Raw genomic sequence first — 461,373 nt, 5'->3', positions numbered from 1 at the left:
CGTGTTGCCTCCCTGACAGGGGGTGGCCTGCTATTGATCAAGGGACTACGACAGGGCGGCCTGCTCGGGGTTGCCAGGATGGCGGTCGGGGCGTTGGCACTTTACCGAGGTTATTCAGGGCATTGTGCTGCCAAACAAGCGTTGAGCCATAGTGAGTTTGAACGCCAGCTGATGCGCGACTATCACTGGAAAAATGCCAAGACCGAGTCTTGCTGCGTGGTTATCAATCGACCCAAGGACGAACTCTATCGCTTTTGGCGCGACTTCAAGAACCTGCCTGCATTCATGGAGCTGATCCAGCGCATCGACATCCTGGACGACAAACGCTCTCACTGGGTGATTCAAGGCCCAACCGGCCCGCTGGAGTGGGATTCAGTCATCACGGAGGACGAGCCTGGCAACTTGATTGGATGGCGCTCCATTGCCGGCGGCGATCTCAATACGATGGGCTGGGTAGCCTTCAATGAGCGTCCTGATGGCAGTACCGAAGTCGAAACCCTGATTGCTTATGATCCGCCAGGTGGCGTACTGGGGCACAGCCTCGCCAAGATCATGAAACGCGATCCGGCGTCACAGGCTTCCCGAGACCTGACTCATCTGAAGCGCTTGATGGAAAGTGCGGCCAGCGCCACGCAGACGGTAACCGTTACCGGAAACGCATCGCTGACCGATCCGTCCCCAGTGGGCTGACTCAGCCCGCCCGAAAGATCATATAGTCTTCCCAGTCCTCTTCCGCTACCTGGGTTTCACTCAGCATGCGGCCCGACTGGGAGATTCCGGCATCATGTACGGCGCTTTCGTCTCCCGAGACCAAGGGATGCCAGAGCGGCAGGTCCTTGCCTTCTGATATCAGGCGATAGCCACAGGTGGGCGGCAGCCACTTGAATTCATCAGCCTGCCCTGGAGTGAGCTGAATACAGTCAGCCACAAATTGCTTCCGTTCGGCGTAGCGGGTGCACTTGCAGGTTTTCAGGTCCAGCAATTTGCAGGCGATACGCGTGTAATACACGCTGCCATCGTCCTCATCTTCCAGCTTTTGCAGACAGCACAAGCCACAGCCGTCGCATAAGGACTCCCACTCCCCCTGGTCGAGCTGGTCTAGGGTCTTGCGTTTCCAGAAAGGTCGAGTGATATCAGCCATGAACGTAGTCGGTTGCGAAAAGCGCGCAGTCTAGTCCTCATGCACGAATCGGCCAAGCACCGCTCGTGCAGCTTGTCGCCGCAGCCTTCTGGAGGTTAACGTTACAGGGCTTCTCCAGATGCGCAGCTCATGGGCCTGCCTGAGCGTAAAATGTGACGAACCCCTGCGCAGGCGAAACAGCATCCGCGGCCAGAATGGCTGAAGTCAGGATGGCTCCTGCATGGCGCGCTTCATATCATTTCCTTCAGGCCGAACCAGGCGACGCGTAACACTTTACCTGCATAGGACGTCACATGACCGCTAGCACTCGTGTTCCGCAGTATGAAGTCGACCCGCAATTCGTCCAACGGTGGTCTCCCCGCGCCTTCAGTGATGCCGCTATAGAAGAAAATCAGTTGATGAGCATCTTCGAGGCCGCTCGCTGGGCGCCCTCTGCCTACAATGCTCAGCCCTGGCGCTTCCTCTATGCTCGCCGTGGCTCTGCGCACTGGGATAGCTTTCTCAAGCTGATCAGTGAATACAACCGTAGCTGGGCACAACATGCTGCGGCGTTGGTCATCGTCTTGTCCAAGACCACCTTCGTACCGCCCGGCGGCAGCGATGAGGTTCCGCTGGGTAGCCATAGTTTTGATACCGGCGCAGCCTGGGGCTTTATGTCTCTACAGGCTGGCAAGCTGGGCTTTCATACCCACGGGATGGCAGGTATCGAGTACGACCTGATTCGTCAGGAGCTGAAAGTACCCACCGATCTCAAGATCGAAATGGCAATTGCCATTGGCAAGCTGGGCGACAAGTCGTCTTTGTCTGAGAAATTACACGCCCGTGAGCTGCCCAGCCCACGTCGGCCAGTCGAAGAGTTGGCTGCCGAAGGCCCTTATACTCTCGGCTAATGCCGCCACAGAGCCGGCTTAAGAATAGGCCGGCTCTGCACGCAATCAATACCCTTGCTTGAAATCCACCCGCCCTTTCAATGCCTCTCCGTTGCGGTAGCGGCTCAGGTTTTCAACAAAGAGTCGGGCAATATAAGGGGGCGAAGACACTGCCGCGGTATGGCTGGTAATGATCAGTCCAGGCGCCGACCAGAACGCATGAGTCTCAGGCAGCGGCTCCTCTCGAAAAACATCGAGCACGGCGCCGGCCAGGTATTTCTGCTCCAATGCTATTACCAGATCGGCATCCACAACGGCAGTGCCACGTCCTGCATTTACGAACAGTGCCGAAGGCTTCAGTTGTTTGAACAGGTCCAGCGTATAGAGATCACGCGTATGCGAAGTGTCAGGTAAAAGGTTGATGAGGTAGTCAGCTTTCGAGGCCTCACGACTCAAGTCCTCAAGACCATGCACGTCAAGAAAGCCGGGCAGTGCGCGCGGGCTTCTGGCAATACCGTAGAGCTCAACTCCAAAAGGCGCTAGAAAGCGTGCTACATCCTGGCCAATGTCACCGGCCCCGACAATCAGAACACGTCGCCCTGCCAGCGAGCCGGGGGTACAGGCTTCCCAAAGTCGATCCGCCTGTTTTCGAGCGCGCTCCAAGAGACAGCGCTCATGGGCAAGCAGATAGCCGAGCACATACTCGCTCATCAGCTGCCCGAACACGCCCACTGCGCGCGTGAGCACATAGTCCTGCGTTAGCCCGGAGGCCAGTAGCGGCCGGATGCCCGCCCAGGTGGACTGAACCCATGAGGGCTTGAGCCCCTGATCCAGAAGCTTTGCGACGAGATCTGGCTGCCCTAGCCAGATCTGGCACTCGGCAGCCACGCCTGCCACCTTTTCCGGATCATTACCTCCGACTATTTCCAGAGAGGCGTCCAACCCATGCAACGCGGTGAAATAGTCCTGATAACTGTCTTCCAACAACAAGAAACGCATGATCTGGTCTTTCCTTGACAAGCAGTGGTGGTGACTGTCGCGTTACACGGGGTCGTTCATACGCAGCAAATGCTCAGGCAGATGCTCAATGTACTCCTCCTGAGGTGGTGGCATCTGCAGGTGATAACCCTGCTTCTCCAAATTTTCCAAAACCTTTGCAGTGTCTTCGCGCTCCAGCTGTCGTTCCGGCGTAAGAACGAATTCAAACGTAAGCTGAGGGGTACCAAAGGCTGTAATCAACCCTTCTGGTACGCGGGCAAGCCCGTCACGCTTGTCGACGTAGAGGTACATTTCGCTTTTGCGCGGACTTTTGTAAATGGAACAGATTCGTTTCATGGGTACTCCGGATAACATCAGGTTCGCAAGGCAGCCAGGCGATCCAGCAAGGCCTGCCCCATCAACTCGCGGCGCCATCCGCGCAGCGTGTCGGGTAAAACATATTGACCATCCGGCCAGCCACTCTTGATCAAGGCTTCCAGCACTTTCTTTCGCAGCATGAGTTCAGGCGCCATGGTCAGGCGCTCGGCTTCATTTTGGCCAATGAGACGAAGGTCTTTCAGAATCGGTGAGATTTCTGGAGGCAGCGGTTCGGATAACGGCTCAGGCCATTGATCCGGAGGCGTCTTGGCGGCCTCGCTGATCAGCTCGATCAGGTGATCGCCGTATTGACGTACAGTACGAGGATGCATGTCATCGATACGGGCCAGCGCGACCTTGTCCTTGGGCTGAAGTCGCGCCAGAGGCCACAGGGAGCGCTCGCGCACAATACGATTGCGAGGCTGGTTACATAACCTTGCCTCCTGCTCGCGCCACGCACAGATGGCCCTTAGCACAGCCAGCTGCTGACGTGACAGACGCCAGCCCAGCTTGACATCTTTATACGCCTGATAGGGGTCCGACTCCTGCTTAAGGTTGGCTACCAGCTCACGGCTATCTTCCAAGAGCCATCCCCGCTTCGTCTGATCCAGGCGCTCAGACAACGCCAGATACAATTCCGCCAGATGCTCCACGTCAGCCGCGGCATAGCGCTCCTGTAGCTCCGTCAGTGGTCGCTGAAGCCAGTCCGAGCGTGTCTCGTCCTTGGGCAAGGCGATACCTAACAGTTCATGTACCAGACGCGAATATCCCATCGAATGGCCCAGCCCCAGATAGGCAGCCGCCAGCTGCGTATCGAATAGCGGCTCGGGGAGGCTTCCGGTCAGCTTGAGCAGAACCTCAAGGTCCTCACTACAGGCATGAAGGACTTTTACGACCTGCTTGTCTTCCAACAGCCCAGACAACGGCGCCCAGTCACTGATCGTCAATGGGTCGATCAGAAAAGCGCCCTGCCCGTCGCCGACCTGAAGGAGGCCCGCAATGGGATAGAAGGTATCGACCCGCATGAACTCGGTGTCGAGCACGATGAAGGGCAAGGTGCGCCAGAACGCGCATTGTCGAGCAAGGCTGGCATCGTCTTTGAGCCATTGGATAGCAAGAGCCACGTAAATCCTCCAGTACTGTTACCGGAAGTATATCCATCCTGAAGCGTTCAGGCAGATCAAAGGCCCAGATTAAGCCGCTTAATGCTTATCAAGCGTCCCGATTTGCCACATTTGAGGCGCTTCGTTGTCTTAGAACATAGGGCAGGCTGCACGGCATGACCAGACAGGCACCAGCCTGCCGAGGCGACCGCTATCCGAACCTGGCGGCATGAGTCTAACGTGACCAAGCGGAATATGGGCAGGGATGAAAACTTCAAAATCGTCTAAGGGCTTAGGCTTACGTGCGAAACTTAAAGCTAAACTTGAAGTTCAAGGCCTAACGTCAAGAGAAGTCGGGGCTACACGAAAACAACATCAACCGACCAGGCATTCGACTCGAGCGGGTCATTGTCTTAGTGATGAGGTAGCCATGGGAATCGCTGCATGCGAATTGAGTCAGTATGTTATTCGTCCCACCCTGGTCTATCTAGACCGCTATTCCCTGGCAGCAGAGGCCATGCTGCTGGCCACCGCCGCCACGCAGTCTGCGCTAGGCGCCACGCTTGAAACACAGCAATACCACGGTATTTACCGAATTTCCGCCGAACGGCATGCTGCTCTCTGGGATTACTATCTGGCCCGCGACCCTGAGCTAGCCAGCCTTGTCCGAGGCCTAGCCAGTCAACATGCCTTTTTCGGGGCGCCTCATCTGGAGCTGACCGTCAACCTTCGTTATGCCACAGCAATCGCCTGGCTCATGATCGAAGAATCACGCCTGCCCTTACCGGAGCCTGACGACCATCAAGGGCAGGCCCGGTTATGGCGTAAGGTTTTCAATCCTAGAGGCCGCCTTCACGACTTTCACATGGCCTGGCAGCGCTGCAGCGAGACGTGGAACCAGGTAGCCTGAGTATGACCCGGTAGTCTTTTTTGAATAACGGCCAATAGACTGTTAAAACCTTTTTTGAGCGATACGCTCGTCGTGGCTGTTGGTAAAAGGTCACCGTTCTGATAGTTTCCGCCCGCGTCATCTTCTGGAGTTGCGCTAACAATGAAAACAACAGGGTTGAAAACAGCAATTGCGCTGGCTGTCGCCAGTTTTTCTAGCCTTAGCCTTGCCAACGGCATTGCCATCAACGAGCAAAGCGCCAGTGGCATGGGGACTTCCTTTGCCGGTCGTTCGTCCTCTGCATTGGATGCTTCGACCGTTTTTGGTAACCCGGCTGGCATGTCCAAGCTCAAGCGTACTGAAATCAGCGGCGGAGCGGCCGTAATTGATGCCAGTAGCGATTTTAGTAATGTGCGTTCGAATGCGCGTGGCACCAACGAAGGGGATATGGTGCCGACATCCGCCGTTCCGTTCGGCTACGTTGTAACACCACTTAATGATGATTGGCACTTTGGTCTGGGTATCTATGTACCCTACGCGCTGATCAGTGACTATGAAAATAGTTTCCAGGGTCGTTATCACGGATCGTACAGCAAGGTTGAGGTCATTACAGTCCAACCAACGCTGAGCTACAAGATCAATGACCGCGTATCCGTTGGCTTTGGTCCTACGATCAACCGAATCGCTGGCAAGCTGGAAAGCAACTTGTCCCTTGCGCCCTTGGGTGGCGGTGATGCGGAAGTCAAAATCAAGGGCGATGATGTTGCGCTGGGCTACAACATTGGCGTGCTGGCCGATGTAACGGATCAGTTAGCGGTCGGGGTCACCTACCACTCCAAAGTGAAATACAAGTTGGAGGGCCATACCAAGGCCAGTGGCGTGTCCAGTCTGTCTCCCGTCGTAAATCGTCTGATCAGCCCGCTGAATGGCAAGTACGATGCCGAGCTGGATATCACTACCCCTGAATCGCTGGATACATCCTTTACTTACAAGCTTGACGATCGCTGGACACTATACGGTGGCGCAACCTGGACCCGTTGGAGCCGTCTAGACAAGCTGGAAGTACAAAACAGTGGAACGCCTACAGTACCTACTCTGGGCAATGTCCTTGGCACAGTGGATGAAGAACTCAAATGGCACGACACTTGGTCCTATGCCATCGGTGCTTCCTATCAGCTGAACCCCCAATGGGTACTGCGCACTGGTTTCGCAATCGATCCGTCGCCAACCGACAACGAATACCGCAACGTGCGTATTCCGGTGGGTAATCGCAAGACCGTATCGATTGGTGCAGGCTGGTCACCTTCGCCTGATCTGACCGTTGATATTGCCTATGCCTACCTATGGGAAGACAAGGCCTCGATCAATCGTGAAGCGACTGCTTTACAGCCGGCCTACAGTGCCAAGGTTGAAAACAGCGCCCATGGCTTGGCCGCTCAGGTCAGCTATCGCTTCTGATAGACACGTATGAAAAAACGCCGCCCTTGAGGCGGCGTTTTTATTCAGGTACTCGTCAGGGCTAGCGCAACCAGAACACCGCACTCAAGCAACTCGACCAGCGCACCCGCCGTATCGCCAGTAGTCCCGCCCAGGCGTGTCATGAATGCTCGACGAAGCCACAGAAAGAGCAGCACTGCCATCAGCAAAGCGATCAAGCTTTCTCGTATCACGAGCAACATGGCGATGACATGGGCGGCCAGTACAAGGCGCAGCAACCGCTTCGGCATGTGATCGACCAGCACCTGACCCAAGCCTCCCGGCCTTGCGTAAGGGGTCACGAGTAGCAGTCCAGGCAGAGCAACTCGCGCAAGCCAGGGAACTAGGAGGACGGCATCCAACTGGTGGTGCTCAAGCAGTACGTAAAGCGCCGCGAACTTGAGCAAGAGCACAATGATCACTGCAACGACCGCAATCGGGCCGGAGCGAGGGTCCTTCATGATTGTCAGGGTGCGTTCACGGTCACCAAAGCCACCGATCCAGGCATCTGCCGTGTCCGCCAGGCCATCCAGATGCAGCGCACCGGTCAGCGCGACCCATACAGCCAGAACAATAGCGGCCTGCAATACCGGAGCCGCTTGCCCGAGCAGGTTGCCAAGCAGCCATAAAATGGTACCCACCAGCACGCCTACCATGGGGTACCACAATAAAGACTCACCGGTTTTCTCGGGTGGAGGCATGCCGGGCAGGCGTACCGGCAGACGAGTCAAGAACTGTAGGGCAATCAGGAAGGGCAGCATGGTGGGTACGTGTCGCTCAAAGCAGACGCCTCAAAAGCATGAAGACTGGCATAAGGAACTTCTACTTGAAGCAGATCCTTACGAGGTAGTCCCTGCTGCCGTGCCAGCAACAACCGGATAACGCCGCCATGGGTTACCACTAGTGCGCGCGTATCCGCTGTACGCCTGACTATACGCTCCATGGCGCCTAGGACACGCTGTTCGAACGTGGCCACTGGCTCTCCATTGGGCGGCGTAAAACTGTAGGGATCAGCCCAGAACTGGCCTAGGGCATCAGCCTGACCCTCCATCAGTTCGGCAGCGGTACGCCCCTCCCAATCGCCAAAGTCCAACTCGCGCAGGTCAGGCTCAAGTTTGCATTCCACGTCCTGCATACTCGCCAGCCACTCGGCAAAGGCTCGGCACCGCTCAAGGGGCGAGCTGATAATCAACTCCCATGGCGGTAATGCCAAGGCCGCGGCCCGCATACTGGACCACCCCTGCTCCGACAGTGGATGATCCAGACGCCCGCGAAAACCGCCCGGCCCTTGTGTTTCCCCATGTCTGAACAGAAACAGGCTCATGCCGGGCGATCCGATACGCTGGCCTCGGCAAAGGTCGCCATTTCGCCATGCAGGCGACACGCCAACTGAAGCAAGGGCACCGCCAATGCTGCACCGCTTCCCTCCCCCAGACGCAGCCCCAGCTCAATCAGCGGCTGAGCGTTGAGTGCTTCAAGCACAAGTGCATGGCCCGGCTCGGCTCCGCTGTGAGCAAACAGCAGCCACTCACGCCCGGTGGGGCTCATTCGTACGGCGCACAAGGCGGCAACAGAGCTGATGAACCCATCGACCAACGCCGGAACCCCCTCCTGCATGCAGGCAAGGTAAGCGCCGGTCAACGCGGCAATCTCGAAGCCACCCAGACGGCGCAACACCTTTAGTGGGTTACTCAATGACTCTGCATGGCGTAGCAGACCACGCTGGATAACCGCGACCTTCAAGGCGATGCCATCTGCATCGAGTCCGGTTCCCGGCCCCGTCATCGCGAGGGGTGAAGCTTCCAGCAATGCACAAGCCATAGCGCTGGCCGCTGTGGTGTTGCCAATCCCCATCTCACCACCGATAAACAGCTGAGCGCCGCTTGCCTTGGCTTTCTGGACGCTGTCTCGTCCTGCCTGCAGAGCTGCCTCGCATTGAGCAACAGTCATGGCCGGCTCGCGAGTAAAGTTGGCCGTACCTGGACCAAGAGGACGATCAATAACGCCTGGCAACGCCTCCATGGGCTCGGCAGTTCCTAGATTAATGACCTCCAGCGGAGCCTTGAGCGAACGCGCCAGGACACTAATAGCAGCGCCACCGCCGACGAAATTACGCAGCATTTCGCCTGTCACCGCCTGAGGATAGGCAGACACACCTTCCTCCACGACACCGTGATCCCCCGCGAAGACACTGATTGCCACATGCTCGATAACAGGCCGCTCACGTCCCTGCATCGCCGCCAGATCAATCGCAACCTGCTCCAGCAGCCCGAGAGCGCCACGCGGCTTGGTAAGCTGCGCCTGGCGGGCCGTCGCCAACTGGCGGGCCCGCTCATCCAATGGCTGACAGGGTGCCTGCCACCAGTACTGCGTCATAAAGAAGCTCCTTTGAGCGTCATTGGCAAACCTGCCACGGTCAACACAACACGATCACACTGCTCGGCCAGCGCCTGGTGCAGCCAGCCCGCCTCATCAACATAGCGCCGGGTTAGCTCACCCAGCGGCACTACTCCCATGCCAGTCTCGTTGCTGACCAGAATGATATGGCCTGGTAGTTCGGATAGGGCTTCCAGCAAGGCCGCTCGCTCCCGGGCGAGCATAGTGGCATCCTCTGCCATTAGAAGATTGGTCAGCCAGAGGGTCAGGCAATCCACCAGAAGACAGCGCCCAGTCGAAGCATGAGCTTGCAGCACCGCAGCTAGATAAAGAGGCTCTTCCAGCAGTCTCCACTCAACGGGGCGGCGGTCGGCATGCTGGGCAATTCGGATACGCATTTCGCCGTCCCAGGCCTGGGCCGTCGCAATGTAGATGACATCCAGACCTGAGTCAGTGGCCAATTTTTCTGCAAGGCGACTCTTGCCCGAACGCGCGCCCCCCAGAATCAATTCCTTCATTGGTTTATTCCACATAAAGCACGCAATTTCGCGGTGTCCAGATGCTGGTCGACCAAGTCCGCCAGCCGTTCGAGATCGCGCTCGCGCAAAGCATGGTAGTCGACACGTTCAGGCGTGGTCAGCCCCGCCCAGCGCAACAAGGCGGTGCACGCATCAGGCGACTCGAACAACCCATGCAGGTAGGTTCCCATGATCAGCCCGTCTTCGCTCAGTGCGCCATCGCAGCGACCATCATCCAGGATAATGGCAGGTCGCTCCAAGGCGGCCCCTTCGGTGACTCCCGCATGAATCTCGTACCCTGTTACGGCAGACCGGGTAGCCGCCAGGCACCCCGCGACATTACGGAGTTGTTTTTCAGCGGCCAGCTCGGTGTTCATGTCGAGCACGCCCAAACCTGTGCTGTCACCTGGATCACCTTCCAACCCGAGCGGGTCACTTACGGTACGGCCCAGCATCTGATAGCCGCCACAAATACCCAGCACGCGTCCTCCATAACGGAGATGCCGTTGAATATCAGTATTCCACCCCTGTTTGCGCATGAAGGCCAGATCGCCTCGCACGCTTTTTGACCCAGGAAGAATGATCAGGTCGCAAGGCGGTAGCGCCTGACCTTGTCTTACAAAACTGATTTCGACTTGGGGATGCAGCCTTAACGGATCGAAGTCAGTATGGTTGCTGATGCGTGGAAACACCGGCACCACTACTCGGATAACCTCGTCCCGCTTGGCGATCTGTCGCGTATCGACCGCATCTTCGGCTTCGAGATGCAGGTCGTGCAAGTAAGGCAGAACACCCAGCACCGGCTTGCCCGTCCGCGCTTCCAGCCAGTCCAGGCCCGGCTTGAGCAATGCGATATCGCCGCGGAAACGGTTGATGACGAAACCGGCTACACGCTGCTGCTCCGACTCGCTAAGAAGCTCTAGCGTGCCCACGAGATGGGCGAAGACACCGCCCCGGTCGATATCGGCGATCAGGATAACCGGGCAGTCCACGCGCTCGGCAAACCCCATGTTGGCAATATCGCCTTCACGCAGGTTGATCTCTGCGGGCGAGCCTGCTCCTTCCACCATGATCACCTCGTATCGGCCGGCCAGACGCGCATGGGATTCCAGCACCGCTTCGCGAGCGATACGCTTGTAGCCGTGATAGGTCTTGGCATCCATCGTAGCCACTGCACGACCATGAATAATGACCTGTGCGCCGATGTCCGTATTGGGTTTAAGCAACACGGGATTCATATCTGTATGCGGCGCGACTCCACAGGCTTGAGCCTGTACAGCCTGGGCGCGCCCTATCTCACCATGGTCTGCCGTGACGGCACTGTTGAGAGCCATGTTTTGTGGTTTGAACGGTACGACAGCCACTCCCTGGCGTTTGAGCCAGCGGCATAAACCGGCGACCAAGGTGCTCTTGCCGGCATCGGAGGTGGTGCCTTGCACCATCACGGTTGTCATAAGGAATCCTTGTATGCCTGCAAAGCCAGGGTGAGTCGCATCCACCCGGCTTCGTCACCGGGAAGACCAAAGCGGATGCCCGCTATTGAGGGGAAAAAACGCGTGAGAATGGCTCGTCTGGCCAGGAACTCATGAAGCGCCTCAGCATCGGGTCGAGACAACCATTGAAACAGACCGCATCCGCCATCAGGGACCAGCTCGTGAGCGGTCAATACATCAGCCAGGCGCTGCCCTGCCGTCGCAAGCCTCTTGAGCTGCCGGTCATGACCACGCTTATCGAGCAGAATTTCACGTGCCACGGCCCGAGCTGGACCACTGACTGTCCAAGGGCCCAAAACATCGTCCAGTCGCTCCAGCAAGTTCGCTTCAGCCAGCACAAAGCCCAGACGGATACCGGCAAGACCGAAGAATTTCCCGAAAGACCGCAGTACGATCAATCCTGGCCGATCCGCCCATGAAGCCAGACTGTAAGCGGGAGAGAGATCCATGAACGCCTCATCCACGACAAGCCAACCACCCCGGTCGGTCAGCTTGGCATGCCAGCGGAGCAGCCGCTCAGGCTCGATAAGCTGTCCGGTAGGATTGTTCGGGTTGACCAGAACCAAGACGTCAAGCGTGCTTAGCGCTGCCTCTACATCGTCGAGTGATAGGGGTACAACATAATGCCCTGCTCGCTCCCAGGCCTGCTCGTGTTCGGCGTAACAGGGTGCCAGTACGCCTACTCGCCCCTCAGGACGAAGTGTGGGAAGAGCCTGGATGGCCGCCTGCGAGCCGGCAGCAGGCAGCACCCGTGGAGCCCTGTAGTAACAAGTAGCAGCCTCCTCCAGGCCATCGTTTGTCTCGGGCAGACGCGCCCAGGCTGATAACGGTATGTGGGGTATTGGCCAGGGCATAGGCGCAAGCCCTGTCGACAGGTCCAGCCAATCCTCCAACGCGATACCATAACGCTGCGCAGCCTTGCGCAGACGTCCGCCATGCTCAAGCACTGATCACGCCTCCCAGTACGATAACTGCCATCCAGAGCATGACTCCCCGACGGACGAGCAGCATTGCCATATCGATACTGTGCGCTGTGGGTGCAGGCCCTAATCCCAGAACAGGCCGATCATGTAGCTCGCCGTGATAGCGCGCTGGACCACCCAGTGTCACGCCCAGCGCACCGGCGCCCGCCGCCATGACCGGACCGGCATTGGGACTGTCCCAACGAGGCGCCTGTGTTCGCCAGCAATGCAGAGCGGAGCCAAAGTTACCCAACAGTGCATACGTCAATGCCACCAGACGCGCCGGCACGTAGTTGAGCCCATCATCTATGCGTGCAGCCGCCCAGCCAAAGCGTTCGAAGCGGGTATTGCGATAGCCCCACATGGCATCCAGCGTATTGGCCAAGCGGTATAGAACAACACCCGGGGCGCCTAACAGGACAAACCAGAAGAGAGCCGCAAAAACAGCGTCGCTTCCGTTTTCCAGTACGGATTCCGTACCTGCCCGCGCGACAGCCTCTTCATCCAGCTCACGGGTTTCCCGGCTGACCACATAGCCAACACGCCGCCGCGCCTCCTCCAGGTTATTACGCCGTAGCGCCAGCGCGATGGGCTTGGCATGCTCGCCCAAGCTTTTAAGGCCAAGCGCGAAGTACAGCGCCAGCGCCTCAACCAGCCAGCCTACGTAGGGAATCTGATCGAGTAGCGCTACCAAGACGACCCACGGTAGTACAGCCATGCACCAGGCCGTCAGCCCGTGACTGCGCCAGCCGCCACCGCCTGGATTGAAACGGCGCTCCAGCGCGTTTGCCCACCGACCAAATCCCACCAGAGGATGCCAACGTCGAGGCTCGCCCAGTATCGTATCCAGCAGCACACCTAAAAAGGTGGTCAGGGCCAGAATCATGTCTTTTCAGTCTCCTTGACAGAACCCCAGCGGTTTTCAAACACGAGCTCATCCAACGGGCGAGCCGTTCGCCAACCCTCCTCGACCAGCATGGGCTGATTGTAGAAGGCCTCGACAGGCCCAAGACACAGGATGGCCAGCGGCTTGCTGCCTTCAGGCATCCCCAGCAGTTCAGCCACCGCAGCCGGGTCGAACAGCGAAACCCACCCCATCCCAAGCCCCTCCGCCCGGGCGGACAACCATAGATTCTGGATCGCACAAGACAGCGATGCCACGTCCATTTCAGGCAGCGTACGGCGTCCGAAGATATGGGCTTCTCGCCCCTCCATGAGGGCAGCCACCAGCAGCTCGGCACACTCTTTTATGCCTTCCACCTTGAGCCGCATGAATTCATCGCTACGCTCACCCAGCGCCTCTGCCGTGCAGACACGCTCGGACTCGACCAGCCGGTAAAGCTCGGCACGCAGCCCCTGGTCAGTAATGCGCATGAAGCGCCATGGCTGCATGAGGCCTACGCTTGGCGCTTGATGAGCAGCGCTCAACAGCCGCCGCAGCTGATCCTCCGGCACATGGCCGCCACTGAAATGACGCATGTCACGTCGTTCGGCGATAGCACGATAGACGCCGGCCTGCTCGGCGGAAGGAAAGGCGTGAGGATTCATGGTGCTAGCAGGGCAGCCGCCGTTTCGGGGGCGGATGGCATGTAGAAGTGAATGTAGCTGGCAGTCAGGCGGCCCTGTTGGAACACCGACTCCGCCGTGGCCTTGCCATTGGGACAGATACCACGCAACGTTGGAGCCAGTGGCGATTCCAAGGATGAGTGATGATACGTATGGCCACGCAAGGTGCCGCTCTCGAAGGCAACACTTTGCAGCGCCAGTGCAGTAAGACGTGGCTGCAAGGTGGCTTCCCCTTCAAGAAGTCCAACCATCTCGCCCTGCTCGCCTGTCTTGTCAGCCAGGCGCTCCAGCAGATAGAGCATCCCCCCGCATTCGGCCAGAATGGGCTTGCCTGCGGCATGATGCGCCCGAATAGCAGACTGCATGGCGGTATTTCCAGACAGCTGTTGAATATGTAATTCAGGATAACCGCCCGGCAAGTAGAGACTGTCTACTTCCGGTAACTGCTGGTCCTGCAACACTGAAAAATGCCGAATCTCAGCGCCCATGGCGCGTAGAAGATCAAGGTTCGCCTGATACAGAAACGACAGTGCCGCGTCGCGTGCCACCCCGATGCGTACATCTGCCAGCAGCGGTTCGACGCTCTTCTTCATAGGGGCCTGAAACAGCACAGGCTCCGGTAGTGAGGTATCGGCACTGGCAGCAATGGCATCGGCCGCAGCGTCCAGACGTGCATCCAGATCCGACAACTCGTCAGCCTGGATCAGCCCAAGATGCCGGCTCGGCAACTCGATACCCGAGTTGCGCGGCAAGGCACCAAACCAGCGCATACCGCTTGGCAAACTGGCCTTGAGCAGCTCGGTCTGCCGGGCGCTGGAGCCACGATTGGCCAGTACGCCAGCAAAGGGCAGATCCGCCTGATAATGTGCAAGACCGTAGGCTAATGCCCCAAAGGTCTGCGCCATGCCGGTCGCCTCAATAATACCCAGTACCGGCACATTGAAGCGACGTGCCAGGTCCGCACTAGACGGCGTGCCGTCAAACAGCCCCATGACGCCTTCGATAAGGATCAGATCAGCTTCGCCTGCCGCTTCCCATAGCAGCCGGCGACTTTCTTCCTCCCCTACCATCCACAAGTCAAGCTGGTACACCGGCGCACCGCTCGCACGGGCCAGGATCATGGGATCGAGAAAGTCCGGGCCGCACTTGAATACACGGACCTTGCGGCCCTGTCTTGTATGCAGACGTGCCAGGGCTGCCGTTACACTGGTCTTGCCCTGGCCGGAGGCCGGCGCGGCAACCAGGAGCGCCGGACACCGACGATGATCATGCAGGTTCAAAATTCGATTCCTTTCTGGGCGCGAATGCCGCTCTGGAAGGCATGCTTGACCAAGCCCATTTCACTGACGGTATCAGCCGCGTCGATCAGCGCCTGCGGTGCACCGCGCCCCGTTACGACAACGTGTTGGGAGACCGGACGCGCCTCGATATCCGCCAGCACGTCTTCAACTTTCAGGTAGCCATGCTTGAATGCGATATTCAGTTCATCAAGCACTACGAGTGCTATTTCAGGATCACTCAATAATGCTTTGGCCACAGCCCAGGCACTGGCAGCGTTTTCGATGTCCCGTTGACGATCCTGGGTCTCCCACGTGAATCCCTGGCCCATCACATGGTAACGGACCTCCTCGGGGAACCGCTGGAAGAACATCTGCTCACCGGTACTGACGCGTCCCTTGATGAACTGTACGACGCCCACTTTCAGTCCATGCCCCAAGGCTCGGGCCACCATGCCAAAGGCAGAGCTGCTCTTGCCCTTGCCGATACCGGTGTGTACCAGCAGCAAGCCTCGCTCATTCTGTGCATTGGCGATCCGCTCGTCCATGACAGCTTTCTTACGGACCATTCGCTCGCGGTGGCGCTCATTGCGCGCATTATCGACGGGTAACGAGGTGGGGGTTTCTGGGGTATCGCTCATGACGCTCTCCTTCAGGCAAGGGCTGAGGCGAACGGAAAGATCTGCTCCGCAAGGATACAGACGAGGCAACGACGCACAACACCATTAGCCCTGTGCGACGATCAATGCCCTCCGCATTGCCGTGTAACGCCTGAGGCCGGTCTCCGGGCTCGTGAGCGGAAAACTCCTCCGCCGCGCCTTCCCAGACAGCTGTCCAGTGGCCTGTGCGACGTTCAACTCACCTACCGTTGCGGGGGCAGCGCCGGCTTGCTACCGGCTTCCCTGTTTCACCTCGTCGACCCATGTCACGAGGCACCTCAAGCAGACGCGCAGGTTACGGGCAAGCCCTGGGAGCGTCAACGAAAGTCATGGCAAATGGGGATAAATCTTTGCGCAAAAAATCCACCGGCGCGACAGATTCATTTCGCTTTATCGTCACCGCGCTATCATATTTGATAGCCATGCTGGCTGAAGCTGGTGATAATGCGCCGCTTTCCATCCAGTCAAACCCTTTGGCTGGCCATGAAGTTATCGAGCTACAGGTCTCCCTATGTCCGAATCTACTGCCAACGATCCCCGTCTTAGCCGCATGAAGCGCCGTATCCGCAAGAAGCTCTATCTGGGCGAGTTCCAGGAACTGGCATTCGAGCTCAAGGCTGACTTCAAGGAATCGCTTGAAGACGAAGCGCTAGAAGCGCTGCTGAGCGATTTCGTCGATTTCGTCGAGTCCCGTAACCTGGACTACATGGGTGGCTTCGGCGAAACCTGGATCGAAGGCACTATCATGGCAAACAAGCGCTACGGCTCGCCCACCGAGGAAGACCGTCAGGCCCTGACCGATTGGCTCAAGGCACGCAAGGAAGTGGCAAGCGCTTCTGCCAGCGAACTCTACGATGCCTGGCACTTTGAAGAGTAACAGGTCATCGTGAAAAGCCCCGGCCAGTGCCGGGGCTTTTTTATTTCTGCTGCGTTCAGGAGGCTGGCCAGTAGATCCGTGTCAAGGGAATCAGAGATTTCAGCTCCAGATCCAGAGACTCGTAATGCACCAGAAGCATGTCGACTAACTGATCCATGTCCATCAGAGCCACCAATTGACCGGCGCGCTCGGCCTCATAGATGGCCTCCTGGCTGAAGCCGCATGTACTGACAAAAATACCCTTGTCGTCAGCCTTCAGACAGTTCAGAAGCGCTCGCAAAGTCTCACCGCCTACAATACCGTGACGATGCTGAACCTGGACCTTTACATGAGGGGGATGCAGACCCAAGCCATCCAGGGAGGCCTCAATAGCCAGGCTGCCACTGGACGCAGGAGGCTGTTTGGTGATAAATCCCATGGCGCGTACCAGACCGGACACCAGTTGGATGATCTGCGCCTCGGAAAGACGATCGAGCCGATCAGCAATCAGTTCGCGAGCCTGTGCTTCCATATTCTGTCGAGCACTCAGGATAGTGTCGGCCTCCTGCTCGCCCGGCTGAAAATCACCACGGCTGAGTGAGTCGAGCTGCTGCCAGATTTCCTGGCGCAACTGACAGCCCTGCACCGCATTCAATGCATTGCGCGCCTTGACGCTGAGCTGCGCACGGGGAATCTGTGCATACCACCTGACTTGTCTCAGGTTGGGCCACTCCTCGCATTCATGCGGATCATAGCTGTACCCACCTGTAACATGTCCCAGCCAGTACTGACGCGTCCTGTGGTCATACACGACTAAGGCATCGCCTACCCTGATGTCGTGGGTCAGCGTCTTGAGCGCCGACGCCCACGTATCCAACATTGACTCACTATGCTGGGTCGTATACTCGGAAAGCTTGATCTTGATTGCTTTTTCATCAGGATAAGCCCGCAGATCGCCCAGCTTGGGCCAACCCAGCGCAATTATCCCACGCCGCAACGCCTCGTTAAGCGCGCGCCCTTCCACCTCAATCTTCCACGCTTGATTCATAGCGATGCGCTTCCATTAACCTACAGACACCTCCTGTTTGAAGGTACCCGCACATTCCGGTGAGAAATCAGTAATCAGGTTTGTAACCAGACCAAAATCCGGGAAGCGATGACGTCTAAAACGCCCGTGATATGTTACAAATCGTGAGCCATGAAGTACTGCTAATCGTTGATAGGGACAAGCTGCGGCAGCAGATTACTGCTCAATGATGAGAAACTGTCCGCAAGTTTTTGGATAAAAACATCACATATTTTTCCTTGCACCATGCGAAGGAACATCGGTGTCGTTTTTCATCGATAATGCCGTTTGAACGTTTAAACGAATAACGGCTAACTCAAGACGCCCATGCAAGTGGAATTGCCTAACCACTTACAGCCTCTTAACCGTTAAATCAGGCCAGACAATCGAATTCTCGCCGCCCATTAGCGTCGTAACTTCACACTGACAGCATGCATTTCCCATGACAACGATTCTGCAAATCTCCGATACTCACTTCGGTACCGAACAACAACCCGTACTTGATGCGCTGGAAGATCACGTACGTGAACATGGCGCCGACTTGCTGATTCTTTCAGGAGATATCACACAGCGAGCCCGTGACAAGCAGTTCGAAGCCGGGCTGGCTTACGTGCAGCGTCTTGAGAAATATGGCATTCCAGCTACCCTGGTAATACCAGGCAACCACGACATTCCGCTTTATAACCTCTTTGCCCGCTTCATGACGCCCTATGCCAACTACCAGCGTCATTTTGGAAACGACCTTGAGCCTACCTATGAAGATGAAGATCTTCTGGTCATTGGGTTGAACACTACGCACCCCAAGCGGCGCAAGGACGGAGCGGTTACATCCGAGCAGATTCAACGCGTCGTCGACCGCTTGAACAAGACCTCAAAGGAAAAGCTGCGCATCGTTGTAGCACATCAACCCTTTGGCGCCATGGTTCTGAGTGACTTGAGCAATCTGCAGGGCGCTGCAGGAGATGCGCTTACCGCCTGGGCCGACGCCGGCCTAGACCTGGTAATGGGAGGCCATATCCACCTCCCTTATGTTCTTCCCCTAAGCGGCCAGTACCCTGAGCTTTCCCGAGAGATATGGATTGTGCAGGCAGGCACGACGCTCTCCTCTCGCGTACGTGGCAGTGCACCCAACTCCTTCAATCGACTGATCGTAGGCAACGGTGAAACCAAATGCGTGGAGGTAGAGCGCTGGGACTTCATCGACGAGCGCTTTACGGTTGCCGAGCGCTTCAACCTGACCTGGAAGGCAGAAGAGCAGGCGCTGGAGACGGATCGTCATGAGGTCCTGGTGCCCGGCGGTCAGCAGTAAGAAGGCTTATGCGTGCATGGCATTGGTCAGGCGCGCTCTTGTCAGAGGTACCTGCCGCAGCCGTAACCCTGTCGCATCGAATACCGCGTTGGCAATAGCGGCAGGCACTGCAGCAGACGTTGCTTCACCTGCCCCAACAGAAGGCTGGTCCGGCTGATCGAGCAAGACGATGTCAATCTCTGGCACTTCATGAAAGGCCAACACGGGATAGGCTCCCCACTCAAGACTGGTCACACCGGTAGGGTTGAACGTTACTTCCTGCTTGAGTGTACGGGCGATCGCCTGAATCACATTCCCCTCAATCTGATTCCTAACACCGTCCGGGTTGATGATGAGCCCGCAATCATGGGCAACCGTCACGCGTCTGACCCTTACTCCGGCTGAACTGACATCCACATCAGCGACTACGGCCACATAGGCATTTTCGTTCTCGTATTGAACGTAACTGATCCCGCGGCCCTGTGCGGATTGGCCTTTCCAACGATCAGGACCCTGCTGTCGAGGCGTCCAGCGAGCCTGCCGGGTGGCCGCTTCAAGCACGGCACGGCCGCGAGGATCCTGCAGATAGCGCAGTCGAAACGCCAAGGGATCAACCGACACGGTCCAGGCCAGCTCATCCATGAAGGACTCATTGGCAAAGGTGTTTGCTACCGCTCCCAGACCACGCAGTGCAGAGGGCCGTAGCGGCGAACTCAAAGGGTCGATCCAGTGCGTTTCAACCCGACAGTTCACGAGGGTATAACTGGTGGGCGCGTTACGGTCTCCCCCTGCGTTGGGCCCCTGGACGGCCAGTCCCCGGGAGAGTTGACCGGCCAACAGGGAAGCAGCCCCCGCCTTGGCGCTGGGCCGGGTGACATGGGTAGGCGTCCAGTTCTGGAAGTGCCACGCCACGAGGTCACCGGATTCGTTCATCCCTCCTTGCAGCTGCATCAGCATAGCCGGACCCTTAGGGTTCCAACCATGCTCGTCAGCCCTGGACCACTGCACACGTACCGGACGACCACAGTGCCTGGACAGCAGCGCAGCATCACCCGCGACGTCGTCCGCCCCATTATGTCCATAGCACCCTGAAGCCTGACTATAAATGACATGCACAGCGTGTTCGTCCATACCTAGCAGATTGGCCAAAGCCGACCGTAACGGATAAATGCCTTGAGTACCTGACCAAATGGTTGCCGCGTCAGCTCGTACATCGGCAATAGCGCACGAAGGGCCAATCGAGTCGTGGTTTTGAAAAGGCCAGCGGTACTCAGCCGAGATAACCTGGACAGCTTGTCCCATATGCTTGATGACATCGCCCTGCTCGACCAGCACCTCAGGCTCGCCGGCCACATGGCGTAAGCGGCCGTACAAATCGCCAGGGTTCGGCAACGTGGAGGTATAGCTCCACGTCACTTTGAGCGCACGGGCAGCCTGCATGGCCACCCATTCCTGTTCTGCAACCACACCCACGAAGTTGCCTTCATAGACCAGTTGCGCGCCTGCCGGTAGTTCGCTGGCATCGAGGTGCTCGATTTTTAATCCATCCAGACGGCTGGCGCCCGTTATCGGAGGACGAATCACCCGCCCATGCACCATACCTGGGACAGTTAGGTCATGAATGTAACGAAACTGGCCGAAAATCTTGGCAGGAATATCCACTCGCGGTATGGACTGACCGACGACTCGATAGCTTTCGACCGCTCGAACACTAGCAGTCTTATCTACAGAACGTTCAAAGGCCCCCTGCGTCAGCAGGTCGGAATAACGAATATAACGGCCTGCTGGATCGCCTCGGTAGACCACACACCCATCCACCGTATCGAGCACCGATGTATCGAGCCCCAGGCGACGTGCCCCCTCATTAAAAAGATAATGCCGGGCTGAAGCGGCAGCCTGACGCAATTGGGCACCACCCACCTGAATCGTCTTGCTCCCTGCCGTGATGCCCTGGTTGGGCGTTAACTGGGTATCACCCTGAATCAAGCGAGTGGACTCGAACGAGACGCATAATTCATCTGCCACGATCTGGCGCAATGCGGTCTCAACCCCGGTTCCCAGCTCCACCTTGCCGCTATAGATAATGACGCGGCCATCCTGGCGAATAGCCAACCAGGCGTCGAGCTGCCTGGCGTCCAAGGTTTTCTGCATCTGCTCAGCCGAAAGGTCAGGCATCAATAACTCGGCAGCCCGAACACCGTCAAAGCTGAACCCTACCACCAGAGCGGATAGCCCTTGGAGAAAACAACGGCGCGACACCAGAAAAGTCATAAGCGCTCCTCGCCCTGGCGCATGAGGCCTGCGGCACGCTGGATTGCCTTGACGATGCGCGTATGTGTTCCGCATCCACACAGATTACCGGCAAGCGCCCGTTTGACCTGCTCGTCGGTTGGCGAGGTATTTTGAGAGAGCAATGCCTGTGCACTCATCAACATGCCTGGAATGCAATACCCACATTGCGCGGCCTGCTCATCGATGAACGCCTGCTGCAGAGGGTGTGGTCGGTCTGGCGTGCCCAGGCCTTCAACGGTCACGATAGCCTGGCTTGCCAGTGAGCCGACCGGCACGCAGCAGGAGCGTACAGGGCGACCGTCTGCCAGAACCGTGCAAGCCCCACACTCACTAAGACCGCATCCGAATTTAGGGCTCATGATGCCCAGCTCGTTGCGCAGTACATACAACAGTGGCACCTGCGGATTGACATCGACCTCGTAAGCCGCGCCGTTGACATTCAATTGATGGATTGTCATTGCCCGGCTCCTGCTTCTCGTTGACGGGCTACATCCTGAGCCGAAAACACATGGGTATGGCCACCGAACCGGTGGCCGATATAAGTGGCCAGACTCGCAATCTGATCATCATTCAAGAATGCGCGATAGGCGGGCATAAAAGCCTCATCCTGCATCCCCTTTCGCTCAATCCCTTCAAGCATGACACGAATGAGGTTTGTTCCATCCGGGTCGCGCACAGCCGAGTAGTTTGGAAAAGAGCGCGGATAAGGCCCTCCCAGCCCTTGTCCATCGGGATGATGACAGCTCTCGCATAGCGACACGAATAACGCTTCGGCGTCCGTATTGCCCTGCGTTTCCGGCTTTACGCTTATTTCAGCATGTGCCGGTACGGTGCCCGGCTTTGCAGGCACGCTACGCAAATACGCCACCATGGCCCGCAGGTCTTCGTCCGTCAAAAACCGCAGGCTACCGCTGACAACCTGTGCCATGGGTCCGCCCGCTACCGCCTCCCCACGCTGATGACCATTTCGCAAGTAATTCATCAGCTTTTCGTCACTCCAGCCACCGATACCACGAGGGTCAGACGTGATATTCCAGGCCGTCCATCCCTGCTGGCGCGCACCGGCATAGTGTAGAGAGCGATCCAACCCCTGACTCCAAGTACGGGGCGTATGGCATTCCCCACAGTGCCCTAGCGCCTCGCTCAGATAAGCGCCACGGTTGATCTGTTCGCTCGAAGAAACCTCGTTGAAACGGCCTTCACGGAAATTGAGTAGCTTCCAGCCCTTGATGATCCAACGCTGATCGAAAGGAAAACGCAGCTCATTGGCAGGCGGCGTATAGACAACGCTTGGCCGGGACCTTAGATACGCAAGGATAGACAGAACGTCGTTACGGGATAATTGGGTGTAAGCCGTATAGGGAAACGCCGGGTACAGATGTGCACCATCAGGCCGTATGCCTTTATGCATGGCATTGAGAAACTGGTCGTCGTTCCAGGCACCGATACCAGTCGTATTTTCAGGCGTGATGTTAGTAGAGTAAAGCGTACCGAAGAGAGTGATAAAGGCTACGCCACCGGCGAAGGGCAAGCCGTCCTTACGGGTATGGCAACTCTGACAGTTTCCCAACTGCGTCAGGTATTCGCCCCGTTTCGTATCAATGCTTGCGCCCTCTCCCGCCCAGACAGGGCCATTGAACGCGGCGAGCAATAAAAAAGGCAGGGCTTTACACAAAGCCCGCCCCAAAGGTGGGCTTGACCCCATCGGCTATCGTCCTATTTTTCTATTTTTCACCTGCCCCGATGCAATGGGACGACAGCTGCGATTCGACTCGCCAAGATAAAGGCCGCAAGCGGTCTCTGCAAGCCAAATGGATCAAAACGGATTCGGCAAGCCTAGCGGTTATTATCAAAACCTCAGACTTGTCACCTGCCCAAAATTTACGTACTGCTTACACAAGCCAAACACTTCTTGCAGTTCAACTTGGTAGGGTGCCTTTCCATGATTGCGCATACAACATGGGAGCACATATGCATCTTTTTTCTCTCAGCAAAACAGTTGTTGGCCTCGCAGCTATAGGCATAGCCTGTCTTGCTACGGCAGAGCCGCTTCACAGGCCTGGTCCCGGGTCAGACTGGCGTGCTCCACACAATGCCGGTCCGGCCTTCAACCCAGGCCCCCGGCATGGGCACGGGCTACCAGACTTTGCGCGAGAGGTCTGGATAGGCAGTGCACTCTACTTTTTGGCTGCAGGTACTTACTATGCATGGAATGCCGATCAACAGCGCTATATCGTTGTAACACCACCTGTTCCTACAACAGTCAGTACACAAAGTTATGACGTCATCGCCTACCCGGCTCGCGGCCAGACGCCCGATCAGCAGGCTCGGGATCGATATGAATGCCATAGCTGGGCAGTCACTCAAAGTGGCTTTGATCCAGCCACCGCAACGGCAGCACCGCCAAGCGCAACTACGGATTATTATCGTCGCGCATTGACAGCCTGTCTGGCTGGACGTGGTTATAGCGTCAATTAAAAGAAGGGAAACAAACTATTCTAGCTAACCCGCCCAAGCGTTACCGTTTGGGTACAAAGCCGTCCGGTTTTCGTGACAGCCACTCCACGAATGTTCGTATCCGCTCATCCTCCATGAGGCGCTCACGGCTGTTGTAGGTGAGTGCTAACGCTTTTTCGTCAAACGTGGCATGAATGTGGTTATGGCACGGACGACATACCCACAGCGTTGCCGTAATACGCTCTATACGATCAAAGCGCTTTTGCACGTAGGGCTTGTCATGCAGAGACTTGGGAATCAGATGATGCCGAGTGAGCGGAGCCTTTCGTCCGCAAAGTTCGCAGGCGTCAGGCTGAGGCGGCAGTCGAATCGCGTCTGGCATGAACGGGAAGGAAAATGGGTGTTTCCATCAGATTCAACCGATCCACCTGGAGTTCAAAGCGCCTCTGGTATCAGAGGCGCCCGCCAGCGGCACTGCTGGCCAGGTTAGGTGTAACCAGTACACGTTTGGCATCCAGATAGGACTTCTGCCAGTAACGGGTACTAAGGCTGTCTAGTCTTACCGTTCCGCCAGTACTGGGCGCATGTACGAAGCGCCCTTCACCCACATAGATTCCCGCATGACTGACCTGCTTGCCTCCAGCCGTCGCAAAGAAGACCAGGTCACCGGGCTGCAAGGCCGATTGAGAGATAGAAGGCGCGTTGAGAGTGATCATTTCCCGCGTGGAGCGCGGCAAGCGAATCCCCATGACGTCGCGGTATACGAAATTGATCAGGCCACTGCAATCAAAACCGCTGTCGGGCGTGTTTCCCCCGTAACGGTAAGGCGTCCCAACCAGCCCTATTGCGCGAAACAGAACGTCATCGGCGGCCTGTGAATGGGTATCAAGCTGAACCCTGGAAACAGGCGTTGGCGCAGGAGGCGGAGAAGGCGGCGGAGAAGGCGGCGGAGTGCCGGCACAGGCGGCCAGCAGAATGGTCAGAGCAGTCAGTGCGATACGAGCCAAAGCAGGCATAGGACAATCCATTCACTCTTGCATTCCACCTCGATCGCGCAGCGTTGAACGCGCTACGCGATCAAAGCCTTGTTAGCGCAATATGCGCTTTCCTTCGAGGAAGCTGACCTTCCAGTAATGGTCTTCGAGACTGTCTACACGAACACCGCCACTACGATGGCTCGAGGAATGAATGAACTTCCCCTCGCCCATGTAAATGGCTGCATGACTGACACGACCGCGGCCGTTGTGATTGAACAGCAGAATGTCGCCTGGCTGCAGGTCGTTCTTGCTGATAACAGGTACATCAAGATTGATGATCTGGCGGGTTGAGCGTGGCAACTGGATACCGGCTTCCTCACGGAAGACATAATTGACGAAGCCACTGCAGTCAAAACCCTTGAGCGAGCTTCCGCCAGTGCGATAAGGCGTACCGACAAGCTCTTCGGCGCGGGTCAGGATGCTATCGGCCAGAGTCGGCATCGGCTGCGTGGAGCCAACCTCATGCTCCCAGCTCAAAGGCTGACGGGAGGCATGACCATCCCCACGGGTAGCTTTGCTGGAAAGCCAATGAATTGGCTGAGCCGATTGCTTGCTTTCAACAGCGGCCGATTGTTCCCGGGCCGGCTTTGAAAGCTGTGCCTGTTCAGGCTTTTGTTGTTGTGGAGCGTTGGCGCAAGCCGCCAATAAAGCAATAAAACTTAGGGGCACGAGGGGTGCTAAGCGAGTCCGTAGCATGGGCACGACCGTGTCATAATTCAAAAGTTGCGACACTTTGCCGTTTACCCAGCGAACAGGCAAGAATTTTTTAATCGGACATGTGACTTAAAATAATCGATAAAACGTCTATGGCCCTTTTTTGGAGCCTGACTGTCACCGATGCACTCAAATCAGTCATGGTTGGATTGATCTCGGCAACAAAACCCCCGTTGTTGAGGGTCTGCAAGGCTGGCTCGATGACATACGGGAAACTGGCGGTAGTGCCTATGAGGAGCACAACGTCATAACCGATAGCATTCTGCTGCATCAGAGTAGATACCGCTCTGGCAGGTAAAGCCTCCTCAAACAGCACGACAGGCGGTCGTAAAACACCCCCGCAACGGTCACACCGTGGCGGCAGGGAATGACCAATTTTATCAGCAACAGGGATATTGCCTGCCTCGCAGGCCGAGCAAAACAGTGGCCCCATTTCGCCATGGATCTCTATGACTCTGTCCATGGGCGACCCGGCTCGCCGGTGAAAACCATCGATATTCTGGGTCAGCACCCAACACTCAGACTTGCGCCGCTGTAACTCGGCTATGGCCTCGTGACCTGCATTGGGTTGAGCGCTAAGACAAGCCCTGCCCAACTCCGCCAGATACTTCCAGCAGACATCCGGACGGTGTCGAAACATCGTACCGGAGAGCGCAGCCTCGATAGGAATGCCCTCTTCGGTTTTTCCGTTATACAACCCATTGAGACCGCGATAGGTAGGTAGTCCAGAGTCTGCCGAAAGCCCAGCACCTGTTATCACAAGAATCCGCTGAGCGCTTTCAAGCGCCTGGGCCACCTGCCGTATCGTGTCCATCAATGATTTACCGTATGCGCGAGCATGACCGAAAGCTGACACAACGGCCGCTTGCTTTCCGCCTGCCATTGATTGAAGGCGGCCTGCATGGCAGCCCGATCACGCTGACTGGTCGGCTCCTTGTCGATAACGTTTTGAGCCTTGAGCGCAGCCACAACGTCCTGCGTAGCGACAAAAGTGTCCTTGCCCGCCATTCTCAAAAAACGCGGTGCCGAAAGCCCTCCCATCTGGCTACCTCGCCTGGATAAAAGCTGCCAGAGTCCCACAATATCCTCTGAGGGCCAATTCGCCAGAAATTGGCCAAAGTCATTCTGTTCCCGCTGGATATCCAGGATGAACTGCGCATTACGGGGAACGCTTTTCAGCTTCCCCAGATGCCGGATCAGACGCGTGTCTTGCATGAGCCGCTCCAGCCATTCGCCACCCATCAGGACGACCTTTTCTGGATCAAAGCCAAAGAAAACCTCTTCGAACGCAGGCCACTTGGCGTCTACCAGGCTGTGCTTGAGACCCGCACGAAATATTCGCCGCGTCATCAAGGACAAATAGCGGTCAGCAGTCACTTGGGCGAGCGCTTCGGCTGATGCGGGCTGGGGTAATACCGCTTCAAGGGCTTTGGAAGAGCCGAAGCGGTTCAGGCAAAACTCATGGAGCCAGGCATAGTCACGCATTGGAGAACACAGTACCTCAGAGATTCATGACATCCAGAAAACGCGGTGTAGCGTCCTCATCGATGCGCAGGTTCACAAAATCGAACAAATTACGGTCGGCCAGCTGCGAAGGAACTACATTTTGCAGAGCCCTGAACATAATTTCGGTGCGCCCCGGGGTCTTGCGATCCCACTCCTGAAGCATCTCCTTGACTACCTTGCGCTGCAGGTTTTCTTGGGAGCCGCACAGGTTGCATGGAATGATCGGGAACTGCTTGAGCTCTGCGTAGGCTTCGATGTCCTTTTCGCTGCAATACGCGAGCGGACGGATTACGACATTGCGTCCATCGTCTGCCAAAAGTTTAGGCGGCATTGCCTTGAGGGTTCCGCCATGGAACAAATTAAGGAAAAAGGTCTCTACTATGTCGTCCCTGTGATGGCCAAGCGCCATCTTGGTCGCTCCAATTTCGTCGGCATAGGTATAAAGCGTTCCGCGGCGCAGACGCGAGCAAAGCGAGCATGTCGTTTTGCCTTCAGGAATCTTTTCCTTGACGATCGAATAGGTGTCCTTTTCGATGATGTGGTAAGCCACACCGACGGATTCGAGATAAGCCGGCAGTACGTGTTCGGGGAAGCCTGGTTGCTTCTGGTCCATATTGACCGCAACGATCTCGAATTTGATAGGCGCGACCTTTTGCAGGTAAAGCAACACATCAAGCATGGTATAGCTGTCTTTACCACCAGACAGGCAGACCATGACCTTGTCGCCATCTTCGATCATGTTGAAATCGGCGATGGCTTCGCCAGCCAGACGTCGCAAACGTTTCTGGAGCTTGTTCTGATTGACAGAAAGGGTGCTCATGGATGAATCCAAATCAGGAAATGCACGAAAAGAACTATTTTACGCGTAAAGCACGGTTTCCCCTACCCTGCTCTGTACAACCCGCTTATCGGTATGGGCTATGAGTGCTTTTCAACCAGCCCCGAATGAAACGCTCATTCATCAATTGCATGCATTGCTCAAGGCGGCCCCTGCAGGGTTATCGGAATACGATGTGATTCAGCGCCTGAGAGCGGACCGGTCACCCTTTGTGCCTCAAGAGCCGCTGCTGGATAAACTGGTACTGTTTCGCACGCACTTCGTCTTGTTCAATGCCTTGTATACCCTGCGCGATCGACTATGGTCCAATGCCAGCGCCCATCTTGAAATCCACGCGCTACGCATTCAGCTACAGGATTATCGCCGTGCAAAACCCGGCCTGATCGTAGCGGATCCTTTGCGCAGCTATTATCTGGATCTCGAACAGCTCGACACGACCACGCTGGAAGACGTAGAGGCGCTGCTGGAGAGCTTCTGGACTCGCCAGAATGATGAAGGTGGCATCAAGTCTGCCTTTGCGTTGCTGGATCTGGACGAGTCTGCTTCATACTCAGCCATCCGCCATCGGTACCGACAGCTGGTTAGCCGTAACCATCCAGATCGTGGAGGCTGTACCGCAACTCTGCAGTCACTCAATGGGGCAATGGAAGCGCTCAGGCGACATCATTTGCGTAATGAGAGCATCAATCAGTAATTAGCTGTTTGGGCTGCTTGCCGGTAAGCGGCCCACTTAGGCAGCCGATGCGCTTTGACGCATAATAGGCTCGATACGGAGAAAGCGAATGTCTCAAGCCTTACTCGCTCGTGTCGAAGACTGCTATCAGCTGGCCGAGCAATTTTTCAAAAAATCGTTTATTCGCCCCGACGTGAGCCTTCGCCTACGAGGACAGAAAGCCGGGGTTGCCCATCTGCAGGAAAACCGCCTGCGCTTTAACGAGGTGCTCTACAGGCAGAATCAGGAGCATTTTTTAAAGCATACCGTTGCCCACGAAGTGGCCCATCTGGTAGCTCACCAACTATTTGGCAGTCGGATAAGTCCGCACGGCAAAGAGTGGCAACTCATCATGCAGGGGGTATACGGTCTGCCACCAAGCAGATGCCATACCTATGCAATTGAGCGTCCGGCACGGAAGGTCTACCTCTATCGGTGCGGCTGTTCGGAAAGCCCTTTTTCCTTTACCGCGCGCCGACATGGACTGGTCAAGAAAGGGTATCGCTACTCCTGCCGTCGCTGTCAGAGTCCGCTGACTTACACAGGGCAAACACGGCTCGACAATGAATGACGAACAAGCAATAAAAAGCCCCGTCTAGGCGGGGCTTTTTATTGGGAGAGATCAAGCCACCTTGTGGGCTTCTTCTTCCTCTATACGCGTCGGGCCATTGGCCAGCTCACGGTGCAGTTGGCCCTCATCCAGCTGGTTACACCATTTAGCAACCACAATGGAGGCGACACCATTACCTACCAGGTTGGTCAGTGCGCGAGCTTCGGACATGAAGCGATCGATACCTAGAATCAGGGCCAAACCCGCAACAGGCAAGTGACCTACCGCGGACAAGGTTGCAGCCAGGACGATGAAACCACTACCAGTTACACCTGCCGCACCCTTGGAGGAGATCAGCAGCACGAGCAACAGCGTGATCTGATGCGTGATATCCATATGGGTGTTGGTTGCCTGAGCAATAAACACAGCCGCCATAGTCAGGTAGATGGATGTACCGTCCAGGTTGAACGAGTAACCGGTGGGAATTACCAGGCCAACCACTGACTTCTGAGCGCCCAGTTTTTCCATCTTGGTTAACATGCGTGGCAGTGCAGACTCGGAGGAAGACGTACCCAGCACGATCAGCAGTTCTTCACGGATGTACTTGATGAACTTGAGAATGCTGAAACCATGGGCACGGCAAATGGCGCCTAGCACGATGAGCACGAACAACACGCAGGTTATGTAGAAGCACAGCATCAACTGGCCGAGCTGAACCAGCGAGCCCACACCGTATTTGCCAATCGTGAAGGCCATGGCACCAAAGGCACCGATTGGAGCCAGCTTCATGATGACATTGATGATATTGAAGAATACGTGAGAGATGCGATCGATGAAGTTGAAGATCAGCTCGCCCTTCTCGCCCAAACGATGCAGGGCATAGCCGAACAAGACAGCAAAGAACAGCACCTGAAGAATTTCACCCTGGGCAAACGCATTAACCACCGTCGACGGGATGATGTTCATCAGGAACTCAATGGTGCTCTGCTTTTCACCAGCAGCCGCGTAAGCAGCGATACCCTTGGTATCCAGAGTGGCAGGGTCAACGTTCATGCCAGCGCCCGGCTGGACAACGTTTACAACAATCAGACCAATGATCAGGGCAATGGTCGACACGATTTCAAAATACAGCAGCGCATAACCGCCGGTTTTGCCGACGGCCTTCATGCTCTGCATGCCAGCAATCCCTGTTACAACGGTACAGAAGATGATCGGCGCGATCACCATCTTGATCAGCTTGACGAAACCATCACCTAGCGGCTTCAGGGCAGCACCGGTATCCGGGTAGAAGTGACCAATCAAGATACCGATGGCAATAGCCACCAGAACCTGAACATACAAGGACTTATACAACGGGGGTTTTGCAGCAAGAGGCACTGCGGTTGCTTCAATTTTAGCTGTCATGGGAGTGATTCCATGGTGCTTACGCTCACATCCTTGCGATACGTCAAGCCAATCGCGTTCTGCCCCTCATCCAGGGAGCTTTTGTTGTGGATTAAGGCCATGCCTTGATCTTGCCATATACAATGCAAGCCATGTGCCACTCCCCCAAATAAAAGAGAACTCCATATTTTTCAAAGCGTTAGCTACTGAGAAGTATGAATAAAGAGGTTCAAGAGGCGGATATTCGCCCAAGGTGGCGGTTTTCCCCCCTGAGGTATTTGGGGGAAAACCGCCACAGCAGAGGTTGGCATTGCCGATAAAAAGCTGATCATGCAACACCTGTCCGATGCCAATGACTGACTGTAGCGTCGCTTGGCGGATGAGATGCAGCGCGGCAGAATGCTTTCATGACTACTCTCTATCCTGGCGATATTCTTCCAACCTTGTACTGGCCGTTTCCAGTTGAGCGACTGGGCGTGGCTCTATACTCCACGCGCTTTATCCCTACCTTGTTAACCGCCGCCGATTTCGACTGCCTTGACATGGCGCTGCCCCCGTCACTGCTAAAGGCCGTGCCGAAGCGGCAGACCGAATTTCTGGCTGGACGATTGTGCGCACGAGCATCATTAGCTGAAACAACAGGAGCCGTGCAAACGCCACACGTAGGGAAAGATCGTGCACCTGTATGGCCGAGAGGCTTCTGCGGCTCCATTACTCACAGCCACGGCTGGGCAGGAGCAGCAACTGCGGCAACCAGGCACTGGCAAAGTATCGGACTGGATGCCGAGACGCTGCTGGCTCCAGGACGCGCAGCGAGGCTGGCCAGTGAAGTGCTGACGCCCCGTGAGCATGAAAGCCCTGATGCTGAAAGCGCCTTTTATGTCACTGCAGTCTTTTCGCTCAAGGAGAGCCTCTTCAAGGCGCTTTATCCGCTGACTGGCGTTCGCTTTTATTTCCAGGATGCCGAACTGGTCGAATGGGATCCATCCGGCTATGCCCGGTTACGTCTCGCCAAGACGCTTTCACCTTGCTGGCAAAAGGGGCGGGAGCTTGAGGCCGTGCATGTGCTTGAAGAGCAGCGCTTTCTGAGCATGATCAGAGTGCCTGCTGGAACCTAATAAAAAGCGGAGCTTAAGCTCCGCTTTCGTCACAACTTGCCCTTCACATCATCATGCTGCGGGCATCGGCTACAGGTGCCGGTGGAATGGGATCAGGTACGGTGGGCTCGCCAGGCTCAATGGGTTGCGATGGCGGAGAAATAGGCTCAGTCGGAACACCAGGCTCAATAGGCTGGTCTCCACCCATCCATACTGGAATGAAGGCCAGAATGGTTTCTTCCTCTTCCACCTGTCGTACGACTTGGATACTCAAGGTCATAGCTTGCTCTCCTACTCGACCGGTTTTACCGGATTCATCCGGGCTGTAATGGATAGAGCCTAGTACGGCCAAGAAATTCATAATTTCTGGTAAGTGGTCGCTTTTGACTGTTTAAAGAGCCCGCACGCTTTGAACGCTTCAGAGCTTCCTTAAAAAGAGCATGCCTAAACGGTATGTCGGACTCATGACAGACTAATGATGATGTCTTTTCAGCGCGTGGTTTTTTGCAAATACCTCTTCACCCATTGCCTCGATCTGGCGCTCGATTAACCTCTCGAAAGGCGCAAGCAGCGCATCGAAACGCTTGGGCGTCTCTAATACGTTCAAGGCCGTGACAATCGCCTCGATGGTCGAGACAGCCCCAGCGGCAGGAGCTTTTCGAAGACGATAACGCGACGAAAGACCGGTCGGCAAGCTGACTCGTGGTAACGCTGCCACGCACGGATTAAGGTACAGCAGCTTGCGTGCCTTTCGCCATGTGCCGTCAGGTATGACAAGCATAGCCTTGCCAGAATGCTCAGCTTTGGCCTTTATATGCTCAAGGCTTTCAGCCTGCTCGTCAGGAAACAACAACCAGGGCGTATACCCTTCCCAACGGGCTTCGAGCCCTTCGAACTGCTCACCAACAAGCAACTCGCTGTTTACCAAACCTAGTGCGGCCAGGCGCGCCGTGTTCAGCGCATGCTGGGTTTCGTCAGGGTGCTGCAGGATCAACAGGCGAGTCGCACTGGAAAGCCTGGGAACAAGCGCGCACAAGCAATGGCTTTCAGGACGCTGGCATGCAGCACAACGTGGGCGTGACATACAACCTCTAGGTAGACCAATAGCAGGTAACAGCCATCAGTCTACCTCAAGCGTTGCCTAGCGATTAAAGCGCGCTGCCAGATCACGCAGATAAACTGCCATCTGCTCAAGCTCACCACCGAGCACGGCACCTTGCTGTGACTGTTGAGTGCTGTGATCGGACAACTCGGCAATGCGGGTGATCTGCTGATTGATGTCCTCTGCCACATGGCTCTGCTCTTCTACCGCCGTAGCCATCTGTTGGCTCATGGCCGTGATTCGCATGACCGCCTGGCTGATACCCTCCAGTGCCTCGCGTACAGCTGCCGTGTGTTCTTCACTCTGCCGTGAGGCCTCTTCGCCCTTGGCTGCTGTAGCCACGGCGCGCTGCGCGCCTGAACGCAGGTTCTCGATGATCTGGTGAATCTGCTGGGTAGAATCACGCGTACGTGAAGCCAGCGAGCGCACCTCGTCTGCGACCACGGCAAATCCGCGACCAGCCTCGCCTGCCCTTGCCGCTTCAATCGCAGCGTTAAGCGCCAGTAGATTGGTCTGCTCGGCAATCGAAGTAATCACATCGGCAACGCTGCCGATCGACTGCGTAGAATCGGCAAGCTCACCCACTGCCTGTCCAATTTCACTCACGGCGCCAGCCAGCTGCCTCATGGAGGCTAAACTCTCATCCGCCACGTCACGACCATGCAGGGCCAGCGACTCCGCCTCGCCAGCAGCTTGAGCCGTCTGGTTAACGTTTTGCGAAACCTCCTGAATGGTGGCAGACATTTCATTGATAGCGGTGGCTGACTGATCGGTCTCATGGCGCTGACGATCAAGCAATTCGGCTTGAGCCCGCGCAAGACGTAACGACTCTGCCGCCTTACTCTGCACGTTGTTGCCTGTATCCACCAGACGCGTCAACGCCGTTTGCAAACGTGACTCCTGGCTTTGCAAGGCGAGGTCCATCTGGCCTGCCGCGCCAAACTGGTTACTGTACGTAGGCGCAACGATGGCGCTGGTAAACATCTTCGGATTGGTCTCGAAGATCTTTTCAATGGTCCAGCGCTGACGCTTGAACTGCCAGAAGGTAATGCCTAGTGCACTGGCAACAATCACACCCGCCTGGGCAAGGTCGTTGAAATAGAAATGACCGCCAAAGATAAAGGCACCGCTGAAAAGCGTAGGCCATGCAATTTTGACAGAATGCTTGATGGCTTCTGTCACCGGTACTGCACGCTTGCCTTCACGCAGCCGTGCATACATGACATCGGCCCGCCGGATCTGATCCGCGGTAGGCAGCACACGTACGGACTCATAGCCCACCATCTGGCCATTTTCCCAGATAGGTGTGACGTATGCGTTTACCCAATAATAGTCGCCGTTCTTGCAGCGGTTTTTGACGATACCCATCCAGGCTTTGCCCTGTTTTAGGGTATCCCACATATGGCCGAATACGCCCTCCGGCATATCTGGATGACGAACCAGATTATGTGGACTGCCAATAAGCTCTTCTCGCTTAAAACCACTTATTGTGACGAAAGCGTCATTGCAATAAGTAATTTGTCCCTTGAGATTCGTCGTTGAGATAAGACGCTCACTTTCCCTGAATGTACGAGCCTGTTGTGTCACTGGCAGGTTTTTGCGCATGGCGGAGAAGCCTTCTTGATTTCCAAATAAGCGGACGTTTAATTAAATGATGGCAAATAGCACTCCTGTTAGTTGTCATCATTTTTTAACGTCAGCTACTTATCGGCACGCCGCATATGAGCTTTAAGAATTCTTTGAAAAGTCTGTATTAGACTTTCGCGATTACGGCCTCGGCGAAATATGAGTGAAAATGGCGCCTGATAGCCAAACATTGCTGGCTGTAAAGCACGTAATCGTCCTTGATTAACCCACGCATGAACATAATGCTCAGGTAAATAACCTATATAAGCTCCTGAAAGAATTAATATTAACTGAGCCTCCATACTTTCAACTGTTGCCGCACTTTCCTTGAACCCATGCCGAGCCAGTTCAGCCTGACTCCAATAGCCTCTTCGGACCATTCTTTGTTGAGTAATAAGTTCTTCGGGAATATGCCTTTCTTTGAATAAAGGATGGCGGTCGCTGCAATATAACCAATGTTGCTCACGATAAAGTGGCTGATACGTTACCCCATTCATTCGCGCAGAAAACGCACCGATGGCCAAGTCCAACCGGTTTTCAAGAATGGCCAGTTGAAGGTCATAAGGACTCATGACCGTCAGATGAATGTGGACTGAGGGGTATTCACCTGTATAAGCACCGATAACATCCGCCAATGACAAGGCAGGCTCATTGGCTAACGAGTCCAGCATCCCCAGCTTGAGCGTACCGCTCAGCTCGCCCTTGAGCGCGGCTGCATATCGCTCAAAGCCTTCGATCTCTCCCAGGATTCTCAACGTCTCCTGATAAAACATCTCACCCTTGCTGGTCAGCCCAAACCCGCCGCGCCCACGATGACACAAGGTGATGCCCAATTGGCTTTCCAACTGGCTCATATAGGTACTGATGGCTGACGTTGATAGATTCAGTTCTCGCTGTGCCGCCGCAAAGCCCTGGCTCTGGACAACAGTCGCGAAAATTCTGAGTAGACGAATATCGTGCAGCGCATTGGCCATGGACAGGATCCGTTGTCTTATTTTTTTCAGCCTATCCGATAGTTTAGAAATCTCTGAACTGATTTTTTGCACGTGCCGATTTTTCAGGCGCTGTTTCCTTCACACAATCGGGCCATCGTTTCGCAGGCAGGAGATCGATTGTGGAGAAAAAACTTCATCAACCGCTGGGTGGTAACGAGATGCCACGCTTTGGGGGCATCGCGACCATGCTGCGCCTGCCTCACCTCGAGTCGCCTGTCGGGCTGGACGCCGCCTTCGTTGGTGTGCCATTGGATATTGGAACGTCACTGCGCTCCGGCACCCGCTTTGGTCCACGCGAAATTCGGGCCGAATCCGTCATGATCCGCCCTTACAACATGGCAACCGGCGCCGCGCCATTTGATTCGCTCTCGGTGGCCGATATTGGCGATGTAGCCATCAATACCTTCAACCTTCTCGATGCCGTACGGATTATTGAAGAGGCCTATGACGGCATTCTTGAGCACAATGTCATTCCGCTCACCCTTGGAGGTGACCATACGATCACCCTGCCTATTCTCAGAGCCATGAAGAAGAAATATGGCAAGGTTGGGCTGGTTCATGTCGACGCCCATGCCGATGTGAACGACCACATGTTTGGCGAGAAGATTGCTCATGGCACCACCTTTCGCCGGGCAGTTGAAGAAGGCCTGCTGGACTGCAACCGCGTCGCGCAGATCGGACTACGTGCCCAGGGTTATACGGCAGACGATTTCAACTGGAGCCGTGAGCAGGGATTTCGCGTTGTGCAGGCGGAAGAGTGCTGGCACACATCGCTCTCTCCTCTGATGGCGGAAGTCCGGGCAAAAGTGCAAGGCGGCCCTGTTTACCTGTCGTTTGACATCGACGGTATTGACCCCGCCTGGGCTCCAGGAACCGGCACCCCTGAAATAGGCGGACTGACCACCATTCAGGCACTGGAAATTATCCGCGGCTGCCACGGGCTTGATCTAGTGGGAGGCGATCTTGTGGAGGTATCTCCCCCATACGACACTACAGGCAACACCTCTCTACTGGGCGCCAACCTGCTTTATGAAATGTTGTGTGTGCTGCCTGGGGTGGTACGCCGATAGCCGCTGTAACGATAAATAAATCCGAGGAGTCCGCAAAGACTCCCGTTTGAGGCAGGTTCAGAACTTGCCTCAGGCAATCAGCCTTCCGGCCTTGCCGTACTGCCGAACACCAACCCGCGGGCCCAGCGCCTGCGGGGATAACAAAAGAAGCCATCGCTCAGTGCAGTGGCCTATAACCGTGTCGAGGCGACCATGGACAACCCTAACGGTATCACCCGTATCGAAACCTTTGGCGTCGAAAAAATCCCGGACGCCGAACGCAACGCTACTCCTTTCGATTTGTTTCGCATGATTTTTGGTGGAGCGAATACCTTCGCTACTGCCGTGTTGGGCAGTTTTCCTATTCTTTTTGGCTTGTCTTTCGAGGCAGGCGTCTGGGCGATTCTTCTGGGCGTCATGACCGGCGCGGTTATCCTTGCGCCCATGGGCTTATTTGGCCCTATAAACGGCACGAACAATGCCGTCTCGTCTGGGGCTCATTTCGGTGTACATGGTCGCATTGTAGGCTCGTTCCTTTCCCTGCTGACCGCTATCGCGTTCTTTTCACTTTCCGTATGGAGTTCAGGCGATGCCCTGATCGGAGGTGCCAAGCGCCTGATCGGTCTTCCTGAAACAGACCTGACGCTCGGACTGGCCTACGGCGTATTTGCCATACTGGTTTTGACGGTCTGCCTGTATGGCTTCCGCTTCCTGCTCTGGGTGAACAAGGTCGCGGTCGTTAGCGCCAGCGTGCTGTTCATGCTGGGAATCGCAGCCTTTGCAGGGCCGTTCGACGCAAGTTATGCCGGCACGCTCAATCCCGGCACAGAAGGCTTTTGGGCAGCGTTCATAGGCTCGGCGCTGGTTGCCATGAGTAACCCGGTCTCCTTCGGTGCCTTCCTGGGTGACTGGGCACGCTATATTCCTCGCCAGACATCTAAGCTGCACATCATGCTGGCCGTAGTGCTTTCCCAGGTCGCAACGCTGATCCCCTTCCTGTTCGGTCTGGCCACGGCCAGCATCGTGGCTGTAAAAGCCCCTCAGTACATCGCTGAGAATAACTATGTAGGTGGCTTGTTAGCCATTTCCCCCAGCTGGTTCTTTTTGCCCGTCTGCCTGATTGCCACCATTGGTGGAATGTCTACCGGCACCACCTCGCTCTATGGAACAGGACTGGACATGTCCAGCGTCTTCCCTCGTGTACTGACGCGAGTACGTGCCACGCTCCTCATTGGTGTTGCGGCCATCGTATTCATCTTTATCGGCCGCTTCGCCGCTAATTTGGTCCAGAGCGTGTCGACATTTGCAGTGCTGATCATTACCTGCACCAGCCCCTGGATGATCATCATGATCATCGGATTGATCAATCGGCGCGGTTTTTACTGCCCTGACGATCTGCAGGTCTTTACTCGCGGCGAACGTGGCGGACGCTACTGGTTCCACCACGGCTGGAACTGGCGGGGCCTGGGTGCCTGGATTCCCAGCGCAGTGGCTGGGTTGCTATTCGTCAACCTGCCCGGTCAGTTCGTAGGCCCCTTAGGCGAGGTGGCAGGCGGAATCGATATCAGCCTGCCCATCACGCTAGGCATGGCCGCCCTGCTCTATAGCCTGCTGCTCCGGCTTTTTTCAGAGCCGATCGAAGTCTATGGCCCTGCCCGGCTCAACGCATCTGCAACACGCGGCAGCCCTGCACTGATCCGCTCCAACGCCAGCCTATCCTGATTTCTGGAGTGACACCTATGAACATTGTCAGCCGAGATCAGTGGTTCGAGGTAAAGCGTGGCGCCGATGGGATCAGTCTGATCCACGAACCTTACATTCGGCCCTTTTACCGCTGCAACCTCTGGCACATTCAAGGACGAGACCGTGATGTTTTGATCGATAGCGGCTCGGGTGTCGTCAGCCTGCGGGAGCAACTTCCCTGGCTGACCGAGCGTCCCTTGATGGCCGTGGCAAGCCATACGCATTTCGATCATATCGCTGGGCATCATGAGTTCGATGAGCGTCTGGCGCACCCTGCTGAAGCCGATATTCTCGCCCACCCCACCCGCGAGAATACTCTGGCGGCCAGATACGTCACGGACGCCATGTTCGAGGCACACCCTGACTGCCCGCTGTGCTATGCCGAATACTGCGTCAAAGCTGCTCCAGCGACTCGCCTGATCGAGGAAGGCGACATTCTTGACCTCGGCGATCGCCACCTGGAGATTTTGCATACACCTGGGCATTCGCCTGGCGGCATCAGCCTATGGGAAGCCGCCACCGCAACGCTATTCAGCGGCGACATTATCTACGACGGGCCGCTGGTCGAGGATGCCTACCACTCGAATCTGGAGGCCTATGCCTTAAGTCTGGAGCGACTTCGACAAATGCCTATCCGCACGGTACACGGCGGGCATTTCCCCAGTTTTTCCGGTGAACGCCTGCGGCACCTGATCGACGGCTGGCTCAAGGCACATGCCTGAAGCCTCTCGTTGCCCAGCTCCTTATTCAACTGATTCTAAAGGAGGCCTTCATGGCCCTGGATATCCTTGTGGTCCTCGCCTATGTAGCTGCCATGCTTTTACTAGGCTGGATCGGCATGCGCCGCGCTAAATCCCATGATGAGTTTCTAGTGGCGGGTCGCAACCTGGGACCTACATTTTACATGGGCACTATGGCGGCTACTGTATTGGGCGGCGCCAGCACGGTAGGTACAGTGCGCCTGGGCTATGTACACGGTATCTCCGGGTTCTGGCTGTGCGCGGCCCTGGGGCTTGGCATCATTATCCTGAATCTGTTTTTGGCCAAACCGCTCCTCAAACTTCGCATCTTTACCGTGACTCAGGTACTGGAACGGCGTTACAACACAACCGCACGCCAAGCCAGCGCCGTCATCATGGTGGCCTATGCACTTATGCTGGCAGCGACCTCGACCATTGCCATCGGTACAGTCATGCAGGTGCTTTTTGGCATTCCCTTCTGGCTGGCCGTCGTGATCGGCGGCGGCGTGGTAGTGGTGTATTCCGCAATTGGAGGGATGTGGTCCCTGACACTGACGGATATCGTCCAGTTCGTCATAAAGACCGTAGGCCTGATGTTCATCCTCCTGCCGATCTGCCTGTACAGGATTGGCGGCTGGGATGAACTCGTTGCTAAGCTGCCTGCCTCCAGCTTCAGCTTTACCGCCATTGGCTGGAGCACGATCGTGACGTACTTCGTCATCTATTTCTTTGGCGTCCTGATCGGACAGGATATCTGGCAGCGGGTATTTACTGCCCGAAATGAGCGCGTCGCCCGCTATGCAGGTACTACCGCAGGCGTCTATTGCGTGTTATACGGACTAGGTGGAGCCCTGATTGGCATGACAGCTAAGGTGCTCTTACCGGATCTGGACAATGCCAACAATGCCTTTGCCGCAATCGTTCAGGCAGCCCTGCCGGATGGCATCCGGGGCCTGGTGATCGCTGCCGCTTTGGCTGCCATGATGTCTACCGCCAGCGCGGCCCTGCTGGCTGCTTCCACAGTTTTAACGGAAGACCTGATCCCGGTATTGCGTCAGGGAAGGCCGCTGACCAATCTCTCGCTCAACCGTCTGTTTACCTTGCTCGTCGGGCTCATCGTATTAGGTATTGCCCTAGCAGTAGACGATGTACTCAACGCGCTGACGTGCGCCTATAACCTGCTGGTTGGCGGCATGTTGATTCCCCTGATCGGCGCCATCTATTGGAAGCGAGCAACCACACCTGCCGCGATCACCAGCATGTTGTTGGGCTGTCTGACGGCACTGATCTTCATGTTCAAGGATGGCCTGGAAGCCAACACGCCCATTTATTTCAGTCTGGCGGTCAGTCTGAGCAGCTTCGTATTGCTGAGCCTTCTGGCTCGCTCCGCTCAACATGCCCTGGCAACAACCGCGCCTGAGGAGATCTAGCATGGTTACCTGCGGCCAATTTCTGGTTCGACAACTTGAAGCCTGGGGCGTAGATACGGTCTTTGGCATTCCCGGTGTTCATACCGTTGAGCTTTACCGAGGCTTACCAGACAGCAGCATTCGCCATATTACGCCTCGCCATGAGCAAGGTGCAGGCTTCATGGCGGACGGTTACGCTCGCGCCAGCGGCAAGCCCGGAGTCTGCTTTGTCATTACCGGCCCCGGCGTAACTAATATCCTGACTGCCATGGCTCAAGCCTATGCAGACTCCATCCCCATGCTGGTCATTTCAAGCGTAACTACGCGGGCTCGCCTGGGGCGGAACGGTGGCTATCTGCATGAGCTGACCGATCAGCGCGCCATGACCGCCGGGGTGACAGCCTTCAGTCATACGCTGCTGGATGTCGACCAGCTGCCTGCGGTCCTGACCCAAGCCTTTGCGGTATTCGAAAGCCAAAGGCCTCGACCTGTACACATTGAGCTTCCCCTCGACGTCATTACCGCGCCCGCCGATCACTTGTCCCTTGTATGCAAACCCTGCTTCAGCCGCCCGGCACCTGATCCGCAGCAGCTCGACCTGGCCGCCAAGCGACTCGGAAACGCCAAACGTCCATTGGTACTACTGGGAGGCGGCTGTATTGCCGCAGCCAGCGAAGCCAGGATTCTTGTCGATAGACTCGCAGCGCCTGCCGCTACCACTATTAATGCCAAAGGAGTACTGCCTGACCACCATCCACTGGGATTGGGGTGCAACCAGTCATTGCCCGCTGTCAGGCAACTGGCAAAAGAGGCGGATGTCATTCTGGCTATCGGGACAGAACTGGGCGAGACGGATTATGACGTGGTTTTCGATGGTGGATTCGAACTGAGTGGTGACCTGATCCGAATCGATATAGACCCTGATCAACTTACCCGTAACTACCAGCCCTGGCTGGGTATTGTCTCGGATGCAAGGACGGCTATCCAAGAGCTTCTGAACAGATTGCCTCCTGACATTTTTCAGGCAACCGGTAGCGGTCGCGAGCGTGTGACCAAGGCCCGGCGTGAGCTAGCCGACACACTGGCACCACTCAGCCACTTCCGTACACTGTTCGATACGCTTAGCCGCGCCTGTCCCGATGCCTGTTATGTAGGTGATTCAACACAGCCGGTTTATGCCGGTAACCATATCGTCGAGCTGCGCTCGCCACGTCGCTGGTTCAATGCGTCTACGGGCTACGGCACCTTGGGCTATGCCTTGCCAGCCGCCATTGGAGCCAAGCTGACCTGTCCAGATCGGCCGGTTATCTGCCTGATCGGTGACGGCGGTATCCAATTTACCCTGCCGGAGCTGGCCAGCGCCGTAGAGGCGCGTGTCGGAATCATCGTTCTCTTGTGGAATAACCAGGGATACGGTGAGATCAAGCGATACATGAAGCAGCGCGCCATTACACCGCTGGGTGTAGACATTTATACACCCGACTTTATAACGCTAGCTCAAGGCTTTGGCTGCGCAGCCGCAAAAGCCTCTGATCATCAACATCTGGAACAACTACTCCTCGATGCGCCACCCGATAGGCCCTTCCTGATAGAAATTACCGAGGCCCCTCCTTTCGCTCCAGGCTAATAGAAGGCTTGCCCTGCAAGCCTCACCCACGTGCGAGGTAACGCATCCCCTCTTCCAAGCCTTCAAGGGTCAATGGATACATATGCCCCTCAACCAATTCCTGGATGATCTGAATAGAGGATGTGTACTCCCAAGCCCGCTGCGGATAGGGATTAAGCCAGATGATCTTTCGAAATTTGGCCTTGAATCGCTCCATCCAGACTGAGCCTGCTTCTTCATTCCAGTGCTCCACACTACCGCCGGGCTGAAGTACCTCGTAGGGCGCCATGGACGCATCGCCAACAAATACCACTTTGTAGTCCTCGCCATAGCGATGCAATAGATCAAGCGTAGACGTCAGCTCGCTCATCCGGCGCTGGTTGTCCTTCCAGACTGATTCATAGATGAAGTTATGGAAGTAGAAATACTCCAGATGCTTGAATTCGGTGCGGCAGGCCGAAAACAGTTCCTCACAGACCTGCACATGCATGTCCATCGACCCGCCGATATCCAGCAACAGCAAAAGCTTGACCGCATTGTGGCGCTCGGGCCGCATCTGGATATTCAGCAGTCCAGCATCGCGGGCGGTATGATCGATAGTGCCTTCGATATCAAACTCTTCCGCTGCCCCCTCCCGGGCAAACTTACGTAGACGCCGAAGAGCAACATTGATATTCCGGCGCCCGAGCTCCGCCTGATCGTCCAGGTTACGGTACTCACGTTGCTCCCAGGCCTTGACGGCCTTTCCCTGCCTTTCACCTGCCTCGCCGACACGAATGCCTTCAGGGTTATACCCCCCTGAGCCGAAGGGGCTGGTGCCGCCCGTACCAATCCACTTGTTGCCACCGGCATGCTTACTTTTTTGCTCGGCCAAGCGCTGCTTAAAGGTTTCAATGAGCTTGTCCAGACCACCCAATGACTGAATCTGCGCACGCTCCTCGGGCGTCAGTGAACGCTCAAAGGCTTTACGCAACCACTCATCCGGGATCAATACTTCCAGCGCCTCGTCGAGTGATTGAAGCCCGTCAAAATACGCTGAAAATGCCCTGTCGAAGCGATCAAAATGACGTTCGTCTTTGACCAGGATAGTACGTGCCAGAGAGTAAAAGGCGTCCATGTCTGCAAACACGACACCTGTCAGTAGCGCTTCATGCAGATCCAGTAACTCTCGCAGGGAAACGGGAATTCGAGCAGAACGCAACTCATGAAAAAGACTCAGCAGCATCGGCTATTCCCGGCTGGAGAACGATCAGTCATGACGCACCGGCGCTTGATACCACGACGGCTGGGCCTCGGTAAAAATCTCATCGACAGGCAAGGCACCAAGCGCGGAATCCAATGATCCTAGCGCCAACCCCAGCGTATCCCGACCATCTCGCAAGAATTGTAGATTCGACCCGCACCGCCGGCAAAACGTACGAACCACCTCTGGAGACGAACGGTAGGCTGCAACATCTGCTTCACCGGTCGTGAAACGAAAGCTTTTCTTAGACACAGTCGTATACGTAGCAAAGGCCGCACCATGGGCCTTGCGGCACATCGAGCAGTGGCAGTGGGTGGCTTTTTCAAGCGAAGTATTGACTTCATAAGTCACCGCACCGCACAGACAGCTACCCTTGAGCATAGGACCTCCTTGATTATCGATAGCCGTTTCGCCGCGTCATGAAAGCCAGGCGCTCAAGCAGCTGAACATCCTGCTCGTTTTTGACCAAGGCCCCGGCAAGCGGCGGAATAGTCTTGCGAGGGTCTCGTTCACGCAGAACCGACTCACCGACATCATCGGCCATCAACAGCTTCAACCAATCGACTAGCTCTGACGTGGAAGGCTTTTTCTTGAGTCCAGGCACCTGACGGATATCAAAGAATACCTCCAGCGCCTCATTGACCAGCGTCTGGCTGATATTTGGAAAATGCACATTCACAATACGCTTTAACGTATCGCGGTCAGGAAACGCAATGTAATGGAAGAAGCAGCGACGCAGAAAGGCATCAGGTAGCTCCTTCTCGTTATTGGACGTAATGATAATGATGGGACGGTGCCGGGCACGAACCGTTTCGCCTGTTTCATATACATAGAACTCCATGCGATCCAGCTCTTGCAGCAGATCATTTGGAAACTCAATGTCCGCCTTGTCGATCTCGTCAATCAACAGAACGACCCGCTCCTGCGCATCAAATGCCTCCCAAAGCTTGCCTTTCTTGATGTAGTTGGCAACGTCATGAACCTTGTCGACACCCAACTGGGAATCGCGCAGCCGGCTGACGGCATCGTATTCGTACAGCCCCTGATGCGCTTTCGTAGTGGACTTGATATGCCAGGTGATCAATTGTGTACCAAGAGCCTGCGCCAGCTGCTCAGCCAACAGCGTCTTGCCAGTACCAGGCTCTCCTTTTATCAGCAGCGGACGCTGCAAGGTGATGGCTGCGTTTACAGCCAATTGGAGATCAGCGGTTGCTACGTAATCCGCCGTACCTTCAAATTTCATGGGCGACCCTCGGGATTGATCAACAGGACGTGATGATAGGTATAAAGCACAGGCGATACACTAACCCTGATCCTCGTACTGAGCGCTGAATGCCTGAATGAAAGCATTCCGCAGGATGGAAAAGAACGCCTGTAGAGGACTGATATCCTGCTGCTTGACGCTGCCCTGCAATTCAACTCGAGTCGCGAACTGATCCTTGCGCTGATTTTTCAAAAGGGTTTGACTTCCTCCTACTACGGCTTCCCACAGCCCGCGGAAAAATCCTTTGTCTTTATTCTCTACATCCTGACGCCAATCGAAGACGTCTACATTCTTGAACAAGGGTTTGATGTAGCCGCTGAGCTGTCCATTATTAGCCTTGGCATCAATGACCAGATCACCACTACCGGACTTGAAGTCAAACTTGCCATACGCTTTGGCAAAGTCATTTATTTTGGGCAGGTCTACCTGCGTTACCCTCAGCCGAAACAGGAAGTCACTAAAGTCGCTGAAGGGGTCGAATTCTGCCGAGGTTTCCAGCGGTGCATTATCCAGCACAGTGGCCTTGCCTTCGAAACGTGCCACCCGCTTGCCTTGGGCATCGGCGGCATTGGTCAGGTTGTAAAGGCTGGCGTTTACCTGGGTTGCTTGTAGATTGACGGGAGGTGATGAGTTGAAATTACGGAAACTGAGCTTGCCATCCTCTACACGCACCTCATTTAAGGTGATCGAGATGATCTTCTCCAACTGAGCACGCCAGTCCGTACCCTCACCTGTCTGGGAGGACTGCGGATCATCGCCGCCGTCGACAAAGTTAAGTTCGGGGCGCTCGAAAATAATCCTCCCGACAATGGCGTGATCTTCCCATAACGCTCTTCCGCTCACGGCAATGTCGATGCTGGGCGCGTCCAGAAACGGTACGGGCACCTTGCCTGTCACCTTTTCGATCTTGAGTCCATCGATACGGTAGGCGCCCCGCCACCATGCCAGATCGACATCGGCAATATGTCCCCGATAATCGCCCATGTCCGCCAACTTGGTATTGAGGTAATGTCGTATGACATAAGGCATGGCGAGCTGCACGACAATCAACAGGGCAACTATGCTCAAGATGACAAGTGCAGGCGTCTTATAGCGCAGTTTCATGGCTCGGTTCCCTCTGGCATGTCTTTCATGGACCGACCATGCCAGTGTCAGTTTCCTTGGACTGGACGCCTTGACGCCATAGCCTTAGGCTGAACTCATATTTGTTGACCCATGCAGGGATCTTTAGATGAGCCGAATTTTCGCTGATAACGCACAATCCATTGGCAACACACCTCTGGTTTACATCAATCGCCTTGGGCCTAAAGGGGTAACCATTCTGGCCAAGATCGAAGGCCGTAACCCGGGCTATTCAGTGAAATGCCGAATCGGCGCCAATCTTATCTGGGATGCGGAGGCCAACGGCAAGCTCAAGCCCGGCATGACCCTGATCGAACCTACGTCCGGCAATACCGGCATTGGTCTCGCTTATGTTGCAGCAGCCCGTGGATACAAGCTCATCCTGACCATGCCCGCTTCGATGAGCCTGGAGCGTCGTAAGGTTCTCAAGGCACTAGGTGCCGAGCTGATACTGACAGAGCCCGCCAAAGGCATGAAGGGCGCGATTGAAAAAGCCAAAGAAATTGCGGAAAGCGATCCTTCTCGCTACTTCATGCCCCAGCAATTCGAAAATCCGGCCAACCCGGCCATTCATGAAAAAACCACTGGCCCGGAAATCTGGAACGACACCGATGGCGCTGTGGATGTCCTGGTGGCGGGTGTTGGTACCGGCGGCACACTAACCGGTATTTCCCGCTTTATCAAAAACACCAAGGGCAAGCCTATCCTGTCAGTAGCGGTAGAGCCGGAGAGTTCGCCTGTTATCACCCAGACCATGGCCGGACAGGAAGTCAAACCCAGCCCTCACAAGATCCAAGGGATCGGCGCTGGCTTCGTACCGAAAAATCTGGATCTTTCCATGGTGGATCGAGTGGAACGCGTCAGTGACGATGAATCCAAGACCATGGCCCAACGGCTTATGCGTGAGGAAGGTATCCTCTGTGGCATCTCGTGTGGAGCCGCCATGGCGGCGGCCGTGCGTCTTGCTCGTGAACCCGCCATGCAGGGAAAGACAATCGTTGTCATTCTGCCTGACTCCGGTGAACGCTATCTGTCCACCATGCTGTTTGACGGCTTGTTCAGCGAACAGGAAACCGTCCAGTAACCTCATTCGGCCCGCCACCGGCGGGCCTTTTCGTTTCTCCCTGCCCTACTTTCGGCTGCTAGAACGGCACTGGCAGCTGAGCTACTATCGCGTTAGAGCGTAAAAAATTTCACACAGGGAATGAATATGCCGAACACATCCTATCCGAACTCCTACTATGCGGCCTCTGCTCATCCTGCGCCCAAGCGCCCCCTGCTTGAAGGTGAACGCATTGCTGACGTTTGTATTGTCGGCGCTGGCTATACCGGTCTTTCCACTGCCATTGCACTGCTTGAGCGAGGCTACAGCGTTGTAATTCTCGAGGCCGCCAGGGTAGGTTTTGGTGCATCCGGCCGCAACGGCGGCCAGATCGTCAACAGCTATAGCCGGGATATAGATGTTATCGAGCGAACCTTGCCTGCCCGTGAAGCGCAACTGATCGGTCAAATGGCCTTCGAAGGCGGACGTATCATCAGAGAACGAGTCAACCGTTATGGTATTCAGTGCGACCTGAAGAACGGTGGCGTTTTCGCGGCTTTCAACGCCCGACAGATGCAACATCTGGAAGCTCAGCAAGCCCTTTGGGCTCGCCATGGGCACCATGAACTAGAAATGCTGGATAAAAGAGCCATTGAGCAAGTCGTAGGCACCCATCGATATGCCGGGGGTATGCTGGATCGTAGCGGCGGTCATATCCACCCCCTTAATCTCGCTCTAGGAGAAGCAGACGCCGTCGAGTCATTAGGCGGGACTATTTACGAACAGACACCTGCCGTACGCATCGAGCGTGGCCCTAAGCCTGTTGTACATACTCCACAAGGTTGTGTAAGAGCGACGTATGTTGTAATAGCCGGTAATGCTTATCTGGGTAATCTCATTCCAGAGCTGGCAGCCAAATCCATGCCCTGTGGAACGCAAGTGATTGCCACCGAACCCCTCTCTGAGGAAACGGCAAAACGATTACTTCCTCAAGACTATTGTGTCGAGGATTGCAACTACCTTCTAGATTATTATCGCCTCTCGGCTGATCGTCGACTCATATATGGCGGTGGCGTTATATACGGCGCACGTGATCCTGCCGATGTGGAAAAAATCATACGCCCTAAGATGGCAAAAACCTTTCCAGAACTGGCCAGCGTCAGGATTGATTATGCCTGGACCGGTAATTTCCTATTGACTCTGTCCCGCCTCCCTCAAGTAGGCCGCCTGGGTGACAATATCTATTATTCGCAAGGTTGCAGCGGACATGGCGTTACGTTTACCCATCTGATCGGTACCGTGCTTGGTGAGGCACTGGCAGGGCACGCTGAGCGCTTTGATGCATTCGCCCGGCTACCCCACTACCCCTTCCCTGGCGGTCGTCTTTTCCGCGTTCCATTTACCGCCCTGGGCGCCTGGTACTACGATATTCGCGACAAATTTAATGTTTAAACAAGAAACCCCGCCGAAGCGGGGTTTCTTTTACTTACCTGTCAGAAATCAAAGATCCTTGATTTCTGCCTTGGACTCCAATGCACGGCGGTAAGCCGCAAAGTCCTCTTGGCCACTGCGTGAAGAGAGGAAACGGCGATACATAGCCTTTTCTTCGTCAGTAAAGGTGCCCTGCGGAACGCTGACACCCGTCAAGCGAATAACCATGTAGGTCCCATCAGCCAGATTGACTCCTGCATAAGTCGGCTTGGAATTGTCTCCAGGCTTATTCATGCGGAACACCTGTTGGAGTACTACCGGGTCAACGCCCTCCTGATTACGTGTAGCAGCCTCGACGACTTTCCAGTCCTTAATCGAATTGGCCTTGCCTGCCTTCAGGTCAGCAATCAACGTCTCGCCCTGCTGACGAGCAGTCTCAGCTATCTTCTGCTTGGTCAGCGTGCTGCGGATATTGTCTTTGACATCATCAAAGCTCTGCTGAGCAGGCTTGCGATGCTCCTTAACGCGCAGGATGACAGCCGTTTCATCGTCCAACTGGATAGCATTGCTATTGGCACCATCCTCCAGCACTTCGGGACTGAAAGCAGCCTGGACAACCTGACGATTGGCAATAACCCCTTCTTCGCCGCCCTCACGTCCGAATGGCTTGCTGGTTTGCACTTTCAAGCCTTGCTCTTGAGCAGGCTGACTAAGATCTGAAGCTTCAAACGCTGCGCTTTCAAGATTGCGGATAGCATCTACAAAAAGGCGATCAGCCTCGCGAGCCTTGAGCTCAGCCTCAAGACGCGGCTTCATGCTCTCCAACGAAGGTACTTTGGCTTCCTGAACGCCAAGCAGCTTGATCAGATGCCATCCAAATGTCGAATGTACGGGAGCAGAAACGTCTCCCTTGTTCAAACCATACAAGGCTTCTTCAAAGGCAGGGTCATACACCCCTCGCCCAGCATAACCGAGCTCACCGCCCTTGTTGGCCGAACCAGGATCCTGAGAGAACTTCTTGGCTAGCGCAGCAAAATCCTCGCCCTTGTCCAGACGAGCCTTGATTTCATCAATCTTGGCCTTGGCCTGCTCGTCATTCACCTTGTCGTTCACTTCAATCAGGATATGAGCGGCGTTACGCTGTTCGGAAAGGTTAGCGGTTTCCGACTGATAAAGGGCCTGAAGGTCTTCTTGCTTGACCTGCGCCTTATCGGCAAAAGCGCTTTTCTTTAGCTCGATATAATCAATGAGCACCTGATCAGGCGTCATGAATTCGCTACGATGATCGTCATAGTAGCCTTGTAATTCATCATTGGTGACTGCAACTTTCGAAGCATCCGCTTTAACCACATGGGTTGCGAAGTCTCGAGTTTGCCGTTCCAAAGCTGCGAAGGCATTCAATTCGGCATCGGTTACAAAACCGGTACCTGCAATACCCGCTCTGAGTTGCCCCATGAGCATCTCCTGCTTCAGCATCTCGCGAAACTGAAGACGTGAGTAACCCATCTGGGCAATGGTCTGGTCAAAACGCTGGGCATTGAATTGCCCATCAACCTGGAACTCAGGTGTTTGAAGTATGAGCTGGTCCAAAGCCGCTTCAGAAAAAGCAAACTTGTTCGACTTGGCATCCTGAAGCAATAGCTCGCGCTCGATCAAGGCCTTTAGAGCCGCGTCGCGTAACCGTTTTTCATCCAGAAGAGCAGGATCGAAATTAGGGCCCAGACGCTGCGCCAGAGAGCGACGTTGCATCTCCACAGCCTGATTGAGATCGGTCTGGCGTATTTCCTCACCATTTACCAGTGCTACGGCACCTTGGTGGCTACCGGCGCGAATGATCGCCTCGAATCCGGTCAATGCCATCAGCAAGATAATGACGCCAATGATGACCTTGGCTATCCAGCCTTGTGAATGTTCCCTGATGTTCTGCAGCATGCGCCCCCCAAAACGGCTGCATCTGGCCAAAGGCTAGGCAGCATGGGTGAATTGCGAATAGAGAAAAGGCGCATCAGAGGATGCGCCTTCTGTTAAACGGGGCTTTGGCGAGTCTTCGTGCGGAATGAACCAAACGGTATCACGTGCTAGAACTCAACAGACAGATGTCTATTGAAACCAAAACCCTTAAGCACTCAGTTCACAGCATCCTTGAGCGCTTTGCCGGGCTTGAAACCAGGGATCTTGGCAGCTTCGATTTCGATCGGCTTGCCAGTCTGCGGATTGCGGCCAGTGCGTGCTGCACGCTCTTTGACAGCGAAAGTGCCGAAACCGACAAGCACAACCGGATCACCGCTCTTCAGGGCACCAGTGATAGATTCGATCACTGCGTCCAAAGCGCGCCCAGCTACAGCTTTCGGGATATCAGCAGATGCAGCAACGGCATCGATCAGTTCCGACTTGTTCACTCTAAGTCCCCTTGTTCATTTCTGATAAGAATATATTACGTGTGTAGGCAAAAATGGATGCTGTGAGGCATGCCTGACACTTGAAGAGCCGCTTTATATCAAGGGCTCAAAAAAAGTGTCAAGGAAGCTCTGGCTAGTGCGTGCTGATTCTTTCTTTTGAATCCTGCTCGCGCTTTTCTTCATTCGTGACTATTTCAGGAGCCGCATCTGGCAAGGGCTCCGGCGCATATTGCAGCGCAACCTGAAGGACCTCGTCAATCCATTTGACAGGCTTAATCACCAAATCGGCCTTAATATTGTCCGGAATGTCGCGCAGATCGCGTACATTCTCCTCCGGAATGACCACCGTGCGGATTCCCCCACGATGTGCCGCCAGTAATTTCTCCTTTAAACCACCAATGGCCAGTACCTGGCCACGCAGCGTAATCTCACCTGTCATGGCTACATCAGCACGCACTGGGATCCGGGTAGCAGCCGACACCAGCGCGGTGCACATACCGATACCAGCACTTGGACCATCTTTGGGTGTAGCGCCTTCTGGTACGTGAATGTGGATATCGTGCTTCTCATGGAAGTCCTTGGGAATACCAAGGCTCTTGCCACGGCTACGCACAACCGTCAGTGCTGCAGTAATGGATTCCGCCATTACATCGCCCAGCGAACCGGTTTTGATCAACTGCCCTTTCCCCGGCACAACAGCCGCTTCAATGGTCAGAAGCTCGCCGCCAACCTGCGTCCAGGCTAGTCCTGTGACTTGTCCGATCTGGTCCTGCTGTTCAGCCAAACCATAACGGAACTTACGTACACCCAGGTAGTGCTCGAGGCTTTCACTGGTGACAGCAGCCTGTTGAGCCGCTTTTTCCTTGGCGTGCTCCTTGACAATCTTGCGGCAAACCTTGGCAACCTGACGTTCAAGGCTACGTACCCCCGCCTCGCGGGTGTAGTAACGCACCATGTCTCTTAGAGCAGCCTCGTCAAAGGTCACTTCGGTCTTCTTCAAACCGTTTGCCTTGACCTGCTTGGGTATCAGGTACTTGGTAGCGATATTGACCTTTTCGTCTTCCGTATAGCCAGGCAGACGAATCACTTCCATACGATCCAGCAACGGTGCCGGAATATTCATGGAGTTGGCCGTACAAAGGAACATGACATCCGACAGATCGTAATCAACTTCCAGATAGTGATCATTGAAGTTGTGGTTCTGTTCTGGATCCAGCACCTCGAGCAGAGCGGAGGCCGGATCACCACGCATGTCGTTACCCATCTTGTCGATTTCATCAAGCAGGAACAATGGGTTACGCACGCCAACCTTGGTCATCTTTTGAATCAAACGACCAGGCATGGAGCCGATATACGTACGACGATGGCCACGAATCTCAGCCTCATCACGCACACCACCCAGGGCCATACGAACGAACTTGCGGCCAGTGGAGCGCGCGATGGACTCAGCTAGAGACGTCTTACCTACCCCAGGCGGACCAACCAGGCACAATACCGGGCCACGTACTTTCTTGACTCGTTTCTGGACAGCGAGATACTCCAGAATCCGATCTTTGACTTCCTCAAGACCGTAGTGATCTTCATCAAGAATGTCCTCGGCCTTGCTCAGATCCAAACGGACCTTGCTTTCCGCCTTCCATGGGACATTCACAAGCCAGTCAATGTAGGAACGTACTACTGTGGCCTCGGCAGACATGGGAGACATCTGCTTGAGCTTGTTCAGCTCTGCATTGGCCTTGGCCAACGCTTCCTTGGTCAGACCGGCATTGTCGATGCGCTTTTTCAGGTCATCGATTTCACTGTGGCCTTCGTCGATGTCGCCCAGCTCTTTCTGAATGGCCTTCATCTGCTCATTCAGATAATACTCGCGCTGGCTACGCTCCATCTGCTTCTTGACGCGACCACGGATCCGCTTCTCGACCTGCAACAGATCGATTTCTGCGTCCAGCAACGCCAGAACGTGCTCGACTCGCTCAGCAAGATCTACGATCTCAAGGATTTCCTGCTTCTGCTCAAGCTTAAGCGCCATATGGGCTGCCATCGTATCGACCAGGCGACCTGGATCGTCGATACCATTAAGTGAAGACAGCACCTCTGCTGGCACTTTCTTGCCCAGCTGGACATATTGCTCGAACTGGCTCATCAGGCTACGAACAAAGACTTCCGACTCGCGGTCTGCCGCTTCGGTATCCTCGATCAGCTGAACCTCAGCGCGAGAATAACCCTTGGCCTCAACAAAACGCTCAATGTTGCCGCGCTGCTCACCCTCTACCAGCACTTTAACAGTGCCATCGGGAAGTTTGAGCAGTTGCAAGACAGTGGCGACGGTACCCATGCGGTACAGGCCATCGGAGTCTGGATCATCGTCGGTAGGATTCTTTTGCGCAAGCAGTAGGATCTGCTTGTCGCTGGCCATGGCAGCTTCCAGGGCCTCAACAGATTTTTCACGCCCAACAAAGAGCGGAATTACCATGTGCGGATACACCACTACATCACGCAGTGGCAAAAGAGGCAATTCAATCGTTTTATTCATGGTTTCAGCTCTTGGCATTCGACTGGCCGCATAGAAACGACCGTATGGCATGTTTTCCTAACATGCGGCCTAATCGATCAGAAAACAAGGCTAACTAATGCGAAGGGCCCCGCAGGGCCCCTTTTTACTTATGCATCCGGTGCCGCTTTGACCGGGTCGTTGTTTTCGTAAATCAACAGCGGCTGGGAAGTACCCTCAATGACGCTCTCATCGATGACGACTTTGCTGACCTCCTTCTGAGAAGGAATCTCATACATCGTATCGAGCAGAACGCCCTCTAGTATGGACCGTAGACCACGTGCGCCTGTTTTACGTTCCAATGCCTTGCGGGCCACTGCCTTCAGAGCGTCTGGACGGAACTCGAGATCCACCTCTTCCATTTCGAAGAGTTTGCCATACTGCTTGGTCAGCGCATTCTTGGGCTCTGTCAGAATCTGCATGAGCGCCGCTTCGTCAAGCTCATCTAGCGTTGCGATTACAGGCAAACGACCAACGAACTCTGGAATAAGACCAAACTTGACCAGATCTTCAGGCTCGGCATCACGAAGCGACTCACCGATCTTCTTGCCCAATTCCTGGCTACGGACTTCGGCATTGAAACCAATTCCGCCCGCCTTGGTAGAACGGCTCTGGATGACCTTTTCCAATCCGGCAAATGCACCGCCACAGATAAACAGGATATTACGCGTATCCACCTGCAGGAACTCCTGCTGAGGATGCTTGCGTCCGCCCTGGGGAGGTACTGAGGCTACTGTACCTTCAATCAGCTTGAGCAGAGCCTGCTGCACGCCCTCACCCGATACATCTCGAGTAATAGAGGGGTTATCAGACTTGCGCGAAATCTTGTCGATCTCATCGATATAGACGATGCCCATCTGGGCTTTTTCAACATCGTAATCGCACTTCTGCAAAAGCTTCTGAATAATATTTTCAACGTCCTCACCCACGTAACCTGCTTCGGTTAACGTAGTGGCGTCCGCAATGGTAAACGGTACGTTCAACAGACGTGCCAGCGTTTCAGCCAGCAAAGTCTTACCGGAACCTGTCGGCCCGATAAGCAGAATATTACTCTTGCCCAACTCAACGTCATCTTTCTTCTCACGCTGGTTGAGACGCTTGTAGTGGTTGTATACCGCTACAGCCAATACTTTCTTGGCACGCTCCTGACCAATCACGTACTGATCAAGAATCGTACTGATTTCTTTAGGTGCTGGAAGTTTATGTGCACTGTTTTCGGCCTGGGCTTCCTGTACTTCCTCACGGATGATGTCATTGCACAGGTCGACACATTCATCGCAAATAAAGACTGAGGGACCGGCAATCAACTTACGCACTTCATGCTGGCTCTTGCCGCAGAAAGAGCAATACAACAGCTTGCCGTTGTCGTCACCGTTGCGAGTATCTGTCATTCGATCAATCCAATCGGGTTACTTACAGGAACAAGATGAAGGCAAATCTATGCATTTTCAAGCCTGCCACTCAGTAATCATGACTTAGTGGCAGGCTTGCCGGCTCAAGCGGGAATATTGCGCTTTTCCAACACCTTGTCGATCAAGCCGTATTTCACAGCCTCATCACCGCTCATGAAGTTATCGCGATCGGTATCACGGGCGATAACATCCATGGGTTGACCCGTATGATGGGCCAACACTTTGTTTAGACGCTCACGGATCGTCAAAATTTCACGCGCGTGAATTTCGATGTCCGATGCCTGACCCTGAAAGCCACCCAAGGGCTGGTGGATCATCATACGAGAGTGAGGCAGACAGTAGCGTTTGCCGGCAGTACCACCTGCCAGTAGCAAGGCACCCATACTGCACGCCTGGCCTACGCAGATTGTCGAGACATCGGGCTTAATGAACTGCATGGTGTCATAGATAGACATACCAGCTGTCACCGAACCACCAGGTGAGTTGATGTAGAGGTGAATATCCTTGTCAGGGTTCTCCGCTTCCAGAAACAGAAGCTGAGCGACCACCAGGTTGGCCATATAGTCTTCGACCTGGCCTACCAGGAAAATCACCCGCTCCTTGAGCAGACGCGAGTAGATATCATACGCGCGCTCGCCACGAGCAGATTGTTCGACCACCATGGGCACCAGGCCGCCAGCGGCTTGAACTTCGGGCATTGTTTGCATGAACGAATTGCGGGACATGTCCTGCGATCACTCCCTATCAGGATGGTCTTGCCTTAAGACGCATAAGCCAGCACGAGGCTGGCTTATGTGATTCGAGGCGGGTAAAGATCAGGCTGCTTGCGGGGCCTCGGCCGGTTTGACCGCGTCCTCGTAGGAAACCTGCTTATCGGTCACTTTAGCCTTTTCAAGAACAGTATCTACGACTTGTTCTTCGAGTACAACCGAACGCACTTCGTTCAATTGCTGCTCGTTCTGGTAGTACCAGGCAACGACCTGCTCAGGCTCCTGGTAGGCAGAGGCCATTTCCTCGATCAGTGCACGTACACGCTCGTCGTCAGGCTTGAGCTCGAACTGCTTAACCATTTCGGCAATGATCAGACCCAGAACAACACGGCGCTTAGCCTGCTCGGTAAACAGCTCAGCCGGCAGTTGATCGGGCTTGATGTTGCCACCGAACTGCTGAACAGCCTGAACACGCAGACGATCAACTTCGCTGTTGATCAGCGCGGCTGGAACTTCGATCGGGTTAGCAGCAATAAGGCTATCCATAACTTGGTTCTTGACCTTGTTCTTGATCGCCTGACGCAGCTCACGGTCCATGTTCTTGCGAACTTCAGCACGGAAGCCTTCCAGAGTAGACTCTTGAACGCCGAACTGAGCAAAGAACTCCTCGTTCATTTCAGGTAGCTGCGGGGCAGAAACCTTGGTTACCTTCACAGTGAACTCGGCAGTCTTACCAGCCAGATCCAGGTTCTGATAATCCTCCGGGAAGGTCAGATTAAGCACACGCTCTTCGCCCGCCTTTGCACCCGCCAGGCCTTCCTCGAAGCCCGGAATCATGCGGCCGGAGCCCAGCACCAGCTGAGTACCGTTTGCAGAGCCGCCCTGGAAGGCTTCACCGTCGATCTTGCCTACGAAATCGATAGTGACCTGATCATCGCTGGCCGCTTCGCGGTCGACTTCCTCATAACGAGTGTTCTGCTTACGCAAAATCTCAAGCATGTTATCCAGATCGCTATCAGCGACTTCGGACTGCAGACGCTCAACCTGAATGTCTTCCAGGCCTTTCACTTCAAACTCAGGGAATACTTCGAATGTGGCGACGTATTCAAGGTCTTTGCCTTTTTCGTAAGCCTTGGGCTCAACAGAAGGCGCACCTGCCGGGTTCAGTTTTTCCTGAACGATGGCTTCGTAGAATGTTTCTTGAATCAGATCACCAAAGGCTTCCTGACGAGCGCTGGCTTCGTAGCGCTGACGAATAACACTCATCGGCACCTTACCAGGACGGAAACCAGGCACTTTCACGCGGCGAGCAGTTTGCTGCAGACGCTTGGCGACTTCGGTCTCGATACGCTCGGCCGGCACGCCTACGGTCATTCGGCGCTCAAGAGCGGAGGTGCTTTCAACAGAAACTTGCATGGATAATCCTCATGGCACAGACATAGGCCGGCCGTTCCGGCCCCCAGAAACAGGGCAAGCATTCTAGAGGTAGAGGATACGGAAGTCATCCTGCATAAAGCAGGTAATGGTCACCAAGCATGAAAAAAGCCTGCAACCCCTCTCGCTCATACCCGAAACATGCCAGCCATTTTCAAGGCAAAAAAAAACCGACATCGCTGTCGGCTTTTTCACTATGGTGCGGACGGAGAGACTCGAACTCTCACACCTTGCGGCGCTGGAACCTAAATCCAGTGTGTCTACCAATTCCACCACATCCGCGTAACACTTAAAACGAGCATCAGGCATTATTAATGCCTGATGCTCTCAATATGGGGTGGACGATGGGAATCGAACCCACGACACCAGGAGCCACAATCCTGTGCTCTACCAACTGAGCTACGCCCACCATATTGCATTGCTTGCGCCGAACCGCCAATGGCGCGCCCGGCAGGACTCGAACCTGCGACCATCCGCTTAGAAGGCGGATGCTCTATCCAGCTGAGCTACGGGCGCTTTATTGCGCAGCAACCGTTGCTTACGAAACAGCCTCCTAAGAAGCTGAGCCGGTTCGCATCGCCTTCTCATTTCGTTTCAGGCTGTGCTCGGCAAGCGGGGCGTATATTACGAATGACTCGACCACTCGTCAACAATTTTTTTAAAAAAATTAAGAAGATAGGTTCACTACCCTCTCACCAAGGCTTCTTCCTTTAGTGCGTACATGCGAAAATAAGCATCCTTCTTCCATTAGCAAGACCTATCTGCATATGACTGCTCAACTGATCGACGGTAAAGCGATCGCCGCTTCTCTCCGCCAAGAAATTGCCCAACGCGTTGCCCAGCGGCGTCAACACGGGTTACGCGCCCCTGGCCTGGCAGTCATTCTGGTAGGTGACGACCCAGCTTCCACGGTATACGTTACTCACAAAAGAAAGGACTGCGAGGAAGTAGGCTTTGTATCCAGGGCGTACGACCTTCCGAGCACTACCACACAGCAGGAGTTGGAAGCGCTGATTGACTCACTGAACGCAGATGCTGCAGTTGACGGCATCCTGCTTCAGCTTCCCCTGCCCGCTCACCTTGATGCTTCCAATCTGCTTGAGCGCATCAGTCCCGACAAGGATGTTGATGGTTTCCATCCGTTCAATATAGGTCGACTCGCTCAACGCATTCCCCTGCTCCGCCCCTGTACGCCCAAGGGCATTATGCGTCTGCTGGAAAGTATAGGGGCAGACCTGTACGGCATGAATGCAGTGGTGGTAGGCGCCTCCAACATTGTCGGTCGCCCCATGGCGCTGGAGCTACTCTTGGGCGGCTGTACAGTAACAGTTACTCATCGTTTCACCCGTGATCTGGCCGCCCATGTCAGCCAGGCCGACCTGGTGGTGGTGGCGGCAGGCAAACCAGGCTTGGTGAAGGGCGAGTGGGTCAAGGAAGGCGCCATTGTCATTGACGTAGGTATCAACCGCCAGGCAGATGGAAAACTGGTTGGCGATGTCGAATATGAAACAGCTCTGGAACGCGCCAGCTGGATCACGCCTGTTCCTGGCGGTGTTGGCCCCATGACGCGTGCCTGCCTGCTGGAGAACACGCTCTATGCAGCTGAACAGCTGCATGCCGATTAAAAATATCTCCCCATAAAAAAGGCCGCTAATGCGGCCTTTTTTATATCAGGTGAACTCAGTTGGCCAAACGCCACGTCGTTCCACCTTTACTATCCTCAAGCACGACACCCATCGCTGTCAGCTCATCGCGAATACGATCCGACTCCGCCCAGTTCTTTGCTGCTCGCGCATCCAGACGCGCTTGAATCAGGCGATCTACGGCCGCTTCGTCAACCTTGCCCTCCGCACCTGCGCGTAGATACTCATCCGGCTCCAGCTGTAGAACACCCAGCACTTCAGCCATCTGCTTGAGTCGAGAGGCAAGGCCAGCGGCAGCTTGAATATCCTGGTCTCGCAGACGATTGACCTCACGGACCATTTCAAACAGGACCGCGCAGGCCTCTGGCGTGTTGAAGTCGTCATCCATTGCGGCCGCGAAACGCTCCACATAGGGCTCACCGCCAGCAGGCGATGCCTGCGGTAGACCTTTCAAGGCGTGATAGAAGCGATCCAACGCGCCGCGTGCTTCACGGAGGTTTTCTTCAGAATAATTGATCGGGCTGCGGTAATGACTGGAAACCAGCAGATAACGAACGACTTCCGGGTGGTATTTCTCCAGCACTTCGCGAATAGTGAAGAAGTTGCCCAGGGATTTGGACATCTTTTCGCCATCTACCCGCACAGCCCCCGCATGCATCCAAGATGACGCATATGTTTTCCCCGTAGCAGCCTCACTCTGAGCGATTTCGTTCTCGTGGTGGGGAAAAACCAGGTCAGGGCCACCGCCGTGAATATCAAACGTATCACCTAGGCAGCACGTAGACATGACCGAGCATTCAATATGCCAACCGGGACGACCCGTCCCCCATGGTGACTCCCAGCTGGGCTCACCCGGCTTGGCGGCCTTCCACAAGACAAAGTCCAGAGGATCTTCCTTGGACTCATCCACCTCAATACGGGCCCCAATGCGGAGATCTTCAATCTTTTTGCGTGACAGTTTGCCGTATCCCGCAAAACGTCCTACTCGATAATACACATCTCCGTTTCCAGGCGCATAGGCATAACCTTTGTCTATCAAGGTCTGGATCATAGTGAACATGCCAGGAATGTGATCAGTCGCACAGGGCTCAACGTCTGGACGCTGAACACCCAGCCGGGTTTCATCCTGATGCATCGCTTCGATCATACGTCCAGTCAGGTCTTTGAACGTTTCGCCATTTTCCTGCGCACGGCGAATGATCTTGTCGTCAATGTCTGTAATGTTTCGTACGTAGGTCAGGTTGTAACCTGACTTGCGCAGCCATCGAGCCACGACGTCAAATGCCACCATCACACGTGCATGACCAATATGACAGAAGTCATAGACTGTCATACCGCACACGTACATACGGACATTATTGTCCTCGAGCGGCTTGAATGCTTCCTTGGTCTTGGTGAGCGTGTTGTAGATCGCAAGTGGCATTATTACCCCCAGGAGTCGCGTAAGGTGACGGTACGATTGAAGACCGGAGCACCCGGCTTTGAGTCTTTCAGATCGACACAGAAGTAACCTTCACGCTCGAACTGAAAACGGTCCTCTGGCTGGGCCTGTGCAAGCGATGGCTCAGCACGGCACCCAGTCAGCACCTGCAGCGATTCCGGATTGATATTATCCAGGAAGGTCTGCCCCTCTTCCGCCTTCTCAGGCTGCGGCGAACGGAACAGACGATCGTACAGGCGAACCTCACACTCAACACTGCCCTCGGCAGGCACCCAGTGAATGACACCCTTTACCTTGCGGCCTTCAGGGTTCTTCCCGAGGGTTTCAGGATCATACGAGCAACGCAGTTCGACGATATTGCCCGCCTCATCCTTGATAACCTCATCGGCGCGAACAACATAACTTCCCCGTAGACGAACTTCGCCATTTGGCTCAAGGCGCTTGTACCCCTTGGGCGGATCGATCATGAAGTCATCGCGGTCGATGTAGAGCTCACGTGTAAACGGTAGCGTACGCATCCCCATGTCTTCCTTCGGGTGACGTGGCAGCTCCAACTGCTCCACTTTGCCCTCAGGATAATTGGTGATGACAACCTTGAGCGGCCGCAGTACGCACATGGCCCGAGGCGCATTTCGGTCCAGATCTTCCCGGATGCTGAACTCAAGCATGGCGATATCGACTACACCATTGGAGCGAGCAACGCCTACCATCTCGCAGAAATTACGAATGGAGGCTGGTGTATAACCGCGACGGCGATAACCAGACAGCGTGGACATGCGCGGATCATCCCAGCCGCTTACATGCCGCTCATCAACCAGCTGCTTCAGCTTACGCTTACTGGTTACGGTGTAGTTCAAATTCAGGCGGGCGAACTCGTACTGACGCGGTTGCGCCGGCACAGGCAGATTTGCCAGGAACCACTCGTACAGCGGACGATGATCCTCGAATTCGAGTGTGCAAATAGAGTGAGTGATTCCCTCGATTGCATCCGACTGGCCATGTGTGAAGTCATAGCTCGGGTAGATGCACCACTTGTCACCTGTCTGGTGATGATGGGCGTGGCGGATACGATACAAAATCGGATCGCGCAAATTCATGTTTGGCGAGGCCATGTCGATTTTGGCACGTAGCGCCTTTTCACCATCCTTGAACTCACCCGCCTTCATGCGTGCAAAGAGATCCAGGTTTTCTTCAACGGAGCGGTCACGGAAAGGACTGTTCTTGCCCGGCTCGGTCAATGTGCCACGATACTCACGCGCCTGCTCGGGCGTAAGATCATCAACATAGGCTTTACCCGTATTGATCAGGTGTATCGCCCAGTCATAGAGCTGATCGAAATAATTAGAGGCATAGCGCTCCTCACCTGCCCACTTGAAGCCCAGCCACTCGACATCACTTTTGATAGCATCGATGTACTCCTGATCTTCCTTGGCTGGGTTCGTATCGTCAAAGCGCAGATTGCACTCGCCGCCAAACTCTTGAGCCAGCCCGAAGTTCAGGCAAATCGACTTGGCGTGGCCAATGTGGAGATAACCGTTAGGCTCTGGCGGAAAGCGTGTCACAATCTTTGTGTGCTTGCCGGCATCCAGATCAGCCTGGACGATCTGACGAAGAAAATTCGCTGGAGTAGCGGGAGTTTCTGGCTTGCTCATGGGGTCCTTAATAATGTGTTGTTCGGCTTAAGGGTAGGCCGACTAAATCAAAGTCCGTATCATAGCCGAACCCGTCAAGACCCTGACAAACTTCCTATCTGACCACGGACATAAATTCCATGATCAAATTGCATACAAACCACGGCGTCATCACTCTTGAACTGTTTGAAGATAAGGCTCCTGAAACAGCAGCCAACTTCAAAGAGTATGTAAAGAGCGGTCACTATGATGGCACTATCTTTCATCGCGTGATCAATGGCTTCATGGTCCAGGGCGGCGGTTTTGAGCCTGGCATGAAGCAAAAGTCCACCCGTGCACCGATCAAGAACGAAGCGAACAACGGTGTTTCCAACCGCAATGGCACGGTCGCCATGGCACGTACCATGGACCCGCACTCAGCGTCCGCACAGTTCTTCATCAACGTGTCAGATAATACCTTCCTGGACCACACCGCCCCGACTACACAAGGCTGGGGTTATGCTGTATTCGGTCAGGTTGTTGAAGGCATGGATGTCGTCAATGCCATCAAGGGTGTTGCTACTACATCTCGCGCCGGCCATCAGGATGTACCGGCTGAGGATGTGATTATCGAGCGTGCCGAGATCGTTGAGTGATACTACTGATCTCTGATCTGCATCTCGAACCTGAACGCCCGGATATTTCCCGGGCGTTTTTGCGTTTTCTTGAGACAGAAGCTGTTCACGCCGATGCCTTGTATATTCTAGGCGACTTTTTTGAGGTATGGATCGGCGATGACGCCATGGATGAGTTTCAAAAAGGCATCGCACGAGCCCTAAAGGCCTTATCTCAAGGCGGCACACGTATTTTTCTGATACATGGCAATCGCGATTTCTTGATCGGAAAGGATTTTTGCCGACTGGCAGGATGTACCCTACTGGCCGACCCGACCGTTATCGAAGCCGAAGGCAAGCGCCTTCTGCTGATGCATGGCGACAGTCTGTGCACACGGGACGAAGCCTACATGCGATTACGCCGCTGGCTTCGCAATCCGGTTTCATTGTGGATCCTGCGCCATCTTCCTTTAAAGAAGCGTCGCGAGCTGGCCAGGAAATTACGCAACGAGAGCAAGATGCAGACCCGGCAAAAAGCCATGGATATTGTAGACGTCACACCTGAAGAGGTTGAGGGCGTCATGCGGCGCACCCGCACTCAGACCCTGATTCACGGGCACACACATCGTCCTGCCACACATGAATTCATGCTTGATGGCAGTGCTGCAACGCGAATTGTGTTGGGTGACTGGGACCGTTACGGCTGGGTCCTGAAGATTTCCCGTGACCAGCTAGAGCAGGAACGCTTCGAGCTGGCGTGATAGCTCGAAGCGTAATGGCTATTACGCTGCGCGCGGCACACCGCTATGAAAGCGCATCTCCGTATCCGCCGAGGCAATAAGCTCGGCTTCTAGCGCTCTGATCTCCTGAATCTTGGCGGTCACATCCTGCTCGTCACCATATAGATAGGCCAGCTTCAGGTAATCCTGATAATGACGTGCTTCCGACTTGAGCAGTCCGCTGTAAAACTTGCTCAATTCTTCATCCAGATGCAGAGCAATTGCAGAGAAGCGCTCGCATGAACGGCACTCGATAAAGGCTCCTACGACAAGCGAGTCCGTTAGTCGGTACGGCTCATGATTACGGCACAGCTTACGCATGGCACCGGCATAGCGGGCCGACGTTACGTTTTCATGCGCAATGCCACGCTTCTTCATGATTTGGAGCACCTGCTCGAAATGCCGCAACTCTTCACGGGCAATCCTTGACATCTTGTTTACTAGATCCAACTTATTGCTGTAGGTAAACAGGTAATGAAACGCAGCGCCCGCTGCTTTCTTTTCATTATTGGCATGATCGATCAAAAGGGTAGGAAGATCCTGCAAAGCAGCTTCCACCCAAGCTTCCGGCGTTTTACAGGCCAGGAATTCGTCCATTTCGGGCAACAACATAACGCAAATCCTTTAATCAACAGGCGGCTAACCATCTGTTCCAGAATCAAGGGAAGCACATCCGCCTGAAGCGATTGCACTGGAATATGAGGTGATTATACGGTGCGCGGTGTCAGACTCGAACGTCCATTCCTTCAAGCAGGAAACGTGGCGCAATGTAACGTTCATAGTGAGCTTCGGAGAGGATGAAAAACTCTTGGTCGATGGCATCACGCAGTTCCATCAGCGGGCGCTCCCTGAATTCAGGAAAAATATGTATGCCATAAGCATCGACCTGCTGAATATGGCGCGCGCCGCGTGAAATCAGCTGATAGGCCCAGCAATATTCGGACTGCTCAGGAATGAAGCGAATCTTCCGTTGCTGTAGCTGTTCCTTCAGGCGTAGCGGATCAAACACCTCGAGCTTTGCAGAAACCACCTGGGTCAGGAGCACCTCGAGACGGGCCCAGACAGCTCGCTTTTCTTCATCGTTATACGCATTCCAGTTCACGATCTCGTGATGAAATCGCTTGCAGCCCCGGCAAACCTGGTCGCCGAATACCGTTGAGCAAAGTCCGACGCAGGGCGTCTTTATGCGCTGGTTGGACATAGTCGTTCCGATCAAGCAAAAGCCTATTTTAGCCTTTCGTCTAACTAAGGTCAGCGTCGTTTAGTCGCATGTTCAGCTTAACTTTAGCGAAACCTTGGAGTAGAATCCGTACGCCCTAAGGGGCGCCATGTCCGATACGAAGCTGTTTTCAAAGCGTCACGAACACAATTATCCGGCAGGTTCCCGGTCAGGGTGCAGCGTACTCATCACACGTCTGCATTCTGGCCCACGTGTAATACCGCTGGCGTAAAACTTTGAAAACAGCTTCGCACCGGAGCCTGAATGACGTCACATTGGCTCCTGCCTCTTGCTAGCGATTGCTATTTCGTCATTCGGGCTCATGGGATCGCCAGATCCCGGACGTCATTACTGGACCACTGATGAGGGTCATATTGTGCTTGAAGCCTATCGTAAACACGTAGAAGAGCGTGCCGCGCAGGGTATCGTTGCCCAGCCGCTTAACGCCGAACAGACTGCAGGTTTGGTCGAACTTCTGAAAAACCCGCCGGCCGGCGAAGAAGAATTTCTCGTTGACCTGATCACCAATCGCGTACCGCCGGGCGTTGACGAAGCCGCCTATGTCAAGGCTGGCTTCCTTTCTGCTGTCGCCAAAGGCGAAACCAGCTCCCCGCTGATCTCCAAGCAGCGCGCGGTCGAGCTTCTGGGAACCATGCAGGGTGGCTATAACATCGCCACGCTGGTCGAGCTGCTGGATGACGCCGAGCTTGGCACCATAGCCGCCGGACAACTCAAGCATACGCTTCTGATGTTCGATGCCTTCCATGATGTCGCCGAAAAAGCCAAGGCAGGAAATGCCAACGCTCAGTCCGTTCTGCAATCCTGGGCAGACGGTGAATGGTTCAAGGCTCGCCCGGCTGTTCCGGAAAAGATCACCCTGACCGTTTTCAAGGTACCCGGCGAAACCAACACTGACGATCTCTCCCCTGCGCCTGACGCTTGGTCGCGTCCTGACATCCCGCTGCATGCCCTGGCCATGCTGAAGATGGCCCGTGATGGTATCGTACCGGAGCAGCAAGGCAGCATCGGCCCGCTGAAGCAGATCGAAGAAGTTCGCGCCAAAGGCTTCCCGGTTGCCTATGTGGGTGACGTGGTAGGCACGGGTTCTTCCCGCAAATCCGCTACCAACTCGGTACTGTGGTTCTTCGGTGACGACATCCCCTACGTTCCAAACAAACGCGCTGGCGGCTTCTGCTTTGGTAGCAAGATTGCTCCGATCTTCTATAACACCATGGAAGATGCGGGCGCTCTGCCAATCGAGTTCGACGTTTCCGCGCTGGAAATGGGCGACGTGATCGACGTCTACCCCTATGCAGGCAAAGTGACCCGTCACGGTAGCGACGACGTGGTTGCCACGTTTGAGCTGAAAACGCCGGTTCTGCTGGATGAGGTTCGTGCAGGTGGTCGTATTCCGCTGATCGTGGGCCGTGGCTTGACTGAAAAAGCTCGCGCCGAACTGGGCCTGGAACACTCCGACCTGTTCAAGAAGCCTGAGCAGCCTGTTGATACCGGCAAGGGTTATACCCTGGCTCAGAAGATGGTTGGCAAGGCCTGTGGCGTGGTCGGCGTTCGTCCGGGCACCTACTGCGAGCCGAAGATGACTACTGTCGGCTCCCAGGACACTACCGGCCCGATGACTCGCGACGAGCTGAAAGACCTGGCATGCCTGGGCTTTTCCGCTGACCTCGTGATGCAGTCCTTCTGCCATACAGCCGCCTATCCCAAGCCGATCGACGTCAAGACTCACCACACCCTGCCAGATTTCATCCGTACCCGTGGCGGTGTTTCTCTGCGTCCGGGCGATGGCATCATCCACAGCTGGCTGAACCGCATGCTGCTGCCGGATACCGTTGGCACTGGCGGCGACTCGCACACCCGCTTCCCAATTGGCATCTCCTTCCCGGCAGGTTCCGGCCTGGTAGCGTTCGCCGCTGCAACAGGCGTTATGCCGCTGGATATGCCCGAATCGGTACTGGTTCGCTTCAAAGGCAAGATGCAGCCGGGAATCACGCTACGTGATCTCGTGCATGCCATCCCCTACTATGCGATCCAGAAAGGTCTGCTGACCGTCGAGAAGAAAGGCAAGAAGAACATCTTCTCTGGCCGCATCCTCGAGATCGAAGGCCTGCCGGATCTGACCGTCGAGCAAGCCTTCGAGCTGTCCGATGCCTCGGCCGAGCGTTCCGCTGCTGGCTGCACCATCAAGCTTTCGAAGGAATCCATTGCCGAGTATCTGCGGTCCAACATCACGCTGCTGCGCTGGATGATCAGCGAAGGTTACGGCGATGCCCGTACCCTAGAGCGCCGTGCTCAGGCGATGGAAGCCTGGCTGGCCAATCCAGAGCTGATGGAAGCTGATGCCGATGCCGAGTACACCGAAGTCATCGAAATCGATCTGGCTGAAGTGACCGAGCCGATTCTGTGCGCGCCAAACGACCCGGACGATGCTCGCCTGTTGTCTCAAGTGGCTGGCGACAAGATCGATGAAGTCTTCATCGGCTCCTGCATGACCAACATCGGCCACTTCCGCGCGGCTGGCAAGCTGCTCGACAAGGTCAAGGGCGCCATTCCGACCCGCCTGTGGCTGTCCCCGCCAACCAAGATGGACCAGCATCAGCTGACCGAGGAAGGCTATTACGGCATCTATGGCAAGGCTGGCGCTCGCATGGAGATGCCAGGCTGCTCACTGTGCATGGGTAACCAAGCACGTGTGGCCTCCAACTCGACTGTAGTCTCGACATCGACTCGTAACTTCCCGAACCGTCTGGGCGATGGTGCCAATGTGTACCTGGCCTCTGCGGAGCTGGCGGCCGTTGCCTCCATCCTGGGTAAGCTCCCGTCGACAGAAGAGTACATGCAGTACGCCAAGGACATCGACAGCATGGCGTCGGATGTCTACCGTTACCTAAGCTTCGATCAAATTGCCGAGTTCCGCGAAAGCGCAGCCAAGGCTAAGATCGATGCGGTTGAGATCGCTTGATCTGATCGGTAGATAAAAAACGCCCCGGCTAAACCGGGGCGTTTTTATTTGGGTTAACGGCTCTCCGCCGCGTTACGAAGACCTTGCAAGGTGTTGAACGGCGCATCAACGACAAAACTGTTAGCTAACCAGGACGGTATGCTTCCGCCCGGTTCGCTTTGGGCTTCGTACGTCACCTCCACAGATCCTGTCGCCTTTGGCAGCACCTGCCATTTACCGTCGAAACTGCTGACTCGCACATAGCCGTCTGCAGGAGGTGTGTAAGTGGGCTCCCCTTTTAAATGACGAACGAAACCTCCATTGCCGGCTTGCTCCGTTGTGACATGCAGCACCACATCACGCGCCGTGACCGGCCAGGGCATTTCAATGCGCATATAGGTCCAGGTGTCCTGCCCCTGCTGCTTAAGCACCTTGAGCTGCTGGCAACGATAGAGCCACTTGCAAGAGCTGGCGGTATCCTCCTGAAGCTGCTCGATATGCTCAGGAGTAGCCTTGATCGTAACAACACCACGGTAGGCCTTGTATTTAGACCCCTCCACGCTACGGGTGTAGACCTTTATCCCATCTTCATCCTTTGCCAGTTTCCATTCCTCGGCGTAGGCGCCAGAACACAACGTCGCGAACAGAGCCGTTAAAACAGTTGTTTTAAAAAAAGTACGCATTGAAACTTCCCTTTCTTGTTATGAGCATAAAGCGTGTATGAGCGGGGCTGAATCAGGCGGCAGTCACATCTTCCAGATACGCTATCAGCATAAGTGCCTCGTCACGGCTTTCACCACAGACAAAAGGCTCTGCCGAAAATGCGCTGCACACCGGCGGTCGTTCCGGCTTTCCGAACAACTCACATAAATCGGTTTCGCTTAGATGTGCACATCGCACACCTGCAGGCTTGCCCTGTGGCATCGCAGGCAATGGCGTGGAAATAGAAGGCGCAATGCAACATGCACCACAGCCGGCACGGCATTCCATAACGTATAGACCTGAGTAGTAGATACAAAAAGCATAAGGGGGATTAGCCCCAACGCCAAGCGCCACTCAAACGTTTGTCCAAGCGGCTGATACCTGGCGTCCAACTTAATAGTCGGCACCGGCATGGATTCAGTCACACCCTTCGTCAGAAGAGCCTCAAAATGTGAGTAGCTCTGTGTTTAAGCCTGAAACTTGCCTATCTTGATACAGGTCTCTGCCTGTGGGCGCCGGTCCGTTACTAGGATGCCTTGTCCTCTTACTTACAAGAAGCTCTTTGGAGGCACGATGAAGCGTTGGCTGGTCATCGATCTGGAAGCGACCACTGATGAAGGCGGATGGCCTGTCGAGGAGATGGAGATCATCGAGATCGGCGCCGTGTTGATCGATAGCACCGGACAAGAGCTTGATCACTTCCAGAGCTATGTAAGACCCCTGCATCGGCCTCTGCTGACCGCGTTCTGCAAATCGCTTACGCACATCACCCAAGACGATGTAGACAGCGCAGCGCCTTTATATGCGGTCTGGCAACACTTTGAGCAATGGCTGAGCAGCCATGAAGCGCATTTGGCGGGCTGGTGCAGCTGGGGTGACTATGATCGCCGTCAGCTACAGCGTGATTGGCGTGAGCACAGAATCAGCACACTCCTGGCACGCACTCCCCACATGAATCTCAAGCAGCGCTTTGCGAAGTCCAGGCAACTGCCCCGCCCTGTCAGCCTGGGCTCGGCCCTGAGCCTTGCCGGATACTGCTTTCATGGTCAGCCGCACAGGGCCTTGGAGGACGCGCGTAACACGGCAAGGCTACTGCCTATAACCGTGCACTAATGGCTTAGTGGCGGCAGCGTAAAGGTTTCGGCATACTGGCTTGACGTTTAAAACAATCCTAAGGAAAGCCATGTTCAAGGTTAACGAATATTTTGACGGCACCGTTAAATCCATCGCCTTCAATCTGAGCAGTAAGCCAGCCACCATTGGTGTCATGGCGCCAGGTGAATACGAATTCGGAACGAGCCAATTGGAAATCATGAACGTGGTAGCAGGTGCCCTGACGGTCAAACTACCTGGCAGTGATGCTTGGGAAACTTTTGAGGCAGGCCAGAAATTCACCGTTCCGGCCAACAGCAAATTCCAGCTCAAAGTCAGCGTAGAAACGGCTTATCTTTGCGAATACCACTGACAGGCCAGGTGCATAGCGAACGCTATGCACCCTTGCAGCACTTTTGGACGCTCTAGGTTGTCATATCTTCTTAACCTGTCTTGGCTAGGTTGGACTCATATGGCAAAGGAGACTGAAATGACCGTTCAGAACACTTCTCAGCACACAACCTCCGATCATGCTCAACGCCTGGGTGGCGCCCTCATCGATGAAAAGGGTCGCGAGATCCCGATTACCGAGGCCATGATTCAAAAGGCATGTCGTGAGCCAGACGACTCTCTCAAGACGCCTACACACCCTGAGTAATTACAGACATGTAGCGCCTAGTGCCTCTACGATTCGGGAAGTTGCCGGGCTTGCATCGGTATAAACGCGAAGTCCGGTAATTTCCCGACGTTGGGGATAATGCTTTCTAAGCAGATCAAACCCGTTACGCCGCGTTTGAGTATCACCTTTGAGTGATAATCGAAAAGCGGCGTCATCATTGCGCGGATCATAAACGGCCCGACACAAAAGTCTCAGTGCCTGTTCAGGCGTAGCGCTGGCCGAAAGCTCGATCTTCGATAGCCACTGTTCAGGTAGAAAGTCCTCCAAGGCTTTTTCTGGCCGCTGTTCCTGCCAGGCGCAAAAGGCAGCGTAAATCATTGCAGTACCGCGCCACTTGCCCTCAAGACTATGGCCAGCAATATGAGGTGTCGCCAAGCGGCATCGCTTGGCCAGCTCGACATCGACCTCAGGCTCACTCTCCCAGACATCCAGAACAACTTCCAGATCGGCACCTTCGACCAGACATTTACGAAGCGCCTGATTGTCGATAACTTCCCCACGGCACGCATTGATGAGCCATGTTCCGGCCTTTAATTCAGCCAGGCGCTCAGCATCAAAAAGGTGATACGTCGCGTCAGGCCCGGAACGTACCAGCGGTGCGTGCAGAGAAATGACATCACATTTCTCCATCACGGTTTCAAGCGAGACAAAATCATCTGGCGCGGAGAGCGCACGTGGTGGATCACACACAAGAACATTCAAGTTCAACCCTTTCAGCACCTCCACCAGACGGCCACCAACCTGTCCGGCGCCTACAATCCCATAGGTGCGCTCACTCAGCGAGACTCCGCGGGCGTCGCTCAAGGCAAGAAGCGCACCCAGAACGTAATCGACAACGCCGCGTGCATTGCACCCCGGCGCACTGCTCCAGGCAATGCCAACCGATTCCAGATAATCAATGTCCAGATGGTCCGTACCGATGGTGCACGTCCCCACGAAACGGACCGGTGAACCTTCCAGCAATGCCCGAGTTACCGGTGTTATGGACCTTACGATGAGAACATCAGCCTCGCCCACGGCAGCCCTGTCCATGGCGCGGCCTGGCATTCGCCTGATCGATCCAAAGGCACCAAAAAATTCATCCAGAAGGGGGATATTTTCATCTGCGAGGATGCGCATCTTGAACTCCAATCAGCGAGACATACATTTTATCAGGCCCAAGACGTGTGATGGATTTCTCGGCATCCGAAAAGCGTCGTACACTGACCAACTTTCCCTCACCTGATAATCTCGTGGACACAAGACCTACCCGGCGGCAGCGGATCCGTCATGAGCTAACGGCCCTGCTCGCACTGGCAGCGCCTATTATCATTGCGCAGTTGTCGCACTCTGCCATGGGGTTCGTCGATGCCGTCATGGCTGGGCGTGTCGGTCCGTTGGACCTGGCAGCCGTTGCGCTAGGCAATTCCGTCTGGGTGCCGGTCTTTCTTCTGATGACCGGAACGCTGCTGGCCACTACGCCAAACGTGGCGCAGCATCATGGCGCCAGGCAACCGGAGAAGATTGGTCCCCTTGTTCGACAGGCGCTCTGGTTGGCCGTGGCCATCGGATTGATAGCCAGCGCTCTTTTATGCTCAGCGAAGCCTTTACTGATTGCCATGCATGTCAGTCCGGATCTGATTCAGCCAACCATGACCTATCTGCATGGCATCGCCATGGGTATCCCCGCGGTTGCACTGTATTACGTGCTGCGCTGCTTCAGCGACGGGCTTGGACGCACCCGGCCCAGCATGATCATTGGTCTGGTTGGTCTGACCCTTAACGTTCCGCTAAATGATCTGTTCATCCATGGTCGCCTTGGCTTGCCAGCGATGGGCGGTCCAGGTTGCGGATTTGCCAGTGGTGTGGCGATGTGGTTGATGTTCCTGGGCATGTTCGCATGGGTGCGACGCGCCAAGATCTACCAAGCATGCGGTATCTTCAGCCGCTTCGACGCTCCCCAATGGCCAGTGATTCGTCGCCTGCTCTCTGTGGGTGCGCCTATTGGAATCGCGGTATTTGCAGAGTCCAGCATCTTCTCGGTCATTGCCCTGTTGATCGGTGAGCTAGGCGCAACGGTGGTAGCAGGCCATCAGATCGCCCTCAACTTTGCCTCACTTACCTTCATGATCCCCTTGTCGATCGGCATGGCCATCACTGTACGGGTTGGACAGTCCCTGGGACGCGGCGAGCCTCGGCAAGCGCGGTTTTCGGCAGGCACGGGAGTGGCCGTTGGCCTATCCTGGGCCTGTATTTCTGCCAGTATCATGCTGCTTTTCCGCGCACCGATCGCAACGCTTTATACACAGGACCCGGCTGTGGTGAGCTTGGCGGCGTCGCTGATTGTATTTGCCGCTCTCTTCCAGTTTTCAGATGCGGTACAGGTGACAGCGGCCGGGGGACTCAGGGGGTATCAGGATACACGGGCCACAATGGTGATCACGCTGCTCGCCTATTGGGGCATCGGTCTGCCTGTAGGTTATGTACTAGGCCTGACCGATTGGGTTGGGCAGGCCCGCGGACCGGCGGGCCTTTGGCAAGGTCTGGTGGTGGGGCTTACCTGTGCAGCGGTATTGCTTGCCATACGCCTTGCACGTAGCGCACGCCGCAGGATAAGAAATGCAGCCCACTAGGTTATTCGACTTTCTTGCGTATCCAATAAAGGTACTTGCCGCCCTCTTCCTCCTTCTGCACCAGCTCATGTCCTAGAAACATGCAGAATTTGGGGATGTCCCGCTGCGTAGAGGGATCAGTTGCAATGACCTTGAGCAGGCTACCACCTGCCAGGTCTCGCACCTTGTTATGCAGCATCATGACAGGTTCAGGGCAATTCAGCCCGCTGGCGTCAAGTGTCGCGTCAACGGTAAGAGTCATGCTTTTCTCCATTCGGTAGCAGCCGTGCCTTTGACATAGGCACTGGCTGCATCAGTACGTTTCGAACCGTAAATGTTCTACTTTGGTTATTTCAAGCGACGGAGGTGACAGGTGACCTCTTCGCGATCGTGGTAGAGCTGTTTGCAAGCGATCGCAACCGACATTCCTTTGCTATCGAAATAGCTTCTCAATCGATCTAGAATGAGCCTGACTTCAGCATAGCGCTGCTTCATTGGCAGCTTCAGATTTACGACTGCCTCCTTGCACCAGCGCTCGCCGATCCAGCTTTCCATGAGCGCGGCCGTGCGAGCCGGCTTCTCAACGATATCGCATACCATCCAGTCGACCTCCTTACGTGGACGAAAGGCATAGCCATCGACCTGCAGGTGCTCGATAAGGCCTGACTCCATCAGGGATTCTGCCATCGGCCCGTTATCCACGGCGGTCACGAGCATATCCCGATTGATCAGTTGCCATGTCCAGCCTCCAGGTGCTGCCCCCAGGTCTACGGCGTGCATACCCGAGGCAAGGCGCTCATCCCACTGCGCACGAGGAATAAACTGATGCCAGGCCTCTTCCAGTTTAAGCGTAGAGCGGCTGGGCGCTTCACGGGGAAACTTGAGTCGGGGTATACCCATCGGCCAAAACGCAGCGTTACGTGGCTCGGCCACGCCAATGAACACATCCGTTCCTGTTCGAAAGGTCAATTGCAGCCGTGGCAAGGTAGGGTCTTCCTTCAGACGGCCCGCCTTGGTCAGTGCGGCCCTCAGGGGCTTTTCGAATTTCTTGCAGAATGTCGACAGCGCTTTGCCGTCATTGGTATCCAACACCTCGAACCACAGGCTCCCGCAGACCGGATAGCTCTGTAGCTCCTGCAGGATGGCCCCTACACGGTCCTGCTCAGGTAACGTGACAAAGCCTTCGCCTCGCGCCCATTGGCGTGGAAAGATCAGGTCGGCAAAGCGCAGGCGCTTCATGAGGCGATCCGCACCCTCTGCCTCACTGCAAATGAACTCGGCAAAGGCGCTGGCTGGCTTGCCCCGCGCGTAGCCTGAAATTTCCAGCTGTGCAGCCAGATCGCTAAGCTCGGCACACACCTCGCCTTCAAAACCAGGTCGGCAATGTAACAACAACGTATTCATCAAAACTCCAGCCCTGTAATGCGCCTTGCAATAAGCCGCGCACTATACCCGAGCCAGGCGGATTGAGCGGAACAGGGAACGTAAAAGCCGTCAATCGGTCCAGTATTGGAGAACAAGCGCAAGACGACGCTTGGTCGACAGGCTGGCGCCGGATGTCCGCCGCTGTTGATACCGATCAGGCCCATTGATGCTCGGCCCAGAATCTTCGTGCCGAGAGGCAGTGTTGGCAGGCTTTTCGGTATTTCCTCGGAGTGGGCCTGAGCCGGGATTAGCGAAGGTCACGTCGTCTTGCACAAGGCCGAACCGTCGTGCCGTCCCAAGCCGAGAGGAGATTCATCGTCATGCCTGCACTGGATAGTCTGAAATGTCGTCGTACCCTAGAGGTCGATGGCCGTACGTATCACTACTATAGCCTTCCCGAAGCCGCCAAGAGTCTGGGTGATATTGCGCGCTTGCCTGTATCGCTAAAGGTCCTGCTCGAGAACCTGCTGCGCTGGGAAGACAATAAAACCGTTTACCGTGAAGACCTGCAGGCACTGGTTGACTGGCTCAAGGAACGCACCTCTGATCGCGAGATTCAATACCGTCCGGCGCGCGTTCTGATGCAGGACTTTACCGGGGTACCCGCAGTCGTGGACTTGGCAGCCATGCGTGATGCCATGGCCAAAGCAGGAGGCGATCCTGAAAAAATCAATCCCCTCTCTCCTGTCGATCTGGTGATTGACCACTCGGTAATGGTCGACCGTTACGCCTCCGAACACGCCTATGAGGAAAACGTAGCCATTGAAATGCAGCGCAACGGTGAACGTTACGAATTCTTGCGCTGGGGTCAACAAGCTTTCGACAACTTCAGCGTAGTGCCACCGGGCACCGGCATCTGTCACCAGGTAAACCTTGAATACCTGGGCCGTACAGTTTGGACTCGCGAAGAAAACGGCGAGACTTACGCTTTCCCGGATACCCTGGTAGGCACCGACTCGCATACGACGATGATCAACGGCCTGGGTGTACTAGGCTGGGGCGTAGGCGGCATTGAAGCTGAGGCCGCCATGCTGGGCCAGCCGGTATCCATGCTCATACCTGAGGTCATCGGCTTCAAGCTGACAGGCAAGCTGCGCGAAGGCATTACCGCTACTGACCTGGTGTTGACCGTAACCCAGATGCTACGCAAGAAAGGCGTAGTGGGTAAGTTCGTTGAGTTCTATGGAGACGGCTTGGCTGATCTGCCACTGGCGGACCGCGCTACCATCGGCAATATGGCTCCGGAATACGGCGCCACTTGCGGCTTCTTCCCAGTTGACCAGGTCACTGTGGACTTTCTGCGCTTCTCGGGCCGCCCCGAAGAAACAGTCAAGCTGGTTGAGGCCTACGCCAAAGCTCAGGGTATGTGGCGTGAGGCCGGTGACGAACCAAGCTTCACCGACACCCTGCATCTGGACTTGGGCGATGTCGAATCCAGCCTGGCAGGCCCCAAGCGTCCGCAGGATCGCGTTTCGCTATCCAAGGTCAGCGAAGCATTCGATCAATTCATGAATCTGCAACTCAAGCCTACTGCGCCTAAGGGTAATGGACATCCCGTTACACCCGGTGGGCTGGACGACTCGGTTAAAGGCGAACCCAAGGCGGACGGCATTGAGTATGAGCTTGATGGCCAGAAATACCGCTTACAAAACGGCGCAGTTGTAATTGCCGCCATTACCTCCTGTACCAACACCTCCAACCCCAGCGTCATGATGGCTGCCGGTCTACTGGCGAAAAAAGCCGTTGAAAAAGGGCTGGAGCGCAAACCCTGGGTCAAGAGTTCATTGGCGCCTGGCTCCAAGGTCGTAACCGAATACTATAAGGCTGCTGGCCTTATGACCTCACTAGACAAGTTGGGCTTTAACCTTGTGGGATACGGTTGCACCACCTGCATCGGCAATTCCGGGCCGCTGCTCGAACCGATTGAAAAAGCGATTCAGGAAGGCGATCTGACCGTGGCATCAGTGCTCTCGGGCAATCGCAACTTCGAAGGCCGCGTACATCCCTTTGTCAAAACGAACTGGCTGGCTTCACCACCACTGGTAGTCGCTTATGCCTTAGCAGGCAGCGTCAAGGTTGATCTGTCTAAAGATCCTTTGGGTACAGACAAGAACGGCCAGCCGGTATATCTGAAGGATATCTGGCCCACCCAACAGGAAGTGGCTGACGCCATCGAGAAAGTCAACTCGGCGATGTTCCGCAAGGAATACGCAGCGGTCTTCGAGGGCGATGAGAACTGGAAGGCTATTCAGGTTCCAGCTTCCAAAACTTATACCTGGAGAAACGATTCGACCTATATCCAGAATCCTCCCTTCTTCGAGAACATTGGCGGCAACCCGCCTCGTGTATCAGATATTCATGATGCGCGAATTCTCGCTTTACTGGGCGATTCAGTCACAACAGACCATATCTCACCGGCCGGTAACATCAAAAAGGATAGCCCGGCGGGCCGCTACCTTACCGAACATGGTGTTGCCTATGAGGACTTCAACTCGTACGGCTCCCGCCGTGGCAACCATGAAGTCATGATGCGCGGCACTTTTGCCAACATTCGTATCCGTAACGAAATGCTGGGTGGCGAGGAAGGTGGCAATACGCTGCATGTTCCAACCGGCGAGAAAATGGCCATCTATGACGCTGCCATGCGGTATCAGATAGATAGCACTCCACTGGTCATTATTGCAGGCAAGGAATATGGCACAGGCTCATCCCGTGACTGGGCAGCCAAGGGAACCAACCTGCTCGGTGTCAAAGCAGTTATTACCGAAAGCTTCGAGCGTATCCACCGCTCCAACCTGGTAGGCATGGGCGTCCTTCCGCTTCAGTTCCAGAACGGAGTGGATCGCAAGTCGCTAGGTCTAACCGGTAAGGAGAAAATCAGCATTTTCGGACTGGATGGCGTCGAACTGCGGCCACGTATGCCACTGACCATGGAAATCACTCGTGAAGATGGCAGCATGGAAACGGTAGAGCTTCTCTGCCGAATCGATACCCTCAACGAAGTGGAATACTTCAAGGCGGGTGGCATTCTGCACTACGTATTGCGCAGCCTGATGTAAGCGCTCCCATAAAAAAGCCCGCCGCAGTGCGGGCTTTTTTTATGCACGATGGGCGGCCAAAAAGCGCACTATCGATAACGCACTCTTCTCAATGCTTTGTGAATGACTCAAGCCTGAGCGTTTGAGTGGCTTAAGGTCATGGTTGGCTGTCAGTACCCACTCGATTCGGACCTGGTCAGACAGTGTGTAATGCTCAACCGTCTCCCGATCTCCCAGAGCATCACGCTCGCCCTGGATGATCAACGTAGGCGTTTGCAGATCAACGAGATGGTCGACCCGCGGCTTTTCCGGGCGGCTTGCCGCATAGAATGGGTACCCCAGGCATACCAATGCGCTGACCCGCTCCTTATCAGCGACCAGGCTGGCCATTCGGCCTCCCATTGATTTGCCGCCGATGGCAAGTGGTCCTGGGGTTGTTTGCCTGACCAGATCAATGACCTGCTTCCAGGTAGCAAGCAACTGCGCCTTAGGAGATGGAGGCCTTTTCTTTCCTGAGATTCGTCGCTCAGCCATATAAGGAAATTCAAACCGTACTACTTCGATACGCTGGGCTACCAGCGCCTCGGTCATTTGATCCATGAACGGACTGTCCATGGGAGCCCCTGCTCCATGCGCCAGAACAAGCGTGGCCATCTTTTGATCACACCTGCTCCAAAGAAGCGAAACTTCCTTCTGATTGACGTGGTTGTCTTGCACGAATCCTCCTAATGAATCTAATAACACTCTTTATCGGCTGGTATTACATACAAAATTAGCTCAACAGAATCCATCGTACCTTTTATCGCCTCTCTGGCCTTCACGTTGTCGCTATTGATGTAGGTCAAGATGCCACTACCTACTTGCTTCTAGACTCTGCTTCATAGTTTTACGGGAGTATGGTCATGCTCGACGCCATCGATTGGAAACCAGAATTAATCCAGCGCTACGACATGGCAGGGCCTCGCTATACCTCTTATCCAACTGCAGTGCAGTTTCATGATCAGATAGGCGCGTTCGATCTGATGCATGCACTAAGGGATAGCCGCACTGCCAAGCGGCCGCTGTCGCTGTATGTCCATGTGCCCTTCTGCGCGCATATTTGCTACTACTGCGCCTGTAATAAAGTCATTACCAAGGACCGCAGCCGCAGCGTGCCTTATCTGGCCAGCCTGACAAGGGAAATTCAGCTGATCAGTCGTCATGTAGGCGCAGACCAGAAGGTAGAGCAATTGCATTTTGGCGGCGGCACGCCGACCTTTCTCAACCCTGAACAGCTACGGCAGCTGATGTCCGAGCTGCGTCAGCGCTTCAGCCTGCTGGATGATGACTCTGGAGATTATTCGATCGAGATCGATCCACGCGAAGCGGACTGGGCCACGATGGGCCTGTTGCGTGAGCTGGGTTTCAACCGGGTTAGCCTCGGTGTCCAAGACATCGATACGAATGTGCAGTTGGCTGTGAATCGCCTGCAAAGCCTCAACGAAACGCGGGCCATCATCGATGCGGCCCGTACGCTCAGTTATCGCTCAATCAATATCGACTTGATTTATGGTCTTCCCCGGCAAACGCCGGAAAGCTTTGCCAAAACTGTCGAGGCAGTAATTGATCTGCAACCGCATCGCTTGTCTGTATTCAATTACGCGCACCTCCCCACCCGTTTTCCACCACAGCGGCGGATTGAGGCTGCTGAGCTGCCAAGCCCCGCACAAAAGCTGGAGATGCTTCAAAGGACAACTGAGCAGCTAATGGCTGCCGGTTATCGTTACATCGGGATGGACCACTTCGCCCTGCCCGACGACGAATTGGCGATTGCTCAGGAAGATGGTTCACTGCAGCGTAACTTTCAGGGCTATACGACCCATGGCCATTGTGACTTGATTGGGCTGGGAGTATCGGCCATTAGCCAGATAAATGAGCTTTACTCTCAAAACACAGTGGATATTTCCGAATACCAGACTAGTCTGGATAACGGTCAACTTGCTGTACGCCGGGGTTTGCACTGTGAACAAGACGACTTGATTCGTCGCGTGGTAATCCAGCAGCTAATTTGTCACTTCCAGCTCGACTTTGCTGAAACAGGCCGAGCACTGGGAATTGATTTCAGGGATTACTTTGCCGATGTCATGCCTGACCTTGAGCGTATGGCAACTGATGAGCTTATTCGCCTGGATGAAAAAGGCATTGATATCTTGCCGGCCGGGAGGTTACTCGTGCGATCAGTTTGTATGTTGTTTGATCGTTATTTGCCCCAACAGAACACACAACGGTTTTCACGGGTCATCTAATAAATTCACTAACAGCTTTCATCATCATGCGTGCAGTAATACCCTTGGCTTACTAATGGAATAAATCGAAAGCCATGTCCGAGACTTTGAAAATGCGTGTCACCTCGCCGCAAGCCCACTGTAAAGATTGCAGCCTGGCACCCTTATGCTTGCCATTGTCGTTGAACCTTGAGGATCTGGATGAGCTTGATCGGATCGTCAAACGCGGCCGTCCACTCAAGAAAGGCGACTATCTGTTCCGACAGGGTGACAGTTTTGGCTCCGTCTTTGCCGTCCGCTCAGGCGCGCTTAAAACCTTTAGCGTGACCGATAATGGTGAAGAGCAGATTACCGGCTTTCACCTACCCAGCGAGCTGGTTGGCTTGTCCGGCATGGATACGGAGCTGCATCCGGTTTCTGCACAGGCGCTGGAAACCACGTCGGTATGCGAGATCCCCTTCGAGCATCTTGATGAGCTGGCCGATCAGCTTCCCCAACTGCGTCGCCAGCTGATGCGTGTGATGAGCCGCGAGATCCGGGATGATCAGCAGATGATGCTGCTCTTGTCCAAAAAAAGCGCAGACGAGCGTATCGCGACGTTTCTTGTGAATCTGTCTGCACGTTTCCGCGCTCGTGGCTTCTCCGCCCAGCAGTTCCGCCTGTCCATGTCCCGTAATGAGATCGGTAACTATCTGGGCCTTGCAGTGGAGACAGTTTCTCGTGTGTTCACGCGCTTCCAGCAGAGCGGCATCATCGAGGCCGAAGGCAAGGAAGTGCATATCCTCGACTCGATTCAGCTCTGCGCCCTGGCGGGCGGCCAGCTGGAAGGTTGAAACAAAACGGGCGGCCCTGAAGCCGCCCGTTTTACTTGAAAAGCTTTATCGCTTTTGATTGTTAGAACTTGTAACTGACCGTGGCGGTGACGTTACGCTCTTCGCCGTAATAGCAATACAACAGGCTATTACATGCAGCGACGTATTTTTTATCGGTTAGGTTATTGGCGTTGACACGTACATCTACACCTTTGAGACCCACATTACTCAAGTCATAACCCACTGACGCATCAAACAGGGTGTATCCAGGAACGCGTTCGGTATTAGCTGGATCTGCCCAACTCTTACTAACTGCCCGTACCCCCGCTCCCAGGCTCAAGCCCTGGAGCGATCCCTCCTTAAATGAGTAGTCTCCCCAGACAGATGCCATATGACGAGGGGCCACGTTAGGCGTATTGCCTTCTGTACCGTCATCCGACTTAATGTATTCGACATCAGCAAACGTATAGCTCCCTAGTACACGGAAGCTATCAGTCACCTGCATGTGAGCTTCCAACTCTACGCCTTGGGAGCGTACCTTTCCTACCGGGCGGTAATACTGCTCATTCGCCAGTTTGGTCGCCAGGTTTTCTTGGGTAATGTGGAAGACTGATGCCGTAAAGATATTGTCCGTACCCGGCGGCTGATACTTGATACCAGCCTCCCACTGCTTGCCCTCAGTAGCCTTGAGCGGATCGCCGTTCTGGTCAGTAAAAGAGTTGGGATTGAAAGACTCTGAATAGCTAATGTAGGGCGCGATACCATTGTCGAAAAGATACAGTGCACCCACCCGCGGAGTAACCTTATTCTCCTTGTAGGTGTTTTTGCCTGCACCGTATAGCTCATCCTCGGAAGAGGTCTCTACCCAATCCTTACGCAGACCGAGCGAAAACCGCCATTTATCCAGGTCAATCAAGTCCTGCATGTACAGGCCAGTCTGCTCCATCCGACGCAGATCGCTGGTTTGCCATGTTTCCGTGACGCCCGGATTACCATAGACAGGGTCGAACGCATCAATATTAGAAGCGGACCCGCCTGCGTAGTCGACCTTGGCCTTACGACGCTGATAATCCAACCCCATCAAAAGCGTATGTTTGGCTGACCCGGTATTAAATTCAGCCTGTGCCATGTTATCTACAATCCAGGCATGCAGACGCTCCTTGCCTTCAGTGGTTGCGCGCGCTAACTCGTTAGATCCTATGCTGGCCCAACCCGCGGCATAAGCCTGCCGCATATCCACCTTGCCATCCAGATAGCGGAAGTTCTGCCGTGCCGACCAGACATCATTGAAACGATGCTCAAACTGATAACCTACCATCTGCTGGGTACGTTCGAACTTGTCGAAATCGGAGTCGCCCTCAAAGAAATGCTTTGAGATGTATTGTCCATTGTGGCGATAGAGTGTGCCGTCTGCCGGAAGGCCGCCGTGGTAACCACCTTCGGGGTCATGTTGCATATACGCCTGCAGGGTTAGCGTCGTATTTTCATCAAAGTCGATGGCTACCGTGGGCGCAATGGCGTAGCGCTTCTCCTCGTTGTGATCAAACTGCGTATCGGACTTGTCCGCCAGACCTACCAGCCGATAGGCAATCGTCTGGTCTTCGTTGACCGGCCCACTAAAATCGAACCCCATACCCCGCTGGCCCTGGGTACCCACCGTAGCCTGGATTTCATGATAAGGCTCATAGAGTGGCTTCTTGCTGGTAAGCGCTACTAGGCCGCCAGGATTACTCCGTCCGTAGAGCACCGACGACGGGCCTTTCAGGATATCAATGCGCTCAAGGAAATACGGATCTACCTGCATGCTGCTATAGGTACCGCTATCTCCCATGGTCTTGAGACCATCAAGATAGATGTTATCTACCGAGCCGTCATTGAAACCACGCATGGCAACATAGTCATACCGGTGAGTTGCACCATATGGGTTGGTCATGACACCTGGGGTATAACGCAACGCCTGGGAAACTGTTTGCGAGCCCTGATCATCAATCTGGTCGCGCGTTACCACGGATACCGACTGAGAGGTCTCCAGGATCGACTTACTTGTCTTGGTCGCAATCTGGCTATGGGTGGCGTTATAGCCTTCCATGGTTCCAAGCGCATTACCTAGTGCAAAATCGGTAACGGTAGTCGCAGAAAGCTCGGAAACATCACTGCCAACGCTTGCCGCTCCAGCCGCCAGCGAATAGCTGCCGCTACCGGTGTTGACGATCTGCAAGCCGCTTCCTTTTAGCAGCGCTGCAAAACCTTCTTTAACACTGTACTGCCCCTTGAGGCCTGAGCTCTGCTTACCCTCCGTCAATGCGCCATCGGCAGATAGCATGACATTCGCTTCGCCAGCAAAACGACTCAATGCCGTCGACAGCGGGCCAGCCGGTATATCGTAACTGCGTACTGCCTGGGCCGTGGCAGCCGTTTCAGCGGCATTACCTGCAAGCGGCACAAGGGCGAGGCTCATCGGTATAGCAAGTGCAGCAGCATGCACAGCCTGATGCAGAGGGCTCCGCTTGAAAAAAGCCTGATACGAACGACGCGAATCCATTACTCATCCCTTTTTTGTGTTCAACAGTGATGGCTTTCAGCCTGTTTGAGACTAAAGCCAGTCGAAATCAAGAAAAGGGAACTGCTAATGATAATATTTTTTATTAAGATTCAGGCGAGACGCGCTGAAATAGACGTCCACCAAGGCAGCGGGCGATTGATGCGAATGGGCAGGCTTTGCTCCAAGGCTGTCAGCACCCGCTCCGTATCTTTCAGCGGGTATGCACCGATCAGACGCAGATTCGCTACATCCGGATCACAGGCCAGATACCCGGAGCGATAACGCGATAACTCATCAACAAAGTCGCTCAATCGCATATCATCAGCCAGAATCATCCCTTTGATCCAAGCCTGACGGCGTTGCTCACTCACCCGAGCAGTAGAAACCTCGTCAGTGCTAAAGCGCACCTGTTGTCCTGCCTTTACTGTGACGGACGCCGACGCCACAGGAGCAACCTGCACACTGCCGTTGAAAACTGCCAGCTCGCCAAAGCCTCCTCGATCAAAAACACTGAACTGGGCTTCTTTGGCCAGTAACGCACCGAATGTCGTATCAAGCGTCAGCGGATAGTGAGCATCCTTGCCTCGAGACAGCATGGCCTCACCCTTGTAGAGTGCCAAATGCAAGCGCTCCGGCTCGTTCGAGACGTCCATTGCCGTATCGGTGTTCAGCCAGAGATGCGAGCCATCAGCAAGCTGAAAATCCTTGATCTCTCCCACACGTGTTCGGTAGCTGGCATACCATTGTCTCCAGGACAACTGTGAAGAGGTAGTCCAGGCCAGAACACCGGTACTGCAAAGTACGGTCATCAGTTTTAATGTCTGACGCCGCGTTTGCCCTTTTTTCTGTAGCGCTTGTGTAGCGCCATGGCGTTGCTCGGAGGGTATGCGCTGAAAATGACGACTGATCAGCTCGACACGCTGCCACGCCTGGGCATGTTGCGGATTTTCTGCCAGCCAGAGCTGCCACTGCACACGCTCCTGATCGCTGACATCATCAGCACTGAGCACGGCAAACCATTCGGCCGCCTGCTCAAGCACCGCAAAGTCGCACTCTGTCTCGGACATCTGCTGGGCGGCCTGCATGGTCTATTCCACCTCAAGGGTCAGGCAGTGCAGCATGGCTTGGGCCATGTACTTTTTGACCATTCGCTCGGACACCCCTAGCACCTCACCAATGGCTGCATACGTCTGTCCTTCCAGTTGAGACATCAGGAAGGCTGAGCGCACCTTTTCAGGTAGACGGTCCAGCATGGCGTCGATTTGAACGAGACTTTCAATAATGATTTCACGCGCTTCTGGAGATGGCGCGTAATACTCGGAACGATCAGCCAGCGCCTCGAGATAGGTCCGTTCGATATTCTGACGCCGCCAGTGATTGACGAGTAATGAATGGGCGATGGTCGATAAGTAAGCGCGCGGCTCTCGAACGGACGGAAGATCGCGTCCTTTGGCTAACAGCCGAAGGAATGTATCCTGGGCCAGATCGGCTGCATTGAACGAGCATCCCAGTCGTTTGCTCAGCCAGCCGTGCAGCCAGCCATGATGCTCGCTATACCAGTCATGCAAGGCGTTGGGTGATGACACTTCAGCCGCGCACATGTCAGAACCTATCGAGATGGCATTGAGATATCGCTAATGATAATGCTTCTCAAGAATAGGTCTATGCTTTTTTAAGTCAATTTGCGTACCGCCGATCAAAGCGTGATCGGCTTACGGCCTGCAAAGGCATGCGTAAGGGTGCCGTTGTCTACCAGATCAAGTTCACCACCCAGGGGGACACCATGGGCAATCCGGGAAATAGTTAAACCGCGCGGTTTCAATAGCTGCGCAATGTAATGGGACGTCGCCTCGCCTTCCACTGTCGGGTTGGTTGCAATAATGACTTCCTGGAAGGCACCTTGCTCGATACGCTCCATCAGCTCTGGAATGCCGATCGCCTCCGGGCCGAGACCATCCAGAGGAGACAGGTGCCCTTTCAGCACGAAATAACGCCCACGAAAGCCCGTCTGGTCAACAGCAAAGACATCCATCGGTGACTCAACCACGCAAAGCAGCTGATCATCCCTATCCGGATCAGCGCACTGAGGGCACAGTTCGTTTTCCGTCAGGGTACGACAATGCTTGCAATGCCCTACTCCCTCCATGGCTGCCTGCAAGGCACTCGACAAGCGCAGGCCCCCGCTCCGGTCACGCTCAAGCATCTGCATGGCCATACGCTGGGCTGATTTCTGGCCCACCCCAGGCAAAATGCGTAGCGCGTCGATCAACTGTCGAATGAGAGGACTAAAACTCATGAAGAAATCTCGAGTGGAGATAGATAAAAGTATAGACAGGCTATCGTCTGTTAACGTGCCTGGATCGCCGCCAGCCAGAACGGCCAGCGGCGTGACCATAAGCCTTTAGATGCTTAGAAAGGCATCTTGAATCCAGGCGGCAGCTGCATGCCCGCAGTCATACCAGACATCTTTTCCTGGCTGTTCTGCTCGATTTTGCGAACGGCATCGTTCACCGCAGCCGCGATAAGGTCTTCCAGAATCTCCTTGTCTTCCTGCATCAGGCTGTCATCCAGCGATACACGCTTGACATCGTGGCGACCCGTCATGACGACGCTGACCAGCCCGGCGCCGGACTGACCGGTCACTTCGGCATTTGCCAGCTCTTCCTGCATCTTCTGCATTTTTTCCTGCATTTGCTGAGCCTGCTTCATCAGGCCGGCCATGCCACCTTTTAACATGTCTGTTTACCTCGTCTGGTTTGAAAACCCGGTCAGTCCTTGGAATTGACCGGCTCGATAGTGTCCACGCGGACTACAGCCGCGAACTGCTCCATCATTTGCTGGATCAGCGGATCATTCTGTATGGACGCCTCAGCTTCCCGCTGACGCTCCGCACGTTTGCGAGCGGCAGCCTGTGCTGGCGTCTCCTGCTCGGGCGTCTGGAGTGTGATATCCAGCTTGATCGTACGCCCCTGGTATTGATTCAAGGCATCGTTCAAACGGCGATGCTGGTTCGTGTTGAATAATGCGCTCTGATTTGGATCCAGATGAAGGTGCCATGCATCATTTTCAACCGACACCAGCGTACAGTTTGCCGCAATGCTTGCAGTCATGCCTCCTAAGCCTAGCTTAGGTAGCAGTTCGATCCACTCGGCGGCAAGTCCGGTTGCAGGTTTGGCTGCCGGTACGGGCTCTGGGGCCGTCGCCGGCGCCTCGGCCAGTACGCCTTCGGTCAGCTCGTCCAGATAGCCGTAATCGGACTCGGCATTGTAATAATCATCGGCAGGCGGTGGCTCGTCGTCTGCCAGGCTTTCATTGTCCTGCTCGTCAACGACCCGCTCAATTACAGTGGCCTCGGACGTTCCGGTTGCCATCGGAACCACATGGGTTGGCTCTACCGGCGTTTTGATGGCCGTTGTAGGTTCATCCCAGGGTAGATCGACAGGCTCGCTTATCTGAGAGGCCTCTGGCTCTTTCGCAACAGGCAATGCAGAAGCCGTTACCGGTTCCGGCCGAGGCTCGGACTTAACCGGAGCACTGGGTTTCGCCACGGGCGCTGAGCGAGCGACTGGCGCAACAGGCAACTGAGCCGGCGTGGATGGTGCAGACGGAGCGGCCACCGGTTCTGGCTTGGAGTCAGTCGTGGCCTGACTGGCTCCCAACGTCTTTAACGCAGCCTTGGGTGTACTACCGCCGCCCTCAGCCGGTCGGAAGGCCAGCATTCTCAGCAACACCATTTCAAAGCCGCCACGAGGATCAGGCGCCAACGGCAGATCTCGACGCCCAATCAACCCCATCTGGTAATAATATTGCACATCTTCGGCGGGTAGCGCCTGAGCCAAGGCCAAAACCTGCTCACGATCACCCTGACCGTTATCCACAGCCTCAGGCAACGCCTGGGCAATCGCTACACGGTGCAAAACATTCAGCATCTCGCCCAGCACACCTGCCCAATCAGGACCTTGCTCGGCAAGATGACGTACGGCCTCGAGCAGTGCGCGAGCATCGCCTTCCAGCAGGGCTTGCAATACACCATATACCTGCCCTTGATCCAACGTACCCAGCATGGCGCGTACATCGGCAGCCAGAACATGTCCTTCGCCAAAGGCAATCGCCTGGTCGGTCAGGCTCATCGCATCGCGCATCGAGCCATCGGCAGCACGCCCCAGCAACCATAGGGCATCCTGTTCGAAAGGAATCTGCTCAGCGGTCAACACGTGGGTCAGGTGTTCAACCACACGCTCAGGCGGCATGTTCTTCAGCGAAAACTGCAGGCAGCGCGACAGAATGGTAACGGGGAGCTTTTGCGGATCGGTCGTTGCCAGCAGGAATTTAACGTGAGGCGGCGGCTCTTCCAATGTTTTCAACAGTGCGTTGAAACTATGGGTCGAGAGCATGTGGACTTCGTCGATGAGGTAAACCTTGTAACGACCACGCGTAGGGGCATACTGCACGTTATCCAGTAGCTCCCGGGTATCCTCTACCTTAGTGCGGCTGGCAGCATCCACTTCGATCAGATCGACGAAACGACCTTCATCGATTTCCCGGCAGACCGAACACTCCCCGCAGGGGGTCGAGCTGATGCCGGTCTCGCAATTCAGGCACTTCGCCAGAATACGCGCAATGGTGGTTTTACCCACCCCACGCGTACCGGTAAAGAGATAAGCGTGATGAAGGCGCTGGTTATCCAGGGCATTGATCAGGGCTTTAAGCACATGGGTCTGTCCGACCATTTCACGGAAAGAGCGCGGACGCCATTTGCGAGCGAGAACCTGATAACTCATCGATACCTGACACGGCGAAGAAAAAGAAGTCGGCTAATGCTAGCGAAGCAAGGGGTAAATTGCATCCAAAAGCCTATGACTCGCCTCATATTCCTATATCGAGTCATGTACGGGGCACACTGTAGCCAGACTCAAGAGATGGGGTCTAGGCCAGAGAAATCAAGGCATTCAGAAGATAACCCAGCCTAAAATGGCTGGGCTACCTTAAAGAAGATCAGTGCGAGTGCCTAGGCACCTCGGAGCCACGGCAGCCAACGAGGAAGTCGAAATCGCAGCCCTCATCGGCCTGCAGCACATGGTCCACGTACAGCTTGCGATAACCGCCACCGAGCAGGTTGGCGTTCGGGTCCTGCCAGTCCGCCAGGCGGGCCTGCAGCTCTTCATCGCTGATATCCAGGTGCAGACGGCCGTTCTCGCAGTCCAGCTCGATCATGTCACCGTCACGCACAACCGCCAGGGGACCACCTGCCGAAGCCTCCGGCGCTACGTGCAACACCACCGTGCCATAGGCCGTCCCACTCATGCGCGCATCGGAAATACGCACCATGTCGGTAATGCCCTTGGCCAGCAGCTTGGGCGGCAGACCCATATTGCCTACCTCAGCCATGCCCGGATATCCCTTCGGTCCGCAGTTCTTGAGCACCATGACGCAGGTCTCGTCGATATCCAGGTCTGGGTCCAGCACACGCTCCTTGTAATGCTCCAGGTTCTCGAACACCACCGCACGACCCCGGTGCTGCATCAGCTCCGGTGTGGCAGCAGAGGGTTTGAGCACTGCTCCCTTGGGTGCTAGGTTGCCCCGTAACACGCAGATGCCGCCGTCCTTGCGGATGGGGTTGTCCAGCGTACGAATAACCTCATCCTTGCCATAGATAGGTGCCTCGGCACAGTTCTGCCAGATCGACTGGCCATTGGCGGTCAGGGCATCAGGGTGCGGCAGCAGGTTTGCCTCGCCCATCCGGCGAATCACTGCAGGCAGGCCACCGGAGTAGTAGAACTCTTCCATCAGGAAGCGACCGGACGGCTGCAGGTCGACAATGGTGGGCGTACCGCGACCGACCCGCGTCCAGTCGTCCAGCTCAAGGTCTACTCCCATACGCCCGGCGATGGCCTTGAGGTGAATCACGGCATTGGTCGAACCGCCGATGGCAGCATTGACGCGGATGGCATTCTCGAAGGCTTCCTTGGTCAGGATTTTCGACAGGCGAAGGTCCTCATGCACCATGTCCACGATGCGCATGCCAGAGAGGTGCGCCAGTACATAGCGACGCGAATCCACGGCTGGGATCGCAGCGTTATGCGGGAGCGAGGTGCCCAGGGCTTCAGCCATGCAGGCCATGGTGGAGGCAGTACCCATGGTGTTACAGGTACCGGCCGAGCGGGACATGCCGGCTTCAGCAGAGAGGAACTCGTTCAGGTCGATCAGCCCACCCTTATAGGCCTCGTGCATCTGCCAGACGATGGTACCGGCACCGATGTCGCGACCGTGGTGCTTGCCGTTAAGCATCGGCCCGCCGGTTACCACGATGGCGGGTACGTCGCAGCTGGCAGCGCCCATCAATAGCGCAGGGGTGGTCTTGTCGCAGCCGGTCAGCAGCACCACGGCATCGACCGGGTTGCCGCGGATGGCTTCCTCCACGTCCATGCTGGCCAGGTTACGGGTCAGCATGGCGGTGGGGCGCAGGTTGGACTCGCCATTGGAGAAGACGGGAAACTCGACGGGAAAGCCGCCGGCTTCGTAGACGCCGCGCTTGACGTGCTCGGCAATCTTGCGGAAGTGTGCGTTGCAGGGGGTAAGTTCGGACCAGGTGTTGCAGATCCCGATGATGGGTTTGCCCTGGAACTCATGGTCCGGGATGCCTTGGTTCTTCATCCAGCTGCGGTACATAAAGCCGTTCTTGTCGGCATTGCCAAACCACTGGGCCGAGCGCAGGGTAGTTTTTTTCGTGGACATGATGGATGTCTCTTACTATATGGGATAGGCCAAGTCACAGGCAAAAGCGGCCCCATCGGCACACGACAAAGCATGTGCCGAGAGGTCTTCGTCAGGTATCAGCGCTGCTTGAAGCGGTCGATTACAACGGCCAGCAGCAGAATTGTTCCACGGATGACGTATTGGTAGAACGTGTCGATATTTTTGAGGTTCATAGCGTTCTCAATCACTGCCAGGATCAGCACGCCAGCAATGACGTGACGAATCATGCCGATACCACCGGCCAGCGATACACCTCCCAGTACACACGCTGAGATCACTGTAAGCTCGAAGCCCTGCCCTATCATTGGCTGACCGGAGGTCATACGAGAGGCCAAGACTACCCCTGCCAATGCTCCGATGACCCCCTGCATGGCAAAAATGATGATCTTGGTACGATCAACGTGTACACCTGCCAGCAAGGCGGCTTCTTCGTTACCACCAATAGCCAGCGTGTTGCGTCCAAACGTGGTGTAGTTGAGCAGCCAGCCAAAGAACAGGATGCATACCAGTGTGATCAAAATCGGCACCGGAACACCAAACATCTGGCCATTACCAAAGATAAAGAACTTCTCTTCCATTACGCCTACGGCCTTGCCGTTGGAAAAGATGTAACCCAGTCCGCGCACAATCTGCATGGTCGCCAAGGTTGTGATCAAGGCATTGATCTTGAGTTTGGCAATGACCAGCCCATTGATGAGTCCTACGCACAACCCCATTGCCAGTGCAGCGGTTACCCCTAGCGCCACGCTATTGAATTCGCGCATTACTACCGCTGCGACGACGCCCGCACAGGCAATGACCGAGCCTACAGACAGGTCAAAATGCCCAGATGCCAGACAGAACAACATGGTGCAGGCGACGATCCCCGTTGTGGAGATTGCCAGCCCCAGCCCTCGCATGTTGAGCGGCGAAAGAAAGTTATCGATAAACAAGGTACAGAGAACAAAGATCGCCAGGGCCGCCAGCATCATCGCCCAGTCATCAATAAAACGGCGAGTATCAAAGCTACGGCGCGGTGCCGCCAAGGCGTTGTTTTGCGTGGACATGGAACACCTCAATTGTTTTTGTATTTCGAAGCCTTCAAGGCAACGCAGGCTTGTTACATATCAGGCGCGTGTACGGGGCAATGCGAGCTCCAGCAAACGCTCTTCGGTCGCCTCGGCACGTGCCAGCTCACCCGTTACAGCTCCTTCACTCATGACCATGATGCGGTCCGCAACCCCCATGACTTCCATGAGATCGCTCGACACTACAATCACTGCAATGCCTTTGGCCGCCAGCGAGTGAATGATCTGGTAGATTTCGGATTTCGCACCGATATCGATGCCGCGTGTAGGTTCGTCCAGCAGCAACACCTTCATGGGCATGGACAGCCAGCGCCCCAGGATGGCCTTCTGCTGGTTACCGCCCGAAAGGTTCTTGATCTTTTGGTAAGGCGTAGGTGTTTTTACATTCAATGCGCGGATCTGCTTTTCAGCGTTTTCCTTTTCCCAGCGGCTTTGAAGCAGACAGCTCCAGGTTGCATGCCGCGGACGTGCGCTGATATTGATGTTTTCGGCCACGCTGCCCAGCGGAACGATGCCTTCTTTCTTACGATCCTCGGGACAGAGCAGGATGCCAGCAGCAATGGCATCACGTGGGTTGCGAAGCGTCAGCGCCTCGCCCTTGAGCTTGAGCACGCCCGCACTGTGCCGTTCAAGACCTGATAGCAGGCGGAGCAACTCGGTACGCCCTGCTCCAACCAGCCCGAAGAGCCCAAGGATTTCACCCTGGCAAACCTCAAAGCTGACTGGCTGCTGCAGACCACGCCCCATTAGGCCGGATACGTTCAAACAACCTTCGCCCTTTTCACGGGGACGATAGTCATAGATATCGTCCAGACTACGTCCTACCATGCAGGTGATCAGCTGATCCGGCGTGGTTTCACTCATGTGCTCGAATGTGCGCACATGACGTCCATCCTTGAAGATCGTGACGGCATCGCAGATATGGAAGACTTCTTCCATTCGGTGCGAAACATAAAGAATGACTTTTCCCTCATCGCGCAAACGCGCAATGATTGCCATCAGCCGCTCGGTTTCACGGGCAGACAGGCTGCTGGTGGGCTCATCGAATGCAATTACATGGGCGCCACGAGACAAGGACTTGGCAATTTCCACCAACTGCCGTTGCCCCAGGGACAGACGCCCGACGCGCGTATTCGGATCGATTTCTTCCGCTAGGCCTTTCAGCAATTGCAGAGCCTGTTGACGAAGACGCCCACGGTTAACAATGCCGTAGCGGGCCGGCAAGTGACCCAGAAACAGGTTCTCAGCTACAGTCATTTCCGGAACGAGTTGAAGTTCCTGGTGAATCACAGCTACGCCATTACGGATACTGTCCGCCGTGTTCTTGAAGACCATGTCACGATCACCAATGCGCAGATGACCGCTACTGGGCTGGTAATAGCCACCCAGAATCTTGAGCAATGTTGACTTGCCTGCACCGTTTTCCCCCATCAGGGCATGTACGGAGCCGGGGCGAGCCGTGAAGTTGATGTCGGACAGCGCTTTGACGCCAGGAAACGTCTTACCAATGCCCTGGAACGCAAGGCTTTCGCCCTGCACCGACTGCTGTAATGCTTCCATATCACCTCCTGAAGCGACGCCATAGAGGCGTCGCAAGGTTGCAAGGAGTCCGTCAGGCGGACCGGATAATGCAGGAGACGGTTATTTCCAGAGCCCGATCTTTTCGAGTTCCTGTTGGAAGTTTTCGCGTGTGATCAGCGTAACCTTGTCCATGGCGGTGTACTTGGGCGGCTCTTTGCCGGTAGTCACCCATTCGTACATCATGGTGGCGGTCTGGTAGCCCTCTTCGTGAGGGCTAGGAAGCATCGAGCCGAAAAAGCCGCTGTTGGGCTTTTTCAACTCACCGATAGCATCTGTACCGTTGATGCCGATTCCGATCACGTTTTCAGCACTGAAACCGGCACTTTCAGTCGCCCTCACACCACCCAGCACTGTGTTGTCATTCATACCACCTACGATCAGGTGCTTGGCGCTACCCGGTAGCTTGACGAGTGCGGAGCTGGTGGCATCCATGCTGCCGGGGACATCCAGCGTCTTTTGCGGCGCATAAATGATGTGGTCCTCTGGCAGACCGGCGTCACGCAACGCCTTTACAGAGCCGTCGGTACGCTGCTTTCCGGTATCTAGCTCATTGAAGGTGTTGATGACCGCGTAGGTTTCATCCCACTTCCAGTTGCGCTTCTTGGCTTCAGCGGCCATTGCCTCGCCCTGTTGACGCCCTACATCAAAAGCGGCCATGCCCAGGTAAGGCACGTCTTCCATGAACTTTCCATCGGAGCCGACAAAGCGATCATCCACGGCCATGACTTTCAAGCCATTGATCTTGGACTTGGCCACGATGGCTGGGCCGAGGGAAACATCAGGCGGACAAATGACAAAGCCTTTAGCACCGTTAGCCGCCAGGCTATCGATAGCGGAAAGCGTTTTTTCACCATCAGGTACAGCGATCTTGAGGAGGGTAAAGCCTTTGTCTTTCGCAGCTTTTTCTGCAAAAGCCCATTCGGTTTGGAACCAAGGCTCTTCAGGTTGCTTGACGAGAAAACCGATCTTTACTTCTTCGGCATGGGCGACCGAAGCCGCAGCTAACGAAAGGCCCAGCGCACCAGCTGCCAAGGCAGATTTCACCAGGGAAGAAATCCCACGGCCACGAAACATAGCTACCTCCTTATTTTTATTGAATAGCTAGCGTGTACTGCATCAAATTGTGCTGACACCTGACTGATGTAATAAGACAGGCCAGGCGAAACAGTCATATCATAATATGATTGGACTCGATCGACTGCAACTCTTCCTTGAGCAATCAAAAAAAAGAGAAGCGCTGGATCACAAATCGAGTCGCTTAACGTCAACCCATGAAGCGATGGCACGGCATCCCGGCCACATCCACACGCGCATAAAGCACAGAACCATCCAGAGGCTGATCACCTGCCGCACTCGTGACATAGAGCGTCTTGAGGTCGTGTCCGCCAAACACACAACTGGTGGGCCGGGACACCGGTAGCTCTATAATCGTGTCGACACAACCGTCTGGAGCAAATCGAATCAGACAGTGGCCATCCCAGCGCGCATTCCAGACATATCCCTGCGAATCCATGGCAGACCCATCCGGATGACCACGCTCATGGGCCTGCGCCCAAACTGTTCTTTCGCCAAGCCCCTTGGCACCAATAGTATGACGGTAGATCACGCTTTCCAGCGTATCGGCGGTGTAAACGCAATCCCCCTCTGCACTCCAGAGTAGCGTGTTGGCAATGCCGATATCGCTGGCCAGACGAGTGACCTTCGCATCAGGACCGATATGAAACAATCCACCTGAACGACGGGTGATCGGCAGGTCTTCGCCCTGCTCACCTATATTGTTCTGCATGCTGCCCAACCACAGATTCCCTGCCGCGTCGCAGCGCGCCTCATTGGCACGGTTCCCTTCAATAGGATCCGGTACGCAGAACAGTGAAAGTGAAGGTGCATGCGGTGGTGATTCCAGGTCCAGGCGGTGAACACCACTGACCATGGTCAGCAACGCATCTCCGCGTATCGTGGGAATAAAGGCCGAAACAGGCTCGGTCACCTGCCATTCAGAGTAATGCCCCCCCTCCAGTCGACAGGCTTTCTTACCTACGATATCCACCCAGTACAACGCCTGGGTGGGCTCATCCCAAAAAGGACCTTCCGCTAATTTAAAGCGATGGGATATAACCGGTTGCCACTCCATAAAGCATCCTTATTTGTAGTTATGAATGCACAGCTCACGCTAACTACTAGCCTGAGCATATTTAGAAATCGTGACAGCAGCCTTGTCGATCAACGTCATGCATGCCCAAACGCCCCGAGAGGAATCTCGCGCAGCAATGGCATCCGCCAGCTCCTTGTGCAAGGGCAGCGTTCGTTGCAACTCTGAAGGATCGACAGACGAAATCTGAAAGGAAACGGCAAGCAAGGCGCCTAGCGCGGGCACCATTTGCTCAATGAACTGGTTGTGACTGGCCGCCAGGACGCACTCATGGAAGTGTTGGTCGGCACTGTTGTAATCTCCACCTGAAAGCGAAGCTTCCAACGCTGTATAGGCTGCCTGGACGCGCCTGATCTGCTCAGGTGTTGCACGCTCGCAAGCCCAGCGCACAGCCACTGGCTCAATAGCACGCCGTAAATCAAGCAGATCCTTGACGAAATTCTCGGGCAAGCCGCCACGACTCAACCATGCCACCACCTGGGGATCGAAGAGATTCCACCGATTTAAGGGTAATACACGGCTTCCCACCTTGGGGCCCACCTCGATCATGCCCTTGGCGACCAGTGTCTTGATGGCCTCCCGCACGACCGTTCGACTGACACCCAACTCCTCACCAAGATCCGCCTCGACTTTCAGCGCATCCCCAGGCTTGAATTGCCCGGAAGCGATCAAGCTACCCAGTTTATCTACGGCTGATGCGTGAAAATTATTCGACATTCAGACCTCGCCCTCGCCCGCTCTGACCTACAAGCATCTTAACGACTGTTGAAGGCCGTTGCTCGATCAGCGCAAAAACGTATTGTTATTGATAGAAAGCGCTCTAATCATCATATGATTAGACGAGGCAACTGAAAAGAAAAATAAGGAGGGCGGTTATTGCGCACAGCTGTGCAGCTGCCAATCAGCCGCACAGATGCTAGAGAAAACTATCAGACGTTAAGACGGAACCACACCCCGCCCCATTGCTCTGCTTCGCATTTAGCTTCCTGCTCGTTGTTGAACTCCGAAATGATTCCTCCATGTGCATAAACCACAGCCCATGCCTCCTGCACAGTTTTCTGAATGATAGATACAAATGAAACAGGCTCTTCTGGGGATACTGATGTCTGGATGCTTTCCATTTTTTGCTCATCCTTTGAATTTTATTATTGCAGCCCTTTCCTCATCCTTTTGTAGAAAGGACTACTGGATGCACGCTGAACAATATTCTTTGACAAGCAGGTCAGAACAACACATACAGACAAGCGCTGCAGTACAACTAGGACCTACGTCACGCTGTAGAAATGAAATACGTTAATTAATTCAATCTTAAGCGTGAAAAATTGTGACAGACAGATGAGCGGTAGCAAAGTGCCTTCATGGCAAAAGACTATTGCTAAACACGAGAATATCTGCCCGCAAAAGCAAATTCGAGAAGTTGATTAGAGAGTCAAGCTGAACGCTTTAAGAATGGAGGTGGCCCCACCAGCCACACCCCGGCACACGATGTCACCGCTACGGCTGCTTCCTTCCGGACCTGACCGGGTTCACGGCTGATCGTTGCGGGGGGACCGGCAGGACCACCATAACGAACGTCACCAACAGGTGAGGCGCATCATTCTACTCACTTGAGCAGAAGTTACAAGCTTTTCAGTCATTTAGCAGATAATTAATAAGATGGCGCCTTCTGGATGGAGGGCGCCGTCTTATTTTCAGCTCACCTCGAAGCTGGCCAGACGATCAAGCAGAGCCTGCTCATCCAGTACCGTAACACCCAGCTCGGTTGCCTTGGTCAGCTTTGATCCAGCGCCCGGACCTGCTACGACACATGTGGTTTTGGCAGATACCGATCCAGAAACCTTAGCGCCAAGCGCCTCGAGCTTTTCCTTGGCTACATCTCGACTCATCGCCTCTAGCGTTCCTGTCAGCACCCACGTCTGACCTGCTAGCGGCAACCCTTCCACTTGTGTCCTTTCGCTTTCCCAATGCATGCCAAATTCGCGCAGCTGTGCCTCAATCATTCGTGCGCGCTCTGCATGTTCAGCCTGACTGAAGAAATCGCGCACGGCATTCTTGGCTCTTTCATTCAAGCCCTTCATGGCGCTCAGGTCCAGCCAGTCGGCAGTAATCAGCGCTTCCAGCGTCTTGAAGTGACCGGCGAGATTTTTAGCGCCGGTTGCCGCTACATAGGGAATACCCAGCTTCTCGATGAAATCGGCAAACGTGGCGTAGCCAGCGAACTCAGGATGAAGCTCACCCTCCTCCTGAACCTGCACGCCATTACGCAACAAATCACCAATGACATTCTGGTTGTGCTCTTCCTCAAAGAAGTTATGGATCTCGTACGCGACCTCATAACCAATATCGGGTAAATAGATCAGCACTTCCGGCAAGGCCCGCTGAATACGCTCCAGACTCCCGAACGTACGTGCCAGCAGCTTGGCAGTTTCCTCGCCGACATCGGGGATGCCCAAGGCAAAAATGAAACGTGCCAGCACAGGCGTTCGGCTGTTCGCGATAGCGCTGAGCAGGTTTCTGGTCGAGATTTCCGCAAACCCCTCCAGCTGGATGACCTGCTCAAAGGTCAACGCATACAGATCCGCCGGTGACTTGACCATACCCCGGTCTACCAGCTGCTCGATAATCTTGTCGCCCAACCCATCGATCTCCATCGCACGGCGTGACGCAAAATGAATGATGGACTGCTTGAGCTGCGCCTGACAGACCAGGCGACCTACGCAGCGATAGACAGCGCCCACGCTGACCGACTCTCGTCCCTTGCCTCGCTTGACCAGCTGTGTCCGCTCCACTTCCGAGCCGCAGACGGGACAATGGGCCGGCACCGCCACAGGCCGAGCATCTGCCGGCCGACGCTCAAGCACCACCTGCATGACCTGGGGAATAACATCGCCTGCACGGCGGATGATGACGGTATCGCCAATCATCACGCCCAACCTTTCGACCTCATCCATATTGTGCAGGGTTGCATTGGTGACCGTAACGCCGCCCACTTGAACCGGCTTGAGACGAGCAACAGGCGTGATGGCGCCCGTACGGCCCACCTGAAACTCGACGTTGGTAAGCTCCGTCAGCTCCTCACGGGCTGGAAACTTGTGGGCAATCGCCCAGCGCGGCTCTCTGGCCCGGAAGCCCAGCTCCTTCTGCCAGTCGATACGGTTAACCTTGAAGACGACGCCATCGATTTCATAAGCGAGCCCATCACGTCGCTCGCCAATATCATGGTAGTAATCACGGCACGCCTGAGCACCTTTGGCCAGCTTCAGCTCCTTGCTGATTGGAATGCCCCACTTGCGAACCGACTGCAAGATCTCGTATTGAGTATTTGGCAGCGTTCCGCCCTCTACCCGCCCGTAGCCGTAACAGCAGAATTCGAGCGGGCGCTTGGCAGTAATACTGGAGTCGAGCTGGCGCAAACTGCCTGCGGCGGCATTACGTGGGTTCGCAAAGGTTTTTCCACCGGCTTCCATGGCGCGCTCATTCAAGGCTTCGAAACCGGCCTTGGACATAAAGACTTCGCCCCGCACCTCGAGCACCTCCGGCCAACCACTGCCTTGAAGCTTGAGCGGGACGTTGCGGATAGTACGCACGTTGGCGGTGATGTCCTCGCCTGTCGTGCCGTCACCACGGGTCGCCCCGCGAACAAGCACGCCCCGCTCATACAGCAGGCTTACCGCCAGGCCGTCGAGCTTGGGCTCACAGGTGTATTCAATTTCTGCCGTCTGGCTGAAAAGATTGTTACCGTTATGACTGCCAAGCTCATCAGCCAGCCCGTCCCGTACGCGGCGATCAAATTCGAGCAAATCCTTTTCTTCAAAGGCATTCCCCAAACTTAGCATGGGGACTTCATGGCGAATCGTCCCGAAAGCCGACAGGGCGGAGCCACTTACCCGCTGCGTGGGAGAGTCAGGCGTAATCAGCTCAGGGTGCTCGGCCTCAAGCGCCTTGAGCTCACGAAACAGCCGATCGTATTCGGCATCCGGAACACTGGGTTCATCCAGAACATAGTAACGGTAATTATGCGCATCGATTTCGCTGCGCAAAGAAGCGATCCGCTCGGCGGCATCTTGGGCTTGGGTCATGCTGTTCTCTCTCTAGCACCAAGGCTGGACGTCATGTCCAGCAACAGGCAGAAACAAAAAGAGCAGCATAAGCTGCTCTTTAATCGACTCTGAAATCGGCTCAGCGTTTCTGAGTCAGGCTCTTGCGTTCGAAGTCGATAATACGCTGGCGGTAGTGCTCGATGGTCTGTGCCGTCATGACGCTACGCTGCTCGTCCTTCAATTCGCCGTTAAGCTCGGAGGCCAGCTTGCGAGCGGCTGCCACCATCACTTCAAACGCCTGCTTGGGATGCCGTGGGCCAGGCAGACCTAAAAAGAAACTTACAGCCGGCGTGCGGAAGCTATCGATGTTATCCAGATCGAACGTACCTGGCCGTACGGCATTGGCCATGGAGAAAAGCACTTCGCCGTTGCCGGACATACTCTCGTGACGATGGAAGATATCCATATCACCGAAGCGCAGACCACTTTCCAGAATATTCTGCAACAGAGCCGGACCGCGAAAGCCGTTCTCATCACGCGAAATCACGTTGATGACCAACACCTCTTCGACGGGTGGCAGCTCTTTGCGCTCTTTGCGAGGCTCCTCCATCGCAGACAGGTCCGGCTCGGCGTCGACGATGTCCTTGCGGGCCTTGCCCTTGCCACGAGCCGGTGCCTCATCGTCATCAGCCAGGGCACTGAACTGGGGTTCGGCGCCGCCTAGCTCCAACTCTTCCGCAACAGGTTCTTCGCGGCGCTTGCGAGCGGCACGACTTGGGCGAGGCGCTTCTTCCTCGCTATCAAAAGACGGCTCCTTATGTTCGACCACACGAGACGGCCCTAGTAGTTCTGAACTACCGCCCTCATCGGACTGGCCGGAGAGATTGTTGTCCAGGCGAAACTTGAGTTTCCCTTTCCCGCTCATCCGTCGCCAGCCATCGAAAAGTATGCCGGCGATTACGATAATGCCGATGATGATCAGCCATTCGCGCAGACCGATATCCATGTAAGACGCATACCTCTGTCAAAAATCAACTTCGCGCTCGCCACTTGCCCATGCATAGCAAAATGCCAAACGCCCAAAAACGGGCATAAACTAGCACGCCCGCCACCAACTTTACACCGTCTGTCGTATCAAGCTTCAGCCAAAGCAACAGCTTCTTCGACATCGACGGCCACCAAACGCGAACAGCCCGGTTCGTGCATCGTCACGCCCATCAGCTGATCGGCCATTTCCATGGCGATCTTGTTGTGTGTGATATAGATGAATTGCACTTTTTCGGACATTTCCTTCACCAGCCGCGCGTAGCGGCCAACGTTGGCATCGTCCAGAGGCGCGTCCACTTCGTCAAGCATGCAGAATGGCGCTGGATTGAGCTGAAAAATCGCAAAAACCAACGCGATTGCCGTCAATGCCTTCTCCCCGCCCGACAAAAGATGAATCGTGCTGTTCTTCTTGCCCGGTGGACGCGCCATGATCGCAACCCCGGTATCGAGTAAATCTTCTCCCGTAAGTTCCAGATAGGCGTGTCCGCCGCCAAAAACTTTTGGAAACAAGGCCTGAAGGCCATTATTGATCTGATCGAATGTTTCCTTGAAACGATTGCGCGTTTCACGGTCGATCTTACGAATCACGTTTTCGAGCGTTTCCAAGGCCTCAACAAGATCATCGTTTTGCGCATCCAGGTAGCGCTTGCGCTCGGATTGCTGCTGATACTCCTCGATAGCTGCCAAGTTAATGGCACCCAGGCGTTGAATACGCGCATTCAGCGCCTCCAACTGGGTCTCCCATGCCGATTCGGTGGCATCCTCAGGCAATGTAGCCACTACGGTCTGCAGGTCATACCCCTCTTCATGCAGCTGCTCCTGAAGTGTTTTACGGCGCACGGACAGCCCCTGCCACTCAAGCCGCTGCTGCTCCGCCTGACTGCGCAACACTTGCGCCTGCTGCTCGGCCTGGGTACGACGGCGCTCGGACTCACGCAGCTCACGATCTGCCTCCTCCAGAGCCATGCGCGCGCCTCGTAGCTCCTCATCGACACTCATGCGGCGCTCAAGCAATTCTTCGAGTTTCAACCTGAGCTCCTCAATCGGTGCAGAGCCCTCTTCCAGGTTGAGACTAAGCTGCTCACGTCGCTCGTCGAGCCGAGCAGCCTGCAGCAGCAGACGCTCCAGTGCCTGCTGTGTAGAGTCATGCTGGGCTTTGAGCGACCCCAGCCTTACAGCCAGCTGATGAGCCTGCTCCTTATGCTGCCTCGCCTCCTGACGAGCCCGATCCAGCCGCTCGCGTAGCGTCTCGCGCTGAGCGATCAACAGGTCGCGACGCTCGGTATCGGCAGCCATGGCATCCAATGCATCCTGAAGGCTCAGTCGTGCCTCACCAATCTGCTCGGTCTCGATAGCGCGTTGCTCTGCCATTTCAACCCGCTCTTCTTCAAGCCGCTTTCGGCGCAGTCCAAGCTGCTCGGCCTTGGCCTGCCGCGCCGACAGCTGAGCCCTGACTTCACCCTGGCGGCGGCTCTCCTCCTGAGATCGACGGCGGACCGTTTCGCGGCTGCGCTCTAGCTCTGCCAACTGCTCCTGCGCCTGCTCAAACGCCTTCTGCCCCTCACTCAGCCGGTGTTCCAGCTGAGTACGCTCAGCGTGTAAACGCTCAAGCTCCTGGCCGCGCGCCAGCACACCGCTTTCCGCCTCGCTGGAGCGCTGTATTCGCAAAAAGTGACGGGATACCCAATACCCGTCTCGACTGACAAGGCTCTGCCCGTCAGCAAGCCTCTGCCGCTGCGCCAGTGCGTTCTCAAGGGTCTCCACTGGAAATACATTGCCCAGCCAGGGCGACAGATCATGTGGGGCTTCGACTTTATCCAACAAGCTCCCTGGCGTTGCAGGCGCTACATGCCCAGGTGTTACCAGGCGCAGCTCGCCCTGCTCGAATGCAGCCAGGTCGAGACCGGATAGATCATCCAGGCAAACCGCCTGCAAATCAGCGCCCAACACCGTTTCAACGGCTCTCTCCCAGCCTGACTCAACCCGAACACCCTCGGCCAGGCGGCTACGCTCATGCAGATCATGCAGGCGCATCCAGTCATCCGCCCCTTTTCCGGGATCGAGGGCAGCCTGCTGCAAGGCCTCCAAAGAAGCAATACGACCTTCCAGACGCTGCAGCTCACCTTGCGCCGTGGTCTGTTGGGTGGTTACAGCCTGAAGCTGCTCTCGACTGATAGCCAGCTGCTCGTTGGCCTCTATTTCTTCCTGGGCGAGGTCCTCGAGAATCAACTCGATTCCAGCGAGCTCTTCGCTGAGCTCGAGCAACGCTGCGTCTTCAGGATCCGCTGCCAGTTGCGTCAGCTCATCACGCAGTCGTCGCTCGCGCTCCATGAGCCGTTCCAGGCTTTTTTCCAAGTGACGGATACGGGACTGTTGAACATCAGCCTCACGTTGAGGCGCTGCACTGTGCTGGTTGAAGCTGTCCCACTGCTGCTGCCACGCTTGCATGGCCTGCTCGGACGCTTCCAGCGCCAGGGCAGATTCTTCAGCAGAAGCTGCGCTCATTTCCTGCTCGGGCTCCAGCATGGCCAGCTCTTCGGCCAAGGTAGCAAGAAGCGCCTGGTCATTACCCAGATGTGCGGCAGTTTCTTCCCGAGAGCGCTCGGCTTCACGCAGATCATCCTGCAGCTGACGCAAGCGCTGCTGGCCGTGCTGAATGCTCTGCTCGACCCGCGCAATGTCTCCACCAACCGAATAGAAGCGCCCCTGCACCTGATTGAACCGCTCGGACAAATCATGATGGCTGTCTCGCAGTCGCTCAATACTGGCATCAGCACTGCGCTGCTCAGCAACCAACGCTTCGAGCGCTACCTCCTGATTGCCAATGACGCGCTCACGCTGCTGCACCAGCTCATCCAGATCGCGCCAACGAAGTGCTCCCAGTTGGGCACGAAGCTGACGCTCTTCCGCCTTGTACTCCTGATATTTCTCGGCAGCCTGCGCCTGTCGGTGTAACCGTTCGAGTTGCCGTTCAAGCTCTTCACGAAGGTCCGTCAGGCGCGCAAGGTTTTCCTGGGTACGGCGAATACGGCTTTCCGTTTCACGACGGCGCTCCTTGTACTTGGAGATCCCCGCCGCTTCTTCGATGTAATTGCGCAAATCCTCTGGACGAGCCTCGATCAGCTTGGAAATCATCCCCTGCTCAATGATCGAATAACTGCGCGGGCCAAGCCCTGTGCCCAAAAAGATATCAGTGATGTCGCGACGACGGCATTTGGTACCGTTGAGAAAATAGGTATTCTGCCCGTCCCGAGTTACCCGTCGGCGAATGGAAATTTCCGCATAGCTGGCATACTCACCGACTAGCGAGCTATCCGAATTATCAAAAATCAGTTCGATTGAAGCCTGAGTAACCGGTTTGCGACTGTTCGAGCCGTTGAAGATGACATCGGTCATCGAATCGCCGCGCAAGTTCTTTGCCGAGCTTTCGCCCATGACCCAGCGCACGGCGTCGATGATATTCGATTTGCCGCATCCGTTCGGCCCTACGACTGCCGACATATTGCTGGGGAAATTAACGGTTGTCGGGTCTACAAATGATTTGAAGCCCGCCAACTTGATGGATTTTAGCCGCATGCGCCCTTCCTTCGCGTGCCTTCATTACCGGCATGGCGAGAAGACACAAGGGTGCGATTTTAACATTAGAAGGAGTCTATGCCATGGCCGACGCTCAGCGCCTGCGCCGACGTCTGGAGATCATCATCTTCCATTCCAACACCGCTCCGGGACGTTGGTTCGACGAAGCCCTCCTCTTTGCGATCCTGGCGAGCCTGGTAGTGGTCATGCTCGATAGCGTGGCGGACATCCACGCTCGATACGACGAGCTGCTGTCCCTGTGCGAATGGACATTTACCGTTCTGTTCACCATCGAATATCTGTTGAGGCTGTACAGTGCACGAAAACCTGCGAAGTATGCCTTCAGCTTTTTCGGCATCGTGGATCTGCTGGCCATCCTACCCAGCTTCATTGCGCTCTTCCTACCGAGCGCTCAATACCTATTGGTGGTCCGCATCCTGCGTCTGCTCCGGGTGTTCAGGATTCTCAAGCTTCGTCAGTACCTCACCCAGGCAAATTTTCTTGTAACAGCCTTAAGGGGCAGTCGGCAAAAGATCATTGTCTTCCTGCTCAGTGTTCTGACGATGGTGACGCTGTTCGGCTCCCTGATGTACGTAGTGGAAGGACCGGAAAATGGCTACACCAGCATTCCCAAAAGTATCTATTGGGCGATCGTGACGCTGACAACGGTAGGATTTGGCGACATGGTTCCGCAAACTGCTCTAGGTCAAGCCATCGCCAGCATAGTCATGATCAGTGGCTACTCGATCATTGCAGTACCCACCGGTATCTTTACCGCTGAGCTATCCAATGCCATTCGAGGCGAGAACAGTATCCACAAGCCGTGCGGGGCGTGTGGCAAGGAACTCCACGAAGCACAGGCATCGTTTTGTAGCCGCTGTGGAAACTCGCTTTATAAACGAACAGTAATACCGGAATAATGTGGCCTTTCTAGAGCAGGACGCTCTGATAACAACCGATAAGAGACATCATCATGAGAAAACAACTCTTCGCTCCGCTATTGGCGGCCGGCCTGCTCCTGGGAAGTGCCGCGAATGCAGCGCCCCTGCTAAACGTTTCCTATGACGTGATGCGTGACTTCTACAAGGAGTACAACCCGGCCTTCCAAAAGCACTGGAAGGAGACCCATGACCAGAATATAACCATTCAGATGTCTCATGGTGGCTCAAGCAAACAGGCCCGCGCCGTCATTGATGGCTTACCTGCGGATGTCATCACCATGAACCAGGCCACCGACATTAACGCCCTGGCCGACAATGGCGGGCTGATCCCCAAGAACTGGGCCGAGCGTCTACCGAATAACAGCGCCCCATTCACCTCCGCTACCGTCTTTATCGTTCGCAAAGGCAACCCAAAGGGCATCAAAGACTGGCCTGACCTGGTCAGGGACGGTACGGAAGTCATCATTCCAAATCCCAAGGTCACAGGTAATGGACGTTACTCCTACCTTTCCGCCTGGGGATACGTTTTGAAAACCGGAGGCGACGAGGCCAAGGCCAAAGCCTTTGTGGGCGAGCTGTTCAAGCATGTTCCGGTTCTGGATACAGGCGGTCGCGCTGCTACCACAACCTTCATGCAAAATCAGATTGGCGATGTGCTGCTGACCTTTGAAAACGAGGCCGAAATGATTGCGCGCGAATTTGGTCGCGGTAACTTCGAGGTGATCTACCCCAGCGTATCGGCTGAAGCCGAGCCACCCGTCACGGTGGTCGACAAGGTCGTTGACAAGAAGGGCTCACGCGAAGTGGCTGAGGGATATCTCAAGTATCTCTGGTCGGAAGAAGGTCAACGTATCGCAGCCGACAACTATCTGCGCCCACGTAATGCAGAGATTCTGGCGCAGTATCAGGACCGCTTCCCGAAAGTGGACTTCTTTTCAGTCGAGCAATTGTTTGGTGACTGGCGGACCGTACAGAAAACGCACTTTGCCGATGGCGGCGTCTTCGACCAGATCTATACCCCGCACTAACTAACAGGCGGCATAGAAAAGGCGGCTCGTAGCCGCCTTTTCTTTTCGCAAAACCCTATCAGTAATAGGCATTTTCGCGATTGCTATGATCGGTTACATCACGAACGCCTTTCAGGTCCGGGATACGCTCGATCAAGGTACGCTCGACGCCATCCTTGAGCGTCAGGTCAACCTGACCGCAGCCCTGGCAGCCTCCACCAAAACGCAACACGGCAACCCCGTCTTCTACCACCTCAACCAGACTCACCATACCGCCGTGGCTGGCCAGACCGGGATTGATTTCAGTCTGCAGATAATAATTGATGCGCTCGCTGATCGGACTGTCTTCGCTGATCATCGGTACCTTGGCGTTGGGCGCCTTGATGGTCAGCTGACCACCCATGCGATCCTGTGCATAGTCGACGATGGCATCTTCCAGGAAGGGCTCGCTGATCGCATCGATCCAGGCGGTAAAGTCCTTCAGACCAAACGACGTATCTTCCGGCTTCTGCTCGCCCGGCTTGCAGTAGGCAATACAGGTCTCGGCGTACTGGGTTCCCGGCTGCGTGATAAAAATGCGAATGCCGATACCGGGAGTGTTTTGCTTTTCAAGCAGGCCAGCCAGGTAATCCTGGGCGGCTTCAGTAATGGTGATAGCGCTCATTTCTACTCCTCGCTTACCTGGGCGCAGTGTACGCCAGAGCGGCCTACGGTTAAAGACTTACTAGTTTAGTAGGATAAATGGCACCTGTGCTCAATTCTTTCAAGCCCGACCCGCCGATAAATCTTGGACAAAACTTTTACCAGACGTGGGAATCACATCTGGACAGGCCCCGACAGAGGGCCACCCCAGATGGACCGTGAAGCCTAAGAGGAATGCCCCATGCTGACCAACCAACCCTTTCTGACCGATATCGAAACCATTCGCCAACGAGCCCGCCAACACATTGAAGACGGCCCCATAACCGAGGGCTATAGCGCCGATCGCGAAACCGTTATCAAACTCCTTAACGATTCTCTTGCGACCGAGATCGTATGCACGCTGCGCTACAAGCGTCATTACTTCATGGCTACCGGTATCAAGGCTAGCGTTGCGGCTGCCGAATTTCAGGAGCATGCCGACCAGGAACAAGAGCACGCCGATCGCCTGGCCGAGCGTATCGTGCAGCTGGGCGGCGAGCCTGATTTCAACCCTGAAGGTCTGCTCACCCGCTCCCATGCCCAATATGCCGAAGGTCACGACCTGCGTGACATGATCAAGGAAGACCTGATCGCCGAGCGCATCGCCATCGATACCTATCGCGAGATCGTGCAGTACATCGGTGATAAAGACCCAACCACGCGGCGCATCTTCGAAGACATCCTGGCTCAGGAAGAAGAACACGCCGATGACATGGCTGGCTTGCTGCAAGGTCTGGATTGATCAGCACCGCACATCAAAAGCCCCGCTTGAAACAGCGGGCTTTTTTATCGCTTATTCATGCGACCGAATAGACCGTAACCTGATTGCGACCATTATGCTTGGACCGGTAAAGCGCCTGATCGGCACGCTCCAGCAACACCTCAGGGCTCTCTACCGGCAGGCTCAAGTCGGCGATACCAATGCTGATCGTAAAGGTAATCTGCTTACCTTCGTGCTCCACCTTCAACTGTTCGGCCTGCTGGCGCAAGCGTTCTGCAAAGACCTGGGCGCCACTGCATGGCGTATCCGGCATCAGAATGACGAACTCCTCACCACCATAGCGCCCCGCCCTGTCGGTTGCCCGAATATGCCCGTTAATCAGGTTAGCCAGAGCCTGGATAACCTTGTCGCCTCCCGGATGACCGTAGGTGTCATTGATCTGTTTGAAATGATCGATATCAATAATCACCAGCCCGACATTGCAACGGTAGCGCAAATGACGCGCGAATTCATGCTTCAGGCATTCATCCCAGAAGCCACGATTGAACAGTCCGGTCAGCCGGTCGGTTCGTGACAACTGCTCCAGCTGACCATTGACCGCCTGCAGCTGACGCGTGTTGGTCGCGACCCGTGTCACGTCATAGATAATGATACCGATGTAACCCACCCCGCCTCGCGTGTCATGCAGAGGCAGAATAGTGACATTCTGGTACATATGGTCTTCCAGGCCTGTAATGGGCTGGTAATTCTTGAACTTGACCAGATAGGGTCGTTGCTCCCAGATAGTAAACATTGGCGTTCCCAACATGGCGACGCCTTCGACCTTGTAACGGAACCACTCTTCATCCATCTCTGGAAAAAGCGAAAAGACCGGCTTGCCTTGCGCGTCACTCGGAACGATCCCCGAATGGTTTTCCATGAAGCTATTCCAGACTTCCACTTCATACTTGCGATTGATCACCAGCACACCGACATCGATGTGCTGCACGATATCCAGCATCCAGTGAAGATCGTCGAGTTCGATCGCCATGTATCAATCCATCATGTAATTGATTTTATTAGTAAGCCGCTTGACCGAGTCTTCGGTAAACAGCAGCAGCAAATCAAAATGTATGTCATGCCCTTCGAGGCTATAGCTCACCTCGACAGCCAGGGTCTTCTTCCAGCGCTGGCGATTGACCTGAATCAGATTCTCAAGCGCCGTATGTTGCCCCAGGATCATCGGGTGCCCCTGCGAGAAGCGCACATCGATCTGCTCCGACAGACCGCTCAGGCATGCCCCGATCAGGATGCTGGCCAAGTCGAGCAGCATCTCCATCTGATCATTGTTTTGTGTACTGCCACTGCGGAGCAGCGTTACCATGTCCTTGACTTCCGAATCATGGAAAATCAGCAAAGCCTCGCCCGCAATGCCATTACCGATAAACCCCTGACAGACCGCCGTAACCCGGCTGCCGCGCTGCACATCGGCCAGCGCCATATGTAGCTCACCTACCTCAAGGATGTTGACGTTGGGAATCGGAAGCTGCACGAAGACGTTGAGCACCTTGGCCAACAACGCTGCCGCGCGACCAATGGATACGTTGACCACTTCGCGGAAGGCATCACGAAAGCTGACATCAGGATCGGGACGATCCTCCATGACGGCGTCCTTGTTGGGTGCAGATCCAAGCAAGCCATGCTGAAGCAGCAGTGCCTCGAGCTGCTCAGCGTCGGCTGGCTTTTTCAGAAACGCCAGCGCACCCAACTCCAGCACGCGTCGTATGGCCTCTTCCTGAACGTCGCCAGAAACCACGATCACGTTGCACTTGATGTTTTCAGCCCGCATCGCTTCCAGCGTCTGATAACCGTCCATGACGGGCATGGTCAGGTCTAATAACATGACCTGGACCTTGCCCTGACGCAGCACGTTAAGCGCCTCGCTCCCATTGGTCGCCTGTGTTATGTCCACAGACCACTCAGGAGGTAAAGCACGAATCAGCTGCTTTCGAGCCATGGCAGAATCATCACAAACCAGTAGCGGGGTCGCAGTCACAATCGATACTCGTTAAAAATGGAAGCGTTACTACTTGAAGATAGCTCATATATCAGATGACTAAAGCAGTCTTCGTGCCATCTGACAGCTTTGCTATCATCCCTTTTTTGTCGCTGTAATCTGGATACCTGCCCATGATCGATCGCGCCGCACGCTTCTCCGCCCTGCAAACCGCACTCAAGGAGCGCATCCTTATTCTGGACGGCGGTATGGGTACAATGATCCAGAGCTACAGACTGGAAGAGGCCGATTACCGGGGCGAACGCTTCGCTGACTGGCCCAGTGATGTCAAAGGCAACAACGATCTCCTGCTTCTGACTCGCCCTGATGTTATTCAGGCGATCGAAAAAGCTTATCTGGATGCAGGCGCCGATATCCTTGAGACCAATACATTCAACGCTACGCGCGTTTCCCAAGCCGACTACGGTATGGAAGCGCTGGTGTATGAGCTGAACGTGGAAGGTGCACGGCTGGCGCGTCAAGTTGCTGACACAAAGACAGCCGAAACGCCAGATAAACCACGGTTTGTTGCAGGCGTCCTTGGTCCAACCAGCCGCACCTGCTCCATCTCGCCAGACGTGAACAATCCCGGCTACCGGAATGTGACATTCGATGAGCTGGTGGAAAATTACACTGAGGCCACGCGCGGTCTGATCGAAGGTGGCGCGGACCTGATTCTGATCGAAACGATCTTCGACACCTTGAACGCCAAGGCAGCGATCTTTGCAGTACAGGCCGTATTCGAGGAAGTCGGCTTTGAATTGCCGATCATGATCTCCGGTACGATCACCGATGCCTCCGGTCGCACCTTGTCCGGCCAGACCACTGAGGCCTTCTGGAACTCGGTCCGCCATGCCAAGCCCATCTCGGTCGGCCTCAACTGCGCGCTGGGTGCAAAAGAGCTGCGCCCCTATATAGAAGAATTGTCCGCCAAGGCCGAAACCCACGTTTCAGCCCACCCGAACGCTGGCTTGCCTAACGCCTTTGGCGAGTACGACGAAACGCCTGCACAAATGGCTGAGGTGGTTGAAGAGTTCGCGGCCAGTGGCTTTTTGAATATCGTAGGCGGTTGCTGCGGCACCACGCCCGGCCATATCCAGGCGATTGCCGAGGCGGTAGCCAAATACCCACCGCGCGCCCTACCAGAGATCCCGCGTGCTTGCCGCCTGTCCGGCCTTGAGCCATTCACCATTGATCGCACGTCCCTCTTCGTAAACGTAGGCGAGCGAACCAACATTACCGGTTCCGCCAAGTTTGCCCGTCTGATTCGCGAAGAGAACTATGCCGAGGCACTGGACGTAGCCCGCCAACAGGTAGAGGCCGGCGCCCAGGTCATCGATATCAACATGGACGAAGGCATGTTGGACTCGAAAGCGGCCATGGTCACTTTCCTGAACCTGATTGCCTCTGAACCGGACATCTCCCGTGTGCCGATCATGATTGACTCCTCCAAGTGGGATGTCATCGAGGCCGGTCTTAAGTGCATCCAGGGCAAGGGCATCGTCAACTCCATCTCCATGAAGGAAGGGGTCGACGCATTCATCCACCACGCCAAGCTTTGCAAGCGCTACGGTGCGGCGGTGGTCGTCATGGCCTTCGATGAAGCGGGCCAGGCCGATACCGAAGCGCGCAAGAATGAAATCTGCGCCCGTTCCTATGACATTCTGGTCAATCAGGTAGGCTTCCCGCCGGAAGACATCATTTTCGACCCGAACATCTTTGCGGTCGCAACCGGCATCGAAGAGCACAACAACTACGCGGTGGATTTCATCAACGCGTGTGCCTTCATCCGGGACAACCTGCCCTACGCCCTCTCCTCCGGCGGCGTCTCTAACGTGTCCTTCTCGTTCCGCGGCAACAACCCGGTGCGTGAGGCCATCCACTCTGTCTTTCTGTATTACGCCATCAAGAACGGCCTGACGATGGGTATCGTTAACGCCGGTCAGCTGGAAATCTATGACGAGATTCCCAAGGAACTGCGTGATCGAGTCGAAGACGTTGTGCTTAACCGCACCCCCAATGGCACCGAAGCGCTACTAGCCATTGCCGACAAGTACAAGGGTGACGGCTCAGTCAAGGAAGTCGAAACAGAAGAATGGCGCAGCTACCCAGTAGACAAGCGTCTTGAGCATGCACTGGTCAAAGGCATCACGACCTTTATCGTCGAAGATACTGAAGAAGCCCGCCAGCAATGTGCCCGCCCTATCGAGGTTATCGAAGGCCCGTTGATGTCCGGCATGAACGTCGTTGGTGACCTGTTCGGCTCCGGCAAAATGTTCCTGCCTCAGGTAGTCAAGTCCGCTCGCGTGATGAAGCAGGCTGTGGCTCATTTGATTCCCTTCATCGAAGCGGAAAAAGGTGACAAGCCCGAGGCCAAGGGCAAGATCCTCATGGCGACAGTAAAAGGCGACGTTCACGACATTGGCAAGAACATTGTGGGCGTGGTGCTGGGCTGTAACGGCTACGACATTGTTGACCTGGGCGTGATGGTGCCGGCAGAAAAAATCCTGCAAACCGCCATCGAGCAGAAGTGCGACATCATTGGCCTCTCCGGACTGATTACGCCATCGCTGGACGAAATGGTCCACGTCGCCAAGGAAATGCAGCGTCAAGGCTTCAAACTGCCACTCATGATTGGCGGTGCCACGACCTCCAAGGCGCACACGGCCGTCAAGATCGAGCCGCAGTACAGCAACGACGCGGTGGTCTATGTAACCGACGCCTCCCGCGCCGTAGGTGTCGCCACCCAACTGCTCTCTAAGGAACTCAAGGCAGGCTTCGTCGAGAAAACCCGTACCGAATACGCTGAAGTGCGTGAACGCACGGCCAACCGCAGCGCACGTATTGAGCGCCTGAGTTATGAGAAGGCCGTCGCCAACAAGCCGCAGTTCAACTGGCTTGGCTATCAGGCACCCAAACCCAGCTTTACTGGGGTCAAAGTGTTGGATGATATCGACTTGTCCGTACTGGCCGAATATATCGACTGGACGCCCTTCTTTATTTCCTGGGACTTGGCAGGTAAATACCCCCGCATCCTGACCGACGAAGTAGTGGGCGAAGCCGCCACTGCCCTGTTCAACGACGCCCAGGCAATGCTGAAAAAGCTGATCGACGAAAAGCTCATCAAGGCGCGTGCCGTGTTCGGCTTCTGGCCGGCCAATCAGATACGTAATGATGACCTAGAGGTCTACAGCGACTCCGGTGAAACTCTGGCAACGCTGCATCACCTGCGCCAGCAGACTATCAAGCCGGACGGCAAGCCCAACTTCTCCCTGGCCGACTTCGTAGCGCCCAAGGAAAGCGGCGTAACCGACTACATGGGCGGCTTTATTACCACCGCCGGTATCGGCGCAGAAGAATTGGCAAAGAGCTACGAAGCCAAGGGTGACGATTACAACGCCATCATGGTCAAGGCACTGGCCGACCGTTTGGCCGAAGCCTGCGCTGAGTGGCTGCACGAACGCGTACGTAAGGAGTATTGGGGTTACGCACGTGATGAGCAACTTTCCAATGAGGAACTCATCAAGGAACGCTATAAAGGCATCCGCCCTGCTCCCGGCTACCCGGCTTGCCCGGACCACACCGAAAAAGCCACGCTCTTCGCCCTGCTCGACCCAGAAGCACAGTTCAACCAGGCGGGCCGCAGCGGTGTATTCCTGACCGAACACTACGCCATGTTCCCCGCCGCAGCTGTGAGCGGCTGGTACTTCGCCCATCCGGAAGCGCAATACTTTGCCGTTGGCAAGATCGACAAGGATCAGGTGGAAAGCTACACGCAGCGTAAAGGCCAGGATCTCGCCGTCACCGAACGTTGGCTAGCCCCCAACCTGGGCTACGATAATTAACTAACCTGTAGGGTGGGTTACGCCGCTGGCTGGCCCACCTCTTCCCTCTCCAGATTCTACGTACCTGCCCATGACCACCGAAACGCCCTACCTGCTCGACCAACTCGAACTCGCCGACATGCTCGAAATCGACGGGCTCCATGCGGCCAGCTTTACCTTGAACGATGATCTTCTCGACCAGGCCGATGCTGCCGCCGAAGCCGGTGAGTCTTTTGAAAGCGAAGAGATCGTCCTGACCATCGAAGCGCTGGACGGACGCGAGCGCAAGCGCTGGCAGTTCAGCTACAACAGCGTAATGGAGGCCGAGCACAACACGACGACAAACAGCTGGCTGATCGAGGGCCATCGTCTCGTCTGTTTTGAAGCCATTGGTGCCGACTCGGAAGACGAGTAAAAAAGCCGCTTAAACCCGATCCAATGGACTCAAGACGGCCAGCCCACCGCGATTAAGCACGTGGGTATAAATCATGGTGGTTTTTACATCGGTGTGGCCCAGCAGCTCCTGCACTGTCCGAATATCTTGGCCTTTCTCCAGCAGATGCGTGGCAAAGCTGTGGCGCAACGTATGGGGCGTAGCCAGCTTAACCACCTGAACAGCGCGTTTGAAGCCACGCTGAAGCCTCTGCTCATTGAAGTGATGACGCCTGACGGCACCACTGCGGGGATCAACCGATAAGCCAGAAGCTGGAAACACGTATTGCCAGCCCCACTCCCAAGGTGCTCTAGGGTATTTGCGCGCCAGGGCATCGGGCAGATACACATCACCGCGCCCTTGTGCCACCTCATGCTGATGAAGATGTTTCACATGAGAAAGTTGCGCCTTGAGCGGCTCAATCAAGCGCAGGGGTAACACCGTAACCCTGTCCTTCTGGCCTTTTCCGTCACGAATAAGGATTTCTCGCCGACCAAAGTCGATATCTTTAACGCGCAGCCTGACAGCCTCCATCAACCGCATCCCTGTGCCGTACAGCAAGCTTGAAATAAGCCACGGCTCGTCCTTCAGATTCGCCAGAATCTTCTGCACTTCCTCTATGGATAACACTACAGGTAAACGACTTGGCTTTTTAGCGCGCACATCTTCACCCAGCCAGGGCAAGTCCTGCCGTAATACTTCCTTATAAAGAAACAGAAGCGCAGCCAGCGCCTGATTCTGGGTCGACGCAGCCACATCTTTATTGACAGCCAGATGAGATAAAAAAGACTCAACCTCCGGTGCTCCCATTTCGACCGGATGTCGATAACCATGAAAACGAATGAATCGCTTGACCCACTCGCAATAGACGCGCTCCGTTCGGATCGAGTAATGTTTGAGCCTGATTTGCTCTCGCACTTGATTCAGCAGTCGTGGCTTCCCTTCCATGACGTATAACTCCTTTATACCGTCAGTGCTCCTCGGAAACGTCCACCCTAGACAGGAAGAATGAAGATGACAAGGAAGGTTATCCGTCAAACGCGTCCAGCGTGTTATCCGTCACATGACGTCTAATAATAGTTAGGAACCACAATGGTAATTCCGCTAATCCTCACCGGCCTATTCTTAATGGTTGCAATGCAAATCGCTATATTTTTTATCGCAATCGTTAGGTCGCCTGGGAGTGCAGTTTTATGCTTAATAGTTCCATTGTTTGTATATGTATATGCTAGGAAAGAACCTCGTGCAAAACCATTCCTTTGGGTGTGGTATACGGGGATAGTTCTTTTAACTGCTGGAGTTATAGCCTCAAGTTGAGCTGCGTGTTGTGGCCCCTAACAAGTCGCTCAAATCATTTGCTCCGCTCATTGGGACAGGCTAAAGCCTGCCCCTTAGCTTAATCGTTAGGTATTAGCTTTATGACTGGCGCATCAAAAATTGAAGGCAGCAGATTAATGGTTCTACGCATGGCAGGAGTCGCCATGATTGTTGCCTGCGTTAACTATGCATATATTGGATACATCACTGGAATGATCGAAGTTGGGACAAGGCGTCATTCGTTATTAATGGCAGGTGAAAACCTCTGGCTTGGCTATCTTTTTTTATTATCATCTGCAGTAATATCAACATTTTTATTATTTACAAATAAAAGTCAAACTAAGGAATTTAATACTCTTGCAAAAATATTTGGTGGTGCATGGCTCGTAATACTAGGTGCCTGCATATTGACTAACATAAGGGCAAGCTAACGCCCACCCCTTAACCAGACGTTAGTCCCTGCACTTCACATGACACGCACGTCAAAATCTGAAAAGACAATTGCCGCCGAGCACGAACGCTTTCGGGAACAGTGCCGAAGGCGTATCAAGCCCTCACTTCATCTGTGTGCGGTTTTAACCGTCATTGCGGGACTTGCCGTCTGGCATAACACGGCATATTGGCCCGCGGCACTTGCGTTAATCGGCTTTCCGTCGCTGTTCACGGCAATGGAGATCTGGGGCTACCGCAGGCACAGTAAAGCTTTGCGGGCGCTGCGGGGCAGTGCCTAACAATTCGTATATGGACTCTCCCCACAAGCAGTGAGGATAGCTTTTTCGATCCTGTCGTCAGCGCGGTTGCATTCGTATATCCGGCCTTTACTGGGCACTGCCCTGGCCATTCTGTAGTTCGCGCAGCAGGGGCCAAGCGTTCAAGCGACCACAAAGATCATCATTGTTATCGGCCTTGCTCTGCTGCAGGACTCGCCTGTTCCGACAGTCTCGCTTCTCACCACAACCACTAGAAACTCACTTCATTGTTAGCCTCGCCGTCAGGCAGGCTTTGTGCTTTGCCAGTTACCGCTGAACCGTCGCTCATGGCACCACACCGCCCAGCAGATCCTTACCAGCTTGTTGGCTAATGCCACGGCGGCCTTGTTATGGCCGATGCGTTCAGCGGTGTCCAAGGCCCAACGCTGCAGATGAGTCAGCCGCTCAGGTGTTCGCGCCTTGCAGCGTTTAGCTGCCAATAATGCGGCTCGCGCACCATGAATCAGCAAAGTGCGGACGTAGACGTTGCCTTTGCAACTGATCCGTCCAAGCTTGCGACGTTCCCCACTGCTGTATTCGTTCGGCGTCATGCCCAGCCAGGCGCTGAGGTGTCGGCCGCTGGCGAAACGTTCAGGCTTGCCAACGGCGGTCTTCAATGCACTGGCTGTCAGCAGGCCAATGCCACTGACTTCGTCGAGCTTATGGACTATTTCGTCATCGGCATGCCAGCGTGCCAGTTGCTCCTCGCACTCGCGCATCGACTGTTCATAGAGGTTGACTTCAGCCAGCACTACTTGCAGCGCACCGCGCAAGGCGCGCACTTCGGCCCGCTCGATCAGCTCGCACGCCTGGCGCAGAAAGGGCTTGATGCCATTCGGTGCGTCAACCCCTGCTTCACGCAGGATGCCGCGCAACAGGTTGATGCGTTGAACACGGGATTTCTTCCAACCCTCGCGCAGCTTGTGGAGTTGCTGCACCTGCTGTTGCTGCATACTCTTGACCGGAACCGGGCGGATTTCCTGGCAGCGCGCTGCTTCCAGAATGGCGTCACAGTCGTTGCGGTCTGTCTTGTTGCGTCGCCGATACGGGCGCACGTAACGAGGGTGTAAGAGCACGACACGATGCCCTTTCTCCTGCATCAACCGGCCCCAATGGTGAGCGGTGCCACAGGCTTCCATCACCCACTCGACAGGCTCGAGCTGCTCCTGTACATATTGCGCAAATGCCCTGGAGTCGAGCCGCTTGCGCCGATCCACCCGACCGACCTGAACACTCTCGGCAACCTGGTAAACGGACTTGGCCAAATCAACCGCTATGCGTTTCATTGCACCTCTCCCAGCGAACAGTCACCACTGTGTTATAGAAGAAATGTGGTGCAGGGAGAGTCCATTACAGCCTTCAAACCGTTCGCTTCGCTCGCTGGGACGGGCTAAAGCCCGCCCCTTAACCAAATGTTAGGTAACATGAATAATAATCTCGCCCGTTTGATTTCCGACTACCAAGCCAGTGTTCGTATAGCTGTGCAGCTCATGCAGAAATCTGGCATCCAGTTGCCCCCAACAAACACAGACTGGACTGCTGCGGATATTTCCCAACGCGGGGAGCTATTGGGCGGTATCACCTACTTCAAACATGGCTACGGCTGTGCGGTTAAACTACCTGCAGGCACAGTAGACTTTGACTTCGGGGAGCACGGTGAGATTGATGGCTTCGACGCTTGGCGGCTCATTGGCTTTGCTGGCTTAAGATTGTCCGAGTATGGTTTTGCTACTGAAGACTCGCTCAATGAGTGTTTTAAAGCAGAGGTGGAAGCGGGCTCGCTGGTGTACTCGGGATACATCCTCTACTACATCGCGGATGCCACCTAACAAGCGGTTGAAACCGTTCGCTTCGCTCACTGCGCGAGCTAAAGCCTACTTCTTAGTTAGTCAGACTTGACTGAAGCCAGCATCTGACCGCTAACGCTGAGCAAAAGCATAGGCTTTTGTACTATCTCAACCACACAACAATTCCCTGTCATAAATGGCCGCTATCTCTATACATCGTTAAGTCTTTACACAAACAAAAATCGCATTCCCAGAAGCCCCATCCCAAGGAATGATCTTCTCATAATCATGTTCCAGAACATGAACTTCAAAGTACGGCTGCAATAGCGTCTGTAACTCGTCAAAACTTACAGCCACCATAGGGTGTTCGTCGTGCCATACCTGGCGCTCATCTGCTGTCGTTTTCTCAATGCGAAGTTTTAGCGACTGTCGCTCGCCCTGCCCGCCATAATTCCAGCACGAACTGAAGTTGAATAAACCGTCAGGGTGATTGGCGGTATGCGATACAAATGAGTTGTTGTCGATAGTGTTCTTGTCGACTGCGTTGAAGCAGAAGATGCCATGATTGGCCAGTGCGCCATATACGCTGGCGATACAGGCCCTCAGCCTTTCAACACTTGCGCTGTAATGAATGGAATACAAAAAGCAGGTAATGAGATCGACCGGCTCTTCTACCGTGAAGCTGCACATGTCCTGCAAGGAAAACAGAGCTTCCGGGCAGCGAATGGATGCTCTATCCAGCATGGGTTGGTTGATGTCGAGCCCCGCGCTTTGATAGCCAGCATCAATAAAATGCCGAACATGAGGCCCTGTTCCGCAGGCAAGGTCGAGGTGCCTGCTTCCGCCATTTCCGAATAACTGATGCAGCCGATGAACGCAGTGGCTTTGCGCCTGATAGTTGATATCGGCGCACATGAGATCGTAGTAACCCGACAGATCGGTATAGAGGGCGTTGCCGGGCATGATGACCTGATTTGAGTACAGCGTTGAGGGGCGCGCATCATATCCGAAGCGGGTCATCGTAAGAATGGGCGCTGTGGAAGTAAATCGGCCTCTACGGGCCTATTGTGCGCGATAGCGAGCTTGACTCGCATCGCTTGGAGCGCTCAGAGCAGCATGCTAGATGCCTTGCTGGCTTAACGTTTAAAGAATCTGTCATCCACGCCCTATACCGTAACCTTGGTAAGCAGCGCGTCTCCAGATCGTGTTCAGGCAAGAAGTGTTGAAGCCCTCTCCTTCACTCAAGCTTTATATCACCCAGGAAACGCTCCGCCTCAACAGGAGAGCCAAGATGACAAGGAGCGCTGATGCCCCTTCGAAAGATCAGCTTATTCGTGACCTTACCAAGGCCCGTACCGGCCTGATCCACACCTATGTAATGCATGTTGTGTGGTTTGTGGTCATGTGTGTGTTCTTCACGTTGCAGTGGGAAAAGCACGGTATGCAGGCGTCAGTTCTGCTTACACTCGTCACGCTTCCACCTGTGCTGTTCTACACCGTGCGGGTTCACAAGCTCTGCCGCAGCATTGATCCCAAAGCGCGTACGGTCGGGCTGATGACCGCGTTGATCACAACGTTTGTGTTGAGCCCTTTTGAATCAGGATTGGTTCTTCCAGCCAAGAACCTGATGGCTGCAAACAAGATTCTCAAGGCTCATCAGCAGGTGACGACTCTGGCTTCTGTCGCCAAACAGCCAAACAGCCAAACAGCCAAACAGCCAAACAGCTGGGGCAAGCCTGAGCGGCCTACCTTTACCAGATACCATGCCCTGTTTTTTATCCGATAAAGGTGATGATTCATGATCTCTGTCGAAATTGACGGCTACCGCTTCCATGTACGTGCAGCGGCCGTTGTGGAACACGACAACCATATTCTGCTACACCGAGGCGTGAATGACTCATTCTGGGCATTACCTGGAGGGCGGGTTGAGCCAGGTGAAAACGCCCAGGCCACACTTGTTCGCGAAATGATGGAGGAGCTTGATGAGCCTATCGTCTGTGGCGAGCTACTATATTTGGTTGAAAATTTCTTTGATTATTTAAACAAGCCAAATCATGAAATCGGCTTGTACTTTCACGCTCAGCTTCATAGCCACTCTGCCCTTCTCGATAAGTCGCGTACCCATAACGGCACTGAGGCTGGAACATCATTAGAGTTTCGATGGTTTCCCAGGGCATCCCTTCGTGATGTAGACCTGCGCCCTGCCTTTTTGCGTGAGTCGCTTTCCTTACCGACGCTTAACTTTCAGCATGTTGTGCAGCGAGGTTAAAACCTGCTTGGCTATACCCTTTCTCCCCTGAGTAACGTGTACGGTTGGTCTTGCACTCATTTGGCTTGCACGTTAAGCCGTGCCACCCTATTTCACTACCTACCTTAGTAGCCTTATAGGCTCGCGCCGCTTCGATTGCGTCTATAGTGGAAGAGCCGCGTATCGTGGCATCACCTGAAGCAAACAACTCGAATAAGGAATTGCTGAGTGAGCATGTTTAGTCGACGTCGTATTCTGGCGTCCATGGCAGGAGGGGCTGCGGGCCTTGCGCTAATCAATCTTCAAGGGTGCTCGTCGTTCGGGTCAGGCGGTTCTGGCCAGACCAACGATTGGGCCATGGCCGATGCGATCCGCCGCAAGACCACCGTCCCCCGCTTTCCAAACGTAGACTTCGATATCCGCCGCTATGGCGCGGTAGGCGATGGTCGTACCGATAACTCCAAGGCTTTTGCCGCCGCTATTCAGGCCTGCTCCGCTGCTGGCGGTGGTCGGGTACTGGTAACCGGTGGCGATTACCTGACCGGCCCCATCCACCTCAAGTCCAACATCAACCTGCATATCGAAGAAGGCGCAAAGATTCGCTTCATTACCGATCCCAAGGCTTATCTACCTGCGGTATTCACCCGCTGGGAAGGCATGGAGCTGATGGGTTATTCGCCGCTGATCTACGCGTACCGCCAGAAGAACATTGCCATTACCGGCAAGGGCGAACTGGACGGCCAGGCGGACCGCACTACGTGGTGGCCCTGGAAAGGCAACAAGGAGTGGGGTGTAGAAGGTTATCCTTCTCAGGATGCCGGTCGCGAAGCGTTGATGAAGGATGTGGAGGCTGGCGTACCGCCAGAGCAACGGCTATATGCCGAAGGCTACTATTTCCGCCCACCTTTCGTGCAGCCTTACCTATGCGAGAACGTGCTGATCGAGGATGTGCGCATCGTACGGGCACCCTTCTGGCTCTTGAATCCAGTGCTGTGCGAAAACGTGACCGTGCGCGGCGTGCACCTGGAAAGCCTGGGCCCGAACTCGGACGGCTGCGACCCTGAGTCCTGCCGCAACGTAGTGATCGAGAATTGCTTCTTCAATACCGGTGACGACTGCATTGCCATCAAGTCCGGACGTAATGCGGATGGGCGCCGGATCAATCGACCTGCCGAGAACATTGTCATCGCCAACTGCAAGATGGAGGCAGGCCATGGCGGTGTCGTGATTGGCAGCGAGATCTCGGGCGGCGCACGAAACATCTTTGTCGAGCATTGCAGCATGAGCAGCCCTGATCTGGAGCGCGGTATCCGCTTCAAGACTAACTCCATACGCGGCGGCGTAATCGAACATATTCGCTATCGGGATATCACCATTGGTGAGGTCCAGAATGCGATCGTCATAGACTTCCACTACGAGGAAGGCGATACCGGGAAGTTCGACCCAACGGTGCGCGATATCGAGATTCGCAACCTCGTCTGCCAGCGTGCCGATCAGGTATTCCAGGTTCGCGGCTTCGAACGGGCACCTATAAAAGACCTACGACTGGTGGATGTTCATTTCCAAAAGGCAGGTGGCATTGGTGTGCTTGAGCACGTGGAGGGTCTGACTGCACAGAACGTCACCATCAACGGGCAACCGTTTACCAGATAGCGGCATAAGATCAGGGCGGGTCGGATAAGTCCCGCCCTTTTCGTGCATCCCAGGTAAACTAGTCTTCTTTTCTGACGTTTGCCTCTCCTCATGACTGACTCCATTCGCCTTTCTAAACGCCTCATTGAACTGCTGGGCTGCTCGCGCCGTGAGGCTGAGCTGTATATCGAAGGGGGTTGGGTAACGGTCGATGGCAATGTTATCGACGAGCCGCAATTTCAGGTTCACGCCGAAACGGTGGCATTGCTACCAGGCGCTTCGGCTACCCCGCTGGAGCCGGTAACGTTTCTGGTCTATCAGCCCGCTGGCATCACCTCACTGCCAGACGCTGACAAGCATCTGCTTAGCCGTGAAACGCACTGGGCGGAAGACCCAAGCGAGCGGCCGGTACTCAAGGGGCATTTTGCTCGCTTAAAGCCAGGGCTGGCATTGCAACCCGGCGCGGAAGGGTTGGCGGTTTATAGCCAGGACTGGCGGACGCTGCGCAAACTGACTGAGGATGCAGCCAAGCTTGAACAGGAATATGTCGTTGAAGTCAGCGGTGAGATAGTGCAGAACGGGCTGGAACGCCTCAAACGCGGTCATACCCATAAAGGCCAGACACTTCCTGCCTGCAAGGTCAGCTGGCAGAACGAGACACGCTTGCGTTTCGCCATGAAGAATCCCGCACCTGGAATCATTCAGCGCCTTTGTGAAAGCGTTGGGCTAAAGGTAGTCAGCATGAAGCGTCTGAGAATAGGCGGCGTTTCGATGGGCAAGCTCCCCTTGGGGCAGTGGCGCTACCTTTCACTTCAGGAACGCTTCTAACCGCGCTGCTCTTTACGTCTTTCACGCTTACCCAAGGATCACCCGCATGCTCAATAACGATGTATTACGCAGCGTTCGCTACATGTTGGATATCAATGACCGGAAGGTTGCCGATATCTTTAAACTGGCTGGCAAAACGGTCAGCTCAGATGACATTACCGCCTTTCTCAAACGAGATGATGAGGCCGGGTTCGAGCTGTGCCCGGATGAGTTGATGGCCAGCTTTCTGGATGGTCTGGTCTTCCACCTACGCGGCAAGGACGAGAGCCGCCCCGCCCCTCCGCTTGAGCTGCCGGTTACGAACAACCTGGTGATGAAAAAGCTACGCGTGGCCTTTGAGCTCCGGGAAGAAGACATTTTGCAGATTTTGCAATCCGTAGACTTCACTATCACCAAGCCAGAGCTCAACGCGGTGTTTCGCAAGTTTGGACACAGCAACTACCGCACCTGTGGCGATCAGTTATTACGAAATTTCCTGAAGGGCCTGACGTTACGCGTGCGAGGCTGACCTACCCGTAGCAACCGTATTCCGCCTTATGAATCAGTAGTCTATTTCATGCGCATCCACGACGTTCAAAACCGCCTTGCCGACCTCGGCGCCAAACCCATGCACATCGGACGCGTCAGTCGCGCCTGGCTGAAAGGCCTGCCACTCGACACCGGGACACGGCATCAGCAAACGGAAAACTTTCTGCCGCTGACCGTTCGTGAAGGGCTACCTGAGCTTGCCCGCACACTCGACGGGCTTGCTCGATTGAAATCAGAGCACCCTGCTGCCGATGGCTCAGCGCGCCTGCTGGTAGAGCTGACCGACGGACAGATGGTGGAAAGCGTACTGTTGCCTCGGGATGGTCTGTGCGTCTCTACACAAGTGGGGTGTGCAGTGGGCTGTGTATTCTGCATGACGGGCAAGAGTGGTTTGCTGCGCCAGGTGGGTAGCGCTGAAATTGTGGCTCAGGTGGCGCTGGCTCGTCGTTTCCGGTCGGTCAAGAAAGTGGTCTTCATGGGGATGGGCGAGCCGGCCCATAATCTGGACAACGTACTGGAAGCGATCGATCTGCTCGGCACAGAGGGCGGCATCGGCCACAAGAACCTGGTGTTTTCAACCGTGGGGGACATGCGCGTATTTGAGCGTCTGCCTCAGCAAACCGTCCGTCCAGCCCTGGCGCTCTCGCTTCACACGACCCGTGCCGACCTGAGACAACAGCTGCTGCCTAAGGCCCCCCGGATAGATCCGGAAGAACTGGTCGAACTTGGCGAAGCCTATGCTCGTCAGACGGGTTATCCCATCCAGTATCAGTGGACGCTCCTGGCCGATATCAATGATAGCCAGGACGAACTGGACGGTATCCTGCGCCTGCTCAAGGGCAAGTATGCCGTTATGAACATGATTCCCTACAACAGTCTGGAGAGTGATGATTACCAGCGACCACGCGGTGAGCGTATCGTTGAGATCGTCCGCTATCTCCACAGCCGTGGTGTATTGACCAAAGTCCGTAATTCAGCCGGCCAGGATATCGAGGGTGGTTGCGGGCAACTTAGAGCGCGCGCCGTGCAGACCGTTGACAGCAAGCGGCTGATCAAGCGGGTCCGCTAAGCGCCACCCCGCCCTGGCGGCACTACCGTACCGCTTTACACATGGACATCTTTTTGCCTGAGGCCTGCTCACTGTAGACAGGCTCGCAGCAATAAGGATGTCCATGAAACTCTCCCCATACGATCATTACCTCTTCTGCGTCCATGCCGTTATGGTTGCCACTACAAGCAGGTCGAGCGCGAGAAGATCTACCTTTCCAATGATGACGAAGCTACCTGCTTCGATCTGATCGGCGCAAAGAGGTGCCTAGTCTCCAGCTCAACGATGGCAGCCGCATGGATGAGCGTCTTGATAATGCCTGAAAGCTGGATGAGCTGGGCAACCTAGAGCGTGTCATACGCACCGGAGCCGATATCAGTGCCACTCTTGAATGCATCGACAGCATACGTCTCGCCATTAATGGCCTGCTGGTTCCGCGCAGTGTTGCGATTAGCCCGCCGGAATTCGTAACCCAATCGGGGCGCGATTATTTTTAGCTGCGCAAGGAAGCGATGATTGAGCGCTTATTTGAGCAAGACCTTGAGGAAATACCCCTCCGCAAGCAAAGCGCAGAAAAAATGCTTGTAGAGCTAAAGGTTTTGCCCATACCGGCAGATAATGGTAACACCCTTAGCTGGGACGACGTACTGATCTATCCAACGCTGCGCAACCTGACGATGGTCAAGGGCTTGGCTATGCCACCCCATGTAAGCCACTACGTTGAGTTCGTAGCCGCACTTACCGGCACGTACACCTACTACGACAGAGCCTCGTAAGCAGTCGTTTAAGGCAAAGCGTTTCATCTGCCGGTGCGAAGCGATAGGTTTGTACACGACCTGTGCAGGAAGGAAACCTGTTAGCTCAAAGGCCTCTGCCCTGGCAGACGCAAAAAGGATCTGTACGATGCCGGATATCGATATCCATCAAGACCCCTTCGTTCAAGGCCTGAAGGAGCGCTTGCCCAGCGACCTGAAAGAGTCGTTCACCGAGGAGCAGCTCCAGGCGCTCAAGGTTGCGTTTGGCGCCCGCCAATGGGGAAAGCATGCGGTTGACCTTCGCGCCACGTTCAAACTGTGGCGCTGGCGGTACTACTGTGTGTTCCTGGTTGGCCGCAACCGCCGTGATCTGTCCCGGCGCCAGCATGAATTGTCCCAAATGGCTAAAGCCTTTGTGATTGCTATCTTCTTGCTGTTTAGCCTCGCTGTCGGCTTGGTCATTCTTTATCTAATCAAATCCGCCCTGAACATCGATATCTTTCCTGATTTCTCATTCGGGGTATGGACCTGGTTCAAGAGCCAGTTCAACTAGCCTATCGTTTGTTAAAAAGCAGCATCCCAATAGTACTGGGATGCTGCCTTGCCATGCCTGCTTGAATCACCCCTTATCGCCCAAATCGATTTTTATATAAAAAAACATCACTTTTAAGCATATACGGGTGCTGTTATCGTGGGCATATCTGATAAGAACGCGCAGTCGTGCGCGCACAGCCTTAGCCTGAGCAGGATTTTTAATGTACGTATACGACGAATACGACCAGAGGATCGTCGAGGAACGCGTCAAGCAGTTCCGCGATCAGACCCGCCGTTATCTGGCTGGTGAGCTTTCAGGCGAAGAGTATCGCCCACTCCGCCTGCAGAACGGCCTGTATATCCAGCGTTACGCCCCTATGTTGCGTATCGCAGTACCGTATGGCCTGCTCAACACCAAGCAAGTACGTAAACTGGCGCAGATCGCCCGCGACTACGACAAAGGGTATGCCCATGTCAGTACGCGCCAGAACTTTCAGTTCAACTGGCCTGAGCTTGAAGAGATCCCGGATATTCTGGCCGAGCTGGCTACGGTGCAGATGCATGCCATCCAGACCAGTGGCAACTGTATTCGTAACACAACAACCGACCAGTTCGCCGGTGTAGCGGCGGACGAGCTAGTCGACCCGCGTCCCTGGTGCGAGATCATCCGCCAGTGGTCGACCTTCCATCCCGAATTTGCCCACCTGCCACGCAAGTTCAAGATTGCCGTGAACGGCGCCAAGATGGACCGTGCCGCCATCGAGGTTCATGACATTGGTCTTGAGGCAGTCAAGAACGAAGCGGGCGAGCTTGGCTTCCGCGTGTTGGTAGGTGGCGGACAAGGCCGTACACCTTACGTAGGTGCGTTCATCAAGAACTTCCTGCCATGGCAGCATCTACTGACCTATCTGGAAGCGATCCTGCGCGTCTATAACCGTTATGGTCGTCGGGATAACAAGTTCAAGGCACGCATCAAGATCCTGGTGAAGGCGCTGGGTGAAGAAGCTTTTGCCGAAAAGGTCGAAGCGGAATGGGCGCATCTTAAAGACGGCCCTAGCACCCTGATCGAAGCAGAAGTCGAGCGCGTGTCCAAGTTCTTTGTTGATCCGGCTTATGAAGCGCTCGAAAACCAAAGCGAGGCCTTGACTAAGCTGGACGCCGAGAATCCGGGCTTTGCCCGCTGGAGAAGCCGCAACACCTTCCCGCACAAGAAGCCGGGCTACGTAGCGGTAACGCTATCCCTCAAGCCCACCGGCACAGCGCCTGGCGATATCACTGATAAGCAGCTCGACACCGCTGCCGATCTGGCGGACCGCTACAGCTTTGGCGAGCTTCGTACGTCCCACACGCAAAACATCATCCTGGCAGATGTCCGTCAGGATCAGTTGTTCACGCTGTGGAACGAACTGCGCGAGAATGGTTTTGCGACACCAAATGTGGGCCTTTTAACGGATATGATCTGCTGCCCAGGCGGCGATTTCTGTTCCCTGGCGAATGCCAAGTCCATTCCGGTGGCCGAGTCGATCCAGCGCCGCTTCGATGATCTGGACTATCTGTTCGACATCGGTGATATCGACCTGAACATCTCCGGCTGCATGAACGCCTGCGGGCATCACCATGTAGGCCATATCGGTATTCTGGGCGTAGACAAGAAAGGCGAAGAGTTCTACCAGGTGTCGCTCGGCGGCTATGCCGGTCGTGACGCCAGCCTGGCAAAGATCCTGGGCCCCTCCTTTGCTCAGGACGAAATGCCGGATGTAATCGAGAAGATCATCAATGTCTACGTCGATCAGCGCACCGAAGATGAGCGTTTTATCGATACCTACCGCCGTATTGGCATCGACCCCTTCAAGGAGCGCGTCTATGCAAAGAATCATTAAGGGACGTGAGGTCGTTACCGATAACTGGCACCTGCTGCCAAAGGAAACCACCTTTGAGGAAATTCCCAACAGCGATAACGTCATCATCCCCGCTGCGCTCTGGCTTGAGCATGGTCATGCCTTGACGACACGCGATGGTGGGCTGGGCGTTTGGCTGGACAGTGATGAAGAGCCGGAAAGCATTGCTGACTCCCTGGAGCATTTTCAGGTAATCGCCATTAATTTTCCGGCCTTTACTGACGGTCGCGGCTTCAGCTACGCGCGCTTGCTGCGGGAGCGGTTTGGTTACAAGGGAGAGCTTCGCGCCATTGGCGATGTGCTCCAGGACCAGCTCTTTTTCATGCAGCGTTGTGGCTTTGATGCCTATGTGATCCGTGCAGATCGTGATCCAGAAGCAGCCCTGGCAGGCCTGGACGATTTCACGGTTGCCTACCAGAGCAGTGTAGATCAGCCCCAACCGCTTTTCCGGCGACGCTTGGCCTGATGAAAAAAGCCCCGTATTAGCGGGGCTTTTTTATAGGCTATGCATTCATTGAAGATTGACGAGTGCCCGTCCGATCATTTTACCTGCCAACATCTGATTGATAGTGCTTGGCAGATCATCAAGCGGTACTTCTCGTGTGATTTCATCCAGCCCCTCCAGCCTCCACTCTGCCGAAAGCTTTTCCCACATGGCTGCTTTTACAGATAGGGGCAACTCTACCGAGTCTACACCCAGTAGATTGACACCACGCAGAATGAACGGAAAGACCGATGCCTTGAAACCACTGCCAGCCGTCAGGCCGCAGCTGGCAACGCTTGCGCCATAGCTCAGGGACTTCACGATATTGAACAGGATGTCACCGCCCACGGTGTCCACCGCGCCGGCCCATTGTTCTTTTAAAAGCGGCTTTTCGATACCATCCAATACCGTGGCACGATCCAGGATCTGTTGTGCGCCAAGGTGATGGAGAAACTCGGCCTGCTCCAGCTTGCCTGTGGAAGCCGCTACTCGATAGCCCAGCTTGCTCAACAACTTGATGGCAAGGCTTCCAACACCACCACAAGCACCCGTTACCAGAACAGTACCCGCTTCCGGTACCAGGCCTGCATGCTCAAGCTTGTCGATACACAACCCAGCCGTCAGGCCTGCTGTACCCAGCGTCATGGCCTCACGTAGCGACAAAGCCTCAGGCCGCTTGATCACCCAGGCAGCAGGAACACGAATGTATTGCCCGAAACCTCCCGGCGTATCCATGCCAAGGTCATACCCCGTCACGATGACCTCGTCGCCTTCTTTAAACTCATCCGACTGAGATTCGACCACGATACCGGCCGCGTCGATACCAGGGGTATGAGGATAACGTCGTGTAACACCGCGATTACCAATCGCCGACAGGGCATCCTTGTAATTGAGCGAGGAATAACAGACCTTGATCAGCACCTCGCCAGCGGGCAGTTCATCGATACGGCGCTGGATGACCTCTTGCTGGAATGCCCCATGAGGGCCTTCCGTAATCCAGAGCGCCTTGAAAGTATCCATCTACCTTCTCCTAATCGTGATGCCTGAAAACCTGGGCATTATTGCCAGGGGCGATGCTGAGTGAATCTACCCCACCATGTCGTAACCAGTCGGTCGACAGTGGCGCTAGCAAACAGACCTACGCGCTCAGGCAATGTCTTTCTTTCAATAAAGCGAACCTGGAAAAGCTCTGCCACTTTGGCTCGCTCGCACAGGTACTCGTCACTGGTCTTGAGTTCATCAACCAGACGTTTACCCAATGCCGACTCACCGAGCCATACTTCTCCTGTGGCCACCTCATCCATGATCAGTTGCGGGCGATACCGATTCACGAAGTTTTTGAAGAGTTCATGGGTTTTCTCCAGGTCTTCCTGGAATTTCTCGCGCCCTTTTTCCGTATTTTCACCGAATACCGTCAAGGTGCGCTTGTATTCGCCAGCCGTAAGAACCTCATAATCGACATCGTGCTTTTTCAGCAGCTTGTGAACGTTGGGTAGCTGGGCAACAACACCGATCGAGCCCAGAATGGCAAATGGCGCACTCAGGATGCGATCACCGATACAGGCCATCATGTATCCGCCGCTGGCAGCAACTTTGTCGACACAGATCGTCAATGGAACACCTGCCTGACGGATGCGTGCCAGTTGCGAGGCTGCCAGCCCATAGCCATGCACCATGCCTCCACCGCTCTCTAAGCGAACGACCACTTCATCCTTGGAAGTTGCCATCGTTAATACGGCCGTCACCTCATGGCGCAGTTGCTCAGTGGCAGACGCTTTGATGTCGCCATCGAAATTCAGCACATAGACGTGGCTCTTGGCAGCCCCTTTCTTGCGATTGGCCTTTTCTGCTTTCGCCTCCTCCTTGCGCATCGTCTTGAAGCGTTCCTTGTCAAGGACGCTCTGCTGCAAGCGGAGCCGTAGCGATTTGTAAAAATCATTCAGTTTCTGGACTTCAAGGTGTCCTCCCGTGGCACGCTTGCCTTTACTGCGTAGGGCAGCGATAAAAATCAGCACCGCCATGATGGCAATGACAACCGTAACGGTCTTAATTAGAAAACTGGCGTAATCCGCAAAAAAATCCACATGCTCTCCTTACTGTCGACAAGCCTTCAGCTCATCCACGACTCTTGATCCACTAAGCATACTCATGGCTACGCTTGCCAGCCAGCGGGACACCCAGGCAACTACAGCGCATTCAAACAACCGTATGATTTTCCATTGACAGCGAACACTAGCCACCCTACTCTCGATTCATTGCCGCTGATGAGCGGCTGGGCTAACCGCGGACGCGTCCGCATTCACGTACGACCCCCTAAGGATTCCGCATATGAGCAGTGCTGACATCATCAAAAACCTGAAAAGCAAGTTCAATCCTGATGCGGCCGCCGGCCTGGATCTCACTTATCAGTTTGACATCGAAGATGGTGAGAATTATCACCTGGTTGTGAAAGATCAGACTTGCGACGTCAAGGCAGGCAATGCTGACGAGCCGGATTGCACGCTCATCATGAATACCGACACGCTCAAAGGCATCGTTTCTGGCGAAACGGATGGCATGCAGGCCTTCATGGCTGGCAAGGTTCGCGCCGAAGGCAACATGATGCTGGCCATGAAGCTCAGCGAATTGTTCCCTAACTAAGCACGTGAAAGCCGGAGCATGCTCCGGCTTTTTTATAGCGGAGAAATGACATGAGCGTAGCGTTCGATCTTGCCGGCAAGACAGCATTTGTCTCTGGCGCAAGCCGCGGCATAGGTGCTGCTATCGCCCATTTGCTCGCTGCGCAGGGTGCTCATGTCATCGTATCCAGCCGCAAGGCCGACGGCTGCCAATTGGTTGCAGACGCGATTAACCAGACTGGCGGTCAGGCAACCGTCATGCCCTGCCATATCGGGGACCTTGATCAGATCAGGCAGACGTTTATCCACATCGGTGAGCGCTTTGGCTCTTTAGATATCCTGGTTAACAATGCCGCTATCAATCCGCAGTTCGGGCATATTCTCGACACGGACGCCGAGGCATTTCAAAAGACGGTTGATGTCAATATCCGCGGATATCTGTTCATGTCCATCGAGGCGGGCAAATTGATGCGCCAAGCCGGCACGGGCGGAAGCATTATTAACATAGCCTCGGTCAACGGCGTTTCGCCGGGCCTCATGCAGGGTGTTTACTCCATCACAAAGGCGGCGGTTATCAACCTCACCAAAGTCTTTGCCAAGGAATGCGCCAGTTTTGGCATCCGCTGCAACGCCTTGCTTCCCGGCCTTACCGATACACGCTTTGCATCAGCATTGGTCAATAATCCCTCCATCCTCAATCTGGCGCTTCAGCAGATCCCACTCAAGCGTGTCGCACAACCGGACGAGATGGCTGGCGCAGTGCTGTACCTTGCCAGTGATGCGTCAAGCTATACCACCGGTACGATCCTAAACGTCGACGGTGGCCTCTTGGCATAACCGCCTGGGCTTTCTAACACCTCCATTATTAGGCACTATACGGCCCGCCCCGCCGGGATGGCGGTCTTGTCGAGCTGTAGTTATGCCTTATGATTTTGCGCTTGAACCCATCACACTCATTATCCTCGCGGCCGTTGCCTTTCTTGCAGGCTTCATCGATGCCATTGCTGGCGGAGGCGGCCTGCTGACGGTTCCCGCCCTGCTCCTTGCTGGCGTACCTCCTCACTTGGTACTGGGTACGAACAAGCTGAGTTCGACCTTTGGCAGCGCAACGGCAGCCTATACGTTCTATCGCAAGAAACTGTTTACGCCCCTCAAATGGAAAAATGCCCTGAGCGCTACCGCACTGGGCGCAGCCGCAGGTGCAATCGGCGCACATTATCTTCCTGCACATTGGCTGGACCGGCTACTTCCGCTCGCCGTATTCGGATGCGGTATCTACCTGCTGTTTGGTCGGCTGCCTGAAGCTCCGCTGGATGCTGATGCTCAGATCCCTCGGAAGCGGCAATGGCCACAAGGGCTGGGACTGGGGTTTTACGATGGTTTGATCGGACCAGGCACGGGCGCTTTCTGGACGATCAGCACACTCATTCTTTACCGGATCGATCTCGTTAGGGCCAGCGGCGTAGCACGCACGATGAATTTTGTCAGCAATGGCGTAGCCCTGGCGGTGTTTATCTGCCTTGGCCAAGTGGTCTGGATGCTTGGACTGACCATGGGTATTTCGCTGATGTTTGGCGCCTACCTGGGCGCCCATACCGCCATAGCCGGAGGCGCAAAATTCATACGCCCCCTGTTTATTCTAGTCGTACTGGCACTGACGGCGCGTTTAGTCTGGCAACACTGGTTCGGGCATGCCTAGCCTGCGCGCGATATAAAGCTCTATGAGGAAACGGGCAATGGACTGTTTGGCTGGCAGCTGGGGCAGATTATCCAGCTTGAACCATTGGGCATCTTCGATTTCCTCCGGCTGGCAAACAATATCTCCGCCAGCATACTCGGCATGGAAGCCCAGCATTAATGAGTGAGGAAAGGGCCAGCTCTGACTTCCCAGGTAGTGCAGGTTCTTGACGTCGACGGCTACCTCTTCCTTGACCTCACGCGCCACGCACGCCTCGATGGTCTCACCTGGCTCTACAAACCCAGCCAAGGTACTGTAAACGCCCGGTGCGAAGCGCGGAGAGCGCGCCAGTAAGACTTCATCATCCCGAGTAATCAGCACAATGATACTGGGTGACAAGCGTGGATACTGGGTCAGGCCGCAAGCAGGACAATTAAGCCCACGCTGCCCTTTGATGATCACAGTAGGCGTGGCGCAGCGGCCACAGTAACGATGGTCGTTCGCCCAAGTGCCAATCTGTGCGGCATAACCCAACATCTTGAAGACGGCATGCTCGGCCTTGAGCATCAACGGACGAAGAGGCTGCCACTCATAACCTTCAAGTTCGGGAGCAGACACGACTTCATACAAGGCAACAGCCTGTCCATCGAAATAGCCCAAGCCGTAGATACCGGATGTTGTCAGCTCTTTTAAAAACGGAGAACTCTGAGAAAACAGAACATTGTCTTCTCGGGTCAGAAAACCCATCGGACTATGGACAATGATCAAACTATCAACACTGCCTGACAGGTCCAGGCAACCCGGCTCCCAATGACTCATGCTGCGGCAACAGGCCTCCACCCTAGGGCACTTACACTCTCGGTAGCCAGCTCGAGGATATCGGGCTGCCCAGAACGGGACGCCATTGCGCCGCTTTCAAGGAAGAACTCGATGCTGCTCAATGCATCCGCCAGTACTTCGAGTAGCGAAGCAGTCGGCATGTTCAAATTATTCACCATATGCGCCTGAATATACTGGGCGCAGATACCAGTCAGTTCCGCCGCACGGGTATGCTCCAGAAACAACAGAGCACCTCTCACGTTATGCAACGTTGCAGGGACATTGGCCAGGTGTATGGCTTCACCCCTGGCGTCCAGATACGCCGAAATGGATTGCTTGGCATTGGAAAGCCCCGTCTTGGCTTCAGCTAGTAATAGCATCTGAGCCTCGTTCAACAGGTGGTTGCCAAACGACTCGCCCTCCTGCCCCGGCGACGCGGGTACTGGGCAGGTTTCCTTGTCGGTTTCGTGCTCAAAACAGGAAACCAAGCTTTCCACATAAAGGATGGCATCGGCGAGATTATCGAGCTGTACCTGTTCTACCGCTCCGGCTTTGGCCCACTGATTCAGCACGGGCAAATGTGCTTGCAGGGCTTGACCCGCGGAAGGCTGTCCTACCATGATCAATGTCTTCGCCAGAATACCCAGCTGGATATAGAGTCGGGCATATGCATCAGGCTCAGCCACACGCCGCTCTACAAGATCCAGCAGTTCCTTAACGGTTGCCAACTCTTCATGAATCGCTTGCGAAAGCGATTGCATAACCGCCTGGCTTGGTCCTGTCAGCCTGCGATATTCTCTGTCGAGCATCGCGTCGGTATAGGGCAGCGTATCGATGGAGAACGCTTCTCGCAGCTCTTCAGCGCGGGCACCCGAGCTTTCCGACAAGGCGATAAGGTACAGGAGATCCTTCAGGATACTACGAGGCGGTTCGTACTCCGGTACCGTCAACAGCTGACGGAGCTCACGGTCAAGACGCGAAAACAGATGCTTCCGGGACCGGTGAAGTAGCAGGTCGCCCTCTCGAAAAGCTTCAATAGCAGCCGCACCGACCCAACACAGCCTTGCTCCCGCTTGATCACATAAAAGATGGTCGAGGCGCGTCAGTGCACGCTCCATCAAGTTGAGGCTCGCCTTGGGGTTCTGCTCCTTAAGCAGGCCCAGCAAGCCAATCTGATACATTTGCCGCATGCGACGCGCTAGACTGCGCTGCTCGTTGAGAGACAAGTCATCAGTACGTGAGACAGGGTTACGTGGCAGATCCAGCCGGACCGTGAAGAAATAGCATTCAGGTAACGCGGGTTGCCCCGTCACGCGACGCAACTCGTTAATAGCAGGCAGTAACAGCTCCGGCATTTCTTCATAACGGCTGCGGAACTGCTCAAGGTAACGACGCAATACATGCAGGGCGTGACAGAGCGCCATCAAATGGTCGTCACGCTCTGCGCCAGCACCTGCCGGAATGTCAGTCACCAGCTCAAATGTTTCGTGGGCGAGTAGCTCGGCTCCAGCCAGCTCAATAAGGGAAAGGGCACCGCGAATCTGATAAATGCACTCGACGGCACGCTGGAGCAGACTACTGCAGTGCCGCTCCATAATGAAACGCTCTAAATTCTGTTCAGCCTGATCGATGGTCGCGAACAATTCGTCGCGCACCAGACTCAGTGCTCTCGCTCCGGTAACCATACCGTCAAACGCCTCCTGCGCTACATCCGCTTGCCATCAGTCCGGAAACTCCGGAGTTTGCCTGCTCATTTGCGCCGCCAATGCGATACGCAAATCGGTTGATTGCAGCATTGCCGCATTCCATGTGGCGATGTAATCCAACCCCTCATTTACCCGATGATCACGCATATAACCGATCATCGTCTTAGTACCGCGTATAGCCAGCGGTGATTTGGCAGCGATGGTATGCGCCAATAAAAATACGTCTTCCATCATCTGCTCAGCCGTTGCATAGATACGGTTGACCAGCCCCATGGAATACGCTTCCTCACCACTGAAAGATCGCCCTGTGTAAGCCAGCTCTCGCAGCATGCCTTCACCGACCAGATGAGGCAGGCGTTGCAATGAGCCCAGGTCAGCCACCATGCCTAGATCAATTTCCTTCAAGGCAAATTGAGCTCCGGCTGTGGCATAACGCATGTCGCATGCGGCTATCAGGTCAACAGCCCCACCCAGGCAATATCCCTGGATAGCAGCCAGAACCGGCTTGCGACACTGATCGACTGCGTTCAAAGACGATTGAAGTTCAAGAATCTTGGAGCGTAATAACTCCGAATTGCGGCCTACGTCACGTCCAAGCTGACCGGCGGTCTCGCCAAGTAACGAAAGGTCTATACCGGAAGAAAAATGAGGACCTGCGCCTGACAGCACAACGGCCCGTACTGAACGCTCTTGATCAGCCCAGTGAAAGAGACTGCGTATCTCCTGCCAGAACTCAGCGTTCATGGCATTGATCTTTTCGGGTCGATTGATAATCACATGAGCGACCTTATCGACACGCTCAAGACGGAACGCGCTGAATTCTTCCATCTGCTCCTCTTCCAAGCTGGAACGATTCTCGAAAACGGGGTAGCGGACAATCAAAAGCCGCCTTGCCTTGATAGCGATATGCCGCTACTCATACTGCGACTTTAGTCACATCATAAAGCAATACGGTTCAGTTGATAATTCGAAATATTTGCACTGATGTGCCAAACAGGCGTTTCCGAGCGTCTGCGTGACATTTTGACAGGAACTGTTCAGCTGCGAAGACATAGCGATAGGGAAACAACCTTGGCAGTTCACCTAAACTGCCAAGGTATAAAAGAGGTCAATGCTGGGTGGTTTGCTCTTCCATCTGAGCCCATAACGCTGGGGCGCCTGCAGATTTCTCAATGGCAGCCAGACGCGCAGCATGATCAGCCAATTCAGCCTCACTTGCCTTGATGACTCGCGTCCTGGCACGGTCCACTGGCAGACGGCGAATCGGGCTGATACCGCTGTCATTTCCATTACCTTCCTGCCCCTGCCCGGCAAGGGACAGAGAGGTCTGCCCACCGGTCATGGCCAGATAAACATCGGCCAGGATCTCAGAGTCCAACAAGGCGCCGTGCAGCTCGCGGTTCGAGTTATCCACTCCATAACGCTTGCACAGCGCATCCAGGCTATTACGCTGACCTGGATGACGCCCACGCGCCATCATGAGAGTATCGAGTACCGTGCAATGATCTGTAATCTCTGCCCACTCAGGTCGATCACCTAGCAGACGAAACTCGTTATTGATAAAGCCGATGTCGAACGCGGCGTTATGAATGATCAGCTCAGCGCCCTTGATAAACTCAAAGAATTCTTCTGCAATGTCACGAAAGCGCGGCTTGTCCGCCAGGAACTCACTGGTGATGCCGTGAACGGCGATAGCACCTTCGTCAATCTCGCGATCAGGATTGAGGTAGACATGAAAATGCCGGCCCGTCAGTCGACGACCAATAACCTCAACACCACCAATCTCGATGATTCGGTGCCCGTCGGTAACGGGCATACCGGTTGTTTCCGTATCGAGTACTACGCTACGCATCTAAAGTCACCTATCACACTGTCCGCAGGGCACGGATCTCATCAACACCACGATTAGCCAGCTGGTCAGCCCGCTCGTTACCGTGATGCCCGGTATGTCCTCTTACCCACTCCCACTCGACTTCATGTCGAGCCACCTGGGCATCGAGGGCTTGCCACAAATCGGCATTCTTGACCGGCTGTTTGGCAGCAGTTTTCCAGCCGCGAGCCTTCCAGCCACGCAACCACTCTGTGATACCACGCATCACGTATTCGGAATCTGTCACGATTCGTACGTGACATGAACGCTTGAGCGCTTCAAGCGCGCGGATGGCGGCCATCAGCTCCATTCGATTGTTGGTCGTAACGGCCTCCCCGCCCCACAATTCCCGCTCGTTGCCCTTGTAGACCAGCAAGGCACCCCAACCGCCAGGGCCAGGATTTCCCTTGCAGGCACCGTCCGTGTAGATCTCTACGATGTCACTCATTCGTTCCGCTCGTTTCGCGACGGCTCACCTTGGCAACCGGCATGGGAATCAGCTTTCCACGGGGTTCACGGCGGGTCTGTGGCAAGGGACGAAGCCCGACCATCAGCTTGCGAGCCGACAATAAATAGAAGCCTGCACCTGGCGAGGGCTCGCCTTCCCGATTGCGCTCCAACCAAGACAAACGATTCTGCCAAACCGGCGAAGAAAGCGGCGGACGATAACACCCGAACCGACGTTTCTCCAACGCGAATCCCAGCAATGCCAACCAATCAGCTACACGGCTGGCACCAATACAACGGGCCTTGCGAAACGCGTCGCGGGCAAAATAATGCCTGACACCCCAGGTACTCCAAGGGTTGATACCAAGAATCAGCAGATGCCCACCGGGCCTTACGCTAAGGGCAGCCTCTCTCAGCAAGCGATGGGGTGAAAGACAGAAATCCAGACCGTGCTGGAGCAACACCACATCTGCTGCATTTTCACCCAGTGGCCAGGCACCTTCTTCGCAGGCGATATCGACACCTGGAAACGGCGGCCCAAGACGTACGCCATGACGTAACTGGTCTGCGCCTGGAGGGATCTTCAAGGAAGGACCATAGTGGACCAGATAACCTCCAAAGTGGCGCTTCAGCTCCTCGGAAAGCAGGCGTTCCTCTTCCTCAATCATTAACTGGCCCAACGGACCATCAAGCCACTGGCGAGCCGAGCGCATCAGCGTCAACCAACGCTCATCAGCCTGGGCGAATGCGTCATTTACCATATGCTTTTCCTCCAGAGGTGCTATAGAGCACCTGGATTTAGAGACGCTTGAGCACCAAGGCGGCACCCTCGATACCAAACAGCAAGTGTCCCCGACGATGGACAGCAATCTACAGACTTTAAACAGTTCTATACATGAAGACTGTATCTTTTCATGATTGCTTGCAGACTTCCGACAAGCGATAAACGCACGACACTGCTTTAGTGCTCGCTTCTGAAACTCATAAACGCCTAATATGCAATTTTGCACATCTAACGGTAGTTACCGCACATGATTCAGATAGACGCCCTTCCCGCCTTTTCCGACAACTACATCTGGTTGTTGCAGGATCCGTCTTCCAAACGTTGTGCCGTAGTAGATCCAGGCGATGCTGCCCCTGTCCTTGAATGGCTGGAACGGCATCCCGGATGGACGCTTACAGACATTCTTCTCACTCACCACCATCACGATCACGTAGGCGGTGTGCAGGCGCTCAAAGGAGCGACAGCGGCACACGTCTACGGTCCGGCACTGGAAGGCGTACCCTGTCTGGACACCGCACTTAATGAAGGCGACAGCCTTGAAGTTTTTGAGCGCCCCTTTCACGTCCTGCATGTTCCTGGACATACCTTGGGCCATATTGCCTATGTTCGTAACGGCGCTCAGCCTTTGCTGTTCTGCGGCGATACTCTATTTGCAGGCGGCTGCGGCCGATTGTTTGAAGGGACACCTGCACAAATGCATGACTCGTTGCGTAAGTTTGCTCAGCTTGCGCCCACGACCAAAGTGTACTGTGCACATGAATATACGCTGAACAACTTGCGTTTTGCTCATGCTGTAGAACCGACTAATAACGAGCTGACCAAACGATACAGGCAGGTAGAAGCCATGCGCGAGCGAGGCGAAATGACGCTCCCCTCTACCCTAGAGCTAGAGCTTGCTACGAACCCGTTCATGCGCTGTTCAACCCCTTCTGTCAAACGCGCTGCGGACGAAAGAAATGGCTTTCCAACCCGCTCGGAAGTAGAGGTTTTCACTACCTTACGCGCATGGAAAGATCATTTCTGAGGACTAGTCAATCTTGACCCTGCGGAGCGGCATTCCTAGAATCGCGCAAATTTTTCCGGGGATGCACTCAGCTAATGCCGCCACAGCCGCCACATAATGCCGACGTAGACGGACTGGCTCGCACCGCGAAACTTTCTGCTCTTTTCCTTGCTGTCTTCCTGGCGGGCTGTCAGGGAATGGCGCCTAAAGGCCAGGAACGCTATCTCCCAGAAGACAGCCTGAGCAGCAATATCAATATGCATCGGGAGCCCGAGTGGATAAAGCTCGGCACCCAGAACAAGGCACCCAAGGATATCTGGGATCGCATGCGCAGTGGCTTTCAGCTGCAAAGCGAAATCGGCGTAAATCCTCGTATCGAGCAGCAGCGGCTCTGGTATGTCAGCAACCCGGCCAATATCGAAAAATCGGCTAACCGGGGCGGACTGTACCTGCACTATATTGTCGAAAGGCTTGAAGAGCGGAATATGCCCCTTGAGCTTGCCCTGCTTCCGATTGTAGAAAGCTCCTTCAACCCCTTTGCGCTTTCACGCAGCGAGGCGGCCGGGATCTGGCAATTCATTCCCACTACCGGGCGCTATTTCAACCTGCAACAGACTCGCTGGTACGATGGACGACTGGATATCACGGCGTCTACCAACGCAGCGCTCGATTATCTTTCCAAACTCCACGATATGTTCAATGGCGACTGGCTACTGGCACTGGCAGCCTATAACGCCGGCGAGGGTACTGTAGGTCGCGCCATTGAACGCAACCAAAAGCTCGGATTGCCTACTGACTACTGGAACCTGTCTTCGCTTCCACAGGAAACACAGGACTACGTACCCAAGCTGCTGGCCGTTTCCCAGCTGATCATGAACCCGGAATCATACGGCATCCAACTGGACTCGATTGCCAACGAGCCCTATTTCGAAGTCGTCAAGATCAAGCAGCACCTGGATCTTGCTAAAGTTGCCAAGCTGGCTGACCTCGATGAGGACGAACTATATCGCCTGAACCCAGCGTATACCCGTCGGGTTACCATGGACGGACCCAAACAGCTCTTGATTCCGGCAGAAAAAGCCGAGTTGTTACTCGAAAACCTGGCGAATGAATCCTCTGAAGCGATCGTAAGATGGCAGGAATACACGGTGCGCCGTGGTGATAGCCTGGGCGCTATCGCCAATCGCTATAGCGTAAGCACTCAACAGATCCTGTCACTCAACAAGCTGAAGTCCAGCCGACTGGCTGCAGGCCAGAGACTGATGATTCCTCGCGTATCAGGTAGTATTTCACCGGTCACTAGCCAGAAAGACGTTGCCGCCCTTGTTGAGGAGCCGGTGACTCGTACCTACCGGGTCAGAAGTGGCGATAATCTCTGGACCATCGCTCGCGACAACAAGGTCGAGCTGGGCGACCTGAAACGCTGGAACAATTTGGGCAAGCAAGGCCTTAGGGCGGGCCAGGTACTCAAGCTCTATGGCGCACCGGTGAAAGCAAGCAAGCTAGCCAACAGCAGCAAATCGCGCCAGAACGTGACGTACTATAGAGTCAAGCCGGGCGACTCCTTGTACATGATTGCTAAACATTTCAATGTACAACTGCAATCTATCCAGCAGTGGAATCCCAAGAGTGGAAAAAACCTCACGCCTGGCCAGACCTTGACCTTGTATCTCGATTAATGGGTCTTGGTGCGTCACAGGCAGTCATATACGTCTCTTTTTCCTGCTGAAGCGAACTGGTACCGTTACTGCTCAACGCCTTACAGAAAGAGTTCTGCCTGGCCGTACAGCTTATGATCAAGCCAGCCTCTCCGACACATACAATGAGCGCTAAGATGGCCCTTCGTTTTTCTGCCTGGATTCATGGCGCTCTTTTCGCCGCCGCGCTAGGGCTGGTGTATAGTAACGCCCATGCCGCCCCTCAGCATGCAGTTACCTTGTATGATGAGGCCCCCAAGTATCCAGCAAACTTTAGTCATTTTGATTACACCAATCCAAATGCTCCTAAAGGCGGCACCCTACGCCTGTCCGGCTTCGGTAGTTTCGATACGCTCAATCCCTTCAACAACAAGGGAACGCCCCCTGCCCAGCTCAGCCTGATTTATGAAACGCTGACATTTCATGCTCAGGATGAGCCTTTCACCGAATACGGGTTGCTGGCCGAAAAGATCGAAAAAGCCTCTGACAACAGCTACGTTCGCTTTTACCTGCGCCCCCAGGCTCGATTCAATGATGGAACACCAGTCACGGCTGATGACGTAGTGTTCACCTTCAACGCTTTGGTCAATCAGGGCGATCCGCTCTACCGCAGCTATTACGCGGATGTAAAAGAAGTCAAAGCTGAGAGCCGGCTGGTGGTCCGTTTTGACTTCAAGACAACCCAAAATCGTGAGCTGCCTCTTATTCTGGGGCAGCTACCGGTTCTGCCTAACGCATGGTGGGCCAGCCGGGACTTTGGGAAGTCTTCTCTGGAACCACCTCTTGGTAGCGGTCCTTACCGAATCGCCAGCCTGCAGGCCGGGCGCTCGCTTAGGCTTGAGCGTGTAAAAGACTGGTGGGGTAAGGATCTTGCCGTTAACAAGGGCTTCTACAACTTCGACACTATCACGGTTGACTACTACCGTGACCAGAACGTAGGACTGGAAGCGTTCAAGGCGAATCAGTTCGATATAAACCAGGAGATGTCCGCCAAGAATTGGGCAACTGCTTACGAAACGCCGGCCTTGAGAGAAGGACGCATCGTCAAGGCAGAAATACCTAATCATGAGCCTCAAGGCATGCAGGCTTTTATTTACAACCTGCGCCGTCCCATGTTTCAGGACAAGCGGGTACGCCAGGCTATTGCACTTCTATTCGACTTTGAATGGAGCAATCGTCAACTGTTCTACGGCGCCTATACACGCAACAATAGTTACTTCGAAAATTCCGAACTGGCTGCCAGGGGACTACCCGGCCCAGAAGAGCTGAAGATTCTGGAACCTCTACGCGATCAACTGCCTCCACAAGTCTTTAGCCAATCGCTAGCGCCTTCCCGTACCGACGGAAGCGGAATTGTCCGACCGCAACAACGAGAGGCGTACCGGCTCTTGCTGGAAGCGGGCTATCACATCGAAAACGATCGCATGGTGGATACACAAGGAAATCCATTGCGCTTTGAGTTCATGTTGGCCCAACCCGCCTTTGAAAGAGTGCTGCTGCCCTACAAACGCAACCTCGCGGAAGTTGGTATCACCCTGGATATTCGGCGGGTAGATGTATCCCAGTTCGTCAATCGTGTACGCTCCCGCGATTTCGATATGACAATTTTCAGCTGGCCACAGTCCAGCTCGCCCGGTAACGAACAGCGTGACTTCTGGCACTCAACCAGTGCAGATGACCCTGGAAGTCGTAATCTGCTCGGACTGAAGGACCCTGCCATCGATCGTCTCGTGGAAATGTTAATCGGCGCCGATACTCGTGCTTCATTAATTACCCATGCCAAAGCGCTAGATCGCGCCTTGCTTTGGGGATATTACGTCGTTCCCAACTGGTATACCGACCGCTGGCGAGTTGCCTATTGGAACCGCTTCGGACGCCCCGCTAAGCAACCCGACTCCGATTTCGGCCTTATGACTTGGTGGCAAGTCAGCGATACGGCACGCAAAACGTCGCAGGTGAACCCCTGATGCTGTCCTATGCCCTGCGGCGACTGCTGCTGATTATTCCTACACTGTTCGGCATCTTGCTCATCAACTTCATCATTATTCAGGCCTCTCCTGGCGGCCCTGTTGACCAAGCCATGGCTCGCCTGCAAGGTTTGGGCGCGGGTGGCGCAACAAGTCGCATTACGGGCGGCGGGAGCGAGTCGGCAGAGCATGGCAATACACATTATCGCGGCGCCCAGGGCCTGGACGCGGATCTGATCAAGCAGCTCGAAAAGCAGTACGGCTTTGATAAACCTGCAACGCAGCGCTTCTGGCTGATGATAAAAAGCTATGCCCAACTGGATTTTGGCCAGAGCTTTTTCAGGGACGCCAAAGTAACTGACCTTATCCTGGAGAAGTTGCCGGTCTCAATTTCCCTTGGCTTGTGGAGCACACTGATTCTGTATCTGGTCAGCATTCCACTCGGTATTACCAAGGCTATCCGCCACGGCAGTACGTTCGATGTATGGACCAGCTCTGCCATCGTCATTGGCTATGCGATCCCAGCCTTTCTGTTCGGTATCCTGCTGATCGTACTGTTTGCAGGCGGCAGTTACCTGCAATGGTTTCCACTGCGTGGCCTGACATCACCCAACTTCGACGAACTGACGCTAGGTGGCAAGATCGTCGACTACTTCTGGCACTTGGCGCTCCCGGTAACCACCCTTGTGATCGGCGGCTTTGCAACGCTTACGTTATTGACCAAGAACAGTTTTCTGGACGAGATCAATAAGCAGTATGTCATCACAGCACGGGCCAAAGGCCTGACAGAGCGTCGCGTCCTTTATGGGCATGTTTTTCGAAACGCCATGATTTTGGTCATATCAGGTGTCCCTGCGGCATTACTGGGCGTATTTTTCACCGGCTCATTATTGATTGAAGTGATCTTTTCCCTGGATGGCCTCGGGCTTCTTAGCTTCGAGTCAGTCATGAGCCGGGATTATCCAGTTGTATTCGGAACACTGTTTTTATTCACTCTGTTCGGGTTGGTGGCCAAATTAATCAGCGACCTGACTTATATGCTGATCGATCCTCGCATTGACTTCGAAAGCCGAGACTACTGATGCCGCGTCTTTCCCCCCTTAATCAACGCCGCTGGAGTCGCTTCAAGGCTCATAAACGAGGCTGGTATTCGCTCTGGCTGTTTATCGTCCTGTTTGTTCTTTGTCTCTGCGCAGAGCTCATTGCCAATGACAAACCCTTGGTCATTCATGTTGATGATCAGTGGTATTTCCCTGCGTTGGTGCATTACAACGAAACCGACTTTGGCGGTGAGTTTCCTCTGGAGCCCAATTACAAAGGCCCCTACTTCGAAAAGCTGATGACTGAAAAAGCAGCCTCTATGGTATGGCCGCTCATTCCGTTCAGCTACGACAGCATCAATTACGACCTCAATATCCCAGCCCCTGCCCCACCCTCGGCACAAAATTGGCTAGGAACGGATGATCAGGCAAGAGACGTTCTGGCCCGTATCATCTATGGCTTTCGCATATCGGTCCTATTCGCCTTGATTCTAACCATCGGCAGCAGCCTGATTGGCGTGCTTGTAGGCGCGCTACAAGGTTATTTCGGCGGTTGGGTAGATCTTCTAGGGCAGCGCTTTCTGGAGATCTGGTCAGGTTTGCCCGTGCTGTTCCTACTGATCATCCTGTCCAGTTTTGTACAGCCTAACTTCTGGTGGCTGCTGGGCATCATGCTGCTGTTTTCATGGACGTCTCTGGTAGATGTTGTGCGCGCTGAATTCTTGCGTGGCCGTAACCTTGAATATGTACGTGCGGCACGCGCGCTCGGCATGAAAGATCCTGCGATCATGTTTCATCATATTCTGCCAAACGCCATGATCGCTACCATGACCTTTCTTCCCTTCCTGCTCACGGCAGCGATTGGAACCTTGACGTCCCTGGATTTTCTAGGGTTTGGGCTTCCGGCTGGTGCACCCTCCCTGGGCGAGCTGATCGCTCAGGGTAAAGAAAACCTGCAGGCGCCCTGGCTGGGCATCTCGGCCTTTGTGACATTGGCCTTGATGTTAAGCCTTCTAGTATTCATTGGCGAGGCGGCACGCGATGCATTCGACCCCCGAAAATAACGTGGCGTCTTCTGCCCAGCAGACCACCCGACTGCTTGAAGTGCGTGATCTGTGCGTCGAATTTCGCAACGGACAAGAGGTAGTTCGTGCAGTCGAGCAGGTATCGTTCGATATTTACCCTGGCGAGACCTTGGCTCTTGTGGGTGAAAGCGGCTCGGGCAAATCTGTAACAGCCCATTCGTTGCTGCGTTTATTACCAGCGTCCACCGCCCACTATCCTGCCGGCCGTATCCTGTACGGTGGCCAAGATCTGCTGAAGTTGCCTGAAAGGAAACTGTACGGAATACGCGGGAATCGCATCGCCATGATCTTTCAGGAGCCGATGACGTCCCTCAACCCACTGCATACACTCGATAAGCAGCTAGGCGAAGTCCTGGCGCTGCATAAAGGCATGAAAGGTCCTGCCGCACGCAAGCGTATGATCGAACTTCTCGATCTGGTAGGCATTCCCGATCCAGCCAGCCGCCTTTCAGCTTACCCACATGAGCTTTCGGGCGGTCAGCGTCAGCGCGTCATGATTGCCATGGCGCTGGCATGCGAGCCGGATCTGCTCATTGCTGACGAGCCCACTACTGCACTGGATGTCACCGTTCAGCAAAAGGTTCTACACCTTTTGAAAGATCTGCAGAAGCGATTAGGCATGTCGATCCTGCTTATCAGCCATGACTTGAACCTGGTACGTCAGATTGCCGATCGGATATGTGTCATGCAACGCGGCCGCATCGTCGAACAGGAAACGTGCAAGACGCTGTTTCAACATCCACAGCATCCTTACACACAATTACTGCTGGCAGCGGAGCCGAGTGGCGATCCGATTCCCAGCCATCCTGCACCTGTAGAACTGGCTACTGAACATTTGAGCGTCTGGTTTCCGATTCGTAAAGGGCTGTTTCGTCGAACGGTTGATCACGTAAAAGCCGTTGACGACGTCTCACTAGCGGTTCCACGAGGTCAAACCTTGGGCATTGTGGGTGAGAGCGGTTCTGGTAAAACCACATTGGGCCTGGCCATTCTTCGTCTATTGGAAAGCCGCGGCCGCATACGCTTCGGCAATCAGGCGCTCGATCAGCTATCCTCTGCCCAAATTCGACCGTTGCGGCGACAGATGCAAGTGGTCTTTCAGGACCCTTACGGTAGTCTGAGTCCACGTATGTCCGTTAGCGACATCGTGGGAGAAGGACTGAGAATCCATCGCATAGGAACACCAGAAGAACAGGAGACAGCAATAATCGGGGCATTACGGGAGGTAGGACTCGATCCAGAGGTCCGCCATCGTTATCCTCACGAGTTTTCAGGTGGGCAACGGCAACGCATCGCCATTGCCCGGGCCCTGATAGTGAAACCTTCGTTGATCTTGCTGGATGAGCCTACCTCAGCGCTCGACAGAACAGTTCAGCGGCAGGTCGTGGACCTGCTTCGCGATCTGCAGGCCAAACACAATCTGACTTATCTGTTCATCAGCCATGACCTGGCTGTTGTAAGAGCGCTGAGTCACCAACTGCTGGTGATGAAAGCGGGCCAGGTTGTAGAACAAGGGAGTGCTGAAGATGTCTTTCAACGACCTCAGCACCCGTATACACGGCAGTTATTGGATGCGGCACTTGCATCGTCCGCCCCTGCTTATTAACCAAGAGGAAGAAAACACATGGGATTTCTCGCCGGTAAGCGCGTCCTGATCGTAGGCGTCGCCAGCAAATTATCCATTGCCTCCGGTATCGCTGCTGCGATGCACCGTGAAGGTGCCGAACTGGCCTTTACTTATCAGAACGACAAGCTCAAGTCCCGCGTTGAAGAGTTCGCGGCTGGCTGGGGTTCCAATGCCGATTTGTGCTTCCCTTGTGATGTTGCCAAAGACGAAGAAATCGAAGCGGTGTTTACAGAGCTCTCCAAGAAGTGGGACGGCCTGGACATCATCGTTCATTCTGTTGGCTTTGCACCCGGCGATCAGCTGGACGGCGACTTTACTGAAGTGACAACCCGTGAAGGCTTCCGTATCGCTCACGACATCAGTGCCTACAGCTTTGTTGCGCTGGCCAAGGCGGGACGCGAAATAATGAAGGGCCGCAACGGCAGCTTGTTGACCCTGTCCTATCTGGGTGCCGAGCGCACCATGCCCAACTACAATGTCATGGGCATGGCCAAGGCCAGCCTTGAGGCAGGTGTCCGCTATCTGGCAGGCAGCCTTGGCCCGGAAGGCACTCGCGTCAATGCCATCTCGGCTGGCCCCATTCGCACCCTGGCAGCATCGGGTATCAAGAGCTTCCGCAAGATGCTTGCGGCTAACGAACGCCAAACCCCTCTGCGTCGCAATGTGACCATCGAAGAGGTCGGCAACGCCGGTGCCTTCCTGTGCTCGGACCTAGCATCAGGCATCAGCGGCGAAATTCTTTATGTCGATGGCGGCTTCAACACTACCGCCATGGGTCAGATAGAAGAGTGATGTAAACATAAAAAAGGCCCCTAAGGGGCCTTTTTTATGGCGTATCGCTCCGTATCTGGGCATGGCTAAGAAGAGTAAAAATAAACGTTCCGCCTACAATATTACCTGCCAAGGTAGGTCCAGCGAAGACAAGCCCAAACTCTGTCCATGAAAGCTCGCCGGAAAACACTAGATAAGCCACCTCAGCCGATCCCACGATAATATGGGTGAAATCGCCCAAGGCCATCAGATAGGTGATCGCAATGATTATCCAGATCTTGGCCTGCTCCGCTGACGATATCATCCAGACCATGGTTGCAATCATCCATCCGGAAATGATTCCTTTCGAGAACATCTCCGGCACGCCATTTTCCATTACTTTCCGGCCAATCTCCAAAAAGGCCGCGTCCACTTTGGGTTCGAATAGCGGAAGGTGAAGCACGACATAGGAAATGAGCGATGTACCAATCAAGTTACCTATAAGAACGATGCCCCATAGCCGCAGCAACTGTTTGAACATATGTAATGACGGCTGCGTCATTACAGGAAGTACTGCCGTGATAGTGTTTTCGGTGAAAAGCTGTTGTCGAGCCAGAATGACAGCCAGAAAACCCACCGAGTAACCAAAGCTCGAAATAATCTTGCTTGTCTCTCCCTCAGGAAGGTGAGAATTCAAGAGCCCCATCGCTATCAGCGAAAGGCCCATAGTTAGCCCTGCGCCCAGAGCGGACCAGAAAAGCGCACTGCTACTTCTCTCAAGCTCCTGTTCGCCTTGCTTTCTGATCGTTTCATGGAGAACCGCCGCGCGGGGCGGCTGGTTCTCACTAACATCCTGCTCTTCCTCGGCGGTAAGACCAGGCGTTTTTCCCTTATCAACCGGATCCATAGAGCTTCCTCGCTCAGCGGGTACTTTCTTCCCAGATAAGACCGCCATCCTCAGCGACTTCAACTACCCGACTAAGCGCTGCGTCAGCAGCTTCTTCAGCCTCGGATGCCAAGTCGAAATGCCGCTCGGTGGCTACACGGTGAAAATGAGGCTGACTTCCCTCCTCTCGGGCCTTAACGCCAATCACGGCTTCAAAGCCGTCTTGCGCAGGTACGGCCGATGAAATCGCTTCGAAATGTTCGAAATGCTTGATTGCCATAGATACAGTCCTCTCCACATTAACGTTGGCGTCCACAAGCCAACCGGATACTTAGTAGACTGATAAGGCTAGGAAACGATCTGCCTGAGGTATAAAAGAATAAGTATCTGTTAGTACAACACAACAGATCACCATGCCATGGCAGAGCATCGACTGTTGTCGGCAGAAGGTTAGATCAACTAAAAGCAGCGTTAAGCCAGGAGCCGCTGGATATAGTCCTGCAGCTTGTCCAAAGCAAAAGGCTTGGCCAATACTGGAGCTGTCCCAATCAAAGGACTGCCTGTATCCATGATTTCAGCCGGATAGCCACTGATAAACATTACTTTTAGGTCAGGACGTAGCTTAAGTGCCGGCTCGGCAATCATTACGCCCGACACGCCATCAGGCAATCTGTAATCAGTGATCAGAAGATCAAGGTCAGGCTTTGTAGCCAGAATAAGAAAGGCTTCGGTCGATGAAGGCGCCTGAAGCACCTTATAACCAAGCTCAGTAAGGTAATCAACGAGTATTAACAAGACCTGAGGTTCATCCTCTACGATTAATACCACTTTATCTGTAGAACTCATGAACCGTCTCACTCGATTAAACACGCAGCTTTGACCACGAAACAGGCTCAAGTTCCCCGTATTAGAAACTTGAGCTTTTAAATCTATATACCTTACTTATCGCTTTTATCGCCCTGCTCTTCTTTTGGTGAAGGCGTGACGTCACCCCCCACATCAGCGCCGGCGCCTTTACCCGTGGATGATCCGTCAGGCGTCCCCATGCCGGCAGAGTTAGGGCTTGTCTTATCCTCAGCCAATGCCATGCCAGTCACAGACATCAACCCCGTCAACGCCAATACGGCTAGTGCTTTGGTTTTCATAGCAGTCCTCGTCTTAAATTATTGGTCTTCTTTTCACTTCGAAGCATTGCCTCGTCAAAGATAGACCTGATCACTCGACAGGTGTTCAAGGCCAATGATTTCTATACGACCGACACTTTCATTATCAAAACTCATGAGCAATAAAAAGCCCCGCATGAGCGAGGCTTTTAGGCAAAGGCGATTCTAGCGCTTAAGCACGCAGGTGACCAAACCACTCAATGGCCGAGCGCCAAATGCAGATTCCAATGAAGTATCCAGACATGGCAAACCAGATTGCCAACAAAGTTGGACTATGGTCAGGATGATTAAGAATCAGCAACATACTGCACAGCAGCCAGACGAACGTTACTGCAATATTGATAGGCATGAACTTGCGCACTCGGAAAGGGTGCAAGAATTTCATGCGCGTCAAAGTCAGCATCGCCAGCACAATAACGCCCAATAGCGTCAGCCACGGTGCTGGCGACAGGATATACAAATAAAGCGCCACCACATTCCAGGCTGCTGGAAAGCCTACAAAGTAGTTATCGCTGCTCTTCATGTTCACGTTACAGAAACAGAACAAGGAAGACACTAGAATCACTGAAACGGTAAAGAGCGCGGTGTAGCTTGGTAAAGGTATGTACTTGTAAATGAACAACGCCGGAATGAAGACATACGTAAGGTAGTCAATCGCCAGATCAAGTACTGAACCGTCGAAATGGGGCAGAACAGATTTGGTATTGAGCTTGCGCGCCAGGGTTCCGTCCAGACCATCTACAATCAGGGCAGCACCGAGCCACAGCAGGCATTCTTTAGGCTGATTATCAAACAGGGCAAGTGTTGCAAGCAACGCCAGGACAACACCCGTGGCGGTGACGCCATGGGCGCCCCAGGCTTTGAGCTTGTCTGAGGGCATGGTCAGTATCACAGCGAATCTCTTCGTGGCATGAAATAAGGCTTATACAGTCGGCGCAAAGAAAAACAAACCGACCATATGGTTAATAAATCAGATCTAGAATACAGGAGTTTGGAAAGGATACCGATACGAACATTCATGATGCTACCGACAAGACAAAGCGTACCCCTATAGAGTTCGCTGGAATATGAGGTATTTCGTCTTTTTGGCGTCTTCTGAATTAAAAAGCACGCGTAGCCAAGGATAAGATACCGATCTTCGATCCGATGCAGGCTTTCCTGATAAGCTAGCGCTCAAGCTCGCCGAAGTTACTGACCTCTATTTCCGATGTCGTATTGGAGCAGGCTGTAACGTAGTAACTGGAACACCTCATGACCGCCTCGAACACTCACCCAGCCTTGAACAAGCATTCTACACTGTCACGCCGCTTCTCCGTTGCGCCAATGATGGACTGGACGGACAAGCATTGCCGCTTTTTCATGCGCCTGCTTTCGAAGCGAACCCTGCTTTACACCGAGATGGTAACAACAGGCGCCTTGCTTCGAGGCGACCCGGCACGCTTTTTAGCGTACGACCAAAGTGAGCACCCTATCGCGCTGCAGCTAGGCGGCAGTACTCCGCATGAGCTGGCAGCCTGTGCTCGCCTAGCCGAAGCAGCAGGTTACGATGAGGTCAACCTGAACGTTGGCTGCCCAAGCGATAGGGTACAGAATAACATGATTGGCGCCTGCCTGATGGCTCACCCTCAACTGGTGGCTGATTGCGTAAAGGCAATGCGCGACGCGGTAAGTATTCCCGTTACGGTAAAACACCGTATTGGGATCAATGGCCGAGACAGCTATGATCAGCTGCAGGAGTTCATTACCACCGTCAACGAAGCGGGCTGCAATAGTTTTACCGTACACGCACGCATTGCCATTCTGGAAGGATTGTCTCCCAAGCAGAATCGTGAAGTCCCGCCGCTGCGTTATGACGTAGCCGCACAACTGATGAATGATTTTCCAGATCTTGAATTCATTCTGAATGGCGGCATTAAGACCTTGGAAGAAGCACAGACTCACCTGAAGACTTTCAATGGCGTCATGCTTGGCCGTGAGGCTTATCACAACCCGTATCTTCTGGCGTCTGTGGATCAATTAGTGTTCGGTGATGACCGTGCCATTACGACTCGGCACCAGGTGTTACAGTCGCTTCGTCCTTATATAGACAAGCATCTGGCGTCAGGCGGCGCCATGCATCACATAACCCGGCACATTCTGGGCCTTTCGCAGGGAATTAAGGGAGGGCGCCGCTTCAGGCAGCTACTCTCAGTAGATGTGCATAAAAGCTCGGAACCGCTACGTATATTTGACCAAGCCACTGAACTCTTGGAAGGTCATTGAATCTGGTCAAACACTCTAATCACTACGTGAGGATCGATAGCAAGCATGAACAAGCTAGAGCAACTCAAGCAATACACTACAGTAGTAGCCGATACAGGTGATCTGGACGCTATCACGCGTCTGAAGCCTGTCGATGCTACGACCAACCCTTCCCTTCTGCTGAAAGCGGCAGCATTGCCCCGCTACGCTCAACTGCTAGGCGACGCCCTCAACGATACGGGTGACGATATCGGCCTGGCTTGCGACAAGTTTGCGGTTGCTGTTGGCAAGGAAATTCTTAATGTCATTCCGGGTCGCATTTCGACTGAAGTCGATGCCAGGCTTTCGTTTGATACAAATGCAACCCTGAGCCGTGCAGAGCGCTTGATTGACCTGTACGAGAAAGCCGGAATCAGCAAAGACCGAGTACTCATTAAAATTGCCTCCACATGGGAAGGCATTCGCGCTGCTGAAAAGCTCGAAAAAGATGGTATTCAAACTAATCTGACTTTGCTCTTTTCCTTTGCCCAGGCGGCAGCTTGCGCTGATGCTGGTGTTTTCCTGATCTCTCCATTCGTTGGCCGTATCTACGACTGGTACAAGAAAGCTGAAGGCCGTGACTTTACTGGAAAGGAAGACCCAGGCGTACAGTCAGTTTCCCGTATTTATCAGTACTACAAAGCCAACAAGTTCGAAACCGTGGTGATGGGTGCAAGTTTCCGTAACCTCAACCAAATCGAACAATTGGCAGGATGTGATCGCTTGACGATCAGCCCAGAACTACTACAGAGCCTGTCTGAAGATGAAGGCACGCTTGAGCGTAACCTGGTAGCAGGCGGCACAGCCGAGCCGTTGCATTCCCTTAACGAAAGTGCTTTCCGCTGGTCTTTGAATGAAGACGCCATGGCCACCGAGAAACTGGCGGAAGGCATCCGCCAATTCGCTCGTGATCAGGAAAAACTGGAAGGCCTGATTAGCGCCAAGAAGTAATGCCAGACCTGGTCAATGCTTTTCTAAAGCATTGACTAGGTCCTTGAATGCTTCACGATTGGATTCATTCAAACTCATCAGTATACGATGAGCCTCTAGCACCTTATCCCTGACGACTTCCTCAGACTCATCCTGCGGGGGGAGGTCATGCAGACAGTCCGAACATGGCACGGGCTGATTCACGATATTGAATACCTGATCAAAACCCATCGAATCCAACAATCGTGTGATATCTGGATTGGTGGTGACCAATGTTGGCAATAGGCCAATCTTTTGACGTGAAAGAATAGAGAGCTTTGCCAATAGGCCTAGCGTCGTACTATCGATACTTTTAGTGTCGATCAGATCGATTACGATTGATGAAAAATTCAACGCAGAAAAGATCTGCTCAATAGTGGCATCCAGCGCCGAGCATAATGTCAAGCGCACCTCGCCGATGAATTTGAGCACAAAGGTGCCATTCATTTCAGCGAACTGGATTTTACCGGCACTCATGCAAGGTTCCTGCTTAACACCAGCATGGCGATATCATCCGGCATCTCGCCCAAGTTGGCCAGTCCAAGCTGTTTCGAAATCCCACCTAGCGTCCCATTGGCCAGGCGGACCTGTTCAGGTAAAGAAGCCTCTTTCGCTTTCAAGTTCTCTCCAGGTAATAAATCAAAAATCCCATCGGAAAACAGCGCAAGGCTGAAACTGGCGGGTAACTCCAAAGTATGGTCTGAATAGCTGGCCTCTTCAAAAAGGCCAACCGGAAACCCCTTTCCCTGCAAAAAGCATGTCTCTTCTGCTGTGTGCAACACAGGAAGCGGCAAATGCCCACCAATACTGTAAGTAAGTACGCCACTGTCTTCATCGATCACGCCACCCAACATGGTAACGTGTTTGCCCAGCTTACAGTTCAGCAAGCCGCGATTGATATGCCCTAGCACATCGGAAGGCCTGAACTCAGGCAGAGTGCCATTACGACGAGATTCATACAACAGCCGCGTCGTCATAAACTTGAGCAACACCGTTACAAACGCTGACGACGCTCCATGCCCGGAAACATCTGCCAGATAAAAAGCGATACGGTGCTCATCAACGCGAAAATAATCGACAAAATCACCAGAGAGATACAAAGATGGAATGATCTGGTGAGCGAAATTCAAACCATTGGTTTCCCAGGGTGTTACCGGCAGCATATTCATTTGCACTTGCCGGCCGGCATTCTGGTCCTCCTGTAAAAGACTCAGGCTCGCCTGAAGCTCTCGATTGGCATTTTCCAGTTTGATGCGATAACGATCATTTTCAAGGCGAAGCCTTGCACGGTCGAGCGCCCGAATAACCGAATGTTCTAGAACAGCCAGATCCTCAAGAGGCTTGATGAGATAGTCGGCCGCGCCCAGTCTCAGCGCCTCGACAACATCACTCATTACCCCTGCGCCCGAGAGGACTATGACAGGCGTATCGAGCGACATTTCCGAAATACGCCGTAACAAGGAAAGCCCATCCAGCTGAGGCATTCTAAGGTCGCAGATAATGAGATCCGGCTGCTCACGCTCGAAGACCTGCAAACCCTGCATGCCGTTCGAAGCCTGTAAGACCGTAAAGCCGCTATCTTCGAGATAGTCCGCCAGACTCAGGCGTACAACCTCATCATCATCGATAATCAAAAGTGTGGCGCTGGGATTAGGCATAAACTATCCAGGCATGCGTATCCCTATGAGATGGTCTTTTGGATCAGGCCAGGGTGCACGCAATAGGTACTATTTTTAATACGGCGCAGACACTACTCCCATCAGCCGAGCCGTTCAAGCGCCCCTTCTATCCAAACGGCTGAGGCCAGCTTTACAAGGCCTTGAGGCTGAGGCTATATGGTTTCGTTTACTTGCGAAGTACCTTTATTGAGAGACTTGTTCCAATGAGCTTAAGCGATCGTTCGTACAGCGAAAAGCGCGACTTTATTAGAATGCAGATTGATTCCAAGGCTATTCTTCGGACAAATGGCGAAGAAATAGACGCAATTTGCCGTGATTTGTCGAGCACAGGGCTTCAGATCGAAGCTAAGAGTCACGTCAAGGAAGGAGACAAAGTGATCGTAGTGATCCCCTCTGAACACCCGGAGCTACAAGGGCTAGAAGCCGAAGCCGAAGTGATTCGCGTCACATCTTTGGAACAAGGGAGTCAACTGCTAGGACTCAGCATCCTTTCCATGAATTAGATCACAGATCAGCATCACGTCAAGCAGAGACCTGCTGCCTGACGTGATGAGTCCTCTTAAAAGTCGTCTACCACATTACCGTCTTTAATCTTGTATTCGCGACTTTGTAAGTAAGCGTTACGGATAAAGATGTACTTGTCGCCTGTAATCATTTTCTCGGCATCAAGCAAGTTAGCGCGTGTATCGACTACACTCAGCGCAAATGCCGAATTTCTCGCCGCTACATCACCCATATAGGGGTATGGCGACGCATAGGAATCAGGAATTCGGCCTAGTCCATCACGTACTGTGCTGGGACCCAGGAAAGGCAAGACGACATACGGGCCGCTACCAACGCCCCAATGACCTACTGTCTGACCGAAATCTTCGTCATTTCTCGTCAGTCCCGCATGAGTCGCCACATCAAATATACCCAATACACCCAGCGTGGTGTTCATGAGCAAACGTGCGGTATCTACACCGGCGGCATACGGTTTTGCCTGCAAAACGTCATTAGCTAAATTGCCAACATCACCAATGTTACGAAAAACATTACTGACTCCCGTTTGCACGACGTCAGGTGTGATCTTGTTATAACCCTGTGCGATAGGCTTCAGCGCATAGGTATCAAGCGTGTCATTAAAACGGAAAATACCTCGGTTGACCCCTTCCCATGGATCATCTTCCGAGGCAGCCAACACAGCGGTACTCGCGACAGTCAACATTGCGCCAAAGGCAATGCCGCCAATACGGGTACTCCATGCTCCTTTGCTAAACGGCATCATATTCTCCTGATGAGTTTGTCCAGTCTTACTGGCAGAGTGGCAAAATTATAACCGCGATGTCTTTGCAATTGGTTACGGATGAAACAACTTGCCTTATTGACCTTTGATCACTCAATTAGGTCTACAGGTGGGTACGCTTCAAAAGGAGAAAACGTATGCCCGCCTCTCGCCTGCAACAGGAGCTGATCGAACTACAGCACCAGCTCAAGACAAGCCCTCCTGAAAGCGAGGAAGATCGCGCCTCGCTAGAACTGTTAATCAGGGATATAGAACTCCAGCTTGCTCACGAAGACTCGACCAAGCCGGATTCCAATCTCGTCGATGGCGTAAATCTGGCAGTCGAGCGGTTTGAAGTCAGCCACCCCAGAGTAGCGAACACCCTCCGCTCGATCATGCAGAGCCTTGCGAGCATGGGTATCTGACATCACTGACGGGCCAAGCGCCCTGCTACCGGCAGATGTGCGGCATGAGTGCTTCGATAAGGATTGATATCAAGCCCTCCCCGCCGCACATACCGCGCATAAACAGTAAGCGATTCCGGCTCCAGCACGCTACGTAGATCAAGAAACATGCGCTCGACGCACTGCTCATGAAAATCTGCATGGCGCCTGAAAGAGATGATGTAAGCGAGCAATGACGCCCGATCAAGTACTGCTCTGCCCTCATACTCAATCACGACGCTTCCCCAGTCCGGCTGCCCCGTAACCGGGCAATTGGAGCGAAGCAGATGACTATAAAGCGACTCTTTCACAAGCTGACCAGGTAAAGCTTTTAATAAATCCGGTCTAGGCACATCGTAGTGCTGCACCTCAATATCTAGCTCATCAATACAGCTTCCAAGGGGCGTAACAAACCCTTCCCTGGCTACTAAATCTATTGGCTTTACCAAAACCCCAACGTGGTCTCCTGCTGCCTGAGACAGATCCCTTGTTAAAACCTCAGTGAGCGCCTCAGGACCTTCGAATGCTGTCTGATTGAGTGAGTTCAGATACAGCTTGAATGATTTGGACTCAATGATATTTGGCGAGTTGGCCGGTATGGAGAACTCGGCAATAGCAGCGACAGGCTTACCTTTTGAATTCAGCCAGGACAACTCATAACACGTCCATATATCCATACCGCAGTAAGGTAACGTTTCTCTTGTAAGCCCCAATTCGGTCCATTTAGGGCTACGCGGTATGGGATACAGCAACGAAGGCGTATAGATATCCACGTACTCGCTCGTTTTACCGAGCGGAGAATGATCGACAGTTTGCATAGAATTTCTCAAGAATCCGAGGCGCGCTATGTCAGATGTACTCTCGCCATAGCGTCCTCAATATATCAATGACGCATGCCGCGCCCGCTCGTCAGCAGACGAATGCAGCATATATAGAGAACAACGGCAGCAATCAGCATAAGACCAATTGCGACACCAATTTGGATGTCTGAAACGCCCAATATCCCATAGCGGAATGCATTGACCATATGCAGGATGGGATTAGCCATCGACATGCCCTGCCAGAACGGCGGTAGCAGATCGATCGAATAGAACACCCCACCAAGATAAGTCAATGGCGTCAGGATGAACGTGGGCACTATAGAGATATCGTCAAAGTTACGGGCATAGACCGCGTTTATGAAACCACCCAAGGAAAAAATGGCAGCAGTCAGGATGATCACAAGCAACGTGATTCCTAAATGATGCACCTGCACATGGGTAAAAAATAAAGAAAGAACCGTAACGATAGCCGCTACTGCCAGCCCTCTCAGGATACCGCCACACGCATAACCAATAAGAATGACATGAGGTGATACAGGCGAGACCAGCAACTCTTCAACAGAGCGTTGAAATTTACTACTGAAAAAGCTTGATACGACATTGCTATAGGAATTAGTAATAACGGACATCATGATCAAGCCCGGCACAATGTATTCCATATAGGAGAACCCGCCCATGCCTCCTATTCGGCTACCGATCAGATTGCCAAAGATAACGAAGTAAAGGGCCATAGTGATCGCAGGAGGCAACAAGGTCTGCGGCCAAATACGCGTAAATCGTCGCACCTCCCGATGGACAATCGTTTGCAAGGCAATAAGGTTGGCTTTTATTTCAGTTTTCATCTCGCCACCTTTGCCAAGTTCTTTTCTACCAACGACACGAACAGCTCCTCAAGCCTGTTAGCCTTGTTGCGCATACTGATGACGTCTATGCCTTGAGCATTCAACTGAGTGAACAGGCCATTGATTCCAACACTCTTGTCGACTTGCACTTCAAGCGAGTGACTGGTGATAAGCCTGACCGGATAATCTTGAAGAGAGGGCGCAACTGATAGCGCCTGCTTTACATCAAGAACGAATGTCTCGACATGTAGTTTCTGAAGAAGCTCACGCATGCTGGTGTTTTCCACAATGGTGCCATGGTCAATAATGGCAATGTTGCGGCACAGCTGTTCTGCTTCCTCCAGATAGTGCGTCGTCAGAATGATGCTGACACCCTGCTGATTGAGAGTGGTCAAAAAGCTCCACATCGAACGGCGCAATTCAATATCCACACCAGCAGTAGGCTCGTCCAGTATGAGCAACCTTGGCTTGTGAATGAGCGCCCTGGCGATCATCAAACGCCGTTTCATCCCCCCAGACAACATACGGGACGGGGTATCTCGTTTGTCCCAGAGCCCTAGCTGAGTCAGGTATTCCTCGGCACGCTCCTTAGCCTGCCTGGCAGGTATTCCGTAATAGCCTGCCTGCGTAACCAGAATGTCGAATGCCTTTTCAAACTGATTGAAGTTGAACTCTTGGGGCACAACCCCAAGACAGCGCTTGAGTCCTGCCGGATCACGATCCAGATCGTGTCCGAAGACCGAAACCTGACCACTGCTTTTATTCACCAGCGTGGACAGAATACCTATCGTGGTAGATTTTCCTGCACCATTAGGTCCGAGAAGCGCAAAAAAATCGCCTTCGTTGACATCAAGGTCCAACCCCTTGAGCGCCTGGAAACCATTTCCGTAAGTTTTAGTGAGTTGCCGTATGGACAGAGCTTCGTTCATCTCGCTCACAAATTTCAGAAAATTAGAGGGGCTAAATGAGGGTGCAATACCCGATTTACAACCTTTGACGAATGTAAGCCCACATCATTCCAAATCGGGTGAGAAAAGACAGTCCGGCCATCCGCCTTTATACTGCTCCACTGTATATGAATAGGACATACACATGGCCACTGACTATTTGGAACACAACATGGCGCTTTTGGCGCACCTGCGGACCATATTGGCCGCATTGGGTGAGTCAGAGCAGATTCCTGAAGATAACCACGGGCTATTCTTGGACCGCTTCGACGAGCTTTTGACTGAGCTACCCAAACATCCGGAAGAAAACCATTATCTAGGGCAGGACCTGATCAGCCAGATTTTCCATCGCTATCCCCAGGTCGCCCATCTGGTACCCAGGGACCTGCTGTGGTTCTTTGGGGGAGATTGTCTTCACTTCATGCCTGACGAGGAAATCGCCCGCTACCAGGCACTGGATGAGCGCCGCTTCGAAGCAGAGGCTGCTGGAGAGCCCTTTGACTGGAATCAAGAGAAGCAATTGATGCTGCTTCCAGACAACGGACAAACTCATTAGATAAAGCGATGAGGGTCACAAAGGCCCTCATCAAAAACAAGATGCACAAACAAAAACACCGCCAAGAAGGCGGTGTTTTTAATTTGGAGCGGGAAACGAGACTCGAACTCGCGACCCCGACCTTGGCAAGGTCGTGCTCTACCAACTGAGCTATTCCCGCATATGGCGTCCCCTAGGGGACTCGAACCCCTGTTACCGCCGTGAAAGGGCGGTGTCCTAGGCCACTAGACGAAGGGGACAAACCCTTGAAACATGCAAAGCATATTTCTATTAACACAAGCACCGCGCATGCCATGCTTTAAAACTTGGAGCGGGAAACGAGACTCGAACTCGCGACCCCGACCTTGGCAAGGTCGTGCTCTACCAACTGAGCTATTCCCGCATATGGCGTCCCCTAGGGGACTCGAACCCCTGTTACCGCCGTGAAAGGGCGGTGTCCTAGGCCACTAGACGAAGGGGACGCAGCCTTGGAGCTTTAACAGTTCCTACCTCTTTCGCTTCGCTTTCAGCTTTGCGTCTGAAGTGGCGCGCATTCTAGAGAGACATTCGAGACCCGTCAACACCTATTTAAATTTTTTTTAAATCAATGACTTTGCCATTAAAGAAGATGGCCACGCTGCCAATATAGTAGTACTTGTTTTATTGACTCGCAGGCCAGCAGGAGGCCTTGATGTCTGTATCTATAATTGCCATTTTGGTTGTGACGGGAGCTGTACTGTTGATTTTCATCAGCTTTCTCAACCAGAAGCTTGAAGCGCATCAGCTTGAAAAGACACGCTTGAAAGCGGAGCTGGTTAACCGCATCCGACGCTATGAGCAGCTGTCCGACACGTTACCGGGGCAATGGATGACCCCTGCCCTCAAGCTTTTACTATCAAGGCTTGAACTGACACTTCTTCAGCGCATGCCTAATAAGGAGAAGACTCCCGTATTGGCTGCACGCATGAATCATCTGGAAGCTGAGCTGGCCAAGGGTGATCAAATCGAGATCACAAACGCAGCCCAGGTTATCGCAAATGAAGCCAAGGCAAAGCAGGTTCGTGCGCAGCTTGAAAATTTACACGCACAAATCACCTACGCCATCCAGAATGGACTGATTGAGGCTAAAGAGGCTGGTTATTGGGACGAGGAAATAAGAGCGCTAATGACGCTACTTCACTTCGAATTCTTTGATCACCTGGGCCGTCAGTTTATTGATCAGGGACAACTGGCTCCTGCTAGACAGGCATTTGAGAAAGCCGCTCAATATATCCGCAAACAGCCTCACTCAGACAAGTTCAATGAACATCTTCAGTACCTTGATGAACAAGTCAGCGTCATCAAGGGAGAAATTGGTGCTGGGCAACCGGTCCGCGAACCTACGCAACTATTAAAGGGGCTAGAGGAGATGGAGAAGGAAGATGCCCCTATGAAGTCACTCTACGACTAATAGCAATAAAAGCGCAGCCCCAAGGGGCTGCGCTTTTATTATCAGCAATCACTTGCGGCTAGCAGTATTGCTGCCAGTCGCTCGATACCTTTCTGATCATCCAGGCTGAACCTACCTAGCTTGGGGCTATCAAGATCCAGCACACCAATCAGACGTTCATTCTTTATCAATGGAATAACAAGTTCACTGTTTGACGCACTGTCACAAGCAATGTGCCCCGCGAATACATGTACATCCTCAACGCGCTGCGTCTCGCGCGTTTGCGCCGCCGTACCACAGACACCACGCCCAAAGGGTATGCGAACGCAAGCAACCTTGCCCTGGAACGGACCAAGCACAAGCTCATTGTCTTTGCACAGATAAAAGCCCGCCCAGTTTAGGTCAGGCAACTCATGGAAAAGAAAGGCAGAACACTGCGAGGCGTTGGCGATAAAATCGTTTTCGCCAGAAAGAAGCGCTTCTAACTGTGCCGCTAGTAGCTCATAGCCACCTAGATCGTTTCCCACTTCACTCAAATCACGCATTTGCGACATCCAAAAGCTGTTTACCAACCCAATGACGGGCGAATTGATAGGCACAGCGGCCATTTCTATTACCTCGGCCGAGCGCCCAGCGAATAGCTTCCTTTTCAGTTTCCTCACTCCACTGCCACACAAGCTGCGCGCGGGTAGCCAATACCTCGACCCAGTGCTTGGTTACCTGAAGAAACTGATCCTGGGTAAAAGGATAAAAGGAAAGCCATAACCCAAATCGATCCGAGAGCGCGATCTTGTCTTCTACCGCCTCACTAGGGTGTAGCTCGCCATCCGCACTTCGCTCCCAGTCAGCGTTATCGCTTTGTCGCTCAGACACCAAATGCCGGCGATTCGAAGTTGCATAAAGCAGAACGTTATCAGGCGCCTGCTCAAGCGAGCCATCCAGTACGCTTTTCAGCACTCGATAGTCATCGTTGCTGGCATCAAACGACAAATCATCACAAAACAACACAAACCGCTGAGGCTGTTTACTGATTTGCGCAACCACACGTGGCAGATCTGTCAGATGATCACGCTCAATCTCTATTAGCCGCAATCCGCGCTGTGCATACTCAGCGAGCAATGCTCTGACCAGGGATGACTTGCCTGTACCGCGAGCGCCCCATAACAGAGCATGATTGGCGGGCATGCCGTCTACAAACTGCTGCGTATTCTGCCCAAGCAGGACCTGCTGTCTATCAACGCCCTGTAAATCAGATAATCGCAGATCCAGATTGACTTCAATAGGCTGCAGATACCCTCCCCGCCCTTCACGACGCCAGCGAGCCGCAACGGTTTGAGACCAATCAATCGGCTCGCGCAGTGCTGGCAATAAAGGCTCCAAACGGGCCAGCACGCCTTCCGCACGTGCCAGAAATGTATCGAGTCTAGATTCCACGTACTTATCCTTACACAAAAACGGCGACTCACCTTTATACATAGCGAGAGCCGCAAGATTCAGCATGACATTCGAGTCACAGCGAAAGAAACCGCTCTACCTGTCCCTTTAGCGACGCAGGCTTCTCTAGCGGCGCGAAGCGTTTGATCTTTTCACCATCGCCACTAACCAGAAACTTTGTGAAATTCCACTTTATACGCTGCGTACCTAGCACCCCCGGTGCCTTCGCCTTTAGTACCTGGAATAAAGGATGGGCATCGGCACCATTGACCTCTATCTTTTGAGATACGTTAAAGGAGACACAAAAGCGGGCCTTGCAAAACTGTTCGATCTCACCGTTGTCAGCAGGCTCCTGATGACCGAACTGATCACATGGAAAGGCCACAATTACTAGCCCTTGAACCTTGTAAGCCTGCCACAACGTCTCAAGCCCCTCGTATTGAGGCGTGAATCCACAGCGACTGGCAGTGTTGACCAACAGATAGGCTTGCGCAGAAAGATCAGCCAGGCAGCACGCTTTCCCATTCATCAATGTAAACGGAATCTGCAAAAGGCTTTTGCCTTCCGCAGCTTGAGCGTCTGTTTTATTCATCACGCGGGACAAGATCCAGCGCAACAGAGTTTATGCAGTAACGCAAACCCGTCGGTCGTGGACCATCCGGGAACACATGCCCCAGGTGCGCATCGCAACGCGAACAAAGCACCTCTATACGATGCATCCCATGACTAAAATCCTCTTCCTCTCGCAAGGCATCATTCGAGATGGGCTGATAAAAGCTGGGCCAGCCACAGCCTGAACTGTATTTGGTCTCCGAATCGAAAAGCGCTTGCCCACAACAGACACACTGGTACACCCCAGGCGTCTTGGTATCACAATACTTACCTGTATACGGCGCTTCCGTCGCCTTTAGCCTGCACACCCGAAACTGGTCATTATCCAGCTGGTCACGCCAAACATCTTCGGATTTGATGACTTTATCCATAGGATGAACACCTCCGCCATGGAAAAGGCCCCATCTGTCTCTTTTGAAAACGCAGGGGCAGTCGTATGATCTGCCTCCAGTCTGTCACTCGTTGAGGGCGCTGCCAAGCCGATAGGCACGCCTACCTACAGTCAGACATCGACCATGCACCTTTCGCAGGTCGCTCTTCGCTATTACCAACCGGGATCCGTTACACATGCAGGTCAGTAAATCGAACAAGCTAGCCAACGTCTGCTATGACATTCGTGGGCCAGTGTTAAAGCATGCCAAGCGTCTGGAGGAGGAAGGCCACCGCATCCTCAAACTCAACATTGGCAACCCCGCACCGTTCGGTTTCGAAGCACCTGAAGAAATCCTTCAGGATGTGATCCGCAACCTGCCTACCGCACAAGGTTACAGCGATTCCAAGGGCCTGTTCAGCGCGCGCAAGGCAGTCATGCAGTACTACCAGCAAAAGCAGGTAGAGGGCGTTGGCATTGAAGACATCTATTTGGGTAACGGTGTATCCGAGCTGATCGTCATGGCCATGCAGGCCCTGCTCAACAACGGTGATGAGGTTCTAATCCCGGCGCCAGATTATCCCCTTTGGACTGCAGCTGTCAGCCTGGCGGGCGGCAAACCTGTCCACTACCTATGCGATGAGCAGTCGGACTGGTTTCCGGACCTTTCAGACATGGCCAGCAAAATCACCTCCAATACCAAGGCCTTGGTGCTGATCAACCCGAACAATCCTACGGGCGCCGTGTACTCCAAAGAGGTTCTGGAAGATATCGTAGAGCTGGCGCGCCAGCATAACCTCGTCATTTTTTCGGACGAGATCTATGACAAGATCCTGTACGACGAAGCAGTGCATATTTCAACGGCTTCGCTTGCGCCCGATGTCCTGTGCCTGACGTTTAACGGTCTGTCGAAATCTTACCGCGTGGCAGGCTTCCGTTCGGGCTGGGTTGCCATTTCCGGCCCTAAACATAAAGCTCAGAGCTATATCGAAGGGCTTGATATCCTTGCCAACATGCGCCTATGTGCAAACGTGCCCAGCCAGCATGCCATTCAGACCGCTCTGGGCGGTTACCAGAGCATCAATGACCTGGTACTGCCCAACGGGCGTTTACTGGAACAGCGCAACCGTGCCTGGGCGCTATTGAACGACATCCCCGGCGTAAGCTGCGTAAAGCCTATGGGGGCGCTATATGCCTTCCCCAGGATCGATCCAAAGGCTTGCCCAATCCACAATGATGAAAAGTTTGTTCTGGATCTTCTGCTTTCGGAAAAATTGCTTATCGTTCAAGGTACCGCCTTCAACTGGCCTTGGCCTGACCACTTCCGTGTAGTGACCCTGCCACGCGTGGATGACCTTGAACAGGCTATTGGCCGAATTGGCAATTTCCTCAAACATTACCGGCAGTAGTCCCATGGACCTCCATATCGAAGACTTCTACAAGGATGCAGCGAAAGGCCTGCTGGCGCTTTATCAAAGCTTTCCACGCAAGGCGACGCTCTATGTCGAAGATCTGATTGGACGCGAGGAGCCCGACCAGTTCGGGCTTCCCAGTGTTAGACATCAGAGCTGTTTTAGCGCGCTGCTCTGGCTCGCTGAAGAGGACTATCTGCGCTACACCACTAACCTTGGTTATGATGCACTTGACCAGGCCATCCTGACCGAAAAAGCGTTTCTACGTCTTTCAGCGAGTCACGCCCATTTACTTAAGGAAGCAGAAGCGCTTCCGCCTAGTGTGAGACGTCAACGTTCTACCCTAGCCCAGCATCTACGGGACGCTCTGGCAGAAAGCGATAGCGAACGAGTGGTGCTGTTGACGCGTCTTTTACTCAGACCTGCCAACAAAACGACATAGTTTGAAATAGTCGATTGATTGAAACCCTAACAACCGGACCTTATATACGCCGCTAGGAAATAGTCTTCCGGTTGTTAGGAGAAGCTTTACACCATGATGCGAATTCTGCTGTTCCTTGGCACCAACTTGGCCGTACTGCTGATCGCCAGCATTACGCTTAAAGTGCTGGGAGTAGATCGTTTTACAGGCCAGAACTACGGAAGTCTTCTGATTTTCTGTGCCGTCTTCGGTTTTGCCGGCTCGCTATTCTCGCTATTCATTTCCAAGTGGATGGCCAAGATGAGCACCGGAACCGAAATCATCAGTCAGCCCCGGACTCGTCACGAGCAATGGCTACTGCAAACTGTTGAGGATCTGTCTCGCGAGGCAGGCATTCGGATGCCTGAGGTTGGCATCTTTCCTGCTTACGAAGCGAACGCCTTTGCAACGGGCTGGAACAAGAACGATGCACTGATTGCGGTAAGCCAGGGTTTGCTTGAGCGTTTCTCGCCTGAAGAAGTGCGCGCCGTTCTGGCGCACGAGATCGGTCACGTAGCCAACGGCGACATGGTGACACTGAGCCTGATCCAAGGCGTCGTGAACACCTTTGTCATGTTCTTTGCCCGCATATTCGGCAATTTCATCGACAAGGCCGTCTTTAAAACAGAGGAAGGTCATGGGCCCGCCTATTACATTACCAGTATCGTCGCTGAACTGGTTCTGGGCATCCTGGCGACTATCATCGTCATGTGGTTCTCGCGCTTTCGCGAATTCCGTGCCGACGAAGCAGGTGCACGCCTAGCAGGTACAAATGCAATGGTTTCTGCATTACAGCGCTTGCGTGCGGAACAGAACATTCAAGGACAAATGCCAGACACTCTGACCGCTTTTGGAATCAAGAGCAGCAAGGGCCATGGCTTTGCCGGTCTGTTCATGAGCCACCCTCCTCTGGAGGAGCGTATAGAGGCGCTACTGCGCCAACAGCGCTAAATCAAATAAAAAGCCCCGACTTGCTCGGGGCTTTTTATTACGCAGCAGTTAAAAGACTTTATTCGTTTAAAAACTAATTTATTAAAACCAATGGATTAGCCAAGTCCCAAGCAGGAACTACGCTATTTCAAAGACCCAATTGTTCAGAAAATAAACATTTGAAAGGCAATCACTTCACTTAAAGGTTTGTGTAGTTATTCAAACAAACCTAGCAATGCGAAAGACCTCCCTAGCTGATATACTCCGTGACGATTTTTGGGCCCTAGAAGCCCGAGATCAATCCGGGACGGGTCCGGTCGGGCCTGCCTCAGTGTGTGCAGGCTTGAAACCCGGCGCGTCGTTAACGGCAAACCTTTCTGGCCTGCTCAAGTGCCCGGAATTGTTCTCAAATCTCGCGTTTTCATCTGCGTCTACCGGTGCCTTGTCGGTGAACTAGCTGGTTCGGTGCCATTCAAATAGGCGCAATCGCTATGATACAGAGAGGTTAACGTAACAAATGTCTACAACGTCGAAGATCATCTATACGCTTACAGACGAAGCACCTGCCCTTGCCACCTATTCCCTGCTTCCTATCGTCAAAGCGTTTACCGAATCATCAGGCATTGCTGTTGAAACCCGCGACATCTCTCTAGCTGGCCGCATCATCGCTACTTTTCCTGAATATCTAAGCGAAGACCAAAAGATTTCTGACCACTTGGCTGAACTGGGCCAACTGGCTACTACTCCCGAAGCCAACATCATCAAGCTGCCTAACATCAGCGCCTCGGTTCCTCAGCTGAAAGCAGCTATCAAGGAACTTCAGGATCAAGGCTACACACTACCGAACTACCCGGACGAGCCAAAAGACGACACGGAAAAAGACGTCAAATCTCGCTACGACAAGATCAAAGGCAGCGCTGTTAACCCGGTTCTCCGCGAGGGTAATTCTGACCGCCGCGCACCTCTTTCCGTCAAGAACTACGCCAAAAAGCATCCCCATAAAATGGGCGCTTGGAGCGCAGACTCCAAGACCAAGGTCGCGCACATGAATGAGGGCGACTTCTACGGTAGCGAAAAGTCTGCCCTGATCGAAGCATCAGGCACGGTCAAGATCGAGCTGACCACCAACGATGGCAGCACGCAGGTACTGAAGGAAAAAACATCCGTAACAGCTGGCGAGTTGATCGATGCATCGGTCATGAGCAAGAAGGCTCTGGCCAGCTTTATCGAAGCCGCCATTGCTGACGCAAAGAACAGCAACGTCCTGCTGTCCCTGCACCTCAAGGCAACCATGATGAAGGTCTCCGACCCGATCATGTTTGGCCACGTAGTTTCGGTGTTTTATGCTGATGCGCTCAAAAAGCATGCTGACACACTAAGTCAGCTGGGTGTTGACTTAAACAATGGTATTGGTGACCTGTACGCCAAGATCAAAACCTTGCCGGAAGACAAGCAGGCAGAAATCGAAGCGGATATCAAAGCTGTTTACGAGCAGCGCCCCCAGCTGGCCATGGTGAACTCTGACAAGGGTATTACCAACCTGCACGTTCCAAGCGATGTGATTGTCGATGCCTCCATGCCCGCCATGATTCGTGAATCAGGCAAGATGTGGGGCGCCGATGGCAAGCTGTACGATACCCTGGCCATGATCCCTGATCGCTGCTATGCCGGTGTCTATCAAGCGGTTATCGAAGACTGCAAGCAAAACGGCGCTTTCGATCCGGCTACCATGGGTAGCGTACCTAACGTAGGCCTGATGGCTCAGAAGGCCGAGGAATACGGCTCCCACGACAAGACGTTCAAGATCCCTGCTGACGGCGTGGTTCGTGTTACTGACACCAACGGCAATGTTCTTCTTGAGCATACTGTCGAGGCAGGTGATATCTGGCGCATGTGCCAGACCAAGGATGCTCCGGTCCGCGACTGGGTAAAACTGGCAGTTAACCGCGCACGTGCCAGCAACACCCCGGCAGTGTTCTGGCTGGATCCTGCACGCGCCCATGATGCCCAATTGATCAAAAAGGTACAAACCTACCTGAAGGATCACGACACAGCTGGCCTGGACATTCAGATCCTCTCTCCGGTTGAGGCAACTCGCCTGTCCCTTGAGCGCATCCGTGCAGGCAAGGACACGATTTCCGTTACCGGTAACGTATTGCGTGACTACCTGACCGACCTGTTCCCCATCATGGAGCTTGGTACCAGTGCCAAGATGCTGTCCATCGTTCCGCTCATGAACGGTGGCGGTCTGTTCGAGACTGGCGCGGGCGGCTCTGCACCCAAGCACGTTCAGCAGTTCGTACAGGAAAACCATCTCCGTTGGGACTCTCTAGGTGAGTTCCTGGCGCTCTCCGAATCGCTGGATCACTACGGCCATGCGACCAATAATGCCAAGGCCCGCCTGTTCGCCAAGACACTGGACCAAGCCAACGGTAAGTTCCTGGACAGCAACAAGTCACCTTCACGCAAGGTAGGCGAACTGGACAACCGTGGCAGCCACTTCTACCTAGCCCTTTACTGGGCTCAGGCACTGGCTGAGCAAACCGAGGATGGCGAACTGCAGGCGAAGTTTTCCAAGCTGGCCAAGCAGCTTGCCGACAACGAAGCCAAGATCGTTGCCGAATTGAACGAAGTACAGGGCAAGCCTGTGGATATTGGGGGTTATTACCACCCGAGCGCAGAACTTGCCAGCAAGGCAATGCGCCCAAGCGCGACCCTAAACGAAGCCCTGGCCACGCTGTCCTAATATGACACGCTAGTGCTTACAGAACCCCGGCCCAGTGCCGGGGTTCTGCTTTCAGCCTTTACCTCTATGCTTCATTGAAAACAGGGCCTCTTATGAAATGGGAACCCCATATCACTGTCGCAACCGTTATTGAAGATCAGGGACGTTTTTTGTTTACTGAAGAACTGATTGATGGCCAGCCACGTCTCAATCAGCCGGCCGGGCACCTTGAGGCCAATGAAAGCCTGCTCGACGCCGCCCGTAGAGAAACCCTCGAAGAAACCGGTTGGGAAGTTGAGCTTACAGGTGTCACAGGCATTTACTTGTATACCGCTCCCAGCAACGGCGTGACCTACCAGCGCGTCTGCTTTTCAGCGCGTCCGCTTCGCCACCTACCCGAGCACCCACTCGACGAGGGCATTATCGGCCCTAAATGGATGACCCGGGAGGAACTGGTTGCAAATGAGGCCTCCTGGCGCAGTGAATTGGTCCTGCGCTGCGTTGATGATTATCTCAGCACTGGCTCCTTCCCCCTGGAAGTGATCCGTCTCTAGGTCGCCGTGCCCTGCCTTACCCTGTTAAACTGTGCTTTTTCCTGAATACTTCTGCATATGCATACGCCCTCTTCAACACGCGTCATTGTCGGCATGTCAGGCGGAGTGGACTCCTCTGTTTCAGCGCTGCTCCTGAAGGAACAGGGATACCAGGTCGAAGGCCTCTTCATGAAAAACTGGGAAGAGGATGACGGCACTGAATACTGTACAGCCAAAGAAGACCTGGCTGACGCCCAGGCAGTGTGCGACCGGCTTGGTATCAAGCTGCACACGGCCAACTTCGCAGCCGAATATTGGGATAACGTCTTCGAACACTTCCTGGAAGAGTACAAGGCAGGCCGAACGCCCAATCCGGACATCCTGTGTAACCGGGAAATCAAGTTCAAGGCATTTCTTGACTACGCCTTGATGCTGGGGGGCGATCTTATCGCCACAGGTCATTATGTTCGCCGTCGGGACGAAAACGACCAGACCCAGCTACTAAAAGGCCTGGATCCCAACAAGGACCAGAGCTATTTCCTGCACGCGGTGGGTGGCGAACAGCTGGCCAAGACATTGTTCCCGGTAGGCGAACTGGAAAAGCCTGAAGTTCGCGCGATTGCCGAAAAATACGGACTGGCCACAGCACGCAAAAAAGACTCTACCGGTATCTGCTTTATCGGCGAGCGCCGCTTTGCCGATTTCCTCAAGCAGTACCTGCCCGCTCAGCCCGGCAATATCGAAACCACCGAAGGCAAGATCATCGGCAAACATCATGGGCTGATGTATCACACCATTGGTCAGCGGCAGGGGCTGGGCATCGGTGGCATGAAGGATTCCGGAGATGACCCATGGTACGTCCTGAGCAAAGACCTGAAGCGTAACGTTCTGATCGTTGGTCAGGGTAACGAACACCCCTGGCTGTATTCTCAGGCGTTGACCGTCAACACTATTTACTGGGTCAACCCGGTCGATTTGACGTCCCCTCTCAAGCTGAAAGCCAAAGTACGGTATCGCCAGCAGGATCAGGCCTGCCGCCTTGAAAAAACAGCCACCGGTTATCGTGCTGTCTTTGAAGTGCCACAAAGGGCTGTCACCCCAGGTCAATCTGTCGTTTTCTATGATGGAGAGATTTGCCTGGGCGGTGGTGTTATCGAAGACGCTGAGCCTGCATATAGGGAGAGCCCTGCAGCATGACGTCGATACATGAGCAACTGGTAGCACTGGGTGCTGTCTTCGAGGCCGCGTTTCTAGTCGATCGCCTGGCCAAGACGGGACAGATCAGCGAGGCGCCACTGGCCTGCATGTTGGGCAGCCTGCTGGTTACAAACCCACAAACCACGCTTGAGGTCTATAGCGGGGACAGTATCGACCTGCGCGATGGCATGAGGGCGTTGTCCAGCGCCCTGGAGCGCAACCCCTCAAGCCTGCAGCGAGAGCCTCTTAAATACGCCTTGTCGATGATTGCTCTGGAACGACGGCTAGACCGGCGCGAAGATATGCTGAAACTGATTGGCAAGCGCCTTGATCAGGTGCAGCAGCAGGTTCAACACTTTGGTTTGACGCATGAAAACGTCATTGCCAGCTTTGGCAGCATTTATGAAGACACACTGAGTACATTTCGCCAGCGTATTCAGGTGCATGGCGAGATGCGTTACCTACAGATACCGGCCAACGCCGCCAAGGTGAGAGCATTGCTATTGGCCGGCATTCGTTCCGCCCGTCTCTGGCGACAACTGGGCGGACACCGCTGGCAGATGGTCTTTAGTCGACGCAAGATGCTTGATGAGCTCTATCCTCTCCTGAACAGCTGATCAACCATCTCGCTCGCGCTCAGCCAAACATGGCGCTTTGGTGTATGCTATCGCGCCTTTTTCCTCTCATTGACTGTCGAGAATGCCCCATGCAGCTTTCCTCGCTTACCGCGGTTTCGCCTATTGACGGCCGCTATGCCAGCAAAACCCAAGCCCTGCGCCCGATTTTCAGCGAATACGGTCTGATCCGTTTCCGCGCCACGGTTGAAGTTCGCTGGCTCCAGCGCCTGGCCTCGCATGATGCCATCCCCGAAGTAGCGCCCTTCTCCACGCAGGCCAATGAGATTCTGGAAAAGCTGGTAACCAGTTTTAGCCTGGAGCAGGCAGAGCGGGTAAAGGAAATCGAGCGCACGACCAACCACGACGTCAAGGCTATCGAGTATCTGCTGAAAGAGCACGCTGCAGCACTGCCTGAGCTCAATGCCGTCAGCGAATTCATCCACTTCGCCTGCACATCAGAAGATATCAATAACCTTTCTCATGCACTCATGCTTCGCGAAGGTCGTGATACCGTTCTATTGCCACTGATGCGTAACATCGCGGGCGCCATCCGCGAGCTGGCGCACCGTTTTGCCGACGTCCCGATGCTGTCGCGCACTCACGGACAGCCAGCCTCCCCTACTACACTGGGTAAGGAACTGGCCAATGTGGTGTATCGCCTGGATCGCCAGATCAAGCAGATTGCTGGTATCGAGCTGCTTGGCAAGATCAACGGCGCCGTAGGTAACTACAACGCACACCTGTCGGCCTATTCCCAAATCAATTGGGAGGCGAACGCACAAGCCTTCGTAGAGAATGACCTGGGTCTTACCTGGAATCCCTACACTACGCAAATCGAGCCGCATGACTATATTGCAGAACTGTTCGATGCCATTGCTCGCTTCAACACCATCCTGATCGATTTTGATCGGGATATCTGGGGCTATATTTCGCTAGGCTACTTCAAGCAGAAAACCGTTGCGGGTGAAATCGGTTCTTCGACCATGCCACATAAGGTCAATCCGATCGACTTCGAGAACTCCGAAGGCAACCTGGGTATTGCCAATGCGCTTCTGCAGCACCTTGCCAGCAAGTTGCCTATCTCTCGCTGGCAGCGCGACCTGACCGACTCAACGGTGCTTCGTAATCTGGGTGTCGGCTTCGCCCATAGTGTTATTGCCTATGAAGCCACACTCAAGGGCATCAGCAAGCTGGAGCTGAATGCGCAGCGTATCGCTGACGATCTGGACAACTGCTGGGAAGTCTTGGCCGAGCCGGTTCAAACCGTCATGCGTCGTTACGGCATAGCTAATCCGTATGAAAAGCTCAAGGAATTGACCCGCGGCAAAGGCATTAGCGCCGAAGCCCTGCAAACTTTTATTGAAGGGTTGGACATTCCTGCAGAGGCCAAGGCAGAACTCAAGGCGCTGACACCTGCCAACTATATTGGTAATGCTATAGAGCAAGCCAAGCGTATTTGAATACTGAGCCTATTCTTATGCCCGGCTGCGCCGGGCTTTTTTATTTCAGAGACAGACATGAACGCAGACACTCCTTTGCAACTGTTGGGCGGCCTGACGGCTCGAGAATTCCTGCGCGACTATTGGCAGCGCAAACCCCTGTTGATCCGTCAGGCCATCCCGGATTTCGAAACACCGCTATCTCCTGACGAACTGGCTGGCCTCGCTCTCGAAGAAGAAGTTGAGTCACGCATCATCGCGCCCGGAGAACAAGGCCCATGGCAGCTACGCCAAGGTCCCTTCAAGGAAGAAGACTTTTCTACCCTGCCTGAGCGTGAGTGGACACTGCTCGTTCAAGCGGTTGACCAGTTCGTTCCTGAAGTAGCCGAATTGGTCGAGCCATTCAAATTCCTGCCAAGCTGGCGCATCGACGACGTCATGATCAGCTATGCAGCACCAGGCGGCGGCGTTGGTCCCCACTACGACAACTACGACGTATTCCTTTTGCAAGGTTATGGTCGACGTCGCTGGAAGATCGGTCAGCGTTGCACCAGTGAAAGTCCTTTACAGGACAACCCGGATATCAAGATCCTGGCGGAATTTGAGCAGACCGATGAATGGGTGTTGGAACCCGGCGACATGTTGTATCTACCCCCTCAGCTTGCCCATGATGGCATTGCCGAGGATGAGTGCATGACCTATTCGATAGGTTTTCGCGCACCCAGTACCTCAGAGGTCTTGACGCACTTCACTGACTTTTTGACTCAGTTCATCCCAGAAGAAGAGCGCTATAGTGATGCAGGCACTGAACCTGTGCAGGCAGCAGACTCTGGCCAGATCAAGCAAGACGCTGTAGATCGCCTTAAAGCCCTTATACAAGAACACATCAATGATGAGCGGATGCTATTGGCCTGGTTTGGCCAATACATGACCGAGCCGCGCTACCCTGAGCTGATCAGCGGCGAGTCTCTTCTAGAAGGTGATCTGGTCCAAGCTCTGGAAGATGGTGCCTGCCTTATACGCAACCCCAGCGCACGACTGGCCTGGTCACAAATGGGCAACGATGTGATGATTTTCGCGAGCGGTCAAAGCAGATTACTTTCCGGCCACCTTCAACCCTTGCTTGCGCTGGTATGCTCAGCTGACGCATTGCATCAAGAAAACCTGGGCAACTGGCTAGAGGATGAAGCCGGCCGGGAACTGATACGCGAACTCATTGAACAAGGCAGCCTGGTATTTGCTGATGAGTGATCTCTCTATCCGCGTCGCAGACTGGAAGCGTGACAACGAGGCCCTGAGACATATACGAGAAACCGTATTTATCCAAGAGCAGGCTGTACCGCCAGAAATGGAATGGGACTCGGAAGATGAGCATGCCATACACTTTCTGGCTCAAGAGGGTCTTTATCCAGTAGGCACTGCTCGCCTACTGGAGGATGGCCGCATAGGTCGCGTTGCGGTTTTACGCGACTGGCGCGGCCTCAATGTTGGCTCAACCATCATGCATGCAGTGATATCCGAGGCCGAGCGACGCGGATTACACCGCCAGGTTTTAAGCGCACAAATCCAGGCCATTCCGTTTTATCAGCGCCTGGGGTTTACTGTCACCGGTGATGAATATCTGGAGGCGGGTATCGCCCATGTCGACATGACCAGACACTCTACGCTGGAGCAAACAGAGGCCGTAGCAGCCAATGAAAAGCGTGAGATGCGCTTCGAGACTCCTGATGCTGCTGCTCTCCATATCGTTGAATTGCTTTCCCAGGCACGACGCAGCATCTGTATCTATAGTCCAGACTTTGAACCACAACTCTACAACCGCAGCGATGTAGAGCACGCCATTACACGTTTTTTACTGGCGCACCCTCGCAATCGCCTGCGTGTACTGCTCAAGGACTCAGGCCAAGCTGTGCGTCAGAGCCATCGACTCATCAATCTGGCACGACGCCTGACCAGTAACTTTTTAATTCGCAGGCGCTCGCCTGATTATCCGGCAGACGACACCGCTTACGTACTGATAGACGATCAGGGCCTGGTGATTCGCAACAATCCACAGCTATATACCGGCACGGCCTATTACAACGCGAGAGCCACTGTTCGCTTGCAACAGAGCCGATTCGACAGCATCTGGCAAACCAGCCAATCGGACCCTAACGTGAGAAGCATGGTGTTATGAAGCCCTATCGCGCGTACCCGGCCTTATTTCTGTCCTTGCTGATGACTGCCTTCGCAGCACAGGCGGCACCTCGTACTGAAGTGATTCCCCTTAATTACAGAACCGCCGATGAATTGCTGCCTATCGTGCAATCCACTTTGGGCTTAGAAGGCAAAGTCAGTACCTATAGCAATCAACTCATCGTTAATGCTGAGTCGAACAAAATCACTGAAATCAAAAGCCTGTTATCTCAATTGGATACAAAGCCGCATAGCCTTTTGATTACTGTCGATACACGCGATGCAGATGAGGGCGATGAGCAGGGTTACTCGGTTAACGGACGACTGGGTAATCATCCAGACACGCAGGTTCGCATCATCAGTAACAGCACCGGCACACAGCAAGACGGCACACAGCAGGTACAGGCAACGGAAGGCTCCCCTGCCTTGGTCAAGATTGGTCAAAGCGTGCCTATTTCCACCACTGAAATCGACCCTTACGGTCGCCCTTATACCCGTACCGAGTATCGCGATCTCAACCGTGGCTTTTACGTTACTGCCAGCCTTACCGGCAATCTTGTACATTTGACAATAGATGGCGGCAATAACAGCTTGGACAGAAATCAGCCCAACACCATCAATACTCAATCCACCAGTACCCGCGTCAGCGGCCAGCTAGGTGAATGGATTACGCTGAGTGGCTTTTCACAGAATGCTTCACGCTCTGAGGACGGAATTCTGTATGAATATTCAACTCGGGGCAGTCAGGATACTCAACTCAGAGTTAAGGTAGACCTTCTCGAATAAAAAACACTCTGGCGTATCAACCTTCAAGACGCACATATCTCATTAGCATCCATGCGCTGACTGCACTTCACAACACGCTTCATCTGACGTATTCGAATCCAGGTGATATCAATAAGATATTATCTGGACCCTTCATATTAAAACGCTCAACTTACGCAGCTTATTTATAAAGAACAATACTTCTAGCAATTGAGAGTGAGCCTGCTACGCTAATAACAAGAGCGATTTGCACGTATAAAACCAACTAAATCACTCAATTATTAGAGCGTCCAAACAGCGAATTTAGTTGAGAATAAATCTTAATAAACAAAGATTTAATCCACTTTACCTGAATACGATTGACGGAAATCATTTAAACAAATCTTTTTTCGTCAAAAATTTTACACACGCGTTATTCAGGAATAGAATTCCACCGCCGCTTGCGACGTCATGTCGCAGGATGAGGCAGGATTTTTACTAGCAAAAACGATAAGGACCATGAGCATGCCTGATACGACCGGTCTTCTAGCTCACAATTGGAGCTTTGCGATTTTCCTTTTGGGTGTAGTCGGTCTTATAGGATTCATGCTCGGCGTTTCCAGCCTGCTAGGCAGCCGTGCTGTTGGCCGTAGTAAAAACGATCCCTTCGAGTCGGGTATCGTTCCTACCGGTGGAGCGCGACTGCGCCTCTCCGCTAAATTCTATCTGGTCGCGATGCTGTTCGTGATCTTTGACGTCGAAGCGCTCTTTCTCTTCGCATGGTCCGTATCCGTCCGTGAATCAGGATGGGCTGGATTCATCGAAGTTACAGTTTTCATAGCAATTCTGTTGGCGGGTCTTGTTTACCTATGGCGGATCGGGGCGCTCGACTGGGCTCCTGAAGGCCGCCGTAAGCGGCAGGCGAAGCTAAAACAATGAGGCTTTGGCGATGCAATACAAACTTACCAGGATCGATCCCGATGCGGTCGTAGAACGCTATCCGGCCGGGACACGGGAAACCGTTTCCGATCCGACTGAAGGGCAAGTCCATAAGAACATCTTTATGGGCAAGCTCGATGACGTCCTGCACAACACCGTCAACTGGGGGCGCAAGAACTCCCTCTGGCCTTACAACTTCGGTCTCTCGTGCTGCTATGTGGAAATGACCACAGCGTTTACCGCGCCGCACGATATCGCCCGCTTTGGTGCTGAAGTTATCCGGGCCTCCCCGCGCCAGGCGGATTTCATGGTGGTGGCAGGTACCTGCTTTATAAAGATGGCTCCGGTCATTCAGCGTCTTTACGAACAGATGCTCGAACCCAAGTGGGTCATCTCAATGGGCGCCTGCGCTAATTCCGGTGGTATGTACGACGTGTACTCGGTAGTCCAGGGCGTGGACAAGTTCCTGCCTGTAGACGTCTATATTCCGGGCTGCCCTCCTCGCCCCGAGGCATTCCTCCAAGGCTTGATGCTCTTGCAGGACTCGATTGGCGAAGAGCGTCGTCCACTCTCATGGGTTGTTGGTGAGCAAGGTATTTATCGTGCCGAGATGCCAGCCCAACGAGAGCAGCGACGCGAACAGCGTATTCAGGTAACCAACCTGCGCAGCCCCGACGAAGTGTGAGCCCTCAGGCTCACACGTGACGTTGACCGATAGCGACGGATAATCATGACTGCAGACACTGTTCTGTCCGCACCCCTGCACGCTGCCCAAGATGAAGGCGTGGTGGGTGAACTCAAGGCACGCTTTAGCGCGGATGCGCTAACTGTTCAAACCACTCGTACGGGCATGCCCGTAGTGTGGGTGCCCCGTGAAAAGCTTAAAGAAGTACTGACCTACCTGCGTAACCTGCCGCGTCCGTACGTCATGCTGTACGACCTGCACGGCATGGATGAACGGCTGCGTACCCAGCGCCGCGGCCTGCCGCCGGCCGACTTCACTGTGTTCTATCAGTTGATGTCCATCGAGCGGAATAGCGATGTGATGATCAAGGTCGCGCTGTCGATGAACGACCTGACCTTGCCCACCGTGACTGATATCTGGCCGAACGCTAACTGGTACGAGCGTGAAGTCTGGGACATGTTCGGCATCCGGTTCGACGGCCATCCCCTGCTCAAGCGGATGCTGATGCCTGACAGCTGGCAAGGCCACCCGCTGCGCAAGGACTATCCAGCCCGCGCGACGGAATTCGACCCCTACGCCCTGAACGCGGCGAAGCAGGATCTGGAGCAGGAAACCCTGCGCTTCAAGCCTGAAGAATGGGGCATGAAGCAGCAGAGCGACACGTCTGACTTCATGTTCCTGAACCTGGGTCCGAACCACCCGTCCGCCCACGGTGCCTTCCGTATCATTCTTCAGCTGGACGGCGAAGAAATTGTCGACTGCGTTCCCGAGATCGGCTATCACCACCGCGCAGCCGAGAAAACTGGCGAACGTCAATCCTGGCACAGTTACATTCCTTATACCGACCGGGTTGACTACCTGGGCGGTGTCATGAACAACCTCCCCTACGTACTGGCCGTTGAAAAGCTTGCCGGAATTACAGTCCCTGCACGGGTTGAGGTGATTCGAATCATGATGTGTGAATACTTCCGCATCATGAGTCATCTCCTGTTCCTGGGTACCTATATTCAGGACGTGGGCGCCATGACACCGGTCTTCTTCGCCTTTACGGATCGTCAGCGCGCCTACAAGGTGGTAGAAGCCATTACCGGCTTCCGGATGCACCCAGCATGGTTCCGTATTGGCGGTGTGGCCCATGACCTGCCTCGAGGATGGGACAAGCTAGTCAAGGAGTTCGTTGACTGGCTACCCAAGCGTCTGGATGAATACGAAAAATCAGCCATTCGGAACAGTATCCTAAAAGGTCGTACCGTAGGTGTAGCCCATTACAACACTGAAGAAGCGTTGCGCTGGGGCGTAACCGGCCCGAACTTGAGAGCCACCGGCCTGAACTTCGACATGCGCAAGGCACGGCCTTATTCGGGTTATCAGAACTTCGAATTCGAAGTTCCTATCGCACACAACGGCGATGCCTATGATCGTTGTCTGGTCCGTATCGAAGAGATGCGCCAGAGCCTGCGCATTATCGATCAGTGTCTGAAGAACATGCCTGAAGGCCCCTTCAAGGCAGACCATCCGTTGACGACGCCGCCGCCTAAAGAGCGCACGCTGCAACACATCGAGACCCTGATCACTCACTTCCTGCAAGTTTCCTGGGGACCGGTCATGCCGGCCAACGAATCCATGCAGATAATCGAGGCGACCAAAGGGTTGAACAGTTATTACCTGACGAGCGACGGCAGCACCATGAGCTACCGGACTCGCATTCGTACGCCCAGCTTCCCGCATCTCCAACAGATCCCCTCGGTGATCCGAGGCAGCATGGTGGCGGACCTGATCGCCTACCTGGGCAGTATCGATTTCGTCATGGCCGATGTGGACCGCTGATCATGAGTACACTGATTCAAACTGATCGTTTCGAGCTGAGTGAAACCGAACGCTCTGCCATCGAACATGAAATGCATCACTACGAGGATGCCCGTGCGGCATCTATCGAAGCACTGAAAATCGTTCAAACGGAACGTGGCTGGGTCCCGGATGGCGCTATCTATGCCATCGGTGAAATCCTCGGCATTCCTGCAAGCGATGTGGAAGGCGTAGCTACCTTCTATAGCCAGATTTTTCGTCAGCCCGTTGGCCGTCATATCATCCGCGTCTGCGACAGCATGGTCTGCTATATCGGTGGCCATGAATCCGTACTGGGACAGATCCAGGAGCAATTAGGTATCGGCCTGGGCCAGACAACTGCTGATGGTCGCTTTACCCTGCTCCCGACATGCTGCCTTGGCAACTGCGACAAAGCCCCTGCCCTGATGATCGATGAGGACACTTACGGCAATATCCAGCCGTCCGGTGTCGCCAAATTGCTGGAGGGTTATGTATGACGCTTACCTCCGTGGGTCCTGCGAACAAAATCGCTCGTACACCCGAAACTCATCCGCTTACCTGGCGTCTGCGTGACGATGCCGCGCCGGTCTGGCTTGAGGAATATACGTCCAAAGACGGCTATGGCGCTGCGCGCAAGGCGCTGGCTGACATGGCATCTACGGATATCGTTCAGACTGTCAAAGACTCGGGCCTCAAGGGCCGCGGTGGTGCGGGTTTCCCGACTGGCGTCAAATGGGGCCTGATGCCTGCTGACGAAAGCCTGAACATTCGTTATCTGCTATGCAACGCTGACGAAATGGAGCCTAACACCTGGAAGGACCGCCTGCTCATGGAGCAGCTGCCGCACCTCCTAGTAGAAGGCATGATCATCAGCGCACGGGCCTTGAAGGCCTACCGCGGTTATATCTTTCTTCGTGGTGAGTATGTCGACGCCGCACGCAACCTGAATCGCGCCATCAAGGAAGCCAAGGCCGCTGGCTACCTGGGCAAAAACATCTTTGGCAGTGGTTTTGACTTCGAGCTGTTTGTTCACACCGGTGCAGGCCGCTACATTTGCGGTGAAGAAACCGCTCTAATCAATTCGCTTGAAGGCCGCCGGGCCAATCCACGCTCCAAACCGCCTTTCCCTGCTGCTGTTGGCGTCTGGGGCAAGCCGACCTGCGTAAATAATGTCGAAACTCTGTGCAACGTGCCAGCTATCGTCGCCAATGGCGTCGATTGGTACAAATCATTGGCGCGCCAGGGAAGTGAAGACATGGGTACAAAACTCATGGGCTTCTCCGGCAAGGTCAAGAATCCCGGGGTGTGGGAGTTGCCGTTTGGCATACCCGCTCAAGAGCTATTCGAAGACTATGCTGGCGGTATGCGCGACGGTTATACCCTAAAGGCCTGGCAACCAGGTGGTGCAGGGACGGGTTTTCTGCTGCCAGAGCATCTTTCGGCACCCATGTTTGCTAGCGGCATCGCCAAAGTGGGTACCCGTATGGGTACCGGCCTCGCCATGGCGGTAGACCATACCGTCAATATGGTTTCGCTGCTGCGCAACATGGAAGAGTTCTTTGCCCGTGAGTCATGTGGCTGGTGTACACCCTGTCGCGATGGTCTGCCATGGAGCGTCAAGCTCTTGCGCGCACTGGAAAAAGGCGAAGGTCAAAGCGGCGATATCGAGACGCTACTGCAGCTATGCACCTTCCTTGGCCCAGGCAAAACATTCTGTGCTCATGCACCCGGTGCGGTCGAACCACTGGCCAGTGCGATCAAGTATTTCCGCAGCGAGTTCGAGGCAGGCGTGAAGAAGGCTCCCAGCGAGCCCCAGCCCTCCGTTGTAGAAACGGTCATTTGATTTGTGCGCTGGCCTCAGGGCCAGCCACTGTCGTCGCCTGAACGAACTTCGTAAAGACGTCGACACCGTGATTCCAATAGCCACGCCGCGGTAAGGCTGTGGAAAGGCTCGAGCCTTTCCAGGTCGCCCGGCAAACGAAGACTGAAGAACCATGGCCACTATCCACGTAGACGGCAAAGAGTACGAAGTCGACGGTGCGGACAACCTCTTGGAGGCTTGCCTGTCCCTCGGTCTCGATATTCCCTATTTCTGCTGGCATCCGGCGCTCGGTAGCGTTGGTGCCTGCCGACAGTGTGCGGTCAAGCAGTTCGCTGACGAGAACGACACCCGCGGTCGTCTTGTCATGTCCTGCATGACGCCTTCGACGGACAAGACCTATATTTCCATTGATGACCAGGAAGCTAAAGACTTCCGTAGCAGCGTCATCGAATGGCTGATGACTAACCACCCTCACGACTGCCCGGTCTGTGAAGAAGGAGGTCATTGCCACCTGCAAGACATGACCGTGATGACAGGCCATAACAAGCGCCGTTATCGCTTCACCAAGCGCACCCACCAGAATCAGGACCTGGGCCCGTTCATTTCCCATGAGATGAACCGCTGTATCGCCTGCTACCGCTGCGTGCGCTATTACAAGGATTACGCAGGCGGCACTGATCTAGGCGTTTATGGCGCCCATGACAATGTGTATTTTGGCCGCGTCGAGGAAGGCACGCTGGAAAGCGAGTTTTCCGGAAACCTGACTGAAGTCTGCCCAACCGGCGTCTTTACCGATAAGACCCACTCCGAGCGCTACAACCGCAAGTGGGACATGCAGTTTGCACCAAGCATCTGTCATGGCTGCTCGTCTGGTTGCAACATCAGCCCCGGTGAGCGCTATGGCGAGCTTCGTCGTATCGAGAACCGTTACAACGGCTCGGTTAACCATTATTTCCTGTGCGACCGTGGTCGCTTCGGGTATGGCTATGTGAACCGCAAGGATCGTCCTCGCCAGGCGCTGCTGCGTAACGGCTCGCTCAACGCAGGGGTAGATGCTGCACTGGACAAGGCTGCCGAGCTATTGCGTGGGCGCAGGGTAATCGGTATCGGCTCTCCCCGTGCCAGCCTGGAAAGCAACTATGCACTACGTGAACTGGTAGGTGCAGAAAACTATTACAGCGGCATGGCGAAGCACGAGCTTGAACATGTTCGTCTTGTACTGGATGTCTTGCGTAACAGCCCTCTTCCTGTACCCACCATCCGCGACATCGAGCACCATGACGCTGTGCTGGTCCTAGGCGAAGACCTGACTCAGACCGCAGCCCGTGTCGCTCTGGCAGTCCGTCAGGCAGCTAAAGGCAAGGCAACCGATATTGCAGCGGCAGCTCGTATTCCTGAGTGGCACAAGGCGGCTGTCCAGACCATCGGGCAGTCCAGCAAAAACCCCGTGTTTCTAGCCAGCCTGGCTGAGACACGTCTGGATGACATCGCTGCGCAGACTATCCACGGTGCGCCGGAAGATCTGGCTCGCTTCGGCTTTGCACTGGCCAACGCTCTCGACGCCTCCGCGCCGACAGTAGAAGGCTTGAGCGATGAAGTAGCGCAGCAGGTCAAGCTGGTAGCTGAGACCCTGCTCAATGCCAAGCGGCCGCTCATTATCTCGGGTACGTCACTGGGATCACGTGCGCTGATCGAGGCTGCTGCCAACATTGCCAAGGCACTGGCGCTGAAGGAAAAGAACGGCTCGCTGAGCCTTGTGGTTCCCGAAGCCAACAGCATGGGCCTGGCCATTTTTGGCGGCGAGTCGGTAGATGATGCGTTCGACGCGCTGACAGCGGGTAAAGCCGACGCGCTGGTCGTGCTGGAAAACGACCTGTTCCGTCGCGCCGACTCTGCACGCGTAGAAGAAGCGCTCAAGGCAGCCAAAACGTTGATCGTACTGGACCATCAGCGTACAGCTACGGCAGAGCGTGCCGACCTGATCCTGCCAGCCGCAAGCTTTGCGGAAGGTGATGGCACCCTGGTAAGCCAGGAGGGCCGTGCCCAGCGTTTCTTCCAGGTGTACGAGCCTACTTATTACGATCCGAGCAGCCTGATTCGTGAAGGCTGGCGTTGGCTACATGCACTGCATAGCACGTTGCAGGGCAAAGCTGTGGACTGGACGCAGCTGGACCAGGTTACCGAGGCGTGTGCAGCAAGCCATCCGAGCCTAGCCGGCATTCGGGATGCAGCGCCTAGCGCATCGTTCCGTATCAAGGGCCAGAAGCTTTCCCGTGAGCCTCACCGTTACAGCGGTCGTACTGCAATGCGCGCCAATATCAGCGTTCACGAGCCGCGTACGCCACAGGATATAGACTCTGCCTTCGCCTTCTCCATGGAAGGCTATTACGGCAGCGCCGAACCCCGTCAGCAGATCGCATTTGCCTGGTCTCCTGGCTGGAACTCGCCGCAAGCCTGGAATAAGTTCCAGGACGAGGTAGGCGGACATCTGCGTGCGGGCGATCCTGGTATTCGTCTGATTGAGTCTTCTGGCGACCGCCTGAGCTGGTTCAACGCCATTCCGGCAGCCTACGCGGCTCAGGCAAACCAGTGGAAAGCCGTACCGATCCATCATTTGTTCGGCAGTGAAGAGACATCGGCTCGTTCGGAGACCTTCCAGGAGCGTATCCCCGAGGTTTACGTTGCGCTTGCAAAAGCGGATGCAGACCGTCTGGGCGTCAATCCTGGCACCAAGGTCAGCGTTACGGTTGCTGGTCAGGCGCTGAGTCTACCGCTGGTGGTCAAGCCTGGCCTGGCTTCCGGCCTGATCGGTTTGCCAGTAGGGTTTGAAGGCATCCCTGCCCGCCTGGCGGGTCTTACCATCGATCGCGTTCAGGAGGCTGCGCAATGAGTTGGTTAACCCCTTCCGTCATCGCCATTATCCTGGCCGTCGTGAAGGCCATCGTGATCCTGCTTGCCGTAGTAATTTGCGGCGCGCTGCTCAGTTGGGTCGAGCGTCGTCTGCTCGGCCTCTGGCAGGACCGTCACGGCCCAAACCGTGTAGGTCCTTTCGGTGCATTCCAGTTGGGCGCCGATATGATCAAGATGTTCTTCAAGGAAGACTGGACGCCGCCGTTCGCGGACAAGATGACGTTCATGCTGGCACCCGTCATTGCGATGAGCGCCCTCTTGATCGCCTTTGCTGTAGTACCGATCACGCCAACTTGGGGCGTAGCAGACCTGAATATCGGCCTTCTATTCTTCTTTGCGATGGCTGGTCTTGCCGTGTATGCCGTGCTGTTCGCCGGCTGGTCGAGCAATAACAAGTTTGCCCTGCTTGGCAGCATGCGCGCTTCGGCGCAAACAGTGTCCTACGAAGTATTCATGGGCCTTTCGCTCATGGGCGTCGTAGCTGTAACCGGCTCCTTCAACATGCGTGACATCGTTGAAGCACAGCATCAGGGTTTGTGGTTCATCATTCCGCAATTCTTCGGCTTTTGTACATTCTTTATTGCAGGTGTAGCGGTTACTCACCGTCACCCCTTCGATCAGCCTGAAGCAGAACAGGAACTGGCGGATGGTTACCACGTGGAATATGCCGGCATGAAGTGGGGCATGTTCTTCGTAGGCGAATACATTGGCATCGTGCTGGTGTCTGCCCTGCTCGTCACGCTGTTCTTTGGTGGCTGGCATGGTCCGCTGTTGCCACCCTTCATCTGGTTCGCCCTGAAGACTGCGTTCTTCATCATGCTGTTCATTTTGCTGCGTGCGTCTATCCCACGTCCGCGCTATGACCAAGTGATGGCGTTCAGCTGGAAGGTGTGTCTGCCGTTGACCCTGATCAATCTGCTCGTCACCGGAGCCGTGGTGCTTTACAACGCCACGCCCGTCGCGGTTCAGTGAGGAGACCGTCCATGTTTAAAGAAATTATTAACGTCATACATGGTACTGGGACTCAGCTACGCAGCCTGCTGATGGTCTTTTCCCATGCCTTCAGAAAGCGTGACACCCTGCAGTACCCAGAAGAGCAGGTCTATCTGCCTCCCCGATACCGCGGGCGAATCGTACTGACGCGCGACCCCGATGGTGAGGAGCGATGTGTAGCCTGCAACCTGTGCGCAGTAGCATGTCCGGTAGGCTGTATTTCCCTGCAGAAAACCGAAGCAGAAGATGGTCGCTGGTATCCGGAGTTTTTCCGGATCAACTTCTCACGCTGCATCTTCTGCGGCATGTGTGAAGAGGCTTGCCCTACTACTGCAATTCAGCTGACACCGGACTTCGAAATGTGTGAGTACGATCGCCAGAACCTGGTGTATGAGAAGGAACACCTTCTTATTTCCGGACCTGGTAAGTACCCGGACTACAACTTCTATCGCGTTGCCGGTATGTCCATTGCGGGCAAACCCAAAGGTGCTGCGAAGAACGAGGCCGAGCCAATCAACGTCAAGAGCCTGCTGCCGTAAGGACGGAAAAGATGGAATTTGCTTTCTATTTCGCTGCCGGTGTCGCCGTACTGGCCACGTTCAGGGTGATTACCAACCGTAATCCGGTACATGCCCTGCTCTACCTCATCATCTCGCTGTTGGCGGTCTCGATGACCTTCTTCAGCCTTGGTGCTCCATTCGCCGGTGCGCTCGAGGTCATCGTATACGCTGGCGCCATCATGGTGCTGTTCGTATTCGTCGTGATGATGCTCAACCTCGGCCCGGCCGTGGTTGAGCAGGAACGCAAGTGGTTAACACCTGGCATCTGGGTTGGCCCTTCGATTCTTTCAATTGCGCTGCTGGTCGAGTTGCTGCTGGTGCTGGGCAGAATGCCCGGCGGTGCAGGCATCGGTCATACCACGGTTGATGCGAAAGCGGTTGGTATCAGCCTGTTCGGCCCCTATCTGCTAGCGGTCGAACTGGCGTCGATGCTGCTCCTGGCTGCGCTGGTTGCGGCCTACCACTTGGGCCGGCAACAAGACGTCAAAGGCGTCGGCGAGTAACTCGTTAAGGAATGGACCTATGAATGCGATACCTCTGGAACATGGTCTGGCACTTGCCGGCGCGTTGTTCGCCCTGGGTCTGGTTGGCCTGATGGTACGGCGCAACATCCTGTTCATATTGATGAGTCTGGAAATCATGATGAATGCTTCCGCCCTGGCTTTTGTGGTCGGTGGCAGTCGCTGGGGGCAACCGGATGGTCAGGTGATGTTCATTCTGGTACTGAGCCTTGCTGCTGCCGAGGCGAGTATCGGCCTGGCGATCCTGCTGCAATTGTATCGCCGTTTCCAAACCCTCGATGTCGATGCTGCCAGCGAGATGCGCGGATGAACCTGTTACCTCTTACCTTCGTCTTTCCCCTTATCGGGTTTGTGCTGCTGGCGTTTTCCCGTAGCCGCTGGTCCGAAAACCTATCTGCCCTGATTGGAGTAGGCTCGGTCGGGCTATCTGCGCTTACAGCCGCCTGGGTTAGCTGGCAGTTCCTGTCCAGCCCGCCGCCTTCCGGCGCGGTCACCCAGGTGCTGTGGAACTGGATGACCGTCGATGGCTTTGCACCCAACATTGCGCTGTACCTGGATGGTCTCTCAGTAACCATGCTGTGTGTGGTCACCGGTGTAGGCTTTCTGATTCACCTGTTTGCCTCTTGGTACATGCGCGGTGAAGCAGGCTATGCACGCTTTTTTGCCTATACCAACCTGTTCGTGGCAAGCATGTTGTTCCTGGTACTGGGCGATAATCTGCTCTTCCTCTACTTTGGTTGGGAAGGTGTAGGCCTGTGCAGTTACCTGCTGATCGGGTTCTACTACAGCGAACGTGCCAACGGTAACGCCGCACTCAAGGCCTTTATCGTAACCCGCGTGGGCGACGTGTTCATGGCCTTCGGTCTATTCATCCTATTCATGACACTGGGCACCCTGGATATCCAGGAACTGCTGGCTCGTGCGCCAGATGTGTTCACGATGAACGATCCGCTGCTGATGCTGGCTACGCTGATGCTGCTGGGTGGTGCGGTAGGTAAATCTGCCCAGCTGCCTTTGCAAACCTGGCTGGCCGATGCGATGGCAGGCCCGACCCCAGTATCGGCGCTGATCCACGCAGCGACCATGGTGACTGCCGGCGTATACCTGATCGCCCGTTGTCATGGATTGTTCGAGCTGACGCCTTCGATTTTGCATCTGGTAGGTATCGTGGGTGCGGTTACGCTGGTACTGGCAGGCTTTGCTGCACTGGTACAAACCGACATCAAGCGTATCCTCGCGTACTCCACCATGAGCCAGATCGGCTACATGTTCCTGGCCCTGGGTGTAGGCGCCTGGAGCGGTGCGATCTTCCACCTGATGACCCATGCATTCTTCAAGGCACTTCTGTTCCTTGCATCCGGCTCGGTCATCCTGGCCTGCCATCACGAGCAGAACATCTTCAAGATGGGCGGTCTGTGGAAAAAGATTCCGCTGGCCTATGCAAGCTTCCTGGTTGGTGGCTCAGCGCTGGCAGCGCTACCGCTGGTTACGGCAGGCTTCTACTCCAAAGACGAGATCCTTTGGGAAGCCTTTGCCAGTGGCCATCAGAATCTGCTGATTGCAGGCCTGGTAGGCGCCTTCCTGACCTCAATCTACACCTTCCGCCTGATCTTTATCGTGTTCCACGGTGAGGCCAAGACTGAAGCTCATGGTGGTCACGGAATCGCGCATCATTTGCCGCTAATCGTCCTGATCGTACTGTCCACCTTTATCGGCGCCTGGATCACTCCACCGCTGGCGGGTGTACTGCCTCAGTCGGCCGGCCATGCGGGCGGAGAAGCCAAGCACAGTCTGGAAATTGCCTCGGGCGCTATTGCGCTGGCTGGCATTCTGTTGGCAGCCCTGCTCTTCCTGGGCAAGCGTCGCTTTGTGAGCGCACTTGCCAAGAGTGCCCCGGGTCGCTTTTTTGGTACCTGGTGGTATCACGCCTGGGGCTTCGATTGGCTCTACAACTGGATCTTCGTGAAACCTTACCTGGCAATTACCCGACTGCTGCGTAGCGACCCGATCGACAAAGCGATCCTGATTGTCCCGATCCTCGCGCGTGCCGGTAACCTCACGCTGAGCCTTACAGAGAACGGCCGCCTGCGTTGGTATGCTGCCTCCATCGTGGGTGGTGCAGTGCTGCTTCTGGCCGCACTGCTTCTGGCCTGACTTGAATCTACGAAAGGAATTGAGCCCGTCATGATTCTGCCTTGGCTAATCCTGATCCCCTTCATAGGCGGTCTGCTGTGCTGGCTGGGAGATCGCTCCGGCAATCTTCTGCCACGCTGGATTGCTTTATTAACCATGCTGCTGGAGCTGGTGCTTGGCCTGTGGGTCTGGTGGCACGGTGACTTCAGCCTGGCCCCTGCTCCGGGTAGCGAGCAGAACTGGACCGTCGAATTCCAGTATCCCTGGATTGAGCGCTTCGGTATCAGTCTGCACTTTGCCATGGACGGCTTGTCGCTGCTTATGGTGTTACTGACTGGTCTGCTGGGTCTTTTGGCTGTTGTCTGCTCTTGGCGCGAGATCCAGAAGCATGTTGGCTTCTTCCACCTGAACCTACTATGGATTCTAGGTGGTGTGGTTGGTGTGTTCCTGGCTGTCGACCTCTTCCTATTCTTCTTCTTTTGGGAAATGATGCTGGTGCCGATGTATTTCCTCATCGCGCTCTGGGGTCACAGCTCCGCCGACGGTAAGAAGAGCCGAATTACCGCAGCTACCAAGTTCTTCATTTTCACCCAAGCCAGCGGCTTGATCATGCTGGTGGCCATCGTGGCCCTGGTGCTGGTGCACTATAGTGCAACCGGCGTGCTGACCTTCGAATATGAAGACCTGCTGAAAACGCAGATGGATCCAACGACTGAATACCTGCTGATGCTGGGCTTCTTCATTGCCTTTGCCGTGAAGCTGCCTGCCGTGCCGGTTCACTCCTGGCTTCCCGATGCACACGCACAGGCACCAACAGCCGGTTCCGTAGACCTTGCCGGTATTCTGTTGAAAACAGCCGCTTACGGTCTTCTGCGCTTTGCCGTACCGCTGTTTCCCAATGCCTCGGCCGAGTTTGCGCCCATTGCCATGTGGCTCGGGATCATCGGAATCTTCTACGGTGCGTTCCTGTCCTTCGCACAGACTGACATCAAGCGTCTTGTGGCCTACTCCAGCGTTTCGCACATGGGCTTCGTCTTAATCGGTATCTACTCCGGCAGCCAGCATGCACTGCAGGGTGTCGTGGTACAGATGATCGCCCATGGTCTTTCGGCAGCAGGCTTGTTCATCCTGTGCGGTCAGCTCTATGAGCGCCTGCATACACGCGACATGCGTGAGATGGGTGGACTCTGGGGTCGCCTCCCCTACCTGCCGGCCCTCAGCCTGTTCTTCGCTTCGGCGTCGCTGGGCCTGCCGGGTACCGGTAACTTCGTAGGCGAGTTCCTGATTCTGATGGGTGCGTTCCCAATGGTGCCGCTGACCGTTGTGATCGCTACATTCGGTCTGGTTGCGGCTTCGGTGTACTCATTGATCATGATCCACCGTGCGTACTTTGGTCCTGCGAAGTCTGAAGGGGAATTGCCGGGGCTCAATGCACGCGAGCTGTCCATGGTACTGCTTCTGGTCGGTCTGCTGATCCTCCTGGGTGTTTATCCGCAGCCCATTCTGGATACGTCGGCAGCCAGCATGAGTGGTGTACACCAGTGGCTGGGTACAGCTTTCTCTTCCATTGTTTCTGCCCGGTAGTAGCGCCATGACCTTTACAACGGAACATCTCATCGCACTTCTGCCGCTCCTCATCACCGGTCTGACCGCCGTTGTGGTGATGCTGGCGATAGCCTGGCGGCGCAACCACACCGTGATTCCGACACTGTCGGTCATCGGTTTGAACCTGGCCCTGCTGTCCATTGTGTACTCGATGCGGGTCGTCGATATCGACGTCACCAGCCTGATGCGCATGGATGGCTACACCTACTTCTATACCGCACTGATCCTGATTACCACATTGGCATGCATGACGCTGTCGCATGCTTACATGGAGGGATACTCCAGCAATCGTGAAGAGCTTTACCTACTGCTTTTACTGTCCTGTACGGGCGGTATCGTGTTGGTAAGCTCGCAGCACCTGGCTTCGCTGTTCATTGGCCTTGAGCTGCTGTCCGTACCGGTGTATGGCCTGGTGGCCTATTCCTACTTCAATCGCCGCTCCCTTGAGGCTGGCATGAAGTATCTGGTGCTATCTGCTGCTGGCTCGGCCATTCTGCTGTTTGGCATGGCCCTGCTGTATGCACAGTCCGGCACCCTGAGTTTTAGCGGAATCGGTGCGCAGCTGACTCAGCAAGCCTCGGCCGGCCTGCTGCTGGAACTCGGTATCGGCATGATGATCGTAGGTCTGGGCTTCAAACTGTCGCTGGTACCCTTCCATTTGTGGACGCCGGATGTCTATGAAGGCGCACCGGCACCGGTGGGCGCTTACCTGGCTACTGCGAGCAAGGTTGCCGTTTTCGCTGTCGTGGTTCGTCTGTTCCAGACCATGCCCGCTGCGCTGAACGATACATGGCTGCATAACCTGATCGCTTTCATCGCCATCATCTCCATTCTGGTCGGCAACCTCTTGGCCCTGATGCAGAGCAACCTCAAGCGTCTGCTGGGCTACTCTTCCATCTCACATTTTGGATACCTGCTCGTAGCCCTCGCTGCCAGCAATGGTATTGCGGTAGAGGCGATTGGGGTGTACTTGGCGACTTATGTCGTTACCAGCCTGGGAGCCTTTGGCGTGATCGTGCTCATGTCCAGCCCAAGCAATGGCACACGCGATGCCGATGCGCTGTTTGAGTACCGCGGACTGTTCTGGAGACGCCCGTATCTGACCGCCGTTCTAACAGTGATGATGCTGTCGCTTGCAGGTATTCCGTTGACGGCGGGCTTTATCGGCAAGTTCTACATTATTACGGTGGGTGTCGAGTCCCATCTGTGGTGGCAGACCGCGGCGGTCGTTATTGGTAGCGCCATCGGCCTGTTCTATTACCTGCGTGTCATGGTAACGATGTATCTGGTACAACCAGGTCTGAGCCGTCACGATGCACCCATGAACTGGGGTGAGCGTGCCGGCGGCATCATGCTTATCGCCATTGCAGCCCTGACGCTGCTGTTGGGTGTTTACCCGCAGCCCTTGTTGCAAGTGCTTCAACATACAGGCCTGTAAGGGCCTCTCATAAAAAAGCCCCAGTGATGGGGCTTTTTTTATTGCCTGAACTTTTTATTCCTCTTCACGGTGCATGAAGAGGTCCCATACCGACATGAAGAGCGCCGCCACCAATGGGCCAATGACGAACCCGTTGAGACCAAAGAGTGCCATTCCGCCTAGTGTGGAAATCAGTACCACATAGTCGGGTAGCTTGGTGTCCTTGCCTACCAAGATAGGACGCAGAATGTTATCCACCAAGCCGATGACGATAACGCCGAACAGGATCAATACAACCCCTTGCCATATCGAACCTGTCAGCAGGAAGTAAACCGCAACCGGCCCCCAGATCAGCCCAGCGCCTACTGCTGGCAACAAAGACAGGAACGCCATTATCACGCCCCAGAGGACGGCAGCCTCGACGCCGAGCACCCCCAGGATGAAGCCTCCCAGAGCACCCTGAACAATCGCTACAATAATGTTGCCCTTGACGGTGGCCCGGATAACAGCCGTGAACTTGCGAAGCAGGCTGCGCTTGTGAATCTCGCTCAAGGGGATGGCTTTACGGATCAGTCCTACGAGGTATTGCCCGTCTCGAAGCAGGAAAAACAGCAGGTACAGCATGATGCCAAAGCTGATCACCAACTGAAACGTCCCCTGCCCTACCAACAAGGCCCTGCTTGCCAATGCCTGACTACCTTGGGCAACACTTTGCGTCAGGCGCTCGCGAATGCTTTCTGGATCAGTAATATCGAATCGGTGCAGTATACTTTTGATACTGTTCGGTAGTGCCTGCCACATATGCTGAAAATATTCGCCGAAATTCAGCTGGCCGCTGTTGATTCGCTGATACAGCGCACTGCCTTCCTGAACAAGAGAAATACTAATCGCCGTGACCGGCAGAATCACGATGAGTAAACAAACACCCAAGCTGCTCAGCGCGGCAAGGTTTTTACGATTGTTGTAGCGCCTGAGAAACCAGCGCTGCATAGGGGCGAAAATAATCGCCAGGATCGCTCCCCAAAAAACCGCGCCGTAATAGGGCAACAGAATCCAGGCAAATGCGATCGAGACAATAATCAGAAGAAAGATAAATGTTCTATTTTCAAGTCGCGTGCTTTTCATCAGGGTTCCAAAGTCCATTCAAGAGCAACGAGCGTCGCTTTTGGTTAGAACACTGGATACCACGCACTTGTTCCTGAGGGCTCAGCCAGAGCCCTCAGGAATGTCGATTTAAACGCGGAACTGCTTGACCAGGCCGTGGAGGCGATCCCCTAGCGAGACTAGCCCCTGGGTAGTGGTCGCACTCTGCTCAGCCCCTGCCGTCATGGTTTCAACCGCGCCAGCAATCTCGTGGACGCTACGGTTGATTTCCTCGGAGACCGCCGTCTGCTCTTCGGCTGCACTGGCTATCTGGGCGTTCATGGCGTTAATCGTACCGATCAGCTGGCTGATGGTATCGAGCGAGGCGCCTGCCTGACTGGCTTGGACAGTCGTACTTTCACCTGCCGCACCAGAGCGACGCATCGACTCAACCGCCTTTTGCGTACCCTGTTGCAGGCGATCGATCATTCCCTGGATCTCCTGGGTACTTTGCTGAGTACGGCTTGCCAGGGCACGAACTTCGTCGGCCACGACCGCAAAACCACGACCTGCCTCACCAGCCCGAGCCGCCTCGATAGCAGCGTTCAAGGCCAGCAGGTTGGTTTGCTCGGCAATGGAACGGATAACATCCAGTACGCTGACAATGGACTGTACGTCCTGCTGCAGACTGTCGAGCGACATGCCGCTGTCACGCACTTCATCGACCAGAGAATGGATGCCTGCCACACTACCCTCAACCACACGCTTGGCTACACGACCCTGCTCATCAGTCTCACGGGCAGCTTCTGCCGCTTGCTGGGCACTTTGCGCCACTTCATGAGCCGCTGCGGACATCTCGTTGATAGCCGTGGCAACCTGATCGGTTTCGCTACGCTGACGCTGCATGGCCTGCTCGGTACGACGAGCCTGGGCAGCTACCTCATCCAACAAACCGGTAAGCTGCTGAGTGATGTCGATTACCTGCTGTACGGTTCCATGAATCTTGCCAACGAATCGATTGAACGAGCCAGCAAGCCGGCCCAACTCGTCGTTACTCTGCACCGGCAGTCGACGTGTCAGATCGCCTTCGCCATCAGCAATGTCATCAAGGTTTGCACGCATGAGCTCAAGCGGACGCAACACTCGCATGGCAAATAGATGAGCCGCAATGGCGATGATGACCAGCACTACCAGCGAGACGCCGATGATGGAGAACAGCTGCGTCAGGGTCTGCGCACGTACATCGGCCTCGATCTTGCCCAGCCGCTCCTCAACGCCATCCAGGTTGATGGCAGAGCCCAGGACCAGGTCCCACTTGGGCAGGTACTCGGTATAGCTCAACTTGGGAACCAAGGTAGTTTTGCCAGGCAATGTAGAGGAATAGCGGACATAATGAGTGCCATCCTTGCCTGCACGGACCAGTTCCTGGTTCAGGTAAACGCCGTTCGGATCCTTGTTATCACGAAAGCTCTTGCCTATGCCTTCAGCGTCGTTTCCCTTGAAAAGGCGGATGACGTTTGAATCATAGCCAAACATATAGCCATCTTTGCCATAGGTGATGCCAGATAAAATCCTAATTGCCTCGGCGCGGGCCGCCTGATCACCGTCGGCTGAAGCATCGTAGAGCGGCTTGACCGCTGTCAGGGCAACCTGCACGTAATTCTTCAGGGTTACGTTGCTTTGCTCCATCAAGCGATCACGCGTTGTCTGTATATCGCGCTCGGCTTTATTGCTCAGCATCACATAGGAAATACCGCTGATGATCAGGGTAATAATTACAACAGGTAGGAGCGCCAGCAGGAGCACCTTGGCTTTTAAACTCATCACTGAGACCTCTTAGGTTGTTATCTAAGTAGGTTTTCGGCCAAGCGAAACGAAAATGAAGGTCGATCGATAGTGCTCTATCCGTATGGTCTCAATCACCGGGAGCAGATCGGGAGGCTCGGAGCGGCAGCCGGACCAAAACTTTCAGCCCGCCCAGGGAACTGCTTTCCAGGCTGAGCGTACCTGCGCAATTGTCCACAATGTCACGCGCAATACCAAGGCCCAAGCCATGTCCCATGACTCGCTCATCCAGACGCGCACCTCGCTCGAGAATATCCTGCCTGGATTCAGGCGCGATACCTGGCCCATCATCATCAATACTGATCTCATAACAGGCATCTTTCTTCAGTACCGTCAGCTCTACCTGGCTGCTCGCCCATTTACAGGCGTTATCCAACAGCGTACCCAGCAATTCAAGCAGGTCTTCGCGATCCCAGGGCAGTTTCAAACCGGAAGGCACATGACAGGAGATCGTCAGGTCGTTGTCATGGATCTGCTTGAGCATGGCGCAGAGCGAAGGCAATTCAGCCTCGCAGTCCAGATAGACACCGGGAAGCTGGTCACCGGCCAGGCGAGCACGGCGCAACTCCCGCTCAAGACGCTGCTGGATCTGCTCAAGCTGATCGCGCAGGATGCTCTGCAGTTCAGGATGCGCACTCAGTTCTTGCCGCTCTGCAAGGCTTACCAGCACGGCCAGAGGCGTTTTTAGCGCATGCCCCAGATTACCGATGCCATGGCGGGCACGCTTGAGATTATCCTCGGTATGACGCAGCAGATGATTGATCTGCTCCACCAGCAGCTCAAGCTCTTGGGGAACCTGCGTATCCAGCTGGCTGCGCTGCCCCTGTTGCAGTTGAGCCACTTGTTGCCGGACCCGTTCAAGTGGCTTTAAGGCGCGCCTTACCGTAATCCGTTGTAGAAAAAGGATTACGATTAACGCAACCAGCCCAATGCCGGCACCTATACGCAGCATTCGACTGAAACTGGTCAGGAGCGGGTTGTAATCCTGTGCAACGACAATGCTGAGCTTTTGCCCCAACCGCTGATAATCCGCGCGATAAACCAGGAGGCGTTGATCTCCGGGGCCATTGACGAGATGTCCGGTCAGCCCTACGTGCGTAGGTCTCTCAAGCACATGATCCCAGAGCGACCGGGAGCGCCAGCGAGGTTCTCCTATGTCGATCTCGAAATAACGCCCGGAAAATGGCCGTTGATAGGCAGGATTAAGGCGCTGCTCATCCAGCTGCAGCCCGTTTGGCCCCCGCGCAATAGCCACCAGGAGGTTTTCGCTCTCTGTCTGAAGTCCGCTTCCCAGATAATCCCGTAGCGCCGTATCAACCAGCCAGCGTGCGCCCAGTATCAATAAAAGTCCGGATATCAGCAGAGCGGAGGCCAAGCCAATGCCCAATCGCTGCTGAATGGACTTCATGCCGATTTCCCGAAGCGGTAGCCCTGTCCTCGCCGTGTCTCGATAATATCGCGCCCCAATTTACGCCTGAGATGGTTCACGTGCACCTCGATGACATTAGAGTCACGCTCGCTTTCACCGTCGTAGAGATGTTCACCCAAATGACTTTTGGACAGGATCTGCCCTGCATGCAACATGAAATACCGCAGCAGCCTGAACTCTGCGGCGGTCAGCTCGATGCTTTCATCCCCGCGATTAACACATTGCCGTGACTCATCCAGGCTCAGACCGGAAGCCTGCAATGTCGGCTGATTCACCAGCCCACGGGCACGCCGCAATAATCCTTGAATCCGCAAGGAAAGCTCTTCAGGGTGGAACGGCTTGGTCAGGTAATCATCGGCGCCAGCCTTGAGCCCATCGATACGCTCGGCCCAACCACTGCGCGCCGTCAGAATCAGTACCGGCGTAGAAAGTCCCTGCGTGCGCCACTCCCTGAGCACATCCAGCCCAGAACGCCCCGGCAGTCCCAGGTCAAGTACGATAAGGTCATAAGGCTCGACTGCGCCCTGGTATGCCGCATCACGGCCATCGGCCAGCCAGTCTACGGCATAGCCTTGTCGTGTCAGGCTAGCCATTAACTCATCCGCCAGGGGAACACTGTCCTCTACCAACAACAGACGCATCAGTCGTCTACCTCGTCCTTCAAAATCGTACCGTCAGTGGCGCTGATTTCCAGCTCGCGCACAACGCCCTTGTCTACCAGAAACTCGATCTCATAGACATAAACACCATCTTCCTCCTCAAGCTCCGCCTCCAGCAATGTTGCCTTTGGATAGCGCGCATAAGCCTGGTTGATAAGCTGCTCAAGAGGACGAATTCTTCCTTCCTGACGAAGCCGCAACGCCTCATCCTGGTCAAGGTCGCGAGCGCTTGAAAGCCCGCTGGCTGACAGCAATGTCAATACCAGCAGGCCTTTCATCATGCTGCTACCCAGGTTCAATCGTCCTGTACATCCTTGAGCACTTCGCCCGTTGCGGCATCGAGCTCCAGATCCCATGTCACACCTTTCTGGTCACGTAACTCAACCTGATAGATATAGCGGCCATATTCTTCTTCCAGCTCAGTGTCGTGAGTCGTCGAGCCAGGATGCTTGGCGATAGCCGCCTTGTTCAATACGTCGAAGGATTTGATGGTACCTGCATCACGCAGCTTGAGCGCTTCGTCAGGTCCCAAGTCGCGGGCTTGGGCCGCACCGGCCAGGGCGGTCAGGCTGGCAGCGGCAATCAATGTAGTCAGTGCTTTCATGTGTATGTCCTCACGGGTTATTCAGTGAGTTCACCTTAACGAGGCAGCCTTAATTCAGCCTTAATCTCATTTTGGAACTACATGGTCAGCCCAACGGTCTTTCGCAATCAATGCCGCATCGCGGCGGTGCGTTTGTATACTGGCTGTCCGTATGGAGTCCTCATGACAGCTATTCACATCAAATCTCCTTCCCTCGTTATCCGCGCGGGCACGCAGGCGCTGGCGAATATTCGCCAACAGGGCCTGTCACCTGCAGACGTAGGTATTATCCCGGGCGCAGCAGGCGGCCCGAAAGCACTAGGCTTGCAAGGGCTAGACATCGCGCTGTTTGGTGAATGGCTGCCTCGCTCACCACGGGTGCGCGCATTGGTTGGCGCATCCATTGGGGCCTGGCGCTCCGCATGTGTCTGCCTACCGGATCCGGCAGACTCATTACGCCGGCTGGGCGACCTCTATACCGGATTGCATTTTCCCAAAGGTATTGGAATCAGGCAGATCAGTCAGATTTGCAAAAGCATGCTGGATGAACTGCTGGGTGGGCGTGACGAGGCGATTCTGACCGCCCCAGGCTATCGCCTGAACATCATGATTGTTCAGGCATTGGGCCCTCTGGCCAGTGACCAGCGCCGAACATTAAGCCTTGGCCTGGGCGCTGTGATCCGCGACAACCTGATAGCACGGTCTCGTCTGATTCGCCATTTCAGCCGCATCGTGGCCCATGATTTGCGCCAGGCGCCGCCGCTGGATGAACTGAATGATTTCCCAACGCAGTACCATGCGCTTCGCCCCGACAACCTTCGCCAGTCATTGCTGGCGTCAGGCTCCATTCCACTGGTCATGGAGGGCGTAACAGATATCCCTGGCTTTGGCTCCGGTACTTACCGTGACGGGGGACTGCTCGATTACCATCTGGATCTTCCCTATCGCGGGAATGACATTGTGCTCTATCCACATTTTATCGATCGCATCATTCCTGGGTGGTTCGACAAGGGCATCTTCTGGCGCAAGGCCAATACACATAACCTGCGAAATGTGGTGCTACTGGCACCCTCACGGTCTTACCTTGAGCGGCTACCTGGTCGAAAGCTTCCCGACCGCAAAGATTTCACCCGTTATGCAACCGATCCTGCCACACGGCAACGTCACTGGCATACAGCGATGGCGGAAAGCCAGCGACTGGGTGATGAGTTTTTGGAGCTTGCCGAAAGCGGCCGGTTAAAAGATCAGATATTGCCTCTCGTCTAGAGCGACGAACCGGCTACTAGCCCTGCGGTCTTCATAGAAAGCAGTCCACAGCCGGTGTTTTCATGTCAGAGAGTGCCTCATTTATTCCCCCGACCGCCGAGGGTACGCTGCCCGCCCCTGGAGACGAGCGCGACGATACAGGTACAGCCCTGTGCCCCCCGCTACCCTCGGACCTTCACTATGTGGATGACACGCAGCCGGGCCTGCGGCGAAAAAAGCTGCGCGGGAAGTTTATCTACCTGGATGCCCAAGGCGAATGTATTCGCGATCAGGCTGAAATTGACCGCATCAACAAACTGGCCATTCCACCCGCCTATACGGATGTCTGGATCTGTGCCGATCCTTGTGGCCATTTACAGGCAACGGGGCGGGACGCCCGAGGACGCAAGCAATACCGATATCATCCACGTTGGCGCGAAATCAGAGACACTGACAAATACGAACGGATGCTGGAGTTCGGCAATGCCCTTCCCAAACTGCGCAAGCGGATAGAAGAGCATCTGGCGCAACGCAAGCTGAACCGGGAAAAGGTCATGGCGACCGTTATCAGCCTGCTGGACGCCACCTTGATTCGCGTAGGCAATCAGCAATATGCCAAAAGCAATAAATCGTACGGCCTGACAACCCTGCGTAACCGACATGCAGACGTTACCGGCAATACGATTCGCTTTCACTTCCGCGGCAAAAGCGGCGTCGAGCACAACATCAAGCTGACAGACCCGAGGCTTGCACGTACCGTCAAGCGCTGCCTTGAGCTACCCGGCCAACACTTGTTTCAGTATCTGGATGAAGATGGCGATCGGCATACGGTCACCTCGTCAGACGTAAACGCCTACCTGCACGAACTCAGTGGTGCCGATTTTACTGCCAAGGATTACCGCACCTGGGCAGGCAGCGCCTTGGCTCTGTCTACTCTCAAGTCACTGCGCTACGAAACTCAAACTGAAGCCAAAAAGCACCTTCAGGAGATGGTCAAGCAAGTATCCAGTACGCTGGGCAACACACCGGCAGTATGCCGCAAGTGTTATATCCACCCGGGCGTCATGGATGCATTTATGGCTGGCGAACTCGGCTCGCTACCCAAGCCGCGCAAACGCAAGGGACTTCGCGAAGAGGAAGTCACCCTGCTCATGTTTTTAGAGCGCCTGGTCGAGAAGACGCAGGCAGCTTAGGTACTCGAGCCGCCTACTAGAGGCGGCTCTGGAACAGCGGTTGATGCTCCTGGCACTGCTTGGCGGAAAGCAGAAAGACCCCGTGACCGCCCCGCTCGAACTCGAGCCACGTAAAGTCGACTTCGGGATAAAGCGCTTCGACGTGTACCTGACTATTGCCCACCTCAACGATCAACGTGCCGGTGTCAGTGAGGTGATCCGCGGCTTCAGCCAACATTCGGCGCACCAGATCCAGCCCGTCTGAGCCACAGGCAAGGCCCATTTCCGGCTCGTGGTGATATTCAGCCGGCATATCGGCAAAATCTTCTGCGTCCACATAAGGTGGATTTGACACGATCAGGTCGAAACGCTGCCCTGGCAGTCCAGCAAACCCATCCCCTTGCACGGTATAAACCCGGTCTTCAAGGTCATGCCGCTCTATGTTCTGCCAGGCGACCTCCAATGCATCAAAGGAAAGATCGGCCAACGCGACTTCTGCATTAGGGAACGCATAAGCACAGGCAATACCAATGCATCCCGAGCCGGTACAGAGGTCTAGGATTCGAGCAGGCTCATGGGGTAGCCAAGGCACAAAGCGGGCATCAATCAATTCAGCAATCGGTGACCGTGGCACCAACACACGTTCATCAACCATAAACGGCAGCCCACAAAACCAGGCTTCGCCTAACAAATAAGCCGTCGGAATGCGCTCCTGAATCCGTCGGTGAAGCAGGACGCTCAAGTCGTAGCGCTCATCATCTTCCAACCGGCAATCCAGGTAGCTGTCAGACATTTCCCAAGGCAGATGCAAGGCGCCTAACACCAGCTGCCTGGCTTCATCCCACGCATTGTCGGTGCCATGGCCAAAATAAAGCCCTTCGGCGTGGAAGCGGCTCACCGCCCAACGGATATAGTCACGAAGAGTGCGTAAACGGGATTCGGTCATCTAGGGCTCCTTTTCAGCGGCATAGTGTAGCCTTGCAGCTCTGCCCACGAAACGTCAGATGCACTCGTCCAGTCTAGCGGCGCGTCCTGGCAATCAGGCCACCCAGAACGCCCGTTACACAGCCGGCCAGCAGACCTCCTACATGAGCGCCATTAGCAATGGCACCAAAGCCAAGCACATCAATGGCGCCGGTCAGGCATATACCCAGCCAGGCAAGCATCATGATGACAACGCCCTTTGGCATTCGATACGCTGGGGTGGGTGCCAACAGCTGGAATAACCAGCAATGGCCCAGCAGGCCATAGAGCACACCTGACAATCCGCCAAACAGTGCCGGGCCACTCCACCAGTACTGCACAAGGTTGGCTGCCAGTGAAAAGAGGACGGTTAACGCCAATAGCATCCACCCCTTTTGACGAAACTCAATGCGGCGCCCCAGCTCCCAATACCACAGGGAATTCATGGCCAGATGCAAAACGCCAAAATGCAGAAACATGGGTGAAACAAACCGCCACCACTGATTTTGTTCAAGGGTATAGGAGACGGGATAGAACTCGATATACGTATCGTAAAGCCGAAAGTCCAGAAAAGTAAGCCAGCGAACAACCTCATAACGATCGCCCAACAAGGTAATCGCAGCCACGACCAGTGTGATGAGCAGGACGCCTGCAGTTACAGGACTTGCCCGTAGCTGCTCCTTGAAGCCAGGCCGAGTTACAGTAGGCCGAACATCAGAGATCTCACCGGCCGCGTCCCCCTGCGGATAGCGTGCATACAGGTTACGCACCTCGTCTACCAGTCCCGGATCATTAACCCACACCACTTGTGCATCGCGTTCTTCAGTCACTCGGTGAGGAATATGCAGACGACGGAGTAATTGCGTAAACCCTAGCAGGTCCGTTTCGAGTCCTACACGTAACGCAGGCTGTGCATTCATTCCGCCCCTCCTGTTGACGGCACATCGACCCAGACGAATTTCTTTGGATCCAGACGATGCTCCTCATCCAGCCGATACGCCACCAGCTTTCCGTTGTTCACGGCACTGTAATCCAGACAGGCGAGATTAGGCCGTATCGGTTCAGGATGACCGTCGAGCCAGTAATGCCCTACAAACAGCAGCGGCTCATCGATGCCATAACACATCAAGCTGGACTTCTCGGTTTCACTTAGCCGCTCGCAGGCCACATCATCCGGCAAACCATCTGGCTGAAAGACAATATCGCCGTATGTCTGCGGGTCTTCCTCCCAGAATTTGGTTCGGAACCGACCGCGTGTGAAGCCATCACGCCCCGTCATTTTCATGCCGTTGGGCAGCGGCAGGGAAACGCCATTGAGCAGCCGAGAGCAGGCGCGATTAGCCAGGCTCCCCGGAATGGCCGACTGCTGAATGAATCGCTCATCGATATACCCACCCGGATAGACCTCATCAATGGCAGCAATCAGGGACGAATCCCAATAGGCATGTACCAGCCTGAAACGTCCGGCATCGATATACAAGGGCAACTCATACAGCCATGTGAGAAAGTCATTCCACTCCGCAGAATGGTGATCGAACTGCACCAAGGTCGTCTGGATCACCCGCTCGTAACGAGAGGTATGCTCACGAACGTATCGCTTGTGACTTTCTGGCGGCGCCGGCGTGTGCCAGCTCAAGGCATTGATTTCATGGTTACCCAGCAGGCACATTGCCTGGCCTGCCTCCACCATGTCACGAATGCAGTGCAGCGACTCTCGCACATGAGGCCCACGATCAAGGATGTCCCCTAGAAAGAGCGCCATCCTTCGCGGATGCTGCCAGACACCGTTGTGTCGGCGATAGCCCATTTGGTCCAGCAAACGTTCAAGCACATGAGCGCAGCCGTGAATATCGCCTATCAGGTCATAGCCACGATCAGGGTCAAGCATCAATCATTCCCCAGACGGCTGCTCCAGCCGAGCTTCGTCCGGCAAACCTCGTAATAGTTATGATCCAGTGGGTGGATGAGTCGCAGTTTGTGCGGCTTTTTCTGGATGGTTACGACGTCACCAGGCGCGCAATTAAGATGATTCTGTCCATCACATGAGACCTGCGGATAGATCTGCATGTTCGGCGAGACCACGATTTTCAGCTCGCTGTCGCCACTGACTACAATGGGGCGGCTGGACAAGGTATGCGGGTACATCGGCACGATGACAATCGCATCCAGTTTGGGATGCATGATGGGCCCCCCCGCTGACAGCGAGTAGGCTGTCGAGCCTGTGGGTGTCGCGACGATAAGCCCATCGGCCTTCTGAGCGCAGACAAACTTGCCATCGATATGCAGGGCAAACTCGATCATGCGGGTGGATTTGCCTGGATGCAGGACAACATCATTCAGGGCATCGGCCTGACCAATTGTTTCTCCCTCACGACAGACAAAGGCGTCCAGAAGAAAGCGTGTCTCGACGATATATTGCCCTTCAAGCACCTCGGCTACCTTGGTCTCAAGCTCATCCGGGCGAATATCGGTCAGGAAACCCAGATTGCCACGGTTGATACCTAGAACAGGTACACGCGGGCGCGCCAGTACACGTGCCGCCCCCAGCAGGCTGCCATCGCCCCCTACTACGATAACCAGATCGCAGATCTCGCCCATGGTTCTACGTGAGCAGGTTTCCAGGCCGTGACCGGGCATGACCTCAGCGATGATGTCTTCTAAGATCACATGCAGGCGCCGCGCCAATAAGAATGTTTTGAGCCGGCGAATGGTATCCAGCACTTGAGTGCTGCCCAGACGGCCGATAATGCCGATTTTCTGAAAAGAGTCCATACGCGGCCGTAGCCCTTCTATGGCAGGAATGTCGATAAATTATGCGGGCAAGCGGCAAGGCACAGCAAACCGTACACCCTTGTCCAACTCGGCGTATGCTTGAGTGATGAGCAATCTATTCCAAGCACTGGCCGTACTGCCTTACACGCTTCGCCACCCAGCGGTGCGTGATCTAGCCTGGGTAATCACCTCTCCGCCCATCCTGGACCGAGCGGAACAACGTCACCCCTTGGCTGCAAGCAATTGGACAGCAAAACCTGACAAATTAGCCGATTGGCTCCATGAGCTTGATCGAAGTCCTGAATTACTGACAGGCTGGCTTACCCAGGGAAGCGACCGCCGCCTTGGGCGGTACTACGAATTGCTCTGGCAATTCGCCCTCACCTATGCCCCTGGGATTGAGTTGCTGGGAGCCAACTTACCGCTCCGTACGGCGACTCATACGCTGGGCGAACTTGATCTCCTGATCCGAGATGATGAAGGCGTTCATCACCTTGAAGTAGCGGTTAAATATTATCTAGCAACGGGCCTTCCGCAATCACCGGAATGGTTGGGCCCAGGTGGCGAAGATCGACTCGAGCGCAAGCTGAGTCATTTTCTAAACCGGCAGTTACCCTTGTCGCAGTCTCCGGAAGCGCGCGTTTTGTTTAAAGCGCTCGGTATCGTCTCTGTCCAATCTTGGCTATGGATGGGCGGTTATCTGTTTTATCCACCCGCAGGTGCCATACCATTTCCCAGCTGCTCCCCACACCATTTGCGGGGTTTGTGGCAACGCCTTGATAAAGCGAAGCCTGAAGAGAAAGGCGCATGGCAACTACTTCCCAAGCAGCGCTGGCTTGCACCTGCACACCGACACGATGGACATGCTCCATTCGACTTCAATGTCGAGCCCCATTGGCCTCGGTTACTTGTGCACCTTGACGAGGACGGCCAGGAAGACCACCGTTTATTCTGGGTACCTGAAACATGGCCTTTTATACCGGAGAAGGCCGAACACTAATCTAGTGCTTCAGCAGCTTTAACAGGTTGTCCTGCATCGCCCGACGCCCCTGTAGACCGCCCGTATGCAGCGCTATAATGCGCTGTCCGGCTGGAATATCTCCCGCTTCAACCGTACGGCGAAGCGCCAGCAATAGCTTGCCTGTATAAAGTGGCTCGAGTGGTATTTGTGTTTCGGTCTCGAACGAGGCCATAAAGCTGGCCAATTCGGCATCAATACGTGCAAATCCTCCTAAACTCGCATCGAGCCAACGGATATCTGCATCAGGTTGACCCGCCTCGCGCACCCAACGCGCCACCTGATCGGGAACGTTGTAGCGCAGCGGGACAGATAGCGTCCCGATGACAGGATGTCTGCCAGCCTCTCCTACAGCCAGACCGGCCAGCGTCGTTCCCGTACCAGCAGCCACCCACAGCGCATCATAATCAGACCAGCCAATCCTGTTCAGCTGCGTCTTAATATAAGCAACCAGAGGTATACACCCCTGCATGCCCAGCGAGCCACCGCCCCCTTCCGGAATAGGCAAATAGCCTGGGTAACGTGCCAGCCATTCACCCCAGAACTCGTCATCGCGTCGGGCCCGATAACCTCCGTAACCCAACCAGTGCAACTTCATTTTCCATTTGCTCAGGTCATCAACTGTTGGCGTATCCTGCGGCTCGCCTCTCAGGAGCCCTACAGTCTTCAAGCCGAGCCGTTGTCCGGCAGCTGCAAGTGCATGCAGATGATTGGAGTGCGGGCCACCGAGGCTAATCAATCCTGAAGCCCGTTTGGTATGTGCCTGCTGGAGGTAAGCCGCCAGCTTATAACTCTTGTTGCCGGAGACTAGAGGGTCCACTTCATCAAGTCGAAGCAGTGCCAGTCGGACTCCCGACTTGCTCAGCCATGTGGTTGCAACTTCTTCCAGCGGTGGACTTTTTAACAACAAGTCCAATGCTAACCTGCCTGGTTTTTCAGAAACGCCGCTGTTTGATGCTGAGGACAGCAGTCAGACTCGCCTCGAATGAACTGGCGAGGTGAGTCAACACGTTGGAGCGGCTTACTACACGGCGTGCCACCCGGTAATTTCCTTTGGCAAACAGGATGCTTGTAATGAGAGAGCCATTGCTCGTAATGCGGTTGTGTCACCCGGCAGTGCATAGCTGTGTAAGCCAATGGGCTTTCAACAAACCGCATGACATCCGTGCGTGACAGTGTCATGTGCCCTGCACCAGGCTGGTAAGTCACGAATATGACGCCACTGTCTGCCATTCTTTCAAGCAGCTTGCTGCCACTCCCCGCTTCAAGCCGTGCACATTTCGTCTTGAGCTGCTCGAGCTCTTCTTCCAATTGCGAATCCAGTTCCTCCCGATAAGCCAGCTCAACTTCCCGGATGGCTAATTGTTCCTTGTAGTCGGCTACTGCCGTTTCGATACGGGCCTGCTGCTCGGCCTCGAATTGAATCTTGAACGCCTCGAGCTTGTATTCGCTGTTTTTCTCCAGGGCTCGCAATTGCTGAGTCAGCTCATTTCGAGTCGAACGATACTGACTGGCCTCCTGCTCCAGCTTTTTCATCAGCATACCGTTCATCCGCTCCTGCTCAGCCAAGGCAGCCTGTAGGTGCTCGGCTTCCTGCTTGAGCTGAACCAGCTCCTCTTCATGCTTGCGCGTCAGGACGAGGATACGCAGCCGCTGCTGGCGCACAAGGTGGTCCATCTTTGCCTGATGCTCTTGTTCGAGATTGGCCAGATCAACATGTACAGTCGACGCAGAGGGCTCTTGAACATACCACTGATGCTCTTTTGCCATATGAAGCTGTTCAGGTTTGACTTCATCAACGACAGCCTCGGTACGGGCCAGCCCAAGCTGATTACGCTTGATGCACTCTCGAAGCTCAATCAGGTCATTTCGACCTGCGACAAGTTCAGGGTCCCACAGGCTGGACTGATGCCAGGAAATCGGACACTGACTGCGACAGGCAAGCCTGATAGGTCCTGCACCCAGATCCGGGCCTCGCCCGGCGCGCTCGGCCATTTCGCGTAGCGGAATGTTCCAATTGGGGTCAGCAGCCCCCGTACGGGTGAAATCCAGATAGAAAAATACACCTGATCGGATGCACAGCTGTAGATCGATCGTCACATAGGCCAGCCGAACTCGCCGCTGGGCGAATTGGGGCAATGCAAAGAAAGCATCCAGCAATGCTTCGAATTCGTGATAGAGCATTTCTTTGATGACTGATCCTTCTTCATCAAAGAACAGCACCGCTTCGGCTCGTTGAGCCTTATTCAATGTATTCATGGGGCAGTCCTCGACCCATTGGAAAAGCGCATGACTCATAGGCGCCTTGGCACCGGACGTACAACCGGACAGCACAACACATTTATTTAAGGCACATCGGCCCTAAACCCATTGCTACAGTCTAGGGCCTTTCAGTTAAAAGACTAGGTGGCTTATGTGAACGACTCAGCACCTATGCACATTATTGTTTGGCAAGCTGTTTCAGTGCATGCAGTCAGGTTTCATAACATCGCTGCCAGGCGGGCACCCTGATTGATGGCCCGCTTAGCATCAAGCTCTGCAGCCACATCTGCCCCTCCAATAACATGCACACGCTGTCCAGCCGAAGACAGGGCATCCAACAGGACTCGTTTGGGCTCCTGCCCAGCGCAGACAATGATGGTATCAACGGCCAGAACCCGAACGTCTTCACCAATCCGAATATGCAATCCTTGATCATCAATACGGAGATACTCCACCCCGTTCAGCATTCTTACCTGACGGTGTTTCAAGCTGGTGCGGTGAATCCAACCTGTTGTCTTGCCCAAGCCTTCGCCCATCTTGGTCGCTTTACGCTGCAACAGATAAACCTCTCGAGCAGGGGGTGTAGGCTCAGGCGAAATACCTGTAACTCCCCCTCTGGCCTGTAGGGTCGTGTCGATTCCCCACTCTCGCCAGAAGGCTGTCGGACTCAAGGTATCCAGATGCGCCTGATGAGTGACGAATTCAGCCACATCAAATCCTATTCCTCCCGCACCAATAACCGCTACCCGTGCACCAATGTCCTTATGTCCGTATATGGCGTCCAGATAGTTGATGACAGACGGATGCTCAATACCCGGAATGGATGGCGTACGCGGTACGATTCCTGTCGCTAAAACGATATCGTCATAGCCTCCCTGAATCAGCTCTTCAGCCCGTACCTCGTGCCCCAGCCTTACGGTAACGCCTGTAAGCTCAAGACGCTTACCAAAGTAGCGAAGCGTCTCGTTGAACTCCTCCTTGCCCGGTATACGCCTGGCAACATTGAACTGCCCCCCGATAATTTCGGAGCGCTCAAACAGGGTTACTGAATGGCCCCGCTGTGCTGCTATAGTGGCTGCCGCCAAACCCGCCGGTCCTGCACCAATGACTGCAATACGCTTGGTCTTACTGACAGGGCTGTAGTTGAGCTCGGTTTCATGGCACGCCCTTGGATTGACCAGACAGCTGGTCAGTTTGCCCGCAAAGGTATGATCCAGGCAGGCCTGGTTACAGGCGATGCACGTGTTGATCTCATCTGCCCGTCCTGTAGCAGCCTTTATAACGAACTCAGGATCAGCCAGGAACGGGCGCGCCATGGAGACCATGTCCGCCTGCCCTTCTGCCAGGATGCGCTCTGCCATATCCGGCATATTGATGCGGTTGGTAGCAATCAAGGGGATATTCACTCTACCCTTCAGCTGAGCAGTTACCTGACTGAATGCTCCCCTTGGCACCAGTGTCGCAATCGTGGGAATGCGCGCCTCATGCCAGCCAATGCCGGTATTGATCAGCGTGGCGCCAGCCCGCTCGATCGCCTGGGCCAGTTGCACAATTTCTTCCGGACTACTGCCGTCCTCTACCAGATCCAGCATAGACAGACGGAAGATTACGATAAACGCCTCACCCACTGCTTCTCGAATCTGCCGTACCACTTCTACAGCCAGGCGGATACGGTTCTCATAGCATCCGCCCCACTCATCCTCACGGTGGTTGGTTCGCGCCACGATAAACTGGTTGATGAAGTATCCTTCCGACCCCATCACCTCTACACCGTCGTAACCCGCGAGTTGAGCCAATCGGGCACACCGGACGTAGTCATCGACCTGCTTGTAGACTTCCTCAGTAGTCAGTGCCTTTGGCTTGAAAGGGTTGATAGGTGCCTGAAGAGCCGAAGGGGCGACAAGCTTTGGGGTATAGGCATAACGTCCTGCATGAAGAATCTGCAGGCAGATCTTTCCATCACAGTCATGAACCGCCTGAGTGACTGTTTTGTGGCGGTAAGCCTCTTCCTCAGTAGTAAGCTTGGCCGCACCGCTATACACCGCACCCTCCTCGTTGGGCGCAATCCCTCCAGTCACGATCAGACCAACTCCACCACGGGCACGCTCGGCAAAATAAGCCGCCATGCGCTCAAAGCCATCCGGCTGCTCCTCAAGCCCTGTATGCATGGATCCCATTAGTGTTCGGTTTCGCAGCTGGGTGAAACCCAGGTCTAGCGGCTCAAGCAAGTGAGGGTAATGAATAGCAGTCACGGGAATCTCCAAGGCCAATAGCTAAAAGCCTGTTATGGACGTTATGGGAAAAACATAAGCTGCCTGTCCCGCAGACTCAATCACCGTAAATGACAACTCATTAACCTTGGTGCACACCCCCGGCTTGGCTTTTAAAGGCATTTTCCCTACCCTGACGTGGAATTTTCAGCCAGAGTGTTCAAGCCCTTGGGCACGCCTGGTTCAACGCGGAGCTTTAATGCGCAAGTTTGTATTTCTATTCATCATCTGCATCTTCGCTGCAGTCGCAGGCTGGATAGCCCAACGGCCGACCTTTCATTATTTATCGGATTTGCGAAGCGAGCTGGCAATCAATGCAGGCGAAGCCAAGGGCCACGGCAACCTGCTGGCAATTCAGCCGGAGCTGTTTGCACTCGACTACCAGACCCCTGAGCGTCTGCGACTGAAGCTCGAAGGCTACCTCGCTAAGGCCCAGCGCGAGGGATTGCTCAATGACAAGACGATTGTGGTATTCCCCGAGCATATTGGAACAGGGCTTATGCTTACTGGCGAGAAACCTATCGTTTACAACACTGCCCAGCTAAACGAAGCTCGCCAGTGGCTAGCCCTCAGCAACCCCGTCAAGTTCACCCGTGCCTGGCTTGCATCAAAAAGCGATCAGCGATTCGATGAAGCCCTGCTGAGAATGAAAGCCTGGGATATGGCAGGAAATTATCAGATCCTGTTTGGCGGGCTGGCTCGCCAGTTTTCGGTTACTGTTGTGGCGGGCTCGATCGTTCTACCCTCTCCACGCATGAAGGAAGGCCTGTTGCGGGTTGGTACAGGCAAGCTCTACAACACCTGCGTAGTGTTTGATCGAACGGGCCATCCACTGGCAAAACCGTATCGCAGCCTCTGGCTATCCGGCAAAGAACATCCTGGCATCACGCCACAAGTCATTGAAACTGCTGCCGGCAAGCTAGGCGTCATCCTAGGCAGCGACTCAATTGACATGCAGGCGAACGTAAAGACGGACCTTTTGGTCATACCCGCCCTGAGCGAGCGCAGCACGCTGGACATGCGCCAAGCACTTCAGGCTACCGGGGCGCATGCTGGCGTTCAGGTGTTTGCCAGCGGTCAAGCATGGGGGCTTCGCTCAACGCCTCAGAGCAAGCTTATGCTCAAGGAGCAACCGATTCTCACGCCACTCGATACCCCACAGGGCGGCGCCAAGTTGCTAAACCTCTGGCTATGAATCGAAAGCGCCTGCGCCTGGGTGATTTATCAGTAGGATTTGTCCACGCCCTGGCCAACGCGGTACGTGCCAGAGGCCACGATCCAACGACGCTGTTGCTCCGCTTCGGCATTGATGACTCGACGTTTGCAACACCAAATGCACGCCTGTCCATTCCCCGATACATGCGACTGGGACATGCTGCCATTCAACTTACCCAGGAGCCTGCTCTAGGACTGGATATCGGCCAGCAGAGCCTGCCTGTCCATCTGGGCCTTGCCGGCATAGCCAGCCTGCATGCACCAACATTGGGAGACGCCGCTCGTACGCTGCTGGATTATGAATTGTTGTACGGCAGCAATTACCGTGGACAGTCTCGCTTCACGCGCCAAGACAGCCATGCCTGGATGCACTTCTACTCCATCAGTCCTTACAACGATTACAACCGATTCGTGGTAGACCAAGTACTGTCTGGATGGATCGCAATGCTAGGAAACATCACAGGTAATCCTGTAAGGCCAACCAGGGTCCTGATCGAATGTCCCCGCCCCTCCTGCACGGCATCTTACGACGAACGCTTTGGCTGCATGGTAGAGTTCGGTGCAGAAACCAATGCAATCATGCTTGATGCCAGGACGTTGGCCTTTCCAGGTCTTAGTTATTTTCCAGGCACCTGGAAAGCGCTTCTGGATATCTGCAGAGCTGAGCTGCAGCAGATTACACGGCAACACAGTCTAACCGAGCGTATCGTATCTATACTCGGCCCTCTGCTAAAAAACGGAGAGCCTTCGCTTGAAGAAATTGCAAAGCGTCTACAGATGCCTGCCTGGACACTGCGACGAAAGCTGGCAGATGAGGGAACACGTTATCTGGATATTTTGAACGATACGCGTCGAGAGCTTGCTATAAGCTATATTCGCGATACAGATTTAAGCTTTGGAGAAGTGGCGTACGTGCTTGGCTTTGCCTCTGCCGCTGCGTTTCAGCGAGCGTTCAAGCGTTGGACACTCCTGACTCCAGGAGATTTCCGCAAAGCTATTCGCAAGGAAGGTTAAGCGTTTGTGTTTGCAGTAGTGCCTGCTCACTAAACCTGACAGTTAACGAAGCAAGCTTTTGAGATAATCATCCAAGTGGCATGCTTCGAGTTGCTCGGATATGACACAAGGATGTTAATGAGAGCAAAGATAAAATGGCGCAGCGGACGGGACTCGAACCCGCGACCCCCGGCGTGACAGGCCGGTATTCTAACCGACTGAACTACCGCTGCGCGTCGGTCGGGCTAACGCCCGGAAGAATCAAGAGGTCACCCTCTTGGATGGCGTGCATTTTGCGCATACCTCTTTGATCCGTCAAGATTTATTTATCATTTAATCCAAATAAATCATTTTCTTGGTCATTCCACCGTCAACGGTAAATTCCTGACCGGTAACAAATTCAGCTTCCTCTGATGCAAGCCAGGCTACCAGCGCTGCCACATCTTCTACGGTGCCTACCCTTCCTACCGGATGCTGCTCATGATCCAGCTCCGTCAACGGCTCAGCCTGCTGCTGAGAAAGATCTCGGGAATCAATCCAGCCAGGGCTGACAGCGTTCACACGAATATCTGGCCCAAGACTCATGGCCAGCGCATGGGTAAGTGCAACAAGACCTCCTTTGCTGGCAGCATAGGCTTCGGTGGATATTTCTGACTGCTGCGCGCGCGTCGATGCCACATTGATGATGGAACCACGATTGGCACGAAGATAGGGAGCGGCATACTTGGCTGTCAGCATAGCGCCCGTCAGATTAACCGATAGCACCTGATTCCAGCGTGCCAATGTCAGTGTTTCCAACGGCTCGTTATGGGGGTCGGAGAGGCCAGCATTATTCACCAAAAGGTCAAATCGGCCAAACTGACCCACCACCTCGGCAATGACGGCCTCCACCTGACTTTCGTTCGCCACGTCCATTTCCATGAACCAGGCACGATCGCCAAGCGCTTCCACCACACGCGTCCCACGGCTACGGTCGATATCAGCCAAAACCACCTGCCATCCTTCGGTAATGAGCCAAGCCGAGACACCCAGCCCAATACCACGCGCCGCCCCTGTAACCAGCGCTACCTTGCTACCGGTCAACATTTGATATGCCTCATTCACAACGCTGCTATACCTCGAGCCAAATCGGTCTTGATGTCCTCAATGTCTTCCAGCCCAACGGCAATGCGAATCAAGCTGTCGCTGATGCCCGCATTGGCCCGCTCAGCTGGCGATAAACGACCATGAGACGTGGTAGCAGGATGAGCAATGGTCGTTTTGGTGTCGCCCAAATTAGTGGTTATGGAGATCATGCGCGTAGCATCAATGACACGCCATGCGGCCTCTTTGCCACCTGCCACCTCGAAGCTGACCACAGCACCAAAGCCGCTTTGCTGGCGCTTGGCGAGTTCATGCTGTGGATGACTTTCCAGGCCAGCGTAAAACACTCGCTCAACACCGGGCTGCGCTTCTAACCAGCGCGCCAGCTGCAGTGCTGACTGACTGTGCGCCTGCATGCGAATCTTCAGCGTTTCAAGTCCCTTGAGGAACAGCCATGCATTGAAAGGACTCAGCGTGGGGCCTGCTGTACGCAAAAAGCCCACCAGCTCCTTCATGTGCTCGGCACGTCCTGCGACCACACCACCCATGCTACGACCCTGTCCGTCGATATACTTGGTTGCTGAATGCACCACGATATCAGCGCCCAACGCCAACGGCTGCTGCAGTACGGGCGTACAGAAACAGTTATCGACCGCCAAAAGCGCACCCTGGACATGGGCTACTTCAGCGAGCGCTGCGATGTCGACCAACTCGGCAAGCGGGTTAGAAGGTGACTCGACAAAGAAAAGCCTGGTGTTCGGCTTGCAGGCACCACGCCATGCCTCGATATCTGATAACGGCGGATAATCCACCTCAACACCAAAACGCTTGAGGTACTTCTCGAACAGGCTAATGGTGGAGCCAAACACGCTGCGCGAGACCAGCACGTGATCACCTGCATTGCACAGACTCATCACCAACGCCAGAATGGCCGACATACCGGAAGCGGTAGCTACCGCCTGCTCTGCCCCTTCAAGCGCTGCAATTCGCGTTTCAAAGGTCCGTACCGTAGGGTTGGTGTAACGCGAGTAAACGTTACCCGGTACTTCGCCAGCGAAACGTTTGGCCGCATCGGCTGCACTTCGAAAGACATAACTCGATGTCAAAAACAGCGCTTCACCATGCTCCCCCTCAGGCGAGCGGTTGTAGCCTGCGCGAACGGCAAGGGTATCGAAACCTACACCGTCCAGGTCGCTATCAAGCCGCCCGGCGTCCCAGTCATGACTCATGCAAAAGCTCCTCAGTCGTTGTACAGGTCGATGATGGCATGCACCGCATGTGACGTGGTTTTAGCGGCATCATTACGGGCCTGCTCGATATTGAGCAGGTATGCCTCATCGACATCGCCTGTAATGTACTGACCATCAAACACTGCACAGTCGAAGTTTTCGATACTTGGATTGCCACCACGAACGGCATCGACCAGATCATTGAGATCCTGATAGATCAGCCAATCCGTACCGATCAGGCGCGCAACGTCTTCTGTAGAGCGACCGTGAGCAATCAGCTCATGGACGCTGGGCATATCGATACCATAGACATTGGGATACCGCACCGCAGGCGCCGCTGAACAGAAATATACATTCTTTGCGCCAGCTTCACGGGCCATCTGAATAATCTGCTTGCAAGTAGTACCCCGAACGATGGAGTCATCAACCAGCATGACATTCTTGCCTCGAAACTCCAGCTCAATGGCGTTCAGCTTCTGGCGAACCGACTTCTTGCGCGCGGCCTGCCCCGGCATGATAAACGTGCGACCGATATAGCGATTCTTGACGAAGCCTTCACGAAATTTGACGCCCAGGTGATTCGCCAGCTCCAGTGCTGCAGTGCGGCTTGTATCCGGAATGGGAATAACTACATCGATATCATGATCAGGGCGTTCCCGCTGAATCTTCTCAGCCAGTTTTTCACCCATGCGCAACCGCGCCTTGTACACAGAAATACCATCGATAATGGAGTCCGGACGAGCCAGGTAAACATGCTCGAAAATGCACGGCGCATATTTGGGATTTGCCGCGCACTGGCGCGTGAACAAGCGACCGTCTTCAGTAATGTAAACCGCCTCGCCAGGAGCCAGGTCACGAATGAGGGTGAACCCCAGTACATTCAGCGATACGCTTTCCGAGGCGATCATGTACTCGACGCCTTTTTCGGTATGACGCTGCCCAAACACGATTGGCCGAATGGCATGAGGGTCCCGGAAACCTACCATGCCATACCCGGTTATCATGGCGATAACGGCATACCCTCCCCGGCACCGCTCATGCACGCCAGAGACGGCAGCAAACACATCATCTTCAGTGGGTTGCAGCTTGTTACGCACTGCCAGCTCATGTGCAAAAACATTGAGCAGCACTTCCGAGTCGGAATTGGTGTTTACGTGACGCAAATCCGACTCATAGATCTCTTGAGAGAGCTGAGCCACATTGGTCAGGTTACCATTATGCGCCAGTGTAATACCGTAGGGTGAATTGACGTAAAACGGCTGGGCCTCAGCAGAGGATGAACTGCCGGCAGTGGGATAACGGACGTGGCCGATACCGATATTGCCAACTAGACGCTGCATATGTCGCTGTTGAAACACATCCCGAACCAGCCCGTTGTCCTTACGCAGATAGAGCTTTCCGTCCAGGCTGGTCACTATGCCAGCTGCATCCTGACCACGATGTTGTAGGACGGTGAGCGCGTCATACAACGCCTGATTGACGTTTGATTTGCCCACAATGCCAACGATGCCACACATGTGACGGAACCCCACTGTTAAGACTAGTTCGATTGGATGCGTGAACGCATCGTTTACTTGGCAATACCACCCAGCTCATTAAGCGTGTGCGGCACGGCTGCCTGAGTCATCCAGTTCCCTGCAAACCCCAACATGAAGTTCTTGGACCAGTCAGCCACCAAAAGAAAATGGGGAAGCAATACGGATTGCTTCCACCAGGGATCCTGCTGTACTGGAGCCAGGCTCAGCAGCCCTACCAGTACCACGATCAACAAGCCGCCACGTGCGGCCCCGAAAGCCATTCCGAGAAAACGGTCAGTACCTGAAAGCCCGGTGACCCGAATCAGCTCTCCCAACAGAAAATTGACCAGAGCACCGACCATCAACGTAGCAATGAATAGCAGCGCGCATGCAGCAATGATACGCCCTGAAGGAATCTGGATATAGTCGTTGAAGTATTGAGACAGCGCACCGCCGAACAGCCATGCTACAGCACCTGCCACTATCCATGTCAGCAATGAAAGCGCTTCCTTTACAAAGCCACGCTTCAAGCTAATCAAACTGGAAATAGCGATAACGCCAATGATCGCCCAATCCGCCCAGGTGAAGCCCACGGTGAGACCCACAACTAAAAAAGGCCCTGCATATTAGCAGAGCCTTTCGATTTGGTTAACCGCGTTCCGGCTGGAAACGCACTACAAAGCCATTTACCTTTTGCTGACGGCTTAACTGGTCACGTAAGCGGTCTGCCTCCCCTCGGTCAACGACAGGACCTACAAACACGCGATTCATCCCATCCACACTGCGTACATACGCATTGTAACCCTGACTGCGCAGCGTGTTTTGCAGCTCATTTGCACGAGCCTTGTTAGACAGGCTGGCTAATTGCACGGACCAGCTTACAGGCAGATCGTTGTTGTCCAGCCGCTTCTCCGGCTGAGCGGCGGGCGCTGGCTGCGTAGACGGAGGCGCCGCTGGTGCAGCCTTGGCCTGGGGTGCCTGCGCTACAGCAGGTGCGCTGGTCTGAGAGGCAGGAGCAGTGGGTTGTGAAGATTGAGCAACTGGCGCATCAGCATTGGAAATCTCCGGCACGGATGCAATTGGCGCACTGGGTAACGAAGCTGCATTTTCAGGCTTGTCCGGTATCACCTCTGGCGTCTCTACCGGCTTTACAGCTACTTCAGGCATTGCAGGGGCCTGGGGTCGAGGTGCCGGCTCTACAACCACCTGGCGGGTCTCATCCTGACGAGTAAAAAGCATTGGTATGAATACAATGGCCAGGGCAACCAGCACCAAGGCACCAACGATACGCTGCTTGAGCACTCGATCCATTTCTTATTCCCCTTGTGCTTGGCTATGCAACCAGCCTAGCGCCTCTGCCACGCTGTAGAAAGAACCCAATACGATGATTTCATCGTCTTCCGTAGCCATTTCAGCCGCTGCACTTAATGCATCTCTTATAGTGTCGTGACAATGCACGGCCTGCCCCTGATTGCGCAACTCAGCATGTAGCTCTTGCGCAGAACGGCTCCGAGGCGTTGGCAGCTCAGCCACAAACCATTCGCCGATCACTGCAAGCAGTGGTGTAATAACGCCGTGCAAATCCTTGTCAGAAAGCAGGCCAAATACAGCCAGGCGACGCCCGCTGGGTTTGCGTACAGATAATCGCCGAGCCAAATACTCTGCTGCGTGGGGGTTATGCCCCACATCCAGAAGCAAGTGAATTTGCTTGTTATCGATACTTACCTGACGGCGATCCAGCCGCCCTACTACGGCTGTGTCCAAAAGAGCCTGGACTATCCTTTCAGGCACCCACTCGATATCTAGCAACGCATACGCCTGCAAAGCCAGCGCAGCGTTTTCCATAGGAAGATCAAGGAAAGGGATGCCGGGCAATGTCAACACCTCGCCATCAGCGGCTACGCCCTTCCAAAACCAACCATGGGACTCCATAAGAAGATCAAAGTCTTTACCCCGGCAAAACAGCGGAGCATTCAGACGCTCCGCCTGCTCCAGCAGTGGAACAGGCGGATCAAGGTCGCCACAGAGGGCAGGTTTTCCCGAACGAAAAATACCCGCCTTTTCAAACGCAACGCTTTCTCGCGTGTTACCGAGCCATTCGGCGTGATCCAACCCAATGCTGGTGACAAGTGCCAAGTCAGCGTCGACCAGATTAACTGCGTCCAGGCGACCGCCAAGCCCAACCTCGAGAATGACCGCATCGAGCTCTGCACGTGCGAACAGCCAGAAGGCAGCAAGCGTGCCCATTTCAAAATACGTTAGCGAGGTGTCTTGACGTGCAGCCTCAACGGCAGCAAATGCCTCACATAGCGTCTGATCGTCTACGTCCTGCCCATCAATGGAGACACGCTCGTTATAGCGCAACAGATGCGGCGAACTGTAAACCCCAACACGCAACCCCGAGGCACGTAACAGTCGAGCCAGGAACGCACATGTCGACCCCTTGCCGTTTGTTCCTGTAACCGTAACGACTCGAGGCGCCAGACGCCCCAGCGCAAGTGCCTGAGCCACCTTGCGCGAGCGGTCCAACCCCATGTCAATGGCAGTGGGATGCAGTTGTTCGAGGTAACTCAGCCAATCGGCCAGGGACTTGTTGTTCATCAGGCCGCCGGGCTAGGAACGTTCTGCAGGGTAGCCAGCAACTTGGAGAGACGACTGCGCAGCTCAGCGCGCGGCACAATGATATCCACCGCACCATGCTCAAGCAGGAACTCACTGCGCTGGAAACCTTCCGGAAGCTTTTCACGCACAGTCTGTTCAATGACGCGAGGGCCTGCAAATCCGATAAGTGCCTTGGGCTCAGCAACAATCACATCACCCAACATGGCAAGACTTGCCGAAACACCGCCATATACAGGGTCTGTCAAGACGGAGATAAAAGGAATCCCCTCTTCACGCAAGCGCGCCAATACTGCAGACGTCTTGGCCATCTGCATCAGCGATATCAGCGCTTCCTGCATACGAGCCCCACCCGACGCCGAAAAACAGACCAGCGGACAACGCTGTTCCAGAGCCACATTGGCGGCGCGTACAAAGCGCTCACCCACGACCGCGCCCATGGAACCGCCCATGAACGAAAACTCAAATGCGCAGGCCGCCACCGGCATACCCATCAGCGAGCCTTTCATGGCAATCAGGGCATCTTTTTCGCCAGTCTCCTTTTGAGCAGCCGTCAGACGATCCTTATATTTCTTACTGTCGCGAAATTTCAGGCGATCAACAGGCTCCAGCTCAGCGCCAAGCTCCTCGCGCCCGTCCGCATCCAAAAAGATGTCCAGACGACGACGAGCATTGATGCGCATGTGATGACCACACTTCATGCAGACATCCAGATTCTTTTCCAGCTCCGGGCGGTAAAGCACCGACTCGCAAGAAGGACACTTGTGCCAAAGCCCTTCAGGTACAGAACTGCGTTTCACTTCGGAACGCATGATCGAAGGAATCAGTTTATCTACCAGCCAATTGCTCATGCATTACTCTCCACTTGCATGGGCTCGCATGTATCAAGTCCTGAGCTCGACACACAATCCCTGAGCGAATTATGAATTGATGGTGAACGGAGATTGAACAGCATGTCCAACTCAACGCCACCAGGCTCCACCCTAACGGGCTAGCCCAACCTAAACTCTGCTAGTAATTATCAAGCAGAAAAATCATTGATGACCCGAAACGGTTCGGGCCCGACTTAGCCTGTTGACGGTCTTAATTCAATTACCGTCACATGGCCTCAGTTGATCCTTTTAATCCTAACCACGCCGTACGGCATCAACGAATGCACGAACCTTTTCGTGATTCTTTATACCCTTGGTTGCCTCTACCCCGCCGCTGACATCAACAGCGTAAGGACGCACTCTGGCAATGGCATCGGCTACATTTTCAATCCCAAGCCCACCTGCCAGCACGATAGGCTTGGATAATCCCTGCGGTATTTGCGCCCAGTCAAATGCCTGCCCTGTTCCACCGGGAACACCTTGAACATAGGTATCTAGCAAGATGGCATTTGCACTGGCGTATTCCTGACAACGAGCAGCAATGTCTTCACCCGGCTTCATACGCAGCGCTTTCATGTAGGGCCGACGATACCGCGCACAATCGGCTGCCGTCTCCTCACCATGAAACTGCAACAGATCAAGCGGCAAGGCATCCAGTGTTTCGTCAATCTCACAGCGGGACGCATCGACGAAAAGCCCTACCGTTGTCACGAATGGAGGCAAAGCAGAAATGATGCGCTTGGCATGGGGGATCGATACGGAACGAGGGCTTTTCCTATAAAAGACGAGCCCGATAGCATCGGCGCCAGCATGAGCGGCGGCCAATGCATCCTCGACGCATGTGATTCCACAGATTTTCACACGGACCGCTGACACGTCTTTTTACCCGGACTGAAAAATCAGACGATGGTATCAGAAGGCGGAGGCTTAGTCAGTTCGCCATATCAGGGAGAGCCGACAGGAAATGCGGCCCCAGGTAGCGCTCAGGCAAATCAAACTCTTCAGGGTATTCGACCCTGACCAGATAAAGCCCATAGGGATGCGCCGTCACGCCTCCCGCTTTACGATCGCAGGCGTCCAGCACTTGGGCAGCCCACTCGACAGGCCGCTCGCCTGCGCCGATCGTCATCAATACGCCTGCTATGTTCCGCACCATATGGTGCAAGAAAGCATTGGCCCTGATATCGAGCACAATAAAGCAGCCGAACACCTGCACATGCAGATGATGAACAGTCTTGATGGGAGATTTGGCCTGGCACTGTTGCGCACGGAACGATGTAAAATCATGCGTCCCAACCAAAAGGGCTGCAGCACTTCGCATTCGCTCAACATCTAGCGGACGGTGATTCCAGGTAACTTGCTCGGCCAGATGAGCAGGTCGAATAGGATCGTTGTAAATCACGTAGCGGTATCGACGCGCGACGGCTGAAAAACGCGCATTAAAATGATGAGGCATGGGCTTGGCCCACGCTACGCTAATATCCTTAGGCAGATTGGCATTTGCCCCTAGCACCCAGGCATGAAGCGGACGATCAATCGCCGTATCAAAATGCACGACCTGACCGCTGGCATGCACAGCCGCATCGGTACGACCCGCACAGGAAACCGTCACAGGCTGAGCTGCCACCCGGCTCAATGCTTTCTCAAGGGCTTCCTGCACGGATATCACGCCAGCCTGCTGCCTTTGCCAGCCGCGGTAGCGAGCCCCCATGTACTCTACACCAAGAGCTATTCTTGAAACGCCAACGGCAGCCTCCTCGGCTGCCGCTGTGTTAACACTTTCAGTCATATTCAACTCAATTGGGCCAACATCTCGCGAGCCTCATTACGCTGGGCATCACTACCTTCGGCCAGAATCTCATCAAGGATATCTCTAGCCCCATCCGCGTCGCCCATATCGATATAGGCTCGGGCCAGATCAAGCTTGGTTGCCGTCTCATCTTCACCCGAAAGGAAATCGAAATCGTCATCAAGACCTGAACCACTCTCTGCAGAAAAACTGCCGAAGTCAGTACTGGCTTCGTCTTTACGCTCCTCAGCTACAGTCTCTTCCCTCAGATCAGGACTGCTCTGCTCCAGATCAGCATTGGCGCGCTGAAGCTCAGCTTCGAAGCTGTGTGCTTGTGGGTCAGCCGCTTCAGGCGCTTCACGCTCAGCAATAGGCTCTGGCTCTGCTCCTGGCTCGTCAATGGAAAGATCGAAGTCATCCGACAGATCATTCACGTCCGAAGGCTTCGTTTCATTATCTGGCAGATCGAGGCTGAAGTCATCCTCAGGAGCGTGAACCGCAGGCTCGCTAAAGGCCACCGGCTCAGCGTTGCGATCCGACTCGTCCAGATCCAGAGAGAACTCGTCATTTAACGCCGTATGCTCGGGTGCTACCGGACGCTCCGAATCACTCGACAGATCGAAGTCAAAGTCAAAATCGTCATTCTTGGCAGTCTGAGCAGTGGTTTCTTCTGCGGTAAAGTCGAATGTATTCGTATCTTCGCGCACCACCGTTGGCTCTTCAGTGTCATCCAGCTTGAAGTCATCGAAATTCAGATCGAAATCGTCATCGAGCTTCTCAGTAGTCTCGGGCTCATCAAGGCGATGCTCCTCGGACTCACTGACCTCGTGCGCAGCAGCCAGCGCCGCCGCACCCAGGACTGTTGCAGCTGCCGCGGCAGCCATGGCAGGGTAACGGGACTTGAGCTGCTCAACTTCCGACTGGGATCCACCAATTTCACGCAACTCATTTTCCTGGCGAATGAAGCCCTCACGGTCGCCCATCTCGGCATACACTTCCATGAGTTTCAAACGCAAGTCAGCGCGATGCGGCTCTTCATCACTGGCCTTCTGCAGAACATCAGCAGCCTGATTGAAGCGTCCATAGGCCATATAGATATCAGCCTGACCTAGCGCGTCAGATGGCTGCTTGGCATCGGTGTTCTGATTATCCAGATTGCTTTCGGACAGATCACTTATATCCAAGCCGTCCAGACTGCTTTCATGAATATCGGGATCGACACGATAGGCACCAATGGACTGCTCCTCTTCCAAGGCGGCCTCGCGCTCGGCTTCACGCATGGCGTTGCGGCGAGAGATGACCATCAGAAGAACCAGCAGCGCCAACAGCGCACTGCCACCAATTACACCCAACCAGAGGGTGTTTCCAAATATCTGATCAAGGAAACTGGTGGGCTCTTCGGCAACAGGTTCAACAGGTTGAGCCGGAGCTGCAGTGGCGGGCATGGCAGGCGTAGTGGCCGAAGGCGCCGCGGGTGTTTCGGCCGGCACTTCTGGAGCACTGGCCGAATCGGGTGCCGTATCCTCTGGCGTAGCGGGAGGCGCTGTTTCAGTCTGTTCAGGCGCGCTTTGGTCAGCCGTAGGTTGAGCAGGCTCACCCTCTGGCGTTGTGGCCGGCGGAGTGATTACCGGAGCCGACGCCTCAGGGGATTCTGGAGCAACGCCCTGATTGGCAGCCGAAGCCTGCAGCTGAGCTAGCTGGGCATCCTTGAGTTGCATCAGCTTTTGCAACTTGTCCAGCTGACTTTGCAAATCGCTCATGCGACTTTTGAGTTCTTCGTTTTCGCGACGAGTCGAATCCAGACTTTCTTGCGTCACGGCCAGCTTGTCTGCCAGCGCCTGGTTATTACCGCTATTTCCCTGGTCGCTACCAGAGGCTGATTTGCCCTGCTGACCGGATAGCAGGCGCAGATTGTCCTGCTGCTCGGCCGCCCCCGGTGCACTCTCCGGGCCTTGCCTGTTGGTAGCATCAAGTTGTCGAGGCGAACTTGGCACGTTGGCGGCATCAGCAGCCTGCAGACCACCACGCCAGGCTCGGTTCTGAGCAGCCACTTCTTCCAATGCCTGGCGCTGGGAACGCACCCTGATCTGCTCATCATTGGGCAGACGAAGAACCTGCCCACTCTTCATCAAATTGATGTTATTGCTCAAAAACGCACTAGGGTTACGATCCTGGATAGCCAGCATCATCTGGTGTACAGAGACGTTGTCATTGGGACGAGTACGGTCTGCCACTTCCCACAGGGTATCTTTCGGGCTGGTCGTGTACTCACCATTCATGGTGACAGGCACACCCGCTGCACCTGAAGGTACCGGGGTTGCCGCTGGACGCGCAGGTCTTGATGGTGCAGGCGCCGTAACAGGCGCTACGGGTGCTGCCGCCGTTTGAGGCGTGTAAAGCGGTGGGTCCAGTAGAACGGTGTACTCGCGAAGAACGCGACCGCTTGGCCAACTCACTTCCAACAGGAAGTTCAAGTAGGGCTCACGTACCGGCTTGGATGACGTAATACGAATAACACTACGCCCGTCCGCTCGGACTTCAGGCGTAAATTTTAGATCGGTCAGAAAATAGTTTCTATCGACGCCGGCTTTACTGAAGTCTTCAGGGGAAGCCAGAACGGGGCGCAATTCTTCTGCTGAAAGGTCGCGAACATCCTTGAGGTCAATGACCGCATTGAATGGCTGATTCAGTGATGAATTCAGATGAATATCACCGAGGCCAAGGCCATACGTCGCTCCTGACGCAAAGGCGGATGCCGCCGCGATTGCTAGCACTAATTTTCGAACCCGAACCATAGCTTTCCCTTATGATTTCTGTCGGCAGCAGATTTGCTTACCTAGGTACCGCTCAAGATGACCGGCCAGTTTGAACGGTACGCCTAGCCAATTATTTACTGATAAGTCTGCCCTAACTTAAATCAGTATCTTTTACAGATAATGTTTTATCAATAATTCAGCCGTTTGCACGGCATTAAGCGCAGCCGCCTTTCGAACATTATCTGAAACGACCCACATTTCAATCAGATGTGGATCTTCTGGATTATGTCTGACGCGCCCAATCAATATTTCATCACGTCCGATCGCATCATCCACGACCGTTGGATATTCTTCTGCATCAAACAATTCCAAGCCTTCATGCTTAGAATAGGCCAAATTCAGATCTTTTATAGCCAAAATATCACGTGTTTTAACGGTTATCGAAAGACTATCGCCAAAGAACACTGGCACTTGAATACAACTGACCGCCAATGTTCCGAGACTGTTGCCCAACACTTCTTTACACTCGCCCATGACTCTATGCTCAATCGCAGTATAGCCATCTGACTGAGGTTCACCGGTCTGTGCTAGCACATTGAATGCCAACTGCTTGCCAAATACCTTTGGCTCCAGTGGACGCGCATTTAGCAGCTCGGTTGTTTGCCGCGCCAACTCTCGAACACCGGCCCTACCCCGACTAGAGGCAGCGAGACAAGCGGTAACAGTTGCCTGCTCAATAGCACTTTGATGGCAAATGGGAGCCAGTGTACTAATGAGTACTGCGGCAGGTGCACTCGGCACTGACAGCAGACAAGGCCTTTGCTGCTGGCCAATGAGTTCGCTGCTGACGTCCGGCATCACACGCGGCGAACGTAAGCTATCCAAAGAGCCAGTCAGGTCAATAACCGAACATCCCGCCTCGAACGCTTTTTCTGCCAACGTCCTGGCCGATACCGTATCAGCTGCCATAAAGGCCAGTTGAGCCTTGCCAAAATCAAAGTCATCAGCTGCCGTTATGCGCAGGTTTCTGCCGCGAAAGGCAATAGACTGACCAACAGAGTCAGCTGACGCTACCAAATAAAGGTGGACGAGCGGGAAATCACGCTCCTCCAGCAATGTCACGATAGCTTCGCCAACGTTGCCTGTTGCACCAACGACAACGACCGAAAGGGATGTGTTCATGTGCAGGGGCCCAAAATGAAAAAAGGCGGCACTGTAGCGGCCGCCTTTAAGACTTTCAATTACCGTGAATCATGGAGAAGCATGATCTCAACGGAATGAGGAGTAATACATCAACGCTCAAGCAGAATACGCAGCATACGGCGCAGCGGCTCAGCCGCTCCCCATAGCAACTGATCGCCGACAGTGAATGCGCCCAGGTATTGGGAGCCCATGTTCAGCTTACGCAGACGACCCACCGGTACGTTAAGCGTGCCTGTTACCGCAGCAGGGGTCAGCTCACGCATGCTGACTTCACGGTGGTTCGGCACTAGCTTGACCCATGGATTGTGCTGACTAATCAGACCTTCGATATCGGAAATCGGCACGTCCTTGTTAAGTTTGAGGGTCAATGCCTGGCTGTGGCAACGCATGGCGCCCACGCGGACACAGATACCATCGACAGGAATCGGGTTTTTGAAGCGGGCCAAGATCTTGTTCGTCTCCGCTTGCGCCTTCCATTCCTCTCGGCTCTGTCCATTAGGCAGCTCCTTGTCGATCCAGGGAATAAGGCTCCCTGCAAGCGGCACACCGAACTGCTCTACCGGGAAAGACTCGCCCCGTAGCGTTTCCGCCACCTTACGGTCAATATCCAGAATCGCACTGGCAGGATCTGCCAGGTCGTCAGCAACGCTTGCATGTGTCGCGCCCATTTGGCGAATCAGCTCACGCATGTTTTGAGCACCGGCACCTGACGCTGCCTGATAGGTCATTGCGCTCATCCACTCAACCAGGCCAGCCTCGAACAGCCCGCCCAGTGACATCAACATCAGGCTAACGGTGCAATTGCCACCAATGTAGTTCTTGGTGCCCTCGTTAAGCGCCTGGTCGATCACTCGACGGTTTACGGGATCCAGAACGATCACGGCATCATCATGCATACGCAAGGTAGACGCAGCGTCAATCCAGTAACCGCTCCAACCGGCTTCCCGCAGCTTCGGGAAAACTTCGCTGGTGTAATCGCCGCCCTGGCACGTGATGATGACGTCCAGGCCCTTGAGTTCGTCAATGCTGTAGGCATCTTTCAGCGGAGCGATATCTTTTCCAATGGAAGGACCTTCGCCCCCTACATTGGAGGTGGTAAAGAACACCGGCTCGATCAAGTCGAAATCACGTTCATCCAGCATACGCTGCATGAGCACGGATCCCACCATACCGCGCCATCCGATTAAACCTACACGCTTCATTGCTACTGCACCTTTTTTGGAAGTGGCGGCCGGAAGCGCTCCGGCCGGCCGTACAGATTACTCACTTGCGAGCGCCGCGACTACTGCCTCGCCCATTTCGCGAGTACCTACTTTTTGACAGCCCGCTGACCAGATATCACCTGTACGCAAGTTCTGGTCCAGAACACGGCTTACCGCCTGCTCAATTGCCTCAGCAGCCTTTGATTGGTTGAAGCTGTAGCGGAGCATCATGGAAACGGAAAGAATCGTAGCCAGCGGGTTGGCAATGCCCTGGCCGGCGATATCCGGCGCCGAACCATGACAGGGCTCGTACATACCTTTGTTATTGGCATCCAGCGAAGCGGAAGGCAGCATGCCAATCGAACCGGTTAGCATTGAGGCCTCATCCGACAGAATGTCGCCAAACATGTTGTCCGTCACCATCACGTCGAACTGCTTGGGCGCGCGCACCAACTGCATGGCCGCATTATCGACATACATATGACTCAGCTCGACATCCGGATAATCCTTGGCGACCTCCTCCACAACCTCTCGCCATAGCTGACTGGACTCCATGACGTTAGCCTTGTCTACCGAGCAGAGTTTCCTGCCGCGGACACGAGCCATTTCAAAACCGACACGTGCGATCCGGCGAATTTCGCTTTCGCTGTAGGGAAGCGTATTAAAACCCTCACGCTCACCGTTATCGAGCGTGCGGATACCGCGAGGGCCACCAAAGTAGATCCCGCCGGTCAGCTCGCGCACGATCAGGATGTCCAGACCTGACACCACTTCTGGCTTGAGGGTAGAGGCCTCCGCCAATTGCGGATAGAGAATGGCCGGACGCAGATTGGCAAACAGACCTAGCGCAGAACGAATCTTGAGCAAACCCTTTTCAGGACGAATTGCACGATCAAGCTTGTCCCACTTGGGACCACCCACCGCACCCAGCAGAACAGCATCTGCTGCCTGAGCCTTTTCAAGCGTCTCATCAGCCAACGGAACGCCATGCTTGTCAATGGCTGCACCGCCGATCACATCTTCGGTCAGCTCGAAATCCAATGCGAACATGTCGTTGACGCGATTCAGAACCTTAACAGCCTCAGCCATGATTTCAGGGCCAATGCCATCGCCTGGCAGAATGAGGATCTGTTTGCTCATTGTTATCTCACTTATCCATGGAAAAGTAGAGGTGGTGCAAGAGCACCACCCAGATCATATAGGCTGGGCCCAAAGTACCATCACATCGACGGTAAAAGAGCCGTCCTTGTCAATTTCGAAATAATGACGGACTTCCTGGCCAATCCGGCCTTGTACTGTGCGTATGGCCTGACGCATGGGCTCAGGCGTATTCATCCGCTCGGCCCACTCCAGGAAGTTCAAGCGCAGCCGCTGGCGAACACAGCGGGTTACTCCCAGACGAGCAACACCCAGCATCTGGAGCCACTCAGCCATGGAGTAGTCTCTGACGTGACTGTTATCACGCAGGATTTCTACGGTCTGAAGATAGGTATCAAGACGGGGGTTGGCAGGCGAGATAACATCTACAAACGCAGCCTGACCATTGAAACGCAGCACACGCCGTACCTCGCTCAGAGCTGAGCCGATGTCACGCCAATGATGCGCGGAATACCGACTAAGAACGAAATCAAAGCTGGCATCCCCAAACGGCAGACGCTCAGCCATCCCGGGTTGCACACTGATATTGTCGATGCCGCGCTCATTGGCCGTGCGCTTGACGATGGCTAGCATCTCTTCTGACAGATCCAATGCCACCACCGAGCCCGCCACAGGCGCAATGTTGTAGCTGACATGGCCGGCCCCACACCCTAGATCCAGAACCTTTGCCTGCTCGCGTTTGGCTACCTGTTCCCGCATCTCCTGCAGTTCAGAGCCTTGAGCATGGACGTTACTCCCCAGGTACGACTCAGCCATCGTACCGAATTGGGATTGGACAAGTTGTTCGTGATCACCAGCCATGTTGCCTACCTCATGCGTTTTGAAACAACCAGGGATTGGCCTGTTGGTATGTCTTTTCGAATGCCCTGACGGCATCCGCATCCTGCAGGGTCAGACCAATGTCATCCAACCCATTAAGCAAACAGTGCTTGCGGAACGCGTCGATTTCGAAGGGAATGGCTTTGCCATCAGGACGTTTCACAACCTGCGAGGCCAAATCGATTTCAAGGGTATACCCTTCTGTCGACTCAACCTGAGCAAAGAGTTCACTCACTTCCTGTTCTGGCAGGACGATTGGTAATAAACCGTTCTTGAAACTGTTGTTGAAAAAGATGTCAGCAAAGCTCGGAGCAATCACAGCGCGAAAGCCATATCCATCCAGCGCCCAAGGCGCGTGTTCACGGGATGATCCACATCCGAAATTTTCCCGCGCCAGAAGAATGCTGGCCCCCTGGTAACGGGACTGATTAAGCACGAAATCCGGATTGAGTGGACGCTGGCTATTGTCCTGCCCAGGTTGCCCTATATCCAGATAACGCCACTCATCAAACAGGTTGGGGCCAAAGCCGGTCCGCTTGATAGATTTCAGAAACTGCTTTGGAATGATCTGATCCGTATCGACATTGGCGCGATCCAATGGAGCAACCACGCCTGTATGCTGAGTAAATGCCTGCATGAGATGCTCCTTAAACGCGACCGAATTCACGAACGTCAACGAAATGCCCTGCGATCGCTGCCGCAGCGGCCATAGCGGGACTTACCAGATGCGTACGACCACCGGCACCCTGACGCCCTTCGAAGTTGCGGTTGGATGTGGATGCGCAGTGCTCACCGCTTTCAAGGCGATCCGCGTTCATTGCCAGGCACATCGAGCAGCCCGGTTCACGCCATTCGAAACCTGCATCGATAAAGACCTTATCCAGACCTTCCTTTTCAGCCTGGGCCTTTACCAGGCCAGACCCAGGCACCACCAGCGCCTGCTTGATGGAACTCGCCACCTTACGGCCTTTGGCGACAGCCGCCGCGGCGCGAAGGTCTTCAATGCGAGAGTTGGTACAGGAGCCAATGAACACTCGATCCAGACGGATATCAGTAATAGGCTGACTGGCCTGCAATCCCATGTATTTCAATGCGCGCTCAATAGAGCCACGCTTCACGGCGTCTCGCTCTTGGGCCGGATCAGGAACGGCTTGGTCTACCGCAACCACCATTTCAGGGGAAGTCCCCCAGCTAACCTGAGGCTTGATCTTGGCCGCGTCCAATTCGATGACGGTATCAAAGACAGCATCTTCATCAGAGACCAGCCCGCGCCATACCGCTACGGCTTGCTCCCAATATTCGGGCGCAGGGGCAAAAGGGCGCCCTTTTACGTAATCAATCGTGGTCTGATCGACCGCCACCATACCTACGCGCGCACCAGCCTCAATCGACATGTTACAAATTGTCATTCGGCCTTCCATCGACAAGGCACGAATAGCACTGCCCGCAAATTCGATGGCGTGGCCATTACCTCCCGCCGTACCGATCTTGCCGATCACAGCCAGAATGATGTCTTTGGCGGTTACGCCGAAAGGTAATTCACCCTCAACGCGTACCAACATGTTTTTCATTTTCTTCGCGACCAAGCACTGGGTCGCAAGTACGTGCTCAACCTCTGACGTCCCGATACCATGAGCCAAGGCCCCAAGCGCACCATTGGTGGACGTATGGGAGTCACCACATACCACAGTCATGCCGGGCAGGATGGCGCCCTGCTCTGGGCCTATGACATGCACGATGCCCTGGCGTACGTCATTCATCTTGAATTGAGTAATACCGAAGTCATCGCAGTTTTCGTCGAGCGTACGAACCTGAATGCGAGACGTCTCGTCCTTGATGGAAGCAATACCTTCCTTACGATCCGGCGTGGTTGGCACGTTGTGGTCTGGCGTTGCCAGATTGGCGCCTAGACGCCAAGGCTTGCGCCCAGCCAACCGCAGGCCTTCGAATGCCTGAGGTGAGGTCACCTCATGAATGATATGACGATCAATGTACAGCAGTGCCGAACCATCATCGCGCTGCTTGACCAAGTGCATATCCCAGAGCTTGTCGTAAAGGGTCTTGCCAGCCATCACTAACGTCCTCATCGGCGTGTTTCTATGCCCTTAGGGCTTGTAAGGTGATCCTAACGCTTGATGCTCTCATAAAACAAATTCATAATTTTCATGATCTGCATAACCATTAGGAATCCACCTTTTGGATCTGAATAACCTCAATGCGTTTATAGCAGTTGCTGAGAGTGGAAGTTTTTCCGAGGCAGGCGAACGGCTGCATTTGACACAACCTGCCGTCAGCAAACGAATTGCCAGCCTTGAACAGCAACTGGAAACACGTCTCTTCGATCGTATTGGGCGGGAAATCAGCCTGACCGAATCAGGTCGAGCACTTTTACCTAGGGCTTATCAGGTAAAAGACGCCTTGGCTGACACCCGAAGAGCACTGGCCAATCTCAATGGCGAGATTGCCGGCAAACTGATTTTAGCCACTAGTCATCACATCGGATTACATCGGCTACCGCCGGTACTCAGGAACTTTACACGCCTATACCCAAAAGTTTCTCTGGATATTCGCTTTCTTGACTCAGAAGCGGCATATGAGGAAGTGCTACAGGGGCGTGTGGAGCTTGGCATTATCACCTTGGCGCCAGAAGCATCGCCGCTTATCCAGGCCTCACCTGTCTGGGATGACCCCCTTGATTTTGTCGCAGCGCCTGAGCACCCCCTGGCCATGTCAGAGCAAATCAGTCTGGCTGACGTTGCTGCGCACCCCGCCGTTTTCCCAGGCGGAAATACCTTTACCCATCACATCGTGCGGGGCTTGTTTGAGGCGCAGCAGCTCACCCCCAACATTGCAATGAGCACAAATTATCTGGAGACCATCAAAATGATGGTCTCCATCGGCATTGCCTGGAGCGTTCTTCCACGGACAATGCTTGATGAACAGGTCGTGAGTCTCCCCTTGCCTGGAATACACCTCAAGCGTCGCCTGGGCTATATCGTTCACACAGAACGAACGCATTCCAATGCAGCCAAGGCCTTTATGAAGCTATTGAACGATTTGCATGTATGAATAAAAAAGGGGCCGCACATGGCGCCCCCTTTTCTACTGTTTGATGGCCGCTGTACTTAGGCACTCTGACCTTCCAGCGCAGGCTTTTCATCGGCACTCAACTGACCGTTGATAGCGATGCGCTTGGGCTTGGCCTCTTCCGGTACTTCACGTACCAGATCGATGTTGAGCAGGCCATTCTTCAAGCTCGCACCTTTCACCTCGATATGATCAGCCAGGCGGAAGGACAGCTTGAAGGCACGCTGGGCGATGCCCTGGTGCAAATAGGTCACGCTGTCGGCGCTCTTCTCACGGCGGCCGCTCTTCACAGTCAACACGCCCCGCTCCACTTCAAGCTCAAGGTCGTCTTCGGCAAGGCCGGCAGCCGCAATCACGATGCGATAGCGATCGTCGCCGTGCTTTTCCACGTTATAGGGTGGGTAGGAGCTACCCGACTCGTTGCGCAGCGCGGATTCGAACAGGTCATTGAAGCGGTCAAATCCAACGGAATGGCGGAACAAGGGAGCAAGAGAGAATGCAGTGTTCATATAGGGAATCTCCTGAGTCATCAGCAAGTTTCAACGCAAGGCCCGACTTCGGCGCCCTGCAGGATTCCATATAGGAACCCGCTCGCTTTTTTCAAGTGGTACGCCCGATGAACGGTAACTGAACTGGACTATGCAACCGAAGGAATTGAGGGCTGCAAGCCAAGCAGCGTATCGATCCGCTCGCATTCTGTCTCACGGCGTATTTCGCCAAACAACGTCAGCGCCTCCTCATAATTACGGGAAAGCATACCCAACCACTGCTTGAAACGTCCCGGCGCATAGCGTGGCGCCATCTTCTGGCGCGCTTTGAGCCAGAAAATCTGTAGCAGCGCGAACAGCTCTTCCCACTGCATAGGCTCAACATGCTCACCCTTGACGCTGGCCGCTATCTGTCGCGCCAGGTCAGGCCGGGAAACCAATCCACGCCCCAACATAACTTCCGCGATACCGCACACCTCACGGCACCGCCAGTAATCCTCCAGCGTCCAGATCTCGCCGTTAGCCAGTACAGGAACGTCGACGACTTCCGCAACCCTGGCAATCCACTCCCAGTGAGCGGGCGGTTTATAGCCATCTTTTTTGGTACGAGCATGCACAACCAACTGTTGCGCCCCGCCAGAAACCAACGCTTGAGCGCACTCCAGCGCGCCTTCAGGGCTGTCATAGCCCAACCGCATCTTGGCTGTCACCGGGATAGACGAAGGCACGGCACGACGAACATGCGAGATAATTGAGTGCAACAGCTCTGGCTCGTTAAGGAGGATGGCACCACCCCTGGAGTTGTTAACAGTCTTGGCAGGACAACCAAAATTCAGATCAATGACCGGAGCACCTAGCGTACAGGCGTACGCTGCATTCTCTGCCAGACAGACAGGATCCGACCCTAGGAACTGGACTCGCATAGGTACTCCCGCTCGCGTCATCGAGCCGCTTGCCAACTCCGGAGCGTATTTTTCATACGTTGCTAGAGGCAATAGCCGGTTGGTAATGCGAATAAATTCCGTGACACACCAGTCGATGCCACCTACCTGCGTCAACAGATCGCGCAGAATCTCATCAACCAGCCCCTCCATGGGCGCCAAAGCGATTTGCATGTAGACCTCTGGAACACTTAAAGCGAATCAGGCAGCGCCTGACCGTAACCCTGAATGAAAGCTTCAGGCATACGCCGCGGCTTACCCGAAGAGAGCTCTATACATACGAAAGTCGTTACTGCACGCAGCAAGGTCATACCATCGGACGGGCGCACCAGTTGAAAACGACGTGTCATACGTAGCCGCCTGTCCCAATCAGTCAGCCATGTTCCCAGCAGCAACTGATCACCCTCGAAAGCACTTGCGAGATAGTCGATCTCGTGCCGAACTACCGCCATGGCGCGGTCTAACCGGTGAAACTCGTTAACACCAAGTCCTAAGCTATTTGAATGCTGCCAGGCGCACTGTTCTAGCCAGGCGACGTAAACAGCATTATTGGCATGCCCAAGCGCATCGATGTCAGTCATTGATACCTGCAACGATATGACGAACGGATTTTCAAGTTCCCAGTTCATATAGCCTCGCCGGAACATGTCTGCGTAAGTTTTTTCAGGGCACAAAAACAAAGGGCTTGCATTTCTGCAAGCCCTTTGGGGTATGGCGCGCTCGAGAGGATTCGAACCTCTGACCGCTCGGTTCGTAGCCGAGTACTCTATCCAGCTGAGCTACGAGCGCGCAACTTGGTGCTTTTATATCCAGACCACCACTGGTAAAACCGGGTGTTTGTTAAACACCCTTCAAAATGGCGCGCTCGAGAGGATTCGAACCTCTGACCGCTCGGTTCGTAGCCGAGTACTCTATCCAGCTGAGCTACGAGCGCGCTGAGGGTGCACATTATAGGCTCATATCTTTCTGAGTCAAGCGAATTTCCTAATAGAATCAGAGGGATAGAACTCTGAATCGCTTTTCCCGGAGCCTGTAACGTAAATGGCGGTGAGGGAGGGATTCGAACCCTCGACACCCTTTTGAGGTGTACTCCCTTAGCAGGGGAGCGCCTTCGGCCTCTCGGCCACCTCACCGCGACGGGGCGTAATATACGCGATTTTTTCCCGTATGCAAGCAAAAAGTTAAATAAAAATCAGATGTTAGGTTCTTGGTCCTTTTCCTTTTGAATTCGCTGGTAGATTTCCTCACGGTGAACCGCCACTTCTTTAGGAGCATTCACCCCAATGCGCACCTGATTTCCCTTAACTCCCAAGACCGTTACGGTCACTTCATCACCTACCATAAGGGTTTCTCCAACCCGTCGAGTTAGAATAAGCATTCCTTTTCTCCTTTCGTTCAGGACCACAGTCTGCAAAAAAAATCAGGATCAATTCCGGGAACCCGCGATCCTTACTGATCTATTGACCAATACCGCCAGAAAGAAAGTTCCGGCGGCATGATCAAATCGATGGAAGGCATCCAAAAACGCCCTCCAGAGAGATTGGCTATTCGCTTACCCGAGCAGGCGCATCGAGTTCAAAAGCCGTGTGAAGGGCACGCACAGCCAATTCCAGGTATTTCTCTTCGATAACGACCGACACCTTGATCTCAGACGTCGAAATCATTTGTATGTTGATACTTTCTTTAGCCAACGCTTCGAACATTTGACTCGCCACCCCGGCATGAGAACGCATACCCACCCCAACGATTGATACCTTGGCGATCTTGGTATCACCGGTTGCCTCGCGTGCGCCGATGGTCGCTGCCGTCTGCTTTAGGATTTCAAGCGCATTCTGGTAGTCGTTACGGTGTACCGTAAACGTGAAGTCCGTGGTGTTATCGTGCGAAACATTCTGCACGATCATGTCGACCTCAATGTTGGCCGCACTGATGGGACCCAGGATCTTGAACGCAACGCCCGGGGTGTCTGGAACACCGCGGATGGTCAGCTTGGCTTCGTCACGATTAAAGGCGATGCCGGAGATGATCGGCTGTTCCATGGATTCCTCGTCATCAAGAGTAATTAGGGTGCCTGGACCCTCTTTAAAACTATGAAGTACGCGCAGAGGCACGTTGTATTTGCCTGCAAACTCAACCGAGCGAATCTGCAGAACCTTCGAGCCGAGACTGGCCATTTCCAGCATCTCCTCGAAGGTGATCTTTTCAAGACGACGTGCATGAGGCACTACGCGCGGATCAGTGGTATATACACCGTCCACATCGGTATAGATCTGGCATTCATCTGCCTTGAGCGCAGCTGCAAGCGCGACACCCGTGGTGTCGGAGCCGCCCCGGCCCAAGGTAGTGATATTGCCCTGCTCATCCACGCCTTGGAAACCTGCCACAACCACGACTCGCCCTGCCTTGAGTTCGGCACGGATACGATGTTCGTCAATGCTGACGATACGCGCCTTGGTAAAAGCGCTATCGGTCAGGATCCGGACTTGTCCACCGGTGAAGGACACGGCCGGAACACCCCGCTTGGTCAATGCCATGGCAAGCATGGCGATGGTCACCTGCTCACCTGTTGACACCATTACATCCAACTCGCGCGGGTTTGGCTGCGGCATGATTTGCTTGGCCAGGTCGATCAGACGATTGGTCTCGCCACTCATGGCAGAAACCACTACCACAATATCGTCACCGGCTTCGCGAAACTTCTTGACCTTTTCGGCCACCTGTTCGATGCGCTCGACAGTACCCACCGAGGTGCCGCCGAACTTCTGTACGATCAATGCCATTTGATTGCTGCCTAACGCGAGGGCGCTCATTTAACAATTCAGGTATACACCTGCCAAGGGCTCACAGAGCGCGATGCGAGCCCCATCGCTTATTCAATCACAATCCCGCTTCGGCAAAGCTGCGGGCCAACTCAAGTGCGCCTTCCAGCGCAGCCGGATCGGTACCGCCACCCTGAGCCATATCAGGGCGACCACCACCCTTCCCGCCCACATGCGCAGCAGCCTGCCTCATCAGATCGCCCGCCTTTAGTCGACCGGTCAGATCCTGGGTCACGCCCGCGACCAGCACGACCTTACCGTCTTGCTCGCCACCCAGCAGAATCACGGCAGAGCCCAGCTTGTTCTTGAGCTGATCGACCATGGCCATCAGCGCCTTGCTATCCAGCCCATCAAGGCGAGCAGCCAGCACCTTAACGCCCTTGATCTCGACGGCAGACCCCGCTAGGTCATTACCAGCTGCGCTGGCAGCCTTGGCCTTGAGCTGCTCAAGTTCCTTTTCTAGCTGACGGTTACGTTCAAGCACACCGGAGAGCTTATCGAGAACATTTTCACGACTGCCTTTGAGCAGACCTGCCGCTTCCTTGAGCTGCTCTTCCGCCTTGTTCAGGTATGCCAGCGCACCAGCACCAGTTACCGCCTCGATACGGCGTACACCCGATGCCACACCGCCTTCACTGATGATCTTGAACACACCAATATCACCGGTGCGGGCAACGTGAGTGCCGCCACAGAGTTCAATGGAGAAGCCGTCACCCATAGTCAGTACGCGCACGGTATCGCCATACTTCTCACCGAACAGCGCCATGGCCCCTTTGCGCTTGGCGCTTTCGATGTCCATTAGCTCGATTTGAACCGTCGTGTTCCGGCGAACCTCGGTATTGACGATTTCCTCCAGCTCCTTGAGCTGTTCAGGTTTGATAGCCTCGAAGTGACTAAAGTCGAACCGCAGACGCTGACTATCAACCAGGGAGCCCTTTTGCTGGACGTGATCGCCCAGTACCTGACGCAGTGCGGCATGCAGGAGGTGAGTCGCCGAGTGGTTAAGTGCCGTAGCCTGGCGCACAGAGGCGTCGACTTGTGTTTCCAGCGTCTCGCCTACCTTGAGCGTACCAGCGGCAACCAGGCCATGATGCAGGAACGCACCGCCTGCCTTGGTGGTGTCACGCACATCGAAACGCTGGCCGTCAGCGAACAGATAACCGCTGTCACCCACCTGACCGCCCGACTCGGCGTAGAAAGGTGTCTGATCAAGTACCACGACACCTTCGTCACCTTCAACCAGTTGAGGCACCGGGCTGCCCGCCTTGAACAGCGCAACGATCTTGCCATTACCGGCGTGACTGTCATAACCCGTGAAGAGCGTCTCGCCGTCGACTTTGACCAGACTGTTGTAGTCCACACCAAACGAGCTGGCCGAGCGGGCTCGCTCACGCTGAGCTTCCATTTCACGCTCAAACCCTTCCTCATCCAGGGTCAGGTTGCGCTCACGTGCGATGTCGTTTGTTAAATCAACGGGGAAGCCGTAGGTGTCATACAGCTTGAACACCACATCACCCGGGATCACATTGCCTTCAAGGCCAGCCAGATCCTGCTCCAGAATCTTGAGGCCCTGCTCCAAGGTTTTGGCAAATTGCTCTTCCTCAGTACGTAGAACGCGCTCGATATGTGCCTGCTGATCCTTTAGCTCAGGGAATGCCTGGCCCATTTCAGCCACCAGAGCCGCCACGATCTTGTGAAAGAACGTACCCTTGGCGCCGAGCTTATTACCGTGACGGCAGGCACGACGGACGATACGACGTAGTACATAGCCGCGACCTTCGTTGGAAGGCAGTACACCATCGGCAATCAGGAAGCCACAGGAGCGAATGTGGTCGGCTACAACCTTGAGCGAAGGCGCGTCATCATTGGCGCAGCCGATTGCCTGCGCAGAGGCCGCCAAAAGATTCTTGAACAGATCAATTTCGTAGTTGGAGTGAACGTGCTGCAGAACGGCACTGATGCGCTCAAGCCCCATCCCCGTATCCACACTGGGCGCCGGCAACGGGTGAAGAACCCCGTCAGCCGTACGGTTGAACTGCATGAATACGTTGTTCCAGATCTCGATATAACGATCACCGTCTTCTTCTGGCGAGCCGGGTGGGCCGCCCCAGATGCCCTCACCATGGTCGAAGAAGATTTCTGTGCAAGGACCGCAGGGACCTGTATCGCCCATTGCCCAGAAATTATCCGAGGCGTAGGGAGCGCCCTTGTTGTCACCGATACGAACCATACGCTCGGCAGGCACGCCAACGTCCTTGGTCCAAATGTCGTAGGCTTCATCGTCGGTGGCGTAGACGGTAACCCAGAGCTTCTCCTGCGGCAGACCCAGCCACTTGGGTGAGGTCAGGAATTCCCACGCGTAACTGATGGCGTCACGCTTGAAATAGTCGCCAAAGCTGAAGTTACCCAGCATCTCGAAAAAGGTGTGGTGACGTGCTGTATAGCCGACGTTTTCCAGGTCGTTATGCTTGCCGCCGGCACGTACGCATTTCTGGCTGCTGGTCGCACGGGTATAGGTGCGCTTTTCAAGGCCAAGGAAACAATCCTTGAACTGGTTCATGCCTGCATTGGTGAACAGCAGGGTTGGGTCGTTCGCGGGGATCAGCGAACTTGAGGCCACTCGAGTGTGCCCCTTCTCTTCAAAGAAGCGGAGGAAGGCTTCACGGATTTCTGCGCTTTTCATAAATTCTTCCAGACAGATACAGGGCTACAGCGCGCCAGCAAAGTCTTGCAGTATATCGGGACGGAGCGCCGGCTGTCGTCAATTTGCGATATAGGCGTTGCCTATTTGATTCAAGTGGATTCAGGCCTTGCGATAGGCGGCGAATGCCTCCAGCACGGTTTCAATGTTTGCGCTGGACACATCTAGATGCGTCACCAACCTTAACCGTGCGGCCGGGCTGACTACAATGCCTCTTTCTCGCAGAAAAGAAGCGAGTTTGGGAGCTTTGTCGCCCGCGGCAAGGTAAACCATATTGGTCTGCACCGGCTCGACAGTGTAGCCCAGCTTTTCAAGTCCTTCAGCGAGGCGTGCTGCGTTGGCATGGTCTTCTGCCAGTCGGGTCACGTTGTGCTGAAGCGCGTAAAGTCCTGCTGCCGCCAGGACGCCCGCCTGGCGCATGCCGCCGCCAACGACCTTACGCCAGCGAATGGCCTTATCGATCAATCCCTGGCTGCCACACAGAACCGATCCTACTGGCGCGCCAAGACCTTTTGAGAGGCACACCGATACAGAGTCGAAGTGACGTGTAATGTCTTTTGGTGGAACGCCCAGCTTGACGACTGCATTGTAGAGACGGGCGCCATCCAGATGGAGTGCCAATTCATGCTCGTGGGTAAAGCGCCGTGCATCAGCAAGGTAGCTCAGGGGAAGCACCTTGCCGTGCATGGTGTTTTCCAGCGCCAGAAGGCGGGTACGTGCAAAATGAAAATCCCTGGGCTTGATGTAGGACGCTACGCGATCCAGATCCAGGCTTCCGTCAGCCTCCATCTCGACTGGCTGTGGCTGGATCGAGCCCAGAACAGCGGCCCCACCGCCTTCATATTTGTAGGTATGCGCCAGCTGCCCTACCAGGTATTCATCACCTCGCTCGCAGTGCCCCATCAGCCCCAGCAGGTTGCTCATGGTCCCACTCGGCACAAACAAACCAGCCTCGAAGCCCAGCTCATCTGCCAGATAATGCTGCAACTTGAGAACGGTAGGGTCCTCACCGTAGACGTCGTCCCCCACCTCAGCCTTCGCCATGATGTCGCGCATCGCTGGCGTAGGCTGGGTGACGGTATCACTTCTCAAATCGATGAGGCTCATGCAAACAGCTCCGGAAAGAGAAAATCCCGATGCTAATGCAAAGCCGCCTCGAAAATCACGAATTGTCTAAAGCTTTGGTTGGAACGATCAAAATCCCTGCGCGCAGACCGGGTCTTACGTTGGGATTTGGAAAGATGATCCTGGCGTCCGTTTCAGTGACTATCCACTTTTGAGAACCATCCTCTGCAAGCAGATAGCCTTCGGGCAGTGGACTGAAATTCGCGACATCGTCAGCCAGATGTAGGCGAAACGCTTCACTCTGCTTGATGATTTCTCGCGATACGTGAAACACCTTGAGCCGCTCCAGTGTTTGCGGCAACTCGGGCTCGCACTGCTCAATGATAGCCTTGAGTCGGGACTCGAGCTGACTGACATCGACGCCGGCATTCTGACCGAATGGACGAGCCTTTCCCAACTCAAGCGTAAAAGCTTCAGCCTGATGGGCCGCGTAGCTGTAGGCGCTGAAGGTGATACCAGGCCTGCTCTGCAATAGCACAGCGTCAATACCGGCGGCTTCGAGCCTGGCCATCTCGGCCTGCGAGTGCTCTCGCCCCTCGCTCCAGGGATACAGCGCAAAACGCTCGATAGCGGAACCACGGATCGCCGTATGCAGATCGTAATGCAGTCGAGCCCTATCCGGCTCGCTGAAAAACTGTGCGACCAAGCGCTCCAGCTGATCGGCCCGTTGAGCTTCGAATCCAGAAGTCAGCGCATGTTTGCCATTGAACAGGCGATTCATGTCCTGCTCAACAAAGCGAACATTGCGCCGCATGGCTTCGGGGTTACCCAAGAGAAAGAGAATTCGAATACGCGGTTTTATTTCACCGCGCGCGATGCCTTTGAGAAGGCGATCCAGCATCTCGATAGGCGCTGTCTCGTTACCGTGTATGCCGGCTGACAGCAGAAGATCAACACCCGCATCCGTCCCATTAGCCGGTTTGACCAGCAAAGCACCCTCACTCAACCACTGCAGGCGGATGCCGCTGGAGGTGACCTGGATTTTTTCGGCTGGCTCTCGGCCAGCCAATGTGAGTTCAAGCAGTTTGCCCAGAGAAAGACCGTACTGTTCCGTCATGATGATCCTGGCTGGCAAGTAGTGTTAGTCAGTGATCATGCCCACAACCACAATCTGGACCATGCTCATGGTCCTCTTCGACCGGCTCCAGACTGAGCGCCAGTCCAAACTGGTTCACTGCCTGCGGGCGTAACCCCAGTACCGGGGTCTCAGCCTCATCTTCAAAGGACTCGGCATAGATCGTAAGCCCACCCTGTCCGTCTGGCTCCAGCCAGAGGTCACGGCCATTGATTTGAACAGCAACGCGGGCAGCACGCGCTTCGCGTCGCTCGCCTTGGGTGTCTTCGAGAATAAGGGACAAGCTTTCGATCATGTCTGTACTCAATCGATCTGGAATGGATAAACCGAACCCAGCTTCAAGATTTGTGTAAGCTCATCCAGGGCTGTTCGGCACTCGAATAGTAGCTGTGGATCAGCCAGATCAGATACGTTAAGGCGATCCCGGTAGTGAGTATCTACCCAGGTTACCAGTCGTGTATAGAGCTCGGGCGTCATCAGCACACCAGGATTGACGGCTTCAAGCTCTGCCTGCTTCAGCGCTACACGTAGCCGTAGACAAGCGGGCCCCCCACCGTTCTGCATGCTCTGTTTGAGGTCGAATACCTTAACCTCGCGGATAGGCCCATCACTTTTGACGAGCTGATCCAGATATGTCCACACCTGAGCATTCTGGCGGCACTCTTCAGGCACGATCAGTAGTGTCTGGCCATCCGGCTTGAGCAGCAATTGGCTATTGAACAGGTAAGACCGTACCGCGTCATTGACGCTTACCTGACTACGGGGTACGCATACGGCGCGCAGCGTTCCGCCACGTCGAGCCAGCTTGTCGGTCAACTCCTTGAGCACGCGATCGCTTTCGAGGAAAGCATCCTCGTGATAGAACAATACTTCAGCATTGCCCACCGCGATCACGTCATTGTGGAAGACCCCCTGGTCGATGACTTCAGGATTCTGCTGAGCATAGACCACACCCTCTTCCGTCAGTCCATGCAGCCGCGCTATGGCCTGGGAGGCTTCCAGGGTTTGACGCGCCGGATAACGCTGCGGCGCCGGGTAGCGGTTGTCGAAAGCACTCCGACCAAACACGAAGAACTCTACGCCAGCCTCGTCATAGTCGCGGCAGAAACGCGTGTGGTTGGCAGCCCCTTCATCACCAAACTGGTTTACGGCCGGCAAGGCCGTATGATGCGCAAAATGCGTTTCATCACGAAACATGGCTGCCAGTACACGACTGGTCGTAGGGTGCTCGATGCTACGATGAAACTTACTGTTCAGGTTGGCTGCCGTGAAGTGCACCCGTCCATCTGCCGTATCTGCGCTAGGACTGATGGTAGCGGCATTGGCCGTCCACATTGAAGAAGCTGAGCTGACCGAGGCAAGCAGCGGTAAGGCTTCCCTGGCGGCGCGCTCTATGACCTGAGCATCTGTCCCGGTGAAGCCCAGCTGGCGCAACGCAGCAACGTGGGGACGCTCCTGAGGCGCGAATACGCCCTGTTTGAAGCCGAGCTCCATCAACGCTTTCATTTTGGCCAGCCCCTGGCGAGCGGCTTCGCGAGGATTCGAAGTGAGCTGCCCATTGCTTTGAGAGGCTACGTTTCCATAGGAAAGCCCACCATAGTTATGGGTCGGGCCGACCAATCCGTCAAAATTGACTTCATAAGCGTTCATAGATGGACTCCAGGCAACAATGTTGCCGGTAAATCAAGCGTGTCGGCTTCCAGCGAGGCGACCGGATAAGCGCAGTAGTCCGCCGCATAATAAGCGCTGGGACGATGATTGCCGGAAGCGCCTATACCGCCAAAGGGAGCACTGCTGGCAGCACCTGTCAAAGGCCTGTTCCAATTGACAATGCCCGCGCGCGACTCGATCAGGAATTGTTCGTACCTCGCGCTGGATGACGAGAGCAAGCCTGCCGCCAGGCCAAAGCGGGTAGTGTTAGCCTCGCGTACAGCCTCGTCGAAGCTCTCGTAGCGAATGACTTGCAGCAACGGCCCGAAGAACTCCTCGTCAGGACGATCGGCAACGCTGGTCACATCCAGAATGCCAGGCGTGAGCAAAGCGCTCTCAGCGTTGGGCTGAGTCATGGTCAGTAGCGGCATTGCACCCTTGGCCAGGAAACGCTCTTGTGCTTCAAGTAGCTGGCGGGCAGCGTCCAGAGAGATCACAGCCCCCAGGAAAGGAGCAGGCTCTTCATCAAACCGCCCTACTTGCAGCCTGGCCGCTGCCTGTACCAGACGCTCCAGAATGATGTCGCCCTGCTCCGTATTCGGTACTAACAGACGGCGTGCACAAGTGCAGCGTTGCCCGGCCGAAATGAAGGCAGACTGTACAATCGTATAGACCGCTGCATCGATCTGATCGACCGTGTCGACCACCAGCGGATTATTCCCTCCCATTTCAAGCGCCAGGATCTTGTGGGGAGCACCAGCAAACTGTTGATAGAGCAAGGCGCCCGTCCGGCTTGACCCCGTAAAGAACAGCCCATCGATATCAGGCTGCGCAGCCAAGGCAACACCAGTAGCACGAGCCCCTTGCACCAGGTTGAGTACACCTTCCGGTAACCCCGCCTCGATCCAGCACTTGACCGTCAGCTCGGCGACAGCAGGCGTCATCTCACTGGGCTTGAAAACAACAGTATTTCCTGCCAGCAAAGCCGGCACGATATGCCCATTGGGTAAGTGGCCTGGGAAGTTATAAGGACCAAATACCGCAACAACACCATGGGGCTTGTGTCGTAGCCGCGTTTTAGCCTCGCCCAAGACGCCCGCCTTTTCACCCGTGCGCTCATGGTAGGCCTGAACCGAGATGGCCACCTTGTTCATCATACTGGTGACTTCTGTCGCAGCTTCCCAAAGAGGCTTGCCGGTTTCCACACCAATGGTATTGGCCAGTTCCTGACTACGCGTCTTGAGTGTTGCTGCAAAGGCTTCGAGCACCTTGATACGCTCGTCCAGCGGCTTGCGAGCCCATGCAGGAAAAGCGGCGCGAGCAGCGGCTATAGCGTCCGATACCTGCTTGTCAGAGGCTTCGTTTCCACGCCAGATCACGGCTTGCCCGACAGGGTTGAGCGAAGTGAATTCGGCGCCTTCGCCAGCCAGCCATTGACCGCCAATGTAATGCGTACTCATGTCGTTTTCTCCTAGGGCGCTACTGACACTGCGCGGACCTGAGCGCCAGCAGACAGCTGCAGCCTTCTCGCCGTAACAGGGTCAACCACCAGTGTTCCAGAGGCTACCCGTGCAGGTGCAGCGGTAATCCGGCAGCCTTCTCGCTTACGGTTGTGAATTACATAGGGCTGGGCATCTTCGCCCGGCGTGCCGATGGACAAAACGAGTATCTGGCTATTCCGAATGGCACGAACCTTGTCGGTTTCGCATTCAATCGCCGGGCCCGCGTCGAAGATGTCCACATACCCCTGGTAGGCAAACCCTTCTGCATTGAGCATGCGAAGTGCAGGCTCGGTATCAGGATGGACGCGGCCAATGACAGCACGTGCTTCTTCTGAGAGGAAACACGTGTAAAGCGGAAACTTGGGCATGAGTTCGGCAATGAATGACTTATTGCCCACACCGGTCAGGTAATCCGCTTGAGAAAACTCCATCTTGAAGAAGTTACGCCCTAGGTTTTCCCAGAAAGGCGAAAGTCCTCGGCTGTCCGACACCCCACGCATTTCTGCGATCAGCTTATCTGAGAACAACGAGCGGAACTCGGCGATGAACAGAAAGCGCGCCTTGGACAACAGACGGCCGTTCAATCCGTTACGATGGCCTGCGTGCAGAAATAACGAGCAGAGCTCCGAATTACCGGTCAGGTCATTGGCCATGAACAGCGTGGGAATCTGCTGATGGATATTGAGTTCGCGAGAGGCACTGACTGTCAGCCCCACCCGGTAATTGTACCAGGGCTCACGTAGACCTACGGCGCCGGCAATACCGGAAATACCGATAACGGTGCCGTCGTCCTGCTCGAGTACGAAGAGATAATCCGCATCGGCACGCTCGACGTCGCCGCGGAAGGTTTTTTCAGCCCATTCCACCCGGTGAGCCAGACGCTCTTCACTGGCAGGCAAGGTGGTAAGCCCAGCGCCTGTAGTGCGCGCAAGCTCGATTAGCGCGGGCAGATCCGCGCGGGTGACAGGACGAATGATCATATTCCCTCCGATGACCCAGGCCGGCGCTTCGCCGCGCCTGCGTCTGACGTGCCCTGGGCACGCACTACTCTCATGACGACAGCACGTATCATGGTTAAACAGCGACGAGCCGTACGGTATCGCCAGCCTTGACGTTGAGCGCGGCGGCGGCGGCACTCGACAGAACTGCCGGCGCTCCTGGCTCCCAATCGAGCTCGTGAACAATGGCACGGAAGTCCTGTAGCAGATCATTACTGATCAGATAGGCACGGTTGCCGTCGACCGCATCCTGCACCTCCACCGCGACCACATGACTCCCTGCCATCGAACGGATGTTGTTGGTACGCGCATGCAACGTCGGACCGCCATCGAAAATATCGACGTAATTGTCAGTTTCGAAGCCTTCGCGGGTCAGGATATCGAAAGTGATCTGCGCACGTGGATGAACCTGGCCAATGGCCTCTTGGGCGGCATCTGTCAACAACGGCACATAGATCGGATAGATCGGCATCAGCTCCGCCAAAAAAGTGCGACTCTTGGCACCGCAGATGCGCTCCGCTTCGGCATAGCTCACATCAAAGAAGTGACGGCCTACTGAGTCCCAGAACGGCGAATCGCCCTGCTCGTCACTCATGCCTACGATTTCGACCACGACAGACTCGGCAAATCGCTCGGGATGGCCAGCCATGAACATCAATCGACCCCGAGAATTGAGCTCGGCTATAGGGGTATCCAGAAAATCACGATCGATGTAGAAGCTGCTCAGCACACTGTTGCCCGTCAGGTCATGGCAGAGTGAAAGCACATGCGTCTTATTGTGAATCTTGAGCTCACGCGAGGCATGGATAAAGGTCTCGTTGCGAAAGCTGTAAAACGGTTCGGAAAAGCCAGCCGTGGCAATGATGGCTGAACAGCCAACCAGACGCCCCGTGTCTGAATCCTCCAGAACGAAGAAATAACTTTCCTCGCCATTGAAGCTTACTTCGGCGGCAAAAGAGGCTTCTGAAACCCGGATCTTTTCCTTGAGCCGCTCGATGTCATCCGGCAAAGAGGTGACACCTACCGGACTGTCCGCGGCCAGATGCTGCACATGGGGCAAATCAGCTGCCCGAGCAGGTCGCATCACCAGCATGAAGTCACTCCTTCTAATTTTTCTAATTGAAATCGCTCTTGAATACCGTGGCGCCTCCCTGCGCCACGTTCAGGCTCAAGCCTGGGTAATGCGGGCCACAGCGCGCTCCAGTCGCGCCAGGCCTTCATCAATGTCAGCCTCGCTGATGACCAGACTGGGAGCAAAGCGGATGACATCCGGACCGGCCTGAAGCACCATCAGCGACTCCTCGTTGGCTGCCGTCAGCACTTCCTTCGCCCGACCTTTCCAGGGCTCGCTCAGCGGAGCGCCAATCAGCAGGCCCATCCCGCGAACACCGGAAAAGATGCCGTACTTGCTGCCCATGGCCTCAAGCGCGGTACGGAAACGGTTATGACGAGTCTTCACACCCTCTAAAACCTCAGGCGTGTTGACTACGTCCAGCAGAGCGGAACCGATAGCACAGCCGAGAGGGTTACCACCGTAGGTGCTGCCGTGAGTGCCTACCGAAAGATGTGCCGCCAGCTTGTCAGTTGTCAGCATTGCCGCCAACGGGAAGCCGCCACCAATGCTCTTGGCTGTGGTCAGGACATCAGGTGTGATGCCGTAGTGCATGTAGGCATAAAGGTGGCCGGTACGGCCTACCCCACTCTGCACCTCATCGAATACAAGCAGTGCCCCATATTGGTCGCACAGGTCACGTGCGCCTTGCAGATACGCCTGGTCACCCGGCAGTACGCCACCCTCGCCCTGGATAGGCTCGAGCACGACCGCGCAGGTCTTTTCGGAGACGGCCGCCTTGAGCGCGTCCAGATCGTTATAAGGCACATGGGTGATACCTTCGATCTTTGGACCAAATCCTTCGGAATACTTGGGTTGCCCGCCCACGCTTACCGTAAACAGTGTGCGGCCATGAAAGCTGTTGGTTGCAGCAATGATTTCATAACGGCTTCCGCCACTGACGTCATGCCCGTAACGACGGGCAAGCTTGAACGCAGCCTCGTTGGCTTCTGCGCCGGAGTTGGCAAAAAACACCCGGTCGGCAAAGGTAGCTTCAACCAGCTTGCGAGCCATGCGTAATGCAGGCTCGTTGGTGTAGATGTTGGATACATGCCAGAGCTTGTTAGCCTGCTCCATCAAGGCCTGCATCAGGGCGGGATGACCGTGCCCCAGTGCGTTAACCGCAATGCCGCCGGAGAAGTCGATCAGCTCACGCCCGGCCTGGTCCCAGATGCGTGAACCTTCGCCTCGGACGGGAATGAATGCGGCGGGCGCATAGTTGGGCACCATGATCTGGTCGAAGTCGGTGCGTTGCACCGAGAACTGCGGAGCAGACATCGAAAATTCTCCTGCCTGTTGTGGGCTAGCGATGGAAGGATTGTAGGGAGTAGATCACGCCGGGCATTGCCGCTATGCGACAACTATTTACAGCGCACAACCAGCCAGCGGAGCGGCTTACAGATATGCGACAGAAAACATCGGCAATACGCAGTCTAGGGTGTACGGAGAGATGCGGGAAGCATCAGTAGATGCTCATCTTTAATGCACAGCTAGGCAACAATGAGTGAAACGCTGAAATAGTGGCCGCAGAAACGCTTTCTGCGGCCACTGGATCTTACTGGGCAGAATTAGGTGCTACACGGCTGGTGCCGTTTACCGTCACGATGCGTACGCGCTCGCCTACCCGGAATACCTCTCCCTTGCTGACTTCCTGTACATAGGCACGTGTACTGCCGTCGTCTTCACGTACCGTCACTTCTACCCCGTTGGCACGAGTAAAACCTTCTTCGGTAGCGGCACCAAGCAGGCCGCCTGCTACGGCGCCCACGATAGCGGCGACATAGCTACCCCGACCGCCACCTACGCCACTGCCGGCGATACCACCCACTGCCGCACCGGCACCTGCGCCGATGGGGGTCTTGGTTCCTTCAATCTTAACGGGGCGCAAGGCTGTGATGGTCCCCATGCGTACGGTCTGAACCTGACGAGCCTCATCGCGTGAGTACACGTCACCGGTCTGGCTGGATACGCACCCGGCCAGCAGCGCGGAGGCAGTCAGTGCAGTAATAATTTGAGTGGTCTTGTTCATCATTCAACTCCAGTTCCTACAGGGCTGTTCTCGGCGGAACCCTATGGTGGACCCTCCGCCTTACAGGAATGTTCAGCTTTTATAATCCTCTCATATGGCCTCAAGGCAAACGGTTGAATCTTTTGATCCAGACAGCTTTCGTTCATCCGCTTCGCTTGCTTTACCTGAAATAGGACGACTCATCCTGTTCAACCCTCGCGTGATTGCCGGGCCAGACGCCAGACACGAGCAAGGTCGGTTGCGCGCGCGCGCAGCTCCTGTGCGGCGGTCCGACAGGCCTGCTCCAGCGTGACAGGGCCAGGCACCAGACTGAATGCTGCCTCAATTCCTGCCTCATATACCTGCTGGTAGTGCGCACCCAAGCTACCCACCAATGCAATGACAGGCACATCAGCCTCACGGGCGACCCTGGCAACTCCTATGGGCGTCTTGCCATGCAGGCTTTGGTAATCCAGTTGCCCCTCTCCGGTAATGACTAGATCCGCGTCCCGGAGCGCCTCTGCCAGCCCGGAAACTTCTGCAACCAGCTCGACACCCGATCGAAAATGCGCCTGAAGAAAGGCCCTAGCAGCAAAACCCAGCCCCCCTGCCGCTCCCACTCCTGGAAAACAACTGTGATCTTCCCCGAGTACTTGAGCTGCAACCTGAGCGTAATGCCCAAGTGCTGCATCCAGCACAGCGACATCCTCAGGCGTTGCGCCCTTCTGAGGGCCAAAGACATGGGAGGCACCATGAGAGCCACACAAGGGGTTATCGACATCGGCAGCCACATCGATCTGAACGGTAGCAAGACGCTTATCCAGACCGTTCAGCTCAATACGGACTAGTTCGGCTAACGCAGCACCCCCTGGCGGCAAAGGCTGACCATGTTTATCCAGGAACTTGACTCCCAAGGCGTTCAGCAACCCCGCACCGCCATCATTCGTAGCGCTGCCACCCAACCCCAGAATAATTCGTCGAGCTCCAGCATCCAGCGCAGCGCGGATCAACTCACCGGTACCGTAGCTACTGGCCCGTCTGGCATCCCGCTGCGCTTTTGGCACCCAGTGCAAGCCGCTGGCAGCCGCCATCTCGATCACGGCTGTCCCCTCGCCCAGCCATCCCCAGTGAGCCAATACCGGCTGCCCCAGCGGCCCCTGCACGGTCAGCTCACGACGCTCTCCTCCGGTTGCAGCCAGCAAGGCCTCGACCGTGCCCTCTCCTCCGTCGGCCATGGGTTTGAGTTCGATAGTGGCGGAGGGAAAAACCGCTCTCCAACCCTCTGCAATAGCCTGGGCAACCTCGGGTGCGCTCAGGCTTTCCTTGAACGAATCAGGTGCGATTACGAGTTTCATCAATGTTCTCCCGGCTGACGGTTCGCCTGTCGATGGGTATGGCTGCTCGTTACAGCAGGAAAAGACTTAAAAGCCATACTGTGGCCATCCCGGTAAGCCCTTGAACCAAGGTAGCGAGTGTCTGGGCACGGTATGCCGTGGCTACGCTCATACGGCTGAATTGAGTCACAACCCAGAAAAAGCTGTCGTTGGCATGTGAAACCGTCATCGCTCCAGCGCCGATCGCCATTACGGTCAATACACGCCCCATCTCACTGTCGAGCCCCAGCTGCCCCAGCAGCGGTGCTACCAAGGCAGACGTTGTCACCAGCGCAACCGTAGTCGAACCCTGGGCTGTTTTCAGGGCGGCGGACACTACGAATGGCATAAACAGCCCAATCCCCAAGGCGGAAAGCGTGCTGCCAAGGTAATCGCCCAGTGGAGTGACTTTGAGCACGGCACCAAACGCCCCACCAGCGCCGGTAATAAGCAAGATGGGAGCCGCTGACAAGATGCCTTCGGCCACATGATTCTGAAACTCCTGGCGCTTGTCATTGCTCTTGAGCAGCGAACAGGCCAGCACTAGGCCTACCAGCAGCGCCGGGACGGGTTGCCCAATAAAACCCAACAGCGTCAACACCGCCCCTTCTCCGAAAGGCTTGCTGGGAAAGGCAGCGATTGACCCCAGGCAAATCAATCCAATGGGAGCAAAAATCGGGGCAAAGGCCTGCCAGGCACTGGGAAGCACACCATAACTTTCCCGTAATGCTGTGAAATCTTCCTGGGAAGGCATCGGCGTACCATCATCAACCAGCGGGATGTCCTTACCCAGGAAGCGGTTGGCCCACCACAGCCCCGCCATGGCCGTTACGAATGACACGATAAGGCCAACACCGATAACCAGTCCGAGGCTTGCATCGAGCCCTAGATTACCCGCAGCCGCAATCGGCCCCGGTGTAGGTGGCACAAAGGTATGCGTAGCATAGAGGCCAGTCGCCAGGGCTACACTCATGGAGATCAGGGAGACCTTCATACGAGCAGCCAGCGCATTTTTCAGCGAATTGAGGATCACATAACCGGAATCGCAGAATACGGGTATCGAAACCAAGTAACCGATGATGGACAACGTCAGGGTGGGAAAACGCTCGCCGAGTACACGAATCACGGTTTCCGCCATGGTTATGGCCGCGCCGCTACGCTCCAGAATCACACCGATAATTGTGCCTAGCACAATGACGATACCGATGTATCCCAGGATGCTGCCAAAGCCCGTTGTAAGGGTTTTGGTGATATCGCCGACAGGCACCTGGTAGGCGAAACCGGCGAGAAAAGCCGCCAGGAGCAAGGCCAGAAATGGATGAAGCTTGAAGCGTGTGGTGGTCACGACGATGAATGCTATCAACGCCACCAGAATAAGGACGAGGCTCATGACAGGCTCCGGTTGTTATTGTGATCGGATAACTGTGGATGAGCTTATTGTGCTATCAGTTCAATGAGTTTCGCTTGGTACACAAGCACAAGATAAGCACCTGACTTCACCGTATATATTGTGCATCTGCACAATCAGGCGCATTCCAGCAGACTGATTCCCAGCGACAGGTAAAGCCACTGCCCCAGCATATCGTGGCTGAGTCCAGTCAGCTCACAGATACGCTCGAGACGATAGCGCAACGTATTCCGATGGATATTCAAGGACGCGGCACAGGCAGATGCCTGCCCATGGTGCTCGCACCACGCCTGCAAGGTTTCTCGTAACACGCCATTTTCATCCTGCGCAAACAGCCGCTTCAAGGGATCGAGCCACCCTTGCAAAAGCCAGCTCTGCCGCTGGCTGTAAAGCAGTGCCGTCAGCCGGTGCTCATCCAGCTTGAGTAGCCGCACATCAGGCAGGCACGCACGGGCATAGGCTTGCAGCAAGCGCAGTGATTGGCAGGCCTCTCGCAAGTCAACCAGACTTTCCAGCGGACCCGATGCTGTAACGCGTAATACGTTCAGCCCCTTGGCCTTTGCCTGATCAAGCCAGAGTTGTTCTTCATGAGGCCGCCCGAGCGGACGACACCAGAACCATTCCTGCATACCGACGGGGGCGCAAAAACTCTCCAGATTGGCAGACAACATGGCGCTCAACGCCTTGGCCGAACGGGAGTCTGAGGCTTCATTCAGCTCGATAAGGCATACCTGACGTGGCCAGCTCAGGGGTACCTGCTGTCGCTCAGCCTCAACAGAAAGCGTGTTCAGGCTTACCGAAGGGTCCAGCAATTGGCCGATCCAGCTGTCCAGTCGATGCCGCTGCCAATGACGCTCCAGATGCGATTGTCGCTGCTCCACCAACATTTCGGCCGCCATGCGGACCAGTTCGGCATATGGCCTGACAACCTCGGGCCTACCCGTGATACCGAGGACCCCGATCAACCGCTCGGCATAGAGCAGTGGCATGTTAACCCCCGGCTTCACACCTCGCAGGCAGGAGGCGGCCTGATCGTCGATCTCGACGACTCGACTGTTGGCCAACACCAGCTGAGCGCCTTCGTGACGGGTATGCAATCGCAAGGGATCACCGCTGCCGATAATCATGCCCTGCGCATCCATCACATTGACGTTGTAGGGAAGGATTGCCATGGAGCGATCCACAATGTGTTGCGCAAGGGTTGAATCAAGTTCAATCACGGCAATCCCTTCCTTTACATGAGCACTGTTTAAGGAGCCAAACGCTGGCGCTTCCAGCCCTCTCCTTCACGGCGGTAATCGAGCCGATCATGCAAACGGCTGGAGCGGCCCTGCCAGAACTCGACCCGCTCGGGAATCAGCCGATAGCCTCCCCAATGTGGCGGGCGCGGTGGCTCCTCATGGGCAAAGCGTGCCTGCACTTCAGCCACTTTCGTCTCAAGTTCTTCCCGACCGCCCAGCACCTGGCTCTGCGGCGAAGCCCAGGCGCCCAACCGACTACCCAACGGACGGACACGGTAGTATGCGTCGGACTCTTCAGGGCTTACGCGCTCGACCACACCCTCGATTCGCACCTGACGCTCAAGTGTGGGCCAGAAAAAGGTCATGGCGGCCCTGGGCTGCCCAGCGAGCTGCTGCCCCTTGGCACTTTCGTAATTGGTGTAAAACACGAACCCCTTGGCGTCTACACCCTTGAGTAGAAGTACACGACAATGGGGTTGCTGCTCGGCATCAACCGTTGCCAGTACCATGGCATTGGCTTCTACAGGGGGCTGCTCGGTTTTAACAGCATCCTCAAACCATTGGCCAAATAAGGCAAATGGCTCGGCGGGCGCCTGCGCTTCGGTCAATCCGTCGCGGGTGTAATCACGACGCATGTCAGCCAGCGTCTGGGTCATGGCAAGCTCCTGATTGGGAATGGAACTTACAGCTTACCCAGTCATGCGCCAGGTTGCTTGACTCATGCCAGGTATATGGCGAATTGGCATCCGAAACCAAACGGTTCCGGATGCCTTTACTGACTCAGCGCTTGCTTTGCAGAGAGGCCAATACCACTGTACGTGGCTGGATAAGGACCTCAACACGACGGTTCTGAGCGCGCCCTTCGGCATTGTCGTTTGCTGCACGCGGCTGGGTATCGCTCAGACCACGAACGACCAGACGATTGCCATTAAGCCCGCTCAGACGAAAGATGGAGGCTACCGCCTTGGCGCGGCCGAGACTGAGCTGGTCATTAACCGCCTTGGAACCAGTGCTATCCGTGTGTCCCAGCACAATGACGGCGCTCTGGTCATCCTTGAATACCAGCTTGGCGGTACGGCCCAGCGGGCCGAGCATGGATGGCAGAAGCATCTCAGCACGATCAGGGTTGAAGGAGTCGTCAACGTTGGCGATCAGCAGTAAGCCGTCCTCTCTACGCTCCATTTGCATCTTGCTACCGGCGATGGCTTCGCGGATCGTTTTTTCATGCTGATCCAGCCAGTCCTTGCTGACTGTTATCTCTTGGGCTTTCGCTTGAGCCTTTGCCTCGGTTACAGTCTTGTCGCTCTTGCCAAACGGCCACCACCAATGTCCGCCGTCCGCTTTCGCCTGGGTTTCGGTCTTTTGCGTTTCTACCTTCGCCTGGGGGACTGGCTCCTTGGCAGTGGCAACGTCGCTTTCCTTGTGAAAATAACTGCAGGCGGAAACGCTCATGCAGAGAACGACAGTAGTAGTCTTGAGCAGCTTCATGCGTTTTTATCCCATCAGGCGCAAGCCCGCCGAATCGGCACCGACAGGCAAAGTTAAAGTGGTTTCTTAGATTGTGTCTTTAACTGATTATTTCGCAAGGGGTGTACGTTGTCCTTTTGTATCAACCGACAAGCGGTTGAGTAGACTCAGTGGCGAAACGGTCAGGTGAACGAGGGCGGCAAGGGTATCACGTCATAGACGGTGCTTATCAAACGATAGATAGCTCGCTATTGAAATTGCCATTGGCCATCACTACGCTGGGCGCGTCAATTTGTCCTCCCTTGCGTACACTCATGTCTATAAATACACCTAAAGAAATCGCAACACTGGCGATACAGGCTGGTATTGCCAAAAATCGGCTTTCCATTCCTACCCTATTCATTCTTGGCGTTATGGCCGGCGCGTTCATTGCGACTGGTTTTCTTCTCGATATTCACGTTATTGGCACCATGCCCGCCGAATGGGGCTCGTTTGCAGGCTTCGTTGGCGCAGCGGTTTTCCCGGTCGGCCTGATCATGACCGTGCTGGCAGGCGGTGAGTTACTGACGGGCAATATGCTGCTGCTTCCTCTGGCACGTTTTGCAGGCGGTATCAGCACGATGGGGGTGATTCGCAACTGGCTATGGGTCACGCTTGCCAACTTTGTCGGCAGCCTGGCTGTCGCGTACTTCTTCGGTCATATGCTGGGTCTCACCGAGGGTGCATTCCTGGGCAAGACCGTTGCCATTGCGCAGGCAAAGATGAACGCCGACTTCCTTCACGCCTTCGTTTCCGGTATCGGATGCAACTGGCTCGTCTGTCTGGGCGTCTGGATCGCGTTTGCCAGCAAGGATGTGGTAGGTAAAGTCGTGGGCATGTGGTTTCCCGTCATGGCCTTTGTTGCCATCGGTTTTCAGCATGTGGTTGCCAACATGTTTATCATTCCAGCCGCTATCTTTGCAGGCCAGGCTACCTGGGCCCAATGTCTGCCCAACCTGGTAGCGGTTTTCCTGGGTAATGCTGTGGGTGGCGCCGGCTTTGTAGGGTTGGCCTATTTTCTGGCCTATCGCCCTGCATCTGCGCAAGCGACGGCCGATCTGGCGTCAGCGCTACAAAAGACCCAGGCGGATCTTGCACCCACAACACCCACACTCAAGGCCGTGAACGACTGATAAGTTGAAGTGCATAGCGGATTGACCGGCCACCCCTGCCGGTCAATCCATCCTATCCTGATGTCAGAGGCATTGCCCAACGGCTTCTGCCAGCTGCTGAGCTCGCGGGTCCATGAGAATATAAGGTCCCAATGTGTTGGTGGCGAAACCAAATGCTACCCTGCGCTCAGGGTCGGCGAACCCGATAGACCCACCCGCACCTGGATGACCAAAGGCCTGCACGCCCAGGCCATAGGTTGCGTTGGCGTGGTCAGGCTGGTCCAGCATGAATCCCAGGCCGAAGCGTGTCGAGGTCATTAGCGTCCTGTCGTCACCCCGACTATGTTCCGTGAGCATGTGCTGCAAGACCGTCTGGTCCAGCAATCGACCGTCGAGCAGCCCCGCATAAAACCCTGCCAGTGAGCGCGCATTGCCATGACCGTTGGCGGCAGGCTGCTCGAAACGGCGCCACTCCGGTTTATTGGTGCTGGTCAGAATGCCCGGCGGGTTGGCAAAAGCACGGGTACTCAAGGCTTGGGGGTCGGTCATGGTGGTCTTCAAGAGACGCTGGGCGGCAGCATCCCCCATGTCGCCCTTGCCTCGAGCAATATGCGCAACCCGATACTCTTCGCTCTCAGGCAGACCGATATGAAAATCCAGCCCAAGCGGCCTGGCCGTTCGGGCAACAATAGCTTCCCCTGGTGAGCGGCCATCAATGCGGCGAATCAGTTCTCCCATCAGCCAGCCATAGGTCATCGGTGAATAGCCGTGGCTCTCGCCTGGCGTCCACCAAGGCGTTTCGGCGGCAAGGGCAGCCGTCATGGTGTCCCAGTCATACAGCGCACTGGCAGGCAATGGAGCACGCAAGGCAGCCAGTCCTGCCTGATGGCACAGTAACTGGCGCACCGTAATGGCGCCCTTGCCTGCAGCCGCAAATTCCGGCCAGTAGTGTTGTACTGGTTTATCCAGTTCAAGCCTGCCCTCTTGAACCAACTGCATGGCGGCCACGGCAGTAAAGGCTTTGGTGCAGGAAAATAGATTCAGTATCGTGTCCGTCTGCCACCCGCTCTGCGCATCCTTGTCCGCCGTGCCTGCCCAGAGATCCAGAACGGTTTCGCCGTCCACCTGAACGCACAGGGCTGCACCGCGGGTATGCACGCCTCGCCCCGGCTCGTCGAACAGAGCACTGAAGCGGTCCCTGACGGTTTCAAAGGCCAGATCGAAATAACCTTGGATCTGCACAGCTGTCTCCTCATCGTGGTCATATTCAAGTCTCTCACACTGACGAGAAGAGACCTCTACTACTGCACTTCCAGCCGGAACGGCGGTAAGGTGCTCAGGATGGCCTTGCCATAACGCTGCGTAACGACACGACGATCCAGCAGGCTGATCGTGCCGCTGTCCGACTCGGTGCGCAGGAGACGTCCACAAGCCTGGATCAGGCGCAGCGAGGCATCGGGCACAGCGATTTCCATGAACGGATTGCCACCCCGTGCCTCGATCCATTCGGCCAAAGCAGCCTCGACAGGATCATCCGGCACCGCAAAGGGAATCTTGGCAATCACGACGTGCTCACAATAAGCCCCGGGCAGGTCGACTCCTTCGGCAAAGCTGGCCAGACCGAACAATACGCTGGGCTCGCCATCATCCACGCGGGAGCGGTGTTTATTGAGTGTCTCCTGCTTGGACAGGTTGCCCTGGATCAGTACACGGCGGCGCCAGTCACGCTCCAGCCCATCGAAGACATCCTGCATCTGTCGCCGGGAAGAAAACAGCACCAATGCCCCCTTGGCCCCTTCCAGCATATCGGGCAGCTCTCGCACGATAGCCGCCGTATGGGCCGCAGAGTCTCTCGGATCCGCCTGCAGATTAGGTACGCGCAATAACCCTGCCTCGGCATATTTGAAGGGACTGGGCACAATTGCCGTGTTGGCGCTTTGAGGCAGGCCTGCCCGCATCCGAAAACGATCGAATGTCCCCAGCGCCGTCAAGGTGGCGGAAGTTACCAGCGCGCCATAAGCCACGTTCCATAGCGTACGCCGTAGCGTTTCCGCAGCCAGGATGGGACTGGCATTGACCTCGATATCATGGAATGCACCGGACTCTACCAATGTCAGCCAGCGCGCCATGGGTGGTGAGTCGGTCGGATCTTCCAGCGTAAAGGCCGTCCACAGCTCCCAATTACCCTGGGACCGAGCCAGCAGGCTGCCAAACAGCGGATACCACTCTTCTGCCTGATAACTTGCAATGCCAATGCTTTTCTCCCCGTCCATGGCCTCTTTCAAGAGGTCCGTAAGACGAGTGAACAGGTCGGACAGCTGGGCAAAGCCCTTTTTGAGCTCAGTCCCCATTTCCCTTAAATCCGCTGGGACGAGGCCACCAACGAACCGATGGCGAGGCCGATCACGTCCCTCCATGTCTTCGCCGGCGCGAAACTCGGCCAGCTGCTCACAGGCTGTAAACATGAACTGCTGCTGGGTACGAATCTGTCTGGCCAGTTCGGGTACTTGCTCAACCAGCCGTCCCAGCTCGCCCGGCAAGGGATGTTGAGCCAGCAGCTTGGTCAGATTCTTGGCGATTTGCTCCAGCCACTCGGCCGTGGAGCGCAGGCGGGTAAAGTGAGCGAAGTGATTGATCGCCTTGTCCGGCAAGTGATGGCCTTCGTCAAACACATAAATGGTATCGCGCGGGTCGGGCAGAATAGCCCCGCCACCGAGCGCAAGGTCAGCCAGTACAAGATCATGGTTGGTAACGATCACGTCTACCTTGGTCATGCCTTCACGGGCACGGAAAAAGGCGCACTGCTGAAAATTCGGGCAGTGCCGATTGGTGCACTGCGTATGGTCAGTGGTTATTCGTGACCAGTGTTGGTCATCAATGGCTTCTGGCCAGCTGTCACGGTCACCGTCCCAGCGATTACTGGCCAAGCGCTCGATCATCTTCGTAAACAGCTTCTGACCAGCCTCATCGACGTCGATCGTAAAGCCATCATCCGCAAACAGCTGAGCGGTCGTATTCTGGGCTTCGCTTTCCTGCAGCATGAGATCCAGGCGCGACAGGCACAGGTAGCGCCCTCGCCCCTTTGCCAGGGCAAAATTGAACGACAGACCACTGTTACGCAGGATATCCGGAAGGTCCTTGTTGACGATCTGCTCCTGCAGAGCCACTGTTGCCGTCGCAATGACCAGACGCTTGCCGGCCGCCTTGGCCGCAGGAATGGCGGCGAGACTATAGGCAACGGTCTTGCCGGTACCGGTTCCGGCTTCCACAGCCACGACGGCAGGATCGCCAACGCGACGCCCTTCGTCATCCTGCTTGATCGCACCGAGCCCTTTGGCCGTCTCGGCAATCATCAGCCGCTGACCATAGCGCGGCTTGAGCGACTTGGCTTCGAGAAAGCGGGTATAAGCCCCCTGAATCTGGGACTTGAGTTCGGCACTAAGCATGGGGTTCCTCGACAGGGAAGCGTCATACGCTTCCAGCAGGCGCCACCGGCAGGTGACCCTATCAGCAATACAGCACTGTATAAAATATCAGTAGTTTGGGAAAGCGGCTAATCGTAATGCACTTTTGCCGACGTACTGATTATATCACTAGCAAAAAAGACTTTTCGGTGCCGACCTCCCTGATCTGAAGCGGTTAAACCTAAAAAGCCTTGATTTTTCCTAAAGATACAAACGGTGTTTTCAAACCATGGCAAATCACATGATAGAAAACTGAGGCGATTGGCTATGGAAGAGCAGGCCCAACAACTGGACCGAGTCTGCTCCTTCAACCCATAGTTGTTTTAGCTCGGCTATTCAGTGGCCTGGAGCTGATCGTGTTGGTAGGCGATACCAGTGAAATACACCAAATAGCGCTATCCATAAACGATTACGCCACGGATATGAACTTTGACGGAGTTGCCGGTTGAGCATGAGCACCTCCAAGACGCGCAAGCAAAACAGCACGACTCCAGCAAGATTCAGTAAAGCCTCGAACGGAAAGGCAAAAGGCTGGAACACGTTAGTTATGACAACGAGCCAGAATAAAAGAGAAAGAAATTTACCGATAATCATCAGGGCTGAGGACATGCTTTGTATTCAACATAAAAACTAACGTGATGTTGATTCTACTACCTAATGGAGATCAAAGCCGTCAAAGCATTTATGTAGCTTCCTTCCGTCTGTTCCCTGTTTCTTCCAATGGTCGGAAATTAACGTCGTCAGGCTTAAGGTCACGAGCGAGAGGCCGCCATACAAACAGATCCTCGTAGTGCTTATCCTTTGTCTGGTGGTTCTACCGTGAAAAGAAAAAAACTCTCGCTTACCTGCCTAGCCCCTTTGGCTTTGCTGAGCCCCTTTTCAGAGGCCAACGAGCTTAGCTGGAATTTAAAGCTAATCGGCCTAACGCCTACTTTTTACACTAACCAGCCTCTAGGGCAAGGTTTACGCGTGGGCGTATTGGATGGCTTGGCTGACTATAATCATCTGGAATTTAGTGGCCGACTTAATCGCAGCTGGCTCAGCCCGAACGGACAATACACATCTTTTGATAATCACGGATCGCATGTTGCAGGAATCATTGGAGCCGCCATGAACGGCAAAGGCACTATGGGTGTAGCGCCACGTGCCTCGCTGTCCAATGTAGCTGTATTTGATAACCGCGGCTGGGTCGCCGGCTTGTCTACATCCAATGCCATGGCTCGGGTCATAGCTGACGGCGCGCGCGTTACTAACATGAGCTATGGCCCTACGACTGCAGGTGACCTGGCCTATCCCGAGACGTTGAGCGCCATTAGCACTTATCGCCATCAGACAGTAGCCGTACTGGCAGCAGGCAATAATGGTGCGGTCCTAAGGAATGAACATTGGTCTTTGCAAAGCGCTCCGCTGGCTAACCTGGTCATTGTTGGTAGCGTGGATAGCAACAAGGCCCGCTCGGCCTTCTCCAATATCCCTGGCGAATCCTGTTTTACCACCTATCGATGCCAGGAAGCTGATAAGTTCAAGTATCGCTTTTTGATGGCCCCCGGCGGCAAATGGATTTATTCCACCGGTCCTAATAATAGCTATTTAGGCATGGCTGGTACGTCCATGGCAGCGCCTCATGTATCAGGTGCAGCGGCACTTCTCTTATCGAAGTGGCCTTTCCTAACTCCAGCGCAAACGGTCGATATTTTATTTAGGTCTGCGGAGGACTTAGGCGCAAAAGGCGTTGACTCCGTATACGGCTGGGGTCTTTTACGCGTTGACCGCGCCATGGCGCCTGTCGGTCAAACACGAATTGCAACGGGTGTTACTGTCACGAGTAATAGTGTTCCAGCTAACTCGACGCGGCTGATTATGCCAAGTGCAATGGGAAGTAGCCGCGTTTTACGGTCAGCCATGCGCGATGCTGTAGTCTTTGATGAAGTAGGCCGCGACTTTCAGGTCGATGCTTCACAATGGAGTCATAACCGTACACTGGCGCTTGATTTATCTCGCCACTTGGCGCGTATGGCTGACATATCTCAACCAGATGTCATTTCACAGCGCTTGACTCCCGGCCTGACGCTGACAAGCCTCAGCACTCCTGCATTGAGAGGCGAACAAAACCTTACTTCGCCTCTTGAAGATACTGCAGAAGACAAGCGTCTCTCGCAGATGCCTGCCTGGCGCCTGGATGGCCAGACGAAAGACTTGTCTCTCAGTATTGGTAAAGGGTTTTCCTTCAGTGAAGCCTTCCTTGGTACGACTACTGCCCCCCTTTTTCTAACAGAGCGCTCGGCAGCTGAGCTGCCTTTGTCAGGATTAGCTAAGGAGGACGTATTCGGCCTTACTCGTCTCACACTAACTGACACCCTTGCCTTTTCAGTAGGCTTCAGTGAGCTATCCGACTCGACTCTGACAGCCAAAGCCCAAGGTACGCTGATAGCTGCACGCCTTGCTTATGCACCCAGCAAGCGCGTCGAAGTAGCAATCACGCAAACCGTTCTGGACGAGAAAGACATGACGCTCGGAGGCCCTTCAACGGGGGCGCTAGCGTTGGGCAAAGCCGCCCATACGGTAGCAACCGGTCTTAGTGTGACGATGAAACCTTTTCCTTCAGTACAGACACAGGTACACCTGACAGAAGCGGTAACACATCTAGAGGCAAGCGATACGTCTCTGTTCCGCTCTATAGATAACCTGCCAAGCCGGGCTTATGGTGGGTCCGTCATAAAGACAGGTGTCTTCAATGCAGAAGATGCGCTCGGCCTTAACATTACGAAGCCTCTGCGCGTTCATAGTGCACGTGCCTCCCTGGACACGCCTATTGGTCGAACAGATCAAGGTAGCGTGTTGTATAACCGTAGCGTGGTTAACCTGGAGCCACAGGGTAGCCAGACTGATATCGAGTTGAGCTACCGGGGAAAACTGGGAAAGCGTACCGGCTTTGGTGTCAGCCTGTTCCATCAGGACCAATTTAATCATCAGCGTGGCGAAACGAATAGCGGCGTCTCGTTCAGCGTTAAGATTGACCTTTAACTTCACGTACCCGACAGATACCCAAGGACCCTTTTGAGGTCCTTGGGTATAAGAAATCACTGACGCTCGACTAAGATTTCTACGCGCCGGTTGGTAGCACGACCTTCTGCCGTTTCGTTGGTAGCCACGGGCTGGCTTTCCCCAAGCCCTTGGACAGAGACGATACTAGCCGCCGGAACGCCCGACTGAACCAGGTAATTACGCACGGCTGCTGCACGACGCTCAGACAGGCGCTGGTTATACTTTTCAGTACCCTTGCTGTCAGTATGTCCGTTAATTGTCAGCCGTGTCGTGGACGCTTCGTTTCTTAACCGGGAGGCTACGGTATCGAGCTGCGCACGGTCCGCCGGACTGATTTCGGCCGAATCGAAGGCAAAGTGCAGATCACGTACAACAATGGTCTCTTGGCGAGGAAGCGGCTCGGGTGCAGGCGTGGGAGCCGGCGCAGGCGTTACCGGTTCGACAGCAGCTACCTGCTCCTCACCCTGCCCATGAACATAGCAGTAAGCCCCCGCCGTGGCGCCGGCAACCAGCCCGCCCCACCCAGCATAGCTACTGCTTTCAATGGCGCCGACGGCCGCACCCGTGGCACCACCAATGGCGGCACACGCAGGCCAGTCCGTTTTCTTTACACCAGCGCAACCTGTTAAAACACTGCCCACCAGAATGAGGGGTAAAGCGGTCCTTATAATCGTCATTGTTGTCTCCTATTAAGGACTAGAAAAAGCGACCTCGAAAAAGGAATTGGACATCGATTTCTCCGCTCCGTCAGACTGGCGGTACAGGCCTGATCTTGACAGTGCCGCTTGATTAGTCTCCACAACAACCGCCGAGGTTCCACATGACCGCGACATTATCGTCACGTACTCCGCAACAGGCCTTGGCCGCGCTATTGGATCACTACACCCCTACTCGCCTGCTGATGGTCAGTACCAGCGAGATACCCGCCGTGCAGGCTTTCAAGGCAGCTCACCCTGACTGCGAGTTGACGCAGTCCCCTGCCGGATCATTACAGGAACCGGTATCCCACCAACGCTATGACCTGGCTATCCTAGCTGACTGTCTGGAACACCTGTCCGTACGTGAAGGTCAGCAACTACTGGGTGGAATCCGCAATCTTAACGCCAGTCGGCTGGCTGTCCTGGTCGATCTGGCCGCCAGCCAATGGCAGCCTAGGGACTTCTATGCTCTGGCCATGCAACAGAGCGAGCGCTTTCAGCGTGATCAGCAAACCCTGACGTTGTTCACGTATGATCTGCATGATTACAAGCAGGTACCGGACTGGCTAAATGCCCGCTTCTGGGCCCATCCTGAACTCTTTGGAAAATATTGGTGGTAACGATGGCATCTGCTCCTTGCCCATGCGGCAGCGACGAGCTACTCGACAACTGCTGCGGCCGCTATCATTCAGGTGCCTCAGCCCCTACCGCCGAGGCGCTGATGCGCTCGCGTTACAGCGCCTATGTGCTGGGGTTGATCGACTACCTGATCGAGACGACCTTGCCTGCACAACAGGCAGGACTGGACAGGGCAGCCATAAGCGCCTGGAGTGCCCAGAGCACCTGGCTTGGGCTTGAGGTTGAAAGCCATGAGCCTCTGGGAGGCGTTCCTGAGCACGCCTGGGTTATCTTTGTGGCCCGCTGGCACGATGCGCAGGGGGACCATGCACACCGGGAGCGCTCGGCGTTTGTTCAACAGCAGGGGCGCTGGTATTTCCTGGATCCGACCGTGCCCATGACGGCAGGCCGCAACGACCCCTGCCCATGTGGCAGCACGACCAAATTCAAGAAATGTTGCGGCCCTTTCCTGCCATAGTAGAGCCGCTACACCAGTTTGAGATGAGACGTATCGGGCACCTGGACAGCTGTCTGTGGCCTTTCCTCGCCCATGTCGCTTCCTACCGGTGCCAGTGTGAGCTTACCCAGATCAACCTGGGGCGGAGCGACCTCGGCCTTCTGGTCCTGCAGATCCGCTCCAACCGGTGCCAAGCCAAAGTCCGGAGCATCGACATTGACAAACGCTGCCATGACCTCATCGCGCGGCGCAACGGATACACGACGCGCTACAGACGATGCGCCCGACTCCGCCTTCTCGGCACTGACTGGAGCTGGCGCAAGGTCGATCTCTTCCGCAATCACCATTGACACGACTTCAACCCTAGCACCGGCATGGGTCAGCGCAGCCCGATATTTTTCAGCAGCGGCTGCATCCAGTCTATTCTTGATAATGACGCGGCGCCCGGAAAACAGCTGAGCGATACGCCTCTCGTCCGCCTGGAACAACCGAGCCAGGTTGGCACGTACTTGCGCTTCGTCAGCACCTGTCACTACCTCACCGGAAAAGGCGATCTCGAAAAGGCTCATGTTCATCATCCTGTCTAGCTTGAGGGCTATAAGTTCTGTAGATTGCTTACCGCCTGAGGAGCGGCTAGCCCGTTTTTCAACCTGTATAAGTACAACATAATGGCCCAGGCACTTGCCGACTTCAGAATAAAATGAGCATGGCTCGCGTTTGGGTAAGGTCCAGCTTATGCCAGGCACGCCTGTGCAACAATCGGACCGAGCTATTTTTCGATGCGCCGACGCGCTGTAACCACTGCCCTTCGTTATGGAGTCGTCACATGCTTTTTCGGGCATTCAACAGGAGAGTCCTGGGTCTCTCGCTAGGCGTCCTGATCCTGTTTGGAGTCAGTGGCTGTACGTGGTTCTCCAGGGATTACGAAGACCCTGAAATACAGCTGACCCAGGTAGACCTGCTCAAAGCCAAATTATGGGGACAGGAATTCCTGTTGCACTTCAAGGTGGACAACCCCAACGATATCGATCTGCCCATTCGTGGCATGACGTATGCGATCTACCTGGAAGATATTCCCCTTGCCGAAGGCGAAACGGGGCGTAACTTCACGATCCCAGCCTCTGGCAGCACGGAGTTTACCCTCCCCGTGCAGACCAATATGTGGCGGTACGTCAAAGACATCGTCAAACTGATCAAACGGACCGACAAGCCCGTTCATTATCGTCTCGTTGGCGAAGTGAAGACCGGTCTGATGTTTGGCCGCAGCGTCTATATATCGCGCAGCGGCGAGATCGTACCGAACAATTTTTTACCGGAGTAATCAATGAACCAGCAACCCCACGTCCACGGCCCTGACTGCAATCATGACCACGATCACGGCCATCATCACCATGTTCATGGGCCGCATTGCAATCATGGTCCAGCTACCCCTGTTCGCAACCCACTCAAAGAGATCGGTCGCAACGATCCCTGCCCGTGCGGAAGCGAGAAAAAATACAAGAAGTGCCACGGCGCTTCATGAATAAATGACGGCCCACTGATGTGGGCCGTTCTCGTTCATCGTTCCTTTCGAACTGTAAGCGTCCAGCCCGGTCACTCCTTTGGCAGTACCCTTTGCCCCGGAGAGCCTTGATGATCGATCTTTATTACTGGACTACCCCCAACGGCCACAAAGTAACGCTGTTTCTTGAGGAAGCCGAACTGCCCTACCGCATTCATCCCATCAACATCATGAAGGATGAACAGTTTGCGCCAGACTTTCTGAAGATTTCGCCCAACAACAAGATTCCTGCCATTGTCGATCAGAACCCGGCAGATAATGGCAGCCCCGTGACGCTGTTCGAGTCTGGCGCCATCCTGCTCTATCTGGCAGAAAAAACCGGCAAATTCATCCCGCTGAATATCCGCGGACGTCAGGAGGTCATGCAGTGGCTATTCTGGCAAATGGGCGGTCTCGGCCCTATGGCCGGTCAGAACCACCATTTCGGGCGTTTCGCCAAAGAGAAGATTCCTTATGCGATTGATCGCTACGTGAGCGAGACCGCGCGCCTTTACAGCGTACTGAACAAGCGACTGGAAGATCGGGACTTTGTGGCAGGTGGGGAATACACCATTGCCGACATGGCCATTTATCCGTGGATTGTGCCCTACGAATGGCAACAGCAAAAGCTGGAAGACTATCCCAATATCAAGCGGTGGTTTGAGACGATTAGCATGCGAACCGCTACTGTCCGCGCCTATGACCTCGTCAACAAGGTAAACCCGCCAGCGGCGAGCTGATTGCCAGAACAGGCGTCGGCAGCGCTATAGCGACCGACGCCTGTCATGATCACGTCAGCGGCTGACCGTCATCATCGTGGAAGCGCGCCTTTTCAACCGCTGGCGTGCGCCAGCCAGCCGACACACCCCACAGGAAAAACACCAGACCAATCACCGCCACTACCGCCAGATCCCATCCGTATGGCAGATAACCCTGGCCACCGAAACGGTCGCTTCCCGCCCAGGAGACCGCTGCCAACACCGGCAGGAAACACAGCAGCCACAGCGAGCCGAAGAAATGACGGCTGAAACCCTTCCACCCCTGCTTGGCCTGGTAATAGAGGTATATGGGCAATGCCGCCACGATCAGCAGCATGATTTCACCTGTCCGAGGCCACTTGGCCCAGTAGAGAAGCTCAGTGGCGAAAATGAACGCCAGTGCGGCTAAAACAGACAGCCCTCGGATTCGCAAAGGGCGATAGAGCTCAGGCGCCGTCCGCCGCAATGCCATGACACTTACCGGCCCGGTCAGGTAGGAAATGATCGTGGCAACAGAAATAACTGCCGCCAGTGTGCCCCAGCCCCGGAAGAAAAACAGGAAGATGAAGGACACCGCAAGGTTCAGCCACATGGCCGGGCGGGGAATCCCGAACTTGGGATGTACATGCCCGAACATGGCCGGCAGGCTGCCGTTGCGCTGGATACCATAGATCATCCGCGCAGTGGTGGCAGTATAGGTAGCGCCTGTTCCGCTCGGGCTGACAAAGGCGTCCGCATAGAGCAGAAAGGCTAGCCAGTTCAGGTTCAAGGCCAGCGCCAGTTGGGCAAAAGGTGAGCTATATTCAAGACCTGCCCATCCCTCGTGCAGATGCTCAGGAGGAACGGCGCCTAGAAAGGCAACCTGGAGGAGAAGATAGATCACCGTGGCGATAATGATCGAACCGATTACCCCAAAGGGTACGCTACGGCCGGGATTATGCGCCTCGCCTGCAAGATTTACCGGACTTTGGAAACCATTGAAACTGAACACAATGCCGCTGATGGCTACTGCTGTCAGGACAGCCGAAATACTGATGGAGTGGTCTTCGCCGGTGATGCCAACGGTAAAATTCTCACTATGAAAACCTGACAGCATGAGCGCTATGGCGGTCAGTGCCGGTACCACTAACTTGAATATCGTGATTGCACTGTTACTGCGGGCATAGAGCTTGACGCCCCAAAAGTTGAGCAGGAAGTACACGACTACCAGGAGCGCGGCCAGTATCAGACCGGTTGTACTCAACTCGCCATGACCGCTGCTGACACTGTAAAGGTCCTGCGCCCATTGCCAGGGCCAGGACGCCATATACTGAACAGAAGCCTCTGCCTCGACCGGGATGACCGATACAATCGCGATCCAATTGGCCCATCCGCCAATGAACCCTACCAGAGAGCCGTGCGAGTAGTGCCCATAGCGCACCATGCCGCCCGACTCTGGAAACATGGCACCCAGCTCGGCATAGGTCAGCGCGATGAAAAGAATGATCACTGCACCTAATAACCACGCATAGATAGCCCCAGGGCCTGCCAGCTGGGCAGCATGCCAGGCACCAAACAACCAGCCGGATCCGATGATCGACCCCAGCCCAGTAAACATTAAAGCCAGAGGCCCTAAATCGCGACGGATCGCGCGCTCATTCGACATCGTGTACTCCTTGGTCAGCGCCTTAAAAGACGGACTCAAGGCCGATGAACAGAGCAACAACGGGCCAAAAGTCGCCCGTCCAATTGGCGAAGCGACAAATCATGTCAGAATGTTTCTGTCGTGATAAGGATTAAATGTCGTTTTTAAACAAGTGTGATCCGCTTCACTGGTCAGAAAAATCACACCCGCTGGCGGAATGGACTGGACAGTGCTTGCCTGGATAACAACGCCTCACTAACGTAGCGCGCTTTTGAAACCCTGCTCCTCTGGAGACTATCCGTTCATGGATTTTCCTGCTTACCGGCGCCATCTGGGTCGCCTTGGTCTTGTTTCAGTACTGGGGCTTGCGGGCTGCCAGACAACGTTTGATCAACGTGACACGGATAGCCTTCCACCCAGCTCGGGCGTTCAGCCCATCAAGGGACTTGCAGAAAACGCGTCGATTCGGCGAAGCGAATTGGGCGTGCCCCTGATCGAAACATCGACCTTTCACGATGCGCTGTTCACGTTGGGTTATGTCCACGCATCGGATCGACTGAGCCAAATGATTACCTTGCGCCTGCTGGCGCAAGGACGGCTGGCAGAAATGGCAGGGCCGGACGCATTGGACACCGATCGCCTTATGCGTGCGGTCAATCTCAGGAAAACGGCAGAAACTGCCTACAAGAATGCATCGCCACGCCTGAAGAAATTCCTAGAGGTCTACGCTCGCGGCGTTAACGCCTACCTGTTCCGTTACCGGAACAAGCTTCCAGCAGATCTGGCCGCCACCGGTTATCAGCCTGAATATTGGAAGCCTGAGGACTCCGCCCTGCTCTTTGCTCTGCTCGATTTCAGTCTGTCCGTCAATCTGAACGAGGAACTGGCCAGTCTGGCGTTGGCACAGAAGGTCAGTGCCGATACCTTAGCCTGGTTGCTGCCCAGCTATCCCGATGAGCCGATTCCCGTCGACGAAGCTGCCAAACTCAAGGGTTTGTCCTTGGCGGGACAGATCCCAGGGCTGGAGGCGTTGAACGCAGCCTCAACATGCCTCACCCAGGTAAACGGATTGACGGTTCCCGCCGGAAGCAGCTGGGCCATTGCTCCGCAACGCAGTCGCAGCGGCAAGAGCTTGTTGGCAGGTGACCTCAGCCAATCGCTTGCCCTGTCATCGGCCTGGAGCTACGTACAGGTTCGTGCGCCCCGTTACCAGGCGGCAGGATTGTCCCTTGCGGGCACGCCTTTTATTTTTGCTGGCTATAACGGCACGTTGGCTTGGTCTTTCTCACCGGCCATGGGGGATACCCAAGATCTGTATCTTGAGCGTGTGCGCAGCCAGGGTAACGGCCTGAGCTATGAGATCAACGGGAAATGGACACCTGCAGCTGCTCGTTCCGAGACCTTTTTTGTAAAAGGCCAACGGCCCGTGCGAGAAGTGCACTTCGAGACTCGCCACGGCCCGCTGCTCAATAACCTAACTGGCCAACAACGCGGTTATGGCTTGGCGCTGCGAAGAGCGACGTTGGAAGCGGATAAGTCCATGGATGCCGTGTTCGACTTGAGCCGCGCCAAGAATGTAGACCGTGCGTTCGAGGTAACCCGAGATATTCGTGCACTCCCTCTGAACATTGTCTTTACCGATGCCGAGCACATCGCCTGGCAGGTGACCGGCCTATACCCCAACCGCCGCGAAGGACGCGGGCTGCTGCCCTCACCTGGGTGGACCGATCGTTATGAATGGGATGGTTTTGCCGACCCGATGTTGCATCCCTATGACCAGGACCCTTCCCAAGGGTGGCTTGGCCATGCTGGCAACCGTACGGTGCCGCTGGGGTATGGCATGCAGCTGTCGAGCTCATGGCAGGCTCCCGAGCGGGCCGAACGTATCGCTCAGCTTGCAGGCTCGCAGACACGGCTGGAAGCTCGCAACCTGATGGCCATGCAGGCAGACCAGACCTCACCGTTGGTCGCCAAGGTCCAGGCCATGCTGAGCGCACCGGGCATGGCTCAGCCCCTCAAATCGGCCATCGAGGCCCTACCGGCTGAGCAACGCGCACATGCCACCGAGGCCTTGCGCCGAATCGGCACGTTCGATGGGCGCCTATTGGCCACGTCAGCCGATGCGGCCGTCTATGAAGCGTTTCTGCAGGCTACCGCTCGACTGACTTTTGCCGATGAACTGGGAGGAAGCAACAGCCCGGTGATGCAGGCCCTCAACCGGATCGCCACGCTCTCTTACTCGGCTCAGATCGATCATCTTCTGACCCGGGACGATAGTCCTTTCTGGAATGATACCCAGACGACAGCCAGGCACGACAAGCCGGCCATTCTTGCCCAGGCGCTTGCCTCAGCCATTGCCGAATGCGAGCAGGTCATGGGTAATGACCGAAACAGCTGGCAATGGGGGCGTCTGCACACGTATGACTGGCAGGGCGAAACCGAACAGGCGGCTACCCGGCCAGGTACCAATACACGCTATCCCGCTCGCCGGGCATATCCAGCAGGCGGTGACTTCTCGACACTGGATCGCTCGGCCTATGGCTGGGGCAACGGCTTTGGGGCACACAGTGCCAACAGCTTGCGCATGGTCGTGGATTTTGGTCAGCCGGAACCGTTTATGGCCATTGATGGCAAGGGGCAGTCGGATAATCCAGCCAGCCCTTACTACGGCAAGGGCATCGAACCCTGGCTGAAAGGTCAGTATTCCAGCTTCCCCTTCCAGCCGCACAATCTGGATCGTGTTTATGGCATGCGTCGTCTGACGCTAACGCCTGCCCAGTAAGCGAGCCGGCCCTGGCATATCACTTGCTTCATGTGTCTTCAGAAGCAAGTGCCAACGGCGGCATTTGCTGACCGTATATTCGACAATGGCGTCGTTCTGCGCCGATAACCCTTGTTATCGGCCTTAACGGCGCTTTTTTGTTTATGTTTTTGCCAAGGCTTGCTATGACGACGATTAACGCCCTCGCCTGGGTATCAGGCTCGGATGCACCAGAACGGAGCATTGTAAATCTGGGCTTCATGCCCCTGACCGACGCTGCCTCGCTGATCGTGGCAGCCACTCAAGGATTCGCTCAGCCCTACGGATTGACTCTGCACCTGCATCGTCAGCCGTCCTGGTCAGCCCTGAGGGATCGTCTACTCAATGGCGAGCTGGATGCGGCGCACAGCTTGTACAGCATGATCTATGGCCTGCAATTGGGGCTGGGCAGCTCGTCACCTACCGACATGGCTGTCCTGATGGGCTTGGCCCAGAATGGGCAAAGCATCAACCTCTCAGCCTCGCTCGCGACCGAAGGTGTCACTACAGCTGAAGCACTGGCACACCGTATTCAGCAGTCTTCGCAGGCTCCGCTTGTGCTGGCGCATACCCTACCCACCGGGACTCATGCGCTCTGGCTGTACTACTGGCTGGCCGCCAAAGGCATCCATCCGCTGGAAGATGTGAGCACCGCTGTGGTGCCTCCACCGATGATGGTGGAGCATTTACGCGCTGGCCGAATCGATGGGTATTGTGTAGGCGAGCCCTGGGGCGCCTCGGCCATTGAGCAAGGCCTGGGCGTGACCCTGGCTACAACGCAATCCATCTGGCCGGATCATCCAGAAAAGGTGTTGGCCTGTACCCGTGCGTTTGCCGAGCAGAACCCCAATACGGCCCGCGCCTTGATCTGTGCCCTGCTCGATGCCAGCCGGTTCATCGAGGAAAGCCTCGAGAACCGCCGCAGCACTGCACAACTCATCAGCGGCGCTGCCTATATCAATGCACCGGTAAGCGCCATCGAGCCGCGCATGCTGGGTCAGTACACAGATGGACTGGGGCAGCGCTGGCAGGATGAGCACCCCCTGCGCTTCTTTCATAAGGGTGCAGTCAATATGCCCTATCTATCAGATGGCATGTGGTTCATGACTCAATTCCGCCGCTGGGGTCTTTTGCGCAGCGATCCTGACTACGTGGGAGTAGCCCGTCAGGTACAGCAGCTCTCGCTTTACGGCGAGGCGGCAGCGCGTGTAGGCGTGGAGGTTCCTGATCAGCCCCTGCGCAGCGCTACGCTCATTGACGGCCGGGTATGGGATGGACAGGATCCGGCAGGCTACGCCCGCAGCTTTACCCTGCATGCCCTGGCTGACGCCATGCTTAATCCACTGACTTGACTTCGAGGCGACAAGCACCATGCGCATTCTGCTTATCGACGACACCCCGAAGAAGGTAGGCCGCCTGAAGGCCGCCCTGCTGGAAGCCGGCTTTGACGTAATCGAAGAGTCCGGCCTGACCATAGACCTGCCCGCCCGAATCGAAGCGATCCGCCCCGATGTCATCCTGTTCGACACCCAGTCGCCCAGCCGTGACGTTATGGATCAGGTATGCCTAGTGACGCGAGACCGCCCTCGGCCAATCGTCATGTTTACCGACGAGCACGATCCAGATGTCATGCGCCAGGCCATTCAGTCAGGCGTCAGCGCCTATATCGTGGAAGGCATTCATGCCCAACGATTGCAACCGATCCTCGACGTGGCCATGGCACGCTTCGAAACCGATCAGGCTCTGCGTGCCCAGCTGCAGGCACGGGAACAGCAACTAGCCGAGCGCAAGCGAATCGAGCTGGCGAAAGGCATGTTGATGAAAATGCGGGACTGCAATGAGGAACAGGCTTACACCCTGATGCGCCGCCAGGCCATGAGTAAACAGCAAAAGCTCGTTCAGGTAGCTGAGCAGATCATTTCCATGAACGAGCTGCTCGGCATGTAAAGCCCCTCATTGACGTTGTTGCACGGAGTGCGCTGGCGAGGTTGGCAGCGCAGTGACCGTCTGACTCAAGCAGACCCGGTTGCGGCCCTCGCGCTTGGCTTCGTAGAGCGCCTTGTCGGCTGCCTGCAGCAATTCCTCGGCCTTCTGACCGCTCTGTGGATACATGGCAATACCCAGCGAAATGGTGACCGGGCCCAGTGGCGTACCGCCATACATGACTTGCATACGGCTGACTGCCTCACGTAGCGCTTCGCAGCGTGCCACTGCCCCTGCCTGAGTACACTCGGGCAGCACCAGTGCAAATTCCTCCCCTCCAAAGCGACAAGCCAGATCGCTGGCACGCACCAAGCGTTTCATTTCTACCGCCAAGTGTCTCAGCACAGCATCACCCGCTTCATGGCCATGCGTGTCGTTAAATCGCTTGAAGTGATCCACATCGAGCAGAACGATGGCAGTAGTAGTCTGATTACGGCCCGCTCGCAACAGCTCACGACTAACCGTCTCATCCAGGAATCGTCGATTGTGGAGTCCTGTCAGGGAGTCAATGATCGACTGATGACGCAAGCTTTCTCGTAGTGCAAGGTTAGCAACGCCAAGCGAGACCTGTTCAGCAAATGCCTCAGCAAGCTCAATGCCACTCTTAGGATGATTGCAAAGTGTTAGCACGCCAACGGGTTCGCCCTGAGCCATGAGCGGAACACACACGTATCCATTTGTGCTGAGGGAAAGCCCTGCCATATGGGGACAGATCAAATCCTTATTAATGTCCTGCACATCATGTGTCTGCCCACGGCGTACGGACCAGCACTGATGCGGTTCAAACAAGGTCTTAACAGGGTCCCACCCGTTCCATGAACCGGCCATCTCCAGTACATCCCGTGAAGGATGATAAAGGTGTATGCACCCAGGTGCATCACTGAAAAGCTGACTGCCAAAACGGGTAATGATGTCGTAGCACTCAGGAAAGTCAGTGGTAGAGTGCAGCGCACCCGCCATGCGGCTCATTAAAACCGTCTCGTGATTGCGATTCTCCAATGCCAGCATGCCGCGAGATAACTGTTCGGAAAGGTCCAGTAGGCGGCTTTCACTTGCCTTGGTCTCATTCAGTACGCGAAATGTAAACTTATAGAGAATAACGACCAACACGAGATCAAGCAGGGCAATAAAGAGCAGAGCGATACGTATAATCTGGCGCCGAAGCTCGATTTCCTGGCCAACCAACAGGCTTTGTTGCTGAATACGGTTTTCAAGCATCGATACCTCCTGACGGACAGTATCCATAAGCCTTTTGCCTTCCCCTGTACTAATGCGTGCGATTGCCTGAGCCTGACCTTTATCCCGATGCAGCTGAATGACGCTATTCCAGTAGCTTCGCTGTTCCGTAATATGCCCCTGAAGCGCTATAAATTCTGGATACTTCTTAACGTCAATCTCATTTTTCAAGGCCCCAAAAAGGTGGTCCACTTCGGCGTAGCCCTGAAACAATGGAGTGAGGTAATCCTCTCGCCCAGTCAGAACAAACCCTCTTTGCCCCGTTTCTCCATCCTTGACGGCTGAAATGAGCCGCTCAATTTTTTGTAGTTGCGATTCCAGCGCTTCATACTCATCAATGCTTTCCCTGACCCAGGTAGTACTACCCAAAGGCACAAGGATATTAATCACCAGCAAAATGATGATGAGACTGAATCGGCTACGCAGCTGCGAAGCAGTTTTGGTCATTAATCGATTCCAAGAAAATCTATACCTGTTTTGATGAGCTGCAGCCTCATCAATATCAAGCTTAGATACTATAAGTTCTCTATATGCCGACCATATCGGTAGCGAAACGAATAAATTAAGAACTGACGGGTCCACTATAGTGTTACATTCATTTTCATGAAGAGCTTTTCCGCTCTGGCTTGAAGACGGCCCCTATCTAGGCTATAAGCCCGGAAACCCCGTATGGACATCATCATGCTCAAACACTTGATCGGTCTGTTCAAAGCGCCTTCGGAAGAAGAGCGGAAATTGGCACAAACGATCAACAACTCGTACAAGTCTCTTCGAGTCGTAGGCCGCGGCACCATCCGAATTGATCCTGAAGAAGTGTTTGACTCGCCGGAGTTCAAGCAGGATCTCGACCGAGCCAAGCGCCTTATCAACGGCTAAATGTTTCTTCTCCTTCTTCTGCCTATCCTGGTTAGCGGGTTTCTCGTCTGTCACAAGCACCCGCTTTTCTACTATCGCCTGCATCGCTACGAGGGACAGTACCTCTATTTGCAGAGCGCCCGACTGGGTCTGTTTTGCGCGCTTCTTTCGCTGACCCTTAACCTCATCCTGTTTCTGCTCGTGGCCCAGCATGACTGGACGGTGGCAGGCCGTACCTTTTCGCTCGATTACTTTTCCGGCCTGGCGAGCCTGATCCTGCGGACCCATGCCATTGAGGATGCGAGCCAGGCCGCCCAGCTCTCCTGGATTCTTATCCTCACCGTGACCGCACTCATGATCCCAAGGCCCTGGGCATTTCTGGCCAAGGCTTACATCAAGCGGCGGCATGGGTTGAAGGAAGAGAACTATGCAATGTTTCTCATGGCCGGCATTCTCAAGGACAGCCCGCTGGATGACCTGCTGTTCAATGCCACGATCAACCGTGAAACCCTGATGCTCTCCCTGGAGGAGCGCAAGGTCTATGTGGGCAAAATCACGACCCTGGGCGAACCCAGCGAAACGGAAGGTGCCGATCAGGAGGTCTGCATCAAGCCGATCATGAGTGGCTATCGGGACAAGGACAAACTCTGGGTAACGTTCACGACCCACTATGCCGATGCGGACAAGGATATTTACCTCACGCTGAAGCAGAGCCAAATCCTGTCTGCAACCAAGTTTGACTTTGATGCCTACGAGCGCTTTGTCCGCAGTAAAAAGCCGGACCGTGTAACGTCCTAACAAGACGATGCCTGTGCCCCATATCCGGGCATGTCTATCCACGATGCGCTGTAATGATTCAGACGGGCGGATGGTCTGACGGTAAAACCGCAGGCCAGAGCGCTTTGCTGACTTGGCGTGGCGTTTGCTAATCCATCCGTAACGGTAGCCAACGGCGGTTACCCACCTACGACAAAGGCGTCGCGTTGCTCCTGCTCCGGCAGAGGGCAACGTGGCGCCTTTGTCGTTTCTGCCCCAATGCCCGGGGCGGGTGGACGCTCCGCGGTTGTGCTGAATGCCTGGCATTTCACAACGCACGTCAGGCGCGTTCGCCTTGTGATGTTCGAACTGGGGCCCTGCCGCGTGGCGGGTACATCGTTGATTACGAGGTGCACGAATGAACACGAGTTTCTGGAAAGCCGGCCATGCGCCTACGCTCTTTGCCGCGTTTCTTTATTTCGACCTGAGCTTCATGGTCTGGTACGTACTTGGCCCGCTGGCGGTGCAGATTGCCTCCGACCTGCAACTGACTACCCAGCAGCGCAGCATGATGGTAGCCACGCCCATTCTTGCAGGCGCCGTGCTGCGTCTGATCCTCGGCTTTGTGGCTGACACGCTCTCGCCCAAGACCGCAGGCATTATTGGCCAGATCGCCGTCATCGCGGCGCTATTCGTGGCGTGGCAGATGGGTATCGACAGTTACGAGCAGGCTCTGCTGCTGGGACTCTTCCTGGGTTTTGCCGGCGCTTCCTTTGCCGTCGCCCTACCGCTGGCCTCGCAATGGTATCCGCCGCAGCATCAGGGCAAGGCCATGGGCATTGCAGGTGCCGGCAACTCAGGAACGGTCTTCGCGGCGCTATTCGCTCCTGGTCTTGCAAAACTGTTCGGCTGGACCAACGTCTTTGGCTGGGCGTTGATTCCGCTGGTCGCTACGCTCGTCTTCTTCGTATTGTTTGCACGCAATGCACCGCAGCGGCCTGCGCCGAAGAAACTAGCCGACTATGCCAAGGCCCTGGGTGATCATGACAGCTGGTGGTTCATGTTTTTCTACAGCGTGACCTTTGGTGGTTTTCTCGGCCTTGCCAGTACCCTGCCGGGTTACTTTCATGACCAATATGGCCTGGAGCCCGTCGTTGCCGGCTATTACACCGCTGCCTGCGTCTTTGGCGGTAGCCTGATGCGGCCGCTGGGTGGCGCGCTGGCTGATCGGATTGGCGGTATCCGCTGCCTGTTGGGCATGTATACCGTGGCAGCTGTTTGTATTGCCGCAGTAGGCTTCCATCTACCCAGTGCAACGGCCGCCCTGGGGCTGTTCGTAGTCGCCATGCTGAGCCTGGGCGCAGGCAATGGCTCGGTTTTCCAGCTGGTGCCGCAGCGCTTTCGCAAGGAAATCGGCGTCATGACTGGCTTGATCGGTATGGCGGGCGGTATCGGAGGCTTTGTCCTGACGGCGGGCCTTGGTGCCATCAAGCAATCCACCGGTGATTATCAACTGGGCCTCTGGCTATTCGCCTGCTTGGGCGTACTGGCCTGGTTTGGCCTGCTGAGTGTGAAACGACGCTGGAGAACCACCTGGGGATCGGCGGCCGTGTCTGCCGCACGCGTTTAACTAGAAACGCCCGTCAAACGACGGGCATTTCGCTTCTATAACCTCTCTACTTCCTGATCGAATCCATGCCCCTTACCTTGAGCATCAGTGAAGCCACGGCCACCGGTCCACGACCGGAAAACCAGGACGCCCTGCGTAGCGTCACGCCGGCTCCCGCTCTGGCACTTAGCAAGGGGCATCTGTTTGCCCTGGCCGATGGAGTAAGCCACTGCGTCGACGGCGGACTGGCTGCTCGCTCAACTGTACAGGCGTTGGCGATGGATTATTACTCAACGCCCGAAACCTGGCCTATTGCACAGTCACTGGATCGTCTGCTCCTGGCACAGAACCGCTGGCTACAAGCCGGGGCCCAAGGCAAGCCGTTACTGACGACGCTGACGGCCCTTGTGCTCAGAGGACATCGTTATACCCTTGCCCATGTAGGCGATTGTCGAGCCTATCACCTTAGAGGCCAGACACTCTCCTGTCTGACAGAAGACCACGTCTGGCAACAGCCCGGCATGCAGCATGTTCTGACACGTGCTATGGGGCTAGAAGCTCATCTGATCGTGGACTTTCATGAAGGTGATCTGCAAGTCAGTGATTGCTTCCTGCTGATCAGTGATGGGGTCTGGGCCTGCCTGGGTGATGCAGCTATACGACGTATATTGTTGGATGAAGCCAACCCCATGTTAGCGGCCCATGCCTTGATCCACGCAGCCCACCTGGCGGGCAGTCAGGACAATGCCAGTGCATTACTGGTACGTGTTGACGCCCTGCCTGACAAACCCTTGGCGGATGCCCTCGCCGAGGTAGCGGGCTGGCCTGTTCCACCACGACTCAAAGAGGGCCAGATGTTCGAGGGCTGGCAGGTCGAACAGCGCCTGGCGATCTCTCAGCAGTCCTGGCTGTATCGCGTGCGTGACAGCGCCGGGCGGCCCTGGCTGCTCAAGACTCTCGCCCCAGGTCAGCAAGGTGATACCCAGGCCATGCAGGCGCTCCTGATGGAGGAGTGGTTTCTGCGCCGGGTCGCCGGAAGGGCTTTTGTCGAACTGCATCCACTGTCTCAACGTCAGCACCTGTATTACGTACAGCGTGAATACCCGGGCCGCACGCTGGCTGTCCAATTCAAACAGGCCGGTCCATTTCCGCTTGGCGAGTGGCTGGATACCGCAACCCGCCTTCTGCGCGCTCTGAGTCAACTGCATCGGCGCAATATTCTGCACCGGGATATCAAACCCGAGAATCTGCACCGGGGCGATGATGGCGAACTCAGGCTACTGGACTTTGGCCTTGCCTATTGCCTTGGCCTTTCCCATGAATGCGAGGGCACGGTACCGGGTACGCCCAGCTATCTGGCGCCCGAAGCGTTCGAAGGTGCCGCACCTGGGCCGCAGCAGGACCTCTTTGCGGCAGGTGTTACGCTCTATTACCTGCTGACAGGCCATTATCCGTACGGGGAGATAGAAGCCTTCCAGCGACCACGCTTTCAACAGCCGGAACGTGTGCTGCGCTATCGGCACGACGTACCGCTCTGGCTGAATGACTGGTTACTACGCGGTGTAGCGGTCGATCCAGCCGAGCGTTTCGAGACGGCAGAGGAAGCCTTATTACTTTTGGAGCAAGGCGAGCGGCAACCTGCATTACCGCCCAAGGCATTGCTGGAGCGCGAACCACTGAAATTCTGGCGTACAGTGGCCTGCGTTTCGTTACTGATCAACCTCGCCGTTGTGCTGCTCTGGTTGTATCGCCATTGATCGATCTGACGAGCCAGCCCGCCAAGGCCAACTCGCCTGTTTCAGTTGAGCTTGTTCGCGGGCGGTTGCGTTGATGGGCTCGTACTGGCCACGGTTGCCCCTGAAAGCTGACGGCAGCTGGCGAACAAATCCAGCCCCGGGTTATAGACCTGGGTATGGACACGCAGGAGACCCAACATGGAATGGAACAGGTTGTCCTGGCTGAGCGAGTCATTCCGGTGGACCGCTACACACTGGCTATTCACACCCATCGACTGCTGATACGGCTGAGAAAACCACGCTACGCTGGCGATATGCTTCTGCTGATCCGGCGCTACGGCGTACGGCATGCCATGAAGAAATACATTGTATTCACCCAATGACTCACCATGATCGGACAGGTAGAACATGGCGGTACTCACCTCGTCCTGGTTGTTACGCAGGGTATTGATCAGGCTCGCCAGGACATGATCGGTGTAGCGAATGGTGTTGTCATATCCATTTACGATACTTTCCCGTGAGCACTGGCTCAGCTCGTTGTTCTTGCATACCGGGGTGAAGTGCTCGAAGGCCGCCGGGTAGCGTTTGAAGTAGGCCGGGCCGTGGCTGCCCATCTGGTGGAGCACCAGCACGGTGTCGCGCTGCATGTGATCGATGATGCCCTGTATATCCTTGAGCAGGATTTCATCATGACACTCGCCATCGCTGCAGAATGCCGGGTCCTGAGCCTTTGTCAGGCTTTCGAAGGCTACACGGTTACAGGTTTCCTTGCAGCCGGCCTGATTGTCGCGCCAGATCACGTCATATCCAGCCCGCTTAAGCACATCGAGCAGGTTCTCCTGACTCTTGGCCACACTGTCGCTGTAATGCGCGCGGGTCAGATTGGAGAACATGCAGGGTACGGATACTGCCGTCTCGGTGCCGCAGGAATGCATGTCGGTAAAGCTGATCACGCCCTCCTCCTGGCGCAGCTCCGGCGTTGTATCGCGGCCATAGCCATCCAGGCCAAAGTTGTCGGCTCGTGCGCTTTCCCCAACGACCAGGACGGTCAATGTCTTGTGCGCGCTAGCGCTAACGGGCGCCAGGCGTACAGCATCCGTACCGATCTCGCGCAGCGGACCCTTGGGTTTGGCCGTCGCGTCATGGACATAGCTGATCAAGGCACCCACAGAGTTGCTGGGCGTCAGCTGCATATGGATCTCGTGGTGATTACGGAACAGGGAAGACAGGCTTTGATAGTTGAGCATGGCTACGCCGACCATAACCACGGCGGTTACACCGCTGGCAATGGATTTGCTCAACAGCTCGCGCGGCCACCGGCGATACTGAACCGGTGTCCTCCAGAGCAGCCAGACCGGCAGCACGCCGAGCAGGAGCAGATAGGCAGCCAGCTTGAATGACAGCAAATCCCCCACTTCGGCCGTGTCGGTCTCCAGCATGTTACGGAGCATCTCCGTATCGATCAGGACACCATACTGGTTCATGAAGTAGGCAACCCCTGCGGCACTCAGAAAGAGCACACTTAGCAGCGGCTTGAAGATCCAGCGAAAGGCGAACAAGGTCAGGATCAGGTTGAAGGCTGCCAGGAACAGAACAGCCACTGCGCCCAAGGTGAGCACACCTTTCACGTCGAGAGGAGTTACCACGTCGAACAGGTGAGTCCACAGTGGGACGTTGTAAAAAATCAGGAAAGCCGCACTCACGATCAGCGTGAGCCACTCGGGACGAACCGGTCTCAACTTCAGCATCTCGTACAACTCTTGAAATAAGATGACAAAAGTGTGGTGAGGGGCTCGTCAACGTTTCGTGAAGAAAGCCTTGTAAAAACGTTTCACTTAATTGCTTCTCAAACTGCCCCTCAAGGGTGTAAAAGAGAGAAGGAACCGTGATTCCAGACGGCATGCTTGCTAAGCTCCAAGCATAACCCTCAATAAGAAGATCATAGGGAGCTCCTCATGGCCCGCATCGAACTCAATCTTCCAAGCGACCAGTTTTATTTTACTACCCATCAAACGGTCCGCAGTACCGACATCAATGCCGGTGGCCACTTGAGTAACGAGTCGATGATTTCCATGATTTCAGAAGCTCGTACACGCTTCATGTTTTACTACGGTATCCGGGATGGTGCCGAGGATGGCATCGGTACCATGGTGACGGATCTTGCGACTGTTTATCTGGCTGAAGCCTTTGCGAGGGACAAGCTGCAATTTGACATTGGGGTCATGGACTTCAATAAATACGGGGGCGATATCATCTTCCGCATTACTCGGCCGGATACCGACACCACCATTGCGCTCGCCAAGTGCGGTTTTGTCTTTTACAACTATCGCGAAAAGCACATCGAGCCTATGCCCAAACCTTTCCACCGTATTTTCCCCAAGGTCAACTGGGTCAGTGATCGGCCAGCGTCCAGTACGCAGAACGTCACGCCTATCAAGGAAAGTTCGCACGGATAGTGTGCAATGCGCTTCAAAGTGGTGCACAAAAGCTCAGAATAATCAGGATCTCCTGACAAAAAATAGAGCGCGGTCAGGCAGTTACATTCTTGGCACGTCCCCTGCTTAGTTTCTAGGCAGACATCAAGCGCAGCCTTCAACGGCGAACGGCAGCGCTCCCCCGACAGGCCTATGCAGGCCGATAAAGGGACCGGACAAAGGCGTCCTCGCACTCATGTGCGGGACGCCTTTTTTGTTGCCTCGATTTCAAGCACGCCCGGTGGGCAGCTTGCGGAGACGCCTGATGAAAAAGCTCAAGCTGGTATTGATCGGCAATGGCATGGCTGGGGTACGCACCCTGGAAGAATTGTTCAAACTCGCCCCTGACCTGTATGACGTAACGGTCTTTGGCGCAGAACCACACCCGAACTACAACCGCATCCTGCTATCCCCCGTTCTGGCTGGCGAGCAGACCTTTGAAGAGATCGTCCTGAACGACCTCAACTGGTACGCCGAGCACGCTATCGAGCTGCATCTCAATCGCAGGGTTACGGAAATCGATCGCCAGAGCCGCCGCGTCATAGCCGAAGACGGCACCGTGGCAGAGTATGATCGCCTCGTCATTGCCACCGGCTCCAACCCCTTCATTCTGCCCATTCCGGGCAAGGATCTGGAGGGTGTGATTGGTTATCGTGACATTGCCGATACCCAAGCCATGATCGATACGGCAGCCACGCATCGCCACGCAGTGGTTATCGGCGGCGGCCTCCTGGGTCTGGAAGCGGCCAACGGTCTCAAGCTACGCGGTATGGATGTCACCGTCGTTCATATCGGTGACTGGTTGATGGAGCGCCAGCTGGACAAGACGGCTGGCAACCTTTTGCAGACCGCCCTGGAAAGCCGTGGCCTCAACTTTCTGCTGCCCAAGCAGACCGCCGAGCTGCTCGATGACGGCAACGGTCGTGTCTGCGCCGTTCGTTTCGCCGATGGTGATCAAATACCTGCTGATCTGGTCGTGATGGCTGCCGGCATTCGTCCCAACTATACGCTGGCCGAATCAGCCGGATTGACCTGTAACCGCGGCCTGACCGTCGACGATACGATGCGCACCTCCGATCCAGACATCTTTGCCGTAGGAGAATGCGCAGCGCACCGAGGCATTGCCTATGGCCTGGTAGCCCCCTTGTTCGAACAGGCCAAGGTGTGTGCCAATCATCTGGCCCTTCAGGGCACCGCCGAATATCACGGCTCGGTGACGTCTACCAAACTCAAGGTCACGGGCATCGACCTGTTTTCTGCCGGGGACTTCATAGGCGGTGAAGGCTGTGAGGAGATCACCCTCTCCGATCCTATCGGCGGTATCTACAAGAAACTGGTGATAAGAGACGACATTCTCGTCGGCGCGTGCCTGTACGGCGATACGGCAGATGGCGGCTGGTACTTCCGCCAGATTCGTGAGAATCACAACGTCAGCGAAATCCGTGACCTGCTCATGTTTGGCGAGCATGCCATAGGCGATGCGGGCCATCAGGGGCAGGACAAGGCCATGCTGATGAGCGACGAAATGGAGATCTGCGGATGCAACGGCGTCTGCAAGGGCACTATCGTCAAGGCCATTACTGAAAACAACCTGCTCTCCGTGGATGAGGTGAAAAAGCACACCAAGGCGGCTAGCTCCTGCGGCTCCTGCACCGGTCTGGTGGAACAGATCTTGATCAATACGGTGGGCGGTGCGGCCGATGTAAAGCCCAAGAGCGAAAAACCGGTATGTAACTGCACTGACCATACCCATGGCTTCGTTCGTCAGGCCATCCGTGAGCAGCACCTGACGACCATTCCCGAAACCATGACGGCCCTGGGCTGGAAAACGCCTAATGGCTGCGCCACCTGCCGTCCGGCACTCAATTACTACCTGATCTCCACGTGGCCCAGCGAAGCCAAGGATGATCCGCAGTCCCGCTTCATCAACGAACGCGCACACGCCAACATTCAGAAAGACGGCACCTATTCGGTTATTCCCCGTATGTGGGGCGGCGTAACCAGCGCAGCGGAGCTGCGTCGTATTGCGGACGTGGCCGACAAATACAAGGTGCCCATGGTGAAAGTCACCGGAGGCCAGCGCATCGACCTGCTGGGTATCAAGAAGCAGGATTTGCCCGGGGTCTGGAAGGATCTGGACATGCCGTGCGGCCATGCCTATGGCAAATCCATCCGCACCGTGAAGACTTGCGTGGGCAGCGAGTTCTGCCGCTTTGGCACCCAGAACTCGACCCAGATGGGAATTGATCTGGAACATGCCCTGTTCGGCATGTGGTCACCGCACAAGGTCAAGCTGGCCGTCTCCGGGTGCCCGCGCAACTGCGCCGAATCCGGTATCAAGGACGTGGGCATCATTGGTGTGGACTCCGGCTGGGAGCTGTATATCGGTGGTAATGGCGGCATCAAGACCGAAGCTGGCGAATTCTTTACCAAGGTGAAAACGGCTGAAGAGGTCATGGAGTACAGCCTGGCCTTTATCGAGCTGTACCGCCAGGAGGCCTTCTACCTCGAACGGACCGTGCACTACATGCAGCGCGTGGGCCTTGAGCACATCAAGACTGCCATTCTGGACGATGCCGAGCGGCGCAAAGGCCTCTATCAGCAGCTGATGTTCGCCCTGTCGCTGGAACAGGACCCCTGGAAGGCGCGCATCGAACAGACGGCGCTCAAGAAGGAATTCGAACGGATTCCGGTGGCGGCGCTATAGACGTCTCTTGATCGATGGGTATCGCTTCGCTCACCACTCTCCTACGGAGCTGCCCATCGCGTATCCCTTTTACGCGACTTGAACAGGATTACCTCATGAACTGGCTGAACATCTGCGCATTGACCGATATCCCTCAACTGGGCGCCCGGGTCATCGAAGGTCCCAAAGGCGACATTGCTCTCTTCCGCACGTCTTCTGACGATGTCTTTGCTCTGGATGATCGTTGCCCGCACAAGCACGGCCCGCTGTCTCAGGGCATCGTCTTTGGCAAGACCGTAGCCTGTCCATTGCACAACTGGCAGATCGCTCTCGACTCCGGTGAAGCCCTGGCCCCGGATGTAGGGTGCGCCCACCGGTATCCGGTCAGAGTAGAAGACGGACGCGTCTATCTCGCTCTGGAGAAGACGCGCCGCAGCGCTCACATCATTGCCAGCACGACTGCCGCCTAATCGTTTGACCTGGCTCGCCGCCGGGCCCGCGTGAACAGAATGGAGCACCCCATGACCATCCATCCTCACGAGCCGCGTGATGGCGCTGCTACTCAGATCACTGCTTCAACCTGCTGTTATTGCGGCGTAGGGTGTGGCGTGCTGATCGAACATGACGGTACTCGCATCCTGAATGTGACGGGCGATCCGGCTCATCCAGCCAATTACGGGAGGCTCTGTAGCAAAGGCGCTACGCTGCACCTGACCGGCGATCTGGATGCACGTGCGCTCTACCCCGAACTACGCCTGGGCAAGACGCTGGCACGCAGCCGGACCGATTGGGACAGCGCGCTTGACCACGCTGCCACCGTCTTTGCCGACACCCTCCGTGAGCATGGCCCGGACAGCGTGGCCTTCTATATCTCCGGCCAGCTGCTGACCGAGGACTACTATGCCTTCAACAAGCTGGCCCGTGCCCTGATCGGTACCAACAACATCGACAGCAACTCCCGGCTATGCATGTCGTCCGCGGTGGTCGGTTACAAGCGCAGCCTGGGAGCCGATGCGCCACCCTGCTCTTATGAGGATATCGAACACGCACAGACCCTGCTGATTGCAGGCAGCAACATGGCCTATGCCCATCCGGTCCTGTTTAGACGCCTGGAAGAAGCAAAGGCCCAGCGACCCGACATGAAAATCATTGTGGTCGATCCGCGCCGTACCGACACCTGTGAGTTGGCCGACCTGCACCTGGCCATTCAGCCGGGCACCGATGTTGCGCTCTTCCACGGCATCCTGCACATGCTGCTCTGGGAGGGTTGGACCGACCGTCGCTATATCGATGCCCATACCGAGGGATTTGATGCCCTGAAAGCGTTGGTGCGAGACTATAACCCCAGCATGGTGGCAGAGCTGTGCGGCATTACCGTAGAGGCATTGACGACCTGCGCCCGATGGATTGGCGAATCGCCCGCGTTTCTGTCGCTCTGGTGCATGGGGCTGAATCAGTCCACTGCAGGCGTGGCCAAGAACTCAGCCTTGATCAACCTGCACCTGGCAACAGGCCAGATCGGCAAACCCGGTGCCGGTCCCTTCTCTCTGACCGGCCAGCCCAACGCCATGGGAGGACGTGAGACCGGCAGCCTGTCGAACCTGCTCCCTGGCCATCGTGAGGTAGCCGATCCTGTTCACCGTAGCGAGGTCGGGGCTTACTGGGGTATCGACGCGCTGCCTGAAACGCCCGGCCTTTCGGCTATCGAACTGTTCGATGCGGTGCACAGCGGCAAAATCAAGGCACTCTGGATTGCCTGTACCAATCCGGCTCAGTCCGTACCAGATCAGGCCAAAATTCATGAAGCCCTGGCCCGCTGCCCATTCGTAGTGGTTCAGGAAGCCTTTTTCACGACCGAAACCTGTCGCTATGCCGACCTGCTGCTTCCCGCGGCCTGTTGGGGCGAGAAGGAAGGAACAGTAACCAACTCCGAGCGACGCATCAGCCATGTGCGCCGCGCCATCTCCGCACCGGGTGAAGCACGTCCGGACTGGGCCATCACGCTTGACTTTGCCCGCCGGCTGGAAAGCCGCCTGTACCCTGAGCAAAGCAGCCGATTCGCCTTCCCGACACCTGAAGCGCTCTTTGAGGAATACAAGCACCTGACGGCAGGACGTGACCTGGACCTTTCCGGTATCAGCTATTCGCTGATCGATGCCCATGGGCCCCAACAATGGCCGTTTCCCACCGGCGCCAGCCAGGGCACGCCCCGCCTGTATGAAAACGGTGTGTTTCCCACAACGTCGGGGCGGGCACGCTTTGTTGCCGACGAGTACGCCGCGCCGAAAGAGAAGCGTGATGCCCGCTATTCGCTGACCCTCAATACTGGCCGCCTACGCGACCAGTGGCATGGCATGAGCCGTACCGGCACGGCGGCGCGGTTATTCAGCCATGTGGAGGAGCCACTTCTCTCCCTGCACCCGGACGACATGCGCCGCCGTCGGCTGATGAGCGGCCAGCTGACCCGTGTCAAAAGCCGTCGCGGCAGTCTTCTGGTCCGTGTCGAGTCGGACGAGAACATCAGACCGGGTCAAGCGTTCCTGCCCATGCACTGGGGGGATCGCTTTCTCAAAGGGTTCGGTATCAATGCCCTCACCCTCTCGGAATTCGATCCGCTCTCCAAGCAACCGGAGCTCAAACATGCCGGCATTGAAGTGGAAAAAGTAGAACTCCCCTGGGAGCTGTACGCACTGGTAGAAGGCCATGTACAAATGCGCTTCGAAACCCTGCGTCCACTGTTTGAAACCTTTAGCCATGCCAGTCTTACCCTGACTGGCCGTGACCGTCCGGCCCTGCTTATTCGCGCTGCACATGGGGAGTCACCGGACAAGGCCCTGCTTGCACAAATCTATAACAGTCTTAACCTGCTGGACGGACCGGTCATGGCCTATGACGATGCGCGCCGCCAGGTGGGTAAGCGGGTTCGTATCGAGGCGGGCCGTATTACCGCGCTCTGCCTGACAGGTGAAACAGCAGCACGGCGCTGGCTCAAGAGCCTGTGGGAAGAAGGTCGAGCGGATCAGGACCTGCGCCGTTGGTTGTTGGCGCCCCTCAGCACGCCCCCTGGCAGCCAGACCGGGGTTAGTTGCAAAACGCTTTGCAATTGCATGAATGTCAGCGAAGCCGCCATTCGCGGCGGTATCGCTGAAGGACTTGACTTGAACGGGCTGAAGGAGTCGCTGGGCTGTGGTACGCAGTGCGGCTCCTGTGTTCCGGAGATCAAGCGCTTACTGGCACGGACACCTGTCCATACCTGAAACGTCGGCAGTAAGGCGCACCGTTTAGGTGCGCTAGTACCTAAACCTGTGCAAGAACACGGTAATGGACACTCATGATCATGATGAAAAGTGCTCTACACACCCACTTTCAATACTTGGCATAATCACTGCAATGATTTGTCTGACATAGGATGCGGCGCTCAACGGCGAGTGCGGCATTTTCTGAAGAGGCCTTCAAGGCCCGAACAGAACCGGACAAAGGCGTCCCTGCTGGTTACAGCGGGTGCGCCTTTTTTGTTTGTCCTGATTGAGTAGAACACGAGGGTATGTTCATGAATGCAAAAGTCTGGCTGATCGGTGCAGGCCCAGGTGATCCAGAACTCTTGACCCTCAAGGCCGTTCGCGCATTAGGCGAGGCACAAGTAGTCCTGATTGACGACCTGGTCAATCCTGCCGTGCTGGAGCATTGCCCGCATGCACACATCATCAAGGTAGGCAAACGGGGCGGCTGCCGCTCAACGCCTCAAGCGTTCATTCATCGCCTCATGCTGCGTTATGCACGCCAGGGTAAGGTCGTGGCGCGCCTCAAAGGCGGCGATCCGTGCATTTTTGGCCGAGGCGGTGAAGAAGCCGAATGGCTGGCGAACCATGGCATTCAAAGCGAAATCGTCAACGGCATCACTGCCGGTCTTGCAGGCGCGACGAACTGCGGCATTTCACTGACTCACCGCGGCATTGCCCGTGGCGTTACGCTGGTCACAGCCCATACTCAGGATGACAGCTCGTTGAATTGGGACGCCTTGGCCCGAAGTGGCACGACCCTTGTCATCTATATGGGCGTTTCGCGACTGAACGATGTTCAGCAGGGGCTCCTGGCAGGCCAGATGGCTAGCTCTACTCCGGTCGCCATGATCGAAAACGCCTCCCTGCCGGAACAGCGGGAATGCCGAAGCACACTGGGCACCCTGTTAGCCGACGCGGCCCTCTTTCAGCTCAAGAGCCCAGCCATTCTTGTAATTGGCGAGGTAGCGTCTGCTGCCGAGGCGCTTCGTCTGCCGCTTGAGCCTGTTCAGAAGACGCTTACAGGGTGACCAGAAAGCACCCGCTCGTCACTGAGCGGGCGAGCCTTTAACTTTAAGTCACTTTATACATTCAAAGACTATATTCGTAGCATAATGCTACTATCAACTTTGCCAGCCTGCCGTCGATAACACGACAAGGACTTCACCTCAGTCCCAGGCCCTGCCCCTTGTTCGATCTTGCTACCGAGCTACTCATGTCTCTGAAGACCTTTTTCTACTCACTGCATAAAAGGCATTTCAGAGACGTTGTCGGCATCATTGCCTTGGGTGTCTTACTGCTTGTCATGATGATCGAATGTGATTTCTTCGAGCATCTTGTAGATTTCAGCGCCAGACACGAACACTGGCAAGTCGACGAATGCATAACGGCATTTATCATCATTGGGTGGTGCGGCTTCTTCTTCGGATTCCGTCGCATCGCGGATATGCGCAAGGAAATCGAAGCACGTAAGCAAGCGCAGGAGGAGGCCTATCACCTGGCCAATCATGACAACCTCACGCACCTGCCGAATCGCCGCGCATTGAATGAGCATTTTGCACAAGCGATACGCGGCACACGAGAGCCCTTCTTCCTAGCCATTTTTGACTTGGATGGATTCAAGGCCATCAACGATATATACGGCCATATTACGGGCGACCGGTTGCTCGAAGAGATTTCGCAGCGTGTGGCCATGGCCCTACCTAAAGGGGACTTTATCTGCCGCCTGGGTGGTGACGAATTTGCTGTTCTGCTGCATTCCGCCAAGAGCGAGACCGCAGCCCACGCCATTCTGAAAGGACTGGCGGGTCTGGTTGCAACCCCGATGGTCCATGGTTCGACTGCACTGATGACGGCGGCCACATTTGGCGTTTCCCATTACCCCAATGATGGGCAGGACATCAGTACGTTGCTTCGTCGCGCCGATGTTGCGCTCTACCAGGGCAAACGCAACGGCAAGAACATTATTCGCTTCTTCGACATGGCCCAGGATCATATGCTGGAACAGCAATCCATGATTGCTCAGGCATTGCGCGAGTCCATCGAACACGGCTACGTCCGGCCTGAGTATCAGCCAATCGTTGCCTTGGATGGAATGACCATTGCCGGTTTCGAAGCCCTGGCTCGTCTTGACCATCCAATTCATGGCTCCATTGTTCCCGACAAATTCATTCCAGCGGCCGAGGAAAGCGGCCTGATGACCGAGTTGACGGATTATCTCCTGCGAAAAGCCTGTATCGATGCCAAATACTGGCCGACAGGCATTTATCTGTCCTTCAACCTGAGCGCGATCGACCTGCGCGATCCTCTGCTGCCGGACCGCATTGAACGTATTCTGCTTGAGACCGGCTTTGCGGCCTCGCAGCTGGAAATCGAAATCACCGAAACCGCCATCGTCAAGGATATCCGGCAGGCCAAACTCAACCTGGATCTGCTAAGGGAGCTGGGCGTACGGGTCGCTGTCGATGACTTTGGCACGGGCTATTCCAGCATGGCGCAGATCAGCCGCTTTACCTTTGATAAGTTGAAAATCGATCGCGAGTTCATCGACTCCATGGCCATCAATGACAAGGATGACAAGATTGTGCGCTGCATGCTCGGGCTGGGACATGGTCTGAACATGCCATCCATTGCGGAAGGGATCGAACACGACTATCAGGTCCAATGGCTACGCGAGGCAGGATGTGAATTCGGTCAGGGGTTCCTCTTCAGCCGGGCGGTGCCCAATTCCGAGGTTCCTGAGCTGCTGGAACGCCACGGTTGCTATAGGTCGGACACCTTCCGCGCAGAGCCAGTGATCTAGGCCTGCCCTTTCAGGTCACAAGGCGAGCGCAGCCCGCTCGAACTGATCCGCCTCGCTCCGCTCTTACTAGATAAGCCCATCAAGAGCGACACCATGGATCTTGTCATTGCCCGACCCGAAGGTCTCTATTGCCCTCCAGGGGATTTCTATATCGATCCCTGGCGCCCCGTCGAACGCTCCGTCATTACCCATGCCCATGGCGATCATGCGCGTGGGGGGAATCAACATTATCTGGCGTCAGCACCCAGCGAAGGCATTCTTCGCACTCGACTGGGGCAAGACATCAATCTGCAAACGCTGCACTACGGCGAAGTCATCGATCACCATAGCGTCAAGATCAGCCTTCATCCGGCCGGGCATGTTCTGGGCTCAGCCCAGGTCCGCTTGGAATACCAGGGTGAGGTCTGGGTAGCGTCGGGGGATTACAAGGTAGAACCGGACGGCACCTGTGACGCCTTCGAACCCGTGCGCTGCCACACCTTCATTACCGAATCCACATTTGGCCTGCCTATTTATACCTGGCAGCCGCAGGCAGAGATTTTTGCGCAGATTAATGCCTGGTGGCGGCAGAATGCAGCGGAAGACCGCGCCAGCGTGCTGTATTGCTACGCCTTCGGCAAGGCACAGCGCATCCTGCACGGAATCGATGCGAGTATCGGCCCTATTCTGACTCACGGCGCGGTGGAACCGCTCAACCGGGTCTACCGTGAAGGCGGTGTGTACATCCCGGACACCCACTATGCAGGGGACTTCAAGAAGAACGACCCTCTTCTGCGCAAGGCCCTGATCATTGCGCCGCCCTCGGCTGGCGGAAGCACCTGGATTCGCCGATTCGGCGAGCATAGCGATGCCTTCGCCAGCGGCTGGATGATGCTGCGTGGAACGCGGCGGCGTCGTGGCGTGGACCGTGGCTTTGTGCTCTCCGACCACGCCGACTGGCCTGGCCTGCTCTGGGCCATTGAGCAGACAGGGGCTGAACGGGTCATGGTGACCCATGGCTCTGTGGGAGTGTTGGTGCGCTACCTTCGTGAACAGGGACTAGATGCCCAAGGCTTTACCACGGAATACGGTGATGAAGACGACGAGCCCAACAACGAGAAGTCCGCCTAAGTAAAAAAGAATATACGCGCGTGCCTTTTGCTTGCGCCAATCAATGCTTCAGCGCAATGTCATCAGGCAAGCGACTGTACCGAATCAAGGCGACCCGTTCGTCATGTGGAACCCGCTTTATCAATGCATTCACCGAGTCGGCCAGCTTTTTGAGCACGGAAGGATTGGTCTGGCCAAAATGGTGGATCTGCTCAAATGCAAGCCCTACCGCCAGCTCGAATGTCAGAGGGCGTTCGATCAACCGAATCTTTCCGTCGTCACCGCAATGTGTCCAGCAAGGCTTACGCTGCCCCAGGAACACCAGCGTTTCACAAAGCCGGTCAATGGCTCGAAATGCTGTAGTAGGATCATTGATGGAAGGCGATAACGCCTTGATCGCGATATCTGCCATTTCTATCAGCCAGTACTCAATATCCTGCTCGGGCGTACGATCCGATCCAAGAATGAACCTCTTTCTCAGCTCCGCCATGACGGCAGCATCAACCGCCTCGGCAGGCCAGATAGAGGCAATTGGATCACCGGGCAGGATAAAGCTTCCGGTGCGGTGTTCCACACGAACCACCAGACTCTGCTTGTGCGCCAGCCTGAGCAACCCCTTGCGGTCGATAGCCTGCAGATACCCTCCCCGCTGCGTACACAAAGGATACCCATTCTTATCCAGCGCCTCGCTCACATACGCATCGGGTTCGGCCCGGAGCTCATCGAGAGGCGCGAAGGCCTGCTCAATCTGTTTGTTGGCGCGGTGAGTCACCTGCTGCAGGATGACGGCAATCTGCATGGAGCGGGAGGCGTGATCGATGAAGTAGATAATCAAACCAACGCTGACCAACGCTAGCACTATGCCCAGCGCGATAGCGATCTGCGGAACAAAGGGTGCGGATGAGGGCGAGGCCGAGCGGATCATGCTCATGACAATCAAGGTATACGTGAAGGTCCCAATCAGTACCCCCAAAACCACCTGATTGACTCGGTCAGAGGTGAAATTTCTGAGTTGACGTGGCGAGAACTGACTGCTGGACAGCTGAAGTGCAACGATCATGATGGAAAAGACCGTGCCCGTGACCGTTACCACACTGGTTCCAATTGCCGACAGCACTGAGCGAGCGCCCTCCCCTGTACTGCCCGCCAACCATACCAGCCGATCACCTGCATTGATGATACCCAGGCGCTCTAAGGACACGAGCGCCACGGCCAATCCGGTCGCCAGGAGCGCTATCACCATTGGGATAAACCAGAGACTGTCCCGGCAGGCGATCCAGATGAAGCGGATATGTTGGCCCATCTACTGCAACCTCATTGTCAGACAATCACTTAGAAGGCTGCAGTGGTCCTCCTGTTCCACGTCGCCTGATAAACCGGACAGGGGAACAGGAACACACCACATTACGAACTCCTTTCCCCATAACAGGCTCATAACAACAGCGAAGCGATATCGGATTAACAGAGGCTCGCGAGCGGCCCGTTACTGATTGCTTCTGAACGCTGTGTAGAAAGCGAGACCACGATGAAAGCCTTCGCCGACCTCTATGCCCGCCTGGATGCAACGACCTCAAGCAATGCCAAGCTTCAGGCCATGCAGGATTACTTCAACCAGGCCGAGCCTGCCGATGCAGCCTGGGCCGTTTACTTCCTGGCCGGCGGACGCCCGCGGCGAACGGTGCCCACGCGCCAGCTTCGAGAGCTGACGATTGCTGCCTCGAACCTTCCGGAATGGCTGTTCGAGGAGAGCTATCAGGCGGTAGGCGATCTAGCAGAAACGATGTCGCTGCTTATTCCTACCGCCGAGCATCTTTCGGATGAGGGTCTGGCGGTCTGGATGGAGGAGCGGCTTCTGCCCTTACGTGGCCTTGCGCCGGAAGAACTGGCTGAGCGCCTGCCGCAGCTGTGGTCGCAACTGGACCGGCCCAGTCTCATGGTCAGCCTCAAGCTTATTACCGGCGAGTTTCGAGTTGGCGTATCCAAGCTGCTGGTGACGCGCGCGCTCGCAACCATGGCAGGCCTGGATGCCAAGCGCGTAGCCCAGCGTCTGGTGGGCTATACGGACCTGTCCCATCGTCCGACTGCCGAAGCTTACCTTGCGCTGATTGCTCCCGAGTCGGACGATGAACATGCCCAGCGTGGCGGGCAGCCCTATCCGTTTTTCCTGGCGCACGCCCTCCAGCTACCCGTCGATCAATTCGATGCCCAGCTGGGGCCTGTCGAGAACTGGCAGGTGGAATGGAAATGGGACGGCATCCGCTCGCAGTTGGTCAAACGCGACGGGCGCCTGTGGATCTGGTCTCGGGGCGAGGATCTGGTCACCGATCGTTTTCCCGAATTGCACGCGCTCGCCACCTGCCTGCCAGACGGCACTGTCATTGACGGTGAAATCGTCGTCTGGAAAGACGAGGAAAGCCCCGACCTGCTGATGAGCAGCAAAGAGGTCACCCACCAGCAGGCCGAACACGCGCCCGGCGAGCCTATTCCGTTTGGCGTCAAACCCTTTGCGCTGTTGCAGCAGCGCATCGGTCGTAAAACCCTGAGCAAGAAGCTGCTCGACGATGTGCCTGTAGTCATCCTGGCCTATGATCTGCTGGAATGGCAAGGCCATGACTGGCGCAGTCGCCCGCAGCATGAGCGTCGGGCGCAACTTGAAGCGGTCACCGCACAGTGCAACAGTCCCCTTTTACGCCCCTCCCCCCTTCTTGCCGGTAAAAGCTGGCAGGACCTTGCCCACCAGCGGGAGGCCTCCCGCACGCTCGGGGTGGAAGGCATGATGCTCAAGGCCCGGGACTCACTTTATGGGGTGGGACGCACCAAAGACATGGGCGTCTGGTGGAAATGGAAGGTCGACCCGTTCTCGGTGGATGCGGTACTGATTTATGCCCAGCGCGGCCATGGCAGACGCGCCAGCCTATACACCGACTACACCTTTGCCGTCTGGGATGGCCCGCCGGGCACCGAGCGTACCCTGGTACCTTTCGCCAAGGCTTATTCGGGTCTGACCGATGAAGAAATGCGCAAGGTAGATGCCATTGTGCGCAAGACTACTGTCGAGAAATTCGGCCCTGTACGCAGCGTCCAGCCAACGCTGGTGTTCGAACTGGGCTTTGAAGGCATAGCCCTGTCCACGCGGCACAAGAGCGGCGTTGCCGTGCGCTTCCCGCGCATGCTGCGCTGGCGTCACGACAAGCCTGTTGAGGAAGCAGATACGCTGGACATCCTGCAAGGCCTGCTGGTTTAACCAGACAGGCCTCCGTTACAGACGTCTCAGAATGCGACCGATGTCTGTAGATAGACGGTACGCGGCTGCCCCAGGTATTTGCCCTTGTTGTTGTCGTCAAAGGAGCGGGTGTAATACTCGGTATTGAAGATATTCTTCACCCCGACCGCTACTTTCAGGTTGGACAGTTGCGGACCAAAGTCATAAGCCGCACGACTGTTCCAAGTCATGTAGCCAGGGATACGGCCGTTGCTACCATCGGCGCTCTCCTCCACCGTATTGGCATTATCGGCGTACTGGCTGGATTGGAAGGCGCTGTCCAGATCCAGGCGCCAGGCATTGTGGGTGTAGCCTACGCCCAGCGTACCCTTGTGTTTGGACGAGAACGGTACACGGTTACCCTTGTTTGGCCCCTCTTCACGAATGGTGGCATCCACGTAGGCGTAGGTTGCGTAGACATCGAATCCGGCCAGGTTCGGGCTTAGGCCTTCCAGCTGATAAGCCACGCTGGCCTCAAGACCGCGGTGGCGTGTTTTACCACGGGCGATAACCGTATCCAGCGTCTGACTGCTGTCGTACTGGTTATCAAAATTGATAAGAAAGGCTCCCAACTCCGCCTTCAAGGTCCCGTTATCGTAACGAGTACCCACTTCCCAGGTGCGTGCCTTTTCCGGCTTTACTTCACCGGCAGCAACCCGGTTCGGCATCTGGCTGTACTGGACCGAACCAAACGAGCCCTCTGTGTTGGCATACAGGTTCCAGGCATCGGTTACGTGATACATCACGTTCAGCGCGGGCAGCGAGGCGTGGTAGTCACCTTTATAAGGCGTATTGTTGAGCTTGTTGACCTGCTCGGAATCGATCAGCTCGTAGCGAATACCTGGGGTGAACGTCCATTTGCCGATGTCGATACGGTCATCGATATAGAACGCATTGGCCTCGGTACTGCCGCGGGTGTCGCGATCGTTGCGGCTGGACGTGGATGGCCGCTCCGTGGAGGTTATCGGTACTCGATATCGCAGCTCGTGACTGGCCTCGTTGACATAGCGGTAGCCGATGCCCACCTCATGCCAGCTTTCGCCTAGGGAAAAGCCCTGGGAGAACCGGGTTTCCACTCCACGCACCCAATACTCGCGGGGCGATAGCGACTGGAATGTACCTTGATCCAGATAACCGCTGCGTAGGGTCTTGGTGAAGAACGTATTCACCGTGAACTTCCGCGCGTCTTCTTCATACTGATACCCCAGGCCAACCAGGGTACGACGGCCCCAAAATTTATCCAGGGGACGTGTGGACTGGTACGGGTTGCTGTCGAAATCGGCAACTGACAGGCCACCCGGCATCTCTGCCTCGCCCTCGTAGTACTGGCCGATCGCCGTAAAGCTGTTGGCGTCATCGAGCTGGTATTTACCCTTGAGGATCAGATCATCAATCTGCGTATCACTGTGCTCACGGTAGTCACCGCCCCGTACGCCTGAATACAGCAAGGCGCCACCCAGACCGTTTTCCCCCGTACCACCAATGAGCAGGTTGCCACTGGTCTTGATACCGTCATGACTTGAAGACGGGCTGAGTTCGTTCTGAATGCCGCCCTTGACGGTAAAGTCGTCAGGAATGGCACGGGTCACGAAATTGACGATACCGCCCACGTTCTGCGGGCCATAGCGGACTGCACCACCACCGCGCACCACATCGACTGCATCCATGTTGCCCATGGAAATGGGTGCAAAGGACAACTGTGGCTGGCCATAGGGTGCAAACGGGACCGGGATGCCATCCATCAACACCGTCGAACGGGATGCGAGACGCGGATTGAGGCCTCGGATACCAAAGTTGAGTGCCATGTCATGGCTGCCGGTTCCGTTGTTTTCCGGCGCATTCACACCGGGAATTCGGTTGAGCACTTCACGCGCCGTGGAAGCGCCGACCCGCTCGAACTCATCGCGGCGGATCACATCCCGCGCCCCTGGGTGCTCGAATACATCCTGCTGCTGCGCATCACCCAGCCAGTCACCTACCACGGTCAGGGTTTCCAGGTTGGCTGCTGTCCCCTCGTCGTTAGTGGCGGATGCCGGAACAGCAACGGGTTGCAGGCTATAGCCACCCTTCTGCGCGACGGCCTCAAGCCCACTCCCCTCCAACAGATGGTTCAACCCTTCGGAAATACCGAATTCACCCTCCAGCCCTTGAGTGGTGCGGTTCGTCGTCAGATCGGGACTGAACGCCACCATGATATTCGCCGTCTGGCCGAACTGGTTGAGGGCGGCCTCCAGCGGACCGGGGGCAATATGAAACGTTCGGCTCACCTCAGCCTGAGCAACCGTTTGCGCCGTTGCCATCAGCGGCACGCTGCCGAGAAGCACAGCTGTACCGAACACGACATGGCGAAGCGCCCGGCTTAAAGGGGTCAACGTAAATGTAGAGGAAGACATGAGATCAGCCTGCAGTAAGGGTATCTGCCTTACTTGTCACGCAAGAAGTGGAAAAGGCTCACCGCTGACTGAAAATATTCAACTCACGCTGTGCGAGGCTGAATGCTGATCCAGTAGCGCGTCCGCCGCTGGATGCGCACCGGCTGGGTAACTTCCAGCATGGCCAGGATGGCTTCTATATCCTTGAGTGGATACGTTCCTGAAACCAACAGACCCGCGACGTGCTCGTCGCACTTCAGCCAACCGGGCTGATAGCGAGATAGCTCCTGGATGAACTGCCCAAGCGGCATATGGGCTGCCACCAGTAGACCGTCACGCCAGGCATCCAGACCACTATCGAGCGCTACTACCTTACCCAGATGGTGCGCGCTAAAGCGTACCTGTTGCCCTGCCGTCAGGGTCGTGGATAGATCCGGCCGCTCGGCACAACGCACCTGAACGCTGCCAGCAAAAACACTTAACCGGCAGCCATCGTCGAACTTGCGAAGATTGAAACGCCCCTGAGTTGTCGAGACCATGCCTGCCTGGCTCTGTACCGCAAATGGCAGGGCTGAATAGGCAGCGTGTAACAGTATCTCGCCACGAATCAGCATGAGCTGACGCTGCGTAGCCGTGATGCTGACATTCACAGCACTGTCGGTATTCAAATCAAGGCGGCTGCCATCGGTCAGGGTAACCGTTCGCTGCTCCCCAATCCGGGTGTGGTAGTCCGCCAACCAGGGCTCGGCACGCTCCTTTAAGAGCCAGGCGGCCGGGCCCAGGAGGACAAACACCCCCATGAGCTTCAGCGCCTCGCGGCGACTGCATGCGGGCTTGCTCAATACAGCCTGACGTGCAGCCCTTGAAGGCAACCCCTGCAGCCGCTGGTTGATGATCTCGATCCGTTGCCAGGCACGTTCGTGCTCAGGGTCAGCGGCCCGCCATTGTTGCCAGGCACGATGCTCCTCCTCGCCTGCCCCCGCCTGCAGCTCTACCAGCCACTGCACGGCCTGCTCGGCGATCCGGGGAGAGATGGGCGCTGTCACGCCATGCACTCCGAGAAATAACATTGCTGAGCGGCCTTGGCGATGTACCGTTTGACGGTTGCCAGCGAAACACCGAGATGTGCGGCGATATCGGCGTATGGCATTCCGTCCAGCTGTGCCAACAGAAAAGCTTGTTTGACCGGTTCAGCCAATCCATCCAGTACGCGAGCCAGCTCCAGAAGCGTTTCCAGAGCGATAGCACGAACTTCCTCACTGGGAACCTCCTGCTCAGGCAAGGCCGCCAACGCATCCAGGTAGGCCCGCTCGATATCCTGACGTCGGTAATGATTGAATAGGACACGCTTGGCAACAGTAATGAGAAAAGCCCGAGGTTCAGCAAGCCGGCCCAGCTCCTGACTTCCCAGGAGGCGAATGAACGTATCGTGGGTCAAGTCATCTGCACTATCGGAGCACGCCAGACGCCGGCGCAACCATCCAAATACCCAAGAGCGATGCTCATGATAGAGCTGGCCGAGATCCCCCTGCGGTGAAGTACTGCTGGCGTGCACACCGATATCCTTGCGCTAGAATCCTAGGTATTCACTTAATGATAATTGTTCTCATTATATGCAAACCTGGATGATTACAACAAGGGTTAAGCTCAGTTTGCCACTATACAGATGGGCTGGTATTACATAAAACGTTAGCGTCAGCGGACACTACTCCTCAATGCGTACGATGTTGCGGCAATCTGGAAAGGCGCTGCAGCCCCAGAAATAGGCGCCAGCATTGCTTCCTTGCCTGGCCTTGCGCATGACCATGGGCGAGCCGCATTTCGAGCATATCGGAAACGCTGCCTCGCTCGCCGCCTCCCCTTTGCTGGAGCGCCGGGCTGCTGTGCGTTTGCGCGAGGTCAAGGCCCCGCCCTTCTGTAAGACAGCCATGATCTCTTCCCGCACCTGCGCAGTCGAATAAGCCCCTTGTACCGGAATCTGGATAAGCGGCAAGGCAATCGCCCGACAGACGCCCACCACAAAGAGGTCCCGTGCCTGCCGATCAGGCCGCTGGTGGGAGCTGTCATCCAGCTCGATAACCGCCACGAACGACAGGTCATCGCGGTTGCAGAGGACGTAGTCGAAATGTTTGGCGCTGATCTTGTTGAAGGCTCTGTACCAGCTCTTTTGGTCCCGAATGGCTTTCACGCTAGCCACATCTGCAATGCGGACCTTGCCAAAGATGCGGTAGTCCTCACCAATCGCCTCATCGAGTACGGTTAAAAAGGCGCGTTCAGCAGGTGTAAACAGCGCTTCGTTAAGCACATAGGGAAACGCTCGCTGGGTATCACGCGAACGCAGCGCGATGACGATACAAAGAAAAACAACGACGCCAAGCCCGACATAAAGCCAGGGATGCGCTGACAACAGATGAACCATGAGATGACCAACAGCAGGAAAGGCGAATAAAAACAGATGCGTTATACGCCGGCAGCCTATAACGATGCGGTGTTCAGGATGAGTGATAGTACAGGCAAGCTGATGAACTCTTGCGCTTCCATCGGCTCAACAGGGATCAGCTAAGGGCTCAGCGCTTGCCAGCAGACTCGTATGCGGCCTTGAGAAGACTGCGCAGCCGAAAGCTTTCCGCCATTTTTATGAAAAAGGCCAGAATCCAGACGATGAGCGGCAATCCGTACTGCTGAGTACCGCGAGCGAACTCAACACACATGGCGATGGTACCGAAGAGTGCCAGAATGAGCGCAAGCACGAACAGCGCGACCGACTTACCATCATGTGCAGGAAGATCACCCACATGAGAGGCATTTGCCCGAGGCTCTTTCACCGTCAACTCCAGAAAACAATAAACCTTCGAATAGCTTAGCCTGAACAGGGTATCAGGGTAGCACATCCAGAAGCTAGCGCTCACAGATCATAAGGACGTGTCGCTCGTACAGGTCCGGCAAGCGCTCGAGAACGGCTTCCCGTCCCAACATGGATGACTCGGCAACAACCTGCTCCAGCAGATCCAACGTCAGCCATTCGAGCGCAAGGGTTGCCAGCGGCTCATAACTGAGGTGCCAAGGCTCTTCATACATACCGCCCCGGTATTCCCGATAAGGTCGAAAAAAGCCGAACTGTTCGATGTGCGCATCGAGCCAGAGATGCAGCTTATGAAACACACCGCCGGGCTGCGTCTCCTCAGGCAGCAGCTGAACGACATACCCTGGCGGAGCCTGGGTCAGGTCAACCACATCGATTTCGGTGCCCCAGTGATGGCGGCTTGCGCCTGGCAGAGCTGACCAATTCAGAATGCAGTCGATGCGCTCATCCACGGCAAGAGCAGACTGATCACGCACTTGGCCGTTGCGGTCATACAACGGCTTTTCACCGGCAAACTTACGGTTCCAGATTCTGAGCTGCGTCTTGTAGTCACGAAAGGCACTGAATGGATGCAAGGTAAATCCATCCCGCCGTGCAGCCTCCTGCATTGCCTTGAACGGCGCATAGACCTCACGATGGATCGCATAGCGTGGGTTATCGATCTGCAACAGATGCGTTCGCGCCCTGCCTGTCAGCTCCCATTCGTCAAGCATTGCCCGCTCCCGTATACGTCTTGATCAATCCAGAAAGATCATGTCATCCAATCGTTTCGAATCCACCCACCGTTTCGCTGCGTTGCTACAAAGCGCACCTCTCTTGGGTGACACTTCCCAAATGGCATACCAGGCCGTATGCATATCAATCAGTTTCAAGATGCCATCACCATTTCGCACCAAAGCAGTGCAATCTCCTGCTCTCTTAGGGAATTACGCACATTTTAAGTGCAGGATAGTGAATAAAGGCTGCCTTATTCTTCCCGGACGAGACGCCTAGCCTACTCTGTGTTTATGGACATGACCTCAATATAGTGGCAGTTGGTTCGGTTATTGCTGCGAACAGCCCGTCATCTGCAGCGCGACCTCTGGTACGCACTCTATTGCAATTATCCGTATTAGGACGACCCATGAAAAAGAAATGGCTGACCCTCTCCGCAATTGCGCTGTGCCTTTCCGCGGGCTCTGCGCTGGCGAAGGACATCAAGGAGATTCGTTTCGGTGTAGACACCACCTATCCTCCTTTCGAATACAAGGCACCGGATGGAAGCTTTGCAGGATTCGATGTAGAACTGGGCAATGCCATTTGTGAAAAGCTGGCGGTGAAATGCCGCTGGATCGTCAGCGACTTCGACGGACTGATCCCAGGCCTGCGGGCACGCAAGTTTGACGGCATCCTGTCCTCGCTGACCGTAACGCCTCAGCGAGCCGAGCAGATCGACTTCACAGACCGCATGTGGTCAGGCAACTCGTCCATGATTATGAAGAAAGGTGCCAATCTAGAGCCTACGGCCGAGTCACTCAAGGGTAAGGTCGTTGGTGTTCAGCAGGGCACCATTCAGGAAAACTTTGCCAAGACCAAGCTAGCCACTGCCGGCGTGAAGGTACAGAGCTACCAGGACCAGGATCAGGTTTATGCTGACCTGACCTCGGGCCGCATCGATGTATCCATGCAGGACATGTTGCAGGCCGAAGGAGATTTCATGAAATCTCCTCAAGGCAAGGATTATGTCAACCAGTCGATTCGTGACGAGCTGCTGCCTGCCGATACCGCCATTGGCGTACGCAAGGGCAACGACGAAATGAAGGCCCTGCTGAACAAGGGAATCGCGGCCATCCATGCCGACGGCACCTACGAGAAGATTCAGAAAAAGTACTTTGGCGATCTGGATATCTATAACAACAAGTAAGATCCGCCTTAACGTCAGCGCCTCCCGCTTGTGGAGGCGTTGGCATTTCAAGACCTATAAGAACAGCGCGATCAAACATGCCGCAGACTTCGTTCGACACCTTTCTTGAAAACCTGGGGTTGGGCGCCTTCGCACTCCACGGTTACGGTCCTTTACTGCTGGAAGGCACCTGGATGACCATGAAGCTGGCTGTCCTGTCGCTGGTGGTGTCAGTCATCCTGGGCCTGCTCGGCGCCACGGCCAAACTATCCCCCATCAAGGCCTTTCGCCTGCCGGCCGCCCTGTATACCACGCTGATCCGGGGAGTCCCTGATCTCGTACTCATGCTTCTGATCTTTTACAGCCTGCAGAGCTGGCTGGGCGAGTTCACCGATTACATGGATTGGGACTATATCGAAATTGATCCGCTTTCCGCCGGGGTACTGACCCTGGGTTTCATTTATGGCGCGTACTTCACCGAAACATTTCGTGGGGCGATCCTGGCGGTGCCGCGAGGGCAAGTCGAGGCCGCCACCGCATATGGCATGACACGTACGCAGACCTTTTTTAGGATTACCTTCCCGCAAATGATGCGCTTTGCCCTACCTGGCATCGGTAATAACTGGCAGGTGCTGCTCAAGGCCACGGCGCTAGTCTCCATCATCGGCCTGAGCGATATCGTCACCGCGACTCAGGAAGCCGGCAAGACCACCTACAAGATGTTCTACTTCCTGATCCTGGGCGGCGTGATCTATCTGCTGATTACCGCACTGACCAACCAGGTTCTGAACTGGCTGGAACGTCGTTATTCTGCGGGTGTTCGGGAGGCTGTACGATGATCGAAATCCTGCAGGAGTACTGGCGCGCCTTCCTCTGGACGGATGGTTATGGTTTGTCGGGTCTTGCGATGACCCTGTGGTTGCTGACGGCCTCGATCGCCATCGGCTTCGTGGCATCGCTTCCGCTTTCCGTTGCGCGACTATCGCGCCACCGTCTCATTCGCTGGCCGATACAGTTCTATACGTATGTGTTCCGAGGCACTCCGCTCTATCTCCAGTTGCTGATCTGCTATACCGGGATCTACAGCATCGAAGCTGTACGCTCCCAGCCACTGATGAACGAGTTCTTCAGGGATGCACTGAATTGCACCATTCTGGCTTTTGCTCTCAACACCTGCGCCTATACCACCGAGATCTTTGCAGGTGCGATCCGCAATATTCCCCATGGTGAGATCGAGGCAGCCAAGGCCTACGGCCTGACAGGCTGGCGGATGTACATTCACGTCATCATGCCGTCTGCGCTACGCCGCGCTCTTCCCTACTACAGCAACGAAGTCATTCTGATGCTGCATTCCACGACGCTGGCGTTCACGGCTACCGTGCCGGATATTCTCAAGGTCGCTCGTGATGCCAACACTGCGACATTCCTGACTTTTCAATCCTTTGGTATTGCGGCGATTCTGTACCTCATCCTGTCCTTCACGCTCATTGGCCTGTTTCGCCTGGCCGAGCGTCGCTGGTTGGCCTTTCTTGGCCCGGCCCGCTGACCCTTCATGCAGGATGCCACGACCCGCAGGGATGCGGGCTGATTCATTAGGAGTTACCTCATGCGTCACGCCACACACGACCTGATTTCTCCGGTGCCCGGCACCGATCGCAAGATCCACAGCTTTCATTTCGGACCGCAGGACAGCGGCCGCAAGATCTACATCCAGTCCTCGCTGCATGCTGACGAGCTGCCCGGCATGCTGGTCGCCTGGAAACTCAAGAATCAACTCCGCACGCTTGAAGACGCAGGCCGTTTGAAGGCCGAGATTGTGCTGGTTCCGGTCGCCAACCCTATCGGGCAGGATCAGCAGGTCATGGATATTCACCTGGGCCGCTATGAGCTGGAATCCGGGCAGAACTTCAACCGTCGCTTCTTGGACATGACCAGCAAGGTCATTGCTGAAATCGAAGGCACCCTGACCGACGACCCCGCACAAAATCAGGCGTTGGTGCGCAAGGCCTTCAAGGCAACACTTGAGCGTGAGACCGCGAATAATCAGCTAACGTCTCAGCGGCTGGTTCAACAGCGACTGGCCTGTGACGCTGAGATGGTGCTCGACCTGCACTGCGATTTCGATGCGGTAGAGCATCTCTACACCACGCCGGAAGCCTGGGATCAGGTAGAGCCCCTGGCCCGTTACCTGGGCTCCAAGGCCAGCCTGCTGGCCACCGACTCTGGCGGTCAGTCATTTGATGAGTGCTTTACGCTTCTGTGGTGGAAGCTGAATCAGCAGTTCGGTGAACGCATTCCCATGGGCAGCTTTTCCGTCACGATCGAGCTGCGAGGCCAAATGGATGTGTCCCATGATCTGGCTGAACAGGATGCCCAAGCCATTCTCGACTACCTGACCCACTACGGCGTCATCTCCGGCGAGGCGCCTGCACTGCCGGAGCTGCCGTTCCCTGCCACGCCGCTGGCGGCCGTAGAGCCGATTGAAAGCCCTATAGGGGGTGTTCTGGTCCTGATGGCAAAACCAGGCGATGTAATCGAAGCCGGACAGGTCATCGCCGAAGTGATCGACCCGATTGCCGACCGGGTAGAGCCTATCCGCAGCTCGGTGTCAGGTGTCCTGTATGCCTGTGCCAACCGCCGTATGGCCACAGCCGGCATGGCGGTCGCACGCGTGGCAGGCACCGAAGCCTATCGCAGCGGCTACCTGCTTTCGCCGTAAGGCTCGTTTCTGGCACACGGCGAGCCCGCGCAGACGAGCCGCCTTGTGGCCGTGCTCCGATGTCTGGAGCACGGCCGTTTGATTGGAACAAGGACTTCATATGTACAAGCTGACCGTCGAAGGGCTGCATAAGCGTTACGGCGATATCGAAGTGCTCAAGGGTGTCTCGTTACAGGCCCGGACGGGCGATGTAATCAGCCTGATCGGTGCCAGTGGCTCGGGCAAGAGTACCTTTCTGCGGTGCCTCAACTTTCTCGAAATGCCGGATGCCGGTGTCATGACGCTGGATGGGAATCCCATTCGCCTGGAGCGGCACGGGAATGGGCTGCGCGTAGCGGATCAGGCTCAACTGCAACGCTTGCGCACCCGGCTGGCCATGGTGTTCCAACACTTCAACCTGTGGAGCCATATGACCGTACTGGAAAACATTACCCTGGCACCTCGCCGCGTACTTGGCCTGGGCAAGCAGGAAGCCGAAGCGCGCGCTCGCGCTTACCTTGACAAGGTAGGTCTTCCTCAACGCGCCGCCGATCAGTATCCATCGTTTCTCTCAGGCGGCCAGCAGCAGCGTGTAGCCATTGCACGAGCCCTGGCCATGGAACCGGAAGTCATGCTGTTCGACGAACCCACGTCTGCACTCGATCCAGAATTGGTAGGCGAAGTGCTCAAGGTCATCCAGGCGCTGGCCGAGGAAGGCCGTACCATGCTGATGGTGACGCACGAGATGGGCTTTGCGCGACAGGTGTCCTCACAGGTTGTGTTTTTGCACCAAGGCCGCGTCGAAGAAGCGGGGGCACCCTCTGAGGTACTGGTCAAGCCACAAAGCGAACGCCTGAAGCAGTTCTTGAGCGGCAATCTGAAATAGATCCTATGTCCTTGAGTGGCGGCTTTCTCTCTGCCGCTCAAGGATGTCAAAAAGGGAACCTGCCTACCGCTTGATACTCCGAAGCATAAGCATGACGGAGTCCATCAGTTGCCTGACGATATGATTTCTTCCCCCCGCCTGGGTGCCGCCTGGTTCGCTCAACGTGGCTGGTCGCCCTTCCCTTTTCAGGATGAAGTCTGGCGCGCGGTCGAGCATGGCGAGTCGGGCCTGCTTCATGCGACCACCGGATCCGGCAAAACCTACGCCGTATGGCTCGCGGCACTCAACAGCTTTGCCAAGGACAAACCGCTAACGGCCAAGGGTGAACCCAGCAAACGCAAGCAGGCGGCAGAGCCACTGAGCGTACTGTGGCTGACCCCTATGCGAGCCCTGGCCGCAGACACAAAGCGTGCATTGGAAGCCCCGGTCAATGATCTGGAACTCAACTGGACGGTCGGCCTGCGCACAGGCGATACCAGCAGTGCTGAGCGGGCCCGGCAGAGCCGCCGTCAGCCTACCGCGCTAGTCACCACGCCGGAAAGCCTCTCGTTGATGCTCAGCCGTGAAGACAGCCGCGAGATTTTTTCCAGCCTGCGCATGATCGTGGTTGATGAGTGGCATGAGCTGCTGGGTAACAAACGTGGCACACAAGTCCAGCTGGCCCTTGCACGGCTGCGCCAGTGGAACCCAGCACTGGTGATCTGGGGGTTGTCGGCCACGCTGGGTAATCTTCCCCATGCGCAGGAAGTGCTGTTGGCGGGTCATCCAGGCCGGCTGGTTCAGGGCAAGCTAGCCAAAGACCTTCTGGTAGACACGCTGTTGCCCAAGCGAGGTGTGGAGCGTTTTCCCTGGGCTGGGCACCTGGGAGTACGAATGGTGCCCCACGTTGCAGACGAGATCGAGCACAGCGCAACCACGCTTATATTTACGAACACCCGCGCGCAGGCCGAAATCTGGTATCAGGCACTGCTTGAGGCCCGTCCCGAGTGGGCGGGACTGATTGCCCTGCACCATGGTTCTCTGGACCGCGAAGTGCGTGACTGGGTTGAACTGGGACTCAAGGAAGGCAAACTCCGGGCCGTAATCTGCACCTCCAGCCTGGACCTGGGTGTAGATTTTCTGCCAGTGGAGCGCGTACTACAGGTGGGCTCGCCCAAAGGCGTTGCACGTCTGCTGCAGCGCGCCGGGCGAAGCGGCCATGCCCCAGGACGTCCCTCCCGCGTCACGCTGGTGCCTACGCATAGCCTGGAACTGGTCGAGGCGGCAGCGGCCCAGAAAGCCGTGGCCGCCCGGCGAATCGAATCCCGCAGCGCGCCGCCCAAGCCATTGGATGTACTGGTACAACACCTCGTCACCATTGCGTTGGGCGGCGGTTTCGATCCGCAGGCCTTGCTCAAGGAGGTCCGTACAGCCTGGGCTTATAGCGAACTGACGGACGAGGAATGGGCATGGTCCCTGGCCTTTGTTCGTCACGGCGGTCACTCGCTTACGGCCTATCCCGACTACCGCCGTGTAGAGCCGGATGAGCACGGTATCTGGCGCGTACCGGACCGCCAACTGGCCCGCCGGCATCGCATGGGTATTGGCACCATTGTCAGCGAGTCGGCCCTACGGGTGCAGTTCTGGACCAAGGGCGGCGGTGGCGGCAAGTTGGGCAGCATTGAGGAGGGTTTTATCGCCCGCCTGAAGCCCGGTGATCATTTTCTGTTTGCTGGCCGCGTGCTGGAGCTGGTGCGTGTGGAAAACATGACAGTGTATGTACGACGGGCCAGCAGCAAGAAAGCGGCCATTCCACGGTGGAGCGGAATGCGTATGCCGCTGTCGGACGAGATGGCCGAAGCCGTCATTGATGAGCTTACCGAGGCGGATCAGGCGCGGTTCGCTTCTCCCGAAATGCAACTGGTCAAACCGCTGCTGGAGGTCCAGAAGCAGTGGTCTGCCCTGCCGACCCGCAATCATTTGCTGGGGGAAACGATGAAATCCCGAGAGGGCTGGCACCTGTTTCTCTATCCGTTTGCAGGACGACATGCACACCTGGGCTTGGCGAGCCTTCTGGCCTGGCGCATCGCCCAGAAACGACCGATCAGCTTTTCCATTGCCATCAATGATTACGGCTTTGAGCTGCTGTCGCCTAGCAAGGTGAACTGGGAAGAGGAGCTGAACGCCGAGCTGTTTTCCACCGCGACGCTTCTTGCCGATGTCATTGCCAGTCTGAACGCCAGTGAACTGGCGCAGCGACGGTTCCGCGAAATCGCCCGCATCTCAGGGCTTATCTTTACCGGCTACCCGGGCGCGCAAAAAAGTACCCGGCAGCTACAGGCCAGCAGCAGTCTTTTTTTCCAGGTGTTCCAGCAATACGACCCTGAGAACTTGCTGCTTACCCAGGCTGAGCAGGAAGTACTGCGCCAGGAGTTGGATGTACGAAGGCTGGAAAAAGCCCTGAATCGCATGCAGACACTTGAACTTAACCTGCACGCCATTGAGCGGCCTACTCCCTTCAGCTTTCCGCTTCTGGTTGAGCGTTATCGCGAAAGCATGAGTTCGGAGAAACTGGCGGACCGGATTGCACGTATGGTTCAAGACCTGGAAAACGCCGCCGGACCCGGTGATTACGAGCTGCCCGGCGAAGGAAATGACCTCATGGGATTAGGTGCAGGAGAGTCAGACCTGCCCGCTCGCCGCAAGGGGCGTGCTCCGAGTCAGACCAAAACCGGGCTTCCTCGTACAAAACGGCAAAAGACTGTGTAGCAATTCACGCTTTATCAGCATAAAGGATGAGTGCAATATCACACAATTAATTGACGCGGTAAAATTGACAACTGCTTCATAAGTAGTTGATATGAAAAATCTTTTTAGTGCCTTACTGCTATTGTTGTCGGCCAAGGCGCGTACGCCCGAATGGCAGGAAAGTCCCACGTTGGCCCAGTTGTTCAAGCGAGCCAACCTCAAGGGTACATTCGTGCTTTACGATGTCTCGGCAGATACGTTTACCGGGTATGACCGGACACGTGCAGACACCCGTTTTGTTCCCGATTCCACCTTCAAGATCGTCAACAGCCTGATCGGTCTTTCCACCGCAACCATTCGTAACGTGAGTGAGGTACTGCCCTATGGAGGGCAACCGCAGCCCTTTCCTGAATGGCAGCGTGACCTGGGGTTACGTGATGCGATCAAGGTCTCCAGCGTACCGGTTTATCAGGAGCTTGCACGACGTATCGGCCTTGAACGCATGCAGGACTTTGTGCGCAGGCTCGAATACGGCAATGCGCAGGTAGGCGACAGTGTGGACGATTTCTGGCTGGCCGGACCGCTCAAGATCAGCGCCCTGGAGCAGGTACGTTTTTTGGCACGCTTGGCACAGGAACGCTTGCCTCTGCCCGAAACCGTACAGGCGACGGTACGCGACCTGATTTGTCTGGAGCAGGGAAAAGACTGGACGCTGTACGGTAAAACCGGTTGGGTTCAGAACCAAGACCCTGACCTTGGCTGGTGGGTCGGCTGGATTGAAAAACAGGGGCTGGTCTATACCTTTGCGCTCAATATTGACATGCCCAACCCTCAGGAACGGCACTTGCGCATTGATCTGGGTAGGGATTGCCTCAGATCGCTGGGCATCCTGTAGACGCCGGGCAGCCTGTTGTCTGCCCAAGCTACGCTCCCAGGAACGAGGCTGTTAAAGTGGCAGGCTTTCCGCTGTTCTTGCATGTGCATGCGTACCCATATTCCCGTATCCCTTGCCGGCACTGAGGTGTGGTTGCTGGCTGACAAGGCCGTCTACTGGCCCGAGCAGAAGGCGCTGTTGATTGCCGATATCCATTTTGGCAAGGCAGCTGCCTTTCGTGCCCTTGGGCAGCCAGTACCCCATGGAACCACCGCTACCAACCTGGCTCGCCTGGATGCACTGCTGGAAGCCTACCCGACCGAGCGCCTGTACTTTCTTGGCGACTTCCTGCATGCACCGGAATCCCACGCTCCGACTACGCTCAGTGCGTTGGCGCGATGGCGTAACGCAAACCCATCGCTGCTCATCACCCTGATTCGAGGTAATCATGATCTACGTGCAGGGGACCCGCCCGCCTCGCTCAAGATCAACGTAGTGCCCGAGCCGCTTTTGATCGGTCCATTGGCGTTACAGCATGAGCCGGAATCGCACCCCAGCCACGTTGTGCTGGCGGGCCATATCCATCCGGCGTTCAGTCTGAGCGGCCGGGGGCGCCAGCGTCTGCGCCTGCCCTGCTTCTGTCTGGATAATGATGTGCTGTTGCTGCCGGCCTTTGGTGACTTTACCGGCGGATGGGAGATCAAGGCCCTGCCGGGCCGAAGGATCTTTGTGGTAGGCGATGGTAGGATCTGGCCATTGGGCTGATCCTGGGAACGCTGCTACTGCAGCGTTCAACAGAGGTTCTTCAATCCATTTGGGCAATGCCAGAAATCATGATGCCGTAACGTTCCAACAGCGCTACCGTGGGAGCCTCATAGTCCTGGGGCAAATCGGAACTGTCATAACTGTCGAGCGCCTGGTCCCGTACCAGTTGAGCGGCTTGCTCCATATCCGGTTTCTGTTCGGCTTCAGTTTCCACGACGGACGTGTTGCCATCATTGTTGGTATAGGTAATTTTCCACTTTGGCATCGCGCAAACTCCAGTAGCTTACTGAACTGTATCTTTAGACGCCGGATTGCGCCGCAGTTCTCTACGAAGCGCCTTTACCTGATGGGCTGCCCAAACAGCGCGTCCAGCATATGATCCAGCCCACCTCCCGTCAGCCCCATGCCTGCCAGCGTATTGCGTGCTGTGCTCAGATGGTTCTCGAGCTGCGCCTGTACCGACTCACGGCCCAGCAGCGCGACCAGCGTGGACTTGCCGTCATCCTGATGGGCATCTTTTCCCAGGCCATGTCCGTCCTGCAGGTCATCAAGCAGTTGGAAAGCCAGCCCCAATTCGGTGGCAAAACGATGCATCCCCTCCCGGACCGACGGCTTGGCACTGACGGCCAGAGTCGTCATGTCCAGCGCTGTCGTGAACAGGAGTCCGGTCTTGAGGTGATTGGTACTGTTAATAGCCTCCGCGCTGCGGCTTTTGGCTCCTTCGCGCAGGTCACGGTACTGCCCCCGCACCAGCCCTTGCGAGCCTACAGCGGATGTCAGCATGCACACCATCTGATTACGCAGGACAGGCGCAACACCTGATGTACTGGCGACGACGCAAAAGGCATGGCTAAGCAGCGCTACTGCTCCCAGAACGGCGACATCCTCACCAAACTGCACATGAATGGTAGGCCGACCGCGTCTGAGCGTGGCGTTATCCATGCACGGCATATCATCCAGAAACAGCGAGGCGGCATGCACCATCTCGACCGCGCAGCCCAGATCCAGAATAGCCGGCGCAAAGGCATCCAGATCTTGGGAAGCCAACAGCATGAGCAATGGCCGTATACGCTTGCCGGGCGCTAGGGCACCCTCACGCATGGCGGCTGCGATCAGATCATCATTCTCGACAGGCGGAAGCAGCTCCTCTAGTCGGGTATCGATACGGGCACGCTCTGTTACAAGCTCGAAAGCGCATTCCTTCGGAAGTTTTGGCACTAATACCGTTGCCATGAGTCGAGATACTCCAGCACATGTAAGCGAGCCGACGAATGGTCGACACCAGCGACTCAACAATTTCCCTGATCCGATCTTGCAGATCAGAGCCGCTTGACGTACTCATGACCACAATAGCCGACGAAAGGTCGATGGCAACAGGAAAAAGGTAACTCATGGTTGATTGGGAATTGGCAAGTCGCAAGAACGATCACTTGGATATCGTCCTTGATCCTGCACGTGCCTTGAGCAGTATCACGACCGGGTTTGAGCAGATTCAATTCCAGCACTGTGCCCTGCCAGAGCTGCACCTGAACCAGATCGATCTTGCTACCACGCTGCTAGGCAAGCCGCTCAAGGCGCCTGTTCTCATCAGTTCCATGACAGGCGGGCCGGAACGTGCACAGACCATCAACCGGCACCTTGCCGAAGCGGCGGAAACGCTAGGCCTGGCGCTGGCAGTGGGCTCGCAGCGCATTGCCCTGCAGAACGGTGGGGACAAGGGGCTGACCAGTCAATTGCGGCAACTGGCTCCGTCCATTCCCCTTCTCGCCAATATTGGCGCAGCTCAATTAGTGGCGGGTTATGGCGTGACCGAGGCCCGTCGGGCAGTCGACATGATCCAGGCCGACGCCTTGATCATTCACCTCAACCCACTCCAGGAAGCGGTACAGTCCGGCGGCGATCGCAACTGGCAGGGCGTCCTGGCTGCCATCGAACATCTGGTTACACATTTGGGCGTTCCGATCGTCATCAAGGAAGTAGGCGCAGGCATTTCTGCTGATGTCGCCCAGCAACTGACAGAGGTGGGTGTCGCCGTGATCGACATAGCCGGCGCAGGAGGAACCAGCTGGGCAGCTGTCGAAGCCGAGCGTGCCCATAACGAGCTTGATCGTCAGGTTGCTCAGGCCTTCATCAACTGGGGCATTCCAACCGCCCAGGCGATTGCTCAGGTCCGTGAGCAATGCCCGGACATTCCACTCATTGCCTCGGGCGGTATCCGCAACGGCGTCGATGCGGCCAAAGCCATTCGCCTGGGCGCCGATGTGGTCGGTCAGGCTGCCGCCGTGCTGCATAGCGCAACCCTGTCTCCAGAAGCCGTTCTGAACCATTTCGAAGTCATGATCCGGCAACTGAAGGTAGCCTGCTTCTGCACCGGCTCGGCGAATCTGGCTGAGCTGCGCAAGGCCCGCCTGTTAAGACCCGTTTCGCTCGCGGAGACCTGAATGCCTCATTTCGCCCTCATCGCCCCTGCATTTTCAAGCCATCTTCGCGCAATGGAAGCGATTGCCGAAACCCTGGTGGCGCGAGGGCACACGGTCAGCCTGCTCCATCAGGCGGATGTCGGCGAGCGGCTTCGTAGCAACGCCATCCGCTTTTACCCGATAGGCCTTGAGTCTCATCCGCCTGGCTCGCTGGACGCCATGATTTGCCGGGCCGGTAATCCAGGCGGCCCGTTTGGGCTGATGCGCGTTATTCATGATATGGCTCGCAGCACCGAGTTGTTTTGCCGCGAGGCACCGAAGGTATTGCGTGACCAGGCCGTTGATGCCGTAATTTCCGATCAGATGGAAGCCGCTGGGGGGCTTATAGCCGAGCATTTGCGCCTGCCCTACGTCTCGATAGCCTGTGCCTTGCCGGTCAACCGGGACCCGCTTGTGCCTCTTCCCGTCATGCCATGGGGATACGACACATCGCCACGAGGCCGCCATCTCAATCAGGGCAGTGCCCAGGTCTATGACCTCCTGATGCACGAGCATGCCCGTGTCATCCAGCGATACGCAAAAACCTTTGGTCTTGAGCCTCGGTCAACATTGGCCGACTGCCTGTCGCCTTACGCTCAAATCAGCCAGTGCGTACCGGGATTCGATTTTCCCCGTACCGAGCTACCAGCCCACTTTCACGAAGTCGGCCCGCTACGCCTACCCGCAACGCAAGACCCTGCCCTGAGCTATCCGATCCGCACCGACAAACCGTTTGTGTTCGCATCGCTAGGGACATTGCAAGGCGGACGTTTCACCTTGTTCGAACGGATCGCACGCGCCTGCAAAACGCTTGATGTGCAATTACTCATCGCCCACTGCGGTGGCCTCAACCTGCAGCAATGCGATGCCTTGAGGCAGGCTGGCGCTCACTGGGTTACAGACTTTGCACCGCAGCGAGCCACGTTGGCGCGGGCCGATGCGGTCATTACCCATGCCGGTCTCAACACTGTGCTCGACGCGCTGGAAGCAGGAACGCCCATGCTGGCGTTGCCAATTGCCTTCGATCAACCCGGCGTGGCCGCACGCATCGAGCATGCCGGCGTCGGCCTTCGCCTGAGCCCTAAGCGACTGACCTCCGGCAAATTGGCCCCCGCTCTGCAACGCCTTCTGACCGAACCGCATTTTCGTTGGAAGGCCCAGGCCTTTCAGCCTCGGGTTCAGGCAGCCGGCGGCGTACAAAAAGCCGCTGACCTTATTGAGGACGTACTCAGCAAGGTTGCCCTGGAGAGACCCGCATGAATACCTATGACCTGATCCTGGCGGGAGGTGGACTGGCCAACGGGCTGATTGCCCTGAAACTACGCCAGACACGTCCGGAGCTCCGCATCCTACTCATCGAGCAAGGCGACCGACTGGGCGGTAATCACACCTGGTCCTTTCATGAGCCGGACCTGACAACAGAGCAGCACGCCTGGATCGAGCCGCTGGTAGCCCATCGCTGGGCGGAGTATCTGGTATTTTTTCCTGGGCTTGAGCGGACACTGAGCAGTGGTTACGCCTCTATCAGCGCCGAGCGCTTTCATGACGTTCTGATGGAGCGCCTGGGTGATTCGGTACGTCTGAACGCTACGGTCAGCGCGCTTGGCCCCACAGAGGTCAGGTTTGCCAACGGCGAAGCGTTTCAGGCGGCTGCAGTTCTGGATGGCCGGGGTCATCGCCCCAGCCCGCACATGGGATTGGGTTTTCAAAAGTTTCTGGGCCAGGAATTACAGCTCGCGCAGCCCCACGGGCTTTCCGGTCCAATCATCATGGATGCTACCGTTCCACAAACGGAGGGTTACCGTTTCATCTACGTCCTGCCGCTTACTCAGGACCGGGTTCTGATCGAAGACACCTACTATGCCGATGGGCAGAACCTTGACCCTGATCGGTTGCGTGACCATATCGCCCGCTACGCCGCGGATCACGGCTGGACGATTCAATCCCTGATCAGGGAAGAGCATGGCGTGCTCCCCATTACGCTGAGCGGTGACATAGATGCGTTCTGGGCTGAAGCGGGAGATATCCCGCCCACTGGCCTCGCCGCCGGCCTCTTCCATGCCACCACAGGATACTCATTACCTGAGGCGGTACGACTGGCGGAACTTATTGCCGGCTGCCCCCGTCTGGATACCTCTACCCTTGTTGATACGGTTCGCCGGCATGCGCTGCAACGCTGGCGAACCTATGGATTTTTCCGCCTGCTCAACCGCATGCTATTTCTGGCCGGCAAGCCTGAGCATCGCTATCGAGTGATGCGTCGCTTTTACGGTCTTCCGGAGCCCTTGATCCAGCGTTTCTATGCCGGACAGTTGAAGCCCAGCGATAAGCTGCGCATTCTAACAGGCAAGCCACCGGTTCCATTACGCGAGGCATTGACGGCGGCACTGGCCAGCCGCACCGGTCAAACAGGCGGACCGATTAAGGACATCTCATGAATACAGACGTCGTTTCCAATTCCAGGCAGGCTGTTGTCATTGGTGCCGGTTTTGGCGGGCTGGCCCTGGCCATACGCCTGCAGGCCTCCGGGATTCGTACCACGCTACTCGAAAAGCGGGACAAACCCGGCGGGCGCGCCTATGTCTATGAGGACAAAGGCTTTACCTTCGATGCCGGCCCCACGGTCATTACCGATCCCTCGGCCCTGGAAGAGCTCTTTACTGTGGCAGGGCGCAAGCTGTCGGACTATGTCGAACTGCTGCCCGTCGATCCGTTCTACCAGTTGTGCTGGGAAGACGGCACCCGCTTCGACTATGTCAACGATCAAGCCACGCTCGATGCCCAGATCAAGTCACTCGACCCCGCCGACGTGGAGGGCTACCAGCGCTTTTTAGCGTATTCCCGCGCAGTCTATGAAGAAGGGTATGTAAAGCTGGGTAGTGTGCCGTTTCTAAGCTTTCGCGACATGGTTCGTGCCGGTCCGCAGCTACTGAAGCTTCAAGCCTGGCGCAGTGTGTACGATCAGGTCTCCAAATTTGTTCGCAACGACAAGCTTCGGCAGGCACTCTCCTTTCATACACTGCTGGTCGGCGGCAACCCGTTCGCCACCTCATCCATCTATGCGTTGATTCATGCACTGGAGCGCCAGGGTGGCGTGTGGTTTCCCCGTGGCGGTACAGGCGCCCTGGTCCAGGGTCTGGCCAAGCTGTTTCAGGACATTGGCGGCACATTGGAACTTAACACGCCTGTCGAGCGCATCCTGGTCGACAATTGTCGTGTAACAGGTGTCATTACCGCCCAAGGCAAGCAGATCAATACTGACCTGGTTGCATCCAATGCCGATGTAATCCACACCTACAAGAAGATGCTGGGTCACCATGTGCACGGTATCGTCGAGGCGAACCGTCTCAAGAAGAAGCGTCACAGCATGTCGCTGTTCGTGGTGTACTTTGGCCTGCGCCAGCGCCCTGAAGAACAGAAGCTTCAACATCATACGATCTGTTTTGGTAACCGTTACCAGGGCCTGATCGAGGAGCTATTTTCCGGCCCCGGCGTTCCTGAGGATTTCTCGCTCTACCTGCACTCCCCGTGCGTGACCGACCCCTCCCTGGCACCAGAGGGCTGCAGTACTCACTATGTGCTGTCGCCTGTCCCGCACCTGGGCAATGCACCGGTAGACTGGTCGGTAGAGGGTCCGAAGTACCGGGACCGCATTCTGGCCTACGTGGAAAAGCATTACATTCCAAACCTGAATCGCGATCTGGTCACCAGCCGAATTTTTACACCCGAAGATTTCCGCACCGAACTCAATGCGTATGTCGGTTCAGCCTTCTCCCTAGAGCCAATCCTGACCCAGAGCGCCTGGTTCCGGCCGCATAACCGAGACGCCGCTATTCCCAACCTTTATCTGGTGGGTGCCGGCACCCACCCGGGAGCAGGCATTCCTGGTGTAGTCGGCTCGGCCAAAGCGACCGCAAGCGTGATTCTGGGGGACCTTGGAGCAGCCATATGAATACGGCAGTCGTCGAACACGCAACGCAGTCCATCAATGTCGGCTCCAAGAGCTTTGCCGCTGCGGCCAAACTGTTCGACGAACAAACCCGTCAAAGCGCTGTGATGCTTTACGCCTGGTGCCGCCATTGTGACGATGTAGTGGACGGTCAGGACCACGGTCACGGACAGGTTGAAGGCGACCGGACGGCAAGCGAAGCCCGTCTCCACGAACTTGAAGATCTGACGCGCCGCGCCTATGCAGGTGAGCCTATGAGCGAGCCGGCTTTTGCCGCCTTCCAGCAGGTCATCCAGCGCCATGCCATTCCCGAGCGCTATCCTCTTGAGCATCTGGCGGGTTTCCGCATGGATGTTGAAGAGCGGGTCTACTACCGCCTCGACGATACCCTCCAATACTGCTACCACGTCGCCGGAGTGGTAGGCGTCATGATGGCAATGCTCATGGGTGCGCGCGACGAAGACACGCTCGACCGCGCCTGTGATTTAGGCATGGCGTTTCAGCTGACTAATATCGCACGGGACATTGTGGAAGACGCCCGCATAGGCCGAATCTACCTTCCTAGGGAATGGCTCGATGAGGCTGGCATTCCCGTCGCCGAACTGGCTGATCCCGCGCATCGTGTCCGCCTGGCCACCCTGGCGCAGCGTCTGGTCGCGCTGGCTGAACCCTACTATGACTCAGCCGCTACCGGTATTGCCGACCTGCCTCTGCGCTCAGCCTGGTCGATTGCGACCGCTCGCGCCGTTTATCGGGAAATTGGTCTGAAAGTTAACGCACGAGGCCCTAGAGCCTGGGACAGTCGGGTATCAACCAGCACCGTTGATAAGCTTCGCCTGGTGATAAGAGGCGCCCTACGTGCACTGGCTTCACGGGCGGGCCGCTCTAGTCCGCGCCCCGCCGATCTATGGACCCGTCCGCGGTAAGTGAACGCACCGGGCGGTAGTGTCTCGTTACGAAATGAAGACTTGCGTCTTTTGCTGAAATTGGTCACAAACAAGGCGTCGCACGGCGACACTAAACCTAAACTTTTCAGTGGTATAGCAGGTCAGACATAAGCGACTACTTTAAGTCGCTCTACAGTAGTCAAGTACGGGATATATTTATGCACAAGACGGAATCGGCTGTTCCAAGAGATCTACAAAACGCACCGACCTCGCTCTTCTCGATCATCCCGCTTGTGCCGAGTGCACACACTACGGCCAGTCCGGACAGATCGCATACCTACAAACCGGAATTTTTCAACGAGAGCGAATGGGCGCTACTCAAGGCAGCTTGCGGACGCCTGACTGCCACGACCAATCAGGGCACCAGTGAATCCCTGGTCAATCTGCCTATTTTCATTGATCAGCATATGTTGTCGCCTTACGCGCACGGCGATTTGGATTGTCTGCAAGACCCTTTCACCGATGCACCCGCCAAACTTCCTCAGGGTCGCCAGCCGCTACGTGACCTGGTACGTGCCGGGCTTGCGGATCTGAATCGCTACAGTCAACAAACGCATCAGCAGCTTTTTACGGCACTGTCAGCCGAAGAGCAGCAGCATGTTTTGAGCAATGCCGAAGCCGGTCTTCTGGGCACGCAAGCCCAGGAATTCATTTCCCTGCTTCGCACTGAAATCGATCACAGTCGCTTCGCCCACTCGTTGTTTCCGGCATACGAACCCCTGTCTGCCTGAACCCTCTGAACCGAATAAAAAAGCGCGCCTTCTGGCGCGCTTTTGCTTGGGGCTTTACTCCTGATCGAACCGCCGCCTCTTGAGCGGGCCGTCATGCAGATCACGCAGCTGCTTCTTGAGCACGGTCACTGATGGCGCATACAGGAAGCCAAACGAGACACATCCCTCCTTTCCATCCACGGCATGATGCATGCGATGGGCCTGATAGAGCCGCTTCAGGTATCCGCGACGCGGGACATATCTGAAAGGCCAGCGCTGATGGACAAGGCCGTCGTGAGCGATGAAATACAACAGCCCGTACGCCGTCATGCCGGCACCAATCCACTCGATCCGGCCATAACCGGACGTGCCGAAATAAATCAGGGCGATAGCAAGGCCGGCGAATACAACAGCATAAAGGTCGTTTTTCTCGAACCAACCGGTGCGCGGCTCATGATGGGACTTGTGCCAGCCCCATCCCCAGCCGTGCATGATGTACTTATGTGCGTACCAGGCAAACCACTCCATAAAGGCCACGGTACCCAGCACGATTGAGGTATTGATTAAGATATCCATGTTCGGCTCCAGGATCGTCCTTCCACCTTACTGCCTGAAACCCATTTGCGCACGATCTGGATCAGGAAACCGGGTCGGACGTCAGCAGCAGAGTCGATGGATTCCCGAGTAGAACGGAATCCGTTGGTAGGTGGACATTCAGTGCGGCAGAGCGCACCACAAAACGTACCTTTGTACTGTGCATGGGTTCGCCGTCCAGATTCATATCGACCCCTTCGCTGGCGGAAACCTCAACCCAGGGTAACCGGGTACGAATGAACAAATCCTCGCTGGCGAACCCGCCTGAAAACCAGGAGCCCAACGTTCCCATCAGATCCTGTGGCGTGGGCAGAATAGTCAGATCAAGCATGCCATCGTTGACGACTGCATTCGGGCACAGCACATGGCCGCCGCCGGCCTGCCGACCATTGCCAATCCCCATGGCCAGAAACTCGCCTTCCCATTCAAAATCCGGCCCTTCGAAACGACCATAGGCGGAGCGCACTTCCGCAAAGCGCGTAAGGCCTGTCAACAGATAAGCCGTGCCACCCAGTACGCGCTTGAGTTCCGAGGACGTATTCGCCGTCACTTGTGAACCAAACCCGCCGGTGGCCATATTGAGGAACATCTCGCCGTCTGCTTCGATCAGATCGATGGGTTGCGCTGGCGTATCCAGTAGCGCCAGTGCCTCGGCAGGATCAGCTGGAATACCTGCCGCCCGGGCAAAGTCATTGGCGGTTCCCAGGGGCATCAGGGCCAACGACGCATCGGAGCGCGTACGAGCCAAGGCTTCGGCCACCAGCTTGAGCGTACCGTCGCCTCCGCCTGCTACCAGATGCGTATAACCCGCAGCGACTGCTTCCTCAACAAAACGGGCCGCATCGCCATTCTCCCAAGTGACCCGGACATCGACCGTTTTGCCGGTCGCACGTCGCGCCTCAACCGCTGCGCGGACATCGTCATTGGTGGCCTGATTACCATTAAGAATCAGCAGTGTTTTTTCATTGGAATCGGAGACGGTGACAGGAACATTCATGAACAGAGCACCCAGCAAAGTCGAGTGTCAGTAGGACTACGTCAACGGGTCCACGTTCCTTGGCAGCGACTTGATTTGTGATGAAGCAACCGCTCTGAAACCGACCTGGGAAAGCCGATGCGTTCCCAGGTCGGCAAGACTTCAGCCAATCAGCTCACTCATGGGAATGAAGCCCACAAGGTCACCTTCGGCGATGGTTCTTCCTTCACGTACCTCTACCAACCCGTCAGCCCATGCCGCCGTACGCAGGACATTGGAACCCTGGTCGCGATGAGGCACGACCCGGCCATTTTCAAGCCGCGCCCGCTGGTACTCGCGTCGCTCGCCCACGCGCGTCCAATTAAAACCTGCTGCCACCTCCAGCTTGAGGGGTTCAACATCCTGAACGCCCATCCGACGCAACAGATAAGGACGCGCCAGCAGCCCGAACGTCACCAACGTAGACGCTGGATTGCCTGGCAGCCCGATGACCGGCACGCCGTTATAACGACCACAAGTGAGCGGCTTGCCTGGCTTGAGCGCCAGCTTCCAGAGGGTCAGCTCACCCGCCTCACGCAAGGCCTGGCCCAGGAAGTCCGCCTCGCCTACCGACACACCGCCGGTCGACAGGATCAAATCCGCCAAGTGCAGCTGCGCTAATTGCTCACGGGTGCGCTCCAGATCATCCGGGAGGATGCCCGCATCAATCACCTCGCAGCCCAGACGCTTGAGCCAGGACGCCAGCACCGTCCGGTTACTGTTGTAAATCTGTCCTGGCCCCAATGGCTTACCCGGCTCGACCAGCTCATCGCCGGTCGACAGGATCGCTACCCGGGGGCGCCTGAACACATCAAGAGCTGCGCAGCCCAACGACGCCGCAATACCCAGCTCGATCGGTCCCAGTCGCTTGCCAGCGTCCAGTACCGTATCGCCCTGGCGCGTCTCGTTACCCTTCAGGCGAACGTTTTTGCCTGCCTTGAGCGTCTCTACAAAGCGAATGCGACCGTCATCCAAGACCTCGGTGTTCTCCTGCATCTCCACCGTATCGGCACCTTCGGGCATGGGCGCCCCGGTAAAGATGCGCGCACAGGTGCCCCGCGTGAGCGGCTGCGGGCTTTGCCCTGCAAAGATACGCTGACTGACAGGCAGCGGTTCGCCCTGAAGATCTTCAAAGCGCAGCGCGTACCCGTCCATGGCACTGTTGGACCATGGCGGCAGGTCGAGCTCCGCTATCACGGACCGGGCCAGAACGCGCCCCTCGGCCTCCGCCAGAGACACACGTTGCGTTTCGGTGATCGCGTCGGCATCAGCCATCGACAGGAGACGGGCCAATGCCTCTTCAATAGGTAACAGACTCATCCGCGCGGTCCGCAGGGTTCGGCCCTCTTCAGATGCGGCACAAAATTGCAGGGACGATGACGGTTGTCCAGCTGCTCAGCCAGAATGCCGTCCCAACCCGTACGGCAGGCACCCGTCGAACCCGGTAGACAGCAGACCAGCGTACCGTTGGCCAAACCTGCCAGCGCACGGGACTGAACCGTGGACGTACCGATGTCTGTCGCGGAGATCTGACGGAAATATTCACCAAAACCATCGACCTGCTTGTCCAGCAGGCAGGCTACCGCTTCCGGTGTGCTGTCGCGGCCGGTAAAACCGGTGCCCCCGGTGATGACAACGACCTGGACGGTATCATCGGCAATCCAGTTGGCTACCTGAGCGCGGATTTTGTAGAGATCATCCTTGAGCAGTACGCGTGCAGCCAGAAAATGTCCCGCCTCGGTCAGACGGTCAACCAGCAACTGTCCCGATGTATCGGTTTCGAAGGTACGGGTATCACTGACAGTCAGAACGGCAATATTCAGCGGTACAAAGACCGCATCGGCCTTAGAGCTCATAACAATCATCCAAAACGGCAGGTAAGAAACATTTTTATATCACAGGCAGGACTACCACGTAGCGATCCAGACAGAGACAAACCGTCGCCCCGCCACATAGAGCCAAGCCGCGCTACACTGACGGCCCGTATTCGAGCCTGGACGTTCCCATGACCACATGCCTTTCCGACTGCTCCATTCTTCTGCTTGCCGGTGGCCGTGGTCAGCGTATGGGTGGAAGGGATAAAGGCCTGGTGGAATGGCATGGCCTTCCGCTGATCGAGCATATGCACAAGGTGGTCCGCCCCCTGACAGATGACCTCATTATTTCCTGTAACCGTAATGCCGAGCGCTATGCCCGGTACGCCGATCAGATCGTCAATGATGCCGAGCCCGACTTTCCCGGCCCGCTGGCCGGTATCCGTGCAGGGCTCAAGGCAGCTCGTCATCGCTGGCTGATCCTTCTGCCGTGCGATGCTCTGCGCATTGATCGTGACCTGCTTGTCCAGCTACACCGCTGCGCACAGGAGGCACCTGATGTTCCGGTCATGGTGCGTCAGGGAAATTTCTGGGAGCCCTTGTTTTCACTTATTCCTACCCGCTTGAAAGATCGAGTGGAAGAAGCCTGGCAGGCAGGCGAGCGCAGCCCCCGGGGTGTATTCATTCCATTGGGTGCCCGGGCGCTAATGATTGCAGAGCATGATCAGCGTCTCGCCAATGTAAATGATGAACACAGCCTGCTTGCCCTTTCATCGGAACCTGGCGGGAAGTGACAGGTCAGAATGTCGTTAAACGTGCGTTTAAAAGGAGACTGCACATGAGAACCCGGATTCTACCTGCCTGTTTGCTGGCTCTTGGTTTTACCGTCCTGGCCGGTTGCTCTACGCCTTCAGTGATCACGTTGAACGACGGGCGTGAGATCCAGGCGGTAGATACACCCAAGTACGACGATGACTCAGGCTTCTATGAGTTCGAACAACTGGATGGCAAACCTGCCCGCATCAATAAGGATCAGGTTCGTACAATCAAAGAGCTGTAAGGTTTCGCAGTTAGCGCGCAAAAAAATTCACCTAAAACCTTGTCTGCAAAAAGTTTTTAGGTAAAATGCGCGCCATCTTTCGGAGCGTAGCGCAGCTTGGTAGCGCGTCTCGTTCGGGACGAGAAGGTCGCTGGTTCGAATCCAGTCGCTCCGACCAGTATCCCGGCCTAATCGCAGTTAGGCCAACAAAGCCCGCCACTTGCGGGCTTTGTTGTTTCTAATCCTTGTCTTTTGACAGCGTTTTACCAAACGTCTTGTCCTTTGCCCCCACATAAGCGCCCTGTTCACGTAATATCCCGCCTCCGGTTGTGTTTACCTGTAAAAGGAAGCGATCCTGCCTTGTGCTCGGCAGGGTCAGCTCGGCTTATGAAAAATATCTTTTCCGCTTTCCTGCTCGCCCTGACCGCGGCGAGCCTTTCTGTGCATGCGGCGGCTCGCCCTGTGCCGCAACCTCCCCCTGCACTTCAGTTGTTTTGTGCTAAGGGCGCTCTGGACGTTATCGAAAAAATCGGCCCTGTTTATGAAGAAACCTTTGGCAGAAAGCTTGTCAGCCATGTAGCGCCGGCACGTGGCAACGATGCCACCACTATTCCTAGTCGACTGGCCGAAGGTGAGCGGGCCGATGTCTTTTTGCTGGACCGCATGGCCATTTCCAAACTGCAGCAGCAGGGTCATATTGATCCAGACAGCTGCGCTGATTTCGGAAAGTCCTATATTGCGCTTGCTGTCCCCCACGGCCAAGGCCATCCGGCCATGACAAGCATGGAAGAATTCAAACAGATTCTGCTGGATGCCAAATCAATTGCCTACTCCGAGAGTGCTAGCGGTTTGTATCTGGAAAATGTTCTGTTCAACCTCATGGGTATCAAGGAGCGAATTGCGCCCAAGTTGAAAAGAATCACGAACGAGTCAGTGGGCGACGCCATTGCCCGGGGTGAGGCGGAAATCGGCCTGGAACAGGTCAGCGAGCTGAGTCCTTTGCAGGGCGTCGATATCGTAGGACTCATACCCGATCAGGCGCAGAAGATGACGCTATACACCGCCTGCATGGCACCTGACACGCCCCATCCTGAAGAGGCCCGCCAGTTCATCAAGTACATCAGCTCCAATGCTTCATTCGAGCTGATCAAAGCCAGTGGATTGCAGCCCCTTGTCGATCCTGACTACGAGCTGCACTTCAAGAAAGGCTGATCATCCATTGTCGGGGCGTTTACAACAGCCCCGCCTTATTCTGCCTGGATGGTAAACAAGCGCTCACCCTTGGCTGTTACCGCTGTGCCTTCGTCAATGTCTGCCAGGTAATTGTCGTCCATGTCATACACCTGCTCGCCCTCGATGCGGTAGATCAACCTACCCTGATCATCCGAAGCGCGTACAAAGCCGTCATTGTCAATCAGACCAATCTGAACGGCTTTGTCGCCGTATCCAAATACCAGGTAGCGCCCTTGACTGTAATCGGCAGCCATCTCGTTTCCTCCAAGCATTAGGGTTGCCCGATGGACAACCTCTATCCAACATCTGTCGCCCTGTATGAACAACAGTACGTTCTAAAGATTGGAGTCACGCTCTAGCCAAGAGTGCCGAAAAGTCCCGATCAGAACGAGCTGACTACCAGAGTCATGACAGGCCGACTATCTGACAATGGATGGACCTTGAGCCGAGCGCCGGTGCTACAGATGATGATCGAATGGTGACTACCCAGCATTGGCTTATGCTTGACGACTTCAGGGCAATCAAAGCCAAATGTCTTGCTAGCATGCCAGGCAAGATCGGCCTTGCTCAGATTCTGGCTCGTATTGGCCTTTTGAGGCTGGGTGTTGTAAAGCGACTGATCCGCGCGTGTAAGCTCGGCATGAACAGACCAGGATAACGACGATGCCAGCAATAGAACTGCAAACTCTTTGCGCATGAGAACTCTCTTGAACTGCCCGTGCAGCTTTGAACGTTCACTCCTTAATAAATAGCCAGTCATCACCTGAGGCACACCAGAAGCGTTTAGCGCTTGCGACCTACAACCTTCGCAACGACTAACGCATCCTCGATGGCCATCTGCACATCCCCGACAAGATCAGCCGAAACCCACTTGTCTGAGCTGATGACATCGAGCTTGGCCTGCTCTGCAATGGTGTCGGTATCAACACCTAGCTTCAGGGCTGCTCCAAAAACAGAGGCCAGGGCCTGGCTATACACAACCAATATCCTGTCAGTCATGAATACTTACCTATCATCTTGAGCATCTAGGTGAACGTTCAGCACAACCTCAGTGACACTCCTTTGTCAGCACTGCGAACGGGCGGGGCAAAGCCCGCACCTTTCAAGTAATAGCTGATAAATTCAAGGACTTCCCAAGAATTTCAAACCATCCATCAGCTTGGCTTAAAGCACGCCGGAAAAGCTCCGATAACCTTTTAGCAAGCAGTTCACCCCTACTTCTGCTTGTCTCCATGGTCTTTAAGCCTCGACGAGTCGAGGCTTTTTTCTTTCAGCGCCAGTGCCTGCTCATCCTTACGTTGGTATAGCAAGCACCATGCCTGAAAAAACGCCTGATTTCCGGCACTCGGCCGCTTCCAGCCATAAAAACGTCTATCAGAAGCATTTCACGCTAGCGGCCTGAACTAATTTTGCGTTTACGGTCATACCAGAACGCACTGTCAGCGTGTCCGTCCCCACATGGAAGTAGCGGCAATCCTATGAACACTCTCGCCCTCTGGCTTACCTCCCTTGGCTTGGTTGCCCTGGCACTGCCCTACGAAGGGCTTTACGCCTGCAGTACCTATACGTGGTGTTATACCCAGAACCCTATATGGCTCCCGCTCTGCATCGTTGTGACATTGATGTCGTTCTGGATTTACAAAAGAGAGGGCGCATCTGGTAAGCCTCGGCGACAGAGCACGGATCGATCATCCAGCAGTCTTCAGGCTTGGCCGTCTGCGCCAAAAGATCTCACCTGATAGGATGCTATCTGCTCATCGTCCGCTCGTGCTATTACCTTGCGCAACGGCAGTGTGGCTCAGGCACTGCCTGGAAAGGTTCTCGGACAAGGCGGGACGGCTACTAAGCTAAACGGCTAAGCCGAGCCTGGCTCAGACATCTGGCGATGACGCTCGGCTTTTTCCTGCTCAGACTCGGTGCGATTGGGACCTTCGCCTTCCTGCTCAACTTCCGGCCCGCCCCCGTAGACCTCGGCTTGCCCGGCCATCAAGGCATTGAATCCCTGCTGCGCCACCAATGCAGGATCATTCTTCTTGCCTGAGCCGACCTGAGTATCATCCTCACCGGCCCGGTGGAAAAAGTTGGTTTCGGTCGGTCCCGGCATCAATACCGTTACGCTCACACCGGTTCCCTTCATCTCATTGCCAATGGCATTCCCAAACGACCGCACAAAGGCCTTGGACGCTCCGTATACTGTCTCGAATGGAACAGGTGAGGTTCCCGAAATCGAAGAGGTTAAAAGTATGCGACCTCGCCCTTGAGCCACCATGTCCCGACTGAATAACTTGGCAAGGTGTACTACAGACACCACATTGATCTGAATGAGGTTAAGCTCGCTCTCCAGCGTCGTCTCCGCCTCGGTACCCGGTACGAAACTGCCGCCAACGCCTACACCCGCATTGATGGCAATCGCATCAACTGGGCGGCTCAATGCACGAAACGCCGAATAGAGCTGCTCCACTCCTTCATAGGTTGCGAGGTTAACCGCCGCACATTCGACCTGAGCGCCTAGGGCCTGCAATGTCTGCCGGACCTCATCCAGGCCGTTGCCCCGCGACGCGATAAGCAGGTCGAAGCCGTTCTGAGCGAATTGCCGTGCCAGCTCCAGCCCTATGCCATTCGAGGCACCTGTTACCACCGCCAGAGGTTTGTTCGTCTGAGTCATGCGGGTTACTCCATAAAGGTCATAGGCGGTATGACCTACTGGAGGCCGGGGCGACTCCCTAACCAACCGTATAAAAGTAGCCTGTCGCCACTACAAAACAGTTCTGGCAGCGAGTCGGTAGCCACGCTAAACCATAGGGTGAAAATAAAACTTCAACTGCCCTTGAACAAACGAATCGCTTCCCCCATATATGTAAATGCCGAAAGAGGAAAGCCCGCTTTCTTCAGATTCTGCCTTTTACTATCAGGCACTTGACAACTCGGCTGTTCATTTATACAGTGAGCAGTACTCATCAAGGGGGCGATTAGGATTCGACGCCGGTAACAAAACTTGAGGAGCATGCCGAGCTGGTAGCAGACCTCGTAAATTAGCTGCTGCAAACTTATAGTTGCCAACGACGACAACTACGCTCTAGCTGCTTAACGCGGCTAGCAGTCGCTAGGGGATGCCTGTAAACCCGAAACGACTGTCAGACAGAACAGGATCGCCGCCAAGTTCGCTGTAGACGTAACGGCTAAAACTTATACAGATCGCCCCAAGCGCCCTGCCCATCGGGCCGCTAAGGGTTAACTCTAGTAGATTGGGCTAAGCATGTAGCGCCAAGAGCGGAGAGCTGGCGGACGGGGGTTCAAATCCCCCCGCCTCCACCAAGCATAAAGGGCTAGCCAAACGGCTAGCCCTTTTTTATTGCCTAAAATCAGCTACTGTTAGAAATAAGGCGATACAATGGCATTTTGATATTTTAATGTTCCACAGTCTGCACCATGGCAGGCGCTACTAACGACATGGTTGGATAATGAAATACAAGGCTTGGTTACTCGCCATAGCAGGATGCCTGGCTTCCCAGGTCGTCCATGCAGGTGAGCTGACGGATGAGAATGACGAGTTCAGAGAGCGGCGCTCCGTAATCTGGACGGGTGATAAATCTGCCAACGATCTGGTGTTTACCGTATCGGCTAGCCAGGCGACAACAAGCTCAGGCGGTAAGATCACAACATACATTGCCAAGCTGTCCAGCATTGGCAACGAAGCCCGCTTTGGCGATTGCCGCTTTGCTCGCTGGACGATTGACGGCAAGGTCTTCTATGAAATGGAAGGCAAATACAAGCTCAACACCTTTCGTGACATCTACGGCGAAGACTTCACGACGCCCGTGACCCGGGAAGCGCTCGAGTACGTTGCGTCCGGCCAGCGCGTGGAATACAGGGCCTGCGATGTTAAAGGCAAGCTATCTGACGATGATCTCGAAGGGCTTCAGCGCCTCTTGGATGTTACCGAAGGCTGACCTTTCCATCAGCAACTGGGCATTATTCGCACTATGCAATTACCGCTCATTTCAGACTAAAGGCTAACCGGAGTTAGCCGATACCGTAGATACCAGGCAGCAACGTGAGCTGCCGCACTCATTCGTGAGTAGTCTAAGACGCTGCTAAGGATAGAAAAGTGTTCTACTGTCTCGGCCTGATACTCTTTGCTGCAGGATCCTTCTGCCTGTTTTTTGCGCCAGAGGACCTTCAAATCGTTATCGAGGGTGTATTGCTGATGGCTATCGGCTTTACTTACATTCTTGAAGGCAAACGCAGCCAGCGCAAGCTAAAGGCACTGGCATCCTGCCGCTATTCAAGTCTGCATATTCCCGGTCGATAATAAGGCGGGTCTGGCAGTTTCCCTCTCTTTCTGCCCGACCCTAAGCCCCGAGCAATCGGGGCTTTTTATTGCCTGCGTCTATCACGGCTGAGCATGCAGATAAAGACGCATCAAATGAAAACAGGGTCTTTTAAGAAGCCCCATACAAAAAGGGGATGTTCATGACATCCCCTTTCTCTAGTGCCTTATCGCCGCTGTGCTTAGGCGGCTTGCCCTTCCAGCGCAGGCTTTTCATCGGCACTCAACTGACCGTTGATGGCGATGCGTTTGGGCTTGGCCTCTTCCGGTACTTCACGTACCAGATTGATGTTGAGCAGGCCATTCTTCAAGCTCGCGCCCTTCACCTCGATATGATCAGCCAGGCGGAAGGACAGCTTGAAGGCACGCTGGGCGATGCCCTGGTGCAAGTAGGTCACGCTGTCGGCGCTCTTCTCACGGCGGCCGCTCTTCACGGTCAACACGCCCCGCTCCACTTCAAGCTCAAGGTCGTCTTCGGCAAGGCCGGCAGCCGCGATCACGATGCGATAGCGATCGTCGCCATGCTTTTCCACGTTATAGGGTGGATAGGAGCTGCCCGACTCGTTGCGTAGCGCGGATTCAAACAGGTCATTGAAGCGGTCGAATCCAACGGAATGGCGGAACAAGGGAGCAAGAGAGAATGCAGTGTTCATATAGGGAATCTCCTGAGTCATCAGCAAGTTTCAACGCAAGGCCCGGCTTCGGCGCCCCGCAGAACTCCATATAGGAACCCGCTCGTTTTTTTCAAGTAGTACGCCCGACGAACGGTAAGTCATGGATCTATAGTCGGACTGATCGAATCAGACAAATCAAACAGAATGGAGCAGGATTTAATCCTGATAGACGACGTTGGCGACCAATAAACCATCTTTTGGGCGATAGCCTATTCACGAACAGCCATAGAGACTTGGCCCGTTTTGCCTGATTGCCATGAGCGTTAGGGCGAAACTCCAGGCTGGCGTCCCGAGGGGCAGGCAGTGCGGGCGATCCGTGCATGGACGTTATCAACGATCAAGGAGAGAGTCTCTATGTTCAGTTTGAAACCTCTTGTACTGGCGGTATCTGCTCTGACCAGCTTTTCGGCCATGGCAGCATTCGATTCGGCCACACTAACTCAGGAAGGCAATAACAACGAAGTAATCCTCAACCAAAGCGCCGGAACCTACAACACGGCGACGCAGACGCAAACCGGCGATGACAATCAGGCTATTGCCGAACAGACAAACAGTAACAACAGCACGATAGAGCAGGTTCAAGCTGGCAACGCCAACCTAAGCCGAGCAACTCAGGCCTATGCCGAAGAGAGCAGCATCACCACTGACCAGAACGGCAGCAATAACACGGTACTGGCAGGACAGGATGACGTTTCAACCAGTACGATTACCGTCACTCAAGGCGGTGATGCCCACACGGTAGCTGTCCAGCAGATCGGTACGACCGACTCTACCGTTACGGTCTATCAGGAGGGCACTGGACATACCTCATCCATTACCCAGGCGGGCTCAAACAACCTGGCTGAAGCCTATACATATGGCAGCAACAACACGGTGAATGCCAATCAGCAAGGCGCCTTCATGGGCGGTCAATACGGCTCGGATCTAACGATGTTTTTTGGGCAGAGCGGTGATTCGAACGTGGTGAATGCCAGCCAGCAGGGATTCGATAATGAACTCTGGACCGGCCAGTATGATGCGAATAACACCATAACGGTTAAGCAGTCCGGCTTTGGTAACGGTCTTCGACTCGCTCAATATGAAAACAATAACGTCATGACCAGCGAGCAGGCTGGAAGGAACAATACGCAGGCCATGACTCAGTCCGGCAACAACAACGAATTGAATATCAGCCAGGACGGTATGGACCAGCGCGCAACCTTGATCAGCCAGGGAGACAACAACGAAGTCAACATCACCCAGAACGGTACGATTGGAGGGGTAGATATCACGCAAACAGGGAATGACAACCTCGTCAGTACCACCCAGAGCGGAGACTTCCTGCTCTCTACCATCACCCAGACCGGCGATGTAAACCAAATTCAGCTCAACCAGACCAACGCTTGGAGCCAGGCCTATATCCAGCAAACAGGAACAGGCAACTCCGCAACGGTTAGCCAGTAATCGTGTCTTTCAGGTGGTTGGCCAAACGGGTCCAGCCGCCTGAGTTTCATAACCAACCGTTTATCTGCCAGTAACCGGCCTTACACAACCTTTACCTTCCTCCTCTTTTTCTTTACAGCGCTTCGTTGTTTTATTGAATAGCCGGTTTCTTTTATATAGCCGGGCTCCTGAGGAGGAGACGTTCATGATTCGTCAAATACCCAAGATTGCGCTTCTGGTAGGTTGCCTCGCAGCGGCCGGCCAGGCCTCCGCTCACGGCGGACATGGCCCAGGGCCTGCCATTTTCGGAGCCGTGGTCGGGGCAATCGTTGGCGGAGCGATTGTGGCTAACTCACGCGCAGCTGAAGCGCCTGTCTACGTACAAGCGGCTCCACCGCCGCCCCAGCCACAGGTGGTTTACTACCCGGCGCAGCCTGTCTATTACGAGACCCAGGTTGTACGCGTAGCTCCTGCTCCGCCGCCACATTATTACTATGGCCCGCCACCTGGCTATTACGGCCCCCCGCCGCGCTGGTAGCTGGAAGAAGCCTCGCTTGATGCGAGGCTTCTTCCTATGAGGCCAAGGCGCTGCTGATCCACAGCCGTTGCACTGACGCACAGGCGCTAAAGGTTCGAATGCTGAGCCTTAGCCTTCGCTCATTGAACCCTCTCCGCAGACTCACGCACCACCGGCCGCACATGGCTGATCACAAAACGACTTTCCGGGAGAGCTGGAATACGCGTGATATCGATCGACAGATCCTGCGGGGGTACGTCATAACGCATCCACTGCGTAAGCGCCTTGACTGCCACCTTTAGCAGCTCGATCGTAATCCACTCACCGGGGCAGCGATGGTTCTGATGATGATCGCCACCGCCTTGAGTGACAAAACCGAACGGGTTTTCGTCCCAGGTCAGAAACCGCTCAGGATCAAATCGCTCAGGGTCCTTCCAGATTCTCGCATCATGATTGATGCCATAGAGATCCAGCAGAACGCGAGTTCCCTTGGTAAAGGGATAGCCTTTCCACTCGAAGTTCTTGCGAACACGCGCCACTGTAAAGGGAAAGAACGAAAAGACGCGCCGCACTTCTTGTACAAAGGGTTCCAGCATGCTCGGCTCGTCGCGCAGCCGTTGTTGCCACTCGGGGTGCTTGTTCAGGGCCCAGGCAGCAAAGACTACAAAGCGTGCAACCGCTACGGTAGGCCTCAGCACATTGAGAATTTCGACCGCAGCCGTTTTAGGGTCAAGCCGGTTGCCATCACTGTCCTTATGGTGACTGAAGACATGCAAGGCCGTTTGCGGAGCCGGATTCAACGCACCCTGACGCACCTGCGTGACGAGATCTGCAATCCAGGCTTCAGCTTCTTTGCGGGCCTTTCGGCCATTGAGGTGCCGAAGCCCTATTCCACCCGCGCCATCAATCAGAGCGGTGAGCTGCGAACGGCGCTTGGCTACATCACCCTCGGGCAGCGGCACGCCGGACCACTCACAAACGACCCGGCAGAGCTGAAACTGGGCTGCATAGAGCAGGATAACTTCGTGATTACCGGACCAGGCGGAAATGTCTCGCTGCCATTGCTCGGCGTACCGGGCCGTCAGTCGTTGGATATTGTCGGGCGTCATCAATGACATGAACATCTGCTTGCGCACGCGGTGCGCCTGCCCGTCCAGCCCTTGAATGGAGCCAAAGCCAAACAGGGTCTTTTTCAACATACGGGGGGCGGCCGCTTCCCGCATGAAAAGCGACTCGTCGTAAAATAGCCTGGCCCCCTCCTCCCCGGACAGACAGATAGTGTTCTGCATGAGCAGGCGCGCCTGAAAAACATCGCTCTGGTAACGACGGCAGCGCTCAGGGATGTAGCGGTATCCCTCCTTGAGCAAGGTGATAGAGCTGTCCAGATGGGGGTCTTTAGGGATCGCTGACATAAACGACGGCACTCCAATTGATCGACTTGCACATTGCCGTAACGCTCTACCGATGGGCAGGCGAACGCACGCGTGATGCCTTAATCGACCCTGCAGACACGCCAAAGGTGCTGTATGTAGCGACCAGCCGTCAGACTAGCGAAAGCTGCGGCTTAGAAAAGGGGACCCTTTCAAACCAAACCGCCAGGGCACATCGCGCGCCTTGGTGATACCGATCCGTGGTCCTGAAATCGTCTCAAAAGGCGCTGACGGTGCGGTCAAATCGAGGCCTGGCGACTCCAGTACAAGCCCGTCGTGCTCTCCGGTAACTCCCAGAGCCTGACACACACGCCCCGGGCCTGCACATAGCAGGCGTAGCGTATCGAGTCCGCGGCGCTCACGCATGATGTCAATTCCTTCCAGGGGCTCCAATGCGCGGATCAGCACACCCGCACCATGCCCCGTGTCGCAGCAGACGATGTTCAGGCACCAGTGGATGCCGTAGGAGCGATAAACATAGAGATGGCCTGGCGGCCCAAACATGGTGGCGTTACGCCGCGTAAGCCCGGAAAAGCTATGGGAGGCCGGGTCTTCGCGATCATAGGCTTCGGTCTCGACGATCCGCCCGCCTACACCATTAACGGTAAAAACCCAGCCAATTAGTTGATGCGCCACCTCATGGGCAGGAGATGCAAAATCAATCGGTACAGTCAAGGTCATATTGCCTATACAGTTTAGAGACACATGACACTCCTGAGGACCTCAGGTGCCGTTGAACGATCATTCCAGATTGAACGTGTGCAACCTTATCGGCCGATCTTGATGTTGCTTTAACAGGAATTTTCTAAACGCTTGGTAGGAATTTTTTAAATCTGACATGTATCACAAAACCCATATGATCCCAAAATAGCCCACGCCTGATAACAATCATGAACAACCTAGTGCCCAACCCCGCGAACGAGTCCAAGCGGATTGCAGAAATCCGGCAGCTATGCCTGATCAATCCGGAACCGGATCGCGCTTTCGACAGGATTGTTGCGCTGGCTGCCGAGTTGTTTCAGGTCCCGATTGCCCTGATCTCAATTATCGATACTCACCGGCAATGGTTCAGTGCAAGCGTCGGGCTTACCATCAGCGAAACGCCGCGTGAGCACTCCTTCTGTAACCATGCCATCTTGAGTGATGAGCTTTTCATGGTCAGCGATGCTACCCAAGACCATCGCTTCAGGGACAATCCGCTGGTTACGGGGGAGCCTCATATCCGCTTTTACGCAGGCGCTCCCCTACTGACTCAACAAGGCCTTGGGCTGGGCAGTTTATGCATCATTGATACAAAGCCACGGCCTCCTCTGGATAAGCATCAGGTAAAGCTGCTGAGTCAGCTTGCCGAGCTGGTCATGGCGCGTGTGGAAACGCTGCGCAACCTCAACTTCATTGATCTACCGACAGGCCTGTTCAATCGCCCTCGCCTGGAGAGAGATGTCTCGACCTTTTTCTCGGACCAGGATCTTCCGATCACGCTGGTGGCAGTTGATGTGATTGCGCCCCGCATCCTCAACGATATCGTCAAAGCGTTGGGCTATACGTTTTCAGAACAGCTCATGCTTCTGATCAGGGACCGCCTACAGGCTGTTGTACCCAGGGATCTTGCACTTTACAGAATCAGTCCTACACGCATTGCCTTTATGTTGGCGAACATAGAAACGGAGACAACTGAAACGCTTTACAGGCACATCCTCGAGTCCTTTGAGGCGCCGCTGGTTTGCGACACCATCCCCATCCAGACGCAGATAGGTCTGGGCATTCTGGTCCTTAACAAGGAAAAGGCACGCTCGACGGACTGGATACGTTCGCTGGTCAGCGCGGCAGACGATGCACGGGAAAACAATGCTGGGTGGGAGATGTATAGCCCACGCCGCGACCACGCGCAGCAGCGCGCCTTTCGCCTGCTGAGCGCACTGACGATAGCACTTCAGGCGGACGATCAGCTCAGGCTCTACTTCCAGCCTAAAATCCAGCTGGCTACCAGTGAGTGTACGTCTGTGGAAGCCCTGCTCCGCTGGCGCCATCCTACGCTAGGCGACATCAGCCCAGGCGAATTCATACCGCTGGCTGAAAAGACGTTCCTGATTCGCTCAGTCAGCCTGTGGGTACTCAAGGCTGCGGTCAAACAGGCGAAGGCATGGCAACAACAGGGACTGAACCTGACGGTAGCCATCAACGTATCCGCGGCCGATCTGGACGATGAAGTGTTTACCGATACGCTGACTGCCCTTCTCAGGGAATATGATCTGCCGGCGCAGCGGCTGGAGGTGGAGTTTACCGAGGGCGCCCTGATCCGGCAGACCGAAGTTGTGCAGCGCCAACTGGAGCGCATCCATGATCTCGGGATCGTCATCGCTATCGATGACTTTGGTACGGGCTACAGCAACTGGTCGTATCTGCGGGATATTCCGGCGTCTGTGGTCAAGCTTGACCAGTCCTTCATCCACAATACGCTTCGGCAGGAAAAGGATAAACGCATCGTCAAGGCCATGATCAAACTGGCCAAGGAGATGGACTACCGGGTAGTGGCTGAAGGCATCGAGACCGAGGAGATCTACAAGCTGATGCGAAACTGGGGATGCGATGAAGGTCAGGGCTACCTCATGGCTCGTCCCATGCCGGCCCTTGCCCTGCTTGAATGGCTCGAGAGCAGACCGCTTCGCTATTAAAGTTCCTCCTGAGTCCTATCGAACAACAAAGCCGTCTAGCAATTCTCAGCCTCTTAAGGCGGTTTTCTTATCAATGGGATAAACCCTTACTTTTTCTGTCACATCATGAACCGATAGAAAAAAGTATTACTTATGGAATCCGGTAGATCCTCCCTCAGCGCCTTGAGCCCTGGTGAACTGGCCCAACTGGTATTGGCCAATACCTCTGACTATGCCGTGGTCGTGTCTGACCTGTCAGGGACCATCGTGGACTGGAACCCCAGCGCGGAAAAGGTCCTGGGCTGGACGGCAGCCGAAGCCATTGGCCAGCCGATATCTATTTTCTTTACACCAGAAGATTGTGCACAGGATCGGCCTAACGTTGAGATGACAGAAGCCGCCCAATGCGGTTGTGCTAAGGATGAGCGGTGGCATATCAAGCAGGATGGCACACGCTTCTGGGCCAGCGGCGAGATGAGTGCGCTGCGCAGGGATGGCGTGCTGATGGGCTATTCCAAGATCCTGCGTGATCGCACACCCGAGCGTCTTGCTGCAGAGCGCCTTCGACTGGCTCAACAGGTAGGAGAGATCGGAACGTTCGAATTGCACCCGGATCAAGGACGCATAACTGTGTCTCGGGAGATGTGCCAGCTTTGGGGGCTGCCTGAGCAGGAGAGCTTTCAGATCGAGGAGCTGATTGCACTCATCCATCCTGAAGATCGCGCACGTGTTATCACCAACAGTCATGAGTTTTTAGAGGGTGCGTTGGATTACGTCGAGTATCGTATCCGCAGGCCTGACAACGGAGAGGAACGCTGGATGGCTCGTCGAGGCGAGCCTATCTTGGTCAATACCCGTGAAGGCATGCGTTATTTTGGTGTGTGCTACGACATCACCGATCGCAAGCGGGCCGAGCAGGCTCGCCTTGAAAGCGATGCTCGCTTGCGCAACCTTACCCAGGAGATGCAGGAAGGGTTTTTCGTCGCAGAGCCCATCCTGGACGCAACAGGCCATATGGTTGACTTCCGTTTTATCGAGGTCAACCCAGCGTTCAGCCAGCTAACCGGGCTTCCGCCCGAGCAGGTGCAAGGCCGGACCCTCCGCGAAGCACTACCTCATATCGATGACACGCTGATAGAGGGTTATGCACGCTTCATACGTCATAACGATCCCGTACATTTTGAACTGCAGCTGCAGGCGTTGGAAGGTCGTTGGTTCGAGTCCTGGTTAAGGCGTCTGGACCCTACCCGCTTTGTTGTGCTCTTTCTGGACGTCACCGCGCGCAAGCAGGCCGAAACCGCCTTGTCGGAAAGCGAAGCACGCTTCAAGGCCATCACGAACTCCATTGACCAGATGGTCTGGGCCAGTCGCCCGGATGGTCATCATTACTACTTCAACGAGCGCTGGTACGAATTCACCGGATCGGTGGCAGAACATACCGATGGCGACAAGTGGATTGAGATGGTTCACCCCGATGATCGTGAGACCACTTGGGCGTCTTGGCAGCAATGCCTTACAAGTGGCGAGCCCTACCGCACAGAGTTTCGGCTTCGCCATCGCTCCGGCCAATACCGCTGGGTGCTCGGACGGGCTCAGCCGGTACGTAATGAGCGTGGTGCGGTCGAGGGCTGGTTTGGTACATCGACCGATATTCAGGACATCATCGATGCTCGCGAGGTCCTTTCCCGCTCACGGGAGGAGCTTGAAAGGCAGATTGAGCTACGCACGCGCGAGCGTGATCGAATCTGGCGTTTAAGTAACGATCTGATGAAGGTCTGCCAACTGGATGGCCGACTCATTTCGGTGAACGAGGCCTGGTACGAGACGCTAGGCTGGTCGGAAAACGATCTGCTTGGCAGAAACTATCTTGAATTCATTCATCCTGATGATGTTGACCGCGTCACGCATGGGCTCAGCATCATTGATCAGGAACGGCGGGCCCGTTCCTACGAGGTACGCCTGCTCCACCAGAATGGCAACTATAGGTTGACCTCCTGGACAGCCGTACCCGAGGAAGGATTGATCTATTCGGTTGGTCGGGATATTACCGAGCAGCGTCAGCTTGAGGATCAACTTCGTCAATCCCAGAAAATGGAAGCTGTCGGTCAGCTCACCGGCGGTATCGCCCATGACTTCAACAATCTGCTGACGGGCATTATCGGCTCGCTGGACCTGATGCAGCGCCGTTATGAATCGGGGCGTGCCCAGGATCTGGAACGCTATATGAGCGCTGCCGTCACGTCGGCGCAACGTGCAGCCGCCCTCACCCAACGCCTTCTGGCTTTTTCGCGGCGCCAGGCTCTGGATCTCAAACCGGTCAACCTGAACACCCTGGTTGCGTCGATGGAGGAGCTGCTCAGACGCACCATTGGTGAAAAGATAGCCCTCGATACGACGCTTGCAGCAGGATTATGGCCGGCGCTTACCGATACGAATCAGCTGGAAAGCGCGCTGCTTAACCTTGTGATCAATGCCCGTGATGCCATGCCCGAGGGCGGAACGATCACTATTGCCACCTCCTCGGCGCACTTTGATGAGCACACTGACGATCCACACCTGACATTGGCGCCAGGTGACTATGTCGTGCTGTGTGTAAACGATACCGGGACGGGCATGAGCCCAGAGGTTATCGAGCGCGCCTTTGATCCGTTTTTCACCACCAAACCCATCGGTCAGGGTACCGGTCTTGGCTTGTCCATGATTTATGGCTACGCCAAACAATCCAAGGGACAGGTCCGTATCTTCTCCACACAGGGTAAAGGTACAAGCGTCAGGCTATATCTACCTCGATACCGTGGCGCGCTGGATGAGCACGCGATCAATACCGAAAGACAATTGCTTAAAGGCTCCGGAGAGACCGTATTGGTCGTGGAGGACGAAACCATTGTCCGCTCGCTGATCGTCGAAGTGCTCGATGAGCTGGGCTATAGCTCGCTTGAGGCGGTCGATGCGCAGCAGGCGATTCCTCTGCTACAAAATGGTCAACAGATCGATCTGATGATCTCCGACGTGGGGCTGCCGGGAATGAACGGCCGCCAGCTGGCCGATGTAGCCAGAACCCTGCGACCGGAGCTGAAGATCCTGTTTGCTACAGGCTATGCCGAAGGCGCCCAGGTCGAAGGCTACCTGGGCGAAAACATGGAGATCATTACCAAGCCGTTCAATGTGGATGCCTTGGCCAGCAAGATTCAAGAGATGATCAAGGCTCAAGATTGATGCGCGTCAGGAGACTAAGAATCATGCCCCTTTCCCGAAGGGCATGACTCATATCACGAGGCGCCTGAATAAGCCCGTATAAGGCAAGATTGTCAGGGTTGTGCTCCACAAACGCATTCAACGACCCTATATCAATAGGCCATTACGCCTTGCTGGCGATCGGCTTTTGCGCTTTTAGTGTCCAAAAGCAGGCAAATACCTTTAAAATCCGTCGCTTCGCTCAATGGCCGTACGTGAAAAACGAACCTTTAGCGGGACAGACTGATCCTGTACGGCGTGTATTCAACTCGCGTGAAGGGAACGCACGAACCCCGTCTTTGCCAACATCGCCCCGCTTTCTTATAAGTTGATCTTGCCATGACCCAAGCTACAAACCCCTTTCTGAACTGGCTGATGCGCTCCAGTCTGGTGACGCAGATTCTCATCGGACTGATCGCCGGCATCGTGCTTGCGCTCGTTGCGCCCTCTGCGGCCCAGGCCACAGGTTTCATCGGCTCCGTGTTCGTCACAGCCCTGAAAGCGGTTGCGCCGATCCTGGTATTTGTTCTGGTAGCGTCCTCCATTGCCAATCACAAGCAGGGACAACCTACCCATATCAAACCCATCCTGTGGTTATATGTAATCGGGACGCTGTCTGCATCGATAATTGCCGTACTAGCCAGCTTTCTCTTCCCATCCACCTTAACGCTGGTCGCTCATACCAGCGATATCAGCCCACCGGAAGGGATCAGCAGCGTATTGCAAACATTGCTGCTGAGCATCGTCGACAACCCGGTCAACGCGCTTATCAATGCCAATTTCATGGGTATTCTAGCTTGGGCCATTGGCCTGGGCATTGCCTTCCGCCATGCCAGCGAGACGACCCGTACCATGTTCACTGATCTGGCGGATGGCGTTTCGAGTATTGTTCGCTTCGTGATTCGCTTTGCGCCGCTCGGCATTTTCGGTCTTGTATCCTCGACCCTGGCAACGTCCGGGTTTGATGCCCTGGCGGGTTACCTGCATCTTTTGGTCGTATTGATTGGTTGCATGCTGCTGGTGGCCTTTGTGGTTAACCCGCTCATCGTGTACTGGAAAACACGACGCAACCCCTACCCCCTTGTCCTGACCTGCCTGCGCGAGAGTGGCATCACGGCGTTCTTCACCCGTAGCTCGGCTGCAAACGTACCGGTCAACCTGGGCTTGTGCGAACGGTTGGGCCTGCACGAGGACACCTATTCGGTTTCGATTCCGCTAGGCGCCACGATCAATATGGCTGGCGCAGCCATTACCATTACTGTGCTAACACTGGCTGCAGTCGAAACACTGGGTATTTCCGTTGATATTCCGACGGCCCTTCTGCTTAGCATAGTGGCCGCGGTTTGTGCCTGCGGTGCGTCAGGCGTCGCGGGCGGTTCGCTGCTGCTGATCCCACTGGCCTGCAGCCTGTTCGGGATTCCCAGTGAAATCGCCATGCAAGTGGTAGCGGTAGGCTTCATTATCGGGGTGGTTCAGGACTCGGCAGAAACCGCCCTGAACTCTTCCACCGATGTGATCTTTACGGCAGCGGCCTGTCAGGCCAAGGAAGCCTGATAGTTAGGCAGCGGAAAGAAACCTCCCTTTCCGCTGCCCTACTCCAGCCACTCAGGCAGGCTCGACTGTAATCTTTGGCGTGCCGTTCTGGGTCTGCACCTTGACCCTTCCAGGGGTGTATTCGACGAGGTGGCCCCCGTCAAAGATAAAGGAATAATCCGAGCGATCAGCTGACATGCTGAGCAACCGGTCCCTGTAAACAAGGACGGTCAGCGACCCTTCCTTCTGTATATGATCCGGTTTACCCATCGAGCCTACGAGTTGCTGCTCGGTCATGTACCGCTCAATCTGAACATCCTGAGCGGTCTGGTCATTCTTGTTCCCATGGGTACACGCTGCCAGGAGCGCTAGGGAAAGCATCACGATTGTCTTGCGCATGAATCTTCATCCTTTTCCGGCCCGGCAGCACTCACGGCTGCACGCCATGCCGAACCCTGATTGACATCGCTACGCTCAAGGCCCGGTCATCCTTAAAGGACTTCAACCCAGTCGTAACGATTCCTTCCGACTCGCTTTCTGTGATTTCGTTCGCAGCGGTTGGAGGCTCAGACAGGATGGAGGTCAAGAAACAGATGAGATGGCTACATAAGCTCAAGGAAATCAGCGCTTTCCTGGCTGCTTACGTCCACGGAAACGGTTGCGATTGAGCAGTACATAACCGATGAACTGGACAACTGCCGACAAGACTAGGGGCGTCAGGTGACCCGCGTCACGAGGCGCTCTTTCAGGACCGATCAGCGGCACCAGAGCCGTTACCAGCCCCACTACTCCGCCTACGAACAGCACCAGGCCGATCCAGGTCAATGGGCGTACTTTGGATTTGGAGTCGTTCATTCGATTACTCGGCTAGTTTCTAGGCGCACCTATTCTATCGGATCGTTCGCCTGACTGCCCCCGGTCGGTTGTGCTGAACCGAAACGGTTTCTTACCTTCAAATCTGTATGTTGCCTTCGCAACCCAATCCCATTCCGATTCCAACCGCGAGTATTCAGCATGCGTATTGCTTGTCTTGCCTGGGGCTCCCTGATCTGGAAGCCCGGCCCGCTTCCATTGGCTTCTGCCTGGAGGAACGATGGTCCAAGGTTGCCGGTAGAGCTCTGCCGCACCTGTGACGGTGGAGAATTAGCGGTTGCCTTGTCTTCAAGCGCACCGGATAGCCCCACGTTCTGGGCACTGTTGAATGTTCAGGACATTGATATCGCCCGTGAATTGCTACGTGATCGCGAGCAGATCAACCGTGAACGTCCTGAATACGTAGGCAGTATTCCAGGCGAATACGAAGGTCCGTATGGTGAACGCATTCGAGCCTGGGCTGACCACAGGGAGCTGGATGCCGTGGTCTGGACGGCTTTGCCTCCCAAGTCAAGGGATGAAGAGGGCCGTATGCCTTCCGTTGATGAAGCCATTGCTTATCTTGATGGGCTTGAAGGGGGTATTCGAGACCATGCCTGCAACTATGTCAGGCAGCTTCCGCTTGAAATCAGAACGCCTTATCGCACCGCGATCGAGCAGCGCCTGGGCTGGATACCTGTTGATCAATGACCGATTCCTAACAACGGACAGTTGAGTTCATCGGCGAAGCATGGATTTAATACACTTTGTGTCCCGGATAATCCGGGAGCCGCCTGTTGTCCTGTCACATGACCTCACATAACGCTTCTGCTCTGACTCTGTTTCGCGGCCCTGGTGAGATACGTGCCCTGGCAAGGGACCTTACAGTATTGAACAAGCCGTTTACTTTGAGCCAACTTGCCACCGTCATTATTAATGTTGCAAGCCGCAAGCAAACTATCAAACTTAATTGATATAAGTGCATTGGTATAAACAAAACCCTCAAGACAGGCTCTATCTTGAGGGTTTCAGAAATACTTTATTGTTGAGCAAACCGCATAGAAACATTGAATCCATTTAAAATAACGGCCCAATATTCTTTTCAAAGGCAAATAAATACCCTGATCCGCTAAACAGGATCCTATGAAGTAGTTTTGCTTTTATTCTTATGCGGTAAAAGCCACAGGGCTTGAAAGAAGCGTAATCAGGTCAGCAGCGGCGTTTCTTGGGCAGCACGGCTGATGTCTTCGATGATCTGCTCTTTTTGCACTTCAGTCAGTGAATTCCACTGCTTCTGTGCGAAAACGGTAAGACTGAATACGATATAAGCCGAGAGGACGCCAATAACCAGCCATTCCATGATCGATACGCCCTCTCGACGACGTTTCGATGCACCTTCTTTAGTTCTCACGTTACCTCCACACAAGATATTTAAAAAATCGATTCAGCTGCCTGAAGACGCAAGCTTAATATCCAGCGGTCACATCAAAGGCAGCAAGCTAACTAATAGGAGCAAAATACCTGACGAGCGGTTATTAACCAGTCAAATGACTGCAACCGTTAATTCTTGTCGTTAGGTATCGGTTTAAAAGACTACTTCTTGATAGTCGTAGCGACTTATTCTTGACCTAGCGGCATGTCAAATGGATGACTTGGCCGGGTTTCAGGGAGAACCGGTTGTCCCAGTACTCGATACAAGCGTCGTGGCTGTTTCGAGGGTCAGAAGATAAGGACAATATCCGGTCTTTCAACGCGACATTCAGCCGCACCCCTTTGTACTCGATATCCAACGAAACATTGTCGAGCGCAGCAGGAGGCGCAGGCATCACCTGTAAACAGGCCACACTGGGCACTATCCCCAGGTAATGCCGCTGCAGGACATCCAGCGACCCAGCCATGGCGCCCAGATGAATCCCTTCCTGAATGCCGCTATCAGAAGGTGCATCCAGGTCGGTACGCAAGCTCTGCCTGAAGTAGTCCCAGGAGCGCTCCGCATCCAGACGAGCCAACGCACCCGCACAAACCACTTTCGACAAACTGGACTCATGCGTGATACGTGCCAGGTAGTAGTCAGCCGTTCGCCGAATCTCAGCCAAATGCTCGATATAGCCCAAGCGCGCAAAAAGCCGCTCCAGTTCCCGAGGCGGAAACAGGTAAAGTAGCATCAGCACATCGGCTTGCTTGGTCAGCTGATAATTATCGGTCTTGTCACCTTGAGCCTCCAGCATCCAGTCCAGGCGCGGCCGCCCATCTTGACGAAATTTTGGGGGCGGTAACTCCAGCCGGTCAAAGCCTTCAAACTGGCTAATCACGCCATCTCCCTGCACAGGGACATACAGCGTACGGCTGATCCGATCCCAATCCACTCGCTCCTGTGGCGTAACACCAAGCCGCTGTTGAAGTGCATCGGCTTCCTCGTCAGGTAGTAGATCAAGTAATTCCAGAGCCAGGGCCAACACCCAGGACGCCATGACATTGGTATAGGCATTGTTATCGAGCCCCGGCACATCGGTATTGGGATACCCGTTGTGATACTCGTCGGGACCAATAACGCCTTCGATTACATAGCGCCTCCGCTCTGGATCAAAACGCACCATGCTGGCCCAGAAGCGAGCAATTTCCAGAATCAGCTCGCCGCCGTTGTGGCTCAACAGGGAGCGATCTCCTGTGGCGAGATACAGCTGCCAGACATCATAGGCAATGGCTGAACCTACGTGCCGTTGCAGATAGGTATGGTCGGGCACCCAGTGATGGGACAATGGATTACACTGATAAGGAGGGGTTTCCTCCCCTCCGGTTCGCCCGCTTCTCCAGGGGAACATCGCTCCGCGATACCCGCTCCTGCGCGCCAACGCCCGTGCCATGTCGAGGCGAGCATAGCGGTAGTTCACTACCGTATGAGCAAGCTCTGGAAAGTGAGTGGCTAGAAAGGGCACGGCAAAAATCTCATCCCAGAAGATCTGCCCAAAATATCCTTCCTGCCAACCTCTGGCAGGCCACCCCATGTCCTGACCAAGACTGTTGGGCGAAAGCGCCTGAAGCACATGGAAACGATGCAGGCGCAGGGGCAAGGCGAGATGATGCTCGGTCAGCTGCATGGCCATGCGGCCCCATAACCTGTGCCAATGGGCGGCGTGCCGCTGCAGGACGCTATCAAAATCGGAGCGCCGACGGAGTTGGTCGAGCATAATCGAAAGCGTTACCCCACTGTCCTCATGACGCGGGATTTCACCCTCGACCCTGACCGTTACATATTTCTCGATGATCAGCGTTCTGCCTTCAGACAGATCACAGGTAGCCTCAAGGCACAGGCAGTCGCCCATCACGGCCTGTTGCCAGGGACTAGCCGGCATACTTAGCCGGGTATGTGCCGCAACTGCTACCTCGCGGGACGGGTCATGCAGGGATGCCAACACCGCTGCGCCACCGTCAGCTTCGCTATGGAATCCAATGGTTTGCAGGCGTCGCCCCTCATAGGCTGCATCACGTTTGACCCCGGCATTTCTAACCCCGGCGTTGAGCGTCGAGCGCACCCGGATGCAGCCTCCCTCGGGTACGTACACCTCCCAGCGCAGTACACACAGATCAGGGTCGGCCATGCTGACCAGACGCGTCTCGCTCAACCGCACTTCACGCGTCGGCCCCATCATGAAAGTCATGTCGCGCCGCAGCGTGCCACGGTCCAGTGAAAGTACCTGGCGATAACGCTGAAGCTTGACAGAGGCGAGGTTGAACCACAGATCATCATCCAGCGCGAACGTGAGTCCGAACGGATCAGGCAGGTTGACCAAGGCCGACATGGCGATGCGCGTCCCATTCACCCTGCGTGGCGCATCGTCATACCAACCCGCACGATAAAAACCGGGGTAGTGCTGGTCGTCCCCCTGGCTCAGACGGCTTGCGCTAAGTTCCGGTGCACTGGCCCGCATACTGAGCACACCATTGCCCAGTGCCAGAAGTGCTTCACGGCGACGTTCGTCCGAGGGCTTGTACTCATTGAATATGATCTCGGTGCGAGTTGTGTTGAACGCATCATTCATGGAGATTGCGTACCCCTGCTCTCAGCCGGTCCGCCTGCTGCTCCACCTCCTCGCGCGAAGGATAGGCAGGTTGCGAGCCGTATCCTCTTACCGCCAGGTTGGCAGCAGCAACGCCTCGCAAAGCGGCTTCCAGCGGTGCGAGGCCTTCCAGCAGGGCAATCGACAGAACGCCTGTGAACGCATCACCGGCCCCCGTGCTGTCGACTACATCAGCCTCTCCTGCCGGAATAAGCGCTGCGTCCTCCTCGGTTATCAGCACACAACCGCCATCTTCCAGCTTGATGCACACAATCGAGACGCCCCACTCATGAAGCGTTCGAGCCGCTTCCAAGGCCGATTCGGGAGAGTCGATCGTGATGCCGGTGACTCCCTCGGCTTCGGAGGCATTGGGCGATACCGCCAGAACCTTGCTCAGCAATGCCTTTTCAACGCGGTCGGGAAAGGACAAGTCCATTACGACAGGAACGGTACGCTGGTCTGCCGCCTCGACAGCCTTACGCACTACCCAGGCAGGTATCTCATAGTCCACTGTCAGCAACGCCGGCGGAGCGGTCTGCCTGATCGCCTCAACCATGGCCTGGGCAGATGTCTCATCCCAGTGATCGTTGGCGTTGGTTGCCAAAACGATCTGTTTCTTGCCTTTGGGTGGGACCATGATGATGGAAACCCCGGTAGTCGCTCCGCGCGCCGTGCAAACCGAACCTATATCGACCCCTGCAGCCTGCAGAGGCGACAGGGCTTGTCTTGCCAGATCATCGTCTCCCACGCAGCCCAGCAGCCGAGACGTACATCCGAATACCGCACCCAAGTAGGCTACGTTGGCCGCTTTGCCTCCCGAAAGGCGAACGTGGTCATGAGCGAGCAAGGTTTCGGCACTACCTGGCTCCTCATCGAGCCGCATTTGAAAGTCTGCATTGATGCTGCCCAGGGATAGCAATGTAGAGCGGGTCAAGGCGTTTCTCCCATGAGAAAAGAGCACTAAGGAGGACTCGCTCCGACTGTCCAGGTTCGCTGAAAGCTCGTTTTTACCGATCGATTGCGCAACCAGGTGTAACAACAGGCTGTCCACCTTAGACTCATACGTAAGGAACGCCCATGACCTGTTGCCTGTTCGATATCAATGAAACACTGCTGGATCTGGCAGGGTTGGATTCGGTCTTTTTCCAGACCTTTGGTTCATCCACAGCGCGTAGTGCCTGGTTTGCCCAGACGCTGCAGAACGCCATGACCGCTACGATTACCGGCCCTAGCATTTCATTCGAGGAAGCTGGGCAGGCTGCGCTGACCATGCTGGCGCAGCGTGAACAGGTTCAGCTGTCAGAAGCCGATCGCCACCACGTTAAAACCGCCATGCGTATGCTGCCAGCGCACCCCGATGTCGAGCCAGCGCTTGAGCAGTTGCGCAAGTCAGGGGCTCGAATAGTCGCCCTGTCCAATAATGCACGCGAGCTGGTTGATGCCCAATTATCCACCGCTGGACTGCGTGGCTATTTTGATGAAGTGCTTTCGGCAGAAGATGCTCAGACTCTAAAGCCGGATGCGCCTGCGTATCTCCAGGCTGCCAAAACCCTGAATACAGACCCGAAACAGCTGTGGCTGATTGCCGTGCATGCCTGGGACATCGCCGGCGCCCAACGCGCAGGCTTCAAGACCGCCCTGGTTTCACGCACCGCTCAACAGGTACCCAGCCCATTGGCGCCACCTACAGTTCAGGGTTCTAACCTGACGGCAGTCGTCGAACAGATACTGACCCTGGAGTCAGCCTGAATAGATGTTTCTGTATGTTACTGATTCCTGAGCCCATCAGTGACTAATGCCGCGGCCTCCACGGCAGGCAGAGATCACAGCCAAACTGTATACCCATGCGCATCTGTCGCAGACAGAAAAAAAACGTAGAACTTTGCGGACCTGACCTATGTCAATGAAACCGTAACGTTGGTGTGGCTATCAGGTGAGGCATATGGATAATCCTTTTCAAGTTATCGCTGCGGCTTTCGAAGCTGATTACCGCGTCAATTTCCGTATTGAGCGCATGGATGGAAGCGTCACGCTGACCCTTTCGGACGATACCGGCACCAAGGCTCGTCGTCTGATTACCAAAGAGCAACTGCACACGCCGAAAAAGCTGGACCGCGTCATCGATGGCATTCGCCTGGGCATGGCGATCGACAGTGGCTGTGGTGTACCGGAGCTGTTGGCCTCCCTGTCGCCTTACAAGACGTATTCGATCTCCCGCTGAGCAAGTAGTAGCTGCATGTCTTCACCCAACGGCCTTGGTGGCGTCTCGATGACTTATGATCCTGCTGAGTCGATCGGCGCGCCCTCCTCTTTTAATACGGTAATTCCGCTAGCTGACGCGACGAACCTGTCGTCCAAAGAAAATACAGTCGTTACCGACGCGATCATGGCGACACGCTATGCGTTGGCATGTGATGAGCTGGCAGACGCGTTGGCCCCGCTCAAGGTGTGGCCAACACTGACTGACCTGCAGGGAACATTTTCCTTTAGCGTACTTGATCTGTACGGACGCGTTGCCTACCGCTCAACACGCATTCGTCAGGTGCAATACAGCGAACCCGGTTCGCTGAAAGGTACTGTCTCGGCAGCCCGACGCGCGCTGGCTGCGCAGGGCCTGGGTTTTCCAGTCTGGGATACAGGTCTTGAAAAACCGGACACCTGTCCGGAGGAAACGACAGCCCCTGCAGATCTGCCTTGCAAGGGCTGTCGTTTGATGGGGTGTAAGTACTAGCGTCAATGGCCAGCCCTACTTTTTAGCGCAACAGCAACACCCGCCAATGGCGGGTTTTTTGTTCTAAATCAACACGCATGACATCCAACAGGCAAAGCCTGCTGGATGTCGATTGAGCAAGCGCAATAACACGCTGTCATAGACAGACGCCTATGCCTCAATCAGCGTAACGCATTACGGTAGCGCCCGTGGCTCGCAAGGTAGCCAACGATTGCGGTGCCAACGCCCCCGCGCGAAGCGAGACGTCTTTGCGCATATCGTCGATCACGATTTGCAGCGCGCGGTCATCGCTTAGCTGGCGAGCGGAAATCACACGCGTAACTCGCGCATCGCTGCCCAAATCCTGTACGCAGAACACAACGCTTCCGTCAGGACGAGGCTCAGTTACCGAGCATTCGTAAGTTGGAAAGGCAGTCATCAGTTTTTCAGTTGCGCTATTCATCATTCCCCCATTCATTAAATAGTTTTACGTTTTATGAATGCGATGAAAAAGACAGTGACTTGGAAGCCAGAGTTCACAACAAAAACTTGAAATTCACGAAAAAATGCAATAGAAGTCGCGATCCTGCTGCTATCAATGCGCCATCTACTGGCAAAATGGGCGATTTAAAGACGAAGCAGAGCCATATACTCCCCTTCCTATCTCTATCAGCAGTGATAAAACTGACCTAATCCTGCATTAAAAAGGTAGCGATCTGTTCGCAATTGAACGGCCAATCCAGCTCTCGTCCACTTTCCAGGTGACGCAGTACCGGAATTCGCATGCCGTACCGCTCCACGCCTCCGTCCAATTCCACAATATCAACGGCTTCGACCAGCAGACCATGCTCGACGAAGGGCATCAGTACCTTTTCCGCGTCATGACAGAGGTGGCAGGCTGCGGTAACCAACAACTGACAATGCGGGCTCATGGCCACCTCCTAAACGTGCAACATCTTTCAGTATGGTACGGATTGAGCAAGCCAGGCATTGATATACCTCAATGGAGTTTACGCTGGCTCATTTAGACTTTTGCTCATCATCACGGGGCTTGGCGTATTCGAAGGGGAGATAACCCCTCATTACGTGGTCGACTTAGTGACGTAACCTGACTGTGAGGCCTACGTGTTCATTGATCTTCTTTTGCTATTGGCGGCGTCCCTGGTGGTCATCTCGCTGATACGCCGAGTCGGACTGCCGCCCTTGCTGGGCTATCTGTTCGTAGGTCTGGTCCTGGGCCCCAATGCCCTGGGCTGGGTTCAGCCGGATCAGTCTCTTCCCCTGATTGCCGAGATGGGCGTCGTGTTTCTGCTTTTCATGCTAGGCCTGGAATTTTCCCTGCCTCGCATGCTGGCGTTGCGTCGGGTCGTCTTCGGGCTGGGCAGTTTCCAGATTCTGCTATGCAGCATTCCGCTGGCACTGCTCCTGAATCTGCTGGGCGCCTCGCCCGGAACTGCCGCGTTGTTAGGGGTTGGACTGTCACTGTCCTCAACCGCCATCGTGACGCGAGAGCTTTCCACCTTGGGCGAAGTGCTGACGCCCCATGGTCAGAACACCATAGGCGTCCTGCTTTTTCAGGATGTGGTCGCGGTACTGCTTTTGACCCTGATTCCGGTCTTCAGCGGGCATGCCGATACCGTGTGGTATTGGGCCCTTCCCCTTACTTTGGGCAAGACGGCCGTCCTGTTCATCACCCTATTGGCGGCCAGCCGCTGGCTCTTGCCTCCCCTGTTTCGTGAAATCGGCAGCTCCCGCTCCGCCGAGCTGTTTCTGCTGCTGGCATTGCTGATCGTCCTGCTCACCGCCTGGCTCACGCACCTGATGGGCCTTTCCATGGGCTTTGGCGCATTTCTGGCGGGGATGCTGCTGGGGGAGAGCCATTATCGGCATCAGGTCGAAGCGGATTTGCGTCCTTTCCGAGATGTGCTTCTAGGCCTGTTCTTTATCAGTGTCGGCATGCTGATCGATATACAGGTCGTCATACGTCAACCCGGTTTCGTACTGCTCCTGGTCCTGGCACTGGTCGTCCTGAAGGCACTCATCGTGGCACTGGTCGTTCGAAACCGCTTTGGCGATAACGCCACCGGCTGGCGCACGGGCGTGGCGCTGGCCCAGGGCAGCGAGTTCTGCTTTGCGCTGGTGGCGCAGGCCAGGCAGGAAGGACTGGTGGAAGAAATGTTCTCCGGTGCGCTGTTGACGGCTGTTTTCATTTCCATGGCCATTGCGCCTGTGCTGCTGCGCAATGCTTCGCGGCTGGCCCGATCATTGGGGCTGGTCAGCCCAACACCCGTCTCGGACATTGCCAGTGCCAGCGAGGGTCTCGCCGGGCATGTGATCATCTGCGGCTTCGGCCGGGTCGGGCAGTCGATCGCCCGACTGCTGAGTCTGGAGAAAATACCGTTCACAGCGCTGGATAACGATCCTGTTCGGGTCCAGGAAGCCGTGGCTATCGAGGCAAGCGTTCATTATGGAGACTCTAGTCGTACCGAGCTCCTGGAGGCCGTAGGCATTTCCCATGCCCGCCTATTGGTTGTTGCGGTAGACGACCCGTCCCGGGCGCTGGCCATTGTTCGCCTGGCACGTCAGCAACGGGCGGATCTACCTATCCTGGTGCGCACACGAGACAGCAGCCTCAACGCCGACCTGCGCGCTGCAGGTGCCAGTGCCGTTGTTCCCGAACTGCTTGAGTCAAGCCTGATGCTGGGATCTCAGGCGCTACTTCTCCTGGGGTTATCGGAGCGCCACGTCCAGGAGCGTATCGACACTATCCGCCGGGAGCGCTACAGCCTGCTGCAAGGCTATTACCAAGGCGCACAAGCCGATGTGCTGGATGCTCACCGCAACAGCCGCATCATGCTTCATGCCATCTATCTTCCCGATAATGCCCATGCGGTCGGGCGGTCCCTGGACTCTCTGGAGCTGGAGGCGCTGGGACTTAGTCTGGAAACCATCCGCCGTGACGGCACGGAGCTGATCATCACGCCGGAGCTACTCCTTAAAGCCCATGACACCGTGCTGCTCAAAGGGTCGGTCGCGGCGTTGGAGCAGGCCGAGGCCCGCTTGTTGGCCGGTATGTCATGAAAGAGCGACAAACGGAACCTTTGCGACCCAGACAGGTTCGAACCCGCTGAAGCAAATGAAATTCAATCTTTCACGATCTTTGCAAGGAGTATCGATATGACGATGGAAAGCGTTCTTCCACCCTCGCAGGAAGACCAGACCGATTCCAGCACTCAAAAGCAGACTCACCGTGAAAACCTGCGTAATGTTCAGAATGCAATTACTGCCGAGTTTTCTGCACTGATTGCAGATGCCGAGCGCCTGCTCAAAGGTTCGACATCGTCTTCGGGCGAGCAGATGGATGAAGCCCGCAGCCGCCTGACTGATACCTTGGCCCGCGCCCGCGAAACCCTGAAAGCCCAGCAGGCTTCCGTATACGATCAAAGCCGTGCGGCCGTTCAGACCACTGAAGAATACGTTATCGAGCACCCGCTGAAGTCCGTAGGCATCGCAGCCGGTATCGGCTTTGTAGTAGGCCTGTTATTCACCCGTCGCTGATAAAGGAGTGGGATGAATGGACATGACACCGCCGAATCCCCATGAAATACCAGACGAAGTACCCAAGCCGTCCCTGAAGCGGATGGCAGGTGCGGCAGTCGGTCTGGTCCAGAGTCACCTCGAGCTGCTGGGTATCGAGGTTCAGGAAGAGAAGGTTCGCACCTTCAAGCTGTTCCTGCTGACCGGCCTGAGCCTGATTTTCGGTTTGCTAGTCCTGGTGGGGCTATCGGCGGCCGTCATCATTGCGTTCTGGGATACTCACCGTTTGCTGGCAACCCTTCTGCTTTCCGCCGCTTACGCCGTCGCGATGGCGCTGTGTGTCTGGAAGGCCATGAGCCTGATAAAGGGGAATCCTCCGTTCCATGCCACGCTTGAAGAGCTGGCCCGTAATCGGGAGCGCCTACTGCCATGAACCAACCTCTAACGGCGGCTGTTGGCCGTCAGAAGCGTAAGGAAATGGTACGGCTGCGCATGGAGCTGTACCGTCAGCAGATCGTTTACAACGCCGAGCCCTTGCACAATCCGCTCGGGACCTTGAAGGAGATGGTTCGTCCCAAGGACGTGGTCACTCAGTCCAAGGGGCCGTTGGTGATTGGTGCGACGCTGCTTCTATCGTTGTTTGGTAAGCGCCTGGGGCCCATTGGACGCCTGGCGCGGATAGGTCTTGCCATGTATCCCTTCGTCAAGCGTTACCAGACCGTGCGTCATAATCAGCACGCGCAGCACGCGGCGCAACAGGGTACTCATCACCCTTACCCTTAGGAATACTGGCGCACGGATGCGCCATATGCCTGCTCTATCCTAGCGAATATTGGCCGCATTCTTGCGAGAGAAAAGAGACCCTCTTTTCAACCTCAGGTCAGCTCACGGCAGACCTAATCCGCAGGAAGGACCCCGTGCTCACAGGATACCCTCTCGCCTTTTTCCAACCCTTCATCGATACCGCAACCGGACAGATCGCCGGCGTAGAAGCCTTGGGCCGCCTGCGTCAGGCAGACGGTAGCTGTCAGTCGGTAGGCCCACTGTTCGCGTCCCGTACGGTTTCACCCATAGACCTGCGCCAGCTGGATCGAGACATCCGTGATAATGCCCTGAGCCGCTTCCGCGACGCGCCACCAGACTGGTTTCTGAGCCTGAATATTTCCCCCCGCTGGATCAGCCACGCCCGTGCGGATCACCCATTGCCGAGCCTGAAGCAGGTCGAACGCCAGGGGATTGACCCTCGGCGTATCGTGTTTGAGATCACCGAGTTGGCAGGTAATCAACAACGCTTACTGGACGTGGTTCATCGCTACCGTACCGCCGGTGCCAGAATCGCCATTGATGACTTTGGTGCAGGCTATTCACAGCTGGATCGCGTCATGGACCTGGCACCGGATATTCTCAAGCTCGACATGCGCCTGTTCCAAGCCGCGGCCAGGGGTGGACCCAGTGGTGAAGTCGTCAGAGCCATGGCCCTGATGGCTGAGAAGATTGGCTGCTGGATCATTGCCGAAGGGGTTGAGACGGAAGAAGAGCTTGATTTCGCACTGGAATGTGGCGCTCGCTACATACAAGGCTTTCTTTTTGCGCAAGCGGCTGAGCAGTTTCAACCAACCGGGACCCATGTCGAGCGCTTTGCAGCGCTGCGAACACGTTATGTGCAGCGCAAGCTACGAGAGCGTACAAGGCTCATGATGTTGCGCCAGCAACTGGCCCGTTTTATCCAGGAGGTGCGTCCCTGGGCAGAAGGTAGGTCAATGATCAGCGCACTTCCCCTTCCCCACGACCTGCCCTGGCTGCTGCGCCTGTATCAGTGCGATCGACATGGCACCCAGATAAGCCCGAATCTGGAATGGAACGGCATGTTCTGGCAGGAAAATCGTCGCTACCTGAACCACAACTGGTCATGGCGCCCGTACTTCTACAGCCTGCTTGCCAAGGGCGTGGATGAGCGCCGCCTGAATCTCTCCACCACCTACCGGGACGCTACCACTAACCGGTACTGCATGACGGCAGGCCAGTTCATTGCCCAGGGGCAGCGGCTCCTGCTGATCGACATTGACGCCTCGCTTTTGACAGAGCCTCAGACCTGAAAACCTGCCTGATCGAGAACGGTCTATCGTGTAAGCAATGCCCCAGTATCGGCTACAGGCACAAGCCTGTTAGGGTACGCCACACGAAAACCGTTGTTGCGAGGTAGGCCTTGGACTGGCAAACACTTCTAACCCGCGAGCGCCTCGGCAAGGCTGTGCACAGCACCGCCGAACTGGGCCGCAGCCCGTTTCACAAAGATCACGACCGTATCATTTTCTCAGGCGCCTTTCGCCGCCTGGGACGCAAGACGCAGGTGCATCCGGTCAGCAGCAACGACCATATCCATACCCGACTGACCCACAGTCTTGAAGTCGCCTGTGTAGGCCGCTCGCTCGGTATGCGCGTAGGCGAAAGCCTACGTCATCAGTTGCCGGACTGGTGCGAACCCAGCGATCTGGGGGTAATCGTGCAGTCAGCGTGCCTGGCGCACGACATCGGCAATCCTCCCTTCGGACACTCGGGGGAAGATGCGATTCGCCACTGGTTCGCCCAAGCGGCCGGCCGTGGCTGGCTGGATGACATGAGCGACATCGAGCGCGACGATTTCCTGCACTTCGAAGGCAATGCCCAAGGCTTTCGTGTCCTGACACAGCTGGAGTACCACCAGTTCGATGGAGGTACACGTCTCACGTATGCCACATTGGGGACTTACTTAAAGTACCCCTGGACGTCCCGCTATGCCGAGGCACCTGGCTACAAGAAACACAAGTTTGGCTGCTACCAGAGCGAGCTGCCGCTGCTTGAACAGATTGCCAGCAAATTGGGTATTCCTCTGCTTGGCGAGGAGCGTTGGGCGCGGCATCCGCTGGTCTATCTGATGGAAGCGGCCGATGACATTTGCTATGCGCTGATCGACCTGGAAGATGGGTTGGAAATGGATCTGCTCACCTATGCCGAAGTGGAAGCCCTGCTGCTGGGCCTCGTAGGCGATGATCTGCCCGAAACCTATCGCCAGCTCGGCCCACAGGACTCGCGTCGGCGCAAGCTGGCCATCTTGCGTGGCAAGGCCATCGAACACCTGACCAATGCCACGGCACGCGCCTTTGTCGAACAACAGGACGCCCTGCTGGCCGGTACCCTAAAGGACGATCTGGTCGAACACATGGATGGTCCCGCCAAGCTGTGCGTGCAGCGCGCCAAAGCCATGGCCCGGGAAAAAATCTTCCAGGACAAGCGCAAGACATTGCATGAAATCGGTGCCTATACCACGCTTGAAATTCTGCTCAATGCGTTTTGTGGCGCAGCGCTTGAACAGCATCGCGGCCGTGAGCCGTCCTTCAAGCACCGGCGCATTCTGGACCTGTTAGGCAACAGCGCGCCGGACCCGAACTGGCCGCTGCACCGCTCGTTCATGCGGGTAATCGACTTTATCGCCGGCATGACGGACAGCTACGCCACCGAAATGGCCCGCGAGATGACAGGACGCTCAAGCCCTGTTTGACCATACTCTTCAGCCGCCCATGAAAACGAGCGGCTGAAGAGTTCAGCGAGCCTTGCCGCAGTTACCCTGCGCTATCTGGCTGAGCATCAGCAGGGACGAGGAATAATAATCCTCCTGCTTCAACACGTCCGCCTGCAAGGATTGCGGCTGACCATCGAGCAGCGCGCGAATACCCAGCACTCCCCAGGAGGCCGCATAGGGTGCAACCTCACCAGAGGCCAGATCGACCCAGGCAGGCGGTGAAGCCGGATCCTTGCTGTGCCAGAACGTACTGACTGCGCGCCACTCACCGCGCTTGCCAAGTCCTGCCCAGGCGCCATACAGCGGCACGCGGACGGCATCGAATCCAAAGCGTGACGGCCAGCCTTCGGCAGGCTTCAGGGTGCCGTCAGCTCCCAGGGCGATCCAGTCAGATGGTAATTTGGCCTCACCAAACTGCGCGGCTTGAAGCAATTGCGTGCCGCTCTGGAAAAGCGTCGTCCAGGGACCTTCCGGTTCGATCCGCGCAAAGGCTTGCAAGGCAGGAAAGATCCAGTACGACAGATTAATAACGGTTCCGTCTGGACGCTTGAACCCTTCCAGACCTGGCAGCAGCAGCGTATAGCCCTGCTCGCGCTGGATCAGATGCGCTGCAATAGCGTCACGAATCTGTTTCGAAGCCTTTGCATAGGCAGGGTTCTGCCAACGCTCACCTGCTTGCTGCAAGGCCCAGGCGATAAGGAGGTCCCCATCGGATGCGTTATTGCGATCGGTGACGGCAGGATTTGCCTTTGGGTCGTACCTCCACGAGAACAATCGGTCCTCACGCTGCAGGGTCTGCTTCGTCCAGCTCCAAAGACGGTCAAACGCCCTGCGATCACCATTGGCCTCCGCAATCAGCATCGCGTAGCCCTGGCCTTCGGAATGGCTGATGCCCTGGTTACCCGTATCGGTAACACGTCCTTGCGACGTCACGAACCGCTGCTGGTAGATGTCCCAACCCTGCTGGCAGCTCAAGGGCTCACCTGAGGCAAGGGCCGAGGCCAGACAAAGCACAGCCAGGAGGGCACATCGCCATGCTCTAACCTGCACAGCGAAACACCAGCGCGCCTTCGAGCGATTCCAGCAGACGAACCTGCAGCCGATGCTCCTCTCCCTGCGCCTGGAATATGTACTCATATAGACCCTCCAATACGGCAGCCAGGCTCCGGGGCCAGCGCTCGGAAGACTCAAGTATTGGATAGCCACCATGCACGATCTCGATAGCCTTGCCCTGCACGCCAAAGCGTACCCAGCCCCAATCCATGGCCTTCCAGCGCTCGTTGACAACCCTCTCCAATGCCTCAAGTGTAGGCTGCTCGCTTAACGCCATGGATTCGCCCAGGCGAGCCCCTACCAGTCGCAGAAAACCCAGCGCATCGGTACTGCCAGCCGACTCATACATCTGGTTGATCAGCGTCAGAATAAGGCTGCCCCACCGCCCCCGCTCTTCTCGCGTGGACAAATAGGCAAGCGTCGCCTGTTCAATATCCTTGGACTGCATTACGGCAGGTTCTCCAGGTTGTGTTTCAAGTAGAGTTGTCCTGTGGTTTCGGAGTAATCACCAAAGGTATCGTAACTCAGCGCGCCGCCTACCTTGGTCTGCTTGCCCAGGCTGTATTCGAGTTTAGCGCCCGCATTGAGCGCAAGCCCACTGTCACTGCTGCCCTTGTATCGGGCGCTGCTGACATAGCCCTGCCCTGCAAGGAACTCCATGCTCGATTGTAAGGCCTTGTCGGTCGGGAAGTAGTCTTCACTCTTCTGATTGAACGCCTGAAAGCCGGGCGCCACGTTGAATTTCATGTCCCATTTGTTGTTGTACTTGGCGGTGTATTCGATCGGGAACGAGACGCCTACGTAATTTTGTGGGCTGAAATACCCGCCATGCCCGACGGTATAGCCGCTCAGATTCTTGTCAAAGCTGTTCCAGCCGAGGTGAATCCCTGTCTTGAGCTCACGGTCAGTCTCATGGATGGGGCGAACGTAGGCACCGGCATGGACTCCCAGAGCCTGGTTATCGGCAACGCCTTCTCCACGATAGATAAAGTAGTCGCCACCATAGTAAGCCCCCACATCGCCATCGTCGTAACTGTACTCAGCCGCTATACCGGTCTTGGTGACACCACCCCAGCGCTTGCCCGTCAGCGGGTCCTTGGCTCCTGCATAGGACAAGACGCTGTCTGTTACTGCGCGCCGTTCGACGGCCAGGGACAACTTGCCGTTATCCCCGATCTTGGGCGTCCATTTGAACCCTCCCACCAAGTTTTGCTTCTCAAACCCGAGCGGGGTCGTGCCGACATCTGCCTGGAATTGTTCATGCCTGATTGCGGCGCTAAGCGCTACCCCGGAGTCGGACTGCGAACCCGGCTCGTAGGACGCCATCACGGCACTGGCGCGGTTATTGACCAGGCTTTCGAGCAAAGCGCGACCTTTTCCACCCAGCGCATTGCCGGTATCTGCATTCAACAGCTCATTACGCACACTTTGCGCAGCGGCCTGTCGGTCAGCCGCCGTCATGTTGGTTCGGCTGTAATTGACGCTTTCAAGAAAATGCGTCGTAACCTTCTGCTCGAAGTTGAACGCCATCTGCCGATAGAGACTACCGGAGCCAAACCGGTTGGCGCTGTCGCCCTCCACCGACCCTGCGCTGATGGAAACAGGCGTGGCGGTAAGCTCCAGCCGGGTATTACCGAGCGGCACCAGTGAGACCGTCAACGGCGCATTGACCTCAGTCAGCCTGCTCAGGCCGGTATCGCCATCCCGTACACGAATGTTCATGCCCCCTTGGATGAAGGGCATCCGCGCCTGTTGAAGATCCGCCAGGGTTCGCTGAATATCAGTCATCAATGGATCGGCTGGCAGACCTGAAGAGGCTCGCTGCGTGTGCAGATAGCCTGGAACAGCAGAATCAGCGCCTGCATCGACCAGTATCAAAGGCGAGCCAGCCACCGCATACTCCTTGCGGAATGGATTGCCTTGCCCCAAGGCGGCCAACTCGGCAGACGAACCAGACGCCTGAGGTACCACGCCCTGTTGCTTGCGCTGAGCCGCTTTCAGAAGCTCGATGGCGGTGTCTGTTTTACCCTGGGCCTGAGCGATCCGGGCCGAAAGATAAAGCGAGGTGGCATTGTCTGTATGCCCGGCTTTCTTGAGAATGGCCGATGCGCGTGCCGGATCGCTCAATGCCAGGGCGGCATTCACACCACCCTTTATGGCGTCCTCGTTGGCAGGGGTCTGCGCCAGTACGTATTCGTACACACCCAGCGCCTCCTTGGGCATGTGTCCGCCATCATAGAGGCGTCCCATCGCTAACAGCAGGTCCGGGTCGCGCGGCGACTGCGCCAATGCAGCCATTAACAGGTCATACGCTCCGGCACTGTCGCCGCGCTTGCGCATCCAGTCTGCCTGATTGACAGCAATCCCCCGGCGCAAGCCGACCAGGCTGGCCTCATCCACTGCCGACAATCGCCCGCGACGCTCCAGCTGGTGCAGCAGCAGATCGGCTTCAGTCGTTTGACCGGCCTGGCTCAGCACCGAGACGACAGGCACATAATGGGTGACTGGCTGCTGGCCATCGTCACGCTCGAACGCTCTGACCAGCGACAATGCCCAGGCCGTTTGCCCCAGATCTGCCAGCGCCTGAGCTACAGCGCCGCGTCCACCAAGGTCCGAAGGCGCATTATCGTAGAGTTCGCGCAGGGCTTGGCGCGCCTGGAGCGGATTACCACCGGCAATGATCCTGCGTACGCGGGCGATACGGCTGTTTATTTCGGTGCGCGCGATCAATTGAAGCATGTCCGGGGTACGAGCCAGCAAAGGAACACGCTCGATATAGCGCTGGGCATCCTCCCAGCGTGCCTGCTCAATGGCGAATACTGCGGCGGCGTGCAAGGCTTCCGGATCGTTGCGGCGCGCATCCGGCTCCATAAGCGCCTGGGCCTGTACCGGGTCGGAACCGTGCAACAGCCGTGCATAGGCCAGGCGGATCCAGGGACTGTTTGGCGCAATGGCCAGGGTCTGCGCATAGAGTTTCAGCGCCTGCTCATTATTGCCGGCCACCGATGCCTTACGGGCACGCTCGCTCAAGGCCTGCGCTTCTACCTGCTCAAGGCTGCCGGCTGCCTGTTTGGACACGGCAGGGTGCGCCTTGAGCAACGCCAACGCCTCGGCACTGCGTTGTTGCATGAGATAGCTGTTGTACAGCCCCAACCCCGCGGCAGTGTCATCCGGGCGCGCGCTCAATAAAGGTTTATAAACGGCTTCCGCCTCGGCTGCCTTGCTATTACGCAGCAGAATGTCGCCATAAAGCAGCTTGCCCGAGCGCCCCTGCTCACCTGTTGCCTGCGCCAGAACCCGTGCCTGCTGCTCGGCCTCCATCAGGCGGCCCCGGTCACGTAAAGCGCGCACGGCAGTGAGTCGGCCGTAAAAATCGGCATTAGCTACGGCCTCCGCCCAACGAGCACGTTGCGTCGGATCAAGCTGACTGGCCCGCTCAAGGCTGCGCTTGGCCGCTTCGTAATCCTGGGCGCGCAATTGGATGATCCCCAGGCCGCCCCAGGCCTCGGCATCCTGTGGATCTTCCTGAAGCGCCTGCTGAAATTTACGGGCAGCCACATCGAGCCGGCCTGCGTTCAAATCCTTGAAGGCTGCTGCCCTTGCCTGCCCCTGGGCGCTCTCGGCCTGAGCGTTGACCACCGTCATGAAGTGCTGAACGACCTCGGCATCATTCGGATTGACCTGGGCGTAGCGCTCATACAGCGCCTGATCGGAAGATTCCGCACCCAACCACAGCAGCGCCTGTCGCCAGGGTTGCCGCGCTTCAGGCACCGAGCCTGACAGTTCGGCCAGCTGATGGATTCCCTCCCGCCGCGTCTCGTCCCGGTAGGTCAGCGCCTCGGCAAGCGCCAGACGCGCCTTGAGGTCGGCTGGATTGCGGCGAACCTGCTGCTCCAACCCATCGCGTCCCTGCACCCAACCGTTTTTTGTGCCTGCAAGCGTCTGGTAGTACTCAAGCGCTAAGTCATCTGGCGGAGGATTGCCGTTGAAAAGCGTCCCGTAGCGCAGGGCAGCCTCGTCAGCTTTGCCTTGGCTTGCCAGCTGACGTATTTGCGGCAACTCGCTGCGATCAAGCGTCTTGGCCTGCGCCTGGTTTTGCAGGATCTCGATGCGGGCGCTGTCCGGGTGCAGTTGTTTGAGTTTCTGCAACCAGCCTTCGTAGGCCGCCCTGTCAGTACCCAGGGCAAGCTGAGCCTGGCGGTACAGGACCTCCTCGGATGCTGGATCAACCTGTAGAGCACGGTCGAGCGCCTGACGAGCCATGTCCGGCCGGTTGCGGCTCTGCCAAAAGCTGGCTTGCTGTAGCAAAACGTCTATACCCTGATTTGCAATCGGCGTATCAGGCAGATTGGCATAGGTCATTCCGCTGAGCGCGCACAGCACCGCGACCGATAAGGTTTTCAGCGCATACTTCGGCATGATCAATTCCTTTTGCCCAGTCGCTTGTGGGCCTGGAGCCTAAGCAGTGTGTGAAGCCCAAATGCCGCCAGCACTGCGGCAAGCAACAACAACCCCATCAGGACCAGGGGCCGCTCACTGAACAGCCAGCGCACATACATGAACCAAGGCAACTCGCCATAGGTAAAGCGCAGCCCGGTACGAAAGCTCTCCACCTGACCATCACGACCAAACAAGGCGATATCGCCTCTGATCTCGGCGCTGTGTTCCGGGCTGTTCAAATAGGTAATTACATTAGGTAGGCGCTCTGGCTGGCTAGCCAATGCCATCACAACGACGCGCTTGCTGTTGAGAGGAGACTGCCGGCTGACAAACCCCTGAAAATCCCGATAGCCCGCCAGCGTGCGGTCGGCTGCATCTATCTGGCGATTCCAGTCGCCCAGCAATACTGTTTCAAGCATGCCGGTTGGCGTGAGCGGCTCGATACGAAGCCGGTTCTGGGTGAGTGTGAAGGACGAGCCCTGGAACAGCGTCTTGAAATCCAGCCGATCACCGATCTGGCCAACCACCAGCCAGTCGCGGTCCGCGACTTCAGGCAGACGTGTGGTTCCCAAGAGCACGGTTGCGTTAAGGGCAGGATAGCCCGTGGCATCACCGAAACGCCCCATCAGCGTCAATAAGGCCTCAATCTCACTGGCGCGGGGTGAATGAGGCAGAATGAGCGCCGTCTGGGAAAGATCGGCCATACGTGTAAAGGGAAAGCCGGCGCCAACGAAGAAAGACAGATTGGGCAGCTGTGAAAAGTGCTTGGCTCCGCTCAGGTCAATTACTGAGTCGCCGTCGATGTAGCTATGCGCTGACTCCGGCAGCACGAGGTTGCAGTCTTCGGTGCTGGTGACCTGCTGGTTGTAGTAAAACCCTAGCTGGTTATCGCCATAGATCAGATACGGTGGCACTTCGATCACTGCATCTTCCTGGCGGCTGGGGTAGCCCAGCAGTGACTTTACCTTTTCATACAGGCCCGGCTTGAGTACCGATACTGAACTCAGGTATTGCCCGTTAAGTGAGACATCCAGTCGGGAGCGTGCGGCGTCGTACCAATCCCCTTCGGGGAAGCGAAACCGTATGCGCATCGGCACATTGTCGCCTTCCCAGAGAAAGTTATCGGGTGCAGCGCGAAAACCTATCTTGATGACACCTGGAAAGAGATTGTCGCTGGTCAGCGCCTCAGGCTTTGCCAGATCAGCGAAGCGGGTAACCTGATTGGAGATCCAGCGCGGCGCATCGTAAGGCCGGCGGGCCGGGATCGAAAACGGCGCTAAATTAGCAGCTTTCCCTTTCAGACGATCCGACCTTAGTACCAGATTCTGAGCGGCGACGCGGACTTCCGATGCATCACGCCCCAGCACCAGCAGGAGCTTGCCCAGGGAATCACGGGGGTTATCGACCACGGCCAGCATAGGACCCTCAATCGCTGGCAGGGTTAAACCTGTAAAGGATTCGCGTGCCGTGCCAATGAGAACGGCATTCCCCATCGGCAGCTCATTGAAGCTGACCGGAAATTCAGCGCCACGAAAGCGGGACTGCATACCAAACCAGGAGGCGACTATCGCAGCGCCTTCTATCTCACCCGCTTCAGGTTGATCGGGCAGTACCACAGGCAGGCGCAGGCGGCTCATATCCGCCTCATCGAAAAAGGGTGCCGGCAGCAGCGCCAGATCGCGCGTAATAGGCAGCCTTTCCAAGGCCAGTTCCAGCGTGGAGGCAGGGTCTATTCTGGCCCACAGCGCAGGATGTAACGGGTTCTCACATTGCTGTGAATAATGCGCATCGAGGCGCAGGTTCAACCGGTTATAAGGCAGCAGGAGTAGCGGATTGATAGGCAGATCGACGTCCAGTCCCGAGGCGGTAGCAGGTACCAATGGAATGTTCTGAATCAGCTCATCGTTGACCGATACCTGCAGGACGCTGCTCTCGGTTAAAAGCTTGTCGGAATAGCTGAGGCGCAGGTGCAGCGTCGCGCCTGTAACCACCTGCTGGCGGTTGATGGAAAAAGCTACGCCCGCCTCCCCTCGCCGCCCCTTTAGCATCAGTGCGTCGGACACGCCCAACCGGCTAAGGCTGATCGATTCAACCCTGCCGGGCATAGCAGGCATGCCAGCAGAGGTTATTGTACTGACGGGTGGCGGCAAGGCCGGGAGCGGCGGAAGGGGCTGCTCATCAGCCTTGGACGGCAAGGAAATAATGCATAGCACAGCAACGACCACCAGGGCGGCGGCAGGCATCAGCGCCCTGGCAAATCCCCGTGGCTTGCGAGCATTGGTTGCGTTGCCGGGCGAGCGTCTGGTCGGCCGCCTGACCAGTAGCGCGCCCGATCGGATCACATTCCACAATGAGCGCAGCGGGTTATCTTCCTGTGTCGGGTGCGTCTTGAGCCAGGCATCTGGCCGCCCCATGACGATAGCCACCAAATCTCGGCGTTGGGCAATTGAGAGGGGTTTGTAACGCAACTGCACATAGCCATCGCGGGCATTGACCATGTCTGTACCCAGGATCAGAGGCGACTCGCCATACTGGATCTCGATCTCCTCGACTGGCGCGGACAACTCACCGCCCTTATAACGAAGCCGCGCACCACCCATGGAAATATCCACCGACTCGCTACGCACCACACGGCCATCGGCCAGGTACATGAGAATCGGCAGATTGACAGCGAGCCGCACGGTCTGGCGCACCTGCCGGGTCTCGAGTGCCGCTGCAATGGCCGCCAACAGGATCAACATGTTGAAGACTGTCCAGCCAATGTTGAGCATCAGCGTGAACAGATCCGGCCGAATTGCTTCGATCCAGAAATACTTGGCAATACCAAACAGGATGCCGGCACACAAAAAGCCCACCGTAATCAGGTGCGGCTTCACCACAGGAAAATCGAAGAAGCCCCGGTCCAGCAGATCGCCCTTGTCCGTCACGTTGAACTTGCCCTTCCTGGGGTTGAACAGCGTATAGAGCGTGGGCTTGATCAGGTGAAAGGCCAGCACCGTCTCGTAGATTTCCCCCCAGAAGGAATGACGGTGTTTACCCTGGATACGGGCGTTGGTCAGGATCGACAGCACCAGATGGGGCAAGGCATAGGCAAAAATGGTCTGCGCCGAGGCAGCGATGATGTTCTGTCCCAGCAGCAGGAAGGCCAGCGGCGATGTCAGGAAGACAAAGCGCGGCAGGGCAAACTGGAAATGCAGCATGGCGTTCAGATAGCAGAGCCGCTGAGGCAATGCCAGACCCCTTCCGAGCAGCGGGTTATCCAGCCGGAAGATCTGCGTCATGCCTCGCGCCCAGCGCATACGCTGACCGACATGCAAGGCTAGGCGCTCTGTTGAAAGGCCTGCTGCCATGGGGACGCTGATAAAGGCTGTGTTCCAACCCTTGCGCTGCAGCTTGAGCGCCGTATGCGCGTCTTCGGTTACGGTCTCGACGGCAAATCCGTTCGTATCCTCCAGGGCCTTGCGGCGGATAATGGCACAAGAGCCGCAAAAGAACGTGGCATTCCACAGGTCGTTGCCCTTCTGAATCGGGCCATAGAACAGCTCATCCTCACTAGGAACCTTGCCCTGGGTACTGAGGTTGCGGGCAAACGGGTCTGGCGAATAGAAGTGATGTGGCGTCTGCACCAAGGCGAGTTTGGAGTCATCGAGGAACTGCCCGACCGTGGCCTGCAGGAAAACCCGGGTCGTGACGTGATCACAGTCGAAGATGCAGATCAGGTCGCCGTGGGTCTTGGTCATCGCATGGTTGAGATTACCGGCCTTCGCATGATTGTTGTCCGGCCGAACGATATATCCCACGCCTGCGGCAGCGGCATATGCACCAAATTCGGGTCGGCAACCATCATCGAGTACATAGATCCTGAGTTTGTCGGCCGGGTAATTCAGATTCTGGGCAGCCAGGATCGTATCCTGTACTACGCTCAGGCTCTCGTTATAGGTCGGAATGTAGACATCCACGCTTGGCCACACCGAGGTATCGGCTGGCAGACGGCTGGGCCTGCGCTCAAGCGGCCATGCACTCTGGAAATAGCCCAACAGCAGGATGATCCAGGCGTAGACCTCGGCCAGGTACAGACCGATGCCCAGAACCCACTCCACGCCATTGCTGAAGTGCAGCGTCTCGGTGGTACGCCAGTAGAGATAGCGTGTCGAAAGCGTGATCGAGATGACCACCAGCGTCAGGGTGATTCGGGAAGAAGGATTGCGCTTGAGCACCATCGTAAACAGGATGGCAGCCACGCTTAGCAGCAGCTGCATCTCGATACTCATCGGCACCATGATGATCAGTGCAAGGATGGGCAACGCCAGAACAACAAGCCCGCTGGCTGCGAGCTTTCCGACTCCAGAATTCATCCTTGATTCCTCAGGAATACTGCCGTTGACGCGTATCAGATACAGGTGTGGTCTGCTGCTCAAGCGCGGCCAGTAATCGCTGCGCAAGCATATCGAGGTCATGGGCGGCGGCCGATGCCGAATCGAATGCGAAAACCGATTGCTGACTTGCCAGCGCCTCAGGCAGTGACTCGTCACGATGGATCATGCCCAGCAATGCGCCACCGCAGCGCGCCTGCAGAAACACCGAGACGTCTCGATTGAGGCGCCGCCGCCGATCCACCTGATTGACTACATAGCGCACGGTTTCCGTTCCAGCACTGCCAAAGAACTCACCGGATTCGATATCCGGCAACAATGCAACCGAGCCTGCATCGGCCAACAGTACCGCTATGCAGAGATCGGCCTGATGGATAAGCGCGCTTAGAGCAGCGCTTGGGCCAGGCGGCGTATCTGCCAATACAATTACATTGGGAATCGTGAGCAGATCTGCCAGCCCTTCCTTCAGAAAAGAAGGATCATTGAGCAGGCGGTGCTCGAACGCCAGACGCGTCGTTGCGCTAACCCGTCCGTATGGCAGCACCTGAATATTGCTTGGAGAGGTTACCTTTAGCTGCCGCCAGTCTGCGCCCGCCAGAGCGCTTTCAACAAATCCCTGACTCAGCCCGAGCGGCAACCCAAAATGCAGGCGCAAAGCGTTCTGCACGTCGAAGTCAACCAACACGACTGGACGCCCTAGACGCTGAAGTGCATACCCCAGGCTGGCCGTCACGGTCGTCTTGCCTACACCGCCCTTGGGAGAGGCAACACAGATTAACGGCATGTGGCAATACTCTTGAGTAGCGCTTTCAGAGAGCCCTGAGATTGAAGGTCTACCTCGTCCACTGCCGGTTTAATTTTGAAGATATTGCCAAACGGGTGAGCGGCTGAGGCAGGCTTGGCCTGGACATTCACCGGAGGAGCGATGCCTGACGAGGGCTCACGCGCCTCTTGTAAGGGATTGCTCGTCACCGCTGGAATGGCCTCGGTAGAGACCGCAGAAGAAGAATGAATAATAGGTAATGGCTGATCAACAGGCGAGGCAATGGCCTCGAGAAGTGCCCACCCCAGCGTATCCCCTGCTTGAGCCGATGCCCCAGACTGCCGGTTCAGGTTTTCTTCATTAAGGCTGTTAATGTAGTCCCGGATGTCCCGCTCGCTCATGATAGCAATCGTCTGTATGGCAATTTGCTATCATTTTAATACCTAATACACAATCGATCATTATCTTTTGCGATATTTGTCACATTATGGAGATCCGCCAGATAAATGGCTGTTTAATCCCTACAGGCGGAAAGCTGACAACGCGTGCTAGTCATTTCACAGGCTGTATTGGCTATAAACCGGTTTGCTGCATAATGTCTGTTTCTTGTAACAGATCGCTCGGCTATCACCTTTTCATCTCGGCCCAGCCTTCTTTTGGGGTTTGTTAATGCTGAAATTCTTCCGCTCCGTTTCACTTGCGCTAGGCCTTCTGCCTCTGGGCTTACCCGCTCTGACCTACGCCGACACTGCCGTGCTGCCACCTAAAGTGCAGCAGCTCATGCAAAAGAACAAACTGGCCAATGACGAGCTGTCCCTGGTCATGATTCCGCTGGATGCTGCCGGAAGCGCTGACTTTTACAATGCCGATGTTTCCGTAAACCCTGCTTCTACCATGAAGCTCATTACGACATTTGCGGCGTTGGAACTGCTAGGTCCTACCTATCAGTGGAAGACAGAGTTCTATACCGATGGCCAGCTCCACAACGGAGTGCTCAACGGCAACCTTTATCTCAAGGGCGGTGGCGATCCAAAGCTGAACATGGAAAAGCTGTGGCTGATGATGCGTGATCTGCGTGCCAATGGCGTCACCCAGGTCAACGGGGATCTGGTTCTGGATCGCGGCCGCTTCATCAAACCCGAACTTCCTGTTTTCAACGATGACGGCAACGATGAGAACAAGCCGTTCCTGGTTGGCCCGGATGCCTTGATGGTCAATCTGAAGTCGGTCCGCATGGTCATTCGTGCCGATGACGGCAAGGCCAGCGTCTCGATGGACCCGCCGTTGACCAATGTGCGGGTTGAGAATCAGGTCAAGGCCGTGGGCAAAGGCAAGTGCCCTGCGTGGCCTGAAATACGGTTCAACCCAGTCACGGAAGCAGACGGCACTGCCCTCATCGTGACGGGCAACCTGCCTAGCGGCTGTAGTGCCCAGAGCTATCTGTCCCTGCTGGACCACCCAAGCTATACCGCAGGTGCCGTACGCGCCATCTGGAAGGAACTGGGCGGCACCATCATGGGCAAGGACCGGGAGGGTACGGTACCCAAGAGCGCAGAGCTGCTGGCTCGCTCCTTTTCGCCCGATCTGGTCGAGATCATTCGCGATATCAACAAATACAGTAACAACACCATGGCGCGACAGCTGTTCCTGTCCATTGGTGCCCAATACCGCACCAGCGCGGACGCGAATGATGGCGTAGCGGCGCAGCGTGTGATTCGTCAGTGGCTGGCCCGCAAAGGTATCACCGCCACGCACCTGGTCATGGAAAACGGCTCGGGACTGTCCCGCGATGAGCGCATTAGCGCGCGGGAAATGGGCCTGATTCTTCAGGCAGCCTGGCGAAGCCCCTATGCCTACGAATACATCTCTTCCCTGCCCATTGCAGGCATGGACGGCACGCTGCGCAAGCGCCTGAAGAATACACCCCTGCTCGGACAGGCCCACATGAAGACGGGAACGCTCAATAACGTACGTGCCCTGGCCGGCTTCAGCCGGGATGCCAATGGCAGGACGTGGGCGGTGGTTGCGATTCTGAACAGCAGCCGTCCCTGGGGTGCGTCCAGCGTACTGGATCAGGTTATGGTGGATCTGTACAACCGTACCAGGCAGGACAGCACTGCTGCTCGCTGAGAACAGCGGTTACGGGAGGGCTTCAGCCCTCCCGCTCCCAGGCACACCGTGCCCGCAAGTCATCTTCCTGTGGGCTATGGAAGCCTTTCTCAGATTCCCAACGGAACGTATGAGTACCGCTCAAGGCGGTTTCCAGATGCACCACGGCGCTGGCCCAATAGAGGCGTTTGAGCAGGGCCTCGAACTCTTCGACCCATAGTTTCCACTCATACTCGACGCCCTCATAACTGGCACCAAAGTGAATGACCTGGGTTTTATAAAGACCTGCGCCGGCCTGCTCGCACTGGCTGAACATCTCCCGCCCCAGAAATGCCCAGGAATCATGAGGGAGATTGGCCAGGACACGACGATTCAAAGCCCGGCGCATGCGGCGCTCCATGGAGTCGCTCGTCGGCCAATCCTTGATGCAGCCATACACTATGGATTCCGAATCCACGGAACACTCCCTCTTCGCTACTCCTTGGGCTTTTATCACAGCCGCCTGGCCGATTAAACGCCGCGCAACACCTGAATGATCGCTCCGTGATGCAAGGCACTGAGACGAGTGAAATAAAAAGAGGTAGCGCAGAAAAGACAAAACCAGAGCAAGCAATGCTTGGCTCTGGTTTTGTCTCACAACTGACATCGGCAAGGCAGGCCGGTGAAGAGAACCCTACTCTTTTGCACCTCTTTGGGCAAGAATTTTCTCCTACGCACCAAACAGGAGCAAAAAGCGGGGAGCAGTCGGTCTCTATCGATTCTTAAACACTTGATTAGGAAAGACTTTTCATCTTTAAGCCGTCGACGCTAGATCATTCCCAACAACACCAGCACGAGCAGTACGACCAGCAACACGCCCACGATTCCAGACGGGCCATATCCCCAGCTGCGCGAATGCGGAAACACGGGCAATCCACCAATCAACAGAACAAGCAGGACCAGAACCAATATGGTAGTCAGCGACATGATGCATCTCCTTATAACCGCTACGGGAATCCACAGCACAGGTCGCTTCCCATCACCGAGACCGGAAAAGCTCGGGGAGTAAGAAGAAAGCGTACCTGTACTATCGGACTGCTACCCCTGCGGAAAAGTCCTGCAACCGCTTCGCTTGTTGATGAGAAGCACACTATTTTCTGTTTAGTACGGCTTGGGCACAGGCCCCTTCAATAATTTGAGAAACATCAGCGAAACCGTTTGTGCGTCCCCAAGCGCGGTATGCCGCCCCGTTACCGGTATGTCCAGTGCCCGCGACAGGGTGTCAAAGCGCAGATCCAGATGCACGTCAGGAAACAAACGGCTGACCTTGCGATGATAGAGAGCTGACACTTCGATCCGGGGATTCGTCAGTCTAGGCATCCCGTAACGGCGGAAATGACGACTGAGCACTGCGATATCAAAGGACACGTAATAACCCAGCAGCGGGCGATTTCCAATGAAGTCTTGCAGTTGTCTCAGGGCATCCTGGATATTGAGCTGCCCCTCCAGATCCATCCGACGTAGCTTGTGTATGCGGATCGATTCGGCGTCCAGGCTGGGCGGCGGCTCGACGTACAGCTCAAGACGTTCCCCTACCTGCATCTTCCCCTGTCGAATGAGTATGGCACCCACACTGAGAATATCGGCCCGACGTGAATCAAGGCTGGTCGTTTCCAAGTCCAGCGAAACGATCTCATCGGCGTCCATCGGGTCATGCCACCACCAATGCAGGCGTTGCCGCCAAAGGGGCCAATGCAAATCAGGTCTTGAGATGTAGGCAGCCATCAACGCGTATCCAGATGAAACAGACGTCCCAGGGTTTGCTTGAATTTTTTAACTACATGGAGGCTGAAGCGCAGCAGGTCTCGCTCGGCCCGGCTCAGGATCGACACATCGATACCTTGCGTTAATCCACTCCTGTCGCCTGCCAATTGCTGTGACAGCCGTAGCTGCATGAACAGCTCGAAAGCCTCAGCGAGGTTATCAGCCATGTTTCGATCCAGAACGCCCCGCTCGCCCAGCATCTGCAGTCTGCCCAAGGTGCCACGCACCATCAAACCGTCTCGCAGGGCGAGTATTCGGGCCCCATGAACGATCGGAAAAAGACCGCCACGCTTGATGTCCAGGCGTTCACCGGATGTTTTGAGCCCACCAAACAAGGTCAATGGCGTATCGAACTGTAAAGCAGCCAGCGCCATATCGCTCAGCCATCGCTCCCCCGGGCCAGACCACACGCTCAGCTGAGCGTGCACAGCCATAAACCAATGCTCATTTCCGGCTACAGGGTGGGCATCCATCAGAATGGACAGACGCAGCAGCTGCTCAGGATGCCCCTCGCGGGCGGCCGTCAGAAGCTCATGCCGCCACTCACTGATAGGCTTGCACCACACCGCATTCGAGGCCATTACCCCTCCTGGGCATTGAGGGTAACCAAACCCCATGAGTGCCTCGTTGAAGCGGGCCATCCAGGCCAAAGCTTCCTCGTTTGCAATGTCGTCCGCATGAATCAGCGCATTATCCTGATCGGTCTTGAGCAGTTGCTCTCCTCGCCCCTCACTTCCCATGACCACCAGGCAACAACGGGAGCGATACGCTACAGGAACACACTGCTCGAAGACACGCGCCAGCAACTGCTCATTCAACGCGCTGACCAACTGCATGATAAAGCGCAGCCGGATGCCATTACCCTCCAGGGTAGCAATCAACGTATCCAGGGTTTCGGCGGCTCGCTGCAACTCATCGAGCGTTTCGGCGCGGGCGATCCGCAGCGCCAGAACGTGAGAGTGAGTGGAAAAGAGACTCAGCACCTGGGTTAGATGCAGCAGGCCGACTGCCTGACTGCCGTGTCTGACCACGACCCGCTCGATGCGTTGGCGGGTCATAAGAATCATGGCATCGAATAGAAAGTCGCCCAGCTCTATAGAGGCCAGCGGCTGATGCGCTAGCGTCCCGATAGGTGTCTCGTCGCCCAGCTCCTGCTGGAAATGGGCAACCATCAGGTCCGTTCTGGTCACAATACCCAGTCCTTCAAAGCCGTCTTCCAGCCGGACCAGCAACGCATCGGCGCCGACCTTTAGCTGCGTACGGGCAGCCTCGCCCAATGACAGATCGGCACCTACTTCCACGGCAGGCAGCAAATGCTCGCGGGCAATGCGGGTCAGAATGAACTCCGCCAGATTCTGCCCGTCCCGGCGTGCCAGTTGCCGCTTGGTGGCAAGGCTTGCCTGGAAATAAGAAGCAAACGAGGTATTTCGCTCGCACAGTTCATGAAACATCTTGGCGTTGAGTTCGTAGACAATGCTCTCTTCAACAGCTCGATAGGCATGCCGGGTCTGCCCATCAAAAAGCCCCCGCACATCAAAGAGATCGTCCGGCCCATAGTGTGCAAATAGCTGGTCGTCCTTGCCACGCTCCTCAATGACACCCTTCAGCACGATATAGAGTGCAAGCGTGACGCTACCCGGCTCGATCAGTATCTCGCCAGGCACGTAGTATCCGACCGATAGCGCCGAGCGAAGCAGGTTACGTTCATACTCACTGAGTGTGTCGAACGGGGCTGCCTCGAAGTTGAAATTATCCGGCATGACGCGAATTCGCCTGAAATGAAAACGGCAGGCCCTGACGAGCCTGCCGATTCAGTACGACTTAGTGAGCCACTGCGCCGGAAGCGCCAAGACCCGTCTGAGAGCGAACGAACTGAGGGAAGAATCGAGCACGCTCTTCATCGGCTGCGGTAGATTTGTCCGTAATCGAGAAGAACCAGATCCCAATGAACGCTACGAGCATGGAGAACAGTGCTGGATACTCATAAGGGTAGATCGCCTTTTCATGACCCAGGATAGTGACCCAGATGGTCGGGCCTAGAATCATCAGAGCCACCGCTGTGATCAGCCCCAACCAGCCACCAATCATGGCACCTCGCGTGGTCAGTTTCTTCCAGTACATGGAGAGCAGCAGTACCGGGAAGTTACAGCTGGCCGCAATCGAGAAGGCCAGACCCACCATGAAGGCAATGTTCTGTTTCTCGAACAGAATACCCAGGCCGATCGCAACCACACCCAGAGCCAATGTGGTGATCTTGGAGACACGCAACTCATCCTTTTCGTTGGCATTGCCTTTCTTGATCACACTGGCATAGAGGTCATGGGACACCGCCGAGGCACCCGCCAGGGTCAGACCTGCTACCACCGCAAGGATGGTTGCAAACGCTACCGCCGAGATGAACCCCAGGAAGATGCTGCCGCCCACCGCGTTGGCCAGGTGCACCGCCGCCATGTTGTTGCCACCAATCAGGCCACCGGCAGCATCCTTGAACGCAGGATTGGTGCTGACGAGCAGGATCGCGCCAAAACCAATGATAAAGGTCAGGATGTAGAAATAACCGATGAAACCGGTAGCGTAGAACACGCTCTTGCGAGCTTCTTTGGCATCACTCACCGTGAAGAAGCGCATAAGAATGTGCGGCAGACCTGCAGTACCAAACATCAGCGCCAGCCCCAGGGAGAAAGCCGAGATTGGGTCTTTTACCAGACCGCCGGGGCTCATGATGGCCTCGCCTTTCGGATGGACCGCGATAGCCTGGGAGAACAGCGCACTGAAGTCGAAGTTGACGGACTTCATTACCATGACGGCCATGAAGCTTGCGCCCGAAAGCAGCAGCACCGCCTTGATGATCTGTACCCAGGTGGTTGCTAGCATGCCACCAAACAATACGTACATCACCATGAGGATGCCGACCAGGATCACCGCCACGTGGTAGTCAAGGCCGAATAGCAGCTGAATCAGCTTGCCGGCACCTACCATCTGAGCGATCAGATACAACGCCACCACCACCAACGAACCACAGGCAGACAGGGTACGGATTTCCTTCTGCTTGAGACGGTAAGAGGCAACGTCGGCAAAGGTGTATTTGCCCAGGTTACGCAAGCGCTCGGCAATCAGGAACAGAATGATCGGCCATCCGACCAGAAAGCCGATGGAGTAGATCAAGCCGTCATAACCCGACGTAAATACCAGCGCGGAAATACCCAGAAAGGAGGCGGCAGACATATAGTCGCCTGCGATTGCCAAACCATTCTGAAAGCCCGTGATGCGACCGCCAGCAGCGTAGTAATCTGCCGCTGAACGGTTGCGTTTGGAAGCCCAATAAGTGATCCCCAATGTCCCCGCCACGAAAGCAACGAACATTACGATAGCGGCCACGTTCAAAGGTTGCCGTTGAACGGCACCGGTCAACGCATCGGCAGCCCAGGCAGCCGGAGCGAACAGAGCCAGTCCCATTACTGCAGAGAGAGGCGCTTTCATTGTTGAACCTCCTTCAAAATGGCACGGTTAAGCTGGTCGAATTCACCGTTGGCACGGCGAACATAGACACCTGTCAGGATAAAAGCGGAAAGAATCAGACCGACACCGATCGGAATTCCCCAGGTAATCGGACTATCCGGGTTGATCCGAGCACCTAATACATGTGGCGCAAAGGCGATAAGCAGGATGAAGGCGACGTAGAGTCCTAACATGATCAGGGAAAGCAGCCAGGCAAAACGCTCACGCTTGGCAACCAGTTCTTTGAATTGCGGATTTTGTTCTATCCGCCGGTAGATGCTGTCGTTCATTATTGTTGTCCTCACAGCGTGACGGGGATCGTCGATTTGTACTCTAGGCTACCGGCACCTGACAGCCAGACGACTTTAGTCGTAACCGGGATAAAGGGGCTGTTTCGCGGGATAAAGGGTAGAGGCTTAAAAGTGCGACCCTACAGCCCCGCTGACGCGGCGGGACTGGAGCGGTCGGCATATGGCTTGGATGCCGAATACGCTTACGGCGGCAACAGCAACGTGGGCTATCCGGCCTGATCAACCATAGCTATTTGTGTGACGGCATGTGTCTCGAGAGTTGTCGGCGGGCCCGCTAGTAATCCCACAGACTGCGCCACCCTTCCAGCGGATGATGCCCTTCGGCATCGAGCACCGAGACGCTAGCGGTCATTCCGGCACTCAATTGCACCTCCGGCGGCACATCCAAGAGCTCTACGCGGACCGGAATACGTTGCGCCAGTCGTACCCAATTGAACGTGGGCTGAACTTCCGCCAATAGCTGCTCGTCCGGGCTTGCGTTGCGGTCGGTGATTCCGCTACTGATGCTGGCCACACGCCCCTTGAGAATCCCCTTGTGGCTCATCAGGCGAATATTGACGGCATCCCCTACTGCAATATGCGGGATCTTGGTTTCTTCGAAATAGGCCATGACGTAGAAAGAGCGCGTATCAACCAGCGCCATGACAGCTTCACCGGTACGTACGTAGTTACCTTCGGCAAATCGCAGGTTCGTGATGCGTCCTTCGCGAGGCGCCAGCACTTGGCTACGCGCCAGGTTAAGCTCCGCCAGCCGGATATCCGTCAGCGCTTCCTGATACTGACTCCGTGCCACGGCAGCGTTAATCTGCGCATTTTCCCTGTCTTCGGCACTGATGGCGCTGACACCCAGACGATTACGGCGCTCAGCCTCGCTCTCACGCAGGCGCAGCTGCTGTTTGCGTGTATCGGCAACGGCGCGGGCGTGGTTGAGCGTAGCCTGGTAGCGCTCCCGGTCGATCTGCATGATCAGATCACCTTTCTTGACCAGCTGATTATCCTTGACAGGCAAGCGAGTCACCCAACCGGCCACATCGGGCGAGACGACCACGACATCGGCTCGAACACGTGCATCACGCGTCCAGGGCGAGAGCATGTAAAACCGCCACAGCCATAGGCCAGCCAGCACCGCCACTATCACCACGACCACTGTAATCGCTACACGGGCCACCTTGCGCATCATGCCCTCCTCATCCAAGCGTTCATATTCACCGTGACCACGTCACGTTGCGGCAACCCAGGTAATGGCTGCGAGCAGCAGCAGAAACAGTGCGCACCCAAATAGCGCCTCATGCCAGATCCAGCGACTCGCATGAAGTTTATGCATGACCAGCCGAATCACACCTGTCAGTAATAAAGCCGCTACCGCATAAAGAAACAGCGGGCTCAGGTAAACGCCGCCGATAGCCCATTCATGCAGGTCCATGGTGATCCTCAAGCGATTGGCACCACATCGTCCAGGTTCGCTGCAACTGGCGAACCGCTCCATGAGCCAGGCGCTTGGGCTCATCCGGCTCTGGTACGGCTTCTAATACAGAGCGTAATCGGTTCGCGGGTTCATCCAGCTGCTCCGGCCGTACGTGCTCCAGACCATTTGCCAGGGCTGCCGAAAACGCCTGTAGGAAACGATCGCGCTCCGCCGCCAGTGAGCCGGTCGCCCCGTCAAGGCAGGCGCGCAGGTGCAACAGCTCATTACCCAGATCCAATGCCAGCAGGCCATCGTGCCAGCGACGACGTTCATGAAGCGGCATGAGGTTAATATTGCGTGCCAGTTGCAGCAATCGATCGGCCATCCGCCCTCCAAACCAGGTTTCAGCAATACCAAGAGGGCGCTCTGTCAGACGCTGCAGGTCATAGGTCGTGGCTGAAAGAATTCTTCGGATCAGCCGCCGCGGGTGACGCAGTGTAATCAAACGAAAGATCACGACGGCAAAGCCAACTCCAATGACCAGCGCCTGGGCCTGATTGAGCAGGTTAGCCATGTCCATGCGGGTATGGTTGTTTGGCGAAACCAGCACAATGAAGTGCAACGCAAACGCAGTAGCCGTACCTACCACCGCCGGCGGCCCCGCCATTCCAAGCGCGGCAAAAAACAGCGGAACCCCCATACCCAGGCACAATAACGGGAAGCCGGACCATGACGGCAATACGGCCTGGCTGACAACAATGGCCACCACGATGGCGTAGGCAATGCCACGAAGAAAACTTAGGCCGATCTGAACGGCGTTATCGCGGTTGGCGAACAGGCTGCATAAAACAGCACCCAACAGCATGGCACCGGTTGCGGCAGGCCAGGCGGTGTTCAACCAGAACATCGCAAGTCCGAGCAATGCCAATGCGCTGCGCATTCCATACAACAGCGCCGTCTGGATGTCACGGTGCCAGGACAGTGCCGAAGGAGCACTGTCATCAGCCACGCCACGGGCAACCGCCCGTTCGGCCTGTTCAGCCGTTAGGGCCTTGCCGAGCAGAATGCCCAGGCGAGCCAGAAAGTAGCGCTGGTCATTGCTGTAACGTGGATCATTGTGCTCGTCATGGAGCCGGTTGAGCAATGCCTCAATGGCCGTTGGCTCGAACGGATCCAGATGCTGGATAACCTCTTCACGCCAGGGCGCGACCGCCTCTTGCTCATTTGCTTCAAGGTTACGCCATTGGCGAACCACGCCCCGCGAGGTACGCAACAGGCTCAGCAGATCTCGACAGAACAATCGCAACGCACGGGCACGCTGACGTCCTCGATGGCCCTCGAACCATGTGTGGTCGCGCTGCGCATCAACAGCCACGATCTGGCCAAACACCCCAAGCAGTCCGGTCGCTGCGGTTTCATTTCCAGCCACCTCAGCGCGTGCTGTCTGCAGACCCGCCTGCCAGACTTTGCTGGCCTGTTGACTCAGGTTCTGCTCTACACGTTGCGGCCAGATCACCGAGCTGACGATAGACGCTACAATGATGCCCATGCAGATTTCCATGCAGCGAGCGACTGCCTGATCAAAGACGCCGAGCGGCTGAGCGATGGCTGGCAGACCAATGATCGCTACGGTGTAGCCGGCCAGAACGAAGGCATAGGACACATGATTGCGCAGCAAGGTCGACGCAGCGGTGCACAACCCGAGCCAGAGCGCCATGGCCAGAAGAAAAGCCCAGGGCGTCTGTGCAAACAGGCCAATCAACACCACAGACATGATCGTCCCGGCTACGGTCCCGATCAGACGAAACAGACCCTTGGCTACCACCATGCCGGACAACGGCTGCGAGACGATAAACACCGTCATCATCGACCACGTGGGCTGTTCAAGATCGAATCGAAACGCAAGCCATAGGGCCAGACACGCCGCAAAAAGCGTCTTGACCGCAAACTTGAGCGCCAACGGGCTAGGCGCAAGGAAAACCTGCCAGGGAATACGCACGTGCTTATTATCGTCGAGTGATGACCGATAGGCTCACGAACGCGTCAGGAAGTTCCTTGCATCAGCCTGGACAATACCAGGCTGGTGGCTCGCTAGCCTCTTCGAACGATACCGGCGCGCAGACACAGCGCGGCACATAACGCCACAATGGACAGCAAGGCCAGCTTGAGTCCTACTGCCTGGGCCAACAGACCGATCAGCGGAGGCCCCATGAGCAGCCCGCCATAGCCCAGGGTAGCAACAGCAGCAACGCCAACCCCCGGGTCGATGCCCGGGCGATTGCCTGCAGCGCTGAAAAGGATCGGCACAATGATCGACAGCCCCAGGCCGGCCAGGGCAAAGCCAATGATCGAAATGATCGCATCAGGCGCCAGCAGCGCTACAACCATCCCCAGTGTTGCCAACCCTCCAAGCGCACGAACCAGTGAGTGATCCTGAAAGCGAATACGCAGGCGATCACCAAAGAGTCGGCCAAATACCATCGTGGCGGAAAAAGCGGCATATCCCAAAGCGGATAACCCTTCGCTGGCATTCTTCACATCATGCAGAAGCAAGGCGCTCCAGTCAGCGATAGCGCCTTCGGACACAAACGAACACAACGCCATGAGGCCCAGCCCTACGACTGCCATGGGTGGCAGACGCAGACCTGAACCCTTGTGGGTACGCGCAGACATGTGCTCATCAGGCAAAAGCCGTTTACCGCCAGGTAGCAGAAAGATAAGGGCAATCACTGCCAGTAAGAGGAAATGCCAGACAGGTGACAATGCCACCAGCGCAGCCGCCCCTAGCGCACCGACCAGGCCGCCAAGACTGTACATCCCGTGAAGAAGCGAAAGCGTCGGACGCCGAAGGGCTCGTTCGACTTCTACAGACTGCGTGTTGACCGCAACATCCATTGCGCCACTGGCCAAACCAATAAGGTACATCGCCAAGGCAAAGCCGAGCCAGTGATGGGCCAGCCCGACCAAGGGAAAGGCAAGCAGGAGCAGTAGCCCTCCACCAATTACAATCCGGCGGCTACCCAGACAGCGCTGGAGAATTCCTGTCAGGGGGAACGCTGTCAAGGCACCCAGCCCCAGGCACAGCAACGCCTGTCCAAGCGTACCTTCGTCAAGTCCGGCCTGCATTTTCAAGGCCGGTATCCGCGCCATCAGACTGCCGTGCACCAGTCCATTGATAGCGAAGAAATAAGCGCAAGCCCAACGCGCAGAGCCTGCTAATGTCATTTCAGCCATAACCACTCCAGCAAAACGAAGCCCCGCCGAAGCGGGGCTTTGTTGAATCCGGTTGACTACCGGACAACCCAGGCAGTCAGAGCCGAAGCGGTTACCAGAAGTTCATCTGGCCATCCGATCAGGCCTCGGTTTTACCCGCAGCGCCTTTGACCAGCTGCTGAAGCTCACCTTTTTCGTGCAGCTCCAGCAGGATATCGCTACCGCCTACCAGCTCACCGTTTACCCACAACTGGGGGAACGTTGGCCAATTGGCATACTTAGGCAGATTGGCCCGGATCTCAGGATTTTGCAGAATGTCCACATAGGCGAACTTCTCACCACACGCCATCAACGCTTGCGAGGCACGGGCAGAGAAACCGCACTGCGGAGCATTGGGGGAGCCTTTCATGTAAAGAAGAACAGGGTTATTGGCGATCTGTTCTTTGATCGTTTCGATGATATCCACGGTGCACCTCGCTGAATTTCAGTGCTGACCAGTGTAACGGAAAACCCAGTGAAACGCTCGGTTTTGCCTCTGGCCACCCGTCCATACAGATAAGGACAATGGAAACAATTTGCAAGCCTGATGATGCGACTTGATACAGGAAGGGAGATTGGAGGGAAGAACAAAAATTATCGTTGCGGTTGTTTTCCTTCAAACCGGCGAACTCCATGTCCGCCGGTTCGAGCTCATCCTTAGTGGATGGAGCTGATGGTGCCTTTCTGGCCAGTCACTTTGACGTTAACGGCCTTGTACACCAGATAGTCTTGAACATCGACTTCATAACGCGGGGCAACGATTACGTCAGCGCCCGAAGCCTTGACAGCCTTGTAAGCTGCAGCAGCTTTAGCCGAGGAAACTGGATCCAGTCCCAGAGCAAAACCACCTTCGCCACCACCATAGGTAACGCCGTCTGCAAACTTGCTATCACCACCCAGCTTCAGCATACCGAACAGAACGTTTACGGAAGACTGACCTGTGATGGTTTCACCTACTTTGACATCCGCTTTCAGACCGGTATCAACCGCGCCACCCAGAGGTAGAGCTGGCTGACTTACGTTCTGGCTGGCACAGCCAGTGAGCAGGGCCAAAGTAGAGAAGGCAGCGGCATACACTACGCGTTTCATGCAATACTCCTTTGCATACAATTTTCCAATAATCCCATTGCGGGGTAATAACGTCGCCTCGAAAGGCGGGCGGCATAGTAGTCATTTAACAAAAATGTAACAACCGTAGCGGAACAATTTTCCAATCTTTGTGAAGTTTTACCTTTTGCGTAATAACCGGTTGCAATCTCATCTTTTCTGCCACCTCGCCAGGGATTTGCGCAAATATATAAATTACTTATAAGATCCGGCCCTTCCCTTTCCTCCGCATAGGTGCGGCAGTAGCTTTGGGTGTAGCCTGTTTTTCCTGAAGCCGGCCGGCACCCCTGGCCTGTATTCATAGGTATTGATGATGAGCGCTCGGCATTTTCTTTCGTTCATGGATTGCACACCCGATGAGCTGTTGCAGCTGATCCGCCGTGGCATCGAGCTGAAAGAACTGCGTAGTCGAGGCGTCAGCCACGAACCGTTGAAAAATCGTGTTCTTGGCATGATTTTCGAAAAGGCCTCGACCCGTACGCGTCTGTCCTTCGAGGCAGGCATGATCCAGCTAGGTGGCCAAGCCATTTTCCTGTCCCCGCGCGACACGCAGTTAGGCCGCGGTGAGCCGGTAGATGACTGTGCCCGCGTCATGTCCCGTATGCTCGATGGTGTCATGATCCGTACCTATGCCCACAGCACCCTGACGACCTTTGCGGCAAACTCCAACGTTCCGGTTATCAATGGACTGTCTGATGATCTTCATCCCTGTCAGCTGCTGGCTGATATGCAGACATTCTTCGAACACCGCGGCAGCATTCAGGGCAAGGTTGTGGCCTGGATCGGCGACGGGAACAACATGTGCAACAGCTATATAGAAGCTGCCGAACAACTGGACTTCACCTTGCGTGTGGCCTGCCCTGAAGGCTTTGAGCCAAACGCCCGCTTCGTTGAGCGCGCCGGTGACCGCGTTCAAATTGTTCGTGATCCAACAGAGGCCGTAGAAGGCGCTCATCTGGTCAGTACTGACGTTTGGACATCCATGGGCCAGGAAGAGGAATCGAAAATCCGTCTGGAAACGTTCAAGGCGTATCAGGTCTCGCGTGAGCTCCTGGACAAAGCCAGCCGGGATGTCGTTTTCATGCACTGCCTTCCAGCGCACCGCGGAGAAGAAATCAGTCACGACCTGCTGGAAGATCCACGCTCGGTCGTATGGGATGAAGCAGAAAACCGTCTGCATGCGCAAAAGGCATTGATGGAGTTTCTGATCCCACATACACGCAACGCATGAGCATTCTCACGCTCAGCTATCTGGCCTGCGGCTACGGTGGCAGCACGATCGTAAGCGACCTGAGCCTGTCTCTTGAGTCAGGAGAGATTGGCTGTCTGCTTGGTCCATCAGGATGCGGGAAGACCACGACGCTGCGCGCCATCGCCGGATTCGAGCCTGTCATGCAGGGCGAAATCCGTCTCGCCGATCAGGTCATTTCCCGAGCGGGGTTTACCCTGGCGCCAGAGCAGCGCGGGATCGGCATGGTCTTTCAGGACTATGCTCTTTTTCCTCACCTGAACGTACGTGACAACATCGCCTTTGGTATTCGCAAGCATCCCGAGCGCGAGCGCATCGTGGGTGAGCTGATGGCCCTGGTCAAACTGGAGCAGCTGGCCAAACGCTATCCTCATGAACTGTCAGGTGGTCAACAGCAGCGTGTTGCCTTGGCTCGCGCCTTGGCACCGTCGCCTCGTCTGTTATTGATGGATGAACCTTTTTCCAACCTGGACGTAGAGCTTCGTCGATCGCTCAGCAGCGAAGTCCGGGATATTCTGAAAGCTCGAGGCACCAGCGCCATCCTGGTGACTCATGACCAGGAAGAAGCGTTTGCGGTAAGTGACAAGGTGGGGGTTTTTCAGCATGGCCATCTTGAGCAATGGGATACACCTGGGCACCTCTATCAGACCCCTGCTACTCCCTTTGTGGCAACGTTTGTAGGCCAGGGATTTTTCATTCCGGGTCGTGCCGTCGACTCAGAATCGATCAGAACGGAACTTGGGGTTGTCAGGGCCAGGAACAAAGCGTTCGAGGAAGGCGATGAGCTTCGCGTTCTCCTTCGGCCTGACGACATCCTCTATAGCCCCGCGAGCACGTTGACCGCGCAGGTGGTCAGCCAGGTATTTCTAGGTGCAAGCACCCGCTATCGACTGGCGCTTGCGTCAGGAGCACGTCTCGAAGCGTCCTTCCCAGGATTTGTTGAGCACCGTGCCGGTGAACAGATCGGAATTGCGCTCAAAAAAACGGCGCTGACAACCTTCAGCGCCACATAACGTCAATCCAGCAATAGACGACCACTGGCGACGCGACGAGCGTGACCCGCGATGCTCACGCGCTCGCCATCCAGACGGCACCAGAGTTCCCCGCCCCGCTCCGAGCACTGGTAGGCTCGCAGCATCCGCTTCGCCAGGCGACGAGACCAATAGGGAATAAGGCTACAATGAGCCGAGCCAGTCACCGGGTCCTCATTGATGCCAATACCAGGCGCAAAGAAACGGGACACGAAATCATACCGCTCACCTCGAGCGGTGATAATAACACCCGGCCAACGCAGACGTGCCAGAGCCGCAAAGTCAGGCTTGCAGTTGCGCACCGCCTCTTCCGACTCCAGGAGAACCAGTAGCTTATCTGCGCCCAGTACATCGACCGGACTAACGCCTAATGCACGCTCCAGCTCTGGTGTGGAACCGATCTCACTTGGAATCTGTGCAGGAAAATCCAGCGCCAGAAGCCCATCGTCTTCCTTATAGGCACGCAGGGTGCCGGAGCGGGAAATAAACTCGATCTTTTCTCCCGCTTCCTCATAAACAGTAAACAGTACATGAGCCGCTGCCAGCGTCGCATGGCCACACAACGGTATTTCAACCTTTGGGGTAAACCACCGAATGCGCCAGACATCACCCTCCCGACGGACAAAGGCCGTTTCCGCCAGATTATGCTCAGCGGCAATCTTCTGCATCAGATCGTCCGGCAACCATGCATCGAGACGGTAGACCATCGCTGGATTACCCGCGAACGGACGATCAGCGAAGGCATCGATTTGGTGAAAGTCGAGTTGCATGGTTTGCTCCATCTTTTCTTTTGAGTTCTTCGTACAGCATGAGCGAAACGTGCCTACGTCACAATGTACAGTTCACCAGCTATGACAGTTAAACTGGTCCGGCAACTCGCTCTGTGTAGGATCTCTCGGATCATCGGCACTCTTGTCACCAACCGCTACGGGCACACTCAAAGCCCGCTGTAATTGCGAGCAGCCAGATAGCGATCAAGGGAAAACACCAGAGCGGCAATAATTGACCATAGCGCAGTGAATCGATTGGTCAACTCAGTTGAAAGGACTTCATTTGCCCGCTACCCGTACGAGCGGAGAACCTGCACATTACTCCCGTGCAATCTCGGCAAACTGCCCTGCGGTCAGGCTAGCCAGCGCCTGGGCAGACAGCTCCACTTCAAGGCCACGTCTGCCTGCACTAACATAAATGGTAGGAAACCGCTCGGCACTGCTGTCAATGAACGTTCTCAAGCGTTTTTTCTGCCCCAACGGGCTGATTCCGCCTACCAGGTAGCCGGTAGCACGTTGGGCTACCTGAGGATTGGCCATGTCTGCCTTTTTGACAGACGCCGCATGGGCCAAGGCTTTCAGGTCAAGACTGCCACCTACCGGAACGATAGCCACCAGCAACTCCTCCTTCTCGGTAGCGGCCAACAATGTTTTGAACACCCGGACGGGTTCAAGTCCAAGCTTGTCTGCCGCCTCAAGTCCATACGAAGCGGCTTTGGGATCGTGTACATAACTGAGTACGCGATGCTCTATCTTGTACTTTTTGAGCAGGTTTATCGCTGGTGTCATGCCATTGTCCTTGTGGCTTTATGATCCAGTTTGTCTCTGCCTTTGCAGCCTGTAAAGCCTTGTAATGCCTTACTTGGGGCGTCCCTCAAGCGTGACCTGAAACACGCCTTATAAAGTTCCTTTTCAAACAAGTGTTTTGCCTGTCATAAAATATCCTGCTTCGCTCATCACAATTTTCTATGGGGATGAAAGAAGAACCTTTGACAACGTTCGATTTTGAAACTAACTTTTCGTTTCCGAAAGGATGTAGTTTCACTTTTTTTCTACTACCGCAATAAATACAACAATCAAGAGGCTCCTCGTATGAGTACTCCACTAATGCCCACCCTACGTGGGCAATGCATTGCCGAGTTTTTGGGAACAGGATTATTCATTTTCTTCGGAACCGGTTGCGTCGCTGCCATGAAGGTTGGCGGAGCCACTCTGGGGCTCTGGGAAATCAGCATCATATGGGGCATTGCGGTCAGCATGGGGGTTTACTTGAGCGCTGGCGTGTCGGGTGCACATCTGAGCCCTGCCGTTACCATTGCGCTTTGGCTGTTTGGCGGCTTCGAGCGTAGGAAGGTCCCGCTCTACATCATTTCGCAGATCGCAGGCGCTTTTTGTGGCGCCGCGCTGGTATATGGCCTGTATAACAGCCTCTTTTTCGAATACGAACAGGCTCACAATATGGTACGCGGTAGCGTAGCCAGCCTTGAGCTTGCGGGTGTGTTCTCCACCTATCCGAACGCAGCCCTGTCTGTTGGTCAGGCGTTCCTGGTCGAGATGGTCATTACCGCCATCCTGCTGGCCGTGATCATGGCCTTGACCGACGATGGCAATGGTCTTCCACGCGGCCCGCTGGCCCCGCTTCTAATTGGTTTGCTTGTTGCTGTGATCGGTGGATCTATGGGCCCGCTGACAGGCTTCGCTATGAATCCGGCTCGTGACCTGGGTCCTAAACTTATGACTTTCCTGGCTGGCTGGGGTGATGTAGCCCTGACCGGTGGCCGCGATATACCCTATTTCCTGGTACCGATCTTCGCGCCCATCCTGGGTGCCTGTCTGGGTGCCGCTGCTTACAAGGCGCTCATCTGCCGTCACCTGCCCAGTCTTGGCTCAGCAGCGTGCGACATTCCTGTCAAAGAAACCTCAGTTGAAACGAATAAGAAAGACGCTGCCGCTCAGCCCAAGATCAGCGCGTCACAGGCTCAATAATAAGGATTTCCATCATGTCTAATAACAAGCATTACATCGTGGCCCTGGACCAGGGCACCACCAGCTCCCGCGCCATCGTGCTGGATCGTAACGCCAATGTGGTGAGCATTGCTCAGCGTGAATTCGCACAGATCTATCCGCAAGCCGGCTGGGTCGAGCATGACCCGATGGAAATCTGGGCCACCCAGAGCGCTACCTTTGTGGAGGCCCTGGCTCATGCAGGCATTAGCCATGACGATGTAGCCGCCATCGGTATTACCAACCAGCGCGAAACCGCCATCGTCTGGGACAAGACCACAGGCCGCCCGATTTACAATGCCATCGTATGGCAGAGCCGCCAAAGCACAGAGATCTGCAATCAGCTCAAGCGTGACGGCATGGAAGAGCATATCCGCCGCACGACCGGACTGGTCATCGACCCCTACTTCTCCGGTACCAAGATCAAGTGGATCCTGGACCACGTGGAGGGCAGCCGTGAGCGCGCCCGCCGTGGCGAGCTGCTGTTCGGTACTGTCGATACGTGGCTGATCTGGAAGATGACCCAGGGCAAGGTCCATGTCACCGACTACACCAATGCCTCACGCACCCTGATTTTTGATATCCATAAGCGTGACTGGGATCCCGTGATGCTTGAAGCACTGGACATCCCCCGCGAAATGCTGCCGGTGGTTCGCTCCTCCTCCGAAGTCTACGGCTATGCCACTCTGGGCAGCAGCCAGGAAACCGGCATTCCGATCGCAGGGATTGCAGGTGACCAGCAAGCCGCCCTGTTTGGCCAGATGTGTGTAGAGCCGGGCCAAGCCAAGAACACCTATGGCACCGGCTGCTTCCTGCTGATGAACACTGGTGAGAAAGCGGTGCAGTCCCAGCATGGTTTGCTAACCACTATTGCCTGCGGACCGCGTGGTGAAGTGAATTACGCACTGGAAGGCGCCATCTTTAATGGTGGCTCTACCGTTCAGTGGCTGCGCGATGAGCTCAAGGTCATTAATGAGTCCCTAGACTCCGAGTACTTCGCCACCAAGGTAAAAGACAGCAATGGCATCTATCTGGTACCGGCCTTTACCGGCCTGGGCGCTCCCTACTGGGATCCCTATGCCCGCGGTGCACTGTTTGGCCTAACCCGTGGCGTCAAGGTTGAGCATCTGATCCGTGCGGCCCTAGAGTCGATTGCTTATCAGACTCGCGACGTACTGGATGCCATGCAGCAGGATGCCGGCGAGCGTCTACGCTCGCTACGTGTGGATGGCGGTGCCGTCGCAAACAACTTCCTCATGCAGTTCCAGGCCGACCTTCTGGGCACCTGCGTAGAGCGCCCCGAAATGAAGGAAACCACTGCCCTTGGTGCAGCGTATCTGGCTGGCTTGGCCACCGGCTTCTGGAGCAGCCTGGACGAACTACGCAACAAGAGCACCATCGAGCGTGTATTCGAGCCTACCTGTGATGGCGACCATCGCGAGGAGCTTTACAAGGGCTGGAAGAAAGCTGTCGAGCGTACTCGCGGCTGGGCGCAGGACTGATGTCATTGGACGGGGCGACTGGGAAGTCGCCCTTTTCACATCAGGACGATGAAGTTGATGCACTGAACTGGCGCCCGGCGCCTCGCTACGGCATTCTTCCTGTCAAACCACCGTTGAAGGAAGATTGCATGAGCCTGGCGCCCCGTCAGCAGAACATCCTGGACCTTGTCCGCGAGCGTGGCTATGTCAGCATCGAGGAGCTTGCCCAGTATTTCACCGTAACCCCCCAGACGATTCGTCGAGACATCAACCAGCTGGCCGAAAGCGGTTTGCTGCGTCGTTATCACGGTGGTGCCGCCCATGACTCCAGCGTAGAAAATACGGCTTACACCATGCGTGCTGGACAAATGCGTGATGAGAAGCGTCGTATCGCGGAGGCCGTTGCAGCACAGGTCCCGGATCATGCCTCATTGTTCATTAACATCGGTACGACGACCGAAGCGATCGCTCACGCGCTGCTCAATCACCGTAGCCTGAAGATCATTACGAACAACCTCCATGTTGCGAACATCCTTAGCGCAAAAGAGGACTTCGAAGTCCTGATTGCAGGTGGCAGCGTACGCAGTGACGGCGGCGTGGTAGGCCAGGCGACGGCTGACTTCATCAAGCAATTCAAAGTGGACTACGCGCTGGTTGGCATCAGCGGCATCGATGAAGACGGCACTCTGCTGGATTTCAATTATCAGGAGGTTCGCGTTTCACAGGCCATTTTCGAAAACGCACGCAAGGTCTTTCTGGCAGCCGACTCCAGCAAATTCGGACGCAGCGCCATGATTCGCCTGGGCTCGCTCGAGCAGATCGACGTGCTCTTTACCGAGTCTCAACCAGACGAAGCCTTTACCCGGCTGCTCTCTCAATTCAAAGTCCGTCTTGAAATCGCCTGACCAGAGTGTCAGGCCTTTCACATTTCATTCATTTAAGTTCGTTTATTTTCCTTTTAGAGTTTTTTTATCGGTTTACGACTGGCGCAAGGCAACTCTTTTGTCTACGATTGTTCGAATACGAACATTGATGTTCGTTTATAACAGGAGACGCCCATGCCTCAGTCCACTTTGCTCGGGACGCCGCCCCTTTCCGAGATCTACGACATCGCCGTGATCGGCGGTGGTATCAATGGTGTTGGTATTGCAGCCGATGCCGCAGGCCGTAACTTGTCCGTCTTTCTCTGCGAACGTGACGACCTGGCGAGACATACCTCCTCGGCCAGCAGCAAGCTGATTCATGGTGGCCTGCGTTATCTCGAACATTACGAATTTCGACTGGTACGCGAAGCGTTGGCCGAACGCGAGGTACTGCTGGCCAAGGCTCCGCATATCGTCAAGCCCATGCGCTTCGTCCTGCCGCACCGGCCACATCTGCGTCCGGCCTGGATGATTCGCGCAGGTCTCTTCCTTTATGACCACCTGGGCAAGCGTGAAAAGCTCCCCGCCTCCCGTGGTCTTCGGTTCGGTTCCGATAGCCCTCTGGTCAGTGATATCAACCAGGGTTTCGAGTATTCGGACTGCTGGGTAGATGATGCACGCCTCGTTGTACTCAACGCCATGGCTGCCCGCGAGCGTGGTGCCCATATTCATACCCGCACCACCTGCACAAGCGCCCATCGCGCCAACAAACTGTGGCACCTGACCCTTCAGCGTGAAGACGGCACTACCTTCTCGATTAAGGCAAAAGCCCTGGTCAATGCGGCAGGTCCATGGGTTGCCCAGATCGTTCGCGAAAACATCAAAGAGCGCTCGCCCTATGGTATTCGACTGATTCAAGGCAGCCACATCGTCGTGCCCAAGCTATATGAAGGCGATCATGCCTACATCATGCAGAACGAAGATCGTCGGATTGTCTTTGCGATTCCGTACCTGGGTCGTTACACCATGATTGGTACCACGGATCGTGAGTACAAAGGTGATCCAGCCAACGTACAGATTACCGAGCAGGAAACTGACTACATCCTGGGTGTGGCAAACGCACACTTCCGCCACAAGCTGACCCGCAGTGACGTCCTGCATACGTTCTCGGGCGTACGCCCCCTGTGTGATGACGAGTCAGACAATCCTTCAGCCATTACTCGTGACTACACCCTGTCACTGTCGGCTCCTGAAAACGATGCGCCTTTGCTGTCGGTCTTTGGTGGAAAACTGACCACGTACCGCAAGCTGGCCGAGTCGGCCATGCAGCAGTTGCAGCCGTTCTTCAAGACGATGGGACAGCCTTGGACAGCCAAGGCTACGCTACCGGGCGGAGAAGACATGACGACGCCTGAAGCACTGGCCAAACAGTTACAGGCACAGGTCAAGGAGTTGCCAGCAGCACTTGCCCAGCGCTGGTCAACCACCTATGGCAACCGCACGCGCAAGCTATTGGAAGGCGTTACGCAAATGGCCGACCTAGGCGAATGCCTGGGGGCGGACCTGTATGCGCGTGAAGTGGATTATCTCCATGCTTACGAATGGGCCAACGCGGCAGACGACATACTCTGGCGCCGGACCAAGCTGGGCCTTGAGTTTACCCCTGGTGACAAGACCAAGCTGGAAACCTATCTAGGCAGTCTGGATATCCGCAAGGCCAGTCACGCAGCAGCGTAATGGATACGTGAATGAAACTGGCCGAATCATGAGCCAGTTTCATTCATGCCCTCCTTGGCTTGGAAATCATTCATAATGGATACCTGCTGCACTCATCAGGATCCAGGCCATGCTCGAACTTCGTCACTTGAAAACGCTACACGCACTGCGTGAGGCTGACAGCCTTGTCGAAGCTGCCGAACGTCTTCATCTGACCCAATCTGCACTGTCTCATCAGTTCAAGGAGCTTGAAGAGCGCCTTGGTCTGAGCCTATTCGTCCGCAAGACCAAGCCAGTGCGCTTTACCAGTGCCGGCCTGCGCCTCCTGCAATTGGCCGATGCGGTATTACCTCAGCTTCGCAGTGCAGAACGTGACCTGTCACGCTTTGCTGGCGGCACTGCCGGGCGCCTCAACATTGCCATTGAATGCCATAGCTGCTTTCAGTGGCTGATGCCTACCATTGATCAGTTTCGTGATTCCTGGGCTGAAGTGGAGATGGATCTCGCCTCGGGCTTTTCATTCGCCCCGCTACCAGCCCTGGCACGTGGCGATCTTGACCTTGTCGTCACGTCAGACCCGATTGATCTCACCGGCATCACTTACATTCCGCTTTTTACTTATGAAGCGCAGCTAGCCATGGCCAACCAGCATCCCTTAGCTGGCAAGCCTTACATCGTGCCTGAGGATCTGGCTGAAGAAACGCAGATCACCTATCCGGTTGACCGTGAGCGCCTGGATATCTTCAGGCAATTTCTCGACCCTGCCGGCGTCGAACCCGCTGGAATACGTACGGCAGAGCTGACGGTCATGATGCTGCAGTTGGTAGCATCCGGCCGGGGCGTATGTTGTCTTCCTAACTGGGCGCTCCATGAGTACAGCTCGCGCGGCTATGTGACCGCGAAGCGTCTGGGTGAGAAAGGCTTGTATGCCACACTGTATGCCGGTATTCGAGAAGACATGCTGGAAGCTCCCTTCATGCAGGACTTTTTACTAACAGCCAAGGACACATCCTTCGCTACGCTTGAAGGCGTCAGTGCGGCACGTTAGGGATCAATCTGACCGCTCCGTCAGTCGCCGGTACAGGTACGCCCCAAATACTAGCGCCGCAGCACTGGTTGCTGCCACGACCATGCGCTCATCAGGACGACGCCATCCTCCATCGACACTGCGATTGCCACTGGGAGGGCTGAACAGATTGCCCGAGGAGTGCTCTACCGGCCCCATTCGACTCAAGGCGCGATCCATAAAGATCCGGGACAGCCGAGCATAACCAGGCACCAGCGCATGGGCTGCACGAAGTACCGTGGCGGCCTGCCCTACTGTCGTAGACTTGCGTGGATAACGCGCCATGGAGAGGATGGCTCTGGCGACCTTTCGAGCATCATAAACAGGTGGCGTCGGCTTTATTGTCCTTCCACTGTAATTACCGCCGTCTCGCAGCCCTGGCGTATCGATGAACGCAGGGTAAACATCGCAGACATGAATATCGGACCAGCGCGTAAGCTCGCCTCTCAAGGCTTCGGTAAACCCTCTCAGGCCTGACTTGGCAGCCGAATAGGCCACTGCATAGGGAAGCGGTACCCAGCTGCCTACCGATAAGGTATTGATCAAAACCCCTGACCCTTGCCGTTTGAAAACCGGCACAACGGCGTAGGCGCCACGCAGATAGCCTAGAAGGTCGGTCTGCACGACGCGTTCATGCGCCTCAAAAGGCGTCTCATCAAACTTGCCTACCGCACCAATACCCGCATTGTTGACCCAGATATCAATCTGTCCGTGTCCAAATTCCAGCGCACGCTCGGCCAATTGCGAGACTGACTCCATCAACGTGACATCCGTAGGCACACCAATCGCCCGGCCTCCGAGGAGAAGACACTCGGCAACCGTGTCGTCTAATGCCGCTTTATCTCGAGCAGCCAATACCAGGCAAGCCCCCTGTTGTGCAAACGCCTGAGCGGTGGCCCGACCAATCCCGCTGGAAGCGCCAGTAATGACCACAATGGCGCTATCTAGATTGCGTGCTTTCATCAGATATCCTCTTTTGCTTTTTCAAGCTGATTAAAAGAGGACCCCGCTTACCGCCAGCCATTCCTTCATTCAGACATAAAAAAGCCCTCAAAATCATGAGGGCTTTTTTTCAGTGAGGCCGGATTACTGGGAAGACTTGCTTCCGCCCGGAAACCCTGCGAAACGCTTGTTGAAGCTAGAGACGCGACCCTCGCTTTTCAACTGGCGCTGCTCACCGGTATAGATTGGATGCGAAGCACTGGACACGTCCAATGCCACATAGGGATAGGTCTTGCCTTCAAATTCCTGGGTACGATCAGTCTGTGCCGTAGAGCCGATCAGGAAGTAATGATCTGCCGTGGTGTCATGGAAAAGCACTGGCCGATAGTTAGGATGAATATTCGGTTTCATGGTACCTCCTGGATACTCGGTTGGACTCTACATCGAGCCGCTTCGTTACATTATAACGATACATTACCAATATAAGGTCTTGGCGGTGGCTTTCAACCCTTACCAGCAGATTAATTTCACTAAGGTCTGAAAACGGTACCCAGTCCCCGTAATAGCCTGTTGCCTTGAGTCATTCGGGCGGAAAAATGCAACTTACCCCCACAAATGCTTGTCGTTTCCCTGTGGAGCAATACCTCCCCACCCCAACGGAGCAACCGGTAAGGAACTATGTGCGGTATAGCTGGAGAATTACGTTTCGATAATCGTCCCGTCACCCTGGCCACGCTGGAACGGGTCACCCATCGCCTCGCTCAACGCGGCCCCGACGCCTGGGGCTTTCATAGCCAAGGCCCTGTTGCGCTAGGCCACCGACGCCTGAAAATCATGGATCTGGCAGAAGCCTCTGGTCAGCCCATGATTGACTCGGACACGGGCCTGTCGATGGTTTTCAACGGCGCCATCTACAACTACCCAGAGCTACGCAGCGAGCTGGAGGCCAAGGGTTATCGCTTCCACTCTGGCGGCGATACCGAAATTCTGCTCAAGGCCTATCACGCCTGGGGCAAGGAGATGCTGCCCAAACTCAACGGCATGTTCGTCTTCGCTATTTGGGATCGCGATAAGCAGCAAATGTTCATTGCACGCGATCGCCTGGGCATCAAGCCCTTGTACTTGAGCCAGACCAATGAACGCCTGCGCTTTGCATCAAGCCTGCCCGCCCTGCTTGAAGCAGATGATATCGATACCTCTCTCGATCCCGTCGCGCTGAACTACTACCTCAACTTCCATGCTGTTGTACCAGCGCCCCGCACCATCCTGAACGGCGTAAAAAAGATGCCGCCAGCCACCTGGATGGTCATTGACGCCAACGGCAAAACCGAACAGCAAACCTGGTGGACGCTGAATTACGGCCCAACTGCCGATGAAGCCAACTACACCATGAAAGACTGGAGCGGCGAAGTCCTGAACAGCTTGCGCGATGCTGTCTCGATTCGACAGCGGGCAGCCCGCGATGTAGGTGTGCTGCTGTCTGGCGGTGTGGACTCAAGCCTGCTGGTCGGCTTGCTGCACGAGTCCGGCGTACGCGATCTGCTGACCTTCTCCATCGGGTTTGAAGATGCAGGTGGAGAGCGTGGGGATGAGTTTCAGTATTCAGACCTGATCGCTCAGCGCTACGGTACACGGCATCACAGGCTGCGCATCAACGAATCTGAAATCATTGAGCAATTGCCCGCCGCGTTCAGAGCCATGAGCGAGCCGATGGTAAGCCATGACTGTATCGCCTTCTACCTCCTGTCGCGTGAAGTGTCCAAGCATTGCAAGGTTGTACAGAGCGGCCAGGGTGCGGACGAGCTTTTTGCAGGCTACCACTGGTATCCACAGGTTGATGGCGCGGCAGATCCGTTTACAGCTTACCGAGCCGCCTTCTTCGATCGTGACTATGCCGAATACGCAGCTACTGTTCAGGACAGCCGCCGTCTGGATCATGACGCTGCAGGTGATTTCGTTCGTCAGCACTTTGCACAACCCGGCGCAGTAGCTGGCGTTGATAAGGCGCTACGCCTGGACAGCACTGTGATGCTGGTAGACGACCCGGTCAAACGAGTCGACAACATGACCATGGCATGGGGCCTGGAAGCGCGTGTTCCTTTCCTTGACTATAAGCTGGCGGAACTGTCTGCCCGTATTCCGGCGCAGTTCAAGCTGGGAGACGGCGGCAAGCACGTCCTCAAGGAAGCAGCTCGCAAGGTGATTCCGGCAGAAGTCATTGACCGCCCCAAAGGCTATTTCCCGGTACCGGGCCTGAAGCATCTGCAAGGTAATACCCTGACCTGGGTACGTGAGTTGCTGCTTGATCCCAGCCAGGATCGCCAGCTATTCAATACTGCAGAAATCGATCGACTCCTGAAGAACCCTGACGACCAGATTACACCGCTACGGGGCTCCAAGCTCTGGCAGCTCGCCGCCCTTAATTTGTGGCTGAGTGAACATGGCCTATAAGTGTTGGAGTATTGCACGATGAAAGCCGCCTACTATAACAATCAGCGTCTTCAAAGGGCTCAGACGCCCAATTATGAGCGTCTACAGGCCCAGATGACTGGGGCTGAACGGGCTACGTGCCAATCCGTTTGCCTGCATTGCGGATGGGGTCGGATTCTAATCGGCCATACGTTCTCCGACGCATCGGTATTGGCTAAGGAACTTCTCAAGGAAGAGGCCGGCGAGCGAGACATCGCCCTATACGTGGCTGCGCCTCAGCAGGTACTGGCCTATGCACCGCAACAGCTTTTCCTGGATCCATCCGACACGTTGCGGCTGTGGTTCACCGACTACCGCCCCGCCCATGCGCCCTTCCGCGGCTTTCGTATTCGCCGGGCCTTTAGTGAAAGCGACTGGAGCGAGATCAATCGTCTCTACCAAACGCGCCATATGCTGCCCGTGGATATCAAAAAACTCACGCCCCGGCACAAAGGTGGCCCGGTCTACTGGCTGGCAGAAGATCAGGACACAGGCGCCATTATCGGCTCGGTCATGGGGCTGAACCACGCTAAGGCATTCAACGATCCCGAAGGCGGCTCAAGTCTCTGGTGTCTGGCCGTCGCGCCTGACTGCCCTCGCCCAGGTGTGGGAGAGGCTCTGGTTCGTCACCTAATTGAGCACTACGCCAGTCGCGGCCTAGCGTTCCTGGACCTGTCGGTCATGCATGACAATAGTCAAGCCAAGCGTCTTTACGACAAGCTGGGCTTTCGGGAACTCCAGACCTTTACCGTCAAGCGCAAGAACGCAATCAACCAGACCCTGTTCCTCGGCCCTGGCCCTGAAGCAGGGCTTAATCCCTATGCCAAGATCATCGTAGATGAGGCTCAACGCCGCGGGATCGATGTACAAGTAGATAATGCCCAGGCTGGTCTTTTTACTCTCATACAGGGGGGCCGCCGAATCCGCTGCCGCGAATCACTGTCGGACCTGACCAGCGCTGTCACCATGACACTTTGTCAGGACAAGACCCTCACAATCCGGACACTCAAGGAAGCAGGATTACGGGTTCCTGATCAGTGTCTAGCCAGTGAAGATGAAGAAAACGAAACCTTTCTTGCCAAGCACGGCGCCCTGGTTGTAAAGCCGGTCAACGGTGAGCAGGGCAAAGGCGTCGCTGTGGATGTACGTGATCCTGAGCACCTGAAAGCCGCGATCGCTCAAGCTCGTCGCTACGACGATAACGTGCTGCTCGAAAGCTACCATGCAGGCCTTGACCTGCGCATTGTTGTCATTGGTCATGAAGTCGTGGCGGCCGCTATACGGCGTCCTGCCGAGGTCATTGGTGACGGCCGTCGAAACATTCATGAGCTGATCGAACACCAGAGCCGCCGCCGCCAGGCAGCAACTGGAGGTGAAAGTCGGATACCTCTGGATGAAGAAACCGAGCGCGCGATCAAGTCTGCCGGTTACAGTTATGACACGGTCCTGCCAGAAGGTACCCGCCTGTTTGTCCGCAAGACAGCAAATCTTCATACCGGGGGCACGCTGGAAGATGTTACCGATATTCTTCACCCAGAACTGGCGCAGGCCGCGGTAGCCGCTGCCAAGGCCTTGGATATTCCAGTGACAGGCATGGATCTATTGGTACCGGCTGCTGATCAAAGTGAATACGTAATCATTGAAGCCAATGAGCGGCCAGGCCTGGCCAACCATGAACCCCGCCCTACGGCGGAGCGTTTCATTGATCTGTTGTTTCCCCTGTCTCGAGAGGTGCCCGCTTGAATAAGCTGCCGACACCGGATCTGGATTATCTGCGCCGTGTCCTGCTGGAAATGCTCGCCATTCCAAGCCCGACAGGCTTTACAGACACAATCGTCATGTACGTGGCCGAGCGCTTGAGTGAAATCGGCATTCCCTACGAGCTGACACGACGAGGAACGATTCGCGCCACACTAAAAGGACGTAAGGAAAGCCCCGACCGAGCGGTTTCCGCTCACTTGGATACGATCGGTGCCATTGTCAGGGAAATCAAGGATAACGGCCGTCTGAGCCTGGCGGCGGTAGGCCATTGGTCCAGCCGTTTTGCCGAAGGAAGTCGGGTCAGTATCTTTACCGACAACGGAACCCTACGTGGCAGCGTACTACCCCTGCTCGCCTCTGGGCATGCCTTCAATACCGAAGTCGACAAGATGCCCGTCAGCTGGGACCACATCGAACTACGCCTAGACGCTACCACCAAAAGCCGTTCAGAGACGGAATACCTAGGTGTACGTGTAGGAGACTTCGTAGCTTTTGATCCGCTACCAGAGTTCACGGAGAGCGGCTATATCAGCGCTCGTCACCTGGATGACAAAGCAGGTGTAGCCGCTCTGCTAACGGCGCTCAAGATGATTCAGGAAGCCGGTATTGTTCCCCCCATAGACTGCCACCCTCTCTTTACCATCACGGAAGAAGTAGGGTCTGGCGCGGCGGGTGCACTGCCTTGGGATGTCAGCGAGTTTGTGGGTATCGATATCGCTCCGGTTGCTCCTGGGCAACAGTCCGATGAGCATCGGGTCAGTGTCGCCCTGCAAGACTCAAGCGGCCCTTACGATTATCACTTGTCACGCCATCTGCTGCGTATTGCAGAGCGAAACAGCATTCCGGTCAGGCGTGACCTGTTCCGCTACTACTACAGCGATGCCCACTCCGCTATCAACGCAGGGCATGACATCCGGATTGCGCTTCTGGCCTTTGGCTGTGATGCCACCCACGGCTATGAGCGGACGCACATTGTCAGTCTGGCAGCACTAAGCCAGCTCTTGGTGGGCTATATGACCAGCCCGCCCGTGTTCGATAGCGACGCAGCGCCAGCAGATAATTCCGTTGACCGCTTTACGCATCAGCTCGATTTGGAAGAGACGCATCAGGACAACCAGACGCATCTGCCTCACATTGAGGAATTAATCAAAGAGGGCGGGAAAACATAGGGACCGATAACGCCGCCCCGCTGGGCGGCGTCCTCTCGCCAACTGGCCAAGCTGTACGTTAGCATCGCTGCCCGCCTCAGGAACTGCCGCCATGCTCATACCCTACGACATGCTCAACCCCGATACGCTAGGCAACCTTCTCGAAGACTTTGTTACGCGAGAAGGAACGGATAACGGTGATGAAACACCGCTGGAGACGCGTGTAGCACGTGCACGTCGGGCGCTGGAAAATGGGGAAGCCGTTATCGTATTCGAGCCGGACAGCGGCCAGTGCCAGCTGATGCTCAGACGGGACGTTCCCAAGGAATGGCTAAACACTCCAGATGAAGAGGCACTTTCCTGACAGGCTTGAATATTCAGTGCACTGACAATTTCGGCCCTATTACCAACACCGTCACGCCCAGCAGACACAGTGCAGCCCCTGCCAGATCGGTCCAGGCGGGTCTGGTTTTTTCAACCAGGCCCAACCAGGCCAGCGATGCCACGATATAGATCCCACCGTAAGCAGCATAGGCTCTGCCAGCGTAAGCTGCCTCCACACGTGTCAGCACAAGCGCAAACAGGGTAAGCGATAAAAGCCCTGGGAGCAGCCACAACGGACTCTTGCCAAGTCTGAGCCATAACCAGAATGTGTAACAGCCGGCGATCTCAAAACAGGCAGCCAAGGCGAACCAGAAATAATTAAGCATGATATTTACACTTAGCCGTCCTGGCGGAACGGCAATGCGTCTGTAGCGGCCTGCGCATAACGCTTGATGCCTTCGCGCTCCTGATCCAGGAACCCGCTCACGGCCTCACGAAGCCCAGGATGTACCAGATAGTGCCATGAATGGGTAAAGACCGGCTCAAACCCCCGAACCAGCTTGTGCTCTCCTTGCGCGCCCGCATCAAAGCGGGTCAGCCCTTCACTAATGGCATGATCAATCCCCTGATAGAAACATGTCTCAAAATGCAGCCGGTCAAACTCGGCTAGACAGCCCCAGTAACGTCCGTAAAGGGTTTTTTCATCGCACAGGTAAAATGCCATGGCCACGGGTCGGCTCTCCTGACGAGCCAACACAACGCGAATGGCCTCAGGCATGCGCTCAGCCAGTTCGCTGAAGAATTCACGGGTCAGGTAGGGATCCTGCCCTCTTACGGCGTACGTATTGGCATAACAGGCATAGACAAAATCCCATTCCTGCTCAGTAAGCGACCCGCCCTCTCGCCATTCAAAATCGATACCCTGCCCTGCAACTTGCTCACGCTCCTTGCGAAGCTGCTTGCGCTTACGTGACGCCAGCGCATCCAGGAAGTCCTGAAAATCCCGATACCCTCTGTTGTGCCAATGAAACTGACACCCAAGCCGTTCGAGCCAGCCTTCCCGATCAGTCAACAAGTGATCTGTCGCTTCGTTGGTGAAATTGACATGCAGACTCGAAAGTCCGCGGCCCTCCAGCTTGCTGGTCACTACATGCAGTAGCTCCTCACAAGCTGTACGCTCCCCTAGCAGACGAGCGCCTCCTACCGGGGAAAAGGGAACAGCGGCAAGAAGCTTCGGGTAATAATCAATACCTGCACGGTGGCAGGCATCAGCCCAGGCCCAGTCAAATACGTACTCTCCATAGGAGTGGTACTTTATGTAGGCGGGCATGGCCGCTCTCAACGTACCCTCTAGATCACGCACAATATAGTGCGCAGGCTTCCAGCCCGTACGACGCCCTACGCTTCCACTGATCTCCAGAGCATGTAGAAATTCATGCCGCATAAACGGCTGGTTATCCGGTAACAGCGCATTCCACGCCTGCGCAGGCAGCTCGGACAGGTTATCTAGCCGCTCGATAATCACTGATATCCCCTGTTGATTCACTGGCCTATCGGGCAAGACCCTGATTCGAATAGTGACCTATTGTTTAGTCTGCTTAAACAGGTTTATTCGTTAGTCAGCCTCGTACGGCTGATATGACCGCTAAAAGGACAAAATTGCAGGCGAAAAAAAACCGCCTATAAAGGCGGTTTTATAAAGATGGCGTCCCCTAGGGGACTCGAACCCCTGTTACCGCCGTGAAAGGGCGGTGTCCTAGGCCACTAGACGAAGGGGACAAAACCTTCGATTGAAACCAGCACTTGCTGGCCCTAGAAATTTGGTGGAGCTAGACGGGATCGAACCGTCGACCTCTTGCATGCCATGCAAGCGCTCTCCCAGCTGAGCTATAGCCCCTTAACACAGTGCCACTTTAGACAAGTAGCTATATATGGCGTCCCCTAGGGGACTCGAACCCCTGTTACCGCCGTGAAAGGGCGGTGTCCTAGGCCACTAGACGAAGGGGACGAAACCTTCGATTAAAACCAGCCATTGGCTGATTCTGGGAATTTGGTGGAGCTAGACGGGATCGAACCGTCGACCTCTTGCATGCCATGCAAGCGCTCTCCCAGCTGAGCTATAGCCCCGTCGCTAAGACGGTGCGAATCTTAAGAGGCCCCGGTGTTTGTGTCAACGATATTTATGCATTCTTTTAAAATATTTTGCTGAATACACAAATACTTATGATCGAACCGGCTCTTTACGAAGCTCGCCCTGTCTATGCGTATATCCATATAGATCGGACAGAAACGGCATTTCTTTAGCTCATAAAAAAGCCCCGACAAGCGGGGCAAAAAGAACTAATGAACTTGCGCTAGCCCGTCAGCAGCGCGCTGACAGTCAGGTGAGCTATTTACCTCAGCTGCATGACAGGCTGATGACGCCGCCTGCCGCGCTGATGCTCAGCGCTTGCGTAGCACCACGGAGCCAATGGAGTAACCAGCGCCAAAGGAGCTGAGTACTCCAAGGTCACCTGCCGTCAGGTCATCCTGATTCAGGTGAAGCGCAATCACCGAGCCCGCAGAGCTGGTATTGGCATAGGTATCCAGAATGACAGGCGCTTCATCTGGCTTAGCGTCACGCCCAAGCAGCTTTCGGACGATCAACTGATTCATATTCAGATTGGCCTGGTGTAACCAAAACCGCCGCACCTGCTCAACCGGAATGTTCAGTTCGGCCAGATGCTCGGCGATCAAATCGGCCACCATGGGGCATACTTCCTTGAATACCTTGCGCCCTTCCTGAACAAACAACTTATCTGGATTACTCATCCCCTCTTCCGCAGCGCGGTTGAGAAAACCAAAATTGTTACGGATATTGTTGGAGAACTGAGTCAGCAGCCTGGTCCCCAGAACATCGAACTGATGAGGAGACGCTGCCAGATCAGCCCGCTCGATGATCATGGCGGTAGCCGCATCACCAAAAATGAAGTGACTATCTCGGTCTCTGAAATTCAAATGACCGGTACAGATTTCGGGATCCACCAGCAAAATCGCGCGAGCCTGCCCGAGTTGTACGCTATTGGCAGCTGCCTGCAGTCCAAACGTAGCCGATGAGCATGCCACGTTCATATCAAAACCAAATCCATTGATGCCAAGCGCCGCCTGCACTTCAATGGCGACCGCAGGATAAGGTCGTTGCAGGTTGGAGCAGGCTACGATAACCCCATCAATGTCTGCTGGCGTCTTCCCTGCTCGCTCCAAGGCTTCCCGCGCCGCGCTCACGCTCATCTCACACAGTACAGACCATTGATCATTACTGCGCTCAGGAATACGAGGCACCATGCGGGCAGGATCTAGAATCCCATCCTTGTCGATGACATAACGGCTCTTGATTCCTGACGCCTTTTCAATAAAGGCCGAGCTGGATTCCTGCTTGGCCTCTTGCTCGCCTCGTGCTATCGCGTCGGCATGTTCCGTATTGTATTGATGAACATAGGCATTGAAGGAAGCGACCAACTCGTCATTGGAGATGCTGTTCGGCGGGGTATACAGGCCGGTACCGCTAATGACTGCCTGATGCACGATCATTCCTCTGATTTTTTATAAAATAAGCCGCTATTGTGCCGTAAATCTAGGCCAAACCCTATTGGCTTATCAGGCTGCCTAAATAGATGTTTTTTGCTGACTTTCCGCCTCAGCACCTATCTCCCTCACAAGTCGGCTTCCTCACCAGAGAGAACATGAAGAGCGCTAATGATATTTAATTTTTCATTTTTTCTTCATCGCTCTAAAACCAATCTGTAACCGATCCGTCATGAGCGACGGTAATACTGGCGCCGCTTTCGAATCGACCTGAGTCGATCACTGGAGCGGCCCTGAAAGCCGACTCGTTCAGCGGTGACGCACGTCGCCCTTATAAAATATGGAGATTGAGATATGCGTCTTTTTTCAGTAGGAACAGCCTCAGGTCTTTGTGGTGGCCTTCTATTGGCTATGAGCATTCCCGCCCATGCAGCGGTCGATGCCAAGCTACTGGATATGTTGAGAGCTAACGGCTCTATTACTCCGGCTCAGTACACTGAATTGAAAGCCGATCTAGACAACGAGACGCGCGCAGAACAAACAAAGGTAGCGCAGCAGCAAAAACTGTCCTCTTTCGAAGAGAAACTTGCCTGGGCAGCCAAGACCCAGATCAAGGGCGATGTGCGTGTGCGTCATGAAAGTATCGATATCAGCGGTGAACCTGATAATGGTCGCGACCGAGATCGCCAGCGCATCCGAGCCCGTTTAGGCGCCTATAGCCAGATCAATCCACAAGTTGATGCCGGTATCCGGATTGCCACAGGCGGCAGCGAAGATGCTCGATCCACCAATCAAGACATGAACGACTATTTTGAAAAGAAACAGTTATGGCTGGATTTGGCTTATATCGACTTCCACCCGACCGCTGTACCGGGCCTTCATCTGATTGGTGGAAAAATGCTGCAACCCTGGGTCAGCATGGGCGATGTAATTTGGGATGGCGATATCAACCCAGAAGGTTTAGCGGCGACGTACAAGTATCCCTTGGGCTCAACTGAGCTGTTTGGTAGTGCTGGGTATTACACACTTGAAGACAACGTCGATGGCGAAGGCTACGAGTTCAAGCATGACATGCGCATGTATGCCGGCCAGATCGGAGCACGCTTTGCGCCTACTGATAACCTAAAGGTTACAGTCGGTGGCAGCCTCTACTCTTATGACAACGGCAAAGACGCTACCTGTGGTGGCAGCGCCACATTACCTTGTGCTCTACGCGCCAATGGTAACGCTACGGACGAATTCAACCTGTACGAAGGCTTTGGTCAAGTCGATATTGGTGGCTTGGCCATTCCATTGTCGCTATACGGCCAGTATGTTGTTAACAGCGAGGCCGACGATAACGACACCGCTTGGTTGGCAGGCCTGAAAACCAAGGCTTACGGTATAGGCTTCGATTACAACTATCGCGACGTTCAGCGTAACGCCGTAGTGGGTGCGTTTACCGACTCCGACTTTGCTAATGGCTATGTCGGCTCTCGTGGGCACAAGTTCAAGGTCAGCTACGATATCGACAAGAACTTTGGCCTTGGCGCGACCTATTTTATGGCCGAATCTGACTTTGCTAGCCGCACCAAGCGTGATGCTGACGTTGATACCTTGCAGTTGGATCTTGAAGCCAAGTTCTAAGCCATCAGCTTCTGGCTTTTCGTAGCAAACAAGCGCCTGAAAATGGCGCTTGTTTTTTATAATGAGAAAAAATTACTGCTTGCGACATACCAGCTTGGCCTTGGTCGGCGTCTCGGCAGACTTGCCCGGCATACGCAGTGTTGCCGACTTGCCCGGCTCAATTACAGGCTCTTCCTGTTCGCTGTCCTTAGGCCCATGTGCCTGTAACCAGCATTTGACTGGTGTCTTTTCGTTATTGGTTAACGTGATGGTCTGAGGCGCATCATTAGGTAATTCCTGACTGGAAGATTCAGCCAGAATATTGAGATCCCCTACATCCTGGTCAAGCTCAAGGCCTTGAGCCAGGCACACTGCTGGCATTATCGAGGCAGCGAAAACGAACGAAATAATTTTACGCATAGTGTTTCCCCATAAGGACCTATACGTTTGGGCACCGAAGTGAGCGCACTGTTCATTTTTGAAGCCTCCCAACCCTGCCTGCTGCAAGGTTGGGAGATACAGCTAACTATGTGTCGGGTATCACCGATTGACGAGCTGTGCCGCTCGAATGACATCGGCTCCAATCTCAGGCTCGTATTTCTTCACCAATGGCTGCATCGCCTCCCTCCATGCCTGCCGCTCGGATGGCGTCAACGTAACCAGCTTGCTGGTACCTGAGCCCAAAATGTTGTCACGATCCTTGTTATTAATCGCCTCAGCTTCCTTATTAACAAACTGCGTCACTTCGTCAGAAATCTGCTCAAGCTGAGTGCGGACGCCAAAGGGCAGCGAGTTCCAGAACTTCGAGTTAGTGATCAGCATATACACCAGCACGCCATGATTGCTTTCAGTAATGTATGGCTGAACGGTGTTGAGCTTTTGGCTGTAAAGGTTAGACCAAGTGTTTTCCGTACCCTGTACCTGCCCACTCTGGAGAGCCTTAAAGGACTGGCTGAATGGCAGTTTCAGTGCCGATGCTCCGATCTGTTTGAACTGATCCTCCAGCAGAGTGGAAGCCTGAATTCGGAACGCCAGTCCGTGCGCGTCTGCTGGCTTGCGCAGCTCGCGATTGGCAGAAAACTGCTTCATGCCGTTATTCCAGAACGCCAGCCCATAAATGCCCTGGCTGGCCATGGAGCCTAGAAGCTCACGACTCTTGTCCCGCTTCTCGAAGCGCTTGACGGCCTCAAGGTCATCGAACAGGAACGGCATATCAAAAATTTCGAGCTGCTTGGTGTACTGGTCGAATTTGGAGACCGAAGGCGCCAGCATCTGAACTTCGTTACGCTGCAGGGCGTCGAGCTCATCGGCATCGCCGTACAATGTCGAGTTCGGATAGACCTCGATTTTCACTTTGCCTGCCAGACGCTCCTGAACAAGCTTCTGGAATAGACGAGCACCCTTCCCTTTAGGCGTATCGTCCGTTACGACATGCGAAAACTTGATAACAATGGGCTCTTCGGCTACTGCCGGAGTTACATAAGCAACAGCGATTGATGCCGCAAACAGTGTCGTAGCGACAAACTTGAACATAGTCTTCCCTTCTAGCTCCGTGAAAGGGGCATGTTTCTTATTACGCAAGGGTGGGTAATCGGCATAAAAGATCCAAAATCTGTTCACTGACATTTATTTTTCTTTTGTGACCGTTTTGGTCTTGTTTACCCGTGGCCTGTCGCGACAAAAAGCTCCCCAATGATTAATCAGACCGTTCCGATCCCTAGTCGATAACCGTCTGCCAATCATGATGCAAAAAGCTGGCCTTATCGTAATGACCCATGCATTTGATAGTGGCCCTTATAAGGAAAGAAACAGAAGACTGTGCGAAACGTCCTTAACAGCTTGACTCGAAACGTTGAGGACGATGGGCTTTAGCGCTCTTCCTCACTCTCGTCCATTTGACTTTCATCGCCCACTGACTCGATGAAATCTTCATCCACGTCATAACTGCCACCAGGCACATTTTCTATCGAGGTGCCGTCTTCCTTTCCAGCGAAGTGAAATGGCATGGCGCGTGTTTCGAATACATTCGACTCGATAAGATGCATGGTCATGTCCTCATAAGTATGCCTACCAACGGTGGACCTGCCTCATACCGGCCAGTTCGACACAGGAAACCCTTGTGAATCGGTTTGTCGCTCGGGTAGCGTGAGCGGTATCAAAAACGACAATAAAAAGGATCGTGACCATGAAGGCATTTGCGGTAGCAGGACTGCTTATGGCGGCCACCAGCGTCTACGCAGTAGACAGCACCTCACACCTTGATACGGTTATACAAAAAAAGACACTTCGCGTTTGCACCACAGGCGACTACAAGCCGTACACCTTTCTCCGTGACGACGGCGTATACGAAGGAATTGAGATCACAATGGCCGAGGCACTGGCCAAAAGCCTTGGCGCTGACGTCGAGTGGGTAAAAACCAGTTGGAAGACGTTAATGCCAGACTTTCTGGAGGGCCGCTGCGATATATCGGTAGGAGGCGTATCGATTTCCCTTGAGCGTCAGAAAAAAGCCTTTTTCAGTGACGCCATTACGGTGGATGGAAAGATCCCTCTGGTTCGCTGTGATGATGCCAAACGCTTTGAAAGCATTGAGCAGATCAACCAGCCCTCGGTCCGCTTGATAGAGCCGCCAGGTGGTACCAACGAAGCGTTTGCTCACCGCGAGTTACCGCAAGCCCAGTTGAGCCTCTTCAAGGATAACGTCACGATTTTTGAAAAACTTGTTAGCAAAGAAGCCGACGTCATGATTACTGACGCCTCGGAGGCATTGTTTCAACAGAAACGCTACCCTTCCCTGTGCGCAGTTAATCCAGATAAGCCCATGCAGTACAGTGAAAAGGCTTTTCTGCTGCCCAGGGATGATGTCGCCTGGAAAGCCTATATCGATCAGTGGCTTCACCTCTACAAAGCAACTGGTGAATATCAAAAAACCGTAGATCATTGGCTGGCCAAGCCTGACGCCTAAAATATTGTGGAGCAGTACGCTATCGGCCGGCCTGCTCCACAGTCTCTGGAGACTTCAACCTCTTCCCATTTGCCTGAGCTTCTCCAGGCGAAAGGCAAGTACCTGCTCCAATGCACTGAGCTTTTTTAATAGTTGCGTTCGCAGGGCTGTATCCTGGGTATTGCTGATTTCCTCCTTCAAACGGGCACGCTGATTAAAGAGCTCAATCTCTTGAGGGGGAATGCCCGCATTCTTCAGGACACGAAACGGCATTCGAAGCCCTTCAGGTGTTTGTAGCCATCCTTCATCGATTTTGGTTGGCTCGCCCTTGCCCTTCACCTGTTTCTGCCAGGCTGCCACCTCTCGCGCAATCCTGCGTTCGATTTCTTGCTCCAGTGTGCTCATAACGACTCCTGGATTAAACTGCCATACCTCTATAGAGCGATTAGGCGCCTCCAATGCTTAATGCTCGGCAGTACAGCCGACAGAATGAAGTTCTTTAGTTGCTCTAACAGAACCTCACAGCATTACCAGAAGCGCTATAGTCATAAGCTGCCGACTACCGCCTGAGGTTCCACGTGAATTTTGCAGCCGCACAATGCCTAAACTCCCGATTCTGGCGCGACGACGCACTGCCGTTTATCGAGATTCGTACAGTCAATGATGGTCGTCAGGTAAGTCATGCCAAGCATACGCATGACACCTTCTCCATCGGGGCCATTACGGCGGGTCGAAGTCACTACCTCAATGCCCAAAGCCAAACCCAGATAAGCCAAGGCTCCGTTGTGATAGTAAATCCTGAGACGGTACATGCCTGTAATCCCGTCAAGGGCGAACACTGGGCCTACCAGATGTTTTATATCGATACGCAGTGGCTGGGCAGGCTACAGACGGAGTCTGGATATAGCACGCAGGACTCATTCGTGCCGTTTGATGTCATCCATACGCGCGTACCTGCCCTACACACAGGACTTATCAGGCTGCATGAAACACTGACATCACCATGTAACGACAGGCTTTACAAGCACAGCGCAACCCTCAATTTTTTTCTCCAGCTGCAACGATCGCTTCCGACGCGCTCCGCTAAAGCTCCAGAAATACCCCAGGTACACCTTAAGCGAGCCGCCGACTTTATCCGTGAGCACTGCGCTGAACCGCTGACCCTGGATGACATCGCCACTGCGGCGGAATTGTCGGCGTCCTATCTCATCAGGGCGTTCAAGGATCACTATGGCTTGACGCCCCATGCCTACTTGATCAACCGACGCATCCAGCTCAGCCGCCAATGGCTTCGGCAAGGACACAGTCTTGCTGACGTGGCGATGGCAACCGGTTTCGCTGACCAGGCTCACTTCCAGCGCACTTTCAAACGGCACCTGGCTGCTACGCCTGGGCACTATCGCGGCTGACATTTGCCTTCCTCACTAACCTTGTAAAAGGTATAGGGCACTGGCGACCAGCAACCCTGCCATCATCCGATTCAGGAACCGAACACGAGCCGGTCTTTGCACATAACGGCGCAGAAAACTACCGGTAAATGCCCAGCAGGCAACCGAGCCATAGCAAACAACAAAGTAGAGAATGGCAAACGTCCAGACCATGACCGTATTGCCATCGGCAACGAAAAGCCCCATACCTGCCAACGAGGCCAGCCAGGCTTTAGGGTTCAGCCATTGCATCAGCGCGCCGCGCATCATTGAGGGGCCAGAACCTTCCTCTTTTATATCCAGCACCCCATCATCCATTGCAAGCTGGTAGGCCATATAAAAAAGAAAGGCAACGCCACTCCATTGAATGAGCCTGATCAATTCCGGGATGCGGGCCAGCACTTCGTACAATCCGAGACCAATAAGCAAAAGAAGTGCTGTAAAGCCGGTCGTTGCTCCTGTGACGTGCCTAAGGCTCTTACGAAAGCCATAACAGGCTCCCGAACTTAGGGCTACAAGATTGACGGGACCAGGTGAAATAGAAGAAGCCAGGGCGAAGCCGGCCATGGAAAACAACACGTCCATTGATGTCTGCTCATGTATTCAAGGAACAGACACCATATTTCGCCAGCCTCAAGTGGTATTGAATAAAATTACCCTTCTACTGAAGGCCTAGTGAATCAATTCAGAGCCGGATATTTCATTATTACTCCAGCCCCAAGTCTTATCTTGCTGCCCGTCCCAGTGATAAAGCGTCTCTTCTCGTCTAGTCGACAGCAGCCATCCTGTTCGAGCGCCTACCAAGGTAGTAACCGCATGCCTGCGTCCAAATACGTTGTGACGGGCTAAAAACAAGGCACTGTCACGCAACCAACCAAGGGCCTTGCTATGCGACTGAAACAGTGGAGTTAGAAAACGGCTGGCTTGCCGGTAATAACGTAAATGCTCACGGCGGGCGACACTGTAGCCCTCAAAGACAGTTGGCCAGTGGTCCCGGGAGGACACCGACATATCTACGGCATCGGCCAGCGCAGCGGCATCGACTAACGCCATGTTTGCACCCTGACCCAATTGAGGACTCATTGCATGTGCGCAATCACCGATAGCCAGTACTCGCCCATCACTCCAGCGTTGCATCCAGACATCTGCGTAAGCGGCAAATGCTAGTTGCTCTGATTGATTAATGTGTTGCAGGAAAGGCCTTGCGGTTTCGCCAGCCAATTTCACAACCTGCCTTTTCCAGCTATCCAGACCCGCTGTCTGCCATTGGGGATAATCGATGACGGGCAGACTCCAGAACAGGCTGCTCAGCTGGGCATCGCGTTTTTGATGCGTACAGCCTGTAGGCATGATTCCGAACATCTCAGAACAGTGTCTGTACCATTGGCGTAACTCTGTAGAGTCCGCGTGTGCTGGCGTCGAGACCATGCTCCACAACGCACCCCATGGGTAGGGTTTGACATGTTGTTTAACAGCCATCTGCCCACGTAATGCCGAACGTGTTCCGTCTGCCAGAATCAACGCGGCAAAATCGCCTAACAAGCTCTCGCTGCCCTGTGCGTCTCGATGAAAAAGCTGGACGTGACTTGGTGTTTGATGAAAACGGGTGATGTCACTGCTGGTTTCTATGCTGACGCCTGCATGTCGCGCAGCGTTCAGTAAGGAAGTCATCAGGACGCCGCGGTGAATACCCAATCCAAAACTACCTGGCATCCAAGTATCATAACGGGTATCCAGAACGACGCGTTTGCCCTGCATGGATGTTCCTTAGAGGCGGCTGACTGGCGCACCTAGAGCAGTACATTCGGTCAGCACGCCCAACGTGTGTAGCACTGCCAACCCCGAAGGTTGCAATAGAATGCCTGCACCAACCGTCCGCAACTCAGGTACACGTTCGAACAGCCTAACCTGATAACCCCTGCGGGCCAGGAAAGTAGCCGTAGCCAAACCTGCGGTACCTGCCCCAACGATCCCTATTGTCACCTTCTCCATAGCCATACTCCTGTTATTGGCTGAGGTACATTCTACGTCTCTCGAACAGCGACGAGTGAGCAGGCTGGCAGCCTTGATTGTCCGCAAATCGCTTTTTATGTATCCACACCTTGGTGGAGCACGGCTAAATCACGATTAGCTCTCACCTAATACAGATGTGATTAAGTAAAATCCGCCGCCCTGGATTTCCAGCTACTGATTTACGAAAAGGATTTCATATGTTTCTTATAAAGAAATGGTTCGCCCTGATTTTTGTTGCCTCCTTCCTGGTCGCCTGCTCTGGTGCCAACACCCCGGAAAGCGTTGCGGAACGCTTCATAAAAGCGGCTTACACCCAAGACCTCGATACCATGATGGATCTGATCGATGTACCCAAGGATGCAGATGCGAACGCAAAAGACTTTGTACGTGGCAAGTTTCAGATGCTGCTTACGGAAAGGGCTAAACAGGCCGAATCACTGGGTGGCGTCAAGAGTATAAAAGCCGAAAAAACAACCTATAACGATGACAAGACACGCGCCGATGTCAGCGTAACGGTTACTTTCAAAAAAGACGGCGAACCCCGTACTGAACACACTCATCTAATTCAGAGCGACGGCGACTGGAAGATCAAGATCTGATTGGACGAGGGCTTTTTCCACATCGGATAAAGCCTTTTGCTATTCGACAGATGAACAGTTTGTGTCGTTGGGCTCTAACAGCCCTGCTGTGCATGGGCTTGGCAATAGCGGGCTACGAAGGCCGCCAGCCTCAGGCATTACCTACCCTACCTGGGCAGCGCCTGAGCCCGTCGTCACTGGCAGTTGGCGACTGGCTGTTTCGCCTGGGAACATCAACAGACAGTCGAATCGTAGAACAGGTGAGTGGTAGCAGGTTTTCCCACGTAGGCATGGTTGTCGCCACAACACCTACGGTCCTGATCGTTCATGCCACAACAGACGATGATCCTGCACATCCAAACCAAGTCCTGCTTACGCCTTTAGATGAGCTTCTAAAGCCAGACATGGCGAGGCATTTCGCAGTAGCACGGCCAACTTTTTTGAATCCTGAACAAAAGGAACGCATTGCGCAGTATCTGAAAAGTACTTTGGGACGAACCTTTGTGCTCGAACCGCGCGACAAGCCCCATCTTTATTGCACAACACTATTGGCTGAAGCGATTGCTACTCAACTACCCTCTTTCGCGCCCCGCTGGACAAGTCTGGATGTCCCAGTTTTCCGAGGTGACTATCTTTTTCCTCAGGCATTCGCGGATTATCCCGGACTTGAATGGATTTACCGCCAGTAACAGGCAGGCAGGGTTGAGCAGCTCAACCCTACTCTTACCGTAAGCCCTTACGCCTCTACGGACTGCCATTGCTTGCTGAGGCGCTTGTCGGAGACAGGCATCTGTGTACCCAGCTGCTGAGCAAACAGCGACACTCGATACTCCTCCAGCATCCATCGATACAAGACTAGATTCTCATCATGCTTGCCTTCTTGAGCATGCTTGGTTGCCCTAGCCTTGTATTGCTCCCAGTAACCCGCCAATTCGCTCGTCCAGACTCGATCCCGCTGAACCTGAGACCCCACCTTGTCCAGACGCTGATCGACAGCCTTGAGATAGCGCGGATACTCCTTAAGCCATTGCAGAGGCGTTTCACGAACAAATCCGGGGTAAACCAGAGCACTGAGCTGTTGCTTGATATCGTTGAGCGCCATGGCCTGAGCCAGATCGATCTTGCCTTTGAATCGCTTCTGCAGGGCATGCCACTGCTTGAGAATCTCCAACACCAATCGTGCCGTACGCTCGGCATGCTCGGCCAGCCCGCCTCGCTTTTTCTCGGCCAGCGAAGCCAAAGCAGCTCCCTCTCGAGGCAACGGCTGTTCACCGTCCAGAATGCAGCTATCAAGGCTGGCCAGAAGAATATCCTCAACCAGTGAGTCGATACGTCCCAGGTCTCGATAAAGCAATCCTAGCTCGGTCAGCCCAGGCAGCTTATTGCGCAGGAACTTGACCTGATCGCTCAACTGCTGCAACAAAAGCCGCTGTAGTGCCCGGCGATGCTGGAACTCCGCTTCCGACTGGGTAGAGAACCGACCCTCCTTGACTACACCGTTCTCCTCCACCAGCGCCGGATACACTGTCATGGAGAGACCTGCGATCTTTTGCTGGGCCTGCTGTGGGACGACTGCAAAGGCTTTAGCCTCAACAGGCTTTTGCTGTTCGGCCTTTTGCTGAGGAACGGCCAGAGCGGCCTGGCTGGCTTCGGCAAAGCGGGCTGTCAGCTCTGTGAGGTCACGGCCTTCACCCAAGTACTTGCCGCTGGCATCGACAACCTCGATGTTCATTCGAAGATGCCGATCAAGCAAATTGGCAGCCTCCGGCCAGGCATCTTCAGGTATCCGCGCTCCGGTCATGCGTAACAGCTCACGTCCCAGGCTTTCGTATAACGATCCTTGTCCAAAGGTGATCTTGCTCAATGCTGCCTTGACGAAATCCGGAACCGGAACAAAATTCTTGCGAATCGCCTTGGGCAGGTTGCGCACCAACGCAACGGCCTTGTCGTATAACAACCCTGGCACCAGCCATTCCAGTCGCTCCGGTGGCAATTGTGACAACAGGGGCGCCGGTACACGCAGGGTAACGCCATCGCGTGGCTGGGCGGGGTCAAACTCGTAAGTCAGCGGTAGCTGCAGATCGCCGATACGTAACGTATCTGGATACTGCGCTGCGGTAACCTCGCTGGCCTCACGGGCGAGCACATCCTCCTCGCGCATGATCAGCAGCTGCGGGTTCTTAGCGCTTTCCCGCTTGTACCAGCTGTCAAAGGTTGCTGTCTGGTAAATATCGGCAGGCAAACGAGCCGAGTAATACTCGAACAGCGTCTCTTCATCGGCAAGAATGTCACGCCGACGCGCTTTAGCCTCCAACTCATCAAGTCGTTCCAGCAGTTGGCGATTGGCGCTCAGGCACTTCGCGCGCGACTGGATCTCGCCTCTCACCAAGCCTTCACGGATAAACAACTCACGAGAAACGGCAGGGTCGATAGGCCCATAATGCACGGGCCGCTTGGTTACAATGATCAGCCCATACAGCGTAATCTGCTCGTAGGCGATTACCTGTCCTCGACGCTTCTCCCAATGTGGTTCGAAGTAATTAGCCTTGGTGAGATGGCGCGCCAGCGGCTCGATCCAATCCGCATCGATCTTGGCTACCATGCGCGCAAACAGTTTGGTCGTTTCAACCAGCTCGGCCGCCATTACCCAGTTTGGCTTCTTGCGGCCAATAACGCTGGATGGATGAATCCAGAAGCGTCGCTGGCGGGCCCCCTGAAAGTCGCCCTCTTCAGTCTTGTTACCAATTTGGCTTAAGAGACCTGACAGAATGGCCTTGTGCACCGAGGCATAACTTTTCGCCCGCTGTGCAGCCTCGGCCGCTTCGGCCTGCAGGGCAGCTTTGGTGTTGACTTTCTTGTCAGTCGAAGGCGAGCTTTCTTCGATTACAGGCGTCTGAACAACAGGCTGTGCGTCAGTAGGCTTACTCTTGAGCTTGAGCTCCCGGCAGATCAAGGTCAGCTGACGGTGCGCATCTCGCCACTCACGCAGGCGCAAGTAATTGAGAAAATTTCTGCGACACCAGCTACGAAGCGCATTCGAGCCGAGCGCCTGGCGCTGCTCCTCGAAGCCATGCCACAGCTTGATTAGCGCACCGAAGTCCGAGTCTGGATCTTTCCACTGGGCATGAGCCTGATCGGCAGCCTGCTGACGCTCCGCCGGGCGATCACGGGGATCCTGCACAGACAATGCACTGGCTACAATCAGAACGTCGGAAAGACTGCCCTGCTCTGCCGCCTCCAGCAGCATGCGGCCTAGGCGAGGATCGATTGGCAGGCGCGCCAGTTGCCGTCCTAATGCTGTCAGTTGTCCCTGATTCGTTACCGCCGACAGCTCTTGAAGCAGCGTAAAACCATCCTTGATCGCCTTGCCATCCGGTGGCTCGATGAAGGGAAAGTCCTCAATCCGACCGAGCCGCAGGTGCAGCATCTGAAGAATGACCGCGGCCAGATTGGTCCGCAGAATCTCAGGGTCCGTAAAAGCTGGACGTGAAAGAAAGTCTTCTTCGCTATATAAACGAATGCAGATACCGGGCTCCACCCGTCCACAGCGACCCTTACGCTGATTGGCACTGGCTTGGGAAACCGCCTCGATAGGCAGCCGCTGAACCTTCGCTCTATAGCTGTAGCGGCTGATACGAGCCGTGCCGCTGTCAATGACGTAACGGATACCCGGCACAGTCAACGATGTTTCAGCCACGTTGGTCGCCAGGACTACACGCCGCCCGGGATGGGACTGAAAAATCTTCTGTTGTTCGGCTGGCGTAAGCCGCGCGTACAGCGGCAGGATTTCCGTGTGCTTGAGGTTGGCCTTGCGCAGCACTTCGGCTGCATCTCGAATTTCACGCTCCCCTGGCAGGAACACCAATACGTCGCCGGGTCGCTTATGCTCGCTGCGCTCGAACGCTTCCAGCTCATCCAGCGCCGCCAGGATGCCCTGATCAACACTCAGATCGTCTTCCAGGCGTTCGCCATCTTCATCCGTTTCTGCGGCCAAAGGACGATACCAAGTCTCGACCGGATAGGTCCGTCCCGACACTTCGACGATGGGGGCATCGCCGAAATGTTTGGAGAAGCGCTCCAGATCAATGGTCGCTGACGTGATGATCAGCTTGAGATCCGGGCGCCGCGGCAGCAGGGTCTTTAGAAAGCCCAGCAGAAAATCGATGTTCAGACTGCGCTCATGCGCCTCATCGACAATGATCGTGTCATAGCGCTCAAGGTAACGGTCATGCTGGGTTTCAGCCAGGAGAATGCCGTCAGTCATCAGCTTTATCAGGCTGCGCTCATTGGACTGATCCTCAAAGCGCACCTGATAACCTACCAGCTCCCCCAAGGGAGTACCGATTTCTTCAGCAACACGGCTGGCTACACTACGCGCCGCTAGGCGACGCGGCTGAGTATGGCCGATCAGGCCGTGTATACCTCGACCGATCTCCAGGCAGATCTTGGGCAACTGCGTGGTCTTGCCTGAGCCGGTTTCACCGGCGATCACGACTACTTGATGCTTTTCAAGCGCCGCCTTGATCTCTCCGCGCTTGGCGGCGATGGGCAGGTTGTCGTCATAGCGCATGATCGGCACACTGGCACGACGCGCCTCCACTTTGGCGCAGGATGCCTGAAAGCGCTCTGTCCACTGTGCAAGCCGGGCATCATCAGGCTTCTTGCGCAGGTCATCCAATTGGCGACGCAAGCGGTGCCGATCGGCAGTAAGGGCTTGGTCGAGACGCTTGGAAAGTTGTTCGAAAGACGATGTTTGCTCAGTCATTGAATGCTATATGGCAACCATTTCAAGTAGGAACCTGAAAGGCTGGCTCGGTTCGCCAGTTCAGGCACCTTATAAAGAGAGAGATGGGCATTGTCGCAGGTTTGCCCAAACGAAAACGACAAAGCCCCGAAAGTCGGGGCTCTGTGCAGGAAAAGCCGATCAGGCCTTGAGCTTTTTCAGCTCGGCATCACGCAATTCGCGGCGCAGAATCTTGCCGACATTTGTCGTAGGCAGACTGTCTCGGAACTCGACCTGCCTGGGTCGTTTATAGCCTGTCAAATTATCGTGCATGTGCTTGAGCACCTGCTCGGTCGTCAGGGAGGCACCAGGCTTAGGTACAACGAATACCTTGATCTGCTCGCCCGCCTTTTCATCCGGCACGCCAATCGCGGCACACTGCAGGACGCCTGGTAGCTGAGCCAGTACATCCTCCAGTTCATTCGGATACACGTTGAATCCGGAAACCAGAATCATATCCTTTTTACGATCCACGATTCGGATATATCCGTCTGGATCGATTACTGCGATATCACCGGTACGCAGCCAACCCTCCGGACTCAATACCTCGGCAGTCGCCTCGGGGCGGTTCCAGTACCCCTTCATGACCTGAGGGCCCTGGACACAGAACTCACCAGGCTGCCCGAACGGCTGGGCAACGCCATCCTCATCCACTACTTTACAGTCCGTAGAGGGTACCGGGATACCGATGGTGCCAATGCGTCGATGCTGGATAGGGTTCACACTGACGACAGGACTGGTCTCGGTCATGCCGTACCCTTCACAGACGCCACATCCGGTTACCTGCTCCCAGCGCTCGGCAACCGCGTGCTGCAAGGCCATACCGCCTGAAAGCGTTACCTTCAGAGCAGAAAAATCCAAGGCGCGGAAGGCCTCATTATTACACAACGCCACAAATAGCGTATTGAGCCCGACGAACCCGGTGAACTTCCACTTGGACAGGTCCTTGATCATTGTAGGCAAGTCACGTGGATTAGTGATCAGCACGTTGTGGTTGCCCAGAAGCATCATCGCCATGCAATGAAAAGTGAACGCGTAGATGTGATACAGCGGCAGCGGCGCGATTACGATCTCGCGGCCTTCTTTCATATTCGAGGCCATCAGAACCTGACACTGCAGCATATTGGCCAGCAGGTTCCGGTGCGTCAGCATGGCGCCTTTGGCAATACCTGTAGTACCTCCGGTGTACTGCAGCACAGCGACATCATCTCCGTGCGGCTGGCTTTCCTTGAGAGCACCCTGGCGCCCTTTGGCAAGTGCAGTCGTGAACTTCACAGCCTGAGGCAACCGGTAGGCCGGGACCATTTTCTTTACGTATTTGACTACGCTATTGACCACAAGGCGCTTGAGCGGAGGCAGCATGTCACCTACTTCCGTAATGATGACATGGCGAATCTGCGTATTGGGCAAGACCTGCTCGGCAAGGTGAGCCATGTTGGCCAGACACACCAGCGCCAGCGCACCGGCGTCCTTAAATTGGTGCTGCATCTCACGCGCGGTATACAGCGGGTTCGTATTGACGACGATCAGCCCCGCACGCATGGCACCAAAGACGGCAATCGGGTATTGCAGAACATTGGGAAGCTGTATGGCGATCCTGTCGCCCGGCTTGAGATCGGTATGATTCTGAAGATAAGCCGCAAACTGCCCAGACAGGCTATACAGCTCACGATACGTGAGGGTCTGCCCTAAATTACTGAAGGCAATCTTATCGGCGAAACGCTCGCAGGACTCCCTGAGGACCGTCTGGACATTAGGATAACGATCAGGGTCGATCTCGGAAGCGATACCGTCCGGATATTTGTCCTTCCAGAAATTCGGGGTCATGGAAGCCCACTCCTAAGCGACAACGTGATCTTGTTGTGATTGTATCGCCTACTCATACGATGAAGGCGAGCCGAGATTATCAGCTTTGACAGGTCTCCACCAGCACCGAAAAGCGGACTCTTGGTAACGAAAATGACTAAAAAAAGATTTATGGTCACGAGTGGTATTTAGACAAACTCATAATACTCCGTCATAACCTGCTGAAATAGTAGAGAACGTGCCGTATCGCCGTAACCTGGCGTCCTTGGATTTAACGTTGAGTGCCGACTACGTCAGCATCGTCTTCCCTTTACCGTAACAACAGAGTACGAGATTTCTTTCAAGCATGACCGACAATATCCCATACGAAGCCCTGCAAGTAGGCCAAAAGGCCTCTGTCATCCGTACCATCAAAGAACGTGATTTGCTCTTATTTGCCGAGGTTTCCGGTGACCGAAATCCAGTACACCTGGACGCCGAGTATGCTGCCAAGAGTGTCTTTCGTGAGCAGATTGCCCATGGCATGTTGAGCGGTGCGCTGATCAGCGCTGCCATTGCATGTGAACTGCCCGGGCCAGGTTCCATCTATCTGGGACAAAATTTGAGCTTTAACAAGCCGGTCAAGTTAGGCGACACGCTAAAGGTCGAGATCGAGGTGTTGGAAAAGCTGCCGAAAAATCGAGTGCGCCTGGCTACACGGGTCTTCAATCAGAACGATGAGCAAGTGGTTGATGGGGAAGCTGAGGTGCTCGCCCCCAAGAAAGCATTGAGCATCGAATTGAGCACGCTTCCGCCAGTAACCATTGGCTAAATGAAAAGCCCCGCAAACGCGGGGCTTTTACCTTATCGTCTAGAGCCAGCTCTTGACCCGGTCAGGATGGGCTTTCAACCAGTCTTTTGCAGCCTGCTCAGGCTTTTTTCCCTCCTCAATGGCCAGCATGACTTCATTGACCTCTCCCGGCTGCCAAGAGAATTTTTTCAGGAAATCCCATACCGGCTTGGCCTTTTTTTCCAGTCCTGGATTAGCCATGGTACGTACCTGCTCGGAGCCGCCATAGACGCCCTTGGGGTCATCCAGAAATTTGAGCTTCCACTTGGCAAACATCCAATGAGGAATCCAGCCCGTGACTGCAACTGGCTTCTGGTCTCGCTCCGCACGTATCAGCTCGGCAATCATTCCACTGCCGGAGCTTGCCACCAGCTTGTAATCCAGATCATAGGCCTTGATCGCCTCCTCGGTCTTGATCATGACGCCCGCTCCGGCATCAATGCCTACGATGCGCCCACCAAAATCGCTTTTCTGGGCGGCCAGATCGGCAATACTGGAGGCTTTTACGTACTCAGGAACGATCAGGCCGATCTTGGCGTCCGGTGTGTTCACGTTCAGGTCGGCGACATCATTCTTCATCTTTTCATAATAGGAACCATGGGTCCCAGGCAACCATGCCGAGAGCATGGCGTCCAGCTTGCCCCGTGCAACGCCTTGCCACATGATCCCTGCTGCAACCGGCATCAGCTTGACTTCGTACCCCAACTGCTGACGAATGACTTCGGCCGCCGTGAAGGTGGTCGCTACGCTGTCGGCCCATCCATCCACATAGCCAATGGTTACCGTTGGCTTGGCCGCCATAGCCAGATTGGCCATTGCCGACAGGAAGAGCACCATACCCAGGCCTACTACCTTTCGAAACATTCGCATCCTCTGTCCCCTTTTTGAAAACGGCATCACTGCGCCATCCTTATCTTCAAGGGCGACGAAAACGGGACTGCCCTGAGAGCGACCTGAGCAACCGTCATATGCGACACCCGCAATGAAATGGCACCTCTATTGCCTCCAGGAAATAGCCTCGGCATGCTTAGCGCTTTCGATGTCGAGGTTTTCACATGTCCCGCCTGAATATCCGCCCAGCTACTGACGCTGACGTTTCGCACATCCTGACTTTCATCAAAGAGCTGGCCGACTACGAGAAAATGCCTGAGCAGGTCATGGCGACTGAAGACAGCTTGCGCGCGACACTGTTTGGTGAGCGCCGTTACGCCGAAGTGCTCATTGGGGAAATAGACGGGACGCCTGCTGGCTTTGCCCTGTTCTTTCACAACTACTCAACATGGCTCGCCAAGCCGGGTATCTATCTGGAAGATCTCTATGTCAGCCCTGCTGCGCGTGGTGAAGGCCTCGGAAAGGCACTGCTTATCAGCCTGGCACGGCTGGCAGTAGAGCGTAATTGTGGGCGTCTGGAGTGGTCCGTACTGGATTGGAACGAGCCTGCGATCCAGTTCTATCGCAGCCTGGGCGCCATCTCAATGGATGAATGGACAGTCAATCGAGTAACAGGCGAAACCCTGACCAATCTGGCCGAACGCACAATTTGATAGAGAGCCAACAAGCACAGCGCACCTTATTATCAGGCTGTGGTCATAGGCTTATTCCAATAAGCAACCCTGCGAAAGGACTCTCCTTATGCTTAGCCCGTTGCGCATCACAGCTCTCCTGGGTGCGCTCTTGCTTGGTCTTTCCGGTCGTGGTGTCGCAGCTGATATTGACGCTGCCACCTATGGCTACCCATTGACCAACCCCTTCGAAGCCACTATCACCTCCACGCCGCTGGAATTGCAGCCACTGCTGCCTACTGATCTGGAAATTGACCAGAAAGACTACAGCATCAACTTGCGGCCTGAACGGGAGTACGAACTTCCGAATAACTTCTGGCCGGTCAAGAAGCTGCACTATCGTCTGGCGATGCAGGATCATGCGGCGCCGCTGATCTTCATCATTGCCGGAACCGGCGCCAACTACTCATCCAGCACACCGGAGTACCTCAAGCGCCTGTATTACAGCGCGGGTTACCATGTCGTTCAGCTTTCCTCACCCACCAGCTACGACTTCATGGCAGCGGCCTCCCGGCAGGCTACGCCCGGCTACACCCCTGGCGATGCAGAAGACCTCTATCGCGTCATGCAGGCCGTTCGCGCGCAGCACCCCAAACTGCCTGTAACCAAGTACTTTCTTACCGGTTACAGCCTGGGCGCACTGGATGCAGCGTTCGTTAGCAAGCTCGACGAGAGCCAGCGCAGCTTCAACTTCTCTCGTGTCTTGCTGCTCAATCCGCCGGTCAATCTGTTGACCTCGGTACGCAACCTCGATCGACTGGTTCAGACCCAAGTCAATGGGATAACCAACAACCGGACGTTTTACGAGCTAGTCCTGGCAAAGCTGACCCGTTACTTCCAGCAGAAAGGCTATGTTGATCTCAATGAAGCCCTGCTTTTCGATTTTCAGCAGTCGCCCCAACGCTTGAGCAATGAAGAAATGGCGATGCTGATTGGTACATCGTTCCGCTTTTCAGCGGCAGACATTGCCTTTACATCCGATTTGATCAACCGTCGTGGCTTGATCACACCGCCCGACTACCCGATCGATCAGGGGACCAGCCTGTCGCGCTTCTTTGCTCGCGCCCTGCAATGCGATTTTGACTGCTACATGTATGACCAGCTCTTACCCTTCTGGGAACGGACGACCAAGGGCACCAGCCTGGCTGAACTGGCCAGGCAATCCAGCCTGACGGCATTGGAAGGCTATCTCAAGGAGAGCGACAAGATCGGCGTGATGCACAACGCAGATGACTTGATTCTTGGTCCTGGTGATATCGGCTTCCTACGTCGTACGTTCGGTAATCGCCTGACCCTTTACCCGCTGGGCGGGCATTGCGGCAATCTCAATTATCGCGTCAACGCCGACGCCATGCTGGAGTTCTTCGCCCGTGGCTAAATTCCTCTGCCTGCTTCCCTTACTGGCTAGCGCTTACGCTTTCGCCGATACGGATTCGTCAACTTTATCACCTTCACCCGTAGGCGCAGACGGGTTTACCAACCCCTTGTCCACGCTGAAATTCAACCCTGGCCTGGATCAGCGCGAGTTCGAGCGGGCGTCGCTCAATGCGCTGGATGTCTATGACCCACTGGAGTCCTGGAACCGCCGCGTCTACCACTTCAACTACCGCCTGGATGAATGGGTACTATTACCTGTCGTCAATGGCTATCGTCAGGTCACGCCGGGCTTCGTGCGAAGTGGCGTTAGCAATTTCTTCAGCAACTTGGGTGACATCAGCAATCTGCTGAACAGCACGCTGCAACTCAAGGGTAAAAGGGCTCTGAATACCACGGGGCGTCTGCTGCTAAATACTACTATCGGCGTCTTTGGCCTGTGGGACCCCGCTACGCGCATGGGACTAGCCAAGCAATCCGAAGATTTTGGCCAGACGCTGGGTTTTTATGGTGTTCCCAGCGGCCCTTATCTGGTATTGCCGTTACTGGGTCCGTCCAATCTGCGTGATGCCAGCGGTTTTGCGGTAGATACCCTGGCCGAGAATCAGATCAACTATCTGAATGTAAATGAGGAAAGCGGCCGTCACCCAGAGATTCTACTGTTACGCGGTATCAACCTGCGTTACATCACCAACTTCCGGTATGGGCAGCTCAACTCGCCGTTTGAGTACGAGAAGGTCCGTTACGTCTATACCGAAGCACGTAAGCTTCAAATAAAGGAATAAGAAAGAAGCCGGCCTCGTGCTGGCTTCTTTCCAACCAAAAGCATCATATTATTAGATATGAAATACATAAAAGATGGATAAATACATTAAAATAAATGAAGTATCATGATCTCATCTATTGATCAGACACCTTGTCTGGCCGCTTGGAGAGCACGAATCATGTACCGCAACGTTCTTGAACTGCATACAGGCCAGCCCGCTTCTGATGGCGCGGGCGTACGCATGACGCGAGTATTTGCCGGCCAGGGCGTTGAGCGCTTCGATCCTTTTCTCATGCTGGACCAGTTCGATACAGCCAATGCAGATGACTATATCGGCGGTTTTCCAGCCCACCCTCACCGCGGCTTCGAGACCGTCACCTACATGCTCGAAGGTCGTATGCGCCACGAGGATCACCTGGGCAACCAAGGTCTTCTGAAGCCTGGTGGCCTACAATGGATGACGGCTGCCCGCGGTATCATTCATAGCGAAATGCCCGAGCAACAGGAAGGCCTGATGCGAGGCTTCCAGTTGTGGCTGAACCTGCCTGGCAAAACCAAAATGGGACCCGCCAGCTACCGTGACTATGAGCCTGCTGAAGTACCTCGCCTGACTACCTCACAGGGCGTTGAAGTTGTCGTGCTTGCCGGCCATTTTGATGACGGGGAACACCAGCAGCTGGGCGCCGTGCAGCGGCCGGATACGGCCCCCTATTATTTCGACTTCATCATGCCGGCACAAAGCGCTATCAGTCCGCGCCTTCCCGAAGGGCATCGCGCCCTACTCTATGTGTATGAAGGACAGATTGAAGTCGAAAGCGATACCGTGGCGTCTGTAACGACCAATCGGCTGGCTCGCCTGAGCGATGAAGGGCAGCTGCGGATTCGATCCGCCCAAGGTGCTCGCGTGTTGTTGATTGCAGGCGCGCCGCTGAATGAGCCCATTGTTCAATATGGCCCCTTCGTGATGAATACACGTGAGCAGATTGAACAAGCCTTGCGTGACTATCAGCGCGGCGAGTTCGGTCAGTGAGCAGCGGCCAGTTCCAGCCCTAGGAACAGAATGAGTTGATCACGCTGGGCCAAGGCATCCCGCCGCCCAAGTGCGATCAACTCAGAACAGTAACCTGCCTCGAACAGCAGGTAGCTCAATACGGCAGACCCGCTTTTCTTTGTTGCACCAGGCCCACGAAGAAACAAACGCAGGGACGCTGGCAGCTCATGTCGAAAGCGGGCCGCAATCTCAGCCAAGGGCTCACTCGGTGCGATCACCAGCGTTTCAACCGGCTTTACACCAAGACGCTTTTGCTGCTCCGAGGGCGGAATCATTTGGCTCATCAAGTTGATACGCTCAAGCACCTCGGTGTCGCTTTCCAGACTATCGATAAACGTACTGTTCAGCAGATGCCCGCCAATCTGCGCCAGTGTAGGCGCCTTACCGGTTGCGGCAGAGGCGTCCTCCGAACGGGAGGCATCGGCGTGAGGGTTGTTGCTGACGCCCACGATCAATACCCGGTTAGCCCCCAGGTGCAATGCCGGACTGATAGGTGCCGCCTGACGCACCGAACCATCGCCCAGGTATTCACGCCCCAGTTTGACTGCCGGGAAGATAAGCGGAATGGCCGAACTAGCCATTAGATGCTCGACATTCAGACGAGTGGGAAACCCAACCCGGCGATGACGCAGCCAGGGATCAATCGCACCGTGCCCCTGGTAAAAGGTCATCGAGTGGCCGGAGTCATACCCAAATGCAGTAATGGCTATGGCCCGCAGATGCCGGGCCTTAACTGCGGCTGTAATACCTGAAAAGTCCAGCTCCCGAGTTAGCAGTGCGCGTAACGGTGCATTATCCAGCAATGCCGCCGGCGTCTTGCCACGTATACCAAAGACATTTTGTCCTATGAAGTGACTGGCCTGCCGGATCACGCCGGGCCAGTCACTGCGGTAAACCTGATCAATATGAAAATTCTGCCAGACCTGAGTCAGGCGCTGACAGGCCAGTTGGAACTGCAGGGCACCACAGGCCAATACCGTTGCATTGATAGCACCTGCCGATGTTCCCACGATGACAGGAAAAGGATTGCGCGCACCCGCAGGCAGCAGCTCAGCAATGGCAGAAAGCACCCCTACCTGATACGCCGCCCGAGCGCCACCGCCAGACAGGATCAGCCCTGTAACAGGAACAGCCGAAGTAATGTCCAACACCCTTTCCTTGAGTCCGAGGTTAAACACATCGCCTTGAGCATAGCGTGTCATGGGTGCGAGACGGAACTCAGTCGCTTTTGGCGTACAGTTTGGGTTCGCCAGCTGGCCGCGTCTTGAAGCGCCGGTGTGCCCATAAGTACTGCTCAGGCAGCTTACTGACCTCTTTTTCCACCCACTGGTTGATTCTTAAGCAGTCAGCCTCCTCCGTCTCACTCGGGAAGTCCTCCAGCGGCGGATGGATAACCAGGCGGTACCCTGACCCATCGGCCAGCCGCTCTTGAGTAAAGGGCATGACAAGTGCCCGGCCCAGGCGTGCAAATTTGGTGGTAGCAGTAACCGTAGCGGCCTGAATTCCGAATAACGGCACGAAGATACTTTGCTTGGCGCCATAGTCCTGATCAGGTGCGTACCAGATGGCGCGGCCGCCTCTGAGCACCTTCAACATGGCCCGTACATCTTCGCGTTCGATGGCAGTGGCATCCAGATTATGTCGCTCACGCCCCTTGCGCTGCACGTAATCGAACACTGCGTTTTTGTGTTCGCGGTACATTCCGTCGATGGTATGCCGCTGCCCAAGCAGCGCAGCGCCGATTTCGAGCGTCGTAAAATGCAACGCCATCAGGATGACCCCCTTGCCCTCTTGTTGGGCTCGCTGGAGGTGCTTGATTCCCTCGATATGAGCGAGCCGACTCAGGCGTGATCTGGGCCACCACCAGCTCATGGCCATCTCGATCAAGGCGATACCGTTCGATGCGAAATTTTCCCTGAGCACACGCTTACGTTCGGCCTCGCTCCATTGAGGAAAGCACAACTCGAGATTGCGCATCGCAATATGGCGTCGACTGGCAGAAACGTGCAGTATGACCCAGCCTATTGCACGACCCAGGCGAAGCAGTACGCAATAGGGTAGCTGGACGATCAGCCAGAGTACGCCCAATCCCAGCCAGAGCAGCCAATAACGGGGATGAAGAAAAGCAAGTCGAAAACGAGGGCGTTCCATCAAACATCCTGGTAAACATTAAACGGTACATTCTACATTCCTGACCGTTAGCAAGCAGCCATGCTTGCGACATGCTTGTCATCTCGTTATAAGTCCTCGGCATCTGACGCACGCGGTCCCAACATGAGCCAGGTTGATCTTCTCGATAACGATTCCGTATTCCAGCTAAAGGGCAACATGCTTGCCGTTACCGTGCTGGAACTCTCCCGCAACGATCTTTCACGCCTCGACCGCCAATTGGCACAGAAGGTGGCGCAGGCGCCCAATTTCTTTCACGACACCCCGCTCATTCTATCGCTCGACAAGCTCGAGGAAGACGATGAAGCGCTTGACCTGGGTGCACTGCTCGATCTCTGTCGCCGCCATGGGCTGCGAACCCTGGCGCTCAGGGCCAGACGGCCTCTGGACATCCGAGCTGCCAACGATTTCGATCTGCCGGTGCTTCCTCCGGCAAGCGGTGCAGGGCGCGAGCGTGCCCTTGAGCTGCGAGAGCGGGAACCGGCAAAAGCGGCAGAATCTGCGCCTGAACCGGAGAAACCTGCCGAACCTGCCGTGAACCCTACCAAAGTCATTACGGCACCCGTACGCGGCGGCATGCAGCTTTATGCACCCGGTGGTGACCTGGTGGTGTTATCCTCGGTCAGTCCGGGAGCTGAATTGCTCGCAGACGGCAATATTCATGTGTATGGGCCAATGCGAGGTCGTGCCCTTGCAGGTGTGAAGGGCGACACAAAAGCAAGAATTTTTTGCCAGCAACTCACCGCCGAATTGGTCTCGATTGCTGGACAATACAAAGTAGCGGAAGACTTGCGCAGACATCCCCAGTGGGGAAATCCTGTTCAGATCAGTCTGTCTGGAGATGTGTTGAACATCACACGTCTTTAACGGATACTGCCGCGAATTTTTTACGAAGCGGTAGCGTCATCGATACCGCTTTCAGACCCGAATGGCGTCTGGAGTCCAGCCGAGTATTGTGTAGTGTTCCGGCGGCCATTTTTTGGTACTCCAGCCGTTCATTCCGTGAGCTTATTTCGAATTTAGGGTGAATCAGCTTGGCCAAAGTACTCGTAGTCACCTCCGGTAAAGGCGGTGTCGGCAAAACAACCACAAGCGCGGCCATCGGCACTGGTCTGGCCCTGCGCGGGCATAAGACCGTTATCGTCGACTTTGACGTGGGTTTACGTAACCTTGATCTGATCATGGGGTGCGAGCGTCGTGTTGTGTATGACTTTGTAAACGTCATCAACAACGAAGCCACGCTCACCCAGGCGCTTATCAAAGACAAGCGTCTCGAGAATCTGTATGTGCTGGCAGCCAGCCAGACGCGTGACAAGGATGCCCTCACGCTGGAAGGTGTCGGCAAGGTAATCGAAGAACTTAAGGGTAACTTCGAATATATTGTCTGTGACTCCCCTGCCGGGATCGAGAAAGGCGCCCATCTGGCCATGTATTACGCCGATGAAGCCATTGTCGTGACCAACCCGGAAGTCTCTTCCGTACGTGACTCGGATCGTATGCTTGGCCTGCTCGCCAGCAAATCCAAGCGCGCCGAAAACGGCGAGGATGCGATCAAGGAGCACCTGCTTCTGACCCGCTACAATCCAGAGCGCGTCAATAAGGGTGAAATGTTGGGCGTAGAGGATGTGGAAGAGATTCTGGCTATCCGTCTACTCGGCGTCATTCCTGAGTCGCAGGCTGTCCTGAAGGCATCGAACCAGGGTATTCCGGTCATTCTCGACGAACAGAGCGACGCTGGCCAGGCCTACAGCGACGCGGTAGAGCGGCTGCTGGGCAAGGAAATGCCTCATCGCTTCCTCGACGTGAAGAAGAAAGGCTTCCTACAACGACTATTTGGGGGGAGTGAATGAGCCTCTTTGCTTTCTTTCGCGATCGGAGGAAGCAAAACAGCGCTTCCATCGCCAAAGAGCGGCTGCAGATCATCGTCGCTCACGAACGCGGACGTCACTCCCAGCCTGACTACCTGCCTCAGCTGCAGAAAGATCTGCTGGAAGTCATCCGCAAATATGTACCGATCGAGCAGGACCAGATCCAGGTGGAACTGGAAAACCAGGGTAGCTGCTCGATTCTGGAACTGAACATCACTCTGCCAGACCGGGATCATTGATCCCTGGCTGGTCATTCATCGGCGGCTCATACCGCCGATGGGCTCTTTTCTGAACGTGACATGCCTCTCTCAAATATCCGTTTCATCCACCAGGACGATGCGTTACTGGTAGTAGACAAGCCAACCCTGCTGCTCTCGGTTCCCGGTCGAGCCGAAGATAACAGGGATTGCCTGGTAACCCGCCTCCAGGAGAACGGCTATCCCGAGGCACGTATCGTGCACCGTCTGGATTGGGAAACCTCCGGGATCATGGTGCTTGCGCGCGATGCAGACAGCCACCGCGAACTCTCTCGCCAGTTCCATGACCGCGAGACTGAAAAGGCCTATACCGCGCTTTGCTGGGGTGAGCCTGAGGCCGACAGTGGCCGTATCGAATTACCACTGCGGTATGATCCACCGACCAAGCCACGGCATGTCGTCGATCACGAGTTGGGGCGCCACGCGCTGACTTTCTGGCGCGTCCTGGAACGTTGCGGTCATTACAGCCGGGTCGAGTTGACGCCTATTACGGGACGCTCCCACCAGCTCCGTGTGCACATGCTGTCCATTGGTCATCCGCTATTAGGTGATCGGCTTTATGCTCATGAAGACGCCTTGAATGCGCATCCCCGGTTGTGCCTGCATGCCAGCCTTCTAGCACTGACCCATCCCAAAACAGGTGAGCGCATGCGCTTTGAAAGCGCAGCATCATTTTAAAAATGCCCAAATGGACCGGCTATTACGACGCCATAGGTGACGAGCCGGCCCGCTCTACACTACTGCGTGCGCTGCATCATTGGAAGGGTCCCACTGGAGTAGCGCTTGATCTTGGCTGTGGTACAGGTCCTGGCGCGCGGCTGGGATGTCATTGCCGTTGATGCACAGGCAGAGGCGCTTGAGCGCCTGAGCATTCGTGTCTCGGAAGGCCAGCATCAGCGCTTTACTACACTGCTGCAAACGCGCTTCGAGACACTAGAGGTGCCCAAATGTCAGTTGATCAATGCGAGTTTCTCGCTTCCTTTTTGCGAGCCCTCGTCCTTCACCTTATGGCACTCAATTTCCACGGCGTTACGGCCAAACGGGCTGCTCGCCGGTCAATTGTTCGGACCGCGAGACAGTTAGGCTGCCCCAGGCATCACAGTGCTGGACAGAGCCTCCGCTCTGGCGCTCTTCTCGGGGTGGACGCTGATTCATTTTGACGAAACTGAGGGGGGCCGGGAAAACGGCAAAGGGAGCCAACAAGCATTGGCACCTTTTCGACTTTGTAGCGCGTCAATCGACTAACTGAGTTAGCCGCCTAACAGCATAAATGGATAGACTAGAGGTATATCGTAAGGAGTACCGCATGCGCGACACACTCAATCAAGGTTTGATCGACTTTCTCGCTTCGTCCCCTACCCCTTTTCATGCTACCGCCACGATGAGTCGCCGCCTTGAGCAGGCCGGCTTCCAGCGGCTGGATGAGCGGGATACCTGGCATATTCGTCCGGGTGGACGTTACTACGTTACACGTAATGACTCCTCATTGATCGCATTTCGCCTGGGTGATGATCCGCTACGCAACGGCCTGCGGATGGTTGGTGCTCATACCGATAGCCCCTGCCTGCGCGTAAAGCCCAACCCAGAGCTCTACAAACAAGGGTTTTGGCAACTGGGTGTGGAAGTTTACGGCGGTATGCTGATGGCGCCCTGGTTCGATCGGGATCTGTCCCTGGCAGGCCGTGTCACCTTTCGCCAGACCGGCACTCAGCATAGCCGCCTGATCGACTTCAAACGTCCGATCGCTATTATTCCGAATCTGGCTATTCATTTGAATCGTGAGGCCAATCAAGGCTGGTCCATCAATGCCCAGAACGAGCTTCCCCCCATTGTGGCGCAGGTACCGGCCAGTGAGCGACGCGATTTCCGTGCGCTGCTGACCGAGCAACTGGAGCGGGAGCATGGCATCCTGGCAGAGTCGGTACTGGACTTCGAACTATCGTTCTATGACGTGCAGAAAGCCGCTGTGGTGGGTCTGGATGAAGACTTCATTGCCGGCGCCCGCCTGGATAACCTGCTGTCCTGTTATGCCGGTCTGGAAGCGCTACTGTCGGCAGATGGCGATGAAAGCTGCGTGCTGGTATGCACAGACCACGAAGAGGTGGGTTCGAGCTCGCACTGTGGCGCAGACGGCCCGTTCCTTGAACAAGTCATGCGCCGTGCCCTGCCGGAAGGTGAGGACTTTACCCGGATCATCGCCCGTTCACTGTTGATCTCGGCCGACAATGCTCATGGTGTACACCCGAACTATGCCGAGAAGCATGATGGCAATCATGGCCCTAAACTCAATGCCGGGCCGATCATCAAGATCAATAACAATCAGCGCTACGCGACCAACAGCGAAACCGGTGGATTTTTCCGTCATCTCTGCCTGGAAAATGAAATACCGGTTCAAAGCTTTGTGACCCGCAGCGATATGGGTTGTGGCTCGACCATCGGCCCGATTACCGCCAGCCAGCTGGGCGTTCGCACAGTCGATATCGGTCTGCCGACGTTTGCCATGCATTCGATCCGCGAACTCGCCGGCAGCCATGACCTGAATTATCTGGTGAAAGTCCTTAAAGCCTTCTATTCCAGCCATGTACTGCCATAAGGCAGAGGGAACCGCACGATGATCACGCATATTCGCAACAGTCTGCTTGAAGCCAAGACAGCACTGGACAACTTTTTGGCTGACGAACAAGCGCTACGGAATATCGAGCGTGCGGCAGAACTGCTGGTTGAAAGCTTCGAGCACAAGGGCAAGGCCTTCTCCTGCGGTAACGGCGGTTCCATGTGTGATGCCATGCATTTCGCTGAAGAGCTGACCGGCCGTTATCGCAAAAACCGCCCGGGCATTGCTGCCGTCTCCATAAGCGACGCCAGCCACATCAGCTGTGTGGCAAATGACTTTGGCTACGACTACATCTTTTCTCGCTATATCGAGTCCCACGGGCGCGAAGGAGATGTCTTGCTGGCCATCAGCACCAGCGGCAAGAGTCCCAATGTGCTCAAGGCCGCTGAGGCTGCAAAAGCGTTGGGCATCAAGGTCATTGCACTAACCGGCAAACCAGGCTCCCTGCTCGAAACCATGGCCGATGTCTGCATCTGTGCGCCTGGCGGCCACTATGCCGATCGTATCCAAGAGCTGCATATCAAGATCATCCATATCCTTATGGAGCTGATCGAGCGTAAGTTGAATCCGGAAAACTACGCCTGACTTAACCATTCGGAGGCGGCTCCAACCATGGCGCCGCCTCATCTTACTCCGGCACGTCTACGCTGACATGAATGGCGTCGTGCCGCCAGTATTCCAGATCACAATCGATCAGACGTCCCTGCTGATCGCGGTTGATACGTGTGATATGCAGCGCCGGGCTTCCCATGCTGACCTTAAGTGCCTGCGCAGCGTCCGCATGCAACGCTGTAGGCCGAATTTCGAAACGAACACGCCCATACCGGATACCGTATTCGCTGGCATAGAGATCGGTTAGCGAATGGGTCAGGTCAAATTGCAGGATATTGGGAAAATAGATCGGGTTGAGATAGTGCTCCACATAGAGCACCAGACGGCCATCGATACGCCTGGCTCGCCGTATCTGATAGACGCCCGTACGTTCAGGAAGCTCGAGAAGCCCACACACCGCTGCATTAGCGGACACCAACCGAGCCGAGAGGACTTCGGTAGCCGGAACACGGCCCTGTCCTGCCACCATGGCGTGAAAATGCGAGCGTACTAGCGGGTTGTAAGCCACCCTGGGAGGTGAAACAAACCAGCCACGTCGCTCTTCCCGATAAATCAGCCCCTGCAACTCCAACTGCCCAAGCGCTTCACGCAACGTAATCCGGGTCGTTGAAAACGACTCGCTCAAACGTCGTTCTGCAGGCAGCTTGGTGGAGGGCGCAAGCGCACCACAGATAATCTGCTCCTCCAATGAGCGGCAGATGGCTGTGACGGTTTTTGGTGCGTCATCGTGCGGGCTTGCTCTCATTTGGACTAGTCCAGCCGGTAAAGCTCAGGGATGCATGAGCCAGAAAGAAAAAGTGACAGCTTAGATTATCTAGATGACCGCCCCGTTAAGCTGCGAGTTAGCTCATGATTCATCGTTAGGGCAACCCTCTGCACAGATGCCATCAGGGTGGAAATCAAATCGTCATCCTTCGTCGGTAGATTGGCTTGCGTCTTGCTGATCTAGACCAGCCAATCGACCACGCCTCGAAGGAGCGCTCAATGAAACGCTTGCTTGCTTCACTGTTGGGTAGCGCACTTGCGCTGAATGGCACCCTGGCCCTAGCCGCCACGGATATGAACATACTCGAGCAGGCTGCCCGCCAGGAAGGCCAGGTTGATAGCGTAGGCATGCCTGATACCTGGGCCAACTGGAAGGATACCTGGGCCGATCTGCAGAAAAAGTACGGCCTCAAGCACATGGATACAGACATGAGCTCAGCCCAGGAAATAGCCAAATTCGCAGCCGAGGGTGAAAACGCCACCGCCGATATGGGTGACGTGGGCGCCTCGTTTGGCCCCATCGCCGTGGAGAAAGGCGTAACCCAACCGTACAAGCCCACCACCTGGGAGCAGATTCCCGACTGGGCCAAGGACAAAGATGGTCATTGGATGCTGGCGTATACCGGCACTATCGCGTTTATCGTCAACAAGCAGCTGGTAGCTGATGTACCCCATAGCTGGGCTGACCTGCTGCAGGGCAAATACAAGGTTGCCATTGGTGATGTAAGCGCTGCCTCACAGGCAGTGAGTGGGGTCCTGGCGGCTACCTACGCTAACGGCGGTAACGAAAAGAACATCAAGCCCGGCCTGGAATACTTTGGCAAGCTGGCGCAGCAGGGCCGTTTGTCCATGACCAACCCGGTCGTCTCGACCCTGGAGAAAGGCGAAGTCGAAGTGGGTATCGTTTGGGACTTCAACGGATTGAACTATCGCGATCAGATCGATACTTCACGCTTTGAAGTGCTCATCCCTTCAGACGGCTCGATTACGTCCGGCTACACCACGATTCTGAACAAGTATGCCAAGCATCCGAATGCAGCCAAGCTGGCACGTGAATACATTCTTTCCGATGCTGGCCAGATCAACTTGGCTCGCGGTTATGCCCGCCCCATCCGTGCTGACCATATCCCGCTACCCGAGGATGTAAAAGCTAAACTGTTACCAAGCGAGCAATATGCCAGTGCCAAACCCATCGCGGATGCCAAGGCCTGGGAAGAAACAGCCAAGCGTCTGCCACGTCTCTGGCAGGAAAACGTGATCATGCAGATGAAGCAGTGATCCAATGAAGACGATCCTGGTTGTGCTGGACGGTCTGGCCTATGGAGTCGCCCGTGACTGTATGGGCTACCTTCAGGGTGTCTGTCAGGCAGGGCGCGGACAGCTCTATACCGTACAGTGTGAACTGCCGTCGCTTTCCCGCCCGCTCTACGAATGCATTCTCACAGGGGTACGCCCTGTCGACAGCGGCATTACGCACAATCAGGTCGTCCGGCTTTCGAGCCAGCGCAGTGTGTTTCATTATACGCGCGAGGCCTACCTCACGACGGCGGCTGCGGCCTATCACTGGATCAGCGAACTTTATAACCGTTCGCCCTTTGATGCCGCGCGGGACCGTCATATCTGTGCCCCGGATCTGCCTATCCAGTACGGACATTTCTATTACGCCGATCACTATCCAGACTCTCACCTCTTCGACGACGCCGAAAGCTTGAGACAACGTCATTCCCCTGATTTTCTGCTGGCTCACTCGATGAATATCGATGATGCTGGCCACAAATACGGACTTTCCAGCAGCCAATATCGAAACACCGCACGTGTGGCAGATATATGCCTGTCCGGTCATTTACCGGTATGGCTGGAGGCGGGCTATCAGGTGATGGTGACAGCCGATCATGGCATGAATGATGACCGCAGCCATGGGGGGCTGCTGCCTGAAGAGCGTGAAGTCCCGTTATTCGTGTTCGGGACAGGCTTCAGCCTGAAAGAGGCAAGCCCTGTACAAACTGACCTATGCGGTACGCTTTGTGAGCTTTTAGGTGTCGCCCATGACAAGCCGGTTTGTCGGGAACTCCTGGCATGAAAGGCAAATGGCTCGCCACATTGTGCCTTCTGCCCTTTCTAGTTTTCTTTTGTGCATTTCAGATAGCCCCATTGATCTGGATCGCTATCAACAGCCTCAAGCATCTGGATGGCTGGGGCCTGGGTAACTTCACCGAAATCCTTGAATCACCCTTCTATCGCCAGGCTATACGCTTTTCACTAGAGATTTCAGTCTGGTCCAGCCTGTTAGGCCTGCTAATCGCCATTCTGGGCAGTTACTCGCTACGCCAGGTCGACTCGAAGCTAAGAGATTTCGTAACAGCCTTTGCCAACATGACGAGCAATTTTGCCGGTGTTCCCCTGGCGTTCGCCTTCATCATCCTGCTTGGCATCAATGGGTGCCTGACCCTGCTGCTCAAGCAGACCGGGCTGATCGAGGACTTTAACCTGTATTCCAAAAGCGGATTGATCCTGATCTATACCTACTTCCAGATCCCGCTAGGCGTTCTGTTGCTCTACCCTGCCTTTGATGCCCTGCGCGAAGACTGGCGTGAAGCTGCCTCACTGCTTGGCGCCAATACCTGGCATTTCTGGCGTCATATCGGGCTGCCGGTGCTGACTCCGGCGCTGCTAGGTACATTCATCATTCTGCTGGCCAATGCGCTGGGGGCCTACGCAACCGTATATGCCCTGACGACGGGCAATTTCAATGTGGTCCCGGTCCGTATAGCGGCATTGGTCTCTGGCGACATCTTTCTGGATCCGAACCTCGCGAGCGCCCTTGCCATGCTGCTGGTAATGCTCATGGCCGTGATTACCCTCGTTCACCAATGGCTGCTACGCCGGAGCTACCATGTCAAACGCTAACCGGTCGGTTTCACTCTACCATCGCCTGGTCGTCTGGCTGCTCTTTCTGATTCTTCTACTGCCGCTCGCTGCCACCCTGCTGTATTCATTGGCAACACAATGGTCCGCCACGCTTCTTCCCAGCGGGCTGACCTTGAAGTGGTACGTAGCGCTCTGGAGCGACTCACGCTTTCTCATCGCCTTCGGGCATTCATTGATCGTCTGCGTGGGCGCGCTGCTACTGGCCGTCTTCCTCGTACTTCCTCTCATGTTCGTCATCGCCTACCACTTCCCCAGGCTCGATGCACTCATGAACGTGTTGATCCTGCTGCCGTTCGCCGTGCCGCCTGTGGTTTCTTCCGTAGGGTTGCTGCAACTCTATGCTGGCGGCCCCTTGCCGTTGATAGGCACACCATGGATTCTGATCGGCTGTTATTTCACCATCGCCCTGCCGTTCATGTACCGAGCCATCAGCAATAATCTGCAGGCACTGAATATTCATGACCTGATGGATGCGGCTCACCTGCTGGGCGCCAGCACCTTCCGGGCGGCCCTCCTGGTGGTACTGCCCAACCTGCGCAAGGGTCTTATGGTGGCGCTGCTTCTGTCATTTTCGTTTCTGATTGGCGAATTCGTTTTTGCCAACATTCTTGTTGGAGCGCGTTACGAAACCTTGCAGGTCTATCTGTACAACATGCGCAATGGCAGCGGCCATTTCACGAGCGCACTGGTCATCTCGTACTTTCTGGTCGTCCTGACCGTAACGTGGGCTGCCAGTGGTTTGAGCCGGGATAAATCATGAGCTTTCTAAGCGTTGAACATCTGCACAAGAGCTACGGCTCGAACATGATCTTTCAGGACATCGATTTCTCTGCAGAACAAGGTGAGCTGGTTACGCTTTTAGGACCTTCCGGCTGCGGCAAATCCACCTTGCTGCGCTGTCTGGCAGGCTTAACCTCGGTAAACGGTGGACGCATCCTGCTCGACGGTCAGGATATTGCGACCCTGCCGCCGCAAAAGCGCGGCATTGCCATGGTGTTTCAGAGCTATGCGCTGTTTCCCAACATGACGGTCGCGCAAAATGTAGCGTTCGGCCTGAAGATGCAAAAAGTGGATCGCAAAACTTTACACCTGCGCACCGCCGAAGTGATCGAACTGGTAGAACTCAAGGGGTTCGAAGACCGCTACCCTCATCAGCTGTCGGGAGGGCAATGTCAGCGTGTCGCCTTGGCGCGATCACTGGTCACTCGTCCACGTCTGCTGCTGCTCGACGAGCCGCTATCGGCACTGGATGCGCGCATCCGCAAGCATTTACGAGAACAGATACGCAGCCTTCAGCAAGCGCTCAACCTGACTACCCTGTTTGTCACGCATGATCAGGAAGAAGCCTTGATAATGTCCGACCGCATCGTGTTGATGCAAGCGGGCCGCATCGTACAAAGTGGCGATGCGGAAACCCTCTATACTGCGCCAGCCACGCTGTTTGCAGCAGGCTTCATGGGTAACTACAACATTCTGGATCCCGCTCAGGCCTCTACCCTGTTAGGGCGAAACTTCACTCAACAGGTAGCGATCCGCCCCGAATCGATCAGGATCAACGCATCGGAAGGCCCCAGTGCCGAGATTGTCGGACATACGCTGCTAGGCAATGTCATTCGCTATCGCGTGCAGACATTGGGGATCGAATTACTGGTAGATGTCCTCAATCAGGATGCCTCTGTCTTGCACCCGTGCGGCTCACGCGTCACATTAGGGATCGATTCATCAGCCGCAAGAGAAGTCGCATGACCCTCGCTATTTTCGACCTTGACGAAACCCTGATCGACGGTGACTGCTCCAGCTTGTGGTGCCAGCGAATGGCCCAACTCGGCTGGGTTGACGAGTCCTTCATCCAGCGTGATGCCGCCCTGATGAAGGCATATGCCGAAGGCGCCCTGGCCATGGAAGAATACATGGCATTCGCCCTGGAGCCGCTCATAGGTCGAGCGCCTGAGGAGCTGGAGCCGGAGATCGACGCCTATGTCGAAGACGTGATCGAGCCTCTGATCTTCAGCGATGCCTGCCGCTGCATTGCGGAACATCGCGCCAGAGGCGACCGGATCGTATTGATTTCGGCGTCCGGTGCTCATCTGGTCGAACCGATTGCCGGTAGGCTGGGGATCAGCGAAATACTGGCCATCGACCTGGAACTGGCCCATGGGGTCTACACTGGCCGTACTCAAGGTGTTCTGACCTATCGAGAAGGCAAGCTGACGCGCCTTCTCGAGCTAATAGATCATCAGGAGGTCGAGCTTGCAGATGCCAGTTTCTACTCTGACTCACGTAACGATCTACCCTTGCTAGAACGCGTTGGGCATCCGCACGCCGTGAATCCCGATCCCTATCTGCGCGAGCAGGCCAGTCGGCGGGGTTGGCCAATCCTTGAGTGGAAATAGCCAAACAAAGGCTGGCCATGCCGGCATGGCCAGCCTCGACATCAGATCAGGCTGTCATCAAGGATCATCACGACCTTACCGTTCACCTTGTTGCTCGACAGTGCCGCAAACGCCGCCTCGGCATCCTTGGCAGCAAATTTTCGCTCCAGGTTCGGCTTGAGCTTGCCTTCTGTAAACAACGGCCAGACTCGTGCAGCCAGCTCTGCCATCAATCGGGCCTTGAACGCCGTATCGCGGTTACGCAGCGTAGAACCGATCAGGCTAATGCGCTTGCTCAACACCTTTGCCAGATCGAACTGCGCCTCTCGACCACTCATCAGGCCAATCAGTACCCACCGCCCGTCACGGCGCAGCACATCCAGATTAAGTTCGGCGTAGCTTGCGCCTACCGGATCAAGGATCACGTCGAATGGCCCGAAGTCACGCAGTCCTTCCAGCCCCTGGTGCCGATCAACGCCCCCTTCGGCACCCAGCGAAATGCAATAGTCCAGCCGCTCGGCCGAACCTACGCTGACCCAGCAAGGATTATCAAAAGCCTTACAGAGTTGAATGGCGGCAGAACCTACGCCGCTGGCCCCTGCATGCAAGAGTACTTTCTCGCCAGGTCGCAAGGCTGCCAATTCGAAAAGATTGCACCAGGCTGTTGCCCAGACCTCAGGTAGCGCTGCTGCCTCAGCCATCGACAGCCCTTCGGGAACCGGAATCGCATGCTGAGCATTCACCACGACTTCGCTGGCCATACCACCACCGGCCAGCAGAGCACAGACACGATCCCCGACGTTCCAATTGGCTCCCTCACCAACTTCGACCACAACACCGGAACACTCCAGACCGAGGGTTTGCGGCGCTCCAGGCGGTGGCGGATAGTTACCGGCCAATTGAAGAAGATCGGCGCGATTAAGCCCGGCCGCGGCGACCTGGATACGAATTTCACCTGCGGAAAGAGCAGGACTTGTCAGCTGTTGCCACTCAAGCTGACCTTCAATACCTTGCAATGCGTTCACGGTGCCTCCATAGTGAGCTAGCTTTTGACCTTTAACAGCGTACTTGACTGTTGCGGGGAACCGGAACGGTCAAGTACGGCCTATAGCGTTATTACCCGTACTCTAGTCGAATCAAGCATGAAGCAGCTCCTCCCCCGTACCGCCCTCCTGTTCATCCTCGGTGTCAGCGCTCTTCCGCTGGCAGCCAAAACAGCGAGCCCAAACGTCTGGGACGGTCTCAAACCAGACCGCGATCAAGTCGTGGCAAGTCTCAATGTGGTAGAGCTGCTCAAGCGCCATCACTACAGCAAGCCGCCGCTTAACGATGAACGCTCGATAAAGATCTATGACAGCTATCTCAAGATGCTTGATCCCAATCGACTGTATTTCAACGCAGCCGATATCGCCGAGTTTGACGCATGGCGGACTCGCTTCGACGATCTGCTCAAGCAGGGCGACCTGAATCCAGGCTTCACGATCTACAAGCGTTACCTGGACCGTGTGAAGGAACGCCTCGACTACACACTAGGCCTGCTGGACAAAGGCATTCCCCAGCTGAATTTTGCGGCAGACGAAACGTTTGACGTCAACCGCGAAAAGGCGCCCTGGCCGACCAATACCGCCGCACTGGATGATCTGTGGCACAAGAAGCTCAAGGATGAAGTGCTGCGTCTGAAACTGGGTGGCAAGGACGATGCTGCCATCAAGGAGCAGCTGCAGAAGCGCTATCGCAATCAGTTGGCGCGCCTGAAACAGACTCGCAGCGAAGACATCTTCCAGGCCTACATCAACGCCTTCGCCCAAACATACGATCCGCACACGCAGTACCTCTCGCCTGAAAGCGCAGAGAACTTCGACATCAACATGAGCCTTTCCCTTGAAGGCATCGGTGCGGTACTGCAGAGCGATAACGATTACGTACAGATCGTTCGTCTGGTACCGGCCGGTCCCGCCGACAAGAGCAAGCAGCTCGCACCCGCCGACAAGATCGTGGGCGTAGCGCAAGGCAAAGACGGCGAAATGGTCGACGTCGTCGGCTGGCGTCTGGACGAGGTCGTCAAGAAGATCCGCGGCGCCAAGGGCTCCGTTGTTCGCCTGGAAGTCATCCCTTCGAGCAATCCGCCGAATGACCAGACCACAAAGGTCGTCTCGATTACACGTGAAGCGGTAAAGCTTGAAGAACAGGCAGCCCAGAAACACATCATTGACGTGCCTCACAACGGCAAGACCTACAAGCTGGGTGTAGTCGATGTGCCTGCTTTCTACTTGGACTTCAAGGCTTATCGCGCCGGCGACCCGAATTACAAAAGCACTACCCGTGACGTGCGCAAGCTGATCGGTGAGCTGAAAAACGAGAAAGTCGACGGTATTGTCATCGACCTACGCAACAATGGTGGAGGCTCCCTGCAGGAAGCAACCGAGCTGACAGGTTTGTTCATTGACCAGGGCCCAACGGTACTGGTACGCAACAGCGACGGCAAGGTAGACGTGTTGGCTGACGATGAAGGCGATGCTTTCTACACAGGCCCCATGACCGTGCTGGTCAACCGCCTCTCGGCCTCGGCTTCGGAAATCTTTGCGGGTGCCATGCAGGATTATCACCGTGCCTTGATCGTGGGCGGACAGACCTTTGGCAAAGGCACTGTTCAAACCATACAGCCTTTAAATCACGGTGAACTGAAGCTGACCCTGGCCAAGTTCTATCGCGTTTCAGGACAAAGTACCCAGCATCAGGGCGTTATCCCGGATATCAGCTATCCGGATATCGTAGATAACAAGGAGATCGGTGAAAGCGCGCTACCCAACTCCATGCCATGGGATACGATCCGTCCGGTTCTTGAGGTAGAGAAAAATCCGTTCAAGCCGTATCTGCCTGAGCTGATCAACCGTCACGATACCCGCACCAAAACCAACCCGGACTTTGTCTTTGCTCGTGAACGCCTTCAGTTTGCACAGGATGTCATGAAGGATACGACGGTCAGCCTGAACGAGCAGAAGCGTCGCGCCGAGCAGGACGCCCTCGACAAGCGCCAATTAGCAATCGAGAACGAGCGTCGGGTAGCTAAAGGTGAGGAGCCCCTCAAGGAACTGAAAAAAGTTGATGACGACGCTATTGCTGCCGCCAACAACGACGAAAAGACCAAACCTCAAGACGATGCCTACTTGATGGAGAGTGGTCAGATCCTGCTCGACTATCTGGACTTGAGTCACGGCGGTCCGTCTCACTGACTGCCGTCATCAAATAGTCATCGAACTGTCGTGAAATGAACAAGGCCAGCTTATCGCTGGCTTTGTTTATTCAGGACCAAGATAGATGACCGTCAACGAACAGTTGAGCGCGCTTGAGCAGATACTGGCTCGAAGTGATATACACAGCCTTTTCCAACCTATTGTTTCTTTGAGCGAACGCCGCATCATTGGCTATGAAGCACTTAGCCGCGGGCCTTCCAACAGTCCTCTGCACTCCCCGCTTCCCCTGTTCGCCATTGCTCGTACGGCACAGCGCCTGTCCGAGCTGGAAATGGCGTGTCGCACCCAGGCATGCACCGGTTTCCGTGATCTGGGCCTTGAAGGTAAGCTCTTCCTTAACATTTCCCCCGAATCACTGCTTGAGAACAGTCACGAGCAGGGCCGCACCCTAAAACTGCTACAGCGCCTGGGTATCCCTGCTAACCGAATCGTCATCGAGCTGACCGAACAGGCCCCAACCGATGATCTGGGCCTGCTTGATACCGCCTTGCACTACTATCGCGCAATGGGCTTTTCGATTGCTCTGGATGACTTGGGGGCCGGATACTCCAGCCTGCGCCTGTGGTCCGAGCTGCGCCCGGACTATGTGAAGATCGATCGTCATTTCATCGATGGTATCCATCGTGATGGCGTCAAACGGGAGTTTGTAGGCTCCATCCTTCAAATGGCTAGGGCGTCCAACGCCGTCGTGGTTGCTGAAGGCATTGAGCTGCATGAGGAGCTGGTCGTGCTGGCCGAAATGGGCATTGATCTGGTTCAGGGCTACCTTCTGAGTCGTCCTGAAGCGAATCCCCCGCGGGAAGCACGCGAGATCATGCCTCGCCTGGAGACACGCCCCAAAAGCCTTACAGAGGGCGGTACAGGCCTGACATCCATGTTACTTGAGCGGCCTGCCATTCAGGAGCAGACGCTGATACCTGCCGTCATGCAGCTTTTCCACGACAAACCCAGCTTTAACTCCCTGGCTGTGCTTGATGAACACGGTGCGCCTGTCGGCATCGTCCACCATTATGCCCTTGCAGAGGCCCTGCGTAAGCCCTTTGCGCCGGACCTGTTTGGTCGCAAGCCCATTACGCGGCTTATGCATCTGGATTTTTTATGTGTGGAGAAGAGCCAATCTCCTCTTCACGTCAGCCGACTACTCACCCAGCGCGCTAAGCAGCGGGTAGAAGAAGACTTTATTATTGTTGATCAAGGCCAATATGTCGGCATGGGTCGTGTGGTTGATCTTCTCCAACTGATTACTGAGCAGAAGATTCAGGAAGCACGGCATGCCAATCCTCTGACAGGCCTGCCCGGCAGCGTGCCGATTCATCATTGTCTGAGCCAGTTACTGGAGCGCAACCAAAACGCCACCCTGTGTCACCTTGATATCGACAGCTTTACGCCCTTCAATGAGATTTATGGATATGCCAAGGGAGACGAGGTGCTGCTGTGCCTGGCACAAGCCTTGACAGAAAGCATGGAGCGCACCCAGGACTTCATCGGTCACTACGGCGATGACAACTTTATAATCGTCCTGCGCTCCATGGACTGGCGAGCACGGCTGACTCGACTCATGGAGACTTTCCAGAGTCGCTGCCGTCGCTTTTACGCACCGGAGCATCTGGATGCAGGTTGCCTGATAGCAGAAGATCATGAAGGCTACCGACGCGAGTATCCGCTGCTCTCTCTATCTCTTGGGGTTGTAAGGGTTACGGCAGAAAGTCGAACGTCACGCGATGCCCGCCAACTGCTTAAACTGGCGGAAAGCGCCAAGGCCCAGGCCAAAACCATTCCCGGCTATAGCTTGCACCTGATGGCCGAAACGGCCTGAGTTACCTATCTGAGGAAAAGTTGTACTCGAATACGCGCGTGACTTCAGATGCATGCCAGGCAGCCGCCTCTATACCATCCACCTCGCCGTTGAAGCGCCCGACTCGCTGGGCGCATTCAAAAAAACCAGGACGCGGCAGCCGGCTCGCACCCTGGCTGACCACCAATGCGCTGCGCAACGGTACACCCTGACGGGCATCCAGCGCTATCAGGTATTCAAGGGCAGCAGTCAGTGTCGCCATGGCGGGCGTCGGTAACTGTAGACGCTCGATCAGCGAGCGATAGGTTACCAAGTGCCGCTGGCAACGAGCTTCTTCCAACTCGGCCAGCAACGCCTGCCAATGGGTACGACTGATCTGTAACGCCACAATACAAACCTGAATTCAACGAAAGGTTACTATAACAGCACAGCTTATCCTGTTCCGATGTGCAAGCACCTCTCGCCACCCAGGCTCATGCCCGCTCAACCACTATAACGCCCTCAGCGGGTTTCTCATGGGGAAGCGGCGGAGCCGATAGCGACTTTTGTACCGCTACGGGCTGGGCATCTCTCCAGGCGCGAAAGGCATCAAGCTCGCTCTGCCAGGTTTTGCTCACCCACGCCAGCACTGCCAGATCATCAATGAAGCCAAAGGTAAGCATCCAGTCAGGAATCAGATCAACAGGCGAAAGGAAATAAGCAAGTGCTGCGACCACCGACAAGAGTGCCTGCCGACTGATACCCCGATATTCTCCACGCCACCAAGCCAGCAGTAGGGAATGGAAGAGCCCCAAGGTATCCTTGGCGGCACCCAACCGAAAATCTCGCTTGGCCAGCTTACGCCCGACGGCCAATAACAGTGCCGGTAAGCGCCCCCGAACAAGAAAACGTTGGGCAAGCCTCAGATAACGATCAAATCCAACGGGTGGCTTCATGAGATCTCCCCGCCTCGCAAAGGCAGTCTGATAGAGCGTTTGGCGAATAGGTGAATAATTACCTAGATTAGAGCATCGTCCTCACAAACAGGTTTCCTAAAACAAAAAAGCCCCGTATGAACGGGGCTTTTTAATAGAGCGGCGTGTTACTTCTTGGAAGTATCCTGCTCTTGTGCAGCGTCCGACTCGTCGGATGGCTCTTGCGTCAGGCCATTCTCGCCCTGAGCGCTTGGATCCTTGATACCTAGCAGCTCCAGGTCAAAGACAAGAACGGAGTTGGCAGGAATAGCAGGACTTGGGCTCTGCGCGCCGTAGGCCAGTTCGCTGGGGATGTACAGCTTGTACTTTTCACCTACATGCATGAGCTGAAGCGCTTCAACCCAACCCGGAATCACACCGCTCACCGGCAAATCAATCGGGCTGCCACGCTTGATGGAACTGTCGAATACAGTACCGTCAACAAGACGGCCTTCGTAGTGAACTGTCACTACATCATTCGGCTTGGGCTGCGGACCATCTGCCTTCTTGACCACTTCATACTGCAAGCCGGAAGCCGTTGTGACAACACCCTCGCGCTTGCCATTTTTTTCCAGGAAATCCTTGCCTGCTTTGGCATTGTCTTCGCTGAGCTTGGTCATGCGCTCTTCTGCACGCTTCTGCAGATCGGCAAACGCATCTCTTAGCTGATCATCGGTAAGCTTCTGCTCTTTCTTGCCCACAGCATCTTCAATACCCAAAGCCACTGCTTTTGAATCCAGGTCATCGATGCCTTCCTGAGCAAGGCTTTTACCCATGTTCAAGCCGATGCCGTAGGACGCTTTCTGAGCTGGAGTTTCAAGATTAACCTTGGATTGTGATTGTGAGTCGCAGCCGCTGAGAACCAGGCCAACGAGGGCCACTGCTGCTGCCAACCGGTGCTGTTTCATGCTGTTTCCTTGTCCGTGCGCGAAGCGCGTTCGATAAAACCGCGAGCTTATCAGGGCCTAACTGCCACTGGCTACGGCATGATAAGAATAGTTAGTAGCTTATAAGTTCAGCGCTGAATAGTGACTGAATACAAAGCAGTCTGTGTCCGTGACGTATCAAACAACCCTGAACATACGGACTAGACATCTTTAAAAAGAAACTAACCGTACAAAGAACTTCCAGCAAAGAATGCTTAATAGAAGCGGAAAACAGCCGCTAGAAAGGGAATAAACCTGTAGAAACGAAAAAAGCGGCGCAAGGCCGCTTTTTTTCGTAATTTATCGGGAGTTCAGTGGGCCCGATAAACTTAATATGGCGCAGCGGACGGGACTCGAACCCGCGACCCCCGGCGTGACAGGCCGGTATTCTAACCGACTGAACTACCGCTGCGCGTAACTTCAAGAGTGGTGGGTGATGACGGGATCGAACCGCCGACCCTCTGCTTGTAAGGCAGATGCTCTCCCAGCTGAGCTAATCACCCACTTAACTTTCGCTAGTGTTCTTCCTGGGTTCATCAAGAGGATTTAAAATCCCAATCAAGCAACCCAAGATGAAGCAAAAATGGCGCAGCGGACGGGACTCGAACCCGCGACCCCCGGCGTGACAGGCCGGTATTCTAACCGACTGAACTACCGCTGCGCGTAACTTCAAGAGTGGTGGGTGATGACGGGATCGAACCGCCGACCCTCTGCTTGTAAGGCAGATGCTCTCCCAGCTGAGCTAATCACCCACTTAACTTTCGTAAGCGTTTGCTCTCGAAGTGGGGCGCATTCTACGGGCGGTTTTAGAAGCTGGCAAGCCCCCAAGTGAAAAAAATTTCAAATGATCCAAAGGCTTAGGTTCTTTTCCTTTATTTCCAAGCCTTTGGATCATTTCCCGGGTCTGCCCTTGCAGGCAGGACCGTATCGTTACACCTCAAAAAGCGGCCTGTTTGTCATTAAAGCCCTTTAATCGTTGCCAATGATCAATTGGGGGTTGGCCTTGGAAGCATGGCAGCGGAATAATGCGCGCTTCGTTTTTTGGGGAATCGTCACGCCATGTGGTTTCGTAATCTTCTTATTTATCGTCTTACCCAGGATTTATCACTCGAAGCCGAGGCCCTGGAAACCGCGTTGGCCAGCAAACCTGCACGTCCCTGCGCCAGCCAGGAACTGACCACTTACGGTTTCGTAGCTCCTTTTGGCAAGGGAGAAGACGCTCCTCTGGTACATGTCAGCCAGGATTTCTTTCTGATCGCAGCTCGCAAGGAAGAGCGCATTCTGCCCGGCAGCGTAGTAAAAGACGCCGTGCAGGAAAAAGTTGATGAAATCGAAGCACAGCAGATGCGCAAGGTTTACAAAAAGGAGCGTGACCAGATAAAGGACGAAATTGTCATGAGTCTGCTGCCACGGGCCTTCATTCGCCGCCAGACTACCTTTGCAGCAATCGCGCCCAAGCAGGGTTGGATTCTGGTAGATGCCTCCAGTGCAAAGCGCGCAGAAGATTTGCTTTCCACCCTTCGTGAAGCGCTGGGCTCCCTTCCGGTTCGTCCGATGTCGGTCAAGCAGGCACCGACTGCAACCTTTACAGATTGGGTCAAGTCTCAGGCAGCCACAAATGATTTCCATCTGCTGGATGAGTGCGAGCTACGCGATAGTCACGAGGATGGCGGTGTTGTCCGCTGTAAAGGGCAAGACTTGACCAGTGAAGAAATCCAGAATCATCTGGGCGCAGGCAAGCTGGTGACCAAGCTGGCCCTGGCTTGGCAGGACAAGCTGTCGCTGTTAATCGATGACAAGGTCGCGCTCAAGCGGCTGCGCTTTGAGGACTTGCTTCAAGAGCAGGCCGAGCAGGATGGCGGCGATGATGCCATGGCGCAGCTGGATGCTACCTTTACTCTAATGATGATGACCTTTGCCGAATTTATTCCGTCGCTGGTCGAAGCGCTGGGTGGAGAAGAAATTCCGCAGGGGCTCTAATCAGGTGCGGCGCCCCGGGGCGCCGCCCAACTTCCAAGGCTCATATTTTTATAAGGATAATCATGGGCGCTCTCGCAGCTTTAAGCCGCTTTGCAGGCAATACCTTTGCCTTGTGGGTCCTGCTGGCGGCTGTTCTAGCCTTTATATGGCCTGAAGGGTTTCGCTCCTTAACGCCAGCTATCGTCCCCTTATTGGGCCTGATCATGTTCGGCATGGGGCTCACGCTCAAAGCTGAGGATTTCAAGGAGGTCTTTCGCAAACCTCTTAGGGTTCTTCTAGGTGTAATCGCTCAATTTATCATTATGCCCGGCATGGCGTGGCTGCTTTGTCTTGTCATGCAATTGCCGCCGGAAATTGCAGTAGGCGTTATTCTTGTGGGTTGTTGCCCTGGCGGTACGGCGTCCAATGTCATCACCTGGTTTTCACGCGGGGACGTCGCACTGTCTGTTGGCATCACTGCCGTCACTACCCTTCTGGCCCCGTTGGTGACCCCTACATTGATCTGGCTATTGGCTTCGGCCTGGCTACCAGTCAAGTTCTCAGCCCTTTTTCTATCCATCGTCCAGGTCGTTATCCTCCCGATTGTGCTGGGGCTAGTTGCCCAACGCTTCCTGGGGTCAAAGGTACGGGCAGCGGTTGAGGTGTTGCCCCTGGTCTCGGTTATCAGCATCGTGCTGATTGTGGCGGCCGTTGTGGCTGTCAGCCAGGCGAAAATTGCAGAGTCAGGATTTTTGATTATGGCTGTGGTCGTACTGCATAACACATTGGGACTGATGCTTGGCTATCTGGCCGGAAAGGTGTTTGGGCTACCTCTGGCGCAGCGCAAGACGTTGGCTATCGAGGTCGGTATGCAGAATTCGGGACTGGGCGCAGCACTGGCAACAGCACATTTCTCCCCTCTTGCGGCTGTGCCCAGTGCCTTGTTCAGCGTCTGGCATAATATTTCTGGAGCGCTGCTGGCCACATGGTTCCGTCGCTTGAATGACGAGTCCTCTGCAAAAGAGTGAGCATGTAACGAAACCGGCGCGCTCGGGCTTGGCAAGAGCGCATCGGTTCGCGAAGGGGACGACCTCATCGCCTGAAACTATCCGGGGACGGCCCCGCTTTACCAACCCTGGAATCTTTATGTCCTGGATTATTCTTTTTCTGGCTGGCCTGTTTGAAATAGGCTGGGCTATAGGCCTCAAATACACCGAAGGCTTTACCCGCCCTCTTCCTACTGTCCTGACGGCAGCCGCCATGCTGACCAGCATAAGCCTCTTGGGCATGGCCGTTAAGCAGCTTCCTCTTGGTACAGCCTATGCCATATGGACGGGTATTGGCGCAGTAGGAACGGTGATTGCTGGCATCATTCTATTTGGCGAAAGCGTCAGTCCGATCCGTCTGCTCAGTGTGCTGCTTATTTTATGTGGTTTGATCGGGCTTAAACTGAGCCATTAGGGCCTAGTCGCGGATGCTGCGCGTAGGGTCTCCACCGCCTATCACGGCGCGAAAGCGCATCAGGAATTCTGGCACGCTTGCAAACAGGAAGGCATTGACGCCTATATTCATCAACGCAACCGCCAGAAACAGCTCCGGAACTGTCATCTCGAATACAGACAAAAGCAGCATAGTGATAAGGGCCGAGCAGACCATTAGGAGCGCATTGAGAATATTGGTAGCAGCGATAACCCGAGAGCGCTCCTCCTGTGGCGTGCGTGCCTGAATCAGCGCATAGAGCGGAACGATATAAAATCCGCCAGAGATCCCCAGTCCCAGAATGCACCCAAGCGCTGGCCACATGGAAAATTCTTTCAGCGCTGCCCATCCACCATAAGACCCTGTGATAGTGGCCATGTCAGGCGTGACGGCATAGAGCAAGACGCTGAAGACAGATAACCCCAGCGCACCCAGCGGAACAATACCTGCCTCAACATGCCCCTTGGACAACCGGCCACATAGAAGAGAGCCCAGCGCAATGCCTACCGAGAACAAGGTAAGGATCAGAGAAACCATGCTTTCCTGACCGTGCAGGTAGTCCTTGGCATAGGCTGGTATCTGGGTAAGGTATACCGCACCAACAAACCAGAACCAAGAATTGCCCAGCAGAGAACGAGAGACTGAGGGCGCCTGCCCCAGTCCCATACGCAAGATCACCCATGTTTGCCGGAAAATATTCCAGTCCAACCTCAGGTGCGAGATAGCGGCCGGCGCGGATGGAATACCCAGGCTGGCCAGAAAACCAGCCAGAGCGATCAATACGACGCTTATGGCTACGGCCTGGGAATAATCCGGGAGAGAGAGCAAGGCCCCTGCCCCTATCGTCCCGCCCAGAATGGCCAGGAAGGTGCCCATCTCCACCAACGCGTTACCGCCCATTAACTCTCGAGACTCGAGATGCTGGGGCAAAATTGAGTACTTGGAAGGTCCGAAGAGCGCCGAGCGTGTACCCATGGCAAACAGGACAAATAACAACAGTGGCAGGCTGTTAAGCCAAAAGCCTAGACTGCCTAACAGCAACATGACGATTTCCGAGCCTTTCAGCCATCGCATGAGCCGCGCCTTGTCATATTTTTCACCTAACTGTCCGCCTAACGCTGAAAACAGCAGGAACGGAAGAATAAACAGCAAGGCGCACAGGTTGACCAGCAACAGTCTGTCACCGGTAACGCTCAAGTGAAACAGCACCGCCAGAATCAATGACTGCTTATAGACGTTGTCATTAAAGGCGCTAAGGGACTGTGTTACGAAAAACGGTAGGAAGCGCCGTTTTTTCAATAGAGCGAACTGTGAGGACATCGAACGAGGTCCTATTCGAAGAAGGGAAACCGGAACGGGCCACAGCCATCCTTGCAGCCCGAGATAACAACCGCGTTACATCGTACGTCAGTCAAACATCGTTATATCCGGATAGCCTTAGGAAAAAGAAGCTTCCAGACTGGCTTTTACCGTCGGCCACTCACGGTCGGTAATACTGTACATGACGGTATCATCAAGCCGACCGTCGGCCAAACGTCGATGGTTACGTAACAGCCCTTCACGTACAGCCCCTAGCTTTTCAATGGCGCGTTGCGCACGCAGATTACTGGCTGCCGTCTTGAGTTGTACACGTACCAGGTGCCAGTTCTCGAACGCATGACGCAGCAGGAGGTATTTGATGTTGGCATTCAATCCACTGCCATGCTGCTCCCGATCCAGCCAGGTCCAGCCAATTTCAGCGGCAGGTAGCGCAGGCAGAAACTCTGAAAAGCGAGTGCTACCCACCAGCTTGTCAGCCAGCCTGATGGTAAAAGGGATAGTTTTGCCTTCACGCTGCTCGGCAATGGCGTGCCTATACCAGTCCGGTCGTAGTGGACCGCTCAGGTAATGCAACTCGTCCCGGTTGAGATCAGCCAAGCTGACCAGTTCCAGTACGTCGCTTTCCACCATAGGCTCTAAACGAAGAGCACCTCGCTGCAAGGTAATGGGATGCGCTTCGAACATGGCGCCACTCTCCTTGATAACACTGCGACACGCTAACAGGCTGAAGCCCTTGGCTCAACCAAACCTGCGACATTGGTCTCAGTGACCTTGGAGCAGTCGCTTTGATGAGACACTTATAAAGCCTGCCATGCTCCCCAACGAGCGCATTAGAATAGCCCCTAGGTATTCCCACTACTCGAGACGAGCTCTTTCTAATCTATCTGGCAGCGGAAGGCCTAGGGCCAACCACCTATAAAAGGCCCTGCACAACAAAATTCACAGGAGTTCGCATGACCCTATCCAGCGGACTGATCGCCGCCGTTGCTCTGCTGTACATGGCGGTGCTCTTTGCGATTGCCTTTTATGGCGACAGACGAAAAACGCCGTTGCCCCCCAAGTTACGCGCCTGGGTTTACAGCCTGTCGCTTGCGGTATATTGCACCAGCTGGACATTCTTTGGCGCCGTTGGACAGGCGGCCGACCAACTCTGGTCCTTTCTGCCGATTTACCTAGGGCCTATCCTGCTCCTGCTATTCATGCCACGTCTGATCAAGAAAATGATCATGATCAGCAAGCAGGAAAACATCACTTCCATTGCCGACTTCATTGCCTCCCGCTATGGAAAATCGCGGGCGCTGGCGGTTGTGGTTACGCTGATCTGCCTGGTAGGCGTGCTGCCTTATATCTCTCTGCAGCTCAAAGGCATTGTCATGGGCGTTAATCTGCTGACCGGTGTAGGGGCCGAGTCAATAGGCATGCGTGCACAGGATACCGCCTTGATCGTCTCGCTGGCATTAGCGGTATTTACCATCCTGTTCGGCACTCGCAACCTTGATGTTACCGAGCATCACCGGGGCATGATGCTCGCAATTGCCTTTGAGTCGCTGATCAAACTCCTGGCATTTCTTTCCGTAGGAATTTTTGTGACCTATGGACTTTATGATGGATTCGATGACCTCTTCGATCAGGCACGCATTGCGCCCGAGCTGTCCAAATACTGGCAGGAAACCTTCGACTGGCCCGCACTGCTGGTGCAAACCGGAGTAGCGTTCACGGCCGTCATGTGTCTGCCACGACAGTTTCATGTCACGGTAGTTGAAAATACGGATGCGCGTGACCTGAACCTGGCCCGCTGGGTATTTCCTTGCTACTTGGCCCTGGCGGCGCTGTTTGTTGTTCCCATCGCCCTGGCAGGACAGATGCATCTGCCCAAAGGGGTCGTACCTGACTCCTTTGTTATAAGCCTGCCCATGGCACAGGCGCATCCCGGCCTGGCGCTCCTGGCTTTCATTGGTGGCGCTTCGGCCGCTACCAGTATGGTGATCGTCGCCAGCGTGGCCTTATCCACCATGCTATCCAATGATATTTTGCTGCCCCTCTTATTCCGTAAGCAGAAGGTAGAGCGCCCCTATGAGGTGTTTAGCCACTGGCTGGTAACCATTCGGCGTGTTGCAATCGTGGCGATCCTACTATTGGCGTATCTCTGCTATCGCCTGCTGGGCTCTACGGCAAGTCTGGCTACTATCGGGCAGATCGCCTTTGCAGCTATCGCTCAACTGGGCCCGGCCATGGTAGGGGCACTCTACTGGAAGCAGGCGAACCGGAGAGGCGTATTTGCAGGACTTGCAGCAGGCGCCTTTCTTTGGGCCTATACTCTGGTCCTACCAGTCATGGCAGAAAGTCTGAACTGGCCCCTCGACCGTTTTCCTGGGTTAGCCTGGCTGGCGGCCAATCCGTTTGGCCTGCCCTTCAAACCCCTGACTCAAGGCGTACTGCTGTCCTTAGCAGGAAATTTTCTCCTTTTCTTTCTGGTTTCCAATCAGGCCAGGACACGCGTATCCGAGCACTGGCAGGCCGGCCGTTTCATTGGGCAAATGACCTCGGCGCGCCTGAATACCCGGTCGCTATTGGCAGTGCAGCTAGAGGATCTTCGCGCACTCGCTGCCCGATTCGTAGGCGATGAACGTGCTCGGCAGAGCTTTATTCGCTTCGCTGACCAGACGGGCCTGACCTTTCATCCGGCCCAGAATGCCAACGGAGAATGGATTGCCCATACCGAGCGTCTGTTAGCCGGTGTGATTGGTGCCTCCTCTGCGCGGGCGGTGGTAAAGGCTGCCATCGAAGGCCGTGACATGCATGTGGAGGATGTCGTACGCATTGCCGACGAAGCGTCCGAAGTACTTGAATTCAACCGCGCGCTTTTGCAGGGCGCTATCGAAAATATTTCTCAAGGTATCAGCGTTGTTGATCAATCCCTTCGGCTAGTGGCCTGGAACCAACGTTACCTGGAGTTGTTTGACTACCCGGACGGCATGATCCAGGTCGGGCGTCCAATCGCCGAAATCATCCGCTATAACGCAGAACGGGGCCTCTGTGGCCCAGGCGATCCTGACGAGCACGTAGCACGACGTGTCGATCGAATGCGGCAAGGGATTGCCCATACATCTGAGCGACAATTTCCCAATGGCCGGGTGATTGAGCTCAGCGGCAAACCCATGCCGGGACGCGGCTTTGTCATGAGCTTTACCGACATCACCGCGTTTCGCGAAGCAGAGCGCGCCCTTCGTGAAGCTAACGAAGGGCTGGAGCAGCGCGTTGAAGAGCGAACCCGGGAGCTCTCCCAGCTTAACCAGGCGCTGACAGAGGCCAAAGCCCATGCAGAAGCAGCAAACCAGTCCAAAACACGCTTTCTCGCTGCCGTCAGCCATGATCTGATGCAACCGCTAAACGCAGCACGCCTGTTTACGGCCGCCCTCGCCCACCACGATGCGTTACCCAAGGATGCTCGCGAGCTGGTTAACAACATGGATTCGTCCCTGCGCTCCGTGGAAGACCTGATTGCCGACCTGCTGGATATCTCGCGCCTGGAGAGCGGACGGGTTCATACGGAAGTCGGCACGTTCGCAATCAATACGCTATTTGATACGCTGGGTGTAGAGTTTCGTGCCCTGGCGCGAGAACAAGGGATAGATTTCCACCTGAGCGGAAGTCGCCTGAGAGTAGAAAGCGATGTCAAGCTGCTGCGCCGAGTCCTGCAGAACTTTCTGACCAATGCTTTCCGCTATGCCAGAGGGCATGTATTGCTAGGTGTCCGCCGCCACGGTGATCATGTGACACTGGAGGTATGGGATCGTGGCCCAGGTATCCCGGAAGATAAGCGTCAGGTCATTTTTGAGGAGTTCAAGCGACTCGATAGCCATCAGACGCGCGCAGAGAAGGGGTTGGGCCTGGGACTGGCTATTGCTGATCGTCTTTGCAAGGTACTGGGCCATCGTATCGAGGTACGCTCCTGGCCAGGCAAAGGCAGTGTATTCAGTGTCTCGGTGCCCGTTGCGACTCAAACTCTATCTGACCCTGTCCTGCAGCCTACACGCGAACACACCAGCGAACCGCTACGAGGCGCACCGGTATTTTGCGTTGATAACGAGGAAAGCATCCTGACGGGTATGCGGAGCCTCCTTAGCCGCTGGGGCTGCGAGGTTCATACGGCACGCAATCAGCAGGAATGCGAGGCGTTACTGGCACAAGGTATTGAGCCGCAGATAGCGCTGGTGGACTTCCATCTGGATGACGGCAATACCGGACCTCAACTGATGGTATGGCTTCGCACGCGGCTTGATAAGCCGTTGCCTGGCATTGTGATCAGTGCAGATGCACATCAGGATCGTGTCAGTGAAGTGCATTCGGCTGGGCTGGATTTTCTACCTAAACCCTTAAAGCCAGCCGCTTTACGCGCATTGCTTAGCCGTTATCTGAATTTAAGATGACTTGGCGGCGACCGTGTCGATAGGTCATAAAAACCCAATCGAAATAATGCAAAAAAATTCTTGCATTTTGATGAAGCCAAGCGTGATGCGGTCTACAGGGTTAATCCACAGAACCTGTGGATAACTCTGTAGAAAAGTTGGTAGAAATGTCCTGTAAGCTAGATGAAATGGGGGGTTCGGTTAAACTGTCCATTTTTTAACCAATCAAAAAAATCCTTATAAATCATATATTTATACCTAAATAACCGTTCTAAATATTTTTATGCCTGTTTAAGCGAAGCGCTTGACAAGTGCATTAGTGCTTGTGCACAAGTCCTGAACATTGCCCCTTGACTCAGGGTGTATTTTTGAGCTTAGCCCTTCGCCTGTGTTAGAAAATGTAGTGAATTCGTATGTTTTATCACCCTGCCAGACTGACCTCGGCAGGACGACGACTCATTAACACCCTGCCCTCACGGACAGAACACAGTGGAAGGCCCTGGCTTCTTATCATTTCGTAGTCCGAATCGGCTGACAGGATCAGCAGATTGGCCGGGCGCCCTACTTCCAGCCCATATCGGTCACCCAGCTGCATGGCGTTGGCGCTATTTACGGTCACCAGATCCAAGGCATGCTGCAGGCGCTCATAACCGAGCATGTGACAGATATGCAGGCCAGCCTCCAGTACCCTGAGAATGTTGCCGTTACCCAGCGGATACCATGGATCAACAATGGAGTCCTGCCCGAAGCACACATTCATACCGGCCTCCAGCAGTTCGTTCACACGCGTTACGCCACGCCGCTTGGGAAAAGTGTCGAAGCGACCTTGCAGGTGAATGCTCTCGGTGGGACACGATATAAAGCTGATACCCGAACGACTCAGCAGACGAAACAGCTTTGAACAGTAGGCATTGTCATAAGAACCCATGGCAGTAGTATGGCTGGCAGTGACACGTGAGCCCATGCCACGGCTACGCGCCTCCTCTGCCAACACTTCCAGAAAGCGGGAATGGGGATCGTCTGTCTCATCGCAGTGAACATCCACTAGACAACCTGTGCGCTCAGCCAGATCCATCAGAAATTTGACGGAACTGACCCCTTGCTCACGGGTATATTCGAAGTGAGGGATTCCGCCAACCACGTCGGCTCCCAGCCGAATGGCCTCCTCCATCAGTTCTCGGCCCTGAGGATAGGATTCGATTCCTTCCTGGGGAAACGCCACAATTTGCATGTCAACTAAATGGCTTGTTTCTTCCCGAATTTCCAACATGGCCTTCAAAGCCGCCAGACTGGCATCGGTTACATCCACATGGGTACGAACATGCTGGATACCATGGACCGCCAGGGCATTAATGGTCTGCTTGGCCCGCGCCTTGGTATCTTCGTGGGTAATAGTCGCCTTTCGCTCTCCCCAGCACTCAATGCCTTCGAATAACGTGCCGCTCATGTTCCACCGCGGTTCCCCAGCTGTCAGGGTGGCATCCAGATGGATATGCGGCTCGACGAAAGGCGGAATAACCAGATTGCCTCGCGCATCCAGTATTTCAGCGCTGGCTGGGCTCACAAAAGCGACCTGTGATTCGATTGCAGCGATCCGGTCGCCTTGCAAACGCACGGTAAACAGCCCTTCCTGACCACGCAGCCGCGCATTGATGACATTCATCGACAGACTCCTCAAGCAAAGGACTACTTACTCTTTATAACAGTAGGTGACCTGGAACATTTCCAGCCTATGCCTCTGCGCGAGCGACAACCGATAGCCGGGCCCCCACCAGGCCACACAGCATTACGTACCCCAGCGCGGCAGTACCAACGCCGACAAGAGGCGCCAACCAAGGGGAGAAAAAGGCTGCCAGAACACCCAGGCCATAGGCCGCAAGCCCAACCCAATTGAATTTAGGTAAATGAACAGTCGCCAAGAGGGGGTAACGCCCTCTATGACGATAAAAGAAATCAGCTGCAATCACGCCGCCGATAGGAGGGATAATGGTTCCCAATATAATCAGGTAGGGGACCAGCAGATCGTACATGCCCAGCACTGCCAGCAATGTACCTATTGCTGCGCCAACCAGCGTAACGGTTCGCCGGCGATCTGTTCGAACCAGATTACAACCCGCCACAGCGAAGTTATAGATAGTATTGTCCTGCGTGCTCCAAAGATTAAGCATGAGCATGGCTATCGCTGCCAGCGAGAAACCCTGAAGCAGCAAGACCTCCACCACGTCCGGTTGTTGGTACACAATGGCGCCATAGGCGCCGATCAGCACCATCAGGCCATTGCCGATAAAAAAACCAGCCAGGCTGGCCAGAATGGCAACTCTCCCAGTGCGAGCAAAACGTGTCCAATTAGTAGCCTGTGTCGCCCCGCTGACAAATGTGCCAAACACTAATGTCAGCGCTGTGCTATACTCCATCGTGTTGCCTGGTTGTATGGCCAGCAGGCCTTCCAGCCCACCGATCTTTCGTGTTGCAACCCACATGGATAATGCCAGCAGGCCACACATGGCGGGTACAGCAATATAAGACAGGATCTCCAAGCCTCGGTAGCCAATATAGGCTGTGGCACAAAAGCCAAAACCGAAGATCACCATCAGCAACAGCACAATGCCTTCGGGCAATCCCAGAAACTTACCCAGCACGACTGCCGCCGTCGCCGTGCCCCAGGCATACCAGCCAATCTGCGTGAATCCCAACACCAGATCAGACAACTTGCTTCCTACTTCGCCAAAGCAGAACCGGCCCATCAGAACAGAGTTAAGGCCGCTTCGATACGCGATATACCCCAGCAAGGCGGCATAAAGACCAAGCAGCAGATTACCTATCGTGATCACGCTCAGCAGGGTCTTGAAATCGAACGCCGTGCCGATCTTACCGCCTGCAAACATCGTCGCGGTAAAGAAGGTAAAGCCCAGCAGCACCAACGTTGTCGACCAGACGCCCCGACGGGCTGACATAGGCACTTCACTTAACGGATAGTCGTTCGCGCTTGCGTTCGTCTCGCTCATTTCGCTATTCCCGCTTGGTCATGGACCTGAGAGCCAGTGCGAAGCGCATGCCAAACGCTATAACGCTCTGGTGCAACCCAATGGCTGCGGCAGGAAGGTGCTAAGCAAGAGGCCAACGCACAAAAGCGGCTCATTGTCCTTTAGCTTTGCCTTGAAATGGTTCACTGCAGCGGCAAACACAACACTGTGCTGAAGCAATTTGAAGCACATGAAAAAGAGACATTTTCCATTCAGCGACTTAGCTTAATGGGAAAAGTTGGCAAAAAACTTGCTAAAGCAGGTTATCAATGCAGCAAATTGACGCCGCTGCTGTCATAAGCGCGTCACGTGATTCAACTAAAAGAAGATTATGAATACACATCAGCAAACTCAAACCGCAATCCAAATGCTTTCCTCTGCTTTCGCTCCGTTCGATTGTGTAATCGCTGCGCCCAGCAAGAAAGGCTTTTCATTCATCATCGTCAATGAATTCGGCGTTGCGCGCCATACTCAGCGACTTTACCGTGAGGAATACAGCTGCCCGACTCGTCTGCAGTCCGTTATTGAACGTGCACGCAAAGCCATCAGCGCCTGATCCATTCCCGCCTTACTTTTCCTAATACGATGCCCGACACGCGCCTGATAGGCAGCGTGCAACGGTGCATGCGTGCCAGCGGAATCCACCCCTTTCCGGCAGGCACAAAAAACCCGTAGCGGTCACAGACGCACTACGGGAAGACGAGGAAACTCTCGCGCGGCTCTACAGGATCTAACGCTTGCGCTTTGCGCGGCGAGCCAGCATGTTCAGGCCTTCGATAACGGCCGAGAATGCCATGGCAGCATAGATATATCCCTTGGGCACATGAGCGCCAAAGCCTTCAGCGATCAGGGTCATGCCGATCATGATCAGAAAGCCCAGCGCCAGCATGACAACCGTGGGATTGTTATTGATGAAGCGCGCCAGCGGATCAGCGGCAACCAACATGACGGTCACCGCGACGATAACGGCGATGATCATGATGGGCACATGCTCGGTCATTCCGACAGCCGTAATAATGCTGTCGATGGAGAAAACCAGATCGAGCATGAGAATCTGGACGATGGCCGAGGTAAACCCAAGGGTAACGGCCTTTTCACCGCTTTTACCTTCGAATAGGTCGCCTTCTGGGTCAGGATCCACATTGTGATGGATCTCTTTGGTTGCCTTCCAGAGCAGGAAGAGACCACCTGCTATCAGGATGATATCTTTCCATGAGAAGCCCTTGCCAAAGAGTTCGATCACCGGCTCGGTGAGCTGAACGATCCAGGCAACCGTTCCCAAAAGACCTAGTCGCATGACCAGCGCCAGGCCTATTCCGATACGCCTGGCCTTTTGCCGATGCTGCTCGGGCAGCTTGTTGGTCAGAATGGAAATAAAGATCAGGTTATCAATACCGAGCACCACTTCCATGGCGATCAGTGTCGCCAAGGCAACCCAGGCGGTAGGATCCGAAATCAACTGCTGGAGGTAATCCATGAACCTTTTTCTCAGAAAATAGGAGAGTTAAGGCGCCGATGAGTTACCAAAGGCACCCGGTTACCCTGAACTATAGCCAAAAGAAAGATGTGAAATTTTTGTCGTATCGCTGATTTGTTTTTGTTTCAAATCATTGAGCTAGACATTTGCCCCGGAGATACTCCGGTTTCGATATCGCCGAACGAAACGATCAACATACTCGTCTGTCGGTTCGTTGAGAATGTGCTGCGGACTTCCCACCTGAATCAGCTGGCCGTCCCGCAGGATTGCAATCCGGTTTCCCAGCCTGACCGCCTCGTCCAGATCATGGGTAATGAACACGATGGTCTTGTGCAGACGCTGCTGTAATTCCAGCAACTGATCCTGCATCTCGGCACGAATCAGTGGATCGAGCGCCGAGAATGCTTCGTCCATGAGGATGATTTCTGTGTCAGTTGCCAGCGCCCTGGCCAACCCGACTCGCTGGCGCATACCGCCTGACAGCTGATGGGGCCATTTGCGCTCATACCCTTTGAGCCCTACCGCTTCAATCCAGTGCTGTGCATGCGTTTCTCGTGCAGTCCGGCTTTCGCCACGCAGTTTCAAGCCGTAGGCCACATTACCCAGTACGGTTTTATGGGGTAACAGCCCGAAGCCCTGGAAAACCATGCTGATCTTGTGGCGCCGGAAATGCCTGAGCTGCTGCATGTCATAGGCCAGTATGTTCTCGCCATCGACTCGGATAGAACCGCTGGTGGGATCAATCAGGCGATTCAAATGCCGAACCAGCGTTGATTTGCCCGAGCCTGACAGCCCCATAATCACAAATATTTCGCCCGCTTCGATGGACAGCGATAGCCCATTGACTCCGACGACACACCCGGTTTCCGCCAGCACCTGATCCTTATCCCGGCCCTGGCGGACCAGCTCAAGCGCTGCGGCTTCGCGACGGCCGAATATCTTATAGACGTTATCGAGCTGAATTTTCATCGCTCGCCCTCATAGCGTGAACGACCATACGCCTGAGTAATGCGATCAATCACGACCGCCAAGATAACAATCGCCAAACCTGCTTCTAGCCCCTTGCCTACGTTGAGCGTCTGGATACCGACCAGAACTTCTTCACCCAAGCCACGTGCACCGATCATCGAAGCAATTACAACCATAGACAATGCCATCATGGTTGTCTGATTGATACCCGCCATGATGCTAGGCAAGGCCAATGGGAGCTGTAAGCCAAACAGCTGTTGCCAGCGATTGGCACCAAAAGCATTGACGGCCTCCATGATTTCCTTATCGACCTGTCGGATTCCCAGATCGGTCAGACGAATCAGCGGTGGCGCTGCATAAATGACAGTAGCAAAGATAGCCGGCACCTTACCCAAACCAAACAGCATCAGGACAGGAATGAGATACACAAAGCTAGGCATGGTCTGCATGATGTCCAGCAGTGGCAGCAACACCGTACGCAGCCGGTTACTGCGTGCACACAGAATGCCCAAGGGAATGCCGATCAGTACCGCAATCAGTGTCGCGACCAGCATCAGCGCCAAGGTCTGCATGAGCTTGTCCCACAACCCCATGGCGCCCACGAGAAATAGCAGCCCGGTAATGACCGCAGCCGGTATCACACGTCGCGTGGCGTGGTAGGACACAACAGCCACGACTAGCAGAATCAACCACCACGGTGTTGTCCGGAGAGCGCCTTCAAGCCGGACGATTGCCAGCAGAAGCACATCGGAGATCTGGCGGAACACATCGCCATAATTGGCGACCAGAGCGTCTACCCAGCCATTGACCCAGTCAGCAATAGAAAACGTGAGATTGTCAGGAAACATAGACATGCCCGTTTGGTAAAGGTAGGCCCTTCAAACAGGGCCTACCCTCACATGACCTGCGAAAGCCTACAAAGAGGCCTCGATTTTTTGTGCAGCGGCAGCATCAACCCATTCATGCCAGACATCGGGGTGCGCCTTCAGAAAAGCTCTGGCAGCGGTAGGCGCGTCCTGCTTATGCTCGGCCTGTTCTGCCAACGCCTTGTTCAACAGGTCAATCGGCACGTTGACCTTTTCCAGAACGGCAACAAGCTCCGGGGCGTTTTCATAAAAAGGTTTGGACAATCCAGCCTGCACCGTTATGGCTTTCTCATCTCCCGGCTTGCTGGCTAACTTGATGAGATCCGCTCGCCCCAATAGTGGCGTAGGCGACCAGTAATAGGTCAAGATGGGCTGCTTGCGCTTCACGGCCGATAGGATTGCGGCATCCAGTGCCGGCCCTGTGCCAGGGCGAAAATTGGTAAACGTGTCGGCCAATCCATAGCGTTCGAGCATCTCGGTATTTTCCAGCTCGCATGTCCAGCCGGCTGGGCAATTATAAAATCGACCTTTCCCAGGCTCCTCTGGATCGCGAAACAGCTTGGCGTATTTAGGCAGATCACTGATGGACTTGAGATCTGGAGCCTTGGCATTCTTGCCTTCCACCAGATAGCGCGGCACGTACCAGCCTTCCGTCGCACCTTTGATGGGCGTACCAACGCCTACTACCTTGCCTGCATCAGCGGCTTTATTCCAGACGTCACTACGACCGATCCACTCTTCAGCAAAAACCTGAATATCATTAGAGGAAAGTGCAGCCTCCAACGTAATCGAGTTACCTGGAATACTATCGGTCTTACAGCCGTAGCCTTCCCTCAAGACTGTCGACATCAGCTCGGTGAGAAGCATCCCGCTTTCCCAGTTCACACCGGCGAAACTGACTGGCTTACCAGACTCACACCAACCGGCTGCCTGCGCGTTGCCTATAACCAGCCCCAGCGCCAAAAGGCCTACCGCCAGGCCATTTCTTGCGTTCATGATCTGCGTCCTTAGCATCCATACGCCTGCCCGGCGCGAAAAGTCGTTACCTATCGAAGCGGCTGTTTTGAGCCTGGATGCCCTCTGCAGTTTCATAAAAACTACAGCGAAACAGGAAAAAGCCTGTCCGGCTACTCATGCAATAATGGGATATCCAGCGGCCATTGCTCGATCACGCTGGGCAAGAATCACTCGATAATCGTCAAGGGAGGCCGGTACAAACGAGCGAATAGCCAGTGTTTCAGCCAGCGCAGGGTGCTCCTGCAGGACCTCGTTCAGCACATGCTGCATCCGCTGTACCTCTTCCAGACTACGTGACGCTGCGGTAATGATCGGCAACGCAGGCGTCGGCTCCGTGCGGGCAAGAACTCGTGTGCGAGCTAACGTGTCAGGCGCATAACGCTCAAGGTACCCCCAGGTGACGCAATCAATAGCTGTCAATTCCGTCTCGCCGCGGCTGAGTAACTCCAGGCTTGTCACATGGGCACCGCTGGCCTTGACCTCACCAAAGAATCGCCCCTTTTCAGCCATGGGCGCGACCGTCACCCTTAATAAATTCATGCCGCTATTGGAGTCCAGCGCGTTGATGACCACACGCGCACCTCGAAAGGCCTCCAGGGTACTGCGCTCATCATCTGCGTGGATCACGATAAAACTGCGGTGCTGAGCACCTTCACAGCCGCTCAGCTCATAACAAGGCGTTGCTACGATCTGAACCTTGTCGCGCAGGCGCGTCATCACTGGATAGCCGCAGCTCTGAGATAACAACAGGCTCGGTGATGACCATTGCGCCATGAGATCAGCGGGCGCTTCCTCACATTGTTGAATACCCAGATGCGCCAGGACCCGCTCGATAAAGATCTGACCGGCCTCGCGTACCGGTTCAGGCGTAACGTACATGGGCCATGTAGCTAACGATGTCACGGATAAATACTCACTGTGCGTTCAAGGCGGCATCCACCCGCGCCGCGGCATCAGCCGGAAGCCAGGCAGACCATATATCGCGATGTTCCTTGAAGAACGCCAGGCTCATCGCATCGGCATCCTTATGTTTCTCCGACATTTCGGCCAATATGTTGTTGAATAATGGAAGCGGTATTTGCACCTTTTCAAACAGCTGTACAAGCTCAGGTGCCTGGTCATGCAAATCTTTCGAGATGCCGATCGTAATCTTCGCAGGGAGCGAGCGGGACGGTAGAGGACTGGGATTCTTGGAGTCGGAAAGTGTTTCCCAGGCTTGCTGACTGAACGGTGGCTCCTCAAGCTGTATCAGCTTGAAGCGGCCCATCAACGGCGTAGGCGACCAGTAGTAAAACACGATCGGCTCGCCTCTGCGGATAGCCGTACTGATGGCTGCGTCCAGGGCTGGACCGGTTCCAGTACGGAAATTCGTAAAACTGTCAGTTAACTTGTAGGCCTTGAGCTTTTGCGTATTGACGATTTCACAGGTCCAGCCAGTCGGGCAATTATAGAAACGGCCTTTGTCGGGTGATTCAGGATCCTTGAACAGATCCTTGTATCGCGACAAATCCGTTACAGACCTCAGCTCAGGCGCCTTGGCCTCAATCCCACGAGCCGAATCGCCCTTAACCAGATATTCTGGAACCCACCATCCCTCCGTAGCCCCCTTGACCGTTTCTCCAACCGAGAACACCTTGCCGGCCTTCTCCGCCTCACGCCAAAACGGGCTACGGCCAGCCCACTGCTCGCCTGTTACCTGAATATCGTTTTGCGCCAGCGCATTTTCCATCGTTACTGTATTGCCGGGAATCGCATCGGTCTTGCAGCCATAGCCCTTTTCCACCAGAAAGCGCAGCACTTCAGTGGCGAACATGCCGCTCTCCCAGTTAAGACCTGCAAATATCACAGGCTTATCATAGGGACATTTCACCTCATCAGCGTAGGTGTAATGTGTCATACCCAGGCTTGTGACAATCGCAAGAATGGACAAAGAGATACGCATGGAAGCTCCTTCATGCTTGGCAACAAGGTCTTCGCCTGTCGCTAAATTGCTCATGCAGCTCGTACTGAGCGGCCACCTCACAGTATTTCGACAATGCGTAACGGTGCAGCCTCAGTTCAGCAGTACCACCCGCCCCTGCCATGTAGAACCACTACGGGAAGCGATTACCAACGCCTCACGGTCATGTGGCGCCTGGATAACAATTTCACCATCAGGCAGCCAGAACGTACTACGTCCGGTCGCAAGCCAGCCACCGGTTTCGCCTACATGGTTAGCCAACAGGACAGGAAAGCCATGAATCTGCGCATATGACCTTAGCTGCGCAGTATCCGCTTCAAAACCACTTGGCGTAATCAGAGCGCTGGTGACATAAAGAGAAGCACCTGCCTGAGCCGCACTCGCAGCATGCTCGGGGTGACTTGTGTCGGCACATATGGCCAGGGCTATGCGCTCGCTCTCAAGAAGTAGCAGTGGCCCACCGCTTCCCGCCTGAAATGCCTGGTCTTCACCTTCGTGCAGGTACCGCTTGGTATATAGCACGTCGTCCCGCCCCGCACCTATTACCAGCGCCGCAATAAGCGGCTTCCCTGTCGAACTTAACGGCATGCCTGCCAGAATTGATATGCCTGTCTGAGCAGTAGCCTTACGCAACGGCACCAAGCGAGAGTCATTGGGCAACAGCGCATTCTGGCTAGCCATCTTCCGCTCATACCCTGTCAGTGACAGTTCAGGAAAGACAAGAAAGTCGACGCCTTGCCGAGCAGCCTGTTCGATTACACGGACATGGCGCTCGACATTGGCTTGAATGTCATGACCAACCGGCGTGATCTGTGCAGCAGCGATTACGATACCTGTAGAACTCATCGGCACATCCTGGCAAGGAAGGCCAGAGGATGCCATATAACAAACCCATGACGTCAACATAACGTCCGAGCCATACCCGACAAGACAGATAGTAGAGGGGTAGAAAGTGATGGGTGCAGTCAGTCCCTAGGCAAGGGCAACAGAATGACTTCTACCCAGTTTTCATAATCCATGCAGATTTCAAGTGTCTCGATAGTTGAGATCATATGAGTCGTCTTGATCTCAGGATCGAAGCGCTTGTTCTGGATAACAGCTTTCCCACCATTGTTGAGCATCATGGCCACAATGATCGGTTCGCTTTCAAAATTGACCAAATGACGAAAAACAGCCTCGTAAATATCCTGAGTGCGACCAGAAGCAGGCGAGTCAATTTCTACCTGGTAAATAGTACCGGCCTTCAAATAGCGATAACTCACAGTAGAGAAATGCATCGGTCAAGCACACTGAAAGATAAAGTTTCTTATCTTACCTGATAGCAATTGGCCATTTATCAAAAAAGCGTAAATCTCCGCAAAAGAAAAAGGCTATTTGCGGGCAAAGCTTCAAAATGAACCTGACCGTTTTCAATAGCTGAACAAAAAACAAAGCTTGATTGGACGAACTTGCCGGATAATCAGCTGGTCGATGGTTGAGAATGATCAGAATGGGTTTTCCATGACATTTCCTCTCGTCCGCCACGCTTATCGATCCACTCGGCTTCTGGCCTTTTCCGCTTCGGTTGTTCTGTTAGGTGCCTGTGCCACTGCTACAGACAGATCCGAGATGTGGAGCTATCAAAATGCCCAACAGCATCAGGCGCTCCCACCAGACCAGGCGTACCCGGAATTATTTGCAGCCGTACAGCAGCAATGGTTGTTCGACGATCAAAAGCATTTTGTCGATGCCCTACCGCTAAGGCCTCCCGCCACTATCCGGGCGGATTACTTGGCGAAACGAGCCAACCCTGGCTTTGATCTCAGACGCTTTGTGGCAGACAACTTCGAGCCATCAGGAGCTGCTGAAACCCAAAAGCCTCAGACAGGTACCGATATTCGTGAACATATCGATAACCTCTGGCCTGTACTCACGCGACATTATGAGAAGGTACCGGCATATAGCAGTATGCTGCCGCTACCCTACCCCTATGTTGTTCCGGGGGGTCGCTTTCGCGAGCTGTACTATTGGGATTCCTACTTCACCATGCTTGGCCTGGTAGAGAGTGGACAAACGAAGTTGGCGCGTCAGATGCTGGATAACTTCGCCTACCTGATCGATACCTATGGCCATATCCCCAATGGCAATCGCACCTATTATCTGAGCCGCTCCCAGCCACCCTTCTTCTCTTATATGGTTGAGCTGGAGGCAAAGACGGAGGGGGATGAAGTCTATCGCCGTTACCTTCCGCAATTGCAAAAGGAATACGCTTATTGGATGGAAGGTTCGCAAACGCTAAAGCCCGGCGAGGCTGCCCAGCACGTTGTTCGTCTGGCTGACGGTACGCTATTCAACCGCTACTGGGATGCCAGCGATACGCCTCGCCAGGAATCCTACATGCAAGACAAGGAAACGGCAGCCAAGGCTGCTGATCGCCCGGTCAATGAGGTTTACCGAGACCTGCGGGCCGGAGCAGAAAGTGGCTGGGACTACACATCACGCTGGCTGGGTGATGGGAAAACTCTCGCGACTATCCGTACAACCGCTATCGTTCCGGTAGATCTCAACAGCCTTCTCTATCATCTGGAAACCACAATTGCACTTGCTTGTGAAAAGAACGCCATGGCGAATTGTACGCAACGCTATAGCCAGCATGCAGAAGCGCGAAAGGCTGCCATAGAGAAACACCTGTGGAACAACAAGGGCTATTACGCTGACTACGATTGGCAGAAGAATCAACTCAGCGATCAGATCACAGCCGCTACGCTCTATCCTCTTTATGCAGGAATCGCCAATTCCGATAGAGCCCGGCAAACCGCATTGACTGTTGAAAAGAATCTGGTCAAAACCGGTGGGCTTGTCACTACGCAAATCCATAACGGACAGCAGTGGGACTCTCCCAATGGCTGGGCTCCGCTTCAATGGATCGCCGTAGAAGGCTTGCGCCGCTATGACCAGCAGGATCTAGCCAGAACCATCGGCCAGGGTTTCCTTGATCAGGTGCAGACGCTGTTCACCAAAGAGCACAAATTGGTCGAGAAATATGATGTGGAGGGTTCAAGCCAGGGAGGTGGCGGTGGTGAGTACAAACTGCAGGATGGCTTTGGCTGGACCAACGGTGTCACGCTGAAACTACTCGACCTCTATCAGCAACCACCAGCTAATGCGCAACCCTGACACCATTAACCAAAGGGCAAGTCTATCTCTTTGCCCTTTGGTTGCCTCGCTAGGCATGGACGTCTTGGCTTTCACAGCTTTCGTCCTATCGCCTAGGCTGAGCAATACACCCGTTACCGGAGCGCCCATGATCGACACGACTTCCCACAATATCGCTGACCTGAAACAACACCTTTCTAATGCATTGGACGAAGGTGTAAATGAAATCAAAGCGCATCAGGAGGAAGGTCTCGATATCCCGGAGGCCATGCATGAGCGCCTGATCCGTATCCGCTCAATGCAAGAATCCCTTGAAAAAGGAGAAGACATACGTCTTGAGCTCGAACACTTCGAGGCGTGGAAAAAAGAAAACAATTTGATTTGAGCTGTATAGAAATAAAAAAGCCCCGCAGCATAACTGCGGGGCTTTTTAATATGGCGGAGAGATAGGGATTTGAACCCTAGGAGCCATTGCTGACTCAACGGATTTCGAATCCGTCCCGTTCGGCCACTCCGGCACCTCTCCAATGCAGCGCATGATAACAGCTGAAATGCGTCAGGCGAAGCCTTGAATGCAAAATTTCTACCATTATCAGGCGTTTGCAAAAGCCGCCTGCCAACCTTAGAGCGGTACGCCTAAGCGGTTAGCCACTTCTTCATAGGCCTCGATAACGTCACCCAGCCCTTGGCGGAAGCGATCCTTGTCCATCTTCTTACGGGTTTCCTTATCCCATAGACGGCAGCCATCAGGGCTGAACTCATCGCCCAGCACAATCTGGCCATGGTGCACACCAAACTCCAGCTTGAAGTCCACCAACAGCAGTCCTGCGTCATCGAACAGCTTTTTCAGCACGTCGTTCACCTGGAACGTCAGCTCTTTCATGCGAGACAGCTGTTCAGGCGTAGCCCAGCCAAATGCATAGACATGGGTTTCGTTGATAAAGGGATCGTGCAATGCATCATTCTTGAGGAACAGTTCAAACGTGGGCGGGGAAAGCTCCAGCCCTTCCTCAACACCTAGGCGACGCACTAGGCTACCAGCAGCATAGTTACGAACTACACACTCCACAGGAATCATGTCGAGCTTTTTAACCAGACATTCATTGTCCGCAAGCAACGCATCGAATTGGGTTGGAATCCCTGCTGCCTCAAGCTTTTGCATGATGAAGGCGTTGAACTTGTTGTTCACCATGCCTTTACGATCAAGCTGCTCTACCTTTTGACCGTCGAACGCAGACGTATCATTGCGAAAGAGAAGAATGAGACGATCCGGGTTGTCCGTCGTGAACACAGACTTGGCTTTGCCGCGGTAGAGTTCGGTGCGTTTTTCCATGATGGCTCCGCTTTTAAATAATCGAAGGTTCAGGCAATGAGCTGCCAACCAAGACCTTCGTGCTGATCGGCGACCTGCAGCCAGTCCGCATCGCACCCCAGGGTGTCGACGAACGTTTGCCGAGCCAGATGCGGCCGATTGTTCTTTTCACTCAGATGCGCCAACACAAGATGCTGCAGGGCATCGCATTGCAAGCGGCAAACCAGCGAGGCCGCCTGCTGATTACTTAAATGACCGTGTGATCCACTGACCCGCGCTTTCAGAAAATAGGGGTACAAACCTTCATCCAGCATCTGCCGGTCGTGGTTCGCCTCGATCACCAGGGCGTCCAGATCACGATAACACTCCAGTACTGTCGTTGTAGCCTCGCCCAGATCGGTAAGCACACCCAAGCGACGCCGGCCATCAAAGAAGACGAACTGTGTCGGATCATATGCATCATGAGACACAGGAACGCTTTTGATCTCAATAGCTTCTAACTCTAGCGTATCGCCTGCCGCCAGTACCGTTGTAGCAGCAATAGGCTTGCGTAAGCCGCGCACTGTACCCTCGGTCAGATAAACCGGAATCCCATAACGACGCGATAACAGTTCGACCCCATGAACATGGTCGGAATGCTCATGGGTAACGAGAATGGCATCGAGTTGTGTAGGTTCGACGCCCAGGCGAGCCAGGCGTCTTATCGTTTCACGTAGCGGAAAGCCGCAATCGATCAGTATGTAGGTGTTATGGCTGTGAACCAGGGTTGAATTCCCCCGACTCCCGCTGCCCAGGACCGCGAAGCGCATATTGCATGCTCGTCTGTAGCTTTTTCAGCACCGTCTCGGCCATATCGGCTGGCGCTACGGTGTTGATGTCTTTATCCAGCGTGACTTGAACAGCATCGCCTACATTGGTCAGACGAACCTGATAACGCTCGGCACGAGCGTTTTCTTCTTCCTTGGAGGGCTCATGACCAAACAGGCGCTTGAGGAATCCAGGTTTGTCCTCGTTGGGCTTGCGTGCACCCTCAGCCAGATTGATGTAGTACACCCCCAAGCTACGGTCCATATCGTCAACGCGTATGTTAGCGCCTTCCAGGGCACGACCGACACTGGACCAGGCACGATCAAAGTCGCTCGTCAGGCTCAGCATCGGGTCGCCATTGCCATCTCTCGTATAGGAGACCCGCTCAGGCGTATCGTAGGAACCAGCAGCCAACAGAGATACTGAACCACCTTGGGTATCGGCACTTGCCAGACTGGTTACCATTTCATTCAGCAGGGCTGCATCGAAGGCCGATGTATCCGAACGAGAAGACCAGTTCGGCTCACTGCTGCTGCCAGTCTTGCGCGTCTGGCTTTGTACAAAGATTTCACTGGTGTTGCTGGAAACCCCTGGCTCGATCCGCACCCGAATACGTGTTTCGGAGCCCGGCTCGATATCACCACCTGTGCTCAAGCTGCGAGCCAACGGTGTCGTCAGGTCGGTCAAAGGTTGCCAGCGTGTCGTGAACTCACCGGTCTGCGGACGTGCCTCACCAATTACGAAGCCATTATCGGTAAAGAACTGATTGGCTACCGGCCAGATCTCGGCAGGCTGCTTTTGAGCGACGATCCAGCGGGCCTTACCATTGCGCTGCAGGCTATAGCTACCCGTATCAGCCTGGACAGCCAATGCTTGAGGCCGTGGAGCCTCGAACTCTGAAGGATGGTCCTGGGTATCCGCTACGTTAGCGGGAATGGGTAGCAGGGGCTGCAAGGACTTGGCCTGAACATCAGTCGGAACCTGCATCGGAGCCGTTTGACGCGACTCCAGATAATCATTACTGCGATCACGAAAATACCCGTGCTCGCCCCATAGCCAGCCACACCCACTGGTCGTGCTGATTACTACGGCAAGGGTTGTTAGTCCAGCCAGTCGCTTCATGCGTAAATTCTCCATCAGGCCAGCACACCGGACTGACGCATTGCCTGGCGAAGCGGCTCATGACAGCGCGGACTCAACCAGGTCAGAGGAAGACGGATACCCTCAGGCATCATTCCCATTTCATGCAACGCCCACTTGACCGGGATCGGATTGGACTCGATGAACAGGTTCTTGTGCAGAGGCATCAATTTTTCATTAAGCGCACGAGCAGTCTCGGCGTCGCCACGCAGGGCAGCCGCGCAAAGTTCGCTCATGTCACGGGGCGCCACGTTGGCTGTAACCGAAATATTGCCTTTGCCACCCATCAACATCAGTTCGACAGCCGTGGCATCATCGCCGGAGTACAGCATGAAATCGCTGCTCACACGATCCAGAATGTCACGGGCGCGCTGCAAATCGCCTGTCGCTTCCTTGATACCAACGATATTCGGCACTGTCGAAAGCCGTTCTACCGTCTCGGCCAACATGTCACAGGCCGTACGCCCGGGCACATTGTAAAGGATCTGGGGAATCGCCACGGATTCGGCGATATGCCGGAAATGCTGATACAGGCCTTCCTGAGTAGGCTTGTTGTAGTAAGGCGTAACCAGCAGGCAAGCGTCCGCACCTGCATCCTTGGCCGCCTGCGTCAGATCAACCGCCTCACGCGTGGAATTGCCGCCCGTCCCTGCAATGACGGGAATACGGCCAGCCACCTGTTTGACTACACGGCGAATGACCTCGATGTGTTCTTCTACATCCAGAGTGGCGGACTCGCCAGTTGTTCCGACCGCAACGATGGCATTGGTGCCTTCGGTCAGATGAAAATCAACCAGCTTGGTCAGGCTGGACCAGTCCAGATGCCCCTGTGCATCCATGGGCGTGACCAGCGCCACCATACTGCCTGTGATCATGCAACCGCTCCTGCCGAGAAAAGAGAGCCGTAATGGTACTGACGCTACCAGCCTTGCACAAGCCAAGCTCCGGTAAGGCATTCCCCAACAACGCGCTTTTCGCTACCCTTCGGTTTTGGCCGGTCTACCGGTTTCATCATCAGGAAACACTGAATGTCTGCTACACCACCGCCTCGTGAGCAATTTCTAGTTATCAGTGCGCTGGGCTCCAACCCTATGGAGCTAACCAATGTGCTCTATCGCACGTGTTTGGAAAGCCGCTGCGCGGTCGTCAGCAGCCGCCTGAGCCGACACGGCGAATTCAGCGCACTGATCCTTCAAGTGTCCGGCAACTGGGACGGCCTGGCTCGACTGGAGTCCAGTTTACCTGCTCTGGCAAAGCGACAAGGTTTCACGATTGGTGTAACACGTAGCGCAGCGTTGGAAAACCGAGCGCAAGCCCTACCGTACGTCGTTTATGTCAGTGCGGCCTATCGCTCGGATATTCTCAATGAACTCTGCCAGTTCTTTACCGACCATCGCATAGAGGTAGAAAGCCTGGTTTGCGATACCTATCAGGCGCCCCAGACAGGCGGCACCATGCTGACAGCGACCATTACGGTCATTCTGCCAGCCGGTACTCAGATCAGTTGGCTACGGGATCAATTCCTGGACTTTGCGGACGCACTGAACCTTGACGCGCTGATCGAACCTTGGCGACCTCAGAACCCGTAATCCAGTAAGCTAAGTGAAGAAACGAACATGACAGTTACCGTTGATCAACCCGTTCCCGATTTCATAGCGGCTGCTACTGGCGGAAAGGACCTGTCGCTCGACACGTTCAGGGGTCGGCAGGTTGTATTGTATTTTTATCCCAAAGACAGCACGCCGGGCTGCACAACCCAAGGCCAGGGGTTTCGCGATCATTACGAGGCATTCCAGGCTGCCAATACCGTAATAATTGGTGTCTCCCGCGACGGCATCAAGTCCCATGAAAACTTCAAAGCCAAGCAGGCATTTCCATTTGATCTGATCAGTGACAAATCAGAAGCGCTGTGCACGCTGTTTGATGTGATCAAATTGAAGAAGCTGTACGGCAAGGAGTATATGGGAGTTGACCGCAGTACCTTCCTAATCGACAAGGAAGGGATTCTTCGCCGGGAATGGCGTGGGGTAAAGGTCCCGGGACACGTGGAAGACGTTCTAGCAGAGGCCCAGGCTCTGAATAGTTGATTTCCAAGGGAGGCTTCTGCCTCCCTCCACTTCATGCCTTGCGCAACCAATAATGAAATACGTTTTCCTGTGCCTGTTCGCCGATCAATGCATGCCCTGACAACTGGGCAAAGGTCCTGAAATCACGCTGCGAGCCGGCATCCGTTGCCGTGACCTTCAATACCGAGCCAGAGGCCAAGCGGTTCAGTTCCATTTTGGCTTTCAGCAATGGCAGTGGGCAACTTAATCCACTGGCATCCAGCTCCGCATCACACGGCCCTGTATAAGTACTGGATTCACTCATAAGAAAACTCCATAAATCCCAAGGATAACGTTCACAGCCTTTCATCGCTAGGCAGCAGCTGTGGGGACAGATAAAGTAAGGGTTTTGCAGTCATGAGCGCCCCTATGAAATTTTTGCGCCCTGCCCTTCTTGGTCTGTCCTGCCTGATAGCTGTACCCGCTCCCGCAGCCACTGATCTACCGTCGCTAGGGGATGCAAGCTCCTCAGTTGTCTCTCCTGAACAGGAGTTTCAGCTTGGCCGCACTTGGTTGAGTATGCTCAGGGGGCAAATCACGACACTGACCGACCCACAACTCAAGCAGTTCGTGGAAAGCAGTGTTTATAGACTGGCCGAGACGAGCCAGATTCAAGATCACCGCCTCGTATTCATCCTGATCAAAGACCCACAAATTAACGCATTTGCTGCCCCCGGTGGGGTCGTAGGCGTCAATGGGGGGCTATTCCTGTATGCCCAGACCGAAGCTGAGTATGCAGGCGTCCTCGCGCACGAATTAGCCCACCTGAGCCAGCGGCACTTTGCACGA

427 protein-coding genes, 21 tRNA genes, 2 other RNA genes, 6 pseudogenes and 1 riboswitch (2 of these 457 cut by a window edge) are annotated in these 461,373 nt (G+C 55.2%); of the genes and pseudogenes, 197 read left to right on the top strand and 259 right to left on the bottom strand.

The genetic code is table 11. The annotated features are described in order from the left end of the window. Positions 1–690, top strand: partial view of an SRPBCC family protein gene (locus tag EAW52_RS10200; RefSeq protein WP_074824199.1) — the 3' portion only. The gene continues 69 nt to the left of window position 1, outside the view; 690 of the gene's 759 nt are visible here — the last part of the coding sequence; its start codon lies beyond the left edge, outside the window; it ends in the stop codon at positions 688–690. A 1-nt stretch (position 691) separates the two neighbouring features. Here the strand turns inward: EAW52_RS10200 and EAW52_RS10195 are convergent, their stop codons facing one another. Then, entirely contained in the window at positions 692–1,141 is a 450-nt protein-coding gene (locus EAW52_RS10195; RefSeq protein WP_122042318.1) for a YcgN family cysteine cluster protein, read from the bottom strand. 293 nt (positions 1,142–1,434) lie between these two features. On the opposite strand from EAW52_RS10195, the gene EAW52_RS10190 reads away from it, so the two are divergent. Then, on the top strand, positions 1,435–2,031 hold the full coding sequence (locus EAW52_RS10190) for a nitroreductase family protein (protein WP_122042317.1): 597 nt from the start codon (positions 1,435–1,437) through the stop codon (positions 2,029–2,031). 45 nt (positions 2,032–2,076) lie between these two features. On the opposite strand, the gene EAW52_RS10185 is transcribed toward EAW52_RS10190, so the two are convergent. Genes EAW52_RS10185 through rnd form a run of 3 tightly spaced genes read right to left on the bottom strand, consistent with a single transcriptional unit; the run spans position 2,077 to position 4,490 of the window. Next, positions 2,077–3,009, bottom strand: a complete 933-nt coding sequence (locus tag EAW52_RS10185) for a D-2-hydroxyacid dehydrogenase (protein WP_122042316.1) — start codon at positions 3,007–3,009, stop codon at positions 2,077–2,079. Positions 3,010–3,051: 42 nt separating this feature from the next. Further along, positions 3,052–3,345: a YcgL domain-containing protein gene (locus EAW52_RS10180; RefSeq protein ID WP_122042315.1), complete on the bottom strand. Its 294-nt coding sequence runs from the start codon at positions 3,343–3,345 to the stop codon at positions 3,052–3,054. Positions 3,346–3,362: 17 nt separating this feature from the next. Continuing rightward, the gene (gene rnd / locus EAW52_RS10175) at positions 3,363–4,490 is read right to left on the bottom strand and encodes a ribonuclease D (RefSeq protein WP_122042314.1); all 1,128 of its coding nucleotides are present in this window, start codon (positions 4,488–4,490) and stop codon (positions 3,363–3,365) included. A gap of 409 nt (positions 4,491–4,899) precedes the next feature. Here rnd and EAW52_RS10170 point away from each other — a divergent pair, with 409 nt between their 5' ends. After that, positions 4,900–5,379, top strand: a complete 480-nt coding sequence (locus tag EAW52_RS10170; protein WP_010794727.1) for a hypothetical protein — start codon at positions 4,900–4,902, stop codon at positions 5,377–5,379. 141 nt (positions 5,380–5,520) lie between these two features. Then, positions 5,521–6,816, top strand: a complete 1,296-nt coding sequence (locus EAW52_RS10165) for an outer membrane protein transport protein (RefSeq protein ID WP_122042313.1) — start codon at positions 5,521–5,523, stop codon at positions 6,814–6,816. Positions 6,817–6,860: 44 nt separating this feature from the next. Here the strand turns inward: EAW52_RS10165 and EAW52_RS10160 are convergent, their stop codons facing one another. Genes EAW52_RS10160 through cobO form a run of 10 tightly spaced genes read right to left on the bottom strand, consistent with a single transcriptional unit; the run spans position 6,861 to position 15,667 of the window. After that, the gene (locus EAW52_RS10160; RefSeq protein ID WP_122042312.1) at positions 6,861–7,595 is read right to left on the bottom strand and encodes an adenosylcobinamide-GDP ribazoletransferase; all 735 of its coding nucleotides are present in this window, start codon (positions 7,593–7,595) and stop codon (positions 6,861–6,863) included. Continuing rightward, positions 7,580–8,158 (bottom strand): alpha-ribazole phosphatase family protein, encoded by a 579-nt coding sequence (cobC, locus tag EAW52_RS10155; RefSeq protein WP_122042311.1) that lies wholly within the window; start codon positions 8,156–8,158, stop codon positions 7,580–7,582. The genes EAW52_RS10160 and cobC overlap by 16 nt, the downstream gene beginning before the upstream one ends. Continuing rightward, positions 8,155–9,210 carry a nicotinate-nucleotide--dimethylbenzimidazole phosphoribosyltransferase gene (gene cobT / locus EAW52_RS10150; RefSeq protein WP_122042310.1) on the bottom strand — a complete coding sequence of 352 codons (1,056 nt, stop codon included), beginning with the start codon at positions 9,208–9,210 and terminating at the stop codon, positions 8,155–8,157. The genes cobC and cobT overlap by 4 nt, the downstream gene beginning before the upstream one ends. Continuing rightward, positions 9,207–9,728 carry a bifunctional adenosylcobinamide kinase/adenosylcobinamide-phosphate guanylyltransferase gene (cobU, locus tag EAW52_RS10145; RefSeq protein WP_122042309.1) on the bottom strand — a complete coding sequence of 174 codons (522 nt, stop codon included), beginning with the start codon at positions 9,726–9,728 and terminating at the stop codon, positions 9,207–9,209. The genes cobT and cobU overlap by 4 nt, the downstream gene beginning before the upstream one ends. After that, positions 9,725–11,182 carry a cobyric acid synthase gene (locus tag EAW52_RS10140; protein ID WP_122042308.1) on the bottom strand — a complete coding sequence of 486 codons (1,458 nt, stop codon included), beginning with the start codon at positions 11,180–11,182 and terminating at the stop codon, positions 9,725–9,727. Before EAW52_RS10140 ends, cobU begins: the two co-directional genes overlap by 4 nt. Continuing rightward, the gene (gene cobD / locus EAW52_RS10135) at positions 11,179–12,168 is read right to left on the bottom strand and encodes a threonine-phosphate decarboxylase CobD (RefSeq protein WP_122042307.1); all 990 of its coding nucleotides are present in this window, start codon (positions 12,166–12,168) and stop codon (positions 11,179–11,181) included. The genes EAW52_RS10140 and cobD overlap by 4 nt, the downstream gene beginning before the upstream one ends. After that, positions 12,161–13,069, bottom strand: coding sequence for an adenosylcobinamide-phosphate synthase CbiB (gene cbiB / locus EAW52_RS10130; protein WP_122042306.1), 909 nt, complete (start codon positions 13,067–13,069; stop codon positions 12,161–12,163). Before cbiB ends, cobD begins: the two co-directional genes overlap by 8 nt. Beyond that, positions 13,066–13,731 carry a 5,6-dimethylbenzimidazole synthase gene (bluB, locus tag EAW52_RS10125; protein WP_122042305.1) on the bottom strand — a complete coding sequence of 222 codons (666 nt, stop codon included), beginning with the start codon at positions 13,729–13,731 and terminating at the stop codon, positions 13,066–13,068. Before bluB ends, cbiB begins: the two co-directional genes overlap by 4 nt. Then, positions 13,728–15,029 (bottom strand): cobyrinate a,c-diamide synthase, encoded by a 1,302-nt coding sequence (locus EAW52_RS10120; protein WP_177411900.1) that lies wholly within the window; start codon positions 15,027–15,029, stop codon positions 13,728–13,730. The genes bluB and EAW52_RS10120 overlap by 4 nt, the downstream gene beginning before the upstream one ends. Next, complete coding sequence (gene cobO / locus EAW52_RS10115) at positions 15,026–15,667, bottom strand: cob(I)yrinic acid a,c-diamide adenosyltransferase (RefSeq protein WP_122042304.1); 642 nt, start codon at positions 15,665–15,667, stop codon at positions 15,026–15,028. The genes EAW52_RS10120 and cobO overlap by 4 nt, the downstream gene beginning before the upstream one ends. 116 nt (positions 15,668–15,783) lie before the next feature. Beyond that, a riboswitch (cobalamin riboswitch) is annotated at positions 15,784–15,981 on the bottom strand. Positions 15,982–16,196: 215 nt separating this feature from the next. Here cobO and EAW52_RS10110 point away from each other — a divergent pair. Further along, the gene (locus EAW52_RS10110) at positions 16,197–16,562 is read left to right on the top strand and encodes a YggL family protein (RefSeq protein WP_010794739.1); all 366 of its coding nucleotides are present in this window, start codon (positions 16,197–16,199) and stop codon (positions 16,560–16,562) included. Positions 16,563–16,617: 55 nt separating this feature from the next. Here the strand turns inward: EAW52_RS10110 and EAW52_RS10105 are convergent, their stop codons facing one another. After that, positions 16,618–17,589 (bottom strand): restriction endonuclease, encoded by a 972-nt coding sequence (locus EAW52_RS10105; RefSeq protein WP_122042303.1) that lies wholly within the window; start codon positions 17,587–17,589, stop codon positions 16,618–16,620. Positions 17,590–18,049: 460 nt separating this feature from the next. On the opposite strand from EAW52_RS10105, the gene EAW52_RS10100 reads away from it, so the two are divergent. Further along, the gene (locus EAW52_RS10100) at positions 18,050–18,916 is read left to right on the top strand and encodes a metallophosphoesterase (RefSeq protein WP_122042302.1); all 867 of its coding nucleotides are present in this window, start codon (positions 18,050–18,052) and stop codon (positions 18,914–18,916) included. Between the two features lie 6 nt (positions 18,917–18,922). Here EAW52_RS10100 and EAW52_RS10095 read toward each other — a convergent pair whose 3' ends face one another. The 3 genes from EAW52_RS10095 to EAW52_RS10085 are packed head-to-tail and all read right to left on the bottom strand — an operon-like array spanning position 18,923 to position 22,892. Next, a complete protein-coding gene (locus tag EAW52_RS10095; protein ID WP_122042301.1) occupies positions 18,923–21,166 on the bottom strand; it encodes a molybdopterin cofactor-binding domain-containing protein in 2,244 nt (747 codons plus the stop codon). Beyond that, a complete protein-coding gene (locus EAW52_RS10090) occupies positions 21,163–21,645 on the bottom strand; it encodes a (2Fe-2S)-binding protein (RefSeq protein WP_122042300.1) in 483 nt (160 codons plus the stop codon). The genes EAW52_RS10095 and EAW52_RS10090 overlap by 4 nt, the downstream gene beginning before the upstream one ends. Continuing rightward, a complete protein-coding gene (locus EAW52_RS10085) occupies positions 21,642–22,892 on the bottom strand; it encodes a cytochrome c (RefSeq protein WP_256680776.1) in 1,251 nt (416 codons plus the stop codon). Before EAW52_RS10085 ends, EAW52_RS10090 begins: the two co-directional genes overlap by 4 nt. A gap of 266 nt (positions 22,893–23,158) precedes the next feature. On the opposite strand from EAW52_RS10085, the gene EAW52_RS10080 reads away from it, so the two are divergent. Further along, the gene (locus EAW52_RS10080; RefSeq protein WP_122042299.1) at positions 23,159–23,665 is read left to right on the top strand and encodes a hypothetical protein; all 507 of its coding nucleotides are present in this window, start codon (positions 23,159–23,161) and stop codon (positions 23,663–23,665) included. A 40-nt stretch (positions 23,666–23,705) separates the two neighbouring features. Here EAW52_RS10080 and EAW52_RS10075 read toward each other — a convergent pair whose 3' ends face one another. From EAW52_RS10075 to ttcA, 6 genes are all read right to left on the bottom strand, one after another. Continuing rightward, positions 23,706–24,026 (bottom strand): hypothetical protein, encoded by a 321-nt coding sequence (locus tag EAW52_RS10075; RefSeq protein WP_010794746.1) that lies wholly within the window; start codon positions 24,024–24,026, stop codon positions 23,706–23,708. 70 nt (positions 24,027–24,096) lie between these two features. Beyond that, entirely contained in the window at positions 24,097–24,660 is a 564-nt protein-coding gene (locus tag EAW52_RS10070) for a C40 family peptidase (RefSeq protein WP_122042298.1), read from the bottom strand. Between the two features lie 72 nt (positions 24,661–24,732). After that, positions 24,733–25,350 (bottom strand): C40 family peptidase, encoded by a 618-nt coding sequence (locus EAW52_RS10065; RefSeq protein ID WP_372238888.1) that lies wholly within the window; start codon positions 25,348–25,350, stop codon positions 24,733–24,735. Between the two features lie 97 nt (positions 25,351–25,447). Continuing rightward, positions 25,448–26,209: an NAD-dependent protein deacylase gene (locus EAW52_RS10060; protein ID WP_122042296.1), complete on the bottom strand. Its 762-nt coding sequence runs from the start codon at positions 26,207–26,209 to the stop codon at positions 25,448–25,450. After that, positions 26,209–26,880, bottom strand: coding sequence for a DNA-3-methyladenine glycosylase I (locus tag EAW52_RS10055; RefSeq protein ID WP_122042295.1), 672 nt, complete (start codon positions 26,878–26,880; stop codon positions 26,209–26,211). The genes EAW52_RS10060 and EAW52_RS10055 overlap by 1 nt, the downstream gene beginning before the upstream one ends. A 16-nt stretch (positions 26,881–26,896) precedes the next feature. Next, positions 26,897–27,721, bottom strand: coding sequence for a tRNA 2-thiocytidine(32) synthetase TtcA (ttcA, locus tag EAW52_RS10050; RefSeq protein ID WP_019366962.1), 825 nt, complete (start codon positions 27,719–27,721; stop codon positions 26,897–26,899). Positions 27,722–27,821: 100 nt separating this feature from the next. Here ttcA and EAW52_RS10045 point away from each other — a divergent pair, with 100 nt between their 5' ends. Together EAW52_RS10045 and EAW52_RS10040 are read left to right on the top strand one after the other, a co-directional pair. Further along, entirely contained in the window at positions 27,822–28,433 is a 612-nt protein-coding gene (locus EAW52_RS10045; protein WP_122042294.1) for a DNA-J related domain-containing protein, read from the top strand. A gap of 88 nt (positions 28,434–28,521) precedes the next feature. Next, complete coding sequence (locus tag EAW52_RS10040) at positions 28,522–29,022, top strand: SprT family zinc-dependent metalloprotease (protein ID WP_019366960.1); 501 nt, start codon at positions 28,522–28,524, stop codon at positions 29,020–29,022. Between the two features lie 51 nt (positions 29,023–29,073). Here the strand turns inward: EAW52_RS10040 and EAW52_RS10035 are convergent, their stop codons facing one another. Continuing rightward, positions 29,074–30,405: a dicarboxylate/amino acid:cation symporter gene (locus EAW52_RS10035; RefSeq protein ID WP_010794754.1), complete on the bottom strand. Its 1,332-nt coding sequence runs from the start codon at positions 30,403–30,405 to the stop codon at positions 29,074–29,076. 386 nt (positions 30,406–30,791) lie between these two features. Here EAW52_RS10035 and EAW52_RS10030 point away from each other — a divergent pair, with 386 nt between their 5' ends. Further along, complete coding sequence (locus tag EAW52_RS10030) at positions 30,792–31,502, top strand: 4'-phosphopantetheinyl transferase (protein ID WP_122042293.1); 711 nt, start codon at positions 30,792–30,794, stop codon at positions 31,500–31,502. A 43-nt stretch (positions 31,503–31,545) separates the two neighbouring features. Here the strand turns inward: EAW52_RS10030 and EAW52_RS10025 are convergent, their stop codons facing one another. The 5 genes and pseudogenes from EAW52_RS10025 to EAW52_RS10010 form a co-directional block, all read right to left on the bottom strand. Further along, positions 31,546–31,761 (bottom strand): hypothetical protein, encoded by a 216-nt coding sequence (locus EAW52_RS10025; protein ID WP_074824126.1) that lies wholly within the window; start codon positions 31,759–31,761, stop codon positions 31,546–31,548. A gap of 192 nt (positions 31,762–31,953) precedes the next feature. Next, positions 31,954–32,565: a tRNA-uridine aminocarboxypropyltransferase gene (locus tag EAW52_RS10020; RefSeq protein WP_019366957.1), complete on the bottom strand. Its 612-nt coding sequence runs from the start codon at positions 32,563–32,565 to the stop codon at positions 31,954–31,956. Positions 32,566–32,622: 57 nt separating this feature from the next. Beyond that, positions 32,623–33,573 (bottom strand): annotated as a pseudogene (locus EAW52_RS26805) (methyl-accepting chemotaxis protein); the annotation flags it as partial. A 333-nt stretch (positions 33,574–33,906) separates the two neighbouring features. After that, positions 33,907–34,188: pseudogene (locus EAW52_RS26800) on the bottom strand (PAS domain-containing protein); the annotation flags it as partial. A 95-nt stretch (positions 34,189–34,283) separates the two neighbouring features. Next, positions 34,284–35,183, bottom strand: a complete 900-nt coding sequence (locus EAW52_RS10010; protein WP_019365201.1) for a LysR family transcriptional regulator — start codon at positions 35,181–35,183, stop codon at positions 34,284–34,286. Between the two features lie 140 nt (positions 35,184–35,323). Between EAW52_RS10010 and speB the strand changes: the two genes are divergently transcribed. The 5 genes from speB to EAW52_RS09985 all read left to right on the top strand — a co-directional run bounded on the left by speB (position 35,324) and on the right by EAW52_RS09985 (position 41,772). Next, positions 35,324–36,274 (top strand): agmatinase, encoded by a 951-nt coding sequence (gene speB, locus EAW52_RS10005; RefSeq protein ID WP_122042291.1) that lies wholly within the window; start codon positions 35,324–35,326, stop codon positions 36,272–36,274. 192 nt (positions 36,275–36,466) lie between these two features. Then, complete coding sequence (locus EAW52_RS10000; RefSeq protein WP_122044765.1) at positions 36,467–37,975, top strand: cytosine permease; 1,509 nt, start codon at positions 36,467–36,469, stop codon at positions 37,973–37,975. A 17-nt stretch (positions 37,976–37,992) separates the two neighbouring features. Beyond that, positions 37,993–38,718 (top strand): MBL fold metallo-hydrolase, encoded by a 726-nt coding sequence (locus tag EAW52_RS09995; protein WP_122042290.1) that lies wholly within the window; start codon positions 37,993–37,995, stop codon positions 38,716–38,718. 50 nt (positions 38,719–38,768) lie between these two features. Continuing rightward, the gene (locus EAW52_RS09990) at positions 38,769–40,166 is read left to right on the top strand and encodes a sodium:solute symporter (RefSeq protein ID WP_122042289.1); all 1,398 of its coding nucleotides are present in this window, start codon (positions 38,769–38,771) and stop codon (positions 40,164–40,166) included. A 1-nt stretch (position 40,167) separates the two neighbouring features. Continuing rightward, a complete protein-coding gene (locus EAW52_RS09985; protein ID WP_122042288.1) occupies positions 40,168–41,772 on the top strand; it encodes a 5-guanidino-2-oxopentanoate decarboxylase in 1,605 nt (534 codons plus the stop codon). Between the two features lie 22 nt (positions 41,773–41,794). Here the strand turns inward: EAW52_RS09985 and EAW52_RS09980 are convergent, their stop codons facing one another. From EAW52_RS09980 to EAW52_RS09965, 4 genes are read right to left on the bottom strand one after another with little or no spacing between them, the layout of a single operon-like run. Further along, complete coding sequence (locus tag EAW52_RS09980; protein ID WP_122042287.1) at positions 41,795–42,976, bottom strand: VWA domain-containing protein; 1,182 nt, start codon at positions 42,974–42,976, stop codon at positions 41,795–41,797. 24 nt (positions 42,977–43,000) lie between these two features. Further along, a complete protein-coding gene (locus tag EAW52_RS09975; RefSeq protein ID WP_019365208.1) occupies positions 43,001–43,375 on the bottom strand; it encodes a GFA family protein in 375 nt (124 codons plus the stop codon). 13 nt (positions 43,376–43,388) lie between these two features. Continuing rightward, the gene (locus tag EAW52_RS09970) at positions 43,389–44,237 is read right to left on the bottom strand and encodes a MoxR family ATPase (protein WP_122042286.1); all 849 of its coding nucleotides are present in this window, start codon (positions 44,235–44,237) and stop codon (positions 43,389–43,391) included. Positions 44,238–44,297: 60 nt separating this feature from the next. Then, on the bottom strand, positions 44,298–45,362 hold the full coding sequence (locus EAW52_RS09965; protein WP_122042285.1) for a DUF748 domain-containing protein: 1,065 nt from the start codon (positions 45,360–45,362) through the stop codon (positions 44,298–44,300). Positions 45,363–45,489: 127 nt separating this feature from the next. Between EAW52_RS09965 and cysK the strand changes: the two genes are divergently transcribed. Both cysK and EAW52_RS09955 read left to right on the top strand, forming a co-directional pair. Next, entirely contained in the window at positions 45,490–46,464 is a 975-nt protein-coding gene (cysK, locus tag EAW52_RS09960; RefSeq protein WP_122042284.1) for a cysteine synthase A, read from the top strand. Positions 46,465–46,590: 126 nt separating this feature from the next. Next, entirely contained in the window at positions 46,591–47,874 is a 1,284-nt protein-coding gene (locus EAW52_RS09955) for an FAD-binding oxidoreductase (RefSeq protein ID WP_122042283.1), read from the top strand. A 48-nt stretch (positions 47,875–47,922) separates the two neighbouring features. Here the strand turns inward: EAW52_RS09955 and EAW52_RS09950 are convergent, their stop codons facing one another. The 9 genes from EAW52_RS09950 to EAW52_RS09910 form a co-directional block, all read right to left on the bottom strand. Further along, a complete protein-coding gene (locus tag EAW52_RS09950) occupies positions 47,923–49,785 on the bottom strand; it encodes a SurA N-terminal domain-containing protein (protein ID WP_122042282.1) in 1,863 nt (620 codons plus the stop codon). A 194-nt stretch (positions 49,786–49,979) separates the two neighbouring features. Continuing rightward, entirely contained in the window at positions 49,980–50,252 is a 273-nt protein-coding gene (locus EAW52_RS09945; protein ID WP_010794772.1) for an HU family DNA-binding protein, read from the bottom strand. A gap of 133 nt (positions 50,253–50,385) precedes the next feature. After that, on the bottom strand, positions 50,386–52,785 hold the full coding sequence (gene lon / locus EAW52_RS09940; protein WP_019365214.1) for an endopeptidase La: 2,400 nt from the start codon (positions 52,783–52,785) through the stop codon (positions 50,386–50,388). Between the two features lie 128 nt (positions 52,786–52,913). After that, a complete protein-coding gene (gene clpX, locus EAW52_RS09935; protein WP_010794774.1) occupies positions 52,914–54,194 on the bottom strand; it encodes an ATP-dependent Clp protease ATP-binding subunit ClpX in 1,281 nt (426 codons plus the stop codon). A 104-nt stretch (positions 54,195–54,298) separates the two neighbouring features. After that, complete coding sequence (gene clpP, locus EAW52_RS09930) at positions 54,299–54,940, bottom strand: ATP-dependent Clp endopeptidase proteolytic subunit ClpP (protein ID WP_010794775.1); 642 nt, start codon at positions 54,938–54,940, stop codon at positions 54,299–54,301. 90 nt (positions 54,941–55,030) lie between these two features. Continuing rightward, positions 55,031–56,341, bottom strand: a complete 1,311-nt coding sequence (tig, locus tag EAW52_RS09925) for a trigger factor (protein ID WP_122042281.1) — start codon at positions 56,339–56,341, stop codon at positions 55,031–55,033. Between the two features lie 215 nt (positions 56,342–56,556). After that, positions 56,557–56,641, bottom strand: a tRNA-Leu gene (locus EAW52_RS09920). 51 nt (positions 56,642–56,692) lie between these two features. After that, positions 56,693–56,768 (bottom strand) — tRNA-His (locus tag EAW52_RS09915). Positions 56,769–56,798: 30 nt separating this feature from the next. Next, a tRNA-Arg gene (locus EAW52_RS09910) sits at positions 56,799–56,875 on the bottom strand. A gap of 251 nt (positions 56,876–57,126) precedes the next feature. On the opposite strand from EAW52_RS09910, the gene folD reads away from it, so the two are divergent. Then, the gene (gene folD / locus EAW52_RS09905) at positions 57,127–57,984 is read left to right on the top strand and encodes a bifunctional methylenetetrahydrofolate dehydrogenase/methenyltetrahydrofolate cyclohydrolase FolD (RefSeq protein ID WP_122044764.1); all 858 of its coding nucleotides are present in this window, start codon (positions 57,127–57,129) and stop codon (positions 57,982–57,984) included. A 55-nt stretch (positions 57,985–58,039) separates the two neighbouring features. Here the strand turns inward: folD and cysS are convergent, their stop codons facing one another. Continuing rightward, positions 58,040–59,425: a cysteine--tRNA ligase gene (gene cysS / locus EAW52_RS09900; RefSeq protein ID WP_122042280.1), complete on the bottom strand. Its 1,386-nt coding sequence runs from the start codon at positions 59,423–59,425 to the stop codon at positions 58,040–58,042. A gap of 2 nt (positions 59,426–59,427) precedes the next feature. Continuing rightward, positions 59,428–61,095, bottom strand: coding sequence for a glutamine--tRNA ligase/YqeY domain fusion protein (locus EAW52_RS09895; RefSeq protein WP_122042279.1), 1,668 nt, complete (start codon positions 61,093–61,095; stop codon positions 59,428–59,430). A gap of 119 nt (positions 61,096–61,214) precedes the next feature. Between EAW52_RS09895 and EAW52_RS09890 the strand changes: the two genes are divergently transcribed. Together EAW52_RS09890 and lpxH are read left to right on the top strand one after the other, a co-directional pair. Then, positions 61,215–61,709: a peptidylprolyl isomerase gene (locus EAW52_RS09890; protein ID WP_010794780.1), complete on the top strand. Its 495-nt coding sequence runs from the start codon at positions 61,215–61,217 to the stop codon at positions 61,707–61,709. Beyond that, the gene (gene lpxH, locus EAW52_RS09885) at positions 61,706–62,428 is read left to right on the top strand and encodes a UDP-2,3-diacylglucosamine diphosphatase (protein WP_122042278.1); all 723 of its coding nucleotides are present in this window, start codon (positions 61,706–61,708) and stop codon (positions 62,426–62,428) included. The genes EAW52_RS09890 and lpxH overlap by 4 nt, the downstream gene beginning before the upstream one ends. 21 nt (positions 62,429–62,449) lie before the next feature. Here lpxH and EAW52_RS09880 read toward each other — a convergent pair whose 3' ends face one another. Together EAW52_RS09880 and EAW52_RS09875 are read right to left on the bottom strand one after the other, a co-directional pair. Then, positions 62,450–63,058 carry a tRNA-(ms[2]io[6]A)-hydroxylase gene (locus tag EAW52_RS09880; RefSeq protein ID WP_122042277.1) on the bottom strand — a complete coding sequence of 203 codons (609 nt, stop codon included), beginning with the start codon at positions 63,056–63,058 and terminating at the stop codon, positions 62,450–62,452. A 112-nt stretch (positions 63,059–63,170) separates the two neighbouring features. Further along, the gene (locus EAW52_RS09875) at positions 63,171–63,647 is read right to left on the bottom strand and encodes a DUF1289 domain-containing protein (RefSeq protein ID WP_019365221.1); all 477 of its coding nucleotides are present in this window, start codon (positions 63,645–63,647) and stop codon (positions 63,171–63,173) included. 394 nt (positions 63,648–64,041) lie between these two features. Between EAW52_RS09875 and acnB the strand changes: the two genes are divergently transcribed. After that, the gene (gene acnB / locus EAW52_RS09870; protein WP_122042276.1) at positions 64,042–66,645 is read left to right on the top strand and encodes a bifunctional aconitate hydratase 2/2-methylisocitrate dehydratase; all 2,604 of its coding nucleotides are present in this window, start codon (positions 64,042–64,044) and stop codon (positions 66,643–66,645) included. 53 nt (positions 66,646–66,698) lie between these two features. Here the strand turns inward: acnB and EAW52_RS09865 are convergent, their stop codons facing one another. Together EAW52_RS09865 and EAW52_RS09860 are read right to left on the bottom strand one after the other, a co-directional pair. After that, positions 66,699–67,307: an START domain-containing protein gene (locus tag EAW52_RS09865; RefSeq protein WP_122042275.1), complete on the bottom strand. Its 609-nt coding sequence runs from the start codon at positions 67,305–67,307 to the stop codon at positions 66,699–66,701. Positions 67,308–67,359: 52 nt separating this feature from the next. Beyond that, positions 67,360–67,614: a YkgJ family cysteine cluster protein gene (locus tag EAW52_RS09860; protein ID WP_122042274.1), complete on the bottom strand. Its 255-nt coding sequence runs from the start codon at positions 67,612–67,614 to the stop codon at positions 67,360–67,362. A gap of 285 nt (positions 67,615–67,899) precedes the next feature. Here EAW52_RS09860 and EAW52_RS09855 point away from each other — a divergent pair, with 285 nt between their 5' ends. The 3 genes from EAW52_RS09855 (at position 67,900) to EAW52_RS25905 (ending at position 69,076) form a co-directional block, all read left to right on the top strand. Beyond that, complete coding sequence (locus tag EAW52_RS09855; RefSeq protein ID WP_122042273.1) at positions 67,900–68,439, top strand: exonuclease domain-containing protein; 540 nt, start codon at positions 67,900–67,902, stop codon at positions 68,437–68,439. A gap of 70 nt (positions 68,440–68,509) precedes the next feature. After that, positions 68,510–68,791, top strand: coding sequence for a pyrimidine/purine nucleoside phosphorylase (locus EAW52_RS09850; protein WP_010794788.1), 282 nt, complete (start codon positions 68,510–68,512; stop codon positions 68,789–68,791). Positions 68,792–68,908: 117 nt separating this feature from the next. Beyond that, the gene (locus EAW52_RS25905; RefSeq protein WP_019365224.1) at positions 68,909–69,076 is read left to right on the top strand and encodes a PA1571 family protein; all 168 of its coding nucleotides are present in this window, start codon (positions 68,909–68,911) and stop codon (positions 69,074–69,076) included. Here the strand turns inward: EAW52_RS25905 and pdxB are convergent, their stop codons facing one another. After that, complete coding sequence (gene pdxB, locus EAW52_RS09845) at positions 69,077–70,216, bottom strand: 4-phosphoerythronate dehydrogenase PdxB (RefSeq protein ID WP_122042272.1); 1,140 nt, start codon at positions 70,214–70,216, stop codon at positions 69,077–69,079. 50 nt (positions 70,217–70,266) lie between these two features. Between pdxB and EAW52_RS09840 the strand changes: the two genes are divergently transcribed. Beyond that, positions 70,267–71,709 carry an MATE family efflux transporter gene (locus EAW52_RS09840; protein WP_256680775.1) on the top strand — a complete coding sequence of 481 codons (1,443 nt, stop codon included), beginning with the start codon at positions 70,267–70,269 and terminating at the stop codon, positions 71,707–71,709. A gap of 1 nt (position 71,710) precedes the next feature. Here EAW52_RS09840 and tusA read toward each other — a convergent pair whose 3' ends face one another. Then, a complete protein-coding gene (tusA, locus tag EAW52_RS09835) occupies positions 71,711–71,950 on the bottom strand; it encodes a sulfurtransferase TusA (protein ID WP_019365227.1) in 240 nt (79 codons plus the stop codon). Positions 71,951–72,036: 86 nt separating this feature from the next. Next, positions 72,037–73,092, bottom strand: a complete 1,056-nt coding sequence (gene rlmM, locus EAW52_RS09830) for a 23S rRNA (cytidine(2498)-2'-O)-methyltransferase RlmM (RefSeq protein WP_122042271.1) — start codon at positions 73,090–73,092, stop codon at positions 72,037–72,039. 341 nt (positions 73,093–73,433) lie between these two features. On the opposite strand from rlmM, the gene acnA reads away from it, so the two are divergent. After that, positions 73,434–76,172: an aconitate hydratase AcnA gene (acnA, locus tag EAW52_RS09825; protein WP_122042270.1), complete on the top strand. Its 2,739-nt coding sequence runs from the start codon at positions 73,434–73,436 to the stop codon at positions 76,170–76,172. Between the two features lie 39 nt (positions 76,173–76,211). Here the strand turns inward: acnA and EAW52_RS09820 are convergent, their stop codons facing one another. Further along, positions 76,212–76,868 carry an alpha/beta fold hydrolase gene (locus tag EAW52_RS09820; protein ID WP_122042269.1) on the bottom strand — a complete coding sequence of 219 codons (657 nt, stop codon included), beginning with the start codon at positions 76,866–76,868 and terminating at the stop codon, positions 76,212–76,214. A 185-nt stretch (positions 76,869–77,053) separates the two neighbouring features. Here EAW52_RS09820 and hemN point away from each other — a divergent pair, with 185 nt between their 5' ends. Beyond that, positions 77,054–78,436 carry an oxygen-independent coproporphyrinogen III oxidase gene (gene hemN, locus EAW52_RS09815; RefSeq protein ID WP_122042268.1) on the top strand — a complete coding sequence of 461 codons (1,383 nt, stop codon included), beginning with the start codon at positions 77,054–77,056 and terminating at the stop codon, positions 78,434–78,436. A 74-nt stretch (positions 78,437–78,510) separates the two neighbouring features. Continuing rightward, positions 78,511–79,248, top strand: coding sequence for a fumarate/nitrate reduction transcriptional regulator Fnr (fnr, locus tag EAW52_RS09810; RefSeq protein ID WP_026003866.1), 738 nt, complete (start codon positions 78,511–78,513; stop codon positions 79,246–79,248). 61 nt (positions 79,249–79,309) lie between these two features. Here the strand turns inward: fnr and EAW52_RS09805 are convergent, their stop codons facing one another. The 17 genes from EAW52_RS09805 to smc form a co-directional block, all read right to left on the bottom strand. Continuing rightward, on the bottom strand, positions 79,310–81,769 hold the full coding sequence (locus EAW52_RS09805; RefSeq protein WP_122042267.1) for a TonB-dependent siderophore receptor: 2,460 nt from the start codon (positions 81,767–81,769) through the stop codon (positions 79,310–79,312). A 110-nt stretch (positions 81,770–81,879) separates the two neighbouring features. Continuing rightward, a complete protein-coding gene (locus tag EAW52_RS09800) occupies positions 81,880–82,854 on the bottom strand; it encodes a FecR domain-containing protein (protein ID WP_256680773.1) in 975 nt (324 codons plus the stop codon). A gap of 3 nt (positions 82,855–82,857) precedes the next feature. Then, the gene (locus EAW52_RS09795) at positions 82,858–83,370 is read right to left on the bottom strand and encodes a sigma-70 family RNA polymerase sigma factor (RefSeq protein WP_122042266.1); all 513 of its coding nucleotides are present in this window, start codon (positions 83,368–83,370) and stop codon (positions 82,858–82,860) included. Positions 83,371–83,465: 95 nt separating this feature from the next. Then, positions 83,466–84,065 (bottom strand): recombination mediator RecR, encoded by a 600-nt coding sequence (recR, locus tag EAW52_RS09790; protein WP_026003868.1) that lies wholly within the window; start codon positions 84,063–84,065, stop codon positions 83,466–83,468. Positions 84,066–84,178: 113 nt separating this feature from the next. After that, positions 84,179–84,505, bottom strand: coding sequence for a YbaB/EbfC family nucleoid-associated protein (locus EAW52_RS09785; protein ID WP_010794802.1), 327 nt, complete (start codon positions 84,503–84,505; stop codon positions 84,179–84,181). Between the two features lie 32 nt (positions 84,506–84,537). Then, positions 84,538–86,550, bottom strand: a complete 2,013-nt coding sequence (dnaX, locus tag EAW52_RS09780) for a DNA polymerase III subunit gamma/tau (protein WP_122042265.1) — start codon at positions 86,548–86,550, stop codon at positions 84,538–84,540. A 214-nt stretch (positions 86,551–86,764) separates the two neighbouring features. Beyond that, on the bottom strand, positions 86,765–88,504 hold the full coding sequence (locus tag EAW52_RS09775) for an IlvD/Edd family dehydratase (protein WP_074824048.1): 1,740 nt from the start codon (positions 88,502–88,504) through the stop codon (positions 86,765–86,767). Positions 88,505–88,602: 98 nt separating this feature from the next. Beyond that, entirely contained in the window at positions 88,603–89,571 is a 969-nt protein-coding gene (araH, locus tag EAW52_RS09770; protein ID WP_010794805.1) for an L-arabinose ABC transporter permease AraH, read from the bottom strand. Positions 89,572–89,631: 60 nt separating this feature from the next. Continuing rightward, the gene (araG, locus tag EAW52_RS09765; protein ID WP_122042264.1) at positions 89,632–91,152 is read right to left on the bottom strand and encodes an L-arabinose ABC transporter ATP-binding protein AraG; all 1,521 of its coding nucleotides are present in this window, start codon (positions 91,150–91,152) and stop codon (positions 89,632–89,634) included. An 81-nt stretch (positions 91,153–91,233) separates the two neighbouring features. Next, positions 91,234–92,247, bottom strand: coding sequence for a substrate-binding domain-containing protein (locus tag EAW52_RS09760; protein ID WP_122042263.1), 1,014 nt, complete (start codon positions 92,245–92,247; stop codon positions 91,234–91,236). Positions 92,248–92,437: 190 nt separating this feature from the next. Next, on the bottom strand, positions 92,438–93,304 hold the full coding sequence (locus EAW52_RS09755) for an SMP-30/gluconolactonase/LRE family protein (protein WP_122042262.1): 867 nt from the start codon (positions 93,302–93,304) through the stop codon (positions 92,438–92,440). A gap of 39 nt (positions 93,305–93,343) precedes the next feature. Continuing rightward, complete coding sequence (locus tag EAW52_RS09750; protein WP_010794810.1) at positions 93,344–94,039, bottom strand: FadR/GntR family transcriptional regulator; 696 nt, start codon at positions 94,037–94,039, stop codon at positions 93,344–93,346. Between the two features lie 212 nt (positions 94,040–94,251). After that, positions 94,252–94,443 carry a hypothetical protein gene (locus EAW52_RS09745; RefSeq protein WP_010794811.1) on the bottom strand — a complete coding sequence of 64 codons (192 nt, stop codon included), beginning with the start codon at positions 94,441–94,443 and terminating at the stop codon, positions 94,252–94,254. A 338-nt stretch (positions 94,444–94,781) separates the two neighbouring features. Beyond that, positions 94,782–94,878: signal recognition particle sRNA small type (ffs, locus tag EAW52_RS09740), an RNA gene on the bottom strand. A 135-nt stretch (positions 94,879–95,013) separates the two neighbouring features. Next, complete coding sequence (ligA, locus tag EAW52_RS09735; protein WP_122042261.1) at positions 95,014–97,401, bottom strand: NAD-dependent DNA ligase LigA; 2,388 nt, start codon at positions 97,399–97,401, stop codon at positions 95,014–95,016. 100 nt (positions 97,402–97,501) lie between these two features. After that, positions 97,502–98,368, bottom strand: coding sequence for a cell division protein ZipA (gene zipA / locus EAW52_RS09730; protein ID WP_010794813.1), 867 nt, complete (start codon positions 98,366–98,368; stop codon positions 97,502–97,504). Positions 98,369–98,496: 128 nt separating this feature from the next. Continuing rightward, the gene (smc, locus tag EAW52_RS09725) at positions 98,497–101,985 is read right to left on the bottom strand and encodes a chromosome segregation protein SMC (protein ID WP_122042260.1); all 3,489 of its coding nucleotides are present in this window, start codon (positions 101,983–101,985) and stop codon (positions 98,497–98,499) included. Positions 101,986–102,068: 83 nt separating this feature from the next. Here smc and EAW52_RS09720 point away from each other — a divergent pair, with 83 nt between their 5' ends. Together EAW52_RS09720 and EAW52_RS09715 are read left to right on the top strand one after the other, a co-directional pair. Beyond that, positions 102,069–102,905: an ion transporter gene (locus tag EAW52_RS09720; RefSeq protein WP_122042259.1), complete on the top strand. Its 837-nt coding sequence runs from the start codon at positions 102,069–102,071 to the stop codon at positions 102,903–102,905. 53 nt (positions 102,906–102,958) lie between these two features. Beyond that, complete coding sequence (locus EAW52_RS09715) at positions 102,959–103,954, top strand: sulfate ABC transporter substrate-binding protein (protein WP_019363836.1); 996 nt, start codon at positions 102,959–102,961, stop codon at positions 103,952–103,954. A 58-nt stretch (positions 103,955–104,012) separates the two neighbouring features. On the opposite strand, the gene nfuA is transcribed toward EAW52_RS09715, so the two are convergent. Next, the gene (gene nfuA, locus EAW52_RS09710; RefSeq protein ID WP_010794817.1) at positions 104,013–104,597 is read right to left on the bottom strand and encodes a Fe-S biogenesis protein NfuA; all 585 of its coding nucleotides are present in this window, start codon (positions 104,595–104,597) and stop codon (positions 104,013–104,015) included. Between the two features lie 219 nt (positions 104,598–104,816). Here nfuA and EAW52_RS09705 point away from each other — a divergent pair, with 219 nt between their 5' ends. After that, positions 104,817–105,356 carry a bacterioferritin gene (locus EAW52_RS09705; protein WP_019363835.1) on the top strand — a complete coding sequence of 180 codons (540 nt, stop codon included), beginning with the start codon at positions 104,817–104,819 and terminating at the stop codon, positions 105,354–105,356. Between the two features lie 55 nt (positions 105,357–105,411). Here EAW52_RS09705 and EAW52_RS09700 read toward each other — a convergent pair whose 3' ends face one another. Then, on the bottom strand, positions 105,412–106,365 hold the full coding sequence (locus EAW52_RS09700) for a sensor domain-containing diguanylate cyclase (RefSeq protein ID WP_122042258.1): 954 nt from the start codon (positions 106,363–106,365) through the stop codon (positions 105,412–105,414). A 3-nt stretch (positions 106,366–106,368) separates the two neighbouring features. After that, entirely contained in the window at positions 106,369–107,331 is a 963-nt protein-coding gene (locus EAW52_RS09695) for a response regulator (RefSeq protein WP_122042257.1), read from the bottom strand. 173 nt (positions 107,332–107,504) lie between these two features. Here EAW52_RS09695 and metH point away from each other — a divergent pair, with 173 nt between their 5' ends. Beyond that, positions 107,505–111,215: a methionine synthase gene (metH, locus tag EAW52_RS09690; RefSeq protein ID WP_122042256.1), complete on the top strand. Its 3,711-nt coding sequence runs from the start codon at positions 107,505–107,507 to the stop codon at positions 111,213–111,215. A gap of 70 nt (positions 111,216–111,285) precedes the next feature. Next, complete coding sequence (locus EAW52_RS09685) at positions 111,286–111,609, top strand: DUF5629 family protein (RefSeq protein ID WP_122042255.1); 324 nt, start codon at positions 111,286–111,288, stop codon at positions 111,607–111,609. A gap of 9 nt (positions 111,610–111,618) precedes the next feature. On the opposite strand, the gene EAW52_RS09680 is transcribed toward EAW52_RS09685, so the two are convergent. Continuing rightward, the gene (locus EAW52_RS09680; protein WP_122042254.1) at positions 111,619–112,575 is read right to left on the bottom strand and encodes an integron integrase; all 957 of its coding nucleotides are present in this window, start codon (positions 112,573–112,575) and stop codon (positions 111,619–111,621) included. A gap of 470 nt (positions 112,576–113,045) precedes the next feature. Between EAW52_RS09680 and EAW52_RS25900 the strand changes: the two genes are divergently transcribed. Next, on the top strand, positions 113,046–113,375 hold the full coding sequence (locus tag EAW52_RS25900; protein WP_162997614.1) for a hypothetical protein: 330 nt from the start codon (positions 113,046–113,048) through the stop codon (positions 113,373–113,375). A 560-nt stretch (positions 113,376–113,935) separates the two neighbouring features. On the opposite strand, the gene EAW52_RS09670 is transcribed toward EAW52_RS25900, so the two are convergent. After that, a complete protein-coding gene (locus EAW52_RS09670) occupies positions 113,936–114,979 on the bottom strand; it encodes an IS110 family transposase (protein WP_122042252.1) in 1,044 nt (347 codons plus the stop codon). A 138-nt stretch (positions 114,980–115,117) separates the two neighbouring features. Here EAW52_RS09670 and EAW52_RS09665 point away from each other — a divergent pair, with 138 nt between their 5' ends. Then, positions 115,118–115,522: a hypothetical protein gene (locus tag EAW52_RS09665; RefSeq protein WP_122042251.1), complete on the top strand. Its 405-nt coding sequence runs from the start codon at positions 115,118–115,120 to the stop codon at positions 115,520–115,522. Between the two features lie 177 nt (positions 115,523–115,699). Here EAW52_RS09665 and EAW52_RS09660 read toward each other — a convergent pair whose 3' ends face one another. Beyond that, entirely contained in the window at positions 115,700–116,443 is a 744-nt protein-coding gene (locus tag EAW52_RS09660; protein ID WP_122044761.1) for a class I SAM-dependent methyltransferase, read from the bottom strand. A gap of 328 nt (positions 116,444–116,771) precedes the next feature. Between EAW52_RS09660 and EAW52_RS09655 the strand changes: the two genes are divergently transcribed. The 10 genes from EAW52_RS09655 (at position 116,772) to EAW52_RS09610 (ending at position 125,417) form a co-directional block, all read left to right on the top strand. Beyond that, on the top strand, positions 116,772–117,266 hold the full coding sequence (locus tag EAW52_RS09655) for a hypothetical protein (RefSeq protein WP_122042250.1): 495 nt from the start codon (positions 116,772–116,774) through the stop codon (positions 117,264–117,266). 12 nt (positions 117,267–117,278) lie between these two features. Continuing rightward, positions 117,279–117,749 carry an NUDIX hydrolase gene (locus EAW52_RS09650; RefSeq protein WP_122042249.1) on the top strand — a complete coding sequence of 157 codons (471 nt, stop codon included), beginning with the start codon at positions 117,279–117,281 and terminating at the stop codon, positions 117,747–117,749. Between the two features lie 213 nt (positions 117,750–117,962). Beyond that, a complete protein-coding gene (locus tag EAW52_RS09645) occupies positions 117,963–119,381 on the top strand; it encodes a glycoside hydrolase family 28 protein (protein ID WP_256680818.1) in 1,419 nt (472 codons plus the stop codon). Between the two features lie 90 nt (positions 119,382–119,471). Beyond that, a complete protein-coding gene (locus tag EAW52_RS09640; RefSeq protein WP_122042248.1) occupies positions 119,472–120,188 on the top strand; it encodes an rRNA pseudouridine synthase in 717 nt (238 codons plus the stop codon). 46 nt (positions 120,189–120,234) lie between these two features. Then, positions 120,235–120,696, top strand: coding sequence for a DUF1456 family protein (locus EAW52_RS09635; protein WP_074824003.1), 462 nt, complete (start codon positions 120,235–120,237; stop codon positions 120,694–120,696). Between the two features lie 48 nt (positions 120,697–120,744). Next, positions 120,745–121,785 carry an RNA methyltransferase gene (locus EAW52_RS09630; RefSeq protein ID WP_122042247.1) on the top strand — a complete coding sequence of 347 codons (1,041 nt, stop codon included), beginning with the start codon at positions 120,745–120,747 and terminating at the stop codon, positions 121,783–121,785. Positions 121,786–122,276: 491 nt separating this feature from the next. Next, positions 122,277–122,540 carry a hypothetical protein gene (locus EAW52_RS09625; protein ID WP_122042246.1) on the top strand — a complete coding sequence of 88 codons (264 nt, stop codon included), beginning with the start codon at positions 122,277–122,279 and terminating at the stop codon, positions 122,538–122,540. Positions 122,541–122,667: 127 nt separating this feature from the next. Then, entirely contained in the window at positions 122,668–123,072 is a 405-nt protein-coding gene (locus tag EAW52_RS09620; protein ID WP_122042245.1) for a 3-phosphoshikimate 1-carboxyvinyltransferase, read from the top strand. A 202-nt stretch (positions 123,073–123,274) separates the two neighbouring features. Then, a complete protein-coding gene (locus tag EAW52_RS09615) occupies positions 123,275–124,933 on the top strand; it encodes a nitrite/sulfite reductase (protein WP_122042244.1) in 1,659 nt (552 codons plus the stop codon). Beyond that, positions 124,917–125,417: a DUF934 domain-containing protein gene (locus EAW52_RS09610; protein ID WP_122042243.1), complete on the top strand. Its 501-nt coding sequence runs from the start codon at positions 124,917–124,919 to the stop codon at positions 125,415–125,417. The genes EAW52_RS09615 and EAW52_RS09610 overlap by 17 nt, the downstream gene beginning before the upstream one ends. 45 nt (positions 125,418–125,462) lie before the next feature. On the opposite strand, the gene EAW52_RS09605 is transcribed toward EAW52_RS09610, so the two are convergent. Next, complete coding sequence (locus tag EAW52_RS09605) at positions 125,463–126,455, bottom strand: YhdH/YhfP family quinone oxidoreductase (protein WP_122042242.1); 993 nt, start codon at positions 126,453–126,455, stop codon at positions 125,463–125,465. Between the two features lie 38 nt (positions 126,456–126,493). Then, entirely contained in the window at positions 126,494–127,519 is a 1,026-nt protein-coding gene (sohB, locus tag EAW52_RS09600; protein WP_122042241.1) for a protease SohB, read from the bottom strand. 244 nt (positions 127,520–127,763) lie between these two features. Between sohB and EAW52_RS09595 the strand changes: the two genes are divergently transcribed. The 3 genes from EAW52_RS09595 (at position 127,764) to EAW52_RS09585 (ending at position 129,752) form a co-directional block, all read left to right on the top strand. Then, the gene (locus tag EAW52_RS09595; RefSeq protein WP_122042240.1) at positions 127,764–128,075 is read left to right on the top strand and encodes an SCP2 sterol-binding domain-containing protein; all 312 of its coding nucleotides are present in this window, start codon (positions 127,764–127,766) and stop codon (positions 128,073–128,075) included. 50 nt (positions 128,076–128,125) lie between these two features. After that, a complete protein-coding gene (locus EAW52_RS09590; RefSeq protein ID WP_122042239.1) occupies positions 128,126–128,890 on the top strand; it encodes an SDR family oxidoreductase in 765 nt (254 codons plus the stop codon). Between the two features lie 82 nt (positions 128,891–128,972). Next, a complete protein-coding gene (locus tag EAW52_RS09585) occupies positions 128,973–129,752 on the top strand; it encodes a TSUP family transporter (RefSeq protein WP_122042238.1) in 780 nt (259 codons plus the stop codon). Here the strand turns inward: EAW52_RS09585 and nudC are convergent. The 6 genes from nudC to EAW52_RS09555 form a co-directional block, all read right to left on the bottom strand. Next, positions 129,720–130,550, bottom strand: a complete 831-nt coding sequence (gene nudC / locus EAW52_RS09580; protein WP_122042237.1) for an NAD(+) diphosphatase — start codon at positions 130,548–130,550, stop codon at positions 129,720–129,722. The genes EAW52_RS09585 and nudC overlap by 33 nt on opposite strands. Then, on the bottom strand, positions 130,547–132,235 hold the full coding sequence (locus tag EAW52_RS09575; protein WP_122042236.1) for a ferrous iron transporter B: 1,689 nt from the start codon (positions 132,233–132,235) through the stop codon (positions 130,547–130,549). The genes nudC and EAW52_RS09575 overlap by 4 nt, the downstream gene beginning before the upstream one ends. Positions 132,236–132,271: 36 nt before the next feature. Further along, complete coding sequence (locus EAW52_RS09570; protein ID WP_122044759.1) at positions 132,272–133,084, bottom strand: crotonase/enoyl-CoA hydratase family protein; 813 nt, start codon at positions 133,082–133,084, stop codon at positions 132,272–132,274. A gap of 280 nt (positions 133,085–133,364) precedes the next feature. Beyond that, positions 133,365–134,108 carry a DNA polymerase III subunit epsilon gene (dnaQ, locus tag EAW52_RS09565; protein WP_122042235.1) on the bottom strand — a complete coding sequence of 248 codons (744 nt, stop codon included), beginning with the start codon at positions 134,106–134,108 and terminating at the stop codon, positions 133,365–133,367. A 13-nt stretch (positions 134,109–134,121) separates the two neighbouring features. Next, on the bottom strand, positions 134,122–134,574 hold the full coding sequence (rnhA, locus tag EAW52_RS09560) for a ribonuclease HI (protein ID WP_010794861.1): 453 nt from the start codon (positions 134,572–134,574) through the stop codon (positions 134,122–134,124). Beyond that, entirely contained in the window at positions 134,567–135,334 is a 768-nt protein-coding gene (locus EAW52_RS09555) for a methyltransferase domain-containing protein (RefSeq protein WP_122042234.1), read from the bottom strand. Before EAW52_RS09555 ends, rnhA begins: the two co-directional genes overlap by 8 nt. A 270-nt stretch (positions 135,335–135,604) precedes the next feature. Here EAW52_RS09555 and gloB point away from each other — a divergent pair, with 270 nt between their 5' ends. The 7 genes from gloB (at position 135,605) to fabI (ending at position 144,568) form a co-directional block, all read left to right on the top strand. Continuing rightward, entirely contained in the window at positions 135,605–136,381 is a 777-nt protein-coding gene (gene gloB, locus EAW52_RS09550; RefSeq protein ID WP_122042233.1) for a hydroxyacylglutathione hydrolase, read from the top strand. Between the two features lie 74 nt (positions 136,382–136,455). Further along, the gene (locus EAW52_RS09545; protein WP_122042232.1) at positions 136,456–138,039 is read left to right on the top strand and encodes a LysM peptidoglycan-binding domain-containing protein; all 1,584 of its coding nucleotides are present in this window, start codon (positions 136,456–136,458) and stop codon (positions 138,037–138,039) included. Between the two features lie 155 nt (positions 138,040–138,194). Then, a complete protein-coding gene (locus tag EAW52_RS09540; protein WP_122042231.1) occupies positions 138,195–140,024 on the top strand; it encodes an extracellular solute-binding protein in 1,830 nt (609 codons plus the stop codon). After that, entirely contained in the window at positions 140,024–141,106 is a 1,083-nt protein-coding gene (locus EAW52_RS09535; protein WP_122042230.1) for a microcin C ABC transporter permease YejB, read from the top strand. Before EAW52_RS09540 ends, EAW52_RS09535 begins: the two co-directional genes overlap by 1 nt. Then, complete coding sequence (locus EAW52_RS09530) at positions 141,106–142,128, top strand: ABC transporter permease (protein ID WP_010794867.1); 1,023 nt, start codon at positions 141,106–141,108, stop codon at positions 142,126–142,128. The genes EAW52_RS09535 and EAW52_RS09530 overlap by 1 nt, the downstream gene beginning before the upstream one ends. Next, complete coding sequence (locus EAW52_RS09525; protein ID WP_122042229.1) at positions 142,106–143,755, top strand: ABC transporter ATP-binding protein; 1,650 nt, start codon at positions 142,106–142,108, stop codon at positions 143,753–143,755. Before EAW52_RS09530 ends, EAW52_RS09525 begins: the two co-directional genes overlap by 23 nt. Positions 143,756–143,773: 18 nt before the next feature. Then, positions 143,774–144,568 (top strand): enoyl-ACP reductase FabI, encoded by a 795-nt coding sequence (gene fabI, locus EAW52_RS09520; protein ID WP_122042228.1) that lies wholly within the window; start codon positions 143,774–143,776, stop codon positions 144,566–144,568. Between the two features lie 34 nt (positions 144,569–144,602). On the opposite strand, the gene EAW52_RS09515 is transcribed toward fabI, so the two are convergent. The 5 genes from EAW52_RS09515 to pcsA form a co-directional block, all read right to left on the bottom strand. Beyond that, positions 144,603–145,433: a formate/nitrite transporter family protein gene (locus tag EAW52_RS09515; RefSeq protein WP_122042227.1), complete on the bottom strand. Its 831-nt coding sequence runs from the start codon at positions 145,431–145,433 to the stop codon at positions 144,603–144,605. A gap of 13 nt (positions 145,434–145,446) precedes the next feature. Beyond that, positions 145,447–145,692, bottom strand: a complete 246-nt coding sequence (locus tag EAW52_RS09510) for a hypothetical protein (protein WP_122042226.1) — start codon at positions 145,690–145,692, stop codon at positions 145,447–145,449. A 191-nt stretch (positions 145,693–145,883) separates the two neighbouring features. Further along, positions 145,884–146,258 carry a response regulator gene (locus EAW52_RS09505; RefSeq protein WP_010794872.1) on the bottom strand — a complete coding sequence of 125 codons (375 nt, stop codon included), beginning with the start codon at positions 146,256–146,258 and terminating at the stop codon, positions 145,884–145,886. Positions 146,259–146,350: 92 nt separating this feature from the next. Continuing rightward, positions 146,351–146,557 (bottom strand): hypothetical protein, encoded by a 207-nt coding sequence (locus EAW52_RS09500; RefSeq protein ID WP_122042225.1) that lies wholly within the window; start codon positions 146,555–146,557, stop codon positions 146,351–146,353. Positions 146,558–146,747: 190 nt separating this feature from the next. After that, the gene (gene pcsA / locus EAW52_RS09495) at positions 146,748–147,455 is read right to left on the bottom strand and encodes a phosphatidylcholine synthase (protein WP_010794874.1); all 708 of its coding nucleotides are present in this window, start codon (positions 147,453–147,455) and stop codon (positions 146,748–146,750) included. A 371-nt stretch (positions 147,456–147,826) separates the two neighbouring features. Here pcsA and dusA point away from each other — a divergent pair, with 371 nt between their 5' ends. Both dusA and tal read left to right on the top strand, forming a co-directional pair. After that, positions 147,827–148,837, top strand: a complete 1,011-nt coding sequence (gene dusA, locus EAW52_RS09490; RefSeq protein ID WP_122042224.1) for a tRNA dihydrouridine(20/20a) synthase DusA — start codon at positions 147,827–147,829, stop codon at positions 148,835–148,837. A 45-nt stretch (positions 148,838–148,882) separates the two neighbouring features. Continuing rightward, positions 148,883–149,806 carry a transaldolase gene (tal, locus tag EAW52_RS09485; RefSeq protein ID WP_010794876.1) on the top strand — a complete coding sequence of 308 codons (924 nt, stop codon included), beginning with the start codon at positions 148,883–148,885 and terminating at the stop codon, positions 149,804–149,806. A gap of 12 nt (positions 149,807–149,818) precedes the next feature. On the opposite strand, the gene rssC is transcribed toward tal, so the two are convergent. Further along, positions 149,819–150,301: an anti-sigma factor antagonist RssC gene (gene rssC / locus EAW52_RS09480; protein ID WP_122042223.1), complete on the bottom strand. Its 483-nt coding sequence runs from the start codon at positions 150,299–150,301 to the stop codon at positions 149,819–149,821. Then, positions 150,298–151,482, bottom strand: a complete 1,185-nt coding sequence (rssB, locus tag EAW52_RS09475; protein WP_122042222.1) for a two-component system response regulator RssB — start codon at positions 151,480–151,482, stop codon at positions 150,298–150,300. The genes rssC and rssB overlap by 4 nt, the downstream gene beginning before the upstream one ends. 224 nt (positions 151,483–151,706) lie before the next feature. Here rssB and EAW52_RS09470 point away from each other — a divergent pair, with 224 nt between their 5' ends. Next, a complete protein-coding gene (locus EAW52_RS09470) occupies positions 151,707–152,006 on the top strand; it encodes a PilZ domain-containing protein (protein WP_074823944.1) in 300 nt (99 codons plus the stop codon). Between the two features lie 56 nt (positions 152,007–152,062). Here the strand turns inward: EAW52_RS09470 and EAW52_RS09465 are convergent, their stop codons facing one another. Beyond that, positions 152,063–152,710, bottom strand: a complete 648-nt coding sequence (locus tag EAW52_RS09465; RefSeq protein ID WP_122044758.1) for a VacJ family lipoprotein — start codon at positions 152,708–152,710, stop codon at positions 152,063–152,065. A gap of 215 nt (positions 152,711–152,925) precedes the next feature. On the opposite strand from EAW52_RS09465, the gene EAW52_RS09460 reads away from it, so the two are divergent. Then, complete coding sequence (locus tag EAW52_RS09460) at positions 152,926–153,192, top strand: DUF4404 family protein (protein ID WP_010794881.1); 267 nt, start codon at positions 152,926–152,928, stop codon at positions 153,190–153,192. Positions 153,193–153,194: 2 nt separating this feature from the next. On the opposite strand, the gene queF is transcribed toward EAW52_RS09460, so the two are convergent. The 3 genes from queF to EAW52_RS09445 all read right to left on the bottom strand — a co-directional run bounded on the left by queF (position 153,195) and on the right by EAW52_RS09445 (position 155,802). Then, complete coding sequence (queF, locus tag EAW52_RS09455; protein ID WP_122042221.1) at positions 153,195–154,028, bottom strand: NADPH-dependent 7-cyano-7-deazaguanine reductase QueF; 834 nt, start codon at positions 154,026–154,028, stop codon at positions 153,195–153,197. 65 nt (positions 154,029–154,093) lie between these two features. Continuing rightward, entirely contained in the window at positions 154,094–154,873 is a 780-nt protein-coding gene (locus EAW52_RS09450) for an ABC transporter permease (protein ID WP_122042220.1), read from the bottom strand. After that, a complete protein-coding gene (locus tag EAW52_RS09445) occupies positions 154,870–155,802 on the bottom strand; it encodes an ABC transporter ATP-binding protein (RefSeq protein ID WP_122042219.1) in 933 nt (310 codons plus the stop codon). Before EAW52_RS09445 ends, EAW52_RS09450 begins: the two co-directional genes overlap by 4 nt. Positions 155,803–155,965: 163 nt before the next feature. Here EAW52_RS09445 and EAW52_RS09440 point away from each other — a divergent pair, with 163 nt between their 5' ends. After that, a complete protein-coding gene (locus tag EAW52_RS09440; RefSeq protein WP_010794885.1) occupies positions 155,966–156,376 on the top strand; it encodes a PA2817 family protein in 411 nt (136 codons plus the stop codon). Between the two features lie 84 nt (positions 156,377–156,460). On the opposite strand, the gene EAW52_RS09435 is transcribed toward EAW52_RS09440, so the two are convergent. From EAW52_RS09435 to EAW52_RS09420, 4 genes are all read right to left on the bottom strand, one after another. After that, positions 156,461–156,536 (bottom strand) — tRNA-Gly (locus EAW52_RS09435). Between the two features lie 3 nt (positions 156,537–156,539). Beyond that, positions 156,540–156,615: transfer RNA gene (locus tag EAW52_RS09430), tRNA-Glu, on the bottom strand. A 67-nt stretch (positions 156,616–156,682) separates the two neighbouring features. Beyond that, positions 156,683–156,758: transfer RNA gene (locus EAW52_RS09425), tRNA-Gly, on the bottom strand. Positions 156,759–156,761: 3 nt separating this feature from the next. Beyond that, positions 156,762–156,837, bottom strand: a tRNA-Glu gene (locus tag EAW52_RS09420). A 209-nt stretch (positions 156,838–157,046) separates the two neighbouring features. Here EAW52_RS09420 and EAW52_RS09415 point away from each other — a divergent pair. After that, entirely contained in the window at positions 157,047–157,805 is a 759-nt protein-coding gene (locus tag EAW52_RS09415) for a hypothetical protein (protein WP_010794886.1), read from the top strand. A gap of 41 nt (positions 157,806–157,846) precedes the next feature. Here EAW52_RS09415 and EAW52_RS09410 read toward each other — a convergent pair whose 3' ends face one another. The 4 genes from EAW52_RS09410 to msrB all read right to left on the bottom strand — a co-directional run bounded on the left by EAW52_RS09410 (position 157,847) and on the right by msrB (position 160,201). Then, positions 157,847–158,329: a GAF domain-containing protein gene (locus EAW52_RS09410; protein ID WP_010794887.1), complete on the bottom strand. Its 483-nt coding sequence runs from the start codon at positions 158,327–158,329 to the stop codon at positions 157,847–157,849. Beyond that, positions 158,322–159,218, bottom strand: coding sequence for an ATP-binding protein (locus tag EAW52_RS09405; RefSeq protein WP_122042218.1), 897 nt, complete (start codon positions 159,216–159,218; stop codon positions 158,322–158,324). The genes EAW52_RS09410 and EAW52_RS09405 overlap by 8 nt, the downstream gene beginning before the upstream one ends. A gap of 76 nt (positions 159,219–159,294) precedes the next feature. Further along, complete coding sequence (locus EAW52_RS09400; RefSeq protein WP_122042217.1) at positions 159,295–159,810, bottom strand: glutathione peroxidase; 516 nt, start codon at positions 159,808–159,810, stop codon at positions 159,295–159,297. Further along, on the bottom strand, positions 159,803–160,201 hold the full coding sequence (gene msrB, locus EAW52_RS09395; RefSeq protein ID WP_010794890.1) for a peptide-methionine (R)-S-oxide reductase MsrB: 399 nt from the start codon (positions 160,199–160,201) through the stop codon (positions 159,803–159,805). The genes EAW52_RS09400 and msrB overlap by 8 nt, the downstream gene beginning before the upstream one ends. A 196-nt stretch (positions 160,202–160,397) precedes the next feature. Between msrB and EAW52_RS09390 the strand changes: the two genes are divergently transcribed. The 24 genes and pseudogenes from EAW52_RS09390 (at position 160,398) to nuoN (ending at position 187,865) form a co-directional block, all read left to right on the top strand. Continuing rightward, positions 160,398–161,609 carry a pyridoxal phosphate-dependent aminotransferase gene (locus EAW52_RS09390; RefSeq protein ID WP_122042216.1) on the top strand — a complete coding sequence of 404 codons (1,212 nt, stop codon included), beginning with the start codon at positions 160,398–160,400 and terminating at the stop codon, positions 161,607–161,609. 4 nt (positions 161,610–161,613) lie between these two features. Then, positions 161,614–162,054 carry a hypothetical protein gene (locus EAW52_RS09385; RefSeq protein ID WP_010794892.1) on the top strand — a complete coding sequence of 147 codons (441 nt, stop codon included), beginning with the start codon at positions 161,614–161,616 and terminating at the stop codon, positions 162,052–162,054. Between the two features lie 93 nt (positions 162,055–162,147). Then, positions 162,148–163,023, top strand: coding sequence for a protease HtpX (gene htpX, locus EAW52_RS09380; protein WP_122042215.1), 876 nt, complete (start codon positions 162,148–162,150; stop codon positions 163,021–163,023). Between the two features lie 496 nt (positions 163,024–163,519). Next, on the top strand, positions 163,520–165,748 hold the full coding sequence (locus tag EAW52_RS09375) for an NADP-dependent isocitrate dehydrogenase (RefSeq protein WP_122042214.1): 2,229 nt from the start codon (positions 163,520–163,522) through the stop codon (positions 165,746–165,748). Between the two features lie 92 nt (positions 165,749–165,840). Continuing rightward, a complete protein-coding gene (locus EAW52_RS09370) occupies positions 165,841–166,281 on the top strand; it encodes an NUDIX hydrolase (protein ID WP_010794895.1) in 441 nt (146 codons plus the stop codon). A 57-nt stretch (positions 166,282–166,338) separates the two neighbouring features. Then, positions 166,339–167,457: a tRNA 2-thiouridine(34) synthase MnmA gene (gene mnmA / locus EAW52_RS09365; RefSeq protein ID WP_122042213.1), complete on the top strand. Its 1,119-nt coding sequence runs from the start codon at positions 166,339–166,341 to the stop codon at positions 167,455–167,457. Further along, positions 167,454–168,074 carry a high frequency lysogenization protein HflD gene (gene hflD / locus EAW52_RS09360; RefSeq protein ID WP_122042212.1) on the top strand — a complete coding sequence of 207 codons (621 nt, stop codon included), beginning with the start codon at positions 167,454–167,456 and terminating at the stop codon, positions 168,072–168,074. Before mnmA ends, hflD begins: the two co-directional genes overlap by 4 nt. 89 nt (positions 168,075–168,163) lie before the next feature. After that, on the top strand, positions 168,164–169,534 hold the full coding sequence (gene purB / locus EAW52_RS09355) for an adenylosuccinate lyase (protein WP_122042211.1): 1,371 nt from the start codon (positions 168,164–168,166) through the stop codon (positions 169,532–169,534). 57 nt (positions 169,535–169,591) lie between these two features. Next, positions 169,592–170,764, top strand: a complete 1,173-nt coding sequence (locus EAW52_RS09350) for a cupin domain-containing protein (RefSeq protein ID WP_122042210.1) — start codon at positions 169,592–169,594, stop codon at positions 170,762–170,764. Further along, positions 170,757–171,176 (top strand): annotated as a pseudogene (locus EAW52_RS26380) (GNAT family N-acetyltransferase); the annotation flags it as partial. The gene EAW52_RS09350 and the pseudogene EAW52_RS26380, both read left to right, overlap by 8 nt. Positions 171,177–171,685: 509 nt before the next feature. Beyond that, the gene (locus tag EAW52_RS09340) at positions 171,686–172,474 is read left to right on the top strand and encodes a secretin N-terminal domain-containing protein (RefSeq protein ID WP_122042208.1); all 789 of its coding nucleotides are present in this window, start codon (positions 171,686–171,688) and stop codon (positions 172,472–172,474) included. A 483-nt stretch (positions 172,475–172,957) separates the two neighbouring features. Then, on the top strand, positions 172,958–173,371 hold the full coding sequence (locus EAW52_RS09335; protein WP_010794902.1) for an NADH-quinone oxidoreductase subunit A: 414 nt from the start codon (positions 172,958–172,960) through the stop codon (positions 173,369–173,371). Between the two features lie 10 nt (positions 173,372–173,381). Beyond that, positions 173,382–174,056: an NADH-quinone oxidoreductase subunit B family protein gene (locus EAW52_RS09330; RefSeq protein ID WP_010794903.1), complete on the top strand. Its 675-nt coding sequence runs from the start codon at positions 173,382–173,384 to the stop codon at positions 174,054–174,056. A gap of 45 nt (positions 174,057–174,101) precedes the next feature. Then, complete coding sequence (gene nuoC / locus EAW52_RS09325; RefSeq protein WP_010794904.1) at positions 174,102–175,883, top strand: NADH-quinone oxidoreductase subunit C/D; 1,782 nt, start codon at positions 174,102–174,104, stop codon at positions 175,881–175,883. Further along, the gene (gene nuoE, locus EAW52_RS09320; protein WP_173869050.1) at positions 175,880–176,380 is read left to right on the top strand and encodes an NADH-quinone oxidoreductase subunit NuoE; all 501 of its coding nucleotides are present in this window, start codon (positions 175,880–175,882) and stop codon (positions 176,378–176,380) included. The genes nuoC and nuoE overlap by 4 nt, the downstream gene beginning before the upstream one ends. Continuing rightward, a complete protein-coding gene (gene nuoF / locus EAW52_RS09315) occupies positions 176,377–177,726 on the top strand; it encodes an NADH-quinone oxidoreductase subunit NuoF (RefSeq protein WP_122042207.1) in 1,350 nt (449 codons plus the stop codon). The genes nuoE and nuoF overlap by 4 nt, the downstream gene beginning before the upstream one ends. 151 nt (positions 177,727–177,877) lie before the next feature. Then, a complete protein-coding gene (gene nuoG / locus EAW52_RS09310; protein ID WP_122042206.1) occupies positions 177,878–180,595 on the top strand; it encodes an NADH-quinone oxidoreductase subunit NuoG in 2,718 nt (905 codons plus the stop codon). After that, complete coding sequence (gene nuoH, locus EAW52_RS09305; protein ID WP_122042205.1) at positions 180,592–181,587, top strand: NADH-quinone oxidoreductase subunit NuoH; 996 nt, start codon at positions 180,592–180,594, stop codon at positions 181,585–181,587. Before nuoG ends, nuoH begins: the two co-directional genes overlap by 4 nt. 11 nt (positions 181,588–181,598) lie before the next feature. Continuing rightward, entirely contained in the window at positions 181,599–182,147 is a 549-nt protein-coding gene (gene nuoI / locus EAW52_RS09300; RefSeq protein ID WP_122042204.1) for an NADH-quinone oxidoreductase subunit NuoI, read from the top strand. 11 nt (positions 182,148–182,158) lie between these two features. Next, positions 182,159–182,671: an NADH-quinone oxidoreductase subunit J gene (nuoJ, locus tag EAW52_RS09295; RefSeq protein ID WP_122042203.1), complete on the top strand. Its 513-nt coding sequence runs from the start codon at positions 182,159–182,161 to the stop codon at positions 182,669–182,671. Between the two features lie 19 nt (positions 182,672–182,690). After that, a complete protein-coding gene (gene nuoK / locus EAW52_RS09290; RefSeq protein WP_010794911.1) occupies positions 182,691–182,999 on the top strand; it encodes an NADH-quinone oxidoreductase subunit NuoK in 309 nt (102 codons plus the stop codon). Further along, positions 182,996–184,843, top strand: coding sequence for an NADH-quinone oxidoreductase subunit L (gene nuoL, locus EAW52_RS09285; RefSeq protein WP_122042202.1), 1,848 nt, complete (start codon positions 182,996–182,998; stop codon positions 184,841–184,843). The genes nuoK and nuoL overlap by 4 nt, the downstream gene beginning before the upstream one ends. Before the next feature lie 30 nt (positions 184,844–184,873). Then, positions 184,874–186,406: an NADH-quinone oxidoreductase subunit M gene (nuoM, locus tag EAW52_RS09280; protein WP_010794913.1), complete on the top strand. Its 1,533-nt coding sequence runs from the start codon at positions 184,874–184,876 to the stop codon at positions 186,404–186,406. A gap of 7 nt (positions 186,407–186,413) precedes the next feature. Beyond that, positions 186,414–187,865 (top strand): NADH-quinone oxidoreductase subunit NuoN, encoded by a 1,452-nt coding sequence (gene nuoN / locus EAW52_RS09275; RefSeq protein ID WP_010794914.1) that lies wholly within the window; start codon positions 186,414–186,416, stop codon positions 187,863–187,865. 54 nt (positions 187,866–187,919) lie between these two features. Here nuoN and EAW52_RS09270 read toward each other — a convergent pair whose 3' ends face one another. The 7 genes and pseudogenes from EAW52_RS09270 to EAW52_RS09245 form a co-directional block, all read right to left on the bottom strand. After that, positions 187,920–188,969: an AI-2E family transporter gene (locus EAW52_RS09270; protein ID WP_122042201.1), complete on the bottom strand. Its 1,050-nt coding sequence runs from the start codon at positions 188,967–188,969 to the stop codon at positions 187,920–187,922. Between the two features lie 108 nt (positions 188,970–189,077). Then, entirely contained in the window at positions 189,078–189,833 is a 756-nt protein-coding gene (locus tag EAW52_RS26795; RefSeq protein ID WP_372238912.1) for a methyl-accepting chemotaxis protein, read from the bottom strand. 102 nt (positions 189,834–189,935) lie between these two features. After that, positions 189,936–190,616: pseudogene (locus tag EAW52_RS26790) on the bottom strand (cache domain-containing protein); the annotation flags it as partial. A 226-nt stretch (positions 190,617–190,842) separates the two neighbouring features. Beyond that, positions 190,843–192,180 carry a sensor histidine kinase gene (locus EAW52_RS09260; RefSeq protein ID WP_122042199.1) on the bottom strand — a complete coding sequence of 446 codons (1,338 nt, stop codon included), beginning with the start codon at positions 192,178–192,180 and terminating at the stop codon, positions 190,843–190,845. Further along, entirely contained in the window at positions 192,177–192,842 is a 666-nt protein-coding gene (locus EAW52_RS09255; RefSeq protein ID WP_010794918.1) for a response regulator transcription factor, read from the bottom strand. The genes EAW52_RS09260 and EAW52_RS09255 overlap by 4 nt, the downstream gene beginning before the upstream one ends. Further along, entirely contained in the window at positions 192,842–193,141 is a 300-nt protein-coding gene (locus EAW52_RS09250) for a PepSY domain-containing protein (protein ID WP_371106363.1), read from the bottom strand. Before EAW52_RS09250 ends, EAW52_RS09255 begins: the two co-directional genes overlap by 1 nt. 14 nt (positions 193,142–193,155) lie before the next feature. Then, a complete protein-coding gene (locus EAW52_RS09245; RefSeq protein ID WP_019365781.1) occupies positions 193,156–193,464 on the bottom strand; it encodes a PepSY domain-containing protein in 309 nt (102 codons plus the stop codon). Positions 193,465–193,626: 162 nt separating this feature from the next. Here EAW52_RS09245 and EAW52_RS09240 point away from each other — a divergent pair, with 162 nt between their 5' ends. Both EAW52_RS09240 and EAW52_RS09235 read left to right on the top strand, forming a co-directional pair. Next, on the top strand, positions 193,627–194,709 hold the full coding sequence (locus EAW52_RS09240) for a patatin-like phospholipase family protein (protein ID WP_122042198.1): 1,083 nt from the start codon (positions 193,627–193,629) through the stop codon (positions 194,707–194,709). Between the two features lie 62 nt (positions 194,710–194,771). Next, positions 194,772–195,881 carry a DNA topoisomerase IB gene (locus EAW52_RS09235; RefSeq protein WP_177411898.1) on the top strand — a complete coding sequence of 370 codons (1,110 nt, stop codon included), beginning with the start codon at positions 194,772–194,774 and terminating at the stop codon, positions 195,879–195,881. Between the two features lie 16 nt (positions 195,882–195,897). Here EAW52_RS09235 and prmB read toward each other — a convergent pair whose 3' ends face one another. The 4 genes from prmB to EAW52_RS09215 form a co-directional block, all read right to left on the bottom strand. Beyond that, positions 195,898–196,806, bottom strand: coding sequence for a 50S ribosomal protein L3 N(5)-glutamine methyltransferase (gene prmB, locus EAW52_RS09230; protein WP_122042197.1), 909 nt, complete (start codon positions 196,804–196,806; stop codon positions 195,898–195,900). Positions 196,807–196,879: 73 nt separating this feature from the next. Then, positions 196,880–197,743, bottom strand: coding sequence for a rhomboid family intramembrane serine protease (locus tag EAW52_RS09225; RefSeq protein WP_122042196.1), 864 nt, complete (start codon positions 197,741–197,743; stop codon positions 196,880–196,882). Beyond that, complete coding sequence (locus EAW52_RS09220; RefSeq protein ID WP_122042195.1) at positions 197,740–198,711, bottom strand: metallophosphoesterase; 972 nt, start codon at positions 198,709–198,711, stop codon at positions 197,740–197,742. The genes EAW52_RS09225 and EAW52_RS09220 overlap by 4 nt, the downstream gene beginning before the upstream one ends. Further along, the gene (locus EAW52_RS09215; protein WP_122042194.1) at positions 198,711–199,595 is read right to left on the bottom strand and encodes an NAD(+) kinase; all 885 of its coding nucleotides are present in this window, start codon (positions 199,593–199,595) and stop codon (positions 198,711–198,713) included. Before EAW52_RS09215 ends, EAW52_RS09220 begins: the two co-directional genes overlap by 1 nt. 106 nt (positions 199,596–199,701) lie before the next feature. Between EAW52_RS09215 and EAW52_RS09210 the strand changes: the two genes are divergently transcribed. Continuing rightward, positions 199,702–200,595 carry a DUF1853 family protein gene (locus EAW52_RS09210; RefSeq protein WP_122042193.1) on the top strand — a complete coding sequence of 298 codons (894 nt, stop codon included), beginning with the start codon at positions 199,702–199,704 and terminating at the stop codon, positions 200,593–200,595. A gap of 1 nt (position 200,596) precedes the next feature. Here the strand turns inward: EAW52_RS09210 and EAW52_RS09205 are convergent, their stop codons facing one another. From EAW52_RS09205 to EAW52_RS09195, 3 genes are all read right to left on the bottom strand, one after another. Then, complete coding sequence (locus EAW52_RS09205) at positions 200,597–201,502, bottom strand: 1-aminocyclopropane-1-carboxylate deaminase/D-cysteine desulfhydrase (RefSeq protein ID WP_372238911.1); 906 nt, start codon at positions 201,500–201,502, stop codon at positions 200,597–200,599. Positions 201,503–201,531: 29 nt separating this feature from the next. After that, positions 201,532–202,872: a chromosome partitioning protein ParA gene (locus EAW52_RS09200; protein ID WP_122042191.1), complete on the bottom strand. Its 1,341-nt coding sequence runs from the start codon at positions 202,870–202,872 to the stop codon at positions 201,532–201,534. Positions 202,873–203,093: 221 nt separating this feature from the next. Beyond that, on the bottom strand, positions 203,094–205,127 hold the full coding sequence (locus EAW52_RS09195; protein WP_122042190.1) for an NADPH-dependent 2,4-dienoyl-CoA reductase: 2,034 nt from the start codon (positions 205,125–205,127) through the stop codon (positions 203,094–203,096). A 217-nt stretch (positions 205,128–205,344) separates the two neighbouring features. Here EAW52_RS09195 and EAW52_RS09190 point away from each other — a divergent pair, with 217 nt between their 5' ends. Together EAW52_RS09190 and EAW52_RS09185 are read left to right on the top strand one after the other, a co-directional pair. After that, complete coding sequence (locus tag EAW52_RS09190; protein WP_122042189.1) at positions 205,345–206,340, top strand: hypothetical protein; 996 nt, start codon at positions 205,345–205,347, stop codon at positions 206,338–206,340. Beyond that, positions 206,337–207,374 (top strand): AraC family transcriptional regulator, encoded by a 1,038-nt coding sequence (locus EAW52_RS09185; RefSeq protein WP_122042188.1) that lies wholly within the window; start codon positions 206,337–206,339, stop codon positions 207,372–207,374. The genes EAW52_RS09190 and EAW52_RS09185 overlap by 4 nt, the downstream gene beginning before the upstream one ends. 135 nt (positions 207,375–207,509) lie before the next feature. Here the strand turns inward: EAW52_RS09185 and EAW52_RS09180 are convergent. The 17 genes from EAW52_RS09180 to leuC form a co-directional block, all read right to left on the bottom strand. Then, positions 207,510–207,586 (bottom strand) — tRNA-Asp (locus tag EAW52_RS09180). 100 nt (positions 207,587–207,686) lie between these two features. Further along, a complete protein-coding gene (locus tag EAW52_RS09175; RefSeq protein WP_122042187.1) occupies positions 207,687–208,439 on the bottom strand; it encodes an SDR family oxidoreductase in 753 nt (250 codons plus the stop codon). A 14-nt stretch (positions 208,440–208,453) separates the two neighbouring features. Further along, positions 208,454–209,665: an O-succinylhomoserine sulfhydrylase gene (locus EAW52_RS09170; protein WP_122042186.1), complete on the bottom strand. Its 1,212-nt coding sequence runs from the start codon at positions 209,663–209,665 to the stop codon at positions 208,454–208,456. 11 nt (positions 209,666–209,676) lie between these two features. After that, positions 209,677–211,182: an amidophosphoribosyltransferase gene (purF, locus tag EAW52_RS09165; protein ID WP_010794935.1), complete on the bottom strand. Its 1,506-nt coding sequence runs from the start codon at positions 211,180–211,182 to the stop codon at positions 209,677–209,679. A gap of 53 nt (positions 211,183–211,235) precedes the next feature. Then, positions 211,236–211,775 carry a CvpA family protein gene (locus EAW52_RS09160; protein ID WP_037030388.1) on the bottom strand — a complete coding sequence of 180 codons (540 nt, stop codon included), beginning with the start codon at positions 211,773–211,775 and terminating at the stop codon, positions 211,236–211,238. Positions 211,776–211,830: 55 nt separating this feature from the next. After that, positions 211,831–212,493, bottom strand: coding sequence for an SPOR domain-containing protein (locus EAW52_RS09155; protein ID WP_122042185.1), 663 nt, complete (start codon positions 212,491–212,493; stop codon positions 211,831–211,833). A gap of 3 nt (positions 212,494–212,496) precedes the next feature. Next, entirely contained in the window at positions 212,497–213,783 is a 1,287-nt protein-coding gene (folC, locus tag EAW52_RS09150; RefSeq protein WP_122042184.1) for a bifunctional tetrahydrofolate synthase/dihydrofolate synthase, read from the bottom strand. Further along, positions 213,783–214,652 (bottom strand): acetyl-CoA carboxylase, carboxyltransferase subunit beta, encoded by an 870-nt coding sequence (accD, locus tag EAW52_RS09145; protein WP_010794939.1) that lies wholly within the window; start codon positions 214,650–214,652, stop codon positions 213,783–213,785. Before accD ends, folC begins: the two co-directional genes overlap by 1 nt. Positions 214,653–214,928: 276 nt before the next feature. Next, a complete protein-coding gene (locus tag EAW52_RS09140) occupies positions 214,929–215,549 on the bottom strand; it encodes a phosphoribosylanthranilate isomerase (protein ID WP_122042183.1) in 621 nt (206 codons plus the stop codon). A 55-nt stretch (positions 215,550–215,604) separates the two neighbouring features. Next, positions 215,605–216,462 carry a tRNA pseudouridine(38-40) synthase TruA gene (gene truA, locus EAW52_RS09135; protein WP_122042182.1) on the bottom strand — a complete coding sequence of 286 codons (858 nt, stop codon included), beginning with the start codon at positions 216,460–216,462 and terminating at the stop codon, positions 215,605–215,607. A gap of 2 nt (positions 216,463–216,464) precedes the next feature. Further along, the gene (locus EAW52_RS09130) at positions 216,465–219,257 is read right to left on the bottom strand and encodes a FimV/HubP family polar landmark protein (RefSeq protein WP_122042181.1); all 2,793 of its coding nucleotides are present in this window, start codon (positions 219,255–219,257) and stop codon (positions 216,465–216,467) included. A gap of 132 nt (positions 219,258–219,389) precedes the next feature. Beyond that, complete coding sequence (locus EAW52_RS09125; protein WP_122042180.1) at positions 219,390–220,400, bottom strand: aspartate-semialdehyde dehydrogenase; 1,011 nt, start codon at positions 220,398–220,400, stop codon at positions 219,390–219,392. 110 nt (positions 220,401–220,510) lie between these two features. Continuing rightward, complete coding sequence (gene asd, locus EAW52_RS09120; RefSeq protein ID WP_122042179.1) at positions 220,511–221,623, bottom strand: aspartate-semialdehyde dehydrogenase; 1,113 nt, start codon at positions 221,621–221,623, stop codon at positions 220,511–220,513. A 57-nt stretch (positions 221,624–221,680) separates the two neighbouring features. After that, positions 221,681–222,763, bottom strand: a complete 1,083-nt coding sequence (gene leuB / locus EAW52_RS09115; RefSeq protein ID WP_010794945.1) for a 3-isopropylmalate dehydrogenase — start codon at positions 222,761–222,763, stop codon at positions 221,681–221,683. A 54-nt stretch (positions 222,764–222,817) separates the two neighbouring features. After that, positions 222,818–223,582, bottom strand: a complete 765-nt coding sequence (locus EAW52_RS09110) for a class I SAM-dependent methyltransferase (RefSeq protein WP_122042178.1) — start codon at positions 223,580–223,582, stop codon at positions 222,818–222,820. A 10-nt stretch (positions 223,583–223,592) separates the two neighbouring features. Further along, positions 223,593–224,237: a 3-isopropylmalate dehydratase small subunit gene (leuD, locus tag EAW52_RS09105; protein WP_122042177.1), complete on the bottom strand. Its 645-nt coding sequence runs from the start codon at positions 224,235–224,237 to the stop codon at positions 223,593–223,595. A gap of 10 nt (positions 224,238–224,247) precedes the next feature. Further along, entirely contained in the window at positions 224,248–225,672 is a 1,425-nt protein-coding gene (leuC, locus tag EAW52_RS09100) for a 3-isopropylmalate dehydratase large subunit (RefSeq protein ID WP_122042176.1), read from the bottom strand. Between the two features lie 124 nt (positions 225,673–225,796). Here leuC and EAW52_RS09095 point away from each other — a divergent pair, with 124 nt between their 5' ends. Further along, entirely contained in the window at positions 225,797–226,669 is an 873-nt protein-coding gene (locus tag EAW52_RS09095; protein ID WP_122042175.1) for a LysR family transcriptional regulator, read from the top strand. Between the two features lie 56 nt (positions 226,670–226,725). Here the strand turns inward: EAW52_RS09095 and EAW52_RS09090 are convergent, their stop codons facing one another. The 23 genes from EAW52_RS09090 to EAW52_RS08980 all read right to left on the bottom strand — a co-directional run bounded on the left by EAW52_RS09090 (position 226,726) and on the right by EAW52_RS08980 (position 248,615). Then, complete coding sequence (locus tag EAW52_RS09090; RefSeq protein WP_010794950.1) at positions 226,726–227,196, bottom strand: Hsp20 family protein; 471 nt, start codon at positions 227,194–227,196, stop codon at positions 226,726–226,728. A 128-nt stretch (positions 227,197–227,324) separates the two neighbouring features. Continuing rightward, entirely contained in the window at positions 227,325–228,290 is a 966-nt protein-coding gene (locus tag EAW52_RS09085; protein WP_122042174.1) for a tRNA-dihydrouridine synthase, read from the bottom strand. A gap of 17 nt (positions 228,291–228,307) precedes the next feature. Further along, positions 228,308–228,745, bottom strand: coding sequence for a thioesterase family protein (locus EAW52_RS09080; RefSeq protein ID WP_122042173.1), 438 nt, complete (start codon positions 228,743–228,745; stop codon positions 228,308–228,310). An 83-nt stretch (positions 228,746–228,828) separates the two neighbouring features. After that, positions 228,829–228,905, bottom strand: a tRNA-Arg gene (locus EAW52_RS09075). 68 nt (positions 228,906–228,973) lie between these two features. Continuing rightward, positions 228,974–229,050: transfer RNA gene (locus tag EAW52_RS09070), tRNA-Arg, on the bottom strand. 108 nt (positions 229,051–229,158) lie between these two features. Further along, a tRNA-Ser gene (locus EAW52_RS09065) sits at positions 229,159–229,249 on the bottom strand. Between the two features lie 59 nt (positions 229,250–229,308). Then, complete coding sequence (csrA, locus tag EAW52_RS09060) at positions 229,309–229,494, bottom strand: carbon storage regulator CsrA (RefSeq protein ID WP_010794953.1); 186 nt, start codon at positions 229,492–229,494, stop codon at positions 229,309–229,311. Between the two features lie 166 nt (positions 229,495–229,660). Further along, a complete protein-coding gene (locus EAW52_RS09055; RefSeq protein WP_010794954.1) occupies positions 229,661–230,896 on the bottom strand; it encodes an aspartate kinase in 1,236 nt (411 codons plus the stop codon). A 97-nt stretch (positions 230,897–230,993) separates the two neighbouring features. Then, on the bottom strand, positions 230,994–233,618 hold the full coding sequence (alaS, locus tag EAW52_RS09050) for an alanine--tRNA ligase (RefSeq protein WP_122042172.1): 2,625 nt from the start codon (positions 233,616–233,618) through the stop codon (positions 230,994–230,996). 120 nt (positions 233,619–233,738) lie between these two features. Continuing rightward, on the bottom strand, positions 233,739–234,743 hold the full coding sequence (gene ltaE / locus EAW52_RS09045) for a low-specificity L-threonine aldolase (RefSeq protein WP_010794956.1): 1,005 nt from the start codon (positions 234,741–234,743) through the stop codon (positions 233,739–233,741). 55 nt (positions 234,744–234,798) lie between these two features. After that, positions 234,799–235,818, bottom strand: a complete 1,020-nt coding sequence (gene astE, locus EAW52_RS09040; protein WP_122042171.1) for a succinylglutamate desuccinylase — start codon at positions 235,816–235,818, stop codon at positions 234,799–234,801. Positions 235,819–235,846: 28 nt separating this feature from the next. Next, entirely contained in the window at positions 235,847–236,131 is a 285-nt protein-coding gene (locus tag EAW52_RS09035) for a hypothetical protein (protein ID WP_010794958.1), read from the bottom strand. Positions 236,132–236,139: 8 nt separating this feature from the next. Beyond that, positions 236,140–237,486, bottom strand: a complete 1,347-nt coding sequence (gene astB / locus EAW52_RS09030; protein WP_122042170.1) for an N-succinylarginine dihydrolase — start codon at positions 237,484–237,486, stop codon at positions 236,140–236,142. Then, positions 237,483–238,946: a succinylglutamate-semialdehyde dehydrogenase gene (astD, locus tag EAW52_RS09025; RefSeq protein WP_122042169.1), complete on the bottom strand. Its 1,464-nt coding sequence runs from the start codon at positions 238,944–238,946 to the stop codon at positions 237,483–237,485. Before astD ends, astB begins: the two co-directional genes overlap by 4 nt. An 11-nt stretch (positions 238,947–238,957) precedes the next feature. Next, entirely contained in the window at positions 238,958–239,968 is a 1,011-nt protein-coding gene (gene astA, locus EAW52_RS09020; RefSeq protein ID WP_122042168.1) for an arginine N-succinyltransferase, read from the bottom strand. Between the two features lie 94 nt (positions 239,969–240,062). Beyond that, on the bottom strand, positions 240,063–241,079 hold the full coding sequence (gene aruF, locus EAW52_RS09015; RefSeq protein WP_010794962.1) for an arginine/ornithine succinyltransferase subunit alpha: 1,017 nt from the start codon (positions 241,077–241,079) through the stop codon (positions 240,063–240,065). Positions 241,080–241,154: 75 nt separating this feature from the next. Further along, positions 241,155–242,375, bottom strand: coding sequence for an aspartate aminotransferase family protein (locus EAW52_RS09010; protein WP_122042167.1), 1,221 nt, complete (start codon positions 242,373–242,375; stop codon positions 241,155–241,157). A 277-nt stretch (positions 242,376–242,652) separates the two neighbouring features. Beyond that, positions 242,653–243,126: a glycine zipper 2TM domain-containing protein gene (locus tag EAW52_RS09005; protein WP_010794964.1), complete on the bottom strand. Its 474-nt coding sequence runs from the start codon at positions 243,124–243,126 to the stop codon at positions 242,653–242,655. A 188-nt stretch (positions 243,127–243,314) separates the two neighbouring features. Continuing rightward, complete coding sequence (locus EAW52_RS09000) at positions 243,315–244,460, bottom strand: glycerate kinase (protein WP_122042166.1); 1,146 nt, start codon at positions 244,458–244,460, stop codon at positions 243,315–243,317. Between the two features lie 49 nt (positions 244,461–244,509). Continuing rightward, on the bottom strand, positions 244,510–245,868 hold the full coding sequence (locus EAW52_RS08995; RefSeq protein ID WP_122042165.1) for a GntP family permease: 1,359 nt from the start codon (positions 245,866–245,868) through the stop codon (positions 244,510–244,512). Between the two features lie 134 nt (positions 245,869–246,002). Continuing rightward, positions 246,003–247,106: a sugar diacid recognition domain-containing protein gene (locus EAW52_RS08990; protein WP_122042164.1), complete on the bottom strand. Its 1,104-nt coding sequence runs from the start codon at positions 247,104–247,106 to the stop codon at positions 246,003–246,005. A 29-nt stretch (positions 247,107–247,135) separates the two neighbouring features. Further along, positions 247,136–247,783, bottom strand: a complete 648-nt coding sequence (gene pdxH / locus EAW52_RS08985; protein WP_074823803.1) for a pyridoxamine 5'-phosphate oxidase — start codon at positions 247,781–247,783, stop codon at positions 247,136–247,138. A gap of 124 nt (positions 247,784–247,907) precedes the next feature. Beyond that, positions 247,908–248,615, bottom strand: a complete 708-nt coding sequence (locus EAW52_RS08980) for an OmpA family protein (protein ID WP_010794969.1) — start codon at positions 248,613–248,615, stop codon at positions 247,908–247,910. A 293-nt stretch (positions 248,616–248,908) separates the two neighbouring features. On the opposite strand from EAW52_RS08980, the gene EAW52_RS08975 reads away from it, so the two are divergent. Beyond that, a complete protein-coding gene (locus tag EAW52_RS08975) occupies positions 248,909–249,766 on the top strand; it encodes a formate/nitrite transporter family protein (RefSeq protein ID WP_010794970.1) in 858 nt (285 codons plus the stop codon). Between the two features lie 63 nt (positions 249,767–249,829). On the opposite strand, the gene EAW52_RS08970 is transcribed toward EAW52_RS08975, so the two are convergent. From EAW52_RS08970 to EAW52_RS08960, 3 genes are all read right to left on the bottom strand, one after another. Then, a complete protein-coding gene (locus EAW52_RS08970; protein ID WP_122042163.1) occupies positions 249,830–250,987 on the bottom strand; it encodes a serine hydrolase domain-containing protein in 1,158 nt (385 codons plus the stop codon). A 59-nt stretch (positions 250,988–251,046) separates the two neighbouring features. Further along, on the bottom strand, positions 251,047–253,191 hold the full coding sequence (gene dinG, locus EAW52_RS08965; protein ID WP_074823795.1) for an ATP-dependent DNA helicase DinG: 2,145 nt from the start codon (positions 253,189–253,191) through the stop codon (positions 251,047–251,049). A 354-nt stretch (positions 253,192–253,545) separates the two neighbouring features. Continuing rightward, the gene (locus EAW52_RS08960) at positions 253,546–253,803 is read right to left on the bottom strand and encodes a DUF1145 domain-containing protein (protein ID WP_122044756.1); all 258 of its coding nucleotides are present in this window, start codon (positions 253,801–253,803) and stop codon (positions 253,546–253,548) included. A gap of 225 nt (positions 253,804–254,028) precedes the next feature. Here EAW52_RS08960 and EAW52_RS08955 point away from each other — a divergent pair, with 225 nt between their 5' ends. After that, positions 254,029–256,233: a S8 family peptidase gene (locus EAW52_RS08955; protein WP_256680767.1), complete on the top strand. Its 2,205-nt coding sequence runs from the start codon at positions 254,029–254,031 to the stop codon at positions 256,231–256,233. A gap of 56 nt (positions 256,234–256,289) precedes the next feature. Here EAW52_RS08955 and EAW52_RS08950 read toward each other — a convergent pair whose 3' ends face one another. Beyond that, on the bottom strand, positions 256,290–256,931 hold the full coding sequence (locus tag EAW52_RS08950; protein ID WP_010794975.1) for an OmpA family protein: 642 nt from the start codon (positions 256,929–256,931) through the stop codon (positions 256,290–256,292). A gap of 143 nt (positions 256,932–257,074) precedes the next feature. Here EAW52_RS08950 and EAW52_RS08945 point away from each other — a divergent pair, with 143 nt between their 5' ends. Next, entirely contained in the window at positions 257,075–257,572 is a 498-nt protein-coding gene (locus tag EAW52_RS08945) for a DUF6231 family protein (protein ID WP_122042161.1), read from the top strand. Positions 257,573–257,574: 2 nt separating this feature from the next. Next, complete coding sequence (locus EAW52_RS08940; RefSeq protein WP_122042160.1) at positions 257,575–258,048, top strand: YchJ family protein; 474 nt, start codon at positions 257,575–257,577, stop codon at positions 258,046–258,048. Between the two features lie 8 nt (positions 258,049–258,056). On the opposite strand, the gene EAW52_RS08935 is transcribed toward EAW52_RS08940, so the two are convergent. Next, on the bottom strand, positions 258,057–258,596 hold the full coding sequence (locus EAW52_RS08935) for a hypothetical protein (RefSeq protein ID WP_122042159.1): 540 nt from the start codon (positions 258,594–258,596) through the stop codon (positions 258,057–258,059). A gap of 257 nt (positions 258,597–258,853) precedes the next feature. On the opposite strand from EAW52_RS08935, the gene EAW52_RS08930 reads away from it, so the two are divergent. The 3 genes from EAW52_RS08930 to EAW52_RS08920 all read left to right on the top strand — a co-directional run bounded on the left by EAW52_RS08930 (position 258,854) and on the right by EAW52_RS08920 (position 260,307). Next, positions 258,854–259,348 (top strand): LEA type 2 family protein, encoded by a 495-nt coding sequence (locus EAW52_RS08930; RefSeq protein WP_122042158.1) that lies wholly within the window; start codon positions 258,854–258,856, stop codon positions 259,346–259,348. A 3-nt stretch (positions 259,349–259,351) separates the two neighbouring features. Continuing rightward, a complete protein-coding gene (locus EAW52_RS08925) occupies positions 259,352–259,549 on the top strand; it encodes an SEC-C metal-binding domain-containing protein (RefSeq protein WP_010794980.1) in 198 nt (65 codons plus the stop codon). A 110-nt stretch (positions 259,550–259,659) separates the two neighbouring features. Then, positions 259,660–260,307: a glutathione binding-like protein gene (locus EAW52_RS08920; protein WP_074823778.1), complete on the top strand. Its 648-nt coding sequence runs from the start codon at positions 259,660–259,662 to the stop codon at positions 260,305–260,307. A gap of 49 nt (positions 260,308–260,356) precedes the next feature. Here EAW52_RS08920 and EAW52_RS08915 read toward each other — a convergent pair whose 3' ends face one another. Beyond that, entirely contained in the window at positions 260,357–261,970 is a 1,614-nt protein-coding gene (locus EAW52_RS08915) for an APC family permease (protein ID WP_122042157.1), read from the bottom strand. A gap of 283 nt (positions 261,971–262,253) precedes the next feature. On the opposite strand from EAW52_RS08915, the gene EAW52_RS08910 reads away from it, so the two are divergent. From EAW52_RS08910 to EAW52_RS08900, 3 genes are all read left to right on the top strand, one after another. Beyond that, on the top strand, positions 262,254–264,731 hold the full coding sequence (locus EAW52_RS08910) for a penicillin acylase family protein (RefSeq protein WP_122042156.1): 2,478 nt from the start codon (positions 262,254–262,256) through the stop codon (positions 264,729–264,731). 164 nt (positions 264,732–264,895) lie between these two features. Further along, positions 264,896–266,101, top strand: coding sequence for a CmpA/NrtA family ABC transporter substrate-binding protein (locus EAW52_RS08905; protein WP_122042155.1), 1,206 nt, complete (start codon positions 264,896–264,898; stop codon positions 266,099–266,101). A 19-nt stretch (positions 266,102–266,120) separates the two neighbouring features. Beyond that, positions 266,121–266,696, top strand: coding sequence for an ANTAR domain-containing response regulator (locus EAW52_RS08900; RefSeq protein ID WP_010794985.1), 576 nt, complete (start codon positions 266,121–266,123; stop codon positions 266,694–266,696). A 6-nt stretch (positions 266,697–266,702) separates the two neighbouring features. On the opposite strand, the gene EAW52_RS08895 is transcribed toward EAW52_RS08900, so the two are convergent. After that, on the bottom strand, positions 266,703–268,415 hold the full coding sequence (locus EAW52_RS08895) for a diguanylate cyclase (RefSeq protein WP_122042154.1): 1,713 nt from the start codon (positions 268,413–268,415) through the stop codon (positions 266,703–266,705). A 222-nt stretch (positions 268,416–268,637) separates the two neighbouring features. Here EAW52_RS08895 and EAW52_RS08890 point away from each other — a divergent pair, with 222 nt between their 5' ends. The 4 genes from EAW52_RS08890 (at position 268,638) to EAW52_RS08875 (ending at position 272,945) form a co-directional block, all read left to right on the top strand. Continuing rightward, positions 268,638–268,844 (top strand): hypothetical protein, encoded by a 207-nt coding sequence (locus EAW52_RS08890; protein WP_169715109.1) that lies wholly within the window; start codon positions 268,638–268,640, stop codon positions 268,842–268,844. After that, positions 268,845–269,621 (top strand): hypothetical protein, encoded by a 777-nt coding sequence (locus EAW52_RS08885; RefSeq protein WP_122042153.1) that lies wholly within the window; start codon positions 268,845–268,847, stop codon positions 269,619–269,621. It abuts the gene before it with no gap. Positions 269,622–269,997: 376 nt separating this feature from the next. After that, positions 269,998–271,209 carry a NarK/NasA family nitrate transporter gene (locus tag EAW52_RS08880; RefSeq protein WP_122042152.1) on the top strand — a complete coding sequence of 404 codons (1,212 nt, stop codon included), beginning with the start codon at positions 269,998–270,000 and terminating at the stop codon, positions 271,207–271,209. Positions 271,210–271,274: 65 nt separating this feature from the next. Next, complete coding sequence (locus tag EAW52_RS08875) at positions 271,275–272,945, top strand: bifunctional protein-serine/threonine kinase/phosphatase (RefSeq protein WP_122042151.1); 1,671 nt, start codon at positions 271,275–271,277, stop codon at positions 272,943–272,945. 41 nt (positions 272,946–272,986) lie between these two features. On the opposite strand, the gene EAW52_RS08870 is transcribed toward EAW52_RS08875, so the two are convergent. Then, entirely contained in the window at positions 272,987–274,672 is a 1,686-nt protein-coding gene (locus EAW52_RS08870) for a phosphoethanolamine transferase (protein WP_122042150.1), read from the bottom strand. Between the two features lie 207 nt (positions 274,673–274,879). Between EAW52_RS08870 and EAW52_RS08865 the strand changes: the two genes are divergently transcribed. The 7 genes from EAW52_RS08865 (at position 274,880) to EAW52_RS08835 (ending at position 285,275) form a co-directional block, all read left to right on the top strand. Next, positions 274,880–275,380, top strand: coding sequence for a thioesterase family protein (locus EAW52_RS08865; protein ID WP_074823733.1), 501 nt, complete (start codon positions 274,880–274,882; stop codon positions 275,378–275,380). 283 nt (positions 275,381–275,663) lie between these two features. Beyond that, a complete protein-coding gene (gene nirB / locus EAW52_RS08860) occupies positions 275,664–278,105 on the top strand; it encodes a nitrite reductase large subunit NirB (RefSeq protein WP_122042149.1) in 2,442 nt (813 codons plus the stop codon). A 95-nt stretch (positions 278,106–278,200) separates the two neighbouring features. Next, positions 278,201–278,554: a nitrite reductase small subunit NirD gene (gene nirD, locus EAW52_RS08855; protein ID WP_010794994.1), complete on the top strand. Its 354-nt coding sequence runs from the start codon at positions 278,201–278,203 to the stop codon at positions 278,552–278,554. Positions 278,555–278,605: 51 nt separating this feature from the next. After that, positions 278,606–281,341: a nitrate reductase gene (locus EAW52_RS08850; protein WP_122042148.1), complete on the top strand. Its 2,736-nt coding sequence runs from the start codon at positions 278,606–278,608 to the stop codon at positions 281,339–281,341. 293 nt (positions 281,342–281,634) lie between these two features. Beyond that, on the top strand, positions 281,635–282,393 hold the full coding sequence (cobA, locus tag EAW52_RS08845) for a uroporphyrinogen-III C-methyltransferase (protein WP_122044755.1): 759 nt from the start codon (positions 281,635–281,637) through the stop codon (positions 282,391–282,393). A 185-nt stretch (positions 282,394–282,578) separates the two neighbouring features. Further along, positions 282,579–284,165: a bifunctional diguanylate cyclase/phosphodiesterase gene (locus tag EAW52_RS08840; protein ID WP_162997612.1), complete on the top strand. Its 1,587-nt coding sequence runs from the start codon at positions 282,579–282,581 to the stop codon at positions 284,163–284,165. 93 nt (positions 284,166–284,258) lie between these two features. Continuing rightward, a complete protein-coding gene (locus EAW52_RS08835) occupies positions 284,259–285,275 on the top strand; it encodes a ligase-associated DNA damage response exonuclease (RefSeq protein ID WP_122042146.1) in 1,017 nt (338 codons plus the stop codon). 40 nt (positions 285,276–285,315) lie between these two features. Here EAW52_RS08835 and EAW52_RS08830 read toward each other — a convergent pair whose 3' ends face one another. Next, positions 285,316–286,557: a DUF2254 domain-containing protein gene (locus tag EAW52_RS08830; protein ID WP_122042145.1), complete on the bottom strand. Its 1,242-nt coding sequence runs from the start codon at positions 286,555–286,557 to the stop codon at positions 285,316–285,318. A gap of 222 nt (positions 286,558–286,779) precedes the next feature. Here EAW52_RS08830 and EAW52_RS08825 point away from each other — a divergent pair, with 222 nt between their 5' ends. Continuing rightward, positions 286,780–288,498: an ATP-dependent DNA ligase gene (locus EAW52_RS08825; protein ID WP_122042144.1), complete on the top strand. Its 1,719-nt coding sequence runs from the start codon at positions 286,780–286,782 to the stop codon at positions 288,496–288,498. Between the two features lie 26 nt (positions 288,499–288,524). Here EAW52_RS08825 and fecA read toward each other — a convergent pair whose 3' ends face one another. From fecA to EAW52_RS08795, 6 genes are all read right to left on the bottom strand, one after another. Continuing rightward, positions 288,525–290,909: a TonB-dependent Fe(3+) dicitrate receptor FecA gene (fecA, locus tag EAW52_RS08820; protein WP_122042143.1), complete on the bottom strand. Its 2,385-nt coding sequence runs from the start codon at positions 290,907–290,909 to the stop codon at positions 288,525–288,527. Positions 290,910–290,992: 83 nt separating this feature from the next. Beyond that, positions 290,993–291,958 (bottom strand): FecR domain-containing protein, encoded by a 966-nt coding sequence (locus tag EAW52_RS08815; RefSeq protein WP_256680766.1) that lies wholly within the window; start codon positions 291,956–291,958, stop codon positions 290,993–290,995. Then, positions 291,931–292,443, bottom strand: coding sequence for a sigma-70 family RNA polymerase sigma factor (locus EAW52_RS08810; protein WP_122042141.1), 513 nt, complete (start codon positions 292,441–292,443; stop codon positions 291,931–291,933). Before EAW52_RS08810 ends, EAW52_RS08815 begins: the two co-directional genes overlap by 28 nt. A 150-nt stretch (positions 292,444–292,593) precedes the next feature. Then, positions 292,594–293,307, bottom strand: a complete 714-nt coding sequence (locus EAW52_RS08805; protein WP_122042140.1) for a DUF2726 domain-containing protein — start codon at positions 293,305–293,307, stop codon at positions 292,594–292,596. A gap of 148 nt (positions 293,308–293,455) precedes the next feature. Then, complete coding sequence (locus tag EAW52_RS08800) at positions 293,456–293,713, bottom strand: hypothetical protein (protein ID WP_010795005.1); 258 nt, start codon at positions 293,711–293,713, stop codon at positions 293,456–293,458. Positions 293,714–293,786: 73 nt separating this feature from the next. Beyond that, positions 293,787–294,464, bottom strand: coding sequence for a M15 family metallopeptidase (locus EAW52_RS08795; protein ID WP_122042139.1), 678 nt, complete (start codon positions 294,462–294,464; stop codon positions 293,787–293,789). 410 nt (positions 294,465–294,874) lie between these two features. Between EAW52_RS08795 and EAW52_RS08790 the strand changes: the two genes are divergently transcribed. The 8 genes from EAW52_RS08790 (at position 294,875) to pdeM (ending at position 303,583) form a co-directional block, all read left to right on the top strand. After that, positions 294,875–295,654 carry a transporter substrate-binding domain-containing protein gene (locus EAW52_RS08790; RefSeq protein WP_010795007.1) on the top strand — a complete coding sequence of 260 codons (780 nt, stop codon included), beginning with the start codon at positions 294,875–294,877 and terminating at the stop codon, positions 295,652–295,654. A gap of 77 nt (positions 295,655–295,731) precedes the next feature. After that, the gene (locus tag EAW52_RS08785; protein WP_122042138.1) at positions 295,732–296,472 is read left to right on the top strand and encodes an ABC transporter permease; all 741 of its coding nucleotides are present in this window, start codon (positions 295,732–295,734) and stop codon (positions 296,470–296,472) included. Then, positions 296,469–297,179 carry an ABC transporter permease gene (locus tag EAW52_RS08780; protein WP_122042137.1) on the top strand — a complete coding sequence of 237 codons (711 nt, stop codon included), beginning with the start codon at positions 296,469–296,471 and terminating at the stop codon, positions 297,177–297,179. Before EAW52_RS08785 ends, EAW52_RS08780 begins: the two co-directional genes overlap by 4 nt. Positions 297,180–297,239: 60 nt before the next feature. Continuing rightward, on the top strand, positions 297,240–298,352 hold the full coding sequence (locus EAW52_RS08775; RefSeq protein WP_010795010.1) for a succinylglutamate desuccinylase/aspartoacylase family protein: 1,113 nt from the start codon (positions 297,240–297,242) through the stop codon (positions 298,350–298,352). 100 nt (positions 298,353–298,452) lie between these two features. Further along, entirely contained in the window at positions 298,453–299,217 is a 765-nt protein-coding gene (locus EAW52_RS08770; protein WP_122042136.1) for an ABC transporter ATP-binding protein, read from the top strand. 120 nt (positions 299,218–299,337) lie between these two features. Beyond that, positions 299,338–301,965: a ligase-associated DNA damage response DEXH box helicase gene (locus EAW52_RS08765; protein WP_122044754.1), complete on the top strand. Its 2,628-nt coding sequence runs from the start codon at positions 299,338–299,340 to the stop codon at positions 301,963–301,965. A 91-nt stretch (positions 301,966–302,056) separates the two neighbouring features. Further along, on the top strand, positions 302,057–302,839 hold the full coding sequence (blaOXA, locus tag EAW52_RS08760) for a class D beta-lactamase (protein ID WP_122042135.1): 783 nt from the start codon (positions 302,057–302,059) through the stop codon (positions 302,837–302,839). Positions 302,840–302,926: 87 nt separating this feature from the next. Continuing rightward, positions 302,927–303,583, top strand: coding sequence for a ligase-associated DNA damage response endonuclease PdeM (gene pdeM, locus EAW52_RS08755; RefSeq protein WP_122042134.1), 657 nt, complete (start codon positions 302,927–302,929; stop codon positions 303,581–303,583). Positions 303,584–303,623: 40 nt separating this feature from the next. On the opposite strand, the gene EAW52_RS08750 is transcribed toward pdeM, so the two are convergent. Together EAW52_RS08750 and EAW52_RS08745 are read right to left on the bottom strand one after the other, a co-directional pair. After that, a complete protein-coding gene (locus EAW52_RS08750; protein WP_010795015.1) occupies positions 303,624–303,848 on the bottom strand; it encodes a hypothetical protein in 225 nt (74 codons plus the stop codon). A gap of 74 nt (positions 303,849–303,922) precedes the next feature. Further along, the gene (locus EAW52_RS08745; RefSeq protein ID WP_122042133.1) at positions 303,923–304,816 is read right to left on the bottom strand and encodes a polyprenyl synthetase family protein; all 894 of its coding nucleotides are present in this window, start codon (positions 304,814–304,816) and stop codon (positions 303,923–303,925) included. Between the two features lie 158 nt (positions 304,817–304,974). Here EAW52_RS08745 and fni point away from each other — a divergent pair, with 158 nt between their 5' ends. The 6 genes from fni to EAW52_RS08715 all read left to right on the top strand — a co-directional run bounded on the left by fni (position 304,975) and on the right by EAW52_RS08715 (position 311,669). Next, a complete protein-coding gene (fni, locus tag EAW52_RS08740; RefSeq protein ID WP_122042132.1) occupies positions 304,975–306,024 on the top strand; it encodes a type 2 isopentenyl-diphosphate Delta-isomerase in 1,050 nt (349 codons plus the stop codon). Next, positions 306,025–307,302, top strand: coding sequence for a glycosyltransferase (locus tag EAW52_RS08735; protein WP_122042131.1), 1,278 nt, complete (start codon positions 306,025–306,027; stop codon positions 307,300–307,302). Then, positions 307,299–308,480 (top strand): lycopene beta-cyclase CrtY, encoded by a 1,182-nt coding sequence (crtY, locus tag EAW52_RS08730; protein ID WP_122042130.1) that lies wholly within the window; start codon positions 307,299–307,301, stop codon positions 308,478–308,480. The genes EAW52_RS08735 and crtY overlap by 4 nt, the downstream gene beginning before the upstream one ends. Continuing rightward, positions 308,477–309,994: a phytoene desaturase gene (locus tag EAW52_RS08725; RefSeq protein WP_122042129.1), complete on the top strand. Its 1,518-nt coding sequence runs from the start codon at positions 308,477–308,479 to the stop codon at positions 309,992–309,994. Before crtY ends, EAW52_RS08725 begins: the two co-directional genes overlap by 4 nt. Next, a complete protein-coding gene (gene crtB, locus EAW52_RS08720; RefSeq protein WP_122042128.1) occupies positions 309,991–310,917 on the top strand; it encodes a 15-cis-phytoene synthase CrtB in 927 nt (308 codons plus the stop codon). Before EAW52_RS08725 ends, crtB begins: the two co-directional genes overlap by 4 nt. A gap of 179 nt (positions 310,918–311,096) precedes the next feature. Next, positions 311,097–311,669 carry a gluconate 2-dehydrogenase subunit 3 family protein gene (locus EAW52_RS08715; protein ID WP_122042127.1) on the top strand — a complete coding sequence of 191 codons (573 nt, stop codon included), beginning with the start codon at positions 311,097–311,099 and terminating at the stop codon, positions 311,667–311,669. A 54-nt stretch (positions 311,670–311,723) separates the two neighbouring features. On the opposite strand, the gene EAW52_RS08710 is transcribed toward EAW52_RS08715, so the two are convergent. The 4 genes from EAW52_RS08710 to moaB all read right to left on the bottom strand — a co-directional run bounded on the left by EAW52_RS08710 (position 311,724) and on the right by moaB (position 315,113). After that, positions 311,724–312,224 carry a sterol desaturase family protein gene (locus EAW52_RS08710; protein ID WP_010795023.1) on the bottom strand — a complete coding sequence of 167 codons (501 nt, stop codon included), beginning with the start codon at positions 312,222–312,224 and terminating at the stop codon, positions 311,724–311,726. Between the two features lie 61 nt (positions 312,225–312,285). Continuing rightward, a complete protein-coding gene (gene yegS, locus EAW52_RS08705) occupies positions 312,286–313,239 on the bottom strand; it encodes a lipid kinase YegS (protein ID WP_122044753.1) in 954 nt (317 codons plus the stop codon). A 141-nt stretch (positions 313,240–313,380) separates the two neighbouring features. Continuing rightward, positions 313,381–314,577, bottom strand: coding sequence for a gephyrin-like molybdotransferase Glp (glp, locus tag EAW52_RS08700; protein WP_122042126.1), 1,197 nt, complete (start codon positions 314,575–314,577; stop codon positions 313,381–313,383). Continuing rightward, a complete protein-coding gene (moaB, locus tag EAW52_RS08695; RefSeq protein ID WP_122042125.1) occupies positions 314,574–315,113 on the bottom strand; it encodes a molybdenum cofactor biosynthesis protein B in 540 nt (179 codons plus the stop codon). The genes glp and moaB overlap by 4 nt, the downstream gene beginning before the upstream one ends. Positions 315,114–315,262: 149 nt before the next feature. Between moaB and mobA the strand changes: the two genes are divergently transcribed. From mobA to EAW52_RS08675, 4 genes are all read left to right on the top strand, one after another. Beyond that, entirely contained in the window at positions 315,263–315,865 is a 603-nt protein-coding gene (mobA, locus tag EAW52_RS08690) for a molybdenum cofactor guanylyltransferase MobA (RefSeq protein ID WP_122042124.1), read from the top strand. A 44-nt stretch (positions 315,866–315,909) separates the two neighbouring features. After that, a complete protein-coding gene (locus EAW52_RS08685; protein ID WP_122042123.1) occupies positions 315,910–316,131 on the top strand; it encodes a YgdI/YgdR family lipoprotein in 222 nt (73 codons plus the stop codon). 80 nt (positions 316,132–316,211) lie between these two features. Continuing rightward, positions 316,212–316,288, top strand: a tRNA-Pro gene (locus EAW52_RS08680). A 209-nt stretch (positions 316,289–316,497) separates the two neighbouring features. Beyond that, positions 316,498–317,322 carry a substrate-binding domain-containing protein gene (locus EAW52_RS08675; RefSeq protein WP_122042122.1) on the top strand — a complete coding sequence of 275 codons (825 nt, stop codon included), beginning with the start codon at positions 316,498–316,500 and terminating at the stop codon, positions 317,320–317,322. Positions 317,323–317,357: 35 nt separating this feature from the next. Here the strand turns inward: EAW52_RS08675 and EAW52_RS08670 are convergent, their stop codons facing one another. The 4 genes from EAW52_RS08670 to EAW52_RS08655 all read right to left on the bottom strand — a co-directional run bounded on the left by EAW52_RS08670 (position 317,358) and on the right by EAW52_RS08655 (position 320,008). Further along, positions 317,358–317,597 (bottom strand): hypothetical protein, encoded by a 240-nt coding sequence (locus tag EAW52_RS08670; RefSeq protein WP_010795030.1) that lies wholly within the window; start codon positions 317,595–317,597, stop codon positions 317,358–317,360. A 128-nt stretch (positions 317,598–317,725) separates the two neighbouring features. Then, positions 317,726–318,040 carry a hypothetical protein gene (locus tag EAW52_RS08665; RefSeq protein ID WP_122042121.1) on the bottom strand — a complete coding sequence of 105 codons (315 nt, stop codon included), beginning with the start codon at positions 318,038–318,040 and terminating at the stop codon, positions 317,726–317,728. 86 nt (positions 318,041–318,126) lie between these two features. Then, positions 318,127–318,342, bottom strand: a complete 216-nt coding sequence (locus EAW52_RS08660) for a hypothetical protein (protein WP_010795032.1) — start codon at positions 318,340–318,342, stop codon at positions 318,127–318,129. A gap of 856 nt (positions 318,343–319,198) precedes the next feature. Further along, positions 319,199–320,008, bottom strand: a complete 810-nt coding sequence (locus tag EAW52_RS08655; RefSeq protein WP_122042120.1) for an SDR family oxidoreductase — start codon at positions 320,006–320,008, stop codon at positions 319,199–319,201. A 296-nt stretch (positions 320,009–320,304) separates the two neighbouring features. On the opposite strand from EAW52_RS08655, the gene ssrA reads away from it, so the two are divergent. The 3 genes from ssrA (at position 320,305) to EAW52_RS08640 (ending at position 321,655) form a co-directional block, all read left to right on the top strand. Beyond that, positions 320,305–320,658, top strand: a transfer-messenger RNA (tmRNA) gene (gene ssrA / locus EAW52_RS08650). Between the two features lie 146 nt (positions 320,659–320,804). Continuing rightward, positions 320,805–321,293: a hypothetical protein gene (locus EAW52_RS08645; RefSeq protein WP_122042119.1), complete on the top strand. Its 489-nt coding sequence runs from the start codon at positions 320,805–320,807 to the stop codon at positions 321,291–321,293. Positions 321,294–321,451: 158 nt separating this feature from the next. Then, positions 321,452–321,655 (top strand): hypothetical protein, encoded by a 204-nt coding sequence (locus tag EAW52_RS08640; protein ID WP_122042118.1) that lies wholly within the window; start codon positions 321,452–321,454, stop codon positions 321,653–321,655. A gap of 200 nt (positions 321,656–321,855) precedes the next feature. Here EAW52_RS08640 and EAW52_RS08635 read toward each other — a convergent pair whose 3' ends face one another. Next, positions 321,856–322,326 (bottom strand): Hsp20 family protein, encoded by a 471-nt coding sequence (locus tag EAW52_RS08635; RefSeq protein ID WP_122042117.1) that lies wholly within the window; start codon positions 322,324–322,326, stop codon positions 321,856–321,858. 375 nt (positions 322,327–322,701) lie between these two features. On the opposite strand from EAW52_RS08635, the gene EAW52_RS08630 reads away from it, so the two are divergent. Then, the gene (locus tag EAW52_RS08630; RefSeq protein WP_122042116.1) at positions 322,702–323,790 is read left to right on the top strand and encodes a hypothetical protein; all 1,089 of its coding nucleotides are present in this window, start codon (positions 322,702–322,704) and stop codon (positions 323,788–323,790) included. A gap of 184 nt (positions 323,791–323,974) precedes the next feature. Further along, positions 323,975–324,307, top strand: a complete 333-nt coding sequence (locus tag EAW52_RS08625; RefSeq protein WP_122042115.1) for a hypothetical protein — start codon at positions 323,975–323,977, stop codon at positions 324,305–324,307. 119 nt (positions 324,308–324,426) lie between these two features. Here EAW52_RS08625 and EAW52_RS08620 read toward each other — a convergent pair whose 3' ends face one another. Continuing rightward, positions 324,427–325,698 carry a cytochrome P450 gene (locus tag EAW52_RS08620; protein ID WP_122042114.1) on the bottom strand — a complete coding sequence of 424 codons (1,272 nt, stop codon included), beginning with the start codon at positions 325,696–325,698 and terminating at the stop codon, positions 324,427–324,429. Positions 325,699–325,833: 135 nt separating this feature from the next. Continuing rightward, on the bottom strand, positions 325,834–326,421 hold the full coding sequence (locus EAW52_RS08615; RefSeq protein WP_256680761.1) for a DNA-3-methyladenine glycosylase: 588 nt from the start codon (positions 326,419–326,421) through the stop codon (positions 325,834–325,836). Positions 326,422–326,606: 185 nt separating this feature from the next. Here EAW52_RS08615 and EAW52_RS08610 point away from each other — a divergent pair, with 185 nt between their 5' ends. The 3 genes from EAW52_RS08610 (at position 326,607) to sstT (ending at position 333,158) form a co-directional block, all read left to right on the top strand. Then, positions 326,607–328,391 carry a bifunctional diguanylate cyclase/phosphodiesterase gene (locus EAW52_RS08610; RefSeq protein ID WP_256680760.1) on the top strand — a complete coding sequence of 595 codons (1,785 nt, stop codon included), beginning with the start codon at positions 326,607–326,609 and terminating at the stop codon, positions 328,389–328,391. Between the two features lie 132 nt (positions 328,392–328,523). Continuing rightward, entirely contained in the window at positions 328,524–331,586 is a 3,063-nt protein-coding gene (locus EAW52_RS08605) for a PAS domain S-box protein (RefSeq protein ID WP_122042112.1), read from the top strand. A 357-nt stretch (positions 331,587–331,943) separates the two neighbouring features. Further along, positions 331,944–333,158 carry a serine/threonine transporter SstT gene (gene sstT, locus EAW52_RS08600; RefSeq protein ID WP_122042111.1) on the top strand — a complete coding sequence of 405 codons (1,215 nt, stop codon included), beginning with the start codon at positions 331,944–331,946 and terminating at the stop codon, positions 333,156–333,158. A gap of 51 nt (positions 333,159–333,209) precedes the next feature. On the opposite strand, the gene EAW52_RS08595 is transcribed toward sstT, so the two are convergent. Then, a complete protein-coding gene (locus EAW52_RS08595; RefSeq protein WP_122042110.1) occupies positions 333,210–333,536 on the bottom strand; it encodes a hypothetical protein in 327 nt (108 codons plus the stop codon). 222 nt (positions 333,537–333,758) lie between these two features. Next, on the bottom strand, positions 333,759–333,992 hold the full coding sequence (locus EAW52_RS08590; protein WP_010795051.1) for a hypothetical protein: 234 nt from the start codon (positions 333,990–333,992) through the stop codon (positions 333,759–333,761). Between the two features lie 159 nt (positions 333,993–334,151). Between EAW52_RS08590 and EAW52_RS08585 the strand changes: the two genes are divergently transcribed. Next, positions 334,152–334,700, top strand: a complete 549-nt coding sequence (locus tag EAW52_RS08585) for a hypothetical protein (protein ID WP_122042109.1) — start codon at positions 334,152–334,154, stop codon at positions 334,698–334,700. A 493-nt stretch (positions 334,701–335,193) separates the two neighbouring features. On the opposite strand, the gene EAW52_RS25895 is transcribed toward EAW52_RS08585, so the two are convergent. The 3 genes from EAW52_RS25895 to EAW52_RS08575 form a co-directional block, all read right to left on the bottom strand. After that, on the bottom strand, positions 335,194–335,400 hold the full coding sequence (locus tag EAW52_RS25895) for a hypothetical protein (RefSeq protein ID WP_026003743.1): 207 nt from the start codon (positions 335,398–335,400) through the stop codon (positions 335,194–335,196). 217 nt (positions 335,401–335,617) lie between these two features. After that, positions 335,618–338,029: a glycoside hydrolase family 65 protein gene (locus tag EAW52_RS08580; protein ID WP_122042108.1), complete on the bottom strand. Its 2,412-nt coding sequence runs from the start codon at positions 338,027–338,029 to the stop codon at positions 335,618–335,620. Beyond that, positions 338,022–338,981 (bottom strand): PfkB family carbohydrate kinase, encoded by a 960-nt coding sequence (locus EAW52_RS08575; protein WP_122044751.1) that lies wholly within the window; start codon positions 338,979–338,981, stop codon positions 338,022–338,024. Before EAW52_RS08575 ends, EAW52_RS08580 begins: the two co-directional genes overlap by 8 nt. Before the next feature lie 143 nt (positions 338,982–339,124). Between EAW52_RS08575 and EAW52_RS08570 the strand changes: the two genes are divergently transcribed. From EAW52_RS08570 to EAW52_RS08560, 3 genes are all read left to right on the top strand, one after another. Then, positions 339,125–339,796, top strand: coding sequence for a haloacid dehalogenase type II (locus EAW52_RS08570; RefSeq protein WP_122042107.1), 672 nt, complete (start codon positions 339,125–339,127; stop codon positions 339,794–339,796). Positions 339,797–339,989: 193 nt separating this feature from the next. Continuing rightward, positions 339,990–340,268: a DUF3509 domain-containing protein gene (locus EAW52_RS08565; protein WP_010795059.1), complete on the top strand. Its 279-nt coding sequence runs from the start codon at positions 339,990–339,992 to the stop codon at positions 340,266–340,268. Between the two features lie 15 nt (positions 340,269–340,283). Further along, the gene (locus tag EAW52_RS08560; protein ID WP_162997611.1) at positions 340,284–340,778 is read left to right on the top strand and encodes a hypothetical protein; all 495 of its coding nucleotides are present in this window, start codon (positions 340,284–340,286) and stop codon (positions 340,776–340,778) included. A gap of 157 nt (positions 340,779–340,935) precedes the next feature. Here EAW52_RS08560 and EAW52_RS08555 read toward each other — a convergent pair whose 3' ends face one another. Next, on the bottom strand, positions 340,936–341,196 hold the full coding sequence (locus tag EAW52_RS08555; protein ID WP_169715110.1) for a DUF3509 domain-containing protein: 261 nt from the start codon (positions 341,194–341,196) through the stop codon (positions 340,936–340,938). 250 nt (positions 341,197–341,446) lie between these two features. Continuing rightward, complete coding sequence (locus EAW52_RS08550) at positions 341,447–341,689, bottom strand: glutaredoxin family protein (protein WP_122042105.1); 243 nt, start codon at positions 341,687–341,689, stop codon at positions 341,447–341,449. A 193-nt stretch (positions 341,690–341,882) separates the two neighbouring features. Between EAW52_RS08550 and EAW52_RS08545 the strand changes: the two genes are divergently transcribed. The 6 genes from EAW52_RS08545 (at position 341,883) to EAW52_RS08520 (ending at position 347,832) form a co-directional block, all read left to right on the top strand. Next, entirely contained in the window at positions 341,883–343,838 is a 1,956-nt protein-coding gene (locus tag EAW52_RS08545) for a monovalent cation:proton antiporter family protein (RefSeq protein WP_122042104.1), read from the top strand. Between the two features lie 96 nt (positions 343,839–343,934). Further along, entirely contained in the window at positions 343,935–344,315 is a 381-nt protein-coding gene (locus EAW52_RS08540; protein WP_019365812.1) for a YqjD family protein, read from the top strand. A 16-nt stretch (positions 344,316–344,331) separates the two neighbouring features. Then, the gene (locus tag EAW52_RS08535; RefSeq protein WP_010795065.1) at positions 344,332–344,727 is read left to right on the top strand and encodes a phage holin family protein; all 396 of its coding nucleotides are present in this window, start codon (positions 344,332–344,334) and stop codon (positions 344,725–344,727) included. After that, positions 344,724–345,077: a hypothetical protein gene (locus EAW52_RS08530; RefSeq protein WP_122042103.1), complete on the top strand. Its 354-nt coding sequence runs from the start codon at positions 344,724–344,726 to the stop codon at positions 345,075–345,077. Before EAW52_RS08535 ends, EAW52_RS08530 begins: the two co-directional genes overlap by 4 nt. Positions 345,078–345,211: 134 nt before the next feature. Beyond that, complete coding sequence (locus EAW52_RS08525) at positions 345,212–346,390, top strand: EAL domain-containing protein (RefSeq protein WP_122042102.1); 1,179 nt, start codon at positions 345,212–345,214, stop codon at positions 346,388–346,390. Between the two features lie 110 nt (positions 346,391–346,500). Next, positions 346,501–347,832 carry a deoxyguanosinetriphosphate triphosphohydrolase gene (locus EAW52_RS08520; RefSeq protein ID WP_010795068.1) on the top strand — a complete coding sequence of 444 codons (1,332 nt, stop codon included), beginning with the start codon at positions 346,501–346,503 and terminating at the stop codon, positions 347,830–347,832. 42 nt (positions 347,833–347,874) lie between these two features. Here EAW52_RS08520 and EAW52_RS08515 read toward each other — a convergent pair whose 3' ends face one another. From EAW52_RS08515 to EAW52_RS08490, 6 genes are read right to left on the bottom strand one after another with little or no spacing between them, the layout of a single operon-like run. After that, positions 347,875–348,867: a glycosyl hydrolase family 8 gene (locus tag EAW52_RS08515; RefSeq protein WP_256680816.1), complete on the bottom strand. Its 993-nt coding sequence runs from the start codon at positions 348,865–348,867 to the stop codon at positions 347,875–347,877. 25 nt (positions 348,868–348,892) lie between these two features. Next, on the bottom strand, positions 348,893–349,354 hold the full coding sequence (bcsD, locus tag EAW52_RS08510; RefSeq protein ID WP_122042100.1) for a cellulose biosynthesis protein BcsD: 462 nt from the start codon (positions 349,352–349,354) through the stop codon (positions 348,893–348,895). Further along, complete coding sequence (locus tag EAW52_RS08505; protein ID WP_122042099.1) at positions 349,354–353,325, bottom strand: cellulose biosynthesis protein BcsC; 3,972 nt, start codon at positions 353,323–353,325, stop codon at positions 349,354–349,356. Before EAW52_RS08505 ends, bcsD begins: the two co-directional genes overlap by 1 nt. 2 nt (positions 353,326–353,327) lie before the next feature. Then, on the bottom strand, positions 353,328–357,701 hold the full coding sequence (gene bcsA / locus EAW52_RS08500) for a UDP-forming cellulose synthase catalytic subunit (RefSeq protein WP_122042098.1): 4,374 nt from the start codon (positions 357,699–357,701) through the stop codon (positions 353,328–353,330). A 10-nt stretch (positions 357,702–357,711) separates the two neighbouring features. Beyond that, positions 357,712–358,503 (bottom strand): cellulose biosynthesis protein BcsQ, encoded by a 792-nt coding sequence (bcsQ, locus tag EAW52_RS08495; RefSeq protein WP_122042097.1) that lies wholly within the window; start codon positions 358,501–358,503, stop codon positions 357,712–357,714. Continuing rightward, positions 358,494–358,883, bottom strand: coding sequence for a hypothetical protein (locus EAW52_RS08490; RefSeq protein ID WP_122042096.1), 390 nt, complete (start codon positions 358,881–358,883; stop codon positions 358,494–358,496). The genes bcsQ and EAW52_RS08490 overlap by 10 nt, the downstream gene beginning before the upstream one ends. A gap of 268 nt (positions 358,884–359,151) precedes the next feature. Here EAW52_RS08490 and dacB point away from each other — a divergent pair, with 268 nt between their 5' ends. Further along, the gene (gene dacB / locus EAW52_RS08485; protein WP_122042095.1) at positions 359,152–360,612 is read left to right on the top strand and encodes a D-alanyl-D-alanine carboxypeptidase/D-alanyl-D-alanine-endopeptidase; all 1,461 of its coding nucleotides are present in this window, start codon (positions 359,152–359,154) and stop codon (positions 360,610–360,612) included. A gap of 22 nt (positions 360,613–360,634) precedes the next feature. Here the strand turns inward: dacB and EAW52_RS08480 are convergent, their stop codons facing one another. After that, complete coding sequence (locus tag EAW52_RS08480) at positions 360,635–361,048, bottom strand: hypothetical protein (RefSeq protein WP_010795076.1); 414 nt, start codon at positions 361,046–361,048, stop codon at positions 360,635–360,637. An 86-nt stretch (positions 361,049–361,134) separates the two neighbouring features. On the opposite strand from EAW52_RS08480, the gene EAW52_RS08475 reads away from it, so the two are divergent. Beyond that, positions 361,135–361,356: a hypothetical protein gene (locus EAW52_RS08475; protein WP_162997610.1), complete on the top strand. Its 222-nt coding sequence runs from the start codon at positions 361,135–361,137 to the stop codon at positions 361,354–361,356. Between the two features lie 42 nt (positions 361,357–361,398). On the opposite strand, the gene EAW52_RS08470 is transcribed toward EAW52_RS08475, so the two are convergent. From EAW52_RS08470 to EAW52_RS08420, 11 genes are all read right to left on the bottom strand, one after another. Then, positions 361,399–361,557, bottom strand: a complete 159-nt coding sequence (locus EAW52_RS08470; RefSeq protein ID WP_010795077.1) for a DUF3309 family protein — start codon at positions 361,555–361,557, stop codon at positions 361,399–361,401. Positions 361,558–361,731: 174 nt separating this feature from the next. After that, positions 361,732–362,355, bottom strand: coding sequence for a 3'-5' exonuclease (locus EAW52_RS08465; protein WP_122042093.1), 624 nt, complete (start codon positions 362,353–362,355; stop codon positions 361,732–361,734). Next, positions 362,355–364,154, bottom strand: coding sequence for a DUF294 nucleotidyltransferase-like domain-containing protein (locus tag EAW52_RS08460; protein WP_122042092.1), 1,800 nt, complete (start codon positions 364,152–364,154; stop codon positions 362,355–362,357). Before EAW52_RS08460 ends, EAW52_RS08465 begins: the two co-directional genes overlap by 1 nt. 61 nt (positions 364,155–364,215) lie before the next feature. Then, positions 364,216–365,874: a cation acetate symporter gene (locus EAW52_RS08455; RefSeq protein WP_122042091.1), complete on the bottom strand. Its 1,659-nt coding sequence runs from the start codon at positions 365,872–365,874 to the stop codon at positions 364,216–364,218. Beyond that, positions 365,871–366,182 carry a DUF485 domain-containing protein gene (locus EAW52_RS08450; protein WP_019365825.1) on the bottom strand — a complete coding sequence of 104 codons (312 nt, stop codon included), beginning with the start codon at positions 366,180–366,182 and terminating at the stop codon, positions 365,871–365,873. Before EAW52_RS08450 ends, EAW52_RS08455 begins: the two co-directional genes overlap by 4 nt. 295 nt (positions 366,183–366,477) lie before the next feature. Continuing rightward, on the bottom strand, positions 366,478–367,380 hold the full coding sequence (locus EAW52_RS08445) for an HlyD family secretion protein (protein ID WP_019365826.1): 903 nt from the start codon (positions 367,378–367,380) through the stop codon (positions 366,478–366,480). A 42-nt stretch (positions 367,381–367,422) separates the two neighbouring features. Continuing rightward, the gene (locus tag EAW52_RS08440; RefSeq protein WP_019365827.1) at positions 367,423–367,626 is read right to left on the bottom strand and encodes a DUF1656 domain-containing protein; all 204 of its coding nucleotides are present in this window, start codon (positions 367,624–367,626) and stop codon (positions 367,423–367,425) included. Then, positions 367,613–369,607 (bottom strand): FUSC family protein, encoded by a 1,995-nt coding sequence (locus EAW52_RS08435; protein ID WP_122042090.1) that lies wholly within the window; start codon positions 369,605–369,607, stop codon positions 367,613–367,615. Before EAW52_RS08435 ends, EAW52_RS08440 begins: the two co-directional genes overlap by 14 nt. Before the next feature lie 92 nt (positions 369,608–369,699). Then, complete coding sequence (locus tag EAW52_RS08430; protein WP_122042089.1) at positions 369,700–370,842, bottom strand: MFS transporter; 1,143 nt, start codon at positions 370,840–370,842, stop codon at positions 369,700–369,702. 118 nt (positions 370,843–370,960) lie between these two features. Next, positions 370,961–371,287: a Grx4 family monothiol glutaredoxin gene (gene grxD / locus EAW52_RS08425; protein ID WP_010795086.1), complete on the bottom strand. Its 327-nt coding sequence runs from the start codon at positions 371,285–371,287 to the stop codon at positions 370,961–370,963. Between the two features lie 230 nt (positions 371,288–371,517). Next, on the bottom strand, positions 371,518–371,949 hold the full coding sequence (locus EAW52_RS08420; protein ID WP_010795087.1) for a hypothetical protein: 432 nt from the start codon (positions 371,947–371,949) through the stop codon (positions 371,518–371,520). A gap of 331 nt (positions 371,950–372,280) precedes the next feature. Between EAW52_RS08420 and argF the strand changes: the two genes are divergently transcribed. Together argF and EAW52_RS08410 are read left to right on the top strand one after the other, a co-directional pair. Next, entirely contained in the window at positions 372,281–373,198 is a 918-nt protein-coding gene (gene argF / locus EAW52_RS08415) for an ornithine carbamoyltransferase (protein WP_122042088.1), read from the top strand. Then, positions 373,195–374,229, top strand: a complete 1,035-nt coding sequence (locus tag EAW52_RS08410; RefSeq protein ID WP_122042087.1) for an ABC transporter ATP-binding protein — start codon at positions 373,195–373,197, stop codon at positions 374,227–374,229. The genes argF and EAW52_RS08410 overlap by 4 nt, the downstream gene beginning before the upstream one ends. A 2-nt stretch (positions 374,230–374,231) precedes the next feature. Here EAW52_RS08410 and EAW52_RS08405 read toward each other — a convergent pair whose 3' ends face one another. Both EAW52_RS08405 and ybaK read right to left on the bottom strand, forming a co-directional pair. Then, positions 374,232–375,017 (bottom strand): PhzF family phenazine biosynthesis protein, encoded by a 786-nt coding sequence (locus EAW52_RS08405; RefSeq protein WP_122042086.1) that lies wholly within the window; start codon positions 375,015–375,017, stop codon positions 374,232–374,234. Between the two features lie 318 nt (positions 375,018–375,335). Further along, complete coding sequence (ybaK, locus tag EAW52_RS08400) at positions 375,336–375,806, bottom strand: Cys-tRNA(Pro) deacylase (protein ID WP_010795091.1); 471 nt, start codon at positions 375,804–375,806, stop codon at positions 375,336–375,338. A 303-nt stretch (positions 375,807–376,109) separates the two neighbouring features. Here ybaK and EAW52_RS08395 point away from each other — a divergent pair, with 303 nt between their 5' ends. The 5 genes from EAW52_RS08395 to metR all read left to right on the top strand — a co-directional run bounded on the left by EAW52_RS08395 (position 376,110) and on the right by metR (position 382,129). After that, positions 376,110–377,003, top strand: coding sequence for an MIP/aquaporin family protein (locus EAW52_RS08395; protein ID WP_010795092.1), 894 nt, complete (start codon positions 376,110–376,112; stop codon positions 377,001–377,003). A 14-nt stretch (positions 377,004–377,017) separates the two neighbouring features. Then, positions 377,018–378,523: a glycerol kinase GlpK gene (gene glpK, locus EAW52_RS08390; protein WP_122042085.1), complete on the top strand. Its 1,506-nt coding sequence runs from the start codon at positions 377,018–377,020 to the stop codon at positions 378,521–378,523. 128 nt (positions 378,524–378,651) lie between these two features. Then, entirely contained in the window at positions 378,652–379,407 is a 756-nt protein-coding gene (locus EAW52_RS08385) for a DeoR family transcriptional regulator (protein ID WP_026003951.1), read from the top strand. A gap of 153 nt (positions 379,408–379,560) precedes the next feature. Beyond that, complete coding sequence (glpD, locus tag EAW52_RS08380) at positions 379,561–381,102, top strand: glycerol-3-phosphate dehydrogenase (protein ID WP_122042084.1); 1,542 nt, start codon at positions 379,561–379,563, stop codon at positions 381,100–381,102. Between the two features lie 109 nt (positions 381,103–381,211). After that, positions 381,212–382,129 (top strand): transcriptional regulator MetR, encoded by a 918-nt coding sequence (gene metR, locus EAW52_RS08375; protein WP_010795096.1) that lies wholly within the window; start codon positions 381,212–381,214, stop codon positions 382,127–382,129. Between the two features lie 3 nt (positions 382,130–382,132). Here metR and EAW52_RS08370 read toward each other — a convergent pair whose 3' ends face one another. Then, a complete protein-coding gene (locus tag EAW52_RS08370) occupies positions 382,133–383,110 on the bottom strand; it encodes an SDR family oxidoreductase (protein ID WP_122042083.1) in 978 nt (325 codons plus the stop codon). Positions 383,111–383,233: 123 nt separating this feature from the next. Continuing rightward, positions 383,234–383,500, bottom strand: coding sequence for a type B 50S ribosomal protein L31 (locus tag EAW52_RS08365; protein WP_010795098.1), 267 nt, complete (start codon positions 383,498–383,500; stop codon positions 383,234–383,236). A gap of 267 nt (positions 383,501–383,767) precedes the next feature. Here EAW52_RS08365 and EAW52_RS08360 point away from each other — a divergent pair, with 267 nt between their 5' ends. The 4 genes from EAW52_RS08360 (at position 383,768) to EAW52_RS08345 (ending at position 388,831) form a co-directional block, all read left to right on the top strand. After that, the gene (locus tag EAW52_RS08360; RefSeq protein ID WP_122042082.1) at positions 383,768–385,540 is read left to right on the top strand and encodes an N-acetylglutaminylglutamine amidotransferase; all 1,773 of its coding nucleotides are present in this window, start codon (positions 383,768–383,770) and stop codon (positions 385,538–385,540) included. 18 nt (positions 385,541–385,558) lie between these two features. Further along, positions 385,559–387,301 (top strand): N-acetylglutaminylglutamine synthetase, encoded by a 1,743-nt coding sequence (gene ngg, locus EAW52_RS08355; RefSeq protein ID WP_122042081.1) that lies wholly within the window; start codon positions 385,559–385,561, stop codon positions 387,299–387,301. Then, a complete protein-coding gene (locus tag EAW52_RS08350) occupies positions 387,298–388,488 on the top strand; it encodes an osmoprotectant NAGGN system M42 family peptidase (protein WP_010795101.1) in 1,191 nt (396 codons plus the stop codon). Before ngg ends, EAW52_RS08350 begins: the two co-directional genes overlap by 4 nt. A gap of 91 nt (positions 388,489–388,579) precedes the next feature. Continuing rightward, the gene (locus EAW52_RS08345) at positions 388,580–388,831 is read left to right on the top strand and encodes a YheU family protein (protein WP_019365322.1); all 252 of its coding nucleotides are present in this window, start codon (positions 388,580–388,582) and stop codon (positions 388,829–388,831) included. A gap of 13 nt (positions 388,832–388,844) precedes the next feature. On the opposite strand, the gene EAW52_RS08340 is transcribed toward EAW52_RS08345, so the two are convergent. The 7 genes from EAW52_RS08340 to EAW52_RS08310 form a co-directional block, all read right to left on the bottom strand. Further along, positions 388,845–389,177: a YnfA family protein gene (locus EAW52_RS08340; protein ID WP_010795103.1), complete on the bottom strand. Its 333-nt coding sequence runs from the start codon at positions 389,175–389,177 to the stop codon at positions 388,845–388,847. A gap of 11 nt (positions 389,178–389,188) precedes the next feature. After that, the gene (locus tag EAW52_RS08335) at positions 389,189–390,316 is read right to left on the bottom strand and encodes a GNAT family N-acetyltransferase (RefSeq protein ID WP_122042080.1); all 1,128 of its coding nucleotides are present in this window, start codon (positions 390,314–390,316) and stop codon (positions 389,189–389,191) included. A 178-nt stretch (positions 390,317–390,494) separates the two neighbouring features. Continuing rightward, a tRNA-Glu gene (locus EAW52_RS08330) sits at positions 390,495–390,570 on the bottom strand. Positions 390,571–390,612: 42 nt separating this feature from the next. After that, positions 390,613–390,688 (bottom strand) — tRNA-Ala (locus tag EAW52_RS08325). A 35-nt stretch (positions 390,689–390,723) separates the two neighbouring features. Further along, positions 390,724–390,799 (bottom strand) — tRNA-Glu (locus tag EAW52_RS08320). A 43-nt stretch (positions 390,800–390,842) separates the two neighbouring features. After that, positions 390,843–390,918, bottom strand: a tRNA-Ala gene (locus EAW52_RS08315). A 315-nt stretch (positions 390,919–391,233) separates the two neighbouring features. Further along, positions 391,234–392,355, bottom strand: a complete 1,122-nt coding sequence (locus tag EAW52_RS08310) for a beta-ketoacyl-ACP synthase III (RefSeq protein WP_122042079.1) — start codon at positions 392,353–392,355, stop codon at positions 391,234–391,236. Between the two features lie 354 nt (positions 392,356–392,709). Between EAW52_RS08310 and EAW52_RS08305 the strand changes: the two genes are divergently transcribed. Next, complete coding sequence (locus tag EAW52_RS08305) at positions 392,710–393,981, top strand: putative porin (RefSeq protein WP_122042078.1); 1,272 nt, start codon at positions 392,710–392,712, stop codon at positions 393,979–393,981. 72 nt (positions 393,982–394,053) lie between these two features. On the opposite strand, the gene EAW52_RS08300 is transcribed toward EAW52_RS08305, so the two are convergent. From EAW52_RS08300 to EAW52_RS25890, 3 genes are all read right to left on the bottom strand, one after another. Then, positions 394,054–394,380 (bottom strand): hypothetical protein, encoded by a 327-nt coding sequence (locus tag EAW52_RS08300; protein WP_019367132.1) that lies wholly within the window; start codon positions 394,378–394,380, stop codon positions 394,054–394,056. Positions 394,381–394,500: 120 nt separating this feature from the next. Then, a complete protein-coding gene (locus EAW52_RS08295) occupies positions 394,501–395,493 on the bottom strand; it encodes a TRAP transporter substrate-binding protein (protein WP_162997609.1) in 993 nt (330 codons plus the stop codon). 335 nt (positions 395,494–395,828) lie between these two features. Further along, positions 395,829–396,005 (bottom strand): hypothetical protein, encoded by a 177-nt coding sequence (locus tag EAW52_RS25890; protein WP_019367134.1) that lies wholly within the window; start codon positions 396,003–396,005, stop codon positions 395,829–395,831. A 131-nt stretch (positions 396,006–396,136) separates the two neighbouring features. Here EAW52_RS25890 and EAW52_RS08290 point away from each other — a divergent pair, with 131 nt between their 5' ends. Then, a complete protein-coding gene (locus tag EAW52_RS08290; protein ID WP_372238910.1) occupies positions 396,137–396,925 on the top strand; it encodes a transporter substrate-binding domain-containing protein in 789 nt (262 codons plus the stop codon). Between the two features lie 54 nt (positions 396,926–396,979). Here the strand turns inward: EAW52_RS08290 and EAW52_RS08285 are convergent, their stop codons facing one another. Next, positions 396,980–397,309, bottom strand: coding sequence for a DnaJ family domain-containing protein (locus tag EAW52_RS08285; RefSeq protein ID WP_010795111.1), 330 nt, complete (start codon positions 397,307–397,309; stop codon positions 396,980–396,982). Positions 397,310–397,482: 173 nt separating this feature from the next. On the opposite strand from EAW52_RS08285, the gene EAW52_RS08280 reads away from it, so the two are divergent. Then, positions 397,483–398,313: an AraC family transcriptional regulator gene (locus EAW52_RS08280; RefSeq protein WP_122042076.1), complete on the top strand. Its 831-nt coding sequence runs from the start codon at positions 397,483–397,485 to the stop codon at positions 398,311–398,313. A 15-nt stretch (positions 398,314–398,328) separates the two neighbouring features. On the opposite strand, the gene EAW52_RS08275 is transcribed toward EAW52_RS08280, so the two are convergent. Then, positions 398,329–398,916 carry a LysE family translocator gene (locus tag EAW52_RS08275; RefSeq protein ID WP_122042075.1) on the bottom strand — a complete coding sequence of 196 codons (588 nt, stop codon included), beginning with the start codon at positions 398,914–398,916 and terminating at the stop codon, positions 398,329–398,331. An 87-nt stretch (positions 398,917–399,003) separates the two neighbouring features. Continuing rightward, positions 399,004–400,323 (bottom strand): annotated as a pseudogene (locus EAW52_RS08270) (FAD-dependent oxidoreductase). 218 nt (positions 400,324–400,541) lie between these two features. On the opposite strand from EAW52_RS08270, the gene EAW52_RS08265 reads away from it, so the two are divergent. Together EAW52_RS08265 and EAW52_RS08260 are read left to right on the top strand one after the other, a co-directional pair. Continuing rightward, complete coding sequence (locus EAW52_RS08265; RefSeq protein WP_122042074.1) at positions 400,542–400,943, top strand: DUF4878 domain-containing protein; 402 nt, start codon at positions 400,542–400,544, stop codon at positions 400,941–400,943. A 50-nt stretch (positions 400,944–400,993) separates the two neighbouring features. Next, positions 400,994–401,611, top strand: coding sequence for a YiiX/YebB-like N1pC/P60 family cysteine hydrolase (locus EAW52_RS08260; RefSeq protein ID WP_256680755.1), 618 nt, complete (start codon positions 400,994–400,996; stop codon positions 401,609–401,611). A gap of 47 nt (positions 401,612–401,658) precedes the next feature. On the opposite strand, the gene hrpA is transcribed toward EAW52_RS08260, so the two are convergent. Together hrpA and fadD1 are read right to left on the bottom strand one after the other, a co-directional pair. Beyond that, positions 401,659–405,687: an ATP-dependent RNA helicase HrpA gene (gene hrpA, locus EAW52_RS08255; protein ID WP_122042073.1), complete on the bottom strand. Its 4,029-nt coding sequence runs from the start codon at positions 405,685–405,687 to the stop codon at positions 401,659–401,661. A gap of 159 nt (positions 405,688–405,846) precedes the next feature. Continuing rightward, on the bottom strand, positions 405,847–407,532 hold the full coding sequence (gene fadD1, locus EAW52_RS08250; RefSeq protein ID WP_122042072.1) for a long-chain-fatty-acid--CoA ligase FadD1: 1,686 nt from the start codon (positions 407,530–407,532) through the stop codon (positions 405,847–405,849). Between the two features lie 325 nt (positions 407,533–407,857). Here fadD1 and EAW52_RS08245 point away from each other — a divergent pair, with 325 nt between their 5' ends. Continuing rightward, on the top strand, positions 407,858–408,322 hold the full coding sequence (locus tag EAW52_RS08245) for a MaoC family dehydratase (protein WP_122042071.1): 465 nt from the start codon (positions 407,858–407,860) through the stop codon (positions 408,320–408,322). A 39-nt stretch (positions 408,323–408,361) separates the two neighbouring features. On the opposite strand, the gene EAW52_RS08240 is transcribed toward EAW52_RS08245, so the two are convergent. After that, on the bottom strand, positions 408,362–409,210 hold the full coding sequence (locus EAW52_RS08240) for a glycine betaine ABC transporter substrate-binding protein (protein WP_026004140.1): 849 nt from the start codon (positions 409,208–409,210) through the stop codon (positions 408,362–408,364). Between the two features lie 185 nt (positions 409,211–409,395). Between EAW52_RS08240 and EAW52_RS08235 the strand changes: the two genes are divergently transcribed. The 4 genes from EAW52_RS08235 to EAW52_RS08220 all read left to right on the top strand — a co-directional run bounded on the left by EAW52_RS08235 (position 409,396) and on the right by EAW52_RS08220 (position 413,072). Beyond that, complete coding sequence (locus tag EAW52_RS08235) at positions 409,396–409,884, top strand: GNAT family N-acetyltransferase (RefSeq protein WP_010795121.1); 489 nt, start codon at positions 409,396–409,398, stop codon at positions 409,882–409,884. An 88-nt stretch (positions 409,885–409,972) separates the two neighbouring features. Further along, the gene (locus tag EAW52_RS08230) at positions 409,973–411,280 is read left to right on the top strand and encodes a serine/threonine protein kinase (protein WP_122042070.1); all 1,308 of its coding nucleotides are present in this window, start codon (positions 409,973–409,975) and stop codon (positions 411,278–411,280) included. Beyond that, positions 411,273–412,061: a VacJ family lipoprotein gene (locus EAW52_RS08225; protein WP_122042069.1), complete on the top strand. Its 789-nt coding sequence runs from the start codon at positions 411,273–411,275 to the stop codon at positions 412,059–412,061. Before EAW52_RS08230 ends, EAW52_RS08225 begins: the two co-directional genes overlap by 8 nt. A 159-nt stretch (positions 412,062–412,220) precedes the next feature. Then, a complete protein-coding gene (locus tag EAW52_RS08220) occupies positions 412,221–413,072 on the top strand; it encodes a pirin family protein (protein ID WP_122042068.1) in 852 nt (283 codons plus the stop codon). Here EAW52_RS08220 and EAW52_RS08215 read toward each other — a convergent pair. Together EAW52_RS08215 and EAW52_RS08210 are read right to left on the bottom strand one after the other, a co-directional pair. Next, positions 413,066–414,295 carry a patatin-like phospholipase family protein gene (locus tag EAW52_RS08215; protein WP_122042067.1) on the bottom strand — a complete coding sequence of 410 codons (1,230 nt, stop codon included), beginning with the start codon at positions 414,293–414,295 and terminating at the stop codon, positions 413,066–413,068. The genes EAW52_RS08220 and EAW52_RS08215 overlap by 7 nt on opposite strands. Positions 414,296–414,311: 16 nt before the next feature. After that, a complete protein-coding gene (locus EAW52_RS08210) occupies positions 414,312–415,244 on the bottom strand; it encodes a lipid A biosynthesis lauroyl acyltransferase (RefSeq protein ID WP_122042066.1) in 933 nt (310 codons plus the stop codon). 123 nt (positions 415,245–415,367) lie between these two features. Between EAW52_RS08210 and minC the strand changes: the two genes are divergently transcribed. From minC to lpcA, 7 genes are all read left to right on the top strand, one after another. Then, the gene (gene minC / locus EAW52_RS08205; protein ID WP_122042065.1) at positions 415,368–416,129 is read left to right on the top strand and encodes a septum site-determining protein MinC; all 762 of its coding nucleotides are present in this window, start codon (positions 415,368–415,370) and stop codon (positions 416,127–416,129) included. A gap of 167 nt (positions 416,130–416,296) precedes the next feature. Continuing rightward, positions 416,297–417,112, top strand: coding sequence for a septum site-determining protein MinD (gene minD, locus EAW52_RS08200; RefSeq protein WP_010795128.1), 816 nt, complete (start codon positions 416,297–416,299; stop codon positions 417,110–417,112). Next, a complete protein-coding gene (gene minE / locus EAW52_RS08195) occupies positions 417,109–417,369 on the top strand; it encodes a cell division topological specificity factor MinE (protein ID WP_122042064.1) in 261 nt (86 codons plus the stop codon). The genes minD and minE overlap by 4 nt, the downstream gene beginning before the upstream one ends. Positions 417,370–417,429: 60 nt before the next feature. Beyond that, positions 417,430–418,065, top strand: a complete 636-nt coding sequence (locus EAW52_RS08190; RefSeq protein WP_122042063.1) for an RluA family pseudouridine synthase — start codon at positions 417,430–417,432, stop codon at positions 418,063–418,065. Positions 418,066–418,170: 105 nt separating this feature from the next. After that, a complete protein-coding gene (locus tag EAW52_RS26375; protein ID WP_256680754.1) occupies positions 418,171–418,470 on the top strand; it encodes a hypothetical protein in 300 nt (99 codons plus the stop codon). Positions 418,471–418,693: 223 nt separating this feature from the next. Beyond that, positions 418,694–419,980, top strand: coding sequence for a M18 family aminopeptidase (locus EAW52_RS08180; RefSeq protein WP_122042062.1), 1,287 nt, complete (start codon positions 418,694–418,696; stop codon positions 419,978–419,980). Positions 419,981–419,998: 18 nt separating this feature from the next. After that, on the top strand, positions 419,999–420,586 hold the full coding sequence (gene lpcA / locus EAW52_RS08175) for a D-sedoheptulose 7-phosphate isomerase (protein ID WP_122042061.1): 588 nt from the start codon (positions 419,999–420,001) through the stop codon (positions 420,584–420,586). Positions 420,587–420,629: 43 nt separating this feature from the next. Here lpcA and EAW52_RS08170 read toward each other — a convergent pair whose 3' ends face one another. After that, complete coding sequence (locus EAW52_RS08170) at positions 420,630–421,358, bottom strand: UTRA domain-containing protein (RefSeq protein ID WP_122042060.1); 729 nt, start codon at positions 421,356–421,358, stop codon at positions 420,630–420,632. A gap of 239 nt (positions 421,359–421,597) precedes the next feature. On the opposite strand from EAW52_RS08170, the gene EAW52_RS08165 reads away from it, so the two are divergent. The 6 genes from EAW52_RS08165 to EAW52_RS08140 are packed head-to-tail and all read left to right on the top strand — an operon-like array spanning position 421,598 to position 426,699. Then, on the top strand, positions 421,598–422,656 hold the full coding sequence (locus EAW52_RS08165; RefSeq protein WP_122042059.1) for an ABC transporter substrate-binding protein: 1,059 nt from the start codon (positions 421,598–421,600) through the stop codon (positions 422,654–422,656). Between the two features lie 4 nt (positions 422,657–422,660). Next, positions 422,661–423,458: an alkaline phosphatase family protein gene (locus EAW52_RS08160; RefSeq protein WP_122042058.1), complete on the top strand. Its 798-nt coding sequence runs from the start codon at positions 422,661–422,663 to the stop codon at positions 423,456–423,458. Next, the gene (locus tag EAW52_RS08155) at positions 423,455–424,285 is read left to right on the top strand and encodes an ABC transporter permease subunit (RefSeq protein ID WP_122042057.1); all 831 of its coding nucleotides are present in this window, start codon (positions 423,455–423,457) and stop codon (positions 424,283–424,285) included. The genes EAW52_RS08160 and EAW52_RS08155 overlap by 4 nt, the downstream gene beginning before the upstream one ends. After that, entirely contained in the window at positions 424,272–425,066 is a 795-nt protein-coding gene (locus EAW52_RS08150) for an ABC transporter permease (protein ID WP_122042056.1), read from the top strand. The genes EAW52_RS08155 and EAW52_RS08150 overlap by 14 nt, the downstream gene beginning before the upstream one ends. Next, positions 425,063–426,052 carry an ABC transporter ATP-binding protein gene (locus EAW52_RS08145; RefSeq protein WP_122042055.1) on the top strand — a complete coding sequence of 330 codons (990 nt, stop codon included), beginning with the start codon at positions 425,063–425,065 and terminating at the stop codon, positions 426,050–426,052. The genes EAW52_RS08150 and EAW52_RS08145 overlap by 4 nt, the downstream gene beginning before the upstream one ends. Continuing rightward, a complete protein-coding gene (locus tag EAW52_RS08140) occupies positions 426,049–426,699 on the top strand; it encodes an HAD family phosphatase (protein ID WP_122042054.1) in 651 nt (216 codons plus the stop codon). Before EAW52_RS08145 ends, EAW52_RS08140 begins: the two co-directional genes overlap by 4 nt. A gap of 41 nt (positions 426,700–426,740) precedes the next feature. Here EAW52_RS08140 and EAW52_RS08135 read toward each other — a convergent pair whose 3' ends face one another. After that, positions 426,741–427,703, bottom strand: coding sequence for an NAD(P)H-quinone oxidoreductase (locus EAW52_RS08135; protein ID WP_177411897.1), 963 nt, complete (start codon positions 427,701–427,703; stop codon positions 426,741–426,743). A gap of 117 nt (positions 427,704–427,820) precedes the next feature. On the opposite strand from EAW52_RS08135, the gene EAW52_RS08130 reads away from it, so the two are divergent. Beyond that, positions 427,821–429,911, top strand: coding sequence for a carboxy terminal-processing peptidase (locus tag EAW52_RS08130; protein ID WP_019367161.1), 2,091 nt, complete (start codon positions 427,821–427,823; stop codon positions 429,909–429,911). Positions 429,912–429,996: 85 nt separating this feature from the next. Then, on the top strand, positions 429,997–431,748 hold the full coding sequence (locus EAW52_RS08125) for a bifunctional diguanylate cyclase/phosphodiesterase (protein WP_122042053.1): 1,752 nt from the start codon (positions 429,997–429,999) through the stop codon (positions 431,746–431,748). Between the two features lies 1 nt (position 431,749). Here the strand turns inward: EAW52_RS08125 and EAW52_RS08120 are convergent, their stop codons facing one another. The 7 genes from EAW52_RS08120 to EAW52_RS08090 form a co-directional block, all read right to left on the bottom strand. Next, the gene (locus EAW52_RS08120; protein WP_177411896.1) at positions 431,750–432,115 is read right to left on the bottom strand and encodes a hypothetical protein; all 366 of its coding nucleotides are present in this window, start codon (positions 432,113–432,115) and stop codon (positions 431,750–431,752) included. 85 nt (positions 432,116–432,200) lie between these two features. Continuing rightward, positions 432,201–432,662, bottom strand: coding sequence for a YkvA family protein (locus EAW52_RS08115; protein WP_122042051.1), 462 nt, complete (start codon positions 432,660–432,662; stop codon positions 432,201–432,203). Positions 432,663–432,808: 146 nt separating this feature from the next. After that, a complete protein-coding gene (locus tag EAW52_RS08110; RefSeq protein ID WP_122042050.1) occupies positions 432,809–433,588 on the bottom strand; it encodes an FKBP-type peptidyl-prolyl cis-trans isomerase in 780 nt (259 codons plus the stop codon). Between the two features lie 353 nt (positions 433,589–433,941). Next, positions 433,942–434,018 (bottom strand) — tRNA-Asp (locus tag EAW52_RS08105). A 15-nt stretch (positions 434,019–434,033) separates the two neighbouring features. Continuing rightward, a tRNA-Val gene (locus EAW52_RS08100) sits at positions 434,034–434,109 on the bottom strand. 81 nt (positions 434,110–434,190) lie between these two features. Continuing rightward, positions 434,191–434,267 (bottom strand) — tRNA-Asp (locus tag EAW52_RS08095). 15 nt (positions 434,268–434,282) lie between these two features. Continuing rightward, positions 434,283–434,358 (bottom strand) — tRNA-Val (locus EAW52_RS08090). Positions 434,359–434,665: 307 nt separating this feature from the next. Here EAW52_RS08090 and rdgC point away from each other — a divergent pair. The 3 genes from rdgC to sugE all read left to right on the top strand — a co-directional run bounded on the left by rdgC (position 434,666) and on the right by sugE (position 437,026). Next, complete coding sequence (gene rdgC / locus EAW52_RS08085; RefSeq protein ID WP_019367173.1) at positions 434,666–435,586, top strand: recombination-associated protein RdgC; 921 nt, start codon at positions 434,666–434,668, stop codon at positions 435,584–435,586. A 62-nt stretch (positions 435,587–435,648) separates the two neighbouring features. Then, positions 435,649–436,593, top strand: coding sequence for a bile acid:sodium symporter family protein (locus tag EAW52_RS08080; RefSeq protein ID WP_010795147.1), 945 nt, complete (start codon positions 435,649–435,651; stop codon positions 436,591–436,593). Positions 436,594–436,711: 118 nt separating this feature from the next. After that, a complete protein-coding gene (gene sugE, locus EAW52_RS08075; RefSeq protein WP_010795148.1) occupies positions 436,712–437,026 on the top strand; it encodes a quaternary ammonium compound efflux SMR transporter SugE in 315 nt (104 codons plus the stop codon). A 51-nt stretch (positions 437,027–437,077) separates the two neighbouring features. Here the strand turns inward: sugE and EAW52_RS08070 are convergent. Together EAW52_RS08070 and EAW52_RS08065 are read right to left on the bottom strand one after the other, a co-directional pair. Beyond that, positions 437,078–438,364, bottom strand: a pseudogene (locus tag EAW52_RS08070) (MFS transporter); the annotation flags it as partial. Positions 438,365–438,481: 117 nt separating this feature from the next. Continuing rightward, positions 438,482–439,048 (bottom strand): GNAT family N-acetyltransferase, encoded by a 567-nt coding sequence (locus EAW52_RS08065; RefSeq protein WP_122042048.1) that lies wholly within the window; start codon positions 439,046–439,048, stop codon positions 438,482–438,484. 269 nt (positions 439,049–439,317) lie between these two features. Here EAW52_RS08065 and EAW52_RS08060 point away from each other — a divergent pair, with 269 nt between their 5' ends. After that, complete coding sequence (locus EAW52_RS08060) at positions 439,318–442,794, top strand: hybrid sensor histidine kinase/response regulator (RefSeq protein ID WP_122042047.1); 3,477 nt, start codon at positions 439,318–439,320, stop codon at positions 442,792–442,794. A gap of 400 nt (positions 442,795–443,194) precedes the next feature. On the opposite strand, the gene codA is transcribed toward EAW52_RS08060, so the two are convergent. Further along, positions 443,195–444,436: a cytosine deaminase gene (codA, locus tag EAW52_RS08055; RefSeq protein ID WP_122042046.1), complete on the bottom strand. Its 1,242-nt coding sequence runs from the start codon at positions 444,434–444,436 to the stop codon at positions 443,195–443,197. Between the two features lie 67 nt (positions 444,437–444,503). After that, a complete protein-coding gene (gene codB / locus EAW52_RS08050; protein ID WP_122042045.1) occupies positions 444,504–445,778 on the bottom strand; it encodes a cytosine permease in 1,275 nt (424 codons plus the stop codon). Positions 445,779–446,127: 349 nt separating this feature from the next. On the opposite strand from codB, the gene EAW52_RS08045 reads away from it, so the two are divergent. Further along, positions 446,128–446,352, top strand: coding sequence for a hypothetical protein (locus tag EAW52_RS08045; RefSeq protein WP_010795154.1), 225 nt, complete (start codon positions 446,128–446,130; stop codon positions 446,350–446,352). 174 nt (positions 446,353–446,526) lie between these two features. On the opposite strand, the gene EAW52_RS08040 is transcribed toward EAW52_RS08045, so the two are convergent. The 8 genes from EAW52_RS08040 to EAW52_RS08005 all read right to left on the bottom strand — a co-directional run bounded on the left by EAW52_RS08040 (position 446,527) and on the right by EAW52_RS08005 (position 453,362). Continuing rightward, positions 446,527–447,273: a TerC family protein gene (locus EAW52_RS08040; RefSeq protein WP_010795155.1), complete on the bottom strand. Its 747-nt coding sequence runs from the start codon at positions 447,271–447,273 to the stop codon at positions 446,527–446,529. 138 nt (positions 447,274–447,411) lie between these two features. Beyond that, complete coding sequence (locus EAW52_RS08035) at positions 447,412–448,242, bottom strand: glycine betaine/L-proline ABC transporter ATP-binding protein (protein ID WP_122042044.1); 831 nt, start codon at positions 448,240–448,242, stop codon at positions 447,412–447,414. Beyond that, positions 448,239–449,090, bottom strand: coding sequence for a proline/glycine betaine ABC transporter permease (locus EAW52_RS08030; RefSeq protein WP_122042043.1), 852 nt, complete (start codon positions 449,088–449,090; stop codon positions 448,239–448,241). Before EAW52_RS08030 ends, EAW52_RS08035 begins: the two co-directional genes overlap by 4 nt. 66 nt (positions 449,091–449,156) lie before the next feature. Continuing rightward, positions 449,157–450,104, bottom strand: coding sequence for an ABC transporter substrate-binding protein (locus tag EAW52_RS08025; RefSeq protein ID WP_122042042.1), 948 nt, complete (start codon positions 450,102–450,104; stop codon positions 449,157–449,159). Positions 450,105–450,239: 135 nt separating this feature from the next. Further along, complete coding sequence (locus EAW52_RS08020) at positions 450,240–451,028, bottom strand: phosphate/phosphite/phosphonate ABC transporter substrate-binding protein (protein WP_162997607.1); 789 nt, start codon at positions 451,026–451,028, stop codon at positions 450,240–450,242. Between the two features lie 10 nt (positions 451,029–451,038). Next, complete coding sequence (locus tag EAW52_RS08015; RefSeq protein WP_122042040.1) at positions 451,039–452,067, bottom strand: ABC transporter substrate-binding protein; 1,029 nt, start codon at positions 452,065–452,067, stop codon at positions 451,039–451,041. A 111-nt stretch (positions 452,068–452,178) separates the two neighbouring features. After that, entirely contained in the window at positions 452,179–452,931 is a 753-nt protein-coding gene (locus EAW52_RS08010) for a carbon-nitrogen hydrolase family protein (protein ID WP_122042039.1), read from the bottom strand. Positions 452,932–453,050: 119 nt separating this feature from the next. After that, the gene (locus EAW52_RS08005) at positions 453,051–453,362 is read right to left on the bottom strand and encodes a hypothetical protein (protein ID WP_122042038.1); all 312 of its coding nucleotides are present in this window, start codon (positions 453,360–453,362) and stop codon (positions 453,051–453,053) included. Between the two features lie 223 nt (positions 453,363–453,585). Here EAW52_RS08005 and treA point away from each other — a divergent pair, with 223 nt between their 5' ends. Next, complete coding sequence (gene treA / locus EAW52_RS08000) at positions 453,586–455,241, top strand: alpha,alpha-trehalase TreA (protein ID WP_162997606.1); 1,656 nt, start codon at positions 453,586–453,588, stop codon at positions 455,239–455,241. Positions 455,242–455,368: 127 nt separating this feature from the next. Beyond that, on the top strand, positions 455,369–455,605 hold the full coding sequence (locus tag EAW52_RS07995; RefSeq protein WP_010795164.1) for a hypothetical protein: 237 nt from the start codon (positions 455,369–455,371) through the stop codon (positions 455,603–455,605). A gap of 51 nt (positions 455,606–455,656) precedes the next feature. Here the strand turns inward: EAW52_RS07995 and EAW52_RS07990 are convergent. The 5 genes from EAW52_RS07990 to dapA form a co-directional block, all read right to left on the bottom strand. Beyond that, positions 455,657–455,746 (bottom strand) — tRNA-Ser (locus EAW52_RS07990). A 96-nt stretch (positions 455,747–455,842) separates the two neighbouring features. Next, complete coding sequence (gene purC / locus EAW52_RS07985) at positions 455,843–456,553, bottom strand: phosphoribosylaminoimidazolesuccinocarboxamide synthase (RefSeq protein ID WP_010795165.1); 711 nt, start codon at positions 456,551–456,553, stop codon at positions 455,843–455,845. Between the two features lie 29 nt (positions 456,554–456,582). Then, positions 456,583–457,341 carry an MBL fold metallo-hydrolase gene (locus EAW52_RS07980; RefSeq protein ID WP_010795166.1) on the bottom strand — a complete coding sequence of 253 codons (759 nt, stop codon included), beginning with the start codon at positions 457,339–457,341 and terminating at the stop codon, positions 456,583–456,585. Next, positions 457,280–458,461, bottom strand: a complete 1,182-nt coding sequence (gene bamC / locus EAW52_RS07975; protein WP_122042036.1) for an outer membrane protein assembly factor BamC — start codon at positions 458,459–458,461, stop codon at positions 457,280–457,282. Before bamC ends, EAW52_RS07980 begins: the two co-directional genes overlap by 62 nt. 14 nt (positions 458,462–458,475) lie before the next feature. Continuing rightward, entirely contained in the window at positions 458,476–459,354 is an 879-nt protein-coding gene (dapA, locus tag EAW52_RS07970; protein WP_122042035.1) for a 4-hydroxy-tetrahydrodipicolinate synthase, read from the bottom strand. A gap of 153 nt (positions 459,355–459,507) precedes the next feature. Here dapA and EAW52_RS07965 point away from each other — a divergent pair, with 153 nt between their 5' ends. Beyond that, the gene (locus EAW52_RS07965; protein WP_010795170.1) at positions 459,508–460,068 is read left to right on the top strand and encodes a glycine cleavage system protein R; all 561 of its coding nucleotides are present in this window, start codon (positions 459,508–459,510) and stop codon (positions 460,066–460,068) included. Positions 460,069–460,095: 27 nt separating this feature from the next. Beyond that, the gene (locus EAW52_RS07960; RefSeq protein ID WP_010795171.1) at positions 460,096–460,566 is read left to right on the top strand and encodes a peroxiredoxin; all 471 of its coding nucleotides are present in this window, start codon (positions 460,096–460,098) and stop codon (positions 460,564–460,566) included. 31 nt (positions 460,567–460,597) lie between these two features. On the opposite strand, the gene EAW52_RS07955 is transcribed toward EAW52_RS07960, so the two are convergent. Continuing rightward, positions 460,598–460,849, bottom strand: a complete 252-nt coding sequence (locus tag EAW52_RS07955) for a sulfurtransferase TusA family protein (protein WP_010795172.1) — start codon at positions 460,847–460,849, stop codon at positions 460,598–460,600. 104 nt (positions 460,850–460,953) lie between these two features. Between EAW52_RS07955 and EAW52_RS07950 the strand changes: the two genes are divergently transcribed. Continuing rightward, positions 460,954–461,373: the start of a M48 family metalloprotease gene (locus EAW52_RS07950; protein WP_122042034.1), read on the top strand. It continues 1,014 nt past the right edge of the window; only the first 420 of its 1,434 coding nucleotides appear in the window; its start codon is at positions 460,954–460,956; its stop codon lies off the right edge, out of view.

The organism is Pseudomonas sp. LTJR-52, assembly GCF_003691465.1.
Taxonomy (GTDB): domain Bacteria; phylum Pseudomonadota; class Gammaproteobacteria; order Pseudomonadales; family Pseudomonadaceae; genus Chryseomonas; species Chryseomonas luteola.
This window is presented reverse-complemented; position numbering and strand designations above follow the sequence as displayed.

What these genes read in the sequence shown, in the direction of transcription:
- araG (WP_122042264.1), bottom strand. Translation starts at nt 91,152, where the DNA reads ATGGAAGCATTACAGCAGTCGGTGCAGGGCGAAAGCCTTGCGTTCCAG.
- cobO (WP_122042304.1), bottom strand. Translation starts at nt 15,667, where the DNA reads ATGAGCGATACCCCAGAAACCCCCACCTCGTTACCCGTCGATAATGCG.
- mnmA (WP_122042213.1), top strand. Translation starts at nt 166,339, where the DNA reads ATGCATACGCCCTCTTCAACACGCGTCATTGTCGGCATGTCAGGCGGA.
- EAW52_RS08715 (WP_122042127.1), top strand. Translation starts at nt 311,097, where the DNA reads ATGCACAAGACGGAATCGGCTGTTCCAAGAGATCTACAAAACGCACCG.
- minE (WP_122042064.1), top strand. Translation starts at nt 417,109, where the DNA reads ATGAGCCTCTTTGCTTTCTTTCGCGATCGGAGGAAGCAAAACAGCGCT.
- EAW52_RS08535 (WP_010795065.1), top strand. Translation starts at nt 344,332, where the DNA reads ATGGACATGACACCGCCGAATCCCCATGAAATACCAGACGAAGTACCC.
- EAW52_RS09375 (WP_122042214.1), top strand. Translation starts at nt 163,520, where the DNA reads ATGTCTACAACGTCGAAGATCATCTATACGCTTACAGACGAAGCACCT.
- EAW52_RS08245 (WP_122042071.1), top strand. Translation starts at nt 407,858, where the DNA reads ATGACCGACAATATCCCATACGAAGCCCTGCAAGTAGGCCAAAAGGCC.
- EAW52_RS08585 (WP_122042109.1), top strand. Translation starts at nt 334,152, where the DNA reads ATGCGTATTGCTTGTCTTGCCTGGGGCTCCCTGATCTGGAAGCCCGGC.
- EAW52_RS08455 (WP_122042091.1), bottom strand. Translation starts at nt 365,874, where the DNA reads ATGAAAGCGCCTCTCTCTGCAGTAATGGGACTGGCTCTGTTCGCTCCG.
- EAW52_RS09855 (WP_122042273.1), top strand. Translation starts at nt 67,900, where the DNA reads ATGAAGCGTTGGCTGGTCATCGATCTGGAAGCGACCACTGATGAAGGC.
- EAW52_RS09130 (WP_122042181.1), bottom strand. Translation starts at nt 219,257, where the DNA reads ATGGTTCGGGTTCGAAAATTAGTGCTAGCAATCGCGGCGGCATCCGCC.
- EAW52_RS08910 (WP_122042156.1), top strand. Translation starts at nt 262,254, where the DNA reads ATGGATTTTCCTGCTTACCGGCGCCATCTGGGTCGCCTTGGTCTTGTT.
- EAW52_RS08930 (WP_122042158.1), top strand. Translation starts at nt 258,854, where the DNA reads ATGCTTTTTCGGGCATTCAACAGGAGAGTCCTGGGTCTCTCGCTAGGC.
- EAW52_RS08840 (WP_162997612.1), top strand. Translation starts at nt 282,579, where the DNA reads ATGTCTCTGAAGACCTTTTTCTACTCACTGCATAAAAGGCATTTCAGA.
- EAW52_RS09470 (WP_074823944.1), top strand. Translation starts at nt 151,707, where the DNA reads ATGAGCTTAAGCGATCGTTCGTACAGCGAAAAGCGCGACTTTATTAGA.
- EAW52_RS08710 (WP_010795023.1), bottom strand. Translation starts at nt 312,224, where the DNA reads ATGGATATCTTAATCAATACCTCAATCGTGCTGGGTACCGTGGCCTTT.
- EAW52_RS08430 (WP_122042089.1), bottom strand. Translation starts at nt 370,842, where the DNA reads ATGGCTGAAATGACATTAGCAGGCTCTGCGCGTTGGGCTTGCGCTTAT.
- EAW52_RS08815 (WP_256680766.1), bottom strand. Translation starts at nt 291,958, where the DNA reads ATGTTATTTCTCGGAGTGCATGGCGTGACAGCGCCCATCTCTCCCCGG.
- EAW52_RS09545 (WP_122042232.1), top strand. Translation starts at nt 136,456, where the DNA reads ATGCCGCCACAGCCGCCACATAATGCCGACGTAGACGGACTGGCTCGC.
- crtB (WP_122042128.1), top strand. Translation starts at nt 309,991, where the DNA reads ATGAATACGGCAGTCGTCGAACACGCAACGCAGTCCATCAATGTCGGC.
- EAW52_RS09965 (WP_122042285.1), bottom strand. Translation starts at nt 45,362, where the DNA reads ATGAAACTGCGCTATAAGACGCCTGCACTTGTCATCTTGAGCATAGTT.
- EAW52_RS08360 (WP_122042082.1), top strand. Translation starts at nt 383,768, where the DNA reads ATGTGCGGTATAGCTGGAGAATTACGTTTCGATAATCGTCCCGTCACC.
- truA (WP_122042182.1), bottom strand. Translation starts at nt 216,462, where the DNA reads ATGACTGAAAGTGTTAACACAGCGGCAGCCGAGGAGGCTGCCGTTGGC.
- EAW52_RS09450 (WP_122042220.1), bottom strand. Translation starts at nt 154,873, where the DNA reads ATGAAAACTGAAATAAAAGCCAACCTTATTGCCTTGCAAACGATTGTC.
- EAW52_RS09875 (WP_019365221.1), bottom strand. Translation starts at nt 63,647, where the DNA reads ATGTCCAACCAGCGCATAAAGACGCCCTGCGTCGGACTTTGCTCAACG.
- csrA (WP_010794953.1), bottom strand. Translation starts at nt 229,494, where the DNA reads ATGCTTATTCTAACTCGACGGGTTGGAGAAACCCTTATGGTAGGTGAT.
- EAW52_RS09175 (WP_122042187.1), bottom strand. Translation starts at nt 208,439, where the DNA reads ATGTTGACCGGTAGCAAGGTAGCGCTGGTTACAGGGGCGGCGCGTGGT.
- EAW52_RS08215 (WP_122042067.1), bottom strand. Translation starts at nt 414,295, where the DNA reads ATGACACGCTATGCTCAAGGCGATGTGTTTAACCTCGGACTCAAGGAA.
- EAW52_RS08340 (WP_010795103.1), bottom strand. Translation starts at nt 389,177, where the DNA reads ATGCTTAATTATTTCTGGTTCGCCTTGGCTGCCTGTTTTGAGATCGCC.
- EAW52_RS10100 (WP_122042302.1), top strand. Translation starts at nt 18,050, where the DNA reads ATGACAACGATTCTGCAAATCTCCGATACTCACTTCGGTACCGAACAA.
- EAW52_RS09680 (WP_122042254.1), bottom strand. Translation starts at nt 112,575, where the DNA reads ATGGAAGGGAAGCCACGACTGCTGAATCAAGTGCGAGAGCAAATCAGG.
- nfuA (WP_010794817.1), bottom strand. Translation starts at nt 104,597, where the DNA reads ATGAGCGCTATCACCATTACTGAAGCCGCCCAGGATTACCTGGCTGGC.
- EAW52_RS10035 (WP_010794754.1), bottom strand. Translation starts at nt 30,405, where the DNA reads ATGACAGCTAAAATTGAAGCAACCGCAGTGCCTCTTGCTGCAAAACCC.
- EAW52_RS09215 (WP_122042194.1), bottom strand. Translation starts at nt 199,595, where the DNA reads ATGGACTCTTTTCAGAAAATCGGCATTATCGGCCGTCTGGGCAGCACT.
- purF (WP_010794935.1), bottom strand. Translation starts at nt 211,182, where the DNA reads ATGTGTGGCATCGTTGGCATTGTGGGCAAATCAAACGTCAATCAGGCG.
- EAW52_RS08570 (WP_122042107.1), top strand. Translation starts at nt 339,125, where the DNA reads ATGACCTGTTGCCTGTTCGATATCAATGAAACACTGCTGGATCTGGCA.
- dnaX (WP_122042265.1), bottom strand. Translation starts at nt 86,550, where the DNA reads ATGAGTTATCAGGTTCTCGCTCGCAAATGGCGTCCGCGCTCTTTCCGT.
- nuoF (WP_122042207.1), top strand. Translation starts at nt 176,377, where the DNA reads ATGACGCTTACCTCCGTGGGTCCTGCGAACAAAATCGCTCGTACACCC.
- EAW52_RS09700 (WP_122042258.1), bottom strand. Translation starts at nt 106,365, where the DNA reads ATGGCGATCGAACTCGACGATCTTCACTGGATGCTGGATATCGTGCAG.
- EAW52_RS08560 (WP_162997611.1), top strand. Translation starts at nt 340,284, where the DNA reads ATGTCTTCACCCAACGGCCTTGGTGGCGTCTCGATGACTTATGATCCT.
- EAW52_RS09990 (WP_122042289.1), top strand. Translation starts at nt 38,769, where the DNA reads ATGGCCCTGGATATCCTTGTGGTCCTCGCCTATGTAGCTGCCATGCTT.
- glp (WP_122042126.1), bottom strand. Translation starts at nt 314,577, where the DNA reads ATGAGTCTGTTACCTATTGAAGAGGCATTGGCCCGTCTCCTGTCGATG.
- EAW52_RS09660 (WP_122044761.1), bottom strand. Translation starts at nt 116,443, where the DNA reads ATGCCCGGCAACGCCCTCTATACCGATCTGTCGGGTTACTACGATCTC.
- moaB (WP_122042125.1), bottom strand. Translation starts at nt 315,113, where the DNA reads ATGAGCTCTAAGGCCGATGCGGTCTTTGTACCGCTGAATATTGCCGTT.
- EAW52_RS08850 (WP_122042148.1), top strand. Translation starts at nt 278,606, where the DNA reads ATGACCATCCATCCTCACGAGCCGCGTGATGGCGCTGCTACTCAGATC.
- EAW52_RS09155 (WP_122042185.1), bottom strand. Translation starts at nt 212,493, where the DNA reads ATGGATCGAGTGCTCAAGCAGCGTATCGTTGGTGCCTTGGTGCTGGTT.
- EAW52_RS08140 (WP_122042054.1), top strand. Translation starts at nt 426,049, where the DNA reads ATGACCCTCGCTATTTTCGACCTTGACGAAACCCTGATCGACGGTGAC.
- fnr (WP_026003866.1), top strand. Translation starts at nt 78,511, where the DNA reads ATGTCCGAGACTTTGAAAATGCGTGTCACCTCGCCGCAAGCCCACTGT.
- EAW52_RS09225 (WP_122042196.1), bottom strand. Translation starts at nt 197,743, where the DNA reads ATGAATGCACAGCCTGCGTTACGTGTAGGACTCGAAACGGACCTGCTA.
- EAW52_RS07965 (WP_010795170.1), top strand. Translation starts at nt 459,508, where the DNA reads ATGTCTGCTACACCACCGCCTCGTGAGCAATTTCTAGTTATCAGTGCG.
- EAW52_RS09035 (WP_010794958.1), bottom strand. Translation starts at nt 236,131, where the DNA reads ATGATCGAAAGCTTGTCCCTTATTCTCGAAGACACCCAAGGCGAGCGA.
- EAW52_RS09540 (WP_122042231.1), top strand. Translation starts at nt 138,195, where the DNA reads ATGGCCCTTCGTTTTTCTGCCTGGATTCATGGCGCTCTTTTCGCCGCC.
- EAW52_RS08565 (WP_010795059.1), top strand. Translation starts at nt 339,990, where the DNA reads ATGGATAATCCTTTTCAAGTTATCGCTGCGGCTTTCGAAGCTGATTAC.
- EAW52_RS08285 (WP_010795111.1), bottom strand. Translation starts at nt 397,309, where the DNA reads ATGAGCACACTGGAGCAAGAAATCGAACGCAGGATTGCGCGAGAGGTG.
- EAW52_RS10170 (WP_010794727.1), top strand. Translation starts at nt 4,900, where the DNA reads ATGGGAATCGCTGCATGCGAATTGAGTCAGTATGTTATTCGTCCCACC.
- EAW52_RS09775 (WP_074824048.1), bottom strand. Translation starts at nt 88,504, where the DNA reads ATGTCCACGAAAAAAACTACCCTGCGCTCGGCCCAGTGGTTTGGCAAT.
- pdxB (WP_122042272.1), bottom strand. Translation starts at nt 70,216, where the DNA reads ATGCGCATCCTCGCAGATGAAAATATCCCCCTTCTGGATGAATTTTTT.
- EAW52_RS08960 (WP_122044756.1), bottom strand. Translation starts at nt 253,803, where the DNA reads ATGATTATCGGTAAATTTCTTTCTCTTTTATTCTGGCTCGTTGTCATA.
- EAW52_RS09955 (WP_122042283.1), top strand. Translation starts at nt 46,591, where the DNA reads ATGCCGAACACATCCTATCCGAACTCCTACTATGCGGCCTCTGCTCAT.
- EAW52_RS08945 (WP_122042161.1), top strand. Translation starts at nt 257,075, where the DNA reads ATGACCGCGACATTATCGTCACGTACTCCGCAACAGGCCTTGGCCGCG.
- folC (WP_122042184.1), bottom strand. Translation starts at nt 213,783, where the DNA reads ATGAACAACAAGTCCCTGGCCGATTGGCTGAGTTACCTCGAACAACTG.
- EAW52_RS08865 (WP_074823733.1), top strand. Translation starts at nt 274,880, where the DNA reads ATGGCCCGCATCGAACTCAATCTTCCAAGCGACCAGTTTTATTTTACT.
- EAW52_RS08580 (WP_122042108.1), bottom strand. Translation starts at nt 338,029, where the DNA reads ATGAATGATGCGTTCAACACAACTCGCACCGAGATCATATTCAATGAG.
- EAW52_RS08905 (WP_122042155.1), top strand. Translation starts at nt 264,896, where the DNA reads ATGACGACGATTAACGCCCTCGCCTGGGTATCAGGCTCGGATGCACCA.
- EAW52_RS08880 (WP_122042152.1), top strand. Translation starts at nt 269,998, where the DNA reads ATGAACACGAGTTTCTGGAAAGCCGGCCATGCGCCTACGCTCTTTGCC.
- EAW52_RS09220 (WP_122042195.1), bottom strand. Translation starts at nt 198,711, where the DNA reads ATGCTTGACCCTGATCGTGGCTATGACCTGATAGGCGATATTCACGGC.
- ttcA (WP_019366962.1), bottom strand. Translation starts at nt 27,721, where the DNA reads ATGAGCACCCTTTCTGTCAATCAGAACAAGCTCCAGAAACGTTTGCGA.
- EAW52_RS08405 (WP_122042086.1), bottom strand. Translation starts at nt 375,017, where the DNA reads ATGCAACTCGACTTTCACCAAATCGATGCCTTCGCTGATCGTCCGTTC.
- purB (WP_122042211.1), top strand. Translation starts at nt 168,164, where the DNA reads ATGCAGCTTTCCTCGCTTACCGCGGTTTCGCCTATTGACGGCCGCTAT.
- EAW52_RS07960 (WP_010795171.1), top strand. Translation starts at nt 460,096, where the DNA reads ATGACAGTTACCGTTGATCAACCCGTTCCCGATTTCATAGCGGCTGCT.
- EAW52_RS08230 (WP_122042070.1), top strand. Translation starts at nt 409,973, where the DNA reads ATGCTTAGCCCGTTGCGCATCACAGCTCTCCTGGGTGCGCTCTTGCTT.
- EAW52_RS08275 (WP_122042075.1), bottom strand. Translation starts at nt 398,916, where the DNA reads ATGGACGTGTTGTTTTCCATGGCCGGCTTCGCCCTGGCTTCTTCTATT.
- EAW52_RS08115 (WP_122042051.1), bottom strand. Translation starts at nt 432,662, where the DNA reads ATGAAGCCACCCGTTGGATTTGATCGTTATCTGAGGCTTGCCCAACGT.
- fecA (WP_122042143.1), bottom strand. Translation starts at nt 290,909, where the DNA reads ATGTCTTCCTCTACATTTACGTTGACCCCTTTAAGCCGGGCGCTTCGC.
- EAW52_RS08265 (WP_122042074.1), top strand. Translation starts at nt 400,542, where the DNA reads ATGTTTCTTATAAAGAAATGGTTCGCCCTGATTTTTGTTGCCTCCTTC.
- EAW52_RS09505 (WP_010794872.1), bottom strand. Translation starts at nt 146,258, where the DNA reads ATGAGTTCTACAGATAAAGTGGTATTAATCGTAGAGGATGAACCTCAG.
- EAW52_RS08555 (WP_169715110.1), bottom strand. Translation starts at nt 341,196, where the DNA reads ATGACTGCCTTTCCAACTTACGAATGCTCGGTAACTGAGCCTCGTCCT.
- EAW52_RS08450 (WP_019365825.1), bottom strand. Translation starts at nt 366,182, where the DNA reads ATGAACGACAGCATCTACCGGCGGATAGAACAAAATCCGCAATTCAAA.
- EAW52_RS08150 (WP_122042056.1), top strand. Translation starts at nt 424,272, where the DNA reads ATGTCAAACGCTAACCGGTCGGTTTCACTCTACCATCGCCTGGTCGTC.
- nuoJ (WP_122042203.1), top strand. Translation starts at nt 182,159, where the DNA reads ATGGAATTTGCTTTCTATTTCGCTGCCGGTGTCGCCGTACTGGCCACG.
- EAW52_RS08060 (WP_122042047.1), top strand. Translation starts at nt 439,318, where the DNA reads ATGACCCTATCCAGCGGACTGATCGCCGCCGTTGCTCTGCTGTACATG.
- EAW52_RS09170 (WP_122042186.1), bottom strand. Translation starts at nt 209,665, where the DNA reads ATGAGTCATGACTGGGACGCCGGGCGGCTTGATAGCGACCTGGACGGT.
- EAW52_RS08890 (WP_169715109.1), top strand. Translation starts at nt 268,638, where the DNA reads ATGGACATCATCATGCTCAAACACTTGATCGGTCTGTTCAAAGCGCCT.
- ybaK (WP_010795091.1), bottom strand. Translation starts at nt 375,806, where the DNA reads ATGACACCAGCGATAAACCTGCTCAAAAAGTACAAGATAGAGCATCGC.
- acnA (WP_122042270.1), top strand. Translation starts at nt 73,434, where the DNA reads ATGCCTGCACTGGATAGTCTGAAATGTCGTCGTACCCTAGAGGTCGAT.
- EAW52_RS09235 (WP_177411898.1), top strand. Translation starts at nt 194,772, where the DNA reads ATGTCAGAGAGTGCCTCATTTATTCCCCCGACCGCCGAGGGTACGCTG.
- EAW52_RS08505 (WP_122042099.1), bottom strand. Translation starts at nt 353,325, where the DNA reads ATGCCGAAGTATGCGCTGAAAACCTTATCGGTCGCGGTGCTGTGCGCG.
- EAW52_RS09330 (WP_010794903.1), top strand. Translation starts at nt 173,382, where the DNA reads ATGCAATACAAACTTACCAGGATCGATCCCGATGCGGTCGTAGAACGC.
- EAW52_RS08630 (WP_122042116.1), top strand. Translation starts at nt 322,702, where the DNA reads ATGTTCAGTTTGAAACCTCTTGTACTGGCGGTATCTGCTCTGACCAGC.
- EAW52_RS08895 (WP_122042154.1), bottom strand. Translation starts at nt 268,415, where the DNA reads ATGACCAAAACTGCTTCGCAGCTGCGTAGCCGATTCAGTCTCATCATC.
- EAW52_RS08765 (WP_122044754.1), top strand. Translation starts at nt 299,338, where the DNA reads ATGATTTCTTCCCCCCGCCTGGGTGCCGCCTGGTTCGCTCAACGTGGC.
- EAW52_RS10080 (WP_122042299.1), top strand. Translation starts at nt 23,159, where the DNA reads ATGCATCTTTTTTCTCTCAGCAAAACAGTTGTTGGCCTCGCAGCTATA.
- EAW52_RS09340 (WP_122042208.1), top strand. Translation starts at nt 171,686, where the DNA reads ATGAAGCCCTATCGCGCGTACCCGGCCTTATTTCTGTCCTTGCTGATG.
- EAW52_RS09895 (WP_122042279.1), bottom strand. Translation starts at nt 61,095, where the DNA reads ATGAGCAAGCCAGAAACTCCCGCTACTCCAGCGAATTTTCTTCGTCAG.
- EAW52_RS10075 (WP_010794746.1), bottom strand. Translation starts at nt 24,026, where the DNA reads ATGCCAGACGCGATTCGACTGCCGCCTCAGCCTGACGCCTGCGAACTT.
- tusA (WP_019365227.1), bottom strand. Translation starts at nt 71,950, where the DNA reads ATGACTCTTACCGTTGACGCGACACTTGACGCCAGCGGGCTGAATTGC.
- nuoC (WP_010794904.1), top strand. Translation starts at nt 174,102, where the DNA reads ATGACTGCAGACACTGTTCTGTCCGCACCCCTGCACGCTGCCCAAGAT.
- EAW52_RS08110 (WP_122042050.1), bottom strand. Translation starts at nt 433,588, where the DNA reads ATGAAACAGCACCGGTTGGCAGCAGCAGTGGCCCTCGTTGGCCTGGTT.
- EAW52_RS08045 (WP_010795154.1), top strand. Translation starts at nt 446,128, where the DNA reads ATGAATACACATCAGCAAACTCAAACCGCAATCCAAATGCTTTCCTCT.
- EAW52_RS09390 (WP_122042216.1), top strand. Translation starts at nt 160,398, where the DNA reads ATGCAGGTCAGTAAATCGAACAAGCTAGCCAACGTCTGCTATGACATT.
- EAW52_RS09655 (WP_122042250.1), top strand. Translation starts at nt 116,772, where the DNA reads ATGACAAGGAGCGCTGATGCCCCTTCGAAAGATCAGCTTATTCGTGAC.
- EAW52_RS10105 (WP_122042303.1), bottom strand. Translation starts at nt 17,589, where the DNA reads ATGAATCAAGCGTGGAAGATTGAGGTGGAAGGGCGCGCGCTTAACGAG.
- nuoH (WP_122042205.1), top strand. Translation starts at nt 180,592, where the DNA reads ATGAGTTGGTTAACCCCTTCCGTCATCGCCATTATCCTGGCCGTCGTG.
- EAW52_RS10185 (WP_122042316.1), bottom strand. Translation starts at nt 3,009, where the DNA reads ATGCGTTTCTTGTTGTTGGAAGACAGTTATCAGGACTATTTCACCGCG.
- EAW52_RS09400 (WP_122042217.1), bottom strand. Translation starts at nt 159,810, where the DNA reads ATGAATAAAACAGACGCTCAAGCTGCGGAAGGCAAAAGCCTTTTGCAG.
- EAW52_RS08410 (WP_122042087.1), top strand. Translation starts at nt 373,195, where the DNA reads ATGAGCATTCTCACGCTCAGCTATCTGGCCTGCGGCTACGGTGGCAGC.
- EAW52_RS09605 (WP_122042242.1), bottom strand. Translation starts at nt 126,455, where the DNA reads ATGGATACTTTCAAGGCGCTCTGGATTACGGAAGGCCCTCATGGGGCA.
- EAW52_RS09630 (WP_122042247.1), top strand. Translation starts at nt 120,745, where the DNA reads ATGCGCATCCACGACGTTCAAAACCGCCTTGCCGACCTCGGCGCCAAA.
- clpP (WP_010794775.1), bottom strand. Translation starts at nt 54,940, where the DNA reads ATGTCCCGCAATTCGTTCATGCAAACAATGCCCGAAGTTCAAGCCGCT.
- EAW52_RS08685 (WP_122042123.1), top strand. Translation starts at nt 315,910, where the DNA reads ATGAGAACCCGGATTCTACCTGCCTGTTTGCTGGCTCTTGGTTTTACC.
- rlmM (WP_122042271.1), bottom strand. Translation starts at nt 73,092, where the DNA reads ATGAATACGTTGTTGTTACATTGCCGACCTGGTTTTGAAGGCGAGGTG.
- queF (WP_122042221.1), bottom strand. Translation starts at nt 154,028, where the DNA reads ATGCAAACTGTCGATCATTCTCCGCTCGGTAAAACGAGCGAGTACGTG.
- EAW52_RS09250 (WP_371106363.1), bottom strand. Translation starts at nt 193,141, where the DNA reads ATGATGAAAGGCCTGCTGGTATTGACATTGCTGTCAGCCAGCGGGCTT.
- EAW52_RS10085 (WP_256680776.1), bottom strand. Translation starts at nt 22,892, where the DNA reads ATGGGGTCAAGCCCACCTTTGGGGCGGGCTTTGTGTAAAGCCCTGCCT.
- tig (WP_122042281.1), bottom strand. Translation starts at nt 56,341, where the DNA reads ATGCAAGTTTCTGTTGAAAGCACCTCCGCTCTTGAGCGCCGAATGACC.
- EAW52_RS09240 (WP_122042198.1), top strand. Translation starts at nt 193,627, where the DNA reads ATGACAGCTATTCACATCAAATCTCCTTCCCTCGTTATCCGCGCGGGC.
- EAW52_RS07955 (WP_010795172.1), bottom strand. Translation starts at nt 460,849, where the DNA reads ATGAGTGAATCCAGTACTTATACAGGGCCGTGTGATGCGGAGCTGGAT.
- EAW52_RS09350 (WP_122042210.1), top strand. Translation starts at nt 169,592, where the DNA reads ATGAACGCAGACACTCCTTTGCAACTGTTGGGCGGCCTGACGGCTCGA.
- EAW52_RS09795 (WP_122042266.1), bottom strand. Translation starts at nt 83,370, where the DNA reads ATGTGCGCGGCTGAAGTGTCATCACCCAACGCCTTGCATGACTGGTAT.
- EAW52_RS08825 (WP_122042144.1), top strand. Translation starts at nt 286,780, where the DNA reads ATGAAAGCCTTCGCCGACCTCTATGCCCGCCTGGATGCAACGACCTCA.
- gloB (WP_122042233.1), top strand. Translation starts at nt 135,605, where the DNA reads ATGATTCAGATAGACGCCCTTCCCGCCTTTTCCGACAACTACATCTGG.
- EAW52_RS08190 (WP_122042063.1), top strand. Translation starts at nt 417,430, where the DNA reads ATGCCTCTCTCAAATATCCGTTTCATCCACCAGGACGATGCGTTACTG.
- EAW52_RS09970 (WP_122042286.1), bottom strand. Translation starts at nt 44,237, where the DNA reads ATGAAATTTGAAGGTACGGCGGATTACGTAGCAACCGCTGATCTCCAA.
- EAW52_RS08725 (WP_122042129.1), top strand. Translation starts at nt 308,477, where the DNA reads ATGAATACAGACGTCGTTTCCAATTCCAGGCAGGCTGTTGTCATTGGT.
- EAW52_RS10045 (WP_122042294.1), top strand. Translation starts at nt 27,822, where the DNA reads ATGAGTGCTTTTCAACCAGCCCCGAATGAAACGCTCATTCATCAATTG.
- EAW52_RS09510 (WP_122042226.1), bottom strand. Translation starts at nt 145,692, where the DNA reads ATGGCAATCAAGCATTTCGAACATTTCGAAGCGATTTCATCGGCCGTA.
- EAW52_RS08365 (WP_010795098.1), bottom strand. Translation starts at nt 383,500, where the DNA reads ATGAAACCGAATATTCATCCTAACTATCGGCCAGTGCTTTTCCATGAC.
- EAW52_RS08670 (WP_010795030.1), bottom strand. Translation starts at nt 317,597, where the DNA reads ATGGCTGCCGATTACAGTCAAGGGCGCTACCTGGTATTTGGATACGGC.
- sugE (WP_010795148.1), top strand. Translation starts at nt 436,712, where the DNA reads ATGTCCTGGATTATTCTTTTTCTGGCTGGCCTGTTTGAAATAGGCTGG.
- EAW52_RS09460 (WP_010794881.1), top strand. Translation starts at nt 152,926, where the DNA reads ATGCCCGCCTCTCGCCTGCAACAGGAGCTGATCGAACTACAGCACCAG.
- EAW52_RS08550 (WP_122042105.1), bottom strand. Translation starts at nt 341,689, where the DNA reads ATGAGCCCGCATTGTCAGTTGTTGGTTACCGCAGCCTGCCACCTCTGT.
- EAW52_RS09975 (WP_019365208.1), bottom strand. Translation starts at nt 43,375, where the DNA reads ATGCTCAAGGGTAGCTGTCTGTGCGGTGCGGTGACTTATGAAGTCAAT.
- EAW52_RS08160 (WP_122042058.1), top strand. Translation starts at nt 422,661, where the DNA reads ATGAAGACGATCCTGGTTGTGCTGGACGGTCTGGCCTATGGAGTCGCC.
- ltaE (WP_010794956.1), bottom strand. Translation starts at nt 234,743, where the DNA reads ATGAGCCTCATCGATTTGAGAAGTGATACCGTCACCCAGCCTACGCCA.
- EAW52_RS10060 (WP_122042296.1), bottom strand. Translation starts at nt 26,209, where the DNA reads ATGGACACGATACGGCAGGTGGCCCAGGCGCTTGAAAGCGCTCAGCGG.
- clpX (WP_010794774.1), bottom strand. Translation starts at nt 54,194, where the DNA reads ATGACAGATACTCGCAACGGTGACGACAACGGCAAGCTGTTGTATTGC.
- fadD1 (WP_122042072.1), bottom strand. Translation starts at nt 407,532, where the DNA reads ATGACCCCGAATTTCTGGAAGGACAAATATCCGGACGGTATCGCTTCC.
- aruF (WP_010794962.1), bottom strand. Translation starts at nt 241,079, where the DNA reads ATGCTGGTGATGCGACCTGCTCGGGCAGCTGATTTGCCCCATGTGCAG.
- EAW52_RS08920 (WP_074823778.1), top strand. Translation starts at nt 259,660, where the DNA reads ATGATCGATCTTTATTACTGGACTACCCCCAACGGCCACAAAGTAACG.
- fni (WP_122042132.1), top strand. Translation starts at nt 304,975, where the DNA reads ATGGTTGATTGGGAATTGGCAAGTCGCAAGAACGATCACTTGGATATC.
- cysS (WP_122042280.1), bottom strand. Translation starts at nt 59,425, where the DNA reads ATGCCACTTGCGATCTACAACACGCTCACCAAGACCAAGGAAGCATTC.
- EAW52_RS09715 (WP_019363836.1), top strand. Translation starts at nt 102,959, where the DNA reads ATGAGAAAACAACTCTTCGCTCCGCTATTGGCGGCCGGCCTGCTCCTG.
- EAW52_RS08790 (WP_010795007.1), top strand. Translation starts at nt 294,875, where the DNA reads ATGAAAAAGAAATGGCTGACCCTCTCCGCAATTGCGCTGTGCCTTTCC.
- EAW52_RS08065 (WP_122042048.1), bottom strand. Translation starts at nt 439,048, where the DNA reads ATGTTCGAAGCGCATCCCATTACCTTGCAGCGAGGTGCTCTTCGTTTA.
- EAW52_RS08465 (WP_122042093.1), bottom strand. Translation starts at nt 362,355, where the DNA reads ATGGCTGCCTACATCTCAAGACCTGATTTGCATTGGCCCCTTTGGCGG.
- treA (WP_162997606.1), top strand. Translation starts at nt 453,586, where the DNA reads ATGACATTTCCTCTCGTCCGCCACGCTTATCGATCCACTCGGCTTCTG.
- hemN (WP_122042268.1), top strand. Translation starts at nt 77,054, where the DNA reads ATGCTCGACGCCATCGATTGGAAACCAGAATTAATCCAGCGCTACGAC.
- EAW52_RS09805 (WP_122042267.1), bottom strand. Translation starts at nt 81,769, where the DNA reads ATGGATTCGCGTCGTTCGTATCAGGCTTTTTTCAAGCGGAGCCCTCTG.
- EAW52_RS09585 (WP_122042238.1), top strand. Translation starts at nt 128,973, where the DNA reads ATGCCTTATGATTTTGCGCTTGAACCCATCACACTCATTATCCTCGCG.
- EAW52_RS09410 (WP_010794887.1), bottom strand. Translation starts at nt 158,329, where the DNA reads ATGCGTGATTTGAGTGAAGTGGGAAACGATCTAGGTGGCTATGAGCTA.
- blaOXA (WP_122042135.1), top strand. Translation starts at nt 302,057, where the DNA reads ATGAAAAATCTTTTTAGTGCCTTACTGCTATTGTTGTCGGCCAAGGCG.
- EAW52_RS08885 (WP_122042153.1), top strand. Translation starts at nt 268,845, where the DNA reads ATGTTTCTTCTCCTTCTTCTGCCTATCCTGGTTAGCGGGTTTCTCGTC.
- astE (WP_122042171.1), bottom strand. Translation starts at nt 235,818, where the DNA reads ATGACGGAACAGTACGGTCTTTCTCTGGGCAAACTGCTTGAACTCACA.
- EAW52_RS08940 (WP_122042160.1), top strand. Translation starts at nt 257,575, where the DNA reads ATGGCATCTGCTCCTTGCCCATGCGGCAGCGACGAGCTACTCGACAAC.
- EAW52_RS08080 (WP_010795147.1), top strand. Translation starts at nt 435,649, where the DNA reads ATGGGCGCTCTCGCAGCTTTAAGCCGCTTTGCAGGCAATACCTTTGCC.
- EAW52_RS09860 (WP_122042274.1), bottom strand. Translation starts at nt 67,614, where the DNA reads ATGGAATGCCGTGCCGGCTGTGGTGCATGTTGCATTGCGCCTTCTATT.
- bamC (WP_122042036.1), bottom strand. Translation starts at nt 458,461, where the DNA reads ATGAAGCGACTGGCTGGACTAACAACCCTTGCCGTAGTAATCAGCACG.
- EAW52_RS09685 (WP_122042255.1), top strand. Translation starts at nt 111,286, where the DNA reads ATGACCACCGAAACGCCCTACCTGCTCGACCAACTCGAACTCGCCGAC.
- EAW52_RS10040 (WP_019366960.1), top strand. Translation starts at nt 28,522, where the DNA reads ATGTCTCAAGCCTTACTCGCTCGTGTCGAAGACTGCTATCAGCTGGCC.
- EAW52_RS09200 (WP_122042191.1), bottom strand. Translation starts at nt 202,872, where the DNA reads ATGAATACATTGAATAAGGCTCAACGAGCCGAAGCGGTGCTGTTCTTT.
- EAW52_RS09500 (WP_122042225.1), bottom strand. Translation starts at nt 146,557, where the DNA reads ATGAAAACCAAAGCACTAGCCGTATTGGCGTTGACGGGGTTGATGTCT.
- nirB (WP_122042149.1), top strand. Translation starts at nt 275,664, where the DNA reads ATGAAAAAGCTCAAGCTGGTATTGATCGGCAATGGCATGGCTGGGGTA.
- EAW52_RS09270 (WP_122042201.1), bottom strand. Translation starts at nt 188,969, where the DNA reads ATGAAAAGCACGCGACTTGAAAATAGAACATTTATCTTTCTTCTGATT.
- EAW52_RS08210 (WP_122042066.1), bottom strand. Translation starts at nt 415,244, where the DNA reads ATGGAACGCCCTCGTTTTCGACTTGCTTTTCTTCATCCCCGTTATTGG.
- EAW52_RS08345 (WP_019365322.1), top strand. Translation starts at nt 388,580, where the DNA reads ATGCTCATACCCTACGACATGCTCAACCCCGATACGCTAGGCAACCTT.
- rdgC (WP_019367173.1), top strand. Translation starts at nt 434,666, where the DNA reads ATGTGGTTTCGTAATCTTCTTATTTATCGTCTTACCCAGGATTTATCA.
- EAW52_RS08440 (WP_019365827.1), bottom strand. Translation starts at nt 367,626, where the DNA reads ATGGACCTGCATGAATGGGCTATCGGCGGCGTTTACCTGAGCCCGCTG.
- EAW52_RS10055 (WP_122042295.1), bottom strand. Translation starts at nt 26,880, where the DNA reads ATGCGTGACTATGCCTGGCTCCATGAGTTTTGCCTGAACCGCTTCGGC.
- msrB (WP_010794890.1), bottom strand. Translation starts at nt 160,201, where the DNA reads ATGGATAAAGTCATCAAATCCGAAGATGTTTGGCGTGACCAGCTGGAT.
- EAW52_RS08125 (WP_122042053.1), top strand. Translation starts at nt 429,997, where the DNA reads ATGACCGTCAACGAACAGTTGAGCGCGCTTGAGCAGATACTGGCTCGA.
- EAW52_RS09720 (WP_122042259.1), top strand. Translation starts at nt 102,069, where the DNA reads ATGGCCGACGCTCAGCGCCTGCGCCGACGTCTGGAGATCATCATCTTC.
- EAW52_RS08385 (WP_026003951.1), top strand. Translation starts at nt 378,652, where the DNA reads ATGAGCCTGGCGCCCCGTCAGCAGAACATCCTGGACCTTGTCCGCGAG.
- EAW52_RS10180 (WP_122042315.1), bottom strand. Translation starts at nt 3,345, where the DNA reads ATGAAACGAATCTGTTCCATTTACAAAAGTCCGCGCAAAAGCGAAATG.
- EAW52_RS08900 (WP_010794985.1), top strand. Translation starts at nt 266,121, where the DNA reads ATGCGCATTCTGCTTATCGACGACACCCCGAAGAAGGTAGGCCGCCTG.
- EAW52_RS09055 (WP_010794954.1), bottom strand. Translation starts at nt 230,896, where the DNA reads ATGGCATTGATCGTACAGAAGTTCGGCGGCACCTCGGTGGGTACTGTC.
- codB (WP_122042045.1), bottom strand. Translation starts at nt 445,778, where the DNA reads ATGAGCGAGACGAACGCAAGCGCGAACGACTATCCGTTAAGTGAAGTG.
- pdeM (WP_122042134.1), top strand. Translation starts at nt 302,927, where the DNA reads ATGCGTACCCATATTCCCGTATCCCTTGCCGGCACTGAGGTGTGGTTG.
- EAW52_RS09995 (WP_122042290.1), top strand. Translation starts at nt 37,993, where the DNA reads ATGAACATTGTCAGCCGAGATCAGTGGTTCGAGGTAAAGCGTGGCGCC.
- EAW52_RS08165 (WP_122042059.1), top strand. Translation starts at nt 421,598, where the DNA reads ATGAAACGCTTGCTTGCTTCACTGTTGGGTAGCGCACTTGCGCTGAAT.
- EAW52_RS10025 (WP_074824126.1), bottom strand. Translation starts at nt 31,761, where the DNA reads ATGACCTTGAGTATCCAAGTCGTACGACAGGTGGAAGAGGAAGAAACC.
- recR (WP_026003868.1), bottom strand. Translation starts at nt 84,065, where the DNA reads ATGAGTTTTAGTCCTCTCATTCGACAGTTGATCGACGCGCTACGCATT.
- pcsA (WP_010794874.1), bottom strand. Translation starts at nt 147,455, where the DNA reads ATGCCCTCAGACAAGCTCAAAGCCTGGGGCGCCCATGGCGTCACCGCC.
- EAW52_RS08980 (WP_010794969.1), bottom strand. Translation starts at nt 248,615, where the DNA reads ATGAAGCTGCTCAAGACTACTACTGTCGTTCTCTGCATGAGCGTTTCC.
- EAW52_RS08490 (WP_122042096.1), bottom strand. Translation starts at nt 358,883, where the DNA reads ATGAGCGAGCGGGACATCCGGGACTACATTAACAGCCTTAATGAAGAA.
- EAW52_RS09370 (WP_010794895.1), top strand. Translation starts at nt 165,841, where the DNA reads ATGAAATGGGAACCCCATATCACTGTCGCAACCGTTATTGAAGATCAG.
- EAW52_RS25905 (WP_019365224.1), top strand. Translation starts at nt 68,909, where the DNA reads ATGACCGTTCAGAACACTTCTCAGCACACAACCTCCGATCATGCTCAA.
- ngg (WP_122042081.1), top strand. Translation starts at nt 385,559, where the DNA reads ATGAAAGCCGCCTACTATAACAATCAGCGTCTTCAAAGGGCTCAGACG.
- EAW52_RS09645 (WP_256680818.1), top strand. Translation starts at nt 117,963, where the DNA reads ATGTTTAGTCGACGTCGTATTCTGGCGTCCATGGCAGGAGGGGCTGCG.
- EAW52_RS08370 (WP_122042083.1), bottom strand. Translation starts at nt 383,110, where the DNA reads ATGAAAGCACGCAATCTAGATAGCGCCATTGTGGTCATTACTGGCGCT.
- EAW52_RS09125 (WP_122042180.1), bottom strand. Translation starts at nt 220,400, where the DNA reads ATGAACACATCCCTTTCGGTCGTTGTCGTTGGTGCAACAGGCAACGTT.
- EAW52_RS09090 (WP_010794950.1), bottom strand. Translation starts at nt 227,196, where the DNA reads ATGAACACTGCATTCTCTCTTGCTCCCTTGTTCCGCCATTCCGTTGGA.
- EAW52_RS08300 (WP_019367132.1), bottom strand. Translation starts at nt 394,380, where the DNA reads ATGCGTAAAATTATTTCGTTCGTTTTCGCTGCCTCGATAATGCCAGCA.
- nuoL (WP_122042202.1), top strand. Translation starts at nt 182,996, where the DNA reads ATGAACCTGTTACCTCTTACCTTCGTCTTTCCCCTTATCGGGTTTGTG.
- EAW52_RS08770 (WP_122042136.1), top strand. Translation starts at nt 298,453, where the DNA reads ATGTACAAGCTGACCGTCGAAGGGCTGCATAAGCGTTACGGCGATATC.
- cobA (WP_122044755.1), top strand. Translation starts at nt 281,635, where the DNA reads ATGAATGCAAAAGTCTGGCTGATCGGTGCAGGCCCAGGTGATCCAGAA.
- EAW52_RS09745 (WP_010794811.1), bottom strand. Translation starts at nt 94,443, where the DNA reads ATGGAAAGCATCCAGACATCAGTATCCCCAGAAGAGCCTGTTTCATTT.
- EAW52_RS08610 (WP_256680760.1), top strand. Translation starts at nt 326,607, where the DNA reads ATGAACAACCTAGTGCCCAACCCCGCGAACGAGTCCAAGCGGATTGCA.
- araH (WP_010794805.1), bottom strand. Translation starts at nt 89,571, where the DNA reads ATGTCCACGCAAAACAACGCCTTGGCGGCACCGCGCCGTAGCTTTGAT.
- EAW52_RS26795 (WP_372238912.1), bottom strand. Translation starts at nt 189,833, where the DNA reads ATGCAGCGTCAGCGTAGCGAAACCGATCAGGTTGCCACGGCTATCAAC.
- EAW52_RS08590 (WP_010795051.1), bottom strand. Translation starts at nt 333,992, where the DNA reads ATGAACGACTCCAAATCCAAAGTACGCCCATTGACCTGGATCGGCCTG.
- EAW52_RS08785 (WP_122042138.1), top strand. Translation starts at nt 295,732, where the DNA reads ATGCCGCAGACTTCGTTCGACACCTTTCTTGAAAACCTGGGGTTGGGC.
- EAW52_RS09750 (WP_010794810.1), bottom strand. Translation starts at nt 94,039, where the DNA reads ATGTCGAATAATTTTCACGCATCAGCCGTAGATAAACTGGGTAGCTTG.
- EAW52_RS08875 (WP_122042151.1), top strand. Translation starts at nt 271,275, where the DNA reads ATGCCCCTTACCTTGAGCATCAGTGAAGCCACGGCCACCGGTCCACGA.
- EAW52_RS10000 (WP_122044765.1), top strand. Translation starts at nt 36,467, where the DNA reads ATGGACAACCCTAACGGTATCACCCGTATCGAAACCTTTGGCGTCGAA.
- EAW52_RS08995 (WP_122042165.1), bottom strand. Translation starts at nt 245,868, where the DNA reads ATGAGCCTCGTCCTTATTCTGGTGGCGTTGATAGCATTCATCGTCGTG.
- EAW52_RS08620 (WP_122042114.1), bottom strand. Translation starts at nt 325,698, where the DNA reads ATGTCAGCGATCCCTAAAGACCCCCATCTGGACAGCTCTATCACCTTG.
- EAW52_RS07995 (WP_010795164.1), top strand. Translation starts at nt 455,369, where the DNA reads ATGATCGACACGACTTCCCACAATATCGCTGACCTGAAACAACACCTT.
- htpX (WP_122042215.1), top strand. Translation starts at nt 162,148, where the DNA reads ATGATGCGAATTCTGCTGTTCCTTGGCACCAACTTGGCCGTACTGCTG.
- nudC (WP_122042237.1), bottom strand. Translation starts at nt 130,550, where the DNA reads ATGAGTCATTGGGAGCCGGGTTGCCTGGACCTGTCAGGCAGTGTTGAT.
- EAW52_RS08745 (WP_122042133.1), bottom strand. Translation starts at nt 304,816, where the DNA reads ATGGCAACGGTATTAGTGCCAAAACTTCCGAAGGAATGCGCTTTCGAG.
- EAW52_RS10165 (WP_122042313.1), top strand. Translation starts at nt 5,521, where the DNA reads ATGAAAACAACAGGGTTGAAAACAGCAATTGCGCTGGCTGTCGCCAGT.
- argF (WP_122042088.1), top strand. Translation starts at nt 372,281, where the DNA reads ATGAGCGCTCGGCATTTTCTTTCGTTCATGGATTGCACACCCGATGAG.
- leuC (WP_122042176.1), bottom strand. Translation starts at nt 225,672, where the DNA reads ATGGCTGGCAAGACCCTTTACGACAAGCTCTGGGATATGCACTTGGTC.
- EAW52_RS08420 (WP_010795087.1), bottom strand. Translation starts at nt 371,949, where the DNA reads ATGAAACGCGTAGTGTATGCCGCTGCCTTCTCTACTTTGGCCCTGCTC.
- EAW52_RS07980 (WP_010795166.1), bottom strand. Translation starts at nt 457,341, where the DNA reads ATGCGCTTCGCGGTCCTGGGCAGCGGGAGTCGGGGGAATTCAACCCTG.
- EAW52_RS09670 (WP_122042252.1), bottom strand. Translation starts at nt 114,979, where the DNA reads ATGAAACGCATAGCGGTTGATTTGGCCAAGTCCGTTTACCAGGTTGCC.
- EAW52_RS09210 (WP_122042193.1), top strand. Translation starts at nt 199,702, where the DNA reads ATGAGCAATCTATTCCAAGCACTGGCCGTACTGCCTTACACGCTTCGC.
- EAW52_RS09385 (WP_010794892.1), top strand. Translation starts at nt 161,614, where the DNA reads ATGGACCTCCATATCGAAGACTTCTACAAGGATGCAGCGAAAGGCCTG.
- EAW52_RS09595 (WP_122042240.1), top strand. Translation starts at nt 127,764, where the DNA reads ATGAGCAGTGCTGACATCATCAAAAACCTGAAAAGCAAGTTCAATCCT.
- zipA (WP_010794813.1), bottom strand. Translation starts at nt 98,368, where the DNA reads ATGGATATCGGTCTGCGCGAATGGCTGATCATCATCGGCATTATCGTA.
- dusA (WP_122042224.1), top strand. Translation starts at nt 147,827, where the DNA reads ATGACCGCCTCGAACACTCACCCAGCCTTGAACAAGCATTCTACACTG.
- EAW52_RS09695 (WP_122042257.1), bottom strand. Translation starts at nt 107,331, where the DNA reads ATGGCTCGAAAGCAGCTGATTCGTGCTTTACCTCCTGAGTGGTCTGTG.
- EAW52_RS08595 (WP_122042110.1), bottom strand. Translation starts at nt 333,536, where the DNA reads ATGCGCAAGACAATCGTGATGCTTTCCCTAGCGCTCCTGGCAGCGTGT.
- EAW52_RS09950 (WP_122042282.1), bottom strand. Translation starts at nt 49,785, where the DNA reads ATGCTGCAGAACATCAGGGAACATTCACAAGGCTGGATAGCCAAGGTC.
- EAW52_RS08155 (WP_122042057.1), top strand. Translation starts at nt 423,455, where the DNA reads ATGAAAGGCAAATGGCTCGCCACATTGTGCCTTCTGCCCTTTCTAGTT.
- rssB (WP_122042222.1), bottom strand. Translation starts at nt 151,482, where the DNA reads ATGCCTAATCCCAGCGCCACACTTTTGATTATCGATGATGATGAGGTT.
- EAW52_RS08170 (WP_122042060.1), bottom strand. Translation starts at nt 421,358, where the DNA reads ATGAGAGCAAGCCCGCACGATGACGCACCAAAAACCGTCACAGCCATC.
- glpK (WP_122042085.1), top strand. Translation starts at nt 377,018, where the DNA reads ATGTCTAATAACAAGCATTACATCGTGGCCCTGGACCAGGGCACCACC.
- EAW52_RS09005 (WP_010794964.1), bottom strand. Translation starts at nt 243,126, where the DNA reads ATGAACAAGACCACTCAAATTATTACTGCACTGACTGCCTCCGCGCTG.
- sstT (WP_122042111.1), top strand. Translation starts at nt 331,944, where the DNA reads ATGACCCAAGCTACAAACCCCTTTCTGAACTGGCTGATGCGCTCCAGT.
- nuoG (WP_122042206.1), top strand. Translation starts at nt 177,878, where the DNA reads ATGGCCACTATCCACGTAGACGGCAAAGAGTACGAAGTCGACGGTGCG.
- EAW52_RS08395 (WP_010795092.1), top strand. Translation starts at nt 376,110, where the DNA reads ATGAGTACTCCACTAATGCCCACCCTACGTGGGCAATGCATTGCCGAG.
- fabI (WP_122042228.1), top strand. Translation starts at nt 143,774, where the DNA reads ATGGGATTTCTCGCCGGTAAGCGCGTCCTGATCGTAGGCGTCGCCAGC.
- EAW52_RS08035 (WP_122042044.1), bottom strand. Translation starts at nt 448,242, where the DNA reads ATGAAAATTCAGCTCGATAACGTCTATAAGATATTCGGCCGTCGCGAA.
- EAW52_RS09635 (WP_074824003.1), top strand. Translation starts at nt 120,235, where the DNA reads ATGCTCAATAACGATGTATTACGCAGCGTTCGCTACATGTTGGATATC.
- EAW52_RS08030 (WP_122042043.1), bottom strand. Translation starts at nt 449,090, where the DNA reads ATGTTTCCTGACAATCTCACGTTTTCTATTGCTGACTGGGTCAATGGC.
- EAW52_RS08260 (WP_256680755.1), top strand. Translation starts at nt 400,994, where the DNA reads ATGAACAGTTTGTGTCGTTGGGCTCTAACAGCCCTGCTGTGCATGGGC.
- EAW52_RS10090 (WP_122042300.1), bottom strand. Translation starts at nt 21,645, where the DNA reads ATGACAATCCATCAATTGAATGTCAACGGCGCGGCTTACGAGGTCGAT.
- purC (WP_010795165.1), bottom strand. Translation starts at nt 456,553, where the DNA reads ATGGAAAAACGCACCGAACTCTACCGCGGCAAAGCCAAGTCTGTGTTC.
- rnhA (WP_010794861.1), bottom strand. Translation starts at nt 134,574, where the DNA reads ATGAGTGACATCGTAGAGATCTACACGGACGGTGCCTGCAAGGGAAAT.
- EAW52_RS09555 (WP_122042234.1), bottom strand. Translation starts at nt 135,334, where the DNA reads ATGGTAAATGACGCATTCGCCCAGGCTGATGAGCGTTGGTTGACGCTG.
- EAW52_RS08220 (WP_122042068.1), top strand. Translation starts at nt 412,221, where the DNA reads ATGTACCGCAACGTTCTTGAACTGCATACAGGCCAGCCCGCTTCTGAT.
- nuoI (WP_122042204.1), top strand. Translation starts at nt 181,599, where the DNA reads ATGTTTAAAGAAATTATTAACGTCATACATGGTACTGGGACTCAGCTA.
- EAW52_RS10140 (WP_122042308.1), bottom strand. Translation starts at nt 11,182, where the DNA reads ATGACAACCGTGATGGTGCAAGGCACCACCTCCGATGCCGGCAAGAGC.
- EAW52_RS10070 (WP_122042298.1), bottom strand. Translation starts at nt 24,660, where the DNA reads ATGCCTGCTTTGGCTCGTATCGCACTGACTGCTCTGACCATTCTGCTG.
- EAW52_RS08665 (WP_122042121.1), bottom strand. Translation starts at nt 318,040, where the DNA reads ATGCGCAAAGAGTTTGCAGTTCTATTGCTGGCATCGTCGTTATCCTGG.
- EAW52_RS09255 (WP_010794918.1), bottom strand. Translation starts at nt 192,842, where the DNA reads ATGCGTCTGTTGTTGGTAGAGGACAGTGTTCCCCTGGCGGATGAGTTA.
- EAW52_RS09610 (WP_122042243.1), top strand. Translation starts at nt 124,917, where the DNA reads ATGCAAAGAATCATTAAGGGACGTGAGGTCGTTACCGATAACTGGCAC.
- EAW52_RS08775 (WP_010795010.1), top strand. Translation starts at nt 297,240, where the DNA reads ATGCGTCACGCCACACACGACCTGATTTCTCCGGTGCCCGGCACCGAT.
- bcsD (WP_122042100.1), bottom strand. Translation starts at nt 349,354, where the DNA reads ATGCAGTCCAAGGATATTGAACAGGCGACGCTTGCCTATTTGTCCACG.
- EAW52_RS09760 (WP_122042263.1), bottom strand. Translation starts at nt 92,247, where the DNA reads ATGTTTCGTGGCCGTGGGATTTCTTCCCTGGTGAAATCTGCCTTGGCA.
- EAW52_RS08915 (WP_122042157.1), bottom strand. Translation starts at nt 261,970, where the DNA reads ATGTCGAATGAGCGCGCGATCCGTCGCGATTTAGGGCCTCTGGCTTTA.
- EAW52_RS09800 (WP_256680773.1), bottom strand. Translation starts at nt 82,854, where the DNA reads ATGCAGGCCGCCCAGCAGATGTCCGAGACAGAGTGCGACTTTGCGGTG.
- EAW52_RS10195 (WP_122042318.1), bottom strand. Translation starts at nt 1,141, where the DNA reads ATGGCTGATATCACTCGACCTTTCTGGAAACGCAAGACCCTAGACCAG.
- astA (WP_122042168.1), bottom strand. Translation starts at nt 239,968, where the DNA reads ATGATCATTCGTCCTGTCACCCGCGCGGATCTGCCCGCGCTAATCGAG.
- EAW52_RS09880 (WP_122042277.1), bottom strand. Translation starts at nt 63,058, where the DNA reads ATGTTGTTGCCCGAAATGGACGAATTCCTGGCCTGTAAAACGCCGGAA.
- EAW52_RS08470 (WP_010795077.1), bottom strand. Translation starts at nt 361,557, where the DNA reads ATGTCGCTGACTACCATATTGGTTCTGGTCCTGCTTGTTCTGTTGATT.
- alaS (WP_122042172.1), bottom strand. Translation starts at nt 233,618, where the DNA reads ATGAAAAGCGCAGAAATCCGTGAAGCCTTCCTCCGCTTCTTTGAAGAG.
- cbiB (WP_122042306.1), bottom strand. Translation starts at nt 13,069, where the DNA reads ATGATTCTGGCCCTGACCACCTTTTTAGGTGTGCTGCTGGATACGATA.
- EAW52_RS08305 (WP_122042078.1), top strand. Translation starts at nt 392,710, where the DNA reads ATGCGTCTTTTTTCAGTAGGAACAGCCTCAGGTCTTTGTGGTGGCCTT.
- EAW52_RS09615 (WP_122042244.1), top strand. Translation starts at nt 123,275, where the DNA reads ATGTACGTATACGACGAATACGACCAGAGGATCGTCGAGGAACGCGTC.
- EAW52_RS09985 (WP_122042288.1), top strand. Translation starts at nt 40,168, where the DNA reads ATGGTTACCTGCGGCCAATTTCTGGTTCGACAACTTGAAGCCTGGGGC.
- EAW52_RS09840 (WP_256680775.1), top strand. Translation starts at nt 70,267, where the DNA reads ATGGATTTCTCGGCATCCGAAAAGCGTCGTACACTGACCAACTTTCCC.
- EAW52_RS09850 (WP_010794788.1), top strand. Translation starts at nt 68,510, where the DNA reads ATGTTCAAGGTTAACGAATATTTTGACGGCACCGTTAAATCCATCGCC.
- EAW52_RS09575 (WP_122042236.1), bottom strand. Translation starts at nt 132,235, where the DNA reads ATGGTTACCGGAGCGAGAGCACTGAGTCTGGTGCGCGACGAATTGTTC.
- yegS (WP_122044753.1), bottom strand. Translation starts at nt 313,239, where the DNA reads ATGAATGTTCCTGTCACCGTCTCCGATTCCAATGAAAAAACACTGCTG.
- EAW52_RS08735 (WP_122042131.1), top strand. Translation starts at nt 306,025, where the DNA reads ATGCCTCATTTCGCCCTCATCGCCCCTGCATTTTCAAGCCATCTTCGC.
- astD (WP_122042169.1), bottom strand. Translation starts at nt 238,946, where the DNA reads ATGAGTACGCATTACATTGGCGGTCAATGGCTGGCTGGCGAAGGCGCC.
- cysK (WP_122042284.1), top strand. Translation starts at nt 45,490, where the DNA reads ATGAGCCGAATTTTCGCTGATAACGCACAATCCATTGGCAACACACCT.
- EAW52_RS08625 (WP_122042115.1), top strand. Translation starts at nt 323,975, where the DNA reads ATGATTCGTCAAATACCCAAGATTGCGCTTCTGGTAGGTTGCCTCGCA.
- EAW52_RS09785 (WP_010794802.1), bottom strand. Translation starts at nt 84,505, where the DNA reads ATGTTAAAAGGTGGCATGGCCGGCCTGATGAAGCAGGCTCAGCAAATG.
- astB (WP_122042170.1), bottom strand. Translation starts at nt 237,486, where the DNA reads ATGAACGCTTATGAAGTCAATTTTGACGGATTGGTCGGCCCGACCCAT.
- EAW52_RS09080 (WP_122042173.1), bottom strand. Translation starts at nt 228,745, where the DNA reads ATGAACTGGGAACTTGAAAATCCGTTCGTCATATCGTTGCAGGTATCA.
- nuoN (WP_010794914.1), top strand. Translation starts at nt 186,414, where the DNA reads ATGACCTTTACAACGGAACATCTCATCGCACTTCTGCCGCTCCTCATC.
- mobA (WP_122042124.1), top strand. Translation starts at nt 315,263, where the DNA reads ATGACCACATGCCTTTCCGACTGCTCCATTCTTCTGCTTGCCGGTGGC.
- ligA (WP_122042261.1), bottom strand. Translation starts at nt 97,401, where the DNA reads ATGACCCAAGCCCAAGATGCCGCCGAGCGGATCGCTTCTTTGCGCAGC.
- EAW52_RS09445 (WP_122042219.1), bottom strand. Translation starts at nt 155,802, where the DNA reads ATGAACGAAGCTCTGTCCATACGGCAACTCACTAAAACTTACGGAAAT.
- pdxH (WP_074823803.1), bottom strand. Translation starts at nt 247,783, where the DNA reads ATGACCCAGACGCTGGCTGACATGCGTCGTGATTACACCCGCGACGGA.
- EAW52_RS09650 (WP_122042249.1), top strand. Translation starts at nt 117,279, where the DNA reads ATGATCTCTGTCGAAATTGACGGCTACCGCTTCCATGTACGTGCAGCG.
- EAW52_RS09085 (WP_122042174.1), bottom strand. Translation starts at nt 228,290, where the DNA reads ATGCAAATCGCTTTGGCGCCCATGGAGGGGCTGGTTGATGAGATTCTG.
- EAW52_RS09525 (WP_122042229.1), top strand. Translation starts at nt 142,106, where the DNA reads ATGCATTCGACCCCCGAAAATAACGTGGCGTCTTCTGCCCAGCAGACC.
- EAW52_RS09185 (WP_122042188.1), top strand. Translation starts at nt 206,337, where the DNA reads ATGAATCGAAAGCGCCTGCGCCTGGGTGATTTATCAGTAGGATTTGTC.
- EAW52_RS09865 (WP_122042275.1), bottom strand. Translation starts at nt 67,307, where the DNA reads ATGCGTACTTTTTTTAAAACAACTGTTTTAACGGCTCTGTTCGCGACG.
- EAW52_RS10190 (WP_122042317.1), top strand. Translation starts at nt 1,435, where the DNA reads ATGACCGCTAGCACTCGTGTTCCGCAGTATGAAGTCGACCCGCAATTC.
- EAW52_RS08780 (WP_122042137.1), top strand. Translation starts at nt 296,469, where the DNA reads ATGATCGAAATCCTGCAGGAGTACTGGCGCGCCTTCCTCTGGACGGAT.
- dacB (WP_122042095.1), top strand. Translation starts at nt 359,152, where the DNA reads ATGCTGAAATTCTTCCGCTCCGTTTCACTTGCGCTAGGCCTTCTGCCT.
- EAW52_RS09590 (WP_122042239.1), top strand. Translation starts at nt 128,126, where the DNA reads ATGAGCGTAGCGTTCGATCTTGCCGGCAAGACAGCATTTGTCTCTGGC.
- EAW52_RS08180 (WP_122042062.1), top strand. Translation starts at nt 418,694, where the DNA reads ATGCGCGACACACTCAATCAAGGTTTGATCGACTTTCTCGCTTCGTCC.
- EAW52_RS09625 (WP_122042246.1), top strand. Translation starts at nt 122,277, where the DNA reads ATGATTGAGCGCTTATTTGAGCAAGACCTTGAGGAAATACCCCTCCGC.
- EAW52_RS09530 (WP_010794867.1), top strand. Translation starts at nt 141,106, where the DNA reads ATGCCGCGTCTTTCCCCCCTTAATCAACGCCGCTGGAGTCGCTTCAAG.
- EAW52_RS09000 (WP_122042166.1), bottom strand. Translation starts at nt 244,460, where the DNA reads ATGAAACTCGTAATCGCACCTGATTCGTTCAAGGAAAGCCTGAGCGCA.
- EAW52_RS09260 (WP_122042199.1), bottom strand. Translation starts at nt 192,180, where the DNA reads ATGAAGTCCATTCAGCAGCGATTGGGCATTGGCTTGGCCTCCGCTCTG.
- EAW52_RS09440 (WP_010794885.1), top strand. Translation starts at nt 155,966, where the DNA reads ATGGCCACTGACTATTTGGAACACAACATGGCGCTTTTGGCGCACCTG.
- EAW52_RS08975 (WP_010794970.1), top strand. Translation starts at nt 248,909, where the DNA reads ATGTCTATAAATACACCTAAAGAAATCGCAACACTGGCGATACAGGCT.
- EAW52_RS09415 (WP_010794886.1), top strand. Translation starts at nt 157,047, where the DNA reads ATGTCTGTATCTATAATTGCCATTTTGGTTGTGACGGGAGCTGTACTG.
- EAW52_RS08805 (WP_122042140.1), bottom strand. Translation starts at nt 293,307, where the DNA reads ATGGTTCATCTGTTGTCAGCGCATCCCTGGCTTTATGTCGGGCTTGGC.
- EAW52_RS08645 (WP_122042119.1), top strand. Translation starts at nt 320,805, where the DNA reads ATGAAATACAAGGCTTGGTTACTCGCCATAGCAGGATGCCTGGCTTCC.
- EAW52_RS25890 (WP_019367134.1), bottom strand. Translation starts at nt 396,005, where the DNA reads ATGCATCTTATCGAGTCGAATGTATTCGAAACACGCGCCATGCCATTT.
- bcsA (WP_122042098.1), bottom strand. Translation starts at nt 357,701, where the DNA reads ATGAATTCTGGAGTCGGAAAGCTCGCAGCCAGCGGGCTTGTTGTTCTG.
- EAW52_RS08635 (WP_122042117.1), bottom strand. Translation starts at nt 322,326, where the DNA reads ATGAACACTGCATTCTCTCTTGCTCCCTTGTTCCGCCATTCCGTTGGA.
- EAW52_RS08950 (WP_010794975.1), bottom strand. Translation starts at nt 256,931, where the DNA reads ATGACGATTATAAGGACCGCTTTACCCCTCATTCTGGTGGGCAGTGTT.
- leuB (WP_010794945.1), bottom strand. Translation starts at nt 222,763, where the DNA reads ATGAGCAAACAGATCCTCATTCTGCCAGGCGATGGCATTGGCCCTGAA.
- EAW52_RS25900 (WP_162997614.1), top strand. Translation starts at nt 113,046, where the DNA reads ATGACTGGCGCATCAAAAATTGAAGGCAGCAGATTAATGGTTCTACGC.
- EAW52_RS09755 (WP_122042262.1), bottom strand. Translation starts at nt 93,304, where the DNA reads ATGGAGTGGCAACCGGTTATATCCCATCGCTTTAAATTAGCGGAAGGT.
- EAW52_RS08925 (WP_010794980.1), top strand. Translation starts at nt 259,352, where the DNA reads ATGAACCAGCAACCCCACGTCCACGGCCCTGACTGCAATCATGACCAC.
- cobT (WP_122042310.1), bottom strand. Translation starts at nt 9,210, where the DNA reads ATGACGCAGTACTGGTGGCAGGCACCCTGTCAGCCATTGGATGAGCGG.
- EAW52_RS08005 (WP_122042038.1), bottom strand. Translation starts at nt 453,362, where the DNA reads ATGCATTTCTCTACTGTGAGTTATCGCTATTTGAAGGCCGGTACTATT.
- EAW52_RS08460 (WP_122042092.1), bottom strand. Translation starts at nt 364,154, where the DNA reads ATGCCGGATAATTTCAACTTCGAGGCAGCCCCGTTCGACACACTCAGT.
- EAW52_RS08445 (WP_019365826.1), bottom strand. Translation starts at nt 367,380, where the DNA reads ATGCGCAAGGTGGCCCGTGTAGCGATTACAGTGGTCGTGGTGATAGTG.
- EAW52_RS09335 (WP_010794902.1), top strand. Translation starts at nt 172,958, where the DNA reads ATGCCTGATACGACCGGTCTTCTAGCTCACAATTGGAGCTTTGCGATT.
- EAW52_RS08675 (WP_122042122.1), top strand. Translation starts at nt 316,498, where the DNA reads ATGAAAAATATCTTTTCCGCTTTCCTGCTCGCCCTGACCGCGGCGAGC.
- metR (WP_010795096.1), top strand. Translation starts at nt 381,212, where the DNA reads ATGCTCGAACTTCGTCACTTGAAAACGCTACACGCACTGCGTGAGGCT.
- EAW52_RS08235 (WP_010795121.1), top strand. Translation starts at nt 409,396, where the DNA reads ATGTCCCGCCTGAATATCCGCCCAGCTACTGACGCTGACGTTTCGCAC.
- crtY (WP_122042130.1), top strand. Translation starts at nt 307,299, where the DNA reads ATGAATACCTATGACCTGATCCTGGCGGGAGGTGGACTGGCCAACGGG.
- EAW52_RS08040 (WP_010795155.1), bottom strand. Translation starts at nt 447,273, where the DNA reads ATGGATTACCTCCAGCAGTTGATTTCGGATCCTACCGCCTGGGTTGCC.
- accD (WP_010794939.1), bottom strand. Translation starts at nt 214,652, where the DNA reads ATGAGCAATTGGCTGGTAGATAAACTGATTCCTTCGATCATGCGTTCC.
- EAW52_RS09110 (WP_122042178.1), bottom strand. Translation starts at nt 223,582, where the DNA reads ATGGCTGGTGATCACGAACAACTTGTCCAATCCCAATTCGGTACGATG.
- EAW52_RS08870 (WP_122042150.1), bottom strand. Translation starts at nt 274,672, where the DNA reads ATGCTGAAGTTGAGACCGGTTCGTCCCGAGTGGCTCACGCTGATCGTG.
- cobC (WP_122042311.1), bottom strand. Translation starts at nt 8,158, where the DNA reads ATGAGCCTGTTTCTGTTCAGACATGGGGAAACACAAGGGCCGGGCGGT.
- EAW52_RS08010 (WP_122042039.1), bottom strand. Translation starts at nt 452,931, where the DNA reads ATGAGTTCTACAGGTATCGTAATCGCTGCTGCACAGATCACGCCGGTT.
- EAW52_RS09665 (WP_122042251.1), top strand. Translation starts at nt 115,118, where the DNA reads ATGAATAATAATCTCGCCCGTTTGATTTCCGACTACCAAGCCAGTGTT.
- dinG (WP_074823795.1), bottom strand. Translation starts at nt 253,191, where the DNA reads ATGCTTAGTGCCGAACTCAAGTCCCAGATTCAGGGGGCTTATACCCGC.
- nirD (WP_010794994.1), top strand. Translation starts at nt 278,201, where the DNA reads ATGAACTGGCTGAACATCTGCGCATTGACCGATATCCCTCAACTGGGC.
- EAW52_RS09010 (WP_122042167.1), bottom strand. Translation starts at nt 242,375, where the DNA reads ATGTCTGCTCCGCAGTTCTCGGTGCAACGCACCGACTTCGACCAGATC.
- EAW52_RS08530 (WP_122042103.1), top strand. Translation starts at nt 344,724, where the DNA reads ATGAACCAACCTCTAACGGCGGCTGTTGGCCGTCAGAAGCGTAAGGAA.
- EAW52_RS08130 (WP_019367161.1), top strand. Translation starts at nt 427,821, where the DNA reads ATGAAGCAGCTCCTCCCCCGTACCGCCCTCCTGTTCATCCTCGGTGTC.
- smc (WP_122042260.1), bottom strand. Translation starts at nt 101,985, where the DNA reads ATGCGGCTAAAATCCATCAAGTTGGCGGGCTTCAAATCATTTGTAGAC.
- prmB (WP_122042197.1), bottom strand. Translation starts at nt 196,806, where the DNA reads ATGACCGAATCCCGTTTACGCACTCTTCGTGACTATATCCGTTGGGCG.
- bcsQ (WP_122042097.1), bottom strand. Translation starts at nt 358,503, where the DNA reads ATGCCGTTAATCTGTGTTGCCTCTCCCAAGGGCGGTGTAGGCAAGACG.
- EAW52_RS10110 (WP_010794739.1), top strand. Translation starts at nt 16,197, where the DNA reads ATGTCCGAATCTACTGCCAACGATCCCCGTCTTAGCCGCATGAAGCGC.
- EAW52_RS10030 (WP_122042293.1), top strand. Translation starts at nt 30,792, where the DNA reads ATGACTACTCTCTATCCTGGCGATATTCTTCCAACCTTGTACTGGCCG.
- EAW52_RS10020 (WP_019366957.1), bottom strand. Translation starts at nt 32,565, where the DNA reads ATGTCACGCCCACGTTGTGCTGCATGCCAGCGTCCTGAAAGCCATTGC.
- EAW52_RS09640 (WP_122042248.1), top strand. Translation starts at nt 119,472, where the DNA reads ATGACTGACTCCATTCGCCTTTCTAAACGCCTCATTGAACTGCTGGGC.
- leuD (WP_122042177.1), bottom strand. Translation starts at nt 224,237, where the DNA reads ATGCAGGCATTTACTCAGCATACAGGCGTGGTTGCTCCATTGGATCGC.
- EAW52_RS09190 (WP_122042189.1), top strand. Translation starts at nt 205,345, where the DNA reads ATGCGCAAGTTTGTATTTCTATTCATCATCTGCATCTTCGCTGCAGTC.
- EAW52_RS08830 (WP_122042145.1), bottom strand. Translation starts at nt 286,557, where the DNA reads ATGGGCCAACATATCCGCTTCATCTGGATCGCCTGCCGGGACAGTCTC.
- nuoK (WP_010794911.1), top strand. Translation starts at nt 182,691, where the DNA reads ATGAATGCGATACCTCTGGAACATGGTCTGGCACTTGCCGGCGCGTTG.
- EAW52_RS08015 (WP_122042040.1), bottom strand. Translation starts at nt 452,067, where the DNA reads ATGCGTATCTCTTTGTCCATTCTTGCGATTGTCACAAGCCTGGGTATG.
- EAW52_RS09465 (WP_122044758.1), bottom strand. Translation starts at nt 152,710, where the DNA reads ATGTTGACTGTCGCGAGTACCGCTGTGTTGGCTGCCTCGGAAGATGAT.
- minC (WP_122042065.1), top strand. Translation starts at nt 415,368, where the DNA reads ATGAGCCAGGTTGATCTTCTCGATAACGATTCCGTATTCCAGCTAAAG.
- EAW52_RS08605 (WP_122042112.1), top strand. Translation starts at nt 328,524, where the DNA reads ATGGAATCCGGTAGATCCTCCCTCAGCGCCTTGAGCCCTGGTGAACTG.
- hflD (WP_122042212.1), top strand. Translation starts at nt 167,454, where the DNA reads ATGACGTCGATACATGAGCAACTGGTAGCACTGGGTGCTGTCTTCGAG.
- EAW52_RS08145 (WP_122042055.1), top strand. Translation starts at nt 425,063, where the DNA reads ATGAGCTTTCTAAGCGTTGAACATCTGCACAAGAGCTACGGCTCGAAC.
- EAW52_RS09535 (WP_122042230.1), top strand. Translation starts at nt 140,024, where the DNA reads ATGCTGTCCTATGCCCTGCGGCGACTGCTGCTGATTATTCCTACACTG.
- codA (WP_122042046.1), bottom strand. Translation starts at nt 444,436, where the DNA reads ATGAATGTCATCAATGCGCGGCTGCGTGGTCAGGAAGGGCTGTTTACC.
- EAW52_RS09890 (WP_010794780.1), top strand. Translation starts at nt 61,215, where the DNA reads ATGATCAAATTGCATACAAACCACGGCGTCATCACTCTTGAACTGTTT.
- dapA (WP_122042035.1), bottom strand. Translation starts at nt 459,354, where the DNA reads ATGATCACAGGCAGTATGGTGGCGCTGGTCACGCCCATGGATGCACAG.
- rssC (WP_122042223.1), bottom strand. Translation starts at nt 150,301, where the DNA reads ATGAGTGCCGGTAAAATCCAGTTCGCTGAAATGAATGGCACCTTTGTG.
- metH (WP_122042256.1), top strand. Translation starts at nt 107,505, where the DNA reads ATGATCGATCGCGCCGCACGCTTCTCCGCCCTGCAAACCGCACTCAAG.
- dnaQ (WP_122042235.1), bottom strand. Translation starts at nt 134,108, where the DNA reads ATGCGTAGCGTAGTACTCGATACGGAAACAACCGGTATGCCCGTTACC.
- EAW52_RS10095 (WP_122042301.1), bottom strand. Translation starts at nt 21,166, where the DNA reads ATGACTTTTCTGGTGTCGCGCCGTTGTTTTCTCCAAGGGCTATCCGCT.
- EAW52_RS09620 (WP_122042245.1), top strand. Translation starts at nt 122,668, where the DNA reads ATGCCGGATATCGATATCCATCAAGACCCCTTCGTTCAAGGCCTGAAG.
- EAW52_RS08835 (WP_122042146.1), top strand. Translation starts at nt 284,259, where the DNA reads ATGGATCTTGTCATTGCCCGACCCGAAGGTCTCTATTGCCCTCCAGGG.
- EAW52_RS08935 (WP_122042159.1), bottom strand. Translation starts at nt 258,596, where the DNA reads ATGAGCCTTTTCGAGATCGCCTTTTCCGGTGAGGTAGTGACAGGTGCT.
- asd (WP_122042179.1), bottom strand. Translation starts at nt 221,623, where the DNA reads ATGAAGCGTGTAGGTTTAATCGGATGGCGCGGTATGGTGGGATCCGTG.
- EAW52_RS09980 (WP_122042287.1), bottom strand. Translation starts at nt 42,976, where the DNA reads ATGCTGCTGAGTCTTTTTCATGAGTTGCGTTCTGCTCGAATTCCCGTT.
- lpcA (WP_122042061.1), top strand. Translation starts at nt 419,999, where the DNA reads ATGATCACGCATATTCGCAACAGTCTGCTTGAAGCCAAGACAGCACTG.
- EAW52_RS08655 (WP_122042120.1), bottom strand. Translation starts at nt 320,008, where the DNA reads ATGACTCAGACGAACAAACCTCTGGCGGTGGTAACAGGTGCCTCGAAT.
- EAW52_RS09245 (WP_019365781.1), bottom strand. Translation starts at nt 193,464, where the DNA reads ATGAAAGCACTGACTACATTGATTGCCGCTGCCAGCCTGACCGCCCTG.
- EAW52_RS09705 (WP_019363835.1), top strand. Translation starts at nt 104,817, where the DNA reads ATGCTGACCAACCAACCCTTTCTGACCGATATCGAAACCATTCGCCAA.
- folD (WP_122044764.1), top strand. Translation starts at nt 57,127, where the DNA reads ATGACTGCTCAACTGATCGACGGTAAAGCGATCGCCGCTTCTCTCCGC.
- nuoM (WP_010794913.1), top strand. Translation starts at nt 184,874, where the DNA reads ATGATTCTGCCTTGGCTAATCCTGATCCCCTTCATAGGCGGTCTGCTG.
- bluB (WP_122042305.1), bottom strand. Translation starts at nt 13,731, where the DNA reads ATGAATCCTCACGCCTTTCCTTCCGCCGAGCAGGCCGGCGTCTATCGT.
- hrpA (WP_122042073.1), bottom strand. Translation starts at nt 405,687, where the DNA reads ATGACTGAGCAAACATCGTCTTTCGAACAACTTTCCAAGCGTCTCGAC.
- EAW52_RS08240 (WP_026004140.1), bottom strand. Translation starts at nt 409,210, where the DNA reads ATGCGAATGTTTCGAAAGGTAGTAGGCCTGGGTATGGTGCTCTTCCTG.
- EAW52_RS10010 (WP_019365201.1), bottom strand. Translation starts at nt 35,183, where the DNA reads ATGGCCAATGCGCTGCACGATATTCGTCTACTCAGAATTTTCGCGACT.
- EAW52_RS08750 (WP_010795015.1), bottom strand. Translation starts at nt 303,848, where the DNA reads ATGCCAAAGTGGAAAATTACCTATACCAACAATGATGGCAACACGTCC.
- EAW52_RS09570 (WP_122044759.1), bottom strand. Translation starts at nt 133,084, where the DNA reads ATGGAAGAATTCAGCGCGTTCCGTCTTGAGCGTGTCGATAAGGTCGCT.
- cobU (WP_122042309.1), bottom strand. Translation starts at nt 9,728, where the DNA reads ATGAAGGAATTGATTCTGGGGGGCGCGCGTTCGGGCAAGAGTCGCCTT.
- EAW52_RS09515 (WP_122042227.1), bottom strand. Translation starts at nt 145,433, where the DNA reads ATGGATCCGGTTGATAAGGGAAAAACGCCTGGTCTTACCGCCGAGGAA.
- lon (WP_019365214.1), bottom strand. Translation starts at nt 52,785, where the DNA reads ATGAATAAAACGATTGAATTGCCTCTTTTGCCACTGCGTGATGTAGTG.
- EAW52_RS08660 (WP_010795032.1), bottom strand. Translation starts at nt 318,342, where the DNA reads ATGACTGACAGGATATTGGTTGTGTATAGCCAGGCCCTGGCCTCTGTT.
- EAW52_RS08025 (WP_122042042.1), bottom strand. Translation starts at nt 450,104, where the DNA reads ATGAACGCAAGAAATGGCCTGGCGGTAGGCCTTTTGGCGCTGGGGCTG.
- EAW52_RS08795 (WP_122042139.1), bottom strand. Translation starts at nt 294,464, where the DNA reads ATGCTTGACGAATGGGAGCTGACAGGCAGGGCGCGAACGCATCTGTTG.
- EAW52_RS08295 (WP_162997609.1), bottom strand. Translation starts at nt 395,493, where the DNA reads ATGTTCAAGTTTGTCGCTACGACACTGTTTGCGGCATCAATCGCTGTT.
- EAW52_RS08540 (WP_019365812.1), top strand. Translation starts at nt 343,935, where the DNA reads ATGACGATGGAAAGCGTTCTTCCACCCTCGCAGGAAGACCAGACCGAT.
- EAW52_RS10160 (WP_122042312.1), bottom strand. Translation starts at nt 7,595, where the DNA reads ATGCTGCCCTTCCTGATTGCCCTACAGTTCTTGACTCGTCTGCCGGTA.
- glpD (WP_122042084.1), top strand. Translation starts at nt 379,561, where the DNA reads ATGCCTCAGTCCACTTTGCTCGGGACGCCGCCCCTTTCCGAGATCTAC.
- tal (WP_010794876.1), top strand. Translation starts at nt 148,883, where the DNA reads ATGAACAAGCTAGAGCAACTCAAGCAATACACTACAGTAGTAGCCGAT.